Consider the following 378556-nt stretch of genomic DNA (forward strand, 5'->3'; position numbering starts at 1 on the left):
CCCGTATTAGCTACAACACAAGATTTCTACCGTACTGATTCCAAAAACAACTTTGCTCGTGGATATACCCTTCATTCTCATGGAGCGAGACCGGTCGAGTTTTCGAAAGGCATTTCGCAAGCGGAAGGTGGACCCGTGTGGGGTGAGCGTCTCAGGGAGGCGATGTTGAATTATAATTACTACGGAAGAGTTACTTTGGTCGGCGAAGTACTTCCGAGTCCAATGAACCGGGTCACGTTGGTGGATGAAAAAGACGAATATGGATTGCCGCGTGCAAAAGTAACATTCAGCTATGGCGATAACGATCAGAAACTCATTGATCATGCGGTCGGCAATATGAGTACAATACTCGAGGCGGCAGGTGGGAAAGTCGAATACGTAGTTCCCGACACCGCTCATATGATGGGGGGCTGCCGTATGGGGAATGACCCCAAATCTTCAGTGGTCAATTCTTTTGGACAAACCCATGACATTCCTAACTTGTTTATATGCGATGCGAGTATTTTTGTAACATCGGGCGCTGGCAATCCAACCAATACGGTTATGTCACTTGCCTTAAGAACTGCGGAATATATAAAGGAGAAAGCAAAAAAGTTTGAATTGTTGGGCTCGAGGTCGGTTTAGCCGACCTCCTTACAGATGCCTAAGTAAATAAACAGATGGGTAAAAATTGAAATGAAACTTCAAATAAAATTTTTTATTCAAGATACAGGCTTGATATGGAAAACCCCACTAGCAGCTGCACTCTCATGGGAGTTAGCTAAATGGGCTGGATCGAATCATCCCTATCTGGCTCCGCTTACAGTGATACTATGCATTCAGATAACAGTTAGAAAATCCATTCAATTTGCTTGGCAGCGCATTTATGGTACGATTGTCGGCGTTGCACTAACTTCCTCATTAGTACCTTTTTTGGGGTTAACTGGCTGGAGCATTGGACTTATGATCCTTTTGGGATCGGTTTTCGTCAAGTTATTGAAATTAGATAATGTTGTTATGAGTCAAGTTACTCTTAGCGTTCTGCTAGTCATGTACTTTCAAAGTAAGATGCCTACTTATCCTTTTGATCGCATTCGTGATACGGTTATCGGAGCTGCAACTGCGTTACTAATCCACGTACTCATATTCCCTCCCGATTCCGTTAGGAAAGCTAAAAACCATATGAGCAAATTTGCGGACCATTTAACTATGTCCTTTTTCAAGACTGCTCAATGGGTCGAAGCCGGTTGCTCCTTGATGGAATCACGTGACATGAACAAAGAAATTCAACAGTTATTCCAAGAACTGCATCAAGCTACGACCGAGATGGATAAGGCGAATCAAAGTCTAATTTATAATCTTTTCGCTTCATAAAAACGTGTTACTTTAAGGCGAAAAACTCAGCATTTGCAACAACTCCGGCTATGCTTTGCCAATCTCACAGACATGATACGGATTTTTACGGAATGGTCCGAAAGTAAGCACTGGACGGCGGAGGATCAAAAGATTTGGGCTGATCATTTAAATACGATTGCCTTGTATATGAAAGAATGGAATTTACCTCTCAATAACCTAACCAATTCCAACCTCGTTAGTACTCCTGTCCCCAATATCAAAGCACCAGTCACTCTAGAGAAATATCAGTATCCTCTTACTTTATATATTAATGCTAATCAGATTATTCAAGATCTCCAAAAGTTCAGCAATAAGTGACTCAAGGATACCGAGAATAATTCTTCACTTACGCGGATGCCTATGTCAAATCCCTTTTAACCTTCATAGTGTGAGTAAACGGAGGTAAAGGAGTTAAGACATGAATAAGATACCTGTATCAGGTTTTGTATTTCACTCAAACGACTCATTATCAGATCATTCGCATGGATTGTATATTACTTCTTGGGATGGCAGGCCATACTTGCATCGGCATATGTTTTCTGGAATTACTTCATTAAATGATGGGCATGTACACGAATACGTTGGCATAACTGAGCCAGCTCCGACAGGCGTCCCTCACTTTCATCGTTATCATACTGTTACTTCTATGAATGACGGTCACACTCATAGTATTGAAGGAACAACAGGTCCAGCAATCGATCTTCCCACTGGAGGGCATGTTCATTATTTTGAAGGATTTACAACGATAAATGGCATGCATCCACATACTCATCATTATAAAGGAACCACAGGAAATGAAGTTGGTTAGGCTATTAAGAGAACTTTCCTATGTATTTAGGGAAAGTTCTTTTTTGATTTTTAATGAAAATTTTATTTTTAACCCCATTTCTTTTTAAATAGTTTTCCTTATCCTAGAGTAAATGAATGGCTAGGAGGAAACTAAGGATGAAGAAGTGGTTTTTTTGGTTCATTATACTATTACTGCTTGGTTATGGAGTTGCTCAACATAAACTGCAAGTTGTTAACGAGAAACCACTGGAAGAAGCCAATCAAGCTCAAAAGGTGACTCCTCAAATGAAAGAACTTAAAGTAACAAAAGATCAGATTTATAAAGGCAATTTGTTGTTAGTCAATAAGGATCATCCTGTACCCCCAGGTGGCGAAGAGTCCGAAGCGGTCAATCTGTCTCAACATAAGGAACTGCTGAATGGATTCATTGTGCTGGATAAAACGATTCGGTTGTCGCCAGACTTGGTGCGAAAATTTACAGAAATGATAGGAGCTGCAGAAAAGGATGGGGTTAGCCGATTTTTAATCAGCAGCGGTTATCGGGACAATAAAGAACAAAATAAACTCTATCAACAAATGGGTGCTAAATATGCGTTGCCAGCAGGCTATAGCGAACACAATTTAGGTTTATCGCTGGATATTGGATCTACACAATCGGAGATGAGTCAAGCACCTGAAGGAAAGTGGCTGAAAAAAAACGCATCGAGATACGGCTTTATCTTGCGTTATCCGGCTGATAAAACTGCAATTACAGGTATTCAATTTGAGCCCTGGCATTTCCGCTATGTTGGTTTGCCGCACAGTGCAATTATGCAGGAAAATAATTTTGTCCTAGAACAATATTTGGACTTCTTGAAAGAAAAGAAGACCATTAAGACTATTGTAGATCGTCAAACCTATGAGATCTCCTACTATCCTGTCTCCAAAAATACAACTATCCTTGTACCAGCGAATGGTCGCTATCAGATATCAGGCAACAATACGGACGGTATCATTGTGACCGTGTATTCATGATCAGGGCTTATGAGACTCAAGAAGGCGAGAATGGCGTATGAAACATAAGATAATGTTGAAAGATATTACAATTCAAGTACTGTTTACCCTGTATGTGTACATTTTGTTCAAAATTATTCTATTTAAGTTTGGCTCGATCGACATGTCATTTCTCTGGCATCAGCTTAGGTTGAATCTGTGGAACACGGATCATATGAGCAGGCAAATCCAAAAAGGAAATCTGGTTCCCTTTAAAGAAATATCCGGAACCATTCATGATATCTCGAGTCATGGTCTAATTAACCTGGTTGGGAATTTTACGATATTCATACCGTACGGTATTTTTCTTGGTTTAATGTTAAGAAACAAAAAGATATCATGTATGGATGCGTTCATTCTTTCTTTAGGTTTAAGTCTAATCCTGGAGTTAGCGCAGGCCTTTTTCTCTATTGGACGTTATGATGTAGATGATCTTATACTAAATTCAAGTGGGGGCTTGATCGGTTTCATTACTTTCAAATTATTCGCTATGTTAATTAATACATCAAGTGCTACCAAGCAAGAGGTAGCCCCATCTGATACAATAAAAGCGATACTAAGGTCATACAGGGGTGGAACGAATGAAGTCGATCACAATTCTGATAGCGGATGATGAGGTAGAAATTGCCGATCTGATTGAGTTGCATTTAAAAAAAGAGGGTTACCGCTGCATTAAAGTTGCTAATGGGCAGGAAGCCATTACTGCTGTTCAGACGCATTCCATTGATTTGGCGATTTTAGATATTATGATGCCCAAACTGAACGGCTATGAAGCAACAAGGCAAATTCGAATTCAGCATCATCTGCCTATCATTTTTTTAAGCGCCAAAGCGACCGACCTTGATAAGATTACAGGACTAGTAAATGGAGCGGATGATTATGTAACCAAACCGTTCAACCCGATGGAATTGGTCGCTCGCGTGAATGCCCAGCTGAGGCGTTCCACGCAGTTGAATCAGCCTCCAGCAGCAAACAAGTCAGTTTTGGAAGCGGGTGGAATGGTCATTTATCCTGAACAACGCACCGTTAGCCTCTATGGTGAAACGATTGAGATAACTCCGAAAGAGTTTGATATTCTGTATCTACTGGCCAGTTATCCGAAGAAAGTCTTTAGCGCGGAAAATATTTTTCAGCAGGTGTGGGGCGATACCTATTATGAAGGCAGCAATACGGTCATGGTGCATATTCGTACTTTACGGAAGAAGCTTGGAGAAGACGTTCATAAAAACAAATTGATCAAAACAGTTTGGGGCGTGGGGTATACATTCAATGGCTGAAATGATCCGAAGCTTTCGATTTAAAATGATTCAACTCTTTGGTTTAAGCATGCTTTTCTCCGCTGCCATTACCTATATGATCTATAAAGCCCTCCAACTCTATTATTATACGACCAAGTGGGAAAATCCATTGACCAAAATCCGGTTTATGATAAGAGAAATTGGGGATATTAACTTCTTTTTGCTTATTTTCATTCCTCTCTCGATTTTGTTTTTCTTTCTTCTTACCAATAGATACGCCGCTTATTTTAATGAAATATCCAACGGAATAAAACAGCTCGCGAATGGCGACTTCAACAATCGTATACTTATTCCATCCAAAGATGAATTCGGGGATATTGCGAGAGATATCAACCTGGCAAGTGAAAAGTTGCAGCAAGCTTTGGAGAGAGGAGACTTTGCAGAAAACAGCAAGGAACAATTGGTTTTGAATTTGGCTCATGATTTGCGTACGCCGCTGACCTCCGTTTTAGGTTATTTGGATTTCATTCTTCAGGACGATCAGCTGACTGCAGACCAAATCAAGCACTATACGAGCATTGCTTATACCAAGTCTCAACGTTTAGAAAAGCTCATTGACGAGCTATTCGAAATCACTCGAATGAACTATGGCAAGCTTACCATTGAAAAAAAGCAAATCGATCTGAGTGAGCTGCTCATCCAGTTAAACGAGGAGTTATACCCTGCCTTTGAGAAAAATAATGTAACAACCCGTTTGAATGTGACTCCGCATTTGACTGTTTGGGGTGACGGTGAGCTGTTGGCACGCGTATTTGAAAATCTGTTGACGAATGCCATTCGCTATGGAAAAGATGGTCAGTTTATTGATATTCATTGCCATATTGACGCAGAAGATGTGGTGATTCAAGTGGTTAATTATGGGGATTGCATTCCTCCGGAAGAGCTGCCGCATATCTTCGATATGTTTTTTACCGGCGATCAAGCGCGAACACATCGTGAGGGGAGCACTGGCCTTGGCTTATCCATAGCAAAGAACATTGTTGCCCAGCATCAAGGCACAATTTCTGCCCAGAGCAGTTTAATTCGTACGATTTTTGAAGTCCGTTTCCCACAAAAAGTGGCATCCGAAGGTCTCGGTTAACTATTGTGCCGACATGTCATGAAAACTTTCACTCCATGATCTGTGGAGGGGCTGGTATATTTGTATGATAGGGAGGGGAGAACCTTTATGGCGAAATATAAGGTAGTATTAACCAAAGAAACATGGCCTGCTGCCATGGAAAGAATTGTACAGCATTGTGAGGTAAAGGTTTGGAAAGAAGCAGAACCGATCCCACGGACATTATTACTCGAATGGTTAAAAGATGCGGAGGGTTTATTCAGCACAGGTGATGTAAAGGTAGACGAAGATTTGTTGGCTAATGCACCTCAACTAAGAGTAGTAGCACAATCATCAGTAGGGTACGATAATATGGATATCGATGCCTGCACAAGGAGGGGAATCCCCTTCGGAAATACACCTGGTGTGCTAGTCGAAACAACGGCAGATTTAACCTTTGCCTTACTACTGAGCGCAGCTCGCCGAATTCATGAATGTTGGGATTTCGTCAAATCAGGCCGTTGGGCAACTAATAACAACATTCCATTCGGTGTAGATTTATTTGGGAAAACTCTCGGTATCGTAGGCATGGGAGATATCGGCTGCGCTGTAGCTAGGAGAGCTAGGGCGTGCGGACTGAACATTATTTACTATAACCGTACAAGGCGTATGGATGATCAGTTGCTTGAAGCGAGATATGTCGACTTTAGAGACTTGCTGCAAGAGTCCGACTTTATCATAACTCTCGTTCCTTTATCGAATAAAAGCCGGGGAATGTTTGGAGCGGAGGAGTTTGCGCAGATGAAGCCCTCAGCTTATTTTATCAATGCGGCACGCGGGCCTATCGTGAATACCGAGGCCCTTTACGAAGCATTGAAAAGCAAACAAATTGCATATGCCGCATTGGATGTGACTGATCCAGAACCCATTGCGGGAGACCATCCGTTACTCAGCCTTTCGAATATCTTAATAACCCCGCATGTAGGTAGTGCAACTTACGAAACGAGAAATCGCATGGCCCATTTAGCTGTGGATAATTTATTAGCAGGTCTGGGTAGACAACCGCTTCCAACTTGTGTGAATCCAACCGTTAATTATCCGAAGTAAGCCTTTTAAATGTAATTCTATTGGCTTCGCCTTTTATCAAAGGGCGAGGCTGTTTGCATTGTTTCCATGCATAACTATGGAGAAAAAAATGGATACTATGGTTAAAGGTGATATGTATGGAATTACCGGTTTCCGTTGATCTTTTCAGATCATAAAGCAAAAAGCTGCCATTGGCTTAATGGCAGCTTTTACTTTGTCAGTAGATAAGAAAGTATAAGTTTTATACTTTTGCTTCGCAGCTACCTTGACAAACACGCTCGTCCCAGAAGGACGACGAAGTCGCTTATCCCTAGTCCACCAGTGTTTCCCCGTGTTTCAGCAGTTTAAGACGGCTTGAATCGAGCTCCCTTCTCCGCCAATCGGCCAACAACCGGTCGAGTGCTTCCTGCGGCGTATCATCGGCTAGCCGGAAAGCGCCATAATGCATCGGGATGAACGTCTCGGCCCCTACATCGAGGAATGCCTGAACCGCCTCCTCCGGCGAAACGTGCTGCATACCCATAAACCACTCCGGCTCGTATGCGCCGATCGGCATGAGAGCATAGTGAATACCCGGAAATCTCGCGCCGATATCGCGGAAGCCTTGGAAATATCCGCTGTCTCCGGCAAAATAAATCGCATCGTTCTTCTCCGCGCCATCCACTAATAACTCTGGTGAGCGATTGATCACCCAGCCTCCCCAAAGCGACTTGTTCGTATCCGTCAGCGTACGCCGAGTCCAATGCTGCGCTGGAACGAAATGAAACTCCAGCGGCCCGACCGTCGTCTTCCCCCACCAAGGCAGCTCGTGGACTGTACTCAGCCCAAGCCGCCTTATCTTCATGCCAAGTCCTTCAGGCACTAGGGCAACAGGCGAGCCTTTCAGCTTGCTCAATGATCCGACGTGCAGGTGATCATAGTGCGAATGAGACAGCAAGACGATATCAACCGGCGGTATTTCATCGAGTGCAAGCCCTGGGGCCTCGAGCCTGCGGGCAAAGCCCATTCGGTTCGCCCATACCGGATCTGTAACGATCGTCAAACCAGCTATCTGCAGCAGGAAAGTCGAGTGTCCAATCCAGGTGATTGTTGTTTCGCTGCGGTTATGCAACAGGAGCTCTTGCTGCTTATGCTCCGCTTGGCCGATGCGTAAGGTGAGATCCTTGACTTTCCCTTTCCGTTCTTGCTGCCATCGGCGAATTTCCTTCCATGTTTTCACCTGCGCAGCTGGATCAGTATTGCTATAACGTTTGCGTGCCATAAATCGCTGCTCCCCTCATAAAGCCGCCATAAGTCCTTTGAAATAATATCTCCATACCTATTAAGATGTGGAATCTTATCATTTTTGTCAACTTTTAGTTGGTGTGATTTATCTCACATACCGGAAAGTTTTTTCGAAATATAATGATGACAGAAAAGAAAAAAAGGAGATGGTTCAAATGATGAAATGGTTAAGGGGAAATCGTTACGCGGCGATGATGTTGGCGATTATTCGTTTGTATGTGGGTTGGCAGTGGATGACAGCGGGATGGCATAAAATCACCGGGGCAAAGCCATTTGACGCAGCGGGTTATTTGAAAGGCGCAATTGCGAAACCAGTCCTTGAATCGGGAACTACGGATATGGTTTACGCGAATTACGTGGCTTTCTTGAAAAGCTTTGCCCTCCCCAATGTGGGCGTCTTCAATACGTTAGTTCCTTGGGGGGAATTGTTAGTTGGTTTGGGTTTGATACTTGGCGCACTGACTACTACAGCCATATTCTTTGGATTATTAATGAACTTTATGTATATGTTCGCTGGAACGGTTAGCAGCAACCCATGGTTAGTACTTCTTGGATTCTTTATCATCGCCGCAGGTGCTAACGCAGGCAAGTTCGGCGTTGACCATCTGATCCTTCCGTATCTTCACAAATGGTTTGATAAAATGATCGATAGACTCCATTTGAAGCCAAAATATAAATAAGTGTGCACAATGGAGCAGATAATTTTCAAAGGACGTTCATATATGCCAAAAGAACCTACTCTTTGACTCAGTTCGCTGAAGAAGAGTAGGTGTTTTTTTCTCAAAACAAAACGGGATAGAGGGAGTGTGATAGTGATGCTTACAGGTGTCATTTTGGCTGGTGGAGCAAACCGTCGAATGAATGGAGAACTGAAAGCATTACTTCCATTTGGTGGACAGCCTCTCATTGTTCGCCAAGTGGATCGAATGAAGATATTGTGTGATGAAATCATTGTTGTAACCAACGATCCCAAGTCGTATCTGCCTATTCTGGATCGTTCGGTACGGATCATTACCGATTTTCACACCGGCTATGGACCGCTTGGGGGCATGCATGCGGGATTGTCGCTAGCTAAGCATTCATCGGTCTGGGTTGTTGGTTGTGATATGCCTTTTATTTCGTACAAAGCGGCCGAACTTTTGTGGAACAGAAAGCGGGAAGGCATTGAGGCTGTAGTTCCTCTTGTATCGGGTAAATTAGTTCCCCTGCATGGGATTTTTGATCGAGAATGCAAGACTAAGATTCTTCCTCTGCTGGGTAAAGGTGAAACTCGGATTTCAGCTTTACTGGAACATATTTTCTGGAGTGAGTTAGAGGGTGAATATTTGCAGAAGAATGGCGTCGATCTGAAATTCATTTCGAGCATCAAGACCATGGAAGATTATGAAGCTTTCCAACACACCGTGAAGCCGGGAATGTAAGGAATTGTGCCATTTTTGACCACTTAGGATTTTTCACATACGGAATGTGACATATATCATAGTTGCCTCTGAAGAATGCTCCTAGAATGAGGATAGCTGGATTTTAAGATGGAGGTGGGTCTGAAATGAGTATTAGAAAGTTAAGTAATGAGCAGCCCGAACAAATGAGAACAAAGGCGGAACAAGAGCCAGTATTGAAAGGCACATTTGCCTCGGTCATGCTGCTCGGAGCTTTTCTGGCCATAACCTGGGCCGCTGTATTTCTATTATTTCTGTACAGACAGTAGTTCATTTCACGATTAGAAAAGGGTGGTTTAAGCCATGCATATTCATAAACTGGAGAAAATTTGGCTAGCAATTGGCATCAGCATGCTGTTCGTGTTCCTTGGCGTTTTGGGTGTTTCTGCGTTTGCCATGGGGGTAAAACCGCCAAGTGAGCATCACCATCGGATTGATCCTGCGAAAGTAACAGAGACAGCACCTTTTGACAAACTAGGATTGTATAAGACCGGAGAAAAAGAATACGAAGCGGTGATGACCGCTTTTACATTCGGATATGCCCCAGACAAAATGGAAGTTCCTGTTGGTGCAACGGTCAAATTTATAGTAACGAGCCAGGATGTCGTTCACGGCTTCGAAATTCCAGGAACGAACGTAAATATGATGATTGTTCCAGGCGAAATCAGCCAAGTATCGCATACGTTTACGAAACCAGGTGAGTACCTTATCTTGTGCAACGAATATTGCGGCGGAGCGCATGAATATATGAAAACGACCATTATCGTGAAATGACGGGAAAAAGCATAGAAGGGGGAAGTCTGCATGTTTGAAAATAAATTCGATCTCAAAGACGGGAAGCTGGTCGTTGCGCACATCATCGTGGCTTTCCTTGCACTGCTCATCGGAGGGATCGCGGGACTGCTGCAAACGTTAGTGAAGAGCGGGACGGTTAAGCTGCCATACGGCATCGGTTATTATGAATTGCTGACAGCGCATGGCGTTTTGATGGCGATCGTATTTACGACCTATTTTATTATAGGCTTTCTATACTCTGGCATTTCATACACGTTAGGCGGAAAGCTGCTTCCGATTGTTAACCGTATGGGATGGCTTGGATTTGGTTTAATGACGGTGGGAACAGCCCTCGGGGTAGCGATGGTTTTGACAGGAAAAGCGAGCGTGCTGTATACGTTCTACGCACCCATGAAAGCTTCTCCTTACTTTTACATCGGATTAGCCCTGTTGGTGGTAGGAAGCTGGATTAGCGGGTGGGGCATCTTCTATCAACTGAAGTATTGGAAAAAGACGCATCAAGGCAAGCTCTCTCCGTTGTTTGCATTTATGGCGGTTATCACGTTCCTTATGTGGCAAATTGCTACCATCGGTGTTGCTGCCGAGGTGCTGATTCAGCTTATTCCATGGTCTTTCGGATGGGTGGAAACGATTAATGTGATGCTCAGCCGTACTCTGTTCTGGTACTTCGGCCATCCGCTCGTCTATTTCTGGTTAATGCCTGCCTATATGTGCTGGTATGTGATTATTCCGAAAATTATCGGAGGCAAAATCTACAGTGACGCGCTCGCCAGATTGTCATTTATCCTCCTTCTGCTGTTTTCGATTCCGGTTGGCTTTCATCATCAATTGATGGAGCCTGGCATTAGTTCATTCTGGAAGTACCTGCAGGTTGTCTTGACCTTCATGGTGGTCGTTCCGTCGCTGATGACCGCATTTTCGTTATTTGCAACGTTTGAGATCAATGGTCGTGCCAAAGGAGCTAAAGGGCTGTTCGGTTGGATAAAAGTCATGCCATGGAAAGATGTGCGATTCTTCGCGCCATTCCTGGGTATGCTGATCTTTATTCCAGCTGGCGCAGGCGGTTTAATCAACGCAAGTAATCAAATGAACGCAGTGGTTCATAATACATTATGGGTAACGGGGCACTTTCACTTGACGGTTGCGACTAGTGTAGCACTTACGTTCTTCGGAATTACGTACTGGCTGCTTCCAGCCGTTACGGGCCGTGTGCTTACTAAGCGTATGAACAAGCTTGGAATTATTCAAACGATCATTTGGTGTGTAGGCATGTTCTTTATGTCTGGTGCGATGCACCTTGTCGGATTATTCGGTGCTCCGCGGAGAACGGCATTCACGACCTACGAAGGGAATGCGGATGCGGCAAGTTGGATGCCATATTATGTATTTATGGCTATTGGCGGTACGGTACTATTCATTGGCGTGTTGTTGATGGTGTACAATGTCTTCGCCCTGCTTCGGGCACCAAAGGGTGTGACAGAGTATCCAATCGGCGAAGCGATGGAACAAGCGGGAGAGACTCCGGCCTACTTGGATCGTTGGAGTGTGTGGATCAGCTTATCGGTGGCACTGATATTGATTGCTTATACAGTACCGTTAATGGATATGATTATGCATCCAGGCGTCGGTTCCAAAGGGTTTATCACTTGGTAAAAGGTAAGAAGCACCGGACTTTATGTGAATAAAAGCTGGTGCTTTTTTACCACATAAGAAAGTATAAGTTTTCGGTTCCCGAAAACTGCTTTCTTGAAATGAGGCTGGAAAATAGGGACCTGGAGGGGTAACAATGTTTCTAGATGTTCGAGTTTTCGACGGACAGGTGAATATAACGCCTAGGGGTAAAATTTATGTGGACGAAGCAACGATCATAAGGGAGAAGCTGTTTCCTTATTTGGACAAAGGCTGTAAGCAATTTGTTTTTAACTTATGCGAGGTGGACTATATCGATAGTTCCGGACTTGGTGTACTGGTTGCGCTTCAGAAGAGAGCTCATCTTAACGGCGGCGGGGTGGTCATTAAGGGTTTACAGGGGGATGTCAAAGAACTATTCGAGCTGACTCGATTAACGAATATTTTTGAAATCCATCCCTGATTTTGCCATATGTACATGTGAAACAAGTCGCTGACCTGGGGGTGATAATCGGACATGAAAGATAAGCTGCGGCTTTATGCACGTGTATTTAAAAAAGTGATGGAATCCATCATGATAACAGATTCAGGAGGTGTTATCCTATCGGTTAATCCAGCATTTACAACGACGACCGGGTATACGGAGGAGGAAGTGGTGGGTCAAACGCCGCGTATTTTGTACTCCGGTAAACAAAACCCTGAGTTCTATATTCATATGTGGGCAACGATTCATGAAACGGGTGGCTGGAAGGGCGAGATATGGAACCGACGGAAGAACGGGGACCTATATCTCGAATGGTTGACGATCAGTACTGTGAGAGATAAGCAGGGCAAAATATCTAATTATGTAGGTATTTTCATGGACATAACGGAGCGCAAGAAGTCTGAGGAAAAATTGCAGCTGCACGCCAGAGTATTCGAAACTGCGAGTGAAGGGATCATGATTACGGATACAAAAGGATGGATATTATCGGTCAATCCGGCGTTTTCCGAAACAACCGGGTATACGGAAGCTGAGGCTTTAGGTCGAACTCCGCGCCTGTTGCATTCCGGCGTGCAGGATGCCGAATTTCATATTCAAATGTGGGCATCGATTCATGAAACGGGCAGCTGGCAGGGCGAGGTCTGGAATAAGCGAAAGAATGGGGAAATCTATCCGGAATGGCTGACGATTAATACGGTTAGAAATGAGAACGGTAAAATCTCCAATTATGTCGGGGTTTTCACGGATATTACAGAGCGTAAGCTATCGGAAGAGAATTTGAAATATTTGGCCCATTATGATGTATTGACCGGGCTCCCGAATCGATTTCTATTTCATGACCGACTGAGTCAGGCGATTGTGCAGGCCAATCGTCAAGGCCACTGGGCTGCCCTGATGTTTATTGATCTCGACCATTTCAAACTGATTAACGATACATTGGGACATGCAGTTGGAGATCAACTGCTGAAGAATGCTGGCAAACGGCTGGAGAGCTGCGTTCGAACCGGCGATACAGTATCAAGATTGGGCGGTGATGAATTTACGGTTATTCTCCCCCACATTGATGAAACCGAAGATGCGCTGCTTGTAGCGCAGAAAATACTGGAGGAGCTGGCCCTTCCTTTCTTCCTAGCTGAGCAGGAGCTGTTTATAACAGCAAGTATTGGAATTAGCATTTATCCCTTGAATGGAGAAGATAGCGAAACCTTAATCAAACAAGCCGATTCGGCCATGTATCGCGCCAAGGAACAATCCAACAATTATCAGTTGTACACTTCCAATATGAACGCAACCTTCTACCGGAAAATGAAACTGGAGAACGGGTTACGAAAAGCATTGGAAAAAGACCAATTAAGAATTGTGTACCAGCCGCAAATGGATATTCAAACGGGCCGGATCAACGGCATAGAAGCCTTGCTTCGCTGGCAGCACCCCGAGATGGGAATGGTGCCGCCGAACGAATTTATTCAGATCGTAGAGGAAAATGGTCAAATTGTCGAAATAGGAGAATGGGTGCTGCGGAGTGTTTGTGAGCAGAATAAGGCCTGGCAATTGGCAGGCTATCCCCCCTTGAAATGTGCTATCAATCTGTCGCCTCGATAGTTCAAAAATAAGAATTTGATTGAAACGGTCAAACAGATATTGAAGGAAACGGAACAAGATCCGAGTTATCTATGCTTTGAAATTACGGAAAGCATCAGCATACACCAAATTGAGTCGGTACTGACGGTTCTGCATAATTTTAAAGAGATCGGGGTGGAATTAGCTATTGATGATTTTGGCAAGGGACATTCCGCTTTGAGTTATTTGAAAAAGTATCCCATTGATATATTGAAAATTGATAAATGCTTCGTTCAGGGTATTGAAATGGATCGAGGGAACGCCTCGATTGCCAAGGCTGTGATTGATATGGCCCACGGTTTGGGGCTCCGAGTGATTGCTGAGGGTGTGGAAACGGAAGATCAACTGGCTTTTCTCAAGGACCTCCATTGTGATTCTATCCAAGGCTATTGGTTAAGCCGACCGCTGCCTCCCGAAGGGATCGAAGTCTTCTTCTGTGATGAGCTTATTTTTGGATAGATAGCATTAAACCACCTTACAACGGGTAGGGATAACTCCAAAAATTGATTTTTAGAGTCGTCGTTAAGCCATGTTACGAAGGGTTATTGGGTATAGTGGTTACCAATGTTGTATTTCCTACAACAATTCACACGCCTAAGGGCTATTTTGCAACTTGAAGTTGCAGTTTGTACAACATTTCGAGCCCATTTGTTAAGAAATGGCCAGTTTAGGACTAAATTGTTGTACATGATGCAACAATGAATGCAGAGAGGCGAGATTTAGGCAGCAATTGTTGCACTTTTTACAACATCACTCACTCGTAAGCTTGCGTTGCAGCCACCCGCCACTCTCAACTAAGGACGTCGTAATCGGTAATTACATGATTGCCAAAGGTTGACTAAGCGTAAAAGCCTTCCTACATGCTACAGCAGTGCATGTAGGAAGGTTATTTTCATCCAAGAACAGAGGCCGATTTATCTCACTTTAAAGATTTCAATTTGTTTCTTTAAACTTGCGGATTGATCTCTCAATACATCGGAGGATGCAGCGATTTCCTCCATCACGGCCGTCTGTTCCTGTGTTGAAGCGAATACGCCCTTTGCGCCCAAAGAGATTTTGGAGGCAATGTCGGTGACATCTCGAGCTTCATTTAAGGTGAGCTGTACTTGATCCGCTTGGCTGGAGACCATGGATGCAATATGATCCACGAGTTGATCGACCTGATTTGCTTCACCAACGATACTTTGAAGCGCTGAAGCGGTTGACTCCCCATTCGCGGCTTCTTTATTGACCATTTCGAATTGCTGTGTAATTTTGAAGACGACATTCTTGACCTCAGACTGAATTTGGTCGATAAGCTGATTAATATCATAAACGGCCTGCGAACTTTGCTCGGCGAGTTTCTTCACTTCACCCGCCACAACGGCAAAGCCTTTGCCATGTTCACCGGCTCTCGCAGCCTCGATGGAAGCATTCAAGGCTAATAAATGGGTTTGGTTGGCGAAATCACCCACAACGCTCGAAATCTCGCTGATTTGCTTCGCATTGCTTTCCAAACGTTGAACAGTATGGATGGATTCTTGATTAGAAGTCGCAAGGCTTTGCATCCCATTAACTAAAGACTGAACCACTCTTGCACTATCCTTAATGGTAATAATCATTTGCGTCGTTAAATGCCGGGCCTCATGGGCTTCTTTATTGATATCATCGGTGTTTCTCATGATTTGTTCGACGGACATGAACATGGCTTCGGAGGATTTCGATTGCTGCTCAGCTCCATGGGATATGTCTTCGATCGTCGTTGTTATCAGTTCCACATGAGCTGCTGCATGTCCAATCGCTGATCTCAATTCATCCACATGCATATCGGTTCCTATGAAGTTGACTGATATTCCATCAATGATTTCTCTTAAATTTCCGATCATCATCGAGAAAGAAAGGCTGAGTGCTCTTAATTCATCATCCGATTTACTTGGAGTGATAGTAATTTGCAAATTTCCTGCCGAGGCCTCGTTAGCTGCGTCTGTAAGCTGCAGTAGGGGTTTAATGAACCATTTTGCCGCAATCCATCCCAGAAATCCTGTCCAGAAGATACCCAAAGAAAGGGTGATCCATATGAACAGCCAATCCGGCATGTAATCTTTAAATAAACCTTGCAGGGTGAAAATAAAAAAAGCACTTGTCCCATAGGTTACGGTGGATACTAACGTGATGCCAAGGACCATTTTCTTGACTATACTCCATTTAAATTTCTTCATCTTCGTCAGTCCCCATTCTGCCTTTTCTGTGATGAATTCTTCCAATAAGCACTTGTAAAAAATATAACAGAATCTTGAAAACGTAGATGTGATGTTTCTCACAGCGATAATCGGCAAAGAATTTATACTAGAGATAGAAGCAAACGACGAATGTTGGAGGGATGAATATGGCACCACTTTCAATAACCTGCATGTTGGGAATAGCCTCATCCAACCCAGATGAACTTGATTTTGCCACGGATCGTCTGAAGGAAGAGCATAACCAATTAAGACAGCAGCTTAAGGCTCTCGAGCATAGCGCTAAGGAAGTGAGCCTGCTGGATGATCCTGCTGAGGGAGTTCAGGTCTTGCGTCAACTAAGGCAGCAAACCGCTCATTTTGTGGAGGCATTGGAACGCCATGCGGAGTGGGAGGATCAGGAGTTGTTCCCCTTTCTGCTTGATTACTTCAATCGACAATCAGCTCCATCGATAACTCCCTCTTTTTGGGTGCTTGAAAAGGATCACCAGCTGGCGATTTCATTTATCCAGACCTTCCATGAAACCATCATTGATTTAACGCCAATTGTCATCAAAAAACAGCTGATTGAGGCTGCGTCGCATCTCATACAGGCCTGTTTAATTTTAAATGATCACTTTACGATGGAAGAACAGCTCGTAATTCCTTTGACGGAGAAAGTGCTAACGGACCTTGAATCCTTCTTCTCTTAGTTAATTGGACCATTTCAATGGGAATGCTACATGCGGCAAATCTCTTTCGGGCAGTTTTCGCAGTGGCAAACATCGCGGAGATAGGTTAAATCTTTAATCACGATATGGCCATTTTGAATCTCAAGCGCATCTTCCTTCTTCATATCACTCAACATCCGATTGACACTTTCCCGTGTAGCTCCAATCATATCTGCCATTTCTGTATGATTGATCTTGTAATTGATCAGCGTATGCTCACCGTTTGGAACGCCATACGAATTACTGAGTCTGATAAGTAACGAACAGAGTGCGCCTGGTTTTCCGTACATCATTAAATCACGGAACTTCGTTTCGGTCATGCGGTGCATAAGCCCCATCCATTTCATAAACTCGATGGCCAAATCCCCATGCTGCCATAGTAATACTTCGAGGTCTTTTCGTTGAATGACACCAATCTCACAATCAGCTGTTACTTCTGCACTATAGCTTTGTACAGAATTCTGAAAGGGATCGATCTGACCGAACAAATCACCCGCCTGATGCAGGGATATGATAAAGCTCTTACCTGTTTCCGACAGCTTGGTGATGCGCACCCCGCCTTTCATTACATAGTACAATTTATCCGCGACATCGCCTTCCCAGAATAGATAATCACCTTTCTCCGCATGCTTCACATACATAATGCTTTGTAATTTATGGAAATTTTCTTCAGAAAAAAAGGCTAGAATACCGTTAATAGCCATCTGTACCAACTCCTCAACGTTTCTTTGTTATCTCTATCTTAACGGGTTTAGATGGTTTTGTTTATCGGGAGTTCTGCTGATCTTTGGAGGGGAAACTCCCTATCTGGTGTGAGATAAATCACAAGTTCATCCCTAACTTCCCTGAAGACTTCTGAGGTAATCTGCAGGTTAATTAGCGCAATTTCCTGATAGCGAAATCAGGGTTTTCCCTGACATACAAGATGAGATGAAACGTCTACAATGTTAATTAAAATAAATCGGCTCTGGTGCATAAGGAAATGGAGGTGGCCTATATGGCTCATGGGGATGCAATCATCATAGAAGAGCTGGAGCGTTTGCGAAGCCTAACGTCAAGTGATTTTATCGCACTGGCGCCATTGCATGACAATGCCCAGCGCATACGTTGGAAATATGCTTCAGGCAGTAGAAATGAACGCTATCGGCAAATGGTGATTAAATCAGGCCAAGGGTTAGCGGGTTCCGTCCTGCGTCTCGGCCGATGGGTGAAACTCGATGACTCGCATCCTGACTCGGATCAAGTGCGACGCAGTTGTCCTGTCCTACTTGCCGAGCAGCTGCAGACAGCAGCTGTATTTCCAATTTTGACGGAGTCCGATAATCTCTTGATAAAAGGCTTGCTTTTCATCGGAAAAAGAGCACAGCCCAGATATGCCCAGGCCGAGCTACTAGCCGTTCAGGAGGTTCTTCCTAAACTGGCTTGGTATCTGAAAGAGAATACAGGAGAAAAGGCAAAATGAGTTCCATTACCGGAATTCATTTTATTTGTTATTATTAATATAATATGAGTGATGATAGGGTAGTTCTAATCGATTTATTGGAGGATGGGTATGCTTAAAATTCTGGTAGTTGATGATCATGCCGTAGTCAGGTCGGGATTAATGAGCCTGCTGAATGGAAAGCATAGCATGGAAGTTATCGGAGAAGCTGCCGATGGAAAAGAAGGCATTCAAGCCGCCCAGTTGCTGAAGCCGGATGTCGTATTAATGGATTTAAACATGCCCCATGGCATGGATGGACTTACAGCGACAACAGAATTGAAGCGTCTGATGCCGGATTTGGCGGTGCTAGTGCTGACCATGCACGACGATGACGAGTACCTGTTTAGGGCTATTCACGCGGGTGCTTCAGGGTATATATTGAAAAGTGCTCCGCATGAGGAGCTGTTGACGGCCATCCGCTCAGTGGCATCTGGAAACGCCTATTTGTATCCTACTGCTACCAAACGACTGATGAGTGAATATATAGAACGCTTGAAGCATGGAGAAAATATCGGTCCTTACGAATCCCTTTCGGAACGCGAAAAGGAAGTTCTGTCTCTAATCGCCAAAGGATTTTCCAATAAAGAGATAGCCGAACAATTGATTATTAGCGTAAAAACGGTTGAGTCGCATAAAAGCAACGTGATGGAGAAGCTAGGACTCAAAACGAGACCAGAGTTGGTCAAGTTTGCGGTGAAGAAAGGATTGTTGAATTTTGAGTAAGGATGTAAACAGGGAGTACCCGGAAGTCATTGGTGAAAATGTAACCGAGCTTATTGCAAGCATGGATGATTATATTACGGACTCAACGTTTCAAGCTGATCTGAAACAATCACTCAAACAGCTGTCCAATGTCAAGTTTGCCCTAGATGAATCTTCTATTGTTGCTGTCACGGATCATAAAGGGAGAATTCAATACGTGAACGATAAATTTTGCGAAATCTCCCAATATTCACGTGCTGAACTTCTCGGTCAAGACCACCGAATTATTAACTCGGGTTATCATCGGAAGGACTTCATGACCCTCTTGTGGCAAACGATCACCTCTGGCAAGGTGTGGCGCGGAGAGATCAAAAATAAAGCGAAAAGTGGTACATTCTACTGGGTGGATACGACGATTGTGCCGTTCGTAGATGAGCAAGGACAACCTTACCAGTATCTTGCGATTCGTAACGAAGTAACGCAATTAAAGCGTGTCGAAGAAGAGCTGCAGCTTATGATGTCGCAGGTCATGCAAATTCAGGAGGAAGAACGAAGGAAATTTTCACGTGAGCTGCATGATGGCATCGGACAGAGTCTATTCTCACTGTTGATACAGATGGATAGAGTGATCGGTGAAAGTGAGCAGTCTGAAATAACCGGGCTTCGGCAGGTTGTTTCGGGAATCATTGAGGAAGTTCGTAATTTGGCATGGGAAATCCGTCCTTCTGTTCTGGATGATTTAGGTGTAGTGCCGGCCATTCGAACCTATATAGAAAATTACACGGGGCATTACGGCATACGCGTCTTACTTGAGAGCAATTTGCGTAAGCGATTGGGAGCTTTGGAGGAAACGACTATATACCGAGTGATACAGGAGGCTCTTACCAACGTAGCCAAATATGCCGATGTATCAGAAGCTAGCGTGTTCGTTCTAGATAAAGACTCGTTTGTTGAAGTGCGCATCGAAGATCAGGGAAAAGGTTTTGTTCGCAGTGGCGGCTCCAAAGGAGTTGGGTTGTTCAGTATGGAGGAAAGAGCCAAGAGCATTGGCGGTGGAATCGCTATTCATTCTGAATTAGAAAAAGGGACGACAATCACCTTGATTGTTCCGAAAAGGTGAATTATACATCCCTGTGGAGATGTTCGCTAAGCTCTTAGGAATTAAATGGCAGCCAGCATATGCCCATTCTTTGAGCCTGTTGCATTTTGGAATAAGAAGAACATTATCCGAAATCACGGTCATCCTCCCCTGATCTCTTACACTTTAATTTTAGCAAGAACAAAACGTTGGAAAATCTGGGAAAAGTAATATGTTCACAAAGAAAAAGGCAGAACGTTTGATCGCTAAAGCATGATTAATCTCCTACTCTATGCCAAAAGTCATGCCTTGTCATTATATTTGATGACGAACGGAGAATACGGCTGCTTGTGTTCGGTCACGTAATCCTAGCTTTGCTATAAGATTCGAAACGTGATTTTTCACTGTACCTTCCGTGATAACAAGTAAGCCCGCAATCTCTTTATTATTTAATCCTTGACCCAATAAAGCAAGAACCTCTTTCTCTCGCTCGGTCAATTGACTGAGCTGGGCAGGCTCATTACTATGTAAAGGATGAGCGTTATCCGGGTGCCATTCCGACATTTTTTTCAACTCATTAAGCAGCGTTGTGGTTATATCCGGTTGAAGGACAGTCCCGCCATTGTACACCGTTTGAATTGCACTTACGATCGCCTCAGAGGGCATATCCTTCAACAAATAGCCATGGACGCCTTTTTCCAAAACTCTCAGAATTAACTCCGCGTCATCGAAGGTGGTCAGAATCAGTACCTTCGTCTCTGGTAAAGCCTTAAGAATCAATTCCGTTCCTTCCACACCATCCATGCCAGGCATTCGGATATCCATCAACACTACATCTGGTCGCCATTCGAGAGCTTTGGTATAGGCATCTCTCCCATCCACCGCTGTTCCTACGACTTCCATGCCCTGTTCCAACCCGATGATGGTCGCAAGTCCCTCTCTCATGAGCCTCTGATCGTCTACTATGAGGATTTTCAATGATTTACACGCTCCATTTCCGTGAATGGATAAGGGAATTGCACTTCGACAGCAAAACCCTCTTGCTGATCCAAGCTAAAATGCACCTGTCCGTTCCACTCCTTGACTCTTTCTTGCAAATTGATTAAACCAAACCCCGGCTTCAGGTCAGCAGGGACCTCTCCGTCATTACGTATGCACAGAGAAAAATCACTCTCCGAATAGATTAACAAGATTTTCGCATTCTTCGCATGGCCGTGTTTATGAGCATTCGTCAGTGACTCCTGTACGATTCGATAAGCCGTTAATTGAAGATCACCTGGCAGTGGGACGGTTATCCCCTTTACTTCTAAAGTGGTTTGAACCTCGGCAAATTTGGTAAACTCCTCCGTAAGCTTCCCAAGGCTATCATTTAAGGAAGTGGACATAACAGGTTCATCTCGAATAGCCCTTACCGAAAGCCGGACCTCTTGCAAAGATGATCTTATTAAATCTTCACATTCTAAATAAGTTTGTTCACTGCGTAAAGGATCCAGACTGCTTAGCTTGCGAGCCGCTTGCATTTGAACCAATAATGCCGTCAGCTTATGGCCTACCGTATCATGAATATCTCGTGCAATGCGCACTCTTTCCCTAGTCGCTGCCCACTCCTCAGCTTTGAGAGCATAGTCCTGAAGTCGCTCATGGGATTGCATCAATTGTGTATACAACTGCATCGTATTCCGGCGTGCGCGTTGATAAAAGTTGATAAGAGCGCTCACAATACCTGCAAAAATAATGAACGAACAGGTAATAAAGTAGCCAATTTCATCGATTCGTTTAAATAAATACCAATCAATGCTTCCCATCGTAATAATAAAAACGACCAGCAGCAGTAAGCATGTGATAATCAGCATTCGGATGTTCTTTAAAAACATTAAAATCGCTAAGGCTGTAATTCCAATGAATAAATGGTTCGGGAAATTCCCACCAATATAGACATAACCATAAGAAGCGGATACCAAGAAATCTAAGATGAGAATGTGAAATAGCCAATTGTGTTTTTTTTGTATCTTTAAATAAAAAAAATGAACTAAAAGAAAAACCACCAATGAAAAGACAACAAAACTTAGTCCCCAAAAAATCGTAATTGAATTTCTAAAATAAAAAACACCGGTTAAAGCCAAATCAAAAGCAAGTTTTATACCAAAAAATAGCCTCCATGAAAGGCTTTTTTTTATTTTATCCGTTTCTCGGAGCATTCTCCTTGCTCACCTCATCTCGTGTGGATCTCATTGAAGCGATTATAGCATATGCCTTGCGTTTGCAAAAAACGTCCGGTTTGTTTCCACAATTTTAGAAGATCGTCGTCGAGAGGGATGTTTGTCTTTTGCGGAGGCGAGAAATTGTCCCACCACTGGTCAATCCATGTTCCATTGCAAATCATATAGTAATCGATACTGTCTTTCAAGGTGAGCTCGTACTTTTCGCCTGGTCTCACATTGGCGGGTTTCATGGCATATTGAAGCGCGAGCTCTGCGACTTCATCGTCGATGAGCTGTACCGGTTTGTGAAAGGCGAGGATTTGCTCGGCAGAGTTACGTTGGATCAGTACGGCAGGTTGACTCCATGGTAGAGGTATCTCGTAGAAAAATTGTATAATGAAATGGACAATTTTTCCACGAGGAGTGTAGTGATGAACGCAATAGAAACACGGATTCATTCGTTGAAACAGTATGTGCCGGAGTTAACGGCACCATTCGATTTGGAAGATTTTTGGGATCGTGTCTCCGGGGAAGCAGCTGAATCCGTGAGATATACGATAGACCCGGTCGTCTCCCCCTTCCTACAAGCCGAGGTTTACAAAGTCGTATTGGAGGGTGCAGCAAATACACTCGTTCACGCTTGGTATATGCTGCCTTCCGTCCAGCTGCGTCATCCACTTCCCTGTATCGTAACCTTTCACGGCTATTCCGGTTCCAAAGGTCAGCCTGAGGATCACGCATCTTGGCTGCTTATGGGGTATGCCGTTCTCGCCATCGACGTTCGGGGGCAAGGAGGGGAGACCGGCAACGGGCTGCCGCAAGAATACGGTATGACCAAAGGGTGGATTACACAAGGGATTCTTGATCCTGAGGGTTCCTATTATCGGGCATTAGCTATCGATGGCATGCGTGCTGTACGGTGTGCGATGGCAATGCCGGAGATAGATCCCGAGAAGGTGTTTGTTTTTGGCGGCAGTCAAGGTGGCGGTTTGGCGCTTCTTGTATCCGCCTTGGAGCCTAACCTAAGGGCGGTAATCGCGCATGTACCGAACATGTGCCACATGGATCTGGGGATACTGCAATCCGTCAGCTCACTCACCGAAGCTGCGGAATTCGTAACTCGCTTCCCGGACCGCCTTGACGAGGTGCTGCGGACGCTTAGTTATTTCGACATCATGAATTTGGCGCATCGAATTACGCTGCCCGTGCATGTGACGGTCGGACTGAAGGACACCACCTGCTTACCCGAGGCAATCTTTGCCGCATATAATCGGATCGCATCTGTGGACAAATCGATTGAGGTTCACCCGTTCATGGGGCATGCGATGCCCCCGGGATTTCACGCAGCGGGACATGCCTTTTTCTCGCAGTGGCTTTGAGGGCAGGCGAAGGGGGACGGCTGCCTAGTAATGATCACTAGCTATTCACTACTAGGCTGTAGGCTCGCTTTTCATAAAGTTTTTAGCTAAATTCTCGACATTTAAATCTCTTGTATTGGATTCATATTCTCTTAAAATCTGAATCCAATACTGCTCCCCCGGTTTGTACGCTCTGAAAATAGCCTGTTCTTTATTTTCAATACGAACATCGTGACCGCAGTCTATTAAACATTGTTGATAATCATATATGGTAGGTTTCTGATCTTCTTCTAAGAATATAAGCCCTCTTAAAAGTTGTATGCTATCCTTGTGGATAACTTTAAAGTGAATAATGTGTTCTTTTTTCATAGATAAACACTTCCCCTAATATGACTATTCTTAGCTAATCATAAGATATATGATAGCTTCTTTTGTTGTTGGGGGCTGTGATTTTTGTTATAGCTTATCAATGAAAAGTTGGTAAGCGGAGCAAGTGGATGTAATTTGAACTGTCTGGATTTATTTGGAGCCGTTCATTGACATGCATATGCCGTCATGCTAAACTGTAACGAAATTGATTATAGATAAATAACTTCAGCATATCGTTTAGCAACCATGGGATAGACGATCTTAAGTGGGAGGAACATTCGTATGTCAACCGATTTACCGCAAGTAGAGCAACCATCCGAACCAGATGCGCCTGGTATTAGGCGAGAACGGACGGTCTCCTGGTTACTTTGCATTACCATTATTTTAGTCGTTATGAACACGATGATGTTCAATTTGGCATTGCCCAAAATTGCTGTCCAATTCGCTCTCAACCCGTCGACTGCGTCTTGGGTCGTGACAGGCTACTCCATCGTATTTGCCATCTCATCGATTACTTTCAGCCGATTGTCCGATTTCGTGCCCATTCGCAGACTCTTCACGGCGGCGCTGTTGGCATTAGGCGGGGCATCCGTGATTGGCATGTTCAGCGACGGATTTGGGCTGCTGCTTATCACGAGGCTTATTCAGGCCGCTGGCGCTGGTGCCATTCCATCGCTCGCGATCGTGCTTGTCACTCGTTACATTCCCGTGTCTCGCAGGGGCATGGCCATGTCGTTCATTTTGTCAGCCGCCTCACTAGGTCTCGGGCTTGGTCCGGTCGTCGGCGGATCGATCGTTCAGTATCTAGGGTGGCATTTCCTATTTGTGATCACCGGCCTAACCCTGCTGCTGATCCCAGTTTTCCTGTTAATACTTCCTCGGGAAAAGGCGGAGCGCGGCTCGTTCGATTTCATTGGCGCCGTCCTGATCGGGATGGGGACGACGGGGTTGCTGCTCTTTCTCACATCTAAGAGCATTGTTGCACTCGTTGTGGGCGTGATTGCCCTGGCATTGTTCGCGGTGCGCATCCGCAAAGCGGCGAATCCATTCGTCCTGCCCGCTCTATTCGGCGACAGACTGTACCTGGCGCTTGGTGCTATCGGTATTAGCGCCTACATGATCAGCTTCGCCTTCTTATTTCTCGCCCCGCAAATGCTGGCCAGAGTCTTCGGTTTAACTCCGGCCGTTTCGGGTCTTGTGCTCTTCCCAGGAGCGCTCCTTGCCATGCTGGTATCCAACCGTGTTGGCCGGCTCATCGATAGATACGGTAACGGTGCGCTCCTCCGCTACACGCCTTGGCTGCTGCTGGTTTCGACCGTGTTGCTCGCGCTGACGGCCGTCCATTCCTTTTATGGGCTTGCCGCCGTCTATATTCTAACGAGCATCAGCATTACTTCTATCTCCAGTGCGGTCTCCAACGAGCTATCAAGGCAGTTGACCAAAGAACGGATCGGCTCTGGTATGGGCTTATTCCAGCTGCTGCAATTTTTCAGCGGGGCTTTCGCCGTAGCTATCTCGGGAAGTGCACTCGTCTGGCAGAAGTCACTGCCAACAGAGCGCGCGTTCGACAATCTCATCTGGGGCATGGTAGGAATCGCCATATTGACCATCGTCTTTGCCTTTATTTATCGCGGTTATGCCAGAAAACGAACAAATGCCGCAGCTGCTCTGGTTTAATATAAAAGAGGATCCCACGTGGATCCTCTTTGTATTTATTACACGGTTATCATTAAGCCAATGATTCCTTCTGCGGCAGCTTCTCGTCCTTCTTAGGCTTTATCGCGAATAAGGCAATCACGCTGGCCAAGACACATATACCTGAAATGGTGTAGAACATCGTGGCCGGTGATATTTTCAAAAGGATGGAAGCAAGAGGAGGTCCAATGGCAACCCCGATGAAGCGGGTAGAACTATAAATAGATGTGATTGTACCGCGCTGCTCCTTCTCGATCCCTCTTGTAATCATGACGTCAAGGCACGGCAACGCTGCGCCAATTCCGATTCCTGCCAGGCCAATCAAAGTAATGAGCCAATAAATCGACGTTACCATACCGCATAGAAGAATACTTCCGGATAGTAAGATCAACCCCGCGAAAATAATCCATTTCATGAGCCTCTCGTCCTTGCCAATTCCTTTACCCGTACCAAAAGAAGAGATACATAAGGCAGCAAGAGGAATAGCAAGGATACATCCTTTTATTACACCAAAAACGTTAAATTTTTCTTCTAATAAGTCTGACAAATAATATAAAGTTCCGAATATGACAAGCATACAAATACATCCGATAGCGAATATCGCATAAAGCCAGCGCCCATTGTTCTTGAAAATGTTTCTGATATGGGAAAGGTAGCTTGCAAAAGTCACCTTATCCGTTTTCTCCGATTTCTTTTCTGGGGATTTAACCAAATAGAATACAAGCAGCATCGAAATCAGACAGAGTATGGGAATGAACATAAAGGGCAGGAACCAGATGACCATTGCAAGAGCGGACCCTAGAATGGGGCTGACCACTTTCCCGAATGTATTCGCTGTCTCTACAAGGCCAAGGCCGCTGCTGACATCACTTTCTTCTTTGAAGATATCACCCACTAGTGGAATGACAATGGGAAAAGCACCCGCCGCGCCAATGCCTTGAATGAAGCGGCCAACTAAGATGATAGCATAGGATTGATCCATCCACCATGCCGCTAAACCCGCAATCAAACCACCAATACCTGTGATAATTAAGCTGGGTATAATGACAATTTTCCGACCAAATCTGTCGGATAAATAACCGGCAATAGGGATTAAAATAATGGCCACAGCCGAGTAAACCGTAATCAGCAAACTTACTTGTAGAGAAGTGATTCCTAGTTTACTCCGGATGGCTGGTAACACAGGAATTAACATGGAATTCCCCAGAGTCATGATAAGTGGTATGGATGCTATAGAGAAAAGCTGCTTTTTATTCTCGATACTCATAGCTTATGTATACTTTTCACCTCTCAATCCATCATTCATGTACATTAAATTAACCCAAGACGCGAAGCCCTATCCATCCAAGCTCCCAATTCAGAAATGGATATCTAGTAAATCAAGAGTATAGCCTAACCGTTATGTGGAAAAATTAAAGCGTATATGTAAAAATGGGGGGGCTTTTCAGGTGCGCAAGACAGAAAATCAGTTGTCAGTTTTCTCTTTAGGCGGAATTAATGAAATTGGTAAAAATATGTATGTGGTGCAATATGGAGATGATATTATTGTCATTGATTGCGGCTCAAAGTTTCCGGATGAAAGCTTACTAGGCATTGACTTGATCGTTCCGGATATTACTTACTTACTCGAAAATAGTGATAAAGTCCGCGCACTGATTATTACGCATGGACATGAAGATCATATCGGGGGCATTCCGTATATACGAAGACAATTGAACATGCCGATTTATGCAACTCGGCTAACGCTAGGGTTAATTGAAGGTAAGTTGAGAGAGGCTGGACTGCTTGCAGATACGAAATTTATTGAAATTGATTCTGATTCGAGCATCGAGCTAGGTCAAATCACGACGACCTTTTTCAAAACAAATCATAGTATCCCTGATTGCTTAGGAGTTGTTTTCCATACGCCGGAAGGAACGGTCGTACATACGGGAGATTTCAAATTTGATTTAACCCCGGTTAACAATCAATACCCCGATATTCATAAGATGGCGGAGATTGGGAAGAATGGTATTCTGCTGCTTTTATCAGAAAGCACGAATGCCGAGCGCCCAGGCTACACACCTTCGGAAAGTCTTGTAGGTAAGCATATTGAGGATGCCTTTCATAAAGCAAAGCAAAAAGTGTTCATAGCCACCTTTGCTTCTAATGTTCATAGGCTTCAGCAAGTCGTTGATGCTGCTCAGGCAACGAATCGGAAATTAGCCTTACTTGGCCGCAGTATGGTCAATGTAGTGAGAATTGCTTCCGAGCTTGGCTACCTAACAGTCCCTGAAGGAATGCTAGTGGAAGCGGGAGAAGTCAACCGTATGGCTCCAGAACAGATAGCGATCTTATGTACCGGTAGCCAAGGAGAACCGATGGCTGCATTATCGCGATTATCCCGATCCATTTATCGTCAGGTTGAAATTATACGTGGAGACACCGTTATTCTATCCTCATCCCCGATTCCGGGAAATGAACGCAATGTATCGCGGACTGTCGATCATTTATTCAGCCTAGGGGCTGAAGTCATTTATGGTTCGAGCTCAGCTACAGGCATGCACGTATCCGGACATGGCAGTCAAGAAGAGCTGAAGTTAATGCTCACTCTGATGAAGCCGAAGTATTTTATTCCGATTCATGGCGAATTCAGAATGCTTCATCAGCACCGGATTTTGGCTGAAGGCGTCGGCGTGGACCCGGTTAACATCTACATTTTAAATAATGGCGATGTCGTGGATATCAAGAACGAGGTGGCAACTCAGAGCCGCAAAGTGTACGCGGGGAATACCCTTGTCGATGGATTAGGGGATGTTGGCAACATTGTTCTGCGTGACCGTAAACAACTGGCCGAGGATGGTATCTTGATCGTGGTTCTACTGCTTAGTAAAAGTGACGGTAAAATTTTGTCCGGTCCGGATATCATCTCCCGCGGGTTTGTCTATGTTCGAGAGTCGGAAGACCTGATGGATCAAGCTAATATGCTAGCAACAGAAACGATAAACAGGCTCCAAAAAGAAAACGTGAATCAATGGAATGTGCTTAAAACGAATGTAAAAGAAGCGCTAGGAAAGCTCTTTTATGAAAAGACGGGCAGGAGACCCGTTATTCTCACTATACTCACGGAAATTTAGAAAAAGAAGCGGACCTAGACATTCATCGCTATGGCTCAGCAATCCCGCGGCCCCTGCCGGTTTGCCCCACCATAAGGATGTTTTTCATCCTTATGGCGGGGTTGCTCAGCCGCGGCAACGAGATAGCGATGTTTTTCATCGCTATGGCTCAGCAATCCCGCGGCCCCCGCCGGTTTGACCCCTCATAAGGATGTATATCATCCTTATGGCGGGGTTGCTCGGCCGCGGCAGCGAGATAGCGATGTTTTTCATCGCTATGGCTCAGCAATCCCGCGGCCTCCGCCGGTTTGACCCCGCTATAAGGATGTTTTTCATCCTTATAGCGGAGTTGCTCGGCCGCGACAGCGAGATAGCGGTCCGACCTTACATTAGCTAGCGCTGCCAGCCAAGAGAACCGCTGCTAGAAACACCAACTGCAGCAGCGTTCGAGCGAGCAGCTTAGGCGTAGGTCTTCCGCCGATGGTTAATCGCTCCCGGGCCGCCTTCACGTTGGCTGGGAACATGGTTATAAGCAGCAACGCCAAGCAGATGGAAGCCACGCGGGAGGTAGCGGGAAGAAGAATGCCGACGGCTCCGGCAATTTCCAGCCAGCCAGTGGCAGTAACCAGCAAATCCTTCCTCGGGAATGCGGGCGGAACCACTCGGATCAGGTCTTGTCGGTTTTTTCCCCAGTGGGCGGAAGCGGTAACCAGCAGCATGATGGCCACCGCTATTTGAGTCGGATTTTGCCAACCGTCGAAATAGGACCAGCCAAACAGACCTAGAACCTTAAATAGCGTAAATGAAACAACAAGCACATAAAAAGGTATCATGGATATCCCTCCGTAAAAAGTCTATTGGCTTGACTTGGTTTGTAACATATCTCTTATAAACAACGAATAATCTTGGGTATTAAAAGATGTCCCAGCCAGTGGAATCGAGGAGCGCAGGCGTAAACCTAGTGAGAGCAGAACGAACATCTCCGCTGTCTGATCCGTATCCACTGATTTCGGAATGACCCCGTGTTCTTGGCCAGTCATTATCCACTGTTTGGATACATGCACAGACCGCTCATAATACTGCTTGAGCACATCTGAGACCATAGGCTGATCCTCTTTTCCTAATAGATACATCAGCACTTTGTTCGTTACATCCTGACCATCTTCCAGAGCTGATAAACTTTCTGTGATCTTTTGCATTGGATTATCGAATGTTGGGCGGTCTTGCTCCACTTCGTCCATAAAGCGTTTGTTGGTCTCTTCTAGCCGTTCTTGCAGTACCCAAGCAAAGATTTCGTCTTTATTTTTCACGTAATGAAAGATAGCTCCCTTAGACAATCCTGATTTCTCCATGATGTCTTTCATTGTGATGGAGTGACACCCTTTTTCCCTTATCAGCTCTTTGGTTGAATTTAGCAGCAGCTTCGTTGTTTGCTGCCTGCGTTCCTCTTGTTTCAAAGTCATCCCTCCGGGTACGTTTGTAACTTAAAATATGTTAATTATCCCTTTACACACATTATATATACCGACCATCGGTTTGTAAATAAGTTTGGATCATTATTAGACGACAAACAAGCGCATGCCGCCCAAATGGCGCATGCGCTTGTTTATGTGCAATATCTAGACAGGAAGCAGAAGCACTTTGCCCGAAGTCATATTTGCCGTATACTGCTTGATGGCATCAACGGTTTGACTCATCGGGAAGTGTTGGCTAATCTCAGTTTGGATATGTGATCCGATTGTTTTTTTCATCGATCCCTGCAGGGCGAGAAGTTCAAAAATAGATTGCGTTTTCACCCAATCGGATGCCCAGAATCCGGCGATACGTTTCCGGCGAAAAACAAGATCATCGGCGTTGATCGTTGTCGTTTTTCCACCCAGAAGGCCGTATTGGAAAATGGTCGCTCCATCAGGGAGTGCCGATAGAACGAGGCCCGTTAAGTCGCCTCCTACGGCATCAAAGCATACGGTAGCTCCTAGCTCATGGGACTTACGCTTTAAGTCCTCCGTGAAGGTAGCTGAGCTGCTGTTGACGATATGCTGTCCGCCTATTTCGCTCAGCAGCCGTTCATGTTCTTCCTTGCGAACAACACTAATTACAGGAATACCATGCTCTTTGCCGAGCTTCACTAGAATTCTGCCAAGTGCGCTGGCACCGGCTGTTTGAACGATGGCTTTAGATTTATGCTGCTTTGCTATCTTCACCATGGCCATGGCACTCGCCGGATTGACGAAGAAGACAGCACCCTGCTCATCGGATACATGATCTGGCAGCACCATGCAGGTCATAGCACTCGCTTTGGTATAGGGTGCCCAGGAACCGTAAACTTCGGATACAAAGGCGACACGCTTCCCTTTTAACATCCGTGCTGCAAGGCTGCTGCCTGTTGCGATAACTGTACCGCATCCTTCCATGCCGCCAACCGAAGGCAGTTCTCGTTGTATGCCATAATGACCGTGCAGAAATAATAAGTCGGCGGGATTAATAGAGGCAGCATGTACTTTAATCAGCACCTCACCGCTGTTTATTTCTGGGATAGCAGTCTCGCCAAATTCAATACCTGAAATCCCTCCATACTCCTTGATCATTACGGCATTCATTATCTTCGTCATGCGAGTAAACCCACCTTATCTATTTGCGTATAATGTTCTCTAATGATTATATATGACGGCTGCAAAAGTGGGAATATTTATAACTGTCTGATAAATCCATGAGCGATATTGAGATCCGAGGGCAAGAATTTGGTAGCGCCTGATTTGATCAAACCAGCAAGAACGACACAATTAGAGGCAATGGCCCCGCGCATCCATTTGGGATCGAAGGGAGAGTTGGCTTCTAAGGTTTGGAGGTCCTGCGCTGCCAATTGTCTGGTTAGTTGGGTGAAATCATTTCTATGGCAATACAGATCATCCTCAAGCTCGATCTGGAAATGACGCAAATACGTTTTCTCACCGCCTGTATACGCAAACTGCTCCAAGGAAGCCGGTAATCGGCAGGAGAGCCACTTGATACAAGTGGCAATCTGTCTTTGATCTGGAGGTCCGAGTAAGTTGAATTGTTGGTTAAGATCCGAGATGCCGAATGGAATCAGATAAGGAGCTTCGCTTTCACTCGTGATAATTTGGATGCTCCCTCCCCCGGCATTGATCACATCAAGGTCACTGGGGATATCTGATTCGGCTATAGCTTTCTTCAGCAAGTCAGCCTCCTCTTTCTGGCTGATAGTTCTGTACGCAATCCTCAAATTCCTACAAACTTCCTGCATATGTTCGGACAAAAGAGGTGATCTTCGCATCGCTTCTGTACCGATAGCTTCGATGTCTCCTTGGCCAAGGCCTTCGATAAAGGAGCCCTGCGTAGAAAGCAAAGACTTTAAAGTACCTTCAATAGACGGCAGATCTACCCCGCTCTCCAGAAGCTCCCAGGTTAGAACATCCACTTGTTCAATATGATCATTTGATTTCCTGAACACTTTGGCACTATGACTTCCCAAATCCAAAATTAATTTATTACTGTGCATAAGATCTCACCCATTTGTTCGATAGTTTGGTTATCCCCTAGCGTGGTCTCAGAAGTCCAATACTAAAGGATCAATGATTTCTATGTCAACCAATTTTTGCTAAAAATTAGTAAAAGTTTGTATAAAGATCTAGTTTCAACAAATTGCCTTGTTTTACGACACTGAAGGAATGAAATCAGAGGGAGTAGAGGGGGATAGATGCAGGAGTTTGCAGCTTAAGTTGGACTCTCTTGGAAGAAGTTGATTGGAAATGGGGCATCGAAGCAAGTTAAGCTCAAAAAGAATACTTTATCTGCCGAGAGATGCCCTGAATCGGAATCCATCGTCAAATTTGCTCAATTGAGAACCCGGATGAATGCATCCCTATTCGCGGTTGAATGATGTTGTAAAAATGCAACAATTGCTGCCTAGATCCCGGTTTTCTCCCTTCGTTATTGTATTACGTACAACAATGGGGGCGCATACAGGCCATTTCGCAACAAATTGGTTCGAAATGTTGTATAACCTGCAACTTCAACTTGCAAAACAGTCCTTGGGCGTGTGAATTGTTGTAGAAATTACAACATGTGTAACCACGATTGCCAATCTTCCCACACATAGCTGCTGAACGACTCTAAAACCAAAATCTTGGAGTTATTACTACCCTATGTTAAATAGAAGCTCCCAAAGACCCTTATTTCTGAGAGTAGCTAGCTTTTCATCCTATCAACGACAAATAAGAGCCTCTAAAGGCTCTTATTCCACTCCAATAGCCACTTTTTGCGAAAATAGAAGCTCCCAAAGACCCTTATTTCTCAGAGTAGCTAGCTTTTCATCTTATCAACGACAAATAAGAGCCTCTAAAGGCTCTTAGTCCGCTCCAATAACCACTTTTTGCGAAAATAGAAGCTCCCAAAGACCCTTATTTCTGAGAGTAGCTAGCTTTTCATCCTGTCAATGACAAATAAGAGCCTCTAAAGGCTTTTATTCCGCTCTAATAGCCACTTTTTGCGAAAATAGAAGCTCCCAAAGGCTCTTATTTCTCTCAGTAGCTAGCATTCCCTTATGCGACAAAAATAGGGCTGCCCTCAAGATCTAATTGACCTTTTGGGACAGCCCCACCTTCACATGACAAATTTATAGCCTACGCCCCACACGGTTTTTATGTATTTCGGTTCTTTGGGATTGACTTCAATTTTTCTGCGCAAATTCGTAATATGAACATCAATGGCGCGGTCGTTTATGTAGGAATCGAAACCACGTAATGCATTTATGAGATCTTCTCGGCGGTAAACGCGTTCGGGATGCTCGTACAGCAGCCGGATAAGCTCGAATTCGGAGAACGTCATTTCGATGGATTCGCCTCGGACGTAGAGCGTTCTTTTTTCCAAATTCATGTATAAATCCGTGGCTGGTACGGTAACTTCATGATCTGCATGAAGTGTTGTGGTCTCGGTAGGATGTCCCAATTTGAAACGACGTAAGAGTGCTTGTATTCTGGCTTTCATCTCATGCATGCTGAATGGTTTGACTAAATAATCGTCTGCACCTACTGTGAATGCTTCAATTTTTTCGCTCACTCTGGAGTCGGATGAAATGATAATAATGGGCACAGGAGTTATATTCCGAATGGACGTACACAGCTCAATTCCTTCGAAGTCAGGAAGATTGAGATCGAGAAGAATAAGATCCGGTTCAAATTCATGCAATGCTGCTAGGCCTTCCTGACCGTTGTGGGACCTTAGGACTAAGAAGTCTTCCTCTTTCAGATACATACAGATCATTTCTCCGATAATATCATCGTCCTCAATTAGTAGAACTCTGTCCATTAGAAACTCCCCCAAACTAAGCTAAATTTTCCAATACCAAAATCCGTGTAAATGAACAGAGGGAATGCATGTGCTAACACTTTACTCATTAATTCTATTATACGGTGTCGAAATTTAAGAGTAAACCGCGATCATTGACATTTAATGAGAAATTGTTAGTAAATTATTAGTGAAAATAGAAGGGGGAAATCGTACCATTTATGTAAGTAACCTAATAAGTGGAAAGTATAATAGAGATAATGCGTATCTATTGCTTGTAAGGGTGGTGGGGAAATGGGTCTTTTGGACGGGTATGGTGTTCTAATTGTAAGTGATTCAAATGAATTAAGATCAGAAGTAGGATCCTTAATCGAGAAGGATACACAGTTCGTAATGACAGGTATGGCGAAGCATGGAAACGCCGTACTTGACTGCATCTTGTCGAATAAACCGGATTTGGTCATCATTGATTTAGATATGGTTAACGCAGATGGACTACTTGCGCTTCATCTTATCATGAACCATAGTCCTATTCCTGTCGTAGTACTAAGTACGCATACACCCGAATGTTCTATGAAGACCATTCAAGCGATGCGGCTAGGTGCGGCAGATTATTTTCATAAAGAAATGTTAGCCCAAGAATTGAAAAATAAAATTGTAACTTCTTATTTCCTAGAACGATGCAAAATGGCGATTCAGAACGGGGTTCAAGGCGTCTATGACTCTCCCTTTTATGCAGCAGGAATGGAAGGAATCGTTCTCTCTGCCTCCCAACCACATAAACAAGATCGGTTCCAACGGCGCATGGACATCGAGTTTCACTTGCGAAGAGCAATTGATAATCATGAATTTCATCTTGTTTATCAACCAGTCGTTGATGTATATTCGAATCGAATTGTAGGACTAGAGAGCCTGATTCGTTGGCATAATCCTACTTTGGGTCAGGTGCCTCCTTCGGATTTCATCCCAGTAGCGGAAGAAAGCGGTCTTATTCATGAAATAGGGGAATGGGTACTGAAGGAAGCCTGTATGCAGAACAAGCGGTGGCAGGAAGCTGGCCTTTCCAAGGTGTTTGTAGCGGTTAATCTGTCTAGACGACAGTTCAATGATAGCCGGCTTAGCCGGATGATTCAGACTATTTTGGAGAAAACGGGCTTACAGCCCAAGTACTTGGAGCTCGAAATTACGGAAAGTATGAGTATGCAAGTTGAGCTGGCTGCAGACGCACTTCGACAGCTGAAGAAGCTGGGTGTTCGCGTTGCGATGGATGATTTTGGTACCGGATATAGCTCACTCGGGTATCTCAGAGATTTTCCCATTGATAAATTGAAAATTGACCAGTCCTTTATTAAGGGATTGATACATAAACAAGTGAATGCGGTTATCGTAAACACGATGGTTACGATGGCTAGAAATTTGAATCTTCTCGTTGTAGCGGAAGGTGTAGAGACAGAGGAGGAGCTTCAAGTACTGCGGGAGTGTGGCTGCAGACTGGTCCAAGGCTATTATTTCAGCCAACCGGTCATGGCGAAGCGTATCGAGGAAATGCTGCATCTAGAAACCAAACAGACAGGATAGCGTGATTATCCTACATTCTATGTCGATATAGGCTGGTGATTACTCTGCTTCACGCCTTGATTACCAATTTTGCTATTATAACGATTTTTGTATTATTTGTGGAACAGCTTTCCATCACGATGAAACTGAATGAGAAGCCTGCTTGGCTCTATAAGGTTTTTATTGGGCTTTCATATGGCATGTTGGTTTTTGTCCTCTTACACTTCAGTACCCCTGTTGATGATCACGTTATTATTAACTTTCGCGGAATAGCCCTACTGCTTTCAATTTATCTAGGAGGATTCCTCTCCTTAAGTATTACATATGTTTGCTTATGGATAGGGCGTTACATTTTTGAAGGTCACATAGAAATTCCACAGCTGATATTTGGCATGATTGCTGTCACGGGGACCAGTATTATTTTTGCTAGAGCGCGATCATATTGGCTTAAATGGTTATATGGAAGCGTTATTTTCTACCCGTCCTATTATACGATGATTTGGTTTGTTTATCGAACACCATTTGATATCTTCTACAGTTATATTTTCACGCAGCTGCTTTGTTCGTTTCTTGTTGCTTGTTTTGTGCGATATTTGGTCCGGGCTCGTGAGTACAAGCAGAAGATCTATCAAGTGGAACAGGAACTAATCGATATGCTGCGCTTTCAAGCAGGGTTTACATTCAAACTCCATAAACACTGGGATCGATACGTTTACGTTCTATTTGAAGGACAGTTGGTTTATCATCTTGGTCTGAGACCTAGTCAATTCATCGGAAAAGAGTTGGACGAAGTCCATGTATTAAGTGAAGAATTTAAACAATTCGTAAAGCAGCATTATGATAAGGCTTGGGAAGGTGAACGAGTCTCGTATGAATACGATTGCAACGGTTCTACGATCCTTGTTAACTTACAACCCATATATAAGTATGGCTCCGTCAATGAAGTAATTGGATCTGCTGTGGATGTGACCGAGCACCGTGCCGCGCAAATCAAAGCGAGAGTCAGAGATGAGCAATATCGGACGTTGGTGGAAAATTCGGAGGACTTTATTTTCAAATTTCGACTGGACGGAAGTATCTCCTCTACGAACTACAAAATGGATCAGACCTTTCAGCTAGAGCCTGAGCAAGCAAAGGGACAGCAATTAACGGACCTGGTCCAGATGGATGACCCGGAGAAGTGGGAGCGGATATTCGTACAAACGATTGAGAGGGGGAAAACGCAGCAATTTGCGATCAATTTCCTGCTTCCGGATGGCAATCAGCATGCGTATAACGTCACTTTGTCCCCTTTATTCAATGAGGATAAAACAGAAATCACCGGCGTCACCGGCACGGTACATGATATAACCGACTTGAAGAAGCGTGAGGAAGCGGATGAGTCCAACAGGGCGAAGAGTAAGTTTCTAGCGAGGATGAGTCATGAAATACGCACGCCTCTGAACGGTATTATTGGACTTTCCTTACTTTTACAACGGACAGAATTAACGGCGATTCAGAAGGATTATTTGGACAAAATTGATTGTTCCTCTAATGTCCTGCTTGCAACGATTAACGATATTCTTGATTTCTCAAAAATCGAGGCCGGCAAAATGATCTTAGAGATGGTGGATTTCTCACTAGAGCTATCTCTCCAAAAGGTTGCTGATCTGGTCAGTATATCTATAGGCAAGAAGCGAATCGAGATCATGCTGGATACTCCAGCAGATTTACCAGATATCGTTAGCGGGGATTCCTTTCGTCTAGAACAAGTACTCATTAATTTATCTAATAATGCGATTAAATTTACGAAGCAAGGCTATATCCGTTTGAAAGTTCGGGTCGAGAAATATGTGGACGAAGGAGTCGTTGTTTCTTTTACAATGGAAGACTCTGGAATTGGTATTTCTAAGGAACAGCTATCGCAGCTATTCTTACCGTTCTCGCAAGCAGATACATCCATTAGCCGCAGGTATGGCGGTACCGGGTTAGGACTAGTCATTTGTCAGCATTTGGTGCAGTCTATGGGGGGCGTTTTGCAGGTGGATACGGTCCTCGGGGAAGGCAGCTGCTTTTATTTTAGCCTGATGTTTGGTGCAAAGGGGAATGCAGGGAAAGGGGCAAATCGGTTGCATAAGCACGCTGGGCTGCTGCAGGGGAATAACCGTGCGCTCTTAGCTGAAGATCATCCAGTTGTAGCGCAGCATTTATCGGAGCTCCTAGATTCCTTTCTGTTTCAAGTGGATACGGTTACTTCCTCATCCGAATTGTTTACTTCATTGGAACATGGTAGCGCGAACAAGTCTGTAAATGACTATCTATTCCTGGATATGCAAATGGATCAAATGCAGCATCCAGCCACTTGGCGTCGTGTCTTAGAATCGATAGATCGCTCAAAGACGAGAGTGATTGCGTTTACAACACTTGAAGGCAGAGAGGAAATGTCCGAACTGCCATCGGAGCTGAAAGCGGATGCAGTTATTGTTAAGCCCGTCAGCAGGCTGACATTGCAGAACAGTTTACAGGCTTTGAATCAACGCGTACTGGAGGAATTTCAAGCCTCTGCAAACAAATCCATTGAAGTAAATAACTTGTCTTCTATGTCCAAAGGTAATATTTTAGTTGCTGAGGATAATGAAATTAATCAATTGGTGATTGTTGGCCTTCTTGAACAATTAGGTTACCAAGCGGTTATTGCGCAGAATGGCTATGAAGTCCTGGAACTTGTTGATCAGCAGGAATGGAAACTGATTCTAATGGATATTCATATGCCTGAGATGGATGGTTATGAGGCAACACAGCGGCTGAGGAAGCTCAAACAGATGAATAGGATTCCGATCATTGCCCTTACGGCAGATGTCATGATGCAGGAACGACCGGAAGTTCTTAAACTTGGGCTGAATGACATCCTGATTAAACCAGTAGATGAAAAGCAGCTTTCCGATATGTTGGAGAAGTGGTTAAATCCGAGTTGGTTATTTGAAATAGAGGGTGTAGACACCACGCAAATCATGAGAAATATCGATCATAAAATACATATTCTTCAATATATGATGGAGAAATTTAAGCAGGATTACCGTAATTTCTCAGAACAATTTTTTCCTTTGATCATCAATCAGGAGAATGCGACTGCACGCAGAATGGTTCATACGCTTAAAGGTATTGCAGCCAATTTCTACGCGGAGCCGTTGTTAACAGCGGTTCTGGCTTTGGAAAAAGTGATGGCAGACGGAATAAATCTGGATGTCTGTCATGAGGGGGTTATACGTATTCAGATTGAAATTGAGCGGATACTTGGTATGAAGCAAGATGACCTGCAAGCAAATTATTGGAGTCGTTAGATGACTGGTTCTAACTTTGGAAGCTGCCGCGGCAGCTTTTTCTTTTTTTGAGGAGGAAAAAAATCATATAATAGAGACATGAAGATTTATAGTGAAAAGGCAGGTGTACGATATGAAAACAATAAAAGTTTATCATTACGATGCATTCAGTCATATTCCTAACATGGGTAACCCTGCGGGCGTCGTATTGGAAGGCGAGACGCTTTCTGATGATGACATGCAAAAAATAGCAGAACAAGTTGGTTTTAATGAAACGGCTTTCCCGCTTAAGTCCGAAAAAGCTGATCTCCAGATTCGGTTCTTTACACCTGGTCATGAAATGAATCTCTGTGGTCATGCTACAATGGCGACCATTTATGCATTGAAAACAAAAGGGTTGCTTGGAGATCAAACTGATTTGACGATTGAAACAAAGGCAGGCGTATTATCGATTAGATTTGACTCACAACTGAATAAAGGGATTTACATAACGATGCAGCAAGCCCCTCCGCAATTCCAAGAGTTCAATAGTTCACTGAAAGATTTGGCATCTGTTATGGGGATTCAAGAAGAAGATATAGAAACCAATCTACCAACAGTGTATGGAAGTACGGGCATATGGACGTTGTTAGTCCCGATAAAAAGCCTTAGTACTTTCAAGGCAATGAAACCGAATAATAAGCAATTCCCAGAGGTATTAAAAGAATTGCCAAACGCATCGGTACATCCTTTCTGCTTAGAAACATACGATGTGAATGCGCACATGCATGCTCGTCATTTTTCATCTCCTTATTCCGGTACGATTGAGGACCCGGTAACTGGCACCGCTTCTGGTGTAATGGGGGCTTATTATGCCAAATATTTGAACAAGGAAGCTGACTCTCCACTAAATCTTTTAATTGAGCAAGGCCATGAGATGGGCCGGGATGGCAGAATTCACGTAACAGTAACACCAAACAATGATCAATATGGCATAGAGATTAAGGGTACTGCTGTTCATGTTAAAGATTTCGAGGTCTCCATATAGTGCGGGCGCTTACGGATATATCACTGGAATGAAATACGCTCCTTTGAGTAACAATAACGCGAAGTGCATTTAGTGAGATAACGGAGGGATTTCTTTGGATCAAAATGAATTGCATAAGAAGCTTGGACGTCCAGTTAGCTGGGCCATAACCTCGAATCCGGAAGAGAACGAGGATAACGCTATCTCGAATAATGTGGACAAGACCGATGAAGAAGTTCCGTCTAACTATCAGGCGATGGGTGAAAGTTATAGCGATACGACTAATTTTGAAGTTAACAAAGAGCCCGGCAGATTGAATTAAAATGAAAAATAGGTGAGCCATGTTGAGAGTGTTCAATGTGGCTTTTTTTAATAGATAAATAACACAACATTGCGGCCCTTTCCTTGCTCAGAGGGTGTAGCTTTGGGTAGGACGTAAGACGAAGGACGAAAGGCGAAAGGCGAAAGCTTGCCCCTATTTAGCATGGTTTGCTATGGATTTGACTGAGCTGAGTGAGATTGTGGACACATGCATAATCTTCCGGTGATTGACTATATTTTCCTGGTTATTGTTTTCTGGTTTGTGAGAGAAATGGAGAATTAGGTAGGTAAGTTGTACAGCGTACAACAATATCCTTGTTTTTTTCCGGGAAAGCTAAGGATGTTGTATGTTGTACAACAATTTAACCGTTTTATAGGATACATAGCTACTTTTGGCTAAAATTGTTGTATTTTATGCAATATTCGCTTGGGAAAAGTGGATTTAGCCGCCTAAAGTTGTACAACGTACAACATTACTACGGATTAGCAAGCAATTGGCTAAGCATACACGTCATTGACGTAATTTGTGATGCATCAGACAATACTTTGCATCAAACCGAGAAACTAACCAATGAGGTTGCCACAGAAGAGAGGGCACCTTTTAACGAAGCAATTCAGCATGGCATATGGTTCAGGCTTTCAATCACCTAAACGACTTCAGCAGTTTCCAAAGTGGTACCAGAATCCTCGAAGAATTTATGCGACGATTTCTGTGCTCGTTTTTGCCTCGGTTATCATATATCAAGTTGTCCAAAATAATGTTGCGGTAGCTACGGGAAAATAGCTTTGGAATATCAGTAACATCTTTGAGCGCCTTATCGGACAATCGGTGGGGCGCTTTGTCATGCGTTGGACAATTTGAGGGAAAAATTGTAACTTTCATGCAAAACTCACGTCTAATTATCGAAAGGAGATGAATAGTTTGAGCAAATGGTTAACCTCGCTGCTAGCCGCAGCCATAATTGTACTATCCGGGCCGCAGCTCTCTCATGCTGAACAGGAGCTTGCTGCACCAAGTGCTATGCCTTATATAACCTTGTTGGATGAGTTTACTTTATATGCAAGCAAGGAAACAAGATCAGATGAGGCCATCGGCTCGCTTAGCGCCTTCCAGTCTGTCCACTTAGCTCCGATAGAGAGTAACATGCTGCTGGGCATCACTGGTATGGATAAAGTGCCGGTTATGACATGGCTTGGTGAAGCATGGATTAACTTGAAGGATGGCGCGTACAAATACGGACAAATGGAGCTTCAGGAGCAAACACTGACTTTACTTGAAAAGGAAACAGATCTGTATGACTCAGCGTCATCGATGAAGATGACCGCGTACAAACTCTCTCCGCAAACGGTTCAAGCGGTTGCCTCTATCTCTGTGTGCGACCCTTATACGCCATGCTACTCCAATGATAAGTGGTATTTAATCAAAACTTCGTGGCTTGGCGACAAGTGGGTTCGTCCGTATCATTATGCAGAAAAATACAAAGGTTCTCCGGTCGAAGGAATGATATCGATTGAACAGGATACTGAAGTTTATATGTTGCCTTTCGAGAAGCCTTTGTCTGACGAGCCGAAACTGACCCCTCAGATAGTAAAGCCTATTGAGAAGTATATGCAGCAAGCGCGAATGGTCCCTCCAAGCGTCTGGTATAAGGTCGATACATCCAAAGGATTAAGATGGATACACGCAGATGATTCCCATGGACTTGGATTTGAGGGTGTAGAGAAGGTCGATCTTAAACTCGACATTCCTGTCCCATTTCACTATTACCAATTACCATTCCCTTATAGCGACGAGTTACCTGGGCCTCAACTGCCGCAAACCGTTCATGCGATTGGAAAAATAGATGGTTGGTACTTTGTCGTTACAGATGGTTCTGGCAAATGGATCAACTTGGCCAAGGAAATCTCTTCCCGGTTCACTGGTGACTTCGATAACGATGCCAAATTTGGGGTAAAGCTGAGTGATGTTAGTCTTGAACTGACGGCGGCATCCATTGCACTGGATACACCGTATATGGATGCTTCATTGACTACGCAGGAGCTTACCTTTACACCACAAACCGTCACCGCTTCACGTGAATGGAAGTCTCCAAACGGAGAGTTGTGGTATTACATTCATACTTGGCAAGGAGCCAAATGGGTGCGTCCATAAGGTATATTTAGTAGAGTGGCCTTATGAATTAATCAGGTCCGGAAATTATAAATAAAACTCCTGTTTTTTCCGGACCTAAAAAAAGTGGTACGAGTTTTCTTATACATTCAACTTCTCTAACTCTTGGGTTTGCGGTTAGCGAAAAACATCAGTCCGAATGAGATAATGATTATGACTCCTGCCCAGCACCATGCGAGGGTTTGATCACCAGATTCCACAGCAATATAGATGGCGGTAGGCAAAGTTTGGGTTTTGTGAGGGATGTTGCCTGCTATCATTAGTGTTGCGCCGAATTCCCCCAGCCCTCGAGCAAAGCCAAGAATGTAAGCTGCCGTAACCGAGCGCCATGCCAAAGGTAAGGTTATATATCGTAGAACTTGCCACTCGTTTGCTCCCGTTGATCTCCCTGCGTCTTCCAGATCCTTATTGACCGAAGAAAATCCGGTTTTCATCGTTTGATAGACTAAAGGAAAAGCCACCACGATCGAAGCGATCACCGCAGCCCCCCATGTAAAGATGATCGACTGATTGAAGAAGCTTTCCATGAGGTACCCAATCCAACTCTTTTTACCCAATAGGACCAGCAAGATAAAGCCTACGACAGTCGGAGGCAGTACCAAAGGCAGAAGAAACGTAGTTTCTAACAATGTCTTTCCGCGAAAGTACCGCCGCGACATTCCCCAAGCTGCTAATCCACCAATCAAAAGAACAAAAATGCTGGATACGACGGCAACCTTTAACGAAAGGAATATAGGATAAGCAAATTCTGTCCAGTTTATCTGTTTCATCATCATTTTGGAATAGAGAAGCCGTATTTTACAAACACATCTTGGGCTTCTTTACTTTGAAGATATGTGTAAAAGTCAGCGGTTTCTTTGCTGTGTTTGGTTGCTTTTACAATGCCGGCAGGATATTCAATGGGGGTGTACGTTTTTGGATCAACACTGAAAGTTACTTTAACATTTTTTGAAGTCAGCGCATCAGTCTTATAAACAAACCCGGCTTCGGCATTCCCAGACTCTACGTAGGTAAGTACTTGGCGTACATCCTTGCCCTGTACGATTTTGGCTTGAAGCGTATCCCAAAGCTTCGCGTTAGTCAATGCTTCTTTGGCGTAGCTGCCAGCAGGAACGGTCTGCGGTTCTCCAATTGCTAAGTGCTTGATCATTTCGTTTGTTAAATCTTCTGTTTTTTGTACGGCCACTTTGCCATCAGCGGGAACTACGAGAACTAATTCATTAATTAGCAAGCCTTTTTGCTGTGTTGGATCAATCAACTGCTTGTCAACTAGGGTTTTCATATTTTTAGTCGCTGCCGAAAAGAATAAATCTGCAGGAGCCCCTTGTTCGATTTGTTGTTGCAGAGCCCCCGAAGCTCCGAAGTTAAAATTGAGTTTGATTTGTTTGTTTTTGCTCTCGTAATTCGTTTGAATCTCTTTGAAGGCATCGGTTAAGCTTGCGGCTGCGGAAATCGTTAATTCTACTTTCTCGATGGGTACTTGTGTTGAATTTGCAGCAGGCTGCTCCTTTTTACTCGCACAACCTGTGATGATCAGAGTAGTTATAATAAAACATAATAAAACATAACTAAACACTCTTATTTTTAGCATTGTGTTCCCTCCAATCTTAAGTTCATATATATTTGATTATAAATGAAATAGTATAATTATTGATCATTATATTAAACCATATTTAATTAGTAAACAGCGGGATTGAAATACCCTATTTATCAGCTTATGATAGATGATAATGTATCAACAGTTTTGATGTAGGAGTAAATCTACGCTACTTTATGAAAAACGTGTCTTTGGAGGCTTACAATGACAGCTGACATTTCCTATACAACGGAAGAAATATCCAAACTTTTGAAAATCTCCAAACTAACCGTCTATGATTTAATTAAAAAAGGGGATCTGCCTTCCTATCGTGTCGGAAAGCAAATGCGTGTAGACGCATCGGATCTCGAAGCCTATAAAACACGTACGAAAGGAGGTATAGCCTCTACCCCTAAAAAGGATCTGGCCGAGCCTCCTACACAGCAGAAATCTTATGCTGCCTCATCTTCGAAACAATCTCTAGTTATAACTGGACAAGACATTAGCTTGGACATTTTAGCCAAACATATCGAGAGACATGTACCCAATTACAGACCGCTTCGTTCATACGTGGGAAGTCTAGATAGCTTAATTTCGATGTATAAGGGTGAATCTGATATTGTCAGCACCCATTTGCTGGATGGTGACACCGGTGAATATAACATTCCCTATATCCGAAAATTACTGACGGGTTCTTCTTATCTTGTTATGAATCTCGTTTCACGTTCGGCTGGCCTATACGTTAAGCAAGGAAATCCTAAACAGATTTACGGGTGGGCTGATCTCAAGAAGTCTGGACTTCAATTGGTCAATCGTGAAAAAGGTTCCGGCGCACGTGTTCTTCTCGATGAGCAGCTCCGTCTTCATGGAATCCCACATCAGCAGCTAAACGGTTATGAGCAGGAGGAATCGAATCACATGGGCGTAGCTGGTAAAGTCGCCACGGGTGAAGCGGATTTCGGAATTGGAATTGAAAGAGCAGCCTATATGGTTGGCGGCGTTGAGTTCATTCCGCTTATTCAAGAACGGTATGACCTTGTCATGTTAAAGAAACCGGAGAATCTGGAATGGATTGAGAGAGTGAAGCAAGTCTTACAATCGGAATCCTTCCATAATGAGCTGCGTCCTATCCAAGGTTATGATTTATCTCAGACAGGGCGCATTATATTCGAGACTTAACGATATCAGAACGATTTTATTTTAAACATGTCAATTCACTTATGGTCTAGTGAATTGGCATGTTTTTTAATCGCTTTGGTGTCAAAGGAGGAGGAGGAATTCCGTCTAAGGACTGATTTTAATTCTAGGGATCTCATTTACAATAAATTCAAATGAGAAGAACGGTCATGGAAGAGTGGTGAGCATACTGCATTATTTGCTTGGGTTAGTGAGAAAAAAGATCATATGGTGCAGTTGTATGCCTATGTATGTGCGCTTTGGAGTACGAATGGGATGGTTCATTCGAACGGTTCTCATTAACAAGAAACGAATGGAAATGAGGATGATGCGGGGGAAAATGCCAGTTTGAATATCTTCATGCAACTCATACATGAATATAAAAAGCTTACCTAATCGCAAGCGATTAGATAAGCTCCTTAGGCACAATTTAAAACACTTTCGTCGTCCAAGATTCACAATTCCATGTTTCTGTTACGACATCGCGATAAAAGTCTGGTTCATGGGAAATCAGCAGAATGCTGCCTTTGTACGCCTGGAGAGCACGCTTCAGTTCATCCTTCGCATCGACATCCAAGTGGTTCGTCGGCTCATCGAGTACAAGTAAGTTCGTCTCGCGGTTGATCAGCTTGCAAAGCCTAACCTTCGCTTTCTCACCACCGCTGAGTACCACAACTTTACTCTCGATATGCTTGGTTGTGAGACCGCATTTGGCTAACGCCGCGCGTACTTCGAATTGTGAGAACGAGGGGAACTCATTCCACACTTCCTCAATACAGGTGTTGTTATTGGAATCCTTGATCTCCTGTTGGAAGTAACCGATTTGGAGGTTATCTCCCTTTTGTACAGATCCGGATAGTGACTTGATTTCACCTAAAATACTGCGCAGCAACGTCGTTTTACCGATTCCGTTCGCCCCTACAAGCGCGATCTTCTGACCTCGTTCCATACGAAGGTTGAGCGGTCTGGATAAAGGATCCTCGTAACCGATAACGAGATCAGTCGCTTCAAAAATCAGCTTACCAGCCGTTCTCCCCTCCTTGAAATTAAATTGAGGCTTCGGTTTCTCTCTGCCCAGCTCGATGACTTCCATCTTGTCCAGCTTCTTTTGCCGGGACATCGCCATATTCCGCGTTGCGACACTCGCTTTGTTACGGGCTACGAAGTCTTTTAATTCAGAGATTTCCTGCTGTTGACGCTTATACGCGGATTCAAGCTGCGACGTTCTCATTTCGTGAACCTGCTGGAAATGCTCGTAATCGCCGACATAACGGTTTAAGGCTTGATTTTCCATGTGATAAATCAAGTTGATAACGCTATTAAGGAACGGAATGTCATGTGAGATGAGAATGAAGGCATTCTCATACTCTTGCAGGTAGCGTTTTAACCATTCGATATGCTGTTCATCGAGATAGTTCGTCGGCTCATCGAGGAGCAGAATATCCGGCTTTTCGAGCAGAAGCTTCGCAAGCAATACCTTCGTCCGCTGCCCACCGCTTAAATCATTGACGTCCTTATCCAGTCCAATATCCGTAAGGCCTAGGCCACGGGCGGTTTCTTCGATCTTGGCATCGATCATGTAGAAATCTTGATTCGTCAGTGTATCCTGAATCGTTCCAACATCCTCAAGCATTTGCTCAAGCTCTTCCGGCGTTACGTCGCCCATCTTGGCGTACATATCGTTCATTTCCTGTTCCATGTCGAACAGATATTGAAAGGCTCCCTTTAAGATGTCGCGGATCGAAAGGCCTTTGTTCAGTACAGCATGTTGATCAAGGTAACCAACGCGCATACGTTTGGACCATTCGACCTTGCCGTCATCCGGCTGGAGCTTACCTGTAATGATATTCATGAAGGTGGACTTCCCTTCACCGTTAGCGCCGATGAGTCCGATGTGCTCGCCCTTGAGTAAGCGGAAGGATACATCGTTGAAGATGGCGCGGTCTCCAAAGCCGTGACTTAGTCGTTCTACGTTTAATATGCTCATGAATGACACCTTTTCTTTTGATCTATTCTTACTTTATTCCTATTTTATTATAAACGATAGGTAACGAACAACACCAAAAAAGACCATCCCCATTTAGAGCAGCTAGACGTCGCAATATTTGTTGTTATGGTTACATATTCCTTCATAAGTTACCTAGAATTGGGGAAAATAACATTTGCCCAACTTCAAGTACAGGGAGATAGAAGACAATGACGACAGTAACTTGTAAATGTGGATCGACGATCCAACAAGAGGTGGTATTCCCCGTGAGTCCGAGCCGCATCTACGAGGCATTGACCGATGCAACACTGTTTAGTGAGGTGATGGGAGGCTCCCCGACAGAAACGTCGACCGAATCCAGCGGCACCTTTTCCTGCTTCGGAGGAATGGTCGTAGGGAAGAATATAGAGCTAAGGCCAAATAAGCGAATTATTCAAGCATGGCGTATCAAGGATTGGGAAGAGGGCGTATATTCCCTGGTGAAGTTCGAGCTGGAGGAACAAGGGGAGGGAACCCGCTTAACCTTGAGCCATACAGGATTCCCTGAGGACCAAAGTGAACATTTGTCTAAGGGTTGGCATATCAACTACTGGGAACCGCTAAAAAAGTTCTTCGCTTAACAGATAAAAACGTTATCCGTTCACTTGAACGATAACGTTTTTTATTGTATAGGAAATTATGCAAAATACCCATCTGTGAATAATCAGACTCTGTGGGTGAGCTTCGGCTCGCAGAGCTCTCGCTGTAAGCGCGGTTTTCGCGCTTAATTGTACTCATTTTTGGGCTGCTAATCCCTAATGACATAACCTTGTCCAAGTTCAATCTCTGTGAAACCCGCCATTTGGCGCGCTTGAAATCCGATAGGCTTGTTTCTGCCCATGATGATGATATTTAGTATGTCGGAGGCATCCTCAGATGGCAGGGCAAACGATTTGACATAAGCATATTCCTCGCTAAGAGTCGTATGAATGGCGTTTAGAAGCTGATCATTCTCGCCTTTGCCCATCAGATTCATGATGATAGACCCTTGGGAATCTAGTTTCTCCCTAGTCATCCTGAAAAACTCCCTGGATGTTAAATGCAGAGGAGTACCCTTTTCCGTGAAGGCGTCCAAAATAATATAATCGTAGGTCAGCGGTTCCTCACTCCCGAGAATCTGGCGTCCATCACCAACAATCACATTATCCTTGCGGTATCCAAAAAACCTCTTGCTTAACTCCACGATTTTATCATCAAGCTCTGCTACTTTAAATCGTTTCTCCAAATAATGCCCAGCAATCGTTCCAATTCCATGCCCAATGACAAATACATCTTCGAATGATGGGGTATTAAAATCCATTAAATGGATAATTGACCGCGGGTATTCAAATAGGATTCTTTCCGGATTATTCAAATCCATCGCACCTTGTATAGCCTGATTGGAAAACTCCAAGACTCGGAAGTTTCCTTTCTCACCATATAGTTCGGGAGTGTCGTATACAGATATCTCGTGATTATTGCTGACCTCTTTAAACAGGACTTCCAAGTTAATAGCTCCTTCTTAATATTTGTTTGTATCCTTAATTCTAACATTAGTTCGTATTTATTTATAAATGCTGACAGACTGTTGTCACAGTATGAATGTTATATTCTCTATATTAAAACTAGTAGGAGGAAATATACATGCATGCAGCAGTTACTGAAAAACAGATTTATGGCAAAAGAATAAGAACAAATAATCAAAATACAAACAAAATACTTAGTCTGTGGGAAGAGTTTCTTCGTTTAAATGTAAAAGGTGATATCTATGCAGTTTATAATCATTATTCAAGTGATTTTACAGGTGATTATGATTTGCATATTGGTTCTGAGAAGAAATTTACGGATGAGAGTAGTGTCATAATTCTAGCAGGAAACTACCATGTTGTAGAAGTAGATCATACGGATCCGCAAGGCGTCTTTCATGCTTGGGAGGATATCTGGAAAAGTGATATTAAAAGAGCATATAAAACCGATTTTGAATTTTATTCTCAGGATGGCAGTATAAAGATATTTTTATCCATTGAATAATGAATAGGAAAGAGATCCACAACCCGTTGTTGTGGATCTCTTTCTGTCTTTTTAAAAACAAATTATCGATTGCGTTGCAACACCAAATATCCACTAAAACTTGAAGTTTTTTTCTGGAAGACGATCTTAAAACCGATGTCATGGTCTAATAAGCAGTTTAAGGCATTGATAAGCAATCCATTGGGAACCAATGTAAATCTGCAAGGTTGAGCACTGCCAATAACACGAGCAGCAATAATCCTGCGTGCGGAACCTGGGCGAAGAGGGTTTCTTGTCCAACTGATCAATATTAGATCAGGTTGTAAAACAGCTTTTGCACGAGCCATTCCGATCACCTCGTTTCTATATTAGATTCTCTATATAAAATGCAAAGTAGATTCATAATGTGCTAAACAAAAGGCGGAGTAATGAACACTGGCATACATAACAAAAAAGGAGAGGTTGCCCTCTCCTTACGAATTGCATGTTCTGCATACGATGGTTGATCTCACAAGTAAGATACCGCCGAAGTCGTTTACCCTTGTGTCACTCGTCGGCCATACTCGGCTTTGCGATAGTCCTTCGGCACGATGCCTTTGCTTTCTCGAAAAATACGGGAAAATGTCTTGTACGAACCGTACCCGACCTCCAAGGCAATCTCCGTCACGCTCATGTCGGTGGATACTAGCAGGCTGCACGCATGGCGAAGTCGCAGATCGTGCAGGAAATGAACGAACGTTTGGCCGGTCGTTTGTTTAATGACCTCGCTGATGCGGGATACACTCATAGTGAACCGAGTCGCAAGGTCAGATAATGCCAGATCCTCTTGATAGTTCCGGTGGATGTAGTGAATGATTGGCCACACCGAAGGACTCGTTTTTGCCCCTGAGATTGGCGAGATGGCCGTAGCTTCAGTCTGTCCTGCTTGTTTCCAACGATAACGATCGAACCGAACAAGAATTTCCTTCAGTCTTGCTTTCAGAAGCGTCTGCCTGTAGCGTTCGTTCGCGTTGTACTCTTTGTACATATCTTCAATGAGAGCACTCATTTGCTGTTGATCTTGCCCACTCAGTTGGACATAGCCCGGCAGGGTATTCGTATCATTAAACAAGCCAGACAAGCCTTGATCGTTCCCTGGCTCCATAAGCAAGTCCATACTGAACGAACAGTTGAATAGGACTAGATGCTCCCCCGGATCTGTGAAAATTTCATGCACCTGATAGGGCAGCACGAACGTAAAAGTGCCTGGTGTCATCGTATGTTTCACATCATTTATGGTTTCTGCTCCTCGGCCATGGACGACATAAGAGAACTCTAAGTAATCATGGCGATGTGCCCGAAAGCCACGGTCGAGCGTATTCCTGCTGAAGTGAAAAGGGAAGGACGACTCCATATTGGGGTATGTTTTTAGATAATCGGGAAAGTACGTCATAGTGAGGCTGATCTCCTTCGAAAAAATGGGACGTTTTCCGAAATAACGGTACGACTTCTTGCTGCACTTATTTTACCATAAAAGGAGATCGAACAGGATGTGCATATGAGGAGGAACGAACAGTGGGAAGCGTTAACAAAATTAGAGTAGGTATTATTGGAGCGGGAAATATTGGCGGGGTTCATATTCGTGAATTTTCAAAGCTAGCCAATTTATGTGAAATTACGGCGATTACGGATGCCTATCTGCCACTCGCGGAAGCACGCGCGCAGGAACATGGTATTCCTTACGTGCCGGCTACCCCCGAAGAACTTATACAAAGTGCGAATGTAGACGCTGTTATTATCGGCGTGCCTAATATGCACCATGCTTCGCTTGCTGTACAAGCGATTGAAGCAGGTAAGCATGTGCTGATTGAGAAGCCAATGGGTATTAATGCAGAAGCGGCCAAACAAATTTACAAGGCCAGTCAAGCATCAGATAAAGTCGTCATGATCGGTCACCAAATGCGCTGGGAATCCGTGCCCCTTCAGATCAAAGAGCAGGTCGATGCCGGTGAGCTAGGCAAAATTTATACAGCGAAAACAGGTTGGTTCCGCCGCAAGGGTATTCCTGGTTGGGGCACCTGGTTTACGAAAATGGAGGAGTCCGGCGGGGGCCCGCTGATTGATATTGGCGTTCATATGCTGGATCTTGCCCTCTACTTGATGGGGAATCCGAAGCCAGTGTCGGTATCGGGCGCTACGTATGCCGAATTCGGGCCTCGCCGCAAAGGAATCGGAACATGGGGTACGCCGAATTGGAACGGTACGTATGACGTCGAAGATTTGGCTACTGCTTTGATTCGCATGGAAGATGGCAGCACGCTGACGCTGGAAGTGAGCTGGGCCGTACATATGGATACGGACAATACACCGTTCGTTCACCTGATGGGAACAGAAGGCGGAGCGAGCTATCGCGGAGCTAACGGTAAGCTGTTGACGGAGAAGTTTAATAAAGCAATTGAGACCGATCTGAAGAAACCGGATGATGATGAGGGTGAACGTCTGCGCCTCAGCCTCCATTTCCTAGATTGCATTCGTGAAGGCAAACAACCGATTACATCGGCACTCTCCGGCTATACGAACAATTTAATTCTCGATGCTATTTACGAATCTTCACGAACTGGGAATGAAGTGAAGCTGAACTGGAACGAATAACATCACACTTGGAGGAATGAATATGCTTAGAGGATTAACGGGGGCTGGACTCGGCAAGCTTGAAAGTAATGAACAATTCATAGAGTTAGCGGCAAAATATGGCTTCGAGGCCGTCGATATCGACGCGCTTGGTTTAGTAGAGAGCTACAGTATAGATGGGGCACGTGAGCTGCTCAATAAACATGGCCTCGTCATTGGTTCCATCGGTTTGCCAGTTGAATGGCGAGGGACGGAAGAGACGTTCCGCGCAGACTTGCCGAAGCTGACACAAGCAGCAGCAGCTGCCGCAGCACTTGGATGTACGAACTGCTGCACGTACGTGTTACCTTCAACAGATTTGGGCGCTGCGCATTTCATGGCGTTAGCTACACGCAGACTGCGTACTTGTGCCCAAATCCTAGGGGCCTACGGCATCCGTCTTGGATTAGAGTTCGTTGGTCCGCATCATCTGCGTACGCGCTGGAAGCATCCGTTCATCTGGACGCTGGATGAGACGCTGGATTGGATCGACGCCATTGGCGAGAGCAACGTTGGCTTATTGTTCGACGCGTACCATTGGTACACGAACGGGTTAACGGTGGCAGATATTGAGAAGCTTCGCGCTGAGCAGATCGTACATGTCCACATCAACGACGCACCAGATGTTCCCGTGGAAGAAGTGCTGGATAATGGACGCTTGTATCCAGGTGAGGGTGTAATCGATTTGGCAGGCTTCCTGCAAGGGCTGCAGCGTATTGGTTATAAGGGGGCTGTCTCTCAGGAAATATTGACGGCAACGCCGCCGACAGAATCCCCTGAGAGCTTAGTCCAACGTTCCAAAGCCGGCTTTGATAAAGTGTATGCGGCAGCTGGGATTTGATTTTGTAACATAGATGGTAATGTTTAAGTAAGATAGGCTCGCCTTGAGTGAGGATGGCATAGACGTGATGAAGAAGCTTGCTGGCGCAAGTGTTCACGGCCACCTTCAAGGCGTGCCTTTTCTCTTTTTATACCGTTAAAAATTATTCGACAAAGGTTCCTAAAATCCCACCCTACGGAATGACAACCTTTTTATCCATTTTCTTATAGTATTTTCTTGTCCATAGAACATAACACATCATGAATTTAAAGGAGATATCAAAGGGGAAATGGAACAAGAAGACTATATCGCAGAGGCAACCTTTCATGCTAATATTTCATACCTCATTCAAGCCCAAACGAAGAAGCAAGCCTTAGAACAGGTCGCATACGAATTAAACAAAACCAACATCCAGCTTAGTGAAATTACGCTTGAGAATGAATTAGGGGACTCCTACGTTTTTATGGTTCAAGAAGTTGAACAAATGGATTGGTATGACGTGGATCATACAGAGTGTAGTAACCAGTTTAAGGTGTTTGGTTGTATGCAGCTGCTTATTATCCTACGGAAACAGAAAGACACTCCGAAAGATGTTGAACAAGCAACCTACCGTTTGTCTCAGTCACTTGTATACGGTAAACCAGTCTTGACGATATCAGAAGGCTATAAGCACATATTTTTAACCGTTTCACAACATAAAATGGCGTGGAAAACCAAGCTTCAGGAAACAGAATTGGAAACGGAAACAGTGCTTTTAAGTAAACTTGCCTAACAATAATTGAAAGAGAGGATACGATCATGCAAATCAAAAAGAAAAACGACATTGGTGAGATTTTGGACAATTTTTCATCGTTTGCCAAATGGGACGCCTCAGGAGAGAAACTATACCTTGTGTTTGCCGACAACAAACGCGGAGGGCAATGGACTTTGATGAACTACTCGGATGATCGTTTCAGCGTTCATGGACTTGGCCAAGACTATGTAGATGAGAAAGAATCATTCTTTGAAGAACGTAACAGCGTTGTATCGTTCTTATGGGATAATCGTGCTGCACTCAAAGCAGCTGTCAAACCAACAACCTAGCTTTTGGTTGCTAGGATTAGGACAAGCAAGGAAGGCAAGGAACCTACACGCTAGGTGCCGAGCCTTCTTTCTTTTTGTCCCGATACTGGCCAGGGGTTAACCCTTCTTGCTTGCGGAACGAACGGATGAAGTTTTGCGAATTGTTATAGCGCAGCTTGGAAGAGATATCCTTGATCGGCATATCGGTTTCGGATAGCCATTTCTTAGCCATGTTGAACCGGTAGGCCGACAAGTAGTCACTGAAGGAGCAGTTCGTTTCTTTGCGGAAAATACTGCTCAAATAATTCGCGTTATAATGCAGTCGGGAAGCGCACTCCTCAAGCGTCAGGTCGGTATCGTAATAGTGCTGCACGAGATCAATAATCTTCTCGGAAATGTTGTGGTACTGGGCATCCTGCCGGTCGCGATAAATGCGAATCAGCGGGTGAATAACCTCTGTCCAGAACCAGTCCTCGATTTCGGCTGTCATATGCAAATTCAGGAGCTCCTCGAAGAGGGATCCTTTGTTCGGATGAATCTGATTCAAGCTGATCCCGGATTCCTGCATCACCATGAGCAGGTTGTTAAGCAGCCGCGCCAGTGGAATTTGATATTCCTGCGGCGTCAGCGGAGATGCAAATACGGCTTGCAGCAGCTGCTTCAGAAGCTCCTTGGACTTATCCTTTTCGGCAAGCTTGATCGCATCAATCAATTCATTCTCGATCGGCTTCGGATAGTTTAAATTCAAGTAATGCTTCCCTGAGTTAATATTTTCATATTGAATGATGATGCCTTCACCCAGCTTGATGCGATGCTTCAAAGCCTCTAGACCTTCCCGATAGGCAATCGACATCTGCGAGAATGCGTGAATCGGGAGACTCATCCCAATGCTGACGTGGAGATTTAGAAAGGTATAGATATGCTGCTGCATCTGCTCGGTTAATGCATATACGGTATTGCTAAAGGCAGCTTCTTCACTATCGGCACTTCCAATCAAAGTGACCACGGTCTGGTCAATAATGATGGGAGCGAGACGCTGCTGTGAAGGGACCAGTTCCTCGATCATATTGTGCACAGCGAAGAGCAGCAGCTCCATATCCCGTTTTTCGTAACGCGTATTATCGATAGAATCGATCTGCATCGTGATCACAGACATCGTTTTCCACTCTTCAATGTGCTTGTTATAGCCGAACTGTGCCAATTTCTCCAGCAGCTCGCCCTGTTTGATATGCCCTTGAAAAGCCTTGATTAAGAAAAACGTCCGTACCTGGCCGATATGCTGATGGACTTCTCTTTCCAGTTGGGACTTCGATTGGAACAAGGTATGGACATGCTCGCTGATCATCTGGAACTCGTTGGCCTTCCGCTTCTGATTGACGGTCACAAGCCCTCCGATTTGGTTCAAAAGAAGCTGGATCGGCGAATACATCTTGCGCGAGCCTAGCCAAGCTAAGACCATGGAGAGGAGCAGCATCAGGACGCATACATAGATCGTATAGGTTCCGATTTTACTTGATTCCTTTGTCAAACTGTCGATGGAGGTTAAGGATAAATAGGTCCAGTTGTTGAGATTTGAACGCAAGAAGCTGACGGAATAAGGTTTCTCGTTAATATCCACTGAGAATTGGCCCATTGGCGCCTCTAACTGCTTCAAATCCGTAAGGCCAGCTTCGGTAATGGATTTGCCGATTAGGCTTGAATCCGGATGCATGAGAATCCGATTCTGTTCATCCATAATCAGGATGTCATCCAGATTCTCGGTATCATTTTTAATTAGATCCTGCAGGCTGCAGGCAGGGATGTTAGCCAGAGCCAAGCCGTATTTCTCCAAACCGGTGGTGGGCAGCTTTTTAACTAGAGAAATACTGTAGTCACACGTTACGCTTCTCGCATTTTCTTCCGTAAAAAACCATTTGGAGGGATTAAGCGTCCAAATGCTGCTCTCCTGCGTGTTCATCAGGGTCATAAGCTTATCGTAATAAGGGTAGCTGTCATAGCGGTATAAGCCCGAATTCTTAATCATCCAGTTTTCCCTGGCATTGATCAAGATGACATCTTCCAGCTTGGTATCAAAAGATTGCATATAGCGAATTTCGCTCCGCAGGTCATCGTACATCATGAAATCGTTTACAGTTAGGGGCATATCCATCGCCTTTTTGAGCACGGTAGAGTTGATGACCTGATTAAGTGTATGGTTGACAGTCGTTAATTTCTGCTCTACATTGGAGTTGATTTGGGTGATCAGCTGCATTTTACCTTCGTTGACATTCTTTTGAATTTCGCTCGACGAGGTTACGAAGGCGAAGGCGCCGATGAAGATAACCGGCAGCGTGCTGAGCAGGAACCCGAATATGGTCATTTTGCTAAGGAAACTTAAAGAGCGCATCGCATCCAACACCTATCTATCTTAAGGATGATCAATTAGGGTTATCTATGTATTGTAGTCAAGACTTGTGTGAAGAGCAATAATCATCTGAGTGACAGATAATCATTATCTCTGATTTTGTCTATAAAACACAGCTGCTATAAGGGAGGATCTCTCATGAGAACAAGTTTATATGGCAAGGGTTTCCGGCTTTTTGGTCTCCTTTTGATAGGATTGCTGATGGTTACTTTGATCAGTGCTTGTCAGATGAGCAGCTCCCAAAAGACAGATGACGGGAACGGCAACCGTCCTGTTATATCGATCATGGCACCGCTGCATTTTCCGCATCCGCCCATCCCTGAATTGGTTCAGGAAATCGAAAATCGCACACAAACGAAGCTTGATCTGAACTGGGTTCCAGACGGCATATATACCGATAAAATGAACACCGCGCTCACCACAAACTCATTGAAAAAAGCAACCTATGTGAAATATACGGACTACATGCTGATGAAAAATTCGATCCGTTCCGGCGCATTCTGGGATATCGGACCTTACTTGGCGGCGTATCCGAATCTGAAACAGCTGAACAAGGAGATTTTGGGACAGGCAGCTGTCGATGGCAAAATCTATGGCTTGTACACCGAGCGGCCCTCCTCTCGGCAGGGCATTATTATTCGTGAAGATTGGCTGAACAATCTGAAGCTGGCTAAGCCGACGAATCTGGATGAGCTGTATCAGGTATTGAAAGCTTTCACGTTCGGTGATCCTGACCTGAATGGGAAGGCAGACACTATCGGTCTGACCGACCGGAATGATTTGGTTTTTGGCGCGTTCAAAACGATCAGTTCTTATTTCGGTACTCCGAATAACTGGGGTACTGATGATGCTGGGAAGCTAGTACCTGAATTCGAAACCCAAGCCTACGTGGACACGATGAACTATATAAAGAAGCTGTATGACGAGAAGCTGATCAATGCCGATTTCGCAGTCACTAGTAAGGAAGTTCAGCGCGATAAACTCATTCGCGGCATTGCGGGCGTCTATATTGGCAGCATGCAGGATGTACAGCGTCTTTCGGATGAAGCTCAGCTCATTAACTCGAAGGCGAAGCTCACGCTCGTGAACCATATCGAAGGCCCATTGGGTTTTCGGATTTGGTCGATCCCTAATTATAGTGCGCTCTATCTTTTTTCGAAAAAGGCGATACGAACCGAGGCGGAGTTGAAGCAGATGCTGCAATTTTTTGATCGTTCGATGGATAAAGATGTCGCTAATTTGATGAAATATGGGTTAGAGGGGCGTCATTACACAACCAAAGGGGATCAAGTTCTGCTGACGGAAGAGACGTCCAAGATCCGTGTGAATGAAGTGAACGCGCTGTATGCCCTCATGATTGCTGATCTGAACAATCCGAAGGTCATGCGCGTTTCAGAGAGCGAGTCCTTGTCGCAGCTCGCGGACCGGCTGAGCTTGGACAACGAGAAAAACATCGTCAAAGACCCGACCGTTGGACTGGAGTCGAAGACCTACGACGAGCGAGGCGTCGAATTGTACAAAATTGTATCTGACGCTACGTACAATTATATCCTGGGGAAACTGGACAAAGCCGCATTCCAGCAAGAGATTGAGCGCTGGAAGCGGAATGGCGGAAGTCAGATGATAAGAGAGTACAACGAGGCTTATGGTAAGCGAGGTTGAGGTTGAGGTTGGGGAAAGGTAAGGTAAGGTAAGGTAAGGTAAGGTAAGGTAAGGTAAGGTAAGGTAAGGTAAGGTAAGGTAAGGGGGAGAACCGCTGGCGCTGGTGCGCGGCGGTTTTTTTTTTTTTTTTGACTGATAAGAGTTTATATGCTTTGGGGTAAGCGAAGCTTACCGCTTATTTATTTACGTTGGGAGAAAGGTCGAAATACCTCAACTTGAGGGATTTGATTGGATGATATCCAATGATGTCTCATGACATCAGCGGTTGGGGTTAGTTCCATTGGATTTATACAGTGGAATAGGTGGAAATAGCTCAAAAGAGCTGGTTTTGGAGCATTCTGTTGGATTAACTCCAATGAAAGCGGGCAAATAAGGTGAATGAGCCTGATTTGATTGTATTTTATCCAATGGAGCAAATGAGGGGAGATTGTCGGTTATGCATGAACAAGATATTAACCGTAGGGAAATTGAAGGGGCGCTATCTCGTGGACCGGATCGCGGAGTATGTGAAAGCACATTGGGTCGTATGCCAAGGTGCAGATGATAGAGGTGCCGGACGATAAGGCACCGGAGAACATGAGCCCTGCTGAGGAGCAGCAGGTGCGTATGAAGGAGAGCAATCAGCTGGCCTTCGTGATCTGCGGATTGCTGGAGCTATCGAGCGAGCTGCCGGAGGAGCTGTGTGGCTACGGGGGAAGCCCGGTTTAGGCTGAGAGGATGATTTTCATCGTAAAAGTAGCTTATGAGCGCGCACGAGTGAGTGTAGCGATGAAAAACATCGCTACAGTAGCAGGAGAGGTGTCTAAAATGGTTAAAGTGCGAGCTGAGAGGATGATTTTCAACGTTAAAGTTGCTTATGGGCGCATGCGAGTGAGTATAGCGATGAAAAACATCGCTAGAGTAGCAGGAAGAGTGCCTAAATGGTTAAAGTGCGAGCTTAAACGATGATTTTCATCGTTAGAGTCGTGTATGAGCGCGCACGAGTACGTGTAGCGATGAAAAACATCGCTAAAGTAACAAGAAGAGAGCCCAACTGGTTAAAGTGCGAGCGGAGCGGATAATCATCTCCCCGACCGATAATCATCATCTCACAACCCATGCCAAACGGGGGTTAAATGAGTAAATGATTATTTCGGTACCTCCCTGCGGGCGTGTAGTGTGGAATTTGTAGCACACAACAATTTCGCGGAGGTCTAACCAATATGAAGAGAAAATTAGTCTCGATTCCACTTAGCGTTCTGCTTGTTTCCAGCTTTGCGCTGGCAGCTTGTTCAGACGGGGGGAAGTCAACTCCTGCAGCTACGACTGGTGCGGTGGAGTCGCCTAAAGCAACGGCAGACAACAAACCGACGGCGATCACGATTATGGCACCGCTGAACACAGCGCAAACGCCGCCAGATACGATCATTAAAGAACTCGAAAAGCTGACGAACACGAAGCTAACGTATCAATTTTTCCCGGCGGATACGTATGAGGAGAAGCTGAATACAACATTTGCAACAGGGGCACTGCCGCAAGTCACTTACCTGAAAAATCAGGCGACATTTATTCAGATGAAATCAGCCATTCGTGACGGGCAATTCTGGGAAATTGGTCCTTTGCTGAAGGACTTCCCGAACCTGAGTAAATTGAAATCCACGACCAATGATAATACGAAAGTGGATGGCAAGCTTTATACGCTATATCGCGGTGTAGATATTGCCCGTCAAGGCCTGATCTATCGGAAGGATTGGGCGGATAAGCTGGGACTGAAGCCACCTGCAACAACGGAAGATTTGGTTGCCATGATGAAGGCGTTCACTGAAAATGATCCTGACGGCAATGGCAAAAAGGATACCATCGGCTTAACGGATCGTAACGATCTCGTTTACGGATCATTCAAAACCGTTGCCACTTGGTTAGGCGTACCGAACAATTGGGGCCTTAAAGATGGCAAGTTGCAGCCAGAGTTCATGTTCCCAGAATATGTGGCGACAATGGATTACTACAAGAAGCTGCGTGACGGTGGACTGATCAACAAGGACTTCGCGGCTACAAGTAAAACGGATCAACAAAAGCTGTTCACCAATGGTACAGCGGGTATGTACATCGGTGCCATGACGGATGTTTCATCTCTCAATAAAGATTTGATCAAAAACGTACCTACAGCAGTGGTAGATGTGCACAGTATGGTGGCTGGGCCAAGCGGTAAATTTGCAGCATGGGCTCTTCCTGGTTATGCGAACGTCGTTCTGTTCCCGAAATCCGCTACGAAAACAGAAGCTGAGCTAAAGAAGGTCTTGGCCTTCTTTGACAAAATGATGACGCCTGAAGTTGCCAATGTTGCAAACTGGGGCATTAAAGATGCCAACTACAGCGTAATCGACAACAAAGCGAAGAAGCTGGATGAAGAGAAATGGACACGTGAAGTCAAGCCTTTCACGGATGCGGCTATTGGTGATGAAGATACTTCCGGCAGATACTTGGGTATTCCTACGATTCCTGCTCAAGGTAAGGCGGATGAACTTAAGATTGCCAATCTGAAGTTTGCTGTGCAGGATCCGGTAGCGGCTCTAGATTCGAAAACGAACCAGGAGAAGGGCGCTCAACTTCAAGATGTGATTAAAGATGCAACGAACAAATATATCTACGGCACGATCGATAAGGCTGGTTTTGATAAGGCTATTGAAGATTGGAAAAGTCGTGGAGGCAGCAAAATTATCGAGGAATACAACGCTGTTTATAAAAAATAAGGTTATGACAGCAAATTATACAGGTTGAATGCGGGGAGGCTGCTGTGTCGTCAGTAGCAGTCTTCTCGGTTTGAATGAATCGTTCGGAAAGGAAGAAACCGTATGCAGGAAGTGAATGTAGCACAACGTGTGGTGGCTAGGAAACAAAGCAGCGAACTGGGTAGACGACTCTGGAAAAACAAATGGATCTACGTCATGCTGCTGCCGGGAGTCTTATACTTTCTCGTTTTCAAATATATCCCTATGTACGGATTGATCATTTCATTTCAGAATTATAAACCTTTTAAAGGGATTAGCGGGAGTGAATGGGTTGGATTAGAGCATTTTCGGCGGTTGTTTACAGAGCCCGATTTCTTGATTATTTTAAGCAATACGTTAATTTTATTTGTCATGAATCTCTTGTTTTATTTCCCGATTCCGATCATTCTGGCACTCATGCTAAATGAAGTCAAAGGGGATCTTTTCAAAAAAGTATTTCAAACGATCGTCTATCTGCCACACTTTATGTCATGGGTTATTATTGTCTCGATCAGTTTCGTTATGCTGACGATGGACGGCGGAATTATCAACGATATTATTGAGTTTTCTGGATTTGAAAAGATCAATTTCTTGTTAGCTCCGGAATGGTTCAGACCGATCTATATTCTTCAAGTGATTTGGAGAGAAGCGGGTTGGGGCACGATTATTTATCTGGCGGCGATTGCTTCCATTGATCCTCAGTTGTATGAGGCTGCGCGTATGGATGGTGCAGGACGGATTAGACAAATGTGGCATATTACTTTGCCTGCTATTCGAAGTGTCATCATTGTTTTATTAATTTTGAAAATTGGTGCGGTTCTCGAACTCGGTTTTGAACATGTCTACTTGCTTCTCAACTCCATGAACCGAGATGTTGCTGAGATCATTGATACTTATGTATATACAGCAGGGTTAAAACAAGGGCAGTTCAGTTACAGTGCTGCAATCGGATTGTTCAAATCGTTTATTGGACTTGTGCTGGTTATGTTAGTTAACCGAATTGCCAAGAAGATGGGCGAAGAGGGCGTTTATTAGTGCTTACGAAGCAAGTTTTGCTAACGCAAAACTCAGTAGCGCTTACGAAGTAAGTTTTGCTAAAGCAAAACTCTAAGGAGGTTCTACCATGGTTGAAGATACATCGCTAGGCGGCAGAATGTTTGGCATCATCAACTATTTGTTGCTAACGATCATTGGTCTCATTACGCTTATCCCCTTTGTACACGTTGTAGCGGGTTCCTTTACGACAAGTGCGGAAATGGCGGCCAAGAAATTTGTCATCATTCCGACGGATTGGAGCATAGAGGCATATCGATTCATTTTCTCAACGAATACGATTTTTAAAGCCATGGGTGTTTCGATTGGCACCACGCTTGCGGGAACGATTATCAGTATGTTTATCACAGCTCTTATGGCATATGGTTTGTCCCGTAGAGACGTTGATGGAAGAAAAATCATTATGTTTCTTGTTGTGTTTACGATGTTGTTTCACGGCGGATTGGTTCCGACCTTCCTAGTTGTGAAGGAACTGGGGATGATTGACAGCTATGCATCGTTGATTCTTCCATCTGCGATCAGTGCCTTTAATTTAATTATTTTGAAAAATTTCTTTCAAAACATTCCAGAGGGACTCGAAGAGTCTGCCAAGATCGATGGCTGCAGCGACTTTGGCATCTTGTTCCGAATTGTGCTGCCCTTATCGATGCCGGCTATTGCAACCATCTCGTTATTTTATGCCGTGACATATTGGAACACGTACCTCAGCGCTATTCTTTACTTGAATGAGAGCGCCAAGTGGCCGATTCAGGTCCTCCTCCGACAAATTGTCGTGCTCGCCAGCGGGATGGATGTCAGTGCGGATTTGGATAGTGTCACCCCGCCTCCTGCACAATCGATTAAGATGGCAGTTATCGTCGTTGCGACTTTACCGATCTTGTGCGTGTATCCGTTCTTGCAAAAGCACTTTGCTAAAGGGGCTATGATCGGCTCCATTAAGGGTTAAGGAAATGCCTTTCGTGCGGCAGGTTTGCTTCTTTTTATGCTAACGGCTGGACAGATTGATCATGTATGGCATCCTTGGATTATTGTATTGGTCATGCTTATTCAAGTTGGAATCCGTCAGTTGATTCACAAAACACTTAGGAATAGAGAGGGGATTATGATGTCTCATCATTTTGTAAAATCACCCATTGAATGGGCACGAGCTGCCTGCGATTCAATTATGAGCACGTACACGCCGATGGAGCTCCCGCCTGCTGAGCGCTGGCATTACCACCAAGGTGTTTTCTTATGCGGCATGGAAATGCTGTGGGAAGCTGAACAAGATGATCGCTATGACGCCTACATTCAGGCGTATGTCGATGGTTTGATCGATGATAACGGCAATCTATATTTCGCACGGGATGAACTGGATGCGGTTCAAGCGGGGCTTTTGTTATTCAGATTGGAACAACAGACAGGACACAGTAAATACCGAGTCGCTGCGGATAAGCTGAGAAATTTGCTGAACACGCTGAATCTCACTTCGGAGGGCGGTTACTGGCATAAAGATAAATATGCCTACAATATGTGGTTGGACGGTTTGTATATGGCAGGTGTCTTCTCATTGAAATATGCGAATGCTTTCGGAGATGATGCATTGCGCTCCACGGTGCTGCATCAAGAGAAACTGATGCGCAAATATATGAAAGATAAAGAAACAGGGTTGCTTTACCACGCGTGGGATGAAAGCCGGAAGATGCCGTGGGCGAATGCGGGAACTGGCTGTTCACCGGAATTTTGGGGACGCTCACTCGGCTGGTATGGCCTAGCGGTTACACAATTCCTTGATGAGCTCCCAGCGGACGAACCAGGGCGCGAAGAGTTAGTTAACTCGCTGCATGATTTCGTTCATGCGTTGATTCGTTATCAGGATGCGGAAAGCGGATTGTGGTATCAAATCGTTGATAAGGGTGATCAGCCGGATAACTGGCTGGAGACATCTTGTACCAATCTGTTCGTATACACGATTGCCAAAGCAATTAAGCACGGGGTTGTCGGCCAAGAATGTGTGGACGCAGCTGTGAAGGGATATGAAGGACTGATCCGAACACTGAAGTTCGACGAGCAGGAGCGGGTGATTCTGCCACTCATCTGTATCGGAACGTCAGCGGGCGATTATGAGAACTATGTGACTCGTCCGACTAGTGAGAACGATCTGCATGGCGTTGGCACATTCGTGATGGCGTGTGTAGAAATGGAGTCACTCATGAAGTAAGAATGCTATGAGCTTTTGTGCTAAAAGGGCTGGACACAACTTCGTGTTCAGCCTTATTTTTACCCTTGCACGAAATCTACTAAATCGTTATTGCCTTTGATCACAATTTAGAATTTCTGTGGGATAGTACCTTTTGGTGAAAGTAAGCTGCTACCAGTAACAAACTAGGTATTACAAATTGTAAAGGAAGTTGAACATAGGTCATGTTAAATTTAAAACCTATAGATAGGTGCTCGGCATATGTCTTTGTCATGACATGACCAAGAGGGGCAATAATCGCTGCAATCGGAATAAGAACGTAATGGTAACTCTTCAAATTAAATAAATGGGCTGTTCCAGCCGCGGCACCATAGATGTAAACACCAACTTTGAAAAACCCCCCTGCTACCATTAGCAGAATGACCACTGCATCAATCCGCTCAAGAAAATCCGCCACCGAGGCCATTCGTATCGTCGACAAAAGAGGATAATTTAACATACCGTACAACTGAGCTCCAATAACAGAGATCATGCCTATTATATTAAGTGATAATAAAACTCCTGCTGTCAAAACGGCAGTCATCCCCACCTTTTTAAGCTTTGCATTATCTTTTAACGTTGGCCAAATCATAGTGAATACGACTAATTCACCAAAAGGAAGGCTGGTAAGGGTTGGGAATGACTCTTTCCATACGTTTTTTATTCCTGTCCCGAGTACAGGTGTAAGCTGTTTTAGGTCTACAACTCCTGAAGCATAAACAATGATCCATGTGCCAAAGGATATTAACAGAACGCCGGGAACCACCATTTCGGCCATTCGTCCAAATACTTCAATACCACCGCGGAGCGTATAAATAATGACGGCAACAAAACTTGCAAGAATAAAAATTTCTGGGGTTCCAACTAAGATGGTAGAGAGCATAAGATCGGAGAAGTCTCGGCTGATCCTTGCAGCTTGAGAGGTGAAATAAATAATATAAGTGATACTGAGTGGATATCCAATGTACCTGCCTGCAACTTTTTGAATGATTTGGATCAAGGAATCATTTGGATAATACCCAGACAACTTGGTGAAGACGGACATTAAAATAAGCCCAAGAACCATGCCTATTAATACGGCGAGCCAAGCATCTTGTTTAGCTTCCGCTCCTAACGCAAAAATGACAGCACTTCCTATTTCAAAAGCTATCATCATTAGAAAGAGTTGTTTGATACCTATTTTCTCCTGATTCATATCGCCCTCACCTTAACATCGTACATAGAATTTACTCTCAAGCCATATCAAGTCATCCTATTTCTTTGAATTAGATATCATTATTAGCGTTCGTCTTCTTTTTAAACGAAAGTGGTAGGAATTAGGTATTATTTACCTTCATTTGTCGAAAGATAATAGTTGGAAATTGAAAAAAGAACAACTCACTTGTTAGAGGAGAAATGATGAAGAATATTCGTAATTTATTTTTTTCCTCCGTGCTCATCGCTTTTATTGGATGGTGTATGTATTTCTACTTACAGGAAATTACGTCGAAATTAGTAGTACATCCACAATTGTACACTTTCACTGTTTTGGAAATGCTGTTGGCCGCAATGGGAGCCTTCTACATGGTCGTTATGGTTGTTATGCTGGTCGGTTATCTTTTCTTAACGGTGGTGAAAAAATAAAGGTTTAAAGGTGAGGGGATTTAGCATGGGAAAAGGGTCATTACGTTGGTTGAAAAGTTTATTGGCCTCTAAACGAAAGCCCGCGAACTTTGTTGAACAATCTGCCGCAATCCTCACGAAACCCTTGGAAAGTGACCTGCTTAGCACGAATCTTTTACAGAATGTTGGACAATTGAAAACGATCTTTGATCGTTCTTCAGACATTGTGTTTAGGGATTTTCAAGTAGGTGAGACGCAAAAGGGGACGATTCTTTTTTTAGACGGCCTTGTCAATATGAAATTGATTGATGATGATGTCATAAAACCTCTAATGGCATACGGGAAAAATCATTTGACACAACCTATATGTCATTATGAGGAAATGGAAAATTTGCTTCGGAATCAAGTGATTTCTGCTGCGCAAGTAAGCAGTGGGGCGAATTTTCAAGATGTGATAAATCATGTGTTGTCCGGGGATACCGCATTGATTCTTGACGGTTTCGATCAGGCTTTATTCGTCAGTGCAAGAGAATGGGAGTCTCGTTCGGTTGAAGAACCAGCAACAGAAGCGGTGATCCGCGGTCCTAGGGATGGATTTACGGAAAACCTGCGGACCAATACCAGCCTTATTCGAAGGAGATTGAAAACTCCTCAGTTGAAGATGGAAGCGATGAAAGTAGGACGGTTATCACAAACGGAGATCGTCATTACATACTTGGATCATATTGCTGATGAAGCCCTGGTAGCGGAAGTCCGTGAAAGAATCGGCAGGATTGACATCGATGCGATTCTCGAAAGCGGGTATATCGAGGAATTCATTGAAGACACTCCGAGTTCCATTTTCCCTCAGGTGCAGAGCACAGAAAGACCAGATAAAGTCGTTGGCAATTTATTGGAAGGGAAAGTAGCGATTATTATCGATAATACGCCTTTTGCCCTGTATGTTCCGGTTACTTTTTATGAAATGCTGCAGGCGAGTGAAGATTATTATGGGCGCTTTATGATCTCGACGGCGATCCGCTGGATACGCTTTTTGTTTCTGGTGATTGCCTTGTTTTTGCCATCTTTGTATATTGCTTTATTAACATTTCATCAGGAATTGGTTCCGTCAAGCCTGTTATACAGTGTGGCGTCCTCCCGTGAAACGGTTCCCTTTCCGGCTATAATTGAAGCATTGTTAATGGAAATAGCCTTTGAGGGATTGCGCGAAGCTGGTGTGCGTTTGCCTAGGCCGGTAGGACAGTCGGTAAGTATTGTCGGAGCTTTGGTGATTGGTCAAGCTGCTGTTCAGGCGGGCATTGTTTCCGCCCCCATGGTTATTGTCGTATCCATCACCGGTATCGCTTCTTTTATCATTCCCAGCTTTAGCCAGGCAGTCGCGATCAGAATGCTGCGTTTTCCGATGATGTTTCTAGCGGGATCACTGGGGTTATATGGCATACTATTAGGCGTATTGTTTATCATGAGCCATATGTGCCGCCTTCGATCATTCGGTATGCCCTATTTGTCACCTTTGGCCCCTTTACATTTTGGTGACTTTAAAGATGTGCTTGTACGGGCGCCTTGGTGGAGTATGACGAATCGTCCGGAAGAAGGAGCAAAAAGAAACCCGCAGCGAATGAAAAGGTCCATGCGTCCCGGTCAGCCGACCCGCAAGGAGTAGGATTTTCTACGGAAGGGTAATGTTGGATGAAAAAACGGATTTTATTGGGATTGATCCTTTTGATGATGCCGATTCTCTCGGGCTGCTGGAGCCGGATAGAAGTCAATGATCTAGCATTTGTAACCGCAGCAGGAATCGATAAAACGGAGGATGGTAAAATCCGTTTAGCGCTGCAGATCGCTATTCCGCGAATGTTAGGCGCTGCAGGCCAAGGGGGCTCTAGCGGGGAGAAAGGTATAGGAGCTAAAGCTGTATGGGTCGCTTCAGAAAAGGGGGAATCGATTCTGGATGCCTATCGAAGACTCCAAGAGAAACTGCCGCGCCGCATTTTCTTTTCTCACAGCGGTATTATCGTTATTGGCGAACAAATGGCTCAAGACGGAGTTTCTCCGATACTCGATTTTTTTATTAGACAACGGGAAGCGCGAATGCGCAGTTACATACTTTTTACCAAGGGAGAGGCTTTAAAGATTCTAAAGTTTATCCCTAAACTCGAAAGAATACCATCGGAAGTCATGAGGGAGGAAGTGAAACAGCACATTGGCGTAAGGATAAATCTAAAGGAGTTTGTCCACATGCTTGTAACAGAAGGCGTGGAACCGGTTGCTGCCGAAATGGAAATTGTATCTTCGAATTTAATGAATGAAGAGGATTCAAAGGCACCATCTGTGTCGAATGTAGAAACCAACCTATCGCTCAATGGATCCGCGATATTCAAAAAGGATAAATTAATTGGTTGGATGAATGACCTAGAGACGAGAGGGGTTCTCTGGCTTCGCAAGGAAATGAAAACCGGTGTTGTCACGGTAAACATTCCGAAGGAAAAGGGAAATGGAAAAATCAGTGTTTTAATACTGAAGGCCAAGACCCAAATCACTCCGATTCTTAAGGATGGAGAAATAACCATGGAAGTGAAAGTAAGTGCTGAGAACGATCTTTATGAGAATAACTCGAAATTGGATGTAAGTGATCCAAAAGTAATTCATTTTGTGGAAAAAGAATTGGAAGAGGATCTCAAAAAAAGAATTCAGTTGGTACTTGATATGGCACAGAAAAAATTTAAATCAGACATTTTCGGATTTGGAGTCGCTGTCGAACGGAAATATCCAAAAGCGTGGAAAAGTAAGTTTAAAAAGCAATGGGAGGAGGATTTTCCCAAGCTTAAAGTCAATATCATTACTGATTTGACGGTAAACCGTACAGGTTTAACGAATAAACCTTTAATTTTGAAAGAGAAGGAGTCCGAAAGTTAATGAAAGTCATCCTGATTGTAGTTCTTTTTGTACTACTTGCTTCTCGAGATGTGCCCGGAATGAGGAACAAAAAGTATCGTAAAGATCTGCTTATATACAGTTTTTTGATGATGGCAGGGATGACCTTGAGTTTTCTTGCTGTTTTCCATCTTTACCTTCCGATCTGGCCGCGAGATTAAAGGAGTATTGTACATCAATAGTAACAGGAAGTTGAATGAGGGGGCGTCCATCGGGACGTCCTTTTCATGTTTCTTACGTTAGTTGAATGATAATTAAGGAATCCCGAATAAACCAAACTATGATAAAATAAAACCTAATTCATAGAAATACGCATAGACTCAGAGTTTGCTAGGGAGCGGATTTGCCGGAGCGTGCCATCAGGAGGTACAGGATATGAAAAGAACGTTAGCCGTAAGTGATATACATGGCTGTGTGGATGAATTCAAGCAATTACTCGATAAAGTAAATTTTAATGCCGAAGAAGACCAGCTCGTGCTGCTTGGTGATTACGTGGATCGGGGGCCGCAAAGTCGGGAAACCGTGGAATTCGTCATGCATTTGGTGCGTGAAAAGGGAGCGATTGCGCTCAAAGGGAATCATGATCAGCGTTTTGTGGATGTTCTGGGGGACGTAGATTCATTGACGGAAATGAAGTTTTTTGAACATGGTGGTATCCAAACGTTTAAAAGCTTCTGCGGTGCCGAGGAGCTTGATTTGAAGCAATCGAAAGAACGAATTCGAGCAAAGTTCAGCGATCATATTTCATTTCTAAATAATCTTCCATACTATCACGAGGACGAGACACACATTTATGTTCATGCTGGGCTTAATCCTGCATTTTTGGATTGGAAAACCCAACCAGAAAGAGACTTTTTGTGGATTCGAGCTCCTTTTGTTCAGCAGCGAACCGTTGTAAAAAAAACAGTCGTTTTTGGGCATACGCCGGCCAAGGATATTCACGGAAAAGCAGATGTTTGGTTCGATCGTGATAAAATCGGTATTGATGGCGGCTGCGCATACGGCTTGCAAATCAATTGTCTGGAAATCAAGGGCAGAAATCACTACAAGACCTATTCGGTTGCTTCCAAAGGGAGTTGGAAATAATCGATGGGATCGCATCGGGCGAGTCCTTTAGCAAGAAAGGTCAAGAACCGTTATTATAAATAGCTTACACTTTGTTTAGAAGGCTGGAGGGGGGCAACCGATGGGCACCGATTACTTTGTGCAGATTCAGAAGACTTTGGATTATATTGAAGATCACCTATCCGAGCCTTTATCTGTTGCTTGTTTAGCTCAAGTCGCTTGTTTCTCTGACTTCCATTTTCATAGAGTCTTTCAAACCATGGTGGGAGAAGCTGTGATGGAGTATGTTCGGAAAAGAAGATTAGCGAGCGCGGCATATCAGATCGCACATACGGAGAAGAAGTTAATCGATATTGCCCTCGACAATGGGTTCCAGTCCCACGAGAATTTCACTCGAGCATTTAAAAAAGTTTTTGAACGTACGCCGATTGCTTACCGTAAACAAGGCATATTGACGCCAGTTTATGCGAAAGCGAATGTGCTGCAAAGAAAATTCAACCCAAAGCGGAGAGACTTTGAGCTACGCTCAAAGATCCCTATATTAGGAGGAATTCGAATGGAATATCAACTGAAGACGAAGCCTGCTTTTAAACTGAATGGCTATGAACTGAAAACGTCCTGCAAAGAGGGAAGGAACCATCGTGAAATCCCTGCATTCTGGGGCTCGTATTTCCAAGAGGGCAAGGGGAATCGCATTCCAAATCGGGTACATGCAGATTCATTAGTTGAGCTGGGTATTTGTACAGATTTCAACATGGAGACTGGGGATTTAAGTTATATCATCGGAATGGAGGCCACTGGTTTTGAAGATGTGCCAGCCGATTTGGTAAGCCGTGAATTTCCGGAGGCAAGGTATGTGGTGTTTACGACACCTAAGGTCACTCAAGATCAATTCGTTGCATCCATTCAGAGCACTTGGAAGTCCATTTTCGAAGAATGGTTTCCTCATTCCGGCTATGAACATGCAGGTGGCGCGGAGTTCGAACTGTATGATGAACGTTGTAACCCATCCAAAAATGAGCTTATCCAAATGGACATATATATCCCGATCAAGGAAAAATAGAGCAGCATGTCTGTAACAAATAGGAATCATTTGTAACCAAAATGACATCTGGTTTTCATCTGGCTTTAAGGTTCGGGGCCTATACTGAAATTCGACCCCCTTTTTAAATATATATACTTGAAGACCCGCAGCCCGTTGCTGTGGGTCTCTTTTTTTAAGATAAGGCCTGATATCCGCGCTGTGTGTGGCTTGTAACGATGTTTTACATCGTTACAGATGTCTCAGCCATGGCTCTAGCGCGCTAGAACGATGATTTTCATCGTTGCAGATGATATAAGGCCTGATATCTGCGCTGCGTGAGGCTTGTAACGATGTTTTACATCGTTACAGATGTCTCAGCCGTGGCTGTAGCGCGCTGCAACAATGATTTTCATCGTTACAGATGAAAACAGTGCTTGCACCTGCGCTGTGTGCAACTTGTAACGATGTTTTACATCGTTACAGATGTCTCAGCCGTGGCTGTCGCTCGCTGCAACAATGATTTTCATCGTTGCAGATGAAAACAGTGCTTGCACCCGCGCTGCGTGCGACTTGTAACGATATTTTACATCGTTACAGAAGTCTCAGCCGTGGCTGTCGCTCGCTGCAACGATGATTTTCATCGTTACAGATGTCTCAGCCGTGGCTGTCGCACGCTAGAACGATGATTTTCATCGTTGCAGATGAAAACAGTGCTTGCACCCGCGCTGCGTGCGACTTGTAACGATATTTTACATCGTTACAGATGCCTCAGCCGTGGCTGTCACTCGCTGCAACGATGATTTTCATCGTTACAGATGAAAACAGTGCTGGCACCCGCGCTGCGTGCAACTTGTAACGATGTTTTACATCGTTGCAGATGTTTCAGCCGTGGCTGTCGCTCGCTGCAACAATGATTTTCATCGTTGCAGGTGAAAACAGTGCTGGCACCCGCGCTGCGTGCGACTTGTAACGATGTTTTACATCGTTACAGATGTCTCAGCCGTGGCAGTCGCTCGCTGCAACGATGATTTTCATCGTTGCAGATGAAAACAGCGCTGACACCCGCGCTGTATGTGGCATGTAATGATGTCCTAGAAGCTGGGAGGGGCTGTTAATCGAAGGGCCTAGCTAATGGCCAAGGTTTTCTTAACATATAAGAATGTTTAAGTTTTTTACAGAACTAAAGCGTTAATGGATACCTTAAAGTGCAACCGCAATTCCTGCGAAGCTTGTGGAGGGGAAATGTACCCGGAATATTACAAGGGGTTTACGGATATGAATACCGAATTGAAAGCCGAATAGGGAGTAGAGAAGTGGAAGGAAGCACAAAGTATAACAGAAAAGGGAATAGAATTGGAGTGGAAAAGCGATAGCGGCCGTATTTGGAATCGTGTTATAACCGCTAAATAAATTCAAAGAAGCACGATTTCAAGGCCCTATGTCCAATTCCCTCCCAACTAAACGTATCGCATAGCACAACAAAGGACCTAGCAGTGATCATTCTTCTGCTAGGTTTTTTTAGTGCGTCTGGGTCTGGAGAGCGGGCTTGCGGTGAGCGTGCGTAGAGCGTAGGGAGAAAGCGCGATATCCGCGCTTAAAGCGAGAGTACGCATAGCATAAGCGCTGCTATCCGCGCCTATGGAACCGAGGATCGCCCATCACTGTACTCGAATAAGCTCGTTTCGCCGTCAAGGCACGGAAACCAAGGTAAACCGCCTTCGTTACTGTATTGATTAGTTGCGGTCACCTTAGGAAAATGAACCTAGTTTAAGTAAGGTGACAGGGCAATTGTTAAGAAAAGACAGCAGAGCAAAACGTGTCTATTTGCAAGTAAGCAGCGGCAGGATACGATGATATCGCCGGCACAACAGCAGGCTCACATTTGGAAAGGGTGAACACAACATGGAGGAAAGAGTGACCGGCTTACATAAGAAGCTAAGCCAGCGGAAGCCAATTCCAACCAAGCCGATTCCGTCCGCATTCCGAGGCCGCTTGATCCGGGATCGACATTTGTATCTGATGCTTCTGCCTGTGATTGGATTTTATCTGCTATTTAAATATGCTCCGATGGCCGGCGAGATTATTGCCTTCAAGGACTATCGATTCGCCGACGGTATCTTCGGCAGCAAGTTCGTAGGGCTTAAACACTTCACAAGCTTGTTCCAAAGCATCGATTTCTGGAGAGTATTAAGAAATACGCTGCTGCTCAATGTGTACAGCCTTGTTTTTGGATTTCCGGTGCCGATATTACTCGCGCTTCTGCTTAATGAAGTACGCAAAGAATGGTACAAGCGGACCGTTCAGAATCTGCTCTACTTGCCCCATTTCATCTCATGGGTTGTCCTTGGGGGCATCTTCATTGCTATGCTTTCACCAAGCACGGGAGTTGTCAATTTGGTGCTGACGAAGGTGTTTGGCATCGAGCCTATTTATTTCATGGCTAGCTCAGGCTGGTGGCCTGTTGCTTATACCTTATCAGGCATATGGCGGGAAGCGGGCTGGGGCACGATTCTTTATCTGGCTGCAATGGCCTCGATTGATCCGCAGCTGTATGAGGCGGCCAAGATGGATGGCGCATCGAAGCTTCGTCAGATTTGGCATATTACATTGCCGGGCATTCGCAGCACAATAGCTATCCTGCTCGTTCTCCGAATGGGGCAGATGATGGATGTGGGGCTTGAGCAGACACTGGTTCTGCAGAACATGTCGGTCTTGGATGTTGCGGATGTAATTAGCACATACGTGTATCGTGTCGGTTTGCAGAATATGAACTACAGTTATACAACGGCTCTAGGGTTGTTCCAATCCGCAGTTGGGTTGATACTGGTCGTAGGTGTAAACAGATTGACTCGAGCGTTTGGAGAACGGGGGTTATGGTAAGCGATGCAAAGTTTATATAAAAAGCAATCCCTCGTAACTCGTCTAGGGACGTCAGCAAATTATGCGATACTCGGTTTTCTTTCGTTAATTGCCTTATACCCGTTCTGGTATGAGGTTGTATCGTCCTTCAGCAGCAGCAGGGCTATTACAGCGGGTGAAGTGACGTTGTGGCCGGTCGAATTCAATGCGGAGGCCTATAAGCGTCTTTTCCAGGATGGACAGCTCTTTGTAGCGATGTGGAATACGGTGCTGGTAACCATAGTCGGCACAGCGCTCAATATGACACTTACTTTACTGGCTGCGTATCCGCTTTCCAGACGAAGACTGATGGGGCGTAATGGGCTGCTTATTTTCATCACCTTCACCATGTTGTTCGTTTCGGGGGTAATCCCGAATTTTATACTCGTTAAATCATTAGGACTTATGGATACCTATTGGGCTTTATGGCTTCCCTCATTAATCAGTACGTACAACATGTTTGTGATGAAAACGTTCATGGAAGGCTTGCCGGAGGAAGTGGAGGAATCAGCGTCTATTGACGGCGCGGGGGACTGGCGAATTCTGGTTCAAATCATTTTGCCATTATGCAAACCGATCATAGCTGCTATCTCACTCTTTTATGCCGTAGGCTGGTGGAATTCATACTTCAATGTATTGCTGTATGTTACCAAAACAACCAAGCAAACCTTAACGCTCAAGCTCTATCAAATGATCCTGCAGGTGGATCAGAATCTTCTGGATCGTGCGTCCGGCAGCGAGGGTGTTGCGGAGATGACGCTTACACCCGAAGGGATTAAAGCGGCAGCGATTGTCATTGCAGTCACGCCCATTCTGGTCGTGTACCCGTTCTTACAGAAGCATTTTGTCAAAGGCGTCTTGATTGGATCGGTCAAAGGCTGATATCTTGGGGCAAATAGTCCTTGATATATACCACACAATATTTAGGGGGATGGAACCATTGAAAATGACTAAACATGCGTGGAAACCAGTTCTTGCAGCAAGTATGTCTTTAGCAGTATTAGCTGCTTGTAGTATGAATACGACTAAAGAGGGGAGCAGCTCAGCAAAGCCTCAAGGAAGTGCAGCAGCTACGGTAACAGCGGCCGGTCCGAAGAAAGAAATCAGCATTTCCGCTTTTGATCGTGGAACAGTAGCCGCAGAGGAAGGCAGTTACGAGAGCAACCGTTGGACAAAGTGGATGAATGAGAATTCGCCGGCTAAGGTAACCTGGGTGCCAGTACCCCGTGCACAGGCTCAACAAAAGCTAAGTACCCTAATAGCTTCCGGGAGCGCACCTGATCTCATTTGGGAGTATGACCGCAACTATATTGCGCAATTGGCCAACCAAGGTGCCATTCAACCGGTAGATAGTTTTATCGAGAAATATAGCACGACTTTGAAAAAGTATCTTCAGGAGCATCCTGAGCTTAAATCAGCTTCGACGATTAACGGCAAGATGTATGCGGTCACAAGCAGCAGAAGTATAGATGGGATTGCCAATCACGGAATGTGGATTCGTCAGGATTGGTTGGATAAGCTGGGCTTGAAGGCGCCAACGACAACGGAAGAATTGATCGAGGTGGCCAAGAAGTTTAAGGAAGCAGATCCGGACGGTAACGGTAAAGCAGATACAGTGCCTATTGTGTTTAATGGCAATGGTGTGCAAATCATTAGAGCTCTCTTTTTCGTGAATGAGAATCAGTGGTATTTGGAAGAGGGCAAGCTCAAGTTTGGCAGAACATTGGATCGTTACAAGGATTCTGTTGCCTATCAGAAAACATTATTCGATCAAGGCTTGCTAGATAAGGAGTATATCACGGATAGCAACTTCCAACGCGCTCGTCAAATGTGGACGACTGGCAAGGCAGGTATTTATTTTAGTTCATGGAATATGCAAAACGAATATATGGATCTTAAGAAAAATGTACCCGATGCCAAAATGGTTCCTTTAGAGCCGGTGGCCAGCAAGTATGGGAAAAATGGTTTGTATCAAGAGCTTCCGGCGAATATTCTGGTAGCCTTTAACAGTAAAATGAAAGAGAATAAAATCGAATCCGCTGTTAAATTCCTCGATTGGATGATGGATAAAGGGGATATGGCGATGAAATACGGCGAGGAAAATGTCCATTACAAGTTAATTGACGGTAAGATCCCGCAAGTCATCGATGCTGACAAATCCCGTAAGGAAGTTGGCTATGCTGCTGAGTATGCGATTGTAACTGATTTTAGCCTAAAATCCGACTGGTTCCCGATCATGGCTGCTCAGGATTCGCTCTCCCAGGAATATGCCAAATTGAAGACACAGGCGCTGGATGTGGCACTCAAGAACAAATACCGCAGAGACATAGCCTTTAGCCCGGATATTCCGGAAGTAAGCCAACTGATCGCCACCTTCCATCCGATTGCTACACAAATCGAGGTGAAAGCTGTTACTGGAGGCAGTGCATCAACCCCAGAGGCTGCTATGGAAGAGTCGCGTAAAGAGTGGAAGCGTCTTGGCGGGGACAATGTGGAGAAGCTTGCACAAGAGTGGTATGAGAAGAATAAAGAATTCTTGAAATAAAGGAGGAATTTTTCCGGCATGAGCGTAAAAGAGACTATTCTTGATCATAAAGCACTATTGATAAAAGCAATCACAGCCAAAGAAAGCGAGTACGATTCTCAGGTCTATATGCTTCGTCGGCCTTTTCATAGCCCAGGGTATCATACTACGCTAACGGCGAAAGATCACCCGACGACTCATCCAACTTATCAATCGTTACTCTATGCAGTTGGCTTGCTAAATACGGAAATGAAGGAATATGAACAGAGGGCCTATGATATCATTGGCCGTCTGTTATCCTTGCAGGATCGCAATCCGCTAAGTGATACTTATGGGATATGGCCTTGGTTTTACGAAGAGCCGCTTACACAGATGGCTCCTCCTGATTGGAACTGGGCGGATTTTTGCGGCAAGGAGCTGCTTCTTGCGGTACTGCGTCACGGTCATAAGCTGCCTGAAGCGCTGAAAGATCAGATTCGCGAATCGGTAAGCTTTGCATGCGACGCGATCATCAAGCGGAATGTAGGACCGCACTATACGAATATTGCGATTATGGGGGCATTTGTGACCTTGATCGCTGGTGAGCTGTATGAACGGAAGGATTATGCTGATTATGGGCTGGAAAGGCTAGAGAAACTGCAGCAATATACAGCCAATCTAGGGACCTTCCAAGAATTCAACAGTCCTACCTATTCTGTCATTGCTATTGTGGAGCTGTCTAAGATTCGCGAGTATTCCCTCCATTCTCGTGCGAAGGACATAACCGCCGAATTGTTAAACATGGTCTGGCGAATGGTGGTGGAGCATTATCATCCGGTCTCCCAGCAATGGGCCGGTCCGCATAGCCGCAGCTACAGTACCTTACTGACGAATAAGGCCAAATCCTTCCTGCAAGTCGCTACCGATAACAAGCTGGTTTTCTTTGTCTCTGACGAATTGGATTATGATGCGGAGTGGTTTGGCAGCGGAATAGAGTGTCCGGAACAATATGTTGAACAATTTACACGAGTTGAGGTACGTGATCTTAGGCAGCCTTATTATCGCAATGAGGAGACTGGATTCGTGAAATGGGCGGAGACTTACATAACGCCGCAATATGCGATCGGAGTGTTTAGGAAAGAGATCATGTGGAATCAAACAAGAGGGATGGTCGCATATTTCGATAATGGCGGGCAGCCCACTTATTTGCAAATGCGCTGCTTACATGATGGATATGATTATTGCTCGGCTGTTCTCAGTGCTGCAGCGAGCCGCAACCAATTGCTGTTAGGTGTAAACTTTCTGACGAACGGCGGGGATACACACCCGAATTTGGATCGTATTCAAGGCCGTATAGAGGCGACTGATTTCCGGATTCGCATGGAATTTGGAGGTTGCTTGGAGCGTATGAGCATTGAGCAGGAAGGCGCTGTGGCGCAAGTGCAGATCAATGGACTGCCGCTGCGCTTCGAAAGCTTGTATGCTGCCTTTGAGAGTACTGGAGAGAACCAACTGCGCTGCGGCGACAAAAGCGTATCCTCCGCTACCGCTGGTTGGAACTGGGAATGGAGCGAACAGGGAGACACCTATGGACTAGATCTGGTTATATATGCAGGCGAGCGGCAAACCATAGACTTCCAGGCTATGGACAAAGCTGCGTTTTTATTCTCGTTAGCTATAGGTGACTCGGTGAACGAATTGCCTCTGATTGTCATTGAAGAAGAAGCTGAGCACGTGACAGCAAGGCAGGATGACAATCGTGCTGACGGTTCGCAGCAACAACTGTCGATTTCCTTGAAACCGAATGATAAGCATCCGAACTAAGGAAGCAAAAAAAGGAGCTCGCCAATTAAATGGCGGTCTCCTTCCTTTTTTCAAGCATTTCGGAGAGCAGCATTAGCACTAATCCCTGTCCATAAAGCGTTGGATAACATGGAATTGTGTTATAAGCTTCAATCGTCGGCATAACAGGTGTTCCGCCCGACACGCCGGTTACTTCCCCACTAGGCAGAACTTTTGATAGAATAGATTCAGCAGCGCGATAGGCTGCTTCTTTGGTGGTTGCGTCCAACAAACCGCGTTTCACGGCTAGTAGAATGCCGCAAGCGATACCGGCGCTGCCTGAAGTCTCTGGATAGTAATCAGGTTGATCCATAACAGTAGCCCATAGGCCGTTTGCTTGTTGATAACGGATGAGTCCTTGCATCATAGCACGGTAGCGCTCTAAAGTTTCTTCGGGTACTTGGGTGAGGCCCTCGAGTTCTTGCAGGATCATCGGCGTTGCGACTGCGATCCATGCGTTAGCTCTTGTCCAGCGTGCAGCGGACATATGATCCTGGGCGATGCAGTTCCAACCGTGGAACAGCACACCTGATCTGTCGTCCTGAAGTAACCGCAAGTGGAGGTCAAGCTGGTTGACAGCTTCCTGGGCATAGGTGGTTTCACCGGTAAGGCGGGCAAGCCGCGCTAGGAACAGATCAGCCATGAAGATCGTGTCCGCCCATACCTGCTCCGGAAAGCTGGCATTCTCGGTAACGGTATGCTCAAAGGCGCCCTCCCTTGTACGGGGAGCTTCGGTTAGCATCCACTTCCCGATGCGCTCGGCAGTTTCCAGGAAGACGGGGTCCTTCGTGTGGCCATAAAGAGCAGGAAATATGGCGAAGGGAGCCATGGAGTTAATAACCTTCAGATGCTCCGATTTATGCATGTTTTGGCGTACCCATAAGGTCAGATGATCCAGGATCTCCTGTTTTTGCGTGCTTTCATAATAAGCTAGTATCGATATAACACCGACACCGGGCACCCAGTCCCAATGATGAATATCCAACCCCCAATTTCCTGAATGATCAGATAGCATGTAACCATAAATTTGGCTCGCGGTTTGTTCGAGATGAGCAGATGCAAGTGTAGTTGGCACTGTCATATTCCTCCTTAAAAGAGTAGTGGCATACGTTCACTATACTATGCAGGATGATCGTGAGGCTTGGCGTATGCTCTTATTGACTTGGGGTATTGTCTACGAATTAGAACCGAAGGAAGTGAAGAACTGTGAGCGGGGTGAAATCGGAAAACGTAGAACTGGTGGAGCAGCCTGATGCCATTGGAGCATCAATAGATGAGTGGACGAATCTGACACTTTCTGCCTTTCCTGTTCATTGTTTGTATCGAACGACGAGCTTGTACCAGCGCAGCTTCCATTCGCATAGCGGATTCGAATTTTATTTATGTATACAAGGCAGCGGCACATACATTGCCGGTGAACGGATTCATACACTAGGACCGGGAAGCTTCACGGTTGTAAGGCCTATGGCCATGCATAGATCCCGCCCGGATATAGAAGTGCCCTTTCATCGCTATGTCCTTGCCGTGGAGAAAAGCTATCTGGAGGATTTGTACGAGCGAGATGGACAAATAGCCGATTGGATCGAGCAGTGGCTTCCAGGGACAGGTAGCGACTCCCTTCATGTCCAATTAAATGCCCGGCAATTGCTGGGCTTGCAGGAAACGCTTAGTCAACTGGAGCGGGAAATCAGGGAACAGCAGCCGGGATATCCCCTTGCTGTGAAAGGGCTTCTGCTGCATATGTTTACTCAGTTAGGCCGTTATCAGACGGAGATAGGCATAGTTCAGCCGGGATCGGGGGAACGGAAAAGGGTCGTCGAAAGTATACTGAGCTATATGATGGAGCATTATCAGGAATCTTTACGTATAGAGGATTTGTGCGGACAGTTTCACCTTTCACGATCATATCTTTGTAAAATTTTCAAACAGGATACAGGGGTTTCCGTCAATGAGTTTCTAATTGCCTTTCGCATCAACAAAGCAAAGGAGTACTTACAAGGGAATGATCTGCCCATAACGGAGGTTGCAGCTTCTGTTGGGTTTCAGGATATATCCCACTTTTGTCATACGTTCAAAAGATTGACGGACTTGACGCCGAGTGGCTATCGGAACCTGTACCATTCCATTTAATTCGTACATCAACCGGCATGCTGGGCGAGAGAGTTCTCTTGTCTAGGTATGCTTTTTTTTCATTCGGGGAAGTGACCTATTGGCGGATCAAGTTACATCTTTTAAAGACAGTAGCATTGAGGCCGTTGAATAGTACTCTTACAGCGTTGGATCAAATGAAATGCGACGTCCCACAAAAACTGTCTATTGCGATTTTAACAGTATTTGATAAGGTTAGTTCAGCATTCCCCTCCAGGACAGCTGTGTTAATGGTACAATAAAAAGCAAAAACAATGCGACCGAGCGGAGGTCCACCATGAGAACCAGCATATCCGGAAAAGCCATGATGATATATGGTATCGTATTCCTCTTCATCATCGCCTTGACCTTCTGGTTATCCTATGCCGGCACTGTAGGTAGGCTGCAGAAGGACTTGCAGGATGCTAATCTTGCGCTGCTGAAACAGGTTGATTCCAAGATAGAGGCTGCCTTTCGCCAGACGGAGAAGGATCTGCTCTCTATGGCCGAAGGGCTGGAATTTGTTTATTTTATGAATAACAGCTACAGTGATGACGGTCACAGATATAGCATTTACTATACATTGACAAACAGATTGAGGGAATTTATTTCAAATAATCCGAATTATTCTTCCGTCTTTGCGTATTCACATATCAGTGGCGACTTAATGACAGAGGAAACCTATTTAAAGCAAGCTTCGTCAGAGTTCAATTGGTTGGCCCAGTACCTGGATATGCCTGAATATTTTAAGTGGCTAACGACTCAGAAGGTATGGGATGGTCATGAGACCCAAGATGTGATTACCTTGGTCCGCAGCTTTCCTAGCCTTAGCAGTCCTGGCTTCAGGAAGGGTCTAATGGCTATTAGCATCAAAGAGGCTCAGTTGTCTCAGATGATTAAAGCCATCTATGAGGATGGCCACGCTGGTCAATTTTTCATTCTGGATGCGGAAGGAAATGTCGTCACTCATGACGATAAGAACCAGCTTTACCGCAACATGAAGTCGCTGCCGTATATACAGTCGATATTAAGAGATCCAGACAGCGGATCCTTCAATGTGAAGCTGGACGGGATTCAGGAGTCAGTTTTTTACCGGACGAGCGGATACACAGGTTGGAAATTTGTTAGTATAATGCCAGAGTCCACCGTATTTGAGCCGATCAAGGTTACACGCAATCTGCTGCTCACATTTGCCGTCGTTATGTTCTTTTTGGCATTGGCTGCATTATTTTATGTGAACCGCTGGACCTTTAAGCCGTTGGATCGTTTGGCAGGTAAGCTGTCCGGCGTGAACAAGCGTAGAGGGCAGGGAGCAGAGAGTATAGGACTCAGAAACCTGGAGCTTATATTCGATGAGATGGTTACAGACCGTGAGCACTTGGAACAGCATGTCAGGGATTCAAAGCCTATGCTCAAGTGGAAGATCATGATGGATGTATTGAACGGCAACCGTTCCGATTTCCATGCGATGTATCATCATTTGGAATTTTTGGGCATTCACATGTATTCGGAGCGCTTTATCGTTTGTACGGCTGAGATTGGCAAGGAAGGAGAACAGCTTAATCCGCGGGACGAAACGTTGTACACCTATATGTTCTGCAATGTCGCAGAGGAGCTAATCCGAACTGAGCATGCGGGTTTGGCCATTGATTTGGGTGGTGGCCGGGCGGCTGTTCTTCTCAGCTTCGCAGAAGGTGATGCAGAGCAAAATCATTTGAGAACATTAGTCATACTTGAACTCATCCTTGATATCATGAAGAGGCAGTTTGGCTTAACGGTAACGGTCGGAGTCGGTAAATGCCGCATGGAGATGAAAGAGATACCGAGCTCCTTCGATGAATCGCAGAAGGCGCTTCATTATAAGATGATCTTCGGCAAGCATTCGGTCATATCGGTAGATGACTTGCAGCCGCCGAACCGCCAGGATTATTATAAGCTCAGCCGGATGATCGATCCGGTGATGGAGGCCATGAGGCAAACAGATCGCGTCAAGATGCTCGCATACTTATCGGATACATTCCGTGAAGCGGTTGGGAGCAATCTTCCTCCGGAGCTGATCAGGCAGCTGTGCTACGACCTTGTGATGAAATCTTTGCAAACCGTCAAAGCCATTGGGATTGAGCCGGAAATATCGATGGGTCCCCTAAGCAGCTTCTATGACCGGATCGGGAAATGTGAGAACTGGAAGGATGCGGAGCGGGTAGTCGGAGATACGCTCGAGGGCTTGGCTTCACAAATTGAGGAAAAGCGCAATCAACGTGGGAAAAATGAGACGATCGAGCGAATGTTGGACTATATCCGAGAGCATTATCAGGAGTATGATCTGTCATTAGACCGGTTGGCCGAAATGTTTCATCTCACTCCGCCTTACATCAGCAGACTGTTTAAGGATCATACGGAAAGCAATTTTATTGATTATATGATCGAGATTCGCATTAAAGCGGCAATGGAGCTTTTGAAAAATAAGTCGATTAAAGTTAATGACGTTTCGGGAGCAGTCGGATATGCAAATACGCGAAGCTTCCTGCGCACCTTCAAAAAATATACAGGCTTAACGCCAACGGAGTATCGGGAACACATGTCGAAGCCTGTACCGTCGTAAGTCGCAAATAACGGGTATCACCTGCCGTCTGGCTGGGATACCCGTTTGTTTATGCGCGTTTGGAACGCCTTAGTACAACAATGAATGCCAGGATGAGAAAAATAAGCGGCAATGCCGCAGTACTCATACCTTGACCTGATCGGACATGAGTTAGCATGGCGCCGGCCATTATAACTACAATAGTGCCAGCGGAGAAAAATGCGATGCGCGGCTTCCAGAAGCCGATAATTAGCCCAATCCCAGCCAATAATTCAATGGCTCCAACAACATACATGGCGTTTAAACCATACCCATAGGTTACTTTAAAAGCTTCCACCTGCATGGGATTAGTGGATAATTTCAAGAGGCCAAACATTAAAAACGCTGCTGCCAGCAAACCTTGAAATAGGCGAGTCGTCCATTTCATATTAAAAAGAGACCGAAAGATAGCTGAGCGAGCCGACTTCATAGCTGCGATGAATCACTTGAACGGGACGTTCCGGGTCGCCGCTGCCCATTGTAATAAAGAGCGGAATGAAATGCTCTGGTCTTGGGACGGCCATTCGAGCGTTAGGGGCTAAAGTGGCGTAGTCGAACAGCGCCTCCAAGTTCTGCGTTTGCATATTCAGAATGAGCCATTCGTCGAAATCAACAGCCCAAGCATCTGGCTCTTTGGCATCCCAGTTGAGAGCTCGCAAGTTATGCACAGTAGCACCGCTACCGATAATCAGGATATCCTCCTGATCGAGGCCGCGCAGTGCTTCGCCGATGCGATACTGCTCTGCAGGCGGCAAGTACGGGTTGACGGACACTTGAATGACTGGGCATTCCGGTGTTGGAAACATCCGTAATAGCGGAACCCAAGAGCCATGGTCAAGCCCGCGCTGTGAATCCAAATTCACAGGGATACCTTTCGCTGTGAAACGGTCAGCGATCATTCGAGCCAACTCCACATCCCCTTTGGCAGGATATTTGATTTGAAACAGTTCATCCGGGAAGCCGCGGAAATCGTAAATGGTGTCGTATGCGTCATTGGTGGACGAAATAGTGAGTACCTCTGTTTCCCAATGAGCCGTGAAGATGACAATAGCTTTCGGGGAAAGCTTCTTGCCATAGTCGAGCAGGAATTGCGTGCAAGCTGTATCTTGAATAGCCATCAGGGGAGATCCATGCCCTACAAATATAGGTGAAATCATGATAAAACACTCCTTTAGAAATTACTTTTCTTTAAATTACTTAAATTCACTTAGTTACTTTATGTAACTGATATTACGTCAAAATGTTAGTTTCGTCAAGTAACTAAATTACTTTTTGTAACCTTGTATATCCGTGTCAACTTACTCTATAATAAATAGACATATAGAGGTGATAAACATGGAACGCAACCTATTGTGTCCTCGTTTCGAGAAAGCTGTAGAAATCCTCAGCAAGCGCTGGACATCGCTTATCGTTTTTCAATTACTATCAGGCCCGCAGCGGTTCATAAATATCGATCAAGCACTTCCGAATTTGAGCGGCAAGGTATTGTCGGAGCGACTGAAGGAGCTTGAGCATGAAGGTATCGTTAAGAGGGTAGTATTCCCAGAAAGTCCCGTTCGTATCGAATATTCACTAACAGACAAGGGGTTGGCGTTGGCTCCGATTTTCGGTGAGATTACGAAATGGTCACAAGAGTGGCTGCCTGTTCAGGAGTAGCTAGTGTAAAAAGGTCATCTAACCTGTGAAAGCAGCAGGGGAGATGACCTTTTCGAGTAAGCGCGTGGTTCATTATGCGAATACGGTAACTAAAGTTGCTTATTTTTCTTAATAGCCCCGGTTATGAGTGCATAAGCAAGTTAGGCATGCTTATTGTTGGCTAATAGACCCTGGAAGTCTTTGTTTATTAGCTAATTAGCATGTCCTGAGGTCTTATGTGACGAGATCCACGAATATTAGAATGAATAAACAAGCTGAACTTGCTTATTCATCTCTAGCTAAACTGCTTTGCGTAGAAGGCTCGATTAGTTTCGATTTGTAATTCCCCCTAAAGTATACAGACCGCTCATCTCCTATTGGAGAGAGCGGTCTGTATACTTTATCTTATTATTCATGTTTCGTGGGATCGACCAGTTCCAAAGCGGATAAAGCATTAACGTCTTCGTCATCGTCCGATTCAACGAACCGTTTAAGCACATTTAACTTGTTTTCCCAATAGCGTTCATAATAGGATAGCCAACGCTTCAACTCCATAAGCGGTTCCGCCTCCAGCCTGTACCGGGTCTCGCGGCCGACTTTGCGTTCTTTCACCAACCCGGCATCAGCCAAAATGCGAAGATGCTTGGATACCGCGGTGCGGCTCATCGGGAAATGGCCGGAGATAACCGTGACGGGCATCTCTTGATCGCCGAGAAGCTGCAACACCTGACGGCGGGTAGGATCGGCGATCGCTTGAAAGACGTCATGCTTCTGCGAGGGGACTGCCATCTTAAGCCTCGACGTGAGCAGCCAGTTTCTTCGCCAAGCCAACCCAGCCCATTGACATGGTCTCGCGAACAGCTGTGTGAGGTTGACCAAATTCCGTAACTTTGTCCGCATCCCAACCGGAGTGGATGAGAGTGAACTCCGTTTTGCCTTCTAAATCAGTCAATTCGAAAGTCAGCGACCAATCCTTGCCCCAAGCGAAAGTCAAACGGTTCGGCGGGTCAAGCTCGGTTACTTTACAAGGGGATTTGCCAAAAGGTCCTGCTTCCAAATGAAATTCATAGCCAACCTCTGGCTTGAAATTATTGGGCATGAGCCAAGCTGCGATGCCATCAGATGTCGCTACGGCATTCCAAACCTTTTGAATCGGTGCGTTAAAAACAAGCGTTTGCTTGATATCCGGCAATGTGCCTTGAGTCTGATTTTCCATAAATAAGAAGCCTCCAATAATTAATTTTTTTAGGATTTCGTTTTTACTTTACTCTTATGACGCAAACGCAGGGCCGACCATTTATCGTCCACCGCAACATTGCTTACAAGACGATAGTCCGTTTTCTCATCCATCAACTTCCACAGAATGTCACGGTTAATGTCGGTTTTCACCTTCGAGCTTTGCTTCGGATAGGTTATCCAGAACACAGCCTCTTCGTTCAAAAGGGCAATCGCTTTTGGTGCCCACTCCTCCACCTCAGCGGCATTGTTAACAAAAAGCTGAACAAAATCGTAGGTCCCATTCGGCTCCTCATTATCCTCAATGCCAAGCTTGTAGCCTTCAGGTGCATGAAGAACGAGAGCTCGTCCTTGCTTGTAGCGCAGCTTTTTCAGCAATTCGTCTTGCATCGTATGTCATTCCTTCCCGTATGTCCTTTTCGTATTGTATCCAAAAGACTAGGTTTTCTAAAGGCATTACAATACGAAACCAAATGGTTACACAAAGGATTATACGAAACCTTTTAGTTTCATGTCAAGGGGAGTATTAAGGGGGGAATTCTGACTTCATGTTTCTGTTCTCTTTTTCAACAATTCTATAATCATGGTATAGTTATAAAAAACAAGAGTGGAATAAAGGAGAGCGATATGATACGTTTTGCTGTTATTGGAACCAACTGGATTACGGAAGAATTCATTCATGCTGCCCGCGAGACGGGGGAATTCGCCTTAACTGCCGTATACTCGCGTACAGAGGAGAAAGCTGCGGAATTCGCTCAGAAATTTGAGGTTTCTCATATCTATACAAGCCTAGAAACGTTTGCGCAAAGTAAGGAATTCGACGCAGTTTATATCGCGAGTCCGAACTCGTTTCACGCTGAATACGCGATACTCTGTATGAATCATGGCAAGCATGTCATCTGCGAAAAGCCTGCGGCATCCAATACCGCTGAGCTCTCAGCGATGATTCAAGCTGCACAAAGTAATAAAGTGGTGTTCATGGAAGCTCTCAAGTCAACACTGCTTCCTAATTTCAAGGCGATACAAGACAATTTACATAAGTTGGGGAAAATTCGTCGTTATTTTGCGAGTTATTGCCAATATTCCTCTCGGTATGATGCTTATAAGCAGGGAACGGTACTGAATGCTTTTAATCCCATTTTTTCCAATGGCTCGATCATGGATTTAGGCGTTTATTGTATTTATCCGTTGGCGGTGCTTTTTGGCGCTCCTGAACGTGTACAAGCAAGCGGAGTCCTGCTGGAGTCGGGTGTGGATGGGGAGGGCAGCCTGCTGCTGAGCTACAAAGAGATGGATGCGGTCATCATGCATTCCAAAATTTCAAGTTCCTATCTACCTGCGGAGATTCAGGGTGAGCATGCGACGATGGTCATCGATAAAATCAACACGCCTGAAAAAGTTGAAATCCGCTACCGAGATGGTTCTGTGGAAAACTTGACGCGGGAACAAGCTGTAAGAACGATGCGCTATGAAGCGGAAGAATTTATCCGGCTTATTAAAAATGGAGCATTGGAGTCCACGACGAACTCACATGCGAATTCCAGCATAGCCATGGCCATTATGGATGAGGCTAGAAGGCAGATGGGGCTTGTTTTCCCTGCGGATCGTAAAGCGGGTCATTTTGAATAAGTAAGGTAGTGAACCTTCCTTGCAATTGAATCAAAGTATGCCAAAGCACCACTCCGCCGCTAGTGTGTAAAGAATAAAGGTTTAAGAAGTTTTTGTGCAAGAGTGGCTATCAAGGTTGAGTAAGTTCGATACAGGCAAGCGAAGTAAAGTGTGCTACAGGCATGCGAAGTTGTACATTGTACAACAATAAGCAAGATAATCGGCGTTATCACATCAATTGTTGCAGAAAATACAACATTTCTCCCGGAATTAGCTCAATTTGGTGAAATACGGGGAAAATGTTGTACAACATACAACAACGACAGCTTAATGAGAAGAAACCGCCGAGAATTGTTGTACGTTGTACAACTTTTGCTCATTTAAGCCGGGTAAAGATTTTCACATAGAAAACAAAATTACTCACAGAATGAAAATTCGCTTATTCGTAATCTCATTCATCAACACCAAACACCAAACGCCAAACACCAAACACCAAACACTAAATACTAAATACCAAATACCAAATACCAAACACCAAACACCAAACACCAAACACCAAACACCAAACACCAAACACCAAACACCAAACACCAAACACCAAACATTAAACACGAAATACTAAATACTAAATACTAAATACCAAACACCAAACACCAAACACCAAACACTAAATACCAAATACCAAACATCAAACATCAAACACCAAACATTAAATACCAAACACCAGCACCAGCACCAGCACTAAAGCTAACACCCACAACAATCCATTCCCTACTAGCGGTGGCTTCACTTCTTAATGTGTTCAAAAAAGGTTGTCTCAAAAGTAGCTACAGCTACAAATGGGACAACCCTTTTTTCACAAATAAGAATTTATATGTTTTTGGGGTAAGCGAAGCTTACCTTTATTTGAGTTGAGAGAAAGGTTGAAATACCTCAACTTGAGGGATTTGATTGGATGATATCCAATGATGTCAGATGACATCGGCGGTTGGGGTTAGTTTCATTGGATTTATACAGTGGAATATGTGGAAATAGCTCAGAAGAGCTGATTTTTAGAGCATTCTGTTGGATTGACTCCAATGAAATCGGGCAAATAAGGTGAATGAGCTCGATTTGATTGTTTTTTATCCAATGGAGTAAATGAAGGGGGATTGTTGGTTATGCATATACAGGTATTAACTGTAAGGAAATTGATGGAGCGCTATCTCGTGGACGGGATCGCGGAGTATGTGAAGCGCCTTGGGCCGTATGCCAGATGCAGATGATAGAGGTTCCGGACGATAAGGCATCGGAGAGCATGAGCCGTGCAGAGGTGCGTGTGAAGTAGGGCTAGCAGCTGGCCTTCGTGATCGGCGGCTCGCTAGTTATTGAGCGAGCTGCTGAGCCATGTGCGGATACTGCCGCACCAACTGATGCGATTGGTGCTGGTGGGGCAGGCTTATCGAGTGATGCGGATAATAGCGATGGACCATACAATAAGCAAGGCAGTTTGTTTGGATAAAATTGTATCGAAACAAGGATATGAATACAAAATTGCAAACGCGCGTTAAACTAAAAATGACCGTCAGGATGATCTTTTCTGACAGTCATTTTTTATTTTATTCCAAAGACCCGGAAGGACGGCTGCTTCCCGTGATGATAGGCCTGTTTGACGCCGATAACATGCGTTCCGAACGCTTTCGAATCAAATGATACATAATCCCCGCGAGGAGCCAAACGCCTCCCATCCATAGGGCATCTTTGTCGAGCAGAGACAGTAGATAGCCAATGAAACCGGCTCCGATCAACGGCATAATGAGAAAAAAGAAGGTTTGCTTTGGCGAGCGCTGCTTGTCTTTGATGTATTTTTGAGCAATAACGGAGATGTTTACAAAGAAGAAGGCTGTCAATGCCCCGAAATTCACGAATTTCACAGCATTGTCTAGCGATATAACAAGAGCGAGCAGAGAGACGACGCTGACGATCACGATGTTGGTAACAGGTGTGTTGAACTTAGGATGAAGGGAACCGAACACTCGTTTAGGGAGAATGGAATCGCGTCCCATCACAAAGAGAAGACGAGAAACGCTAGTTACCGATGATAAGCCTTGGGTGAAAATAGCGAGTATAAGCACGGTGATGAACACAGAGCTAAGCGCGGCTCCGCCGACGAGCTTCACGATCTCGAAACCAGCCGAATCGATATCGACGAAGGCTAAATGTGGATAAACCAGCTGTGTCAGGAAAGACGGCACCAAGTATAGAATACTGGCTGCAATGATGATGATCATAATGGCCCGAGGGATCGTTTTCTCGGAGTTTTTGGTTTCTTCCGACATGGTCGTGACCGTGTCAAAGCCCAGAAATGAGAAGCAGATCATCGAAGCTCCGGCAAGAATGGTGGAGAAGGGGACTTCCGTCTGCAGGAATGGCTGCAGCGGGTGGACATCTCCGGTGATATTTCGGAAAAGGAAAAAACAGAAAACCGCGATAAAAAGGATCTGAATCCAGACGAACAGCTTGCTGATATTGGCAGAAAACTTAATGCCAATAATATTTACGACGCCGAGGACGATATTGAGCCCAATGATCCAGACATACGCCGGAATGGACGGGAATTGTGCGTGAAGATAGATGCCGAAGGTAAGGCAGGCAATGATGGGGGAGAAGAAGTAGTCAAGAAGAAGGGCCCAGCCGACTAGGAAACCTAAGTAGGGATGGATGCTTTTCTTCGTATAGGTGTAAGCTGAGCCTGATGTGGGAAAAGACTTGGACATGACACCATAGCTATACGAGGTGAAGAAGATGGCAATGAAAGCAAGCAGGTAAGCTTGCGTCAGCATGCCGTGTGCATTCTCATAAGCAATGCCATAGATAGAGAAATAAATCATAGGCGTCATCCATGCCAGCCCCATGTAAACGACTTGAGACAGGTTTAAAGATTTGCGCAGTGTGACTTCTGATTTCATGATGTTGACACTCCCTTATCCTTGTTTTCTGGTGATCGTCCCGGGCGGGGCGTATATGCAAAAAAGCCAAGGAGATATCTATGAAACAGATATCCTCCCGGGCTTTTATCCCTCCGTGAACACAGGGTTAGCTGTGCGTTTTCTCTTGGTCCAGACCGAGCTGCTTGCGCTCGCGGAACCCTAGAAAACCATGTATGTGATAAATCATTACTTACCTATTAGTGAAATTGGCGTTTTACTTGATCGTGTTAGATATTAGTTTTATGTGTAAGTTAATATAACACATAGTTAATCTCATGAGAAGTATTTTTGATAAAACAAGGAATTAATCTAGAAGTTATTGACACATATCATCAACGATGTTATGTTTAGTAACACAAACGAATACGATTGTTTACTAGGGTTCCGCCGGTTATAACCGGGCTGGTCCGAGAGTAAACCGCTCTTGTATAAGGGCGCCACGGAAGGATAAAAACCTGGGAGATATCACCAAGACATTTGAGTCTTGTGATGTCTCCCTTTTTGTTTAACGACATGGCAAAGGAGATGGGTAGCATGGACAACATTTGGAGTAAGACAATAGGGCCGGGCGGCAAGTGGTCAGGAGCGATTGGTAGAGGGAAGTTGATTCGTTTTACGGCGCTGGAGGCGGGCGCGAATGTGTCTATACAAGTGTTCCACGCGAAGGATCTTACGGAGCGCTACAATATGCCGGATACGCTGAAAGCCCAGCATACAGCCCATTTGACGCGTGGGAACGTGCTGATGAGTGACAATGGCCGAGCGTTAGTGAGCATCGTAGAGGACAGTATCGGTTGGCATGATCCGCTTACTGGATACACAAGCCGTGCAGCTACGGATGCCAAATACGGAACGACGAATTTCCAAGAGCAGCGGAATGAGTGGCTGCGCAGCGGGCAAGAGAACTTCGCGATAGAGCTGGTACGTAATGGCCTTAGCATGCGCGATATGATGCCGGTTGTGAATTTATTTTCCAAAGTGTTTTGTGATGACAATGGGGATATGCATTTTAGTGCTGCTCATTGCCCTGCAGGAGCGACGGTTACGCTGCGTACGGAATTAGATTCCTTGCTTGTTTTATCGAACACGCCTAACCCGCTTGACCCAAGAACACCGTATCCATCTGTACCTGTCAAGATTGAAGTGCTAGCTGCAGCTCCTGTGGGTGAAGATGATTATTGCTTGAATTATCGCCCAGAAAATCGCCGAGCTTTTGAAAATACATGGGAATATCACACGCTGTTAGGAGGAATTTAAATGGCTGTTTTTAATCGAGTGGAAAGCCCTCGCCTCGCCGAGGATGCCATCTATAGCGAAATTATTCAAGCGGGAGACGGCTGGATGCGTGTTTTGAAGCCTGGGCAAGTGCTGCGCATTGTCGATCTGGAAGGGAATCAGGCGGCAGACACGCTGTTTTATGATGCGGGGAATCCGGAAGATCATTATAGTGCGGTCGCGACGATTGCAGGTCAAAGCAATATTTATCTCAGCACAGGCTCTGTCCTCCGAGCAGAATCCGGTAAGGCATTGCTCAAAATCGTAGCCGACACCTGCGGGCGTCATGATACGGTCGGGGGTTCGTGCTCGGCTCAAAGCAACACGGTGCGCTACTCGCACGACAAGCTTTCGATGCATAATTGTCGGGATACGTTTATGCTTCAACTTGCTCAGCATGAAAGCGGAGCGTATACGAAGCGGGATTTGGCGCCAAATATTAACTTCTTTATGAATGTACCCGTCACGCCGGATGGTGGATTGAAGTTCGATGATGGTGTTTCCGCTCCGGGCTGCTATGTAGAGGTCCAGTCGCTAGGCAGCTCTATGGTGCTTATCAGCAATTGTCCGCAGCTTAATAATCCTTGTAATGCTTATAATCCGACGCCGATTCAGGTTCTTATTTGGGAGAAGTAAGTTCCTTTGCTTAAGAGGAGATAGAAGGTCTACGAAATTCGAAGGGGTGTGGATACGATGTTTACTAAAGTGCTGATTGCAAATCGTGGGGCTATCGCTGTGCGCATTGAGCGTGCTTTACGCAAGCTCGGGGTTGCATCCGTTGCTGTATATACGGGGGCAGATCAAGATAGTTTACATGTGGATGGTGCGGAAGAAGCTGTTCTGATCGGTGAAGGACCGGCGAAGGAAAGCTATTTGAATACAGAGTTGATTTTGAAAACAGCGCTGGAAACCGGTGCGCAAGCGATTCATCCCGGTTACGGCTTTCTGAGTGAAAATGCCGACTTCGCTCGTGCTTGCCGAGAGAATGGCATTGTGTTTATCGGCCCTACACCTGAGCAAATGGAAATGTTCGGACTCAAGCATTCTGCGCGGGAAATCGCTGAAAGAGCCGGCGTACCGATGCTGCCCGGAACACCGTTGATTACAGAACTGGATGAGGCATTAGTTGAAGCTGCGCGTATTGGTTACCCTGTTATTCTCAAAAGCACAGCAGGTGGCGGTGGCATTGGGATGCGTGTCTGCGCAGATGAGGCTACTTTAAGAGCCGCTTATGATGGCGTTCGCCATTTGGCGGAGACGAATTTCAAAAACGGAGGCATGTTTCTTGAAAAATATATCGCAAGAGCACGTCACGTTGAGGTGCAAATTTTCGGAAATGACTTCGGTGAAGTCGTTACGCTCGGTGAGCGGGATTGTTCCATTCAGCGTCGTAACCAGAAGGTCATTGAAGAAAGCCCGGCTCCGAATCTGTCGGATGAAGTGCGTGAGGCGATGTTCGCCTCGGCGAAGAGTCTTGCTGCTGAAGTAGGCTATCGAAGTGCGGGTACCGTGGAATATCTTTATGATCCGGAGACGTGTGAGTTTTACTTCCTTGAGGTCAACACCAGATTACAGGTTGAGCACGGTGTGACGGAAGAAGTGCTGGGTATTGATCTTGTCGAGTGGATGGTGCTTGAAGCAGCGAATGAGCTGAAGGATATTCAATCGCTTATCCGTAAGCCGGTAGGGCACAGCATTCAAGCGCGGATTTACGCGGAGGACTGCCTCCAGCAGTTTCGTCCGAGTGCAGGGCAGTTGGATCGGGCTGTATTCTCTGATAAAGCAAGGAATGAGACATGGGTTCGGGACGGGTTGACAGTAACGACGCTATACGATCCGATGCTGGCTAAAATTATTGTCCACGGTGTAGACCGTTTGGACGCCATTCGTAAATTGATCGAAGCGCTGGCGGGAACGCGCATGTATGGAATTACAACGAATCTGCAGTATCTGCAGGCTCTTCTGCAAGAGAAAGACTGCGTAGACGGGAACGTCTTCACGCAATTGTTGAATACGTTCGAGCCCGTGGAACGGGCTCTGGAAGTTGTAGACGGCGGGATCCAAACCACCGTTCAGGACTTTCCGGGCCGCATCCGCCATTGGGACGTAGGTGTACCTCCTTGCGGGCCGATGGATCCGCTATCGTTCCGCATCGGTAACAAGCTGCTTGGCAACAATGACGATGCCTGTGGATTGGAAATGACGCTGCGCGGAGGTTCTTATAAGTTCCGCAGCGACATGTGGTTCTGCGTCACTGGCGCAGATATGCAAGCGGAGCTGGATGGAACGGCTATTGTAACGTATAAGCCGGTGTTTGCGGCTCGCGGTCAAGTGCTGAACTTTGGCGAGGCGAAAGAAGGTATGCGTACTTATCTTCTTATCGGCGGCGGCTTGGATATGCCGAAAATTCTCGGCAGCTCCTCCACGTTTACATTGGGCGGCTTCGGTGGTCATGGCGGTCGAGCGCTGCGTACGGGAGATGTGCTGGGTGTGAATGAAGGCGGAAGTCCAGTTCAAGAGGCGGCAGAGCTTGCTCTGGAGCATCGTCCTGTGATGACGCGAGAGTGGACGATCGGTGTGATCCCTGGACCTCATTGTACAGGTGAGTTTTTACATGCGGAGTACTTGGATCAATTGACGGAAACGAGCTGGGAAGTTCATTTTAACTCCTCAAGGACAGGGGTTCGTTTGAAAGGGCCTGCTCCGCTGTGGACGCGTGAAGATGGCGGGGAAGCGGGGCTTCATCCATCCAATATTCACGATAATGCGTATGCTGTCGGTACGCTGGATTTGACTGGGGATATGCCTATTCTTCTTGGACCTGATGGCCCGAGTCTTGGCGGTTTCGTGTGTCCGGTGACGACGGCTTCGGCTGAATTTTGGAAGCTGGGTCAGCTTCATCCGGGTGATACAATTCGATTCCACTTGCTGACACTTCCAGAAGCAGAAGCCTTGCGCGATCTGCAGGAAAGCAATTTGCGTACGATTGGTGAGGGAGATTTCGGGTGGCTGGTATTTGTACAGCTTCCTGATACTAATGAAGAGATTACGCCGGAATATCCGCGTCTTTTCCATGAAGCAGCAAATCGCAGATTTCCAATTACGATCCGCTGCTGCGGCGATCAGAATTTACTCGTTGAGTATGGCGAGCTTGAGCTGGATTTGTTGCTGCGTTTCCAAGTACAGGCTTTGATGCAAGCGATTGTGGAGAGCGGTTCGATTCCGGTGTTGGATTTAACGCCGGGGATTCGATCCTTGCAAATTCATATCGACCCTTCGCGAATAACGGTAAGTGAAGCGTGTAAGAAAGTTGTTGAGATTGACGCAGCGTTGCCTCCATTGGAAGAGTTCCGTGTACCATCGCGTATTGTTCGTTTACCGCTTTCTTGGGATGACCCGGCGACACAGCTGGCGATTCAGCGTTATCAACAAGGGGTGCGACCAGATGCGCCTTGGTGTCCGAGTAATCTAGAATTCATTCAGCGCATTAATGGATTAGATACAATTGATGATGTTAAAAAGATTGTTTATGACGCTAATTATTTGGTGCTTGGATTAGGTGACGTATATTTGGGGGCTCCTGTAGCCACGCCTGTCGACCCGCGTCATCGCCTAGTCACAACGAAATATAACCCTGCACGAACATGGACACCGGAAAATGCCGTTGGTATCGGCGGTGCTTACATGTGTGTGTATGGGATGGAGGGCCCGGGCGGTTATCAATTCGTAGGGCGTACCATTCAAATGTGGAATCGCCTGCGCTCAACGGAAAGCTTCAAGGCGGGTAAACCTTGGTTGTTAAGGTTTTTTGATCAAATCCAATTCTACGAGGTCAGCGCTGAGGAATTGCTTCAATTACGTGAAGACTTCCCAAGAGGCCGATATGAAGCAGATATTCAAGAAACGACCTTTGATTTAGGAGAATATTTGCAATTCTTAAGCTCCATCGAAGAGAGTACGGAAACTTTCCGTAAGCAGCAGCAAATGGCTTTTAAAGAAGAGCGGGAGAGCTGGAAGGCGAAGGGATTGGCTGAGTACGTATCCGAACAGGAGACTGTCAATGAAGGACCAGAGGATGAGCTGCCGGCAGGGACTGTTGCTGTACGCGGCATTATGCCGGGAAGCGTGTGGAAACTTCTTGTATCTCAGGGTGAACAAGTGAAGAAGGGCGATCAACTGGCAATTCTGGAAAGTATGAAAATGGAGTTCCCGCAGCATGCGCCTTGTGATGGATTTGTTTCTATGATTCAAGTGAAGCCTGGAGATCAAGTTCATGCAGGACAGTTGATTCTCGGTATTGCACAATCTGCTTAAGGAGAGAGGTGTCTGTAGATGACTGAGACGAACAAGGTGGAAAAGATCGATCTGAATGAGATGAACGGAAAGAATGGAAATAATGGGAAGAATGGAAAGAATGAGAAGAATGAGAAGAACGAAAAGAACGAGATGAATGAAAAGAATGGAAAAAACAGAAAGAATGAGAGTAATGGAAAGATAAAGATGGTTGAAGTGCCAGAGGAGTTAAGTATCTCTTGGCTTCGGGGAAAGTATGAGAATCAAGAATTGACTCCGCAAGAAGTGATAGCGGCCATAGTGCAGCGCTCTTCGGATGATGCGGGTATGAATATCTGGATTACACCGCCGACGATGGATGTCATTCAGCCTTATTTGGAAAGATTAAAATCGGTTTCTATGGCGGATGCGCCGCTGTGGGGAATTCCTTTTGCGATCAAGGATAATATTGATCTGGCTGGGGTGCCGACGACAGCTGGCTGCGCGGAGTATGCATATACGCCAGCGGAGCACTCGGGCGTCGTGGAAAGATTGATTGCCGCAGGAGCGATTCCGGTCGGTAAGACGAACTTGGACCAATTCGCGACAGGGCTTGTCGGCGCGAGAAGTCCTTACGGTGACGCGCATAACGCGCTTCGCCCGGAATTGATCAGCGGCGGCTCGAGCTCCGGCTCAGCCGTCTCGGTCGCTCGCGGCCAAGCCGCGTTCTCGCTTGGCACAGACACGGCAGGCTCGGGACGCGTGCCTGCTGCTCTCAATCGATTGGTTGGCTATAAGCCGAGTCTCGGCGCATGGCCAACCAAAGGGGTTGTGCCTGCCTGTGCGAGTTTAGACTGTGTAACTGTCTTCGCGCACAGCTTGGATGACGCGCTCGCCGTAGACGGCGCAGTGCGCGGGCTTCACGCGGATGACCCTTGGTCACGCAGTGTAACAAGGGAAGCGGCTAAGCTTCCGGCCAAAGTTTTTCTTCCGGAAGGAGAGTTAGGCTTTTATGGTCCGTATGCTTCGGAATACCGAGATGCATGGGATGCTGCTGTTGAGAGATTAAAGGGATTAAGTGTCGAATTGAACATCCCGGTTGAATATATTGATGTTACGTTGTTCGCCGAAGCGGCGGCAATTCTGTATGAAGGCCCATGGGTGGCCGAGCGATGGGCGGCCTTGGGCAGCTTCATCGAAGCGAATCCGGGCATCGCGTACCCCGTCACGGAAAGGATCCTCCGCTCGGGCTCCGCTGCCGAGTACGATGCTGCATCTGTGTTCCATGCGATGCATAAGCTGCAGCAGTTCAAGCTGGAAGCTCGCAAACTGCTGAAGGATGCCGTGCTTGTCATGCCTACCTGCGGGGGGACATGGACGCGCGAGCAAGTGCTAGCTGACCCGATTAGCACGAATCGGGATATGGGACGCTACACAAATCATTGCAATCTGCTTGATTTGTGCGGGGTTGCTGTGCCGGCGGGTGATGCGGCAGCGCAGACGCCTTTTGGCATCACGTTCTTCGCGCTTGCTGAAGAGGAGAGCTTGATCTGCGGCGCAGCCGAGCAGTTCGTGGCGGGTGCTGTTGACGCCGAACTGGAATCGGCTGCTGAAGTGAGTACGCCGTGTGTTGCGGGCTCGGCGGCGGAAGAGGTTGCCGTGGCAGCGGCGCCGACGACGCTGGTCGCGGTCTGTGGCTTACACATGCGCGGCTATCCGCTGGAGAAGCAAATGCTAGGCTGTGGAGCGCGGTTCATCCGTGAGGATGAGACCGCAGCGAAGTACAGCCTTGTGAAGCTGCCAACCACGCCGGCGAAGCCGGGGCTGGTGAAACAGCAGCAGGGCGGCGCAGCCATCCTGCTGGAGGTTTGGGAAATGCCGCTGGAGGCATTCGGCGGCTTTGCGGCAGCGATCCCAGCTCCGCTGGGGATCGGGAAGGTTGAGCTCCGGGACGGCACGGAAGTCCCAGGCTTCGTTTGCGAAGCTTACGCGGCCGCAGGCGCGGAAGATGTAACAGCTTTGCGCTCGTGGCGCAAAGTGGTGCCTTTGTGACAGGCGGGTTGCGCCTGCCTGCTGCTGAGTTTTTGGTACGACTCTGAAGTGAATGCCAACACGTATCCATGAGGACTTCCCCATTTAGGGGAGGTCCTTTTGGGGCAGAGTTGTTCTTAACGGAACGACAATCCGCTAAAGTGGATGAAATGAGCTAAAAATTGAATTAGCGGAACGTGGGGGCGTTATTCGATGGAATTTGAGCTATTTGAAGCTAAAAACAACGGAATAGCGTCACTACGTTCCTCATGTGCTTGAATTAGAACATAATTCAGGTAAATAGCGTCACTACGTTCCTTATGTGCTTGAATTAGAACATAATTCAGGTAAATAGCGTCACTACGTTCCTCATGTGCTTGAATTAGAACATAATTCAGGTAAATAACGTCTCTACGTTCCTCATGTGCTTGAATTAGAACATAATTCAGGTAAATAGCGTCTCTACGTTCCTCATGTGATTGAATTAGAGCATAATTCAGGTAAATAGCGTCTCTACGTTCCTCATGTGCTTGAATTAGAACATAATTCAGGTAAATAGCGTCTCTATGTTCCTTGTGTGCTTGAATTAGAACATATCGCATGTTGTATAAACCGCGTTCATAAAATAGAAAGGATGTTATGAGTTCGAAGGGGGATGCAATGATAAAAAACGTATTGTTTTTCTCCGATATGGGGGTCGATGACGCTGTCGCTCTTATGTATGCTAGCTTTACGAAAACAATAAACATTGTCGGAATTGTTTGCAGCTACGGGAATGTTCCAGTCGAGGATGCCGTCCAGAATGCACACTTTCTTCTCAATTTATTGGGACTGAATGATGTGCCGGTTATTAAAGGGGCGGAACGGCCAATGACAGGTGAATCTCCGACTTATATTACCAAAGTCCACGGGACGCATGGGCTCGGTTCGATTGTTCCTCCATTTACTTCGGAGGGGCAAAATTTTGGAATCGTTAAATCCATCCTAGAACGATATGGTGGCGAGCTCATCATTGTCGATACCGGGCGACTGACTTCTCTTGCAATGGCAATTATGCTGTATGGGGACTTGATGAAGAAAGTGAAAGGATATTATATCATGGGTGGTGCCTTTCTTGTTCCGGGCAACGTTACGCCAGTGGCTGAAGCAAATTTTGCCGGGGACCCAGTCGCAGCTGATCTTGTCATGAGGCGCGGCGGACCTATTGCCTTGTTTCCGTTAAATGTGACACATAAGGCTATTGTGACGCAAAATATGAGTGATTCAATCAACAGGGTAGGAAAAGTGCCCCTCTTCAAACCAATTTTTGATGTTTATTACGATTTTTATAAGACATCTATGCCCCAACTTCAAGGTGCCCCGACGCATGACTTACTTCCCATGATGGCTCTTGTTAATCGACATATGTTCCAGTGGACGAGTCGACCGGTTCATGTTGTTACCCAAGAAGGGATCACGAGGGGGCAAAGCGTTGCCGATTTTCGACCCAATGCCACCGCCCAGCCGAATACAATTACGATAGCGCTAGATTTGGACTATAGACAGTTTTATTGGGATTTTATGACTAACATGACAGAGGAAAAAGGATAATCAATAGCTCCATAAGGGCTTGATTATCCTTTTTCCTTTTCTAAAGCTGCCTTTAGATATTTCTTATGCTCTTTGCAACGGCTCAACTGAAGATTCAGCAGTAGCCTTGCTTCCTACGCTTGATCTTCTAAAAGATAGGATTGTAAGGACCATAGCAATCCCGACACCGATCGCTCCGATCCAAGTGACGGACGCCAAAGATATCTGTCCAACTACGACGCCGCCAACGCCGGCGCCGGCTGCCATGGCAAGCTGCATAACTGAGCTGTTAAGACTGAGCATAATGCCTGAGGATTCAGGGGCTAATGTAACTAAATTATATTGCTGCGTAGGCCCGGACGACCAAGCGGCGAAGGACCACAAGATGAGCAAAGGAAATACGACGCTTGATGAGTGTGCGGCCAAAGTTAACAAAATAAGGGTGATGACATGCAACAGCATACCCGATGTTAACGTTCGCTTAACTCCCCATCGATCCGTGCTGTAGCCCCCGAGCTTGGAGCCGATAAGGCTCGCTATACCGAATGCAAACAAGGCGGTACTTAGCGTTTTCTCACCCATACCGGTAATCGTTAAAAGATAGGGTGAAATGTACGTATACGCAATTGAATAGCCGCCCAGCCAAAAGAAACTAACCGACAAGGCCATAGCTATTTTTGGATTTTTCAACAGAGCCAATTGTTTGCGCAGCGGTATAGCCGCCTCTCCCTGTAAGGAAGGAATAGTTAGGGCGATAACGATTATTGCTACTAGGCCCAGGGCGCCGATTCCGCCAAACACCATTTTCCAATCATATGAAGCGGCAACCATTCTGCCCAGCGGGACCCCGACGATCAAAGAGGCAGTGAAGCCCATAATGACAGTTGCGATCGCACTGGCCTGTCTTCCTTGAGGAGCAATCATGGCCGCGATACTCAATGAGGTAACAACGACGACCCCGGCTCCAAGAGCCATCAAGACTCGAGCACTGACGAACAGTCCGAATCCCGGCATGACAAAGGCTAATCCATTAGCAATGACGAACAAACCAAGCGCATAGAGGAGCAGCTTACGCCGGTCCCAGCCTGAGGTTAAGGCCATGATGATCGGAGTGCCGACCGCATAAACGAGTGAGAAAACGGTAATCAGTTGACCTGCAGCCACTAATGAAATATCCATCGAGCTCGATATTTTATCCAGAATTCCCGCTATAATGAACTCTGATGTTCCGACTAAAAAACTAAGGAGTGCTAAGATGTAAATTTTCCATGTTTTTGACATTTTGAAACCTCTTTCGTTTATATTTTTATATTTCTAGATTCATTGGAATATGAATCAAAAAATATATTTGCACTGTTGTGAGTAGATATTTTTATATTTCTAAATATGTAGAAATATAAAGCGAAAAAATTAATCAAGCAAATAAGGTACGAATTTTTTAGCGTTTTCCCAATTCACGGTGAAGTATACGAAAGTTCCTTTTTTTTGGGAGTTAAGCAGCCCGCAGTCTGTTAATTGCTTCAAATGATGAGACAGTGTGGATAAGGCCACTGATTCCAAGCGGTTTTCAAGTTCTGCGGGGCATAAATTACTTTCTTTGATCAGGATCTCGAAAATTTTGTAGCGAGTAGGTTCGCCTAACGCTTTATGAACTTTCACCGCTTGCTTGGCTTCCAAACTGACATCAACCATCGTAGATTTCTCCTTTCTGTTGTTTCTATAATTATCGAAATAAGAATATCATGCCTCTCTGTAAAAGTAAATACCTGCGCGTTTTGCCTTGCGGCCAGCGCTGTGGGCTTGTGCCGTCATGCACTGCAACGAGAAAGAATAGACTGAGAAGCAGCTTGTGCGTGAAAGTGCTTGAAACCGAGCTTTCAATTTGTGTGAACAGAAATAGGCTCGGAAACCGAGCCTAAAGTAATGGAACGGGCCTGCGCGCGGGAAAGGTAGGCTGAGAAGCCATTTTCCAATACTACTTAGCCATCAAAAACTCATTCGTATATAAATCCTTGACAGGGATGTCATCCTTAATCATGCCGGCTTCTTTCATCTGGCTTACGAGTGTTTTCCAACGATCTTCGGACATATAGCCGACGCTGTGAGTTTTGGCATCACCGCCGAAGATAAAATCTTTCGCAACAGCTTGCGCATCCTTCAAGTGTTCCACGTCGTAATCTTTGTTTACTCCGTTGAGTGCATTGTTCACTTCATCAGCATGAGCATAATAGTAGTCCCAGCCCTCGGTTGTTGCTTTTAAGTATCTTTTGATCAAATCTGGATTCTTTTTGATGAAGTCATCGGTTGCTATGACGACGTTGCCGTAGGGGTTGTAGCCAAGGTCGGCATTGAGGAACCAAGCGACGTCGACACCTTGCTTTTTCAGGACGTAAGGTTCATTGGTAGCAAAGCCTTGCGTGATGGAGTCTTTATCTGCGCTAAAGCCGGCGAGGGAGCCAGTGTAATTTTGAACTTGGACTTTATCGAGTTTATATTTGTAGCTGATGTATTGCCAGAATGGGAAACCTACAGCTGTGTACACTTTGCGCCCGTTCAAGTCTTCGATTTTCTTAATACCGGAGTCTTTGTGGTAGATGAGGTTCTGTGGATTGGTCTGCAAGTTGGCATAAATCACTTTAACTGGTATGCCTTCTTTGCGTGCCAGTACGACTTCGTCGGCATTAGCCATGGCGAATTGCACCTTACCCGAAGCGACTAGTTGAATGTTGGATACTTGTGGCCCGCCTTGCTGCAGGGTGACATCTAGGCCTGCTTTCTCATAGAAATGTGCGACTTGCGCTGCATAGTGTCCGCCCATTTCCGGCTGTGCGAACCAGCTCATCGCTTGGGTGACTTTATCTGGTTGCTTAGAAGCTGTTGTGGCCTTGGAGCCCTCTGCTGGCACAGTTCCGCCGGTTGATGTTGCTGTAGTTGTGGTCGTTGAACTTGTGCTGGCTGTTGTACTTGTTGTTGCCGTTGAAGTTGAACCAGCTGTTGAAGCTTTATTGCTCGTTCCGCAAGCTGTGAGAAGGATGACCATGGCGATGGCGGCTGTACTAACCTTTGTTGTCCCCAGTAATTTCATTGAAATCTCCCCATTCTCTCTCGGTTATTTTCACTCTTAAAGTCACCTTTAAATCTTCCAAGCACTCTCCAGCTGTCTCCCGGCAACTGGCACGCCTCGAACGCTGACGATCTCGCGTGGAGGGGCGGCAGCTATCGCGTGCTCAGCATTTATCGCATCAAGCAATATGAAATCTGCAGGGTCTCCTATCTGGAAAGCTGCTGCCGTGGAACCTAAGTAAGGATAAACGGAACGCAGCCGCTCATCGTCATTCCAGCGGTTCATATCCGCCATTCTTCGGCCTCTCGCAAGCTGGTCGGTAAAGCCGAAGGGTGTCCAAGCATCCAAACCGGTATGGTCGGAGCCGACGAAGACTCTAACGCCTTGCGAGGTTAATTGCACTACGCGGGGCATCGCTGAATCGATAGGGACGCTGGTGATAATGGCAATGTCCAACGCGGCTAGCCGCTCAGCAATCGCCAAGGATTCAGCTTCTGACACTTGGCCTAGGCAATATGCGTGACTGACCGCGACTTTGCCGCTTTTACTGCTTTGCTCGGTGTAGTCCATAATGCGCTCTAAGGTGAACAGACCCAGATGCCCGGGGTCGTGCAAGTGAATATCGGCTTCCGCGTCATAAGCAACACATAGCTCGAATATGGCGTTCAAGCAGGCTTCGATATCCCGGTCAACGCCTGCGGGGTCAACGCCCCCGACGATAGATGCCCCTTCTTCGAGAGCTTGCTTGATGAGGCTAACCGACTGTGAACGGATTAATCCTTGCTGAGGGAAAGCGACGATTTCTATATCCATCCTGCTTTTGAACTCCTCCTGCAGCCCCCGAACCATCTCTAAATGCGTTAGGCCAATCTCGGGATCGATGTCGACGTGGACGCGAAGCCGTGTAGTTCCGAAGGCCAGCATTTGCTGTAAAATCGTTCGAGCACGCTCTTTCTGCCCGCTTTTCATAGGAGCTAGCAGATCCTTTTCCATTTGAAACTGCTTGAATAATGAATCGACCTTGCGTCGTGATATCCACTCTTGATCCGGGAAAGCTTTGTCCAAATGCACATGATAATCTTTAAAAGTAGGCAGCATCAGCATCCCTTGCGCGTCCCAGGTAATCTTCTCCCAATCGCTTGACCCGGGAACGATTTGGGTAATTATGCCTTGGTCCAAATAGATGTCGTGCAGGCCTCCGTTAACATGAACGTTACTTAACCACTGCCCCATGTATGCTGCTCCTTTCATCCTAGCTCCAACTCTGCTAGTGCTTACTAGTTTGCAAATAGTTTCGGAAAAGAAAGGCCAACTTTAAGCGCAGTACGTCACTCATTTTTTTGAAATCCATCTGCAGGATGTCAGCGATTTTCTCAAGTCGATAAGAGACTGTATTGCGATGAATGAATAAAAGCCGGCTTGTTTCATTGATGGAACCGTCATATTCGAGATACACCTCGAGGGTTAATGCCAGCTCCTGATCAATATGTTTGTTATTACCGTAGATGGGCTCTAGTACGTAATTATAGTAGCTGCGCATCGCTTCCTCAGAAAGGTGCTGGAACAAAGAGAAGAGCTCGATAGATTCATGATGCAAAACGGTTTGGTTCATCCGCAGCCTGTGGGCCACGCGGCTAGTTTCCAGACATTCCTTATAGGCGTCGTACACCAGCTCCGGATGAACCTTAGCTCGACTAACCCAGCAATTCAAGCCTGAAGCGGAAGTTCTTGTTGTCAAACTAGATAGGCAGGTTGTAAGGGCGGTGATAAATTCTTTCTTATGGAACAACTGCTCCTCTGGTAAGGCGAAAATCGAAAGCAGCCCATCGGCGATATAGAGGTGCTCAGACTCATAATGCTGCATCATGGGGTGATAAATGAGCTCCTGACGTACTTCATTCAACAGCCTTTTGGCAGTTGGATGCTCGGGTGCGACTGTTGTGAACACACACTGATAAGTGCTGGAAAGCACACTGAGGTGATAGCTCTTGCAGCTTTTCGTAAAATCATGAAAGGAAAGCTCTCTCCCGAAAAAGTCCGTAAACACTTGACTAAGCGCATGCTGCCGTGAGGGATCTTTGCCTTTTTGAATATCCAAACCAAGATGATACGTTAATATTTCGGCCGCTTGGTGAAATAAGGCTTCCTCTTCTTTGAGCGTGAGCGGAGAATTCAGATATACCTTGAAAAAACCGGTGCAGCCTAGAGGGTCCATCAAAGGAATGCGAAAGCACCGCGTATCTCCGAAGCCTTCCCATTGCACGCTTTTGTGCCATGGCCACTGATGCAGCAGGATTTCTTCCGCCCACGAGGTGTTGTGAAATAAGACATTTCCGCTGTGCCCGAACACAGCAATGGGCTGCCCCAGAATACCCGAGATCATATGAAAAATATCCGATGATTCTTTATGTCGCAGTGCAAACTGCATGAGCTGCTTTTGTTTTTCTAGGACGTTTTGCAGTTTTTTGGTCGTTTTGGTGTGTTCAGCATTGAAGAGTGCATCCATTTGGTCGGAAAAGGTGAATTCATACGGCAGCTCAAGAATGGGGATATCTAATCGATTCGCTTCATCGAATAATTCCTGTGGAATCTGAGACCAGTAGCGGCCTACCTTGATGCCGAGGCCTGCACCGCCACGCTCGTCTAACATGCGTAATAGCGTTAAAGCAACTTCCAGATGGTCTTTCATGGCGAAGGCGGTGGTAAACAGCATTTCACCAGACTTGACCCAATCGCCAGCATCGGGAGCATCCATAACGTTGACGGATCTTAAAATCCGGGACACGCCTTTCTGTCCAGCGACCAGCTTCGCGTGAGATAACGGGTGAATCGTTAGCGCTTCTTCGACGGTCAGATGCATCGGGACCCCGCCTTTCTTTCATCAAGAGCCGCATTCTCATGGTAGAAGGTTGTTTGCTTCACAGTGGAAGCGACCAGCTTGCCTTTCTTCCAAACGTACCGCCTCGGGGCGCGTTCGTAGACAACACTTCGTAGGTCAAATGCATCACATAAGACAAGATCTGCGTATGCGCCAACTTTTAAGCCATAATCATCGATCAAAAGGGCTTGTGCGGCGCGAGTTGTTGCCATCTGGGCGATCGTGATCACGTCCTGTTTGGAACCCATATAGGCGGTTTGGGCGAGAAGTAGTCCTGTATCCAGGGGGTCCGCGGTACCGAAGGGGGTGAAAGGATTTTGAATATTATTGCTTCCAAAGATTACATTAGCGCCTTGCTCTAATAGTAAGGAGACAGGAGTTAATCCGCGGCGGGGGCGATGGTCGTCACCTCGGCCGTTTAAATAGAGATCCGTTGCTGGCAAACACATGACGTGAATACCGGCATCTGCAATTGACCTGCAAATTTCTTTGGCTTGCTCGTAAGGGAGGGATCCTAGAGATGTGAGATGTCCAACGCTGACGCGCCCCTGCATACCGTACTCGTGCGTCATTCGAATGATCGTGAGAATCGCCAGCATCTGCGGGTCGTCGGAGAAATCCACGTGTAAATCCAGAGGCTTATTGAAGGTATGGGCTAAGTTGAAAACAATACTCAGATGCTGTTCGAGATCCGGATCTTGGTACGTAATGCCGCCGACCACATCGGCTCCATGCTGTAAGGCTGTTCTCAACAGTTCTTCTGTACCTGGCTGTTTAATGATACCTTCTTGAGGAAAAGCGACGATCTGTAAGGTTAGGGCGTCTTGATAACGCTCTTTCAGCTCCAACATGACTTCGAGGCCGATGAGGTTAACGATAGGGTCAATCTCTACATGACAACGCATGTGTGTTACGCCGTGAGCTATCGCTTGTTGAATAACTTGTACAGAACGTGTCTCGATACCTTCTTTCGTGAACGTGCGTTTTAGCTCCAAGGTCGATGCCATGGCTTGCTGTATCGTGAGGGCTTCATCTTTCATTTGATTTAACAAAAAAGCTTTATCCAGATGGATGTGCGATTCTATGAATCCAGGAAGTAGTACGCGTCCGTGGGCTTCTATGATGTTTCCTCCGCTGTAGGAGTCAGGCTGATGCTCACTCAGGAAAACAATCCTTCCCGCTTGAATACCGACATCCATGAATGTGCTGAAATGAGGATTAGAGAAACCTTGGATGATCAAATCTGGCTCCATGCCGCTTCACCTCGTGACTGTGTTAATTAATCTAACATTTAAAATGATTTGTTAAGTGAATTATAGGTCTGTTATGTAAAACGAGTCAATTTAATGTCAGGATAATTGTGTATTTTAATAAATTAAGTTCTAAAATTGTGATTATGTAAATTTAAATGTAGGAATAACTCACATAACCTTCCTCTTTTCTCGTTTTTAAAATAGATCTTACGGGAATTCTGTTCTTCAAACCGTCAGCTTTCCAACCTACAAGCTGACCTCATTTCTTTGTCCCTCTTTTTACGACTCCATGCTGATCGTTTCTAACTTATCCACAAAGTTACCCACAATATCAACATGTCCACAGAGCAGGCTGTGTATAATAAATCAGACATTCTATGCACATATCCACAGGACAAGTTACCCACAGCTAAGACGGCTTCTAACACGGAGAAGAACTCCTGCAGATTGACGCTATTGAGCGGATTCAGGGTATTTTCTTGGATGCTTTTCCCTTGTATGGCAAGTAGGTGTATGGTAACTTAGGTGCAAGGTTACATTAACTACCATATGGTTAAAAAGTTGTGGAGGTATTATGAAGAAAATTTTGAGCATTTATTTAACGGATCTTAGGAACTTGTGGAAAGTGCCCACAGGTCTTTTTCTTATGATTGCACTATCCATTTTACCGTCTGTGTATGCCTGGATTAATCTAGAGGCGATGTGGGATCCCTATGCCAATACGTCTGGTATCAAAATTGCTGTAACAAGCAAAGACCAAGGGGCAGTTGTCGAGGATAAATCCATTAATATCGGTAATGAAGTTGTGGATAATTTGAAAAATAATCATTCCCTGGGTTGGACGTTTGTTAACGAGCAGAAGGCTCTGAACGGTGTTGAGCGAGGGGATTATTACGCAAGTTTGATCATTCCGGACGATTTTTCGCGAAAAATAACGAGTATTGTGGATGGATCGATGGAAAAGCCAGAGATTTTATATACAGTAAATGAGAAAATCAATGCGGTTGCGCCCAAAATTACGAGCAAAGGCGCTTCCAGTGTGACTGCGCAAATCAGCGAAAATTTTATTAAAACGGTGAGCACGTCTGTATTGACGCGAATGAAAGAGCTCGGTATCGATTTGGAGAAAGAGCTGCCGACAATTCGGAATATGGAGTCAAGGATCTTTGAGTTGGAAAAGCGCTTGCCGGAGATTACGGCTATGGGAGATAAGGCGCTTGAGATTGAGCAGAAGCTGCCCGAAATCAAAGAGAAGGGGCAGAAAATCGTTGAGCTCGAGAAACGGATTCCCGAAATAGATCGGGCCGGAGATACGATTCTAAAAATTGAAGAGCGATGGCCAAAGATTGAATCTGCTGCGCAAGAAGTACTGGTCATTCAGCAGAAACTGCCGGAGATCCAGCGGGCCGCTGACCGTATCGCAGAACTGGATCAGAACTTCGGCAAAGTCGAAGAGGCTCTAAACACAGCGATTGATAAATCACGCAAGGCGGACGAAATTGTTACCGCGGCGCTAAATACTCTGCCTAAAATAGAGGCCATTGCTGCGCAAGGTGGTGCGTTTGCAACCCAATTGGCCAGCTTTTTACAAAATAATGATGCGGCGTTCCAAGCGCTTATCCCTGTCGTGAAGCAGAATTTGATCTTGCTTCAGCAGACTGCCGATGCGGTAACTCAGCTTACTGGCTTGCTCCAGGATGCTAATCTTGACCCGCAGAAAGCTTTGGCTGCTATAGGGCTGCTCACGGATCGCCTTACTGCGGGCGCGGCGGTCATCGACCGAACAGTTGACCTACTTACGCGTTTGAACACTTACTTACCGAATGGCCCGCTTACAGATTCCATAGACCGTTTGAACAATGTTAAAACCAAGTTCAATAACCAACTTCAAACGTTAAGTAAGATCCAATCGGCCATTCAGCGCGGGGAGAAGCCTGCGAAAGACCTTGTGGATAATTTGAACACATTGTCCAAAGAGGCGAGCAGCGCATTAGGCAATATCTTGTCGCGCTATGACTCGGAAATTGTTCCTAACATCACCAAAGCACTGGATCAGATGAAATCTATTGCCCAAAATTCAGCTGCTGTGCTGCAAACACTGCAGTCCCAATTGCCGAACATCAAAGAGATCTTAGTGGACGCCCAGAGCGGCATTCATTTCGCACAAGCTCAGCTCGATATGCTGCAAAAGGATCTGCCGAATATCCGCGCGAAGGTACATGAAGCGTCGACGACCCTTCAGACCAAAATGAACGAGTTCACCAACGCGATCAATGAAGCCGCGCCGTTCGTTCGCAATGATCTTCCCAAAGTCGAGCAAAAGCTGCATGAGGCAGCAGACTTTGTGCGCAATGATTTGCCGGCAGCTGAGGATGAAATCCGTAAATTGTCCGATCTGTACCAGACGAAATTTCCGGAGGTCGAGAGTGCCGTTCATTTAGCGGCCAACCTTGTGCGCAACGATCTGCCAGCATTTGAGGTGGCAGTCCGCAAGGCTGCGGATCAAATCCGTAAGGTAGAAGGCGGGGGCAGCATCGAAGAAATTCTGCGACTGCTGCAAAATGATATTCAGAAGCAAAGCGATTTCCTCGCGAATCCTGTGCTAATTAAAGAAGATAGGCGCTTCCCTATTCCGAACTATGGGTCGGCGATGTCGCCCTTTTATACAACGCTATCCCTTTGGGTAGGCGCTATGCTGCTTGTTTCGATGATGCGAGTAGATGTGGATAACCCGGACGGCCTGCTAAAGCCGCACCATATCTACTTTGGACGTATGCTCATCTTCCTGACGGTTGGATGTCTCCAAGCCATCATCGTCACGCTCGGCGATATATATCTCCTGGGCACATATGTTGTGGATAAGTTTTGGTTCATTATCTTTGCCATTCTCATCAGCAAAGTGTTCATAACCATCACGTATACATTAGTCTCCGTATTCGGGAACATTGGCAAAGGAATTGCGATCATCTTCCTTGTGCTTCAGTTTTCCAGCTCTGGAGGAACTTTTCCGGTTAGCACAGCATCGCCTTTTTTCCAAAAGCTTAACCCGCTCGTACCGTTCACTTATGCGGTAGGTGTCATGCGCGAGGCGGTTGGAGGCATGCTGCTCTCCGTGGTGCTTAGGGATGTGTTCTACCTCTGCGTGTTCATTGCGATTTGCTACGTCATTGCTCTGGCGCTGAAAAAGCCGCTCAGTGGCTATACTCAGAAAGTTGCGGAAAAAGCGAAGCAGACGAAGCTGATTTCTTGAAGATAGTTAGACGGCTTGCACTAGGCTAAGGGGAGGGGGGAGCTTTTGCTGAAAACATTATTACTGGCGGGTGCAATTTTGCATGCCACCCCTCCAAATATAGAGTTGTTTGACATTGATTTAGGCAAGGTTACGAAGACCGCTCCCTCATCTAAACAAATACAAGAGGATCATTTTGAAACAATTACCAATTGAACTCGTCTTTAGTTAAAAGGCGGTGTTAGTATGAATAAATTAATCATATGGATTGTTCTTCTTGTGTTTCTATTTCCCGCAAATACCTATGCGCTATCCTGTGCGCAAATGCCATCGATGGATCAGGCTTATGACCAATATGACGGTGTAATTATTGGGCATGTTGAGGGTGTAGTTCGCAAAAAGGAGAGTAATCAAATTCAATTAACCGTCGTAAAAAGCTATAAAGGTATTGAGGAACATACAATAAAAGTGGGCGAAGACATCACATGGGGATCACTTAATGGGCCAAGTGAGAAGGGTGTAAACTATCTCTTTTTTCTAAAAAAGAAAGGGGATGAATGGGTAAACCCGCTTTGCGCCCCATCCAAGAAGCTAGTCGACGCATCCAAAGAGCTCGACTATTTGAAAGATAAAGAGGTCCCCTTGAAAGAGGCTAAAGGTACAGCAGAATCTGTTACTTCCATAGGAGACCCTACGTCCAATCGCTGGATTATCATCGCCATCTTTGTTGGTTTGATCGGGGCAATCTTATATAGAATTCTACGTTATAGGAAGCGATTTTAGAGAAATAAATAAGCATTTACTTGCTTCACTAGCCTTTTCAGACTTGTGCATAGTCACAGGTCTTTTCTGTGCATGTTTCCTTTTTGCAAAAATAGAACTTAGACTTTGGTCTAGGTTTTTTCGCGACCTTTGGCTAACGAAAGACAGTACCTTAGTGCGTTAAGAAGTTAGTGGATCTCTTTTATAATGAAGATAACGTAAAGGAGAGCGAGGAATTGATGTGAAAAAAACTTCGTGGTGGTCGTATATAATGGCTTGCAGCGGCTTGCTATTGATCCCCCTAGTGGGTCTCATCTACATTCATCTGAATCAGGCGGACGGGGTGGCTTACAGCTTAGTTACTGATTTGGATCGGCAAATTCCGTTTATGAAGAGCTTCGTTATACCTTACCTGTCTTGGTATGGGTTTCTGTTGGTTGGGTTCCTATATTTGGCTTATAAGGATCGCAGCATGTACTATAAAACACTTTTTCAGTTCATAATGGGTCTTCTCCTGTGCTATGGGGTATATGCTATATATCAGACGACTGTTCCTCGGCCGGAGCTAACCGGAAGCGATTGGCTGCTGCGGATGGTACAGTGGGTGTATCGATCAGATCAACCGTTTAACTGTTTTCCAAGTACGCATGTGTTAACTTCGTATTTAATGATGAAAGCCTATTTAAGATCAACAACTATATCTTGGTCCTACAAAATAGCTGTTACGAGCATGTCACTGCTCATTATTGTATCGACGCTGCTCGTAAAGCAGCATGTTCTTCTGGATATCGTAGGTGCTGTACTGATTTCAGAGGGTGTCGTGTACGTTGTGGAACGTTTTAGAATTAGTTTGTTGAAAGATTCGGTGGCTGTGAATACGCAGCAGCGAAAGTTAGAAGGGGGACTTAGAAGATGAAACGTAGGGACAAACTATTAATCCTAACAGGCAGCCTAGGGGACGGGCATAATAAAGCAGCGCAAGCGATTCTGGAAGCTGCACGGTTTTATAAACCGGATGTAGACGTGAAAGTGGTTGATTTCCTAGAGTGGACGCATCCTTACCTGCATTCGGTGGGCAAATACTGCTATATGCAGTGGGTGAAAAGTCTGCCTTCAGTTTACGGGTATTTGTACCGCAAGACGCGAGAGGATAATACATTGTCCCATATGTTCAAAAAGATGAAATCGTTCAGCACCGATAGGATGCTGGAACTGCTGGACGAAGAGGAGCCGACGGAAGTGGTGTGCACCTTTCCAGGAGCGGCCGCGGCGATGTCGTACTTAAAATGTAATGGACTGACTACGGTGCCTACTGTGACAGTGATGACCGATTATACTGATCACAGTTACTGGGTTCATCCCGGTACGGATCGTTATCTGGTTGGTGCCGAGCATGTGAAGCAATCGCTTCTGCGTTACCGGATTCCGGAACAGCGTATTATGGTTACGGGTATTCCGATTCGAAGGCCTTTCACGCAAACGTATGATCGTAATGAGCTCCGTGATAAGCATGGATTGCATCGTGACATGCCTACTGTACTGGTAATGGGCGGCGGGCATGGTTTGATTGGCAAGCAGTTCAAGTCTGTGCTGCAATCAGATGATTTGGCGGTGCCGGTGCAGTTTGTATTCGTATGCGGACGCAACGAGAAGCTGAAGCAGCAGCTAGAAGAGGAGCTGGGCGGCGAGAAAACACGTCATCGCGTGATGGTCACAGGATTCGTGGATCATGTCCACGAGCTGATGGCTTTATCCGATCTGATTGTGACGAAGCCGGGAGGACTTACCGTATCCGAGGCGCTCGCACTCGAGCTACCGATGATGCTGTACAAGCCGATACCTGGTCAAGAGCAGGATAATGCGGCATTTCTTGTTGGCCTTGGAGCTGCGATTGAAGTAAAGAATGCCGTGGAGCTGAAAAGACAATTGCTTGAGGTTATCGCCAACCAGTCTTTGCTCGTGAGACTTAAGAAAAATGCAAAGCTTAGTCAGCAGAACCCAGATGCTCTTCACACGCTGAATGCGATATTGGATACTCACCATCATTTCATCCCTGCGCTAGATGGTCTGCAGCTAGCCTATGCAAATGTGTGATCCATTGGGCCATCAACAACGAATGTAAAGTTAGTATTGTTTTGGGAGTCCCTTTGTCCCTCTTTTTCCCCTTCGAAAAGCACCGTACTTTGGTTCAAAATGTACAGGTGCTTTTTTGTTGTCAAGTTTGGTGTCAATATGGGGAGTGTGGAGATTTTTCAGACTTAAATCTGTAGATGGGGGATTTACTTGACAAGTTGTTGTTGTCAATGTAAGTGGGGAACTCAGTGAAAATGGACGGCCTCTGACTGCTGCTGCTACTTGCGCTTCGCGCCGGACCGTGGCCAGCCACGAGGTCGCGCCATTGCCAGTACCACGGTCGGCGACAAGGCCAGCCCCACGGCCGGGACCATGGCCGGAACCATGACTGGCGCCAAGGCCAGTACCGTGGCCGGCACCACGGCCGAGAGCATGGCCGGAACCATGACTGGCGCCAAGGCTAATGCCGTGGCCAGCACCGTGGCCAGCGCCACGTCCGGCGAAAGGCCAGCATCACGGCCGGAACCATGACTGGCGCCAAGGCCAGTACCGTGGCCGGCACCACGGCCGGCGAAAGGCCAGCCCCACGACCGGGACCATGGCCGGAACCATGACTGGTGCTAAGGCTAGTACCGTGGCCGGCACCACGGCAGTACCGTGGCCAGTAGCATGGCCAGCGCCACGGCCCAACGCCGAGCAACTCCGCACCCTTGATGCTCATATACTATACGATCTTATTTATCCTCATGCATCGTGACCACGATGTCTTGCTCGTAATTTCCAAATTGCTTGCCGAACAAAGTGATACCGCCGCAGTTTGTGGAGTCTTCTAAGGATGCAATTCGAAAATGGATGTCTTTTGCGAAAGAAATATTTAAGTCTTGGATGGTAATGTCGGAAATCTTCGTTCCGTCCAAGAAAGAGCCTTGCGGATTGACGGTTATGATTTTCAAAAGACCGTGCTGAGTGAAACCATTTCCCCACCAATCCGGGGATAACACGCCTCTTTGCTTGCCAAAATCACCAGGACTCGTCCACTGACCTAGGGGAGTTTCGTTGATAAAAAAAGAAATATCAGATGGCCAATTCTCGTTAAACCCCGGGGCCTCGGAACAGATTTCAAAAGAAATTTCCATCGAGCGAAGCTTCTGATTACTATGAAAAAAGTTAGGGATTCTATATTCGACATAGCCGCTCCCGAACCAGAGGATGCCGGCATGCACATGCTGGGGATCCGCGAAATATCTGGGGTCATCAATGACGCCAATGATTTGGGTAGGCGAAGCAAGACCGCACGTAGGCCTCACTTCGAAAGATGAGTATTGGCCAACCGGAATTGAAATCGTATTCGTCGGATGTTCATATGGTCTCTTTGCTTTGAACTGAAGTATCGCAAGCTCTAGCTGCAGATAACATACTTTCTGTGTCCCGCGAACACCGGTCATACTTTCGGACGTAACAATTCCGGCTTGTTCTAGCTTCTGTATATGCTTAGTCACAATAGCGGATGAAATCTCCAGGCGCTGTGATAATTGCTTGATATTCAAAGGTTCTTCACCCAGCAGCTCAATGATTTTCACTCGCGTCTCCGAGGAGAAACATTCTAGGAAGTACATATTTTTGGTCGAAACCTCAATTTGCATAGTGGAACCTCACTCTAATGTTTTTATTCATTGTATAACTTGAAGGTTAATTAAACAACGTTAAAACAGTATTTAAACAGCGTGCTCTACTCAACTTGCACTACATTGTTGCATTTTGTGCATCTTAGCAGAGTACAGCGGCGTTTTGCTCAACTCCGACGCCTAACTAAGATCTCCCACTCGCCGGAATGTTGTATTTTTTGCAACAATTCGGCGGTTTCCTTGGGCAAATTGGCTTTTTGTTGTACCGCGTTAGTATTAATGCATCAGACTCAAGCGACTAAATCAAATGCTGCCATGCACCTTCCTTCAGCTCATAGTAACAGGTATATTTGCCGCTCGTTATTGAGCGAAGGATGCCCTTTTCGACTAAACGATACAGCCATTTACGGGCTGTACGAAAATTTACGTCACTATTCAGGATGATGTCTTTGGGACGAATCGGCTTTCCAAGGTTTACTGCTAACCTAAGGACTTCCTTTTCTTCTGGAGAGATAGAAGTGGCTGCTAAATTGCGGAGGAGATGAGGTCCGATTACTAGCTGGAGCAGCATACGGCATACCTCGGGCCGGCTCTGGATATCATCGAAGGAGAAATGAATCATTGTCCATCCCATTCCTGTGAGGAATGTATCTCGGTTCAGAGCGTAACTGAATTTCTCGCGGTCCATATCTTTAATATGGCTTTGATAGCCGTCGCACTCAATTCCAAAACGACCGAATGGGGTGAGGAAAGCAAAGTCGAGGAATTGCGATTTGCGATTCCAGTCGTAGATCTCATATTCCGGATGCAGGTTGTCGAAGTTTCCGAATATCGGCCACCATACTTGCTGTAGCAGCAGCTTTTCTGCATAGTTGTGCCCCCTAATTAAACGTCCCTTTCTTTCACCGCTTCTGCGAGAGTGATGGCTTTCTATGAACGATTGATGTGCTTGTTCAAATGGCATTTGGCAAAAGCCTCCTTATAAAAGAATAAAAAACGCCCTTGCGCCACATGGCTCAAGGACGTTCTTCGTCTGGTAAACATTATAACATTTTCTTGTAGATAAGTGAAAAGACTCTTGCAGAGCGTGTAAGCATTCACTAACAGGGCATCTTTTTAATTTTCTATCCCAGCGCTTTACAAGAATCGCGCTCAATGAGTTTTCCATAGATGGAAATCTTCGCAGGGCTTCCGCCGAAGTCAATTTTGCGAATAAGAAAATCCACGGCTTCATAGCCGAGCTGTTCCCTCTGCACTTGGATCGTCGTTAAGCGAGGGGCGATCATTTGAGCTGCTTCAATGTCGCAAAACCCAACAACAGAGATATCCTCCGGCACCTTGTAGCCTTTGGAAATAAGGGTTTGGATGAAGGAAATCGCAATGCGATCATCTGCACAAAACCAAGCTGTTGGCATGGAAGTCATCGCATCGAGATGATCTGCTAACTGGGCGGGGGTGGAATTTAGCGCCTCCAGTTTCGTATCGATTGCCAGCCCTGCATCAGACAGGGCATTTTGGTACCCGGACCAGCGTTCTTTGAAGCTCTTCGATTTATTAATCTCACCTATAAAACCTATCTGCTTGTGACCTTTGTCGATAAGATGGGTGACGATTTTGTAAGCCTCTTCGGCATTCGCTGTCACAACAGCGTCAAGCTGTAAGCCATCGTAATAATGATCCACCGTAACGAGGGGAATTCCCAAGTCAAAAAGCATTCGAACATAGTTAAGATGAAGGACACCAACGAGTAATAGGCCATGAATATCAATTTCATGATAAAGCTCCGGCAGGATGAGTTGATCCTCCATCTCTTGTGTGACACCGCAGATGATGGCGTTGTAGCCACTTTCTTTGGCTCTTTTTTCTATGGACCAGAACACTTCGTAGTAGAAGATTTTATCATTACGAATGTTTTCAGGGATTAAGACGAGCTGGTTGCCGCGTTTCTTTTTCGTTTTTGTATCTGTTCGGTAGTTCAACTGATTAGCTGCTTCGAAAATACGATAGCGCAATTCTTCGCTGACGCCAGCTTTATTATTAAGGGCCAAGGAGACGGCATTCTTGGAAATGCCCAACTTATCGGCGATGTCTTGCATGGAGGTTTTCGAGTTCATTTATGTATGGCCCCTTGAGAAGTATGTAGATCCTGTTTATATTCTATAATTATATATGTTTTTGTAAAGTTGAGTCAATTCGATAATCAATTTACAAAATAGATATTGTCAATGTCGTTGTCTAGAGCATTAGCTTCTATTAATGAATTCCTCAAGTACATCTAACTTTACAGATGAAAGCGGTCCTGAATTATCGAAATAGAGAATCGAAGAGGGATCAATTACCCATTTGATTTCTCTGCGAACGAGCGACTGGCTAAATTGCTTCCAGTTGTCCAGTTTCCAAACATCCAAAGCGGAGCCTCTAGACTGTATACGTTCTTGGTAGGCATTCTCGCTTGGTAAATAGACAAAAACAGCCCTAACGCACACATCGTTAATCGTAGCACCAATATTCGAAAGTTCCTTTTCCAGCCATAGTGGATCTGCCAGTTCTTTGGTGAAAGGTCCGACTACGATGGCATCCAATCCTAGCTCGAGATTCTCAAGTGCAGCATCCATCGTTATGCGGTATCCCAAATCGCGACAGTATGTCTTGTATGTGGGGGAATCCCGGTCGTTCGGGTCTTGTCCAGCAAGGGTCATGATCGCTTCTGCCGCTGGCCGGAGCAGCGTATCCATGTCAAGGAAAGCTCCGCCGTGCTTGCGTGCCCATGCTTTGGCGAGTGTCGTTTTCCCTGCACCGGCAGGACCTATGAAAAATATGAGTTTTCGCATGCCTAACCTCCGAATAATGATTCCTTTTAAGGGGGATTTGTACGAATATTGTAACATATGGGGCTCAAATCACATGAAATTCAGCAAACGTTCAGCTAATATTAAGGTTCTATTAAGGTTTAAGCCATATTTACTTCACACTTATAAAGTAAAATACATACCACAGGGGGCTAAAAACCATACTGGAAGGAAAGATAGAGATGAAAAATAAAAATAAACCACTTGTCGGAAGTGGAAATAAAACAGCAGCCCTTTCTTTGTCAGCAACTGGAACCCAACATAAACAAGTTCATATTTTGAACAAATCGATTCCACAAATGACCATCAATTCTGATAGTATTTCTGAAAAAAAGGCTAATGATTGGCCTACCCAAGGTTGGAAAACATCTACACCAGAGGCGCAAGGGATGAACTCGGCTGGGCTAGCCAAAATGCTCGAAGTTTTTCGCGACCAGCAGGTACATAGTGTGGCGGTTATTCGTAACGGACATTTGGTTGCTGAAGCTTATAATGAGAGTACCCAAGCTGACTTGCCGCAAGATGTGAAGTCCGTGACCAAAAGCGTGACGTCCGCCTTGATCGGTATTGCCTTGTCTGAGCGTAAGCTGATAAGTCTGGATCAAAGGCTTGCTGCTTTTTTTCCTGAACTAGAAAGTGATCCACTGAAGTCAAAGATTATGTTAAAGCATTTACTTAATATGACCTCGGGGCTAGCGTGGAACAATGAAAATGAACAATCCTCTACCGAAATGATGTACTCATCGGACTGGGTGCAAAATGTGCTGGAACGTCCGGCTAAGAACCAGCCTGGTGCAATGTTTAATTACAGCAATGGTGATGCACATCTTCTGTCCGCTGTACTGCAAAAGGTAACGGGTGAGTCCATGTTTGACTATGCCAAATCCCGCCTGTTCGAGCCGCTCGGTATAACAGATGTAAACTGGAATCATGATCCCGGGGGCTGCACGATTGGGGCTTGGGCTCTGGCTTTAACGTTAAGAGACATGGCCAAAATTGGCTATCTATATCTGAAGGAAGGCCAATGGGAAGACAAGACTATTTTTCCGAAGTCATGGGTCCGGGAGTCAGTGACTAAGCGCATATTCCTCAATTACAGTAATGGTACACAAGGCGGTTACGGCTATTATTGGTGGTCCAAGCCTTTGGCTCAGGGGCTAGTCAGAGGAAGCAAAAAGCAGCATGAAGTGTTCTATGCATCTGGTTCAGGCGGAAGACGCATATTTGTCGTGCCTGATCTGCAATTAGTCGTTGCAGCTACAGCGCATTCGGCGGATGTGGACATGCCGGAACAACTGTTGAACCAGGTGGTTCAAGCGATTAGATCGGATAAGCCGATTCAAGAGAATTCGGATGCTTTTGCTGGGTTGGGTCAGGCTATTGAGGCTTTTAAGATGGGATTAAAGTAGTAGATTAGATAAAGCTAAAATAGAAATAACGAAGGAGCTGCCGTGACAGCTCCTTTTTGCTTTTGCAAATTAAGTGAGTGGTAGTCGTAAGAGTGCAGGGATATAATGGAATTTATTGAATGATTAAAGAGCAATAATTATAAAAGAACTGAGGACAATATATGAAAGCTCCTTTTAAGGAAATTTTAAAATCGGAAGATGAAATCAGAGAACTAATAGGCTTTCCAAGTGACCTTGTAAAGCGAAAAGTAATTAACAGTCTAGATAAACATTGTCAGGATTTAATAGGTTTATCACCTTTATTATTTTTATCGACTTCAGATGAGCACGGTTATTGTGATGTTTCACCAAGAGGAGATGCTCCCGGTTCGGTACTTGTTCTTAATGAAAAATATTTTGTTATTCCAGAAAGACCTGGGAACCGCAGGATTGATTCACTAAGAAATATATTATCTAATCCTCATGTTGGAATCATATTTATCATTCCCGGGCTGGAAGAAACATTAAGAATTAATGGGCGAGCATTTGTGATTAAAGATGAAGGAATTCTGAAGCAGATGAAAGCCAAGGAAAAATACCCTTTATTAGGAATTGGAGTAGAAGTTGAAGAATGCTTCATTCATTGTGCTAAAGCATTCAAACGTTCTGGTATTTGGGATAGTAAGTCTTGGGCAGTAGAGGACTCTTTACCATCAATTCCAAGAATATTGTCAGAACATGTGAATTCAACTCCATATACCATTGAAGTAATCACTAAGGGATTACAAGAGAGCTATGAGAAGAGACTGTATTAAAGAAGATAATTTAAAATAATATGAGGTGGAATTATGCTGGATGAATTCACAAAGAAACGATTGGAAAATATTTTGCAGGCATATATTGAGAAGAAAATTCCCAAACATTTAAACAACCAGATTCGGATGGTGTATAAATTTAGAGGGAATAATGTGACACTCATCGAGGAAAGAGAACCCTATATGGGCACGGAATGGACGCAATATGATATTGCGCAGTTCAGATTAGAATCAAATGTATGGAAGGTTTATTGGAGAGACAGTAGGGACAAGTGGCACTGGGTTGATTATATCGATCCCGATAGTAATTTTGAAAAACAATTACAATTAGTTGATCAGGACAATACAGGCGTGTTTTGGGGATAAAGATTGCGAAAGTTTGATGACCCGCGACAAGGCATTTATAGAACTGAGGTAACCCATGAGGAGAATAATTTGTCTTATTCTTTCTGTATTCGTACTATCAGGTTGTCATACATACACTCTTCAAGACGCAAAGAAGAATGGAGATATTATTGTAGGTCATCTGGGGCCAACGAACTTTGAAAAGATTGATTCTTTTATTACAGATTTTGAAAATCAGAAAGCATCAAAACTAAGAATTACTAGTTACTCAGAGGAAGGGGATCCAATATTAAGTGATCTCATTTATGATGGGAAGCAAATTAACTATATATTTGATGATTCAAGAGATAAACATGGTGGAATTCAAAAAGGGAAAGATAAAACCTCGTGCAATAAAATTGAGAAGAGAAGTGTAACGAGAGAGGGCAGTATTAAAGGATTTGAATATATCTTAACGGGTTGTAAGGAGATTATTGGTTTCCACTCGGGCGATAAAAATGAAATTTTCTTAATGTTTAAAGCGCAATAATTGTTTCGTGGTCTGTATCCCTCAAGCTCCCTCAAAGGGGCTTTTTTTTGTTCCCGAGGCAAGATGTAGTAATATAGGAAGAACAGCAAGAAGAAGGGGAGTTTATTCGTGGGTATAAAAAGTTTTACGGATTATAATTTGAGTGAAGATATCGTACGGGCGCTTCAAAGCTTAGGATACGAGCAGCCGACAGATGTGCAGAATGAAGTGATTCCTATCGCGCTGCAGGAGAAGGATCTCACGGTTAAGTCACGTACTGGGAGTGGGAAGACGGCGGCGTTCGGCATACCGATTTGTGAGTTGGTGGAGTGGGAAGAGAACAGGCCGCAGGCGCTGATTTTGACACCGACGAGAGAGCTGGCCGACCAAGTGAAGCAGGATATCACGAATATCGGGAGATTCAAGCGGATTAAAGCGGTGGCTCTGTATGGGAAGCAGCCTTTTGCCAAGCAGAAGATTGAGCTGCACCAGAAGTGCCATGTTGTTGTTGGGACACCGGGCCGGGTGCTGGATCATATCCAGAAAGGGACGCTGGACCTGGAGCGGCTGAAGTATCTAGTCATCGATGAAGCGGATGAGATGCTGCGGATGGGCTTCATTGAGCAGGTGGGAGCAATTATTGATGAGCTGCCAACGGATCGCATGACGATGTTATTTTCAGCGACACTCCCGAATGATGTGGAACAATTATGCCATCGATACATGCATAACCCTATTGATATTGAGATTCAAACGCCGGAGGCGTCCAAGGTTCAGATTGAGCATTCTATCATAACGGTTCGAGAAAACGATAAATTTAATGTGCTTAAGGATGTTTTCGTGGTGGAGAATCCTGATAATTGCATCATTTTCTGCCGGACGCAAGAGCATGTCGACTACTTATATAGACAGTTGGAGCAGCTAGACTATCCGTGCGACAAAATCCATGGAGGCATGATGCAGGACGATCGATTCCTAGTCATGAATGCTTTTAAAAGAGGGGAATTCCGTTTCTTAATTGCCACGGATGTCGCGGCACGAGGGATTGATGTGGAGGATATCACGCACGTCATTAACTACGATCTTCCGCTTGAAAAAGAAAGCTATGTCCACCGAATCGGAAGAACTGGACGTGCGGGGAAGACGGGCAAGGCGATTACGTTTGTTACGCCAAATGAGGACAAGTTTTTAGCTGATATTGAAGGCTATCTTGGATTCGAAATACCGAGAAATGACGCTCCAACGGTGGAAGAGGTTGCTCTTGGACAACCGGCTTTTGATCAGAAAATGCAGGCTACACCGGTCATTAAGAGAGATAAAAGTGACCAATTGAATAAGGGAATCATGAAGCTCTATTTTAACGGTGGCAAAAAGAAAAAGATTCGGGCTGTAGACTTTGTGGGAACCCTGGCCAAAATTGAAGGTGTGACGGCTGACGATATTGGTATCATTACGATTCAGGATAATGTTTCGTATGTGGATATTTTGAATGGTAAGGGCCCGCTGGTGCTCAAAATCATGAGGAATACGACGATTAAAGGCAAGCTGCTCAAGGTGCATGAAGCGAATAAGTAAGATCGACGATCCGGTTAGCCTCTTAGGCTTATCGGATTTTTTGCCGTTAGAGTTGACCACCGCCATGCGTTATTGCTACAACGCAATCTCAGAATTCTCGCGCGCAAGGAGAAAGGGGCAAAGAGGATTTTAGTCTGCCTTTTCTCTGCTAACAGGAGCGAAAGTTGTACAGCGTACAACAATTTCGGTGGTTTCTTCCCATACAAGCTCAAGATGTTGTATGCTGTACAACAATTTAGCCGCGTTTCTTTCAAAAGAGCTGCTTTTGGGAAAATATGTTGTATTATTTGCAATAATCGTAGGGATAACGTGGATTAGCCAGCCTAATGTTGTACAAAATACAATATTGCTTGGAGGAAACATTGCTGGACCCCCTACAAGCGCGGTTTGGGCTTTGGAGGATTCATTCGGCAGTAGGTGGGGGTCCTACGGACCCTGCGAAAGGACCCTAAACCGGTTAGAAGGTCCAGAACTGGTCAAAAAGGGGACTCAACCAAAAGGGCATCGTAAGACATAGATCCTACCCACAGGTTAAAATTTTACCCAAAGGGGTCAATTATTTGACTTACCGATCCTTCTCTACCAAGGTAGACTAGAGAAAACACGACATGGGGTGAATTACATGGCTACCAAAATACATTCACAAGCAGGCACTATTCCCTCCGTACAAGTGAAGCGGAAGCGGTCCATGCAGCAGGTGCGCGAGGATCTGGTCGGATACGCATTCGTCAGTCCCATGATACTTGGCTTATTTATTTTTACACTATTTCCAATCGTAGCTTCCTTTTTCCTCAGTTTTACGAATTGGAACTTTGTTGCCGGATTTTCTAAAGTGAAATTTCTCGGCTTAGATAACTTTGTTAAGCTTGTGCACGACAGCGTATTTCTTCTATCACTCAAAAATAACCTGATTCTTATGATTGTAGTGCCGTTAACTTTGATTTTTTCGCTCGTTCTGGCGGTTATCATTGATAAGAAAATTCATTTTAAAGACTTCTTTAAAGTTGTTTATTTCATTCCTTACATCTCAAGTGTTGTTGCTGTAGCGATTGTGTTTCAGGTATTGTTCCACCCAACCTATGGGCCGATTAATCAAATATTAATCGACTGGGGGATAGCGAACCCGCCAAAATGGCTAGCTGATCCGGATTTTGCTTTATATTGTGTAATGGGACTTATGATCTGGGTGAGTATCGGATATAACATGATTATATTTATGGCCGGTTTGCAGTCGATTCCGAACGATCTTTATGAGGCAGCAGACATTGACGGCGCATCGAAGTTGAGACAATTTTTCAGCATAACTGTGCCGCTCTTATCACCAACCACATTCTTCTTACTCGTAACAGGAATTATAGGGACATTTAAAGCGTTCGACGTTATTTCCGTTCTAACAGGCGGCGGTCCTGCGAATTCAACCAGTGTGGTCGTATATCGTTTGTATGAAACAGCTTTCGTAAATCTACAATCCGGCTATGCCTCCGCGATGGCTATTGTGCTGCTGGTCTTTGTCCTCCTGATTACACTCGTTCAGTGGTTTGGACAACGTAGATGGGTCAATTACTAGAGAAGAAGGAGGAGTAACCGATGGACAAGTTTAAAAATGTTAAAAAAACGCTGCTAACTATACTCATGTTTATTATAGGTATATTGTTCATGTCTCCCTTCTTATGGATGATATCCGCATCTATGAAGCCGGAAGCAGATGTGTTTCTATATCCCATTCAGTGGATCCCTAAGCATTGGAATTTGATTGAAAATTATAAAACGGTGTGGTCGACGAAGTTCTCCCTTTATTACTGGAATTCTATCAAGGTTTCCGTTTTGACTACGGCGCTTTCTGTCCTGCTTTCCTCCATGGCAGCCTATGCCTTCTCGAAGATCAAGTTTCGCGGCCGTCATATGCTCTTCGTTCTCGTGTTGGCGATCTATATGATCCCCAGTCAAGCGATTCTCGTTCCGCAGTTTCTATTGTTTCGCTGGATGGGCTTGTTCGATAGTCACTTTGGTCTAATTTTGCTTGGCTCCTTCAGTGTTCTCGGGACTTTCATGCTTCGCCAGTTCTACATGGGCATTCATGAGGAGTTTATCGAGTCAGCGCGAATGGATGGAGCGGGTCATGTCCGAATCTTCTTCTCTATCTGTACACCGCTTGTACGTCCGGCGATCGCTACTTATGCGATTCTGCGTTTTATCTGGACATGGAACGACTACCAGAACCCGCTTATTTTCTTGAGAACGAAAGATTTATTCACACTGCCTCTCGGCATCAGATCCTTTGCTGATTTAAATGGAGAGTTCTATTCACTCATCATGGCTGCTTCTGTATCGGCAATCGTCCCTTTACTCATTATTTTCATCATTGGGCAAAAGCAAGTTATCGAGGGAATCTCGACGGGTGGGGTTAAAGGTTAAGGGTTAAAAGGTCAAAAAATGAGTGCATGAGGTTAAAATAGTGCCTCGTGTGCTCCAAACAAGTTTGTTACGATCGATCATGTAAAGGTTTTCAAAATAACGAATACAACTTGGAGGGGTTCCTATGAAAAAGAGTTTATTAGTACTAAGCGGTATCCTAGTGATCAGTACTGTACTTGCAGGCTGTGGCAAAGGAGAGACACCAGCAGCGGATAATGGTAAGGATGCAGCAGCAACGGCTAAAGCTCCGGTTACAATTAAAGTACAAGGATGGTACACCGAGGCTCAAGGGAACTGGAACGCGACTGTTGAAGCTTACAATAAAACGCACCCGAACGTAAAAGTTGTTTATGAAAGCATGTCCGAGAAGGGCGATTCTCAAGAAGGGATGAAAAAGCTTGATCTATTAGCTGCTTCCGGTGAGCAAATGGACGTTGTTATGTACTCAAGCGCACCCGAATTCGCTCAACGCATAGGAGCAGGTATCTTGGAGCCCCTTGATGATTATTTGAAGAAAGATAATATTGTTGTTAAAGATGAATATAAACTTGATCCAGTCGTAAACGGCAAATATTATGCTCTGCCCGGTAAAATGGCTGAATGGTTCGTTCTATTGAACAAAGATAAGTTGGATGAAGCGAAACTGCCCGTGCCAACAGAGTGGACCTGGGATGAATATGCGGAGTATGCTAAGAAATTGACCAAGGGTGAAGGCGCAGCCAAGCAGTACGGATCCTACTTCCATAATTGGAAAGAATACGCGGAATTGGCGCTGAACAGCGACATGGATAACGCTTACCTTGTGAAACCTGACGGTACACAGAATATCGATAATCCAAAGGTTCGTTACTCCCTCGATTTACGTAACAAGATGGAAAATGTGGACAAAACATCCGTTCCTTACTTTGAAGTTGTATCGCAGAAAATGGCTTACCGTGACGTTTTCTATGCTGGTAAAACAGCGATGTTAGCAACAGGTAACTGGATGGTAGGAGAACTGGCGCTGAATGCGAAATTTAAGACAGTGTTTGCTCCATATCCGAAGTACGACGCGAAAGATGCGAACGGTCTAACAATTGGAGGCGCGGACTTCGTGGGTGTTGCAGCAAATTCCAAGAATAAGCAAGCGGCATATGACTTTGTGAAATGGTATACGACGGAAGGAATTCAAACACAGGGTCTGTTCTTCTCTGGTTGGAAGAAAGCTGATTTGGCTAAGAATGTAGATTCGATTCTGAAAAATGGTAAACCTGAACAAGCTGCTATGATCGATAAGGACTCATTGCTCGCTACGTTGAAAGTAAATAAAGCAACGAAGCTTGTTATTCCTCCGACATATGCCCTGCAGCAAGAGAAGGAATTCTTAACGCAAGTTGAGCTGTTCTTGACAGGCAAACAGGATCTGGAGAAAACGATTCAAACCGCAAAAACAAAAATTGAAGATATCCGTAAGAGCAATGCCAAGTAGTTATTAACGAACAGCGCACCAATCCTGATATAATGAAAGAGGAGGCCTAGGGCTCCTCTTTTTCCCATTTCTTGATTCAACCGAAAGGCAGGAGAGTGCAGTGCCGAGCTGGCTTCGTACCTTATCACTACGTAATAAATTGGTGCTGACGATTCTGATTTGTCTCGTTCTCCCTTCCATCGTTTCCATGAACGTCTCCAGTCTGTTAACACGGGATGCCGTGAGGTCGCAAGTGGCTGATAACTCGCAGGAATCGATGCGGATCGTCAATCAAATCGTAAACGGACAAATGAAAAATATGCTTTATGTGATGAATTTCATTCAATTTGATGAGGATCTGCAGCCTTCTATTCGGGAGTTAGGCCGGGCAAATGATCAGACAGATAAAGGCGATGTCGTGGCTTATAAACAAACGATAATCAAGAGAATCTCAACGGTCATCAACTCATTTGGTAATTTGTACGTCACACTGCTTTTGCCCAATGGCGAGTATGTTGCTTCGTATTCAACCTTTGCTTTTAACCCGAATGAATTCTTGCAAAAAAGTTGGTTTAGCGATGTGGAGAAGGCGTCCGGTTATAATGTCAAATGGATAGGCGCTGAACCCAATTATAGTCAAGCAACCAATCAACCTTATTTATTGGCAGCAGCAAAACCGCTGCGTACAAATGGACTAACGTACGGTTATGTGGTTGTTGGACTGGAATTAAGCACAATCCAACAGTTATTTGATCAATATAAAAACAATGAATCGATGGTCATTTTGGACGGTCAGGGGCGTATTCTGGTTGATAAAGACTCCAGCACAATTGGTAAACCATTTCCATACTATGATCAACTTCCGGTGCAGGATGGATCATCGTTTCTAAAGGTAGATGGAGAAGATTACATATTGCATAGCAATCATTTAACACCCGAATGGAAGCTTGTTAATATGAGTCCTTATAAAAGCGCTGCCCACAAAATTGAGTCGTTCCGAAAGACTGATTTTCTGATTCAGTTATTCTTTTTAATCCTATTCGCTGTAGTGCTCCTTTATATGGTGCGGGCGCTTACGAAACCAATTGCGCGGCTCGTCCAAACCGTAGTCCGCATTGAATCCGGTCAACTGAGTGAGCGATCCAACATCAGCGGGGGAGATGAAGTAGGGCGGCTTGGCTATGTATTCGACCGAATGATCGACCGCATTGAACGGATGTTAGAGGAGAACCGCCGCGAACAAGAATTAAAGCGTAAAGCAGAGTTAGCGATGCTGCAGGCGCAAATTAACCCGCATTTTTTATTTAACGTGCTTAATTCCATCCGTTTGAAAATCATGATGAAGGGTGATTCTGAGAATGCGGAACTAATCAGTTCATTGTCATCACTGTTGCGTATGACGATCAACCGCAACAACGAATACATTTCGCTGCATGAAGAGATTGAGATCAACGAACATTACATTCGACTTTTAAATTCTCGGCACGGTGATCGGGTACAACTGCACATTTCTGCGGCTTCAGACACCCTTCTTTTTGAAATACCTCGGTTTTTATTACAACCGCTAATTGAGAACGCTTATATACATGGGCTTAAAAGTAAGTCAGGGGAAATTACCATAGCCTCGAGGATTTGTGAGGATGGGAGGCTGCAAGTGGAGGTTCGAGATTCGGGTGTCGGAATGCCCCCTGAACGACTAGCTGCGCTGCGCAATCATTTGGATGACGCTCCTACCCACCAAATTCAAGAAACTAGCAGCCCATCCTTGTCAGGCATTGGTATACACAATGTATTTGAAAGACTTCGATTAATATATGGTCATCGTTTCGATTATGAAATCGAAAGCGGACCAGATCAGGGAACGCAGATTGTGCTGCGATTTCCTCAACAGGCAGGAAAGGAGGGTTAACCATGTACTCCGTTATTATTGTGGATGATGATTTACCTGTGCTTGAATTTCTGAAGACTTCAATTAAGTGGGCAGAATTAGGGTATACGTTGACGGGAGCTTACGAGAATCCACTGGATGCGCTAGAAGCAGGACGCCAGGAAAAGACGGATGTGCTTATCAGCGATATTGGCATGCCTGGCATGAATGGGCTGGAGCTCATTGGGCGTCTGCGCGAGGTCCATCCTCATATGAAGGCAGTTATTCTATCCTGTCACGATGATTTTCACTTTGCGCAAACCGCGATGAAGCTGTCGGTAAGCGAATATATCTTGAAGGAAACGATGAATGTTGGCAATATTTCCGAGTTGCTGGGAAGGCTGAAGGAACAACTGGACGCGGAAATCCAAGTATTGTCGAAGAGCCGCAAGCTCGAGAAGGAGGTGTATCAACATCGCGGTGCATCCAAGCGTCAATTTATCCGCAGTACGGTGAATGAGCCTTTGTTAGATGCGAAAGAGTGGACGCTGAAAGCGGAAGGATTCGGTATTCGACTTGGAAAACAAGGCGTACTACCAGTCTTTGGTTACGCGAATCGTGTGAAGGAGGCAGACAATCGCTTTCAATCCAAGGATCTGTTTGAATACACCATCCAGAATATTGTGGAAGAGCTGCTAGTCGATCAGAAGGAGACAGCACTTTTCACTTACGATACAGGAGAATTTGTTTTGTTGTTTCCACATTATTCAGAGCTTCACGTCAACAACAGCCTGAAAGTGGAGCAGACACTAAGACAGCTGCAAAGCAGCTTGCAGCAATACACGAAGCTTTCATTTACCTTTCTAACGGGAAGTCCAGTCAAAGATGCACGATCCATGAAAGACCAGTTGATTCGAATGGTCGAAGGGAAGAATCTGCGATTTTATTTGCCGGAGTCATCTATCATTAAATTGGGTCATGTCAGAGATGGATTCGAGGACGGAGGGTTGCTACTAGCACAGTACTCCGAAGCATTGGATGAGTTTCGGAGTGTTGTTTTCGATGAGCGATTGGATATGATCGATGGGTTTGTCTCGAAGTGGATAGATTTTATCCAATACAACCGATTTCGCCCGATGGAAGTAAAGGAGTGGCTGCTGAAGATGATTCTCGACGTACGGATGCGGCTCAAGTCGCTGCAGCATTACCAGTCAACCTTCTCTTCAGAGCTCTTGCATCATGATGTTCATGAATTGTCGTCCCTCCGTGAGCTTGAGCTATGGCTCAAAGACTACCTTCAGCAGGCTATTCAATGGGCAGGTCAGGTATATCGCGAGTCTCACAACCGAGAGATTTTAGAGTGTCAACGATTTGTATATAATCATCTGCATATGAAAATATCCCTCGAAGATGCAGCAACCCATCTTCATCTGCATCCAAGCTATTTAAGCCGATTGTTCAAGCGGGAAACCGGAGAGAATTTCATTGAATACGTCACACGGCTGAAGATGGAAAAAGCGAAGGAGCTTTTAGAAATCACGGATAAGAGCATTGAACAAATTTCCGATATGCTGGGCTACGAGAATAAGAATTATTTCGGAAAGCTGTTCAAAGCGCATACGGGTTTTGTGCCAAATGCTTATCGTGGACAAACGAAAGCGAATCAGCCGACTTAACGGAGAAGAAACAGACTTGTTCATATGCGAACAAGTCTGTTTTTTTGGAAAAATAAGATACCCCCATAACGATGCTCGGTCCGGTACTTTGAGCGGTGTTTGTAAACAAACGGATACATCAGTCCCGGTCTTTAGTGAAGAAGTGCGATTTTGTGCGCTGAGCGAGGCTGCAATGATGTTTTTCATCGTTACAGATGCGAGGGGGAAATGAAATCGTGTCTGTAACGATGTTTTGCATTCTTACAAACGAGAAAAAAAGCAATTTTGAGCGCTGAGCGAGGCTGTAAAGATGTTTTTCATCGTTACAGATGCGAGGGGGAAGTGAAATCGTGTCTGTAACGATGTTTTGCATTCTTACAAACGAGAAAAAAGCAATTTTGTGCGTTGAGCGAGGCTGTAACGATGTTTTTCATCGTTACAGATGCGAGGGGGAAGTGAAGTGGTGTCTGTAACGATGTTTTGCATTCTTACAAACGAGAAAAAAGCAATTTTGTGCGTTGAGCGAGGCTGTAAAGATGTTTTTCATCGTTATAGTCGCGAAGAGGTGTGGAATCGTTTCTGAACCATATATTTCATCATTACAGACGAATAGAAGGCGGATTGGTATCTAGACGAGCGAGTGATAGCAAAGAGAAGCTCGTTCCCCATCCTCAAACGTAAGCTTTCGACAAGAACCTGGCCCTCAGCCAGGTTCTATTTGTGTATGGATCCATTACTATTCCAGATCTCAATTTCATTGATTTTAGATAATCATCTATGGCGGTTGTACCCCTGCACAAACTTCCTTATCTTTACAAAAAAATATCACTTTTTCCTTTTAAACCGTGGTAAAATTTAGGGGTATTATTGGGCTTGTCTGTCCATAAAGCCTCAGCTTATGAAGAAATTTTTTGACTCAGCAAATGCTAAGGAGGAATTGTAATGAGTAGGCTAGCAGGATGGAAAGCAAAACTTTTGAAAACAACACTTGCCGTAACAATCGCGTTACCGTTTCAAGTATTGGCCACAAGCAGTTGGCAAGCTGTTATGGCGGAAGGACCGAGTGATCCGGCTCCATTTATTGAAGCCAAAGTAGTTAACGAAAATGCAGGCAAGAAGGTTCTTTTCGACAATACGCATGAACAAACCGCTGGAGCAGCCGATTGGGTAATTGATGGGGCCTTCTCAGATTTTGCCAATGCTTTAGCGAATAATGGTTATTACGTGAAAGAGCTGCGCAAAACGACACCCATTACGTTGAGTGATTTGAGTGGTTACGATGTATTCGTCGTTGCAGAATCGAATGTTCCCTATAAGACGACTGAGCAAGCTGCTCTGGAGCAATATGTGCAGGGAGGCGGCAGTATCTTCTTCATCGGAGATCACTACAATGCAGACCGCAACAAGAACCGTTGGGACGGTTCGGAAGTATTCAATGGCTACCGCAGAGGTGCATGGACGAACCCGGCTAGCGGTATGAACGCAGAGGAGACCGCTTCATCAGCCATGCAGGACGTAGCTAGTTCGGATTGGTTGGCTACACAGTTCGGTTTGCGTTTCCGCTATAACGCTTTGGGAGATATTACGGCGAATCAAATAGTAGCGCCAGAGCAAGCTTTCGGGATTACCAGCGGTGTCTCAACAGTGGCTATGCATGCAGGTTCAACGCTAGCTATTCTTGATCCTACAAAAGCGAAGGGGATTGTGTACCTGCCGCAAACGAGCGATGCTTGGGCGAATGCAGTTGATCAAGGTGTATATAACGGAGGCGGTATTGCCGAAGGCCCTTATGTGGCTGTTGCCAAAGCAGGTGCAGGTAAGGCTGGATTTATCGGCGATTCCTCACCGGTTGAAGATGCGACACCGAAATATGTCCGCGAGGATACGGGTGCGAAGAAGACGACCTATGACGGTTTTAAAGAGCAGAACGATGGTGTGCTGCTTGTAAATATGGTGAACTGGCTCTCGAAGAAAGAAAGCTATACAAGCTTATCTCAGGTTAGCGGCTTGCAGTTGGATCAACCTACGGCGCTGCTGCCTTTTGAAGATCCGGCTGCGTCAACGGAACCACAGCCAGAGCCTTGGGCTGCGCCAAACGCAGGCTACAAATGGTATGACCGCAGCACGTTTAAAGCGGGCTCATACGGCGGACCTACGGCAACAGCTAGTGCTGCTTACAGCTTTGTGCATCAAGCAACACTACCCAATGCAGAGGACTTCCCCGTGCGGGTAGTTGTGGATAACCTGCCTGCGTCTACGACTGTAGCGGGGTTCAGTGTTGGTATTTATTTGGTCAGCGGGGGCGCTCAAATAGCTATGATTCAAAATGCAGATGGCACATGGCCCGCTGCATACGGGTACAGCTCTACGTTCAGCGTGACCTCAGATATTAATGGACATGCTACAAAAGATTTGAAAGTTCGAATTAAGCCGGGAACGACGGCTGCGGCCAACTTGAGGCTGCGTCAAAACGGAACGAACCTGAAGACCGAAGCCGTTACACTTGGCAACGTTCCGGCTGAACCGTTACCGGAAGAGCAGAATCCAATTCCGGCTAAGATCACCGTCGCTGAAGCACGAGGTAAAGCTGATGGAACATTGGTGACAGTTGAGGGCGTTGTAACTACGGAACCTGGATCTTTTGGCGGGCAATCTTTCTACTTGCAGGATGCTACCGGCGGTATGTATGTGTTCCAGAGCTTGAGTGGATTTCATCTTGGAGATACCGTGAAGGTGACGGCTTCGACCGCAGTATTTAACACAGAGTTCGAGTTGACCGATCCAGTGGAAATTACCAAAACAGGAGTCACTGCTGTGCCTACACCAGCTGTTGTATCGGCTGTAACTAGCGATAATCAAGGGCAGCTGGTCGAGCTCAGCAATGTAACGATCAATAATATCATTAGTGCTGCACCGACGGGCTCTTTTGAATTTGATGCGGTTAACGGAGCGGTGAGCAATCATGTTCGGGTTGATGCACGGACTGGATTAACACAAAGCACGTTCCCTTATCAGGCAGGTAAAACCGTGAATATCCAAGGTGTCGCTGCCATTTTCAAAGGTGTATTTCAATTGAAACCAAGAGGATTGAGCGACTTCACCGCAGTGGCTGACACAGTGGCACCTGTGACGACGGCGGTATTGTCGAGTGCTCCAAATAGCGAGGGCTGGTTTAAAGAAGATGTGACGGTTACCTTGACGGCTGTGGATGAATCAGCAGGTACGGTGGGGACCGAATACAGTATCAATGGCGGAAATGCAGCTGCTTACGCTGCACCCATTGTCATTCAAAACGAAGGAACGAGTACGATCGGATATTTCTCTACAGATGCTGCAGGGAATGTGGAAGCGGCGAAATCTATGGAAGTGAAATTAGATAAAACAGTACCCGTTGCTGTTTTGACGGAGTCCGGTCATGCTCTGACGGATGTGACAGATGCGGATACGCTGAGATTCGATTTGAACAGTACAGATGCACATTCCGGTGTGGCGACGCAGACGTTGACTTTGGATGGCGCTGTGATTAACAGCGGTCAAACGTTTGCCGCAGGCAGTCTAGCACTAGGAGCACATACGGTGCAATACAGTGTAGTGGATGCAGCAGGCAATTTAGTGCAATCGACACAAACATTCAACGTAAGTGCGAGCGTTACATTCAGTCAAGCTACCCTTGCTGCTGACGCGCTGTCACTGAAACCGGGTGAAACGACGGCTACTCACCTTACAGGCATATTAAGCAACGGAGCGCCTGCTGATCTTAGCGGTGCTGTAGTTGCCTACAACACAAGTAATGCAGCGGTAGTTACTGTGGATGCAGCAGGTAAAGTTAGCGCTTTGGCTGAAGGGACTGCGCAAATTACAGCTACCGTCACACTGAATGGAAAAACAGTACCAACCAACGCTGTGTCTATTACGGTAGTAAAGCCGTTATCGGTTGGGGTGCCAGGTAAACCTGTTTTGTCAGATAACAGTGGTCATGCAACTGGATTAAAAGATGGTAACTACACAGTCACAATGAACATGTGGTGGGGGAATAACGGCTCCGTGTTTAAGCTATACGAAAATGGCGTACTCATCAGTACGCAAACATTAACTGACGCGTCTCCAGCAGCGCAAGTGGCTAAAGTAGATGTGAGAGGCAAAGCGAACGGCACTTATACCTATACGAGTGAACTTATTAATTCTTTCGGAACAACAGCTAGCAGCCCACTTGTGGTCAAGATTACAGACGCATTGCCAGGTAAACCGGTACTATCTCAAGATAATTGGGATGGAGACGGCAGCTACAAGGTGACGATGAACATGTGGTGGGGCACCAACGCTACCGAGTATCGCCTATACGAAAATGGCATTTTGATCGAAACCAAGAGCTTGAATGCAGCTTCTCCAAGTGCACAAAGCGCGGTGTCGACGATTGCTGGCAGAGCCATTGGCCTGTATGAGTACCGCAGCGAATTGGTCAATGCGGGTGGTGTTACTTCGAGTGACAAGATTACGGTGAAAGTAACGAAGTAAGAGCTGACGTTATGGAAAAAGGGCCTTTAACGACTCCGGTTGGAGTTGTTGGAGGCTCTTTTTTGTCTGAGTTGGGGAGGGGACGGGAGAGATTAGTTGATTCGGAGTGGCTTCTCATGTAGGCAGTACCACTAGTGTGCAATTTAACAGTCGGCTTGGGATGAGTGTTATATGTATAAAAATGTAAAGAAGATGGCATCATGGTCATTATATGATGTATTGAATGGTGGGTGTTAATAGGCATGGGAATAGGAATAGTGAATACGGCAATATGCTCTTACTGCGATCAACCAGCCACATTTCGAATCGGAAATGTTGACTATGAACTGAATGCTTGTGACAAACATGAGGAAGCCGCTCATAGCAAGTTTGATAGAGTGACTGGTGAAGATTCGTGGAGGATGATTTCATTGGCCTCACATGGCTTTCCTGAGCCTAGAAATTATTCATTGTATGTTCTGTGAAATGTTGGTACATAATATCAATATTATTTTTCGAAGGAGGCATAAAATGGATATAGAAATGTTTGAAGAAAATCGAGAAACGATTGTTGAGGCATCGGATATTCTCTCTGTACCAGAAGGAGCGAAAGAGTTTGTCGATATAATTGGTGACGAAAAGCTCGATGGATACGGTAACCCAGCATCAAACTTTGATACACAACAAACTACATAAATCGAACTCCCCGTGAAAATGGGGAGTTTTTTTATTAAAAGAAATACCACTAGCGGGGGCTTCTAGTGATTGGGCTTGCACCTCACCAGGTAAATTGGCAAAATCCCCGAAATACGAGTTGCCGACGCATCATTTGTTATTTCCGCTACACGCAGCATTGTAAAAGTTACCTACTAGACAAAATCAGATCTCGATGGTAGCGTAAATTTACTACGAATGAAAGTTTGTGATACGTGATGTCCAATCCTATTGCTTCCCAAACAAGACTATCTGTAAGTCGTTCAAACCGTTTATGGATTGTGCTCGTACTCGGTTCACTGGCGTCTTTCGGCCCGCTCTCACTAGATATGTACTTACCCGCACTGCCTGTGCTCGCGAATGATCTTCATACCACCACCTCACTGGCACAAATGAGTTTAACTGCCTGCATGCTCGGCCTATCGATCGGTCAGCTCATCGCTGGTTCGGTGAGTGATGTGCGCGGAAGACGAATGCCACTGCTGATTGGGCTCGTTGTTTATGCGATTTCCTCGGTCCTATGCATGTTCTCGCCAACGATATGGGTTTTTCTGGGTCTGCGTTTCGTTCAAGGCATGGCTGGCGCAGCTGGTATCGTCATCTCCCGTGCGATTGTTCGTGATATGTATGAAGGTGTGGAGCTGACGAAGTTTTTTGCCCTTCTAATGTTGGTCAATGGGGCCGCGCCTATACTTGCTCCCATTGTAGGTGGACAAATTTTGCAATTCACCTCATGGCGTGGCGTATTCCTTGTTTTGAGCCTGATCGGTGTGGTTATGCTCTTTGCTACTGTGCTCGGCTTGAAGGAAACACACCCGCCAGAGCGTCGTTCCAAAGGCGGTCTCACCAACACGCTTCGAACGTTTGGCGGTCTGCTTACAGACCGTATGTTCATGGGCTATGCGTTAACGCAAGGACTCGTTTTTGCCGGCATGTTCGCTTATATTTCGGGTTCCCCGTTCGTGCTGCAGGATATTTTCGGCGTTTCCCCGCAAATATTCAGTCTTTGCTTCGCGATTAACGGTATGGGTGTTATCATAGCCGGTCAAATCACGGGAAAGCTAGCAGGAAAAGTTAGCAACCATCGATTGCTAGCTGGTGGGCTTGCCATTGCCGCTTTCGGCGGTTTGTTACTTTTCATTTCTACCCTTATTGGGGCAGGGTTATATGCGATTTTGGCGGCTTTTTTCTTTATCGTTTCAAGCGTAGGACCTGTCTCTGTAGCAACCTCCTCCCTTGCTCTTCAAAATCAAGGGAAAACAGCAGGCAGCGCGGCAGCATTGTTAGGTTTGCTTTCTTTTATCATAGGAGGCCTAGTTGCTCCGTTGGTCGGTATTGGCGGCAGCCAAACCGCGGTTCCGTTAGGCATCATCATAGCCGTGATGGAAATAGGAGCGATCCTAAGTTTTATTTTACTCACCCGTAAAAAGGCATAATAAAAAATCAAATAAAGGTTGCCTCTTCGATCTTACTAAGACCGATGGGCAACCTTTTTCGTATATAAAGGGATTTAGGTAACTGCTTTATTGAGGCTTTTGCAGCCCCGTTTTCAAACGAATACGCCATTTTACAAGTAATAAAATAGCTACTGCAATACACAATCCGATCAAGGTGTAAATCAAAAACTTTTCAACCCACATAAAAATGAGAAGCCACTGATCACCGAAAAGGTAACCAATTCCGAAAAATACTACCACCCATAAAGCTGAGCCTGTGAAGGCGAATAAAGCAAAAATTCGGTAAGGAACGCGGATGATGCCTACAAAATAAAAGATAAACTGTCTGATTCCCGGTATGAAATAACTGAAAAGCAGCAATTTGTTTCCGTACTTCGCGTAATATTCTCTAGACTTATCCAGGTGTGCGGGTTTCAAAAACAGGAATTTCCCATAACGTTCGATCAGAGGCGTGCCTAGTCTATATCCGATCCAATAGGTAATCGTCATGCCGATTATAGTTCCGACCCAGGCCGCAACCATGGCTAAGAACCAATGAAGCACCCCTTTATAAGCTAAAAAACCCGTATACGTCATCGTCGTATTTCCCGGAGGAATCGGAAGCGCAATAGCATCCAATGGCAGACCGATCAACAATACCCAATAGCCATATTGTGCAAATAATTGTTCAATTAGTCCCATAAACTTCATGACTTATGTTCTCCTTGTAACAAAAAACCGTATATTTTTTGTGGAAATTTGCATGAAAATCTCAAATTTGCGCAGCAGAAATGAACCATCTTACCAAAAGTATACTTGTTTCAAGTAAAGCTATGAACCGTCAGAAAGTCAAGTTTTGGTCAGGACCTTAGTCTAGTTATCCGTAGGGTAGTCTCACGTCATCGCATCATTTCGGTTAGTATAATACACGCCATAAATAAAAAGTCGCATAAGCTTCCCATCCATTCCATCCTTCTGCAAGCTGTTGGATATGGGGGATTGTCGGCTTCTGATCTAAGCCAAGGACATGCTTCAGAGCGTTGTGCAAGCCAACGTCGGCAAGAGGGAAAGCAGCGGGGTTCCGCAAGCAGCGCATCAGCACATAATTGGCCGTCCACGGACCGATGCCGCGAATACTTAACAGCTCTTTCTCCATTTCTGCAAAATCGTTCCGCCTCAGCAGCTCCTCTTTAACAAGTAGCCCCTCAGCCATCAACTTGGCGACGCCAATTAAGTATTCAGCCTTTTTACCCGTGAACTGTAAGGCAGTCAGGGCATCAGGCGTGAGCTCGGCGATTCGCTCTGGTGTAGGAAATGCCCAGTACGTCCGTCCTTTCCAGTCTAGCTGTGTACCGAAGGTTTCAACTAAACGTCTTTTGAGCGTATAGGCAAAAGTCAGGTTGATTTGCTGTCCGATAATGCCCCAGCTCATTGCCTCGAATAGATCTGGAATCCCCATCAGGCGCAGCCCATAAAAGTCCTGAGTGGCTTGCTTCAGCAGATGATCACCCTTGGCCAACTCGTAGAAGGGCGTAAGGTCGGTGCCAAGGTCAAACCACTCCCACACATAGCGAGCCACGTCTTCACGAGTGGAGGAGGAGAGGGTACCGTCGGTACTATGGAGTAGTTGAATACGCAGCCGAGAATTATCCTCACTGTTGACAGCGATTAGGACATGGTTATCCCCAACCGGAAGCAGCTTGTAAATAGCCAAGTTATCCACATGGAATAAGCATTCATTGGTTGATCGGGATAAGTAACCAAGATTTTGCTCATATCGAAAAGGATCAGGAAGCGGCAGTGTAAGGGAACTCGTCTGCTCGTACCATTTTAGGATAGAAGGGTCAAAGGATTGAAGATGTGGCATGTTAAGTTCTCCTCTTATCTGATAAAGTCTCTTCCTCTATTATCACTGAAAGCGGCTTTCGTAATCTTGCTTTCTCATCTTCCTTCCCTTACAAGAGCAGCATAGTTTGGGTATACTGAGCTAGTAGGGAAATGGAGCTGAGAGGAGCGGTAGTCATGCAAGAACGGTTTTGGAAAGCGATTGTTGCGAATGATGCGGCTTATGATGGTACGTTTTATTATGCGGTGACGACAACTGGGATCTTCTGCAGGCCATCTTGCAAATCAAGGGTGCCTAAAAGGGAGAATGTCCGGATTTTTGGGAACCGACAAGCGGCTTTCTCTGAAAATTATCGTCCCTGCAAAAGGTGCAGGCCAGACGGCGTCAGGCTGCCTGATGAAGAATGGGTGTCGCTCATGACAGCTCACATCGATGAACATTATGCCGAGCCGCTGACGCTGACGATCCTGGCAGATCACTTTTATGCGAGTGTCTATCATCTGCAAAGGACTTTCAAACGCCTGCAGGGAATCACACCTCTAACCTATCTTCAACAGGTTCGCATTGAAGCGGCCAAGCGGCTGCTTTTAGAAACGAATGCTCCTGTAAATGCGATTGGTGTTCAAGTGGGGATTCCGAATGCGGCACATTTTGCCACGATATTTCAAAAAAAGACCGGTTTTTCGCCTACGGAATTCCGTCAAATAAAATCAATTTAAACATAACCGAGGAGGGATTGAAGATGCAAACTATGCGGGCGAAGTCTGAGGAGCAAACTGAGCAGGGAATGGCAGAGTTACAGGGCATGAGGGGGAAATCTGAGATGGAAACCATGCGAGCGGAGCCAGAGATGCAAACCGTGCGAGCGGAGTCAGAGATGCAAACCAAGCGGGCGAAGTCAGAGATGGAAACCGAACGGGAGAAGTCAGTGATGCAAGCCAAGCGAGCGAGCTCAGAGATGCAAACCGAACCGACCAAGTCGATCTACTGGGGGGTCGTTCGTTTGTTAGAGAATAACTTTTTGATGGCGGCAACGGATGAGGGGCTTTGCTATTTACAATTTCATGAGGCAGATCCTGCAGGCGGTGTAGATGAGGGTGCGTGGTTGGAATTAGCGAAATGGGCTCGTGCGCAGCTATCTGAGTCTAGCTGGGTAGAGGATGCTGAGAAGCTGCAGCCCTATATCCTTCAACTAGAGGAGTACTTGAAAGGACTACGCACGGCATTTACATTGCCGTTGGATCTGCGTGGTACTGCTTTTCAGCAGTCGGTGTGGCGTGTGCTTCATGAGATTCCACATGGGGGAACGTTTAGTTATTCACAGGTAGCCCAGGCGTTAGATAAAATGAGTGCAGTTAGAGCCGTAGGTACTGCCATTGGGGCTAACCCCGTGCTCATCGTGGTGCCGTGTCATCGGGTTGTGGGGAAGGATGGGTCGCTAACTGGCTATCGCGGCGGACTTCGGAATAAGGAGAAGCTGCTGTTGTTGGAGCGAGCAGGATTGTGATTGGATGTGGCTGCAGATATACTAATCCATTGGAGTTTTTACAGTAGTTTTTAAATTAGGCATGCAGATAACCGATTCTATTGGAGTATATCCAATTAAAACTCATAGAAACGGCCAATTTCATGGAAAATAAAAAATCCATTGGAGTTATTCCAATGAAAGTACACAAGCTAAGGTCTAGAGTGAGTTTACATTGTATTTTATCCAATGCCAATACATTCATAATGCCCCTTCACCACGGGTGGACATCAATCGAAAACTTGAATTTAGAGTCTTTCAGCAGCTTTGTGAAGGGTAAAAAAACTAATGTAGTAATAGATTGGATGAAAAGAATCGATGGTCTCTTATCTCCAATGTAATAGAGGAAATTAGATTGTCTACGTTATCGAAGAGATGATCTCGAAAGGGAAAGTGGAGGTGAGTCTATGAAGAGTAACGTAAACCGGAAGACAGCAAAGCAGCTGCTCACGAAAGCAAGCGGCTTTCTTAAGGGGTACACACACACGCTAAACCCCTATACCGGCTGCTCCTTCGCCTGTTCCTACTGCTACGTGAGGCAGATGCCGGTCGCATTATTCCGCAGCGATGCATGGGGTGATTGGGTCGATGTAAAAGAAAATGCGGCCGCGCTTCTGGCGAAGGAGCTGGCCAAAGCGAAGAGCAAAGGGCCGGTAACGATCTTCATGTCATCGGCCACGGATCCCTACCAGCCGATCGAACATAAGGAGCGAATCACCCGATCGCTCCTTGAGGTGATGTCCGCGAATCCGCCGGACTTCTTGTTCGTACAAACCCGCAGTCCGCTCGTGACACGGGATGCGGACCTGTTAAAGCTGCTCGGCGAACGCGTAAGAGTCAGCATGACGGTCGAGACCGACCGCGAGGATATTCGCCGAGCGTTCACACCGTCCGCGCCGCCGATTCCGGCGCGGCTAAATGCCCTACGCGAGCTGGCAGCTCGCGGCATTCCGGTGCAGGCCACGATAGCGCCAGCGCTGCCGAGCTCGGAGCATTTCGCCGAGCTGCTTGCGGGCATCGTGGATCGGGTGTGCATCGACGATTACTTCATGGGCGATGGCAGTGGGGGCAAGCGCACGGAACGCATCGGCGTGCGCGCTATCTATGACGCGCTGGAGCTGCCAGACTGGTACAGTCGGGATGCGTTCGAGCGCGTACGCGAACAGCTCCTGCGGCATTTCCCGCAGGAGCATGTGTTTGTCAGCCAACAAGGCTTCCTGCCTTGATTGATATAACATAGCCTCCTACGGGATTTCCCATGGAGGCTATAAGCGAGCTAGTCCGCTTGCGCAAGCAGAGGCGTCAGCCCTGATTGACTGCGCATGCGTTGTTTAAATTCTTTGGGCGAGCATTGGTTATGACGCTTAAACAGCTTGTAGAATTGCGCCATATTCAGTATGCCTACTTCAAAGCTTACTTCCATAATGCTGAGGTCGCCCGTTAAAAGGAGACGCTCGGCTTTTTTGATCCGCTTGTAATTAACGTAGTCGACGAAGGATATCCCCATCACCTTTTTGAAATACTTAATAAAGTAATGATAGCTCAAATTGAGCACACTGCACATGTCTTCGACCGAAATCCGTTCGCTCAGATGCTCGTCGATAAAGTCTAATGCCGGACGCACGCGAGAAATGCCGGAGTCCTCGGCGAGAGCCGAGAAATCTCGGTTGTCATTGCGCAGCATTAAAAGTAAGAGATTTTTGATCGCTGCACTGATCGCCAACTCGTACCCAATCTTACGGGATTGCGACTCTTCGTAAATCTGCATAATGAGATTGTAAGCAGCCTGCTTGACGGCTGCATTGCCTTGAAAAAGCTCATTAAACTGCTCAAGTGGATGAGTCAGCTCCGAGAAGCAGTGCAGGTAGGGCATGGTGCTAAGGTCGAAATGCTGTTTTAGATCAATCTGAAAAACGATCTGTCTCAAGGCATCCGCCGAATGCTTATACGTACGATGAGGCTGGGAAGAGCCCAAGACCATGACATCCCCAGGCGCCATCACCGTAAAATCGTGCTTCGTTTGGATGCCGAGATGACCTTCTATGACCACAAGAAATTCAACTTGCATATGTGAATGCCAACGCCAAGGAGTAGGAGGCCCGAACTGCGGGGTGTCAGAACTCATTTCCCAAATTTTCAAAAAGAGCAAAGGGTTCTGGTAAATGACTTCTTCATTAACGATCTCGGTAAAGGTGCTAGTGCTTTGAATAGGGTCCATGGATTTGTATACCTCACTACTGGGAAGACATTTTTGAATACGTAAAAAGTGGCCGGACGTAAGGTTTATCAGTAATGAGTATATCATTGTTTGAAGTGGAAGGACACTATTGAATAAGAATTAGGCAGGATCTTGCCTTTATTTTCGGCGAGGGAGTGACTATACTCAAAAGTATGAATGAATACGCTACCTTGGAGGGAATAAGAATGAGTCAGAAGCTTAGAGTAACGGTTTGGAACGAGTTCCGTCATGAAAAAGAAAATGAAGTCGTACGCGCAGCGTATCCAGATGGTATTCATACGGCGATTGGTGAAGGTTTAAGCGGAGCAGTCGATGTCACGTATGCGACATTAGATGATGCTGAACACGGCTTGTCCGAAGAAGTCTTGAATAACACAGATGTCCTCATCTGGTGGGGACATAAAGCGCATAACGAAGTGCAGGACGAGATCGTAGACCGCGTTCAAAAGCGTGTATGGCAAGGTATGGGGCTTATCGTGCTTCATTCCGGACACTTCTCCAAAGTGTTCAAAAAGCTGATGGGCACATCTTGTGACCTCAAATGGCGTGAAGCTGATGAGAAGGAACGTCTTTGGGTTGTTGCTCCGGGTCATCCAATCGTTGAAGGCATCGGCGAGTACATCGATCTTGAAGCAGAGGAAATGTACGGTGAGCACTTCGATATCCCTCAGCCGGACGAGCTGATCATGGTTTCTTGGTTCGAAGGCGGCGAAGTTTTCCGCAGCGGTTGTACATTCAACCGCGGCAACGGGAAGATTTTCTACTTCCGTCCTGGACACGAGACGTACCGTACTTACTACAATGAGCAAATCCGCCGCGTTATCAGCAATGCGGTTCACTGGGCGGCTCCATCTACACGTGAGTATCCGAAATACGGTAACCACAAGCCGCTTGAAGAGATCAAAGCAAAAGTCAAAGCTTAATAGTAATGTGATAGGAATGCTCCCGGTTATCGGGGGCATTTTTTGCTTTGCGATGGTTGCACGTATCCATGAGGACTTCCGCCATCAAGGTGGAGGTCCTTTTTGCTAGGTTAAGATTGGGATATGCATAATCATTCGGTATGTAGCTATGTTTCCCTAGCTTTTTTGTTTACTGGTTTTTTGAACAAATGGAGAAATAGAAGGGGGAAGTTGTACTACATACAACAATTTCTTTGATTTCTTCTTAGTTTGCTAAGAATATTGTATATTCGAGACATCTGATACATTCATCCAATCTTGCTCATCATGGAGGTGTCTTAAATTGGGATCAATCGTTATACATGTTCAATTGAGATTGCTGGATGAATGAATCCTTATTCGCGGTTGAATGATGTTGTATAAAGTGCAACAATTACTGCCTAAATCTCGCCTTTCTCCCTTCGTTGTTGCATCATGTACAACAATTTGGTCCTATACAGGTCATTTCGTAACAAATGGGCTTAAAATCTTGTACAATATGCAACTTTAAGTTGCAAAATAACCTTTGGGGATGTAAATTGTTGTATAAAATGCAACATTGGTAGCCGCTATAGCTCATCTGCCATACAATCACAGTCGTCCTTGCCCACCGAGGATTCAATGGATAGATCGTGTCCTAGCTTAAGAGCCAACTACTTAGCCAGAAAACCACATGAAATAAGACCACCCTCTGGGTGGTCTTATTCTGCATCGTTTATTTCTTTATAAGATTCAACTTAAGAGCCTGCGCCTCTGTTAAAATAAATTCTTCCTGAGGCCATATCTCCTCATCTTTATCTCTCCCGAAGAGACGAAGTATCTCTGCCCAGACCCCTTTTTCCATAGCTTCCGAAGCTGAAATAATGATCTTCAAAGCAAACACCTCCTGGGATTAGTTACTTGTATCACGTTTGCTCAGTGATCAAACTAATACGTTAGTATTGGAGCCATATCTTTTTCTTTCATATGATGCTCCCCCCAGGCACACATAGCATCGAGAATGGGTTTGAATGACCAACCATAATCGGTTAAGGAGTAGACCACTTTCGGCGGAACTTGATCATAGCTTGTTCTTTTCACCATTCCGTCCTGCTCCAACTCGCGTAACTGTTGAGTAAGCATCTTCTGGGTAATGTCGGGCATTAACCTTTTTAGCTCGCTTGTTCGTTTGTCCCCTTTGTCCAAATGACACAAAATGACGACCTTCCATTTACCACCGATCACATCAAGCGTGGCTTCAACTGGAACATTATAGGCCATAGTCGTAAACCTCCTTTTGAATAATATGGGTACTATATAGTACCTATATACCTTAAATGTATCTATGCTACTTCAAAGTGCGTACTTATCAAAAAGTTCGTATACAAGTATAATAGCACTCAGAGCCGAAATGTTAAAGTGTAAAGCCGTACACTTCAATTATAAACTAGGAGGATATCATGAGCTAATCATTCCATAATCGGCGGTGTGGTTGTCGACTCTTTGGGACGTGTGCATACGCCATGGATCGGGGGACTGATGGTTTTAGTTGCCGTCCTACTCACTGGTATTTCCGCCAAGCTTGAAAAAAAATCATAATCGTGCTATTTCATTGAGCTTCCGTGGAACAATAGAAGAAAGCACAAGCGATCAGGAATCGGTTTCCTGTTGCTTGTGCTTCTTTTGTCTTTATGAGACTTTTGGGACGCTAGTTTTGTCCGAATGTTTTCCTGGCTCGATATAAAAGGACACGCCATCTCTCTGGTTCGCCGCGCGAACCGTCATGCCGTGATGGTCCATAATTTGTTTCACGATGGCGAGGCCAAGTCCGAATTGGCCATCGCCACCGGAGCGGAAGGGCTCAAAAAGGCTATCCGCGATGGCTTGATCTAGAAGCGGGCCATCATTACTTATACAAAACTCAGATAAAGAGGGTTGCCCTTTTGTCGCATTCGCATTCTCGAGTGACAGTGATTTGACCAGGATGCGAATGCAGCTTTTGGCATAGCGGAGCTGGTTGTCGAGCATGTTTTCCAAGGCGATTTTCCACTGTTCCTGATCACCAATTATTGTGGTGTGAGGAGCGAGATCCATCTCCCATTTGATTTCAGGACGACGATACCGCAGCCGCTCAACCACATCCTCTATGACAGCATTGATCTCAAAAGGCTGAAAGGGCTTCTCTCGGGCGGTCAAATAGTTCAGCTTATTCAGCAGCAGCAAGTCGCGAATCCGCTTCTCCAGCCGCTCGCCCTCTTTCATAATAACGCCAACGCTTTCATTGAGGGTTCCCTTCGGATAAACACCGTCTTGTATGGATTGCGCATAGCTGCGAATCACCATAACAGGCGTCTTCAGCTCGTGAGACGTATGCTGCAGGAAGAACTGCTGCGCCCGATCCTGGCGCACTAACCGCTGCCGCATGGATTCAATCGCTTTGGCTAGCCGGCCAATCTCATCCTTTCGGCTTGTTGTGATAGGCTCATGCCAGTCACGTTCAGCCATCCGCCCGACATGACGCTCCATCTGAACGAGTGGACGTGTGAAGTAGCGAGCTATTCCCAGACAGGGAAGCCAGCTAATGACAATCAGACCTACCATCAGCAGCATGAGCCGGCCAAACATCGTCATCACGAGATCGTTGCGATAGTTTCCCCAAGCATACGAGACGATAAAGTTGGGCTTAGCTAGATCACCTTCTTTGCGAATCACATAGAAGATACTTTTGTTCTCAATATTTCGCGTGTATTTCTCTACGGGCAGTTGTTGTGCGAAGGCATCATGCTCCATAGCCTGCATGAATGGCTCGCTAATGGCAGCACTCGTAGCCCATGTTTGATTGCTGGCTGTACCGCTTATCATGAAATGCTGAATCTCTGGTCCGCTCAATGTAGCTTGAAGAGACGCGGTTGCCCGTGTCCCCATAATTGAATTAGGGAGGATGTTGTTTGCTTCACTGAGGTCGGTTTTCGATACGACCAAAATGCGCTTGTCCATAGGTACGCCCTGTACAAAACTGGGAACCGGAAGTTGAATGATTGGCTCCGCGGGGATTGCAAATGTCGCCGCTTTGCTGCTTTCCACACGAAGACCGCTCTGTGTATCGAGTAAAATATCATACAGCTGCTCAGTGAAAAACCCCTTCAGTGTCCAAGGAAGCAGGATGGCGAGCAATGTGAAAATCAATAGTGTTAAGGAGGCGAACGCTCCCCATAGCTTGACCGCAAGAGGCCAATTTCCCAGACGCATTCTCATGCTTTCACCATCCTATATCCGTAACCATACACGGTTTCAAGTCTTAATTCCGGCAGCTTACGGCGTAATCTTCGCACCAAATCGTCAACGACACGATCCGTTCCGAAGTAATCAATACCCCAGATAGCGGTAAGCACCTGCTGACGTTCAAGCACCTGTCCATGGTGATTCACCAGGTAGAGCAGCAGCTCGAATTCCTTCGACGTAAGCTCCGGGTTCGTTCCATCAGCGTCGGTCACGATGCGGCCTTGCTCATCGATCAGATAGGGGCCAACTGTCAGTTTCACGCGGCGTTCTTGGGAGGCTGTCATGGATCCGCCAAGTCGTTCCCCATAGACGCGTTCAAGCAATTTACGTGTGCGTATCACGAGTTCCCGTGGTAAAAAGGGCTTGGCCAGATAGTCATCACTGCCTAGCTCCAGTCCAATAATCCGATCGATATCTGCATCCCGCGCGGAAATAAAGATGACAGGCTGCATCGGTTGATCCGCTTTGATTTCGCGCATAAGTTGATAACCATCAACGCCGGGCAGCATAATATCGAGGACCCACAAGTCCGGCCGCTCCGAGATTGCTTCTCGGGCTGAGGTTCCATCGGGGAACGAGCGCACTTGCCACCCCTCTTTCTCTAAATATGCTGCCAGGACGCCTCTTAAATCCTCTTCATCTTCTACTAGATAGATGTGATACATGTGCATAATCTCCTACTTTCCTGACTACATAGGGAAAAAGTGGAGCCGATCCGCTTAAAAATGCGCTCGGTTCCACTAGATTCAAATAGCTAAACAATCTTTATTTCTCAGCTGGTGCTGGAATTTCTGTTTTCAATTTCTTCGTCAACTCGCGGAGCTCTTCCGTTTGCTTCACATAATCCTTTAACAATTCAGGCAATAAGCTTTTAATCGCCGCGGCATCATCAGCTTCCACCGCTTCTGTTAATTTCTGCTGGCGTTTGAAAGATTCGGGTAGCTCCGCTTTCATTATATCACCAGCCACAGCACCCTCAAGTGGAAGTGCTTGGGTAACCAGTTGTTTGATCATGATATCTTTGGTAGGCGGCGTTATTTTACCATCTGAATTGATGGTAACAGAAGGAAGGGCAGGGACGGCAGTAACGGAAGCTGGGAGCTCTTCTAATTGAAGGGCACCGTTTTCAGTAAGGACTTTCTCATCTGTTTTACCGGTCTCAGCATCTTTCTGAATGATCACTTTTTTAGCAAAAGTAGGCTTTGGAAACTCACTTTCTACCTCTTTGCGATCTTCCAAAGCTTTCTTCCAGTCGGATAAAGTTTCTGGTGCATAGGTACTGGCAAGCAGCTTCCAGTAGTTTCGCTCATGCGATGGCTGCATCAGTAGACCTGAGCTAGCATTAGTCGCACGGAACATCATGACTGGTTTGCTGCCTTCAGGTTGTGAGATTTGAATGCCTTGGATCAATTTCGTATCTTTGTTCGTGTCTGCTGCGGATGCAGTAACGGCTCCGAATGCGATAGTTGCGATTACGGCTAGCAAGCTAGTTTGAGCTGCGCGTTTTTTCCATTGTGTTTTCATTTTAGAAAACTCCTCTCGATATATGTAGCTTGTAGGGGTTGTTATTCATTTCCCTTACACCCTTACTGTACCGAAAGATTATGGACATCCTATCGCAACATTGTGGGAAATTATGTGTAGAAGCTTGTGGATTGCGACAAACTGTTAAGACGGAGAAATAAAACATTTTGCCAGGAGGATTATGATGAAGGAAATTGAACTGGGTCAGGAAGAGAGATTCACAGATCTACCCGCAGAAGTTGAGATTGAAAACCAAAAGTACTGGATTTTGAAAAACGAAGAACCTGACAGCTATCGCTTAGTATCGCGCAAATGTCCGCATGCTGGGGGATTGGTAGAAGAGGAAAGTGGAGAGCTGGTATGTCCCTTACATGGTTGGGAATTCGATTCTCATACAGGCGTGTGTCTGAACGTGCCTTCGAAAAGTCTAACTGCGTTTACCGTTATTGTAAAAGATGGGCTGCTCGTCGCCCAAATGTGACCGCGATTTATTGATCCCAGAGGAACTTCAGAATGCGATGAAGAATGTAAAAAAGAGCAAAACAAATTGCGAGAGAATGTTTGCCGGTTACATAAAGGGCTATAATGGCAACTGCGAAAATAACGAGTTCGATGATAAATTGAAGTGGTTGAGAGACGGTTATTGAAGCTTTCGGTGAAACGAACATGCCCCATAGGATGGCTGCAATCAGCGGAGTGCCAATGCCCAGAATGCCTTTGAGCAGCGATCCTTCGCCAACGTGAAATCCCCAATAACTAAGGGAAGCAAGGATACAAAGTTCTAACAAAAAACGTAAGCCTAAATTGGCGGCTTTCATCATGATCATCATGATAACAACACTCCCCTTCATGGGCAAACTAATTATAATAATATATTAACTAATTAGATTAGTTTATGCAATTTTTTTTTGGATTTGAAAAATACCACTGCAGAACGTTTTTACGTTCCGAAGTGGTATTTGATTTGATTTTTTACCTATTCAAATGCAGTTTACGTGTGTTGAGCATACCGTCCAGACCCGTGGGATCTTGACTCACTTTATATTGGACGAAAGCTTCCGCAGCCTCCGATGTTCGAATACGCAATGGCTTCGGATCCAGCTCCGTGACTAATTTTACCATCACCTCTGCAACTGATTCTGACGTTTGAGGCACCGAATTTCGCTTGGCGAAGGTGTCCAAATACTGTGTAATCATCGGCTTATATTCATCCTCTAAAATGCCGCCGGTTTTTTGAACGTGACCGAGGACGGTGCTGTTAAAATTGGTGGCAATCGCTCCGGGCTCAAGCAGCGTAACATCGATATTGAATGTGGGCTTGTAGTAGGTAGCTAAACTTTCTAACAAGCCCTCAACGGCAAATTTAGCCGCGCAATAAATCTCATTAAAGGGTTGCCCGACCAAGCCGCCAACACTTGTTGTTGCAATCAGATGTCCAGCATCTGACTTGCGAAGTAGCGGAAGCCCTGCACGAATCGTATGCATAACTCCGTACACATTCGTATCAAAAACATTATGAATCTCCTCCATAGTCGCTTGCCCCAAGGCTCTCAAAAAACCAAAGCCCGCGTTGCAGAACAGGACGTCAAGGTGACCGTGGTTCTTTTCGATAACTGAAAATGCTTGTTCCATCGATTCAGGACTGGTGATTTCCATTTCGATAAAATGAAGATTAGCCTGATTGCCGTACTTCTCTCGATCACGTTCTACGTTGCGTGTTCCTGCGTAAACCGTCCAACCAATCTCAGAAAATTGCAGTGCTGTCGCTAATCCTATGCCGGATGAGGCTCCGGTAATCGCCATAATTCTATTCATTCAAAACACTCCTTTTGTGTTTATGTCTTAAACTGTTTATTAACTAAACAATATGACGATTAAACAAATTAGTCAAGATGAAAATGAAAAATCCCAACAGGAACGTTGGGATTATAGCGGCAATTTTTCTAAAAGCTGTTTGAGTGAAGCCAATTCATCCTTGGAGTAGGGGGTGAATAGCTGTTCGATTTTGTTATTATACGCATCTAAAATGCTAATTATCAGTTCATTTCCTTTATCCGTCATTTGAACGAGCTGACTTCTGCGACTAGTAGGATGCGGTTTGCGGATGACCAATCCCTGCATTTCCAATTTATCTAACAGCTGTGTGATAGCTCCTCTAGTTAGCCCGAATTCATTGGAGATATCCACCGCGATGCATTCAGGGTGTTTGCGTAGAAACTCCATGACATACATCATAATCGGTGAAATCTGAAAGTGAGGCAGCACCTGCATCAAATAGGAGGAGATGACATTTTTTATTTCACGAAATTTGGTCGTAATCAATTCTTGGTCATTTTCCATAGGGAGCCGCCCTTTTTTGTTTAGTTTCTATACATTATAACAAAAAAGTGACCCACAGCAACGGGCCGCGGGTCTAAGTATATATTTTAAAGGGGGGTCGAACTTTATTATAAGCTTAGTTCATTAAAACTAGATGAATTTCAGATTTCATTTTCATTACATTTTTGCAAATGGTAAAATAGAGCTAATGAAACACATCTAAGAATAGTGTTGCTGGAGCGGAGGAACCATGTTTTGAAACATTATTCTATGCGATCACATTTGACCATAACTTTCGCTATTATGGCAATGATTCCGATTCTAATTCTAGGCAGTTTTCAAGTTTCTCAAATTACCCATATTACGCAGGAGTCCAATCAGAATCAGCGGCAGACAACCTATCGGCTGGGGGATGCTGTCCAAGATTACATGTACTATCATCGAAATGCGGTTGAAACGTTAGCTGCCACAATTACGGCATCGGACGCCACCTTCCGTACGCGCGAGAGTTTAACGCTGAAGCTGCAATCGCTGCAAGAAAATTTGGCTGGCTTCACGGGTATCTATGTTATAGATCAAAACGGAATCATCAAAGCGACTCATACGGCAGCGAATGCTTCACTCATTGGCGCCGACGTCAAGGATCGAGATTACACCAAACGTGTGCAAACCGCACAAAAGACCATCATATCCTCCTTATTCCGGGGACCAGAAAGTTTGAATCAACCGGCGGTCGCGATTGCTGTACCGGTATATAAAGGAAATAAGCAAGCTGATGGCTTTGTGCTCGCCGTGCTCGAACTGGCTCCTATTAAGGAGCTTGTTACCAAATATGATTACGGCAAAGAAGCGTATCCAGTTGTTCTGGATCACGCAGGGAAACCCATCTATCATCCGAACGCAGCGCTGACTGAATCCATGGCGGATTTATCGAAGGAACCTGTTGCCGAAGATGCCCGAGTCCAGCGGCAGGGGGAAGGAACTTATCAATTAAGCATCTCTGCGCATAAAGAACAGATTACTTACAAAGCCATTCCTGAAATCGATTGGATCGTGTGGGTAAGCAAGTCCAAAGCCGCAGTCAATGCTGCTTTCATCGAATCTCTCCGTATCACGATATTGCTGCTGGTGTTCACACTCATTTTGACCGTATTGCTGGGCAGTTTTCTGGCGAAACGACTGAATGGAACCATTCATGCCTTGGTTGGTTACACGCAGCGTCTTGCAGGAGGCACCTTCGCCAAACCGGATAGCAAGGTTGTTCCTCAAGGCTCACCTCTGGAACTGCAATTACTGGCTGATCATTTCTTCCGGATGGCTGAGCAGATTAAGGAAAATCAAGGAGCGCTTCTGCAGCTCAATAGCGAGCTTGAGAATCGTGTTGAGGAACGAACCCAGCGGCTGCAGGACGAGCATGCAACCTTGAACGCCGTTCTTGAAAGCATGTCCGATGCGGTTGTCCTGATTGACGTCACGCATAATGTTGTATATGCCAATCATCGAATGGCCGAAATCTTCGCGATTCCGAGTGCGGAGTTGGGAGCAATGAATGAGGCCGCGTTGTTCGAAAGGATTGCTCTTCTGCTGCCCGAACGTCAAGACGAGCTGCAGATGCTTACTGCTGAGCCAAGAGTGCAGGGGGCTTTTACGGTGAAATCCGAGCATGGCAAAGAGCGCTTTATGATGGTTTCGGCGTTTCAAGTGGCTAGAGAAGGGCGAGTTTTTGGCCGAGGCTATGTGTGGCGTGATATGACCAAGGAGCACGAAATCGATGCGCTAAAGAATGATTTAATCTCTTTGGCATCCCATGAATTTAAAACACCAATCACGAGTATTCGCGGTGGTGTTGAGACGCTTCTTCGCGTCGATGCTCAGTGGGAAGAAAGCTTTAAGCAGGAGCTGCTGGAGGGAATTCATGAAGACATTGGGCGCATTCAGGATCTGATCGATGAGTGGTTGGATATCTCGAAGATTGAATCGGGTGCCATGCGGATCAATCCGCAGCCACTCCGGCTGGAAGCAGTTGTAGAAAGCGCCAGGAGAAGGCTCCCGCAGCAAGCGAACTATGAGCATACCCAATTCGAGGTACATCTGGCCGATGATATTCCTTTGGTCTATGCGGACAAGCTGCGCATGGAGCAAGTCCTCGTGAACTTGTTCACGAACGCAGTTCGCTATAATGAGCAGCATCCGATTATTCGAATTACCGCTAAAGCGGATGAGCGTTATGTTCATCTGGAAGTTCAAGATAATGGCATCGGGATATCTGCAGAGCATGTGGATAAAATATTTGACCGCTTCTACCGAGTTGATGTGTCATCCAGCCGTCAAACGGGCGGAACCGGACTCGGACTCGCGATCTGCAAAGGGATCATGCAAGCGCACGGCGGAGAGATCCGCGTAGTGAGCAAACCTGGTGAGGGAAGTACATTTATCCTCTCCATACCGAGGTTCCAAGGGAAGGAGGGCTGAAAGTGAACAAGAAGAAGATTATGATCGTCGATGATGAGCCTAAAATCGTACGATTCGTTGCAGCGAACCTCAAATCGTTAGATTATGAAACATTGGCCTGCCAGAGTGGCGCTGAGGCGCTTGAGAAAGTTGAGGGATTTGATCCGGATTTGATTTTACTTGATCTGATGATGCCGGGCATGGACGGATTCGACGTTCTCAAAAGGCTGCGCTCCTACTCCAGTGTGCCAGTCATCATGCTGACCGCGCGGAGCAATGGGGCGGATAAAGTGCAAGGACTCAACCTAGGGGCGGACGATTATTTGACGAAGCCGTTCTCGTTAGATGAGCTATTCGCTCGCGTGAACGCCGTGCTTCGCCGGATGGATGGCCGAATGGCAACACCAGTCACAACGAGTGAGATCACACTCGGACCCGTGACGGCTAATCTTGCTCAGCGTAGAATATGGCTGGGAGATACTGAGGTTAAGTTTACGGAGACCGAGTATAACTTGTTCGCTCTGCTCTTGCAGCATGCGGGCAAAGTTATGACCCATGAACAGCTGCTGAGTGAAATCTGGGGGAGTGAATACCGCGATGAAGTTGAATATTTACGGGTCACGATCGCGAGAATTCGCCAGAAGATTAAGAGTCTTGCAGAGGGGCAAGAAATTATGGAGATTATTGTAACCTATCCTGGGGTGGGTTACATGGCGAAGCACGGATGATGGAATGAGAGTATGCATGCGTGCGTGTAGGAGTGGGATAAGCATTTTCCCATTAAGCAAGATCACATAGCAAAAGCCCCTTGCCCGTTATCGGGTAAGGGGCTTTTGGTTTCGCATTACATGCAAAACAAGCTGAGAGTGCCGAAATGGACTTCTCACTGTCGGAAAAGTAGCAAAGTGTTGCTGAGAAGTCCGAAACAGACTTCTCGGTGCGTGAAGGAAGCTTGTTAACCGACAAATGTATGCTAAGAGAGCCGAAAATGGACTTCTCACTGTCGAAAAAGTAGCAAAGTGTTGGCTGGGAAGTCCGAAATGGACCACTCGGTGTGTGAATGAAGCTTGTTAACCGACAAATGTATGCTGAGAGTGCCGAAATGGACTTCTCACTGTCGGAAAAGTAGCAAAGTGTTGCTGAGAAGTCCGAAAAAGACTTCTCGGAGCCAGAAGGATGCTTGTTACCACAAATGTATGCTGAGAGTTCTCACTGTCGGAAAAGTTACATTGTCAGCGGCTGAGACGATGACTTTCATCGCTAAAGTAGGTGTTCCGCGTTAAGAGGACACTTTAGTGATGTAAAACATCTTAAAATAGTGTCTGAAGGCCATCATTTTGATGATAAAGCCGCTGAGACGATAACTTTCATCATTAAAGTTTATTTGTGCTGTGATCGACATCAAATAAGAGTCTATGGAGACTCTTATTTCCCACCAATAGTCACTTTTTCTCGAAATAGAAGCTTCTAGAGGCTCTTATTTCCGCGAAATGATCCAAATTCACTGTGTTCGGCATCAAATAAGAGTCTATGGAGACTCTTATTTCCCACCAATAGTCACTTTTTCTCGAAATAGAAGCTCCTAGGGACTCTTATTTCCGCGCAATAATCCAGATTCTTTCAAGCTGGTATGAGACTATTTAACGATGAAAAACCAACTTACCGACTCAACAGCTGCACATCTAGAGGGTAATCAGGGATCTCGAAGTCGCGGACTGCGCCAGACTCCAAGTCAACTACGGTCATGCCGTTCCAACCGGTATCGGCATAAGTAACGCCGCCTGTGAGGTAGGAGTAACGACCGTCTGCGCTGGTGGCGACCATTTGGTGCATACGGGCCAGAGGGATGATTTTCTCGGCATGCGCAGCTATGTCGAGCACTGTTAAGTTAGGTTTGCCTGTTGCGCTGCCGGCAGAGCCGATGCCGACGATGAGCAGCTGCTTGCCGTCAGGTGTGAGGGCAACGCCCTCCTGATGCGTGTTGCCGGTTAGCGGCTTCGTCTCATACTTGCCGCTGACAGGATCAAGAACGACGAGGCCGCGGCCTTGGTAAGGCAAGAGTAGACGGCCGTCGGATCGAACCGCCGCATAATGGGGCTTCTCGAAGCCTCCGTGACCATAAGGAGCAACCTCAAGGGTGCGAGCTTTGTTACTGGCAAGATCGATAGCCGTCACGGAGTAAGAATCATGGTCGATGCTGTAAACCTCACGGCCATCGAGGCTGGTAACGACATCGAACGGTCGGATTCCGACGGAGACACTGCCTGTCATGGAGAAATTTTCTGTATCCATGATTTCTAATTGGCTTTTGCTTCTGCTGGGTAAGTAAACACCTACGTAGACAAATCGACCGTCAGGTGAAACAGCGATGCCCATGCCACCGGGGCGATATTCGCCATATTGCGGCTTACCTACAGCTGCTTGGTAGGGAACTAGGGCAACGCGTCTACGCAATTGGGTATCCACCACTGCGATACCTTCCGCTGTTGATACATAGACGCGATGATTAGGTCCTTCCGCAATAGCAAAAGGAGATTGACCGACGATGAGTTTCTCGAAGCTGCCGGAAGCTGGATTTAAGAAAGATACATAGTCACTCTTGGAATGTGTAACCATCAAAGTGGTTTCAGAAGCATCGGGCGGAGTGATATTTGTTGGTTTTGGACTAACGGCAGGTGTTGTTGAAGGTACTGAAGGTGTAGGGACTGGTGCTGCCGTTGCTCCGATGTTGGAGCCAACTGCCGCGTCGGGACGCGACCCGCAGCCCATTAATAGAAGAAGCAGTGTGAGCGGAGTCCATATTGTCATGAATGAAAGTTTTTTACGTAACATGGGAATTCACCTCGGATATGTGGGTAGGGATAAATATAGAACGAGAGCACCTCATTTAAGGTACCCTCGGATCTCTTTATCTTATTAATGTGAAGATTATTTGGTTAATGTCAAAGTGACACCTGTTGCAGTTGACCATTTACCCACTGGAGCAACGGTATAAGAAGTGCCTGGAACGAGTTGAGCGTTATTAAGAAGAGCGAAAGTACCTACAGCGCCTTTACGTGAAGTCAGCGTGTATTCTGCAGTTAACACCGTACCGTCAGTTGCGGTAAGTGTAACACGGCGAGAGACGAAAATTTCATCCTTAGGATCTTGCGAAAGTGTGACGGCGATCGTCTTCGTATCCACCGCAGCAGCGGATTGGATAGTAAGCGGTGCGATTTCTTCGGCTGTAAACGTTGGATTCACGAGAGTAGCCCAGTCTGCTGAAACAGTATATTTGACACCGGCTTTGAACGTTTCGCCGTTAGGTAGAATAAACTTAGGTGCTTGTCGGCCATCGGTTGCTTGTGTGAATGGCAAGTAGTTCGCTGTCATTGTAGCGCCACCCTCAGGGGTAATTTGCACCTGACGGTTACGCATGGACGAAAGAATTTGATACGTTTTGCCGTTATAGCTATTGTTCTCGTCAACGATGAATGAGCCTGGGCGGCTTTTGCTGTAAGCTGCAATCACATAACCGTAATCAGCAACACCATCAGCCAATTGGGATTCCACTTCAAATAAATCACTTGCTACCTGCGCCGTGGATTTCAGAGCAATTTTCTCTGTGCTCGCTGTGAAAGTTCCAGCAGGCTTACCTTTATAAGTCAGCGTGTAAGTTGTCCCGGCTTTTTGGGTAGGAACTGGAACGATGTAGGTGGATTTGGAACCTGTTTTTAACCGCGGAACATTATTGATCGCCAGGCCGTTGTCAAAAACAAAGTTTTTGGACGCTTGATCCAGTTCCAATTCTGCCGTGGGAATCGGTGCCGAGAAAGTAACTTGCAGTGTTATGGCATTCAAGGCTTGAAGTTTAGTCACTTGAATAGGCACTAATTGCTGTGCTTCAAAGATAAGAAGAGCGGCTTGCCCCCTAGTCACTTGACTGCCTGTAATAGATGCAAAGCTTGGCAGCTTTTCAACCGCCGTTTTATCAACTTTTAACACGTTAGCAATCACGTCTGCAAGTTGATCCGAAGAGATGGATTGACCTCCACGGAATTGTCCGGCAGTATCTTTCATTGCACCAAGAGTCTCAAGAGCAACTGCATAAGAATAGAACCAATCACCTTTCGTTACATCGTTAAAATGGTTGGCTGCGGCGGGGTCCATGCTCACATGAAGCGCTAATGCGACTATTTTGGCAACCTCTGCGCGAGTTATAGTCTGATTCGGCTTGAAGGTGTTGTTCTCATATCCGGATACAACTTGCTGCTGTGCTAATTGTTCAATCGCTGTTTGAACTTGAGTTGTGTTGGCGGAATCCGTGAAAGGACTTGCTGCTAGTGCATTGAAAGGAAGAATTGCTGATAAACCTACGGTTGCTGTGATCGTTAATGCGGCTAATGTCTTTTTACTGTTTTTCATATATAACACTCCTATTCGATAATGTTTGATTGCGCTGTTGTTTGCATCGTGCTGCTGTCTACAAGAACTAGCTTACACGTCAGGGCATTACAATCGAATAAAAATTACGTGCTGCACATTACAAAATCGTAAAAATTTTGATATCCCCGCTCGAAAAGCTATACAAAAAAACGGCCTTACAGCCGTAAAAGATTTGAGTATGTACTCAGATCTTCTGCGGCTGTAAGGCCGTTGTTTGTCTTCAGAGTCTTAAACGCTAAGATCTGTAGGACTATTACTTTTAACAACGCTGTGTGAAGAGGAGCCCGTAAGTCTTTGCGGAGGGAATACTTGGCGAACAGGAGCAATGATAAGCGCTGCAACTATAGCTTTGATGGCATCTCCTGGTAAGAATGGATAGCACGCCGCTGTCATGGCTTTGGCAAATGTATAGGTAGGCACTTTGTACATTAACCAAGGAACTCCGGCCAGATACAGAATGAGAGAGCCGAATACTTCAAGGACTAAGAAGGCGGCGATGTAACCCATGATGCCATTCATCCGAATACGAGGTAAAATAAGACCGATAAGCATAGCTGAAAAAGGCCAAATCATAATGAAGCCGCCAGTAGGTCCGAGGACGACGCCTAAACCGCCATTTCCGTGAAGCAGGGGAAAGCCGATGGCTGTGAGGATGACAACGAGTGCCATACTAAGGAATCCATAGCGTGCTCCCAGAAGTCCGCCGGCTAGCATAACCGCCAGTGTTTGCAAGGTAATAGGCACGGGTGTCAAAGGAAGAGAAATTTTGGCAAAGCTGAATAAAACGAGAATAGCGGCAAATAGTGCACTAAAAACAACGCCGCGAAGAGTGAGTTTCATATTGTTCATCGCTCCTGTTTCTGTTATTGTAAATGTATTGTCAACCAATTCGATCAACGTTGGTTAACAATTCAGATGATAGCACATCTTTTGTGAAAGTGAAAGGAACATTTTACATATGGCAAACAGAGAGATTTTAGCCTCCATGGAGAAGGCCTCCGTTATCTATCGAACAGAATCTGGAGAAGGAAGGCAAGTGTGGTCCGATGTCTCCATGGATATTCATCAGGGTGAGTGGATTGTAGTCATAGGACCCAATGGCAGCGGCAAAAGCACACTAGCCAGCGTATTACTGGGCTTAAGTCCGCTCTCTGGTGGACAGTTCGTGCATAAACAAGACCAGAATTGGCTAACCCGGGGTGTTCTGCAAATACCGGATGCCCAGTTTGTTGGAGACACGGTTCAGGAAGAGCTGGACTACCTGCCGAATGGGCAAAATTTAAGCACAGAATCGCGTAAAGAGTGGTACATGGAAGCCTTGTCTGCCGTTGGATTGACGATCCCGATCGAGCGGTCGTTAAACACATTATCCGGTGGGCAAAAGCAGTTGGTGAATCTCGCAGCAGCGCTTGCCGCTCATCCATCGATCCTTGTTTTAGATGAGCCGACCGCAATGTTAGACCCTGCTGCAAGGAAGGAAGTGCGCCAAGCTGTAAGGGAAGCGCATAAGCGGGGGACGACGATTGTGTGGATTACCCATCGTTTGGAAGAGTTGGCGGATGCTACGCGCGTCGTTGGTTTTGGAGAGGGACGGATAACCTTTGATGGGGAGCCGAGAGCGTTTTTGTATGGGGAGGGGGGAGAATTGCCGGGTATGACACCTTGTAAGGAGTTAGGGTTTGATCCGCCTTTTGTGGTTAAGACTGCCATTGGTCTGATGCAGCAAGGCTGTCAGCTTGATCTCCTCCCGATAGATATGGAAGAGTTGGCTAAGGCGGTGTCGTCCTTATGCCGATAGCTCTGCAGGACATCCGGGTAGATGCTCCGGATGACTCTAACAATCAACTGCTGAAAGATATCAGCTTCAACTTGTCGGATGGATCGCTGACCCTATTGATTGGTCATACGGGTTCTGGGAAATCAACACTGCTGCAGGTCATGGCAGGAATTCTGGAACCAACCTTAGGAACGATAACCCTTGATGAGCAGCCATTATGGCACAAACGGAAAGTAAACCAAGCCCATCTCCTTCGTCTAGGTCTAATATTTCAATTCCCCGAGCAGCAGTTGTTCGCACGCAGTGTACGCCAGGAATTCGCGTACTCCTTGCGTCCTTACCGCCTCGGGGCGGACGAACGCGAGCGCCGCATTCGCGCCGCTTGCGCTGATCTCGATCCACGCGGCGTCATCGCCATGGATCGGTCGCCTTTCTCGCTGAGCGGCGGCGAGCAGCGCCGGCTCGCGCTGGCGACTACGTTCGCCACTGCGCCGGATTGGCTCCTCATGGATGAGCCAACTGCCGGCTTAGAGGCGGCAGCCGTCCGCGAATTGCTGCGCATCATTCGCGCGCGCGAGCGTGGCGGCTGCGTCATCGCCACGCATGACCTGGACACGTTCTTTCCGCTAGCGGACCGTGTCCTCGTTCTAGACCGCGGCGCGCTCGTCTTCGACGGCACGCCGGAAGAGCTTTGCCGCGCGCCGGAGGTGCTGACGCGCGCGGGCGTCGGCCTCCCGAGCTGCGTGGAGGCCGCGATAGAGCTGGCGCGCTATGGCATCGCCATCGCGCCGGACCGGCTCACGCCGGAGCTTGCCGCTCCGGCGATCGCAAAGGCGCTGCGCGAATGCGGCAGCGCCAGCTCTAGGCCGGCGCCGCAAGCGGCTGCGCCGAGCCCGCAGGCCACGTGCGAAGCTGGCGTGGCCCCGAAGCCGCCGCAGGCCGTGATGCTGCGGCTCGACCCGCGCGCGAAGTGGCTGCTCTACCTGCTGCTCGTCATCGGGACGATGCAGCAGCAGGAGTGGAGCGGCCTCGCGGCATCCATGCTGCTCCTCGGCCTCGCGTTTCTCGGCCTCCCGCGATCCGCCCTTCGCGGCAGCATGAAGATCGCCCTGCCATTCCTGATCTTCATGTTCATTTCGATCCTTCTGGCAGGGCTGGACTGGTCAACCGCTGAAGGGCAGTTTCCGCTCGGTTTCTCGGCGGAGCGTGGCTGGAGCACGGCACTCACGTTGACACGTTTGCTTCTCGTCCTCATGGCAGGCTATTGGCTAGCCATCACGACGCCTTATGGTCAGCTCGTGCAAGGGCTTAATTGGGCCTTGAAATATTTTCGCAAATTTAAGCTGCCGGTTGAATCTTTTTCATTGGCCGTCTCCTTGATTTTCCGCTTCATTCCGCTCATCTTGCGGGAGTGGCAGCAGTTCTCAGCCATCGTAAGAGCCAGAGGCAAAGCATCAATCCGACCGGGTACTGTTCGTTCACGAGATATCCCGGCGCTAGTCGTCCCTTTGCTGCTCGCTATGTTTCATAAAGCTGAGCAAATGACCATTGCGATGGAACTGAAAAAAATCGACGGCAAACAGCTGCTGCTGAGGAAAAACACGTTACAGTGGCGAGGTATGGACACCATTCTCGTCGCCATGGGGATTCTTTGTTTTGCATTACTTCTGTATATGCAATCATAAAGGCAGAGCAGCTACTTTTAAGGAGCTGCTTTTGTTCTTCTTGTCAGATTTTAGGGTAGGGGGTAAGACGAGAGCTTTCCCCTATTTAGCATGGTTTGCTATGGATTTTACTAGACTGAGTAAGATTGTGGATACATGCATAATCTTTTGGTGATTGACTATAGTTGCCCGGTTTTTGCAAAGCGCGCAATAACCTACAACCATAGCACAAGCTGGAAAGATATTTTTCATCGTTTCAGTCGCGAGGGGAAGTGAAAACGTGTCTGTAACGATGTTTTGTATTCTTACAAACGAGAAAAAAGCAGGTTTATGCGTTGTGACAAGCTGTAAAGATATTTTTCATCGTTACAGTCGCGAGGGAAAATGAAAAACGTGTCTGTAACGATGTTTTGTATTCTTACAAACGAGGAAAAAGCAGTTTTATGCGCTGAGCGAAGCTGTAAAGATATTTTTCATCGTTACAGTCGCAAGGGGAAGTGAAAACGTGTCTGTAACGATGTATTTCATCTTTACAGACGAGAAGATGGTGGATTGGGATTTAAACGTGCGAGTGATATCAAAGAGAAGTTCGTTCCTCATGCTCAAGCGTCGGCTTTAGACAAGAACCTGGCCATCAGCCAGGTTTTATTTGCTGCACTTCTCGCTCCCCTTGCCGATTCACACTCTCCGCCACTCACCCCGTCATCTTGAGACCAATCGCCCCGTATACTATACTTAAATGAAGATCAGAGTTGGCGGTGACGAGAATGGAAACAGCGTACACAATCTATGAGCAGCAAATGTTAAAAAAGCTGAAACGCTGGGAAATCCGGCAGCAAAGGGTTCCCAACCTGATGGAAAGAGCCTCCAAATCTGTTCAAACCAGCATCAATAATTTGATTCCTGATAAGGTTCATAAGACAATAACCGCGACCGTCAAAGGAATCGTGCAAACGACCCTATTCGGGATGAATTACATCCCCCAAAACGACCCGCTATACGGCGTTTCCTTAGCAGATAGCGATGCCAAAGCTGAGGAATTATTATCCCTATATAAAAAGATTGCCGCAGCAGAAGGAGCTGGTACGGGAGCGGGCGGAATTCTGCTAGGACTGGCGGATTTCCCGATTCTGATCGGCATTAAATTGAAATTCCTATTTGAGCTGGCGCATGCGTACGGCTACTCGACGAAAGATTACCGGGAGCGGTTGTTCATTCTCTATGTGTTTCAGCTGGCCTTCTCCAGTCCGAATAAGAAGCCGGGTCTTCTTCATACCATTAAGAATTGGCATACCATTTCGCATTCCTTTCCACCGGCTGAGGACTATATGAATCAAGTGGATTGGCAGCAGCTGCAGCAGGAATACCGGGATACGATTGATTTTCGTAAAATGCTTCAGCTCGTTCCCGGCATCGGGGCGGTGGTGGGCGCTTGGGCCAACTTTGGTTTGCTGGAGGAGCTCGGCGTGGCAGGAATGAACTGTTTTCGCTTGCGCAGATTACATGATAAAGCGGAGGGCGACGGCTTCGAGTGTAAATAATACTTTTTTTGTTCATAGACTGGTCAAATTTATAGTGATTTCCTGTGAGAAATAGCATATTATAAAAGAAAGAGTCGTTCATCGGCTCATCTTATAAAAGTATGTGATATTTTTCACAATAATATGTGATTTATTTCACAAATCGGAGGAGAGGATTTCAATGAGCAAACCGAAAGTGGTTATTCTTGGCGCAGGTTACGGTGGTCTGGTCACAGCCATTAGGCTTCAGAAGCGGATGAAAGCAAGTGAGATGGATGTTACCTTGGTGAACAAACATGACTATCACTACATCACCACACATCTGCATATGCCGGCTGCCGGTACCGATCATCACGATAATGCCCGTGTGGCGATTGCGGATTTGATTGATGAGCGTAAGATTCATTTTGTGAAATCAACGGTAAGTCAAATTTTACCCGAGGAAAAGAAGGTTGTGCTCGGCGATAGGGACCTCTCCTACGATTATCTGGTTATTGGGCTGGGGAGTGAGACCGAAACATTCGGCATTCCTGGGATGAATGAATATGCGATGTCAATTAAGAGCATTAACAGCGTGCGCTTTATTCGCCAGCACATTGAATATATGTTTGCCAAGTCAAAAATGGAGCCGAAGAGGATTGAGTACCTCACTTTTGTGGTTGGAGGTGCAGGCTTTACTGGAACAGAGTTTGTGGGGGAACTGGCGGATCGGATCCCTGTGCTATGTAGGACCTATGACGTCGACCCGTCAACTGTGAAAATCATCAATATCGAAGCCTCCCCATCGGCGCTGCCTCCTGGTCTACCTGAAGATCTTGTTGAATACGGCATGGAAGTCATGCGCCGCAAAGGTGTTCAGTATAAACTATCCACACCCATTAAGGAGTGTACGCCGCATGGTGTTATTCTAGGCAATGGCGAGTTCATTCGTGCAGGCACTATTGTTTGGTCGGGAGGCATTCGCGGGAATTCCTTGATACAGCAAGCAGGATTCGATGTACAGCGGGGAAGGGTCAAAGTTGACGAATGCTTGCGCTCTTACCAGTATCCGGATGTATTTATTACAGGTGATTGCTCCATTGTGATGAGCCCTGAGGGGACGCCTTATCCTGCGAATGCCCAGATTGCCGTTCAGCAAGGCTACAACGTAGCGAGAAATCTTCTATCTGCCGTTCGCGGCCGAGACCTTAAGCCCTTCGCATACGATTTCAAAGGGACTGTGGCATCCTTGGGCAGAGGAGAGGCAGTGGGCTTACTCAAAGTGAAGAAAGTCAGAGGCAAATTCGCCGCTCTCCTGAAGAAAGTCATCGATGCTCGCTATTTATATCTCATTGGCGGCATCCCGCTCATATGGAAAAAAATGATTTTCAAACAAAAAACAACAGCCCGCAATTATCACGTGCCGAATTAATTAAGACGAAAAGCAAAAACTGGATTGAGAAGATCAGAAATTAATCTGATTATCTTTCCAGTTTTTTTCTTGACCCCAGAACTTTTTTGGCGGGTTAGGGGGAGTCCAAACTTCCCCCGTATTTAGTTAGCTATTGATTTTGCTGAGCTGAGTGAGATTGTGGAGACATGCATAATCATTCGGTAAGTGACTATGCGATATTGGTTTAATGGTTTGATTATGGGTTCGTTCGTTCGATCGTTAGTTTGGTTGTTTGATGGTTGGTTTATTCAATCGTTTGTTTGCTTGTTGGTTTACTTGCTTGTTCGTTTCTGGGGAAATGGAGAAATAGAAAGGAAAGTTGTACAGCGTACAACAATTTCCTCGATTTCTTCTGGTTAATCTCAGGATGTTGTATGCTGTACAACAATTTAGCTATTTTATAGGGTATATAGCTACTTTTGGGTGAAATTGTTGTATTTTTTGCAACAATTGCATGAATGAGGCGGAAAAGATTGCCAAATGTTGTACAATATACAACTTCCACGGAGTAAGCAAGGAAATGTCTCTATCTCATTACATCTTTTGGACGTAACCTGCGTTACATCAACCTTACACGCACTCGTGAAGGGTTGATGCAACAAACTCGTGTAAGGACGGCGCAAGCCCTGATTTTAGTCATATATTTAAGTCATAATTATAGCCGTCTATTTTTGTCATGTATTTGTAGTTTTCTTTTGCAATCAAAGCTTCTTATGTGTTCATCAGAGTTTCTTTTGCAATCAAAGCTTCTTCTGTTTTCCTCAGAGCTTCTTTTGCAGTCAAAGCATCTTATGTGTTCGTCAGAGTTTCTTTTGAAATCAAAGCTTCTTCTGTTTTCCTCAGAGCTTCTTTTGCAGTCAAAGCTTCTTCCGCATTCGTCAGCACTTCTTTTCTCATGAACCAGCAAGCTATGAAAGCTACAATGGCGAATATGATGCCTATTGCAAAAATGTGTTGGAACGCTTCGGTAAATACCATTTTGATCCGCAGCAGTATGTCCGCTGAAAGCCCTTGTGGGATGCCTCCGTTCAGGATTGTCTCTGCAGTTCCTTCTGGGAATTGGTCCGATAATCCCGATAAACCTCTGGCGATATTTCTGGAAAGCAAACTTCCGAAGATACTAAATCCTAGCGTGGTACCAATGGCCTGGAACAACTGAACCGTTGCTACTCCGACTCCGCTGTGCTCCTTCGCTACGGACTCCTGTACGATCAGATTGTCTGAACCGAATAGAACGCCGATCCCAAGTCCCAAAATGAAGAACGCTGCGATAATGTAGATAACTGTTGTATCAACATGTATGCGTGATAGCAGTACATAGCTTACGATCGGGAAGATAAACGATACGATGAAGAGATTCTTGTAGGCGATCTTCGTTATGAGATTACCGCAAAGGATACTCGCCGGAATGGCGCCTGCCATGAAGGCTAGCGACAAGTAACCGGATGCGGTTGGTGACATACCCATGACATTCTGCGCGAAAAATGGGAATCCCGACATGCCTCCCATGACACCAAGCATGGTTAGGAATACGATACAGGACAATACGACGACGGACCGATTTCTGAAGAGAACAAGCGGAATGATCGGCTCCTTAGCCTTCGATTCGATTCGGATAAAAAGTATGGTAAGAGCTGCGAATAACGCCAATAAGCCGATAATAACGGGGGACCACCACGTATAGCCCTTGATATCGATCAAGACCGGAGCTAGAAGAAGTGAGAGCATGGCTAGAACGAGTGTAAAGGCTCCTGCCCAGTCAATGGATTTTTTCTCGGTGCTGGCCGTTTCACGCAAGCCTTTGGAAACGATAAAGGCAGCGATAAGCCCAATAGGAATGTTGATCAAAAAGATCCAATGCCAGCTCACATAGCTCACAAAATATCCGCCAATCGTAGGTCCGATCAGTTGAGGCAGAATCAATAACGGACCGACAAGGCTCTGGACCTTGGCTCGTTGCTCCAACGGAAATGTATCACCGATGATGATCATGGCTAATGGCATGAGTCCACCGGCTCCGATTCCTTGAACCCCTCTTCCGATTAGCAGTGTGGTCATCGAATCAGCGAGTCCGCTGATGATGGATCCGACCATGAATAGGGCGACACAGCTTAAATAAATCTTCTTGCGGCCATAAATATCGGCAAGCTTGCCGAAGATCGGCATGAACATCGTAATCGAGAGCATGTAAATCCCGGCTACCCAGCCGTAAAGTGTCATGCCGTGCAGATCACGAATAATGGTCGGCAGAGCCGTCGATACGACGGTTTGATCCAACTCAGAGAATACCAGGCCTAACAGCAGGCCGATTAGAACTAATGTCTTGTTGTTTCCTTGCTTTTTCATGATTACACCTCATCTTTAATTAAACTCCTCAACGCTTCTCTAAGTATAGATCTTCAAGGAGTTTCACTCATCGGACGCAAGCTTTAAAAAGCTCTCGGTCTGGCGATGTAGTTTTTAAACATTGGAGTAACGTAAAAAAAGCCCCTTCGGGCTTTCATGGTTTTGGATGTAATCATAGTTAAAGATGTTTCAATAAATCCATCCTATACTGCCTTGGTGTTACCCCTGTCCACTTCTTAAAAGCACTTTGAAAGGCACTTGGCTCTGAGAAGTGAAGAAGGTAAGCGACCTCTCCTATTTTATATTCCGGTTTAGCCAAATAACCAACAGCAAGCTCTCTCCGAGCTCGATTCATGATGTCTTGATAGGTAGTGTTTTCCAGCTTTAACCTTGCCTGAATACTTCTAACACTCATTTTGAAAGCCATCGACGTCTCTTTTAAGCTCGGAAAAGGCATCGGCATGTCCTTCATGATCCAATTGTATAATTGGTCGGAAAATGTTCGACCTTGCATGAGTCTGTGTCTGGTTTCCTCCGCGATAGCCTCGAAGGTCCCCAATAGCTTGGAGTCCGCTAGTAAAATGGGGTATTCCAGAATGTCCTTGCTTATACGAATTGCATTCGAATCCTCACCAAACTGCGGCTTTATTCCCAGTACGGATGTATAGGCGTCAATTTCTGTGGAGAGAGCATGAGTGAAATGCACCTCTTTTAAAGTAATATTTCTGCAGCTTAGCCTTATCATCAAATGGTACAAAGAACTAGCCATATCCTCTATGCAGTGTCGGGCTGGTTGCTTGTGAGGACGATTGTAGGACAACCCGATGATAACGTCATTCTCTTCTATGTGCCAAATGATATTGTATCCATCACATACGATCATATTATATTTTTGAAAAGCAGCTAAGCCTTGACCGATAGTTTTTGAGTGGAGCATCACATATCCTAGAATCCCCAAATCAGAAACCTCTATGTTCTGTCCTTGATGTAATCCGAACATGTCATCCGATGTGATCGCAGCGGCTAATTCCGTCAAACGTTCGAAATCCTCCTCCGACAACCGAACCTCAGGGTCATGAAGAATGGACTCATCTATATTTGCTCTTTTGAAAAAATCGTCTTTGTTATGTCCCTTGAACACAATCGCTTTGATAATCGGATAAACAAGGGATACAGATAATCCAGTGTAGCTTGATAACAACGCCCGAGGCCTCCCTTTTGCACATAAGAATAAGATTTTGGCATGTTTGATCATACTTTTCTAGATCCAAATGGCTTATTCTTACTTTATCTTAACACGCACAGTGATGAAAGATGAATAAAAAGAGTCACGAGGAGGCAGGAATATGCAACCAAACATAGCCATTATTAACGGACATCCCTTTGCCAAGAGCTATTGCACAGCGTTATCGGAGGCCTACAAGAAAGGTGCAATCGCTAGCGGCTCGGAGGTACGCAGCATTCATATAGGCTCTTTGTCTTTTGAACCGAATTTGAAATACGGTTACCATCAACGGCTGGAGCTAGAAGAGGATTTGCTTGCGGCTCAAGAGACGATCCGTTGGGCGGATCATCTGGTGTTCGTATATCCGATATGGTGGGGGACGGTCCCGGCGATCCTAAAGGGGTTCATCGATCGTGTATTTCTACCAGGCTTCGCCTATCGGAATCGCCCCAATTCCATGTTCTGGGACAAATTATTGAGTAGGAAGTCTGCTCGTCTCATAGTAACCATGGACACACCTTCCTGGTACTATCGATGGGTGTACAAACAAGCAGGGCATCATGTCATGAAACGTGGGACCTTGCAATTCAGTGGAGTCAATCCCGTCAAGATTACAGAAATAACTCCCGTTAAGTCTTCAACGGATAAACAGCGTGAAAAGTGGCTGGCAGATGTTGAAAAGTTAGGTTTGAAGCGTTCATAGAAATAGAAGAAGACTGAAAAAATGCAGCTTGGAAGCTGTGTTTTTCTGTCTTTTCTGCCCTTATGTTCACGAATCAATCGTATTAAATTTCAAATTCCCACTATTTCTAATATTCACTTTCACATTTAATGTCACTTTCAGCTGTGGATACCAGGTTTTTCTCCATTCCTTTAATTGAACATGGGAAAGATCATTACGGAAATATTGTCCGTAACCAAACAAATCCGATTGATTTTCCTGCAGTTTTGAAATCATAGCTTTAGCCCGCTTACTCAACAAGTTTTGGAGCTCATCCTTAATCTGTTCTTTACTGGGGTTGCCCTTCGTCTCCAGAAGCATGCCAACGACCTTCATATCCGTTTCCACTTGCGGTGTATGGCCATCCCAATGATGACGGTGCTTATAATCCACGTCGACTAGGAGAACGCTGGCATGCTCCATTACTTCTACATTAGCCCCCTGAAAATCACCTTTCATAATGTTGTATATGAGCGTATCATCTGAAGAAATCGTTCCAACCATAACTCCCCGACTCATGATGGCGGAACCATCTAACTTAAACATTGTACGCTCTCCAGGTTTAATGATAGGAAGCGCATAATCTTCCGTATGTGAAAAGCCCCCTCGAAAAGCTTCCCATAAATACACAATAGAAGTATTGGGGGTCCAGCCAGCCAGCTTGTTGAAAAAATCATAGCTTGCAGTGCCTCCCTCCGCTCCGCCTTGCTCTTTTCTGTTTAACATTTCAATTAAATCACCTCTATACACAGAAACCAGCGCTTTAGGTGCAATGTCATGAGACCTAATGGCATATTCAAGCACTTCTTTTATACCAAGCTTAGCGGTTCTTTCATCAATCATCAGAAGTTTGAGATGCAGTAAATCAATACTGCTTTCTACATTACCACGCATCCGATCCAAGGCTTCACTGATCGTTGAGGCTTCCCCAGTTATGATTCGTGGCGTCATATTAGTTGAATCAAGTTGAGGCACTCGAAGCCCAACTCTATACGTTTTTGCATCTGTTTGACTTATAGCCATCGCTACAGGCAGTATCCTTTTATTGATATCCTTATTGTCCCAACAGCCCGATAACAGGAATATAGTTAGGAGTACTAAGACTGAACGAAATATGTATGTCATCCTTGGTTAATTCGCCTCCTTTGCAGTGCGCCAATAATCCCAATTACGATTGGAAAGACAAAGATACTATAAGCTCGGAGCCCAGTATCCAGCCCAATTAGGTGTTCTGTTTCAGACCAACCTGGAACCAGTGAACTAAGAAAGTAGGCAATGATTGAAATAATTACACTTAACCACTTATTGGATAAGGGAACTACAATGCCCCGAAACATCTCAGCTATAAGCCAAATTAAAACCGCACTATAGAGAACTAAAAAAGCAATCATAGAAGTTGTGTAAAACAGCGTCATTCTCTCGAATATGGACCAGCTCATATCGATCGTATCCATCCCCGTGTGAAGAGGGAATTGGAGTTGAATGACAGTCTCTTGTCCGAAAATGAGAAGGGGGATATAAACGGCTGCCAAATAAAAAGGAAACAAGCCTGCAATCAAAAGAATGAATACATTGCGGCTGCCCACGACATTTCGAAAAAAAGGGTGAATCATACCCAAAAATAAAAACCCTGAAAAAGCGAAAAAACTCGAATAATAAGCAGGATGCTTCAAAAAATCAAAGTTAGTGTTCCAAATTGGGGATGCATTACGGATATCGAAATTTGTCACGGAGCTGCTGAGTGCTGCAAAAATCCATGGTATGAACAAAACCGAGATAATGACACTCGTTCTTAGTACAGTTTTGATACCACACCAGGCTGCAAACAAGCCCAAGAAGATAAAACAGAGTAAAGCCCAGATCGGCGTTTTTGGTAAAAAGACGATGGCCATCATTTCCGAATATACCCTAGAAATTAATACTAGAGTTGCAAGAAAATATAACATGATTGGGATTAGGATGATTCTTGACAGCCAGGGGCCCAATACTTGTTTACAAATCTGAACGATCGTCATGTTAGGGAAAGTTGAAAGGCCCCTTAGATAGATCCACATCATAGCTACTTCAAATAGGCAGCCTAACAGTATAGCTTCCCAATGACCTTTGCTTGTCGATTCAAATATTTTCTCAGGATATACGAAAAATATCAGCCCGAAGTGTACAGTGATGAATGTCAGATAGACGGATATTTTATTAACCATCCTGGGGACCTTCCTTTACATTTACATTGATATAGGCGACTTCAAATGTCGTGATAGAGGCCATATAGATGGATAGCCAAATGATTCCGCCAATCGTACCGAGAACACCAAAAATGGCGCTAAATACGATCAAAACATATTTTGATATTCGAATAAACAAGGCATTTTGTACCCCGTTCAATGTAAAATTCGCTAAAGCGGAAGCTGCCAAAACAATAATGAATAGATTACTTACCAATTTTGCGCTGACAACGGCTTGCCCGAGAATAATTCCACCTACTGTTGTTATCGAGGGACCTATACTTTTGGGAAGGCGAATACTCGCTTCAATGAGCATCTCTAGAACAATTAACATAAAAATGACTTCCAAAAAGGCCGGATAGGGTACCCCTTCACGGCTCTGGGCAACTGACAAGGCTAGCTGGATTCTCAATACTTCTGGATTCACAGAGACCAAGGATACATATAGAGCAGGTAAGACTAAAGCGATAAACATGCCGATAAACCGAAGCATCCGAATGGTAATCATTGTAATCTTAGGGAAGTTACGATCGGAGTTCAAGCACCAGAGATCTGTAATAATAACTGGCATAACAAAAGCGTACGGAAGTCCTTCGATAAACAGGATAACACGGCCATTTTTCAAATGGTCCGCTGCTTCTGCCGGCCGCTCAGAAGTTAGACAAGGGGAAATAAGGCTGAAATTCCCTTCTCCCAAAACCTTGATGATTTCTTGCAAATGTTTAAATTCCTTTGCTTTATTTGCCTCTAGCTTCTTCATTAAGGATGAAAGCAGCTTACGATTAACAGAGTCGGATAAATAAGTTAAGGTGGTTCTTTTTGGTTGTTTTGTCCCCATCATCATGGTATTCATGGTTAGTTTAGGGGATCTTAGCTCATCGCGGATCAGCGCCATATTCGTGTCCAAATCCTCATTAAATGCTCCGAAGGAAGACTCAATCACATTTTCATTTTGTGGAACATTTAGCGTTCTCCTAATCGTTGACGGAACGGGCTCGATAACAAAATTTCTTATAGGGTTATCGAGTAAATAAATAACTAAATTACCTTCCAATAAGCTGCTCAACTGCAGGTCGTAAGAAGCGTTTAATTGGCCATTCAATAGGCTTATTTGCTGAAGCCAATCACTGATTGGACTGGACTCCATCCAAGATAATAATTGATTCGTTTGTGCAAGGTTAACAAAGGGGCGAAAATAACAAAATACAACTTCATGACCCAAAAGTTGTTTTCGTTCCATCACAAAATCACTATTTGATTCAAATTGAAGTTTAAGTCTGGCCATATCATTTGTTTCTGTCTGATTCATGTTATTCACCTGAAAGTAGGTTTCCTTGGGAGAAGGAAATTTATTCCTTGTAATAAGAAAGTGAGAAGGGCTGCCGTTGTAGCTCCGATTTACATTGAATTTTTCCAAATTATGGATTATACTCGGATGAGTTAGTATCAGGTACTAATTTTGGGGGAAGGTATTTGATTGAAGTACTTTATAATAACAGGGACATCAAGAGGTTTAGGTGAAGCACTTGCTCGTAGGCTTATATCCTCTGAACATCATCTGCTTTGTATTTCCAGGAATAGGAACGAGGGCTTAGTTGTTGAGAGTGAGCTGCAGTTGTAACCCCAATATCCAGTATTGAGCATGGAAGTACCGAAGAGTTGACTACGAGTGTCCACGTAAATTTGCTGGCTCCAATCCTTTTAACTTCCATGTTCATTTGGTTTTCCCAACACCTTCAGATTCCAAAACGTGTATTAAATGTTTCCTCTATGTCCTCGAAAAATCATCTTTCTGGTATGAGTGTTTATTCAGCAGCCAAAGCTGGCCTAGATGTATTCTCAAAATATGTTGGGAATGAGAGGAGAGGGCACCTTTGCTAAGTGACCAATTTGCCCAAGGCATTGTCGTTGAAGAGCTTTGAAAATCAAAAACGAAAGAAGATGTGAATTTGGAAGTTACCTCACACCGTAAGAAGCTTTTGGCTGTTTATGCTGTCGTTATCATCATTATTTGCTTTCTTGCCGTCCCAGTTGATGATTACCTATTATCGAATAGTCCGTTTCCTTTTCCAGAAAAACAAGGTTATCAATCGATCTGGGTATCCAGGTTGGATGTTTCCTTTCAACCAACAAAGGGTGTGTATTCGAGTATAAGTTATAATGTGAAAATAAATGCGGTAAAGGCGTGGCTTCAGATCTTTGGCATAACTGTTTTATTTAGCGTTGCTTATGTGTTCTTGGTTCAGACAAAAAGGATGATTCAAATAAAATGGAGAATTAGAGAGGCAAGTTGTACTGCGTACAACAATTTCCTTGATTTCTGCATGGAAAGCTCAGAATGTTGTATATTCTGCAACAATTTATCCTTTTTATGGGCTATATAGCTAATTTAGGCTAAAAGTGTTGTATTTTTTGCAACAATCGCGTGGATAACGCGGATTAGCTTGCTTATTGTTGCACAAAGTACAACTTTACACGGATACCAATGACGGTGTAAGCCGTCTATTTTGCTGTCCATTTGAGAATGGCTAGCTTTTTCTCAGCTTGTGGGTTCAACACAGATCCTCGTTTGCATAGGAGTTATCATTAAAATCCAATATTTTCCTTTATTTTGCTTCATTAATTACTCAACTCATTAAGAAATGCTTAAAAAACCACGATGTAATAAGAGAATGGAAGTAAATCAATGAATCGTATGATTGTAAGCGTATTATTGAGTGAATGAAGTGGTTGGAGTTATCTTTTTAAGTTTTTTCAATCCTTTACTAAGCTGCTAGAAGAGAGTAGTATTCAACTCGTACGTTACAGTTGAATATTTCGCTTAATTTTCTTATTAGAAAAGCGGGGGAACCACAAGTTTCATGGGGTGAGTAAAGGTGCTTAAGTATGGTACCATTTAGGGCAGATTCTCGCGGCCCGAACCCGACAGCTAACCTCGTAAGCGACCGTGGGAAGGAGAACATGTGTATAAACACAAGGTCTATCCTTGTGTTTTTTTGCGTCCTAAAACGCAGTTTGATGTCAGATATTAGGTTTAATTGGGGGAACTAGCACGAATGACAAGCGATTCATTGAAAAAAATTATGTTTGGCAAACCGCTTAAATCCAGCGAAATGGAATCCGAAAAAATGCAGGTTTGGAAAGCATTGCCGATCCTATCCTCGGATGCCTTATCGTCAGTTGCCTACGGGACTGAGCAGATTCTGTTAGAACTCGCGACTGTTGGTATTGCCGCTTTTGCGTTCTCATTGCCCATTGCGATATCCATTATTGCTCTGATTATGCTGCTAGTTTTTAGCTATAGACAAGTGATAGAGGCCTACCCGCAAGGTGGCGGAGCGTATATGGTTTCCAAAGAAAACCTAGGTATGGTTTGGGGGAGGCTGACTGGGGTTTCGCTGCTTATTGACTATACACTTACCGTTGCCGTTTCGATCTCAGCCGGTGTGCAGGCGATTACGTCAGCTTTTCCATCGGCGGTGCCGTACATTGTTCCGATTACTTTAGTTCTCGTGTGGATCATGGTTTGGCTTAATTTGCGAGGAACTTCGGAATCAGGTACGATTTTCGCTATTCCAACGTACTTTTTTATTCTATGTATTTTAGTGCTAGTGGGCAAAGGCATATACGATATGCTGACGGGATCCATGAATACGCATCCCATAGCGTTTGCTCCGAGCTCAATGACGAGTTCATTAACGTTATTCGTTCTTTTAAAAGCATTTTCCTCCGGGTGTTCAGCCGTGACGGGAATCGAGGCCATCTCCGATGCCGTGCCGCATTTCCGCTCACCATCCGTGAAAAACGCGAAGCGCACGTTAGTATCCTTAGGGACACTTTTGGCTATCGTGTTTGGCGGCGTAACGGTGTTAGCTCTGGGTTATGGTATTGTACCTGATCCTAATGGCCATACATCTGTATTATCGATGGTGACAGAGCAGGCTTTTGGTCGTGGGGCGATGTACTACGCAACTCAAATTGGTACCATGCTCATTCTGGTTTTGGCTGCTAATACTAGCTTCAACGGCTTTCCAATCTTAGCATCCATCATGGCACAGGATAAAAACTTCCCGCGCATGTTCTCCTTCCGGGGAGACCGACTTTCGTTTCACTATGGTATTATCACACTTGGTGTGCTTGCCAGTATTCTTCTGATTGGTTTCAAAGGTAAGACCGATGCACTCATTCCTCTATATGCGATTGGCGTGTTTTTATCATTTACACTTGCGCAAGGCGGCTTGGTTCGTAAATGGTTGAGAGAGCGAGTGAAAGGTTGGATCGGAAAGCTGCTCATCAATGGTTTAGGCGGGATCGTTTCTCTTGCTGTTTTACTCATATTTTCCATCACTAAATTTACCGAAGGTGCGTGGATTGTTATTATTATAACCCCGCTGCTGCTTTGGTTAATTACGAAAATTAGTCATCACTACGATGATGTAGCGAAGCAATTGCGTATTGATATAACGATTGAGCGGGTTTGCACGAAGGAGCCTTTGATTATTGTGCCTGTGGCGGGCATTCATCGGGTTGTGGCACAGTCCTTGAACTATGCGAAATCGTTGTCTCCAAACGTGATTGCCTTCTATGTTTCGTTCTCCGATGAAGATGAAGAATTGATGCAGGAGAAGTGGGATAAGTGGGATCCGGGCGTTCGATTGGTTGTTTTTAAATCTCGTTATCGGACGATACTGAAGCCGCTGGCTGAATTTATTGAGAGAATTGACACGCATGTTTCGGAAAAACAAAACATTATGGTTATTTTACCGCAATTTATGCCGAAAAAATGGTGGCATCGACTGCTTCATAACCAGTCTGCTGCACGCATTCGTTCGAAGCTGCAAGCTGATAAAGATATCGTCGTGGCGACGGTACCGTATCATTTGCACGAGTAGAAGTGTACAATAATAGGGAGAAACTGAACTGAGGTGAACCCGTTATGGCTAAGAAAAAATGGTCGTCTACTCCTGCTGTTACCAGCGTGCAAGATAAACCTGCAACACTTAAGGATTTACTGCGCCCGGAAATACTTGAGGGACTCAAAGCGCAGGCTGATGCCATGAAAGCAGAGGAACAAGCGAAGAAAGATGCTGAGAGAGCGAAGGCGGAAGCTGCTCGCAAAGCAGAAGAAAAACGGCTTGAGAATGATTTTGGACATCTGCTGAGTAAGAGCAGTCTGGATTGGCGTAAACACAAATGAGGGAGCGCACAGTGTGCCTCCTTTTCTTTCTTTTCGTAATGATAGCGTTGTCATCCTGTGAGATGGGCAAATCAATACCAACACCAATAGAAACACCAATAACAACAGGAATATCAAAAGAGATACCGATAGAAACACCAAAAGAGACCACGGCAGCACCAGCCCCAGCAGCAATGGATACTCCGACGATACCATCGGCGGCTTCAAGCGACCAAAGTTCATCGCCTAGTCCGGCTTTTACGACTTTGGAAAAGACATTGATCGAGCGTTACGGAAATGCAAAACCTAAGAAATGGGGCGAAAATGTCCCTGGTGTTCGGACACATCTTACTACGAAGGATCAAGTGATTGCGCTGACTTTTGACGCATGCGGTGGGAAGGAGGGCAGTGGGTACGATGAGAAGCTGATCAACTATTTGATCAAGGAGAACATCCCGGCAACCTTATTTATCAATGCGAGATGGATAACGGCCAATAAGGACATATTTGCCAAATTGGCCGCAAACCCGCTGTTTGAGATTGAAAATCATGGGACCGAGCATCGGCCCTTGTCCGTAAATGGCAAGTTGGCGTATGGCATCGCGGGAACCAAAAATGTGAACGATATTATTCATGAAGTGAAAGACAATGCTGACCAGATCGAGAAGCTGACTGGGCGGCGCCCTTTATTTTTTCGTTCCGGCACAGCCTATTATGATGATATTGCTGCAGAAGTTGTTCATGATTTAGGCTTTCAGTTGGCTGGATACAATGTACTCGGCGACGCTGGAGCGACTTATAACACGGATCAGGTATACAAAGCACTGTTAAAAGCCCGAAGCGGTTCTATCGTACTAGCTCATATGAACCATCCGGAGAAAGATACGGCAGAAGGCATTATGAAAGCTATTCCTGAGCTTCAAAAAGCGGGTTACCGCTTCGTACTACTAGCTTCCTATACCTTAAACTAAGCGATAGCTGCAGCAGCTATCGTTTTTTCATTTCAAAAAATTCACAAGCCTCTCGATCATAATACGTCAAATCACTAACACGAGTTTGTACGACCACTGTTTTTTCACTGAAACGCAATACAACCGCATTCGAATCCACAATGTGATCATCTTTGAAAACACGGACGACAGCCTGTCTTTCAACAGCATCTTGAAAATCGGTATCCGTTACTAAGCGTTGATTTCTAGCCATCCTCGGCATTCCCCTAACTTGGTTAAAATAGTTCTTCTATTGTACCACAAGGTGCCGCTCAACCCGAATTCACACGAACTCCTCCGCCCAGCCTAGCATACAATGTAGCACCAAATGCTGTATGGGCAGAGAGGGTGCGTGATCTAGGGTGGACATTCAATTATTGCCGATTCATTGGGTCTATTTAGTATTTATCGGTTTTATTCTTACCCTTTTAATCAAGCGTAGAGACACAACAATGATTTGTGTAGTTGGTATTTTCGCGCTTGGCTTGCTGGCAACGGAAACGTTGAGCGGCTCCGTTTCTGGTATTTTCAACAGCTTCATTTATGCAACTAAAGAGCTGATGGGAACCATCATGATTATCTCCATTATTGTAGCGATGAGCCGTGTGCTCATTCGAACAGGGATTAATGAAACCATGGTCGCTCCGCTAACCCGTTTTATGCGAACGCCTGCTTTAGCTTTCTGGGGTATCGGTATCATTATGATGGTGACATCATGGTTTTTCTGGCCGTCTCCCGGTGTCGCGCTCATTGGAGCTGTTCTGCTGCCTGTGGCCGTCCGTGTTGGTCTGCCAGCACTAGGTGCTGCTATGGCGATGAACTTATTCGGACATGGGATTGCGCTTTCGGGGGATTATATTATACAGGGAGCTCCTAAATTAACAGCAGATGCAGCTGGATTACCAGTGACTGCCGTCATGGAGGCAAGCATTCCGCTGGTTATCGTGATGGGGCTTGTCACGACGATCACCGCTTTTTGGATGATGCGGCGGGATATGAAGAACGGAACGTGGCGAAATGGCCTAGTAGCGAGTGGTCCAGGAGATAGTGGCTCGCTTATTTCAGCTGTCGGGCAGGCTAAAGTTAATTTAGCGCCGAATCTGAAGAAAACTCTGGCGGTTATAATTCCTTTGCTCTTCGCTTTAGATGTCATTGCGATGTTCGTGCTTAATCTGCAAGGTGGAGATGCGACAGCTCTCGTTGGAGGCACCGCCGTATTCATTCTCATTGCGGTGACACTGCTCGCGCATCGGAATCAAGGACTAGAACAAACGACTTCTTACCTCATCGAAGGTTTTGTATTCGGTTTCAAAGTTTTCGGCCCCGTGATCCCGATTGCCGCTTTCTTCTATCTAGGCGACTCCGCCTTCACGGAGCTGTTCGGCAAAATACTTCCGCAAGGCTCGCACGGGATCGTGAACGATCTGGGTGTAGCACTCGCGGGGCAGGTGCCGCTGAACGGCGCGGTCGGTGCCGTGACGCTCACTGTCGTTGGCGCCATTACGGGCCTAGACGGCTCGGGCTTCTCCGGCATCTCCCTTGCGGGCTCGATTGCGCAGCTATTCGCAACCGCCATTGGCTCCGGCGCGGCTGTGCTCACAGCGCTCGGGCAAGTGGCCGCCATCTGGGTCGGCGGCGGCACGTTGATTCCATGGGCGCTGATTCCGGCAGCGGCCATCTGCGGCGTGAGTCCGTTCGAGCTGGCGCGCCGGAATCTGCTGCCTGTGCTCATCGGCCTCGCGGTGACGACGGTCGTGGCGATGTTTTTGGTGTAGTAAGATGCGGCATCTTGCCCGTCAAACTAGTTGTAACAGTAAAATCTGCCACCCCTCACCGACCAACCGACGAACTCACAAACCAATCAAACCAACCAAACCAACCAAACCAACCAAACCAACCAAACAAACCAAACAAACCAACAAAACACCCACCCACCCCGTTCTGTCAACCGCACCCCGTCACCCTCTGGGCTCCTCCATAGGGTGGCGGGTTTTTCTTTCGCCAGCCGAATCCGCGAAATAAGAGTCTCCAAAGACTCTTATTTTCGTATAAACTTACCAAAAAGTAAAAATAGCAGTCCCTAGGACCTCTTATTTGCTCAGATTCTCTCGAATCCCAACAAATTCTGCCTAATAAGAGTCTCTAGAACCTCTTATTTCCACTTGAAGTCCTCCAAATGCCCAAATAGCAGCCCCTAGAAGCTCTTATTTACTCAGAGCCACCTCGTTTCCTAATTCAGCGATATCGCAAGACAAGTGCAGGAAGTATCTCTAATTTCCCATACAATGAACGGAAAACGTACGGAATCGGATTTGCCTATAGTCCACTTTAAGCAGTAAGCTTACATACAGTAAACTCGAATGGAAGTTGGAAATGAGACTATAGGAAGTTGGAGATGAGATAGATGGAAGCGAAGTTTTGTATGACCTGCGGAGCCGCTTTGGAGTCGCGTGATGTGGATGGCACGATTAGAAGAGCTTGTACGGAGTGCAGCTTTGTTCATTGGGGTAACTATAGCATCGGTGTAGGCGCACTCGTGATGAAGGATGAGAAGATGCTGCTTGTACGCAGGGCTCAGGAACCAGGGAAAGGTCGATGGACCAACCCGGGTGGCTATATTGAGCAGCATGAGCTGATCCAAGATACGATTGAACGCGAAGTGTTGGAGGAAAGCGGAGTCAAAGCGGTTGTCACTCGCCTAGTAGCCGTGCGCGATTTGCCTAGAAGCATACATAATGTATACATTGCTTTTGAAATGGATTACATCAGCGGAGAGCCTCAGCCAGACGGCGTGGAGGTCGATGCAGCAGGGTTTTACAGCTTGGCCGAGATGGAATCGATGAATGTGGCGGATTTTACACGCTGGCTCATTGATGTTGCCCTACATTCCAAAACGACTGGACTAGTCGAAGATAAAGATCCAATCATCAAAATGGAAGGGTACGGATTGTACCGTGTCCCTAGAATATGACCAAAGCGATCCAGCTTCGCGGACATCACTTACTTTGTCTGTTAGGATACAGAGGGATGGGTTACTCGAAAGAATTTTGCGAAAATATGACGACCGTCTACGAAGAATTACGTCAAAAGCCCGAAACGATGATCCGCATTGTTCTTGGACCTGATGATCTTTGCGCAGCTTTCCCGAAGGATCAAGAAGCGCATTGTGAAAATAGGACCGTCTATCAGCACGATGCAGAAATCATCACCAAGCTTGGCTTGCAAGTGGAAATGGAGCTGAGCTGGTCGGAGATTTGCGGTCAAGTAGCCGACCGTGTGAAGCCGAGCGACATTGGTCATCTATGTGCCACATGCCGTTGGGAGCCTTATGGTGTTTGTGCGGAAGGTGTGCGATTGATCGGGGAGGGTGGCGACTTGCCGCCCATCATTACCAAATAAGAGGGCTTGCGTGTAAACGCAGCCCTCTTTTTTTCATACAAAAACACTGACATCCGAACCGCTTTCCAGCTTCTCTTCAGGCGACGACAATACATTTGCAACCATAAGCAGATCATCTACAGGTCGAAGGATGGATCTGAGGAGTCTGCTGTCTTTCATCTCTGGCTGCAGCCACATCTCGGCCTGATCCTGGTCGAGTATCGCAGGCATTCTGCGTTGATAAGGAGAAACGAGTGAGTTTGCTTCTGTCATGAGCATCATGCACGTACGAAGCTCCTCTTCACCAGATGGAGCCCGCCAGACATCATACAGCCCCGCGATGCCAAAGGTGCCGCTGCGCATTTTGAATTTAATCCACTCTGTCTCTTTTCCCTCCGTCACGCTAATATAAAATCCACTGCAAGGAATGATACAGCGCTGTTTTCTGACGATACGCTCGAAGACGACATTGGTGAAGATCGAATCGCGGTCCCCGCATACGGCATCTTTTGCCCAGAACGGCATTAGACCCCAACGGAATTCATCAAGGATGCGTTCTCCCTTTTTATTCATCATTACAGCGGATACAGACTCTGTCGGCCGCACCTCATAACGATTGGAGCTATACGATAGCAGCCGATCAATGCGGAATTGTTTAACAAGCTCGTTGACATCAGCAAGAATAGATATGGAATGACACATTTGTTTACCACCTCATTTGGTTTTGGCTATTATTTACCTAATCAACCAAATACATGTACGAGGCGTATCTTTTTATTAAATTAACCCTGCTTCCTCGCTTACACAATCAACAGCTTCAGCATCGTTTCCTTCATATTATGTTCCCGGAAAGGCTTAGAAACGAACTCTTTGGCACCCGCATGGATAGCCTCGATAATCATCGTCTTTTGCTCCAAAGCAGAGCACATCATAATGTTGGCGGCAGGGTCGAATTCTCTAATTTTTCGGATTACATCTATACCGGTCATGTCTGGCATATTCAGGTCCATTGTGGTCAGAATCGGAAAGTTGGCTTGATACGCATGAATGGCCTCGGCACCATTAGCTGCTTCTAGTACATCGTAACCCATCGTAATAATAATTTGACGTAAAATACCTCTAAGGCTTTGGACCGGATCAACAACGAGAATCTTAGGCTTCATGGTGTCTACCTCCCTGTGTATAAATATGATTTCGGAAGAGGCGACTCCTTTTATGAGGGTTTTCGGTTGGTAAGTAATGACATGGAAATTGGAGGCCAAAAAAAGCTAGAAGCTTTAGGGCTCCTAGCTGAAAACATCTATTCGGAAATATGTGAATGAATGCGGTTTTTCCCATTTCTTTTGGCGGTATACAAACATTCATCTACAAGCTGGAACCAGGCTTTTTTCATCGTGTTGCGATTATAGCTAGCGAGTCCGATACTCATCGTTAACGGTTGATCCGGCATCTCAGGAATTTCGGTACTCCGGATGGTTTCCATTAATTTTTCGCAAATATGTAAAACTTCCTCGTGTGATTTGCCTACAAACAAAACGGCGAATTCCTCGCCACCATATCGAAAAGACATATCGTCAGGGCCGAGCTCTTCCTTCAGAATGGAGCCGATCGTTTTGAGAACCATGTCACCGACCCAATGCCCGTAGGTATCATTAATCCTTTTGAAATTATCGATATCGATAAGAGCAAGCTCAAGCGGCGTATCATGGGGCATATGCGAAATCAGATGATCGGTATGTTCTTGAAAAGAACGATGATTAAACAGCTCGGTGAGCGCATCCACTTTGGAAAGCCGATCAATCATCACATTTCGAATAAGGAGGTCCTGTTCGCGAACGACCGAATCTTTTAACTCTGTAATGAGAATTAGCCCTTTGTTCATGATTGCAAAGCAGATAAGTGCCGTTGAGCTGAGGACTGTCATAGAAACGATCACATCAGAGGGTGTTAGGGCATGCCCTTGATATACCTGACAAACTAGTAATGAAATTAAATATACAATGCCTAAACTATAAGCGAAAAAAATATATTTCTTTTGGAAATAGATAGAGGCTAAAATAATAGGGATACTAATTAATTCGTAGCTGCTCATCAGCTCGGGAATACAGATAATAAAGATACAAACCATGGTCATGGTCCATGTAATCATGATAAAATCGCTGTATCGTTTCAGAAAGTGAATAGCCAAATAACCGGATCCCATTAAGATGAGCTGTAGGCAGGCCGTAATGATTTGAACCTCCATGAACCTGTTAAACCATTGCGGAGGCTGATCATGCATATTAAAGAAGAATCCAAGGATAGCGACTATTTCATAGATTAATAGGATCCACCATAAAATATGTATAAGTTTTCGATTCCATATATGATCATTAGCCGGAAGTTGTTCCATGTAGAGGAGGCCACTTTCCTTTCGGGTTAGCAATTATTGGAAAAACATTTTGAGCCTTATCAGATCATTGTAAAGAATAACACCCCGTTTAGGCAAGCTGTTTACGAAGGGGAGGGATTGTATTTTTTTGTAAATATAGATCAGGGTTATCAGGAGGGGCTATGGCAGCTCAAGGTTACGTACATGCATGGGAACATTATAAGGATGAGCTTACCTTGTTGGATAAAAAGCTTGAGCTTTTATATAAGCGTCGTCAAAAGCTAACGCCCGACCCGCAAACGGATTCGTTTCGCGGGATGTTCGTGTCCGAAGATGAGTTCATTCGCCTTATCGGCGGGCCAAGTGGAGATGAGGAGCTTGATGGGGAAGAACTCGAGCTGTTGGCTAGTATTCAGAATTCGGAGGCGTTCATTGCCCTGCGACGTGAAGAAAGCCGTAAGGCAGGCGTGTTCTTGCCTCTGTCGTATGTATCTGCTGTGTTTGGGCTTTCTCCAGTAGAAGAGCGGTTCGTTATGCTAGGACTCGCGGTAGAACTGGATCGCAAATATGAACGCATCTTCGGCTTTCTGCAAGATGACCTAACCAGCAAAACGCCTAATATTAGTCTGGCGCTGCAAATTGCTTGCAGCAGCCCTGAGGACATGCGGGCAGCGAGAACGACCTTCATGGCGCCTGAGGGTAGACTGGCACGCTATGCGCTTCACCGCGAAGCGCAGGAAATTAGCGGCCAGACGTTATTGTCGAGGCCGCTGCTTTTGGATAAGCGAATCATCTCATTCATGCTGGATTCCGGTGAAATGGACCCGAAGCTGAAGCCGGCGGTTCGGATGGTTTATCCGGATGACGAGCTGGCGCCTCTGCTCGTCCATGAGGATTTCCAGCAGCGGCTGCAGGGCTTCATCCAAGCCGCGTTCCAGGCTCCGGCGGCTGAGCGCAAACGGCTCGCCTTCCACCTGTGGGGGAATGCGGGCGCAGGCAAGAAGCTGCAGGTGGAGCATCTCAGCAGCCACTTCAATAAGCCGCTGCTGCTTGTTGATCTCGCTGATGTGCTTCTGCACGCAGCGAGTTTTGAAGATCAGCTGAGCGCGATTGTTCGCGAAGCGATCCTGCACCAAGCCGTGTTGTGCTTCACACGGCTGGAGGCGCTCTATCCGGAGGAGCCGGATCTTGCTGCGCAGCGGCGACTCTGGTGGTTTCACGAGCTGCTGGACGGCTACGGCGGCATGGTGTTTCTGCTGGCCGGGCGGTTCAACCGGCTAACGTGGAAGCCCAAGGAGCGGCTGCTCCTTGAGCACGAACTGCAAGTGCCGGATGAAGGCGGGCGTGAGCGCCTTTGGACGGCATTCGCGCGCGAGCTCGGCGTGAGCGCGGACGTGGACTGGCGGGTGATGAGCGGGAAATTCCGCTTCACCCCGGGGCAGATTCGCCGCGCGCTGACGCTGGCGCGCGGGTACTCCGCCTGGCAGCGTGAGCCGGCGCGGGAGGGCTCCGGCGACGTGGCTGCGCCGTACGCGCTGAGGGCAGATGCGCTCTACAAGGCGTGCTACCAGCAGGTGCAGCACAAGCTCGAGCGCAAGGCAACGCGCATTGAGCCTCGCTATGGGTGGGGGGATGTCATCCTCCCGCCTGAGCAGAAGGATCAGCTCCGCAATGCGTGCAATCAAGTGAAATACCGTGGCGTTGTCTACGGCGACTGGGGCTTTGAGAAGAAGCTGGCCTACGGCAAGGGACTGAGTATGTTGTTCGCCGGTCCACCGGGTACGGGGAAGACGATGTCTGCACAAGTTGTCGCCGGTGAGCTTCAGTTGGAGCTCTACAAGGTCGACCTCTCACAGGTAATCAGCAAATATATTGGTGAGACTGAGAAGAACTTGCATGAGATCTTCGAGGAAGCGCAGCTCAGCAATGCGGTGTTGTTTTTCGACGAAACCGATGCGCTATTCGGAAAGCGTTCGGAAGTCAAAGATTCGCATGATAAATATGCGAACATCGAAACCGCCTATCTACTTCAGAAGATGGAGGAGTATCAAGGAATCACGGTGCTGGCAACGAATCTATTAAATAATATCGATGAAGCCTTCCTGAGGCGGATCAATTACGTCATTAAATTTCCTTTTCCGGATAGTGAATATCGTGAAAAAATTTGGTATTCCATGTTTCCGCCTGCCGCCCCGCTTAGCGAGGATGTCGACTTCAAATATTTAGCTCAGCGCTATGAGATCGCCGGTGGGAATATCAAGAACGTCGTCCTTTCATCGGCATTCCTAGCTGCTGAGGCTGGCGAACCCATTCGGATGCAGCATATTATCAAGTCAATTCGGCATGAGCTGCAGAAATCGGGCAAAATCCTTGCCCGCCAGGAGTGGGAAGAGTACTAATCATAGAAGGCGGGTTCGCGCTGCTGCGTAGAGCCTGCCTTTTTTAGTGATCGTCGATTCATTCATTATGTCTCAGACTTAAATGGTAATATGGAATCGTTCATCTGTTTTGTGATTGGTTTTGGGTATTGTGGTTACCAATGTTGCACTTTCTACAACAATTCACAAGCCAAAGGGCTATTTCGCAGCTTGAAGTTGCAGTTTGTACAACATTTTGAACCCATTTGTTACGAAATGGCCTTTATAGGACCGAATTGTTTTACAATATGCAACAACGAAAGGGGAAAGGCAAGATTTAAGGAGAAATTGTTGCACTTTTTACAACATCACTCAACCGCGAATATGGATCCATTCATCTGGCATCCTCAAGTGAGCACATAGGTAGAAGGACTCCGATTTAAGACATCTGAATATAGAAGAAAATTGGATGGATGAATGAATCGACGGTCTCTTTTATGCAATATTCGCGTGGGAACAATGAATTAGTCTGCCTAAAGACGCAGCATGTACAACATTACTCGGATAGCAAGTGAATGTTTTTAAACATATATGTCTTAGTTGTAATTTGTTTTGCATCAACCGATACAAAGACTCTCGATCAAGGAAGGCGGAAGCCGGCTTTTTGACCACATAAGAATTTATAAGTTTCCGACTTAATCGGAGAACGAAATTCTTCTTGGCGAATAAAACCTAATATAGGGATCTTTGGTCGTAGACCAAAGTCTCTCCTCGTTGTTAAACGCGGTCGCTCATCTTCGAAAAACCTCGATAGAGGTTTATCTGATGGCAGCCTCAACTCACTCTTCCGCGTTGGTTAGCTCGATCATCCTGTGCATCCTTTCTGGATGAGCCACGTAACGTTGATAAACATCGTTATGCATCCCTATTTACCAATGAAGCCGTCGCTAATGATGAAAAACATCCTTAAAGTGAAAGTTTTTGAGTTTTGGCGCGAATTCTTCGTCTGAAATGATGAAAAACATCGTTATTTCGATTAGTTTCTCGCTATTCTTGAACTTAAGGATGATAAACATCCTTAACGCTCTCCAAAAACAGGAATACGCCCGAATTTTTGATCAGCAGAATTAAAAATAAATAATATAATCCCTATAGTCATCCTAGTAAATTGCAATTATAATATAAAAAGGTACACATTATGACATAATCCTTACCATCTTCATTACATTACATAGGTATTTTGAGGCAGGAAGTGATTCCTATTGGCGATTATTCTGTAATTGCAGATGTAAGCGCATCTTTAATCAAGCTTCTCAGAGAAAATATGACCCCTGATCCCATTCCTCAACCAGAGATGATTGGGCTTGCTTCGCCTGTCGATAAAGGGGATTTCTACTTATCTCTCTATTTGTACAACGTCCGCGAAAGCGGCGATAATCGTCGTACTCACATGATTGCCAGAGGGACGAATGAAATTCAGTATCCGCCTATGGTTGTAGATCTTAGCTACTTGCTGACGGTACAATCTCCAGCAGAGCTGCAGTCCAGAGCGCTGGATGAGCATCGGATACTAGGAAGAGCGATGCAAGTGCTCTACGATCATTCCATACTTCGAGGTTCTATGACCCTCGGAACCCTAGCTGAGCAAGATGAAGAAGTTCGCATTGTCATGGAGCCTCTTAAAGGAGAAAGCATCCTGAATATGTGGAACTTCGCTGACACTCCTTACAGACTCTCTGTTAGCTATACAGTTGGGCCTGTAAATATCGATTCAACCCGCATCAAGACAACCAAAAGAGTTTCGGAAACCGATTTTCGTATACAGGGTTAGGGGGCTTAGGTTGTGGATCACATTCGCGTATCGCAATTGAAAACCCGCGTATCTTTGGTTGTATGCGTCATCGATGCAATTACCTCACAAACTCCTCTTGGCAACACTACCATCGTTTATTTAGAAGGCACCCGTTCGAAAGCAATTCGTAAATCGAATGGTTCCTATATATTCAACGATTTACCGCCCGGTGATTACCGTCTTATGGTAAGCAACGAGCACTATTTTCAAGAACAAACTCTCATCACAGTAGGAACAGACAATTTTATAGAGGTTGTTCAGTTAAAGCCGCTGCCGTCTTATCCTTTTTCGCAAGGAATAGGACTTATCCGAGTCATGCTGCAGGATGCAGCCGGAACTCCTTTGAGGGATGCCCAGCTGCAGGCGATGATTCTATCGGAGGAGTGTGCCCGCGCTCGAATAATGGTAGACCAAGTTGACAAGGGAGCACTTGAAGTAACACTGGGTTCGTTTACAGGTGTTATTGCAGTTGGAGATTCTTACTTGCTTCGAGGACGAGGCCCTAAAGCTGCCGAAGAGCAAATTCGAATCGCCCAGGTACTGGAGCATCAAAAGCGTTTTCGTCTAGAGAAAAAGCTGACTAAAGCTTTTACTCGAGGAGCACTGCTGCTGCCCATCCAAGAAAGCCGAGTTACAGAAAAAGGAGAGGCCGTTATTGCTTTTCGTGGCAATCGGATTCCGACCTTTCAGACAGAGTTGGCTATTACATACGGTGAAGATCGGCGGCATCTTATGAAGGAAGTAATAGTAGCAGAAGGAACAACGACGAACCTTGGCATCATTCGACTCACTTAACCCTAATTAGTAGAATGGACACGTCCATCTTCTATACAAAAATGACAAGCAGAAAGGAGAGAACTGGTTTCATGTCTGTGGCCGTATTGATTTGCAAGAAGTGCCATCTGACTGAACTGGGGAACAATGGCTGACTATTTATCACCTGGAGTCTATGTGGAAGAGTTTGACAGCGGGGCGCAACCGCTTGAAGGTGCAAGCACAAGTACGGCCGGGTTTATAGGGCTTGCGCAAAGAGGGGAAATTGAAGGTGTCCCTCAATTGGTTACGAGCGTAGCTGATTTCCATCGTTTATTCGGCAGCTACTTGTCCGAGAATGAATTCGGTGAGTATCGTTTCCTTTCTTATGCGGTTGAGCATTTCTATTTAAATGGAGGTTCTCGCTGTTATGTCATGCGCGTAGCGCCAACTGACGCTAAGGTAGCAACGAACAAGGCGGCAACAAACAAAGAATCCGCGATTCTGCAGATTGCTTCCAAGAACCCGGGAACATGGGGTAACCAAGTTCGTGTTGTGGTTGTTCCGTCCAGTAAAGCTAAGACGCAAATCTATGAAGTGCTGAGCGAGACCCAATATCGCGTGAAAAATAATGCTGGCTTCAATGTCGGTGATGTTGTTGCCTTCGAGGCCGCTGGCCAAAAGCAATACAACAAAGTAGTTTCTTCCCAAGATAACATTATTGAGCTTGCTGAAGCGCTTGATGGAGATGTTGTGGATAGCGGTCTGCTTCCATCCAAAGTGTTAACAACAAGCGAATTCACGTTGCATGTATTTTACGGCGATGAAGCAGAGACTTATGAGAAAGTGTCCCTAAACATCTCTGCAGCGAATCACATTGAGAAAATTGTTTCCCGTTCGAACATCATTACGGTGAAAGATTTGACAGATGGTAAGGATCTTGGTGCTGTTGCTCCTTTTGAAGTACTCTCTGGTGAGAGTGAAACGGTTGGCAAATTCCAGATCGCATTGTCTGGCGGAAGCAACGGTTCAATCGCGCAAGTGACTCCTGATATCTTTATGGGTGTAGACCGCGGACCTGGTAAACGTACAGGGATCCAGTCTTTCATCGACAACGATGTTGTTAGTATCATCGCGATTCCAGGTGTAACTGAGCCTACGGTTCAATTATCTCTCGTAGCGCATTGCGAAAACCTGGGCAGCCGTTTTGCCGTTCTTGATATTCCACGTGAGAAAACAAAAGTTGCCGATGTCATGACGCACCGTAATATTTTTGACAGCAGCTACGCAGCGATGTACAATCCGTGGCTTCAAGTGTTCGATCCGTTAGACAAAAGAAATATATACATACCGCCATCTGGCTCTGTTATTGGTATCTACTCCCGTTCCGACCAAACGCGTGGCGTTCAAAAAGCTCCTGCTAATGAAGTCGTTCGCGGTGCAGTTGGTCTTGATTGCCAATATAACAAAGGCGAGCAAGATATCCTGAACCCACAAGGTGTAAACTTGATTCGCGCTTTTGCCGGGCAAGGTATTCGTGTTTGGGGTGCTCGTACAACATCGTCGAACGGCTTGTGGAAATATGTGAACGTGAGACGTTTGTTCATCTTCATTGAAGAGTCCATCAAGAACGGCACGAACTGGGTCGTATTCGAACCGAATGATGAACAGCTTTGGGCTCGTGTACAACGGACCATTGATGCGTTCTTAACTCGTGTCTGGAGAGACGGTGCCTTAATGGGCGGAAGTCCTTCCGAGGCGTTCTATATCAACATCGGACGCAGCACAATGACGCAGGATGATATCGACAACGGTCGACTTATCTGTGTGATCGGGGTAGCTCCGGTCAAACCTGCAGAGTTCGTCATCTTCCGCATTACTCAGAAAACAAGAGAAGAATAGTCTGTCAAAGTGTTAGATATTTCTCATATTAGGAAAGGGGTATTATATGGCTGGCGAACGTAGGGATCCATACCGCAATTTTAGATTTAGAATTGAAGTAGAAGGTATTCAGCAAGCTGGTTTCAGCGAAATCTCTGGATTTGACGCATCCTTGTCGGTAATTGAATACCGCGAAGGAAACGAAACTATTACGCCTCGGAAGCTTCCGGGACTTGCGAAATATGGCAACATCTCACTTAAGTGGGGTGTTACTGACTCCATGGACATGTATAACTGGATGTCGGAATCGATTCAGGGGAAAGTTTCCCGCAAAACGGTCACGATCATCGCAATCAACGAAGAGGGTGCAGACGTAGCGACTTGGCAGGTTATTGAAGCATGGCCGTCCAAGTACTCTGCTCCAAGCTTCAAAGGTACTGGCAATGAAATTGCCATTGAGAGCCTAGAGCTTGCCCACGAAGGCATGACACGCACGAAGTAAGGCAGCACTAGAGTAGGCGCCGGAGCATGAAGTCTCCGGTTCCTAACTCTTCTTTTTTTCATAATGCTAAGGGGGTAACATCATGGCTTTCAAAACGGAATATGAATTCGAGCTGCCTAGAGGATATGTGGATGACAACGGTACGCTGCACAAGAGAGGCGTAATGCGGTTAGCAACAGCTGCGGATGAAATCCTACCCATGCGTGACCAACGCGTCCAGCAAAATCCGGGTTATTTAACGATCATCTTACTTACTCGTGTGATTACCAACCTAGGTGATCTACGTGCGATTGATACACGTGTGGTTGAGAAGTTCTTCACGGCCGATCTAGCCTTCTTGCAAAACTTTTATCGTCAAATTAATGAAATGGAAGTGCCGAGAGTACACACAAGCTGCCCGAAATGTGAGCATGAGTTTGATGTGGACGTGTCTTTTTTGGACGAGATGGCGGGGGCATAACGGGTTATCCCATTGACAAGATCTATGAGGAAGCGGGCTTTATAGCTTACTACTTTCATTGGACGCATGATGAAATCATGTCAATGGAGCACCGGGAGCGCCGAACGTGGTGTGAGGAAATTTCCCGCATCAACCGCAACCTGAACGACGATGGTAAAAAGCAGCCTGACAATCCGTTTGATGTGTTCGGTAAGAGGTGAGTAACAAGTGAAACAGTCCAAAAACGAGTCCAAATTGCATAACGTAGGCGGCGCATTCCGGTTCGAGGTAGAGCTTGACGGACTCATCGTCGGCGGTTTTTCTGAAGTAACAGGCATGAAGTCTGAAACGGAGGTTAAGCCCTTATGGGAAGGCGGCGTGAACACGCACCCCCACTATATGATCGAACATACGAAGTATCCTAATATTGTGCTAAAAAGAGGCATCACCACTTCCAGCGAGCTCTGGGAATGGTACAATGGTGTCGCCCAAGGCAAAATAAAGCGTAAAAATGGCTCCATTATTTTACACAACCAGGCAGGTACGGAGATGTGTCGATGGAATTTTTTTAGTGCTTTTCCTGTGAAATGGAACGGACCTGATTTGAATGCCAGCAGCGGTAACGTAGCTATCGAGTCGATCGAGCTGGTGCATGCCGGTTTGAAAACTATTTTCAAAAAATAAGTGTGCTCAAACTCAGTAAATGCTTACGATGCTAGTTTTTCTGGAGAAAAACTTTTAGGGGGATTGTTTATGAAATCTCGACAATCGCATAAACCCCGAGTGAAGAGAACCAAGGGCATATTGCAGATTTCTGCTGCTAGCAGTAGTTCTGCAGGACGTGCAGCCAGGGAGTCTAAACAGTTTGCATCCGGCATTATGGGCAAATACGGATTTTGGCGTAACAACTATTTAGGGTTGTTAGCTCTTATTTTTAAACAAAAAGGAATTCTTACGGATAAAGAATTATCGGCCTTAACGGATTCGAATGATCAATCTTGGGTTATCCAGTTACAACTGCAGCTGCAAAGCTTGCAGCATCCCGAATCAGCACCGCTTATTACGAAAAAGCAAACGATTCGTCAGTTACAACAGTTGATTGCGAATAGTGGTTACAGGCTTCCTTCACGGACGACTGTTGATCATTTTTCAAGCCAATCGGATTCACAATCGTCTCACCAACAGATGCCAATGCTTGCTGACAAGCAGAGTAAGAAAAAAGGACGAAAAGGCAAAAAGAACGCGGAACAATCTGTAAATCAAATAAATCTTCAAGCTGCTGCAACTCATGAGCTTTTTGGTGAGAAGCAGGCGATGCCGCCAAAGAAATCAAATTCATTTAACTACGTTAACAAAGGGAATTCACCGTTAATCCAGCGGTCTATTCGGCAGATTACCGCTTCCATTGGGATGCTTTCTCATGCCCAAAGCAGTAACCCGAATCAACAATCGCACTCGGTGAATAGACCTCAACATACAAATTTACATACGCAGCGCTCAAACGTGCATAGAGCTGCACCTATGGATAATCATGTGCAAGTAGTCAAACATGTGGGTGCTATTCGGCATACATCGCAATGGATAGAGCAGTTCCAAGAGGGGAAAGCGAGCGATGCTTTACCTGATGCCAAGGCTGGTCATTCTGCAATTGCTCCTTCTGTGGTATCTACAATTGGGATGCAGCCTTCTTATCAGCATGCTGCCAAGCTCTATTTAAATGGTGTGGGCCAAATACAAACGCTGCATGAGCAAAGACCTCCGCAGTATAATCACTCATTGCCTAAGCTTGGTGAGGGGCCTTTTTCGAAATCGGAAGCATCTGCTTCTGTGCATTTTATTAGGAGCTTACTTGTCAGAAATGCGGGTAATGCCAGTGATGAGGAGTATGTTTCGGCAACTGCTCTATTGACGCCAATAGGCGAGCCGAAGAGTAATGGGAAACTAAATCGTAAAGAAAAAGCTTCAACTGCTAAAGGTTATCTGGCTGCTAGTCAGCAACCATTAGCTATTAATGCAGCGCGGTTGACTTCAACTTTACCTTTTGCTATGCATGCTTCCACATCAAGGGGAGCCCGGCAGAGTGTGCCGCATGTATGGCGTAAGACGAATGAGCAAGTAGAAGGTTTTGGACAAGAGCGACTAACAGATCAAGTGCATCAAGATGACGCTTTGGCTTTGGTGAGAAGGCAAGAGCAAGTGGATCTAGTAGAGCGAATTCGCGAGCTGGAGCAGGAAAGAGTGCAAGTGCAAACGCAGGAACGATTGCAGGAGCGGGATCAGGGTAGCGAGCAAGGGCGAGAACGAGTGCAAGATCAGGTGCAAGATCAGGTAGAAGATCGAGTGCAAGGTCAGATGCAAGAACAAGTAGAAGATCGAGTGCGAGTGCGAGTACAGAAACAAGTAGAGGAACTTGTACAAAAGCAAGAACAAGAACAGTTGCAAGAACGGCTGCGAGGGCAAGAACAGGGAATATCGCAGGAATGGGATCGAGCCCAAGAGAATGAGCAGATTCAAGTGCATAATCAGGTGCAAAATCAAGCTCTGGATCAAAAACAGGATCAACTGGATCAGGTACAGGATCAAGCGATTCAAAAACCAAACCATGATCAAGTACGGAATCAAGTGCAGCTAGAAGAAAATAAACACCAATCAGTGCAGCTAGAGACAAACACTTCTGCGGGTCAAAAGCTTGAGTTGGGGGCTGGGCAGCAGCGATTTTCGGAAGCTATCTCATTTGAAAATTGGGAAACTCGTTCAAGCACGCGTGAGGGTAGCAAGAGAAATCGAGGCTGGTCTATGATGGAACGCCTCATCAAGCTAGTTACTAAGCAAGTGGCTGAGCAGGGTATTGGTGCAACTCCACGTGCAGCAGCTGCTTTTCCTTCCCAGATACATAGAAAACCTAGTGTGATGGAAAATGGACTAGACTCAGTTGTGAAAATTCAAAGCAATGAGAAATTGCTGAAGCAGTTGGTCCAACGACAAAAACATAGACAAAACTCTTCTAATGATTCATTTGTTGGGAGTATGCATACAGTTCCACAAAATAAATTAAAGGTGATCTTCGATCATCAAACAATGACAACTCACATTTCGCGGATTATGCGGAGGGAGAATATCGTGCAAAGTAGTGCTGATAAGCCCCTTTCTATCGCGAGATCGGCTGCAAATCCGAGTCCCCGTGAGGGATACCGAGCTAGCTTGCAAGCCAGTTCTTTTTTACAAGATTCACAGCGTGTCCTCCGAGCTGCTTCGAAACCTGAAGAGCAAGATGAAACAAGCATAAAAACGGGGAGGAATTTCCCGGTAGCTACGAGGTCAGCGATACTTAGGGACCGGACCTTAGATTCGCTGGGTGCTATGAAGCCGCTTGAGGGATACCGAGCTAGCTTGCAAGCCAGCTCGCGTATGCAGCTGCAAGAAGTTGGGCGTGTATTTCGCAAGCCGGCAGGGACCGAAGTAAATAGTGAGCTAAGGAAGCAACAATCTGCGACACAAGAGGAAGAAAAACAAACTCCTGTGCGAAGCATACGCTCTACTCCAACTTTAGCTTCTGAACTAGCTGCAAAAATGGCCGAAACCAGTGTCAAAAAAATAGGAACAAATCTGAACTTTGCATCAGGACTTAAAAGGAAAGCTTATTCTGAGAATCAACTTGAATTTGATGGTATTCGTGCTAGCCTGCCAGCTAGTGCTGGTGCTCTTAAGCAGGAGGCTCGGCGGATTTTTCGGACTCCTGTTGAGTCAGCAGGTTCGGGACAGTTAGAAGAGGGCAGACAACAGGCAAGGTTGAACGAAGATAGATTCGGGACTAAGTCGCAGGAGGGCATACCCTCCCAAAGTTTAGCTTCTGAGATAGCTACAAAGGTAATTGAAAGCAGTTTGAAGAAGATTGGTCCTAGTCTTACTGTGAATGCAGGTCAAATAGGTGTACATCGCAGCTTCTCCCGTGATACTGAGTTATCAGAGCCAGCTTTCATTCGTGCCATTTGGAGGCAAGCTGAAAAAGGGCCGATAGATGAAACCGGAACGAATATAGAGGCAGTTAGGGGAACCATCCGAGAAAGAGCCAATAAAAAGGTTGGTAACACGCCTAGTAGCAAAGTTAGTAATGAAGTTAGTAACAAAATTAGTAATGACAATACAAGTGATGAAATAACGACCCATCCCTTGCTGGAACTTGTTAGAGGAACCATAAGCCGGGCACCCGTGGACATGGTAAGAAGAACAGGCGGTCCGACGGGAATCGATCGAGTAAGAGTACAGCAAGCAGCGATACAAAGAAAGATCGATTCCGAGGTAATGACGACGATTCGAACAGGGATAGGCGAAGCCAGACAACCGATGACTCAAACGGGGACGGGGGAAGCAATGACCCGACAGATGAAGAGTCGGACAAGTCAAGGAGAAGCCGGGCAAACAGCGGATGTTCGCACAGGTGCAAGAAAAACCAGTAAAACGTTGGATTATCGAGCAGCAGGCGAAGAGGTTGCTGGGCAGACGACGAGTCAGACCGGCCGAGCCGTTTGGCGCAGGGCGCAAGTCGAGCATGTTCAGAGACAAGTCACTGTCGATGACAGCGAGCGCGAGCTGCAGGGAGGGAATGGTTCGGAGAATCGAGTGGAAGCTGGAGGCTTGCAGTCAGATTCAGCGGAACGAACCATCCGAGCTAGAGTGAGCGCGCTGGAAGAGGAGCGCGCTCAAGGGGTTGAGGCTGCTGCCGCTTCGCAGGCAGCAGGTAGTGTCGGCGGCGCGCGTGCTGCGCATGCGTCGATAGCTCGCCAGCCCTTGAGCATGACACCGCGTGTCATGCCGATGGTGGCGAGCAGCGCAGGAGCGCTTCGCGCTGCTCCTGCGGGTAGAGCTGCGGCTTCGCCTGCAGCAGCGATGCACCACCTGCCCGCCCACGGGACGGTCAGCTTCACCCAGGCGGCTGCCATCGGCGGCGCAGCCGCAACAGCTACAGCTGGCGCTAAGCGTAGCGCCAGCATGACCCACAGCAGCAGCGGAAGCATGGCTGCTGCAACAAAGTCGCTGCCCACGCAGGTGCAGCGGCAAGCACCAACCGGCGGCGTGCCGAACGTCGGCGATCCAAACCAAAGCGTGCCGATGACCATCAGCACGCAAGCGGCGAGGCAAATCTCCTTAGCCTCGCAACAGCAGCAAACCACGCTGGAGCACAAGCAAACTCCAGCCGCAGAGATCAGCAGCGCGTTTGCCGAAGCGCCGCTGGAGATGGACTGGCTGCGCACCAAAGCAAGCGCAGACGAAGCACCTACCCCAGCAGCGCCGGTTCCTCAGGCGGCGCCGGAGTTAAGTGCGGAGCAGCTGCAGGAGCTGATAAAACAGCTCCCGCAGCTGGACATAGCCAAAATCGCGGACAAAGTGTACCGCGAGATTGAGAAAAAGATGAAGTTCGAGCGGCAGCGCCGAGGCATCTAATTATTTCCATCGTGAATCGTTAATAACGTTAAGTATATAGATAAAAGCAGAAAGGACAGACACCTATGGCGCTCAAGAAAGCAATGATTATCGTTCACAAGGGAAGCAAAACAGAAAATGTACAAGTGATGTTCAATCCGGGTGAATATAAATTAGACACGAATAACAGCTATTCTTGGAAAACAGTGCCGGGTCTGTCCATGCCCATCGCTCAATTTGTGAGCGGAGGGACAACGACGCTGACCATGGATTTTTATTTTGACACCTACGAAAAAGGGACGGACGTTCGTCTGCTTACGAAGAAAATCTCAGGTCTTCTGGATGTCGAAAAGGAGATCCATGCACCGCCGCTTTGCAGGTTTGTTTGGGGTTCACTGGATTTCAAGGGAGTTGTTGTGGGTGTTAATCAGCACTTCACGATGTTTCTGGAAACCGGAGTTCCGGTTCGTGCCAAGCTTAGCGTGACCTTTAAATCCACGTTGAGCAAGAAAGACCAGCTTAAGCAGATTCCACGCCATTCGTCCGACCGGACGAAGCTGAAGATGCTGAATCAAGGGGAACAGCTTTGGATGATTGCTGCAACGGAATATGAGGATCCAACCTTATGGCGAGAAATCGCCAAAGCCAATCAGATTGATAATCCAATGAAAGTCGCAACGGGGCGCCGCATTTCAGTCCCGAGGCTGGATTAAGCCGATGCCCTTAGAATTAGAAACGAGCTCTTTTCCCTATGACGACTTGGCCAAAAAGTACAAAGATTTTTATGCGCCGTCCTATCTAATTAGCGTAGATGGAACGAAAATATCGGACACGATTGCCATTGATATTCTTCGCGTTGAAACGTCGATCGATGGAACGGCAGACTCCTTTTCATTTCGTATTGCAAATGCGTACGATATTACAAATAACGAGTTCCAATGGCTGTCTACGTTCTCTTTAGGCAAAGCCATTGAGATCAGTTTAGGTTATGTAGACAAAATGACCGCTGTATTTTCGGGACATATTACATCGGTTGTTGTTGATTTCCCGGAAGAGGGTGCTCCTGGCCTCGTCGTGCGGGGAATGGACATTTCTTATCTCATGATGAAAGGGACTAAGTCTCGCTCGTGGAATAAGAAGAAATACAGTGATGTTGTTGAGGAAATCGCCAAAACGTATGGCTTCAAAACACATATTGATGCAACGACGACGGAATTTCCTGCGCTTTCGCAGAGTCAGATTAATGACTATCACTTTATTCAAAATTTAGCTAATTTGGTTAACTATGATTTCTTTGTTGTGGGGAAGAACTTATATTTCCGTAAGCCGCTCACAGCGATGACAGCATTGATGACGCTAGAAATGGGGAAAACCCTCCGTAGCTTAATGATTGATATGAATTTAGCTGAGCAAATCACGGGTGTAACCGTTCGGGCATGGGATAATAAAGAGCTGAAAGTGATCGAAGGTAAATCAGCCAGCATAACGAAGCTGGGTTCAAATAGCAAGACGGGCAAGGATATCTTGGCATCTAAAGGTGATTTCGTCGAGCATATGTACACGAATGTGTACTCGGTGGAAGAAGCGAAAAGCTATGCGAATGCGATCCTGAATCGCCGGGCAATGAAGCTGATTAGCGGTAACGGGGAATGTATTGGGATTCCAGAGATTCGCGCCGGCCGATACATCAAACTTAGTGGTGTTGGGAAATCATTCGACCAGCCTTACTATATTACCGGGGCTACACACATTTTTGACGATGAAGGCTATACAACACGGTTTCAGTTGGGAGGAAATGCGGTCTAATGTTTAAAACTCCCGATATTACCTTAGGTGGCGTGTCTGATTTTGCCAGTCAGAAATTTGGCGGCGTCATGGTCGCCATTGTAACGAATAACACCGATCCTGATAAAATGGGTCGAGTGAAGCTCAAGCTTTCCATGCAGGAAACGGAGACCGAAACGGATTGGGTCCGCATCGCGACGTTAATGGGCGGTAAGGAAATGGGCAGTCTCTTTATACCTGAGGTAGGGGATGAAGTCTTAGTCGCTTTCCATCTGGGAGAGCTGCGAATGCCTTTCGTCATCGGCACGCTGTGGAATCCGAAGAATAAGCCGCCTGCGCCCGCGGATAAAAATGATTTGCGCATGATTAAATCACGCTCCGGACATGAGCTCTCTTTTAACGATAAAAGCGGTGATGAGAGCATGAAGATTAAGACGAAAAAAGGCCAAATTATTGAGTTGAAGGATAAGGATGAGAGTATTTCGATCGCGGATTCAAGCGGGAATAACAAGATATTGATCAAGGGCGGCTCGGCCAATGAAATTTCGGTTGTGAGCCAAACCTCGAAGATCACCTTGAACGCCAAAGGCGAGGTCAGCATTGAGAGCACGAAGGAAATCAAAATCAAATCCACTCAAATCAGTATAGAGGCTTCTGCCACGATGGCCCTGAAGGCTGGGGCAACACTGGATCTGAAGTCCGACGGTATCATTAATATTAAGGGCAGTATGGTCAAAATCAATTAACGAGTGGAGCGTGACGAGGTGTCGGAAGCATTTTTGGGACGAGGCTGGAAATTCCCCATTCAGGTCGATCCTGCAACAGGGCGAATCCGAATGTCTGAGTATGAGGAAGACATCGCCGAAGCGATCCGTGTTATTCTGGGGACCACACAAGGGGAGCGGGTTATGCGCCCGAGCTTTGGGTGTGGCGTTCAGGAATTTATTTTCGGATTAACGGACGATACAACGCTTCATTTGCTCCAAAGTAATATCGAGGAAGCCATTCGGAACTGGGAACCTAGGGTTCATGAAGTTGATGTACAAGCCATACCGGAAGCAGATGACCCTGCTAAGGTGATGATTCATATTTCTTATTTGGTACGTACGACCAATAACTTATTTAACCAAGTCTATCCGTTTTATTTATTTGAAGGATCGAAATAGAGAGGCTGGCTGCGGAAGCGATGACGATACGTACAGAGAGGAGGTGGAGCTGTGCAACCTCCCAAAATTGATTCCAGAGATTTACCCGATTTGATCGCGCAAATGAAGGAAATGGCGCCGTACTATACGCCGGAGTGGCGGTTCACGCCTGAAAATCCGGACCCGGGTTCCGCATTGTTCTTGATGTTTGCTGATATGTTTCAAGACAATATCAAACGGTTGAACCGAGTGCCTACGAAAAATTTGATATCGTTCCTCAACATGTTTGATGTGACGCTGCTTCCGGCACGTCCTGCTCGAAGTTACTTAACGTTTGCCCTTAACGAGGGTACGAAGGAGTCCGTGTTCATCTCGGCAGGCACGCAAGTCGCCGCTGCAGCAGAAGAAGGCAGTATCCTGTATGAGACAGCACGTAGTAGCTTGTTGACACCCGCGTTACTAACAGATGTATACATGACGAGCCGTAAACAGGATATGATCATTCGCATATCTGATGAGTTCGTCACGGCATCTCGGCAAGGATATGCAGCGCCGACGGCGCTTTTCCGTTTGCAGGATGGCGACAATTTGCAGGAGCATGCCATTTATTTGGAGCACAGCTCTCTTTTCACCGTGTATAATACGGCTCGTATTGAAATCGAATTCCGTAACTCGAAGCGACGTTTTGATGAACTTTCGATGTCCAACCAATTGGCGGATCCCGAGCTAACCGAGTGGCTGTATGCCACAGCGGAAGGCTGGAAGGCTTTTGACCACGTAGAGGCTAAGGGGAATCGGGTTATTTTAATGAAAGCAGTGGCAGGTGAGATTGCTCTGCGAGAAGTGAACGGGACATCCGGACGCTGGATACAATGCCGTTTAAAGCCGCTCATAAGCGGAGGTAAAACGCTGGCTGACAGCAAACTGTCCATGGACCATATTTCATTTAAAACGGATTATGTCGATACACTGGAAACAGGCGGCGTTCGGCCTGATCAGATGTTTTACAATGATATTGGTGCGGATCCATCGGGGTTTTATCCATTTGGTGATCAGTTTGCACTTTATGGTTCTTTTTACATCGGGAGTCAGGAAGTATTTACGAAAAAAGACGGCGATATTAAACTGAGCTTTGGGCTGCAAGCGATTCAGAATCGGTTTCAGCCGGAGCTGACGGAACAAGTCGATTGGAAAATGGTAATGAAAAAATCCAAGTTCGATAAGCCGCCAGTTACGCACGTCACCGTTATGGAGGTTGCTTGGGAGTATTGGAATGGGGCAACTTGGTTGCGTCTGGATGTGGGGAAGGAAGCAGAAAAGCTGTTTTATTATCCGCAGGAGCAGAAGGTGCGTAAAGAAATTAACTTCCGCTGTCCGGCTGATCTAGAAGCGACTTATGTGAACGGCAATGAAAACTGCTGGATCCGAGCGAGGATTTTACATATTGAGAATGCGTATGTGGCGCAAGCGATCTACCTTTCACCTTGGGTGGATGATGTATCCTTAACTTATCAGTATGATGATCGTTTGTACCCAGCCGAACGTTGTTTAGCACTAAATAATACGGTGTTTGAGGATCGGACTCGGCATAGCCGTCAGTTAGAGGGCGGGTTTGAGCCCTTTCAACCGTTGGAGGGCCGTCATCCAGCCTTGCATCTTTCTTTTGATACACCGCCGGTTAAAGGCCCAATATCGATGTTCGTTTCGGTGAAACAGCAGCGTTTCTCGGAGCAGGACATGCCATTACTTGAATGGGAGTATTTGCGAGCCGGTTTGATACCGGGAAGCCATGCTGAATGGGCAGCACTCAAGGTTATCGATGATACGAACGGTTTGACCCAGAGCGGTACCGTGCAATTCGTTGGTCCATCTGATTTTGCAGGAGCGTCGTTGTTTGGAAAAGAAGGTTACTGGATTCGCGCTGTTAATCGTGATGATAAATATGATGATAGTTCCGGTCGGATACAAATTCCTACCATTCAGGGTCTCTACATGAATACGGTTCAAGTGCTTCAGCAGGAGACGATCATCGGGGAAATTCCCGATTCCAAAGGGCTGGAAGAAACGGAATACCAGCTAGCCAGAAGCGGTATTGTCTCCGAAGAGGTCTGGGTGGATGAGACGGAGTTTGTGACAGAAGAGGAAATCGCTGAGTACGAACGTGCAGGAGTGCCTCTTATGGAGATTAGTCGGGATTCCGAGGGGAATTTACTTCAGCTTTGGGTTCGCTGGACATCGGTTCGCCAGATGGCGGATTCGGGCAATCGAGATCGCCATTATATGATCGATCGTACGTTTGGACGTATTCGTGTAGGTGACGGTATCCATGGCATGCGTCCGCCAAAAGGTGGTCTGGAGCAGCTGAAGGTAACTTATCAAGTTACGTCAGGACAAATCGGAAACGTAGGGGCTCGGCAAATTAACCAGATGCAGGACTCTATTGCGTTTGTCGGTGAGGTTTATAACCCAGAACCAGCGTCAGGCGGCTGCCAAGCTGAAAAGCTGGAGTCGGCCTTGCAGCGCGGACCAGAAATGCTGAAACATCGAGACCGAGCTGTATCGTCCAAAGATTACGAATGGCTGGCACGTGAGGCGTATCCGAACATTGCAAAAGTCACATGTATTCCTAATCGTAACGCCTATATGCACAAAGAAATTGGGGCTATGACTTTAGTGGTACTGCCAAAAGAAGGGCAGAAGGGAAGCTCCTCGTTTCCAGAACTGAAGAAGCAGGTAGAGAGGTATATTCTACAGCGGGCTTCCAGCCTTGTTGCATTTCCGGAACGGCTTCAAGTGATTGAGCCGGTCTATATGGAAATTTCCGTTTCGGCGATCGTTGCAGTTGAGGGAATGGACGCTGTAGTAGCTACCGAAATTCAGGCTTTGGAGAAGTTGAACAGATTCCTCGATCCGCTAACCGGCAATTTCGACGGCAAAGGCTGGCAAATTGGTCAACAAATCCACCCTTCCGTTTTCTACGCGTTGTTGAAATCAATTCGAGTAATCAGTCATGTAGAGAAGCTTTATATGACCGTATACAAGATTGAAGACGGCGAGCGTACGGAACTCGACGTGAATCGCCTCCCGGCGCTCCCGCACGGGATCATTGTGAGCGGCAAGCATAAGGTTGTTGTGAACGCGTTGTAGTGAGGGAGTCGGGGATGGGGAAATGGAGTTTCGTAGAGTGGGGTTGGGGAACATCGGACCCCTGGACCCCCGGACCCCCGGACCCCCTACTCCCCAGCAACAAGGGAAGTCAGTCTTGCTGACGAAGGGTTCTGGCAAATAAGAGTCTTTAAGGACTGCTATTTACTGCTTTTTGCCTAGATTTGTTGTAATAGAAGCCTTTAGAGACTCTTATTTCAGCAATATCAAATAAAAAGAGGGGATTTATCAGAAATAAGAGCCTTTAGGGACTGCTAATTAGTAGCTCCAACGGAAAATAGCGATAATAAGAGCCTTAAAAGACTTCTATTTGGTGGAATAGGGATGTTTTACATCGCTAAAGTAGGGATAAATGAGCCAAATGTGGGTTAGCGATGTTTTATATCGTTAATGTAGCTGATTAGTGGTTGCTCGGGAGAGTTGAACAACTTTAACTATGTTTACATCGCTAAAGTAGGAATTAATGAGCTAGTTGGCGGGTTAGCGATGTTTTATATCGTTAAAGTAGCTGATTAGTGGTTGTGAGAGAGAGTCGAGCAACTATAACGATGTTTTACATCGCTAAATTCGGAAAAAATGGGCTAGTTGGCGGGATAGCGATGATTTATATATTTAAAGTAGCTGAATAGTGGTTGCGAGAGAGAATCGAGGAACTATAACGATGTTTTACATCGCTAAAGTAGGATTAAATGAGCTAGTTGGCGGGTTAGCGATGTTTTATGTCGTTATAGTAGCTGATTAGTGGTTGTGAGGGAAAGTCGAGCAACTTTAGTGATGATTTACATCGCTAAAGTAGGAATAAATGAGCTAGTTGATGGGTTAGTGATGTTTTATATCGTTAAAGTAGCTGATTAGTGGTTGAGAGTGTGTTGGTGGGAGTTAGTAACAATCGAAGGAGGTGAGCACAGGTGCTGCCAATACCTAATTTGGATGATCGTATGTTTGAACAGATGGTGCAGGAGGCTCGGAAGTCGATACCGAAGCTTTTTCCGGAGTGGACGGATGAGAATGAACATGACCCGGGGATTACGCTGCTGGAATTGATGTCATGGATGACGGAGATGCAGCAGTATTACTTAAACCGGGTGACGGAGCGCAGTGAACGGAAGTTCCTGAAGCTGCTTGGGATTAACCCTCGTGAAGCCGTTTCTGCGGTTTGTGATGTAGCGTTTGCTGGTTTACAGCAGCAGCTTGTGCTCCCGAAGGGGACACCGCTGCAAGCGATGGACCAGCGGTTTGAGACTCTAGACACAGTGCATCTTGTTCCATCCGAGCTTGAGAAAGTGCTAGTCCGTACGGAGACGGCGGCAGGTGATTTTACATCCAATAATCACGCTAAGATTGCTTATTATGCTTTTGGACCTGAAGCGCGTAAGGGCGCGCATTTGTATCTCGGTTTCGATAGAGCGTTGCCTGAGCAAACGGAGATCTCGATCTTCTTTAAGTTATTTGACCGCTATCCGGTAACGGTAGGTCATGGTGAAGATGGGACAACGCCAATGATTTCGTCTGCGAAGGTTGCTTGGACGTTCGCTGGGGCTGGGCAGGGGCAAAGCGAAAGCTGGCTGCCGATCGAACAGATAAACGACTCAACGGTTCATCTGTCGCAAAGTGGCGAGCTCCGGTTTCGGATCACATCGGAGATGAAGCCGATGGCTCTTTACCCTGCGGATGATCGCAGCCGGTTTTGGATTTGCTGTACACTCGAGGAGGACGGCTATGAGCTGTCTCCGAAGATTGAGAAGGTTAGTCTCAATGCGGTGAAGGCGGCTGAGCAGGAAACCTTCAGCGAAGTCACTGCTTTTGACAGCTCAGGTGAGCCTGACCAGAGCTTCGAGGTAAGCTCGTATCTCGCTTACAACGGCCTGCACACTGTGCAGGTGCAGGACGAGCAAGGGCACTGGCGCGACTGGCACATCGTCGCGGAGCTCGAGGACTGCGAGCCGGATGATCTCTGCTGCCAGCTGCAGCAGGACTCGGCTCTGCGCACTACCCGTCTGCGTTTCGGCGACGCGGTGAACGGGCGTATCCCGCCGCAGGGCCCGCAGCGGATACGGCTCATTGCCTACACGGCCGAGTTCGACTATGGCCGTTTTGTCGGGGGCAGCAGAGGTCTGCCCGGGCAGACCTTTGAAATCAGCCGCGGCCGGATGTACAAGCCCAGCAGCATGCTGCTGCAGGTTGGCTACCGGCCACGCGGAGAGCGAGACGTCGTTTGGGACGACTGGCAGTCCGTGGATGACTTCGACAATTCGAAGTCCACGGACAGGCATTACGTCTACGACGCTGCAGCAGGGACGATCCGCTTCGGCAATAACGAAGCGGGTCTCACTCCGCCCAAGTCCGTGGAACCGAACATTCGGTTCCTGGCGCTGCAAGCGGGCGGGGGCGTTCGAGGCAACGTGAAGGATGGCCTCGTGACCGGCTTCACGAATACCAAAGGCGTGCGTGTGACGAATCCGTTCCCGGCGAGAGGCGGCCTCGAAGCGGAGACGCTCACACAGGCGAAGCTTCGCGTGCGGCGCGAGCTCGATACGCCGACGCGGGCCGTGACTGGCGAGGACTACGAGGCGATCGCGAAGGCGACGCCGGGTCTGCGTGTCGCGCGTGTGAAGGCAATCCCGCTGTACAAGCTAGGTATGCGGGATTATCCAAAGGTCAAAGCGCCTGCACAGATGACCGTCGTGGTCGTCCCATACAGCGAAAGCGATAAGCCGAAAGCTGGCAAGGGCTTCTTGCAAACGATCAAGCAGCATCTAGATCGGCATCGTCTTTTGACCACAGAACTACATGTGATTCCCGCCGAATATATTAAAATAACGGTTCACGCTGTCGTGGTGATGGAACCCAAGCACAAAGATGAACAGCGCCGAATCATGCAAGAGCTCAGACTATTACTACAGCCGATGGATCATGGGCAAGGTTCAGAAGGCTGGCGTTTTGGGCGGACTGTCTATAAGGGCGATATTTATGGCGTTATTTCCCGGATTAAAGGGGTTGTCTATGTGCAGGACATTTGGATCGACGCTGAAGGTACAGGCTTCCACAAGGATGGTGCTGGCGACATTCATATCCCGCCTTATGCTTTGGTCTATTCCGGTGATCACGAAGTGGAAACCATTAGTCAGACGGATTTATAAGTCCTTATTTAGGAAAAGAGGTGTCGAACGATGCAGGATGGACAAACGTTTTTTTCACTTAACAAGCCGCTTGACTGGGAACAAGGATATGAAGCCAATATTCATATGCAGAGCGAAGGATTTTCGATTCAGCAGACAGAAAAATACAGCATTCACCGCATCGTTCGCACAGACGAGCTGGAAGGCATTCATCCTATTCAAGAGATGACGGTTGGGCCAGGTCGGAAGCTATTTTTGCTAGACGAGGCTTCGAATGTGTGGATTTATGATGATGAAAGTCGCCACCTCGAGTCGTTATTCCGTCAGGGTCATCAGTTGTTTAGTCATCAAGCGATGCTGGCTTCTATGTCAGATCTTCTGGTGATAGCAGATGCTCACGTTGAAAGCGAAAGAAGACTTGCGGTTTATTCGATTTCCAATGGACAGACCATGTGGGCCATCCATGATTGGGAAGGACTTGAATTATTTCCCCTCTCGGCTAATACGAGATTAACAACGTCAAATTCGCTTTACGTGGCGGTCCCTTTGGACATTGCGGTTGGTATGAATGGAAGTCCCGAAGTTCCTAAGGGCGGCCGGATCGGCATTATACAGTGGAACGCGGCAGGTGAAGTGGTACATGTGTATGAACATGAAACGCTCCGTCTGGAAGAAGCGGCTGAAATTACTGCACTTCGAGGACGTTATTACACCGCTGCTGCGGGTGGTAAATTAGTTCTATTGGATGCACAGCTCAGAACGGTAACGGTGTTCCATGAGGACGGTCGGGAGCCGTTTCATTTTAAGCTGGAGCAGGAAGGGCGCTTTGCCGGTATTTCCATTGATACGAATCATAATATCTATATAGGGGACAGCGGATACGCACAGCAAGAAGGAGTAACGGAGCGGTTTATACTAAAGTTTCGCGAGAATGGCGAGCAGTTTGATAAAGTAACGAGCTTTCGAGGGCGAACGGATAAATTGCTGCATGATGGGCGCAATCGGTTGTATGTTTTTGATCGGATAAGCGGTCAGATTAGCCTGCTTGATCTTCGTGCCCGAACGATGCTGCTTGAGGGGACTCAGCTTCCGGAGGCCGTCTATTTCTCAGCTGAGCTGGATACGACGGAGACGGAGACACAGTGGCATAAGATTCGTCTAGATGCCGATATTCCGGAGGAAACGCAGGTTCGTTTTTCCTATTTTACATCGGATGAAAGTGAAGGATTCATTGATGGCGAATACGTAAATTATACGGGCTATTTGACGGATCCAGGCATTCCAATTCGAGATAAGCTAGCTGCGACGCGAGACTTATGGTCTGAGCCCATCTTGAATCCGAAGGATGCTCTTCTGATGAATGCGAGAGGCCGGTATCTATGGTTCAAAATCGAGCTGATTGGCAGCGAGCAAAAATCACCTTACATCCGAAAGCTTCGGGTCTACTTCCCGAGAACGTCACTGATTGCCTATTTGCCGCCGATTTATCAGCAAGACGAGGAGCATAGCCCTTTTCTGGAGCGGTTTCTGGCGATGTTCAGCACGTTCTTTGACGATATGGAGGATAAAATAGACCGTATTTCCTCTCATTTCGATCCGGATGCGGTATCCGGCACTTATCTGGAATGGTTGGGCCGCTGGCTGGCTATCACGGATCATGAGGCATGGGGCGAAACGAAGCTAAGATTGCTGATCAAACAGGCCCCTGAGCTTTATAAATTGCGGGGAACTCGCGAAGGCATGATGAACATGCTTAAAATTTACACAGGGTCTGAACCGTTTTTGTTGGAATATTTTCAATTTAAACAAATGCAGGAGACGTCGGAGCTGCGGCAGCTTTTTGCCCAGTTATATGGAGATAATCCTTATTGCTTCTGTATTATGCTAAAGCCTGAATTCGTTCAGACTGATGCACAGCGGCTAACGATCGAGCAAATCATCGAAGACCAAAAACCAGCTTATACCGAAGGCAAATTAATCGTTCTACAACCGTGGATGTACGCGGACATGCATACCTATCTGGGCATTAATACTTACTTATCAGAGCCAACCTTGTTAACGCTAGATCAGCGTTCGTCGATGCCTTACAATACGGTTCTGATTGATGTAGATCGTGATAAACGGATGGATATACATACTCGCTTGGAATTGGATTCCGAAATCGAATAAACGAAATGAGCCTTGGAAGGTGAGAGGATACTTATGAAAAAAACACGCTATTACCCGTTTGAGCGCAATCGGTATTTCTATGGAAAGCTGCTGACGGTAAGGGATTTCGAGTCTGAGCAAAAGTATTTCAACGATAAGCGCAGAATGATGAACCGTTTGCTGCATGGTTCGGGCGTACTTACGGGTCTGCAGGTTGTCGCGGTCGATGAAAAGTCAGTTTCTGTAGAGATGGGAGCTGCGATCGACGCGCTTGGCCGGGAAATTGTCGTGCCTTCTCCGATGACATTGAAGCTAGCGATGATGGATGGTTTCAGCAATAATCAGTATGCCAAGAACGTATATCTATGTATTGCCTATGACGAAAAGGAAAAAGAACCCGTTCACGCGGTCGCTAATTCTTCTATTCGTTCCGACGAAATTAATGACTATAATCGTGTGCTGGAAAGCTACCGCTTGTTTATCCGGGAAGATGCGCCAGATCCAGCCTCACTGCCTTTGGCAAATCTGTCCGATCAGACGGTCGTACTTTATCAAGATTCTGGGGTGCGCGTGCTTCAAACAACACCTCGTTATGTGAATCCAGGTCAGCTCTTCGAAATGAAGCTGCGCTTCGAGAAGACTCTTAAAGCAGGCAGACTGTCCTTTCAATATGAGCTGGCTGCTGAACGCGTAGAGGCGATTGAAGGAACAACCATTGTGTTCCAAGAGCCGCAGGATGGGCAAGAGAGCGAGTATGAAATGAAGGTGCTTTTGCGAGCGGATAGTACAGCGTCCGTGAAGGGTACGATTGGCGTACAGGTGAGTACAGCCGTTCTGAAGTTGGATGACAGGCAGTTGGAGCTGCAGACTCAAGCTGTTGGCGAAGTTCAGATTATTGGCGAATCCGTGCGGGAGCGGTTGATGTCGGACTTCGTGAAACAATCTTTGGAGACTTCTTTAGAAGCTCCGTCCGAGCCTTGTATTTATTTGGCTAAAATATGCCTTGTCCAAGTGGGACCAACCTATGTCATTGAAAGTGTCGAGCAAGTGCCATTTGGCGAATACGTGTACAATTCTTCGGTCATGTACAGGCTTGGCAAAGCGAACGAGTACCGCGAAGAAACATCCGGTCAGTTTGTAACGAAGTCCAAAGTGAAAACCTTGGCGCCAGGACAGCCTCCGGAATTCAAGGTTAACTTCAATAAAGCGATTAGCGAGCTTTCATTCGATTTAAGTATTCCAGCCGGCGGCGGAAGCGGCATTGCCGGTATGCTGAGCGGTGTGGTGGACATTCCGATCGAGCCTTTCACGAAGATTGCGGTGTCCCCATTCGGAAGAGCGACCAAAAGCTTCTTCTCCGGCGAAATCGCACACGGACTCGGCGAGGGCAACGTGCTGATCATCACTAGCTTAGAAGAGAGCAGTGGTGAAGCTTTCTCCGAAATGCTATCCAGCGGGGACCGCGTATACGGCGGAGCCTCGGATGTGTTCAAGGGCAGCGAGTTTGAACCCGATGCCTCAGAAGTGAAGATTGGCACAATTGCCTATCCGCAAAAAGGCACATTCCGTATTGGTGTGAAGGTACAACAGACTTCTGAGCCGGGGAATGTACGTGTGCGTTGGTGGGCGTATAGCGCGGAAATGGCCAGTACTGCTCAAAGCGGCGCAAGTGGTGGCGTTGATTCACTAGATGAAGCACTGTCGGCTATGAGGGAAGCGGCATCTGCGGGCAGCGGGGCTGAGTAGGTAGTCCTTAATGAATTCCGCATATTCATACAAACTAAGAAAGCAGTTGTTGCAGAGTCTCCTCTGTTATAGCTGCCTTTTCTAATAGATTCCATTTACATCATGTATATATGGAGGAATTTCCAGTTATTGCAAGTATGAAGCCTTAGGGGTTCGATCCCCCTAAGGCTCCATAAAAAAACACGCCAAGTGAGGCGTGTTTTTTTGTGTTTGGTGGAGTCCATGTAGGAGGCGGTACGCTTAGATTCGCCGCAGTTCCTCTTTAACATATTGCATTAAAAGATTTTTGGATGATGAGGTATATTCAGTGTTGCGTAATTGCAGCAGGCCGACCGGGATGGATGAGTCCTTCAGTTCGACGTGTATTTTCACGACATTCGGGGGTAATGCTGTGGAATCGAGAACGGCTCCTACGGTAGGAATTTGCTGAACGAACCCGGGAATAGCCGAGATTTGACTCACCGTATATAGAAATGGAGTTTCGGTGTAATGGGAATATTGCTTAGATAACCGCAGGTAATACAAGCAGGTATTTCCCCCAACGATCATCGGGTAGTTAAGCAGTTCTTCAAAGGGTATTATATCGTTTCTTCCGGCCAAGGGATGGCTGTTCGCTACAATAAAGGAGATATTCTCGTTATATAGCGGTTCGAAGTGAAAAGAAGAAAGATCGGTAGGCTCTCCGCATATGGCAAAGTCCAATTGATTCTGGAGTACCGCGCGTGACAGGGAGTCGGTGTTCCCATTGACAAAGTGACACGATACTTTTGGTTTATGTTCCCGGAATCGTCGCAGTGAATTGGGTAGCACATGCTCTATCAACGATTCAAGCCCTCCGACGCGCAGGGAGCCGATCTCCTCTCTTTGCAAAGCTTTCGCTTGCTCAGTTACATGGTTCCAGTGCCCAATGAGCTTGTCAATTTCCGTGGCAAAAATTTGTCCAGAAGCCGTTAACTCCGCATCCCATCCTCGCTTGAATAGCTGGATGCCCAATTCCTTCTCCAATCGCTGGACTTGATTTGTAATCGTAGACTGAGCGTAATTCAATTTCACTGCCGCTTTGGTGAAGTTTCCTTCTTGAATAATGGCTTGAAACGTAGTTAGTTCCTTTAAGTCCATGGCATATCTCTCCATCGAATAAATTGAATTAATAAATCATTTTATTCAATTATACAAATAAAGAAGAGAGAAGTACAATTAGGGTATCTTGCTGAAGGAGTGATATTTGAATGCCATTAATCAGAGTAAGCTACTTGGAAAATCAATATGGGACACAGCAACTGCCCTTGATAAGCCGTGCGATTATGAGCGCTCTAATCCAGCATTTCAATGTGCCGGAAGACGATTACTTTCAAGTGTTCCATTCGCACAAAGCAAGCGAGTTTTATTATAGTCGGAATTACTTAAACATAGAGCGAAGTGACGGGCTGCTCTATATTCAAATCACGCTCAAATCCGGAAGAAGTACCGAGCAGAAAATAAGCTTTTACGGTAAGTTAGCTGACCTATTATCAAATACGCTTAACATGAGGAAAGAAGACGTATTCGTCGTGCTGGTCGATACGGAATTCGAGGACTGGACATTCGGTAACGGCGTTGCGCAAATGATTGAACGTCCAGACAACAAGGGGGAGGCATAAGAATGAAGCATCAAAAAATTGTATCAAACGCACGTGAATCGTTTGGGGATATTGCTCCTACTTTCGTGCGCTATTCGGAAGAAGTGCTCTTCGAGGACGTTTGGAGAAGAGAACAATTATCGCTTCGGGAACGTAGTCTCCTTACGATTTCAGTGCTAGTCGCCGGAGGACTTACAGGACAGCTTCCTTATCATCTCCGCCTAGCAAAAGAGAACGGTCTGACCGAAGAAGAACTGATCGAAGCGTTGACTCATCTCGCGTTTTACGCTGGATGGCCGCGTGCCGCATCCGCGATTCAAGTTGCGAAGGATGTATTCGAGGAAAACTCATAAAGACGGGATAAGGGGTGTGTAACTGCGGGAGCGCGCATCACTGGTAGCGATGCGTCAGGAGATCAGCCCTCGCGGACTGCCGCTTACGGTGGACATAGAAAAAATAACAAGTGAGCTATCATCTCGTTTATAAACTAACTTCTAATACATAATAGAACTCTGTAAACGTCAAAAAGCCCCCCCATCTTTTCAACAAGTTGGAGGGGCTTTTTGACGTTTGTAGAGAAGCATGGCATTTATATCTACCATAACGACACACAATCATGCCATATTTTTGTAGTGTGTGAGACTTGTCAACCGGATCAGGATCCCGTATTAGGTGCTGTGATTTGGCAACAACGAGCTGACTATCATTGACAATGTTTGCTTGTATACGGCATGAGCCGATTGTACATCTCCCAAGTGTCCACCCATGTAAAGATGAATAACGCCATGGAGCGAGGCCCAGACTATACGTACAACCGATTCCGTATCATACTGGCCGGGAATCAGTCCATGCTCTTGCGCATGGTTAATCACGGTTAATAATTGCCGCATGGCAGTTACGGTGCCATGCATGCTTTCCTCGTCAGGTTTGAAATTTCCAAAGGCTCCTCCGAACATCAGCTTATAATAGCCAGAGTAACGCTGCCCGAATTGCCAATAGGTTTCGCATAAATTTAGAAAATACTGTACTGGATTAGCAGTTTGCGGCGTCGCCTCGAATTCATAAGCGAGAAGCTTACACCCTTCCAGATACAACTGCTGAGCTAAGCCCTCTTTATTAACAAACAAGCTATAAATGATTTTTGTTGAGCAGTCCATTTTCTGCGCTACTTTTCGCACAGTAACGGCTTCTGGTCCCTCTTCTTGCAAGAGTGTTGCCGCAGCATCAACAACGAGCTTACGCAGATTTTCAGTATTTTGCAAACGAGCTTCTTGGTAGGTTTTCAACAATCGTGTGTTCGCAGTGGAAGAAGTATCTTGGTCATCGCTCATCATCTTCACCTTCGGTTATCGTGTTTTCGTCAGGAAACAAAGTTTCTGACTCATACCAGAAATTTTATATAGTTGTTGGGTAGTTGTCAATGTGACGTTGGATATTCAAAGATCATATTGACTTTTTAAAAACGAGTGGTTACAATGAATTCATTCAGAAACACTGTTACCGAAATTGAAGATTCTTAGCTTTCTTCGGAATCGGTGATTACTTCTAAGTATTTGGCAACATTGTTACTTAACTAAAACGTTGTATCTAAAAGGAGGCTAACACTATGAAGATTCAAGGAAAATGGACGCTTGTCACTGGAGCTTCTTCCGGTATTGGAGAACAATTCGCGAGACAACTAGCCAAACAAGGCAGCCACTTGGTACTCGTGGCTCGATCAACGAATAAGCTTGAGAGCTTGGCAGAAGAGCTTAGAAAGAAGTATGGCATCAAAGCTGAGGTTATCTCAATGGATCTTGCGAAAGAGGGTGCACCCAGCGAGTTATATCGGCAATGTGAACTTTTGAAAGTGGATATCGAACTACTAATCAATAATGCAGGATTTGCTACACATGGTTTGTTCGAGCAAGTGTCAGGTGAGCGTCAACATGAAGAAGTTATGCTCAATGTCGCTGCTGTTGTAGATATGACGCACTTGTTCTTGCCAAACATGTTGCGAAAAAACTCAGGAGCAGTTATTAATGTGGCATCAACTGCTGGATTTCAGCCGCTTCCCTTTATGGCCGTATATGGGGCGACGAAAGCTTTCGTCTTATCGTTTACTCAAGCGTTATGGTGGGAAAACCGCGACCGAGGTATCAAATTCTTCGCACTTTGTCCCGGTTCGACGGACACCAGCTTCTTTAATGTTGTAGGAACGGATGATGCCTCTGTCGGAAAGAAAGATACGCCGGAAAGAGTCGTAGAGGTTGCCCTTCGTGCGTTGAAGGAAGGGAAGATATACGTCGTTCCGGGTGTGCAGAATTATATCGGGGCGCAGTTATCGCGATTCATAACACGCAAGCAAGGTCTTCGACTTGTTGGAGGCATGCTTCGTCCACGCGGAGGATCCGGCAATACTAATAATTATAAGAATACAAGTAATCAATCTGATCTTGCAGGGAGGACAATTCGATGAAAGCTATACAACTAACAAACGGCTTCGGCTTTGAGGAATTAAACATAACGGAACTAGACATACCAACGCCAGGCCCCCATGAGGTGCTGATCCGCATGAAAGCAGCTTCTCTCAATTACCGGGATCTAGTGATCCTCAGCGGATTAATGCCGATTGAAATCAAATTTCCCTTCATTCCATTATCAGACGGAGCGGGAGAAATTGTAGCCGTTGGCCAAGGAGTAACGAGGTTTCAGGTCGGAAATCGAGTAGCGGGTAATTTGCAACAGCGATTCATGGCCGGTAGTCCAAGAGCAGAAGTATTAAGAGACAGTCTAGGGGGTCCGTTGAACGGAGTAGCGGCTGAATATGTCGTTCTACATGAAGACGGAATTGTCCATATTCCCGATCACCTCACTTGGGAGGAGGCTGCCACCTTGCCGATCGCGGCATTAACAGCATGGAGCATGCTAATCGAATACGGTGGTTTGCAAGCGGGTGATACCGTGCTTCTGCAAGGAACAGGCGGTGTTTCCATCTTCGGGCTTCAATTCGCTCTTATGGCCGGAGCACGAGCGATCATCACATCGAGCAGCAACGACAAGCTGGAACGAGCAAAAGCTCTCGGTGCATGGCAAACGATCAACTATTCGGAAGTTCCCGATTGGGATATAGCAGTGTTAGAACTGACTGGCGGCGTCGATCATGTTCTAGATGTTGGAGGAGCGGCAACGATGGCCAAATCCATAAATGCGCTTCGAATTGGAGGAACCTTAAGTATGGTCGGGTTCCTATCGGGCTTGACCATTCCGGACTATGATGTCACGGGAATCTTGCAGAAAGCCGCAACGGTTCGCGGCAGTCAAGTCGGCAACCGGGATCACTTTGAAAAGATGAATCGAGCGATTGCCCATCATCGTTTACAACCCGTCGTCGACCGTGTATTCCCTCTGGATCGAATTGGAGAAGCATTCGCGCTCTTGGCTGAAGGAAAGCAATATTTCGGTAAAATCGTAGTTCAAATTTAATCATTTTCATAACAAAGGAGAAGCTCTAATGTCTAATACACCAGTCCCCTCCGCCAAGGCTGCTTCAGGCGTGAAGCGTCCGAAACGCTCATTACGTAGAAACTTACTCGGATGGGGTTTATCACTGCTTGCAGTACTCCTTCTTGGAGTAATCGTGTTCTCGTTTATACCTTCACCTATCGAACCGGCAAAATGGTCCGCGCCGACGGCCCCCTCTTTTGAGGAAGCGGGCCCTTGGAAACAGAACAACAAACTCAGCTCTGCTCAGCTTGTTACTGATGCCCCTAAATCCCCGGAATTCATTACCTTCGATAAGGAAGGCCAGCTATACACAGGAGATTCTGACGGGAAAATTTACAAGGTTGCTTTCGATGCAGAGGGCAATCCACAAAAGGCCCAAGTGTTTGCAGACACCAAAGGAACGCCTAATGGGCTTATATTCGATGCCAATGGCAATTTGATCGTTACTGATATCAAAAAGGGACTGCTGTCTATTAACCCATCGGGGAGCATAGAGGTATTGGCCAATCAAGTAGACGGCAAGCCGATCTATTTAGCTAACGAACTTGATATTGCCAAAGACGGCGCAATTTATTTCTCCGATACCTCGAACTATGGCAGCGTGACCTTCAAGGAAATTGCCGAGAACAAGCCGCATGGACGTTTGCTGAAGTATGATCCAAAGACCAAGCAGACGACTGTCCTGTTAGAAGGGCTCTATTTTGCAAACGGGGTTGCCTTGTCTGCGGATGAAGATTTTGTGCTTGTGGCGGAATCATATCATTATCAGTTGACCAGATACTGGCTCAAGGGTCCAAAGAAAGGGACATCTGATATTTTTGCGGACAATCTCGCAGGCTTTCCAGACAACATTACGCGTGATGAGCAAGGTCATTTCTGGGTCGGTATCTTCACGACTCGCCTTTCCTTTGTAGATCAGATGCATAGCAACCCTTGGTTGGCCAGTACCATGGCCAAAATACCGCAGTCGCTGCTAAGCGGTGCAAGCGCACCGGTGAAGCATGGGCTTGCTGTGGAGCTCAGCCCGCAGGGAGAGCTTATCGGAAGCTGGCACGATCCAGAAGGCACACTGTACGGCGTAACTACAGCAATAAAACATAACGGATATTTATATATAGGAACGGCACCTGGAGGTAGCCTGGGTCTTCATCGCGTGCTTTTAACAAAATAATGTTGGAATCCGGGAGGGTGCGAAATGAAACTGGATGATTTAGCGTTATCTTGGAATGTGAAGGAGAGTCTGGCCGGCAAAGTAGCCTTGGTGACAGGCGCCAGCAGCGGCATTGGAGCATCGATTGCTAGGAAGCTGGCAAAGCGCGGCGCACATGTGACCGTAGTGGCACGCCGGCGGGAACGATTGGATGAGCTGGTTCAGGAATTGCATAAAGAGGAATTGTACGAGGTTATGGCGGTAACTGCTGATATTCAAAATGCTGAAGAAGTACAGCATGTGATCAATGCAATTATTAATCGCTGGGGGCGTCTTGACATTGTAGTCGCCAATGCCGGATTCGGATATCGAAGTACTTTGGTAGATGTGGATCTGGAAAGGTGGGAGGAGATGTACAGGACCAATGTGCACGGTCTTATGCTGACTCTGCGGTACGGGCTCCCGCCGATGCTGGGTCAGGGCAAGGGGGATGTCATCATCATCTCCTCCATTGCCGGCAAGGAAGTGATTGCCGGAGGAGGCCCATACAGCGCGACCAAATACGGCGTTAACGCCATAGCGTCTGCATTGCGTTTGGAGACACTTTCTCAGGGGATTCGCGTTACTACGATTCAGCCCGGGGCAGTGGCAACGGAATTTTCTCAGGTGGCCGGGTATTCCGAGGATGAAATTCGCGCGTTCGCTTCGAACGTCTTGCCGTTACATCCCGATGATGTTGCCGAGGCAGCACTCTATGCACTAGAGCAGCCTGAGCATGTCAACATTTCGGAACTGACCATTATGCCTTCAAGGCAAGCGCAGCGGTTCAAATAAAGCGACGTCCATCACATGTACCATTGCCCAACCTATAAGAGCTCAAGCGAGTTAACGCTTGGGCTTTTGTTTTTCGAAAGAAATCAATGATTTTATTAAGAATTTCCATGAAGATTTTGCAACGATTCGAAGGGAATTTATTATGCACCAATTCATGTTTAGGGAAAACCAAATATACGAATTAAACCCACAAGAGATGTGGGCAAGGTGGGAGATTCTGTCGTGACGACTATAGTCACCCTAGGGGTGGTTCACGGCGCTTGGACAAGTAATCCGTGTTGACGAAATTAAGGGGCGAGCCTAAAAATGCTAAACCCCAGTTAGAACATCTACTCGGCTAATCATCTTGTGAATCAAATCCCAAAGGATTCCTAGTTGTGTACGATATATTGGAACGGCACCTGGAGGCAGTAAAGGCGTTCATCGCGTGCTTTTAACAAAATAATGTTGGAATCCTGGAGGGAACGAATCATTTTATATACTTAGTAACAAATTTAGTGATTAATAGGGATGGCAGAAATAAAGCTACCATAAAAATAAGTAGCAATACATTAATAAAGGGCGATATCCCTCCATCGAAAAAGAAAGTATATGTCCACTTAAAACCGGTGAACAACAGAAAATATGTGAGTATAAAGAAAATGGTTAATAGGATTTTTCTCATGTTTCTTAAGACCACCCTTTTGTTTGCTGCTTAATTTAAGGCTGCTCCATTTGATAATCAACGGTATTATCATTTAAGTACATTTCAATTTTTTCGGGTGGGGAATCTAACGTAATTATGAAAAGGGACTCTGTTTTCATGTACTGCTCGTCAGGGGCCATTTTATCTTTCAAATATATAGATAGAGTGCCATCTTTGAGGTCCAGTCTAATTGTTCTATAGTCGTAGCTAAGGTCTTTTTTGGAGTAAATAAGGTAACGTATCTTCTCTGCTTGATCCTTATTTTCATTCATTTTCTTTAAGTAAATACCGTTTTCTTGTGATTTAGTTTGCACCCATGTTTGTAGATTTGTATCAAGATCAGATCTTTCAACGTTCTTGGAATTTATTTGTTCATTTGAACATCCAATCAATAGTAAGAAACAAATGGAACCTAAGATTCTGATCAAAATAGTCATAGATTCTCCCTTATGTTAGCCATACGAGACCGTCGATTCATTTCCATAACTAGTAGGCAGCTTCGTGAAGTTAGATGGGCTATATTAGTTAGCAATGTTGTAAAATCTACAACAATTCTCACGCCAAAAGGCTATTTTGCAGGTTGAAGTTGCAGTTTGTACAACATTTCTAACCCATTTGTCGCGAAATGGCCTGAATGGGGCTAAATTGTTGTACATTATGCAACATCGAAGGAGATAGGCGGGATTTTGGCAGAAATTGTTGCACTTTTTACAACATCAATTCAACCGAGAATAAGGATTCATTCATCCGGCAACATCAAGTGAGAATATATGAGGATGGATTCCTTAGTGTTCTAGCATATTGTCATACCCATAATTTGTCAACGCAATCAAGTAGGCCCATGCAACTGCGCATGTGCCTTTTTGATTTTGTCATTTAGTTATAACTATTAAATAAAGCTGCTGACTCAGACTCCTTCAAGACCACAGCCTTCTTTTGCTTCTTTCTGCCAAACTAGAAATAGTAAATCGCTAGAATAACCAGTTGCAATGCGGCTATAACCAAACAGATATTACTGAAAATAAAGCCAGATGAATAGCTGTATAAGGGGTTCCAGTTTGGAATGCCTTGGGATCCAAGATCAACAATTTTACTGTATATGCCAATAGTAATCTCTTGCGAAATAAAGTTGACCATCGCCAGCATACCCATCCCCACGCCGACCTGTTTCTTAGGCAGGGTTCTTGAAACCGAGTTGGATAACGCAATGACAATGAAAGATTGCCCGATGTTGCCAAGAATCAGAAATACAGCAATAAACAGGGGGGATCCTCCAGTAAAAGTGGAGAGTAAAATAAAACAAGCCAGCAGTAGGCTTGAAGCCACATAAACGACGAACGAGTTGCCTTTTAGATCCGCGAGTCTACCGCCTCTACGTCCAAATACAGCAGAAGCAACAGCTGCAGGGACCATTGCGAAGCCGATCCAAACGGGATGACGTCCGGCTGAAGCTTCGGCATTTGCTCAATAGCCTCTCCGCATTCCGAAACGAGCCGAACACGCCAGGAATATCCCGATAGCATTCGCTGAAGTTGGTATAGCGCCAGCGATTCGTCATCCACCAACATGAGCTTCATGTATTTCACAATCGAAATATATACGTAGATGACGGTGTGGGTTATTTTCACGCAATCGTACGCCTCTATTTTCCAAACAGCCTATCGTTTAAACCATGGAAGGTACGCAACCTGCCGCAAAGGCAGTCGGAACTTGTAGAGATTTTGTATAGTTCCTTTTGTTATGATCATGGATGTCGAATGGACATGGATTTTATCGAGATATAGGACAGGAGTGGGACGAGAATAAGAACGATCGTTTACTGATGCAGGTACAACATCCGTACCGGATTACCGACGTAAGAAGCAAAATAACTCAAGCGAGAGCAGGGTAGGAGTGAACAAAAGATGAAATTAAAAAATCAAAGAATGTTATCTGTTCTAATGGCAATCGTTATGGTATTAACGATGATGCCTTTTCATCCGTTAGAAGTAGGAGCAGCGGTAACACCAACACTTGATCTCGGTACTCCGGTTAGATCATCCGCAACAAACTATCAGCTGTCAAATGCTGCATTTGGAAGTACGGGTGTCGTTGATACAGACGGCGGATACTTTAAAGTAGCTGTAAATAATGGCTCAACTGCAGTTGGGACTGTTCCAAACAGTATTACCGAGTTGACTAATGGCATAACCATTAGCGGCATTGTTACTGACCAATCTACATCTACAAATAGAGTGTTCAATTTTTCAGGCGCTGCTACTTATGAAGACATTCGAGCTGCGATTCGAAATATGACATTTACACAAGCTGCAGGGCAAACCCAAAGTGTCACAGTCAATGTAACGCCAGGGGCGCCATTGTCCAATGGAAAAACATCTGTGCGTACCTACAATGGACGCTATTTTGCATATGTGGCAAGACAGACTACCATGACTTTTTATGATGCTGTGACTACTGCAACGAACAATAATGGACATCTCGTAGAGCCAGCAGCAGGCGATGCTGGTGCTGGAGAAATGTTGGCGATTGCCAGTATGTTTAAAGAATTTAAGAGTTCCTTTATGACAATTTCAGGAACCCAGTGGAACTTTATAAGCTTTATTGGCGCTACTAAAACTACATCACCTAGTTGGAGCACTTCTAATAATGATAGTCTGACACATTATGTATCGAACATCGGTCAGCATACAAATCTTGAGACCTCGAATTATAATGTGCCTAATGGACCCATCACCCATATTACACTTCTGCTAGACACCAATAATACTAAAGTAGGTTACTTAGGCGTAACTGATGTACACGGTAGCGGTACATTTAAAGATCCAGGAGTTATTGTTGAGTATAATCCCGGATTCATTACCAACATCACGGCCACCAAAGATGTTCCGATTTTTTCGGGCGGCGGGATCGCTAGTGTAACAGCAGCCGTTTATAAGAGTGTAACAGCTTCTGTATATAACGGCTCCAGTACCATAACGGCAACCCCTCGTGATGTAAATACGGTTATGACTGTTACACATGCAAACGGGGACCCCGTTACAGGACTTAGAGCATTTGACCAAAGCGGCAATGAAATTACTGCCGGTGTAAACGGTTGGTATCCAAGCAATGGAAGCCCGATTATATTTCTGCCTTTATTGCCGGGTGGAAAATACAAAGTAGCTGCTACATCGACATTCGATGCAAGTACAGTAACTCCAAGTACGGCTTCTGAGACACAAAGTATTACATTGCCAACAGTAGGCGATAACCTTACAACAGGACTCGACCCTGCAAATGCCGGTAAAACATCCATTACCGTAAAGCCATCCTCAACTTTGGCTAAATATGCTGTAGCCGATGAGAATGGCAATGTGGTAAGTAGTTGGAAAACAGGCACAGGTTCAGATTTAACTTTTGATAACCTTAACCCAGGTACCAAATATCAAATTGTGACGGTACCCGCCGATACGACCGATCCGCTTCCTACAGCAGGCGTAAGTGGCACACCAGTTACAACGCCAGTAAACATATCTGCCGGAATGATGTATGAAGATACAAAATATCCTACACAAGCAACAATCACTGTGGCTGGCGTTACAGGCATCGTAAATCCATATACGGGCAAATACGCTGTCAACGATGTACCGGTAGGAGTGTATCCAGCAAGTATTACGATTACGAACCCTGACAACGCATCACTTAACGCAACATTTACGGCTACGGCTACCGTAGATGACAAAGGAAATGTCACCTTTGGACCATTTACGCCAATTGTCGGAACACCTGCGGGAATGAGCGTTACAAGCGATGAAAAGGGAAACATTATTGTGCATCCTTCTACTGCTGTTTCAAAGGTAGCCAGTGATATGACAGCTGCTATCCATACGAATACTTTAGAGGCTTTACAAGCAGCACATGATGAATTTACGGCTCTCACTCCGGAAGAACAATTGCAAATAAGCAGAACAACGGTAGAGAATGTATCCAATGCGATATTAAATTTGCTGCAGGCTTCATTAAAGATTAGCAGTGCCGTAAGCGGTGTTGCAAACCCTGCTGCCACAAGAAATCAATTGGATAATCAAAAGGGTATGCTGCTCACGCCTGCAGAAATTGCTCAAGTACTGAACGGTCAATCTTTGAATGTCACTCTTAATCTGAATGCGACGGATGTGTCTACTAGCACAACTCCAGGAGTATCAGCTGACAAGAGCTTAATTGAAGCCCGCGTTGCCTCAAGTGCGGCTATCATTGGCTTTATGTATGATATTAACATTACCAAAAAAGTGGATGAACTAAACAGCAGTGGCGCAGTGATTACTCCAGGCACACCACAGCTTGTACCTGTAGTATCGTTACCGATTAGTATTACACTACCTATTCCGACAAACTTGTTGGGATATAAGTATTTCGCTATTGTGAGAGTTCATAATGGCGTTGCGGAATTCATACCAGCCTCTGTCAATGGAACAACCGTAACGTTCTCCTCAACCAAGTTTTCGACTTATGCTTTGGTTTACTCCAACCAAATGATATTTGCGGATAACTTGCCGGGTACAGGACCTTCACAGCCATCAACGGATGGAGGAAGCGGAGGCGGAGGCTTCGTCAGCCCCACCATCACGATTGATAGTGTGACAGGTGGAAAAGTAACCGTAGACAATAATAAAGTTACATCCGGTACCAAAGTGACCATTACTGTCACTCCTGATACTGGATATTCATTGGACAAGCTAACGATTACAGATGATAAAGGCAATGCAATCAACTATACAGACAACGGTGACGGTACTTACACGTATGTCCAACCGAGCGGCACAGTTAAGATTAACGCAACGTTTAAAGCTTTAGACAAGGCGCCAACGTCGGCTGCCGATACGGGAGTATTCAAGTTGCTCAATACGAAGGATCATTTTGTATACTTAAACGGTTATGAAGATGGAACCTTTAGGTCTAACGCCTCAGTAACCCGTGCTGAAGTCGCTCAGATGTTTTATAATCTTCTAAAAAATCAGGATGTAAATACTACTGGAACGCACTTTGCTGATGTACCTGAGAAAGCTTGGTATGCAAAAGCTGTGAACACCTTAGCTAGCCTTGGTATTATTAACGGCTATAAAGATGGCTCTTTCGCACCTAATAAGGCTATCACTCGCGCAGAGTTTACAATCATTGCAGTAAACTTTTCGAATAAAGCTGCAGGCAAGAAGAACTTTACAGATGTATCTAATACCCATTGGGCATATGCCAGCATAGCAACTTCAGCGGAATACGGCTGGGTAAACGGTTATCCGGACGGTGCTTTTGAACCGGATAAGACCATCACTCGTGCAGAGACAGCTACGATTGCAAACAGAATGCTTAATCGTCAGCCTGACAAGAAAGCCATCGATGCGTCCACCAGTATCAAAGTTTTCAAAGACCTTTCAAATGGCTACTGGGCATACTATGACATTATGGAAGCAACCAATGCCCATCAATACGAGAAATCAAACGGTATGGAAATTTGGGTACCGTAACAAAACGCCATTGATTAAATAAGTTCAAAACGAGAAAGCCCGCCAATGTTTCGTATATTGGCGGGCTTTCTTTACATTCCAGACTTTATTATCTGATTACGGCACAAGGAATTGACGCAGTTCTTGTCGAAAATATGAACTCCAGCATTTGCAAGCAGATGGTGGAGTTGCTCGGCGAAACGTTGGGAGTGAGCTTCTTTATGATATGGATAAAAAACAAAAACGCCCTGAAATATGCGGCCACGTTCATCCTGTTTCTTTTCATACTTCTCGGCATCCGGTGGTTTTGGTCCGGTTTTTTTCTTACGCCTGAACATCCTCGAGCGGTTCAAGGTGTGCTCGATCTGCGTGGCTGGGACTTCGCGAAATCCCATTCCATTACGCTGAAAGGCGAGTGGGAGTTTTATCCGGAAGCGTTCATCACGCATGAAGACAAGGGCCGGGAATATCCTGGCAAGCGTTACATACAGGTTCCGGGAGATTGGCGAAGCGCTTTGCCGCCCGGGTCAAAGTCATCTTTCGGATACGGGACGTACCGACTGCGCATTCTTGTCAGTCCTTTTCTGCAGCAGTCTTTCGAATTCTGGATTCAGGAAATTCAAGCCTCTTCAACTGTTGAATTCAACGGTCAGTTAGCAGGAGTCGGCCAACCGACTGAGCAAGCGAAAACGTATACGCCCCGCCGGATTTCTTATACCCCGCTCTATAAGGCGAACGGAGTGAGTGAGATCGAGCTGCTTGTACGCGTTGCGAATTTCGAAAATCCGTTAAATGGCGGCATTGTCAGGGACATCCGCTTCGGGTCGGATGCGGCCATCAATACCGAACGCTGGAGCTCCATTGGCTTTCAGGTTGTGACATTCATGATACTGATGTTGCATGGCTTGTACGCCTTAATGCTATACGTGTTCAATCGGCAAAAATCGTTTCTTATCTTCTTCATGCTGCTTCTGGTCTCCGGTCTTTCGATTATGTCCGATAACGACAGCCTGCTGTTTGTATCCATGCCATTCATCAGCTATGCATGGGCGCTGAAAATCAAGTTGCTCTCGTACACGTCGGTCCCCTTTTTTTTCCTGCTGATGGTTGCAATATTTGCCAAGCTCCGAACTAACACGGTTTTGTTTCGTGCGTACGCCGTCGTTTTCGTGCTTTATTCGGTGTTTGTGGTGGTCATGCCGCCGCCGCTCATTTACTATTCGATCGAAATTAAAATATTCAGGCTGCTCTATTGGTTCCCATTGGCTTGGGTCATCTATCTGATCTGCAAAATGATAGCCAGAAAACAGCCTGGTGCCGCCTTTCTGCTGCTTGCCGCTACGAGTATATTATCCAGCTCCGCATGGGGATTGCTTAATCCTCGCTCGGTAATAACGAACGTCTACTACCCGTTTGACGTGCTGGCGGCTATCGTTAGTTTTTCCGCTTACTGGTTTAAACAGTACTTCCGCAATTCTGAAGAAAACGCTAAGCTGAACGAGCAGTTAAAGATGGCAGACAAATTGAAGGACGATTTCCTGGCCAACACATCGCATGAATTGCGCAATCCGCTGCACGGGATACTGAATATGGCGCAAACGGTACTTGATAGCGAAAAACATGCGCTGAGCGATAAGAGCGCCAAAAATTTGGAGTTGATGATCATCGTCGGCCGGCGCATGTCGTTTATGTTAAATGACCTGCTCGATTTGACGCGTCTCAAGGAGGGTATTGTCCGCCTGCATCTGCAAAGTGTTCAGTTGCAAGCGGTCGCTTCCGGTGTATTCGACATGGTTCGTTTCATGACCGAAGGTAAACCGATCCGGCTCGTCAGCGAGATCCCGAACGAGTTTCCTCCTGTGATGGCCGACGAAAACCGGTTCGTTCAAATTATGTTCAATCTGGTACACAATGCGGTCAAATTTACTAACGAAGGGACAATCATCATCCGGGCGGCCGTTAAGGGCGGGAAAGCGTACATTAGCGTTGCGGATACAGGCGTAGGCATGGACGCGGAAACGCTGCAAAGAATCTTTAAGCCCTACGAGCAAGGCGACACCGGCATGACGGCGGCTCCAGGCGGCGGCATCGGACTCGGGCTTGGCATTTGCAAGCAGCTCGTAGAGCTGCATGGCGAAACGTTAGAGGTCATCTCTGCCCCCGGCGCAGGCACAGTATTCACGTTTTCATTGGCGCTGTCCGATTCACTTTTCGTTCAACCGGAAATGGAAGCTGCGTCGATTCTATTGCCTGCTTATATGGAAACAGGCGCTGCCGGCTCGAACATTCAATACGGTGAAGATACGGAGACGCCAAGTTCCAGATCTACGGATAGACCGATCGTATTGGCTGTGGACGATGATCCGTTTAACCTGAAAGTATTGGAGGACATTTTAACTGCGAAAAGCTTCGATATCGTAGCGGTTACGAGCGGCAAAGAAGCGTTGTCTCAACTAAATTCGAGAGTGTGGGATCTGGTTATTACCGACGTCATGATGCCTCACATGTCGGGATATGAGTTAACGCACGCGATCCGCGAGCGCTATTCGAGCTCAGAACTGCCCATTCTGCTTCTGACCGCACGCAACAATTCTGAAGATATTGCCGCGGGATTTTTGGCAGGCGCCAACGATTACGTTGTAAAACCTGCGGAAACGATGGAGTTGATAGCCCGGGTGAGGGCATTAACCGATGTGCACCGTTCGATGCGCGAACGGCTGCGTATGGAAGCGGCATGGCTGCAAGCGCAAATACAGCCGCATTTTTTATTCAACGCGCTCAACGCGATAGCGGCGCTCAGCGACATCAATCTGAACAGAATGCGCCTTCTGCTGGACGAATTCGGAAATTATTTGCGATCCAGCTTCAACTTTCAAAATTCCGAGCAGCTTGTTCCGCTTGAACAGGAGCTTGCTCTCGTCCGTTCCTATTTGTATATCGAGAATGAACGTTTCAACGGCAATTTGGATATTGTATGGGAAATTGATGTGGGCATGAGGCTGAAGATTCCTCCGCTTTCCATCCAGCCTCTCGTGGAAAACGCAGTACGGCACGGTATAACGAGGCGTTCGTCGGGAGGAAAGATCCTTATTCAAATCACCGAATATGAAGACCGTTCAGAAGCAACCATTACCGATAACGGTGTTGGAATGGATGAAGAAACGGTGAAAGGATTATTGCGCACACATTCGGGCGGCAGGCAAGGAGTTGGTCTGCGCAATATCGATCGGCGGCTGAAACAAATGTATGGGAATGGATTGCAAATTCAGAGTTATCCGGAGCAAGGTACGACCGTTTCCTTTGTCATGCCGAAGTGAAGTGTGAGGAGTATCAAGCTTTAGCGTTTGCAGGCGATTGGCTTGGAGAGAGGCGAACGATGTGATAGCCTTCCTCCTCAAAGCCAAGTGTCACCTCAAGATCTACTTTGAAAATGGCTCGAACGAGCTGCAGCAAAGCATTGTTAGGGGCGCCTCGCAGCGGCATGGATAGTTACCAAAGTTTCCGCTTCGATGCCCTCCTTCGTCACTCTCATTGTGTCATGGGAAATTTCATTCTCGATTAATTCGAACCAGTTTACGAGCTTGTCGGTCAAGCCGATCTGCAGCTCTTTGGAAAACAGATGATTCAGCTTACGGAAGTGCTTCTCCGCTTCTTTGCGCCGTCCGCTTGCCGTATAAAGCTTCATCAGCGCAAGTCCGTTGTCTTCGTTATACGGATCCGCATCCTGAATCCGTTCGTACATCGCGAGCGCTTCCTCCAGCAATCCGGCTTTCTCATAGAATCGGGATATCGAACTGGCGTTCTTATACCATAGCTTCCGTAGTCTTTCGCGCTCGGTCTCCGCCCATCCAAACCCGTACTCCTGAAAATAGTCCCCTTCATAAAGCTCAAGCAGCCGCAGCAGCTCGGAATGACTATCGGCCAAATTTCCTCCGCTCGCCTGCCGCAAACCGTTCTCCCATTCATCCACGTCAATCCGAATGCGGCTTGTGTCCAGCACGTAGCCTTCCTGAATAGTCAGATTGCGGATGGGGATATCGATGACCATTTGCTTCAAGCATTGTCTGATGTGATAAATCGATGTGTACAGTTGACTCGTCGCCTGTTTCACGTCAAGCTCCGGCCACAGCAGCTCCAGAAGCGTTTCCTTGAGGACGATATTGCCGCGATGGTGCAGCAGATAAGCAAACAGCTCTTGCGTTTTTGTCGTCCGCCATTTCGGAATTTCCGGAGACCCGCTGCTGTTCTGAAAACGGAGAGATCGAAAACAGAGAACACGGGAAGGCGCCGTTGATTGGATGTCTTCTTGTTTATGCAATCTTCTTTGCATTAGTCGCTTTATCGTATGATCCAAACGAGCTTGATGCAGCGGCTTAAGCAAATAATCGACCGCATCCAGTTCGAACGCTTGGATAGCATATTCGTTATATGCCGTTACAAACACAATATCGATTCCCGGGCAAGCCGCCTGTGCCAATTCCACTGCATCAATGCCCGACAGCTCCGGTAAATGAATATCGAAAAATATGACGTCCGGCTGAAGTTCCGGCATTCGCGCAATAGCCTCTCGCGCATTCTGAAACGAGCCGACTACCGAAATCAAGGAATACCCAGATAGCATTCGCCGAATCTGATTTAGCACCAGTACTTCGTCATCCACCAATATAATCTTCATGTATCTCACGCTCCATAAAAATGTATTACATTGTTTTTCAGTGCCATTTGACCCGTTATACCAATACTATCGGGATTTTGGCAATGGATGATTAGAGCTTGTTCGAACAAGCCAGGTGCTGCTGCGGAAAAAAAGCTCTGTCATTGGCTAGTTAAAAAGGGAACGGCCCATGCCCAGCAAGCTAAGAATGGAATTAAGAAGGCCCATGCAATTACGCAGGGGCCTTCTTAATTCCGTAGATTCCTTCTAAATATTCGATAAAGCAGCTGCTTCGGACTCCTTCAAGAACATAGTCTTCTTAAGCGTCTGTCTGCCAAACGAGACATAGTAAATCGCAAGAATAACCAGTTGCAATGCGGCTAGAACGAAGCAGATATTGCTAAAAATAAAGCCAGATGAATAGCTGTAAAAGGGGTTCCAGTTTGGAATGCCTTGTGACCCAAGATCAACGATTCTACTGTATACGCCGATCGCAATCCCTTGCGAAATGAAGTTGACCATCGCCAGCATGCCCATCCCGACGCCAACTTGTTCCATAGGCAAGGTTCTTGAAACCGAATTGGAAATCGCAATGACAATGAAAGATTGCCCGACGTTGCCAAGAATCAGAAAAACAGCAATGAACAGGGGGGATCCTCCAGTAAAAGTGGAGAGTAAAATAAAACAAGCCAGCAAAAGGCTTGAGGCCACATAAACGACGAACGAGTTACCTTTTAGATCCGCGAGTCTACCGCCTCTACGTCCAAATACGGCGGAAGCAACGGCTGCAGGGACCATCGCAAAGCCGATCCAAACGGATGGCAATTCCTGAATATCTGCTAATAGTAGAGGGCTAAGTACATAGAGTGAGCAGCAAGTGCCGCTGATGAGGAATGAAATGGTCAGTCCGAGTGTGTACTTTTTATTTCGAAAGAGTTTTGGCGCAATAAAGGGCTCCCCAGCCGTGCAAATTCGAGCAATAAATAACCCTAATGCGAGTAAACCACCTAATAGAAGCCAGATTCCCTTCGTAACACTTAGCAATAATAAAGCGATTGTGATGGCCAACAGACCGCCGCCAATCCAGTCGAATTTCCCTGTTGACCTTGGCTGTTCATTTCCTAAATACTTGCGGTAATAAGGGAGTGTAGCCAATATAAGTAGAGGTACAGCAAATAACCAGCGCCAGTGTACCGTGCTAACTATTAAAGCAGCAACTACAGGCCCGAGTGCATTACCAAAAGCCAAGCCTACCGCAGTCATACCCAGAGCTGCACCTCTGCGCTCCGGAGCGAAATAACGCAAGGGGATGATCATCGCAATCGCCGGAATAACCGCAGCGCCGGATGCTTGCAAACATCTGCCGACTAGAGCCATTGCGAATGTTTGTGAGGTCAGCCCGATGAGAGACCCTGCCGTAAATAATAGGAGTCCGAAGGTAACCAAACTTTTCAGCTTATAGCGGTCAGCCAGCTTCCCGTAGGTGACTGCACCAATCGCATAGATTAGAATGTAGGCAGAAGAGAGCCAGCTGACCTGGGAAATCGTAAGGGAAAAGTCTTCACTAATCTTGGGCAAGACGATGTTGAACATGATGCCGCTCATCATGGATATAATCAGGGTGAACATCAAAACACGCATTAATTTGTCGCCGGTTTGCTGAGGTTCTTGGCTTTGGAGACTCATAAGTTGCACATCCTTTTTAAAATTTGACTGTCAGTACTGACTGTCATTTGGTCTGTAAAAAAACTAGGGTTGTAAGGCCCTAGCAAAAATCTTCACGCTCTCTTGAATAAATGGCTCCAACGAAATGGTTGCGTAATTTTTATGGCTGTCGAGATCGTTCATGAACGCCCCGAAATTCATCATCATAAAGGAGAAGGCGTGCATCTCCGGATTTGTGGGAATCATTTTGCCTTTTTCAGACATCGTGATGAAATAATTCGTTAAGATGTCCAGCAATTGCAGAGGATGCTTGTGCGTACGCTCCCGGAATCCGGGCAGTTGGCCTTCTTCTTTGAGACTGATCTGGATCAATTTGCGATTACGGTTCATAATCTCATGGTAGGTTTTACTAACCAGGAGCAGATCCTCTTCCAGATCCCACACGAGCTTTTCACTAAACAGCTTCTTCATCTCTTCGGCATAATGATAGCGGTCAAATGCGGCTTCGAGCAGCTTCTGTTTACTGCCGAATTGACGAAACAAGGTCTTCTCACTCAGACCTGCTTCCGTGGCAATTTCAAGGGTAGTTACCCCATTGTAGCCTTTAGCCGCGATCAAATTGAGTGCCGCCAAGAGAAGTCTATCGCTGCTTCCCAGCTTGCTGCTGTCCATGTTATTATCCCTCTTCCACAACAATGTCAGTACTCACTGACATTATAATAGACTGGATATGGAATAAAGTCAATGTGTGTATATCCTGCTTAGCCAAAAAAGCTAATGATCAGAATACCGATCAAGATAAGAATCGAGCAAATAATTCGCAGTGTGCCTTGCTTTTCTTTGAGCACAACAATGCCTAGAATCGTAGCAAAGACAGTGCCAATCTCACGAATTGGTGAGATATGGGCGACAGGGGCATATTTCATGGCGAACAAAAATAACAAATAGGATCCGGGATTGAGGATCGCACCCAGTAAAATGATCTTGGCATTCAGCTTCCATTCGACGCGAAGTTGTTTAGAAGCGAGTACAATCGGCGTCAGCGCAGCCATGAACCCGATATTCGTAACCTCCAATAAAGAGATAGCCGAGACATGCTGAAGGTTGATGCGATCAACAAAAACGTAGCATGTCGTACATAGGCCGACACTAAGGGCCATAAGGAACGGTTTAACAGTTCCGGCGGATGCCTTATTACGGGTGAAAATACCGCTAAGCCAGATGAAACCAAAGACCATGCAGAGCAGGCCTATCCAACCATAAATTGATAAGGATTCACGAAGGAACAAGACGCTGCCAATGGGAATGAAGAGCGTGCTGGTGCCTCGCATAATCGGATACACCTGGGACAGGTCGCCCATATTGTAGGTACGTGCCAACAACAGGGAGTAAACGCTTTGCAAACACGCAGATAAAAGTAAGAATCCGTAGGCTTTTAGAGATAAAGGGGTAAGCCACAGCTCTCTGATTAAGTAAGGAAGAAGTCCGATTGTGGTTACCATCATGATGGACCATAGGAAGACGCTTTTATTCTGGCTTCTTTTGGTGAATAAGCTCCAGACCGCGTGGGTAAGACCTGAAGCTACGACTAGTAAAATTGAAACGATAAACAAGCGATCATCTCCAAACCTTGAGAGAAGTTAAACGTTGGGGTTGTGTTCGGGTTGATCCTTGATTACCGTTCCGTCAGCCAGTCGCAGCCAGGATTCCAAAGAACGCTCGCCTTCGCGAAGTCGAATCATCCTGGCACCGCGAGGGAAGTCTTCTTTGCCATAGGTATTGTAGCCTGTTGCTCTTCCGTAGCAGAGACGTACTCCGTGAAGCTCGCCCCAATAATCGTTGACGTGGTCGTGGCCGCAGAAGGTTCCGATGACATCGCCCATTTCTACCATGGCTGTAAATAGTCCTGAGTTAACGGGGGAGCAACAGACATTCTCAAACTTGTTGCCATAGCACGTCTCATTCTCCCAAACTTGTTTATATTCCGGAAGCGGGATGTGAAAGAAAGCCAAGGCAGGGTATGCCTGCGCCCCAATGCTCGATTGGAGCTTACGGGATTCCTCCCTGTACCAGTCGATCTGATTGCTACGAATCCAATCATAACCTTGGATATGCGGCAGCGGAGAACGATCCCCGGAATCAAAGAAGTACAAAGCGGCAGCAGTCTGACCATCGGAGCCCGAAATGGACAACGTATAGTTGCCGACACCATTAATTTCTTCTGGTCCTCGCTGGGTAGCGGTATGGGGATGCTCCAGCACTGTATGCATGAGCTCATCTCTAGTGATGGTAGTTTCTGTATCGTGGTTGCCGAACACAACTGCCCATGGAATACCGCGAGATTCGGTCGTGTGAACGGCATCGCGAAACGCTTGATGCGGTTGCTCGCAAACAGGTTCACCGGAAGCCCCGTTTCCTGTATAAATGACGTCGCCTGTAAATACGACAAGGTCAGGATGCTCGGCGTCTAGCACTTCTTCCATTAGACGACGTGTTTGCTGATCCTCATCCCCACCATTTTCCCAATGTAAATCGGTGAACTGGGCAATCGTAAAAGTCCGATCTTCACGAAAGGCAAGCTGATGCTGCACGATAATTTCCCCCTATAAGTTGTATTTTTGTAGTAATCATGTTGTTTCTTTATTAAATATTGTTGTTTGTTGGCTATTGTATCGCTGGTTTGCTATACTGTCAATGAAGAATTTTGTTGATAAAATGAGTGAATGAAAGAATGAAATCGCTTCCGAGAGTATGGATCGTAGGGACAGTTTTTTTCACAAAAAAGAGCGATTAAGCAAGAAATGCCGATATACGGTACAGAGCAACAACCGTATCTTTATAATCAATCAACATATTAATTGTAAGTAAGAGGAGACTACATAATGACTGATAAAAAGGTTGAATTACGGTGCTTGAATTCTTTGGCTAAAGTTATCGCTCATCATGAACTCGATTCCCGTTATTTCCTTGAACGAGCAACAACGTTCAGTAACGAAATTTACTCGTTTCAGGTAGCCTATCGATCGGAGCAGCTTATTAAAGGTATACGCATCGAAATCGAATCACCTCTAGCCGAGTGTACGACGGTACGAAAAGTAGGATTGGTGCCAAGTGAATTAGCATGTTATGGCGATCATGATGATTATGTCATCAGTGATCAACCTGGACTGTATCCTGATCCGTTGATGCCTTTGGATGTCCATGGTGAGGTGGCTTTACCTGGGAGCTGGAGCTCTCTATGGATAACGGTGGATCTCAAAAATCAACATTCTGAGGGTGTGTATCCAATTGATGTGATATTGCTATCTGCTGATGGCAATCGGATGGGTTCAGAACGCATCGATTTGCACGTACTAAGCGGTTCTTTGCCCAAGCAAAAGTTGATTCGAACCGAATGGTTCCATACCGATTGTTTGGCGAATCATTACAATGTGAATGTCTTCAGCGAAGAGCATTGGACACTTATAGAGCAATATGTTCAAACTGCGGTCAAACAAGGGATCAATATGATTTTAACACCATTATTCACCCCTCCATTGGATACAGAAGTTGGCGGTGAGCGAACGACTGTGCAGTTAGTGGATGTCCAGCGTGATGAGAATGGGTACCGATTTGATTTTCGCTTACTGGAGAGATGGATAGCACTTGGTGAACGCTGCGGGGTTGAATATTATGAGTTTTCTCATTTATTTACGCAATGGGGGGCACAGTTTGCACCCAAAATCATGGCTGCGGAAAAGGGGCAGCTGAAGCGAATATTTGGTTGGGAAACAGACGCGACTGGAGAAGAATATGGTAAGTTCCTAGAGGCGCTTTTACCAGAGTTGGATCGGTTTATCAAAAAGCAGGGCATTCAGGATCGCGTATTTTTCCATGTTTCGGACGAACCGACCTTGGACAATTTGGAATCGTATAGAGCAGCCAGTAGACGGTTGAGCCAGTTCCTTCAAGGCTATCCTACGTTCGATGCGCTTTCAGACTATGAATTTTATGCGCATGGCCTTGTAAACACACCAGTGGTTGCCAACAATCATATCGATTCATTTATTAGCCATGGCGTGGAAAACCTTTGGACTTATTATTGCTGTGCGCAGTACAAGAAAGTATCAAATCGATTCTTTGCCTTTCCTTCGGAGAGAAATCGGATCATTGGATTCCAGTTATATAAATTTAATATACGAGGATTTTTACACTGGGGGTATAACTTCTGGTATTCGCAATATGCACGTAAAATGGTGAATCCATTCGTCCAAACGGATGCAGATCGAGCTTTTCCATCTGGGGATGCCTTTCTTGTATATCCAGGAGAAACGGGGCCTATCGAATCTATTCGAATGGTTGTATTTTATGAAGCTTTGCAAGATGTAAGGGCGCTTGAAAGGTTAGAAGGTTTGATTGGCCGCGAAAAAACGATTGCTATGATGGAAGAAGACCTTGCTGTGCCATTAACATTCAGCGATTATCCACATGAACCCGACTGGATTATCAAGAAACGTGAGCAGATCAATCAACTTATAGCATCGCTGGCTTAAGGATGAAGCCGATCCGTTGACATCGTAAGCGCCACCTTATAAACTGGATGAAAACAACAGGAAACATCACCATGTGGATATCATCGGTCAATAGCTGATGCTTACGATGCCAGTTTTCCTTACGGAAATCCCTTAGGAGGCCATTATGTCATTAACATACGAAGACCGCAGGATGACCATCCTGAACCATTTGGAGATGGAAGGGAAAGTGCAGGTGCATCACCTGTCTGAGATGCTTAATGTCTCGACAGAAACGGTGCGGCGGGACTTAGATCGCCTAGAGAAGGAAGGAAAGCTTCGCAAAGTGTACGGAGGCGCTGTCAAAATGCGCATGGAGCTTGTTGAGCCTCCTTTTCTCAAGCGGACCCAAATGATGAAGTCAGAGAAAACAGCGATCGGCAAGCTGGCTGCCTCTTTAGTCCAAGACGGCGAAACGATCATGCTGGATAACGGCACGACGACGATTGAGATTTTGCCTTACCTGAAGGATCGTACGAGTGTAACCTTGATCACCCATTCTGTTCCGATTCTCAATCTGGCCATGGAAACGTTCCGGGGAAGAATTATCTTCGCTGGCGGGGAAATGAACGTCGAGTATCAAGCCGCAACAGGCTCCCTGACGGATCAGATGCTGGATCAATTTAAAGTGAACAAAGCGTTTATCTCCGTTGGAGGCATCTCACTCGCAGACGGCATTACCGACTTTCATTTGGCTGAAGCCATCATTTCGCGAAAAATGATGCAGCGAGCTGAGGAAGCCATTCTGGTTGCGGATCATTCCAAATTCGGTATGTCTACATTCGCCAGAGTGTCTAAGCTCGAGGAAATCTCGATGCTCATTACCGATCCGGGCTGCTCGAAGGAATGGATCGATACGTTTGAGGCGCTCGGCATTGAAGTGCTGATCAGCGACTAATAGGAAAATCGCCACCGAACCGGCTCTCATAGCGGTGTAAGGGCGATTTTTTCTTTGCAAATAAGGGTATTCTCAAAAAATGAGGATGGTACAAAAAGAAGCGACGTCTATTCCTAAGAAAACAATACGATTGAATAATCGACGATATACGACATTAGCTTGTGTGAGATATGCTTCTTTCACAGGCTAATCCGCTTTACGGCGTTAGTGCCGGACTACGATTTAAGGGGAGTGTTACCATGAAAAGAAGACCTCAATTAAAAGTACTGCCGATCGCGGCAACCATTCTTGCATTAACGCTTGCAACCGCTTGCGGAAACGCTGGATCTACAAAGGATGCTGCTAAGGACAGCACAGCGCCAGCGTCATCAGTTTCTAAAGATCCTGTGAAGGTGACATTATGGACACCAATGAATCCGAATGCGAAAGCAGTCGTCAAAAGCTTGAACGAGCTGCCTATGGTGAAAGAGTGGGCCAAGAAAACAAACGTAACGTTTGACTTCCAACATTCTTCTGGAAACACACCGCAAGATGATGTTCAGCAATACGGTGTTATGGTTGCTTCTAATAATTTGCCGGACTCGATGCTGTGGAATTGGAACAGCGTGCAGGGCGGAACCTCCAAAATGTTCAAAGACGGCACGATTATTAAACTGAATGATTTAATAGAAAAGAATGCTCCGAATTTGAAGAAAATTATGGACGCTAACCCTCAGATCGCCAAACAAATCAAGGCAGATAACGGTGATATTTACGCAATGCCTCACTTGAAGGTAGGTCAATACGGCCAGTATAAAACATTCAGCGGCATGGTCATTCGTCAGGATTGGCTGGATGAGCTTGGACTGAAATCGCCGGAAACGATCGATGAGTGGGAAACGGTGCTCAAAGCGTTCAAAGAGAAGAAAGGCACAATTCCATTCACATTGAACAAATCCTACCCGATGTCATTTGCTGACTTTGCAGGCGCCTACGGTGTTGCAGGCATGTCGACGATTGCCAACGCGAACAGCTTCTATCTCGATAATGGCAAAGTGAAATTCGGACCTACACAGCCAGAGTTCAAACAATATTTGACGACGATGCAAAGATGGTACAAGGAAGGTCTGATCGATCCAGACTTCGCTTCCAATGACACCAAAACGATGGATGCAAAAGTAACATCAGGCAAAGCGGGAGCGTTCTACGGTTTCATCGGCGGAAGTATCGGTACGTATACACCGGCGCTGCAGAAAACAGACCCGAAAGCGAAGCTTTCTGCTGTCCAATATCCGGTTTTGAAAAAGGGCGACGAGCCTAAATTTGTGCAAGCGTCATGGGAATACGACAACATTGGGACGGTTATTACGAGTGCGAACAAGCACGCGGCAGAAACTATAAAAGCTTTGGACTATCTGTATAGCGAAGAAGGCGCAATGCTCAAAAACTTCGGTATCGATGGTCAAACATACACGAAAGTAGACGGTCAACCGAAGTACACGGACCTTATTTTGAAAAATCCGGACAACCTGCCGATCAGCCAAGCGATGGCTAAATATTTTATTGCCAACTACGGCTTCTCCGGTTTGGATGATGACCGTTACAACGATCAGTATTATCAATTACCTGCACAAAAAGATGCTGTAAAACTATACGCTAAGTATGCGAATAATGCCTATAAAGTGATTCTGCCGCCAGTGGTTTTGTCTACGGATGAAGCGAAGGAGTCAGCGAAAATTTTGAACGATGTGAGTACGCTATTGACGGAGCAAATTACCAAAATTGTAATGGGTGCCGCAAAAGTTGAAGATTACGATAAAACGGTAGAGCAAGTGAAAAAGATGAATATGGACCGTGCTGTGGAGATCTACCAAGCGGCAACAGATCGTTACAACAAACGCTAAAAAGCTCGAGGGGAGCCAGCCTCCCCTTTTTCATCACACGTATAAGGAAGTGAGAAAACATGGCCAATTCCATTCGGGTTTTACTAGATGACATAAGAAAAAATCGCGCGATCTACCTGATGGTGCTGCCGGTTGTGCTGTACTTCTTCATTTTTAAATATTTTCCGATGTATGGCGCAGTGATCGCCTTCAAGGATTTTAGTCCTGCGAAAGGCATTTGGGGCAGCGATTGGGTAGGCTTTCAACATTTCAAAGATTTCTTTCAAAGCTATTATTTTATCCGCGTGCTGCGCAATACGTTTCTGATCAGCTTTTATAACTTGATATTCGGCTTTCCAGCACCGATTATTCTGGCGATCCTTTTGAATGAGCTTCGCCAGAAGTTTTTTAAATCGATAGTGCAGACGGTCTCCTACTTGCCTCATTTCATCTCGATTGTGGTCATTTCAGGGTTAATCATCGACTTCACGAACCGTGGAGGTATTGTGAACTCCATCATTATGTTCTTTGGCGGGCAAGATTCAGCCCTTATGAATAATGCAGAGAATTTCCGTACCATTTTCGTCAGCACGTCCGTTTGGCAAGAACTCGGTTGGTCATCCATCATTTATTTGGCCGCGCTTAGCGGGATTAACCCGGAGTTGTACGAAGCAGTTCGCGTTGATGGGGCAGGAAGGTTCCGCCAAATCTGGAGTGTAACGCTTCCCGGTCTCATTCCAACGATTATGATTTTACTCATTCTTCGAATTGGCGGATTGATGGAGGTCGGCTTTGAGAAGGTCGTTCTGCTATATAACCCAAATACGTATGAAACGGCGGATGTGATTTCGTCCTTTGTTTATCGTGAAGGGCTGGCACAAGGGAATGATTACAGCTATACAACGGCCGTGGGGCTATTTCAATCCATGATCAACTTCGTTTTATTAATTAGCGCTAACAGCTTATCCCGCCGATTCTCCGGCAGCCGGTTGTGGTAGCCTATGCTTACGACGTCAGCTTTTTCTTACGAAAAGCTCTCAGGAGGAACCAACAATGAAATTAAGCGCAACTGAGCGACTATTCGATATCGGTAATGCGATTCTGATGATATTGCTTATCGTCTGTACGTTGTACCCGTTCTACTATGTATTGATGGCTTCTATCAGCGATTCCAATTTGCTTATCCAGCATTCTGGCCTGTTGTTGAAACCGCTGGGGTTTAACCTCAGTGCTTTTCAGAAAGTGATTGCGAATCCCAACATTTTGACGGGTTATGGGAATACATTGCTCATCTTGATTGTGGGTACGGCGGTTAATCTTTTTTTTACTACGCTAGGGGCCTACGCGCTGTCCAGAAAGTTTGTGATGCGGAAGTTCTTGATGATCTGTATCGTGTTTACGATGTATTTCAGCGGCGGATTGATTCCGACGTATTTGTTGATCAACAACTATCTGCACATGGGGAATAGCTACCTTGCACTCATCTTACCTGTGGCGATCAGCACTTGGAACTTGATTATTATGCGAACTTCGTTCGAAGCGATCCCTGAGGGCTTGATGGAATCCGCTAAGATTGATGGTGCAGGCGAATGGCGCATTTTGTTCCAGATTGTAGTGCCGCTGTCCATGCCTGTAATTGCCGTTATGGTGCTCTATTATGGTGTAGCTCACTGGAATTCCTGGTTTAATGCGATGCTGTTCCTTCACGATCGGGAGATGTTCCCGCTGCAGCTGATTCTTCGAGAAATTCTGGTGCAAAACAGCACGGATTCGATGACTACTGGAACGGGGAATGCGAACGACACGCAAGCAATTGGGGAAAGTATTAAATACGCAACGATCATGGTGGCTACATTGCCGATTCTGATTGCCTATCCTTTTTTACAGAAATACTTTGTGAAAGGCGTCATGGTTGGCGCGCTCAAAGAATAACGACCAGGCCTGTTCTCTTTTGGATCTTCAAAAGGGGGCGGGATATTTGGTTTTTTCCACTTTCTGTGAGGGAATCAATAAAAATGATGATGATACAAAAATCGTAGATGTACTTGAGCGGATGAAGATGGGATAATACTGCATACAGCATGAGTAAGGGAGGACTTCTTTGTGAAGCGAAGCGTATTTTTATTTTGGCTTTACTCGAACTTAACCATTCTATGTATTCCCATCGTCATCACGATGTTGGTTCTTTTTCAGTCGCAGCATCTACTGAGCTCGGAGGTCATTCGGTCCAACAAAGCATTACTTAACCAGGTAAAACAATCGCTAGACAATCAGTTCAAAGATATTAAACGGATGGGTCTCCAGCTTTCCCTGGATCCTAAAGTTATTAAGTATGTTAATCAAGCTGATTTTAACAATTCGCAAGTCAAGATCGATACACTGGATCTGATCACTTCGCTTCGTTCTTATGCCGCCTCGAATGGGGATATTAACGATTTATATGTATATATGAAAAAAGGACATTTCGGGGTTACGACATCGACAATGAATCAAGATGAGCTCCTGTTCCAATTGCTCCACGCAGGAAATAAAGGCATCACCATGAAGCAGTGGAGCGACAGTATGGAGAAAATCTACTATGGAAATTTCCTTCAATTCGCTGACGATGACATGGTGTACATGCAGTCACTGCCGATTCAGAATGCCAGTGAAGCGCCGGCAACACTTGTCGTCATGCTGAACGCAGAACGTTTGAAGGCAGCCATCTCAAATATCCAGATTGCCCAAACAGGCAGTGTGTTGATACTCGATTCCACCAATAAGCTGCTGATGACTGCAGGTGATTCGGAGCATGTTTCCGATATTGATTTCGAGCAGATCCGCTCAGCTGAAGGTTCATTTAGTCAAAAATGGGGCAAAGAAGAGGTAACGGTTTCTTACGTTTCTTCGGTTGAAAATGAATGGAAGTATGTGTCCATCGTTCCTACGAAAATTTATTCAGCCAAAGTAAGTCAATTGCGCAGCTGGATTTATGCGGGCTTATTTATGTGTATTTTTGTCGGTGGTCCGATGTCTATCTGGCTGACGCGAAGACATTATATGCCGATCCGCCGCATGGTGGATTTGGTTTCTCCGAAGGTGAAGTCCAATATCGAAGGGATTGGGAATGAATTCTCACTGCTCCAGTCCTTCATGTCGGAAAATGAAGCTTTGCAGGTTACGGCAAACCGAACTATTCAGAAGCAGCAAGACGTGCTGCGCAGCCATTTCCTGGCACGGCTGCTCAAAGGCAGAGTCGAGAGCGGTTCTGCACTCGCGCAATCGATGGAATCGTTTGACCTGCGGTTCGAGACGAACCGTTTCGCCGTATTGCTGTTTCATATTGGCGATTATGAGGCTTTGTTTGCTGATAGCGGGTCACGTGATGCGGAGTCCAAATTACAGTATGTCTATTATATTGTGACGAACATTACGGAAGAGCTGATTGGCCGAAAACATACCGTGTTCACGACCGAGGTGGACGGTATGATCGCTTTTCTAGTTAATATTCAGAATGACGATGAAGTTCGGACGAAGCAGGAATTGATTGAGATTGCGCAAGAGGCGCAGACGATTATTCAGGGGAAATTTTATATTCAGCTGACGATAGGAATCAGTGATATTCATCCTCTTTTGACCGGAATACCCCATGGGTTCGATGAGGCGCTGGAAGCGCTGGAATATAAATTCGTCATTGGTCCAAGCCAAATTATACCGTTTGATCGGATCAAACGACCGAAGAATGAGCTGTATTACCCGCTGGATATGGAGCGGCAGCTGATTAATCATATTCGAACCGGACAGTACGAGGAGGCCATGGAGGCTGTCAGCGAACTAATTGTAACGAATGTGTCGGATGGCACATTGTCGCTGCAGCTTGGAAAGCTTCTTATGTTTGAATTGATCGGCACGATCTTGAAGGCTATCGAGCATCTTGATCAGGGTCCTAATGAACTTGCGGTAGAGAAGCATGCGCTCATTAAACAATTGACCCAGTGCGAGTCTTTTGTGGAAATTGAAGATGAAATTTATAAGTTTTTGAAAACCGTCTGTGACTACGTCGATTCCAAGAAGAAAAGTCATAATACGAATCTGAAGGATCAAGTGCTGAGTTATATTGATGAGCATTTGGCGGATATGGATTTGAGCCTGACCTCGCTGTCTCTGAAGTTTGAAGTGAATGCGCCGTATTTATCGCGGTTCATCAAGGAGCAGTCTGGGGAAACGTTTATTGATTACGTTAATAAACAGCGTGTCCAGCTGGCTAAGCAGTTGATGACGGAGACCGATGATACGATTACGGATATTACGCAAAAGGTCGGCTTCTCGAACAGTAATACCTTCATCAGAGTGTTTAAACGCTATGAGGGGATTACACCGGGGCAGTTCAGGAAAGGTGAATGATGCTGGAAAGAGGCAAGAATAAGGCAAGAATTAAAGTGCCATTTTGTGTGCTGTGATACAGAATGTTGTCCGTTTATTGGCTATAATGAATGAACTAACAAAAAACGACAAATTATTCTGGGAGCGTGTAAAGCATGAAATGGAAACTTAACATTGTGGTTTCGATAGCAGTTCTGGGTAGTTTGTTAAGTTCTGCGGCATATGCAGAGCCTAAGCATGATAAAGGTTCGGATCAATCTAGTTCGAGTACAAGTTCAAGTTCTAAACCAAGTACAAGTTCTAATGATCAAGTGGATGTGAAGTTGAAGGAGAAAAAGGGAACAGAAGATGAAAAGGAAAAAAGAAAGAAGGAAAAGAAGGATTCTGGGGAAGATGAAACGGTAACTTCATCAACCTACGGCTCTCATGGACATAAGGGGTATAAAGGTTTACAAAACGCGTACGAAAATGTCAAAGATCGCCCTGCAGGTGCCATCATTTCCAAACTGCTGGAAAAGTACAATTTGCAGTTAAGTGATACGGCAGATATTGGTTCAATTCTCGCGGACTCAGCCATTGAAGCTGAGAATAACGGAGATTTGGACATAGCTGCAGAGATTCAAACAGAAGTGATTAAATCAGACTCAACGGACCTGACTGTATACAAAAAGCTTGGAGTACTGAATAGCAAGAGAGGTAAGTTAGGTGTTAAAGCGTTTGTCAATGGCATTGAACCTAAATTTGAAGTCCCGCCATTTATTAAAGAGGGGAGCACATTAGTTCCTTTCCGAGCGATTGCTGAAGCCTTACAGGCTACCGTTACTTGGAATCCAGAAGATAACTCGGTTACCGTAGTGAAAGATGGTGTCACAGTGAAGCTTGTGATAGGTGTTCGTAAAGCCTTTGTGAATGGACAAGCTGTTGATCTAGAAGTGGCTGGAGAAGTCTATAATGGGTCCACGATGGTGCCGGCTCGCTTCATTAGTGAAGCGCTGAAAGCCGATGTGCAGTGGGAACCAGAATCACAAAGCGTCGTGATTAACGAGGTTGAAGCACAAACGCCGGACCTAGGAGCGGCACAGGAGTAAGTACAAGAGAACGCCTGCAAACCGAGACATAGGAGTATGGTACGCGAGACGCCCGCAACCTTCGAGGTTTGCGGGCGTTTTTATTATGAAGAACCGGATGGACAAGCAGGTTGTAAAATACCCTTTATACAGATGAAGGGGAACCACGATGCGTTATTTCGTGATAAACACGTTGAAAATAGGATTAGCGGAACGTAGTGTCGTTATTTGGCGAAAAAGTAAGATTCGGAGACAAAAATAACAAAATAACGTCCTGTGGTTCCGCGTAACGTAGTATTTGAGTGGTTTTCGCCAAAATAGCGACTCCTAGTTCCGTTAAAGTCCAAGCGGCTGCTGCGTAGCATGATGCTTCGGTTTGAATTCACTTGGCGACAGGCCGGTCCAGCGCCGGAATTGCCGCGAGAAGTGGCTGGCCGAATGGAAGCCAAGCTTCTCCGCAATGTCTGTCATCGGCAAATTGGTTGTGACGAGCAGCTCTTTGGCTAGGCTCAGCTTTTGCCGGCTGACATACTGACGGGGTGATAGTCCGTACACCTTGGAGAAGAGTTTGCTGCACTGACTGCGGCTCAGATTCAGCTCTTTCGCAACCCCCGCGACGGACGCCTCCTCGCAGAGACCGAGCGACAGCTTCTCTTCAATGGCATGGGCAACATCCGCGGTGAACAAGGAGGCGTTTTTGTCCACCGTTTGTGCATGTTTTTGTTTGTGCGATGAATCGTGTTCGCGCAGTAAACGAAGTACATCATGGATGATAAGCAGGGTGTAGGAATGCAGCAGCAGCTTATCTTCGAAGCGCAAATAGGGTTGCAGCTCTTGCTCATCGGTATCCTTCGACCGATTGCGATGCATGACGGCCTCTAATTCGCTCAAGTAGAACTGAAGCTTGCTTTGCTCCGCATCCTGATGATGGATGTGCCGATAAGGAGTAGTCGAGAGCAGGCTGCGTATTTCGGGATCATCGAGATCGAAATGCACATTAAAGTAGCCATAATCTACAGAAGCCAAATTCGAAGATTGATGCCTGACGCCGGATTTGATCAGCAGCCAGTCTCCTTGCCGCATCGTAATCGATTCGCGGTTCATTTCTTGCACAACTTCACCCTCCGAGCAGTAAAGCAGCTCAAACAAATGATGATGATGCCGAGGGTAGTGCCATCCCGGGGGCTTTAAGCCAAAATGGCATCCTACGACTTGTAAGGTATTGATCATATTCGGAAAACGATACAAATCTTCCATGAAGAGCTCCCTCCGTACATCATCTCTGTACATTCAATCATATCACTCAATTGGCACATTTGGTATAGAAAATGCTCCATTTGGAGATTGAGGATTGACCGCCTTTTCAGCGATGATTAGATCATTCATACACTATCGCATTCATTCGTCGGAGGGATAACCGTGGCCAATTTACAAGCCCAAAATAAGCAGTTTCTATTAGATGGGAAGCCTATTCAACTCATATCTGGAGCTATCCATTATTTTCGTGTCGTACCTGACTATTGGGAAGATCGTTTAATCAAGCTTAAAGCCTGCGGGTTTAATACCGTGGAGACGTATATGCCTTGGAATTTGCATGAACCCGAGGAAAATGTTTTTAATTTCGCTGGCATTGCAGACGTGGAGCGCTTCATTCGGAAGGCTGGCGAGCTGGGGCTGCATGTGATTTTGCGACCGAGCCCTTATATCTGTGCGGAGTGGGAGTTTGGCGGATTACCGGCATGGCTGTTGAAATATCCGGAAATGCGGCTTCGCTGCATGGATCGGTCTTATTTGGAGAAAGTTGACCGTTACTATGACGCGCTGATCCCTCTATTGGTCCCGCTGCTTAGCACGAATGGTGGACCCATCATTGCGATGCAGATTGAAAATGAATATGGCAGCTACGGCAATGACACAGCGTATTTAACGTATTTGCGGGATGGACTCATCAAGCGCGGTGTAGATGTTATGCTGTTTACGTCTGACGGTCCGGAGGACGGCATGCTGCAAGGCGGGACGGTTCCAGGCACGCTTGCCACGGTGAACTTCGGTTCTAAACCGGAGGAAGCTTTCGATAAGTTTCGCGAATACCGTGTTGATGAGCCGCTCTTTTGCATGGAGTACTGGAACGGTTGGTTTGATCACTGGTTGAAGCCTCACCACACACGTGAAGCGGGCGATGTTGCAGACGTATTCGACCGAATGCTTCGCGCTGGCGCCTCAGTGAATTTCTACATGTTCCACGGCGGGACGAACTTCGGCTTCTACAATGGAGCGAATTATCATGATAAATATGAAGCGACAATCACCAGCTACGACTATGATTCGCCTTTGTCCGAATGCGGAGATGAGACGGAGAAATATAGAGCTGTCCGCAGCGTGATTGCAGGTTTTCTAGGCAAAGATGTTAAGGATTTTCCGGAATGGCCAGCACCAATTAAGAAGAAAAGCTACGGTCGTATCACGTTGACTGAAAAAGCAGATATGCTTGACCATTTGTCGCATCTCACTGAGCCCGTTAAGAGCACTTATCCAGAGCCGATGGAAAAGCTGGGCCAAAGCTATGGATTCATCGTTTATTCCACGCATGTATCTGGGCCGCGTACCGGTGAAAAGCTGCACCTGCAGGAGGTACATGACCGTGCGCAAGTCTTCTTGGATGGTGTCTACCAAGGCACGGTGGAAAGATGGGACTCGCGTCCACTCCCGATGGACATTCCCGCTCAAGGCGCGAAGCTGGACATTGTGGTCGAGAACATGGGACGCGTTAATTATGGTCCTAAATTAAAGGACTATAAAGGCATTACAGAGGGTGTAAGGATGAACAATCAGTTCTTGTTTGATTGGACAATATATCCACTCCCACTGGACGACCTGACGGCGATTCCGTTTGGATGCACCGCTGAGGTGAGTGAAAGGAATGATCGTCCTGCCTTTTATCAAGGGGAATTCACCGTGGAAGAAGCAGGGGACACGTTCGTTCGTTTAGACAGCTGGTCGAAAGGCGTAGTCTGGATTAACGGGTTTAACTTGGGTCGTTATTGGGAGAAAGGGCCGCAGCAAACGTTGTATCTGCCGGCGCCATTACTGCGAATTGGACGCAATGAAATTATCGTATTTGAATTACATCATACGGAGAACCCGGTCATTGAACTGACGGATAAGCCGGATTTGGGATAACTCGTAATCGGAGGGATTGACAATGGCATCTACAATGGCGATCAAAAGAGTCATCATTCTTGGTATAGATGGAGCGGGGGCATTCGTCAGCGAAGCGGATACGCCGTATATCGATGTACTCCTCCTGGGAGGAGCCAAAACGGATCATGCGCAGACCGTATTTCCCTCCAATAGCGGGGAATGTTGGGGTTCACTGCTGCATGGCGTAACTCCGGAGAGGCATGAGTCCCATTTGAATATTAAAATGGAAGGGAACTACCCAGTAGCCTCGGCAGCGCCTTCCTTATTTCAAATCATAAGTGAAGCCAAACCTAACAGTAGGATGGCTTCCTTCGTCTCATGGAAACCAATTCAGACAGGGATCATTGAAGAGAACGATGCGGTTTATAAATACGCTGCACCGGATGATGAATTGGTTCCTGCCATTGCCGCGTATATCCGTAACAATCCGGATTTTGAGCTGCTGTTCGTTCAGTTGAACAAAGTGCCTCTCCGTCAACACATGGGAGGGGCACTTTTTTACATTGTAGAAAAGAATTAGTTAACTACTACCAACTCCGGAATAACGACGACTTTCTTCAAACGCTGGGATTCCATACCCGCAAGGATGGTTTGAAGCGCTCTATAACCATCCACTCCGGTAATGTCATGGCCGTTGCCAGACAGAATACCATCGACAAAATGATGAATAATGCCCGAATTATGCTGCTCCCCTGCCTTATTGCTTTGCAATGCCCCGACTTCATAGAAATCTCTCATACCATCTGAGTATTCAACGATCACTCCGAAACGGTCATCGGTTCCGATTTTTAGTGTGCCTTTTTCGCAGTATAAAGTAGTGGCGTTAATTTCATTCGCATAGTTAGTCCAGCTGGCTGTTAACGAGCCGACGGTTCCACTCGCTGTTTTCAATAAGATCATCGAGTGATCGTCCACGTTCGTAGGCTTATGCAGCGTCGAGCAAAATGCCGTGACCTCCATGATACTATCTTCCAACAGCCAGTGGATCAAATCCGCTTTATGGATGCCTAAATCCCCTAATGCTCCGGAAAAGGCGTGCTCCTGGTTGAAAAACCAGCTGTTTTTGCCATCTATGCTCCAATGTTCGGGTCCAGAATGACCAAATACCGTGCTAAAGCTTAACACCTTGCCTAGTTTTCCGGATTGTAGAATATCTTTCGCTTTGCGATGTGCAGGCATAAACCTTTGATTGTGGCCGACCATCAAAAATACATTCTGTTCTTTGGCCGTGCGAATCATAGCTTCCGCTTCTTTCAGAGAGGTGGCCATCGGCTTTTCAACCAGTACGTGCAGGCCTAATTCCATGGCTTCAATGGACACGGAGCTGTGAAGATGATTCGGCGTACAGACGGAAACGGCGTCAATCCCGCCACTCTGCAGCAGTTGTTGATGTGTCTGGTAGGCATTCGGTATTCCAAACTGCCTAGCGACTTCTTGTGCGCGTTCCAAATTAGGGTCACATACAGCTACAATGATTACATCCTTATGTGCAAGGTACTCAGGCAAGTGGCGCCGCTGTAAAATGGCCCCGCATCCAATCAGTCCTACCCTCAATTGTGATTTCACAATTCGGCTCCTCTCTTCCGATTTCATCATTTTAATTTCGTCCAATCAAACAGGACACCCAATGCTGAACTTCGGTTTTGCACCAACGAATCGTACACCTGCGGGGCCTCCAATGGCGAAGGATGATGGGTAATCAAAGGTAAAACGTCCATTCGTCCCTGTGCGATATAACTTAAAAATAAGGCGGCCATATCGGGGTGATTCCAACCTTGGTAATTCATAGAGGCATGGATGCCTAGAATGGAAACGGAATTGGACACAACATTGCGGCCCATTCTCTGCTCAGAAGGTGTAGCTGTATCTCCCAGCAAAATAACTCGTCCCAAAGGCTTGGCAAGCCGAGTGGCTTGGGCTAAAACTGCCGGATGTCCGGTAATATCGAAGATAACATCCAGCATCCTGCCATCTGTTTTATGCTTGATTTCTTCATGCGCTTTTCCCGCATCCATGGGCAGCAGATGTATGCCGGGTCGTTGCCCAACCAGCTGCAAACGGCTCTCTGCAGGATCGATGGCGAAAATTTCTTTGACCCCAGACAGATATAAATATTGAGTAACCAGCTGTCCGAGAATTCCTAGACCGATGACACCTACCGTTTCTCCTAACTGCAGCTCCGCTCTTCTTACACCAAGCTGTGTTGTTTTGGAAAGATTGATCCATACGCCCTGCTCGGCGCTGATATTCTGCGGAAGAAGATAGGCATGCTTAGCATCTGTTTTAAAATATTGCGTATGCGAATTCTCGACAAACACGTGATCCCCTTTTTGTATCCCCTTAACTTCAGGGCCAACTTCAAGCACTTCAGCTACCATGCAATAACCGGGATAGAACGGATACTTCACCCAGTCCGACCAGTTGGTTTCGGGGTCAAATACACCTCTAAGGCATTGAAGTTCCGTCCCTGTACTAATCAGTGAGCATTGAGCGGCACATAAAATTTCGGTCTGGCCGAGTGTTGAATCGAACGATTCCTTTCGGACCTCAACCTTTTGTTTCTCTGTGAAAACGATACGCATTGTTTCCATTTCCCTACCTCCTCGAACGGGTTCATTTCCCCTCGAGATTAGTGTATAGGGTTCAGACTTACAAAAATAGAGCACAACTTTGCTGAAGTTTAACACTTATACAGGTGGTGTGGATGGAGATATTTTCAATTATTTTTATCAAACAAATGCTTGTATTGAACGGGGGAAATGCCCGTGTATTTTTTGAAAAGACGGGTAAAGGTTTGGAGGTCGTTAAATCCGAGGGTACTGCTGATCTCGGTAATGTTCAATTCTTGCATTTCCAAAAGCGATTTCGCTTTTGCGATTTTCATTTCCCGATGCAGAAGGATCGGCGATTTGCCGAACATCTCTTTGAAGTGGTTGCTTACGTAGGTTGGGTTCATATGTAAATCCTTGGCTAAATCCGATAATGAAAGCGAAGCCTCGGGCTGCGTTACAATCTTCAATAAGATGGACAAAAAGCTGTGAGACGGCTGTCGCAAATCCGTGGTATTCATATTGCCCAAAGCATTGTCCAATAACAAATAAAGCAATTCTAGAGATTTTGCTTTTTGCAAAATGATGGTAGGGATATGACCTTCCCTTGTGGTGGAGAGAATGAATTCGTCGAATACGGCCTCGAATTTTTTATGATTTTTTAGCGGATAGATGTAAGGGATCTGTAAAAATGGCAGCACATCGATCACATTCTGAATCTTGTAAGTAAAATGCCACCAGAGAAACTCGGTTTCCTCATCGCTATCTTTATATTGGTCGTGTTCCAGAAAAGTAGGAATAAAAATGACGGATCCCGGTTCAATTACATAGATGTTGTCCTGAACTCTGAGTTTGGCCGAGCCTTTTCGCACATAGGTCATCATGTAATACTCTTGAAATACACGGTTCCGGTAGTTCATCTCGCGACGGCGATGGATATCAAACTTTAACACTTTTAACTCGGCTGTTTCCAGCAGAGATGAGAGCATATCATTCTTCATGCTAGTCAACCCCTATCTTAAAGTTGATTATATCATAATTACTGGTTCTTATTTGATCCTTATCTAAAACTATTTGCAGAAAAATAGGACAGAATACTTACGAAAAAAGGTTTGACAGTCGTTTTACAATCGCTTAACATGAATTATATGAACCAGATAAATACCAAAAAGAAAGGAGGGAAGAGATGAAAGCAGTGATTTCCTTGAAAGGCAGGGTTGAAGTCTTAGATATTGAAGAACCTTCTGTTGAAACGAACCATGTATGTGTTGAAACCTGGTATTCCGCAATTAGTTCGGGCACAGAGCTTCTGCTGAAAAACCTGATGACCGATTCTCCCATTCAACTTGGTTACAGCGCGATGGGAATTGTACGGGAAATCGGGGAAGGCGTCTCCCATGTGAAGGTAGGGCAGAGGGTCGCTTGTTACGGCTCTCCTTATGTGAAGCATGCGGAATTCTTAGTGGTGCCTAAGCATTTAGTTGTTCCGCTTCCAGATGAGTGCGGCTCCAAAGAAGCATCCTTCGTCGGACTTGGTGCGATCGCCATTCATGCGCTGCGGCAAGCGGATCTGCGTTTTGGAGAATCGGTTGTCGTGGTTGGACTTGGTATACTGGGACAAATCGTATGTCGGATTGCAGACGTTTCCGGCAGCAGGGTAATCGGGCTTGATTTGTTGGCAGAACGCTGCGCTAAGCTTTCGGAAGCATGTGCCGTACAAGTGTGTAACAATGTACAGGATGTTAATCGCATTATCGATTCGTTTCAACCGCATCAAGGTGTTGATGCGGTCATCATCTGCGCCAACGGTGCCAATTCCGGCATAATTGATCAGGCACTTCGCTGGATTCGCGACAGAGGGAAAGTCGTCATTGTCGGTGATGTGAAGATGGACTTCGATCGGGAGTTGATGTTTGCCAAAGAGGCGCAGGTGCTCATCTCACGCGCAGGTGGTCCTGGGCGATATCATGACAGCTACGAAAGCAAGGGTGTCGACTATCCGATCGGTTATGTACGTTGGACAGAAGGTCGCAACATGGCGGAGTTTATTCGTTTACTTGCGGAACGACGGATTTCCATCCAAACACTTATCACCCATGAGATGTCTTTACCATCGATGACAGTGGCTTACGAATTGCTTCGCGAATCTCCGCGAGACGTATTAGGCGTTCTCATTGATTACGGGAAGGAGCAAGGAGGGGAAGTTGAGAGTTCGCTAAGTACTGTACCTGTATCTCTTGAAATGTTGTAATCACTACTGTTCGTATACGATCCCCAAAGAAACGCTCAAAGCCAATATTGTGCAAGTTGTTCAATGCCATTCATTGTTGATGCGTACCTCGTTTTCCTTCATCAAAGCCTACCAGTCCATGAGAGTAATATAGATATTTCTAGCCATTTTTCATTTAAAAATAGCGTTTTCATGCTCCATGACTGGTCAGGTTACGACTTATTCTCATTAGTTCGTTTATACACGGAATGTAAGCGATTTCATAAAACATCAATCTCGCCTATCACCACACACACTGCCGATCGGGTAGAATTTTGAAAAAGGATGATGAGAATGACTATATCTATGGGTGAAAGAAGTCCGTTTTCCAAATGGTTGTTCGGATTGTTAGCTTTGCTATGCTTAGCTTTATACTTGCCATCTAACGTGCGAGCTGCTGAGGCGGCGGAGATCATTCCAGTGCCGAACTCCGGATTTGAGCAAGATTTGGTATCAGGCAAAATTCCGAATTGGGGCTATTTTTCTGCTGGTATACCTTCAGGACTCTCATTGTCAGAAACGACCAAATTCGCAGGGAATAGAAGTTTGAAGATGGAGAGAACAGGGGCAATAGCAGGTGCGCTTGGAGCGGAAAGCGTAAAGCTGGCCGTAACGCCCGGAAAATCTTATGAGGCAGCAATCAAGCTGTATATCGAAAACTTTACAGGAACTCCTGCTCTTTGGATTCGCTGGCATGACGCAGCGGGGAAACCTTTGAACAAACAGGCGACTTATAACATCTCCGCACCTCCGTTAAACAAATGGCTGGACATTCGAGCCCAAGGCATTGCTCCGGCAGATGCTGCCTTTGCGACGGTCTTCGTGTATGCTTCATCGGGTACTACCATGACGGCATATGTAGACGAGGCCCAGTTTATCCGCGTGGCCGATACAATTGCCGTGATCAATCCTGGATTTGAAGATCCTGTTTCCGGAGCAACTATTCCTGGTTGGGGGTTGTTCTCAGGCACGCCTGCAGGCTCTGCGTCTATAAGCAAGACGGAGCAGAAAAGCGGGTTGTCCAGTTTGCTGATTGAAGACACTTATACGGACAAAGCTGTTGGGCTCGCCACCCAAGCGATCAGTGTGAATGAGAACGGCATATATGAAGCGAAAGCCAGTGTTTACTTAGTATCAGGAGGTGCTGTAAACGTTTATGTGAAATTTTATAGTAACACAGGTATCGAACTTGGAACATCCTCCGTTTCATATGGTACACCGCTGAATACATGGAGCCAACTCAAAATAGAGGGTATAGCTCCAGATAACGCGACCACAGCGAAGGTTTTGTTGTATTCCGGTGTAGCGACTCTTAGCAAAGCCTATTTTGATGATGTTTCATTTTCTTATAAAGGTGACGCGCTTAAATTACCGTTTAAGTATGGCGCCCCCGTCGATTTAGGCAAAGCGACGCTCACGGCGACAACCTTAGGGGGAGCGATAGGGAACGGCGAGCTCTATTTCGTAGCCAACGGCAATCCGGGGACGTTCTATGCCGTTGATGCTGCGACGGGAGTCATCAATCACTCGGAACCGGTCCCCGGTACGACGGAAACTTGGGCGGTTACGGTTGGGGTGGATCATAAGGTCTATTTTGGTGCCACCAACAATCGAATGTTTTGGAAGTACGACCCAGTCTCCCAAAAGGTCACATTAATAGGGAACAATCCCTCCAATAATTTCTTATGGGATTTGGACGCAAGTTCTAATGGTCTCATATACGGCTCTACTTATCCGGACGCCAAGGTCTTTAGTTACGATACCAACACAGGTTTATTTGCGGATCTAGGCAGCATGCACCCAGTTGAGCAATATGCTCGGGGAGCCGGGGTTACCGACCAGTACTTGTATGTCGGAATCGGTTCAAAAAAGCATTTGATGCGAATGGACCGGAATAGCGGAGAAAAAATTGAGATCCAATTGCCATTCACGGGCATGGATGATTTCGTGCACAACATTTCTCCTTACAACGGACTGCTTTACATTGCACATGGTACATCTCTCGCCGTCGTAAACGAACTGACGTTCGAAGTGAAGAAGCAAATTGCCTATACGGCTCCAGAGGCATTTGATGGCAAAATCTCACCTCCGTCACCTTATGACGCCAATTTGCTTTATTACCGCAATAAATTTTCGAACAATTTGTGGGCGTATAATGTCTCAACGAATACGGTAGGGCCTGTGACAGCGCAGGATACACTTCCCGTAGCTGGGAGCAAAGCTATCGATTGGATCACTTTACCTGGCGTTGGCCAAGTGTTGGCTACGCTGTACGATAACGGCAAATACACGCTCTATAATCCGAACGATAATTCTATACAAACCTTCCAAGTGGCTATGGCCAGAGACGGTGTCAATATTCAAAGTATGGCGGAAGGCCCTGATCATAAGCTCTATCTAGGCGGTTACATTGATGGGATGAGTGTGTTCAATGAATCCACGCAAAGCTACGATGTGCAAGCCTCATCCCCTAAATCTCCCCATCAAGTGGAGGAGATCGGCTTTTTGAATGGCAAGACCTATTTCGGTGCTTATGGTGGAGCGCGCGTTTACCGTTACGATGCAAGCCTGCCTTATAACTATGGGGAAACAAAAGCGAACAATCCAGGGCTTGTTTACACAATTCCGCAGAGTCAAGATCGGCCTTATGCGTTTGCTTCTGGCGATAACAAGCTGTTTATCGGAACGGTACCCGTCTACGGCAATATGGGCGGCAGCTTGACCATCTACAATGAAACGACGGATAAGTGGACGTCAACTCGTAACGTTGTAGAAGATCAAAGTATCATTGCGCTTGCCTATAAAGACGGCGTTGTTTATGGGGGCACCTCCATTGACGGAGGTCTCGGCACAACGACGCCAACCACAGCAGTGGCCAAACTGTTCAAATGGGATGTAGCGACAAGTACTAAGCTTGATGAGTTTGTACCCGTCATTCCTGGCTTGACGTCCCCGAGATTACTCGGCGGTTTGTCTTTCGGTCCTGACGGACTGTTGTGGGGCGGCGCATGGGGGAGCGATACTCAAGGTGGATCTATTTTCGCAATCTATGCGATGAATCCCGGCACCAATGCGGTTATGAAAAGTAAGCTGCTTTACCCGAATGCAAGCGGTGGCAGCACATGGCGATCCTTTTATTTACGTTGGGGGCAAGACGGACTGCTGTATACAACAATTGCTCGTTATGTGACTGCAATCGATCCCGTCACCATGAAAGCGCGTAAACTTGTAGATACCCAGACGAATCTGATGGACCTGGGTGTAGACGGAAGCGTTTACTATACTTCGGGACCGAAGCTGTTTAAACTACCTGTTCCTTTAGCTCAAGCTTCTATATCCATGGCCAAGGTTGCGCTGGATCAGGGGCAAAGTGAGCCGGTCATCAGTTCCGGTACTCTGGTGAACGGACTGCCTGCCATCTTAGCAGGGGGTACCACTTCCTTCACAAGCAGCGACCCGACTGTTCTGTCCGTTGTGTATGGAGAGGTTAAAGCGCTCAAGGCAGGAACGGCGAACGTTTATGCCGATATCACTTTAGGTGGAACGACGATCAGAACGAACACGATAGGAGTTACAGTGACTCGCCCACTGGTTATTGATCCTACCTTTACTGCAGATAAGACAACACTGACCAATACGGACGTCACCGTAACGATCGGCTATCCGACTGATGCAGCAGTGAAAGAATATAAACTGGGCGCAAGCGGTGCATGGACAGCATACACAAGCCCTATCGCCGTTTCGGACAACAACACCTTATATGCAAGAGCAGCGGATGCCGCAGGCAACGTATCCAATGAAACGAGTTATGTGATAGGCAACATCGATAAAATAGCTCCAGTTACTACAGCAAGCGTATCGCCTTTGCAACCGGATGGACCGAATGGGACGTACGCAAGTCCGGTCACAGTTACATTGAATAGCAGCGATAGCTCTTCGACTGTAACCAACACGGTGTACAGTCTGGACAACGGGACTACATGGCAGCTTTATATTTCGCCAATTACATTTGATAAGCAAGGCCAAGTTAAAGTGAGTTATAAGTCAACGGATCAAGCAGGGAATGTTGAGTCTCCTCAAATAGTTAGCTTTACGCTGTCGTCGACAGCTGTTAAGGTTCAACTCAAAGACAGCAGCGGAAATCCACTCAGTGGAGGGGTAGTCAGCTACTACGACGGGGGATGGAAGGATTTTGGCATAACGGATGCCTCCGGATCCGTAAGTAAAACATTGCCGAATAAGAGCTACACCTTTTCGATGAAATATGAAGGTACGATCAAGGAAAAGGTACAAAATACAGGAACCGATACCGTGGTTGCGTTCCAGACGGTTAAAGTCAAGCTGCAATTGAAGGATAGTCTAGGGAATCCGCTGGATGTCGGCAGTGCGAGCTACTATGCTGGAAACTGGCGGACTATCGGAACTACAAGCGGCGGTGAGATTAGCAAGGAATTATTGCCTGGCTCTTATACGTTTGACATGACTTATGAAGGAACGCACAAGGAAAAGGTACAGAATACCGATACTGACGCCGTGGTTGTGTTCCAGACGGTTAAAGTCAAGCTGCAATTGAAGGATAGCCAAGGGAATCCGCTGGATGTCGGCAGTGCAAGCTACTATGCAGGAAGCTGGCGTGCTATCGGAACTACGAGCGGCGGTGAGATTAGCAAGGAATTATTGCCTGGTTCCTATACGTTTGACATGACTTATGAAGGAACACACAACGAAAAGGTACAAAATATTGGAACTGATCCTGTGGTTGTCTACCAGACGATCAACGTTAAGGTGCAGCTGAAGGATAGCCAAGGGAATCCAATCAATGGCGGCATGGTAAGCTATTATGCAGGAAGCTGGAGGCCCTTCGGAAATACAACCAGCGGAGAGATTAACAAGGAACTACTATCTGGTTCTTATACCTTTAGCGTGACATATGGAGCAACTCGCAAGGAAAGTGTAAATAACATAGCAACAAATCCAACGATACTGTTTCAGCTGTGAATATAACCTTACGATAGCTGTTTGCCGAGGGTGGGTTCTCGCCAATTAGGCTGCGTAAAAATTAAAAATCGGGTAGGGGAGTGTTTGCTCCTCTACCCGATTTTTTGAGAGATCGTGGATACGTGCCTAATCCCATTCGATATGGTAATTGATTATGTTTTTCAGATTGTCGATTCATTCATCTCACGAGGTTGCTGGATGAATGAATCCCTATTCGCGGTTGAATGATGTTGCAGAAAGTGCAACAATTGCTGCCTAAATCTCGCCTCTTTCTCTTCGTTGTTGCAGTCTGTACAACAATTTGGCCCTATACAAGCCATTTTGTAACAAATAGGCTCAAAGTGTTGTACAAACTGCAACTTCAAGGGGGAAAATAGCCTTTGGGCGTGTGAATTGTTGTAGAAACTACAACAATGGTAACCTCCTTAGCCCATCTACCCGTTGTGAGAAGGCATACTGCGTCTTGGGCTTAACTCGAGTAGAATTCTCTAGGAAGATGCTCACCCGAGATGGCGCATGCGAGTTTTTTATCTGGAGCAATCAAGATTTCTACTCGCATTAGTGCCTATCCTAATAGGCGTCTCTCAGCCTTCGGCAAACCGTCTCAAAGTCGTCGAGCCGTGCCCAGTAAAGCTTGAGAATGTGCCTCATGGTTTCCAATTCGTGGAAAGTGACATTCATGTCGGTATAGAAACTAAATGTCGGGATGATGTCCCGGTACATGAAGAACCGGGAAGGACGCGCTAACGTTTCTTCCCCGATCCACTCCGCTGCCGTTTTGACACTAGGAATGGTAAGGGTTGTTTTGCGAATATGCAGCTGCGCTTCGTTCGAAACGAGAAAATCGAGCATAGCTTGGGCTGCTTCCTTTTGTTTGCTTGACTTAATGACCGCAAGACCAATGATTAAAAGCTGAGTCTTTGCTTCTAACGAATAGGGAAGCGGTGCGATGTCGTAATTAAATTCAGCATTACGCAAATGGTTCAAGCTGTAATAGCTGGTCACGATCATGGACGTTTTTTGCTGCAAGAAAAATCGTTCGGCATCAGAGTCATTCTCCGACATATAGACGGTGTCTGGGTTCATTCCTTCAAACAGTCCAAGGCTTGTTTGCATCGCTTTTCGAAAATTATCGTTGTTGAAAATCAGCTTACCATGCTGGTCTCGTTCAAAAACGACCTTGTTTTGCAGCAAAAAGAGCGGCCACCGATTGATGGATTGCAGGTGAAACAAGATGCCGATTCGGTCATGCTTTTGGGTTAAGGCTAGTGCTGCTGTCTGTACATCGTTCCAACTCCAACTGCTATCCGGCTCTGGCAATGCTGCTTCTTTGAAATGATCTCGGTTGTAACATAAGACGATCGGTGAAAAAATAAAAGGCTGCACGTACAAATGATTGTCTTTGGTGAACGGTCCCGACAGAAAGGGATACGTGCTATTCTTTCGTTCAAGCGGCTCTAGGATATCCGAGACTGCTCCAGTTTCAGTAACCGTTTCGTAGTTTTGGGTATTTAACGTGATAAGGTCGAGCCCGTCTCTCTCCATGGCTTCCTTCACGTTCTGAGAAAAATACGAATTCGAAAGAGGAATCATCTGGACGACAATATGCGGATGCTGTTGTTGAAACCTTTCGACTAGCTCTAATAAATTAGCTTCAAGAGTGAGGGTAGGGTAATAACCGAATTTCAGGGTAAGCTTTTCGTTTCGACCCGTCCCAACAACGCGCGTCCCGATTCGCGGCGCTTTTTCGATCATCTCTTGATCGAGTAGCAGCTCCAGTCCTTTGCGAACCGAGTTTTTACTAAGTTGAAATTGTTCAGCAAGTGTTAATTCGGAAGGTAAAAAGTCACCGGGCTGAAGTTTTCCGGTTACGATGTCGCTCTGTAATGTCGTGACCATGTCTTCCAATCGGGTTCGGAAGGTTGATCGTTTGGGTTTACCCGCCATTTATTTTAGAACCTCCGGGCCATTCAATGTTGGTATCTATCTGGGTTATATTATAGTATGCCAAGCTGATCAGACACAAGGTTCGTAAACTTGCTGTCATCATTTTTTTCTAACTAAATGTCGGATTGCATAAGATTCCATAGTTTTTTCTTTATCATTTAAATACATCAAGTGTTAATTTACATAACAAACAGTTTACATCAATGATGATTCATCGAAGGGGGGGTTCCATTGATCTCATTTCGTCAAGTAGAGAAGCATTACGGCGATTTCCATGTGCTCAAAGGAATTAATCTTCAGATCAAGCAGGGGGAAGTCGTTGTCGTTGTAGGTCCGTCAGGTTCTGGCAAGAGTACACTGCTAAGATGTATCAACCGACTGGAAACCATCACAAGCGGTGAGCTTGTCGTGAATGAGTACAAGGTCAGTGATAAGAAAATGGATATGAACAAGCTGCGTCGAGATATCGGCATGGTATTCCAACATTTCAATCTGTATCCGCATAAGAAAGTGATCGATAACATTACACTTGCTCCGATGAAGGTGCATGGTATGGCTAAGAAAGAAGCCGACGAGATCGCAATGTATTTTCTGGATAAGGTTGGTATTCAGGATAAGGCGTACAGTTTTCCTTCACAGTTATCCGGCGGGCAGCAGCAGCGTGTGGCTATTGCGAGGGGACTTGCGATGAAGCCGAAAATTATGTTGTTTGATGAGCCCACATCAGCCTTGGATCCGGAGATGGTTGGAGAGGTTCTTGATGTCATGAAGGCGCTTGCAAATGAAGGAATGACAATGGTTGTGGTTACACACGAGATGGGCTTTGCCCGTGAAGTAGCCGATCGTGTTGTTTTTATGGACAAAGGTCAGATAGTAGAAGAGTCGCCACCTGAGGAATTCTTCGTCAACCCACGAGAAGAAAGAGCAAAATTATTTTTGAATCGCGTACTTAACCATTAATAAGGAGATGAACAAAACCATGATGTCAAAAAAGTGGAATTTCATGTTTATGTTAATTACGATATTCGCATTGGCGGGGTGTGCCTCTAACGGCACAAAAGGAGGCGCATCAAGCACTCCGGCTACTTCTCCGGCAGCAAGCAGCGCTCCAAGCACTGCAAAACCGGCAGGTGGAGCGACCGTTCTGGATGAGATCAAAAGCAGAGGCAAAGTTGTCGTTGGTGTGAAATTTGATACTAAGCTATTCGGTTTGAAGAACCCGACTGGCGGTGAAGTTGAAGGATTCGATATCGACATTGCGAAAGCATTAGCAAAAGAAATCCTAGGCGATGAAAAGAAAATTGAGTTAAAAGAAGTAACGTCCAAGACCCGCATTCCGATGCTCGACAACAAGGAAATTGACATGATTGTCGCGACGATGACGATTACCGAAGAGCGGAAGAAACAAGTAGAGTTTTCCAATGTTTATTTTAAAGCAGGACAGTCTTTGCTCGTCAAGAAAGGCAGCCCTATTAAGAGTGTAGCGGATGTTAAAAAAGGAACGAAAGTATTGGCTGTGAAAGGTGCTACTTCCGTTGCGAATATTAAAGCGAAATCCCCGGATGCCACCATACTTGAGTTTGATAATTACCAAGATGCTTTCAGCGCCCTGAAGGCGGGTCAAGGGGACACGTTGACCACAGATAATGCCATTCTCTATGGCATGATGGTACAAGATAAGAATTTCGAAGTAGTTGGCGAACCGTTCACGGATGAGCCTTATGGTATCGCAATTAAGAAAGGTGAGACTGCTCTTACAACTGCTGTGAATGATGGACTGAAGAAGTTGGAATCCAGCGGTGAATACGCGAAAATCTACGAGAAATGGATTGGCAAAGCGCCAACCAAATAAGAGTAACAAGAATAAAAGAAGAGATGGGTGGCAGCTGCTGCCCATCTTCTGTCTATGAGGGGGGAGCGCATGCCGGATTTCTCGATTTTTACCGATTATTTTGATATCTACATGAAGGGCTTCTTCAACACGATCATTGCCAGTGTTATTGCGTTAATTGGCAGCTTTGTGCTGGGTACGGTCATTGCTATTTTTCGTATAGGATCGGTGAAACCTCTGCAATGGATAGGAACTGCCTACGTAGAGTTCATTCGAAACATACCGCTCTTGCTTGTTGTATTCGTGTTCTTCTATGGGCTGCCGTCCATGGGTATTACCCTTAGCGGATTCGTTTGCGGGACCTTAGGCCTTACGGTGTACACGGCATCTTTTATCGCAGAAGCGATCCGAGCCGGTATTATGTCGGTGCCCAAAGGTCAATCTGAGGCAGCACAGTCCTCGGGACTGACCTATTTCCAAACGATGTGGCATATCGTCCTTCCGCAAGCGATCAAAATTGTTATACCACCGCTTAGCAACCAATTTATTAACCTCGTTAAGAACTCGTCCGTACTTGGCGTATTCGCAGGTTTTGACCTCATGTATTTCGGGGATCAGGTCGCAAGTGAGACTTATGCTACTTTCGATACCTATATCTTCGTTGCTGTGCTTTATTTGATACTCACGCTGCCGCTAAGTTACATGGCCTTACGCCTAGAACGTAAATTAGCTCGTACGGACTGACTTTAGGGGGAGGTGAACGAATGGATATCATGCATGCTTTCTCAGCTGATAATGTAAGGTTTGTATTTGAAGGTTTCTATATGACACTTAAAGTCGCTGCGATCTCTATTGTATTGAGCTTTATTGTGGGATGTGTAGTCGGGACAATCCGGTATACGAAGCTGCCGGTTGTTTCACCGATTCTGGCCATAGCAGTCGAGCTCATTCGCAATTTACCGCTGCTGTTAATTATATTCTTCTCAAGATTTGCCTTACCGGATATCGGGATTAAACTCGGACCCATGAATGCAACGATCTTGGCCTTAACGCTATTTGAAGGCGCGATGATTGCAGAGATTGTGCGGAGTGGCCTGACTTCCATCGATAAAGGGCAGATTGAAGCCGCTAGATCTTCAGGACTAGGCTATGTGCAAACACTTTGGCATATTGTTTTACCTCAGGGGTTGCGTCGAATGATGCCGCCACTCGTGAGTCAATTTATATCCCTGTTAAAAGATACTTCTCTTGCGATTGTAATTTCCTTGCCTGAACTGATGCACCATGCGAAAATAGTAATTGGACAAAACTACAGTTATACCATTCCTATTTTATTTTTAGTGGCTATTCTGTATTTCGCTGTGAATTATGCCCTATCATTAGCAGCCCGCAGGATGGAATCAAGGTTGGTATAAGAGGAATTTAACATCCAGAAGGAGTCTTGGCATCATGTTACATGTAAGTTGGGAAATGATGATATTCATCATCATCGGAGGTTTTGTAGCGGCTTATGTAGATTCTGTCGTTGGTGGAGGAGGGCTGATTGCTCTTCCGGTTCTGCTGGCAACTGGATTACCTCCAGCTGTCGCGCTGGGAACGAACAAATTGGCGGGCACCATGTCATCTCTGACGAGTACGATTTCATTCATGCGGTCTGGGAATGTTGATCTAAAAGTCGTACGAGGTTTGTTCTTTTTATCTCTCTTAGGAGCTGTATGCGGAACGATGGTGCTGCGGCAAATACCTTCTGATTTCTTGAGGCCGCTGGTTGTCGTTATGCTTATATTGATCACCATCTACACGATTTTTCGCAAAAACTGGGGAGATCTTTCTACCTTCCGCCAATTCTCAACGAAAACAGCGATGTTAATGGGCTTCGCAGCATTCGGTTTGGGTTTTTATGATGGTTTCTTCGGACCGGGGACTGGTTCCTTTCTTATTTTTGTTTTTCTGATGTTAGGATTCGATTTCGTCAAAGCAGCTGGTAATGCCAAGGTCCTAAATTTCGGGAGCAACGTGGCTAGCTTGGCAACTTTCATGGTTCTAGGATCCATTAATTATGGGATAGGCATTCCGATGGGAATAGCCATGGTTTGTGGATCTTTGCTGGGCTCACGCATGGCGATCCGCAAAGGCTCAGCGTATGTTCGACCGTTATTTCTTACCGTTTGTATACTCCTCATTGGTAAACAGATATGGGATATCTTGTAGGGGGTGAAAGGCTGGGACGCTTAAAGAATGAAGGGCTGCAAATGATTCTCGTCGCTATTGTGACGGCCATAGCCGGAGAGTTTAAGATCACACCTTTCAGTGGCGAAATGTTTCGGATTGGTCTTGGCAGCAGCGCCTTTCTACTCAGTTTGCTTTTGATGAAGCACCTGCCTTATGTCTATACTGGTATCATTACCGGAATCACTGTTTTGCTATTTCGGACGTTGGAAGATGGTATCCTATTACATGGGGCCATGTCTTTCAGCGCGAGCGCGCAAACGCATTTATCAGCCGCATTTTATTATATGGCCTTTGCGATTGCCATGAGCTTCATTAAACGGAATTGGGATCAATTCCACCCTTTTGTTCTTGGGTTGTTCTTATCGGTAATTGATCTTATGTCCAATGAGATTGAATTGCTGGCGCGCAGCTTAATTTTTCATTCAGTGAACATGTTTACGGAGCAATTACTGTATATCACAGTTACCGCTGTCGTGCGGAGCTACTTCGTGGTTGGTATCTACAATAGTGTAACCATTAATCAAATGCGAGTCGTGCATAATGAGCAGCAGAAGCGCATGGAGCAGATGTTAAATACGAATAGCGGTTTATATGGCGAAGTATTTTACTTGCGGAAGTCGATGGATACGATTGAGCAAATAACAGCCAAGAGCCACAATTTATATGAAAAAATCAATGGCGCGGGGTTAAAGAGCTACTCTCGCACCATTTTGGAAATTACCCAGCAAATTCATGAAGTCAAAAAAGATTCGCAACGCATCCTAGCCGGGTTGTTGAAGCTGTTCGATCGCGATTTCGCTTCCGATATGAGGTTGGCCGAAGTTGTGGAGTTCGCTATCAAATCCAACTTGGGTTACAGTGCGATGCTTGGCAAAAAGATTCAATTCAAAAGCGACATTCAAACGGACTACTGTTCGGATCAATATCTACCCCTTTTAACCGTAATCAATAATCTCGTATCAAATGCTGTTGAAGCAATTGAAGATCAAGGATCCATTCTCGTAAGTGCTTCTGAACAGGGTGCTGAGACCGTCATAATCGTTGCCGACACCGGTGTTGGCATTTCTGAGCAGGATAAAGATATGATTTTTGCACCTGGTTTTACGACCAAATTCAATCTGGAGGGCTTTGCCGCGACAGGGATTGGACTCTCTCATGTTCGAGATATTGTTCATTCTTTAGGTGGAGACATTCATTTACGCTCTGACGAGCCGGGTTTTCAAACCACTTTTGTGATTACTATATTGACCGATACGTTGAAAAAAGGAGCGTAGAGATCATGCTGTCATTCGGAATTGTTGACGATGATGCGGTAAGTAGACGGATGCTGCAAAAGATCATTGAAAAAGGTGGTTTAGGCGAAGTCGTAGGCACGGCTGGCAGCGGGAGCGAAGGGGAAAGAGTCCTTCTGGAAACCACGCCGGATGTCGTGGTCATTGATTTATTAATGCCGGATCAGGATGGAATTGAAACGATCATTCGATTGAAGGAGCAAGGTTATCAAGGGAAATACGTGATGATTTCGCAAATTGAAAATAAAGAAATGATTGGTAAGGCCTATCAAGCTGGTGTTGAATTCTATATTCAAAAGCCAATTAATAAAATTGAAGTGGAAGCGGTGCTGTCCAAGGTCAACGAGCAGTGGAACATTAGCCGATCCTTGCAGGAGATTAAAGAATCTTTAACCAAGCTAAGTTTATTGCACACAGGTACAGAGAGTATTCGTAAAAAGCGCGGTGTTCGCGAAATTATGCAGCCCATTCTCATGGATATGGGGATCGTGGGGGACACCGGCAGCCGCGACTTGATGGACATTATGGAACATCTTACACGTCATCATAAATCGGAAGGAATTCCGCCGCTCAAGGAGCTTTATGAAATTGTGTCTAGATGTCACAAGTTGAAGGAAGCGGATGTTGAAAAAGAAGGTAAAGCCGTCGAACAACGGATTCGCCGTACTGTCATGGCAGCATTAACCCATATCGCCAGTATCGGATTGACGGATTACAGCAATCCCAAATTTGAGCATTATGCGCCTCTTTATTTTGAATTCCAGGATGTGCGTATGAAGATGAAAGAAATCGATGAGAACTCGAAGCCGGAGAAGGGCAAGGTCAATATTAAGAAATTTCTCCAAGTTCTCTATCTTGAGGTTACGGATAAGATGCGCAGTGAATATTAAGAATAGCGCGGAAAAATTAGGGTAGATAAGAACAAAATTAGGCAGTGACTGGTTGCGAATTGATCGGTGGTTATGGTATTATTTTGAATTAGTGATAGAAGAAGGAGGTGAAGGTAGGATGAATCGAGAGTTCGTGAACAACCGTGTGAGCCAGTTACCCATCGCGATGGCTGGCATCGTTCATGCAGCAGTCAAAGACGCGAGAAGTCTGTCCATTTATGCTCATACGGAATTACAACTCACGAAAAGACACCTACCTTAACCCTCAAACGGATCAATCCGAAAGGTCGTAGGAATTTTCCTGCGGCCTTTTTGTGCGTAGATAAGAAAGTATAAGTTTTATACTTTTGCTTCGCATCTACCTTGACAAACGCGCTCGTCCCTGAAGGACGACGGAGGTTTATCCTTGGTTGGTTGCAATGGATAGGGTCTTTCGTAAACTAGGAGGATCCTTCATTATGTTAATGATTAACGGTCAAAATATAAAGAAATACCATGGTGCGCAGTTGGTTCTCGAGGATGTTACTTTTGAAATTCATCAGGGAGAACGAGTAGGACTTGTGGGGCGCAACGGCAGTGGTAAATCGACTCTGCTGCGCCTTATATCCAAGATGGAGAAGCCCGACGAAGGACAATTAACGGTAAGAAAAGATACGCGGATCGGCTATTTAGCACAAATCCCAACGGAGTGGGAGAGCGGTACGGTGTATGATGTGCTGGCCACGAGCTTTCAAGAGGTACTTGAATGCCGCGGCAACATGACGGAGCTGGAGCAGCGAATGTCGAGCCCGGACGTCATGAGTGATGAGAAGCAGCTGGATCAGCTGCTTAAGCGGTACGCTCAGCTGCAAGAACGTTTTGAGCTGGAAGGTGGCTACGAGCTGGATGCAAGAATCGACCAGGTTGCGAACGGACTTCGCATTGCACGGGAGTTTTACGAGCGGAGCTTTGCCTCGTTGTCCGGAGGGGAAAAGACGAAGATTGCGCTCGCATCCCAGCTGATCGGCAAACCTGACTTGCTGCTGCTGGATGAGCCAACGAATCATCTGGATTTGTTCGGCGTGGAATGGTTGGAGGAATATCTCACCCATTATGATGGCGCATGCTTCATTGTATCTCATGACCGTTACTTTCTAGATCGGGTAGTTACGAAGATTGTTGAGTTGGAAGATGGTGAATCAACGAGCTATCTGACTTCATATTCGGGATATGTGAAGGAGAAGGAAGTTCGATTGCTGCAGCAGTTTGCTGATTATCAGGAGCAGCAGAAGGTCATCAAAAAGATGAAAGAGACGATCAAACAGCTGACGGAGTGGGGGCGAGTAGGAGGGAACGAGAAATTTTTCCGCCGGGCAGCTTCTATTCAGAAAGCGCTGGATCGGATGGAGAAGCTCAAACGGCCTGTTCTGGATCCGAAGGCAGCGGAGTTCGGATTGAAGCTGGACGACCGCTCAGGCCGGAGAGTGATTCGTTTCGAAGACGTGAATAAGCAATACGGGGATAAAGTGCTGCTGAAGCGGGCAAGCGGTTTGCTGGAGTATGGCGAGAAAGTAATGCTCGTCGGGTCTAATGGTTCGGGCAAAACAACGCTGCTGAGGATGATTCTGGGTGAAGAACAGCCTGACCAAGGGGAGCTCGAGCTAGGAGCGCGGGTCGATATTGGTTATCTGGCTCAACAAGAGTATCCGGAGGACCATAAGAAATCGGTGCTTACTTACTTCTGTGAGGAAGCGAAGCTGGAGGAAGGGGAGGCTAGGGGCCGACTCGCTGCTTATTTATTTTATGGAGCAGATGTGTTCAAGTCGGTTAGTTCTCTCTCGGGAGGCGAGTGGACTAGATTGCGGCTAGCACTGCTTGTGCTGCGCAAGCCTAATTTACTTATACTCGATGAGCCCACGAATCATATGGATATTGCTTCAAGGGAAGCGTTGGAAGAGGCGCTTGAAGAGTTTCCGGGAACCGTGCTGGCTGTGACGCATGACCGTTATTTTATGAATCGGCTGTCTCGGAAAATATGGGAGCTGGATCAAGGGCAAATTACCGTTTACTTGGGCAACTTTGATGACTATAAAGTGAAGAGTGCTCAATTGAAGGGGAATCGCATGAGTGAATCGGCAGCTGTTGGTGTGAGAAAGTCGGCTGGTGCGGGTGCTGGGGATAGGGATGGTGCAGGTGCAAGTGCTAGTGCAAGTACAAGTGCAAGTGCAAGTACAAGTGCAAGTGCAAGTGCTAAAGCAAATGCCAGTACAAATGCAAATACAAATGCAATAGCAAGAGATGCTCAGAGTGTTTCGCCAAGAGATTCTGGGGGAGCAACGGCTAAAAATAGCGCCGCTGCGGCGCCAAGAGGGAAGTCTAGAAGCTCGTCCGTGTTTACACGGGAGAGGCTAGAGAAGCAAATTGCGGATGGCGAAGCGCAGTTGAACAATCTGGACCAACGGCTAGAGAATCTGACGGCAGATGAACTAAGCCAACTGTGGACGGAAAGAGAAGCGGCGCAGGAGATGTTGGATAGGCTCTATGAGCAGTGGATGCAGATAGAGGAGCAGGAATAGAAAAAGGGGGCTGAGGCTCCCTTTTTATAAGATATGAGATTTGTATGAAGTATAGATACGGGCACAAAGATTCTTGAATCAAATGTTTTTGATGGACATTGGCAAATGGGATGTATGTTTGCGAAATCCTCTATGGGGCCTTTTTCGTGGTTCATTAAGTGAGTTAGGCTAATTGAAATTGCTTATTTGTCTTAATGTCGCCTGTTATGCTTGCATAGGCACGCAAACTTGCTTATTGTTGACTAATGTACACAAAATGTAACGTTTTGCAGATAATAAGCATCTGCGGTAGTCTTATCTCGCGAGAAGCCCCTATATTAGAATAGTTAAGGGAGAAAAGCTTGCTTCATTCCCAGATAAATAGCTACTCGTAGTAGGAGCGATGTTTGCCAGACAGCTTATAAGAGCAAATACGTGTAGTACCGGAAGCAGGTTGTAATAGCTCCATCTGAACAAGCTTGCGCAGGAGTTTACCGGCATGGTTTCTGCTAATATGCAGCCGCTGGGAGATGGTCTTTGGTAGGAGGGGTTCACCCGTTTGTCCGGCAATTCTCAGAATTTCTTTTTCTTCCAATGATAACGCTGGATCAGCTTGTTCCTCACCAAACCAGCTGCCCATCATTTGGAGGATCAATTGCTGACAGCGACGTGGTTTTTCTTTCATTTCATCATAGGCGAAACGGAGCACCTTCCACCCATCCAGAATGAGATGGTTTTGACGAGTTAACTGGTCTGCAAATTGCCAACGGTTTATATCCTTATGGTGCGCCTTGTAGCCATCAATTTCTATACAAACCAAATGATTCCCGCGAATATAAGCGAAGTCCAAATAGCGATCACCATCCTTAAAGTCCGAAATCGGATATTCGGCATGAAGAAAATCAAATCGACCGACCGCTGGCCACCAAACCTGCTCGAGGAACAACTTCTCAGCATGACCATGGCCATCCTGAAGACGCCTTTGAGATTCGCCTGACCTCGTCTGTAACTGTAATTGCATAAATTTCTCATAGCATGCGTCGAATAGCATATCAATGCCCCCTATTGATCATAACACCTAAAAAAGACCGCTATCTCCTATTGGAGAGAGCGGTCTATGTGCTTCACGACCCGTGATCCTATCACGATTATTTTACACGAATAGATGACTCAGTGGCAAGATTCTGGGGAAAAAATGATTTATGGACCAAGTCGCAGACATTTCACATGCCGCACAGGGACTCAAACCTGAACCCATTGCACAGGGACCTCGATGCGCTGCGGAACATAGTGCCCGTTGAACTGCTCAAGCAGCAATTTAACAGCCGATAAGGCCATTCGCTCTTCATCCTGCAAAATGTGCGAGATTCCCGGAATCTCAGGATCATCGAAGGAAACCAACTCGATCTTCGGGTTCAAGCCTTCTTCCTGATGCAGAGCATGATGCGTGAGCCTTGCCATCTCAGCGGTTAATGCAAAAACAGCCGTAATGTTAGGATGCTGATGCAGGAAATTAACGATATAAGCTGATGTATCGCCATTTCTGAGGATGTCGATGGGGACATGACACCACAAGCTTTTATCAATCAAAATGTTGCCATCAATATAAGCCTTCTCAAAGCCGTGAGTCCGGTCTTCAACGGTTGTATTCGTATTATCGGGGGAGACGAGCGCGATTTGCTGATGGCCTTTGTTTAACAGGTTGGTAACCGTCTCATAAGCGCCGCCCCAATTATCGGAGGTAATCCGGTAAGTTTCTATATTTCGCAAATAGCGGTCAATAAACACAAATGGATATTTATCCAGGGATAAACGGAGCAGCGATTCATTATATCTCTCATCCTCCGTAGGGAAAACAATGATGCCGCGGATGCCTGGCGTGTTGGTCAATTCCTGAACCGAACGGGATTCTTCGATGGAAGATTCACGTGTGATATGCAGGACAAGCTGATACCCAGCTTCCTTGACGTAATATTCGATATAGTCGACAAGTCTCTGAATGACTTTCGTTTTCATGGTAGGGATAATCAGACCAATGTAATTTTGGGAAGAAGACGCTGAAGAACGACGCTTAGAATCCACTGTAATTGAGTGAGGGTTAACGGATACGAAAGTCCCCTTACCTTGAATACGAGTGACAAGTCCCTCATCAACCAATACGGCCAGGGCATTCTTTACGGTTATTTTACTAACCATAAATTCATCCATAAATTCTTGCTCAGAAGGCACGCGATCTTTGGGACGAAGCTCTCCGGATATAATCTTATCTTTAATAGATTGGTAGATTTGTTTATAGAGAGGAATTTTACTCACTCGTGCATCACCTGATTCTTCATAGTCTTAGGTTTATTGTACTCAGTAAATGTGTAAAAGGGAATACATAAAAGTCTAAAAAATATATTCATATAGTTTTAATTAAATTTTATAACCAATTGTATATATAAATATGGGAATTCACACCAGTGGAATCCAATTCAACAGGTCCCAATTATATTTCACAAAACGAAAAATGTAATACGGATTCTAAACAACCATTTCGCCTAAGATTTTATGTGGTTAAATATAATAAACATAATTTTATACTCAATTGATTATATAATTATAGGTTTTTATGTACTATAATTCGATTTGTAAAGCGCTTACACGTTAATCGACCATTTGCACGATAGTTTACATGACAATCAAAATTTCTTTCTAGGGGGATTTATCGTATGAAGAGAAAGCTTCAAGTAACTTCTGCTGCCGTCTTGGCATCCATGCTTTTATTGTCAGCTTGCACATCTAATTCGGGTACGAATAATGGGGGATCAGCTACGGCAAGTCCGGCGACTGCAACCAAAAGTGATAGCGCAACCAAATCAGGTACACCTGTTAAGCTGAGCTTCTGGACGTTCAATGAACTGCATCAGAAGTTTTTTGAAAGCATGGCTGAATCATGGAATAAAACTCATCCTGAACAACCGATCCAAGTAGAAGCAACAACTTTCCCCTATGACGATAACCACAATAAACTGTTAGTGGCGCTGCAATCAGGAACGGGTGCTCCCGATATGGCTGACATTGAAATCAGTAAAATCGGGAATTTCCTAAAAGGCGATGTCCAACTAACTGCTTTGAATGATATTGTTGAGCCGGAGAAGGCCAACCTCGTCATGTCACGACTCGATAATTATGCGAAGGATGGCAAATATTACGGGATCGATTACCACGTTGGGGCAGAAGTCATCTATTACAACAAAGAAATTCTCGATAAAGCAGGCGTGAACGCGGACGATATTAAGACTTGGGACGATTATGAAAAAGCGGGTAAGCAGGTTCTTGAGAAAACCGGAAAGCCGATGACGACGGTCGAAACGACGGACCAATGGAGCGTATGGCCGCTCGTTGTCCAACATGGATCGGACTTCCTTGATAAGAACGGTAATGTAACGCTTGGAGATCAAGCGAATACAGAAGTGTTGACTTACCTGCAGAAGCTTGTGAAGGAAAAAGTGGCGGTTACAGCCCCGGGTGGCTTTCATCATGCGGAAGAATATTACGGCTTCATGAATAAAGGCGGCGCAGCTTCCGTCTGGATGCCGATGTGGTACATGGGTCGCTTTACGGATTACATGCCTGATTTGAAAGGCAAAGTCATCATTAAACCGATGCCGGTATTTAAACAAGGCGAGATGCGCTCTTCCGGTATGGGGGGGACGGGTACGGTTATTACGAAGCAATCGAAGAATCAAGACGTAGCTAAGAAATTCCTTTCCTATGCGAAGTTGTCCAAAGAGGGCAATATTCAGATTTGGTCACAACTCGGCTTCGACCCGATTCGCTCTGATGTCTGGAACGATCCGGCGTTGAAAGCGGACAATAAATTCACGGCTTATTTTGGCAAAAATCTGTGGGATGTTTTGATTTCTGTGAAAAGCGAGATCGCGCCTACGAATATCAAGGAGAAAACGCCAGCTGTCTCCGACTATATCAAGACGAAAACGATTTTCCAAGCGCTTAATGATTTGAAAGATCCGAAGCAAGTTCTAGACGATGCTGTGAAAAATATTAAGTAAATTGAACGCCCCGCGTTCCGTTGCTGGGCTTTGCCCTAGGGACGTCCCTTCGGCAAAGCTTGCAGCGCTTCTAGAGAGGAGTGGTGATTAACGATATGAATAAGTTTCTGTATTCCTCCCGGGTAGCTCCTTATGTCTTTGTTCTGCCATTTGTATTATCGTTCCTTATTTTCTTTGCTTATCCGGTTATGACCACGATTGTCATGAGCTTTCAAGAAGTTCTGCCCGGCCAAACCCATTTCATTGGGTTAGCGAATTACCGGAATTTATGGAGCGAGTCGTTTTTTACCGCGTTGAAAAATAGCAGTCGGTATACGTTCTGGACCCTGCTGGTACTTATACCATTGCCGCTTGTACTTGCTGTATTCCTAAATGCGAAGCTGACCAAGGCGAGTGCGTTCTTCCGTTCCGCTTTGTTTATCCCCTCCCTCACTTCGGTTGTTGTGGCGGGAACTATATTCCGGCTTGTTTTTGGAAGCTTGGATGATTCGGTGATGAATGCTTTCCGTCATATGCTGGGCATGCCTACGATTAACTGGCTGGCCAACTCCACGACGGGAATGCTCGTAATGGTCATTTTGGCGACTTGGCGGTTCACTGGCGTTAATATTATTTATTTCCTATCCGCGCTGCAGAGCATTCCGCATGAATTATATGAGTCAGCAGAAATAGACGGTGCCAACAAGTGGGACCAATTCTGGCGAATTACTCTGCCGTTATTGAAGCCGGTAGCGATCTACGTCATTACGATTTCCATCTATGGCGGCTATTCGATGTTTACGGAAAGCTTCATTCTCTGGAACGGTAATCGCTCCCCGAATGACATTGGTCTGACGATGATCGGTCTACTTTATCGAGAAGGCATCGAACGTAATAATTTGGGTTTCGGATCTGCAATTGGGATCACCTTGCTGGGTATAACCATGATCTTAAATGTCATTCAATTGAAATTTTTCGGTTTGTTCAGAAAGGAGGACTAGGACATGCAGATACAACGACATAAGTTCCTTCAAACCTCCTTACTGCTCTTCTTGTTTGTAGTACTTGCCGCATTGGCACTATTCCCGTTCTACAGTCTTACGTTGGCTTCATTTAAGCCTTCTAAGGAGATGCTGCGCTACGGACTCAATGTGAAGCTGCAGCCGGAGTTATTGTCCTTTCATAACTATGCCTTCCTATTTTCTGCATCCGCGAAGAAATATTTGATCTGGTATAAGAACAGTATCATTATTTCCATTGTGTATACCGCTTGTTGTCTGCTTTTATCTTCGATGGTGGGCTATGGACTCGCCATGTACCGATTTAGAGGAAGAAACCTTATTTTCCTCTTAGTCCTATTAGTCATGATGGTACCTGTGGAAATTATTATGCTGCCGCTTTATAAACAAATGATTGCTTTTCACTTGATCGATACTTACAGCGGTGTCATTTTACCTTTCGTCGTCGCACCGCTGCCGATCTTCTTCTTCCGGCAGTATGCTGCCGGGCTGCCCAAGGATTTTCTTGATGCAGGAAGAATTGACGGCTGTTCAGAGTATGGTATCTTTTTCAAAATCATGATGCCATTGATGGCTCCGGCTTTCGGGGCGATGGCGATATTGCAGGCCCTTGCGAGCTGGAACAGCTTTGTTTGGCCGCTAATTGTACTCAAAACTGGCAATAAGCTGACTCTGCCGATTGGTCTGTCCAGTCTTGTAACGCCTTATGGCAATAACTACGATATTCTCATTGCTGGTTCTGTACTTGCGATCGTGCCTATCCTGATCGTATTCATCTTCTTCCAACGATTCTTTGTATCGGGTCTTACGGTTGGCGGTGTGAAAGGCTAATGACAGTCTCGCGGATGAAAAAAAGGGTGCTGCTTACGCTTGGTTTTGCGCTTGCAGCTGTGGCTGTAGGGGCTTCCTTTCTCCAATTCGGGAGTTCAAATACCGCTCCCTTAGAGTTTCCGAAGAGACCTGTTCAGTACCCGATGTATGACACAGGAAGCACGAATACGGAATCAGGCTGGCACACGATGAATACGCACGATCCCTCCATTTATAAAGACGGGGATACGTATTATGTGTTTTCAACTGACATAAAGGTTGGCGCCAATAAGGATCCGCTGCGGCCGGGGATCATGGTGAGACGATCCAAAGATTTGATCACATGGGATTGGGTAGGTTATGCGCTGGATGGGATACCGAAGGAAGCCGCATCGTGGACACGGGCAACGAATCTATGGGCACCTGACGTTTTCAAAATGGGAGATACCTATTATTTGTACTATGCAGCATCTACCTTCGGAAGCAATCAGTCCATGATTGGACTTGCAACCTCCACTTCGATTATTGGTCCATGGACAGATCAAGGGGCCGTCGTGAAGACGGCTAAGGGAGATAAAGCGAACGCGATTGATCCTAATCCTGTGTTTGATGCAGAGGGCAAACCCTGGTTAGCGTATGGATCCTTCTTTGGCGGCATTTATCTCGTAAAACTTGATGAACACACCGGTAAAGTGATGCAAGGAGAGCAGCCTACGCTGCTTGCCCGCAGAGACAGTCGAACCGTCGCAGGTGCCGTGGAGGCGCCGTATATCATCTATCAACCGGATCAGAAAAAGTATTACTTATTCGTATCCTATGACTCGTTATCTTCCGATTACAGTGTAAGAGTGGGCAGATCTTCCTCGATTACGGGGCCTTATGAGGATTTCAATGGTCATCAGCTTTCGGATACGGGGTTTTCGCCGCAGACGAATGTAGGAAACAAGCTGATTGGCAGCTACGCGTTCAGTGGGGAGGAAGGCTGGATCGCGCCGGGCCATAACTCGATTCTGAAGGACGGCGATCGCACATTTCTCGTGCACCATGCCCGTGGCGAAAAAGATAAAAATTGGTCTTACCTCCATATTCGTGAGCTTCTCTGGACACGTGACGGATGGCCAGTTGCATCGCCTGAACGGTATGCGGGAGAGAAGATACAGTCTCTATCTCCGAAGCTGCTTGCAGGGCATTGGGATCGATTGCCGATTCCGATGGCATGGACGGGCATTGAACGATCTGAGCCTATTACCCTGCAGCCGAACGGAAAGATCGAATCGGCACATGGTACCGGCAAGTGGACATTTCAAGAACCGAATGAGTTAACGCTGCAATGGACGGTTTTAGATACAAATGAGGGTGTCCCGACGACAGAGAAGGTACTTGTCTCGCCTGCCTGGGATTGGGAGAATGCCAAGCCCACGCTTGTGTTTACAGGGATGAACGAGAAGGGCATTAACATATGGGGCAAATACACAGATAGCATCAAAGGAGAATAACGATGGGGAACTTAGAAACCAGCTATATCAAACCACTTTTGGAGCAGCGTGCTGATCCATGGATGTATAAGCATACGGATGGGTATTATTACTTTACTGCATCGGTACCTGAATATGATCGTATTGAATTACGACGTTCTACCACGATTGCCGGCTTGAACGAGGCGCAGCCTGTCGTAGCTTGGCGCAAGTATGCCGAAGGACCGTTGAGTGCTAATATTTGGGCGCCAGAGCTTCATTTTGTAGCAGGCAAGTGGTATATCTATTTTGCTGCGGCTAGAACGACGGAAACGATGGAAGGCCTTTTCGATCATCGCATGTTTGTGTTGGAAAATAGCTCGGCCAATCCGCTTGAAGGGGAATGGGAAGAGAAGGGGCAGCTGCGCACCGAGTGGGAGAGCTTTGCACTCGATGCAACTTCTTTCGAGCATCGCGGCCAGCGATATCTCGTCTGGGCGCAAAAAGATTTGAATATACCGGGAAATTCCAATCTATATATATCCGAAATGAGCAGCCCATGGACGCTTCGCGGCAAACAGGTCATGATTACGACGCCGGAGTATGATTGGGAAATCATCGGCTTTAAAGTCAATGAAGGCGCCGCGGTGCTGAAGCGGAACGGACGCATCTTCATCAGCTTCTCCGCAAGCGCAACAGATTTCAATTATTGCATGGGTTTGCTGACGGCTTCGGAAGACGCCGATCTGCTGGATCCACAATCATGGGCGAAATCCAAGTCGCCTGTTCTGACCACGGATGAAAGCATCCGACTCTTTGGCCCCGGACACAATAGTTTCACCGTATCGGAGGACGGCACACAGGATATCTTCGTCTTCCATGCGAGAAATTATAAAGAAATCGTGGGCGATCCGCTCTACGATCCGAATCGGCACACCTTTGTACGTGTACTAAAGTGGCACGCGGATGGAACGCCGGATTTTCTTGGCTCCGTATCAGGCGCCTAGAACGGTTAAGCCAGTCTATACCCTCTACCTCACTTAGTGAGAGTAGAGGGTTTTTTGACGTCAGGGAGATTCTTCCGCCACCGTTCCGACATGGAAGTCGGTAGTCCATATATGATAAGCTATACGTATTAAAGAAGGAGGCGATTGCTGTGATTCAGGTTTTCCCTGCACATACGCGTAATACAACCGATCTGGGCTGGCTTCAGAGCCATAAGAATTTCTCGTTCGGCGATTATTTTGATGAGGATAATGTAGGTTTCGGGGTTATGCGTGTTTGTAATGACGATGATATTGCTGCCGGTCGGGGCTTCGGTCCACATCCCCATAGCGACATGGAGATCGTTAGCATCGTTCTCAGCGGTGCAATTAAACACGAAGATAGTTTGGGGCATGTTGCGGTAACGGGAGTCAATGGCGTGCAGCGGATGTCAGCTGGAAGCGGCGTTATTCATGCAGAGTACAATGCGTCGGATACGGAACCTATGAGTCTATTCCAGCTTTGGTTCATGCCGTCTAAGCGTGGCTTGGAGCCATCCTTTGAGAATGTTACCTATGAGCCGGAAGCGTTGGTCAACGCACTGCTTCCAGTAGTTACTCCCGAGGGAGGCGAGCATGCAGCTAAGATACACCAGGATATGAGCATTTACCTCAGCAAGCTGGACGCGGGCAAAGAGCTTGTGTTTAAACAAGGAGAGAATCGACGCATTTATCTAATGCTTATAAGCGGGAAGTTATCTGCTAATGATGCAGTTTTGGAAACGAAGGATAGCGCTCGTATGGAAGCTGAACAGACGGTTGCTATTCGTGCGATAGAAGATACACATTTCATGCTAATCGATCTGCCATAATGAATGATGAAGGAGGGCTATGCGGATGAAGGAAGTCTTTTTAATTAAACATGCAGTGGGCGGTCGAGCGTTCGTAGATACGGGAAAACATCCGATCCCCTACACATGGGATCATGTTGGAGACCAATGGAAATTTACCGTGCAGATAGAGAAGAAGGAAGATATTGCTGAGCTTTTGAAATGGAAAGAGGAACTCAACGTTTTCCTATTTCAGGAGTTTGAGAATGAGCCAACGAAGAAATTATGGTTTTATGTAGGCGATGATTCCGTGCACTATTCAGAGGAAAAAGGCGAGTTAACCATAGTAGCAAAGTCTCAAATCGTATACATTCCTGATCATTTTAGTGCGCAATTGTAACTCAACATAGGGAGAGCTGCGCAGGTGTCAGAGGCTTGCGAGGCTCCCCTTTATCGGATTGGAGCAGCACCTATGAAAGTGCAGGATCAATTACTGGAGAAAGCTGTGCCTTTTATCAAGGAATGTTATAGTGAATTAGGTCAAAGCTCGGGTAAAATCGAGGCTCGTCTTGCTGAAATTACCGAAGCCATTAGGTATAAAGGTTACTACGAACATACCCTTCAAGAGCTCGAGCATGGGGCTAAAATGGCATGGCGCAACAGCAACCGTTGCATCGGGCGATTGTTCTGGGAAACATTGACGGTACACGATGCTCGTTATATAGAAACAGAAGAACAGATGGCTGAGGCCCTATTCCGTCATATTGAAACGGCAACCAATGGCGGCAAAATCCGTCCAGTGATTACGATTTTCCCACCTACGCATGATTCGGCTCAGGGAGCCTTTATTCATAATGACCAATTGATCCGTTACGCAGGCTATGAAACTGACAATGGGATTCTCGGTGACCCAGCTTCTATTCAAATAACTGCGTTATGCCAATCGCTTGGATGGCAGGGGGCTGGGACGCCTTACGACGTGCTGCCGCTTGTTGTTCAAATGGGAGATCGGAAACCGAAGTTGTTTGAGATTCCTGCTGAACTCGTCCTGGAAGTGGATATTACACATCCGGATATAGCAGCGTTCAATGATTTGCATCTCAAATGGTATGCCGTACCGATCGTATCGAATATGTACCTTGAAATCGGGGGGATTCACTTCCCCGCTGCGCCATTCAATGGATGGTACATGGGCACCGAAATCGGGGCGCGTAACTTTGCAGATCAGGCTAGATATGACATGCTGCCGCGTGTAGCGTTTATCATGGATCTGGATACTCGGCGTGATGCTTCTCTTTGGAAAGATAAGGCGCTTGTTGAGTTAAATGTGGCTGTGCTGCATTCTTATCAACAGCAGGGAGTAGCTATTGTGGACCATCATACGGCGGCAAGGCAATTTAAGAGTTTTGAAGAGAAAGAGCAGAAGGTCGGTCGTGATGTCACGGGTGATTGGTCGTGGCTAATCCCGCCGCTATCCCCAGCGACGACGCATATTTTTCATCAGTATTATTCAAATGAAGTGAAGCTGCCTAACTTTTTTTACCGGCATGAGGGCTGAGCAGTCGAATTGTGGGAGGGAGAACCGCTCACATGGCGTTAGAGAAAATCCGGCAAGAATTAGAAGATGGATTTCGCTACGTCATTGACACTGATCGTCTCCGTTAAAGGATAGCACCAAAAATCGTGTAGTCGGATCCCCGTAATCGGGGATTTATTATTTTGGAATTGACCATCGGACAAAATTACGAGATTCATAGAATTGTGAGTTACTAGAATTATGTTACAAGACATTGAAAAGAGGATTTTATAATGAAAAAAGGGCTTTGGTACGCCATTCTTGCCTATACCGCATGGGGGTTGCTGCCTGTTTATTGGAGGTCTTTTGAGTCTCTGCTTGCAGGTGAAATATTATCTCACCGCGTCATCTGGTCATTCGTATTCATGGCAATTCTCTTACTGATAGGGAAAAGCCGATGGAATGAATTTCGTGAGATGCTTACGAACCGGAAAGCTCTGCTCATGATCGGAGTCAGCAGCATCTTAATCAGCTCCAATTGGCTGATATTCATTTGGGCCGTCAATAACGGTCATGTTATCGAGACGAGCTTGGGGTATTATATTACGCCGTTGATAAACATCATGCTGGCGGTCTTGTTTCTGCGTGAAAAACCAAGCCGCAGTCAGTGGGTGGCCGTTGCATTAGCAGGCGCCGGCGTTTTGCTAGCAACAATCGATTATGGCAGATTCCCATGGGTTTCTCTCTCACTAGCGTTTTCATTCGGCCTTTATAGTCTTGTGAAAAAGAGAGTTTCCTACGATGCTTCTATCGGGTTGGCAGGGGAAACCGTCATCGTCTTCCCTATAGCAGTCGCGTATATTGCTTACCTACACTACGCACATCATGATTCCGCATGGACATTACCGCCTATCTCTTTAGCGATGCTATTATTGTCAGGTGTTGCAACCGCTTTGCCTCTGCTATGGTTTGCTAAAGCGGCTGCTCGGCTGCCTCTTTCCATGCTGGGATTCATTCAATACATTGGTCCTTCCATTACGCTGTTGTTAAGTGTGTTCTTATTTAAAGAGAAATTTTCACCGGTGCTTCTCATTAGTTTCTCCTTGATTTGGACGGCGCTGATCGTTTACGCATTAGCGTCGATACGTGTGGCGAGGACTTCTGTAGCGAAGTAAGCATTCAAACGTGGATTGTTTTAGGAGATACAGAAAAGGGGCTGCCTCAAAAGTCATATTCGGAAAAATGAAATCCAAACTAATGTATTTCGCAGTCTGTCTATTACTTCCGTTGGATTAAATCCAATGGAAGTAGGGATTTGGCAGCTTAAAAGTCAATTCCATTGGATTTATTCCATTAGAAGAACGAATTTCGATGCCAGAAAGTCGATTCCATTGGAAAAATCCAATGGAAGTATGAATTTCGTTCTGAATACCGATTCGAATGTCCCAGAAGGTCAGCAGGCCCCAAAGGGGCTGTCCGCAAGTAGAATTATCTACTTTTGAGACAGCCCCTTTGTTTATGCATGAACTTGAGGTGATGAGTGAGAAAGGAGAAGAACTAGCTACCTAAAACATATTTAGGAGGAACGTCGATCCTCTATTTTAGGGAAGAAGTGTTAAAAGTGAAAATGGCGGAACGTGAGGGCCTTATTTGCTAAAAATAAGCAGATTTGGAGGTAAAACAACGAAATAACGTCTTGTCGTTCCGTTTGTCTCGGAATTCGAGCTTTTTCACCCAAATAGCGGAACGACGTTCCGTCAAAGGGTGGAAAACGCGATAGTCAGGTCTGAGCTTGCTTTACGCCTAACTATCTTTCGCGTGCAAAAGTAACCTGTAAACACAAGGGCTTGAGGCGGCGCTGTGTGCAAAAGGAACACTTAACACACAAGGGGCTTGAGTCAGCACTGAGTGTAAAAGAAACCCGTAAACACATTAAGGGGCTTGAGGCAGCGCTGAGTGCAAAAGGAACCCGTAAATACATTAAGGGGCTTGAGTCAGCGCTGAGTGTAAAAGGAACCCGTAAATACATTAAGGGGCTTGAGGCAGCCCCGTGTGTGCAAAAGAAACCCGTTAGCAATTGAAGGACTTGAGGCAGCGCCTCTTATTTGGTAGAGCTGACCTGAAGCAGGTGAGCTTCTTTGGTTTTGTTGAAATGCGTGAAGGTGAAGATGAAATCACCTTTGTAATAGCTGTTCGTGTAGGTGCCAGCCCCGGCACCTACCGCGAGTTCCATGACGATGTAGCCTGCATCGTTGGGCTCACCGCGCTTTTTGACGGTCTCGATGGCTGGCTGCAGCAGCGCCAAAGGCTTCGAGCCCCAAATGCTGAGGGAGGTGACAACGGCCTCCTTCGGGTTGCCCTTGGACGGCTCTACCAGCAGCGACAGCTGATAGGCCGGATAGTTCAGCAGCAGCTTAACGCCTGCTGCTGATGCCGGATCGGACGCGCCAGCGCCCGCGGCCGGAGGCTCCACGGCGGCGTCGCCCGCAGCCGCAGTCTCAGCGGAGGCAACCTGCGGCGCCTCCTGGCCCGCGAGCATGACGCTGGCATCCTGCAGCGTCACCTCGGCCGGTTTGCCCAGCAAGTCTTCGACTTTCTTGCTGGACAAACCGATGAAGCTCTGCAGGCTGGCCTGGCCGCCTGCAAAAAAGCTCCGCAGCAGCGGCGCGCCGTCTACGTCAAACAGCGTGCCAAGGCCGTCATAGACGCCGGCCTTGAAATCGCCCTTATAGACGAGTTTGCCCAACTCGTCATACGCTTCTCCGGCGCCGCTCAACACGCCGCTCTGGAACGTGCCTTTGAAGCGAGGCACGCCCTTCTCATCGAAGGCGGTGCCTTCACCGCCATACGCGCCAGCGAGGAATTGGCCTTTATATTTGATAAGGCCATTCGTATAAAATTCGGTGCCATCTCCGGAATAACTGCCATTCTTAAAGCCGCCATCATAGATAAGAAGTCCCTTCGCATCAAAAAGCTTACCAGCCCCGTTATATTGACCGGCTGCAAATTCACCCTCATATTGGGCGATACCGCCTGATGAGAACAGCTTTCCAGCTCCATTATATAGGCCGCCGTTAAACAAGCCTTCATACAAAAGATCTCCGCTAGGCGCGAACAATTTGCCGGCCCCGCCGTATTTTCCATTTTGAAATTCGCCGATATACTGCACTTTCTGCTGGGGATCGTATTGGGTTCCAGCCCCGTTAAAAACATCACCGGCAAATGCCCCTTTATATTGCAGGGTGCCGTTTTCGTCATAAAGGGAGCCGCTGCCTGATTTTTGCCCTTTTTCAAAATCACCTTCGTAAGCGGGCTTGCCGTTGCTGTGGAAAAGTTTACCTTTGCCGGCATATTTGCCGTCAACCAGATCCCCCACATAGAGAGAATCCTTTTGGGTACCCACAACTTTGCCATTGCCTGAAAAGCTCGTAAGTTTAGGGGTGTCTTTCTGAAGAACAGGAACACGATTCAACCACTTATTCACGATCGCAGGAGGGCGGATGAAGACAAAAAAGATCAAAACGAGTAGGAACAAAGTGAGGAAAAGAAGCAACCTTTTGGAGACATAATAGGAGCCGATCAAAACGTAGTTTTTCAGTGACGTTTCGTGCGTCTGCAGCATGACCTTAAGAATCTGTTGAAATTTAATGATCGCTAGTTTGGGCAGCCTTCCGACTGTTGCGATGGCTTTCATGATATGGCCAATGAATGGTGCAACGACAGGCTTTAGCACTTTTTCAAGGGTTTTGACCGGCTGGATCTCCAAATCTTCTCACTCCTAGATGGAATTATTAAATGAGGTGTTTTTAAAATGGGTTAAGGCACCTGAATGGTCATTTGCCCTGGTTGTTGAATTTGAATGACGCCGCCCCAGTTGCACATGCATTTGGACGTATTGTTCAGAGCGGGCATGTTCGCGACGAGCACAGTCGGTGACCCAGGAGCCCAAGGCGCAGCTGTTACTGGCACGCAGGGCATGGGAGTTAGTACTCCAAGTGCAGCTGCCGTTGCCGCAGCAACCATCGGATTTGCCATTGAATTGCACATTCCAAACGGCATAATGTTCACCATCGGCTTATTATCCATAATGTTGGCAATGGGCATAGCGGTCATCACCATGTTCGCCGGAAGCACCATTAATGTACCAGGCGCCACACCGAACGAGCATTGCAGCATCGCTCCACCGCAAACGAGGTTTCCCATGTCAATCTCTCCTTCCTTGAACAAAACTTGCTGCCGAGCTCCCAAAGCAGGGTATTAAGCATGTTTTTCATCGTTAAAGTAGCATAATTAGCAATCGCGCCGCGTTTAAGATTGTTTTATATCGTTAAAGTAGYTGWATGGGTRATTRGTTGCAGATCTGGYAGRTGTTAAGCATGATTTTTAGCGTTAAAGTAGCTTAATTAGCAATCGTGCAGCGTTTAAGATTGTTTTATATCGTTAAAGTAGCTGTATGGGTGATTGGTTGCAGATCTGGCAGATGTTAAGCATGTAGATTGTTTTATATCGTTAAAGTAGCTGTATGGGTGATTGGTTGCAGATCTGGCAGATGTTAAGCATGTTTTTCATCGTTAAAGTAGTCGAAATAGAAATCGTCCCGCGTTTAAGGTTGTTTTATATCGTTAAAGTTGCTGTATGGGTGGGTAGTTGCAGGTCTGGTAGGTATTAAGCATGTTTTTCAGCGTTAAAGCAGCCGAATAAGCAATCGCCCAGCATTTAAGGTTGTTTTATATCGTTAAAGTAGCTGTATGGGTGATTGGTTGCAGATCGGGCAGATGTTAAGCATGTTTTTCAGTGTTAAAGCAGCCGAATAAGCAATCGCCCAGCATTTAAGGTTGTTTTATATCGTTAAAGTAGCCGTATGGGTGATTGGTTGCAGATCTGGCAGATGTTAAGCATGTTTTTCAGTGTTAAAGTAGCATAATTAACAATCGTGCCGCGTTTAAGGTTGTTTTATATCGTTAAGTTGTTAAATGGGTGATTGGTTGTAGATCTAATAGGTGTTAAGAATGTTTTTCATCTTTAAAGTATCTGGAAATGAGAGCAAATAAACTGTTCCCAGTTAGGATAGCGTGTACCCGTCAAAAATTCGCTGTTTCCATTACTTTTATACTACTAGATAAGTATATGAGCAGTCTATTACTATATTCGATAGTTTTCACTATTTTTCTCCAAAAGATGGGTGCGGGAGTGGGGGAGATATTGTACTATAAGAGGAGATGGTTGAGCGGAGGGATTCATAATGATAGGGGTAAAATTTGTGAAGTTGGGGCTTGTGCTGCTGCTAGGCGTGTCGTCGATTGTGGCAGCAGGTTCGGGAGTCGAAGCAGCAACGGTGAAGTCTTTAACCATGAGGGAAGCCATCGATCAGGGTTTGAAAATAAGTCCCCAATTGCGGGATGCTAAGACCGATATTTTGAAGAAAAAGATAGAGCTGGAGCAAGCGCAGCATGCGGTTAAAAATGAGGAAGCTAAGGCTTCCGGACTATTTGCCAAACCTCGTAATTTAGGTCAGGAATTATCGACTCGTTTGAAGGTGCCTGAAGCACGCAAGCAGCTTTATATCGCGCAGGAAACGCTACGGCAATCGATGAATACGGCCCGATTTGATGTGCAAAAAACTTATTTAGCAGCTTATCAAGATGCAGTGGCAGAAGAAAATACTAGGAAGAAAATGGAAGAAGCTAAATCTGCATTGGAAACGGTGAAAAAGAAGCGGAAATTCGGTCTTGCAGATAGTACTGAACAAGAGAAGGCAGATAAGGCGCTGGAGAAGGCGTTATCTGAATATAAACAAGCCCAGCTAACGGCCAAATCTAGTCGTTTAGCGCTGGGCAAGCTGCTGAATTTGGACATGGAAAATAAAGTCCAGCTCTCGTTTGAGCCGGATTACGCGGATTTGAATCAGAAGCAGCTGCCTGCCTACATCGCAACGGCTCAAAAGTCGACGCTTAGTTTGCTGAAGGACACGGAGGACCGGCGATTAGCGGATGAGAAGCTGAATACGACGCGTGATTTGTTCAGCTCTAAGTTTGGATCGGCGCGAATGAAGGTCATGGACGGCATGTATAAGGCTAAAGATGTGGATATGGAGCTGTTCCTAGCTAGTTATGAAACGACGCTTTCACAAGTGAAGAAGGATTGGGAAGGCTTTTTCATGCTGCTTGGATTCATTCCTATTCCCAAATCGCTGCTTCAAGGGGAGTTTGACGGGCTACGTTATTTGGACGATCTCAGGGATGCGCTTCCGATCGCGACCATGGAGCAGAATAAAGCGCTGCTTCAGGAGAAGGAAAGCCGGAATGCGGTCATTGCTGCGGTGCGGCAGTCATTTTTGGAAGCAAAAGGGGCCGAAGAAGGCTATGCGCAGGCCTTGCGTGATAAAGACAATGCGGTAGTCAATCTGGATAAAGCGAACCAGAAGCTGAAGCTAAGTCTTATGAAAACAGATGAGCTGCAGGCTTATAAGGACGCTGTCATTCAAGCTGATCAACAAATCCTATCTGCCCAAATGGGTTATAAAATGGCGCTCGGCAAGCTGGACCTGGATACCGGCGGTGCGGTTGAAAGAACGATAAAGAAAGGTATTTTACCTTATCGTGACCTCGATGATGGGCTTGCAGCTGTAAAGCCGCAAAAGCCGAAAGCGCCTTTAGGTACTTGGAAACTAAAGCCTTCGGTGGGCACGCTGCTTAGTGATTTCAGTGTAAAAGTAAATAAAAAGCTGGGCGCTACGGAGTACGCGGTTTTTACGAAAGAAGGCCGTGCGATTGGGAAGCGGACGAAAATCAACAAGCCTGTGCGTAATTTATCGCTCAAGTTTAGTTCAATCGATCAGCTCAAGGTTGTGTTGTACAAAAAAGGGAAAAAGATCGACGAACTGCCTCTGGAGGGAAAAGGCAATTCAGGGCAATTAGTAGCTGTAACTGCCGAAGATGGAGCGACTGGCGGAAATTCAGGCAGCAATTCAGGCGGTGACAAAGGGGACGGAAGCAGCGGCACAGGCGAAAACGGCTCAGGTTCGGCCGAAGAAGAGAAGGGGCTAGGAACCGTCATCATCGGTTCCTACAAGGTGCAGCTGGACGCACTGACCCCAGCGGCCTATAACGCTGCAGCGGCCACGATGACGAAGACGGGGCAAGGGATTTTTTATAAATCGGATAAGCCTGGGGCGGTTTGGATCGGCATGGATAATGCCGTAGACCCTAGCGCGCTAACCGATCCAAGCAGTTCAGCTGCCCTGACGAAGGAAGCAGCAGCTGCTTTGAAGGTTACCGTCGAGATCACGAAGCCGGGAGCTATTGCTTCTTTGGAAACACCCGCACAGCTGCAGCAGCAGATCGATACGCTGAAGAAAGATATCGTGAAGCTGGAAGCGGCTAAAGAAGCGGCCGTAGCGGATTTGAAGCTGAACGAGATCGCTGATCTAGCGGTGCAGCTGAAGGATGCGCAGGCTCAGCACGGGATGCTGGAGGCGCTGCTCAAAGGCGACAGTGGGTCGGCTCTCAAGCAGATGGAGCTGGTGAACAACCCGGACGCGCTGATTGCAGCGCTGTCCGAGGAGGCCGCACCGCCGGTCGAACCGGGCGGTGAAGAAACCCCAGGCAGCACCGCGCCTGGGAATAGCGAGGCCAGCGAGGATCAGCTGGCCGAACAGGCCGAGCTCAAGCAGCAGAAGCTGGAGCAAGCCATCGCCGCCGGCGAGCCAGAAGCGGCAGCAGCTCAGCTGCAGCCGCTTCTGGCGGCGCAGGCGCAGCTCGCGGATGCGCAGACTGGCGCTTCCGTTGGCTTAGCTTCGCTCAAAGAGGCGAAGCAGAAGCTCCAAGCTGCGCTTAGCGCAGCGCAGCAGGATCCTGAGCGGGTCGCAACGCTGACCCGCTCGCTGCAAGCCGTCGACGAAGCGATGCAGACGCTGCAGAAGGATGCGCTGTTTGCGCAGCTTGACGCTGTGCAGGAGCTGGCGGCTGCGCTGCCGCCAGCTTCAGCCGTGCAGCAGCAGCTGGAACAGCTAATAACCAAGCTGCTGGAGCAGCTACAGCAGCAAGAGAAGGCCAAATACACGCCAGAGGAGCTGCAAGCTCTGGCAGAAATCTCAACCACTTTGGCTAACATCACAACGGTAGACACAAGCTCTTCGTCTGGTTCTGACCCAGAATCCAGCCTTGTTCCCGTCACGATTCAACCCATTTCGGCAGAAAACGTACTTTCTCCCAATATTTTCATCAAATTCGACGTTCCGCCTGTTATAATAAACGGGCAGGCCTATTTACCTATAAGATCCGTGTCCGAATCGTTCGGTGCGGCCGTTGATTGGGATCAAGAAAGCCTTACCGTTACGGTAAGTACGGAATATGCGACCATCACTAGCCGTATTAATAATACTACGGCATATATTGACGGCGAGCCCACCCAGATCGATGGACCCTCTTTGCTGCTCGCAGGAAAGACCTATGTGCCGCTAAGGTTCATATCCGAGTCCTTAGGACTTCAGGTCGACTGGCATGCACCTACTCAAATCATTCAGATTTCTAATTAAGAGGAGATTAAAGAGCGATGAAGAAATCGATTGCGGCATTGCTGCTAGTACTGCTGCTTCTGGGTGCTGCCGGTACTTATCTTAGTCTAAACCGGGATAGCTTTACGCTATGGCCCTTTAACCAAAGCATGCCATTCGATGGTTTGTCGAAGGCTGTCTCTGATCATCAAAACAATTTGTTCGTTATCGATAATGCCAAAAAAACCATTCACAAGCTGAACAGTCAGGGTGTTCTACAATTCTCCATCACAAGTGAGATCGGGAAGAACGGGGAAGTGTATCGCTTTAATGATATGGCTGTCGATGACCAAGGCTACCTCTATACCATCCGTACACTGCTAGATCCGTACGGCATTGCAGTCAAATCCGAGCAAATTGTTCGTTATAAGCCTGATGGGCAGTTTGATCGGAGTTTGTTTACAGAAGAATATGATTCACAAACAAAACGATACAGACTGGGTTCCTTGCGAAATGTTCAGGTTCGTGAAGGTATGGTGTACTTTTTCAACGATGAGGTAAATCAATTAACCCTATATCAGGCCCCAGTTGGAGAAATTTCTTCCTCTGAGCCGAAGTCCGTTTACACGATTAAGCTTCCGGAGAATAAATATGTTTCCGAGGCAGACGGATATAAGCCAGGTGAGATTTATTATTCAACACGCAGCGGGGAAATTTATCGCGCTTTTAGCGATGGACGCTCGGAGCTAGTTTATCCGCTTCCGGGTCTTGACCGTACAAGACGTAATTTTCCGGAGAGCTTGCATGTGGATAATCAGGGACGGCTTATTTTCATCGATTTCAACAGCAAATCGATCTCTAGGCTTGATCCCAAGCAGCCCTACATCATCGAAGGTCTTGTGAATGAGACTAAAGCCAAAGCTAACGGCGTGGAGCTTGCCTTTGATGCAACGACTAGCAGTATCGGCCAAGATGGCAGCCTCATTATTGTAGAAACAGCTCAAATTAATCGCCTTCTTCCGGATGGAACGATTACTCCTTCCATGGTAGAGGCACAGTATAGCGAAGCTGTGAAGACAAAGGCCATTCTGCTTTGGTCTATAGCTATTGCAGGGATTTTGCTTGTATTGTATGCAATCAAATTAGTTTTCTTCAACTTACTGCAGCGGCGTCTGCCACTTATGATGAAGCAAATTTTCATTTTAGTGCCGGTCATTGCGGTTTCGATGATTCTTCTATCTACCGTCATTTACTCTAGCTTCTCGACGAAAATGGAAGAAGAAACGTTCAGTGAGCTTCTCTTACTGGCCAAAAACGGTCAAAACTTGATTGACGGCGATAAGCTGGAGAGTCTTACTTCACCTCTGGATTACAATGGGTCAATTTATCAATCGTTCCGTAAAAAGATTCAATCTGTCTTCGATAATAATGAACAAGATGATAATCAAGGCTTTTACAAAGCGGTTTATAAATACGAAAATGGCGTCATTTATCGGATTTTGGAAGATGATGACGGGATGCATATGTTCAATCCATTTCTACAAACACCCGAGAATCAGCAGGTCGTGCTGCAAGGCAAGCCGGCGACAGGCCAATGGCAGGATTTCTCCGGGGAGTGGAGATATGCGATTGCTCCTATTTTTAATTCAGCGGGTAAAATTGTCGGTGTTTTCGAAACAAGTAAAAACTTGGACGGCATCCTCAAGCATCGCCAATTGGTACTCCAGTCGATCATTCGCAACATTGCTTTTATTTCGATAGGCTTACTGCTCGTTCTCTTTCTGATGACCTATGTGCTGCTTTCTTCGATTCGTAAGCTCCGCAATAGCGTTGGCGAGATTGCCAAGGGGAACTGGGATGCGGTTGTTACGATCAACACAAGGGATGAAGTGTCTGACCTAGGTGACAGTGTCAATACGATGGCTGCTCGCATTCGAGATTATATCACCAAGGTAGAAAATTTTAGCCAATCCTACTATCGCTTCGTGCCGCAGCAATTTCTGCGTTTTCTGAATAAAGAAAGCATTCTGGATGTCGAGCTTGGCGATCAGGTGGAGCAAAATATGTCCATCTTAATTTTCAATATCCGAGGCTTTTACCAGCTGTCCAAAAGGCTTTCGCCGGAAGAGAACTTCAACTTCGTCAATTCATTTCTGAAAAGATTCGGACCTTATGTGCGCAATCATCAAGGTCTCATGAATAAGTACCTGGGCGCGGGCTTCATGGCGTTATTCCCGAATCAAGCTGATGAAGCGCTGCGAGCTTGTATTGAGATGCGTAGGGAGCTGGACATCTATAATTCTCATCGAGCTAAAGTGGGTTATAAGCCAGTTGATTTCGGCATTGGTTTGCATAAAGGACCGCTCCGACTAGGGATCATTGGTGAAGAACAGCGTCTGGAAGGCAATGTGATTTCCGATGGTGTTAATTTGGCAACGATGCTGGAGAAAATGACGGAACCGCTAGGGGCTTCGATTCTCATTACCGATTATGTGGTTCAATCGTTAGAGCAGCCAGACAGCTTCCACTATCGCAATTTGGGATTAATTCAGGTAGAAGGGGTCAAAGAGCCGCTTCATCTGTTCGATGTGTACCAGGGTGATCCGGATACGATCCGAACTCTGAAGGATAAAACCAAAGCTTTGTTCGAGCAAGCTGTAACCTACTACCAAGTAGGGCGTTTCTATGATGCGCGGGAAGCATTCTTAATGGTCATTAAGCAAAATCGTCAAGATAAAGCAGCACAGCTGTATTTCTATATTTGTGATGAATACTTCCAGAACGGTACAACAGCAGAGTGGAATGGGACATTATCTGTTTCTTAATGTGAAAGAGGCGATCTTAGCATGCATGTACACGAATTAGCAACGGAAAAGGATGCATTTCGAATTACAGAGTTCTATTTGTCTTCGGAATCTTTTGATGACCAGCGGCATACTCCGGGAGAGCTTGATCATTTCCGCAATGCTCCCCTCCTAAGCTTAACGCAGCGCATTCATCGTCATTGGTTTATTGAGAACGAATCAGGCGAGATTATTGCGGTTACCAGCTGCAAAGAAAATGAGCATCAATCCGGAGGATTTCTGTGGGATTACTTAGCTGTACACCGCGAGTACCGCAGGCACGGCTTTGCGAAGGTATTATTTCAAGCGTTGGAGACGTTCGCCAGGTTAGCGGAAGGACGATATATTCTTACATACACCTGTGATTTGCCAGAGTACCAGCCCATTCAAAAAATGTTTAGAGCGAATGGGTTTGAATTAATCGGCACTTATCCGAATTACTATTATGAAGGTGAAGCCAGGTTGGCTTTTTACAAACCACTGTTAAACAACAAATGAAATAATAGATTGGACCTGATGATATGCAAGGAAGCTTAATCAGATGGATGGGACTGCGCACAGAAGATATTCGGAAGCTATGGATGATGCTGCCGATCTTTTATTTTAGCGGGATTGCTGAATCCTTGAACTATACCGCGTTCATGGCGCTTTTTAACCAACGATTCGGTGTGCAGTATTTACCTTATATCTATATCGTAGAAGCGGCAATCATGCCCCTAGAGGGTTGGCTCTTAGCCAAGCTGGCGAATCGGCTGCCTAAGGCTAAAATGATGACTACGCTCTACCTCATCATGATAGGATTGCTGCTCCTCAATGGTGCGGTGCTGCTTGGATTTAAGCTTGGCGGTATTGATTTCCGGTATTACTACCCGATTCTATTCTTGTCTTCCAACTTTGTCGTGAGACAGCTGACGCTGCTGCTTTGGAGTACAGCCTTTGATCTGTGTCCCACCCAGCAGGCCAAAAGGTTAATGCCGGTGTTCATCGCTTCGACGACGACCGGCGGTATTACGGCAGGCTTGATCGCCCACCAAATTGGTAAACTGCTTGGTACCGAAGCGGTATATGCGCTTGCTCCAGTATTGATGGTGTTCGGCTTCATCTTTTTCCGCAAAGCGTTGGCGCGGTATTTGGTGCCTTTGACTCTGAAAGAGGACAAACGGCTGAAGGCACAGGGCGAATTAAGTCCAAGCGAAGAGAAACAGCAGCCTGCTGGCTATTATGCGAAACAGATGCTGCGCAGCCCGTTCCTGCTTTGCGCCATTGCTTTGATGACGCTTATGCCTGCGGTTTATTTTATGATCGAGTATCAGTACTTCACGGTTGCTGAGAGCAAGTTCCCCAAGGAAGGCGATTTAACCTCATTTTATGGATTAATTACCGCTATTCAATTCACGATCTGCTTGCTTCTACAAACGGTGTCTACCCGCTTAATGAACTGGCTGGGCGCGAGCAATATGCTGCTGGCGATTACGGTTATCTTCCTTGGCGGCTTTGGGCTTACCGCTTTATTTCTGAATCAATCGCTGGGGCTCGTGATGGTATCCGGCTCTTATGCCGTTTTTTATATTCTGCTGTATTACATTGCGGAGCCATGCTATCAGCTCTTTTTCAAAATGATGCCTATCGGAAAGCGCGACGGCTATCGTTATTTTGCTCAGGGTGTGGCTGCTTCGGGCGGGATCTTAATCGGTTCGCTGCTATCCTTGCTGCATTCGTTTGGCCTTATTCGGCTGTCCCCTCTTGCCTGGGTAGGTGTAGTTGTAGCGGCTATTCTCGTCGTGGTGGCTTGGTTCGGAAGGAATCTGTACATTCGTGAACTGGTCAAAAGTGTGCAATCTTTGCATGCGGATCTTTCAGATATTGCGGACTCCTTTATTGGGGGCATTCGCAGCTCCAAAGCTTTATCCTCCATGCTCGGCTATCTGAAGCATCCGAATGATTATGTGCGAGAGCTGGCTCTCGAAGTGATTGGTAAAGCGAAAGATTCCGCGTTCCTGCCGCAGTTGATCGGAATGATCGGTGAGGAAAGCTCAAGAATCCGCATTGCTGTGCTGCGGGCGATGAATTTGCAAGGGGCAACGATTCAGGATCTCGTGCAGGTCGCCTCGTTCCTGGAAGATGAGGACCCTGAGGTGCGTGCGGAGAGTGTGAAGTTGATTTCAAAGGCAACACATCTCAAAAGCCAATCGCATTTCTTCATTCGTGTTAAGCTGCTAGACAACCATCCGAAGGTTGTGCACGAGGGCGTAAAGGCGCTTTATGCGCTGGAAAGTGAAGAAAGCTATCAAGCCTGTGACGAGGCGATTATTAAAATGCTCGATAACGGTGGTGAATGGGCGGTTTATGGCTGTCATACTGTCGCTGATTTGAAGCTGGATTCCTATTCAGCATGGGTGTTATCGCTGCTCGATGATCATCGTCCTGCTGTCAAAGTTGCCGCTGCACACTGTATTGGCAAGCTTCAGCAGGAGGATGCAATTCCCCACCTCTTGTCAATGGTGCCGCTAGCAGATCAAGAGCTGCGCAAGGCCATTCTCGAGGCTTTCGTAGATATGGGGGCAAAGGCCTTGCCAGCCTTGCTGAACGGTGTAAATCATGTGAATCCATTTATATGGAATTCGGCGGTTACAGCGCTTGCTGAGCTGCTGGATGAAAGTAAATTACGTTCAGAGTTAGTTGATCGCTGCGTTAGTCGCATGCTTGCTTCCACGCAGGAACGCGCTCTGCCGGCTGCTCTGCAAGAGCTGGGGATGCAGGGGCTTGCAGAGCTTGCCAACCAGCGCTGTGAAGAGCTGCATAATGCGCTGGTTGGCGGCGCGTGGGCGGTAATGGCCAAGTTCGTAGATGAGCGTGTGGTTACGACACTCCGCGAAGCGACTCAGGACGAGAGTGACGAGGTTCGTGATAATGCCTTGGAAGTACTTGCTGAGGGGCTTGGCGATCGCAGATTAGCCTTGGCTCTGTTGGAATTATTAAAGAAAGAGGCTGTGAGAAGCAGTGGAGCAATGACGGAGCCGCTTCTCATTTTACAAGAAGCTAAGAATTGGTCAGATGATTGGCTTCGAGATATTGCTATTTATGCACTAAGTTCACTGGAGCGTGCCGATATGAAGGAAGATCGCAAGTTTTTAACGATGCTGGATAAAGTTATTTTCTTGAAGCAGGTTTCCCTATTCGCGGACCTGTCCGTGGACGAACTAGGTTTAATTGCAGGGATTGCAACGGAAGAAGTACATGAGGATCTAACTTATTTATTGCGCCGTGGTGAGAGGAATGCAGCCATGTATCTCATCATTGAAGGCAATGTTGAACTGAGCAATGAGACAGGTATTGGGGAGACGGTAACGATTGGTGTACTAGGACCGAAGCAAGCGTTCGGCGAAACAACGGCATTAGACGGATCGCCTTCCTCGATTACAGCACAAGTGATTTTCGATGAGGTGCGTGTGCTCACTTTGCAAGGGGAAAGCTTGTCTCGGTTAGTGAGATTATACCCAGAGATCGGGATTGGGCTGCTTCATGCTTCTAGTGCCAGAGTGCGGTTGCTCGAAAATATGCTTTTGAAAATGGCTTAAATAGGTTATTCGGTTATTCGGCTAGTGGCTTCAGTAATCAGCGTCTGGGAGGGTGAATGTCGTGTCAGCAGAGTCCATCGTTTTGAGCAATGATCTGAAGGAACTGGAACGGCTAGGTGTATTCTTGCGAGGCTTGTCGGGGACGATGGGCATGGATGACCATACGTTGAACCAAGTGAATTTAGTCTGCGACGAGCTTGTGACGAACATCATTCTCTATGGATATCCGCCTGGTGAAACCCGTAAGCATACGATCCGCATTGATTTGGGGCTTGTTCCTGATGGTTGGGAGCTTCGAATGACAGATCGCGGAGTGCCTTTTAATCCTCTGTTGAAGTCTAGTCCGACTTTGGATCAGAGCTTGGAAGATCGAGGGATTGGCGGTCTCGGCATCTACTTTGTGAAGCAGGTAATGGATGACATTGTATATGAACGCTTGAATGAGGAAAATGTTCTAATGATGAAAAAATGGCGTATCAAGGAGGAGGGAATATCATGATGATAACCGAGCACATGCAAGGCGATATCGTGCTGCTGAGCTTAAACGGCCGACTGGATGCGAATACATCCGCGAGCTTGGAATCGGCTTTTGCAAAACTAGTTGAGCAGGGGAAGGGCAAGTTCGTGTTTGATCTTCAAGGACTTGACTATGTCAGCAGCGCAGGGCTCAGAAGCTTACTTGCTGCAGCCAAAATGATTAAAGTCATTCAAGGCAAGCTGGCGCTGGCACGAATGAATGAGCATGTGAAGGATGTTTTCGACATGTCGGGATTTAGCCGGATTTTCTCAATTTATGAGACGGAAGCGGATGCTGTCCATGCGATTTCTTAGTACGATGGTCAGGAATCAATGCAAGGCAAATAATAGGGGGCACGCTAGATGAATATAGTTGTAGGTGATCTCCTCATTGTTTGTCTCGTGGTCGTTATTGCTTGGCTATTCAGCGAACGAAAGCGTAGAGCTGCAGAGTTGGAGCTTCAGCGGACAATGCAGCTATTCGATGTGAGCCTCGAAGTGAATTCGACGATCCGCAAGCAGGATTTGCTTCTGAAAATCATGGAAACCTCTTCCCTCATTATGAATGCGGAGGCTTCGTCGGTTATTTTGGTCGATGAGGAAAAAGGGGAGCTGTTCTTTGACCTCGCGCTCGGTGAAAAAGGCGATGAGGTTCGTGAAATTCGCCTCAAAATAGGTGAAGGCATCGCAGGCTGGGTCGCCCAAACCGGCAAATCGGTCAAAATCGACGATGCTGCGCAGGACGAACGCTGGTCGTCGAAGGTAGCGAAACGAGTCGATTATCCGACGCGCAGTCTTCTCTGCGTACCGCTGGTCAGCAAGGGGAAAATCATCGGTGTGCTGCAGGTGTTGAACAAGCGGGATGGCGCTCATTTCTCTGACCGCGATTTGCAGCTTCTCGAGTCCATCGCTTCTCCAACAGCGGTCTCACTGGAGAATGCCATGCTGTATGAAGCGCTTGAGAAGTCTATCCATGCATTGAAAACGACAACGGCCGCAAAGGAGCGGATGGAGAGCGAGCTGCGCATTGCCACCGACATCCAGATGGGATTCCTGCCTCGCGGGAGTCTGTGTTTAAGGAGTGGCGGCGCTGAAGGTGATACGAGCAGCTCTGGTGAAGCGGGCGGTCGTGAAAGTGATGCTGTAGTCGCTGTGGAGACACAGGCCATTATTCGTCCTGCTCGTGAAGTGGGCGGGGACTTCTACGACTACTTCTGTATCGGAGCAGATCGCTTGTTCTTCGTGCTTGGCGATGTATCTGACAAGGGAATACCTGCGGCATTATTCATGGCGGTAACCATGACGCTGTTGAAAGGGAAGATGACCTCAGAGATGACACCCGGAGAGCTGTTGACGGCAGTCAATCAAGAGCTTTATAAGGATGACTCGACGATGTTTGCGACGATTTTCTGTGGTTTACTAGATGTACGAACAGGACAGTTAATTTATAGCGATGGTGGTCATTGTCCCCCTTACATCGTAAGAGATGGCGGTGAGGTTGAGTTATTGAAAGGGGAAAAAGGCCTTCCACTTGGCGTCATGGACGACATGGTGTATATGAATAATGAGGTCGTGCTAGGTCTAGGAGATCGCATAATCGTGTATACGGATGGTATTACAGAGGCTGAGGACCGACTTCAAGAACAATATGGCTTTTCCCGCCTCAAGGATGTATTAGTGAAGGAACAATCGAGTGCGCCTGAGCAATTGCTTGGTCAGATGGTGATGGATGTGGATCTATTCGCAGATGGTGCTGTGCAATCCGATGATATTGCCGTGCTCGTTGTGGACCGCAGTTCTATCAAATTGTAAACTCCGCTGTATAGCGTTGTGATATAGTAAGTAGACAGACTTCTTGCACTCAAGGACAGAATTGTTGAAGTGCAACCATGATTCAATGAATGCTACCATCAAAAGCTCGCTAGGAGGGTTATGCCATGCAAAAATCCCATATTAACCGGCAACCAGATTCTTCTTTGCATACGAATAAAATCAATAAACCGAATTCTTCTGTTACATCCGATTTGATGAATATTCAACGGGCAATTGGCAATCGCGCCGTGGGCAATATGTTGACCATCCAGACGAAAATGACCGTTGGACCAGTTGGTGATGCTTATGAGCAAGAAGCCGATCAAATGGGTAAACAAGCGGCTGAGCATATTGCTGCATCTGAAAGTAGTGGAGCATCTAAGCCAGATGTTCAGCGCTCAGAAGGCGGAGAGTCTGAGGAAGAAGAGCTGCAGATGAAACCATCATCAGAGTCGATTCAGCGCTCGGAAGGCGGAGAATCTGAGGAAGAAGAGCTGCAGATGAAACCATCATCAGAGTCGATTCAGCGCTCAGAAGGCGGAGAATCTGAGGAAGAAGAGCTGCAGATGAAGCCATCATCAGAGTCGATTCAGCGCTCAGAAGGCGGAGAATCTGAGGAAGAAGAGCTGCAGATGAAGCCGTCATCAGAGTCGATTCAGCGCTCGGAAGGCGGAGAATCTGAGGAAGAAGAACTGCAGATGAAACCATCGTCGGAAGGTGGTTTTGAAGCAGGTGCAGGGATTGAGTCGCAGATTAAAGCGAAGCAAGGAAGCGGGAGCAGAATGGATGCCAGCATTCAAGCGAAGATGGAATCGGCGTTCAAAACTGATTTTAGCAACGTAAATATACATAATAATGCAGAGTCTTCCAAGCTTAACGCGTCCTTAGGAGCGGAAGCATTCGCAACAGGGAATGATGTGTTTTTCCGCGAAGGCCGATACAACCCGGATACACGCGAGGGACAAGAACTGCTTGGTCACGAATTAACGCATGTTGTTCAACAACGAGGCGGCAAGTAGAGTAGCTATACTATACAAGCGAAATTTTATCCCATAAAGGAGATATGTACGGATGCCACAAGGAAGACAGTCCCTTACCCAAAAGCCGAGTACTTCGCATCAGCATGCACAGCAGTCGCCAATGTCACAGCCAAGTACTTCTGCTTCACAAATGTCATCTGGGACCAATATCTTCATGCAGATGCAGCGTACGGTGGGTAATCGTGCTACGCAAGCTTACGCGAATCAGCTCATCCAGCGTACAGTCCCGGGAACGCAGCCTGTGCTGACTGTGCCAGCGCCTACGCAGACGTCAGCGCCAGCTCCTACCGTGGCGCCGACGGTGGCTTTCCACCGCCGCAGGTCAGGGACAGCAGCACCGCCACAGCCGATGGCATCTACCGTAGCGCCAACCCAGACGTCCACCGTGGCACAGACCCCAGTGCCGACTACAGCAACAACATCACAGTCAACGACTACGGCACAAACGCCGGCGCCAACAGTTGTGACAACGCCACAACCTGGTACAGTACAAACGCCAGCGCCCACTGTGGTAACACCAGTGGTGCCTTCTGCCTCTACATTGCATCCTACTGGTGATGATACCAAAGACAATGCGGATATGACATCAGGTGTCACCTCTGCTTTCAGTGATAGCTACGGCAAACGTTCGGATGATTTGAAACAGTCCTACGATGAAACAAAGGATGCTGGTACAGCGCAGCAGTCAGCTACTATGGGGGCAGTCGCTTCCACAGCAGATCTCGTGGGCGGGCCGTTCCAAATCATGAGTGCGATTAGAGAAACGATTACTGCTTCTCGCGAGCGCGAGGGACATGATAAACGTTTTCAGTATGCAGGTACAGGTTCGACTATGATCGAGGCAAGCGGTAAAATGGTCAGCGGCTCAGCTGGTCTTGTTGATAAGGCAGCTAAATCAACTGGCCATAAGGATGGTGTCGGAGGTTCCTCATCCGTCAGTGACTACACAGGGACGGTAGCGGAAGCGATCTCCGCAGTTAAGAATACAATTATGGCCGTTAAATCGATTTACGATATGTATAAAAAGCATTCGGACAATGGCGGTCTGAATAATGCAGAAAAAGCAAGAGGCGTTATCGAGATCATTAGCAATGCGATTCAGGCTGCGCAATCTGGCATCAAAGTAGCCAAAGGCATCATGGATATCATGGAGTCAAGTACAGCTAGCTTGACGGCCGTTATCCCGGGCGTAAGTATTGCTGTTAGTGGTGTGAAAATTGCGATCAAAACCGTAGATGTTATCAAAGCCGGCTTAAATCGTAGCTCCATGACAACATTGAAACGTGATTTTAAAGGCAAAGCAGGGAATGCTGACGTTCTCAAAGAAAAGCGCTGGTACACGCGAAATGCTGGTGTCGACAAAGCGAAGCTAGCAAAGAAAAAGCAGGATCTCGAAGTGCTTAAAGCGAGTGGAGATGCATCAGCAGCTGAACAACTGGACGAAATCGCCAAATATGAATTAGCGAAAGAAATGAAAAAAATTAACGTGAAGCGAACAGACCGTGGAGCTATTCAAATCGGACTTGAGCTCACGAAGATTGCTGCCGACATTGCTACGCTTACAGGGGTAGGAGCTCAGGTAGGAACGCCGCTAAAAATCGTTGCCACAGGTATTGGCGCAGCGATGCCTATTGCCAGATCCTTGAAGCAAGCTGGACGTGACCGCGCATCGAAAGCTGGTGCTTGGGGTATTACTAAAGCGATATTTAACGCTGATAAATCAACAGAGAAAAAGAAAGAAAAACGAGCCCATGACACAGAACTTATTTTTGATATGTTCGAGAAGCTCCCGCTTTACGATGAACAGGATGCAGCGTGCGTCGCACGCTACAAACAAGTTGAGAGCTTCGTAGAAGCAGCTGGTGTAAGTCTTCAAGCCTTGTATAAGTTCGATGGCGATGGAAAGAATCTGAAAAAAGCCATTATTGAAGCGATGGGTAAGAGAGAATAGGAGATTGAAGAGATATGTTGACAGAGCTTGCACATGCGCGTCATTTGGCGCAATTAGGACAACTGAAAGAGATTTTGGATGAAGCAGAGCTTGCCACGAATTTATTGGAGAAATCCGAAGCTATTCCGCTGCATGTGCTAATGGCAGGGTTTCAAGAGGATAGTAAGGGACGAGATCGATTCCTTCATTTTAGTTTTTTACCGTTGAATGATGATGATATAGTCGCTATTCAACTGCTGCAAATCTACAGTACGCTGCCGTTTCATCTTCAAGCGGGTGCTCGCGAAGAGGTAGCTGCGCTTTTACTGGAAGTAAATACTCGCTTACCAATAGGTCACTTTGGTGTGAATGAGGAGGGCGAGATCCATTATCGCTATGTATATAGCCTATCGGCTTCGCGTACGTTCGAGAATGATGAAGTGTTAGAAATCCTTACCCTATTCGTGTATATGTGTGACATGTTCGGAGAGCACATCGAGCAAGTTGCCAGCGGTGAAGCAAAAGCAGAGCAGGTCATTCAGTCCTTAAGATCATAAGAATGAACCAGAAAGACCTCCAAACCCACATTTGAAGCGACCCTAAAAAGTTAGACACAATCTAACATTTGGAGTCACTTCACATTGTGGTTGGAGGTCTTTCTCGGATTATCATTTCCTCGGAAATATTCGACTTATTTCACCTTGTTTTGCAGCAGTTCAATAAGCTGCTTACCCGGATCTCTCATTTGGCCGCCAGCAGGACGATTTCCATTGGCATTCTTACCGCCGGTTTGATCGGGTGCGTTAGCGTTTGGTTGTGCAGAAGCCTCTGGTTTATTTTCTGTATTTCCAGATCCACCATTTCGTTTGCCCTTGCCATCACCGGCGTTTCCGTTATTCCCAGGACCATTGGCACCGCCGTTTCCTCGATTACCCATACGCGCAGCTGCATCTTCTATAAATTTCTTCTGGGCATCTGTTAGCTTTTCAAACAGCTTGGTCTTGTTTTCATCACTAAGTTCAGCTTTTGTGACGATGTCTTGAGCAACGGGCAGCATGGCTTGAGCTTGTTCTTTCGTAATGGTAAGTCCATCAGCTTTGTCTAACATGAGCAGGGTCTGGAATGTACTGAACATTTGTCTTTGCGCTGCATTCATGACGGGTCGGTCTTGAGCTTTTTGCTTCCCGTCTGCCTGTGATTGTTCGTTTTGTTGCTGTTGCTGTGGTTGAGCAGAGCTTGCAGCAGCAGGTTGTGAGGATGATGGGTTCCCACAACCGCTAAGTAATACGGGCATAAGAATGCATAAGCCCGCTATTTTCTTCATTTTCATCATGCTATGTATCACTCCTATCAATCATCTTCTTCACAATCGTACACGACAATTATGAAAAATCTGAGAAGAGAAGCTGAATAATACATAAAAGTTAGCTTAAAATGTGCTTAGGTGAAAGAGAAAGTTAGTGCCTGCTCTAGCAATAGTCTTTTTATAATAAAGGAAATATGTAGTTATGGGGAGGTTATTTATGCAGGAGCTTGTTGGGGAGTGCAAGGCATGTAAACAGCCAATTTTCTGCAAGGATGGATTTATTGACGGCGTATTGTTAGACGATAACACGTTAATATGTTTCGAATGTTTTGATGGAGAGAGCGAAATCAACAGCTAGCAGAACAAAAAAGCTACGACGGGCCAATTAACGCACACTGCTAATGAAACCAACCGGAAATAGACGTTTAACGGACCAGGATGCCGTTAACTGCCTATTTGGAGCGATGATTCCATGCTTACGGACTTCAGCGCCGTTATTCGGTTTCAATCTCTCTTATTTTCATAATTTGAAGTAGATTAAGGGCTGTCGAGTCCATAAAATTTTCAAATTCAATCTTTTTCGGGGATTAACGTCGCTCCAGTCCTTTAGCCTGGAAAGATGAATCTGAAGTTGATTTCACACCCATTTCCTTACTCAACAGCTGAATGTTGGTCGGTCAGTCGTAGAAAAAAAAGAAGCTGCTCAGGCAGCTCCTCAACTAAACTTGTTTCACACTTTTGATGGTTAAGTTGGGAATATCACTCTTCAAAGCGTACCGCCTGTTCAGCAGATAGCCGAAAAGGGAGGCCAGAGATTGCTGGAACAGCATTCCTAGTACAACGGGGACAGCCACAGGAGGCGGGAAGTAGGCAACTGCGATTACCGCGCCAGCACTAATATTACGCATCCCGCTGTTAAACGTAAGTGCTACGACGACGTCTTGTTCCCATCGCATGAGCTTGGCGGCCAGCCACCCTAGAATGTAACCAAGTGAGGCTATGAATAGAACAAATCCGGCTAAACCTAGTAATTTAGCATTAAAATCACGCAAATAAGGGGCGATTACGGAGCTGTTGATAGCGACAACGATGCCCATGGTTATTTTCGAAAAAGGACCGAGACGCCCACTCCATTGTTCTTTAATTTTGCCGCGTGTCCATTGATTCAACAGCATGCCAAGGATAGAAGGTAGAACGATCATCAGGAATAGACCTTTCATCATACCGAGGGTATCCAAATGTATTTTGGTGCCAATTAACGCAGATAAAGTGTAGGGAACGACAAAGGGTGAAAGAATGGTGTCCATGAGTATAATCGATAACGTGAGCACGATATTTCCGCGATAAATGGCTACCCAAACGAAGCTTGAAATGCCGGTAGGTATGGCTGCTGCTAAGATGAGGCCAGTTATGGTCATGGGCTCATGGCTATATACGACATGCCCGAGACCCATCGCAATCAGCGGCATCGCGACATGTAGAATCAACAATGTAGTTAGGAGTGGAAGAGGCTGAACGACCACTTTGACGAATTCTTTGAAGCTGGAGCTTATGCTGCCTGCAAAGGTCATAAAGGCAAACAACCAAGGAGATAAATAGGTGAATCCGGATAAATGACTGCCTAGTAAAACACCGATAAGAACGCTGACAGGTGTGATCAGCGGCAAGATTTTTTCTAATTGACGATTCAATTGAGACAGCATTGAGGTGTACATCCTTCCATTAACCATCATAGGCAGCTTAGTCTCCCTATTATAAGAGTTGGAAAGGGTAGTGACTAGACCCCCATTGTTATGAATGGAAATTGGGCGAGCCTTTTTAGACCTCTGGAGAAATTGGTTAAAAGGGTGCTTAGAAATAAATGAAAACGTTTGCAATGAATTTGGCTATTGGATATAATTGGCGTACAAGAAAGGTGTTTACACTGTGTAAATAGGTTGTTTTTACGGATAGCTTCTGCATCGAGGAGTGTTTGTATGAAAAGCAGATGGGAACAGGAATTAGAGGAACAAAGAAATAAACGGCGGCAGGAAATTATTTTAGCTGCTCAGGAGCTTTTTTTGGAAAAAGATTTGTCAGGTGTAACGATGAAAGACATCGGGCATCAATTGGGGATCAGCCGTGTGACACTTTACAAATATTATAACTCGATGGATGAGCTGGCGTTTGAGGTTCAGATGAAGGTTTTAGACGAATTATTTAGATATGTTGATTCTCACAAAATCGGTGAACGAGCCGAAGAGAAAATGCGGAATTTGTTATTAGCTTGGCAGGATTTTACCCAGACTAGACCTAGTTATTTGCGTTTTATTGGACTGTTTGATCACTATTACCGGGAAAAGTATCCAACCCGCGAATTAGAAGAGAAGTACAGAATATTCATCAAAAATGTCTTTCCATCGCCTGTTCAGCTTATTCAGGAAGGCATTCAAGATGGTTCGATCCGTCCTGATCTGGATCCAGCCAAATCTTCAGCTATGATTGCAAACACGATGATGAGCATGACGCAGCGAATGGCATCAAGGGGGAATATCCTTCGTGAAGAACAAGAGATCGATCCAGGCGAGATGATGCGGCAGTTAATTGACATGATCATGGCCTATCTGAAACCCGAAGCGACTTCAATCTGATCAAGTAAGCATTCATGAGAGGGGGGGGCTATTAGTCGTGCAATTTCGTACGTTGCCTCTGTTCAAGTCACTGCGTTTTAAGCTGATATTTGGTTTGCTTATTATTGTCATCCCCATCGTGGCTTTCATGATCTATAACAACTTGTACGCAATCAAAGTTGTTCGGAATCAAGTGGCCCAATCGAACAAAAATTTAATCAGCTTATATATGGGACAGATCGACCGTAATTTGGATGAGGTAGATAAGTATTTATTCAACTTCGCTGCGCAAGACACGGGACTGCTGGTACTTGATGTGCAGCGAGATCAAAATGCGGATCGGTACTCTTTTACGAAAATTCAAATAAATAATAAGTTATTAAAAGACCTCCCTAGTTATAAAGCAATGGATATGTTCTTTGTTTACTCGGAGCCGAATCAAGATTTATTGACAGTTATGAGTGATCAAGTCACTTACACCAGACAGGAAGCCGTTGAAAATAGCATTAAGACCATTTTTCAAGACCAACGCGATGGTTCAAATCAGACAAGTCTGAGAGAATGGTTCATGCTAAAGCTCGGAGATCAATACTTTTTGACCCGTGTGATCAAATATGGGAATGTCTATATCGGGGCATGGACGGATGCGAGTAAATTAATGGTGCCGCTGAACCTGGTTGATTTGGGCAACAACGGCAGGGCGCTGCTGGTTACGGACCAGTTCGAGACCATGTCTAACCAAACTTTTGTACAAGAAAATCAAATTAATTTGAACGATGTTGGAACGGATTATAAACTCACTGGAAAAAATGAAAAATTCCTAGTCGTTGGCGAAAAATCCGCGAAAGGCCGTTTTAGATTAATCGCTGCCATACCAGACAGCATCATTCTGGAGAATCTTCCTTTTCTTCGCCGAATAGTATCGTTCATTTTGTTGGGATCGCTTATTCTGTTCCCTTTCATTTTATTTCTTTTAAGGAAAATTATCTTAGTTCCGATAAACCGTATCATGATGGCTATGAGGAGAATCGAAGACGGGAATTTGGACGTCCGTATAACCTACAGCCCTTCTGTCATTGAATTCGACAAGATGAACCAATCCTTCAATCGCATGATATCGCAAATACAGGAATTGAAAATCAACGTTTTGGAAGAACAATTAAATCATCAGAAGGCCGAACTCAAACATTTGCAGCTTCAAATTAATCCGCACTTTTTTTTGAATTCGTTAAACATTATTTATAATTTGGCGCAGGTGAAAGACTTTGCACTGATTCAGGAAATGGTTCTATGTCTCGTAGAATATTTCCGCTTTATGTTTCGGAGCAACATGGCATTCGTCGCTTTAAGGGATGAAGTCCAGCATACTCTTAATTACTTTCGTATCCAGGAGATGCGGTTTCCCAAAAATTTGACTTATGATCTTTCTGTACCGGACAGCCTGATGGACGTAGTGGTTCCTCCGCTTGTTATTCAGACCTTTGTGGAAAATACAATCAAACACGCAGTTAGCATGGATAAACAGGTTCATATTGGTATAATCATCGAAGCCATAGAGGTTAATAGAATTCGTATACGGGTGCAGGATACTGGAAAAGGATTTCCTGAAGATGTTTTGGCTCGGCTGCAGATGGAAATGGATATCGGTAACGGAGAAGGTCATCATATCGGGATATGGAATGTGCAGCGCCGATTGCGCCTGCTGTATCAGGATCAAGCCCAGATCACGTTTTCAAATGGTGCTGGTCATGGCGCAGTAATTGAAATTCTCATCCCATTTCATGAGAAGGAAAGAGGAGAAGTCTATGCTTCAATTGCTGGTCGTGGACGATGAAATTCATGCCGTACGAGGGATAAAAGCGGGGGTAGAGTGGGACCAACTTGGATTTTCAAGGGTTCATGAAGCTTTTAACATACGGCAGGCGAAGGAAATCTTTTTAACCCAAAAAATTGATATTCTGCTTTGCGACATTGAAATGCCGGAAGGTGATGGATTTCAACTGTTATCTTGGGTCAAAGAACATTCTCCGGATACCGAGTCCCTCTTCTTAACCTGTCATGCTGATTTCGAATTCGCGCAAAAAGCGATTCAATTGGGAAGTCTGGATTATATGCTCAAGCCTGTTCGCTTTCCGGAATTGGAAAAAGCCGTTCGAAAAGCGATCGAACAATTGGAAAAGAAAAGAGGATTGATTCAATTTAATGAAACCTATAAGCAATACTATCAGTTATGGGAATCGTACCAACCGATGGTTGTTGAGCGCTTCTGGCAGGATTTAATCCATAGGTCAATCCCTTCGAATAAGGTTCAAATCAAAGAGATTATGGCGAAGCAAAATATACCTTATAGTGATACAGCCTTATTTGTGCCGATATGGGTCAGTGTACAGCGTTGGCATAAAAAACTGACTCTTCGTGAAGAAAAAATAATGGAATACGCCTTGCGCAACTCGTTGGAAGAATTGGCTGTACGGAAAGAGTCAAACGGCCAAATCGTTCAGGTCAAAAGCGGAGGGTTACTGGCCATCCTCTCGGTCGGCCCGGGCAGCAAGATCGATAAAGAGAAGCTAAGGAGCGAATTACAGGGTTATATCGATGCTTGTAACCATTACTTTTTCTGTGATCTTTGTTGTTATATCGGTACTCCCGTATATACGGAGGGAATGCTGGAGATGTTCGAATCCTTAGTCACGTTGGAGTCCAACAATGTCACACAAACGAATAAAATTTTCTTCTTGGGTGAACAACGATGCAGCTGCTACGATACATATCAAGTCCCTAAAATGAACGGATGGGCGGAATTGCTCAAATGTGGATGCAAAGGGAAACTGCTGAAAGAAATCGATCAAAGTTTGGACGCAATGAAGCAGATGGAAAGACTCGATGCCAAATTGCTGCGCGGATTTTATGAGGACTTTCTCCAAATGATTCATCACGTATTGCATTATAAAGGCTTGAGGGCGCATCAGGTTTTTTCGGAAGAGCTCCTGTCAATGCAAGCATCGTCCGTTTCCCGTTCCATAGCTGATCTTAGACAATGGATAAACACGATGATTGAAGAAGCTGCGGGTCGCATTCATTCTGTGGCTGAAAGCCAAACCGTTATTGAAAAAGCGAAACAATATATCGCTCAGCGCGTCAACGAAGATGTTTCGCGGGAGGATATCGCCAGCCATGTGAATATGAATCCAGACTACCTGACAAGAATCTTTAAGAAAGAAACCGGCTTAACGATTTCTGATTATGTTCTTCAGGAACGGGTAGAATTGGCCAAAGAGATGCTGGTGAAGACGGATCTTCCGATTGGAAACATCGCTGCCTCGGTGGGCTATAATAATTTTTCCCATTTCTCAAAAATGTTCAAGAAAGCGACGGCCATTAATCCGCAGGATTACCGCAAATTGTATGAAACTTACCAGACATAAGGTTCCTTAAACATGAGATCGTTCCCTTCTCGGGTTCGGTCTTTTTTGTTCAAAAAGAAGTCGGAAATGCGATAACAGGAAGTCGGGAAACAGGTAGAGTGCATAGTGGCATTTATATATGATGAAAGTATAACGGATGAGGGGGGAACGATGTGGGGACAACGACAACAACTAGGACAAATACAGCGACCGCGACAGCTGCTGGGATAACGGCAACGACATCAATAACCAGAAAAAAACTGAGAAAGCTATGGAGGTATGCCCCACTGTTTGTGATGGTCATACCCGAAATCATTTATCTAATCATCAACAACTATTTGCCGATGTTTGGCTTGGTTATCGCATTCAAAGACGTTAACTTTACGAAAGGAATTTGGGCCAGTGATTGGGTAGGATTAAAAAATTTCGAGTACCTGTTCAAAACCTCCGACGCCATGCTGATTACCCGAAATACGATTCTATATAATTCGGCTTTTATTATCATTAATCTGATCATCGCCGTCGGCGTAGCTATTTTGCTGAATGAAGTGAAGAAGAAATTATTTGCCCGGTTTTACCAAAGCGTCATTCTCATCCCCTATTTGATTTCTATGGTTATTGTTGGTTATTTGGTGCTTGCCATGCTAAGTGGAGAAACCGGTTACATTAATAAACAAGTCCTGCCTATGCTTGGAATGGAACCAATCTCATGGTATAGCGAAGCCAAATATTGGCCGTATATATTGACCTTTGTGAACATTTGGAAGCATGTTGGATACTTATGTGTCATCTATTTAGCGGCGATTATCGGAATCGATCCTGAATATTACGAAGCGGCCAGGATTGACGGAGCGAGTAAATGGCAGCAGATCACGAACATTACAATCCCTTTAATCGCTCCGGTAATCGTGATTATGACGCTGCTGCAAATTGGTCGTATATTTTACTCGGAGTTCGGATTGTTCTATCAAGTGCCGCTTGATACGGGCGCGCTCTTTCCTACAACCAACGTTATCGATACGTATGTCTATAGGGCTTTACTAAGATTAGGCGACATTGGCATGTCTTCGGCAGCGGGCCTATATCAATCCGTTGTGGGATTCATTCTCGTACTCATCTCGAATTACGTGGTGAGCAAGCGAAACAGCGATAACGCTTTGTTTTAATAAGGAGGGAATTCAATTGAAAGTAAAAAGCCAACTGTACCAAGCGATCATTCATGTTTTCTTTATTGGCATTGTTTGTCTCTGTCTTCTTCCGTTTTTTCTTCTCGTGATTACTTCTTTTACCGATGAAATGACCATTGTATCAGAAGGGTATTCCTTCCTACCGAGTAAATTCAGCTTGGCAGCGTACGAATTTTTGTGGAACGATTCCTCCAACATATTTCGGGCTTACGGCATAACCATCCTAGTTACGGTAGTTGGTACGTTTGTAGGGCTGTCAATTACTGCCCTGTGCGCCTATCCATTATCTAGAAAGGATATGCTGATTCGCAAGCCGCTCTCGTTTATTGTGTTCTTCACACTGCTGTTTAACGGAGGCCTGGTCCCCACCTATCTGGTGTATACACAAGTGTTCGATATGAAAAACACACTGCTGGCCTTAATCATTCCCGGTTTGCTATCCAACGGATTTTATGTGCTGATTATGCGAACCTTTTTTATGACTTCAATCCCAACCCCGGTTATTGAATCAGCATCCATTGACGGGGCGGGGGAATTTAAAATCTTTTTCCAGATCGTGCTTCCGCTCTCCCTTCCCATTCTGGCTACGGTCGGATTGATGCAAACGATCGGCTATTGGAACGACTGGTTCAACGGATTAATCTATGTGACCGACAGCAAGCTGTTCAGTTTGCAGAACTTGTTAAATCGGATTTTGTTAAACGCGCAATTTTTGTCAAGCAACGCGAGCAGCAGCACGACGGAACTTGCTGCAAGCAGTAACATTCCGATGGAATCGGTCCGGATGGCTATGGCGGTTATTGGGACTATTCCATTGCTGATCGCATACCCTTTTTTCCAAAAATATTTCGTCAAAGGTCTCGTCATTGGAGCAGTCAAAGGCTAGGCTATACTCGGCATCAGCCGGTTAGCATAAATAGAATATAAAACAGGGAGGCTACGAAATGAGAGGGAATAGAAAAAACGTCCAAACAGCGCTAGCGGGAATGATAGCCGTTTCTCTTCTATTGACGGCATGCAGCAGCGGTAGCGGTGGCTCTGCGGCTACAACCGCACCAAGTGCGGCAGGAGAAACAGGAAAGGCGAAGTCGGACTTAAAACCTTATGAACTAACAGTGGCCTACTATAAAATTGGTAACAACAAGGATCTGCAGGAGGTCCAGGATGCCGTTAACAAACTAACCAAAGAGAAAATTAATGCAACGGTTAAATTTGTGCCTATTGACCCTGCTGCGTATCAGCAACAAATCAATCTGATGCTTGCGAGCAATGAAAATTTGGACTTGCTAGTCACTTTGACAGCACTTGGCTACGGTACGCAAGCGGCAAAAGGACAGCTCGTTCCTTTAGAGGATCTGCTTAAGAAATATGGACAGGATATTGCCAAGGTCGTCACACCGGAGATTCAAAAAGCGACGATGGCCAGCGGTAAACTATATGGCATACCTAGCGTACGTGACTGGGCAGCTGACTACGGCATCCTGATGCGCAAAGATATTGTTGATAAATACAAGATTGATCTAAGCAAGATCAAAACCTTTGATGATTTGGATGCCGTATTCAAGGTCGTCAAAGATAATGAGCCGAATATGGCGGCTATTGTTCCGGAAGGCGGGGGTACGTCCTATATCGCGTCCATTGCACCTGGCTTTATGGACCCATTGAATGATGATAATGGCGTGCTGCCGGACCATGATAATAACCTGAAGGTAGTCAATTGGTTTGAATCGAAGCCATATTCCGATCTATTGAAAATGGTCAGAAGATGGTATCTGGACGGCTATATCCCGAAAGATATCGCTACAAACAAAATCCGCCCTGAAGACCTTGTGAAGGCAGGCAAAGCTTTTTCCTTTACAGTGCATATGAAGCCTGGCTATGAAACGAAGGAAGCCATCTTGACGGGCACACCGATGGTTGCAGCTCGCATTATCCCACCTGTCACTTCTACGTCGTCGATTGCAAACGTCATGTTCAGTATCGCCAAAAACTCGAAGGATCCGGAGAGAGCCATGATGTTCCTCAACTTACTTTACTCCGACAAAGAGTTGATCAACTTGATCGACTATGGCATTGAAGGAAAGCACTACGTCAAAAAGGGTGACTTGATCAGCTTTCCGAATGGCGTCGATACACAGAATGCCACCTATAGCCCGAATCATGGATGGGAGTGGGGCAATCAATTCCTTTCCTACATCTGGGAAACGGATCCTGTTAGTCTTTGGAAAGATCAGGCTGATTTCAACAAATCATCCAAAAAATCAAAAGCGCTCGGCTTCAGCTTCACAGTCGATCCAGTTAAAACGGAAGTGGCCGCTGTTCAAAGCGTGAAGGACCAGTTTAAATTAGGTTTGGAAACCGGTACGCTGGATCCGGATAAAAACTTGCCTGAATTTATAAGCAAAATGAAGGCTTCAGGCATGGACAAAATTATAGCTGAGAAGCAAAAGCAGCTTGATGAATGGGCGAAAACCAATAAGTAGTATTTTGTGAGGAGCAGCTGCATGTCCCCTACAGAAATACAGGAGAGAAACATACCGTTTGTACCGGTAATGACCGCGATTTTTTTCGGGTCCGTCCTGGCGACACTCGGAATGAGTTCGATAAGTGTAGCGTTCCCCGTTCTGATGAAGCAATTTCGTACCGATTTGACGACTATGCAGTGGACGATGACGGGCTACTTACTGGCAACCGGAGTGGTAGCGCCCGTCACCGGCTATCTTGGGGAAAAGATCAGCACCAAGTACCTTTATGTTGCTGCGCTTATTGGCTATACGCTGATTTCAGGGCTTTGCGCTTTCGCATGGAATATAGAATCGTTAATTGCGTTTCGAATTATACAGGGTATATTTGGCGGGATGATCTTGCCAGCTACGATGACGATCCTTTATCAGGTGATTCCCCGAGCAAAGCAGGCGTTTGCGCTCAGCATGTGGACCTTGTCAACGATGCTTTCGCCCGCGTTCGGACCTTTATTGGCAGGATGGCTGATCGGAAAGTTCGAATGGAAATGGCTGTTCTTCATGGACATTCCGTTCGGCATTGCGGCAGTTGCAGTCGCTTGGCGGCTTATTCCCTATTACAAACTGAATACACCGAAAACGTTCGATTTGCCCGGCTTGGGTACCGTAATCTGAGCAGCGGCTCCCTCCTGATCGCCTTCAGTGAAGCGCATGCATGGGGGTGGAGCTCGTGGAGAACGTTATCGCTGCTCGCTTTCGGCTTCCTGATGCTCGGGTGCTTCATTCGGAGAGAATTGACGGTCCCCGAGCCACTCTTGAATTTGAAGGTATTTGTCAATGTGAAATATACAGTTAGCCTTGCCGTGCTGGCCATTATTACACTCAACTTGTATTCAGGCACCTATTTGATACCGGTGTTCCTGCAGAACGTTCAGGGGGCATCCGCGCTGGAGGTCGGTTTGATCTTACTTCCGGCCACACTTGCGATGGCAGGTGTGATGCCGCTCGTCGGCAAGTTGTATATGAGAATAGCCCCGCAATGGCTGATCGTTTCTGGAATTCTATTGATTGCGGTTGGAACGTTAGCTATAGGCCATCTGGATGTGAACGTATCGCAATGGTACATCACTCTGTGGCTAACCATACGCTACATCGGGCTTTCGTTAACGATCATGCCGCTTACCAATGTCGGTATGGAGGCCATCCCGCGTGAACTGTCCGGTCACGCTTCATCGGTGAATAACTGGATCCGCCAAGTCTTCGGTTCCTTCTCCATCGCGTTGTTTACTTCACTTATGGCATCACGGTTGTCCGTACACAACCAAGCGCTTGGTCTAGATGGGGCTGCGGAAGCCCAGCGAAAGTTGCTGAAGGCGGAAGCCTTCACGATGAGCTCCAATGACGTATATATCGTGGCGACGTTGATCGTATTAGTTGGCCTTCCTCTCGTATGGACGCTGTTTAGAAGCAAGCCTCGGCAAGAAAGGCTAGCGAGTCATAAGTTTCGGAACGTCCAAAATTTAACACAAAAGGAGCAGTTAAAATGAGCATTTCAATTGGCGTTAATTTATTTTCAGTCTTTCAGGCCCTAAACAACGACTATTTTGGCACCCTTGAAAAGGTAGCTGCAGCAGGCTATACCAATGTGGAATTAATCACCACCAATTTTATGACAGGCGTCCGATACAGTGATTCATTCCCTTTGCAAACCATCAAAAATAAGCTGGATGAACTAGGGCTTAAGCCCATAGCTGCCCATGAACGACTGGATCAAGATGCCCAGAATTGGGATCAGTTAATTAAAGAAAATGTTGAAATTGGTTGTAAAGCAATTGTATTGCCGTCTGCCTGGATCAAAAATCGTGAAGATACGCTGAAAACCGCAGAACAATTGAATGCAATCGGAAAAAAATGCAAGGAAAACGGATTGCAATTTTACTTTCATAATCACTTCCATGAATTCAAAAGATGGGAAGATACGACCTTATACGATATTTTAGTTGAAAATACGGACCCGTCCTATGTCAAATTTGAGTTGGATTTGGTCTGGGTTATGCGCGCAGGACTTGATCCCATGGCCATTCTTGAGAAACTAGGCAGCCGATGTGATATCGTCCATCAGAAAGATTTAAATAAAGATATCGTCATTCTAAACGTATTTGACGCTCTCCAGCCAGGTGATGAAGATTTGGATATGATGCAGCTATATCGCGGGAAGGGATACATACAAGCAGGTGACTTTGTGGATCTTGGAACCGGCGCAATAGACTTCAAAGCCACCTACGACAAAATAAAAGAAATGGGCACTATCCAATATGCCTTTGTTGAAAATGAGGGTATAAGCGACGATAAATTTACAAGTATAGAGAATGATTTAAAAGTTTTGCAAAAGTATGTATAGAGCCGCTTAATGCCGAATTTGATCATAAGGAGTGTTCGATCATGTCATCAGCTAAATTAAAAATCGGAATTATAGGCTGCGGCGGCATTGCCAACCAAAAGCATATGCCTTCTTTAGCCAAACTCACCCATTTAGGCGAAATGGTTGCTTTCTGCGATATCGTTGAAGAGCGGGCCGTGAAAGCTGCAAAGGAATTTGGGACGGAACAGGCCAAAGTTTATTTGGACTATAAGGAATTATTGCAAGATGAGTCTATAGACGTTATTCATGTGTTGACTCCCAATCTCCAACATTCCTTCATAACGGTAGCTGCGTTGGAGGCGGGCAAGCATGTCATGTGCGAAAAGCCGATGGCTATCAATTCTGTTGAAGCTAAAAAGATGTTAGAGGCAAGCAAGAAGACAGGAAGAAAATTAACGATCGGTTACCAAAATAGGTTCCGAGACGATTCACAGGTATTGTACAAAGCATGCCGCCATGGTGAGTTCGGCGATATTTATATGGCCAAAGCCCATGCCCTTCGCAGACGCGGAGTTCCGACCTGGGGCGTTTTTACGGACAAAGAACAGCAAGGCGGCGGACCGTTGATCGATATTGGCACACATGCGCTGGATCTATCTCTCTGGTTCATGGACAACTACAAGCCAAAATCGGTGACAGGTTCAGTTTTCCATAAATTAGGAGATAAGTTCGAAGGCAATCTGTTCGGTCCATGGAATCCGGAAACCTATGAAGTAGAAGATTCAGCCTTTGGATTTATTAAAATGGAGAATGGGGCAACGATATTCTTGGAATGCGCTTGGGCGCTGAATATAACTGATACCAGAGAAGCTATGACTACCCTGTGCGGGACAGAGGGCGGAGCGGAAATGAAAGGCAGCCCTGCAATGGGCAAAGGTGAGTTAGTGTTTAATAGCGCTAAGTTCGGAAAGCTAGTCGAAACCAAGGCAACAACAGGCGGAGGCATCGCTTATTTCGACACAGGTGCCGAAGAGCCAGGTGTGAAAGAGGCCAGACAATGGCTGGAGAGTATTCTCAATGACACGGAGCCTCTTGTTAAACCTGAGCAGGCCTTTGTTGTTACTCAGATTTTGGAGGCCATTTATGAATCGGCAAAAACGGGGAAAACGATTGAATTTTGATCGTTGCTGATAGATCTGTTGAATAGAAAAAGGAGTAAAAATTTTCAATAAAAATTTTTATTTCCAAGTGATGGATGACGTGCTATGATATTTAACAATTGCATACGAATGAATCCCTAGGGGCGCCGCAAGGCTGAGACAGAGCAATCTGAACCCTTCGAACCTGAACTGGGTCATACCAGCGGAGGAAAGTGGAACGATCATTGGAGCCCCATCTTTGCATGTTTATTAGGCGGCGCAACCTACAACCACTTTTCTTTGGAAAAGTGGTTTTTTTCGTGCCTGAAATTATTAAAACCCATTCCATACCGTGTGTGGTACAGAAAGTAGTGGCTGGGCCCTAAATTGCGATTCTATCTGGATTTCTGCACTGTAGTGATGTTTTTCATCGCTAAAGTTAGTGTAAGAGGAAAAGTGTCTCTGTAGCGATGTAAAACATGCTTAAAACCCGAATATGAGGATGAAATAGGGAGATTTTCGTTCTGTAGTGATGTTTTTCATCGCTAAAGTTAGTGTAAGAGGAAAAGTGTCTCYGTAGCGATGAAAAACATGCTTAAAACCTGAATATAAGGTTGAAATAAGGAGATTTTCGCTCTGTAGTGATGTTTTTCATCGCTAAAGTTAGTGTAATATAAGGTTGAAATAAGGAGATTTTCGCTCTGTAGTGATGTTTTTCATCGCTAAAGTTAGTGTGAAGGGGAAATGTGTCTCCGTAGCGATGAAAAAACATGCTTAAAACCCGAATATGAGGTTTAAATAGGGAGATTTTCGCTCTGTAGTGATGTTTTTCATCGCTAAAGTTAGTGTGAAGGGGAAATGTGTCTCCGTAGCGATGAAAAACATGCTTATAACCCGGATATGAGGTTGAAATAAGGAGATTTTCGCTCTGTAGTGATGTTTTTCATCGCTAAAGTTAATGTGAAGTGGGAATGTGTCTCCGTAGTGATGAAAAACATGCTTATAACCGGAAAGTTAAGCTGAATAAGTAGCACTAGAAAGGAGTTGAGACTCTTCATGACTGGGTATGAACTGCATGTCATTTCCAATGGCAAGCTAGCGTGGACAGAGCTGGCGGCGGTTGCAGCAAAGATTCACCCCTATGTTACGGCCATTCATATACGTGAAAAGACGAAATCATTAGACGAGATTTTCTTAGGTGTTCAGTTTTTGCTCGAATCAGGTATTCCGGCGAAAAGCCTATATGTCAATGGTTACCCGTCCATTGTCACGGCTGCAGCTTTAGGCGGATTACAGCTCCAGGGCAGCACCCCGCCGCTTTCAACCCTAAGAGAATTCTGTCAGGGAGTGCAGAGGATCGGCGTATCGATACATAGTGTGGAGGAAGCTAAGCAGCGAGAGCGGGAGGGGGCGGATTATGTGATGTTCGGTCATATTTTTCCTACGAATTCTAAGCTGGGCAGCCCACCTCGGGGGTTGGAGTCGCTCAGTGATGTAGCAGCCCAAGTAACAATTCCGATTATTGCGATCGGAGGTATGACACATGAGCGGGTGAGGCCAGTTCTGGAAGCGGGAGCCTCCGGTATAGCTGTGATGAGTGGGATATGGGAAGCGGAAGACCCGCTAACTGCAGTGAAAGCTTACACCAGAGAGCTTGAGCGAAAGGAGGTGGGATAAATGAAACATATGAACGATGTAATCATCGTAGGCGGCGGAGTTATTGGCTCCTCGATTGCCTATAACTTGGCAAAGCGAGGCCAGTCTGTCCTGCTCCTCGAGCGCGGAAGACTTGGTATGGAAGCCTCGTCGGCGGCGGCGGGCATGCTCGGAGCACAATCCGAGATGGAGGATACAGGACCGCTTTTCCAGTGGGCCCGGCAAAGCCGAGCGATGTTCCCCCAGCTGAGCGAGGAACTGAAAGCTCTCACGGGCATCGACATCGGTCTAGTCCGTGAAGGTCTGCTGAACGTGGCGCTCAGCGACGTTCAAGAGCAAGAGCTGCGCGAGAGAGAGAAGCTCCAACGCGCAGCGGGCGAGCAGGCGGAGTGGCTGAGCGCAGCTGCAGCCGCCAAGCTCGAGCCCGCCTTGAGCGGGGCGACGCGCGGAGCCTTATACCTGCCGGGCGATGGGCAGGTAGAGGCGCCGCTGCTGGCGGCGGCGTTCGCGCAGGCAGCCCGGGTGCTGGGGGCGAAGGTGCAAGAATTCGCCCAGGTCCAAGGGCTGCTGACGGAGCGAGGCCGAGTCGTCGGTGTTATGACGAGCGAAGGTCCGCTCTATAGCGACCACGTCGTCGTGGCGGCAGGCACGTGGAGCGGACAGCTAATGGCAGGTATCGGCGTCGACCTGCCGGTGTATCCCGTAAAGGGCGAGTGCTTCTCTGTTCTTACGACGAAGCCGTTGCCCAGAAAGACCCTGTTCACGACAGGGTGTTATATCGTCCCGAAAGCCGGAGGACGACTGCTGGTCGGCGCGACCGTAGTGCCGAACAGCTACGACCGCAAGGTGTCGCTGGCTGGGCTGGCTGAGCTGATGGATCGCGCGAGGCTGCTCATGCCCGCGCTGGGCGAAGCCGAGTGGGAGAAAGCTTGGTCGGGTCTGCGACCGCAGACGGCAGACGGGCTGCCGTACATCGGCAAAGTGCCGGCGTACGATGGTTTATATGCCGCTTGCGGGCATTACCGCAATGGGATTTTGCTCAGCCCGATCACAGGTAAGGTGATTGCGGATTTCGTTTTGGGCGGGGGAGAGGAGAACTTTCAGCCGGAGCTTGAGCTAGGGTTTGAGATTGTTTCCGGATCAGAGACGAGATCAGGGACGGGTTCGGAAATAGGACCAGGGACAGGATCCGAGGCAGAATCAGAGACAGGAGCACAGACCTTTTCGGCTTTGCGATCATTGCTCGATGCTTTTAGTCCTGATCTTTCTGGGCATCGAAGCGGATCGGGCGGGGTGAAGGGAAACTATTGTCAGCCGCAGGAAAGGAGCTGTACAGCATTGAAGCTGCACATTAATGGGCAAAGCGTAGACATTCCAGATTCGATCCGAACCATTGAGGAGCTGCTCGCGCATTTTGATTTGAGTGAGAAAATGCTCGTCGTGGAACATAATGAAAACATTTTACAAAAAGAAGATCACGCGAATGTTGAGCTTTCTGAAGGACATAAAATCGAAATCGTTCATTTTGTTGGAGGAGGATAATTCTTATGTTAAAAATCGGTCCTTATGAGTTTCGTTCACGTCTATTGCTAGGCACGGGAAAGTTCCCCGATTTCAATATTCAGAAGCAGGCGGTTGAGGTTAGTGAATCTCAGATTTTGACGTTTGCGGTGCGGCGTATGAATATTTTTGAAGCGAGTCAGCCTAATTTCTTGTCGATGCTGGATGTATCGAATTTCACTTTACTGCCGAATACAGCAGGCGCCAAAACAGCTGAAGAAGCTGTACGTATCGCGAGACTAGCGAAGGCTTCCGGATTATGCGACATGATCAAAGTCGAGGTTATTGGAGACGAGATGACGCTGCTGCCTGACCCGGTTGAAACGTTGAAAGCCTCGGAAATGCTGCTGGAGGAGGGCTTCATTGTGCTGCCGTACACATCAGATGATGTTCTTTTAGCCAAACGCTTGCAAGCCCTCGGAGTTCATGCCATTATGCCTGGCGCATCGCCAATCGGAACAGGTCAAGGCATCATTAATCCGCTGAACCTGAGCTTCATTATTGAGCAAGCAACCGTACCTGTAATCGTCGATGCGGGCATTGGCGCTCCTTCGGACGCGGCGCTAGCTATGGAGATGGGAGCCGATGGTGTGCTGCTCAACACCGCTGTGTCGGGTGCCAAGGATCCGGTCAAGATGGCTTATGCCATGAAATTGGCGATTGAAGCCGGACGTGCCGGCTTCGAAGCGGGGCGTATTCCGAAGAAGCGGTATGCATCGGCTAGCAGTCCGATGGAGGGCTTTAGTCGCGTTTAGTCGTATTCCGCATTTATGGTGCTAGGAAAGCAATGAGCATAAGTGTATAGGCTTGGAAACGAGCTTACGTGCGTCATTGACTAAGATAGGCTCGGATACTGAGCCTAAAGTAAGCCGAAATTGTTTTGTGTCTGAGAAGACGGACATGTAGAGGTTGAAGCTGAAAGGGGGAGTAAGATGTCTGTTTACAAAGCATTGACGATCGCGGGCTCGGATAGCGGAGGTGGTGCGGGGATTCAAGCAGATCTGAAGACGTTCCAAGAGTTGGGCGTTTATGGGATGTCGGTCATTACCGCGGTGACTGCGCAGAATACGCTGGGTGTTCAAGGAGTTTATCCAATGAGCGCTGAAGCGATCGAGCAGCAGTTGGCCTCTATTGGGGAGGATTTACCTCCCAATGCGCTCAAAACAGGGATGTTATTCAGTGGTGAGATTATACGAATCGTAGCTGCAGCGATACAAACCTACAAGTGGGAGCGTGTCGTGGTCGACCCCGTGATGATAGCTAAAGGCGGCGCCTCCTTACTTCAGCAAGAGGCTATTGATGCGATGATTCACTCTTTATTGCCGCTGGCCGATGTAGTTACACCGAACATACCTGAAGCTGAGGCGCTTAGCGGCTTGCAAATAACGGACAGCGAGTCGCGTCAGCAGGCTGCGAAGCGGATTCATCTCTACGGCTGCAAGAACGTGATGATTAAAGGCGGTCATGAAGTGAATACGGAGCATGCCACTGATTTGTTGTTTGACGGGAAGGCATTCACGGAGTTTTCGTCCAGACGCTTGGTTACCAAGCATACACACGGCACAGGTTGCACGTTTGCTGCTGCGGTCACTTCGGGACTTGCGCAGGGCTTAACGACGAAAGAAGCCATCCAACTGGCAAAAAGATTCATTCAAGCTGCAATTGCGGAGCCATTACACATAGGCAGCGGTCATGGGCCTACGAACCATTGGGCTTATCAACGTGGAGTTAGAGCGAGTAATGCACGCTCGGTGGCGAATGAGCTTGATAGCACGTCAGCTAGCGGGCAGTTAAAGAGTGATAGGGCTGTGGACGCTGAAGCTAATGCGGCTAACTTAAATGACATTTTCGTCAACGAGGATGTTTTCACTCGAGGTGCACGATGAATAGCGAGCAGCTGCGCAAAGAGCTGCGTTTGTATTTGGTCATGGGCAGTCCGAACTGTGGCGGGGCTGACCCGTATGCTGTGCTGGAGGCCGCGATTGCCGGCGGCATCACGATGTTTCAGTTCCGCGAGAAGGGCGCCGGAGCCCTGCAGGGGGCGGCGAAGCTCGAGCTAGGCGCGCGGCTGCGCCGCCTGTGCGCGCAGCACGCGATCCCCTTCATCGTCAACGATGATGAAGGGCTCGCTCTAGAGCTTGCGGCCGATGGCATTCACATCGGCCAAGAAGACGCCCCAGCCGCCGCCGTGCGGCAGCGGCTGAAAAACATGATCGTGGGCGTCTCGGCCCACGATCTCGCAGAAGCCCGGGCGGCGCTCGCCGAAGGCGCCGACTATCTGGGCGTAGGCCCCCAATACGCCACGCGCACGAAGCTGGATGCGCGTGAGGTCCAGGGGCCTGCCGTCATCCAGCGGATCCGCGCAGGCGGTATCCAGCTGCCGCTCGTTGGCATCGGAGGCATCGATGCTGCGAATGCATCCCGCGTCATCCGCGCAGGGGCGGATGGCGTAGCCGTAGTCAGCGCGATTGCAAGCGCACACTCACCGTGTGAAGCAGCAGCTGAGCTGCTTAGAAACATCAAATAGAGGAGGAATTCGCATGACAACGACAAATAGTAGTTCCGTGAAAGACGTCCAAATTTCTACATTTCCAGGTAGTAAAAAGGTATATGTACAAGGCTCAAGACCAGATATTCAAGTGCCAATGAGGGAAATTTCTTTGGGTACCTCCACAAATCTGCACGGAGAAGAAGTAGCTAATGAGCCTGTGCAGGTTTATGACACAAGTGGTGTATATACCGACATAGAATTGAAAACGGATATCCGTCAGGGTCTTCCTGCTAATCGCTTAACATGGATCGAAGAGCGTTGTGATGTTGAATCTTATGTTGGACGTGAAGTGAAGCCAGAAGATAATGGGCTCGCAACTCCTGATGCAAAAGGGGCCGCTGAAATATTCCCAGGTTTACACCGTAGACCGCTCCGAGCTAAGCAAGGCTGTAACGTGACGCAGATGCATTATGCGCGCCAAGGCATCATTACACCTGAAATGGAGTACATTGCGATTCGAGAGAATCTCGATGCTGATTTCGTTCGCAAAGAGGTTGCTATTGGTCGTGCTATCATTCCTTCCAATATTAATCATCCCGAAAGCGAGCCGATGATCATCGGACGCAACTTCCTTGTGAAAATTAATGCCAATATCGGAAATTCCGCCGTCGCTTCTTCCATTGAGGAAGAGGTTGAGAAGATGACGTGGGCCACCCGTTGGGGTGCTGACACGATTATGGATTTATCCACTGGCAAAAACATACATACAACACGCGAATGGATCATCCGCAACTCCCCGGTTCCTGTTGGAACGGTGCCGCTGTATCAAGCACTCGAAAAAGTGAACGGCAAAGCAGAGGACCTCACTTGGGAAGTGTACCGTGACACACTGATTGAGCAAGCAGAACAGGGTGTTAGCTATTTCACGATCCATGCGGGCGTACTGCTTCGTTACATCCCTATGACAGCTAAGCGCGTAACGGGTATCGTCTCCCGTGGTGGATCCATCATGGCTGCATGGTGCCTGGCTCACCACCAAGAGAACTTTCTCTATACGCATTTTGAAGATATTTGCGAAATTATGAAAGCTTACGACGTCGCCTTCTCGCTTGGTGACGGACTGCGCCCTGGTTCGATCGCGGACGCGAACGATGAAGCTCAATTCGCCGAACTGGAAACACTTGGCGAGCTGACGAAAATTGCTTGGAAGCACGACGTCCAAGTCATGGTTGAAGGACCAGGCCACGTGCCGATGCACCTGGTCAAAGAAAATATGGACCGTCAGCTGGAAGTTTGCCAAGAGGCGCCATTCTACACGCTTGGACCGCTGACGACCGACATTGCGCCAGGCTACGACCATATCACCTCTGCCATTGGGGCAGCGATGATCGGCTGGTTCGGCACGGCGATGCTGTGCTATGTGACGCCGAAGGAGCATCTCGGCCTGCCGAATAAAGAGGACGTACGCGTTGGGGTCATCACGTACAAGATCGCTGCGCACGCCGCCGATCTGGCTAAGGGCCATCCGGGAGCGCAAATTCGCGACAACGCGTTGTCGAAGGCGCGCTTCGAGTTCCGCTGGCGAGATCAGTTCAATCTCTCGCTTGATCCGGAACGCGCCATCGAGTACCACGATGAGACGCTGCCGGCGGAAGGCGCGAAGACGGCGCACTTCTGCTCCATGTGTGGACCGAAGTTTTGCAGTATGCGCATTACGCAAGATATAAGGCAGTACGCACACGCACAAGGGCTTGATGAAGAGTCCGCGCGAAACAGCGGCATGGAGGAGAAGTCCAAAGAATTCCGTGAAGCAGGAAGCCAAATTTATCGATAAAATTGAGGGACGTTTCCACCATTTATGGGTGACAGAAACGTCCCTTTTTGCTACCATAGAGAAAAGCTTAACTTCGTTAATCCGTTAAAGCGTTGAAATGGTAAGAAATGAGGACATTCATGCTTGCCGAGACTGCAATTGACATGAAATCCTTTTCGCATTATGATACGGTTAAAAAGATTTGACCGTCGTTTAATTAATCTCATTAAGAGATTAAGAGTTGACCATGAGCGCATGTTTAAGGGCAAGATTGGTACAATAGAGGGAGGTCGAGTCCATATGAAGCTGCAACCGGTTTATATTATTGAAGAACTTGAGCAATTGAAAACGATAAGTGATCCACTTCGCGCTAAGGTGTTACTTTATCTAATAGAGAAAGCTTACACCGGTCAGCAATTGGCCAAACTGCTGGGAATGGCACGTGCGAAAGTACATTATCATTTGAATGAGCTTGAGAAGCATGGCTTGATTTCGGTCGTTCGTACGGAACTGAAGAATGGTATTTTGCAAAAGTTTTATCGTGCAGTAGCCCGCGGCTTTGTTCCTAGTGAAAAACTGCTGCCTTACGTCTCTGAGGTTGAGAATTACTATCGCGAGAGGACGCTTAGCGTACTTGGACGTGCCAGACGCAGAGCGATTAATGCCCCCGAAGAGGCGTTTCAAATTCCTTCTTCTGATCGTACGCAATGGCCGATTATCATGACCCAAGTCGAAGTCAAAATGAGCAAAGAGAAATATGCAGAATGGCTGAGAAAGTTTCGCGCTCTTATTTTTGAGCTCGATGCGTCGCAGGAAGAAAATGGGGAGTGGTTCTATTTGACTACGGTCGGCTTTCAAACGAATGAGCCGTCTTTTGACCCTGTTGTAGAAGAAAAGGAGAGATAAAGTATGCTGGATCCAAGATTAACGAAACTCGCTGATGTGCTTGTGAATTATTCGGTTAAGGCGCAGCCTGGCGAAAATATTTTGATAGAAGCGTATGGCATTGATTCTGCTCTTGTCAAAGAGATCGTGAAAAAGGTTCACGCAGCTGGCGCGCACCCTTTCGTCAATGTAAGGGATCATGTGATTATGCGTCAGCTCATCATGAACGGTACTGATGCTCAAATGCAAACATGGGCAGATGCCGATGCTTTCCAAATGAAACAAATGCAAGGCTACATAGGTGTACGCGGCGGAGCCAATATTTATGAACTGTCGGATATTCCGGCAGATCGGATGAAGCTGTACAATTCGATTTATTATCAACAGGTTCATTTTGATGTCCGCGTGAAGGATACGAGATGGGTCGTTCTTCGTTACCCGACATCCTCCATGGCGCAGCTTGCTAGCATGAGTACAGATGAGTTCGAGGAGTTCTACTTCAACGTATGTACGATGGATTATGGCAAAATGTCCAAAGCTATGGATGCTTTGAAAGAACTAATGGATCGCACGGATAAAGTGCGCCTCGTTGGACCAGGCACGGATTTGACGTTCTCGATTAAAGGAATCGGCGGCGTTAAATGTGATGGGGAGCTCAACATCCCGGATGGCGAGGTTTACTCTGCTCCAGTTCGAGAGTCGGTGAATGGTATCATTTCCTACAACACACCAACGCCTCATGATGGCTTCATTTTTGAGAATATCGTACTTGAATTCGAAAATGGTAAAATCATAAAAGCAACAGCTAACGATACAGATCGAATTAATGAAATTTTCGATATGGATGAAGGTGCGCGTTATGTAGGGGAGTTCGCGATTGGCGTGAATCCTTACATTCAAGAGCCGATGAAAGATACGCTTTTCGATGAGAAAATCGACGGCAGCTTCCACTTCACACCAGGAAATTGCTACGATGATGCTTACAACGGCAACAAATCCTCCCTGCACTGGGATATCGTGAATATCCAACGTCCGGAATACGGCGGCGGCGAAATTTGGTTTGACGATGTGCTGATTCGTAAGGACGGTATTTTCGTACTGCCTGAGCTTCTACAGCTGAATCCGGAAAAGCTAAAATAGAGTAGACGAGATATTCGGTAATTATTCTCAGGATTTCATCCTGTTCCGATTACCCTCTCCATAGTCCCAACAAAAAAAGGTTGTCCAAAGTCACAAAGACTTGGGCGACCTTTTTCTATGACCTTTTTCAATTTCTGTTTGGCGACCTTTTCAATGGCACTTCTTCAATTGCTGTCTAGCAACCTTTTCAAATGCACCTTTTTCATTCGGTATCTAGCCGTCTGCTCAACTCGCAGTCTACAATTAAACCCGCCGCTGCTGGGCCTGGTACTGCCGAGGAGGAAGGCCGACAGCCTTCTTAAACGTTCGGATAAAGTTGGAGTAGTCGTTGAAGCCTGCTAGCTGGCACGTATCTGTGACGGTAGAGCCCTCGCGCAGCAGCTGTTTCGCTTTGGCGATGCGCTTGAACAAAATATGCTCATGAATGGTGCTGCCTGTGTGTTTTTTGAACAGCCTGCATAGGTAGGAACGATTCATGAATACGACGTGTTCCAGTACCTCGAGCGATAGATCTTGATCTAAATTTTCGTCAATATAGGTGAATAGAGAGGAGAGCTTGTCGGGAATCATGATCTGTTCCTCTTGTTTGCCCTGGTTTTGGAAAATTCGATTGATAAACACGAGCAGCTCGATAAAGGCTGAAACAAACAGGATTTCCGATCCTGGGAGCGCTTGAGGTCGCTTATGCATTTCCATGCGCTCATAAAGCTTCATAATGTCATCAATTTGCTGCGGAGTCAGCCGCATCCGGTTTTGCTCACCAAATATCCGGTTATTGAAGCAATCGAGCAAGTTAAACTGCGGAGAATTAAACGTCTCCACCAGCCTAGGATTAAAATGGATCACGACGTTCTCATATCGCTGTTTTTTGGATTGGAAATTAGGTCTGTGCAATTCATTACTGTGCATGATCAGCAGGTCCCCATACTGCAAAGGGTAAACCTGTTTTTCGATGAAATAATGAACATCTCCAGTAAGGAAAAAATAAATTTCATATTGGTCTTGGTGCTGGTGAAAATCCAATGGAATCGGATCATGGGTCACGGCATGTCTGAAATTGATCATGCGATGTAGATTCTGGTAAAGTTCCTGCATGTGAGGCTCTCCTCTATTTAGCTGGAGTCAATATTAGCAAACTTTTGCCCAATTAATGCAATGAATACGTTTTTATTATACTGCAAAATAAAGAATAGATAAACAATCAACCTGCTCTGAAGCATATTCCGTCCGCATCGAGCTTTAGCTCGATCGGCGTCTAAACTTACCATTTAAAGCGGTTATACATCACCGAATTGCTTCGATAAGAGTTTAGACAATGCTTTGCGGGGGCCCCAAATGAAATTAGGAGGCATATTGAAATGAAATTATCCGTGTTTACTGTAGCTACACCTGACCTGACACCAGAAGAACTAGCAAAGGCGGCCGTTGCTGCCGGGATTGAAGGCATTGAATGGCGTTTTAAAGATATTCCTGCTGACGCGGTAAATGAGAAGCCATCTTTCTGGAGAAATAATCTTTGTTCCATTGATCCGAATGGTTCGGATGAAGAATTGGAACGATTCCGACTCGCTGCTGTTAACAATAACTTAGTGAACTTGAGTATCACCCCGTACTTAAACGCTTGTCATGTTGCAGAGACCGAGCATGTTTTCAAAACGGCTCAGAAAATAGGAGCTTCCTTCATTCGCGTTGGTGTTCCTGGCTATGACAAGAGCAAGAATTATAATGACTTGTATGCAACGGCTGTGGACTATTTACATCATGTGCAGGAATTTGCTCAGCAGTATGGCGTTAAAGCCTTAACTGAAATCCACCATAATACGATCACACCAAGTGCTGGATTGGCACATCGCTTGGTTGCCAACTTCAATTCAGATCACATTGGGGTTCTGCATGATGCAGGCAACATGGTGCATGAAGGATACGAGAATTTCCGCATGGGTCTTGAGCTGCTCGGACCTTATCTAGCGCATGTTCATGTTAAAAATGCAAGATGGGTCCCAACTGGCGAAGAGCAAGATGGCATCAAACTCTGGAAAAGCGAGTGGTCACCACTAAGCGAAGGGATCGTCAATTGGAAGCAACTGCTGAATGACTTAAAAGCGGTCGGCTACGACGGTTACCTCGGCATTGAAGATTTCAGCGGTCAATATGGCTCGCAGGAGATGCTGAACAATTTTGCTTCGAAAGTGAAGCAATGGTTGGCTTAAATAATTGTTTGGTCTTAGGAGTCTCACTCGTCTTCAGCGGGTGGGGCTTTTTTCATTTGCATGCCAATGGGTTGATATGTAGCCCTTGCTTTGTGTAAGATGGAACTCAAGAATACAGGGTAAAGGAGGGGAGCCATGGCGCGCTCGAAATCGCTCTGGTTACTATTATTATGGTTTTTAATCGCTGTTGCTGGTCTGCTCGTTTTGAAATGGACCGGTGTATGGGAGCGCTTGGATTTGGATTGGCTGACCGATTGGCTGCGAAACCTAGGTCCACTTGGTGGGCTGCTATATATTGTTGTTTATACGCTGCGTCCATTGGTGTTATTTCCGGCAACACCGTTGACTCTGTATGGAGGCTATGTGTTTGGTGCTTTCTGGGGGACTATCTATGATATGATTGGGGCTGGTGCCGGGGCGATGCTCTCTTTCTATATTACGCGAAAATGGGGCCGCAAGAGCTTTCAGCGGATTTTGCGAAATAAGAAGCTTCAGTCTTTCGATCAGAAGGCCGAGGAAAAAGGTTTTATGGTCGTCCTGTATATGCGGCTAATGCCTTTCTTTCCTTTTGATGGCGTCAGTTATGGGGCAGGACTTTCCAAAATTCGCTTCTGGGACTATACGTGGGGAACGCTGATTGGAATAATTCCAGGCGCCGTTGTTTATAACGTTTTTGGCGCATCACTGCAAGATATTGGTTCGGGTAAGTTTTATGCCGCAGTGGGAATGTACATCGCTTTTGCGTTAATACCGCTGCTTCTGAAAAAGACACAGGCACTAAGGACTCGCGACCGGGAAAATCGTACATAGAAGTTTAGTAGGGGGAGAACTTAAGTTATGCAGGAGAAATCGTTGTACAAAGATTTATTCTGGGGATTTGGAGCAGCCTGCGTGTTATTAATCGGTTTTGTTCTATTGTCTCAAAGCTTGTCATCTAGCTGGTTAAAGGAAATTGATGAGAGTATTGGTAGTACTGTACGTTCACTGAGGAGTGACGCTGTTACACCGATTGCTTTATTTTTTACTACAATGGGAAAAGCGATAACAGAATTCATTGTATTCGTTGTTGTAGCCCTGATCCTACTGATCAAATTTAAGCACAAATGGGAGACGCTTGTACTGCTCATTGGTGTATTGACAGCGTGGGGGTTGAATCAACTGTTTAAAGCTCTATTTCAGCGTGAGCGCCCTGTTGGAATGTGGTTAATAGAAGAAAATGGCTTCAGCTTTCCTAGTGGACATGCGATGGTGTCTAGCTTATTCTATGGATTGATCGGCTACTTATTGTGGGTCAATGTGCGTAGAATTTGGAAAGCTGCCTGGCTAATTCCGGTTGTTACTGTCGTTGTGGTTGTATGTATTGGGTTAAGCCGCATTTATCTTGGCGTTCATTATCCAAGCGATGTACTGGCAGGGTTTGCCGCTGGAGGCGCCGGACTCATTGGATGTATCATGGCGATTCATCGTATAAGAACGAGAAAGTTACGAAGCATACATAGATCGGAACAGCTGCGAGGCTTTTAGTATTAGATCGAGATTGGTAAAATAGAAAAGGGCCGTCAGGATTATCCTGGCGGCTTTTTTGGATTAGGGGATATGGCGAAAACACTATCTAGGGTAGTTAGTGAAATGGAGAATTAGAAAGGCAAGTTGTACAACGTACAACAATTTGGTCCTATATAGGCCATTTCGTAACAAATGGGTTCAAAATGTTGTACAAACTGCAACTTCAAGTTGCGAAATAGCCCTTTGGCTTGTGAATTGTTGTAGAAAATGCAACATTGGTAACCACAATACCCAAAACTAATCACAAAACGGATGAACGATTCCATATTACCATTTTAAGTCGTACCTACAAGTGGTGAGGAAGACATAATGAATGAATCGATGATCTATGCTGTACAACAATTTATCCTTTTTAAAGGCTATAGAGCTACTATTGGCTGGAATTTGTGTATTTTATGCAACAATTCGCGTGGAAACGCGGATTAGCTTGCCTATTGTTGTACAAAATGCAACTTTACAAGGATGAGCAGCGAATGTAAGTCTTAGCCACAGCTTGCTTTGCAAATGCGCTCTCGCTCTAGGAAGGCGAAGCCGTTTACTTTTATTTAGGTTTCAAAAAGAACCATCTGGTGACCAGTTAGATTAACAGAAACAGAAGTATAACCATCATCATCCGTCCTATGAGGTATCATCGTCATCTCAGGCAGCAGCATGACTTGTTTAACCTTCTCATCCAATTTGATCTGAACGGAGATATCCTTTAAAGTCAGCACATCTTCGATGACTTGGGTATCTCCCCGCAAGATGGGGACGGCATAGAGTAAATGCAGCACGTAATCTGTCCCATTGGATTGACGGGTCAAATTTACTTTCCCAGCCGAAGGAAGATCGGTTTTCACCGTTGGAGCCGAGATAAACTGTTTGACACATGCAAGGAATAAATCCCTATACAACTGCACGCCGTGCTTCCGATACAACCTAAATAGCGGTTGGGCGAGATAGATGATATTGCCGTGTTTAATAACTGCCGGATAATCCGCTTCTTCTTTGGCCGGAGCGTGAAGATGCGAACAGAAATGCCCGTACCTCCGGTTGAAATAAGGCCTGTAGCTTTGGGCCAATACCTCAGCTCTATCGACCCGAACTTTATAACCCGATTCATAATTGAGAAAAGGGGATCTCACAAGCGAACCTGTTAGTTGATCAGTAACAAGGGTGTAATCCACATCCCACTCTGATTTCCCATCGAACTCCACGCCTAGATCCAAGGCAAATTCGGGGCGATCCGACCGAAGCCCGCTTTCTGCGCTCATAATCAGATTTCCGCCGCCAGCTATATAATCTTCAAGTTTGCGCTGTAAGGCATCAGATACTCGTATACAGTCGGGTAGTACGATAATTCGATAGACGGAGAAGTCCACTGAGTCATCAATGATATCGAACAAATAGTGGCCCTCTTCAAGCATCATATAAGCACCCATATCGCTTGTTCGGCTATCTTCGGCATCCATTCGTGCATTGGCTGAAAGGATGGCAATTTCGGCTAGGCTAGTCGTATCCTTACACCATGGTTCTTTGGCCGCAATCCCATCGAAAGCTTCCCCAATAATCCGGTAGGTTTCTTCGTCCATTCGTCCATCAGGATGAAGCTGATCCCCAATACAGATTCTTGCTCCGAAGGCTAGCATCTGCTGGCATTCATACTTCAATGCGGCTGGATTTTTGAATCCGCCAAATTCTCCCCACGATTTGTGGAATTTCCCTGTCATTCCAAGATACTGGAAGTCTTGTTTGCGAATGTACCGAACCATGCTGGTGAAGTAATCATAACCCCAACCGCCTGTCGGCAGCGATTCGATGTCGTAATGCGAGTAGTAAGGGTAGTATTGTTTTTCACCCATTTTTTCCGTGCAGCAGTTATGATACAGTCTGGTTTCCGGGTTATGGGACCAGATTAGTTCGGATGTTTTCTGCAAGTAATTCAAATACACTTTTTTGGCCAATTGCTTACGGTGATCCGGGTTGTTTTCATCAAGACCCATTTCTTTGAGGCTGTCGCGGCAGAAAGAACAGACGCAAGGATATTCTCCGACGATATCGTAAAAGATTCCAACTGGCTGGAATCTCTCCATGACTTCCTTCGTGTAGTCCAGAAGATACTGTAAATACGGTGTATTCAGACATAGCATATGCCAACCGTCAAAGCCGGTCGAACGAGGCGCTTCTGGATCTGCTGATTTCGGTGGACCGTAAGGGTCATCACCTTCGGGGGCGATTGCCACCCAATCAGGATGCTCGCGGGCAGAAAGCTCGTTAAATCCTACGGTAATATAGATCGGAGCCTCGATGTCATTTTTGCTGCAAGCATCTAACATGCGCGGCAATAAATTCGTTTCCAAATGAGGGTGGGGCTTCCCGACTTTCGTGTCAAAATAACTCCAACCATGATGGCACATAGCGAAGACGTTGATGGTATCTACTTGAGCACTTTGCAAACAAGAGATGAATTGTTCTTCATCGAAATTGCTACCAACGCCAGTAATGTGCTCGGACGTATGAAAGTCCAGATGGACTTGGCGGTAACGAATAGATTTAAATGATTTCATAGATTCACATTCTTTCTAAGTGTATTGTTATTCTTTGTGAACCACCAATCTGGATGGAAACTCACATTTAGAATAACAAAAGCACTATGAGCTGTCTTTGAAGGAATGTATTACATTTGTACAAAACTATCCTAATCTTTTAATATCCCTCCCTTAAACGTTTGCGATAAGCGGAGGGTGACTCACCATAATTTTGCGTAAATAATCTCGAGAAGTAGTGGATGGAACCAAAACCTAGGTCTTCCGTGATGTCAGTGATAGACAGATTGGTCTCACGCAGAATCTTCTTGGCTCTCTCCAGCTTGCATTTAATCGCATAAGAATGAGGGCTCATGCCTATTTCCTGGATAAATAACTTATGCAAATAGGAAGTGCTAATCCCTAGTTGCGAAGCCCATTTCTCAATAGATATATTATGTTGAGGAAATTCCTTCATTTGCTTCATGATCAATTGCATTCTTCTGTCACTTTTAAGGGTAGGGTTCCGCCAAAGGTTCGCCAATTCTGAAACAAATTGCTCAAAGGCAGCCCTTCTAAAAAGTTTGGCATCTTGCTGTGTCTGCTCGATATTTTCGATGACATGAAGATATAATTCCATCCATCTCATCTGCTTGGGGGCGTGCACTTTGGTAGGAATCGCAGGCATATCCTGAAATACAACGTTAGGTGAGCACTCGGAAGGATCACAGATCTGGTCTCCGAAATGAAACAAAGACATATCTCCCACTCGAGGAATCGTGTTGATCCAATCAAAGTAAATCGAAGCATGGACCATCGGATGCTGGTGATCCGCATGAAAAGAGTGAGGCATGCCTGGCGGAATGTAAAATAGCTCTTCTCTGGCACAGGAATAAACGGTTGTTCCAATCGTTATTAAACCTTTACCTTCATAGATGTATACAAACGAATGCACGAACGATTTACGCGGACCAATTCGCTCATTTGGACGAAACGGAAAATAATCGGCTCGATATATTTGCGGAACAATGTCCGCTAGTTGTACCGTTTTCACTTCTAGCTTCATATATTTAGTGTCACCTCGATCACCTTAATATTTGTATAATACAATACTTTATGAATGAATGAGATTCATAGAGCGAAAATTTTAACCTTTGTAAATTTATGCCATTGTCAAAAGAAGATAATCGATTTATACTATGAACCAGAAGCACAGTAAACTTTCTGGTATCGATACCAGAAATCGCATTATTTATTCAGATACAATTAGTTTGGATATTTAGCGCTAAATCTGGTATCGATACCAGATTGTTGTAATCTTACACAGGAAGGTGGTTAGCCCCTGCGAACGTTTTGCCCATCATTCTGGTATCGATACCAGAAATAATTCTTAGACGAAATGTTTATGCTAAAGAATGCATATAGGGTGGTGCAAGCGCCATGAATAACGTGAAATAAGATGGCGTCGTATGTGTTTGGGGAAAGCTGAAATGAGCCTTGGAATTACAAATGTCTAATATGATTATCAAATTTCATTTAATCGGAGGAACAAGACTATGAAAATTAAAGCATTGTCCAGTGTGCCACTAGCTCTTAGTTTGATTCTTGTCGTTTCTGCCTGTGGTGACCAAAATAATACGAGTACTTCGACGCAAAAACCAACTACAACTAGTTCTAATCAAAATGAAAGCGCTTCTAACCAGAAGGTTTCGTTAACGATGTGGTATTGGAACGGTGCGATATCCGATTCAACGATTGAAGCCGCTAAGAAAAAATTCCCGAATATTGATTTGCAAGCACAGAAACTTCCGTCCGGGGGAGATTACGCAACCAAATTAAAAACAACAATATCAGGCGGAGGAAGCGGGCCGGACATCGTAGCGATGGATAGCTGGGTTACTTCCATGCTGCCTTACAAAGAAAAATTCGTGAATTTATACGATCAAGGCGCTAAGGACATTCAACCCCAGTATTTGGATTGGAAATGGAAAATGGCTGCGTCTGCAGACAATAAATATTTGATCGGCTTGCCGATCGATGTTGCTCCTCTTGTTATGTACTACCGCAAAGATTTGTTTGAGAAAGCGGGGGTGCCGAGCACGCCGGAAGCCATTAAGAGCGAAGTGAAGACGTGGGGCGATTATTTCAATCTTCAGCAGAAAGTGAAAGACGCAACAGGATCACAATTACTATCCATTGTGGATGTTTTCAGAAACATCATCGGCCAAAATAGCCAGGGCTATTTTACGGAAGATGGGAAATATATTGGAGATCAAGCACATATCAAAGGTGCTTGGGATATGGCTGTGAAAGCCTACCAATCTGGCTTAACGTATCCCAATGTTAGTGATGCAGAGAAAAATGCCGCAATGAACAATAGCAAAGTTTCTTCTTTCATCGGGGCATCATGGGCAGTTGGTGATTTGATTGGCGCAGCTCCTGACACGAAGGGGAAATGGCAGATTGCCTACCCGCCTGGTGGTGTGGGTAATCAAGGAGGATCATTCTTCGGATTGTTGAAATCGACGAAAAATCCGAAAGAAGCTTATGAAGTGATTAAATTCCTTACGAGCCCTGACAATCTGGTTGCTGGCTATAAGGAATTTGGTAACTATCCGTCTACGCCGGAAGTTTACACGAAACCCGATATGGTCAATAAAAATGAGTTCTTCGCAAACCAAGATCTGAGTCCGATATTCGCTGACGCGGCAAAAGATGTAAAAATCGCACCTGTCGATGCAAGAGACGATATGGTCGGTACTTCTTTGACGGATGAAATCGGTTTAATTGACACGCAGAAGAAAGACCCAGAAAAGGCTTGGAAAGATGCACAAGAAAAAATTAAAAGGCAGCTTTCACGCTAAGCCGTAATTGGTAAGAAAATGAATGAAATAATGGATTTAGGTGAGGAAGCTGGCTTCCTCGCCGCATCCAATTAGCGGAGGAATAGGCATGGCAGGTCTTTTTAAAGAAATTTATAAGAGCAGAACACTGTATCTATTTATTTCTCCATTTTATCTTTTGTTCCTGATCTTTTCGGTTTTTCCCATTTTGTTCTCGATGTACTTAGCCGTACATAAATGGGATGGGATTGGGGAAATGAAATATGTTGGATTCAAGAATTTTGATTATATGTTCCATGATCCGACTTTTTGGAAGGTGTTAGTCAACAATATTGCACTTTGGATATTGGGGAACGCCCCGCAGCTTCTGTGCGCATTGGTTGTCGCCTATATCATCAATTTATCCATCGTAAGATTCAAAGGTTTTTACAGAATTGCCTATTTTCTCCCGAATGTAACAGCTATGGTGGCTGTCGTCATTATCTTTCAGTCCTTGTTCGGCAACGAGTACGGGCTAATCAACTATTTGATGGAAAAAATCGGCCTTCATAAGATCGCATGGTTAAATTCTGAATTTGGAGCCAGAGTCGTTATTGCAGCCATGATTTCATGGAGATATATGGGGTATAATGCCGTCATTTATTTATCGGGCTTGCAAAGGATTCCCAAAGATCTATACGAAGCAGCTGAGCTGGACGGCGCTACCTTATTTCAAACTTTCACCAAAATTACGATACCCATGCTCAGACCTATCATCTTGTTCTCCGTGATGATGTCAACAATCGGCGGGTTTCAAATTTTCACGGAACCTCAAGTATTAGCTGGAAATCAACCGCCATACCCGGGTACCGATACGATCGTTCTCTATATGTTCCGGGAAGGTTTTAATTATCAGAATTATGGTTATGCAGCTGCGGTATCATGGGTGTTATTCATCATCATCGGCTTATTATCCGTCCTCAATTGGAAGTTTTTCAACAGATCGGATGATTGATAAAAAGGAGAATACAAGATGACTGTTGAAGTGTTGACCAAAAAGATAATCGTAAATACTTTATTGATGATCGGTGTCGCGATCTCTATATTTCCATTTTACTGGCTTATCGTCATGTCCACGAATGAGACCAGTGCGATGTTTGCTTTTCCTCCGAAGTTAACGTTCGGAACTAATTTTATGAATAACTTTCATCATGTATTGGAGAAAAGCAATTTTGTTCGTGCCTTCTTCAACACGGTTTTCATTGCATTGATTAGCTGCACGCTTCAATTGTTTTTCAATTCATTGACTGGATTTGCGTTTGCCAAGTTTAAGTTCCCAGGTTCTAAATTGCTGTTTTTTGCCATGATGGCCACGATGATGATTCCTGCGCAAATGCTGCTCGTTCCGCAATTCATCATCATTAAGGAGTTCGGGTGGCTGGGAAGCTATAAAGCCTTGATTATCCCGGGCATGGCAAGTGCATTCGGAATTTTCTGGATCAGGCAATATGCGCTAGCGATTCATGATGATTTGCTCGAGGCAGCGAGAATCGATGGCTGTAATAAATTTGGACTTTATTGGCATGTTGCTTTGCCGATTCTTAGACCTGCGCTTGCCTTTCTCGCTATCACGACGTTTATGGGCGTATGGGAAGATTACTTGTGGCCATTGATCGTATTGACGAACACATCCAAATTCACGTTAATGTTGGCCTTACAGCAATTAAAATCGGCTCATACAGCAGACTATTCCATGGTCATGACTGGAGCTCTTATGGCTACCCTTCCATTGATTATCTTCTTCCTCATTGTGAGCAGACAATTCATCGCTGGGATCACAGAGGGTGCAGTTAAAAGCTAAGATATTCGTTGGAAGAGAACTAGTTTTAGAGAAGGTAGGGTGACAAGGTTGGCTCCGAAGATTAAGGATGTCGCCAAACAAGCGGGCGTTTCCGTGACTACGGTTTCGCGGGTGCTTAATGGAGAGAAGTATGTAAAGGACGATCTAAAAGCTAGAGTGAAGAGAGCTATTGACGAGCTCGGCTACGCGCCTAGTCATATCGCAAGGAGTCTGGTACGGAAAAAGACGAACCTCATCGGTGTCATTGTCCCAGACCTTACGTCAAGCTTTTACTCCACCATTCTAAGCAGTATTGAAGAAACAGCGAGTCTTAATGAGTACAATCTTCTGGTGTGTAACATTATTGAGGATACCGATAAAGAGTTCAAATATTTAAACGTATTTAATGAAATGCGTGTAGACGGCATTATCATTATGCACGAAAAATTGAATGATGAAATCCGAGCATTTTTGAATAAGCTGGATATTCCAATTATTTTCTCAAGTGTAAGGCCATCGGATCAAACGTTCCTTTCTGTGATTATTGATGATTATGCGGCAGCCTTCGATGCAACCAATTATTTGATAGAGCTTGGACATCAACGAATTGGGTTTATTGGGGGCGACATGAGAGACGTGACCTCCGGCCAAAATCGCTACATCGGTTACCGCGGTGCTCTATCCGAGCGCAACATCCCAATCGTAGATGAATTCATTCGGTTCGGTGATTATAAAATACAAAGCGGATACAATCTCATGAAAGAGATTCTAGCTTGCAGTACCCATCCAACCGCTATATTTGCGGTGAGTGACGATATGGCTGTAGGGGCTATGAATTGCGTTCATGACCATCAGTTGAAAGTTCCGGACGACATTTCGATCATTGGATTCGATGGAAGCCAACTGACGGAGTTGGTTCGTCCACAGTTATCCTCGATGGAGCAGCCTATTCAGGATATGGGGAAAGTTACGGTGGAAACGCTGCTTGGTTTGATTACAGGGGATGCGGAAACGCCGAAGGAAGATATCATTTTGAAACACAAGCTAGTTGTCCGTAATAGCTGTGGTCCTTATCAGGAAGACAAATAAGCATAGAAAAACATAGATATAGAGAAGCGTAAAAGCATAAATATTTATCTGGATTGAGAGAGGGAGAGTATATTGAAAAAATTTGATGCGGTGGTCATCGGTGACGCCAATATAGATCTTGTTGTGGCAGGACTTAATCAAATTCCTCAGCCTGGTCAGGAGATTTTCGTTGATAATATGACGATGCATGTTGGCGGGGGAGCGGCTTTGTTCGCGATTTCACTCGCTAAGCTCGGGCTTCATGTAGCTTTTAACGGTGTTCTGGGGGATGATGGAAACGGCCATTATGTTCGAGAGCAATTCGGTCAATATGGTATCGATACCAGCTTGATTGCAACGAGTAAAACGAGTAACACCGGTATCACGATTGCGATTAATCCCGAGACGGATCGGTCTTTTATCACATATGGGGGATCCAATATGGAGCTTCAAATAAGGGATTTGGACTTGTCGCAATTCGCTCAAGGGAAACATGTCCACGTGACCGGATATAGAGGAAGACGCAACCACGAAGAATTCATAGCGATGGCCAAAGGATTGAAGGAGATGGGGCTAACCCTTTCTTGCGATGTAGGCTGGGATGATTCCGGCGAGTGGTTTAAGGGTGTTTTCGATTTAATGGCTTATTTTGATGTGTTTCTAATGAACGAAACGGAAGCTTTTCATTACACAGGCTTCGATCATATAGAAGAAAGCTTACGCTTTATGGCTAGCTATTCCAATCATATTGTGGTTAAACTCGGTCCAAAAGGGGCCGTAGCCATGAAGGAAGGCCGGATCACGTACCACTCGGCATTTCCAGCCGAGACTGTAGATACAACTGGCGCAGGGGATTCCTTTAACGCTGGTTATATCTATGGACATTTGACGGGTCAAAATGTGGAAACCTGCTTGCAGTACGGAAATGTTTGCGGAGCGCTATCTGTCGGAGCTCATGGCGGCAGCACGGGTACACCGGACAAGGATGGGCTTGAGGCCTTTATCCTTCAATTCGGAGATCACATCAAAGAACGTATGGAGGCGTAATTATGAAATTGACCTTAATTGGAGGCGGCGGGGTTCGTGCCGTGTTATTTACAAAAAGCTTAACGTTAAAAGCCGAAGATGCCGGGATTACTAAGCTTGTTCTTCATGATACGGATGCGGAGCAGCTTACTGTTATTTCGAAATTATGCCAGATCGTAATCGACCGCAGCGGAATTAACCTTCAGCTGGAGACGACAACAGATAGCCGCGAAGCGATTAAGGGTGCGGACTACATTGTAACTACGGTACGTGTAGGTAAGGAATGGTCACGGTATATTGATGAGCAGATCGCTCTAAAGCATGGCGTGATAGGTCAAGAAACAACTGGACCAGCAGGCTTCTCGATGGCGATTCGGACGATTCCAGTTCTCATGGAATATTGCGAGATTGCTAAAGAGCTTGCACCCCAGGCCTGGATCTTTAACTTCTCGAACCCGTCTGGACTCGTTACGCAAGCCTTACGAAATGCGGGCTACGATAAGGTGATCGGGATCTGTGATTCGCCAAGCCATACGAAGCTGCGAATGGCGGAAGCGTTAGAGATCGATCCGAAGGAGCTTGAAGTTGAATTTTTTGGGCTTAACCATTTGTCATGGATGACTAAAGTGATTTACCAAGGCAAAGACATTATGGCGGAGCTTAAGAATGATCCTGATTTTACAAGTCGGGTGGATGAATTCAAAATGTTCGACACCGATTTGCTGAAATCACTTCCTTTTCTGCCGAATGAATATTTGTACTATTATTACCACCGTGAAAAGGCTTTCGCCAATATCGTTAAATCAGGTATGACGCGCGGCCAGATGATCGCAGAGAATAATAAGGAAATGCTGGATATCTTACGTAAGATGGATATTGAGAGCAACCCGGATGAAGCTATTCAAACCTATTTGTACTATACGCAAAAAAGGGAAGCTTCTTATATGGCGATTGAAACCAACTCGGAGTCGAAGCCTGTTCTACCGACAGATAAGCTGGAGCTGCCTAACTCACTTGGCTATGCAGGTGTCATGCTGGATTTTGTGGAGTCGTTGCAAACGGGAGAGACCAACAACATCGTTTTATCTGTACCGAATGAAGGCAGCATCGAAGGTTTCGCGGATGATGACGTCGTCGAAATTTCTTGCATAATCACGAAAGACGGGGCAAAGCCAGTTCATATCGGTTCCGTGCCGGAGGAAATGAGCTTGCTAATGAAAAATGTGAAGCTGTTTGAGCGTCTGACCGTTGAGGCTGTCAAACATAAATCGCGTGATCTAGCCATTCAGGCACTCACTGTTCATCCGCTTGTTAATTCCTATTCCATTGCTAAGCTGCTTGTCGATGATTATTTGGAAGCCTATAAGGATATTCTGGGGGATTGGAAATAATGACCTTGCCTAATTCTGTCACTTCCTTGCTTGAAGAAGCGGAGATTAAGCTTGCTGGGCATCCGAAGCTGCTCGCCATGTTCAAGAACTGCTATCCGAATACACTTGAAACGACGACCAAACTAATGAACGACAATACCGCATTTGTATTCACCGGGGATATCCCGGCGATGTGGTTAAGGGATTCCAGTGCGCAGGTGAGGCATTATCTACCGCTTACGGCCGGAGACAAAGAACTGCAGGAAATAGTAGCGGGCTTGATTCGCAGGCAAATCGCTTATATTCATATCGATCCTTATGCGAATGCGTTTAATGAGGAAGCGAACGATAATAGGTACGATCAGGATCTGACCGAGCTGAATCCGTGGATTTGGGAACGCAAATACGAAATCGATTCGCTCTGTTACCCAATCCAACTGTCATACTTGTTTTGGAAGGCGACCGGACGGACGGATATGTTCGATGATTCCTTCCGGTCAGCGGTTCACACGATTATCTCGCTATGGAAAACCGAACAAAGACATGCCGAACAATCTCCTTACCGATTCGCCCGCATAGATTGTCCGCCAAGTGATACATTGCGTAATAATCGGATGGGAATGCCCGTAAATTATACAGGGATGACTTGGTCCGGATTTCGGCCAAGCGATGATGCTTGTACGTTCGGCTACTTGATTCCAGCCAATATGTTTGCAGTCGTGGTGCTCCGTTATATGGAGGAAATTGCCCAGCTTGTATGGGAAGATCAGGAGTGCGTACAGCTTGCGGCGGAGCTTCGAGAAGAGATAGACTTTGGCATTCAAACCTACGGCACTTATCTTCATCCCAAGTACGGGAAGATTTATGCCTATGAAACAGACGGATTCGGCAATTACAACCTGATGGATGACGCTAATGTTCCCAGTTTGCTGTCGATTCCTTATTTGGGTTACACGACCTCTGACGATCCAGTCTATCAGAATACGCGTAGATTTGTGCTAAGTAGTGATAACCCATACCGCTTTGAGGGGAAATATGCCAAAGGCATTGGGAGCCCGCATACGCCAAAAGGGTATATCTGGCCGATCAGTCTGGCGATGCAGGCTCTTACCTCAGAAGATGAAACCGAAGTAAGAGAGCTTCTGGAGATACTGCTGCGGACGGATGCGGATACGGGGTACATGCATGAAGGGTTCGATCCGAATTCCCCGACCGATTATACGCGCCCATGGTTTGCTTGGGCAAACAGTTTATTCGGCGAGTTGATCCACCGTTTGATGGTAAAGGGTTACTTTAATTAAAAGATGTCTTTACGAAGGAGAGAGTGGTCACTTTGATTCACATCAATCGATATTGGGAAGACTTAAGCGTTTTGCAGGTGAACAGGGAGACTCCCCGAGCCCATTACATCCCTCATGCGGATGCGGGATCGGCGAAATCCGGAAAACGTGCGCGTTCCCATTTTTATCAGACATTGAACGGAAGCTGGAAATTCCAATATCATCGCAGTGTTAGGGAGGTAGAAGAAGCTTTCTACGAGGAATCGGCTAATGTCAGCGCCTGGGATGAATTAATCGTTCCTTCTTGCTGGCAGGTGAATGGCTATGATCAGCTTCAATACACCAATATCAATTATCCTTTTCCTTGCGATCCCCCTTATGTACCGGATAACAACCCGGCTGGGCTGTATGTGAGAGAATTCAACGTTTCGGGTCACTGGGACAAGAAGGATAAATATATCGTCTTTGAAGGGGTTAATTCATGTTTTTACCTCTGGGTAAACGGCAAGTTTGCCGGTTACAGCCAAGGCAGCCGGGTACCTGCGGAATTCAACGTATCTTCTTTGCTCCGCGAAGGTAAAAACCGCATTGCTGTCATGGTGCTGAAATGGTGTGACGGTTCTTATCTGGAAGACCAAGATGCATGGCGGTATACCGGAATCTTCCGGGATGTGTATTTGCTTGCGCGCGATGCTGTCCATGTTCGAGATGTGTTCAATAAACAAACGTTCGAAGACGGTTTCCGGAAGGCAATTCTTCTTACAGAGCTTCAGACGACGGGTTCTCTTACAGTCAGAGCTGAATTGAAAGACGCACAAGGTAACATCGTGGGTACGGACGAAGCCGCTGTCGACGGAAAAGGCACGCTCCGCTTCGAGGTGACGGATCCGGTCTTGTGGAATGCCGAGAAACCGAATCTGTACCAACTCTATGTTCACAGTTGTAATGAGGTGCTTCAATTTCCAGTCGGATTCAGGCAAATTACAATTGCGGACGGCGTTTTCCAGATCAATGGACAGGCGGTCAAGCTAAAAGGCGTCAATCGCCACGATTCCCATCCTGAGCTAGGACAGACGATTCCGCTGAATCATATGATCAAAGACCTCGTTCTAATGAAGAAACATAATATCAACACGATCCGTACTTCGCATTATCCGAACGATTCCCGATTTATGGATCTGTGCGACGAGTACGGTTTCTATGTTATTGATGAAGCTGACTTGGAATGCCATGGAATGGGGACGGCCAGCGAGGAATGGGATGATGTGAATATCCATCTGCTTTCTCAGAAACCTGAATGGGAAGCTTCGTTTCTAGATCGAGCTATTCGTATGGTAGAACGAGATAAAAATCATCCATCCATCGTGATGTGGTCCATGGGCAACGAGTCTGGTTACGATGTTAACCATATCGCGATGGCTGAATGGACCAAATCTCGTGATGCGTCCATACCGATTCATTATGAAGGTGCTGCTTCGAGTCAAGCTAATCCCGACGTAGAGAGTCTCGATATGGTAAGCCGGATGTATGCTTCTGTGCAAGAAATTGAAGCTTATGCCCGGGACGAGAAACAGAAGAAGCCGCTGTTCCTATGCGAGTATAGCCATGCAATGGGGAACGGTCCAGGCGATTTGAAGGACTACTGGGATGCCATTTACAAATATCCGAAGCTCATGGGCGGCTGCGTGTGGGAGTGGTGCGATCACGGCATCAAGACGGAGACGAGTGACGGTACGTCTTTCTTCGCTTATGGTGGCGATTTCGGAGATAAGCCTAACGACGGGAATTTCTGTATCGATGGCCTGATTACGCCGGATAGGAAAGCGCATACGGGGCTGCTGGAGCTCAAGAAGGTGATCGCGCCCATTCGCATCGAAGCGGTGGATTTGCGAAAAGGTACGATCACAGTGACGAACCTTTACGACTTCATCGATTTATCTCATTTGGGGTTTCATTGGAAGGTAGAAATGGACGGACAGATTGTCCAGCAGGGACAACTGGGGTCTATTGAAGCCACACCGCATGGTCATCAAATTGTGACAATACCTTATGAATTGCAAGAAACATCAACGGGAACCTATATGCTTACCTTATCCTGTTGGTTGAAGGAACAGACGAGTTGGGCGGAAGCCGGTTACGAAATCACATTTGAACAGTTTGAATTACCTGTGTTGCAGGTGAAAGAATCAGGTGACAGCTTACGGCAGATGTCTCCTCTTCAAGCTTATCAGGAGGGAGACATTCTGAAGATCGAAGGCTTTGATTTCTGTCATACGTTTGATTTGTACAGCGGAACGATTCAGAAGATTTCCAAGCAGGGAGTGAATATGCTCCAAGCTCCGGCCCTATTCACTATCTGGCGAGCTCCAACGGATAATGACATGCACGTGAAGGAAAGATGGATGAATGCAGGTTATGACCGGACAGCAATGAAAACATACCGCTGTGAATGGACGGAAATTGACGGAACGTCTGTTGAAATCAAGAGCGATTTCTCCCTCGGCGGAGATAGCCGGTTTACCATACTTCATGGAGAAGCGATATGGAGAGTAGATGGAACTGGCGAGATTTCAGTCAAGCTGAAAGTAAAAGTGGGAGAAAAGCAGGTCTATCTCCCGCGTTTTGGTCTTCAGCTTACGATGCCTCAAGGTATGGAGGAAGTGGAATATTTAGGCTTCGGACCGCATGAGAGCTATATCGACAAGCGTCAAAGCGTGAAAAGAGGCAGATACCTGATGACGGTCGATGAGATGTTTGAAAATTACATCATGCCTCAGGAAAATGGGTCCAGGTATGGAACAGAGTGGGCTATTGTTTCCAATGAGCAAGGGATGGGGATCAAGTTTGCCTCTCCAGAAGATTTCTCTTTGAATGTGGCCCATTTTACGCCAGAGGATTTGACAAGAGCGGCTCATAACTACGAGCTTGCGAAGAGGAAGGAAACGATCGTCCATCTGGATTACAAGATGAGCGGGGTGGGATCCAATTCTTGTGGACCGGAGCTTCTTGAGTCATACCGTCTTAAAGAAAAAGAATTCACGTTTGAACTCCGTTTGATGCCGGTGTTTAAAGAGGATGAATAGAACGGCAGCCGTACTCACTTTACTTGGTCGGTCAAATGTTTGAAGGAGGCTTCAGGATGAGATATATGAATATCAAGGGCGTAGACAAACCCATTTCCCGGTTGTTCATGGGAACGGGAGATTTGAGGAAATTGGAAGAGCCAGAACGGATGATGCTGGATGCTTACATTCGCGCTGGCGGCAATGCCTTCGATACTGCTCATCAATATCGGGGAAAAGAACTGGTTCTCGGTCAATGGCTTGCGGAGCAGAAGAATCGGGAAAAGGTGGTCATTCTAACAAAGGGTGCTCATCATGATGACGGCAGTCCCGGTCCACGGGTAAATCCGGAAGCGATCCGCAAGGATTTAACGGAGAGTCTGGAACGGCTAGGAACGGAGTATGTCGATCTATATGCGCTGCACCGGGACGATCCGAGCGTGTCTGTTGGACCGATCATCGAAGAGCTGAATGTGCACCTTGAGGCCAAGCGAATCCGGGCAATTGGAGCATCTAACTGGTCACATAAGCGAATCCAGGAAGCGAACGAGTACGCGGTTGCCCATAAACTCATAGGTTTTTCATTCAGCAGTCCGAATCTTAGTCTTGCTAAGCCTAATGAACCCCGCTGGGAGGGCTGCGTTTCGGCTGATGAGGAAACTTGCGGTTGGCATTCGGCCAATCAGCTGCCATTATTGGCATGGTCCGCCCAGGCTGGCGGATTTTTCTCAGGCAATTTCACACCAGACAATCGTGCGGATGAGGAAATGGTACGCGTGTACTACAGCGAAAACAACTGGGAACGCTATCGTCGTGCCGCGAAGTTGGCAGAAGAAAAGCAAGTTTCACCGATTCAAATTGCCTTATCATACGTTCTTAATCAGTCATTCCCGACCTGTGCAATCATTGGGCCTCGAAACCCTGAGGAGCTAGATTCCTCTATACAAGCTATGAATCTGCCTTTAACTGAGCAAGAGGTCGAATGGTTAGATTTGAAAAGGGAGGAGATGGCGGAATGATCAAACATAAATTGGCTGCGCAATTATATACCTTGAGAAATGAATTGAAAAAAGATTTCCCAAGCGTGCTGAGAGAACTGAAAAAGATGGGATGGGCGGCCGTCCAAATCGATGGATTACATGGAAACCCGCCGAAAGATATTGCTGCGGTAATGAAGGAAGTCGGCTTGCAAACGGCTGGTATGCATGTCGGTTTGGAGCGATTGAAGAACGATATGGACGCTGTGTTGGAGGAGGCTCGCCTTTTCGATACGAAGGATCTGATCTGTCACTCCCTACCGGATGGGCTGCAGAATCCAGAAGGATATGCTAGTGTGCGTCGCGATTTGCAGCAGGCCGCTTCCAAAGTCAGTGGCTTGGGATACCGCGTAGGTTATCATAATCACGATTTTGAATTTCATACGACAATCGACGGTAAATTTGCTTTGGAATATTTGCTTGAAGATCCGGCTATTTATGCGGAGATTGACACCTATTGGGTAAAAAAAGCGGATCAAGATCCGCTGTCCTTCATCCAAAATTATGCTTTTCGTATGCCCATCCTCCATTTGAAGGATATTACTGCAGACGAAAGAAAATATTTCGCTGAAATCGGAACTGGATTGATTGATTTCGCACCTATCCTGAAGTGGGGATTGCAAAATGGGGTAGAATGGTTCGCTGTTGAGCAAGATTATTGCCCGGGAAACCCGATGGATAGTCTTGCGTTAAGTTATGCCAATTTGATAGAGCTAGAGAAATTGATTCATTGAAATCGATAGGAGGAGAGATTGCGATATGTTTTTTACAGAATCGAAGCTGGAAGCGAGACTGCGCGAATTAAGCGAAACCCGGTATCGCGATGCGGTGCCTTTGGAGCGATTTTCAGCTACGGAAGACGAGGATGGAACGATCGGAGCAAGGCCGCCAGCCACAGAGCCTACATTTGAACTGAAGACTGGTGAGACTTGGAAAGGGCGCGACCGCTACGTGTGGCTATCGCGCACGATGGATATTCCAAAGGAATGGGCGGACAAAACCATATTGGGGCGCTTCGATTTCGGTGAAACGGGCGGAGGCAACAATGACGGATTCGAATCCTTATTATATTGGAACGGTTCCCCTTTTCAAGGCGTTGATTCGAACCATCAAGAAGTATTTTTGCCAGAAGAAGCGGCAGGAACGAAGGGGCGGATGGATATCCGCCTGTGGTCAGGACTCGAAGGAGGCGGAAAACCGCGCGAGAAGAAGCATACGGTGAATCGCGCTGAAATCTGCTGGCTGGATGAGCGAGTTGACGATTTCTACTACACAGGACGCGCTGTGCTGGAAACAATCCGCAGTCTGGATGTTAACCATCCTGAACGCACGCAGTTAGTTAAAGCACTCGATCGTTCCTTTAGGCTAGTTGATTGGTCGAATCCACTTTCGGACGCTTACTATGAATCCGTTTATAGTTCCCGGGAACTGCTGCACAAGGAATTAAATCAGATGGAGAAGAAGCATCCAGTTACGGTTACTGCTATTGGGCATACCCATATTGATGTGGCTTGGTTGTGGAGACTTAAGCATACTCGGGAGAAATGTGCACGCTCGTTCTCAACCGTGCTGCGCCTAATGGAACGATTCCCGGACTATGTATTTTTGCAGACGCAGCCTCAACTATACGCCTATATCAAGCAAGATTATCCTGATATTTATGAGCAAATCCTTGAGCGTGTACGTGAAGGGCGATGGGAAGTTGGCGGAGGCATGTGGTTGGAAGCAGATTGCAACTTAACCTCCGGGGAATCACTGGTGAGACAATTTTTACACGGAACCCGATTCATACGTGAAGAATTCGGAGTGGAAAGCACCTATTTATGGCTTCCTGACGTATTCGGGTACAGCTGGGCGCTGCCGCAAATATTGCGGAAATCTGGTTTCGATACGTTCATGACGACTAAAATCAGCTGGAACCAGTTCAATCGTATGCCTCACGATACCTTCAAATGGCGGGGAATTGATGGCTCCGAAGTGCTGACACATTTCATTACCACACCTGGCGATTGGGAAGAGGCTAACTCGTTCTTCTATACGTACAACGGCGAGGTAACGCCGATGACAGTCAAAGGTACTTGGGATGCCTACCGAGATAAAGAAGTGAATCAAGAGCTTCTGCTTTCTTACGGTTATGGGGATGGCGGCGGCGGTGTCAATCGAGAGATGCTGGAGATGCGCCGTCGTTTGGAAGACATGCCTGGCCTGCCACAAGTGAAAACAGGGCGGGCAGACGAATACTTCGAGCGGTTACATGAAACAGTTGAAGCAACCGATCGTTATGTGCATACATGGGACGGTGAGCTGTATCTTGAATACCATCGCGGGACTTATACAAGCCAAGCGTATATCAAACGAATGAATCGTAAGCTGGAGCTACTATATCGCGAAACGGAATATGTCAGCGCTTTGGCTGCTTTGTTGAAATCCGATTGGAGCGTTTATCCACAGGAGATGCTTAACAAGGGTTGGACCATTATATTGCGTAATCAATTCCATGATATTATTCCAGGTTCTTCGATTACAGAGGTCTACGAGGACAGTCGTGAGGAATATGCAGAAGCTATGTCTATAGGGACATCCGCGTGGAATGAAGCTGCTGCGCAAATTGGAACCCAACAGGAAAAAGGTGCGGTCACGGTTCTGAACAGCGCTTCATGGGAGCGCAGTGATCTTGTTGTCATTCCTGGGGAAAAAGCTGCGATTGGCAGCGTTTGGACAGATCGGGAAGGCCGCCAATTGAAATCGCAATACACGGATGGCCGCTGGTTTGTCGACATGCCTCAGGTTCCGTCTTTAGGTATGACGACGATTCACTTTAATGATAAATCTCAAACAAATGAGGCTGAGGAGATGCCTTTCCAACTGGAAGGACGCTCGTTAAAAACGCCTCATTATGAAATCGAATGGAACGAATCCGGTCAATTGGTTCGCGTATTCGACCTAGATCATCACCGGAATGTGCTTACGGCAAACTCGCGAGGCAACGTTCTGCAGGTGTTTGAAGATAAGCCAATTGATTTCGACGCTTGGGATATCGATATTTTCTACCAAGAAAAAATGCGCGAAATCACCGATCTGGTATCAGTTGAGCTCGTTGAAGAGGGACCACTAGCAGCAACCGTTGCATTCAAATGGAACTTTGCGAAGTCTACGATCTCACAGTCGATGACTGTTTATGCAGGCAGCCGACGCATTGATTTCCGCACCCATATCGACTGGCAGGAACGTCAGCAGCTGTTGAAGGTTGCATTCCCGGTAGACGTGCGTTCTACGGAGGCTACTTACGATATCCAGTTCGGGAACGTCAAACGTCCAACGCATTGGAATACAAGCTGGGATTGGGCGCGTTTTGAATCTGTCGGGCACCAATGGGCGGACTTGTCTGAACGTGGATACGGCGTAAGCTTGCTTAATGATTGTAAGTATGGCTACGACATTAAGGATAACGTCATGCGTTTATCACTAATTAAATCCGCGATTCATCCGGACCCGACAGCTGATCTTGGAGAACATTCCTTTGTGTATGCTCTTCTCCCGCATGCGGGGGATTGGTATGCAGGCGGCACGGTACAGGAAGCATGGGCGCTTAATAATCCGCTGACGAGTTACGTTGGCGTTCCAGCTCAAGGTACACTTTCCATGTTCGAATTCTCTGCTCCAAATGTGATGGCGGATGCGATCAAAAAAGCAGAGGACGGAGAGAGACTGGTGCTGCGGATCCATGAGTTTGCAGGAGTCCGAACACATGTGGATATCAAGAGTGATTTTAAAATTCGATCGCTGCAGGAATGTGATTTGATGGAGCGCCCAATCGGTGACGTGGAGGCAGCCAATATTGAGCTGAAGCCTTATGAAATTAAAACATTTCTTGTTAGTCTTGAAGTTTAATTGTGAAGTCTAGATTCACACGTATTAATGAACCTAGCGGTGATTTTCCGCTAGGTTTTTCGTTTATTCGGGTATGCTTCCTCATAGCTGGTAGGCGCAACTCCCTAGTAGACAACAAAATTTCAATTTTAAGGTCATTCACAGCTTGGTGAAGGTAGATGAGCTAAGGAGGTTACCAATGTTGTAATTTTTGCAACAATTCACATGCATAAAGGCTATTTTGCATGTTGAAGTTGCAGTTTGTACAACATTTTCACCCCATTTGTTGCGAAATGGCTTTTATGGGGCAGAATTGTTGTAGATTATACAACAACGACGGGAAAGAGGCGAGATTTAGGCAGTAATTGTTGCACTTTCTGCAACATCATTCAACCGAGAATAGGGATTCATTCACCGGTAACCTCAGATTAGCCTATATCACAGATGGATTCAGATTTTATAACACGCAATTAAAGATAATAGATGCATCGATAAGTGTTGAAAAATTACTGTTTTTAAAAAAAGGACCTGCATAAAATTTTCCCGTAACCATACACTTTTAGTAAGTAAGAGGAAATGGTAAGTTAAAATTTCAAAATCGGGGACAACGCCATTAGGGGTTTGTCCTTTTTCTTTTGTTGGTCGGACGTTGTATAATCAAGATCATCGGCAGATGACTCAGAAAGAAGGGATGACAATGCTGAAGCTAAGTATTCTTGATCAGTCACCGGTATCATCCGGGTTTACGCATAGCGAGGCGTTACAGCAAACAATTGGGTTGGCCCAGGTGGCCGACCGACTAGGCTACACCCGATTCTGGGTGTCGGAGCATCATAACTCGGCAGGCCTTGCGGGCTCCTCGCCAGAGGTGCTTCTCTCCACGCTGGCTGCCCGCACTAGCCGTATTCGGCTAGGCTCCGGCGGCGTGCTGCTGCCCCATTACAGCCCCTACAAGGTCGCTGAGAATTTCCGTATGCTCGAGGCGCTCTATCCGGGGCGCATCGACCTTGGCATCGGGCGTGCGCCCGGAGGCACGCCGCATACGGCCAAAGCGCTGCGAGGCATCAGCGCAGATATGTTCGAAGGACTTGAGCGGTTCCCAGCGCAAGTTACGGATCTACTCGGGTTCCTCGCCGACTCGGTGGAACCCGGGCATGTGTTCGAGGGCATCCGCGCCACCCCTTTGGTGGACTCGATGCCCCAGGTGTGGTTGCTCGGCTCCACCGGGCAGAGCGGGGTGTATGCCTCGCAAGCAGGCGCAGCGTTCTGCTTCGCGCACTTCATCAACGGAGCGGGAGGACAGCATGCGGTGCGCAGCTACCGCAGCTCGTTCCGACCGTCCGCGCTGAATGTCGTACCGCAGGCGACGGTGTGCATCTATGTGCTGTGCGCAGAGACGCAGGCAGAGGCCGAGGGGCTTGCGGCTTCGATTGATTTGCGCATTCTGCAAACGGAAAAGGGCGAATTCACAGGAGTGAAATCGCCCGAAGAAGCGGCTGACTATGTGTACTCAGACTGGGACCTTACAAGGGTAAGGGACAATCGATCCCGTATGATTATTGGTGATCCGAACCAAGTAAGGGAGCAACTGCTGAACCTAGCCGAAAGCTACCAAGTCGATGAAGTGTTGGTCGTGACCGGCGGCTACAGCTTTGAGACGAGACTGCAGACGATTGAATTATTGGCAGAAGCTTTTAAACTTGAGATGAGGCAGCATGCTTTTTAAGGAAACGATTATCGGTTCTGACTCGGCCGCTTATCGATTTCTTGTGTGACGATAAAGGCTAGCTCCTCGTTGCCGAATAGAGACAGTACGCCTAGTACAGTGTCATCAGGGACTTCACCGGCTTCTTCTTTGGTTACCGTTAAATCAAGGGCTTGCTGCAGAGCTTCGTTATTAGGTTGGTCTGGGTATGCGCTATGATAAAGCGCAGCAGGATCCAAATCATGGTTGATACACCATTGTGCAAAAACGAGGATCATCATATGCTCTTCACGTTTGTAATTCTCGATCATTTGCTCTTCTAATTGTTTATTATTCATAATTGGTTAGACATCTCCTTAAACAACCTCTTCCTGTTGATGGGTTCATTATAGCGAAAGATTAGGTGTAATCACAATGATTAAGAATGAGAAAATTAAAGCATCCGAGGTCCATGTTACGGGACTGCTTGGCGAAGATCTAGGCGTTATGTCCACGAAGGAAGCACTGCTGCTAGCGAAGCAGCTGAAAGTGGATTTAATCTGCACCTCGCTCATGAGCAGTCCACCTCCCTGTAAGCTCATTGGCGCTGGGCAAGCGAAGCAGGAAGCACTGCAGGAAAAGCAGCAAGCCCGCAAACGGGAGCAAGCACCGAAAGTCAAGGAGCTCCGCTTAACGCCTCACATCGAAGATCATGACCTAGAGACGAAGAGGCTGCAAGCAGAGCGCATTCTTCAGGGCGGTGACGCTGTGCTGCTGGTCGTGAAGATTTCAGGCAAAGAAGGCGCGAAGGCCAAAGAATTGCTTGAGACGCTAACTAAAGATTTGAGTTCACATGGACGTAAGCACACAGGCATACAGCTTAGCGGTAAGCAAGCGGCTGTGCAATTGGATCCCTTATAAAAAAAGCATGGACTACTCGGGATAGACCGAGCAGTTCATGCTTTTTTACCACATAAGCAGGTTTCCCAAGGCGGACTATGTATAAATGCCACACAAAGCAAGAAAGGCCTATTGTTAGTTAACTGTAATCGCTTGAGACCCCATCTGCTCCCAGACTGTTTTGAAATCAGATATTGCATAGGATTCCTGTTTTCCGGTCATAGGATCGTTCATATAGGCGTAATCATCGTCCCAGCCTGTTAAGAGTAAGGCATGCTCAGGTTGATACCACTCGACTAGCTGTCCCTCTTCATCCTGCCATTCCATCTCCAGATAAGGTGTATCCATATGTTCGGTTGCCCAGATCATGGCTGGTTTTCCTTGGACAATAGTCGTGAGCAAGTCTTCAAAGGCTATGCCTGACAAATCCTTAACTCGACCGGGTAACCATTGATCCAGCATGTCCGCGATTGGCTTATGATAAATACCATAACCTACCTCATAAGGGTTACCTACAAATACATCTTTGGGATTACTGCCAATAAATGCTCCGTCGTCATTCACATAGGGCAATTCGCCTAAGGGAAGTGCAGCAGCGACTTCCTCTTTGGATACTGGGACTCCGGCCCAGTTTAGCAGCATCGTGGCAACGACGGCTTCACATCCGTTCGGCAGCTCGGGCAGCTGCGATAGGGCAGGAATATTTTGCAATTGAAAATGATCCTTCTTATTGGGTTTGACGGATGGTGCAGGAGTAGGTATTGAAATTGATATTGGTTGTTCTGTACCAGCTAGATGTGGTTTAGTGATGGATATAGGTAAACCCTGCACCAAGGCAGGAGATGTAGGCATAGCGATTGCTAAACAAAAGATGCCGAATAACACTAAAAAACAACAAGTTACTTTCTTCATTTCCCACGTCCTATCTGGGTTATCTTCTCATTACAACATGGGAAAATAGAAAAATCAAATAAAGGGACCGACTATCTATTTCTTCAAAATGAAATGATCAAACCAATGCACATACAATGACAACTCTGCCGCATAGTCTAGGAGAGCGGATTATTGCCAAGGGTATTAATCAAAAGATGCGTGGCGTACGGGATCGTGAGGTATAAGCTCATAGAATAGGGTAAAATGGGAGCAACGACTCGTTCAATGGATATAGGGGAGACATATGAATAAACACGAAGATCAGAAAAAGGCGATGGAACAAACCGCAATTGATATCTTTCTGGATTTATATAATGTGAATAATGAGGTTCACCTGCGTATGGTTCAGCAGCAAGAGAAGCCGGACGCGCTGCTTGAGGATGCCGGAAATAATCGAGTAGGGTTAGAAGTCACCCATTTGTTCTACGATACCGAGGAAGCACGGCTTATGCTGTCGCGTTCCGAGCTGACTAAGCCTAGTGCCGAAGGAATAGATACGTTTATTCAGGTCATTAATGATCGCATTCAAAGCAATGAACATAAATTAAAAGATTACTCACAGGATTATCCCTGCATGCTGCTTATTCGCAATCTATCCTTTTTGTTTGGGATGTCCGATATACTTGGTCGGAAGCGTAATCTGGTACTGCCTCATGGCCATTTCACCCAGGTCTGGCTCCTGTCTAGAGATTTTACACCAGACTGGTTATTAATTAACTTGAACGAAGTTGGTCGCGGAGGTATGAAATGAAGCGTTTCTACATAGGACTTGTCGTAGCTTTTGGTGTATATGCGTTAACCTTGATCGTATACTTCTTAAAAGGGGACTTGTTCCACATCCCATATGCACTAATTGGAACCATTGCAGACCCGCATACATTCATGACGACACAAGAAATTACGAAGGCTGAGTCCTTGTCACGCATACGGTCGCTAGCTTATTTCCTAAGCTCTCCATTGCAAATGGGGGTCTTGCTGGCTCTGCTCGGTGCTGCGGTAAGGTTTCGCCGTTTAGCCGAAAAGTTATTCCGAGCTTCCTTTCTGCGGATGGTTACTTTCGTACTCTTCTTTACCTTGCTTATGGACGTGCTCTTCCTGCCGATTGATTATTTTCTGTTCAAAATCGATCAGGCTTATGGGTTATCGACGGAGACACTAGTCCTGTTCTGGAGTGATCATGGGAAAGATTTCCTCATCGACGTCTTGGGTACGATCGTTATCGTATGGATTTTCAGAGGGGTGCTAAAATGGCGTCCTGACCGTTGGTGGCTCTGGTTCTGGCTGATATCTATTCCGCTTATTTTGTTCGTCACTTTCATTCAGCCCGTTGTGCTTGATCCGTTGTATCACGATTTTCAACCGCTTCAAAATCAAGAGCTAAAGGCACAAATTCTCCAGCTTGCTGCGCAATCACAGATCCCTGCGGATCAAGTATATGAAGTCAATATGTCTGAGCGGACTCATACAATTAATGCCTATGTGAATGGCATTGGAGGGAACGCGCGCATCGTCCTTTGGGATACGATACTGAAGAAGCTGCAGCCTGATGAGATTTTGACCGTGATGGCTCATGAAATGGGACATTACGCCGAGCGGCATATCTATTTAGGGATTGCCTACGGGATCGTTCTGAGTTTTATCGGTTTCTGGCTTGCCTTTCATGCATATCGCTTGTTTATTCGGCGCTGGGGTTCAATTTGGGGAATACGAGGGGAAAATGATTTAGCTGCTCTGCCGATCTTGCTGCTTATTGTGACCATCATGAGTTTCGCCTCGGCGCCAGCGCAAAATGCGTTCTCAAGAGTCATCGAGCATCGCGCCGATGCCTATGCGATGAAAATGACCGGAGACGGCAGCGCCGCGATACGCGCCTTTCAACACATTGCCAAAGAAAATCTCAGCCCCGTCACACAACCGAAGCTGGTTCAGTGGTTCCGCGGCTCGCATCCAACGATTTTGGAGCGGATTTTGTATTTTGAGCAGTTTGAGGCTAAATAAGCTCAGTTTTGTCTTCTTCTCCTTTCTTATATGAAAAAAAGCACGGAAGGCAGCCAGAGTTTCTGGATACAGCTTCCGTGCTTTTTTTCGTGAATTCTTTAAATTTGCTCTTTTCCTACTGATCTTCCTACTCTTGACTGGATATGTGTAATTTTGTGGATATGAATAAACATTCGATAAGCAACTATGTTTTCCTAGTATTTAGTGTACTGGGTTGCCCATCGCCATGCGGCGGCGCTATAAGCGCGTGCCCAGGATTCACTCACATTATTGAAGAAATAAGAATTCGATTTTAGAGTCAATCAGCTTTCGTTAGGGCAAATGGGCTACAGTGGTTACCAATGTTGTATTTCCTACAACAATTCACACGACAAAAGGTTGAACAACTAATGGAAAAGGCGAGATTTAGGTAGCAATTGTTGCACTTTTTACAACATCATTCAACCGCGAACATGGATTCATTCATTTAGCAACCTCAATTGATCATAGTTTACGATTGATCTCGATCTAAGACACCTCAATGAAGAGCAAGATTAGTTGAATGAATCGACGGTCTCTTTACTACAACCATTTAGCTGTCTAATAGGCTATTTAGGTGCCTTTGGCTGGAATTATTGTACTTTTTATAACATTCGGTTGGAAAAGCCCATTAGCTTGCCTGAAGTTTAACAAAGTACAACTTTACACGGATAAGCGAATTTTCAGCATTAGTGGGGGGTGGAACTATTACCACCGAATACTATTCGTTTCTACGTGTCATTTGCTGCCATACGGAGCCTTCGGCGGCGTGCCCGCCTTCGATGCGCTCGAGTGCGATTTTCACCTGCATGCGCACTTCGAATTCGGGGTCATCTACTGCCTGATGCAGGGCATCGAGCACAGTGTTGTCTCCGACTTCGTACAAGAAGCGCGCCGCGCGCCAGCGGACTAGCTTGTTGCGGTCTTTGAGCGCCTTCGCCATGGCCGGGATGGCGGCAGGGTCTCCGATGTCGGACAGCGTATCGCCTGCGGTCCGCCGAACGGAAGGTGTATCGTCCTCGAGGGCACGATACAGGAAGGGCAGTACCTCGGGTTCCTTGATATCCCCGAGGTAAACGGTCGCTAGTCGCCGAATCGACGTGTTCTCGTCCTGCAGGGCATGGACGAGAAGCGGCAGTGTCGTTAGCGACGGCTGGATCTTCTGAAGCGCGGCGTAGCGCAGCTTCCAGTCGCTGTGGCGCAGCTGCGCACTTGCTGCGCTAGCATCTTCAACCTCCGCGGATTCCTCCGCGGGGGCTGTTTCTGAAGTCTCCCGCATCGCGAGGGAGACCAAGCTTTCGACGCGGGCGTCGTCGTAAGAAGCGTCCAGCTCCTGGACGACTTCGCCTGCGATGTCCCCGAGCTCGCCGTAGCGTACGCCGAGCTCCTCGAGCTTCCGCTCCTTAATCAGGTTCGGCGATGCCGTACCTGCGCGAACGGCCGCCTCAGTGAAACGCTGCGGCATTCCTACGCGCACTTCCTCTGCGCCAGCGCGTACCCTCACCTGGAGCGGGATGCCACGAAACATCTGCACGAGGACTTGTGCCTCACCGAATGCGGCTTCAGCCGTGGGCTGCTGCTGTTCCGGAGGCAGGCCTCCGTCGGCAGATGGCTGCGCTTCGCCAAAAATCTCACGAGCTCTGGCCAGAATAAACTGCCAGTCCCCCTTAGAGGTACGGTCTACGGCAATGAAGTCCGCTGCGTGGAATACGCTAATCACGCCTTGGACAGCTAACAATTGCCCAATGTTATCAGGTGCTTGCTTGCTGTTTTCTTTTGTATAGGTTTTTCGTACACCAGTAGGAAGCGACTGATCCATATTGAGCTTCATCGAATTCGGGCTAGGTGTAGGTTCGATAGATATAATTTTCAAGTGGACAACTCCTTTTAAAAGGCATTGCAGCCGCATGTGAAAAGACCCGGACGAAGTTCCGTCCAGGCCTGTTATAGGCAGTTACTGCCGTTTAATCTAAATCAACTAAATTGCGATTTAAGTATTGATCCAACGTTTTCGTTAAATCAAACACGGTATGCGCTAAATCAACATTTTCAAACACATGATCACATTGGTCACGGAAAGCTAATTCGTCTTCGTAATAAGAGAGATACTTCGAAATGACTTCTTCAGAGTCTCCGCTTTCTTTCATCCGTTGTTCAAGTTTATCCCGTCCGGCATGAATGAAGATAAGGACTACGTGATCTCCGTAAATCTTTTTGAGGGTTTCGGCGCCAAAGCGGTTCAAAATTAAATATATGCTTCCGCTAAGCTCAAACATGTGTTCAATATCTGCACTTTTGATGCCATACAAATGGTCATTAACTGTACTAACCTCAATGAATTCACCGGCAGCTTGCGCTTTGACAAACTCGGCAGGAGAGATAAAGTGATAATCTTGACCATCTTCTTCGGTAGCTTTCGGAGGTCTGGTGGTGTAAGAGATGACCTGCTTCATGCCGAGCGTAGAGCCTGACATTTCCGCGACCGTCTTACGACCAGCACCGTGAGGACCGGTGAATACAAAAATCATTTCCTTGTCCTTTAATGCGTACATGGAACATACCTCCTTAATGGGAATTGTGGGGGGTAAATCCTACGTGCGTGCAACGGTATGAAACGATTTTTGATGAGTAGGATCACTTGCAGCCGTATTTATATTTTACAACGTTCGCGTTATTCGGTAAAGCCTTGCGTAGAAAGCGCTTTTTTTCCTAGCGCTTTCCGCCGCGGCCGCCACCGCGTGGTGCACTGCCGCGGGATCCGCCTGATTGCCCGCCGCGAGGCGAGCTAGATCTGTCGCCACGCGGCGCTCCGCCGCGTGCTCCGAAGCTATCACCGCGAGGTGCGCTGCCGCGTGCTCCACGCTCGGCACTGTCGCCGCGTCCTCGTGCCTGGCCGCTGCGTTCGCCGCCAGCTTGCCCGCCGCGAGGCGCACTCGGTCTGTCGCCACGCGGCGCTCCGCCACGAGCTCCAAAGCCTTCGCCACGCGGTGCTCCGCCGCGAGCCCCAAAGCCCTCACCGCGCGGTGCCGCTGCACCGCGAGCTCCGCGCTCCGCACTGTCACCACGGCCTTTGCCGCCGCGAATCGTGCGTGATGCGCTTGCAGCGTCGTCACGCCCCGTGCCGGCATACTTGTTATATGGCGAGTAAGACTTATCGCCATGAGGAGCAGAACGTCTGCGCTCCGTACCTTCAGCGCGAGGCGCTCGTTCAGCTGCGTCTCCGCCACTCCATGATCTAGTGACGCGTGCTTTAGCAGCATTCATGTTATCACCGCGACCTGGTCCTGCATTCGTTGCTGCTGGGCGTTCTTTATTCTCAGCGCGCCCCCATGTATTCGGATTGCGTTCCGAATTGACCTTCGCAGGACGTGGGCCAGTACGTGCACTTCCAGGTGCTGCCGAGCGCGAACCGAATTTATCGCCTCTAGAGGATGAACTTTTTGTTCCGTACTGAATGTTGTCTCGACCGCCACGGCTAGCTTCGCGAGCACCGGATCTTCCGCTGCGTCCGCTGCGCTGTTCCGTTGCGCCGTTTCTTTCATTACGGCCCCCGCGTGATTGACCGCCGCTGCTTCTGCGTGCGGAACCTCTGCCATCCGTATCAACATACTCCTCAGAGTTGGAACGGACACGTCTTTGCTGTTGTTCCGGACTTCTCAAAGACATACGAATCCCTTTTTCGATTAATTCAATGGTAGGCATATCTCGCTGCGTAGCAAAAGTCACAGCCACACCCGATTCCCCAGCACGGCCCGTTCGGCCAATACGGTGAATGTAGCTTTCCGCATCTTGCGGGACATCATAATTGAAAATATGGGTGACCCCTTCAACATCTAAGCCGCGAGCTGCGATATCCGTTGCAACCAAAAGTTCGATTCGCCCGTCTCTGAAACGCTTCATGACTTGTTCGCGCTTCGCTTGTGACAAATCACCGTGGAGCTCATCCGACATTAAGCCGATTTCCTGCAAAACCTCATTGAGCGCAATAGCCTTTGCTTTCGTACGACAGAAAATCATAGCTAGATATGGCTTATATTCTTTAATGGCTGCTATCAAAGCATCTTGTTTGTCTCGATCTGTTGTTGGAACCAAGACTTGTTTAATTTCAGTTAAAGTCACTTGCTTACTTTGAATTTTAATTTCCTTAGCTTCTTTCATATAAGCTTTGGATAGGTTGACGACCTGCTCAGGCATAGTTGCAGAGAAGAGAAGCGTTTGACGATATGGAGATGTTTGGGCAATGATATCCTTCACTTCATGAAGGAAACCCATGTGCAGCATTTGATCGGCTTCATCTAATACAAGTATTTTCAATTTATAGAAGTTGATAGAACCGCGGCGAAGGTGATCGAGCAATCTTCCCGGTGTTCCTACTACTATATGTATGTTACCTTGTAGCTTTCTAAGCTGCTTTTCTACATCTTGCCCGCCATATGCAGCCAGAACCTTTGCTCCTGTAACAGGGACAAGGTTTTTCAGCTCGTTGCTAATTTGAATAGCTAATTCACGTGTCGGTGTCAATATAAGTGCTTGGACATCTGGGCTTTCTACATCAATTGTTTCTAATATAGGAAGTACAAAGGCAAGGGTTTTACCAGTACCAGTTTGTGCCTGTGCGATAACATCTGTACCTTTTAATAAAACAGGAATCGCTTCTTTTTGAATGGGTGTCGGTTCTACGACTCCTCCAGATTGTAAAACGTGAACAAGACTTTCTCTAATTCCTAATGAGGCAAATCCGTTTGACATGGTAAATTGGCCAGCTCCCTTTTTCTTGCTTAATATAGGGATCTTTGGTCATAACCAAAGTCTCTCCTATTTAAGGGACTTTGGTCTATAACCAAAGTCTCTCCTTGTTAAAGACGATTCCCTCATTGTACAGGAATGCCGGACAAATGAAAACAGGAGCCGACCAACAAGCAGTAATTACTTCTTTATATAGAAGGAATTTTCGTAAATTCATGTAGTTTGCTTTTACTTCTACGATTAGTGTTCAGGTAATACTTGCGCTGTACCGAAAATGCGAGTTACCGTTTGATTAAAATCCGTTAATAAAGGCATCAGAGAATGGCCCTTCCAACTTTCTTGGGCGTAGTTGTTCATTTTATTAAGGAAATCACGGTTTGCAGAAATATAGACATCCATGATATTAGGCTGCAGTGTTCGAATTTTCTCAGCCATCGCTTGTTTGAATCGATGAGAAAGCATATCGTGGTGCACGGCAGTTTCATAACTATTGAAGCCATTGTTTAAATCATTGGAAGGCATGGTGTCATTGAATGGCGCGTGATCGTTATAAAAGCCTTTGGCAGTGCCCTGGTTATTCGTCTCTCTGGTGGAACCCTTGGTACCTATCGCACTGCTGTCAATCATAAGAGCGACGTAAGCATTCTGATCCGTAGTCATCACGATGGCTGTATTTACCCCATTCATAGCGTGTAATTGATTGGATAGAAATTGGCTGTATTCAAGCTTTGAATTGTTGTGCGTAACTGGACCATAGAGCTGTTTGGTTTGATAAGCTCTTTCGGTTTCCTCTGTTTTTTCGACAGGGGCGCCAAAATTCGTGTGGTCGGGACTTTTCCCATATTCTCTTCCATTCTCTGCACAACCGGATAATGTCAGCAGGAGGAATAACATTCCACTAATCGGAAAACCTAACTTCCTGAGCATCAAAAGAGACCTCCCATATACGTTGTAATGTTTATAGGATGGGATGTTTCTGCGCTTTTATTCGTGTTCACAAATAAAGGCTTTTATGCATAAAGAGGCGGGTGTATGGAAATAACCATGGAGGGAAAATATATCGCTACAGAGCGGTTTAAGAACAATTTGTGAACTTCCCTCCAGCGATTGACAAAAACTTTTCACGAATTTATAGTTAATAAAGTGAATTGACATGGGCATGGCCTTCGTGGTAAAAATATTGTTTTAAAAGTGGGGTTGATACAATGAGTCGATTGAAAAAGTTATGGCGTCTGGTGCCCCTTCTAGCGGCAATGACGTTCTTGCTAACCGGGTGTGGAGACCCAACCTTGTCTGCTTTAGTGCCAAAAGGTCCTGTGGCAACCGAGCAGCTTAATTTAATGAAATTAAGTCTCTTTATCATGGTTTTTGTCGTAATTGTCGTATTTGCAATTTATGTGTATGTGTTAATTCGCTTTCGTAAGCGTGAAGGTGATAATAGCGTACCTAAGCAAGTTGAAGGTAGCCACGTGCTTGAGATTATCTGGACAGTCGTTCCGATTCTCCTTCTGTTAGTACTTGCGGTACCAACAGTGTCCTACACATTTAAGCATTCAACGAATTACAATAAGGACAAAGCTGCGGTTCATGTCAAAGTAACTGCGCATCAATTCTGGTGGCAGTTTGAATATCCCGATTTAGGCATCGCTACAGCTCAAGAGCTTGTCGTTCCTAAGGATAAAATTATTGCATTCGATCTTGTTTCAGCTGACGTCGCTCATGCCTTCTGGGTACCATCCCTTGGTGGTAAAGTGGATACAAATCCAGGTATCCATAATACGCTTTATCTTCAAGCTGACGAAATCGCAACCTTCCAAGGAAGATGTACAGAGCTTTGCGGAGCCTCTCATGCTTTGATGAACTTTACCGTTCAAGCGAAGTCAGAAGCCGATTTCAATGCTTGGGTAGCAAAAATGAAAGCGCCTGTTACTGTGCCTGCAACTGCACAAAAAGGCGAAGAGCTTTTTAAAGAAAATTGCATGTCTTGTCACGCTGTTAATGCGAACGGTCCTGGTGTTGCTCCTAACCTCAAAGGTTTCGCAGATCGCGATACGCTTGCTGGTATTCTGGAACACACTCCTGAGAAAATGGCATTGTGGATACATAATCCGCAAGAACAAAAACCGGGCAACAAAATGCCGGCTTTTGGTAAAGAAGCAGGCGGTAAGCTTGATGACGCTCAAATTAAAGATATTGTTCAGTACTTACAGACTTTGAAATAAACTTCTCAGGTAAAGGAGGTTAATACGTTGGCTCACTCTCATCCAGTAAAAAAACATACCGGTTTAATGGATTGGCTTACAACAGTCGATCACAAGAAAATCGGTATCCTGTACTTAATAGCGGGCGGTTTCTTCTTCCTCGTAGGAGGACTTGAAGCCATCTTGATTCGGATTCAACTCGCTTTTCCCGATCAGCACATTTTTATCGGCGATTCTTTTAACCAATTAACGACGATGCACGGAACAACGATGATTTTCTTTGCGGCTATGCCGGTTATCTTCGCATTCATGAATGCCATCGTTCCTCTACAAATTGGTGCAAGGGACGTTGCGTTCCCTTTCGTTAATGCACTCGGTCTGTGGTTGTTCATCGCAGGTGGCGTACTGATGAACACAAGTTGGTTCTTGGGTGGCGCACCTGATGCTGGTTGGACGGGGTATGCTCCATTATCCTCGATAACGGATACCAGTTGGGGACAAACACTTGAAAACAACCTCCAAGGTACTGATTTTTATGTACTAGGTCTACAGATTGCTGGTATCGGTACTCTAATCGGGGGGATTAACTTCCTCGTTACGATTATCAACATGCGTGCACCTGGTCTTACGTATATGCGTATGCCGATGTTCACATGGTCTGCATTTATTACATCTGGTTTGATCGTACTTGCTTTCCCTGCGATTACGGTTGCCCTTGTTGAACTTATGTTTGACCGTATCTTTGGCGGTGCATTCTTCGATGCAGCCAGAGGCGGTAACAACGTACTATGGGAGCATTTATTCTGGATTTTCGGGCATCCCGAAGTTTACATTTTGATTCTTCCTGCTTTCGGTATCATTTCTGAGATCGTTTCGACTTTCTCGAAGAAACGTCTTTTCGGATACAGCTCCATGGTATTTGCAACAGTTTTGATCGGTTTCCTAGGCTTCATGGTTTGGGTTCACCATATGTTTACAGCAGGTTTAGGTCCAGTTGCCAATTCCATCTTCGCGATTGCTACTATGGCGATTGCCGTTCCAACTGGCGTTAAGATTTTTAACTGGTTATTCACACTTTGGGGCGGACAAATTCGCTTTACAACAGCGAATATTTTCGCAACAGCCTTTATCCCAACATTCGTAATGGGTGGAACAACAGGGGTTATGCTCGCGATTCCAGCAGCAGACTTCCAGTATCATGACACGTATTTCGTTGTTGCTCACTTTCACTACGTTATCGTTGGTGGTCTAGTGCTTGGCTTGTTCGCAGGTCTTTACTACTGGTGGCCAAAAATGTTTGGACGTATGTTGAACGAAGGAATGGGTAAACTGCATTTCTGGTTGTTCTTCATTGGCTTCCATTTAACATTCTTCCCTCAGCATTTCTTGGGACTCATGGGAATGCCGCGTCGTGTCTTTACGTACCAACCTGGTCATGATCTCGAAGTAGGTAACTTGGTTTCAACCGTAGGTGCTTTCTTGATGGGTATCGGTACATTAGTATTCTTGATCAACATCATCGCAACAGCAAGAAAACCGATCACGGCTCCTGCAGATCCATGGGATGGCCGTACATTGGAGTGGACGATTCCATCGCCTGCACCTGAGTATAACTTTAAACAAACACCGCTTGTTCGCGGATTAGATGCATTCTGGAAAGAAAAAATGGCAGGTAATAAAGAGATGACTCCGGCAGAACCAATTGGTTCGATTCATATGCCATCCGCATCGATTTTGCCGCTTGTTATGTCCGCTGGTTTGTTCATTGCAGGTTTTGGTTTTATGTACCGAAACTACTATGTAGCTGCCGCGGGTATCATTGTTACATTTATTGCAATGTTCTTGCGTTCCGTATATGACGATCATGGTTGGCATATTGAACCGGAAGAGCTTGAAGATGACAAGGGGGTAAAGGCATGAGTACTCATCATACGGGCGCACTGCCTGCTAATCCGGAAACGGCTACCCTCGAAGGGAAAAATAAAGTTCTCGGATTTTGGTTGTTTCTCGGTGCTGAAGTTGTGTTGTTCGGTTGTTTATTCGCAACCTACATCGCACTTCGGAATTCCGTTCCAGATGGTCCTACAGCGGATGAACTTTTCAAACTCAAAACAGTGGGTTGGTCTACATTCATCCTCTTAACAAGTAGCTTAACGAGTGTGTTCGCGATCATCGCGATGCACAAACAAAAGCTGGGACAATTGTTATTTTGGCTAGCAGTTACTGTATTGTTTGGTCTTTCGTTCTTGGGGATGGAGATTTACGAGTTTTTTGAGTATGTGCATGAAGGACATAAATTTACAACAAGTGCTTTCTCAACTTCGTTCTATACTTTAGTCGGTTTCCATGGAGCTCACGTAGCGTTTGGTGTTTGCTGGATTACATTGTTGATTTTGCAAGGACTCAAAAAAGGTCTTACGGTTGTTACAGCACCTAAGTTTTATGTGGCAGCTTTGTATTGGCACTTTATTGACTTAGTCTGGGTATTTATCTTCACAGTCGTTTATCTGATGGGGAAGGTGGGTCACTAAGATGAGCAGCAATTCTCATGATACACACGCACCTAGCAAACGAGTTAAGCATGAATCACCTTTGAACCACTACTTGTCTTACATTATCTCGATTCTTCTCACGATGTTGGCATTCGCTGTCGTTCTTTACGGAGACTTGGATCGTTCCTTTATTTTGATCTTCATCGTAACTTTGGGTATTGTGCAAGCTGTCGTCCAGCTACTGTTCTGGATGCATGCCAAAGAAAGAGGACACTTATTCCCGCTCATTTTTATCGGGGCAGGAGCTTTCGTTGCTCTCACTGGGGTTATTACAGCAGTATATTGGGTATGGTGGTAAGAAAGCAGGAAGAGGCAACTTTGTCTAGACAAAGTGCCTCCTCTTTTTTTAGTTGAAAGGAGATAGAAATTAGCTATGAGCCAAATTGGTGGATTTTTCGATTTGTGGAATCCTGTTACACTGTTGGTGGTCGTCGTTGTCGGATATGTCTATAGTCGATTTGTCGCTAAAGGGAATGGGAATTTCGCGGATGCCGAGCCAGTTTCGGATAAGCAGAAGCTATGTTTCTATACGGGGCTTGCCCTGTTCTACATAGGACAAGGGAGTCCGATTAACTACATCGGTCATCATTATTTGTTCAGCGCGCATATGCTGCAGCAAACGATTCTTTATTTAATTGTCCCTATATTTATATGGTTAGGTACGCCTGCTTGGGTACTCCGTCTTTTTATGCAAAATCGAGTCTTCCGCGGCACATTTTCATTTTTCGCACGTCCGCTGATCGCATTGTTTTTATTCAATATGCTATTCTCCATCTATCACATGCCTTTTATTATGGACGGTTTGATGAAGAATGATGTGTTACTTGTAAGTTATCATACCGTGCTTCTGATTACAGCGTTCATGATGTGGTTCCCTGTATTTTGTCCACTTCCAGAGTTGAATCGTTTGAATGACCTGAAAAAATTGGCGTATATTTTCGGCAATGGTATGTTGTTGACGCCTGCTTGCGCGCTTATCATATTTGCAGATTCGATCATTTATGATATGTATTCGAACGTGACTGTACCTTTCGCTCATTTGTCTCCGCTCGATGATCAACAGCTCGGAGGCGTTATTATGAAAATCATCCAAGAGATGGTATATGGGGCTACACTTGCCTATATTTTCTTCAGATGGTACCGTAGAGAGCGTAAGGAAGATGACGATATGGAGCTTGCTGAGACACAAGAGAGCATGAATAACCAGGGCGGGAATTGGAATCGCGCTTAGAAAGGATTTATGAGATGCACATTTTACCAACTATTTCTACGATGTTTATCGTTATCAGTGCCATATTTGTTGGTTTCGGCTGGTATCATATTGTAAGAGGGAATCGGGAAACGCATCAAAAGCTGATGGTTCTAGGAGCAATCTTCGCACTGGCGTTTTTCATCATCTACATGTCCCGTACCTTGTTTGAAGGAAACACGGCATTTGGCGGACCCGAGAGTCTCAAGCTGCCGTATCACTTATTCTTGTTCTTCCATATTACGCTGGCAACGGTGGGTGGAGTGCTGGGTCTAATCACATTATGGTTTGCATACAAAAACAAATTTCTAAAACATAAAAAAATCGGACGAGTCGCCGCGATTGTATGGCTGCTTACGGCGCCTACAGGTGTCTTGGTATATGTTCTGCTATATTTGATGTATCCAGGTGGGACGACAAAGCCAGTGATTGATGCGATTTTTGGCTTGTAAAGAGAAGCTGAATGTGTGAGTTGTGCTCACAACATTCGGCTTTTTTTGTTCCCGTTTTTTTCCATATATTGTGGTAAACTAATTCATGAGCAAATAAACACGTTATCTAAGGAAGGGTGGTTAAAAGGTGACATATCCTTTGATCGTTGATCATGTTACGAAGCAATACGGGGAGAAGACCGCTGTGAATGACATCCAGCTTCGTGTCAAGCAGGGCGAGATATACGGGTTGCTTGGGGCTAATGGAGCTGGGAAGACAACGACGATGCGGATGGTATTAGGTCTCATTTATCCGGATCATGGAAGCATAAAGTGGAAGGGTCAAGGCTATCGGGAAGAGCTGAGGCAGCTGCTGGGCTATTTGCCAGAAGAACGAGGTCTGTATCCGAAGGTCAAAGTTAGCGAGCAGATCATCTATTTAGCGGAGCTGCGCGGTCTTTCCCGTAAACAAGCTGATGCAAGTTTGAAGCTGTGGTTGGAGCGATTTGACGTCCCCGAATACTACAACAAGAAGGTGGAGGAGTTATCTAAGGGAAACCAGCAGAAGATCCAATTCATCGCTGCGGTCATACATAACCCGGAAATACTAATTCTGGATGAAGCCTTTAGCGGACTCGACCCGGTGAATGTGGAACTGCTGAAAACAACCGTGAAAAGCTTACGCGACGAGGGAAAAACGATTCTCTTTTCCAGCCATCGCATGGATCATGTGGAGGAGCTGTGCGAGCATATTTGCATTCTGCATCGTTCCAATACGCTTGTGCAAGGCAGCTTGAAGGATATTAAAGCAACGTTCCCTAAGGAGAGAATCATACTCGAGACCGAGAATCCGATTGAAGGTTTGGAGAGGCTGCAAGGCGTTACTGGGGTAGAAAAGCATCTGACCGGGTATGAGATTCGCATTCATGATGCTGCGGCGTCGCAGCATATTCTCAGACATGCCATGGGGCAGTCAAACGTATATCGGTTTCAGTTGATGGAGCCAACGTTAAATGAAATCTTTATTCAGAAGGTGGGGAGTGCCCATGAATAGGATCATGACGGTTATTCAATTCACTTTCATGACCCGTTTCCGATCCAAATCGTTTCGTGTTATGAGTGTGATTCTGATTTTGCTATTATCCATTATGATTCATTTGCCTGCACTCATTGATAAACTTTCCTCTCATGAAGCGACGAAGATTGGTGTCTTTGCAGGCAAACAAACGGAGCTTGCTGCTAAGCTAGCGACCTTTTATAAGAATCAGCCCAATCCGGATATTGTCATTATTCCACTACGGGATGCGGGCAGTACTGCAGCGAATGAAGCTTTAGGTAAGCAGCAGATCGCTGATAAGAAGATCAAGGGATATTTGGAATTTACAGATGCCGTTGCAGCCGGGTTTCCGAAGATGGTGTATAAATCCGAAGGCACGATGGAATTTTCGTTAAAAGGCAAGCTTCAGACCGCTCTTCAGCTTATTAAAATTGACACGGCTTTACAAGGAGCAGGTCTCGCGCCTGAACAAAAGGCTAATATTCAAGCGCCAGTTTCCATAGAAACTGTGCAAATCTCAACGAATGACAAGGCAGCGTCTGGCAAAACGGAATCGCAAATGGTGATGTCCTACGCGCTTGTTTACGTGATGCTGTTCATGCTTTACATGGGTGTTATCGGCTTTGGGAACATGGTCGCGATGGAAATCACAGCAGAGAAGAGCTCCCGAGTAATGGAGCTTCTTATCACAAGTGTGTCCCCGCTTAAGCAGATGTTTGGCAAAATCATAGGGATTTGTCTACTCGCTTTATCGCAAATAGCGCTGATAATTGTGGTGGGTGGAATCAATTTAAGCTTATCTGGCAGCAGCAAACTAATTTCGGAGCTGCACCTTAACTGGTCCAATTTACAAATGTCACTTATCGTATATTTCTTAATCTTCTACCTGCTAGGGTTCTTCATCTATGCAACGGTTTTTGCGGCTGTAGGTTCACTTGTGAGCCGTACAGAGGAGGTGGGGCAAGCGATCATGCCGGTAACCCTGCTCATCGTGGCAGCCTTCATGATTGCCATGTCTGGACTGAATAACCCGAATGCCGGATTCGTTGTTACGATGTCATTCATACCGTTCTTCTCGCCACTTATTATGTTCCTGCGCATAGGGATGAGTAGTCCGCCTATTTGGCAAATATGGCTCTCCATCGTCATTCAATTAGCATCTATCGGTGCTATGGCTTGGCTTGCTGCTAAGATCTATCGCACAGGGGTGTTGATGTACGGCAAACGTCCTTCGTGGCGAGAGCTGCGGAAGGCGATGCGAGCTTATAAGGTGTAGGGAGATATCTTGGTTTATTTTGTGAGTAACGGTTATAATTGAGACAGATTTGGTCGATAAATGAGACAAATTTGGGTATATGTTTGAGACTAAAATTAAGAGCTAGATGAATCAATTCGTTGATTCATCTAGCTTTTTTATGATATCTAACGAGAAGTATAAATTTGTCTTTCCAAAAAATGAGATTACATGGTAATATCAATAAATGAATTTATATTTGATTATAATTGATACTTTTTTACGGAGGAGCAACATGAATTGGTCACAGAATGATTGGAAAGAAGAAGACAAACTCTATAGTCCTAAGCGAAAGGTAAATAATAAGGGGAGTCGTTATCACCCACATATCATTGGAAGCTTCTATAGTCAAAAAAATAAGCGGCCCGTTGAATATGAGTCATTAGGAGAACGATTATTCTATTATTATCTTGAGTTAGATACTTCTGTACTCCGATATTATGTACAACCAATTGAAGTTTCTATTTTTTCTCGAAACGATGAATGGTTCCATATACCAGATGTATTAGCATATAAACAAGGGTTCCAACCACTTCTTTATCAAATAAAAGATAATCCTGATAATGAACTCACCCCAAAAGAAGAGTTATGCAATCGTTATTGTAGAGCGTTGGCTTTAGAAAAAGGATGGGAGTACAGCGTTATATATCCTAAAACTATGCCTCAAACTTTAACGAGGAATATTCGGTTTTTGAAAGGTTTTTTAAAGATGAGAAAATACTATCCAGATTGGTATGATAAAGTCGTAGATCGTCTCTCATTTCTAGAAAATGATTCTATTGAGTATCTTGCTAATTCATTCAAAGAAACCATTGACCCTCTCTATCTAAAACCACTTATCTATCATTTGCTTGCAAAAGGAACCTTTTTAACAGATGTAAATGAAATAATCAATTCACAAAGCATAATAACGGTAAATTCCCAAATGGTTTCACCATCAACTCTTTCAAAAGGGGCTGTAAACTTTGTCCTTTAACCAATTAAAAGTATATGATGAATGCTCCTTATATGGAAAAAAGTTCAAAGTTATTACTATAGATGCACCGAACGTGTGGTTAAAAAGACCCGATGGGGAAGATTTAAAGATAACTTACAGTGCATTAATTAATCACCCAACATTTATTCCAGATATAAAAATGAAACAACTTCGGAAAGAAAGTCGAGAATATGAAAATGCACTCGCTAAATTAGATGAGAAGAAACGAGATGAAGTAAGCAAAAGGTTTGAAATTATCCAACCACTTATACTATTGGATAAAATCAAAAATAATAATAAGCAATCCATCTCTCAATTTAACGATAAGTTCAATGATCTATTATTTGAAAATGAACATGTTATCGACTTAAAGCAAGAGGACTTATTAGAAAGAATTAAAAAAAAGCACGGTGGTTCAAGGGCAACTATTATGAGGTATTTGAAAAATTTTAGAGATGCAGCGGCAGATTCTCATAATCATGATGGAATGGAAGGACTCATCTCAAATAAAGGTAGGGGCTATACAGGGAGGAAAGACAATAAATTGGTGATGATATGCCATCCCGATAACCCAGAGATAATACTTGATACCATATCTGTTAGGCAATCTGAGAAACAGATTGAAATTTTGAAAGAAACGATAGAAAATGATTATCTTACAAAGTATAGGGTTTCTAAAGCTTATATTCATGGGCTTATAGAGCGTAGGTGTGCAAAAAAAAATGAGCAAGAAATAAAGTATAGTACTGTCTCAGACATTATTGATAGAATCGATGAAAAAGCAAAAGAACGATTACGAAACATGAAGAAAGCAAAAGCCATTTATGATGAAGTTGCCCGTGGATATGCAGATCGGGATGCGGACTTCAGATTAGATATTGTTCAAATAGATCATACACAACTAGATATGCAAGTGATTGATGATGCAACAGGTTTAGTTATAGATCGACCGTGGATCACGTTAGGGATTTGTGTTCATTCACGAATGCCGTGGTGCTTCTATCTTTCTCATGAAGGCCCGTCCTCAAATGTAGTACGAAAAGCAATACAACACGGTGTATTCGTGAAAAACACCGTTGGAGATTATGGGACAGATTTGGAATGGGAAGCTTTCGGTATACCAAATATTATTTATGTAGATAATGGCATGGATTTTAAAAGTACGGATATCAAAAGACTTGTAAATGAAACATTAGAGTCAGAGATTATGCATCGTCCAGTGAAAACCCCACACTATGGATCGGTTATTGAACGTTTGTTTGGTACAATAAATACAGAGTTGATTCATAATATTTTAGGCACGACTAAAAGTAATATTTTCAAAAAAGGTGATCTCGAACCAGAAAAAGATGCAGTCCTTACACTAGACCAACTTAGGAAGATATTAATTCATTACTTAACTGATATTTATCAAATTCGCCCTCATAGAGGTTTAGGCAACAACATTTCCCCGGTTGCCAAATATCGTGAAAGTGTTAATGAAGTGGGGTATCCTGAATGGATTTTTCCTGGAGATGAAGAGAAATACAAAATTGATTTCATGTTAACCAAACATAAGCCTTATACACGAGATGGTGTTCGTTGGGATAACAAAATATACAAGTCAAAAGAATGTGAGGATATCATTGGATCAAAAGAAAAGAAATATACGGTGAAATATGATCTTGATGATATTTCTAAGATATATTTATTACATCCAAAGAAAAACGAATTTATCGTATTGTTCTGCGAAACACCACCATATGAGACCATAGCCGGAGTAAATCAATATACATATAAGAAACTCTTACAAGCACTTAAAAAGGACGGGGAAGAAAAGTTAAAGTTGCTGCCAGGTAAAGCACAAATGCATCGCGCATGGGAGAGAATTGAAGCATTTATCAGAGAAGGTATTAAAAATAAGAAGAGTGTAAGGCAAATAGCTTCAAAAATGACGGGTATAGAAGTAAGTGTAACTTCAGCGTTTCAAGTAAATCAAACATTACAAAATAAAATAACAAAAAGTACTATGAGTTTAGAAGATGAATTATATTTGGCTGCTAAAAAAGCAGAAGAAATAAGAAGGAGTAAGGGAAATGAGTAGTGAAGAGGTAAAAAGTTTTGCGCGTAGAATAAAAAAATTATTTATTGAACACGGAGAGGTTGTTAGAATCTGGGATCGCTTGGATTCAATGAGAGTCTACATTGAGGATGATGATTTAGAAGAGGACGATGAAATTGATAAAGATCCTAGACATTTGTTTCTCACAGGATTATCAGGTGTAGGAAAATCTCAGATAGGAGAAAGATATAAAAAGCGTAATCCAGGATGTACAGTTATTATTGATGAAGAAGAAATTGACATTAAGCCAGTGTTATATATAAAGCTTCCATACCCATTTACACAGCATGCTTTTTTTAGAAAAATACTTCAAGCATTAGGAACGGATAATTTAAGAAATGATGTACGACTTAATATTATTAAAGATAGAGTGCTGTATCTTTTAAAGAAACAAAAAACAGAAATGATTATATTCGATGAAATGAACTTTATTTTGAGAACAAAAAATTTCGATAATCAGACAGCAATGGAAATGCTAAAAGATTTAACGAATGAGCACCAAGTCTGTATTGTTTGTATGGGAACTCCGCAGATAGAAATTCTTCATAAAATGGAGGACGAGTATGTTAGAAGATTTGGAAGAGATCATATAAAGAAGTTCGAAACTTGTGATGTTGAGTTTTGTGAACTTCTCAAGAAGATAGAAGAAGCAATTCAACCTCCTTCTTATATCGGATTACATGATATGGATACACACTATCCTCAGCTTTTACACCAATATTCTCAAGGTAGAATTGGCTATTTAACATTGATAATAAAAGAAGCTTATAACATACTTGGGGTTTTCAAAAAAGACTGCACTGATTTAAGCGAAGCTATCTTAACAGCTGATACATTAATGCAAGCAAAATTTAACTTGTTTCGGGAAAGTGATCATTTAATTAAACCGGCTAACTAATTAATAGTTAAAGTAATGAAGACAATACTTGGACGAGGGATCATTTGCAAAATGGATTCTAAAAGACTAACTATACGTCTAAAAGAGAAATCAGGAGAATGCCTGACTTCTCTTTTGTTTAAACAGCCATCATTTTCATTTTTGGTGAAGATAAAGGTAATAATTTCAGTTTAGTATCATTAGTTATTTACAACTGAATTAATCAAAGAAAACAAATGGCCGCGAATGATTAACGGCCATTTGTTTTCTAAATATAATTAGTAGCAACAGGAACTTGAAGCAGTCTTTGTTGCAACTGAATTCGAATCACAACCACAACCATCCTGTCCAGCTGCCTTCGCCTTTGCATCTTCTGAACAACACGCGTTAGTCTCGGCTGGAGCAGGTCCTCCACAACAGCTTTCATTTCTAAAATTGCCTTGTTCGTCCTTGTTAATTTCTTTGCTCATATTCTTTTCCTCCCTAATAATTAAAGTGCGTTACGTATCAGTAGACGCACAACAATACATAAGGATGCAATTTGTTTTAGAATCTAATTAACAACAATCCGATGTGTTGCATTTTGTATTGTTATTACTTCGAGAAGTGTAATCAATGATATTACCTAGCCGGTCAAATTCAAAGTTACAACAATTAAGCAAGAGCTCTTTTAGCTTCTCCCTGCCACGCTGCACTCTAGATTTTGCTCCAGAAAAAGAAATACCTAGTTGCTCACTTAGTTGTTTTTGAGTGTAATCGCCTAACTCGGTGAGTTCTAGAGCATGCTTATAATTATCTGAGAGTTGCCCAACCATGGGTCGGATACAAGAGGCTATTTCCTTAATAGCTTCATTTAGGTCCTCAGTTTCTTCTAAAAGTAATTCGGTTGGCAATTCAACCTTCAGTTGGAATTGCTCTTTTCTGTAATAATCAATGATGCAATTTCTAGTAATTTGATATATCCAAGATTGCAGTTTCTGATCATCTTTTAATGTATCTAAGTTAGCGTGTATTTTCATAAAAACATTCTGTAGAATGTCATCAGCATCATGTTCACTTTTCACCCGTTTAATAATGAAATTCCGCAAAGGACTATAAAATGATCTCCATACTTCCTCGGTGTTCATATTCTTCCCTCCAGAAATGTTTAATACAGAGACGTACGACTTTGCAAATGGATGCACTTTTTCGAGAAATTTTTATATCCTTTAAAATAATATAGGCCCTGTAGCAAAAATATTTGCCAGAGGGCCGAATCAATTTAGATCATTTGTTAAATAATTTCTCCAATGCCTCACGTTGAGGCTGTTTAATACTAACAACAGGGCGAATGCTTTGCGCCAATTTCTCAGCTTCTTCGATAGTTTGGCTCTTACCTAAGGCTAACAACGTACCAATGGCCACGGCGCCAGTCCGACCTTTTCCACCACCGCAATGGAACCCAACCTTTTTACCGTCTTTATAAGCCTCTACAACGTGATTAATGGCTTGTTGGAATAGTTGGTCCTGTGGTCCCTCTGCATTATCTCCAAGGGGGACTTGGAGCCATTCTACGTTACCTGCAGGATAGGCACACTCCGTAGCTTCTCCACGTAAATCCACAATTACTTCAACGCCTTCATTTTTAACCATATCCTCGACGTCAGAAGCTCCGCCAAAATAAATTTTATCTCCAACTAAAGCTTGATAGTTTTTTTGCATAATGAACTCCTTATTTTTTCTTAAAAGATGTGAATTCAATAGTTACAGGTGTGGATGGCGCGGAAGGTGGAGCGCAACATAAAGACATATCCTGCAAATCTCCTGCAGATTCAAATTCAGAATCTTCTTTTGTGTAGAATATTTCCCATGCGTTTCCATCTGGGTCATAAACCCATACTTTATCTTGAACTGCATAACAGCAAGTCGTATTCATTTCATCGATGAGAAGAAGCCCGCTTTGTCTTAAACGCTCACCCATAGCCAGAACCTCTTCGGTGTTATCCACTTGAAATCCCAGATGATTGAGGACGCCTTTTTTCTCAAAAGGGCGTACATTTAAAGAGAAGTGAAGGGATGGATCGTCTAACTCGAATTTAGCGTAGTTGTCTTTTACTTTAGAAGGTTCCGCACCAAAGAAAGCACGATAAAAATCGAGCGACTTTTGAAGGTCTGTACAGTTAACCGCAACGTGCATTCTTTTGATCATATTACTTGCCTTCCTTCAAGAATTGCTCAATTCGGCTCTTAATGGAATCACGCACTTCACTGAATTTAGCTGTAATTTCTTCTTCTGTACCGGTTGCTTTTGCAGGGTCATCAAAGCCCCAATGCCATCTTTCAGCCTTATCGTTACGTACAACTGGGCAGTGTTCGTCGGCATGACCGCACAAGGTAATAATGTAATCAGCGCGGCCTAAAATCTCAGTGTCAATCACGTCAGATGTATGGTTCGAGATATCGATTCCTGCTTCTTTCATTGTTGCAACAGCACGTGGATTCAAACCGTGTGCTTCTAGTCCTGCACTTTTAACTTCATATTTGTCACTACCTAGTACTTTTAAATATCCGTCTGCGATTTGGCTTCGGCAAGAGTTACCTGTGCATAGAAAATATACTAATTTTTTGTCCATATTCGAACATCTCCTTATTCCTGTATTGTTTTATAAACTAGTGAAGCAAAGACAGCTCCAAGAACTGTTGCAACTAGGTATAACCATAAGTGTTGTGTTGCACCTGAAACTATAGCGGGTCCAAGAGAACGTGCTGGGTTCATGGAAGCTCCGCAAATCGGACCTGCAAACATAGCCATTAGACCAACGGTACCTCCAATAGCAACACCAGCAAATTCTTTAATCGCTTTACCATGTACAGCAGAACCCAAAATAACCATCATTAGAACAAAGGTTAAAATGAATTCCAGAATGAAGGATTGCCCTTCCGAAAAGCTGGGAAGAGTTGCCCCCAAATTGGCGACATTGCCAAAAAGAAGCAACGTTGTAAAACTCGCAAAAAGCGCCCCTGCAAATTGAGTGACAATATAAAAGATGCTGTCTCGCAAAGAGATATCTCCTCTAACCAAAAAGCCAATAGTGACAGCAGGATTAAAATGAGCGCCTGAAATATGTCCAAACGTATAAATCAGAGCCATAACGACAAGTCCAAAGGTAATTGCGACACCAACATGGGAGATGCTTTTCGTGATATCGTCAATAACCATCGCTCCTGGACCAGCAAAAACTAAAAAATAAGTACCAATAAATTCAGCAATCAACTTCTTTTTTAACATTCAATTATCCCCTTAATCACAGCAGTTTGAATCTTCACAGGTTAGCTTCTCCACTTTATCTTTTTGGGAAGGGAGGTACTTGAATAAGTCAGTTAGGAAAGGCTTATCCTGGGTAGCAAGTGAATAGTAAACCCACTGACCTTTTTTTGTTTCTTTAACGAGACCACCATCTTTTAGTTTGCGCATATGCTGGCTAATATTTGGCTGGCTGGTCTGCAATATTTCTACAAATTCGCATACACATAGGTCTCTTTCTTGTAGCAATAGAAGGATAGATAGTCTGCATTTATCACCAACTAATTTTAAAGTATCAACCATATTTTCAATTTCAATCATCATTAGCCTCCTTACAATGTTACATTCATGCCTTTTAGCAGATCGATAACTTTTTTCTCAATTTCATCCCTTGTTTTGCGCAGTTCCTCAATGTCTCCATCACAATGTACTAAAGGATCTAGGATATTCCATTGTACATTCGTGATCCCAAAAGGAACAACAGGACAACGTTCAATTAAATTCTCGCACAATTTAACAATGACATTGGAAGCTAAGAAGGTCTTCATATCAATCTTCTTGGAAACATGATTTGAGATATCTATGCCGATTTCTTTCATAACCGTTATAGTCAGGGGATGTATTTCACTCGCTTCTAATCCAGCACTTTCAGCAATGACATTCTCTTTCCCGTAATGTTTGGCGAATGCTTCAGCAATTTGACTTCTACAGCGGTTTTGAATGCACAAAAAGTAAATACGTACAGGCTTCTTCACGATACTCAACCCCTTCCATTTGTTTATTATTATATAATTATTCGATTATATAGATAAAGTTAAGAATTTGTAAAGAATATAGAAATCTATGCAAAGAAACGCAGGAAGCCCCAAAAAATGTTTTATCATTCCATGAAATTCACTTGCATAACGAATACGTGTTCGGTATATAATATTAAATACGAATATATGTTCGCATATGGTGGTGGAAAACATGAGTGTTGATCTAAGAGTTGAGAATGAAGAGGATGTTCAAATTATTAAAGAATTTACGTTGTTACCCATTTTACTCGATATGCTAACAAGAGATATGGAGGAACTCAAAGTTAATAAGGACAAAATTGTTTATAATCATGTTCTTTATTATTTGAGAGAGGTTGAGACAGCGATTTATCCCCAATTACAAAGTATTAAGAGCAGTATGAAAAAGCGTGATATCAAAGTACTAAACACAACCACGAATGCAATTGGGATTAACGTTGAATACAAGGTCCGTGGCTACATTCATCATTTCACAATGCTTCGCAGCTTGGTCAAGGCCGAACTTATGACCACGCTCATGAATATGAGGAGGGCGTTGTGATGAGTGAGAAACGTGAGAGGACAATATTCCTCTCGGACTGTCAGTCGTTCTATGCAAGTGTTGAAAAGGCGACTCATCCGGGTCTCGAAAATCTTCCTGTTGTTGTGGCTGGGGACCCAGCTAGGAGATCAGGTATTATTTTGGCGGCATGCCCAATCGCTAAAAGCTTTGGAGTTAGTACAGCGCAGCGGCTTGGTGAAGCGCTCCAATTGTGTCCAAACGCTATCGTAATGCGTCCACACATGCAACGTTATATAGATGTATCACTAGCCATTACTGACATTTACAGAGAATATACAGACTTGGTAGAGGTATTTTCAATAGATGAACAGTTTTTGGACGTGTCAGGTTCACTTAAACATTTCCATTGTTCACCAGAAGAGTTGGCAATCATGATTCAAAAAAAAGTTGCAGCCTCCATGAACATACGTATCCGCGTAGGTATTGGACCGACCAAGATACTTGCAAAGCAAGCGACAGATAATTTCGCAAAGAAGAACGGAAATGGTATTTTTACACTTGGTAAAGAAGATGTGGAGCGTGAGTTGTGGCCACTAACCGTTGATAAGATGTACGGAGTTGGATCGCGTATGACTCGCCACTTCGTCGCACTCGGCATGACGACAATAGGTCATGTTGCTAGGACACCTCTTGCGACTCTCAAGCAGAAGTTCCGAGCTCGTTTTGGTAAACAGTCAGACATACAGGCTGAGGTGATGTGGCGTACTGCCAACGGATTAGACGACAGCCCAGTCACACCAGGAACGTTTGACGTAATGCCTAAATCAATCGGGCATGGAATGACTTTGCCACGTGACTATACGACCGCGGAAGAAGTTGATACTGTACTCTTGGAATTAACCGAAGAGGTATGTCGGGATGCACGATCAAAAGGGTTTACGAGCGGAACTGTTCATGTTTTTTGCATGTGCTCGCCATACGATGCACCAACAGGTTTTAGTCAGCAACGGAAAATGCCGCTGTGTACGAATAATACACTGAAAGTATATCGATCAGTACGCGAGATATTTCACCGTAATTGGAACGGTCTTCCGGTACGCAAGGTCGGCGTGACACTCGGCTCACTTGCCGATGAAGAGGTCACGCAATTGGATTTATTCGAAGATGTTACAAAGGTGCGTGAGCTTGATCGTGTCGTGGATGGTATTAAAGACCGTTTTGGTAGTACGGCACTCATACGCGCATCAAGTCTAATGAAAGCCGGTCTCGCTGTAGATAGAGCCGGAAAAATTGGAGGGCATTATAGATGAGCAAGAAACTAGAACGGAACGGTTTATGGGAGTCTAGTCGGATGATGCTTCCTCAACATAAAGAATCTGCAATAAGAAACCAGAAAGAAATGCAACGCATCCAGCGTCTAGAACTTGATGAGCAGGAAGTGCAAATCATATCAGCCACGTTGAGTCAGTCACAGATGTACAAGAAGACGGTTGAACTCACATTATATGGTGAGTATCAGCCACGTTTCATAACGGGTATTGTGACACGCAGCAAACACGGCGAATTCCGAGTTGACACTGTTGATCCGTCTAATGGAGTTGAGGAATGGAGTTGGATCAGCTATAAAGATGTGTTGAAGGCAGAGCTGAGTAAAGAGTTTAATTATGATGAAATGATATATCGGTAGAAGCGTTGGGAGAGAATAAACACCATCTAAATGTAATTTTACAATGAGTGGTGGCTACTCCGTAAATGATCCCGATGCAGGATTTCGGAAAGAATTTTACGCGGAAAAGGACCTGTTATTGCCTGCAGGAACGTACTTAATTGCAGCTAACTGCAATTTTTCTCTCACTGAAAAGGTTGTGGACAGCCATTATCACGGTGAAGTTCACACGACAATTGTCGTTGAATAAGGCGATTAAAGCTATCGCATCACAAACGTTGAACTAACGGGACACGATAGCACAAAAACAACAGGCTGCCAGCTTACTGGGCAGCCTGTTGATGTAACGGGCGGCTTAGTTCAACGCTCATTTGTGGTAAAATGAGAGGGGGTGAAGAGCATGGATTCCGTTGTGGTTAATTTAAATATTGATGAAGACACTCCCGAGTTTACAAACAAAGATAACGTAGGACAGGTTGAAATTTTAAGTAATAACCGAGTGATGATCACTTTAAATAAAAATGGATTAATTGGTTTTGCGCAGGAATTACTAAGACTGGCTCATAATGATTTTACAAACGGCTATCATATACACCTCGATCCCAGCGAGAAAGGATATGTTTCCCAAACTATGGGCTTTTACTCAATGCCCAGCAGTGCTGAGTTAATAATTTCTTGCGGAGATTTTGGGCCGATTGATTCATATCTGAAAGAGTAAATACACATGGGAAGCGACTTTGAGGAACAGCTGGGGAACTAAACTAACGCAGAACAGAACAATAGTGTAGAAGCTGCATCGTAGTAGCTCCTTCTTTTTTTGGTGATTGAAGATGTAACGACGAGTTAGGTTGGGAGCTGGAATCAGTGGACGACCGGATAAATGAAAATCTAAAGAGCGTATCGTTTGCAACCCGCATAATGGCCTTTTTTTTGGATTATATTATCATTTTGGGCTACATCATCCTGTTGATCGGAGTATCTTTTCTTGCACGACCGCAGTTGATTCCATTGTTTACGACAAATCCCTTGTTGGCGGAGATTACTGGGTTTTTATTCATTACACTGCCAGTATATCTTTATTTTGCCGTATGTGAGGGGTCGAAATCTCATGCAACATGGGGTAAACGAAAAATGGGGATTGTGGTGGCTGGCATTTACGGTCAACCAATCGGATTCGGATCCTCGCTTTTTCGTTCTGCCCTTAAATTCATCCCTTGGGAGCTAGCTCATTTCACCATTTGGCACATGGTGATTCCTTCAGAGTACCCTAATTATTTAATTTATTCTTTATTGGGGACGGTCTACGGTTTGGTACTTATTTACATGATAAGTCCATTATGGAGCAAAAATAATCAAACTGTTTACGACTCTATCGTGGGGACTGTTATAAGGTATAGGGATTAAGGATTTATTGGACCCACTCTCCAAGGGGAGTTGAACTAACGGGTAACGTTAATTTAACGAATTCTAGCTACCACCCAATTACGAAAACCGGATTCCTTTGTAGAATACAGGGTCCGGTTTTTTCATGTAATGTATTGCTTAGCGCACGATTTTTTTCCGTTTCGTGAGGTGACTCTACCATGACGATTTTTACAAGGAAAAAGAATGGGAGAATTCTGAAAACAAGTTAAATTGATACCCCGCAGATGATGGCTTGAAATCTAATGGGCGCTTAGATTATTTTGTGTTGTAGATGAGTACATCGTGTATAATTATATCGTAAAGATTGGCAAAAATTTTTTTTGAAGGTTTTCAAGGATGGTAGAGTTGAATCTCAAGAAATCAATGTCTAACAATATATATCGTGGTATAATGCTGATCTCAACAAATGAAGGGGATATAAATGAACAAAGAAGATGTTAAGCAACGTATTAAGGATTACCAGCAGGCAGAAGGAGTGCATCCTCTTANTGGTATAATGCTGATCTCAACAAATGAAGGGGATATAAATGAACAAAGAAGATGTTAAGCAACGTATTAAGGATTACCAGCAGGCAGAAGGAGTGCATCCTCTTACTTGCGGAAACAACAGTAAACACGAGAAATTATACCCTAAGGTGCTTGAACAAGGGTTGGTACTTCTTTGCCCAAATTGCAATTACACTCAAACATACATCCCGGATCTTTTTTTCGATGATGGTTTTTATGAGTGGCTGCGAGGATTTCCTTGGTAGGTACGGCCCGGCTCTGCTAGGNTAAACACGAGAAATTATACCCTAAGGTGCTTGAACAAGGGTTGGTACTTCTTTGCCCAAATTGCAATTACACTCAAACATACATCCCGGATCTTTTTTTCGATGATGGTTTTTATGAGTGGCTGCGAGGCATGAAGAGCTTAATTTAAGTCGAAGGCGGTAAATAATTTTGAAAAGGATACTTACAGTAGCATCAACAATCTAATTCCCAAACAGCCTGGCTGTGTTGTAAAACACGGCAGGCTGTTTTTTTTTATGTTAGAATTCCTGATCTTGGCAAGATCCACGGACTGGTTCGGAGACTTGATCAAAAGCTCTGCAGCATCATTTTCGATTATTTTGTTTAATAAGGATGTACTAAAGTGAAGCGTTAAACTAACGGGCAGATTTGTTTAATTATGCAATCATGAACACTTCATTGCGTATGTATAAATAATACAATTTGTGGAGTTGATGTTCTTGTGAAATCAAGAAGTGATAAAAAATTTGCTTTTGGATTGGTTAACTTCAGATGGGGGTGTGTTAGTTGGATGAAGAAACCAGATTTAAAGTATATAAGGATTGGGCAGAGCGATTTGATTGTGATATTTCATCAATGACTATTCCGAACGTCATAGTTCGTGAACACTCCAGGACTTTGAAAGGATATAATGGCATTTATTGCTTTTTTAATGGAACGACAAGCATTATATCGTCTCCCACTAAGTATACCTCATATATAAAAAGGGCCATCAGTGGTAGACATCCAATGGAAACTTTTGATGCGAATTTTCTTGTAAAGTCAATTGATATAGGTAAATACAAGGTTATTGGTCCTGCATTTCAGGGATACATTGATAGGGCTTCATTTCTTGAAGCATCTTCCCTTGAAGTTGTAGAACTTGTAACTTCAAATCAACTATCTCTACTTAATGATTTACGTAAATCTTGCTCTGAAACAGAGTGGGAGCATAGCTCCATAGAAATCAATAGACAACCAATACTAGCAAGGATATCTGATGAAAGAATTGTAGCAGTAGGTTCTTGGAGAGTAGAGGAATCTGGTTTTCTTAGCGTAGGTATTTTAAGTCACCCAGATTATCGAGGTAAAGGACACGCCAAAGCAGTTGTAAGTGCTTTAACTAGGAAAGGGTTAGAAGATGGTTTCACGATGCATTATCAAACTTTAATGTCCAATAGTTCGTCAGTAGCTATTGCTAAATCGCTGGGATTTGAAAAATTAGCTTGTACTTTGGCTATAAGGATTCTTGAGTAATTCTTGGATTGGTTTTAGTCGGTAACTAAATATAACCGAGGACCTAACTACTTTGGTCTTTTTTTCACCAGCAGAACACTCAAATAAATAAGTTAGTGTTTTAAGCTAACGGGACACGTTTGTTCAATAAACACACCAATGGGAGGCTGCCGACATGATCGGCAGCCTCCCATTACGTTAACGGGCAGCATTCCTATTATGTAGAAATACGAGGTTTGAAAAATAAAAAGACTCCTTGGTATGATGTTAAAAGGATCCCAGTTGCTGGCCAGCGACAGATCCAAATATCATATCAAGGAGACTACAATATGAATTCTACCCAAAATCAGAAAATAACTCAAATCACTTCAGCTACATTAATTATTGGTGTAGACATCGCCAAGTTCAAACATGTGGCTAGAGCGCAAGACTTTCGCGGAGTCGAGTTTGGTAAGCCAATAGCGTTTGAGAACAGCTTAGAAGGCTTCGAGAACTTTGTAAATTGGTTCAGGAAGATCATGTTAGAACACGAATTTAAAGATGTTCTAGTAGGCATGGAACCGACCGGTCATTACTGGCTGAATCTTGTTCATTATCTGAAGGAACATCATATCTCTTGCGGTGTTGTGAATCCGCTGCATGTGAAAAAAAAGTAAAGAGTTGGATGACAACTCACCAACCAAAAATGACGTTAAGGATGCTAAGGTCATCGCTCAGCTCATTAAAGACGGCAGATACGCTATACCGAATATTCCTCAAGGTATCTATGCAGAATTACGTGAGGCCATGAAAATTCGCGATCACCTGTCTACTGACCTGCGTGTCATACAAGGACGTGTCCATAACTGGTTAGACCGTTACTTCCCGGAATTCCTCACAGTGTTTAAGGATTGGGAATGTAAATCAGCGATTCAAATGCTAAGTCTGAGCATGTTGCCGCAAGAGCTCGTTTCGTTATCAGATGAGTTCTTGCTGGAGCATCTTAGACAAGTAGCAAAACGTGGAGCTGGTATTGGACGAATACAGGCGCTAAAATCCGCTGCTAGCCGTTCTGTAGGCATTAAGCATGGTGTGGATTTAGCTAAGATGGAGCTGCAATTGCTTCTCAAACAGCATCAGCTCATACAAGATAAGTTTGATGAACTTAATCTAAAAGTCGATGAATTACTTAGTCAAATTCCAGGTGTAGATCACCTTTTAGTCATCAAAGGCATTGGTAGAGATACAGTTGCTGGCTTCCTTGCTGAGGTTGGGGACATTGCAAATTACCATCACCCTAAACAAATCGTAAAGCTGGCAGGACTTAATTTACAAGAGAACACATCCGGAAAGCACAAAGGGCAAGCCAAGATAACTAAACGGGGAAGAAGGAAGCTTCGAGCCCTGTTATTTCGAGTCATTATGCCTCTAGTTGCAAAAAACCAAGCTTTTAAAGCACTTCATGAGTACTACACAAAACGACCAGACAATCCTTTGAAGAAAATGCAATCCTTGATTGCACTCTGTAGCAAATTGATTCGGATCTTATTTGGAATCATGAAAAAGGGGCATGTATTCAGTGAATTGAAGATGCTTCAGGATATCCCTCGATTTTCCAATTTAGAATTAGCAGCATAAAATATATCTCTATTAGGAAAGCAAAGCAAAGCAAAGTAAAGAGTACAGATTAGACAACGAAGCACGGATGAGTCGGAATAACACTAACATACGGACGTAGATCCTGTCGGGCAGCATATCCGACCTCCACCTCATGGACAGGTTGAATGAAGGAATGTGGGAGCGTAGACTCTGTGAGACATGGGAGGGTTGACCTCCATGAGACATGTGGAGATCCATAGGTGCAACCATATTATTCCTAAATAACCACTTTTTTTGGCAAGTGGCTAAGTGGAGGCATTCTTTTATATTTCCACACCCAGTTTTTTCATCTAACTCAATATTATCCCATAGGCACGTTGTCCCTAACCTTTAGCAAAGCATTGAAATCCTAAGATTTAGAGAGTATTTAAAAGAAAATCTATTCCTCATAGAGGGAGTTTAATGTAATGTGAGTTTTCCTACAAATATCTCTGAAATAACGTTAATATAGTTATATTTAGTAACTTTTCACAATAACAAGCGTATTTAATTTAGGTAACTTAGGAAGAGGTGCTTGTATGATTGCGTTCAAAACCTTATCGTGGTTAAGTATAATTTATTATTTTTTACTTGGTATTGGTGGTCCAATTTTCATCATTTGGTTTGCCGTTTCTTATGTAAGAGGTATGAAAGAACGTAACAAAATACTTAGGGAATTGGTCGAAAAATTCAAAGATACTGCACCATAAAATACCGAGTTTTTTGTTATTACTACGTTAACGGAGAACAAAATTAAAAAAAACGAACACGTTGGTTATGGAATAATATGTTATTATTAAAGAGCTAAATGAGGTGGAGTGAATAATAGCAACTGTATTTCTAAATTCATGTACCATTTTTATACTTATTATATTTGCCTAAAGGATTTACAAATATCGTTTTCAAAAGTACAACAAAGAGAATTTAGGATTAGCATTAATAGGTTTGATAAATGACCTTGTTTTTAAAGGTAAACTAAGTTTTTATCTTATATATATTTCTATATTCATTATTTTTTCAATCTTATTCGCATATCAATTATTTTTCGGATATGAGCGTTTCAGTAAACAAAAAGAAAAAGAAGAAATGATGAAAAACATAAAACCCTAGTTTTGACTTTAACAAGTTCTTAATACTCGTCATGAATTGGATGAACTAACGGATAACGCTAGTTCAATATAAACAGATTAAAACCTCCCATTAGAAGAAACCCTAGATTTAATAGGACTATTGGGAGGTTTTATTATGAATATAAGTCAATTGTGGAAACTGTATGAGGCCGATAAGCGCATCCAGGGATTTAGTATACAAACTCTAAAAGCCTACGCCCTGCAGCTAAAAATGTTAGTTAATGAACTTGGCGATATCCATATTTCAGATGTTACCCTACAGTTGTTGAAGGAATATTTAGCGAAACAATCTGATCGATTGAAGCCAAGTAGTTTAGGGCATCGGATCCGCTTTGTTAGATCTTTGTTTCGCTTTGCTTACGAAGAAACCTACCTAACATCAAATCCATCTCTAAAATTAAGAGAGCCTAAGATGGAAAAACGTATTCCGAAGTTTTTAATCGAGGAAGATGTGATCCATTTGAAGATCTCTTGTCTATCCATGCGGGAACGAGCTCTTCTAGAGTTCCTGTACACTACCGGTTGCCGAGTTGGAGAAGTACAAAAGATAAACATTGAAGATTTGAACTGGGAGAATTGTTCTGCAATCGTTAATGGTAAGGGATCGAAGCAAAGAGAAGTTTATTTCACTACGGAGTGCAAGGTCTGGTTGAAGAAGTATCTGGCAAGTCGCAATGACTCCTGTAAAGCCTTGTTTGTAACCGACACTTATCCTACTCGCAGAATGGCCATTCCCACGATCAGATGGTCAATAAAACGGCTTGCAGATCGGGGAGAGGTCGCAACCAATGTGTACCCTCATCGTTTTCGCCATACTTATGCGTGTCAGTTGTTGGACAACGGAGCACCTTTGGATTTCATTCAAGGCATGCTGGGACATGAGAAGGCATCGACCACTCAAATATATGCACAGCTCCGCGGCGAGCGCAGAAGAGAACTTTATCGTCGATTCTTCTAGTCCTTCAACGCCCTTCAGTAATGATGGTTTGAATCAGAATAATGGCACCTTTACTCCAGCACGGCAATCAGTTAAACTAAACCGCCTAATTCGCTTCAATTAGGCGGTTAGCATGCTTTTTGGGGAAGCTAATCAAAACGTAAAAAGTTCTGGTAAGGAGCTGCGTGCATGGAATTCCAGGAGACGGAAGAGTTTCTCATAAAGAAGTTGCGCAAATACATAGAAGGGTATGTTTATGATGCTGAACTATCCAGTAGCGAGTGCTTGAAAGTGATTGTGGAGATAGTACGTACCTATCCCACCACAGGGAAGAAAAATGTAGCTAATAGTTGAAAAAAAAAAGAAGAGATTTATTACAATAACTGAAGTGTCCCTGTTTTATTAAGCTAAACATTCCTGTTAGTCCTAAGAATTGGACTTTGAAAGAAAAGGAGCGCCTCGGTATGATGGGTTTGTCAAAGGGTATAACCCAACACCATCAAG

At 45.6% G+C, this 378556-nt stretch carries 318 protein-coding genes, 4 pseudogenes and 4 riboswitches (1 of these 326 running past the window's edge); of the genes and pseudogenes, 224 read left to right on the top strand and 98 right to left on the bottom strand.

Features of this window, described 5'->3' with window-relative positions; all coding sequences use genetic code 11:
• The 9 genes from ASD40_RS14460 to ASD40_RS14495 form a co-directional block, all read left to right on the top strand.
• Positions 1-624, top strand: partial view of a GMC family oxidoreductase gene (locus tag ASD40_RS14460; protein WP_156390009.1) — the end only. The gene continues 969 nt to the left of window position 1, outside the view; 624 of the gene's 1593 nt are visible here — the last part of the coding sequence; its start codon lies off the left edge, out of view; it ends in the stop codon at positions 622-624.
• Between the two features lie 51 nt (positions 625-675).
• Positions 676-1353 (top strand): FUSC family protein, encoded by a 678-nt coding sequence (locus tag ASD40_RS14465; protein WP_235549260.1) that lies wholly within the window; start codon positions 676-678, stop codon positions 1351-1353.
• 33 nt (positions 1354-1386) lie between these two features.
• Positions 1387-1692, top strand: coding sequence for a hypothetical protein (locus ASD40_RS38600; RefSeq protein ID WP_235549261.1), 306 nt, complete (start codon positions 1387-1389; stop codon positions 1690-1692).
• Positions 1693-1792: 100 nt separating this feature from the next.
• Positions 1793-2182 (top strand): YmaF family protein, encoded by a 390-nt coding sequence (locus tag ASD40_RS14470; RefSeq protein ID WP_057303947.1) that lies wholly within the window; start codon positions 1793-1795, stop codon positions 2180-2182.
• A gap of 137 nt (positions 2183-2319) precedes the next feature.
• Positions 2320-3177: a M15 family metallopeptidase gene (locus tag ASD40_RS14475; protein WP_057303948.1), complete on the top strand. Its 858-nt coding sequence runs from the start codon at positions 2320-2322 to the stop codon at positions 3175-3177.
• Between the two features lie 37 nt (positions 3178-3214).
• The gene (locus tag ASD40_RS14480) at positions 3215-3808 is read left to right on the top strand and encodes a VanZ family protein (RefSeq protein ID WP_057303949.1); all 594 of its coding nucleotides are present in this window, start codon (positions 3215-3217) and stop codon (positions 3806-3808) included.
• Positions 3777-4472: a response regulator transcription factor gene (locus tag ASD40_RS14485; protein WP_057303950.1), complete on the top strand. Its 696-nt coding sequence runs from the start codon at positions 3777-3779 to the stop codon at positions 4470-4472. The genes ASD40_RS14480 and ASD40_RS14485 overlap by 32 nt, the downstream gene beginning before the upstream one ends.
• Positions 4465-5574: a sensor histidine kinase gene (locus ASD40_RS14490; protein ID WP_057303951.1), complete on the top strand. Its 1110-nt coding sequence runs from the start codon at positions 4465-4467 to the stop codon at positions 5572-5574. The genes ASD40_RS14485 and ASD40_RS14490 overlap by 8 nt, the downstream gene beginning before the upstream one ends.
• Positions 5575-5661: 87 nt before the next feature.
• On the top strand, positions 5662-6639 hold the full coding sequence (locus tag ASD40_RS14495; RefSeq protein WP_057303952.1) for a 2-hydroxyacid dehydrogenase: 978 nt from the start codon (positions 5662-5664) through the stop codon (positions 6637-6639).
• Positions 6640-6928: 289 nt separating this feature from the next.
• Here ASD40_RS14495 and ASD40_RS14500 read toward each other — a convergent pair whose 3' ends face one another.
• Positions 6929-7879 carry an MBL fold metallo-hydrolase gene (locus ASD40_RS14500; protein WP_057303953.1) on the bottom strand — a complete coding sequence of 317 codons (951 nt, stop codon included), beginning with the start codon at positions 7877-7879 and terminating at the stop codon, positions 6929-6931.
• A gap of 178 nt (positions 7880-8057) precedes the next feature.
• Between ASD40_RS14500 and ASD40_RS14505 the strand changes: the two genes are divergently transcribed.
• The 7 genes and pseudogenes from ASD40_RS14505 to ASD40_RS14530 all read left to right on the top strand — a co-directional run bounded on the left by ASD40_RS14505 (position 8058) and on the right by ASD40_RS14530 (position 14328).
• Complete coding sequence (locus ASD40_RS14505) at positions 8058-8582, top strand: DoxX family membrane protein (protein WP_057303954.1); 525 nt, start codon at positions 8058-8060, stop codon at positions 8580-8582.
• 135 nt (positions 8583-8717) lie between these two features.
• Positions 8718-9323 carry a molybdenum cofactor guanylyltransferase gene (gene mobA / locus ASD40_RS14510; RefSeq protein WP_057303955.1) on the top strand — a complete coding sequence of 202 codons (606 nt, stop codon included), beginning with the start codon at positions 8718-8720 and terminating at the stop codon, positions 9321-9323.
• Between the two features lie 125 nt (positions 9324-9448).
• Complete coding sequence (locus ASD40_RS37190; RefSeq protein ID WP_442952670.1) at positions 9449-9610, top strand: cytochrome c oxidase subunit 2A; 162 nt, start codon at positions 9449-9451, stop codon at positions 9608-9610.
• A 34-nt stretch (positions 9611-9644) separates the two neighbouring features.
• Positions 9645-10115 carry a cytochrome c oxidase subunit II gene (locus ASD40_RS14515; protein ID WP_057303956.1) on the top strand — a complete coding sequence of 157 codons (471 nt, stop codon included), beginning with the start codon at positions 9645-9647 and terminating at the stop codon, positions 10113-10115.
• A gap of 30 nt (positions 10116-10145) precedes the next feature.
• Positions 10146-11789 (top strand): b(o/a)3-type cytochrome-c oxidase subunit 1, encoded by a 1644-nt coding sequence (locus ASD40_RS14520; protein ID WP_057303957.1) that lies wholly within the window; start codon positions 10146-10148, stop codon positions 11787-11789.
• Positions 11790-11922: 133 nt separating this feature from the next.
• Entirely contained in the window at positions 11923-12228 is a 306-nt protein-coding gene (locus tag ASD40_RS14525) for an STAS domain-containing protein (RefSeq protein WP_057303958.1), read from the top strand.
• A gap of 54 nt (positions 12229-12282) precedes the next feature.
• A pseudogene (locus ASD40_RS14530) lies at positions 12283-14328 on the top strand (EAL domain-containing protein).
• A gap of 455 nt (positions 14329-14783) precedes the next feature.
• Here ASD40_RS14530 and ASD40_RS14540 read toward each other — a convergent pair.
• Positions 14784-16067, bottom strand: coding sequence for a methyl-accepting chemotaxis protein (locus ASD40_RS14540; protein ID WP_057303961.1), 1284 nt, complete (start codon positions 16065-16067; stop codon positions 14784-14786).
• 167 nt (positions 16068-16234) lie between these two features.
• Between ASD40_RS14540 and ASD40_RS14545 the strand changes: the two genes are divergently transcribed.
• Entirely contained in the window at positions 16235-16777 is a 543-nt protein-coding gene (locus ASD40_RS14545; RefSeq protein WP_057303962.1) for a hemerythrin domain-containing protein, read from the top strand.
• A gap of 26 nt (positions 16778-16803) precedes the next feature.
• On the opposite strand, the gene ASD40_RS14550 is transcribed toward ASD40_RS14545, so the two are convergent.
• A complete protein-coding gene (locus ASD40_RS14550) occupies positions 16804-17499 on the bottom strand; it encodes a Crp/Fnr family transcriptional regulator (protein ID WP_057303963.1) in 696 nt (231 codons plus the stop codon).
• A gap of 293 nt (positions 17500-17792) precedes the next feature.
• On the opposite strand from ASD40_RS14550, the gene ASD40_RS14555 reads away from it, so the two are divergent.
• From ASD40_RS14555 to ASD40_RS14565, 3 genes are all read left to right on the top strand, one after another.
• Positions 17793-18257: a GAF domain-containing protein gene (locus ASD40_RS14555; protein WP_057303964.1), complete on the top strand. Its 465-nt coding sequence runs from the start codon at positions 17793-17795 to the stop codon at positions 18255-18257.
• A gap of 90 nt (positions 18258-18347) precedes the next feature.
• Positions 18348-19001, top strand: a complete 654-nt coding sequence (locus tag ASD40_RS14560; protein WP_057303965.1) for a response regulator transcription factor — start codon at positions 18348-18350, stop codon at positions 18999-19001.
• Positions 18994-20100: a PAS domain-containing sensor histidine kinase gene (locus tag ASD40_RS14565; RefSeq protein ID WP_057303966.1), complete on the top strand. Its 1107-nt coding sequence runs from the start codon at positions 18994-18996 to the stop codon at positions 20098-20100. The genes ASD40_RS14560 and ASD40_RS14565 overlap by 8 nt, the downstream gene beginning before the upstream one ends.
• A gap of 273 nt (positions 20101-20373) precedes the next feature.
• Here the strand turns inward: ASD40_RS14565 and ASD40_RS14570 are convergent, their stop codons facing one another.
• Together ASD40_RS14570 and ASD40_RS14575 are read right to left on the bottom strand one after the other, a co-directional pair.
• A complete protein-coding gene (locus ASD40_RS14570) occupies positions 20374-21036 on the bottom strand; it encodes a response regulator (RefSeq protein WP_057303967.1) in 663 nt (220 codons plus the stop codon).
• Positions 21033-21911 (bottom strand): sensor histidine kinase, encoded by an 879-nt coding sequence (locus tag ASD40_RS14575; RefSeq protein WP_235549262.1) that lies wholly within the window; start codon positions 21909-21911, stop codon positions 21033-21035. Before ASD40_RS14575 ends, ASD40_RS14570 begins: the two co-directional genes overlap by 4 nt.
• A 473-nt stretch (positions 21912-22384) precedes the next feature.
• Between ASD40_RS14575 and ASD40_RS14580 the strand changes: the two genes are divergently transcribed.
• Both ASD40_RS14580 and ASD40_RS14585 read left to right on the top strand, forming a co-directional pair.
• On the top strand, positions 22385-22630 hold the full coding sequence (locus ASD40_RS14580) for a hypothetical protein (protein ID WP_057303969.1): 246 nt from the start codon (positions 22385-22387) through the stop codon (positions 22628-22630).
• A 60-nt stretch (positions 22631-22690) separates the two neighbouring features.
• Positions 22691-23638, top strand: coding sequence for an acetylxylan esterase (locus ASD40_RS14585; protein ID WP_057303970.1), 948 nt, complete (start codon positions 22691-22693; stop codon positions 23636-23638).
• A 51-nt stretch (positions 23639-23689) separates the two neighbouring features.
• Here the strand turns inward: ASD40_RS14585 and ASD40_RS14590 are convergent, their stop codons facing one another.
• Entirely contained in the window at positions 23690-23986 is a 297-nt protein-coding gene (locus tag ASD40_RS14590) for a hypothetical protein (protein WP_057303971.1), read from the bottom strand.
• 282 nt (positions 23987-24268) lie between these two features.
• Here ASD40_RS14590 and ASD40_RS14595 point away from each other — a divergent pair, with 282 nt between their 5' ends.
• Complete coding sequence (locus tag ASD40_RS14595) at positions 24269-25663, top strand: MFS transporter (RefSeq protein WP_057303972.1); 1395 nt, start codon at positions 24269-24271, stop codon at positions 25661-25663.
• Positions 25664-25715: 52 nt separating this feature from the next.
• Here ASD40_RS14595 and ASD40_RS14600 read toward each other — a convergent pair whose 3' ends face one another.
• Complete coding sequence (locus ASD40_RS14600; RefSeq protein WP_057303973.1) at positions 25716-26948, bottom strand: MFS transporter; 1233 nt, start codon at positions 26946-26948, stop codon at positions 25716-25718.
• Positions 26949-27129: 181 nt separating this feature from the next.
• On the opposite strand from ASD40_RS14600, the gene ASD40_RS14605 reads away from it, so the two are divergent.
• The gene (locus ASD40_RS14605; RefSeq protein WP_057303974.1) at positions 27130-28797 is read left to right on the top strand and encodes a ribonuclease J; all 1668 of its coding nucleotides are present in this window, start codon (positions 27130-27132) and stop codon (positions 28795-28797) included.
• A gap of 368 nt (positions 28798-29165) precedes the next feature.
• Here the strand turns inward: ASD40_RS14605 and ASD40_RS14610 are convergent, their stop codons facing one another.
• The 5 genes from ASD40_RS14610 to ASD40_RS14630 form a co-directional block, all read right to left on the bottom strand.
• Positions 29166-29609 carry a DoxX family protein gene (locus ASD40_RS14610; protein WP_057303975.1) on the bottom strand — a complete coding sequence of 148 codons (444 nt, stop codon included), beginning with the start codon at positions 29607-29609 and terminating at the stop codon, positions 29166-29168.
• Between the two features lie 21 nt (positions 29610-29630).
• Positions 29631-30233 (bottom strand): TetR/AcrR family transcriptional regulator, encoded by a 603-nt coding sequence (locus tag ASD40_RS14615; RefSeq protein ID WP_057303976.1) that lies wholly within the window; start codon positions 30231-30233, stop codon positions 29631-29633.
• Positions 30234-30395: 162 nt separating this feature from the next.
• Positions 30396-31388, bottom strand: a complete 993-nt coding sequence (locus ASD40_RS14620) for a zinc-binding dehydrogenase (RefSeq protein WP_057303977.1) — start codon at positions 31386-31388, stop codon at positions 30396-30398.
• A gap of 77 nt (positions 31389-31465) precedes the next feature.
• The gene (locus tag ASD40_RS14625; protein ID WP_057303978.1) at positions 31466-32296 is read right to left on the bottom strand and encodes a Ppx/GppA phosphatase family protein; all 831 of its coding nucleotides are present in this window, start codon (positions 32294-32296) and stop codon (positions 31466-31468) included.
• A 1103-nt stretch (positions 32297-33399) separates the two neighbouring features.
• Positions 33400-34104 carry a response regulator transcription factor gene (locus ASD40_RS14630; RefSeq protein WP_057303979.1) on the bottom strand — a complete coding sequence of 235 codons (705 nt, stop codon included), beginning with the start codon at positions 34102-34104 and terminating at the stop codon, positions 33400-33402.
• A 273-nt stretch (positions 34105-34377) separates the two neighbouring features.
• Here ASD40_RS14630 and ASD40_RS14635 point away from each other — a divergent pair, with 273 nt between their 5' ends.
• From ASD40_RS14635 to ASD40_RS14655, 5 genes are all read left to right on the top strand, one after another.
• Positions 34378-35661 carry an EAL domain-containing protein gene (locus ASD40_RS14635; RefSeq protein WP_057303980.1) on the top strand — a complete coding sequence of 428 codons (1284 nt, stop codon included), beginning with the start codon at positions 34378-34380 and terminating at the stop codon, positions 35659-35661.
• Between the two features lie 35 nt (positions 35662-35696).
• A complete protein-coding gene (locus tag ASD40_RS14640; RefSeq protein ID WP_156390012.1) occupies positions 35697-38960 on the top strand; it encodes a response regulator in 3264 nt (1087 codons plus the stop codon).
• A gap of 112 nt (positions 38961-39072) precedes the next feature.
• Positions 39073-39966 carry a PhzF family phenazine biosynthesis protein gene (locus ASD40_RS14645; protein ID WP_057303982.1) on the top strand — a complete coding sequence of 298 codons (894 nt, stop codon included), beginning with the start codon at positions 39073-39075 and terminating at the stop codon, positions 39964-39966.
• A 94-nt stretch (positions 39967-40060) separates the two neighbouring features.
• Entirely contained in the window at positions 40061-40267 is a 207-nt protein-coding gene (locus ASD40_RS14650; RefSeq protein WP_057303983.1) for a hypothetical protein, read from the top strand.
• 921 nt (positions 40268-41188) lie between these two features.
• Positions 41189-42418: a hypothetical protein gene (locus ASD40_RS14655; RefSeq protein ID WP_057303984.1), complete on the top strand. Its 1230-nt coding sequence runs from the start codon at positions 41189-41191 to the stop codon at positions 42416-42418.
• Between the two features lie 116 nt (positions 42419-42534).
• Here ASD40_RS14655 and modB read toward each other — a convergent pair whose 3' ends face one another.
• The gene (gene modB / locus ASD40_RS14660; protein ID WP_057304238.1) at positions 42535-43206 is read right to left on the bottom strand and encodes a molybdate ABC transporter permease subunit; all 672 of its coding nucleotides are present in this window, start codon (positions 43204-43206) and stop codon (positions 42535-42537) included.
• Positions 43207-43208: 2 nt separating this feature from the next.
• Positions 43209-44027: a molybdate ABC transporter substrate-binding protein gene (gene modA / locus ASD40_RS14665; protein ID WP_057303985.1), complete on the bottom strand. Its 819-nt coding sequence runs from the start codon at positions 44025-44027 to the stop codon at positions 43209-43211.
• A 210-nt stretch (positions 44028-44237) separates the two neighbouring features.
• On the opposite strand from modA, the gene ASD40_RS14670 reads away from it, so the two are divergent.
• Positions 44238-45191: a helix-turn-helix transcriptional regulator gene (locus tag ASD40_RS14670; protein ID WP_057303986.1), complete on the top strand. Its 954-nt coding sequence runs from the start codon at positions 44238-44240 to the stop codon at positions 45189-45191.
• 427 nt (positions 45192-45618) lie between these two features.
• Here ASD40_RS14670 and ASD40_RS14675 read toward each other — a convergent pair whose 3' ends face one another.
• Positions 45619-47175: an ABC-F family ATP-binding cassette domain-containing protein gene (locus ASD40_RS14675; protein WP_057303987.1), complete on the bottom strand. Its 1557-nt coding sequence runs from the start codon at positions 47173-47175 to the stop codon at positions 45619-45621.
• Positions 47176-47384: 209 nt separating this feature from the next.
• Between ASD40_RS14675 and ASD40_RS14680 the strand changes: the two genes are divergently transcribed.
• Positions 47385-47795 carry an SRPBCC family protein gene (locus ASD40_RS14680; RefSeq protein ID WP_057303988.1) on the top strand — a complete coding sequence of 137 codons (411 nt, stop codon included), beginning with the start codon at positions 47385-47387 and terminating at the stop codon, positions 47793-47795.
• A gap of 167 nt (positions 47796-47962) precedes the next feature.
• On the opposite strand, the gene ASD40_RS14685 is transcribed toward ASD40_RS14680, so the two are convergent.
• A complete protein-coding gene (locus ASD40_RS14685) occupies positions 47963-48700 on the bottom strand; it encodes a spermidine synthase (RefSeq protein ID WP_057303989.1) in 738 nt (245 codons plus the stop codon).
• A gap of 137 nt (positions 48701-48837) precedes the next feature.
• Here ASD40_RS14685 and ASD40_RS14690 point away from each other — a divergent pair, with 137 nt between their 5' ends.
• The gene (locus ASD40_RS14690; protein ID WP_057303990.1) at positions 48838-49224 is read left to right on the top strand and encodes a GyrI-like domain-containing protein; all 387 of its coding nucleotides are present in this window, start codon (positions 48838-48840) and stop codon (positions 49222-49224) included.
• 62 nt (positions 49225-49286) lie between these two features.
• Here ASD40_RS14690 and ASD40_RS14695 read toward each other — a convergent pair whose 3' ends face one another.
• Positions 49287-49550 carry a hypothetical protein gene (locus ASD40_RS14695; RefSeq protein ID WP_057303991.1) on the bottom strand — a complete coding sequence of 88 codons (264 nt, stop codon included), beginning with the start codon at positions 49548-49550 and terminating at the stop codon, positions 49287-49289.
• Between the two features lie 188 nt (positions 49551-49738).
• Positions 49739-50635, bottom strand: a complete 897-nt coding sequence (locus ASD40_RS14700; protein WP_057303992.1) for an AraC family transcriptional regulator — start codon at positions 50633-50635, stop codon at positions 49739-49741.
• Positions 50636-50757: 122 nt separating this feature from the next.
• Between ASD40_RS14700 and ASD40_RS14705 the strand changes: the two genes are divergently transcribed.
• From ASD40_RS14705 to ASD40_RS14720, 4 genes are all read left to right on the top strand, one after another.
• Positions 50758-51834, top strand: a complete 1077-nt coding sequence (locus ASD40_RS14705; protein ID WP_057303993.1) for a Gfo/Idh/MocA family protein — start codon at positions 50758-50760, stop codon at positions 51832-51834.
• A 22-nt stretch (positions 51835-51856) separates the two neighbouring features.
• Positions 51857-52693, top strand: coding sequence for a sugar phosphate isomerase/epimerase family protein (locus ASD40_RS14710; protein ID WP_057303994.1), 837 nt, complete (start codon positions 51857-51859; stop codon positions 52691-52693).
• Positions 52694-52961: 268 nt separating this feature from the next.
• Positions 52962-53444 carry a hypothetical protein gene (locus ASD40_RS14715; RefSeq protein WP_057303995.1) on the top strand — a complete coding sequence of 161 codons (483 nt, stop codon included), beginning with the start codon at positions 52962-52964 and terminating at the stop codon, positions 53442-53444.
• A 26-nt stretch (positions 53445-53470) separates the two neighbouring features.
• Positions 53471-53755: a hypothetical protein gene (locus ASD40_RS14720; RefSeq protein ID WP_057303996.1), complete on the top strand. Its 285-nt coding sequence runs from the start codon at positions 53471-53473 to the stop codon at positions 53753-53755.
• 43 nt (positions 53756-53798) lie between these two features.
• Here ASD40_RS14720 and ASD40_RS14725 read toward each other — a convergent pair whose 3' ends face one another.
• Positions 53799-56120 carry an AraC family transcriptional regulator gene (locus tag ASD40_RS14725; RefSeq protein ID WP_057303997.1) on the bottom strand — a complete coding sequence of 774 codons (2322 nt, stop codon included), beginning with the start codon at positions 56118-56120 and terminating at the stop codon, positions 53799-53801.
• 156 nt (positions 56121-56276) lie between these two features.
• Between ASD40_RS14725 and ASD40_RS14730 the strand changes: the two genes are divergently transcribed.
• The 7 genes from ASD40_RS14730 to ASD40_RS14755 all read left to right on the top strand — a co-directional run bounded on the left by ASD40_RS14730 (position 56277) and on the right by ASD40_RS14755 (position 63803).
• On the top strand, positions 56277-57800 hold the full coding sequence (locus ASD40_RS14730) for an extracellular solute-binding protein (protein ID WP_057303998.1): 1524 nt from the start codon (positions 56277-56279) through the stop codon (positions 57798-57800).
• Between the two features lie 440 nt (positions 57801-58240).
• Positions 58241-58363 carry a hypothetical protein gene (locus tag ASD40_RS39070; RefSeq protein ID WP_268795895.1) on the top strand — a complete coding sequence of 41 codons (123 nt, stop codon included), beginning with the start codon at positions 58241-58243 and terminating at the stop codon, positions 58361-58363.
• Positions 58364-58517: 154 nt separating this feature from the next.
• Positions 58518-58748, top strand: coding sequence for a hypothetical protein (locus ASD40_RS14735; RefSeq protein WP_057303999.1), 231 nt, complete (start codon positions 58518-58520; stop codon positions 58746-58748).
• 254 nt (positions 58749-59002) lie between these two features.
• Complete coding sequence (locus ASD40_RS14740; protein ID WP_057304000.1) at positions 59003-60532, top strand: extracellular solute-binding protein; 1530 nt, start codon at positions 59003-59005, stop codon at positions 60530-60532.
• Between the two features lie 102 nt (positions 60533-60634).
• On the top strand, positions 60635-61585 hold the full coding sequence (locus tag ASD40_RS14745) for an ABC transporter permease (RefSeq protein WP_057304001.1): 951 nt from the start codon (positions 60635-60637) through the stop codon (positions 61583-61585).
• A gap of 88 nt (positions 61586-61673) precedes the next feature.
• The gene (locus ASD40_RS14750) at positions 61674-62549 is read left to right on the top strand and encodes a carbohydrate ABC transporter permease (RefSeq protein WP_057304002.1); all 876 of its coding nucleotides are present in this window, start codon (positions 61674-61676) and stop codon (positions 62547-62549) included.
• A gap of 159 nt (positions 62550-62708) precedes the next feature.
• Positions 62709-63803 (top strand): glycoside hydrolase family 88/105 protein, encoded by a 1095-nt coding sequence (locus ASD40_RS14755; protein ID WP_057304239.1) that lies wholly within the window; start codon positions 62709-62711, stop codon positions 63801-63803.
• 100 nt (positions 63804-63903) lie between these two features.
• On the opposite strand, the gene ASD40_RS14760 is transcribed toward ASD40_RS14755, so the two are convergent.
• Positions 63904-65016, bottom strand: coding sequence for a GerAB/ArcD/ProY family transporter (locus tag ASD40_RS14760; protein WP_057304003.1), 1113 nt, complete (start codon positions 65014-65016; stop codon positions 63904-63906).
• Positions 65017-65216: 200 nt separating this feature from the next.
• Between ASD40_RS14760 and ASD40_RS14765 the strand changes: the two genes are divergently transcribed.
• The 9 genes from ASD40_RS14765 (at position 65217) to ASD40_RS14810 (ending at position 77671) form a co-directional block, all read left to right on the top strand.
• A complete protein-coding gene (locus ASD40_RS14765) occupies positions 65217-65444 on the top strand; it encodes a hypothetical protein (protein ID WP_156390014.1) in 228 nt (75 codons plus the stop codon).
• Between the two features lie 25 nt (positions 65445-65469).
• A complete protein-coding gene (locus ASD40_RS14770) occupies positions 65470-67086 on the top strand; it encodes a spore germination protein (protein ID WP_057304005.1) in 1617 nt (538 codons plus the stop codon).
• Between the two features lie 26 nt (positions 67087-67112).
• Positions 67113-68339: a Ger(x)C family spore germination protein gene (locus tag ASD40_RS14775; RefSeq protein ID WP_057304006.1), complete on the top strand. Its 1227-nt coding sequence runs from the start codon at positions 67113-67115 to the stop codon at positions 68337-68339.
• Between the two features lie 393 nt (positions 68340-68732).
• Positions 68733-69443 carry a metallophosphoesterase family protein gene (locus ASD40_RS14785; RefSeq protein WP_057304008.1) on the top strand — a complete coding sequence of 237 codons (711 nt, stop codon included), beginning with the start codon at positions 68733-68735 and terminating at the stop codon, positions 69441-69443.
• Between the two features lie 100 nt (positions 69444-69543).
• Positions 69544-70485 (top strand): AraC family transcriptional regulator, encoded by a 942-nt coding sequence (locus ASD40_RS14790; RefSeq protein WP_057304009.1) that lies wholly within the window; start codon positions 69544-69546, stop codon positions 70483-70485.
• Positions 70486-72348: 1863 nt separating this feature from the next.
• Complete coding sequence (locus tag ASD40_RS14795) at positions 72349-73326, top strand: ABC transporter permease (protein ID WP_082562229.1); 978 nt, start codon at positions 72349-72351, stop codon at positions 73324-73326.
• A 3-nt stretch (positions 73327-73329) separates the two neighbouring features.
• Complete coding sequence (locus ASD40_RS14800) at positions 73330-74226, top strand: carbohydrate ABC transporter permease (protein ID WP_057304010.1); 897 nt, start codon at positions 73330-73332, stop codon at positions 74224-74226.
• Between the two features lie 64 nt (positions 74227-74290).
• Positions 74291-75889, top strand: coding sequence for an extracellular solute-binding protein (locus ASD40_RS14805; RefSeq protein WP_057304241.1), 1599 nt, complete (start codon positions 74291-74293; stop codon positions 75887-75889).
• Positions 75890-75907: 18 nt separating this feature from the next.
• The gene (locus tag ASD40_RS14810) at positions 75908-77671 is read left to right on the top strand and encodes a hypothetical protein (protein WP_057304011.1); all 1764 of its coding nucleotides are present in this window, start codon (positions 75908-75910) and stop codon (positions 77669-77671) included.
• Positions 77672-77696: 25 nt separating this feature from the next.
• Here ASD40_RS14810 and ASD40_RS14815 read toward each other — a convergent pair whose 3' ends face one another.
• Positions 77697-78764 (bottom strand): glycoside hydrolase family 88/105 protein, encoded by a 1068-nt coding sequence (locus ASD40_RS14815; protein WP_235549264.1) that lies wholly within the window; start codon positions 78762-78764, stop codon positions 77697-77699.
• A gap of 131 nt (positions 78765-78895) precedes the next feature.
• On the opposite strand from ASD40_RS14815, the gene ASD40_RS14820 reads away from it, so the two are divergent.
• Positions 78896-79819, top strand: coding sequence for an AraC family transcriptional regulator (locus ASD40_RS14820; RefSeq protein ID WP_057304013.1), 924 nt, complete (start codon positions 78896-78898; stop codon positions 79817-79819).
• 295 nt (positions 79820-80114) lie between these two features.
• Positions 80115-82418: a helix-turn-helix domain-containing protein gene (locus ASD40_RS14825; protein WP_057304014.1), complete on the top strand. Its 2304-nt coding sequence runs from the start codon at positions 80115-80117 to the stop codon at positions 82416-82418.
• 49 nt (positions 82419-82467) lie between these two features.
• Here ASD40_RS14825 and ASD40_RS14830 read toward each other — a convergent pair whose 3' ends face one another.
• Together ASD40_RS14830 and ASD40_RS14835 are read right to left on the bottom strand one after the other, a co-directional pair.
• Entirely contained in the window at positions 82468-82824 is a 357-nt protein-coding gene (locus ASD40_RS14830) for a DoxX family protein (protein ID WP_162251253.1), read from the bottom strand.
• 1 nt (position 82825) lies between these two features.
• The gene (locus tag ASD40_RS14835) at positions 82826-83593 is read right to left on the bottom strand and encodes a DODA-type extradiol aromatic ring-opening family dioxygenase (protein ID WP_057304016.1); all 768 of its coding nucleotides are present in this window, start codon (positions 83591-83593) and stop codon (positions 82826-82828) included.
• Positions 83594-83771: 178 nt separating this feature from the next.
• Here ASD40_RS14835 and ASD40_RS14840 point away from each other — a divergent pair, with 178 nt between their 5' ends.
• Positions 83772-84092, top strand: a complete 321-nt coding sequence (locus ASD40_RS14840; protein WP_057304017.1) for a winged helix-turn-helix transcriptional regulator — start codon at positions 83772-83774, stop codon at positions 84090-84092.
• Positions 84093-84479: 387 nt separating this feature from the next.
• Here the strand turns inward: ASD40_RS14840 and ASD40_RS14845 are convergent, their stop codons facing one another.
• From ASD40_RS14845 to ASD40_RS14855, 3 genes are read right to left on the bottom strand one after another with little or no spacing between them, the layout of a single operon-like run.
• Positions 84480-84860: an ArsR/SmtB family transcription factor gene (locus ASD40_RS14845; protein ID WP_057304018.1), complete on the bottom strand. Its 381-nt coding sequence runs from the start codon at positions 84858-84860 to the stop codon at positions 84480-84482.
• 1 nt (position 84861) lies between these two features.
• The gene (locus ASD40_RS14850; RefSeq protein ID WP_057304019.1) at positions 84862-85287 is read right to left on the bottom strand and encodes an SRPBCC family protein; all 426 of its coding nucleotides are present in this window, start codon (positions 85285-85287) and stop codon (positions 84862-84864) included.
• 29 nt (positions 85288-85316) lie between these two features.
• Complete coding sequence (locus tag ASD40_RS14855; RefSeq protein ID WP_057304020.1) at positions 85317-85697, bottom strand: hypothetical protein; 381 nt, start codon at positions 85695-85697, stop codon at positions 85317-85319.
• A 237-nt stretch (positions 85698-85934) separates the two neighbouring features.
• Between ASD40_RS14855 and ASD40_RS14860 the strand changes: the two genes are divergently transcribed.
• From ASD40_RS14860 to ASD40_RS37195, 3 genes are all read left to right on the top strand, one after another.
• A complete protein-coding gene (locus ASD40_RS14860) occupies positions 85935-86936 on the top strand; it encodes a Gfo/Idh/MocA family protein (RefSeq protein ID WP_057304021.1) in 1002 nt (333 codons plus the stop codon).
• A gap of 1139 nt (positions 86937-88075) precedes the next feature.
• The gene (locus ASD40_RS38605; RefSeq protein ID WP_235549265.1) at positions 88076-88180 is read left to right on the top strand and encodes a 23S rRNA (pseudouridine(1915)-N(3))-methyltransferase RlmH; all 105 of its coding nucleotides are present in this window, start codon (positions 88076-88078) and stop codon (positions 88178-88180) included.
• A gap of 80 nt (positions 88181-88260) precedes the next feature.
• The gene (locus tag ASD40_RS37195) at positions 88261-88416 is read left to right on the top strand and encodes a hypothetical protein (RefSeq protein ID WP_156390016.1); all 156 of its coding nucleotides are present in this window, start codon (positions 88261-88263) and stop codon (positions 88414-88416) included.
• A gap of 97 nt (positions 88417-88513) precedes the next feature.
• Here ASD40_RS37195 and ASD40_RS14865 read toward each other — a convergent pair whose 3' ends face one another.
• A complete protein-coding gene (locus ASD40_RS14865) occupies positions 88514-89863 on the bottom strand; it encodes an APC family permease (RefSeq protein WP_057304022.1) in 1350 nt (449 codons plus the stop codon).
• Between the two features lie 92 nt (positions 89864-89955).
• Positions 89956-90058: riboswitch (guanidine-I (ykkC/yxkD leader) on the bottom strand.
• 191 nt (positions 90059-90249) lie between these two features.
• A riboswitch (guanidine-I (ykkC/yxkD leader) is annotated at positions 90250-90348 on the top strand.
• A 70-nt stretch (positions 90349-90418) separates the two neighbouring features.
• Between ASD40_RS14865 and ASD40_RS14870 the strand changes: the two genes are divergently transcribed.
• The 5 genes from ASD40_RS14870 to ASD40_RS14895 all read left to right on the top strand — a co-directional run bounded on the left by ASD40_RS14870 (position 90419) and on the right by ASD40_RS14895 (position 99052).
• Complete coding sequence (locus ASD40_RS14870) at positions 90419-91141, top strand: urea amidolyase associated protein UAAP1 (protein ID WP_057304023.1); 723 nt, start codon at positions 90419-90421, stop codon at positions 91139-91141.
• Complete coding sequence (locus ASD40_RS14875) at positions 91142-91795, top strand: urea amidolyase associated protein UAAP2 (protein ID WP_057304024.1); 654 nt, start codon at positions 91142-91144, stop codon at positions 91793-91795. It begins immediately after the preceding gene.
• 57 nt (positions 91796-91852) lie between these two features.
• The gene (uca, locus tag ASD40_RS14880; protein ID WP_057304025.1) at positions 91853-95473 is read left to right on the top strand and encodes an urea carboxylase; all 3621 of its coding nucleotides are present in this window, start codon (positions 91853-91855) and stop codon (positions 95471-95473) included.
• Between the two features lie 186 nt (positions 95474-95659).
• Positions 95660-97483: an allophanate hydrolase gene (atzF, locus tag ASD40_RS14885; protein ID WP_057304242.1), complete on the top strand. Its 1824-nt coding sequence runs from the start codon at positions 95660-95662 to the stop codon at positions 97481-97483.
• Between the two features lie 639 nt (positions 97484-98122).
• A complete protein-coding gene (locus ASD40_RS14895) occupies positions 98123-99052 on the top strand; it encodes a nucleoside hydrolase (protein WP_057304027.1) in 930 nt (309 codons plus the stop codon).
• Positions 99053-99115: 63 nt separating this feature from the next.
• Here ASD40_RS14895 and ASD40_RS14900 read toward each other — a convergent pair whose 3' ends face one another.
• From ASD40_RS14900 to ASD40_RS14925, 6 genes are all read right to left on the bottom strand, one after another.
• Positions 99116-100312 carry an MFS transporter gene (locus ASD40_RS14900; RefSeq protein WP_057304028.1) on the bottom strand — a complete coding sequence of 399 codons (1197 nt, stop codon included), beginning with the start codon at positions 100310-100312 and terminating at the stop codon, positions 99116-99118.
• A gap of 129 nt (positions 100313-100441) precedes the next feature.
• A complete protein-coding gene (locus ASD40_RS14905; protein ID WP_057304029.1) occupies positions 100442-100723 on the bottom strand; it encodes an ArsR/SmtB family transcription factor in 282 nt (93 codons plus the stop codon).
• Between the two features lie 283 nt (positions 100724-101006).
• A complete protein-coding gene (locus tag ASD40_RS14910; protein ID WP_057304030.1) occupies positions 101007-102116 on the bottom strand; it encodes an ABC transporter substrate-binding protein in 1110 nt (369 codons plus the stop codon).
• A 48-nt stretch (positions 102117-102164) separates the two neighbouring features.
• Complete coding sequence (locus ASD40_RS14915; protein WP_057304031.1) at positions 102165-103328, bottom strand: amidohydrolase family protein; 1164 nt, start codon at positions 103326-103328, stop codon at positions 102165-102167.
• A 34-nt stretch (positions 103329-103362) separates the two neighbouring features.
• Positions 103363-104955: a PucR family transcriptional regulator gene (locus ASD40_RS14920; RefSeq protein WP_057304032.1), complete on the bottom strand. Its 1593-nt coding sequence runs from the start codon at positions 104953-104955 to the stop codon at positions 103363-103365.
• The gene (locus tag ASD40_RS14925; RefSeq protein ID WP_057304033.1) at positions 104946-106226 is read right to left on the bottom strand and encodes an amidohydrolase family protein; all 1281 of its coding nucleotides are present in this window, start codon (positions 106224-106226) and stop codon (positions 104946-104948) included. Before ASD40_RS14925 ends, ASD40_RS14920 begins: the two co-directional genes overlap by 10 nt.
• Before the next feature lie 574 nt (positions 106227-106800).
• Here ASD40_RS14925 and ASD40_RS14930 point away from each other — a divergent pair.
• The 5 genes from ASD40_RS14930 (at position 106801) to ASD40_RS14945 (ending at position 112311) form a co-directional block, all read left to right on the top strand.
• On the top strand, positions 106801-109476 hold the full coding sequence (locus ASD40_RS14930) for a YhgE/Pip domain-containing protein (RefSeq protein ID WP_057304034.1): 2676 nt from the start codon (positions 106801-106803) through the stop codon (positions 109474-109476).
• A gap of 45 nt (positions 109477-109521) precedes the next feature.
• Complete coding sequence (locus ASD40_RS37200) at positions 109522-109671, top strand: hypothetical protein (RefSeq protein ID WP_156390018.1); 150 nt, start codon at positions 109522-109524, stop codon at positions 109669-109671.
• 30 nt (positions 109672-109701) lie between these two features.
• Complete coding sequence (locus tag ASD40_RS14935) at positions 109702-110238, top strand: hypothetical protein (RefSeq protein ID WP_057304035.1); 537 nt, start codon at positions 109702-109704, stop codon at positions 110236-110238.
• 220 nt (positions 110239-110458) lie between these two features.
• On the top strand, positions 110459-111133 hold the full coding sequence (locus tag ASD40_RS14940) for a phosphatase PAP2 family protein (protein ID WP_156390020.1): 675 nt from the start codon (positions 110459-110461) through the stop codon (positions 111131-111133).
• The gene (locus tag ASD40_RS14945) at positions 111130-112311 is read left to right on the top strand and encodes an MGDG synthase family glycosyltransferase (protein ID WP_057304036.1); all 1182 of its coding nucleotides are present in this window, start codon (positions 111130-111132) and stop codon (positions 112309-112311) included. Before ASD40_RS14940 ends, ASD40_RS14945 begins: the two co-directional genes overlap by 4 nt.
• A gap of 713 nt (positions 112312-113024) precedes the next feature.
• Here the strand turns inward: ASD40_RS14945 and ASD40_RS14955 are convergent.
• The 4 genes from ASD40_RS14955 to ASD40_RS14970 all read right to left on the bottom strand — a co-directional run bounded on the left by ASD40_RS14955 (position 113025) and on the right by ASD40_RS14970 (position 116746).
• Positions 113025-113933, bottom strand: coding sequence for an ArsR/SmtB family transcription factor (locus tag ASD40_RS14955; RefSeq protein WP_057304038.1), 909 nt, complete (start codon positions 113931-113933; stop codon positions 113025-113027).
• A gap of 280 nt (positions 113934-114213) precedes the next feature.
• Positions 114214-114879: a hypothetical protein gene (locus ASD40_RS14960; RefSeq protein WP_057304039.1), complete on the bottom strand. Its 666-nt coding sequence runs from the start codon at positions 114877-114879 to the stop codon at positions 114214-114216.
• Between the two features lie 160 nt (positions 114880-115039).
• Complete coding sequence (locus ASD40_RS14965) at positions 115040-116029, bottom strand: LacI family DNA-binding transcriptional regulator (RefSeq protein WP_057304040.1); 990 nt, start codon at positions 116027-116029, stop codon at positions 115040-115042.
• A 129-nt stretch (positions 116030-116158) separates the two neighbouring features.
• A complete protein-coding gene (locus tag ASD40_RS14970; protein ID WP_057304041.1) occupies positions 116159-116746 on the bottom strand; it encodes an AAA family ATPase in 588 nt (195 codons plus the stop codon).
• Between the two features lie 200 nt (positions 116747-116946).
• Here ASD40_RS14970 and ASD40_RS14980 point away from each other — a divergent pair, with 200 nt between their 5' ends.
• The 13 genes from ASD40_RS14980 (at position 116947) to ASD40_RS15040 (ending at position 135423) form a co-directional block, all read left to right on the top strand.
• Positions 116947-118173, top strand: a complete 1227-nt coding sequence (locus ASD40_RS14980) for a serine hydrolase domain-containing protein (RefSeq protein ID WP_057304043.1) — start codon at positions 116947-116949, stop codon at positions 118171-118173.
• 161 nt (positions 118174-118334) lie between these two features.
• Entirely contained in the window at positions 118335-118967 is a 633-nt protein-coding gene (locus tag ASD40_RS14985) for an MSMEG_1061 family FMN-dependent PPOX-type flavoprotein (protein WP_057304044.1), read from the top strand.
• Positions 118968-119000: 33 nt separating this feature from the next.
• A complete protein-coding gene (locus tag ASD40_RS14990) occupies positions 119001-119333 on the top strand; it encodes a DUF3024 domain-containing protein (RefSeq protein ID WP_057304045.1) in 333 nt (110 codons plus the stop codon).
• Positions 119334-119388: 55 nt separating this feature from the next.
• On the top strand, positions 119389-119841 hold the full coding sequence (locus tag ASD40_RS14995; protein ID WP_057304046.1) for a DUF4362 domain-containing protein: 453 nt from the start codon (positions 119389-119391) through the stop codon (positions 119839-119841).
• 108 nt (positions 119842-119949) lie between these two features.
• Entirely contained in the window at positions 119950-121395 is a 1446-nt protein-coding gene (locus ASD40_RS15000) for a DEAD/DEAH box helicase (RefSeq protein WP_057304047.1), read from the top strand.
• A 622-nt stretch (positions 121396-122017) separates the two neighbouring features.
• The gene (locus ASD40_RS15010) at positions 122018-122962 is read left to right on the top strand and encodes a carbohydrate ABC transporter permease (protein ID WP_057304049.1); all 945 of its coding nucleotides are present in this window, start codon (positions 122018-122020) and stop codon (positions 122960-122962) included.
• 20 nt (positions 122963-122982) lie between these two features.
• Positions 122983-123810: a carbohydrate ABC transporter permease gene (locus ASD40_RS15015; RefSeq protein WP_057304050.1), complete on the top strand. Its 828-nt coding sequence runs from the start codon at positions 122983-122985 to the stop codon at positions 123808-123810.
• Positions 123811-123934: 124 nt separating this feature from the next.
• Positions 123935-125278 carry an ABC transporter substrate-binding protein gene (locus ASD40_RS15020; RefSeq protein WP_057304051.1) on the top strand — a complete coding sequence of 448 codons (1344 nt, stop codon included), beginning with the start codon at positions 123935-123937 and terminating at the stop codon, positions 125276-125278.
• A 100-nt stretch (positions 125279-125378) separates the two neighbouring features.
• Positions 125379-127166 (top strand): cache domain-containing sensor histidine kinase, encoded by a 1788-nt coding sequence (locus tag ASD40_RS15025; RefSeq protein WP_057304052.1) that lies wholly within the window; start codon positions 125379-125381, stop codon positions 127164-127166.
• A 2-nt stretch (positions 127167-127168) separates the two neighbouring features.
• The gene (locus tag ASD40_RS15030) at positions 127169-128800 is read left to right on the top strand and encodes a response regulator transcription factor (protein ID WP_057304053.1); all 1632 of its coding nucleotides are present in this window, start codon (positions 127169-127171) and stop codon (positions 128798-128800) included.
• A 921-nt stretch (positions 128801-129721) separates the two neighbouring features.
• Positions 129722-133294: an OmpL47-type beta-barrel domain-containing protein gene (locus tag ASD40_RS15035; RefSeq protein WP_057304054.1), complete on the top strand. Its 3573-nt coding sequence runs from the start codon at positions 129722-129724 to the stop codon at positions 133292-133294.
• A 510-nt stretch (positions 133295-133804) separates the two neighbouring features.
• Positions 133805-133969 carry a hypothetical protein gene (locus ASD40_RS38210; RefSeq protein WP_164484162.1) on the top strand — a complete coding sequence of 55 codons (165 nt, stop codon included), beginning with the start codon at positions 133805-133807 and terminating at the stop codon, positions 133967-133969.
• A gap of 236 nt (positions 133970-134205) precedes the next feature.
• Positions 134206-135423, top strand: coding sequence for a multidrug effflux MFS transporter (locus ASD40_RS15040; RefSeq protein WP_057304055.1), 1218 nt, complete (start codon positions 134206-134208; stop codon positions 135421-135423).
• An 87-nt stretch (positions 135424-135510) separates the two neighbouring features.
• Here ASD40_RS15040 and ASD40_RS15045 read toward each other — a convergent pair whose 3' ends face one another.
• Both ASD40_RS15045 and ASD40_RS15050 read right to left on the bottom strand, forming a co-directional pair.
• Positions 135511-136134 (bottom strand): DedA family protein, encoded by a 624-nt coding sequence (locus tag ASD40_RS15045; protein WP_057304056.1) that lies wholly within the window; start codon positions 136132-136134, stop codon positions 135511-135513.
• A gap of 205 nt (positions 136135-136339) precedes the next feature.
• Positions 136340-137290 carry a DNA-3-methyladenine glycosylase family protein gene (locus ASD40_RS15050; RefSeq protein WP_057304057.1) on the bottom strand — a complete coding sequence of 317 codons (951 nt, stop codon included), beginning with the start codon at positions 137288-137290 and terminating at the stop codon, positions 136340-136342.
• 155 nt (positions 137291-137445) lie between these two features.
• On the opposite strand from ASD40_RS15050, the gene ASD40_RS15055 reads away from it, so the two are divergent.
• The 3 genes from ASD40_RS15055 to ASD40_RS15065 all read left to right on the top strand — a co-directional run bounded on the left by ASD40_RS15055 (position 137446) and on the right by ASD40_RS15065 (position 140020).
• Positions 137446-137988, top strand: coding sequence for a bifunctional transcriptional activator/DNA repair enzyme AdaA (locus ASD40_RS15055; RefSeq protein WP_321166574.1), 543 nt, complete (start codon positions 137446-137448; stop codon positions 137986-137988).
• A 23-nt stretch (positions 137989-138011) separates the two neighbouring features.
• Positions 138012-138776, top strand: coding sequence for a methylated-DNA--[protein]-cysteine S-methyltransferase (locus tag ASD40_RS15060; RefSeq protein ID WP_321166573.1), 765 nt, complete (start codon positions 138012-138014; stop codon positions 138774-138776).
• A 425-nt stretch (positions 138777-139201) separates the two neighbouring features.
• The gene (locus ASD40_RS15065; protein WP_057304059.1) at positions 139202-140020 is read left to right on the top strand and encodes an SPL family radical SAM protein; all 819 of its coding nucleotides are present in this window, start codon (positions 139202-139204) and stop codon (positions 140018-140020) included.
• A 50-nt stretch (positions 140021-140070) separates the two neighbouring features.
• On the opposite strand, the gene ASD40_RS15070 is transcribed toward ASD40_RS15065, so the two are convergent.
• A complete protein-coding gene (locus tag ASD40_RS15070) occupies positions 140071-141012 on the bottom strand; it encodes a helix-turn-helix domain-containing protein (RefSeq protein ID WP_057304060.1) in 942 nt (313 codons plus the stop codon).
• 206 nt (positions 141013-141218) lie between these two features.
• Here ASD40_RS15070 and ASD40_RS15075 point away from each other — a divergent pair, with 206 nt between their 5' ends.
• Positions 141219-141956, top strand: coding sequence for a ThuA domain-containing protein (locus tag ASD40_RS15075; RefSeq protein ID WP_047678043.1), 738 nt, complete (start codon positions 141219-141221; stop codon positions 141954-141956).
• A 733-nt stretch (positions 141957-142689) separates the two neighbouring features.
• On the opposite strand, the gene ASD40_RS38215 is transcribed toward ASD40_RS15075, so the two are convergent.
• From ASD40_RS38215 to ASD40_RS15095, 5 genes are all read right to left on the bottom strand, one after another.
• Positions 142690-142848: a hypothetical protein gene (locus tag ASD40_RS38215; protein ID WP_164484161.1), complete on the bottom strand. Its 159-nt coding sequence runs from the start codon at positions 142846-142848 to the stop codon at positions 142690-142692.
• A 53-nt stretch (positions 142849-142901) separates the two neighbouring features.
• Entirely contained in the window at positions 142902-143234 is a 333-nt protein-coding gene (locus ASD40_RS15080; protein WP_047678053.1) for a winged helix-turn-helix transcriptional regulator, read from the bottom strand.
• 408 nt (positions 143235-143642) lie between these two features.
• Positions 143643-145208, bottom strand: coding sequence for a sensor histidine kinase (locus ASD40_RS15085; protein ID WP_235549266.1), 1566 nt, complete (start codon positions 145206-145208; stop codon positions 143643-143645).
• Entirely contained in the window at positions 145205-145900 is a 696-nt protein-coding gene (locus ASD40_RS15090) for a response regulator transcription factor (protein WP_057304061.1), read from the bottom strand. Before ASD40_RS15090 ends, ASD40_RS15085 begins: the two co-directional genes overlap by 4 nt.
• Positions 145901-146000: 100 nt before the next feature.
• A complete protein-coding gene (locus ASD40_RS15095) occupies positions 146001-146759 on the bottom strand; it encodes a hypothetical protein (protein ID WP_057304062.1) in 759 nt (252 codons plus the stop codon).
• Positions 146760-146940: 181 nt separating this feature from the next.
• Between ASD40_RS15095 and ASD40_RS15100 the strand changes: the two genes are divergently transcribed.
• On the top strand, positions 146941-147240 hold the full coding sequence (locus ASD40_RS15100) for a Rieske (2Fe-2S) protein (protein ID WP_235549267.1): 300 nt from the start codon (positions 146941-146943) through the stop codon (positions 147238-147240).
• Between the two features lie 7 nt (positions 147241-147247).
• On the opposite strand, the gene ASD40_RS15105 is transcribed toward ASD40_RS15100, so the two are convergent.
• The 3 genes from ASD40_RS15105 to ASD40_RS15115 form a co-directional block, all read right to left on the bottom strand.
• Positions 147248-147589 (bottom strand): YrdB family protein, encoded by a 342-nt coding sequence (locus ASD40_RS15105; protein WP_235549268.1) that lies wholly within the window; start codon positions 147587-147589, stop codon positions 147248-147250.
• 142 nt (positions 147590-147731) lie between these two features.
• Positions 147732-148574: an SDR family oxidoreductase gene (locus tag ASD40_RS15110; RefSeq protein WP_057304064.1), complete on the bottom strand. Its 843-nt coding sequence runs from the start codon at positions 148572-148574 to the stop codon at positions 147732-147734.
• A 111-nt stretch (positions 148575-148685) separates the two neighbouring features.
• Positions 148686-149099, bottom strand: coding sequence for a MarR family winged helix-turn-helix transcriptional regulator (locus ASD40_RS15115; RefSeq protein ID WP_057304065.1), 414 nt, complete (start codon positions 149097-149099; stop codon positions 148686-148688).
• Positions 149100-149333: 234 nt separating this feature from the next.
• On the opposite strand from ASD40_RS15115, the gene ASD40_RS15120 reads away from it, so the two are divergent.
• Positions 149334-151550: an ATP-binding protein gene (locus ASD40_RS15120; RefSeq protein WP_057304066.1), complete on the top strand. Its 2217-nt coding sequence runs from the start codon at positions 149334-149336 to the stop codon at positions 151548-151550.
• Positions 151551-151552: 2 nt separating this feature from the next.
• Positions 151553-152257: a response regulator transcription factor gene (locus ASD40_RS15125; protein ID WP_235549269.1), complete on the top strand. Its 705-nt coding sequence runs from the start codon at positions 151553-151555 to the stop codon at positions 152255-152257.
• Between the two features lie 931 nt (positions 152258-153188).
• Here the strand turns inward: ASD40_RS15125 and ASD40_RS15130 are convergent.
• The 3 genes from ASD40_RS15130 to ASD40_RS15140 form a co-directional block, all read right to left on the bottom strand.
• Positions 153189-154361: a YncE family protein gene (locus ASD40_RS15130; RefSeq protein WP_057304067.1), complete on the bottom strand. Its 1173-nt coding sequence runs from the start codon at positions 154359-154361 to the stop codon at positions 153189-153191.
• A 96-nt stretch (positions 154362-154457) separates the two neighbouring features.
• The gene (locus tag ASD40_RS15135; protein WP_057304068.1) at positions 154458-155933 is read right to left on the bottom strand and encodes an S-layer homology domain-containing protein; all 1476 of its coding nucleotides are present in this window, start codon (positions 155931-155933) and stop codon (positions 154458-154460) included.
• 249 nt (positions 155934-156182) lie between these two features.
• Entirely contained in the window at positions 156183-156794 is a 612-nt protein-coding gene (locus tag ASD40_RS15140; RefSeq protein WP_057304069.1) for a biotin transporter BioY, read from the bottom strand.
• Between the two features lie 118 nt (positions 156795-156912).
• Here ASD40_RS15140 and ASD40_RS15145 point away from each other — a divergent pair, with 118 nt between their 5' ends.
• From ASD40_RS15145 to ASD40_RS15160, 4 genes are all read left to right on the top strand, one after another.
• Complete coding sequence (locus ASD40_RS15145; RefSeq protein WP_057304070.1) at positions 156913-157752, top strand: ATP-binding cassette domain-containing protein; 840 nt, start codon at positions 156913-156915, stop codon at positions 157750-157752.
• Positions 157743-159416, top strand: a complete 1674-nt coding sequence (locus tag ASD40_RS15150; protein WP_057304071.1) for an ATP-binding cassette domain-containing protein — start codon at positions 157743-157745, stop codon at positions 159414-159416. The genes ASD40_RS15145 and ASD40_RS15150 overlap by 10 nt, the downstream gene beginning before the upstream one ends.
• Positions 159417-160162: 746 nt before the next feature.
• Positions 160163-160936 (top strand): EcsC family protein, encoded by a 774-nt coding sequence (locus tag ASD40_RS15155; RefSeq protein ID WP_057304072.1) that lies wholly within the window; start codon positions 160163-160165, stop codon positions 160934-160936.
• Between the two features lie 160 nt (positions 160937-161096).
• Complete coding sequence (locus ASD40_RS15160; protein ID WP_057304073.1) at positions 161097-162326, top strand: NAD(P)/FAD-dependent oxidoreductase; 1230 nt, start codon at positions 161097-161099, stop codon at positions 162324-162326.
• An 810-nt stretch (positions 162327-163136) separates the two neighbouring features.
• Here the strand turns inward: ASD40_RS15160 and ASD40_RS15165 are convergent.
• The gene (locus tag ASD40_RS15165; RefSeq protein ID WP_057304074.1) at positions 163137-164693 is read right to left on the bottom strand and encodes an MDR family MFS transporter; all 1557 of its coding nucleotides are present in this window, start codon (positions 164691-164693) and stop codon (positions 163137-163139) included.
• A 178-nt stretch (positions 164694-164871) separates the two neighbouring features.
• Positions 164872-165894, bottom strand: coding sequence for an AraC family transcriptional regulator (locus ASD40_RS15170; protein WP_235549270.1), 1023 nt, complete (start codon positions 165892-165894; stop codon positions 164872-164874).
• Between the two features lie 145 nt (positions 165895-166039).
• On the opposite strand from ASD40_RS15170, the gene ASD40_RS15175 reads away from it, so the two are divergent.
• Positions 166040-166621 (top strand): NAD(P)H-dependent oxidoreductase, encoded by a 582-nt coding sequence (locus tag ASD40_RS15175; protein ID WP_057304076.1) that lies wholly within the window; start codon positions 166040-166042, stop codon positions 166619-166621.
• Between the two features lie 66 nt (positions 166622-166687).
• Here ASD40_RS15175 and ASD40_RS15180 read toward each other — a convergent pair whose 3' ends face one another.
• Genes ASD40_RS15180 through ASD40_RS15190 form a run of 3 tightly spaced genes read right to left on the bottom strand, consistent with a single transcriptional unit; the run spans position 166688 to position 170170 of the window.
• Positions 166688-167764 carry a Ger(x)C family spore germination protein gene (locus ASD40_RS15180; RefSeq protein ID WP_057304077.1) on the bottom strand — a complete coding sequence of 359 codons (1077 nt, stop codon included), beginning with the start codon at positions 167762-167764 and terminating at the stop codon, positions 166688-166690.
• Positions 167761-168840, bottom strand: coding sequence for a GerAB/ArcD/ProY family transporter (locus tag ASD40_RS15185; RefSeq protein ID WP_057304078.1), 1080 nt, complete (start codon positions 168838-168840; stop codon positions 167761-167763). The genes ASD40_RS15180 and ASD40_RS15185 overlap by 4 nt, the downstream gene beginning before the upstream one ends.
• Positions 168833-170170 carry a spore germination protein gene (locus ASD40_RS15190; RefSeq protein WP_057304079.1) on the bottom strand — a complete coding sequence of 446 codons (1338 nt, stop codon included), beginning with the start codon at positions 170168-170170 and terminating at the stop codon, positions 168833-168835. Before ASD40_RS15190 ends, ASD40_RS15185 begins: the two co-directional genes overlap by 8 nt.
• Positions 170171-170496: 326 nt before the next feature.
• Here ASD40_RS15190 and ASD40_RS39395 point away from each other — a divergent pair, with 326 nt between their 5' ends.
• From ASD40_RS39395 to ASD40_RS15210, 4 genes are all read left to right on the top strand, one after another.
• Complete coding sequence (locus ASD40_RS39395; RefSeq protein WP_442952676.1) at positions 170497-170742, top strand: SDR family NAD(P)-dependent oxidoreductase; 246 nt, start codon at positions 170497-170499, stop codon at positions 170740-170742.
• Positions 170743-171669: 927 nt separating this feature from the next.
• Positions 171670-171820: riboswitch (cyclic di-AMP (ydaO/yuaA leader) on the top strand.
• A 97-nt stretch (positions 171821-171917) separates the two neighbouring features.
• The gene (locus ASD40_RS15200) at positions 171918-173753 is read left to right on the top strand and encodes an APC family permease (protein WP_057304081.1); all 1836 of its coding nucleotides are present in this window, start codon (positions 171918-171920) and stop codon (positions 173751-173753) included.
• 44 nt (positions 173754-173797) lie between these two features.
• Positions 173798-174058 carry a YqkE family protein gene (locus ASD40_RS15205; protein ID WP_057304082.1) on the top strand — a complete coding sequence of 87 codons (261 nt, stop codon included), beginning with the start codon at positions 173798-173800 and terminating at the stop codon, positions 174056-174058.
• A 62-nt stretch (positions 174059-174120) separates the two neighbouring features.
• On the top strand, positions 174121-175008 hold the full coding sequence (locus tag ASD40_RS15210) for a polysaccharide deacetylase family protein (protein ID WP_235549271.1): 888 nt from the start codon (positions 174121-174123) through the stop codon (positions 175006-175008).
• 16 nt (positions 175009-175024) lie between these two features.
• Here ASD40_RS15210 and ASD40_RS15215 read toward each other — a convergent pair whose 3' ends face one another.
• Positions 175025-175240 (bottom strand): hypothetical protein, encoded by a 216-nt coding sequence (locus ASD40_RS15215; protein ID WP_057304084.1) that lies wholly within the window; start codon positions 175238-175240, stop codon positions 175025-175027.
• 148 nt (positions 175241-175388) lie between these two features.
• Here ASD40_RS15215 and ASD40_RS38615 point away from each other — a divergent pair, with 148 nt between their 5' ends.
• The 3 genes from ASD40_RS38615 to ASD40_RS15230 all read left to right on the top strand — a co-directional run bounded on the left by ASD40_RS38615 (position 175389) and on the right by ASD40_RS15230 (position 178425).
• On the top strand, positions 175389-176801 hold the full coding sequence (locus tag ASD40_RS38615; RefSeq protein WP_057304085.1) for a hypothetical protein: 1413 nt from the start codon (positions 175389-175391) through the stop codon (positions 176799-176801).
• A 629-nt stretch (positions 176802-177430) separates the two neighbouring features.
• Entirely contained in the window at positions 177431-177997 is a 567-nt protein-coding gene (locus ASD40_RS15225) for an NUDIX hydrolase (RefSeq protein ID WP_057304086.1), read from the top strand.
• Between the two features lie 56 nt (positions 177998-178053).
• A complete protein-coding gene (locus ASD40_RS15230) occupies positions 178054-178425 on the top strand; it encodes a DUF1284 domain-containing protein (RefSeq protein WP_235549272.1) in 372 nt (123 codons plus the stop codon).
• A 33-nt stretch (positions 178426-178458) separates the two neighbouring features.
• Here the strand turns inward: ASD40_RS15230 and ASD40_RS15235 are convergent, their stop codons facing one another.
• The 3 genes from ASD40_RS15235 to ASD40_RS15245 form a co-directional block, all read right to left on the bottom strand.
• A complete protein-coding gene (locus ASD40_RS15235) occupies positions 178459-179106 on the bottom strand; it encodes an SOS response-associated peptidase (RefSeq protein ID WP_057304088.1) in 648 nt (215 codons plus the stop codon).
• A gap of 98 nt (positions 179107-179204) precedes the next feature.
• A complete protein-coding gene (locus ASD40_RS15240) occupies positions 179205-179567 on the bottom strand; it encodes a response regulator (RefSeq protein ID WP_057304089.1) in 363 nt (120 codons plus the stop codon).
• Between the two features lie 137 nt (positions 179568-179704).
• Positions 179705-180796 (bottom strand): GGDEF domain-containing protein, encoded by a 1092-nt coding sequence (locus tag ASD40_RS15245; RefSeq protein WP_057304090.1) that lies wholly within the window; start codon positions 180794-180796, stop codon positions 179705-179707.
• A gap of 161 nt (positions 180797-180957) precedes the next feature.
• Between ASD40_RS15245 and ASD40_RS15250 the strand changes: the two genes are divergently transcribed.
• From ASD40_RS15250 to ASD40_RS15325, 17 genes are all read left to right on the top strand, one after another.
• Entirely contained in the window at positions 180958-183174 is a 2217-nt protein-coding gene (locus ASD40_RS15250) for an ATP-binding protein (RefSeq protein WP_057304091.1), read from the top strand.
• A 1210-nt stretch (positions 183175-184384) separates the two neighbouring features.
• On the top strand, positions 184385-184963 hold the full coding sequence (locus ASD40_RS15255; RefSeq protein ID WP_235549273.1) for a DUF4255 domain-containing protein: 579 nt from the start codon (positions 184385-184387) through the stop codon (positions 184961-184963).
• Between the two features lie 12 nt (positions 184964-184975).
• Complete coding sequence (locus tag ASD40_RS15260) at positions 184976-185779, top strand: hypothetical protein (protein WP_057304092.1); 804 nt, start codon at positions 184976-184978, stop codon at positions 185777-185779.
• Positions 185780-185905: 126 nt separating this feature from the next.
• Entirely contained in the window at positions 185906-187639 is a 1734-nt protein-coding gene (locus ASD40_RS15265) for a phage tail sheath family protein (RefSeq protein WP_057304093.1), read from the top strand.
• Positions 187640-187685: 46 nt separating this feature from the next.
• Positions 187686-188120, top strand: a complete 435-nt coding sequence (locus tag ASD40_RS15270) for a phage tail protein (RefSeq protein ID WP_057304094.1) — start codon at positions 187686-187688, stop codon at positions 188118-188120.
• A gap of 82 nt (positions 188121-188202) precedes the next feature.
• Positions 188203-188580, top strand: coding sequence for a hypothetical protein (locus tag ASD40_RS15275; RefSeq protein ID WP_057304095.1), 378 nt, complete (start codon positions 188203-188205; stop codon positions 188578-188580).
• 20 nt (positions 188581-188600) lie between these two features.
• Positions 188601-188780, top strand: a complete 180-nt coding sequence (locus ASD40_RS39235) for a DUF6760 family protein (protein ID WP_307449325.1) — start codon at positions 188601-188603, stop codon at positions 188778-188780.
• A 7-nt stretch (positions 188781-188787) separates the two neighbouring features.
• Entirely contained in the window at positions 188788-189243 is a 456-nt protein-coding gene (locus tag ASD40_RS15280; protein WP_171642337.1) for a phage tail protein, read from the top strand.
• 69 nt (positions 189244-189312) lie between these two features.
• A complete protein-coding gene (locus ASD40_RS15285) occupies positions 189313-194001 on the top strand; it encodes a hypothetical protein (protein WP_057304096.1) in 4689 nt (1562 codons plus the stop codon).
• Between the two features lie 65 nt (positions 194002-194066).
• Positions 194067-194693 carry a CIS tube protein gene (locus ASD40_RS15290; RefSeq protein WP_057304097.1) on the top strand — a complete coding sequence of 209 codons (627 nt, stop codon included), beginning with the start codon at positions 194067-194069 and terminating at the stop codon, positions 194691-194693.
• A 4-nt stretch (positions 194694-194697) separates the two neighbouring features.
• Complete coding sequence (locus tag ASD40_RS15295) at positions 194698-195786, top strand: phage late control D family protein (RefSeq protein ID WP_057304098.1); 1089 nt, start codon at positions 194698-194700, stop codon at positions 195784-195786.
• Positions 195786-196511, top strand: coding sequence for a phage baseplate assembly protein V (locus tag ASD40_RS15300; protein ID WP_057304099.1), 726 nt, complete (start codon positions 195786-195788; stop codon positions 196509-196511). The genes ASD40_RS15295 and ASD40_RS15300 overlap by 1 nt, the downstream gene beginning before the upstream one ends.
• Positions 196512-196529: 18 nt before the next feature.
• Positions 196530-196931, top strand: coding sequence for a GPW/gp25 family protein (locus ASD40_RS15305; protein WP_057304100.1), 402 nt, complete (start codon positions 196530-196532; stop codon positions 196929-196931).
• 51 nt (positions 196932-196982) lie between these two features.
• Positions 196983-200057: a baseplate J/gp47 family protein gene (locus ASD40_RS15310; protein WP_057304101.1), complete on the top strand. Its 3075-nt coding sequence runs from the start codon at positions 196983-196985 to the stop codon at positions 200055-200057.
• Positions 200058-200983: 926 nt separating this feature from the next.
• Entirely contained in the window at positions 200984-203215 is a 2232-nt protein-coding gene (locus ASD40_RS15315) for a putative baseplate assembly protein (protein WP_057304102.1), read from the top strand.
• Positions 203216-203245: 30 nt separating this feature from the next.
• Positions 203246-205363: a phage tail protein gene (locus tag ASD40_RS15320; RefSeq protein ID WP_057304103.1), complete on the top strand. Its 2118-nt coding sequence runs from the start codon at positions 203246-203248 to the stop codon at positions 205361-205363.
• Positions 205364-205396: 33 nt separating this feature from the next.
• Positions 205397-207088, top strand: coding sequence for a hypothetical protein (locus ASD40_RS15325; protein ID WP_057304104.1), 1692 nt, complete (start codon positions 205397-205399; stop codon positions 207086-207088).
• 240 nt (positions 207089-207328) lie between these two features.
• Here the strand turns inward: ASD40_RS15325 and ASD40_RS15330 are convergent, their stop codons facing one another.
• The gene (locus tag ASD40_RS15330) at positions 207329-208207 is read right to left on the bottom strand and encodes a LysR family transcriptional regulator (protein WP_057304105.1); all 879 of its coding nucleotides are present in this window, start codon (positions 208205-208207) and stop codon (positions 207329-207331) included.
• Between the two features lie 110 nt (positions 208208-208317).
• Between ASD40_RS15330 and ASD40_RS15335 the strand changes: the two genes are divergently transcribed.
• Positions 208318-208728: a tautomerase family protein gene (locus tag ASD40_RS15335; protein WP_057304106.1), complete on the top strand. Its 411-nt coding sequence runs from the start codon at positions 208318-208320 to the stop codon at positions 208726-208728.
• A gap of 2 nt (positions 208729-208730) precedes the next feature.
• Positions 208731-209060: a carboxymuconolactone decarboxylase family protein gene (locus ASD40_RS15340; protein WP_057304107.1), complete on the top strand. Its 330-nt coding sequence runs from the start codon at positions 208731-208733 to the stop codon at positions 209058-209060.
• Positions 209061-209375: 315 nt separating this feature from the next.
• Here the strand turns inward: ASD40_RS15340 and ASD40_RS15345 are convergent, their stop codons facing one another.
• A complete protein-coding gene (locus ASD40_RS15345; protein WP_057304108.1) occupies positions 209376-210041 on the bottom strand; it encodes a TetR/AcrR family transcriptional regulator in 666 nt (221 codons plus the stop codon).
• Between the two features lie 272 nt (positions 210042-210313).
• On the opposite strand from ASD40_RS15345, the gene ASD40_RS15350 reads away from it, so the two are divergent.
• The 5 genes and pseudogenes from ASD40_RS15350 to ASD40_RS36400 all read left to right on the top strand — a co-directional run.
• Positions 210314-211165: an SDR family NAD(P)-dependent oxidoreductase gene (locus ASD40_RS15350; RefSeq protein ID WP_057304109.1), complete on the top strand. Its 852-nt coding sequence runs from the start codon at positions 210314-210316 to the stop codon at positions 211163-211165.
• The gene (locus tag ASD40_RS15355) at positions 211162-212172 is read left to right on the top strand and encodes a zinc-dependent alcohol dehydrogenase family protein (protein WP_057304110.1); all 1011 of its coding nucleotides are present in this window, start codon (positions 211162-211164) and stop codon (positions 212170-212172) included. Before ASD40_RS15350 ends, ASD40_RS15355 begins: the two co-directional genes overlap by 4 nt.
• A gap of 28 nt (positions 212173-212200) precedes the next feature.
• Positions 212201-213364, top strand: coding sequence for an SMP-30/gluconolactonase/LRE family protein (locus ASD40_RS15360; protein WP_057304111.1), 1164 nt, complete (start codon positions 212201-212203; stop codon positions 213362-213364).
• 24 nt (positions 213365-213388) lie between these two features.
• A complete protein-coding gene (locus ASD40_RS15365; RefSeq protein ID WP_057304112.1) occupies positions 213389-214177 on the top strand; it encodes an SDR family oxidoreductase in 789 nt (262 codons plus the stop codon).
• 76 nt (positions 214178-214253) lie between these two features.
• Positions 214254-214403, top strand: a pseudogene (locus tag ASD40_RS36400) (DUF2087 domain-containing protein); the annotation flags it as partial.
• Between the two features lie 473 nt (positions 214404-214876).
• Here the strand turns inward: ASD40_RS36400 and ASD40_RS15375 are convergent.
• From ASD40_RS15375 to ASD40_RS15385, 3 genes are all read right to left on the bottom strand, one after another.
• On the bottom strand, positions 214877-215299 hold the full coding sequence (locus ASD40_RS15375) for a hypothetical protein (protein ID WP_057304114.1): 423 nt from the start codon (positions 215297-215299) through the stop codon (positions 214877-214879).
• Positions 215300-215816: 517 nt separating this feature from the next.
• Entirely contained in the window at positions 215817-216275 is a 459-nt protein-coding gene (locus ASD40_RS15380) for an MFS transporter (protein WP_156390023.1), read from the bottom strand.
• Positions 216212-216490 (bottom strand): hypothetical protein, encoded by a 279-nt coding sequence (locus ASD40_RS15385; RefSeq protein ID WP_057304116.1) that lies wholly within the window; start codon positions 216488-216490, stop codon positions 216212-216214. Before ASD40_RS15385 ends, ASD40_RS15380 begins: the two co-directional genes overlap by 64 nt.
• Positions 216491-216766: 276 nt before the next feature.
• On the opposite strand from ASD40_RS15385, the gene ASD40_RS15390 reads away from it, so the two are divergent.
• Positions 216767-220363 carry an S-layer homology domain-containing protein gene (locus ASD40_RS15390; RefSeq protein ID WP_057304117.1) on the top strand — a complete coding sequence of 1199 codons (3597 nt, stop codon included), beginning with the start codon at positions 216767-216769 and terminating at the stop codon, positions 220361-220363.
• Positions 220364-220563: 200 nt separating this feature from the next.
• Entirely contained in the window at positions 220564-223659 is a 3096-nt protein-coding gene (locus ASD40_RS15395) for a hybrid sensor histidine kinase/response regulator (protein ID WP_057304118.1), read from the top strand.
• A gap of 143 nt (positions 223660-223802) precedes the next feature.
• Here ASD40_RS15395 and ASD40_RS15400 read toward each other — a convergent pair whose 3' ends face one another.
• The 5 genes from ASD40_RS15400 to ASD40_RS15420 form a co-directional block, all read right to left on the bottom strand.
• Positions 223803-225017, bottom strand: a complete 1215-nt coding sequence (locus tag ASD40_RS15400; RefSeq protein ID WP_057304119.1) for a response regulator — start codon at positions 225015-225017, stop codon at positions 223803-223805.
• A gap of 246 nt (positions 225018-225263) precedes the next feature.
• Positions 225264-226682: an MFS transporter gene (locus ASD40_RS15405; RefSeq protein WP_057304120.1), complete on the bottom strand. Its 1419-nt coding sequence runs from the start codon at positions 226680-226682 to the stop codon at positions 225264-225266.
• Positions 226683-226745: 63 nt separating this feature from the next.
• Positions 226746-227333, bottom strand: a complete 588-nt coding sequence (locus tag ASD40_RS15410; RefSeq protein WP_057304121.1) for a TetR/AcrR family transcriptional regulator — start codon at positions 227331-227333, stop codon at positions 226746-226748.
• An 89-nt stretch (positions 227334-227422) separates the two neighbouring features.
• Complete coding sequence (locus ASD40_RS15415) at positions 227423-228274, bottom strand: DMT family transporter (RefSeq protein ID WP_057304122.1); 852 nt, start codon at positions 228272-228274, stop codon at positions 227423-227425.
• 27 nt (positions 228275-228301) lie between these two features.
• Positions 228302-229252 (bottom strand): metallophosphoesterase family protein, encoded by a 951-nt coding sequence (locus ASD40_RS15420; RefSeq protein WP_057304123.1) that lies wholly within the window; start codon positions 229250-229252, stop codon positions 228302-228304.
• Between the two features lie 291 nt (positions 229253-229543).
• On the opposite strand from ASD40_RS15420, the gene ASD40_RS15425 reads away from it, so the two are divergent.
• The 7 genes from ASD40_RS15425 (at position 229544) to ASD40_RS15455 (ending at position 239421) form a co-directional block, all read left to right on the top strand.
• Entirely contained in the window at positions 229544-231193 is a 1650-nt protein-coding gene (locus ASD40_RS15425) for a DUF4091 domain-containing protein (RefSeq protein WP_057304124.1), read from the top strand.
• Between the two features lie 145 nt (positions 231194-231338).
• Positions 231339-232109: a DeoR/GlpR family DNA-binding transcription regulator gene (locus tag ASD40_RS15430; protein ID WP_057304125.1), complete on the top strand. Its 771-nt coding sequence runs from the start codon at positions 231339-231341 to the stop codon at positions 232107-232109.
• 239 nt (positions 232110-232348) lie between these two features.
• A complete protein-coding gene (locus ASD40_RS15435; RefSeq protein WP_057304126.1) occupies positions 232349-233992 on the top strand; it encodes a hypothetical protein in 1644 nt (547 codons plus the stop codon).
• Positions 233993-234051: 59 nt separating this feature from the next.
• Entirely contained in the window at positions 234052-234969 is a 918-nt protein-coding gene (locus tag ASD40_RS15440; protein ID WP_057304127.1) for an ABC transporter permease, read from the top strand.
• Between the two features lie 55 nt (positions 234970-235024).
• Positions 235025-235903, top strand: coding sequence for a carbohydrate ABC transporter permease (locus ASD40_RS15445; RefSeq protein ID WP_057304128.1), 879 nt, complete (start codon positions 235025-235027; stop codon positions 235901-235903).
• A gap of 171 nt (positions 235904-236074) precedes the next feature.
• A complete protein-coding gene (locus tag ASD40_RS15450) occupies positions 236075-238354 on the top strand; it encodes a helix-turn-helix domain-containing protein (protein WP_057304129.1) in 2280 nt (759 codons plus the stop codon).
• A gap of 134 nt (positions 238355-238488) precedes the next feature.
• Positions 238489-239421: a copper amine oxidase N-terminal domain-containing protein gene (locus ASD40_RS15455; RefSeq protein ID WP_057304130.1), complete on the top strand. Its 933-nt coding sequence runs from the start codon at positions 238489-238491 to the stop codon at positions 239419-239421.
• A 315-nt stretch (positions 239422-239736) separates the two neighbouring features.
• Here the strand turns inward: ASD40_RS15455 and ASD40_RS15460 are convergent, their stop codons facing one another.
• Positions 239737-240657 (bottom strand): AraC family transcriptional regulator, encoded by a 921-nt coding sequence (locus ASD40_RS15460; protein ID WP_057304131.1) that lies wholly within the window; start codon positions 240655-240657, stop codon positions 239737-239739.
• Between the two features lie 162 nt (positions 240658-240819).
• Here ASD40_RS15460 and ASD40_RS15465 point away from each other — a divergent pair, with 162 nt between their 5' ends.
• Positions 240820-242580 (top strand): glycoside hydrolase family 35 protein, encoded by a 1761-nt coding sequence (locus tag ASD40_RS15465; protein ID WP_057304132.1) that lies wholly within the window; start codon positions 240820-240822, stop codon positions 242578-242580.
• A 22-nt stretch (positions 242581-242602) separates the two neighbouring features.
• Positions 242603-243121: a hypothetical protein gene (locus ASD40_RS15470; protein ID WP_057304133.1), complete on the top strand. Its 519-nt coding sequence runs from the start codon at positions 242603-242605 to the stop codon at positions 243119-243121.
• Here ASD40_RS15470 and ASD40_RS15475 read toward each other — a convergent pair.
• The 3 genes from ASD40_RS15475 to ASD40_RS15485 form a co-directional block, all read right to left on the bottom strand.
• Positions 243118-244167, bottom strand: a complete 1050-nt coding sequence (locus ASD40_RS15475) for a Gfo/Idh/MocA family protein (RefSeq protein WP_235549274.1) — start codon at positions 244165-244167, stop codon at positions 243118-243120. The genes ASD40_RS15470 and ASD40_RS15475 overlap by 4 nt on opposite strands.
• Positions 244168-244193: 26 nt before the next feature.
• On the bottom strand, positions 244194-245192 hold the full coding sequence (locus ASD40_RS15480) for a zinc-dependent alcohol dehydrogenase (RefSeq protein ID WP_057304134.1): 999 nt from the start codon (positions 245190-245192) through the stop codon (positions 244194-244196).
• A gap of 125 nt (positions 245193-245317) precedes the next feature.
• Positions 245318-246151 (bottom strand): helix-turn-helix domain-containing protein, encoded by an 834-nt coding sequence (locus ASD40_RS15485; protein WP_057304135.1) that lies wholly within the window; start codon positions 246149-246151, stop codon positions 245318-245320.
• Between the two features lie 185 nt (positions 246152-246336).
• Between ASD40_RS15485 and ASD40_RS15490 the strand changes: the two genes are divergently transcribed.
• Positions 246337-247401, top strand: a complete 1065-nt coding sequence (locus ASD40_RS15490) for a zinc-dependent alcohol dehydrogenase (RefSeq protein ID WP_057304136.1) — start codon at positions 246337-246339, stop codon at positions 247399-247401.
• A gap of 312 nt (positions 247402-247713) precedes the next feature.
• Positions 247714-252417 carry an OmpL47-type beta-barrel domain-containing protein gene (locus ASD40_RS15495; RefSeq protein ID WP_057304137.1) on the top strand — a complete coding sequence of 1568 codons (4704 nt, stop codon included), beginning with the start codon at positions 247714-247716 and terminating at the stop codon, positions 252415-252417.
• Between the two features lie 570 nt (positions 252418-252987).
• Here the strand turns inward: ASD40_RS15495 and ASD40_RS15500 are convergent.
• Entirely contained in the window at positions 252988-254364 is a 1377-nt protein-coding gene (locus ASD40_RS15500) for an extracellular solute-binding protein (RefSeq protein WP_057304138.1), read from the bottom strand.
• Between the two features lie 231 nt (positions 254365-254595).
• On the opposite strand from ASD40_RS15500, the gene ASD40_RS15505 reads away from it, so the two are divergent.
• The 9 genes from ASD40_RS15505 (at position 254596) to abc-f (ending at position 263164) form a co-directional block, all read left to right on the top strand.
• Complete coding sequence (locus ASD40_RS15505; protein WP_057304139.1) at positions 254596-255324, top strand: amino acid ABC transporter ATP-binding protein; 729 nt, start codon at positions 254596-254598, stop codon at positions 255322-255324.
• A gap of 19 nt (positions 255325-255343) precedes the next feature.
• The gene (locus ASD40_RS15510) at positions 255344-256216 is read left to right on the top strand and encodes a glutamate ABC transporter substrate-binding protein (protein WP_057304140.1); all 873 of its coding nucleotides are present in this window, start codon (positions 255344-255346) and stop codon (positions 256214-256216) included.
• A 69-nt stretch (positions 256217-256285) separates the two neighbouring features.
• Complete coding sequence (locus ASD40_RS15515; RefSeq protein ID WP_057304141.1) at positions 256286-256939, top strand: amino acid ABC transporter permease; 654 nt, start codon at positions 256286-256288, stop codon at positions 256937-256939.
• A gap of 20 nt (positions 256940-256959) precedes the next feature.
• Positions 256960-257610 (top strand): amino acid ABC transporter permease, encoded by a 651-nt coding sequence (locus ASD40_RS15520; RefSeq protein ID WP_057304142.1) that lies wholly within the window; start codon positions 256960-256962, stop codon positions 257608-257610.
• Between the two features lie 34 nt (positions 257611-257644).
• On the top strand, positions 257645-258406 hold the full coding sequence (locus ASD40_RS15525) for a TSUP family transporter (protein ID WP_057304143.1): 762 nt from the start codon (positions 257645-257647) through the stop codon (positions 258404-258406).
• Positions 258391-259701 carry a sensor histidine kinase gene (locus ASD40_RS15530; RefSeq protein ID WP_060645943.1) on the top strand — a complete coding sequence of 437 codons (1311 nt, stop codon included), beginning with the start codon at positions 258391-258393 and terminating at the stop codon, positions 259699-259701. The genes ASD40_RS15525 and ASD40_RS15530 overlap by 16 nt, the downstream gene beginning before the upstream one ends.
• Before the next feature lie 5 nt (positions 259702-259706).
• A complete protein-coding gene (locus tag ASD40_RS15535; protein ID WP_082562234.1) occupies positions 259707-260609 on the top strand; it encodes a response regulator in 903 nt (300 codons plus the stop codon).
• A gap of 118 nt (positions 260610-260727) precedes the next feature.
• Positions 260728-260871 (top strand): hypothetical protein, encoded by a 144-nt coding sequence (locus tag ASD40_RS38225; RefSeq protein ID WP_171640423.1) that lies wholly within the window; start codon positions 260728-260730, stop codon positions 260869-260871.
• Positions 260872-261067: 196 nt separating this feature from the next.
• Positions 261068-263164, top strand: a complete 2097-nt coding sequence (abc-f, locus tag ASD40_RS15540; protein WP_057304145.1) for a ribosomal protection-like ABC-F family protein — start codon at positions 261068-261070, stop codon at positions 263162-263164.
• 364 nt (positions 263165-263528) lie between these two features.
• On the opposite strand, the gene ASD40_RS15545 is transcribed toward abc-f, so the two are convergent.
• On the bottom strand, positions 263529-264194 hold the full coding sequence (locus ASD40_RS15545; RefSeq protein WP_057304146.1) for a DUF559 domain-containing protein: 666 nt from the start codon (positions 264192-264194) through the stop codon (positions 263529-263531).
• 191 nt (positions 264195-264385) lie between these two features.
• The gene (locus ASD40_RS15550) at positions 264386-265456 is read right to left on the bottom strand and encodes a GntR family transcriptional regulator (protein WP_057304147.1); all 1071 of its coding nucleotides are present in this window, start codon (positions 265454-265456) and stop codon (positions 264386-264388) included.
• A 398-nt stretch (positions 265457-265854) separates the two neighbouring features.
• Here ASD40_RS15550 and ASD40_RS15555 point away from each other — a divergent pair, with 398 nt between their 5' ends.
• The 10 genes from ASD40_RS15555 to ASD40_RS15605 all read left to right on the top strand — a co-directional run bounded on the left by ASD40_RS15555 (position 265855) and on the right by ASD40_RS15605 (position 275870).
• A complete protein-coding gene (locus ASD40_RS15555) occupies positions 265855-267198 on the top strand; it encodes an ABC transporter substrate-binding protein (protein ID WP_057304148.1) in 1344 nt (447 codons plus the stop codon).
• Positions 267199-267293: 95 nt separating this feature from the next.
• Positions 267294-268178: a carbohydrate ABC transporter permease gene (locus tag ASD40_RS15560; protein ID WP_052228648.1), complete on the top strand. Its 885-nt coding sequence runs from the start codon at positions 267294-267296 to the stop codon at positions 268176-268178.
• Between the two features lie 3 nt (positions 268179-268181).
• Complete coding sequence (locus tag ASD40_RS15565) at positions 268182-269027, top strand: carbohydrate ABC transporter permease (RefSeq protein ID WP_057304149.1); 846 nt, start codon at positions 268182-268184, stop codon at positions 269025-269027.
• Positions 269027-270502: an arabinan endo-1,5-alpha-L-arabinosidase gene (locus tag ASD40_RS15570; protein ID WP_235549275.1), complete on the top strand. Its 1476-nt coding sequence runs from the start codon at positions 269027-269029 to the stop codon at positions 270500-270502. Before ASD40_RS15565 ends, ASD40_RS15570 begins: the two co-directional genes overlap by 1 nt.
• A 2-nt stretch (positions 270503-270504) precedes the next feature.
• On the top strand, positions 270505-271467 hold the full coding sequence (locus ASD40_RS15575; protein WP_057304150.1) for a glycoside hydrolase family 43 protein: 963 nt from the start codon (positions 270505-270507) through the stop codon (positions 271465-271467).
• A gap of 149 nt (positions 271468-271616) precedes the next feature.
• Positions 271617-272315 carry a pirin family protein gene (locus ASD40_RS15580; protein ID WP_057304151.1) on the top strand — a complete coding sequence of 233 codons (699 nt, stop codon included), beginning with the start codon at positions 271617-271619 and terminating at the stop codon, positions 272313-272315.
• A gap of 25 nt (positions 272316-272340) precedes the next feature.
• Positions 272341-272673, top strand: coding sequence for a hypothetical protein (locus tag ASD40_RS15585; protein WP_057304152.1), 333 nt, complete (start codon positions 272341-272343; stop codon positions 272671-272673).
• Positions 272674-272745: 72 nt separating this feature from the next.
• On the top strand, positions 272746-273831 hold the full coding sequence (locus tag ASD40_RS15590; RefSeq protein ID WP_057304153.1) for a nitric oxide synthase oxygenase: 1086 nt from the start codon (positions 272746-272748) through the stop codon (positions 273829-273831).
• Positions 273832-274082: 251 nt separating this feature from the next.
• Positions 274083-274964, top strand: coding sequence for an EamA family transporter RarD (gene rarD, locus ASD40_RS15595; RefSeq protein ID WP_057304154.1), 882 nt, complete (start codon positions 274083-274085; stop codon positions 274962-274964).
• A gap of 687 nt (positions 274965-275651) precedes the next feature.
• On the top strand, positions 275652-275870 hold the full coding sequence (locus ASD40_RS15605) for a hypothetical protein (protein WP_057304156.1): 219 nt from the start codon (positions 275652-275654) through the stop codon (positions 275868-275870).
• Between the two features lie 20 nt (positions 275871-275890).
• Here ASD40_RS15605 and ASD40_RS15610 read toward each other — a convergent pair whose 3' ends face one another.
• Together ASD40_RS15610 and ASD40_RS15615 are read right to left on the bottom strand one after the other, a co-directional pair.
• Entirely contained in the window at positions 275891-277555 is a 1665-nt protein-coding gene (locus tag ASD40_RS15610) for a hypothetical protein (RefSeq protein ID WP_057304157.1), read from the bottom strand.
• A 50-nt stretch (positions 277556-277605) separates the two neighbouring features.
• Positions 277606-277992 (bottom strand): DUF4280 domain-containing protein, encoded by a 387-nt coding sequence (locus ASD40_RS15615; RefSeq protein ID WP_057304158.1) that lies wholly within the window; start codon positions 277990-277992, stop codon positions 277606-277608.
• 1039 nt (positions 277993-279031) lie between these two features.
• Between ASD40_RS15615 and ASD40_RS15620 the strand changes: the two genes are divergently transcribed.
• The 10 genes from ASD40_RS15620 (at position 279032) to ASD40_RS15665 (ending at position 294559) form a co-directional block, all read left to right on the top strand.
• Positions 279032-282325: a stalk domain-containing protein gene (locus ASD40_RS15620; protein ID WP_057304159.1), complete on the top strand. Its 3294-nt coding sequence runs from the start codon at positions 279032-279034 to the stop codon at positions 282323-282325.
• A 17-nt stretch (positions 282326-282342) separates the two neighbouring features.
• Positions 282343-285108 (top strand): adenylate/guanylate cyclase domain-containing protein, encoded by a 2766-nt coding sequence (locus tag ASD40_RS15625; protein ID WP_057304160.1) that lies wholly within the window; start codon positions 282343-282345, stop codon positions 285106-285108.
• A gap of 21 nt (positions 285109-285129) precedes the next feature.
• The gene (locus ASD40_RS15630) at positions 285130-285624 is read left to right on the top strand and encodes a GNAT family N-acetyltransferase (protein WP_057304161.1); all 495 of its coding nucleotides are present in this window, start codon (positions 285130-285132) and stop codon (positions 285622-285624) included.
• A 47-nt stretch (positions 285625-285671) separates the two neighbouring features.
• Positions 285672-288704 (top strand): cyclic nucleotide-binding domain-containing protein, encoded by a 3033-nt coding sequence (locus ASD40_RS15635; protein ID WP_057304162.1) that lies wholly within the window; start codon positions 285672-285674, stop codon positions 288702-288704.
• Between the two features lie 61 nt (positions 288705-288765).
• Positions 288766-289203, top strand: a complete 438-nt coding sequence (locus tag ASD40_RS15640) for an ATP-binding protein (RefSeq protein ID WP_057304163.1) — start codon at positions 288766-288768, stop codon at positions 289201-289203.
• Positions 289200-289535: an STAS domain-containing protein gene (locus ASD40_RS15645; RefSeq protein ID WP_057304164.1), complete on the top strand. Its 336-nt coding sequence runs from the start codon at positions 289200-289202 to the stop codon at positions 289533-289535. The genes ASD40_RS15640 and ASD40_RS15645 overlap by 4 nt, the downstream gene beginning before the upstream one ends.
• 48 nt (positions 289536-289583) lie before the next feature.
• On the top strand, positions 289584-291032 hold the full coding sequence (locus tag ASD40_RS15650; RefSeq protein WP_057304165.1) for a PP2C family protein-serine/threonine phosphatase: 1449 nt from the start codon (positions 289584-289586) through the stop codon (positions 291030-291032).
• A 125-nt stretch (positions 291033-291157) separates the two neighbouring features.
• The gene (locus tag ASD40_RS38620; RefSeq protein WP_057304166.1) at positions 291158-292051 is read left to right on the top strand and encodes an eCIS core domain-containing protein; all 894 of its coding nucleotides are present in this window, start codon (positions 291158-291160) and stop codon (positions 292049-292051) included.
• A 52-nt stretch (positions 292052-292103) separates the two neighbouring features.
• A complete protein-coding gene (locus tag ASD40_RS15660; RefSeq protein ID WP_057304167.1) occupies positions 292104-294023 on the top strand; it encodes a hypothetical protein in 1920 nt (639 codons plus the stop codon).
• Between the two features lie 14 nt (positions 294024-294037).
• Positions 294038-294559: a YbjN domain-containing protein gene (locus tag ASD40_RS15665; RefSeq protein ID WP_057304168.1), complete on the top strand. Its 522-nt coding sequence runs from the start codon at positions 294038-294040 to the stop codon at positions 294557-294559.
• Positions 294560-294693: 134 nt separating this feature from the next.
• On the opposite strand, the gene ASD40_RS15670 is transcribed toward ASD40_RS15665, so the two are convergent.
• Complete coding sequence (locus ASD40_RS15670) at positions 294694-295335, bottom strand: hypothetical protein (RefSeq protein ID WP_057304169.1); 642 nt, start codon at positions 295333-295335, stop codon at positions 294694-294696.
• 692 nt (positions 295336-296027) lie between these two features.
• On the bottom strand, positions 296028-297011 hold the full coding sequence (locus tag ASD40_RS15675) for a bile acid:sodium symporter family protein (RefSeq protein ID WP_057304170.1): 984 nt from the start codon (positions 297009-297011) through the stop codon (positions 296028-296030).
• Between the two features lie 273 nt (positions 297012-297284).
• On the opposite strand from ASD40_RS15675, the gene ASD40_RS15680 reads away from it, so the two are divergent.
• The 18 genes and pseudogenes from ASD40_RS15680 (at position 297285) to ASD40_RS15760 (ending at position 318016) form a co-directional block, all read left to right on the top strand.
• Positions 297285-297938: a TetR/AcrR family transcriptional regulator gene (locus ASD40_RS15680; protein ID WP_057304171.1), complete on the top strand. Its 654-nt coding sequence runs from the start codon at positions 297285-297287 to the stop codon at positions 297936-297938.
• A 37-nt stretch (positions 297939-297975) separates the two neighbouring features.
• Positions 297976-299751, top strand: a complete 1776-nt coding sequence (locus tag ASD40_RS15685; RefSeq protein WP_057304172.1) for a sensor histidine kinase — start codon at positions 297976-297978, stop codon at positions 299749-299751.
• The gene (locus ASD40_RS15690; RefSeq protein ID WP_057304173.1) at positions 299723-301342 is read left to right on the top strand and encodes a response regulator transcription factor; all 1620 of its coding nucleotides are present in this window, start codon (positions 299723-299725) and stop codon (positions 301340-301342) included. The genes ASD40_RS15685 and ASD40_RS15690 overlap by 29 nt, the downstream gene beginning before the upstream one ends.
• A 275-nt stretch (positions 301343-301617) precedes the next feature.
• Complete coding sequence (locus ASD40_RS15695; RefSeq protein WP_082562244.1) at positions 301618-302487, top strand: ABC transporter permease; 870 nt, start codon at positions 301618-301620, stop codon at positions 302485-302487.
• A gap of 16 nt (positions 302488-302503) precedes the next feature.
• Positions 302504-303394 carry a carbohydrate ABC transporter permease gene (locus ASD40_RS15700; protein ID WP_057304174.1) on the top strand — a complete coding sequence of 297 codons (891 nt, stop codon included), beginning with the start codon at positions 302504-302506 and terminating at the stop codon, positions 303392-303394.
• Between the two features lie 58 nt (positions 303395-303452).
• Complete coding sequence (locus tag ASD40_RS15705; RefSeq protein ID WP_057304175.1) at positions 303453-304991, top strand: ABC transporter substrate-binding protein; 1539 nt, start codon at positions 303453-303455, stop codon at positions 304989-304991.
• 21 nt (positions 304992-305012) lie between these two features.
• The gene (locus ASD40_RS38625; RefSeq protein WP_063870783.1) at positions 305013-305645 is read left to right on the top strand and encodes an MFS transporter; all 633 of its coding nucleotides are present in this window, start codon (positions 305013-305015) and stop codon (positions 305643-305645) included.
• Positions 305570-306517: an MFS transporter gene (locus tag ASD40_RS38630; protein ID WP_235549276.1), complete on the top strand. Its 948-nt coding sequence runs from the start codon at positions 305570-305572 to the stop codon at positions 306515-306517. Before ASD40_RS38625 ends, ASD40_RS38630 begins: the two co-directional genes overlap by 76 nt.
• A complete protein-coding gene (locus ASD40_RS15715; protein ID WP_057304176.1) occupies positions 306514-307371 on the top strand; it encodes a sugar phosphate isomerase/epimerase family protein in 858 nt (285 codons plus the stop codon). The genes ASD40_RS38630 and ASD40_RS15715 overlap by 4 nt, the downstream gene beginning before the upstream one ends.
• Positions 307372-307412: 41 nt before the next feature.
• A complete protein-coding gene (locus ASD40_RS15720; protein WP_057304177.1) occupies positions 307413-308513 on the top strand; it encodes a Gfo/Idh/MocA family protein in 1101 nt (366 codons plus the stop codon).
• A 108-nt stretch (positions 308514-308621) separates the two neighbouring features.
• Positions 308622-308720, top strand: a riboswitch (TPP riboswitch).
• An 807-nt stretch (positions 308721-309527) separates the two neighbouring features.
• Positions 309528-310148 (top strand): thiamine phosphate synthase, encoded by a 621-nt coding sequence (locus ASD40_RS15725; RefSeq protein WP_057304178.1) that lies wholly within the window; start codon positions 309528-309530, stop codon positions 310146-310148.
• Between the two features lie 9 nt (positions 310149-310157).
• A complete protein-coding gene (gene thiO, locus ASD40_RS15730) occupies positions 310158-311669 on the top strand; it encodes a glycine oxidase ThiO (protein WP_235549281.1) in 1512 nt (503 codons plus the stop codon).
• A gap of 5 nt (positions 311670-311674) precedes the next feature.
• Positions 311675-312442 (top strand): thiazole synthase, encoded by a 768-nt coding sequence (locus ASD40_RS15735; protein ID WP_057304179.1) that lies wholly within the window; start codon positions 311675-311677, stop codon positions 312440-312442.
• 177 nt (positions 312443-312619) lie between these two features.
• A pseudogene (gene thiD, locus ASD40_RS15740) lies at positions 312620-313408 on the top strand (bifunctional hydroxymethylpyrimidine kinase/phosphomethylpyrimidine kinase); the annotation flags it as partial.
• Between the two features lie 161 nt (positions 313409-313569).
• Positions 313570-314214 (top strand): thiamine phosphate synthase, encoded by a 645-nt coding sequence (thiE, locus tag ASD40_RS15745; RefSeq protein WP_057304180.1) that lies wholly within the window; start codon positions 313570-313572, stop codon positions 314212-314214.
• 13 nt (positions 314215-314227) lie between these two features.
• Positions 314228-316012, top strand: coding sequence for a phosphomethylpyrimidine synthase ThiC (thiC, locus tag ASD40_RS15750; protein ID WP_057304181.1), 1785 nt, complete (start codon positions 314228-314230; stop codon positions 316010-316012).
• A gap of 279 nt (positions 316013-316291) precedes the next feature.
• Positions 316292-316897 (top strand): ArsR/SmtB family transcription factor, encoded by a 606-nt coding sequence (locus ASD40_RS15755; RefSeq protein ID WP_057304182.1) that lies wholly within the window; start codon positions 316292-316294, stop codon positions 316895-316897.
• A gap of 3 nt (positions 316898-316900) precedes the next feature.
• Complete coding sequence (locus ASD40_RS15760) at positions 316901-318016, top strand: aminopeptidase (RefSeq protein ID WP_057304183.1); 1116 nt, start codon at positions 316901-316903, stop codon at positions 318014-318016.
• 243 nt (positions 318017-318259) lie between these two features.
• Here ASD40_RS15760 and ASD40_RS15765 read toward each other — a convergent pair whose 3' ends face one another.
• Positions 318260-319111 (bottom strand): AraC family transcriptional regulator, encoded by an 852-nt coding sequence (locus tag ASD40_RS15765; protein ID WP_057304184.1) that lies wholly within the window; start codon positions 319109-319111, stop codon positions 318260-318262.
• Between the two features lie 263 nt (positions 319112-319374).
• Between ASD40_RS15765 and ASD40_RS15770 the strand changes: the two genes are divergently transcribed.
• The 3 genes from ASD40_RS15770 to ASD40_RS15780 all read left to right on the top strand — a co-directional run bounded on the left by ASD40_RS15770 (position 319375) and on the right by ASD40_RS15780 (position 321750).
• Positions 319375-320226, top strand: coding sequence for a sugar phosphate isomerase/epimerase family protein (locus ASD40_RS15770; RefSeq protein WP_057304185.1), 852 nt, complete (start codon positions 319375-319377; stop codon positions 320224-320226).
• A gap of 135 nt (positions 320227-320361) precedes the next feature.
• On the top strand, positions 320362-321036 hold the full coding sequence (locus ASD40_RS15775; RefSeq protein ID WP_057304186.1) for a TVP38/TMEM64 family protein: 675 nt from the start codon (positions 320362-320364) through the stop codon (positions 321034-321036).
• Between the two features lie 27 nt (positions 321037-321063).
• Entirely contained in the window at positions 321064-321750 is a 687-nt protein-coding gene (locus tag ASD40_RS15780) for a phosphatase PAP2 family protein (protein ID WP_057304187.1), read from the top strand.
• A gap of 587 nt (positions 321751-322337) precedes the next feature.
• Here the strand turns inward: ASD40_RS15780 and ASD40_RS15785 are convergent.
• Positions 322338-324338, bottom strand: a complete 2001-nt coding sequence (locus tag ASD40_RS15785) for a beta-galactosidase trimerization domain-containing protein (RefSeq protein ID WP_057304188.1) — start codon at positions 324336-324338, stop codon at positions 322338-322340.
• A gap of 139 nt (positions 324339-324477) precedes the next feature.
• Positions 324478-325362, bottom strand: coding sequence for an AraC family transcriptional regulator (locus tag ASD40_RS15790; protein WP_057304189.1), 885 nt, complete (start codon positions 325360-325362; stop codon positions 324478-324480).
• A 490-nt stretch (positions 325363-325852) separates the two neighbouring features.
• On the opposite strand from ASD40_RS15790, the gene ASD40_RS15795 reads away from it, so the two are divergent.
• From ASD40_RS15795 to ASD40_RS15850, 12 genes are all read left to right on the top strand, one after another.
• Positions 325853-327160 carry an ABC transporter substrate-binding protein gene (locus tag ASD40_RS15795; RefSeq protein WP_057304190.1) on the top strand — a complete coding sequence of 436 codons (1308 nt, stop codon included), beginning with the start codon at positions 325853-325855 and terminating at the stop codon, positions 327158-327160.
• A gap of 88 nt (positions 327161-327248) precedes the next feature.
• A complete protein-coding gene (locus tag ASD40_RS15800) occupies positions 327249-328133 on the top strand; it encodes a carbohydrate ABC transporter permease (RefSeq protein ID WP_057304191.1) in 885 nt (294 codons plus the stop codon).
• A gap of 18 nt (positions 328134-328151) precedes the next feature.
• A complete protein-coding gene (locus ASD40_RS15805) occupies positions 328152-328979 on the top strand; it encodes a carbohydrate ABC transporter permease (protein ID WP_057304192.1) in 828 nt (275 codons plus the stop codon).
• Positions 328980-329027: 48 nt separating this feature from the next.
• Positions 329028-330047 (top strand): LacI family DNA-binding transcriptional regulator, encoded by a 1020-nt coding sequence (locus ASD40_RS15810; RefSeq protein ID WP_057304193.1) that lies wholly within the window; start codon positions 329028-329030, stop codon positions 330045-330047.
• Positions 330048-330119: 72 nt separating this feature from the next.
• A complete protein-coding gene (locus ASD40_RS15815; RefSeq protein WP_057304194.1) occupies positions 330120-331073 on the top strand; it encodes a carbohydrate kinase family protein in 954 nt (317 codons plus the stop codon).
• A 2-nt stretch (positions 331074-331075) separates the two neighbouring features.
• Positions 331076-332443 (top strand): family 4 glycosyl hydrolase, encoded by a 1368-nt coding sequence (locus ASD40_RS15820; protein WP_057304195.1) that lies wholly within the window; start codon positions 331076-331078, stop codon positions 332441-332443.
• A complete protein-coding gene (locus tag ASD40_RS15825) occupies positions 332443-333723 on the top strand; it encodes a glycoside hydrolase family 125 protein (RefSeq protein WP_057304196.1) in 1281 nt (426 codons plus the stop codon). Before ASD40_RS15820 ends, ASD40_RS15825 begins: the two co-directional genes overlap by 1 nt.
• Before the next feature lie 23 nt (positions 333724-333746).
• Positions 333747-336785 carry a glycoside hydrolase family 2 TIM barrel-domain containing protein gene (locus tag ASD40_RS15830; RefSeq protein ID WP_327205288.1) on the top strand — a complete coding sequence of 1013 codons (3039 nt, stop codon included), beginning with the start codon at positions 333747-333749 and terminating at the stop codon, positions 336783-336785.
• 56 nt (positions 336786-336841) lie between these two features.
• The gene (locus ASD40_RS15835) at positions 336842-337783 is read left to right on the top strand and encodes an aldo/keto reductase (protein WP_057304198.1); all 942 of its coding nucleotides are present in this window, start codon (positions 336842-336844) and stop codon (positions 337781-337783) included.
• Complete coding sequence (locus ASD40_RS15840) at positions 337780-338535, top strand: sugar phosphate isomerase/epimerase family protein (RefSeq protein WP_235549277.1); 756 nt, start codon at positions 337780-337782, stop codon at positions 338533-338535. The genes ASD40_RS15835 and ASD40_RS15840 overlap by 4 nt, the downstream gene beginning before the upstream one ends.
• Positions 338536-338560: 25 nt before the next feature.
• Positions 338561-341692 (top strand): alpha-mannosidase, encoded by a 3132-nt coding sequence (locus ASD40_RS15845; RefSeq protein WP_057304199.1) that lies wholly within the window; start codon positions 338561-338563, stop codon positions 341690-341692.
• Between the two features lie 676 nt (positions 341693-342368).
• A complete protein-coding gene (locus ASD40_RS15850; RefSeq protein ID WP_057304200.1) occupies positions 342369-343397 on the top strand; it encodes an LLM class flavin-dependent oxidoreductase in 1029 nt (342 codons plus the stop codon).
• A gap of 8 nt (positions 343398-343405) precedes the next feature.
• On the opposite strand, the gene ASD40_RS15855 is transcribed toward ASD40_RS15850, so the two are convergent.
• Positions 343406-343714, bottom strand: a complete 309-nt coding sequence (locus ASD40_RS15855; protein WP_057304201.1) for a hypothetical protein — start codon at positions 343712-343714, stop codon at positions 343406-343408.
• Between the two features lie 76 nt (positions 343715-343790).
• Here ASD40_RS15855 and infC point away from each other — a divergent pair, with 76 nt between their 5' ends.
• Positions 343791-344276, top strand: coding sequence for a translation initiation factor IF-3 (gene infC, locus ASD40_RS15860; protein WP_057304202.1), 486 nt, complete (start codon positions 343791-343793; stop codon positions 344274-344276).
• A 114-nt stretch (positions 344277-344390) separates the two neighbouring features.
• Here infC and ASD40_RS15865 read toward each other — a convergent pair whose 3' ends face one another.
• Positions 344391-344966 carry a C39 family peptidase gene (locus ASD40_RS15865; RefSeq protein WP_057304203.1) on the bottom strand — a complete coding sequence of 192 codons (576 nt, stop codon included), beginning with the start codon at positions 344964-344966 and terminating at the stop codon, positions 344391-344393.
• Between the two features lie 19 nt (positions 344967-344985).
• On the opposite strand from ASD40_RS15865, the gene ASD40_RS37855 reads away from it, so the two are divergent.
• The 3 genes from ASD40_RS37855 to ASD40_RS15875 all read left to right on the top strand — a co-directional run bounded on the left by ASD40_RS37855 (position 344986) and on the right by ASD40_RS15875 (position 347186).
• A complete protein-coding gene (locus ASD40_RS37855; protein ID WP_162251258.1) occupies positions 344986-345216 on the top strand; it encodes a hypothetical protein in 231 nt (76 codons plus the stop codon).
• Between the two features lie 216 nt (positions 345217-345432).
• Positions 345433-345939 (top strand): hypothetical protein, encoded by a 507-nt coding sequence (locus ASD40_RS15870; protein ID WP_057304204.1) that lies wholly within the window; start codon positions 345433-345435, stop codon positions 345937-345939.
• On the top strand, positions 345936-347186 hold the full coding sequence (locus ASD40_RS15875) for a M48 family metallopeptidase (RefSeq protein WP_057304205.1): 1251 nt from the start codon (positions 345936-345938) through the stop codon (positions 347184-347186). The genes ASD40_RS15870 and ASD40_RS15875 overlap by 4 nt, the downstream gene beginning before the upstream one ends.
• 739 nt (positions 347187-347925) lie before the next feature.
• On the opposite strand, the gene ASD40_RS15880 is transcribed toward ASD40_RS15875, so the two are convergent.
• The 4 genes from ASD40_RS15880 to ASD40_RS15895 all read right to left on the bottom strand — a co-directional run bounded on the left by ASD40_RS15880 (position 347926) and on the right by ASD40_RS15895 (position 352877).
• The gene (locus ASD40_RS15880) at positions 347926-349077 is read right to left on the bottom strand and encodes a virulence factor (protein ID WP_057304206.1); all 1152 of its coding nucleotides are present in this window, start codon (positions 349075-349077) and stop codon (positions 347926-347928) included.
• A 91-nt stretch (positions 349078-349168) separates the two neighbouring features.
• The gene (locus ASD40_RS15885) at positions 349169-349756 is read right to left on the bottom strand and encodes a guanylate kinase (protein WP_057304207.1); all 588 of its coding nucleotides are present in this window, start codon (positions 349754-349756) and stop codon (positions 349169-349171) included.
• Positions 349757-349913: 157 nt separating this feature from the next.
• The gene (locus ASD40_RS15890; protein ID WP_063870787.1) at positions 349914-351953 is read right to left on the bottom strand and encodes a DEAD/DEAH box helicase; all 2040 of its coding nucleotides are present in this window, start codon (positions 351951-351953) and stop codon (positions 349914-349916) included.
• A 237-nt stretch (positions 351954-352190) separates the two neighbouring features.
• Entirely contained in the window at positions 352191-352877 is a 687-nt protein-coding gene (locus tag ASD40_RS15895; protein WP_057304208.1) for a YhcN/YlaJ family sporulation lipoprotein, read from the bottom strand.
• A gap of 278 nt (positions 352878-353155) precedes the next feature.
• Here ASD40_RS15895 and coxB point away from each other — a divergent pair, with 278 nt between their 5' ends.
• The 11 genes from coxB (at position 353156) to ASD40_RS15950 (ending at position 364709) form a co-directional block, all read left to right on the top strand.
• A complete protein-coding gene (gene coxB / locus ASD40_RS15900; protein WP_057304209.1) occupies positions 353156-354172 on the top strand; it encodes a cytochrome c oxidase subunit II in 1017 nt (338 codons plus the stop codon).
• Between the two features lie 27 nt (positions 354173-354199).
• Positions 354200-356071 (top strand): cytochrome c oxidase subunit I, encoded by a 1872-nt coding sequence (ctaD, locus tag ASD40_RS15905; RefSeq protein ID WP_057304210.1) that lies wholly within the window; start codon positions 354200-354202, stop codon positions 356069-356071.
• Positions 356068-356682, top strand: a complete 615-nt coding sequence (locus ASD40_RS15910) for a cytochrome (ubi)quinol oxidase subunit III (protein WP_057304211.1) — start codon at positions 356068-356070, stop codon at positions 356680-356682. The genes ctaD and ASD40_RS15910 overlap by 4 nt, the downstream gene beginning before the upstream one ends.
• A 1-nt stretch (position 356683) precedes the next feature.
• Positions 356684-357001 (top strand): cytochrome C oxidase subunit IV family protein, encoded by a 318-nt coding sequence (locus tag ASD40_RS15915; protein WP_047687102.1) that lies wholly within the window; start codon positions 356684-356686, stop codon positions 356999-357001.
• Positions 357002-357076: 75 nt separating this feature from the next.
• Complete coding sequence (locus ASD40_RS15920; RefSeq protein WP_057304212.1) at positions 357077-357934, top strand: cytochrome c oxidase assembly protein; 858 nt, start codon at positions 357077-357079, stop codon at positions 357932-357934.
• Between the two features lie 14 nt (positions 357935-357948).
• Positions 357949-358404 (top strand): DUF420 domain-containing protein, encoded by a 456-nt coding sequence (locus ASD40_RS15925; RefSeq protein ID WP_029198483.1) that lies wholly within the window; start codon positions 357949-357951, stop codon positions 358402-358404.
• Positions 358405-358531: 127 nt separating this feature from the next.
• Positions 358532-359437, top strand: a complete 906-nt coding sequence (locus ASD40_RS15930) for an ABC transporter ATP-binding protein (RefSeq protein ID WP_057304213.1) — start codon at positions 358532-358534, stop codon at positions 359435-359437.
• The gene (locus ASD40_RS15935; protein ID WP_057304214.1) at positions 359430-360716 is read left to right on the top strand and encodes an ABC transporter permease; all 1287 of its coding nucleotides are present in this window, start codon (positions 359430-359432) and stop codon (positions 360714-360716) included. Before ASD40_RS15930 ends, ASD40_RS15935 begins: the two co-directional genes overlap by 8 nt.
• A 253-nt stretch (positions 360717-360969) precedes the next feature.
• Positions 360970-361710, top strand: coding sequence for a hypothetical protein (locus tag ASD40_RS15940; protein WP_057304215.1), 741 nt, complete (start codon positions 360970-360972; stop codon positions 361708-361710).
• Positions 361700-363793: a Mu transposase C-terminal domain-containing protein gene (locus ASD40_RS15945; RefSeq protein ID WP_057304216.1), complete on the top strand. Its 2094-nt coding sequence runs from the start codon at positions 361700-361702 to the stop codon at positions 363791-363793. Before ASD40_RS15940 ends, ASD40_RS15945 begins: the two co-directional genes overlap by 11 nt.
• On the top strand, positions 363786-364709 hold the full coding sequence (locus tag ASD40_RS15950; protein ID WP_057304217.1) for a TniB family NTP-binding protein: 924 nt from the start codon (positions 363786-363788) through the stop codon (positions 364707-364709). The genes ASD40_RS15945 and ASD40_RS15950 overlap by 8 nt, the downstream gene beginning before the upstream one ends.
• 257 nt (positions 364710-364966) lie before the next feature.
• Here ASD40_RS15950 and ASD40_RS37860 read toward each other — a convergent pair whose 3' ends face one another.
• The 8 genes from ASD40_RS37860 to ASD40_RS15990 form a co-directional block, all read right to left on the bottom strand.
• Positions 364967-365158, bottom strand: a complete 192-nt coding sequence (locus ASD40_RS37860) for a hypothetical protein (protein ID WP_057304218.1) — start codon at positions 365156-365158, stop codon at positions 364967-364969.
• An 87-nt stretch (positions 365159-365245) separates the two neighbouring features.
• Complete coding sequence (sigZ, locus tag ASD40_RS15960) at positions 365246-365833, bottom strand: RNA polymerase sigma factor SigZ (RefSeq protein WP_268795897.1); 588 nt, start codon at positions 365831-365833, stop codon at positions 365246-365248.
• 121 nt (positions 365834-365954) lie between these two features.
• Positions 365955-366389: a protein-tyrosine phosphatase family protein gene (locus ASD40_RS15965; protein ID WP_057304220.1), complete on the bottom strand. Its 435-nt coding sequence runs from the start codon at positions 366387-366389 to the stop codon at positions 365955-365957.
• A 10-nt stretch (positions 366390-366399) separates the two neighbouring features.
• Positions 366400-366876, bottom strand: coding sequence for an ArsI/CadI family heavy metal resistance metalloenzyme (locus ASD40_RS15970; protein WP_057304221.1), 477 nt, complete (start codon positions 366874-366876; stop codon positions 366400-366402).
• A 1-nt stretch (position 366877) separates the two neighbouring features.
• Positions 366878-367300: an arsenate reductase (thioredoxin) gene (arsC, locus tag ASD40_RS15975; RefSeq protein WP_057304222.1), complete on the bottom strand. Its 423-nt coding sequence runs from the start codon at positions 367298-367300 to the stop codon at positions 366878-366880.
• 14 nt (positions 367301-367314) lie between these two features.
• Complete coding sequence (locus ASD40_RS15980; RefSeq protein ID WP_057304223.1) at positions 367315-367956, bottom strand: MIP/aquaporin family protein; 642 nt, start codon at positions 367954-367956, stop codon at positions 367315-367317.
• Between the two features lie 12 nt (positions 367957-367968).
• Entirely contained in the window at positions 367969-368292 is a 324-nt protein-coding gene (locus tag ASD40_RS15985; protein ID WP_057304224.1) for an ArsR/SmtB family transcription factor, read from the bottom strand.
• A gap of 11 nt (positions 368293-368303) precedes the next feature.
• Positions 368304-368726, bottom strand: coding sequence for an arsenate reductase ArsC (locus ASD40_RS15990; RefSeq protein WP_057304225.1), 423 nt, complete (start codon positions 368724-368726; stop codon positions 368304-368306).
• A 214-nt stretch (positions 368727-368940) separates the two neighbouring features.
• On the opposite strand from ASD40_RS15990, the gene ASD40_RS15995 reads away from it, so the two are divergent.
• The 10 genes and pseudogenes from ASD40_RS15995 (at position 368941) to ASD40_RS16040 (ending at position 378073) form a co-directional block, all read left to right on the top strand.
• Positions 368941-369309, top strand: a complete 369-nt coding sequence (locus tag ASD40_RS15995; protein ID WP_057304226.1) for a hypothetical protein — start codon at positions 368941-368943, stop codon at positions 369307-369309.
• The gene (locus ASD40_RS16000) at positions 369309-370580 is read left to right on the top strand and encodes a DNA polymerase IV (protein ID WP_057304227.1); all 1272 of its coding nucleotides are present in this window, start codon (positions 369309-369311) and stop codon (positions 370578-370580) included. The genes ASD40_RS15995 and ASD40_RS16000 overlap by 1 nt, the downstream gene beginning before the upstream one ends.
• A complete protein-coding gene (locus ASD40_RS16005) occupies positions 370577-370957 on the top strand; it encodes a YolD-like family protein (RefSeq protein WP_057304228.1) in 381 nt (126 codons plus the stop codon). Before ASD40_RS16000 ends, ASD40_RS16005 begins: the two co-directional genes overlap by 4 nt.
• 379 nt (positions 370958-371336) lie before the next feature.
• Positions 371337-371654, top strand: coding sequence for an Imm32 family immunity protein (locus ASD40_RS16015; RefSeq protein WP_057304230.1), 318 nt, complete (start codon positions 371337-371339; stop codon positions 371652-371654).
• Positions 371655-371800: 146 nt separating this feature from the next.
• Positions 371801-372340: an RDD family protein gene (locus tag ASD40_RS16020; RefSeq protein ID WP_235549278.1), complete on the top strand. Its 540-nt coding sequence runs from the start codon at positions 371801-371803 to the stop codon at positions 372338-372340.
• Positions 372341-372888: 548 nt separating this feature from the next.
• On the top strand, positions 372889-373113 hold the full coding sequence (locus tag ASD40_RS16025; RefSeq protein ID WP_057304231.1) for a hypothetical protein: 225 nt from the start codon (positions 372889-372891) through the stop codon (positions 373111-373113).
• Between the two features lie 547 nt (positions 373114-373660).
• The gene (locus tag ASD40_RS16030; RefSeq protein WP_057304232.1) at positions 373661-374389 is read left to right on the top strand and encodes a GNAT family N-acetyltransferase; all 729 of its coding nucleotides are present in this window, start codon (positions 373661-373663) and stop codon (positions 374387-374389) included.
• A 308-nt stretch (positions 374390-374697) separates the two neighbouring features.
• Positions 374698-375985: pseudogene (locus tag ASD40_RS16035) on the top strand (IS110 family transposase).
• A 539-nt stretch (positions 375986-376524) separates the two neighbouring features.
• A complete protein-coding gene (locus ASD40_RS37210; protein WP_156390025.1) occupies positions 376525-376695 on the top strand; it encodes a hypothetical protein in 171 nt (56 codons plus the stop codon).
• Between the two features lie 535 nt (positions 376696-377230).
• A complete protein-coding gene (locus ASD40_RS16040) occupies positions 377231-378073 on the top strand; it encodes a tyrosine-type recombinase/integrase (RefSeq protein ID WP_057304233.1) in 843 nt (280 codons plus the stop codon).
• Positions 378074-378556: the final 483 nt, after the last annotated feature.

It is taken from the genome of Paenibacillus sp. Root444D2 (genome assembly GCF_001426375.1).
Taxonomy (GTDB): Bacteria; Bacillota; Bacilli; order Paenibacillales; family NBRC-103111; genus Paenibacillus_E.

Coding starts and splice junctions, on each gene's coding strand:
- ASD40_RS14960 (WP_057304039.1), bottom strand. CDS start 114,879: ATGCCATTTGAACAAGCACATCAATCGTTCATAGAAAGCCATCACTCT.
- ASD40_RS15520 (WP_057304142.1), top strand. CDS start 256,960: ATGGATATCATGCATGCTTTCTCAGCTGATAATGTAAGGTTTGTATTT.
- ASD40_RS15095 (WP_057304062.1), bottom strand. CDS start 146,759: ATGAAAACACAATGGAAAAAACGCGCAGCTCAAACTAGCTTGCTAGCC.
- ASD40_RS15970 (WP_057304221.1), bottom strand. CDS start 366,876: ATGATCAAAAGAATGCACGTTGCGGTTAACTGTACAGACCTTCAAAAG.
- ASD40_RS15010 (WP_057304049.1), top strand. CDS start 122,018: ATGGCTACCAAAATACATTCACAAGCAGGCACTATTCCCTCCGTACAA.
- ASD40_RS15670 (WP_057304169.1), bottom strand. CDS start 295,335: ATGATGAAAATGAAGAAAATAGCGGGCTTATGCATTCTTATGCCCGTA.
- ASD40_RS14630 (WP_057303979.1), bottom strand. CDS start 34,104: ATGGACAGAGTTCTACTAATTGAGGACGATGATATTATCGGAGAAATG.
- ASD40_RS15275 (WP_057304095.1), top strand. CDS start 188,203: ATGGCTTTCAAAACGGAATATGAATTCGAGCTGCCTAGAGGATATGTG.
- ASD40_RS15375 (WP_057304114.1), bottom strand. CDS start 215,299: ATGACTATTTTGATCAGAATCTTAGGTTCCATTTGTTTCTTACTATTG.
- ASD40_RS15500 (WP_057304138.1), bottom strand. CDS start 254,364: ATGGCGGGTAAACCCAAACGATCAACCTTCCGAACCCGATTGGAAGAC.
- ASD40_RS14520 (WP_057303957.1), top strand. CDS start 10,146: ATGTTTGAAAATAAATTCGATCTCAAAGACGGGAAGCTGGTCGTTGCG.
- ASD40_RS15680 (WP_057304171.1), top strand. CDS start 297,285: ATGAAAAGCAGATGGGAACAGGAATTAGAGGAACAAAGAAATAAACGG.
- ASD40_RS15090 (WP_057304061.1), bottom strand. CDS start 145,900: ATGTATCACATCTATCTAGTAGAAGATGAAGAGGATTTAAGAGGCGTC.
- ASD40_RS15630 (WP_057304161.1), top strand. CDS start 285,130: ATGCATGTACACGAATTAGCAACGGAAAAGGATGCATTTCGAATTACA.
- ASD40_RS15885 (WP_057304207.1), bottom strand. CDS start 349,756: ATGTACGCATTAAAGGACAAGGAAATGATTTTTGTATTCACCGGTCCT.
- ASD40_RS15050 (WP_057304057.1), bottom strand. CDS start 137,290: ATGCCACATCTTCAATCCTTTGACCCTTCTATCCTAAAATGGTACGAG.
- ASD40_RS14585 (WP_057303970.1), top strand. CDS start 22,691: ATGAACGCAATAGAAACACGGATTCATTCGTTGAAACAGTATGTGCCG.
- ASD40_RS15870 (WP_057304204.1), top strand. CDS start 345,433: ATGAATAAACACGAAGATCAGAAAAAGGCGATGGAACAAACCGCAATT.
- ASD40_RS15200 (WP_057304081.1), top strand. CDS start 171,918: ATGACAAGCGATTCATTGAAAAAAATTATGTTTGGCAAACCGCTTAAA.
- ASD40_RS15135 (WP_057304068.1), bottom strand. CDS start 155,933: ATGAAAAACAGTAAAAAGACATTAGCCGCATTAACGATCACAGCAACC.
- ASD40_RS15920 (WP_057304212.1), top strand. CDS start 357,077: ATGAGCCAAATTGGTGGATTTTTCGATTTGTGGAATCCTGTTACACTG.
- ASD40_RS15185 (WP_057304078.1), bottom strand. CDS start 168,840: ATGGTTAATAAAATATCCGTCTATCTGACATTCATCACTGTACACTTC.
- ASD40_RS15040 (WP_057304055.1), top strand. CDS start 134,206: ATGTCCAATCCTATTGCTTCCCAAACAAGACTATCTGTAAGTCGTTCA.
- ASD40_RS15665 (WP_057304168.1), top strand. CDS start 294,038: ATGTTGACAGAGCTTGCACATGCGCGTCATTTGGCGCAATTAGGACAA.
- ASD40_RS14730 (WP_057303998.1), top strand. CDS start 56,277: ATGAGAACAAGTTTATATGGCAAGGGTTTCCGGCTTTTTGGTCTCCTT.
- ASD40_RS15855 (WP_057304201.1), bottom strand. CDS start 343,714: ATGAATAATAAACAATTAGAAGAGCAAATGATCGAGAATTACAAACGT.
- ASD40_RS14760 (WP_057304003.1), bottom strand. CDS start 65,016: ATGAATCAGGAGAAAATAGGTATCAAACAACTCTTTCTAATGATGATA.
- ASD40_RS15460 (WP_057304131.1), bottom strand. CDS start 240,657: ATGGAAGATTTGTATCGTTTTCCGAATATGATCAATACCTTACAAGTC.
- ASD40_RS15035 (WP_057304054.1), top strand. CDS start 129,722: ATGAGTAGGCTAGCAGGATGGAAAGCAAAACTTTTGAAAACAACACTT.
- ASD40_RS14855 (WP_057304020.1), bottom strand. CDS start 85,697: ATGCAAGACGAATTGCTGAAAAAGCTGCGCTACAAGCAAGGACGAGCT.
- ASD40_RS38210 (WP_164484162.1), top strand. CDS start 133,805: ATGGATATAGAAATGTTTGAAGAAAATCGAGAAACGATTGTTGAGGCA.
- ASD40_RS14590 (WP_057303971.1), bottom strand. CDS start 23,986: ATGAAAAAAGAACACATTATTCACTTTAAAGTTATCCACAAGGATAGC.
- ASD40_RS15530 (WP_060645943.1), top strand. CDS start 258,391: ATGGGATATCTTGTAGGGGGTGAAAGGCTGGGACGCTTAAAGAATGAA.
- ASD40_RS37860 (WP_057304218.1), bottom strand. CDS start 365,158: ATGAGCAAAGAAATTAACAAGGACGAACAAGGCAATTTTAGAAATGAA.
- ASD40_RS14910 (WP_057304030.1), bottom strand. CDS start 102,116: ATGAAATTACTGGGGACAACAAAGGTTAGTACAGCCGCCATCGCCATG.
- ASD40_RS14515 (WP_057303956.1), top strand. CDS start 9,645: ATGCATATTCATAAACTGGAGAAAATTTGGCTAGCAATTGGCATCAGC.
- ASD40_RS15635 (WP_057304162.1), top strand. CDS start 285,672: ATGGGACTGCGCACAGAAGATATTCGGAAGCTATGGATGATGCTGCCG.
- rarD (WP_057304154.1), top strand. CDS start 274,083: ATGAAAAAAGGGCTTTGGTACGCCATTCTTGCCTATACCGCATGGGGG.
- ASD40_RS14525 (WP_057303958.1), top strand. CDS start 11,923: ATGTTTCTAGATGTTCGAGTTTTCGACGGACAGGTGAATATAACGCCT.
- uca (WP_057304025.1), top strand. CDS start 91,853: ATGTTTACTAAAGTGCTGATTGCAAATCGTGGGGCTATCGCTGTGCGC.
- ASD40_RS15480 (WP_057304134.1), bottom strand. CDS start 245,192: ATGGAAACAATGCGTATCGTTTTCACAGAGAAACAAAAGGTTGAGGTC.
- ASD40_RS15400 (WP_057304119.1), bottom strand. CDS start 225,017: ATGAAGATTATATTGGTGGATGACGAAGTACTGGTGCTAAATCAGATT.
- ASD40_RS14675 (WP_057303987.1), bottom strand. CDS start 47,175: ATGAGCATATTAAACGTAGAACGACTAAGTCACGGCTTTGGAGACCGC.
- ASD40_RS15715 (WP_057304176.1), top strand. CDS start 306,514: ATGAGCATTTCAATTGGCGTTAATTTATTTTCAGTCTTTCAGGCCCTA.
- ASD40_RS15045 (WP_057304056.1), bottom strand. CDS start 136,134: ATGAAGTTTATGGGACTAATTGAACAATTATTTGCACAATATGGCTAT.
- ASD40_RS15545 (WP_057304146.1), bottom strand. CDS start 264,194: ATGCTATTCGACGCATGCTATGAGAAATTTATGCAATTACAGTTACAG.
- ASD40_RS14735 (WP_057303999.1), top strand. CDS start 58,518: ATGATTTTCATCGTAAAAGTAGCTTATGAGCGCGCACGAGTGAGTGTA.
- ASD40_RS14805 (WP_057304241.1), top strand. CDS start 74,291: ATGACTAAACATGCGTGGAAACCAGTTCTTGCAGCAAGTATGTCTTTA.
- ASD40_RS38625 (WP_063870783.1), top strand. CDS start 305,013: ATGTCCCCTACAGAAATACAGGAGAGAAACATACCGTTTGTACCGGTA.
- ASD40_RS15210 (WP_235549271.1), top strand. CDS start 174,121: ATGGGCAAATCAATACCAACACCAATAGAAACACCAATAACAACAGGA.
- ASD40_RS15425 (WP_057304124.1), top strand. CDS start 229,544: ATGACTGATAAAAAGGTTGAATTACGGTGCTTGAATTCTTTGGCTAAA.
- ASD40_RS15150 (WP_057304071.1), top strand. CDS start 157,743: ATGCCGATAGCTCTGCAGGACATCCGGGTAGATGCTCCGGATGACTCT.
- ASD40_RS38225 (WP_171640423.1), top strand. CDS start 260,728: ATGAATCGAGAGTTCGTGAACAACCGTGTGAGCCAGTTACCCATCGCG.
- ASD40_RS14955 (WP_057304038.1), bottom strand. CDS start 113,933: ATGCAAATTGAGGTTTCGACCAAAAATATGTACTTCCTAGAATGTTTC.
- ASD40_RS15645 (WP_057304164.1), top strand. CDS start 289,200: ATGATGATAACCGAGCACATGCAAGGCGATATCGTGCTGCTGAGCTTA.
- ASD40_RS14490 (WP_057303951.1), top strand. CDS start 4,465: ATGGCTGAAATGATCCGAAGCTTTCGATTTAAAATGATTCAACTCTTT.
- ASD40_RS14985 (WP_057304044.1), top strand. CDS start 118,335: ATGAAAGCTCCTTTTAAGGAAATTTTAAAATCGGAAGATGAAATCAGA.
- ASD40_RS15570 (WP_235549275.1), top strand. CDS start 269,027: ATGACAGTCTCGCGGATGAAAAAAAGGGTGCTGCTTACGCTTGGTTTT.
- ASD40_RS15080 (WP_047678053.1), bottom strand. CDS start 143,234: ATGGCCTATAATGTTCCAGTTGAAGCCACGCTTGATGTGATCGGTGGT.
- ASD40_RS14710 (WP_057303994.1), top strand. CDS start 51,857: ATGCTTAGAGGATTAACGGGGGCTGGACTCGGCAAGCTTGAAAGTAAT.
- ASD40_RS15115 (WP_057304065.1), bottom strand. CDS start 149,099: ATGGAAAATGACCAAGAATTGATTACGACCAAATTTCGTGAAATAAAA.
- ASD40_RS15770 (WP_057304185.1), top strand. CDS start 319,375: ATGAAATTATCCGTGTTTACTGTAGCTACACCTGACCTGACACCAGAA.
- ASD40_RS15175 (WP_057304076.1), top strand. CDS start 166,040: ATGCAACCAAACATAGCCATTATTAACGGACATCCCTTTGCCAAGAGC.
- ASD40_RS15820 (WP_057304195.1), top strand. CDS start 331,076: ATGAAATTGACCTTAATTGGAGGCGGCGGGGTTCGTGCCGTGTTATTT.
- ASD40_RS15395 (WP_057304118.1), top strand. CDS start 220,564: ATGATATGGATAAAAAACAAAAACGCCCTGAAATATGCGGCCACGTTC.
- ASD40_RS15165 (WP_057304074.1), bottom strand. CDS start 164,693: ATGAAAAAGCAAGGAAACAACAAGACATTAGTTCTAATCGGCCTGCTG.
- ASD40_RS15355 (WP_057304110.1), top strand. CDS start 211,162: ATGAAAGCTATACAACTAACAAACGGCTTCGGCTTTGAGGAATTAAAC.
- modA (WP_057303985.1), bottom strand. CDS start 44,027: ATGCTAAAAATAAGAGTGTTTAGTTATGTTTTATTATGTTTTATTATA.
- ASD40_RS14495 (WP_057303952.1), top strand. CDS start 5,662: ATGGCGAAATATAAGGTAGTATTAACCAAAGAAACATGGCCTGCTGCC.
- ASD40_RS15735 (WP_057304179.1), top strand. CDS start 311,675: ATGTTAAAAATCGGTCCTTATGAGTTTCGTTCACGTCTATTGCTAGGC.
- ASD40_RS15300 (WP_057304099.1), top strand. CDS start 195,786: ATGTTTAAAACTCCCGATATTACCTTAGGTGGCGTGTCTGATTTTGCC.
- ASD40_RS14905 (WP_057304029.1), bottom strand. CDS start 100,723: ATGGTTGATGTCAGTTTGGAAGCCAAGCAAGCGGTGAAAGTTCATAAA.
- ASD40_RS14720 (WP_057303996.1), top strand. CDS start 53,471: ATGCAAATCAAAAAGAAAAACGACATTGGTGAGATTTTGGACAATTTT.
- ASD40_RS15555 (WP_057304148.1), top strand. CDS start 265,855: ATGAAGAGAAAGCTTCAAGTAACTTCTGCTGCCGTCTTGGCATCCATG.
- ASD40_RS14770 (WP_057304005.1), top strand. CDS start 65,470: ATGGGAAAAGGGTCATTACGTTGGTTGAAAAGTTTATTGGCCTCTAAA.
- ASD40_RS15160 (WP_057304073.1), top strand. CDS start 161,097: ATGAGCAAACCGAAAGTGGTTATTCTTGGCGCAGGTTACGGTGGTCTG.
- ASD40_RS15995 (WP_057304226.1), top strand. CDS start 368,941: ATGAGTGTTGATCTAAGAGTTGAGAATGAAGAGGATGTTCAAATTATT.
- coxB (WP_057304209.1), top strand. CDS start 353,156: ATGAGTCGATTGAAAAAGTTATGGCGTCTGGTGCCCCTTCTAGCGGCA.
- ASD40_RS15325 (WP_057304104.1), top strand. CDS start 205,397: ATGAAAAAAACACGCTATTACCCGTTTGAGCGCAATCGGTATTTCTAT.
- ASD40_RS15515 (WP_057304141.1), top strand. CDS start 256,286: ATGCCGGATTTCTCGATTTTTACCGATTATTTTGATATCTACATGAAG.
- ASD40_RS15470 (WP_057304133.1), top strand. CDS start 242,603: ATGGCATCTACAATGGCGATCAAAAGAGTCATCATTCTTGGTATAGAT.
- ASD40_RS14680 (WP_057303988.1), top strand. CDS start 47,385: ATGACGACAGTAACTTGTAAATGTGGATCGACGATCCAACAAGAGGTG.
- ASD40_RS15760 (WP_057304183.1), top strand. CDS start 316,901: ATGCTGGATCCAAGATTAACGAAACTCGCTGATGTGCTTGTGAATTAT.
- ASD40_RS15915 (WP_047687102.1), top strand. CDS start 356,684: ATGAGCAGCAATTCTCATGATACACACGCACCTAGCAAACGAGTTAAG.
- ASD40_RS14625 (WP_057303978.1), bottom strand. CDS start 32,296: ATGCACAGTAATAAATTAATTTTGGATTTGGGAAGTCATAGTGCCAAA.
- ASD40_RS15790 (WP_057304189.1), bottom strand. CDS start 325,362: ATGAAGCTAGAAGTGAAAACGGTACAACTAGCGGACATTGTTCCGCAA.
- ASD40_RS15765 (WP_057304184.1), bottom strand. CDS start 319,111: ATGCAGGAACTTTACCAGAATCTACATCGCATGATCAATTTCAGACAT.
- ASD40_RS15560 (WP_052228648.1), top strand. CDS start 267,294: ATGAATAAGTTTCTGTATTCCTCCCGGGTAGCTCCTTATGTCTTTGTT.
- ASD40_RS15925 (WP_029198483.1), top strand. CDS start 357,949: ATGCACATTTTACCAACTATTTCTACGATGTTTATCGTTATCAGTGCC.
- ASD40_RS15070 (WP_057304060.1), bottom strand. CDS start 141,012: ATGGACCCTATTCAAAGCACTAGCACCTTTACCGAGATCGTTAATGAA.
- ASD40_RS15590 (WP_057304153.1), top strand. CDS start 272,746: ATGAAAGTGCAGGATCAATTACTGGAGAAAGCTGTGCCTTTTATCAAG.
- ASD40_RS15265 (WP_057304093.1), top strand. CDS start 185,906: ATGGCTGACTATTTATCACCTGGAGTCTATGTGGAAGAGTTTGACAGC.
- ASD40_RS15180 (WP_057304077.1), bottom strand. CDS start 167,764: ATGACATACATATTTCGTTCAGTCTTAGTACTCCTAACTATATTCCTG.
- ASD40_RS15985 (WP_057304224.1), bottom strand. CDS start 368,292: ATGATTGAAATTGAAAATATGGTTGATACTTTAAAATTAGTTGGTGAT.
- ASD40_RS15075 (WP_047678043.1), top strand. CDS start 141,219: ATGAGTCAGAAGCTTAGAGTAACGGTTTGGAACGAGTTCCGTCATGAA.
- ASD40_RS15575 (WP_057304150.1), top strand. CDS start 270,505: ATGGGGAACTTAGAAACCAGCTATATCAAACCACTTTTGGAGCAGCGT.
- ASD40_RS14795 (WP_082562229.1), top strand. CDS start 72,349: ATGGAGGAAAGAGTGACCGGCTTACATAAGAAGCTAAGCCAGCGGAAG.
- ASD40_RS15065 (WP_057304059.1), top strand. CDS start 139,202: ATGAAGAGTAACGTAAACCGGAAGACAGCAAAGCAGCTGCTCACGAAA.
- ASD40_RS14470 (WP_057303947.1), top strand. CDS start 1,793: ATGAATAAGATACCTGTATCAGGTTTTGTATTTCACTCAAACGACTCA.
- ASD40_RS15675 (WP_057304170.1), bottom strand. CDS start 297,011: ATGCTGTCTCAATTGAATCGTCAATTAGAAAAAATCTTGCCGCTGATC.
- ASD40_RS15130 (WP_057304067.1), bottom strand. CDS start 154,361: ATGTTACGTAAAAAACTTTCATTCATGACAATATGGACTCCGCTCACA.
- ASD40_RS15650 (WP_057304165.1), top strand. CDS start 289,584: ATGAATATAGTTGTAGGTGATCTCCTCATTGTTTGTCTCGTGGTCGTT.
- ASD40_RS15105 (WP_235549268.1), bottom strand. CDS start 147,589: ATGATGATCATGATGAAAGCCGCCAATTTAGGCTTACGTTTTTTGTTA.
- ASD40_RS14740 (WP_057304000.1), top strand. CDS start 59,003: ATGAAGAGAAAATTAGTCTCGATTCCACTTAGCGTTCTGCTTGTTTCC.
- ASD40_RS14920 (WP_057304032.1), bottom strand. CDS start 104,955: ATGCATCTGACCGTCGAAGAAGCGCTAACGATTCACCCGTTATCTCAC.
- ASD40_RS15850 (WP_057304200.1), top strand. CDS start 342,369: ATGCTGAAGCTAAGTATTCTTGATCAGTCACCGGTATCATCCGGGTTT.
- ASD40_RS14925 (WP_057304033.1), bottom strand. CDS start 106,226: ATGGAGCCAGATTTGATCATCCAAGGTTTCTCTAATCCTCATTTCAGC.
- ASD40_RS15965 (WP_057304220.1), bottom strand. CDS start 366,389: ATGCAAAAAAACTATCAAGCTTTAGTTGGAGATAAAATTTATTTTGGC.
- ASD40_RS15840 (WP_235549277.1), top strand. CDS start 337,780: ATGATCAAACATAAATTGGCTGCGCAATTATATACCTTGAGAAATGAA.
- ASD40_RS15145 (WP_057304070.1), top strand. CDS start 156,913: ATGGCAAACAGAGAGATTTTAGCCTCCATGGAGAAGGCCTCCGTTATC.
- ASD40_RS14875 (WP_057304024.1), top strand. CDS start 91,142: ATGGCTGTTTTTAATCGAGTGGAAAGCCCTCGCCTCGCCGAGGATGCC.
- thiC (WP_057304181.1), top strand. CDS start 314,228: ATGACAACGACAAATAGTAGTTCCGTGAAAGACGTCCAAATTTCTACA.
- mobA (WP_057303955.1), top strand. CDS start 8,718: ATGCTTACAGGTGTCATTTTGGCTGGTGGAGCAAACCGTCGAATGAAT.
- ASD40_RS15775 (WP_057304186.1), top strand. CDS start 320,362: ATGGCGCGCTCGAAATCGCTCTGGTTACTATTATTATGGTTTTTAATC.
- ASD40_RS15140 (WP_057304069.1), bottom strand. CDS start 156,794: ATGAAACTCACTCTTCGCGGCGTTGTTTTTAGTGCACTATTTGCCGCT.
- ASD40_RS15980 (WP_057304223.1), bottom strand. CDS start 367,956: ATGTTAAAAAAGAAGTTGATTGCTGAATTTATTGGTACTTATTTTTTA.
- ASD40_RS15615 (WP_057304158.1), bottom strand. CDS start 277,992: ATGGGAAACCTCGTTTGCGGTGGAGCGATGCTGCAATGCTCGTTCGGT.
- ASD40_RS15805 (WP_057304192.1), top strand. CDS start 328,152: ATGACTGTTGAAGTGTTGACCAAAAAGATAATCGTAAATACTTTATTG.
- ASD40_RS16000 (WP_057304227.1), top strand. CDS start 369,309: ATGAGTGAGAAACGTGAGAGGACAATATTCCTCTCGGACTGTCAGTCG.
- ASD40_RS14750 (WP_057304002.1), top strand. CDS start 61,674: ATGGTTGAAGATACATCGCTAGGCGGCAGAATGTTTGGCATCATCAAC.
- ASD40_RS15060 (WP_321166573.1), top strand. CDS start 138,012: ATGCAAACTATGCGGGCGAAGTCTGAGGAGCAAACTGAGCAGGGAATG.
- ASD40_RS15345 (WP_057304108.1), bottom strand. CDS start 210,041: ATGATGAGCGATGACCAAGATACTTCTTCCACTGCGAACACACGATTG.
- ASD40_RS15155 (WP_057304072.1), top strand. CDS start 160,163: ATGGAAACAGCGTACACAATCTATGAGCAGCAAATGTTAAAAAAGCTG.
- ASD40_RS15285 (WP_057304096.1), top strand. CDS start 189,313: ATGAAATCTCGACAATCGCATAAACCCCGAGTGAAGAGAACCAAGGGC.
- ASD40_RS15525 (WP_057304143.1), top strand. CDS start 257,645: ATGTTACATGTAAGTTGGGAAATGATGATATTCATCATCATCGGAGGT.
- ASD40_RS14480 (WP_057303949.1), top strand. CDS start 3,215: ATGAAACATAAGATAATGTTGAAAGATATTACAATTCAAGTACTGTTT.
- ASD40_RS14845 (WP_057304018.1), bottom strand. CDS start 84,860: ATGGCAGTCCCCTCGCAGAAGCATGACGTCTTTCAAGCGATCGCCGAT.
- modB (WP_057304238.1), bottom strand. CDS start 43,206: ATGAAACAGATAAACTGGACAGAATTTGCTTATCCTATATTCCTTTCG.
- ASD40_RS15335 (WP_057304106.1), top strand. CDS start 208,318: ATGCCATTAATCAGAGTAAGCTACTTGGAAAATCAATATGGGACACAG.
- infC (WP_057304202.1), top strand. CDS start 343,791: ATGATTAAGAATGAGAAAATTAAAGCATCCGAGGTCCATGTTACGGGA.
- ASD40_RS15755 (WP_057304182.1), top strand. CDS start 316,292: ATGAAGCTGCAACCGGTTTATATTATTGAAGAACTTGAGCAATTGAAA.
- ASD40_RS14700 (WP_057303992.1), bottom strand. CDS start 50,635: ATGACGTACTTTCCCGATTATCTAAAAACATACCCCAATATGGAGTCG.
- ASD40_RS14980 (WP_057304043.1), top strand. CDS start 116,947: ATGAAAAATAAAAATAAACCACTTGTCGGAAGTGGAAATAAAACAGCA.
- ASD40_RS15110 (WP_057304064.1), bottom strand. CDS start 148,574: ATGAATAGAATTATGGCGATTACCGGAGCCTCATCCGGCATAGGATTA.
- ASD40_RS38605 (WP_235549265.1), top strand. CDS start 88,076: ATGCATATACAGGTATTAACTGTAAGGAAATTGATGGAGCGCTATCTC.
- abc-f (WP_057304145.1), top strand. CDS start 261,068: ATGTTAATGATTAACGGTCAAAATATAAAGAAATACCATGGTGCGCAG.
- ASD40_RS14695 (WP_057303991.1), bottom strand. CDS start 49,550: ATGGCTCGTGCAAAAGCTGTTTTACAACCTGATCTAATATTGATCAGT.
- ASD40_RS15785 (WP_057304188.1), bottom strand. CDS start 324,338: ATGAAATCATTTAAATCTATTCGTTACCGCCAAGTCCATCTGGACTTT.
- ASD40_RS14800 (WP_057304010.1), top strand. CDS start 73,330: ATGCAAAGTTTATATAAAAAGCAATCCCTCGTAACTCGTCTAGGGACG.
- ASD40_RS39070 (WP_268795895.1), top strand. CDS start 58,241: ATGAACAAGATATTAACCGTAGGGAAATTGAAGGGGCGCTATCTCGTG.
- ASD40_RS14810 (WP_057304011.1), top strand. CDS start 75,908: ATGAGCGTAAAAGAGACTATTCTTGATCATAAAGCACTATTGATAAAA.
- ASD40_RS14970 (WP_057304041.1), bottom strand. CDS start 116,746: ATGCGAAAACTCATATTTTTCATAGGTCCTGCCGGTGCAGGGAAAACG.
- ASD40_RS15015 (WP_057304050.1), top strand. CDS start 122,983: ATGGACAAGTTTAAAAATGTTAAAAAAACGCTGCTAACTATACTCATG.
- ASD40_RS15625 (WP_057304160.1), top strand. CDS start 282,343: ATGAAGAAATCGATTGCGGCATTGCTGCTAGTACTGCTGCTTCTGGGT.
- ASD40_RS15940 (WP_057304215.1), top strand. CDS start 360,970: ATGAATTGGTCACAGAATGATTGGAAAGAAGAAGACAAACTCTATAGT.
- ASD40_RS15490 (WP_057304136.1), top strand. CDS start 246,337: ATGAAAGCAGTGATTTCCTTGAAAGGCAGGGTTGAAGTCTTAGATATT.
- ASD40_RS14790 (WP_057304009.1), top strand. CDS start 69,544: ATGGGCACCGATTACTTTGTGCAGATTCAGAAGACTTTGGATTATATT.
- ASD40_RS15295 (WP_057304098.1), top strand. CDS start 194,698: ATGCCCTTAGAATTAGAAACGAGCTCTTTTCCCTATGACGACTTGGCC.
- ASD40_RS15435 (WP_057304126.1), top strand. CDS start 232,349: ATGAAAAGAAGACCTCAATTAAAAGTACTGCCGATCGCGGCAACCATT.
- ASD40_RS14465 (WP_235549260.1), top strand. CDS start 676: ATGAAACTTCAAATAAAATTTTTTATTCAAGATACAGGCTTGATATGG.
- ASD40_RS15230 (WP_235549272.1), top strand. CDS start 178,054: ATGGGTTACTCGAAAGAATTTTGCGAAAATATGACGACCGTCTACGAA.
- ASD40_RS14865 (WP_057304022.1), bottom strand. CDS start 89,863: ATGAAATCAGAAGTCACACTGCGCAAATCTTTAAACCTGTCTCAAGTC.
- ASD40_RS14715 (WP_057303995.1), top strand. CDS start 52,962: ATGGAACAAGAAGACTATATCGCAGAGGCAACCTTTCATGCTAATATT.
- ASD40_RS15705 (WP_057304175.1), top strand. CDS start 303,453: ATGAGAGGGAATAGAAAAAACGTCCAAACAGCGCTAGCGGGAATGATA.
- ASD40_RS14550 (WP_057303963.1), bottom strand. CDS start 17,499: ATGGCTATTAACGGTATTCTAGCCTTTTTTTCTGAAGAAAATTTCCAT.
- ASD40_RS15535 (WP_082562234.1), top strand. CDS start 259,707: ATGCTGTCATTCGGAATTGTTGACGATGATGCGGTAAGTAGACGGATG.
- ASD40_RS15390 (WP_057304117.1), top strand. CDS start 216,767: ATGAAATTAAAAAATCAAAGAATGTTATCTGTTCTAATGGCAATCGTT.
- ASD40_RS14595 (WP_057303972.1), top strand. CDS start 24,269: ATGTCAACCGATTTACCGCAAGTAGAGCAACCATCCGAACCAGATGCG.
- ASD40_RS14555 (WP_057303964.1), top strand. CDS start 17,793: ATGGCTCATGGGGATGCAATCATCATAGAAGAGCTGGAGCGTTTGCGA.
- ASD40_RS15585 (WP_057304152.1), top strand. CDS start 272,341: ATGAAGGAAGTCTTTTTAATTAAACATGCAGTGGGCGGTCGAGCGTTC.
- ASD40_RS15240 (WP_057304089.1), bottom strand. CDS start 179,567: ATGAAGCCTAAGATTCTCGTTGTTGATCCGGTCCAAAGCCTTAGAGGT.
- ASD40_RS15365 (WP_057304112.1), top strand. CDS start 213,389: ATGAAACTGGATGATTTAGCGTTATCTTGGAATGTGAAGGAGAGTCTG.
- ASD40_RS15725 (WP_057304178.1), top strand. CDS start 309,528: ATGACTGGGTATGAACTGCATGTCATTTCCAATGGCAAGCTAGCGTGG.
- ASD40_RS14775 (WP_057304006.1), top strand. CDS start 67,113: ATGAAAAAACGGATTTTATTGGGATTGATCCTTTTGATGATGCCGATT.
- ASD40_RS15270 (WP_057304094.1), top strand. CDS start 187,686: ATGGCTGGCGAACGTAGGGATCCATACCGCAATTTTAGATTTAGAATT.
- ASD40_RS14635 (WP_057303980.1), top strand. CDS start 34,378: ATGGGTCTTTTGGACGGGTATGGTGTTCTAATTGTAAGTGATTCAAAT.
- ASD40_RS15320 (WP_057304103.1), top strand. CDS start 203,246: ATGCAGGATGGACAAACGTTTTTTTCACTTAACAAGCCGCTTGACTGG.
- ASD40_RS15485 (WP_057304135.1), bottom strand. CDS start 246,151: ATGAAGAATGATATGCTCTCATCTCTGCTGGAAACAGCCGAGTTAAAA.
- ASD40_RS14785 (WP_057304008.1), top strand. CDS start 68,733: ATGAAAAGAACGTTAGCCGTAAGTGATATACATGGCTGTGTGGATGAA.
- ASD40_RS15330 (WP_057304105.1), bottom strand. CDS start 208,207: ATGGACTTAAAGGAACTAACTACGTTTCAAGCCATTATTCAAGAAGGA.
- ASD40_RS15440 (WP_057304127.1), top strand. CDS start 234,052: ATGGCCAATTCCATTCGGGTTTTACTAGATGACATAAGAAAAAATCGC.
- ASD40_RS15510 (WP_057304140.1), top strand. CDS start 255,344: ATGATGTCAAAAAAGTGGAATTTCATGTTTATGTTAATTACGATATTC.
- ASD40_RS14995 (WP_057304046.1), top strand. CDS start 119,389: ATGAGGAGAATAATTTGTCTTATTCTTTCTGTATTCGTACTATCAGGT.
- ASD40_RS15445 (WP_057304128.1), top strand. CDS start 235,025: ATGAAATTAAGCGCAACTGAGCGACTATTCGATATCGGTAATGCGATT.
- ASD40_RS15245 (WP_057304090.1), bottom strand. CDS start 180,796: ATGGAACAACTTCCGGCTAATGATCATATATGGAATCGAAAACTTATA.
- ASD40_RS15290 (WP_057304097.1), top strand. CDS start 194,067: ATGGCGCTCAAGAAAGCAATGATTATCGTTCACAAGGGAAGCAAAACA.
- ASD40_RS37190 (WP_442952670.1), top strand. CDS start 9,449: ATGAGTATTAGAAAGTTAAGTAATGAGCAGCCCGAACAAATGAGAACA.
- ASD40_RS14915 (WP_057304031.1), bottom strand. CDS start 103,328: ATGGGGCAGTGGTTAAGTAACGTTCATGTTAACGGAGGCCTGCACGAC.
- ASD40_RS14670 (WP_057303986.1), top strand. CDS start 44,238: ATGACAGCTGACATTTCCTATACAACGGAAGAAATATCCAAACTTTTG.
- ASD40_RS14990 (WP_057304045.1), top strand. CDS start 119,001: ATGCTGGATGAATTCACAAAGAAACGATTGGAAAATATTTTGCAGGCA.
- ASD40_RS14895 (WP_057304027.1), top strand. CDS start 98,123: ATGATAAAAAACGTATTGTTTTTCTCCGATATGGGGGTCGATGACGCT.
- ASD40_RS14620 (WP_057303977.1), bottom strand. CDS start 31,388: ATGACGAAGATAATGAATGCCGTAATGATCAAGGAGTATGGAGGGATT.
- ASD40_RS14485 (WP_057303950.1), top strand. CDS start 3,777: ATGAAGTCGATCACAATTCTGATAGCGGATGATGAGGTAGAAATTGCC.
- ASD40_RS15410 (WP_057304121.1), bottom strand. CDS start 227,333: ATGGACAGCAGCAAGCTGGGAAGCAGCGATAGACTTCTCTTGGCGGCA.
- ASD40_RS15690 (WP_057304173.1), top strand. CDS start 299,723: ATGCTTCAATTGCTGGTCGTGGACGATGAAATTCATGCCGTACGAGGG.
- ASD40_RS14505 (WP_057303954.1), top strand. CDS start 8,058: ATGATGAAATGGTTAAGGGGAAATCGTTACGCGGCGATGATGTTGGCG.
- ASD40_RS37210 (WP_156390025.1), top strand. CDS start 376,525: ATGATTGCGTTCAAAACCTTATCGTGGTTAAGTATAATTTATTATTTT.
- ASD40_RS15405 (WP_057304120.1), bottom strand. CDS start 226,682: ATGAGTCTCCAAAGCCAAGAACCTCAGCAAACCGGCGACAAATTAATG.
- ASD40_RS14545 (WP_057303962.1), top strand. CDS start 16,235: ATGGCACCACTTTCAATAACCTGCATGTTGGGAATAGCCTCATCCAAC.
- ASD40_RS14900 (WP_057304028.1), bottom strand. CDS start 100,312: ATGTCAAAAACATGGAAAATTTACATCTTAGCACTCCTTAGTTTTTTA.
- ASD40_RS15055 (WP_321166574.1), top strand. CDS start 137,446: ATGCAAGAACGGTTTTGGAAAGCGATTGTTGCGAATGATGCGGCTTAT.
- ASD40_RS15100 (WP_235549267.1), top strand. CDS start 146,941: ATGATGAAGGAAATTGAACTGGGTCAGGAAGAGAGATTCACAGATCTA.
- ASD40_RS14965 (WP_057304040.1), bottom strand. CDS start 116,029: ATGAACTCGAAAACCTCCATGCAAGACATCGCCGATAAGTTGGGCATT.
- ASD40_RS14500 (WP_057303953.1), bottom strand. CDS start 7,879: ATGGCACGCAAACGTTATAGCAATACTGATCCAGCTGCGCAGGTGAAA.
- ASD40_RS14540 (WP_057303961.1), bottom strand. CDS start 16,067: ATGAAGAAATTTAAATGGAGTATAGTCAAGAAAATGGTCCTTGGCATC.
- ASD40_RS15835 (WP_057304198.1), top strand. CDS start 336,842: ATGAGATATATGAATATCAAGGGCGTAGACAAACCCATTTCCCGGTTG.
- ASD40_RS15190 (WP_057304079.1), bottom strand. CDS start 170,170: ATGAATCAGACAGAAACAAATGATATGGCCAGACTTAAACTTCAATTT.
- ASD40_RS15845 (WP_057304199.1), top strand. CDS start 338,561: ATGTTTTTTACAGAATCGAAGCTGGAAGCGAGACTGCGCGAATTAAGC.
- ASD40_RS15795 (WP_057304190.1), top strand. CDS start 325,853: ATGAAAATTAAAGCATTGTCCAGTGTGCCACTAGCTCTTAGTTTGATT.
- ASD40_RS15235 (WP_057304088.1), bottom strand. CDS start 179,106: ATGTGTCATTCCATATCTATTCTTGCTGATGTCAACGAGCTTGTTAAA.
- ASD40_RS14725 (WP_057303997.1), bottom strand. CDS start 56,120: ATGCGCTCTTTAAGTTTCCTTAGCAAAATGACCATATTCGGGTTCCTG.
- ASD40_RS15205 (WP_057304082.1), top strand. CDS start 173,798: ATGGCTAAGAAAAAATGGTCGTCTACTCCTGCTGTTACCAGCGTGCAA.
- ASD40_RS15695 (WP_082562244.1), top strand. CDS start 301,618: ATGGTCATACCCGAAATCATTTATCTAATCATCAACAACTATTTGCCG.
- ASD40_RS15085 (WP_235549266.1), bottom strand. CDS start 145,208: ATGAGAATGCGTCTGGGAAATTGGCCTCTTGCGGTCAAGCTATGGGGA.
- ASD40_RS15380 (WP_156390023.1), bottom strand. CDS start 216,275: ATGGTCCCTGCAGCTGTTGCTTCTGCTGTATTTGGACGTAGAGGCGGT.
- ASD40_RS14575 (WP_235549262.1), bottom strand. CDS start 21,911: ATGCTGATTATCACATGCTTACTGCTGCTGGTCGTTTTTATTATTACG.
- ASD40_RS15360 (WP_057304111.1), top strand. CDS start 212,201: ATGTCTAATACACCAGTCCCCTCCGCCAAGGCTGCTTCAGGCGTGAAG.
- ASD40_RS14765 (WP_156390014.1), top strand. CDS start 65,217: ATGATGAAGAATATTCGTAATTTATTTTTTTCCTCCGTGCTCATCGCT.
- ASD40_RS15215 (WP_057304084.1), bottom strand. CDS start 175,240: ATGGCTAGAAATCAACGCTTAGTAACGGATACCGATTTTCAAGATGCT.
- ASD40_RS15800 (WP_057304191.1), top strand. CDS start 327,249: ATGGCAGGTCTTTTTAAAGAAATTTATAAGAGCAGAACACTGTATCTA.
- atzF (WP_057304242.1), top strand. CDS start 95,660: ATGGTTGAAGTGCCAGAGGAGTTAAGTATCTCTTGGCTTCGGGGAAAG.
- ASD40_RS15620 (WP_057304159.1), top strand. CDS start 279,032: ATGATAGGGGTAAAATTTGTGAAGTTGGGGCTTGTGCTGCTGCTAGGC.
- ASD40_RS14860 (WP_057304021.1), top strand. CDS start 85,935: ATGATACGTTTTGCTGTTATTGGAACCAACTGGATTACGGAAGAATTC.
- ASD40_RS14830 (WP_162251253.1), bottom strand. CDS start 82,824: ATGAAATGGACGACTCGCCTATTTCAAGGTTTGCTGGCAGCAGCGTTT.
- ASD40_RS16025 (WP_057304231.1), top strand. CDS start 372,889: ATGAACAAAGAAGATGTTAAGCAACGTATTAAGGATTACCAGCAGGCA.
- ASD40_RS15565 (WP_057304149.1), top strand. CDS start 268,182: ATGCAGATACAACGACATAAGTTCCTTCAAACCTCCTTACTGCTCTTC.
- ASD40_RS14560 (WP_057303965.1), top strand. CDS start 18,348: ATGCTTAAAATTCTGGTAGTTGATGATCATGCCGTAGTCAGGTCGGGA.
- ASD40_RS15910 (WP_057304211.1), top strand. CDS start 356,068: ATGAGTACTCATCATACGGGCGCACTGCCTGCTAATCCGGAAACGGCT.
- arsC (WP_057304222.1), bottom strand. CDS start 367,300: ATGGACAAAAAATTAGTATATTTTCTATGCACAGGTAACTCTTGCCGA.
- ASD40_RS14850 (WP_057304019.1), bottom strand. CDS start 85,287: ATGGAAAATCAGACTCAAGGCACATTGCCGGATATCAAGCAAACGCTT.
- ASD40_RS16005 (WP_057304228.1), top strand. CDS start 370,577: ATGAGCAAGAAACTAGAACGGAACGGTTTATGGGAGTCTAGTCGGATG.
- ASD40_RS15430 (WP_057304125.1), top strand. CDS start 231,339: ATGTCATTAACATACGAAGACCGCAGGATGACCATCCTGAACCATTTG.
- ASD40_RS14755 (WP_057304239.1), top strand. CDS start 62,709: ATGTCTCATCATTTTGTAAAATCACCCATTGAATGGGCACGAGCTGCC.
- ASD40_RS15825 (WP_057304196.1), top strand. CDS start 332,443: ATGACCTTGCCTAATTCTGTCACTTCCTTGCTTGAAGAAGCGGAGATT.
- ASD40_RS14930 (WP_057304034.1), top strand. CDS start 106,801: ATGAAGAAAATTTTGAGCATTTATTTAACGGATCTTAGGAACTTGTGG.
- ASD40_RS38620 (WP_057304166.1), top strand. CDS start 291,158: ATGCAAAAATCCCATATTAACCGGCAACCAGATTCTTCTTTGCATACG.
- ASD40_RS14870 (WP_057304023.1), top strand. CDS start 90,419: ATGGACAACATTTGGAGTAAGACAATAGGGCCGGGCGGCAAGTGGTCA.
- ASD40_RS14840 (WP_057304017.1), top strand. CDS start 83,772: ATGGAACGCAACCTATTGTGTCCTCGTTTCGAGAAAGCTGTAGAAATC.
- ASD40_RS16015 (WP_057304230.1), top strand. CDS start 371,337: ATGGATTCCGTTGTGGTTAATTTAAATATTGATGAAGACACTCCCGAG.
- ASD40_RS14690 (WP_057303990.1), top strand. CDS start 48,838: ATGCATGCAGCAGTTACTGAAAAACAGATTTATGGCAAAAGAATAAGA.
- ASD40_RS14825 (WP_057304014.1), top strand. CDS start 80,115: ATGAGAACCAGCATATCCGGAAAAGCCATGATGATATATGGTATCGTA.
- ASD40_RS15895 (WP_057304208.1), bottom strand. CDS start 352,877: ATGCTCAGGAAGTTAGGTTTTCCGATTAGTGGAATGTTATTCCTCCTG.
- ASD40_RS15935 (WP_057304214.1), top strand. CDS start 359,430: ATGAATAGGATCATGACGGTTATTCAATTCACTTTCATGACCCGTTTC.
- ASD40_RS16040 (WP_057304233.1), top strand. CDS start 377,231: ATGAATATAAGTCAATTGTGGAAACTGTATGAGGCCGATAAGCGCATC.
- ASD40_RS15350 (WP_057304109.1), top strand. CDS start 210,314: ATGAAGATTCAAGGAAAATGGACGCTTGTCACTGGAGCTTCTTCCGGT.
- ASD40_RS14610 (WP_057303975.1), bottom strand. CDS start 29,609: ATGATACCTTTTTATGTGCTTGTTGTTTCATTTACGCTATTTAAGGTT.
- ASD40_RS15890 (WP_063870787.1), bottom strand. CDS start 351,953: ATGTCAAACGGATTTGCCTCATTAGGAATTAGAGAAAGTCTTGTTCAC.
- ASD40_RS14475 (WP_057303948.1), top strand. CDS start 2,320: ATGAAGAAGTGGTTTTTTTGGTTCATTATACTATTACTGCTTGGTTAT.
- ASD40_RS15495 (WP_057304137.1), top strand. CDS start 247,714: ATGACTATATCTATGGGTGAAAGAAGTCCGTTTTCCAAATGGTTGTTC.
- thiO (WP_235549281.1), top strand. CDS start 310,158: ATGAACGATGTAATCATCGTAGGCGGCGGAGTTATTGGCTCCTCGATT.
- ASD40_RS14645 (WP_057303982.1), top strand. CDS start 39,073: ATGAAAACAATAAAAGTTTATCATTACGATGCATTCAGTCATATTCCT.
- ASD40_RS14835 (WP_057304016.1), bottom strand. CDS start 83,593: ATGATTTCACCTATATTTGTAGGGCATGGATCTCCCCTGATGGCTATT.
- ASD40_RS15455 (WP_057304130.1), top strand. CDS start 238,489: ATGAAATGGAAACTTAACATTGTGGTTTCGATAGCAGTTCTGGGTAGT.
- ASD40_RS14935 (WP_057304035.1), top strand. CDS start 109,702: ATGAATAAATTAATCATATGGATTGTTCTTCTTGTGTTTCTATTTCCC.
- ASD40_RS15250 (WP_057304091.1), top strand. CDS start 180,958: ATGGCAGCTCAAGGTTACGTACATGCATGGGAACATTATAAGGATGAG.
- thiE (WP_057304180.1), top strand. CDS start 313,570: ATGAATAGCGAGCAGCTGCGCAAAGAGCTGCGTTTGTATTTGGTCATG.
- ASD40_RS15875 (WP_057304205.1), top strand. CDS start 345,936: ATGAAGCGTTTCTACATAGGACTTGTCGTAGCTTTTGGTGTATATGCG.
- ASD40_RS14745 (WP_057304001.1), top strand. CDS start 60,635: ATGCAGGAAGTGAATGTAGCACAACGTGTGGTGGCTAGGAAACAAAGC.
- ASD40_RS15020 (WP_057304051.1), top strand. CDS start 123,935: ATGAAAAAGAGTTTATTAGTACTAAGCGGTATCCTAGTGATCAGTACT.
- ASD40_RS14600 (WP_057303973.1), bottom strand. CDS start 26,948: ATGAGTATCGAGAATAAAAAGCAGCTTTTCTCTATAGCATCCATACCA.
- ASD40_RS15225 (WP_057304086.1), top strand. CDS start 177,431: ATGGAAGCGAAGTTTTGTATGACCTGCGGAGCCGCTTTGGAGTCGCGT.
- ASD40_RS15780 (WP_057304187.1), top strand. CDS start 321,064: ATGCAGGAGAAATCGTTGTACAAAGATTTATTCTGGGGATTTGGAGCA.
- ASD40_RS15340 (WP_057304107.1), top strand. CDS start 208,731: ATGAAGCATCAAAAAATTGTATCAAACGCACGTGAATCGTTTGGGGAT.
- ASD40_RS15950 (WP_057304217.1), top strand. CDS start 363,786: ATGAGTAGTGAAGAGGTAAAAAGTTTTGCGCGTAGAATAAAAAAATTA.
- ASD40_RS15030 (WP_057304053.1), top strand. CDS start 127,169: ATGTACTCCGTTATTATTGTGGATGATGATTTACCTGTGCTTGAATTT.
- ASD40_RS15720 (WP_057304177.1), top strand. CDS start 307,413: ATGTCATCAGCTAAATTAAAAATCGGAATTATAGGCTGCGGCGGCATT.
- ASD40_RS14945 (WP_057304036.1), top strand. CDS start 111,130: ATGAAACGTAGGGACAAACTATTAATCCTAACAGGCAGCCTAGGGGAC.
- ASD40_RS15660 (WP_057304167.1), top strand. CDS start 292,104: ATGCCACAAGGAAGACAGTCCCTTACCCAAAAGCCGAGTACTTCGCAT.